Source organism: Azoarcus sp. KH32C (genome assembly GCF_000349945.1).
GTDB lineage: Bacteria > Pseudomonadota > Gammaproteobacteria > Burkholderiales > Rhodocyclaceae > Aromatoleum.
In genome coordinates, this window is sequence record NC_020516.1 from 3877557 (window position 1) to 4338929 (window position 461373).

Annotated in this window: 415 protein-coding genes, 4 tRNA genes, 2 other RNA genes, 1 pseudogene and 2 riboswitches (2 of these 424 running past the window's edge); of the genes and pseudogenes, 165 read left to right on the forward strand and 257 right to left on the reverse strand. The window is 65.6% G+C overall.

The genetic code is table 11. From position 1 onward, the window contains the following. The 3 genes from mutL to AZKH_RS17325 all read left to right on the forward strand — a co-directional run. A protein-coding gene (mutL, locus tag AZKH_RS17315) for a DNA mismatch repair endonuclease MutL (protein ID WP_015437087.1) crosses the window boundary here: on the forward strand, positions 1–1799 show its 3' portion. Its footprint begins 118 nt before the window's first position; only the last 1799 of its 1917 coding nucleotides appear in the window; the start codon falls outside the window, past its left edge; it ends in the stop codon at positions 1797–1799. A gap of 97 nt (positions 1800–1896) precedes the next feature. Beyond that, positions 1897–3870 (forward strand): DNA topoisomerase IV subunit B, encoded by a 1974-nt coding sequence (locus tag AZKH_RS17320; RefSeq protein ID WP_015437088.1) that lies wholly within the window; start codon positions 1897–1899, stop codon positions 3868–3870. A gap of 92 nt (positions 3871–3962) precedes the next feature. Next, entirely contained in the window at positions 3963–4754 is a 792-nt protein-coding gene (locus AZKH_RS17325) for a TIGR01458 family HAD-type hydrolase (protein ID WP_015437089.1), read from the forward strand. A gap of 6 nt (positions 4755–4760) precedes the next feature. Here the strand turns inward: AZKH_RS17325 and AZKH_RS17330 are convergent, their stop codons facing one another. The 6 genes from AZKH_RS17330 to AZKH_RS17355 all read right to left on the reverse strand — a co-directional run bounded on the left by AZKH_RS17330 (position 4761) and on the right by AZKH_RS17355 (position 10673). Continuing rightward, on the reverse strand, positions 4761–5531 hold the full coding sequence (locus AZKH_RS17330) for a LamB/YcsF family protein (protein ID WP_015437090.1): 771 nt from the start codon (positions 5529–5531) through the stop codon (positions 4761–4763). Continuing rightward, positions 5524–6609: a biotin-dependent carboxyltransferase family protein gene (locus tag AZKH_RS17335; protein WP_015437091.1), complete on the reverse strand. Its 1086-nt coding sequence runs from the start codon at positions 6607–6609 to the stop codon at positions 5524–5526. The genes AZKH_RS17330 and AZKH_RS17335 overlap by 8 nt, the downstream gene beginning before the upstream one ends. Then, positions 6606–7373 carry a 5-oxoprolinase subunit PxpB gene (gene pxpB / locus AZKH_RS17340; RefSeq protein ID WP_015437092.1) on the reverse strand — a complete coding sequence of 256 codons (768 nt, stop codon included), beginning with the start codon at positions 7371–7373 and terminating at the stop codon, positions 6606–6608. Before pxpB ends, AZKH_RS17335 begins: the two co-directional genes overlap by 4 nt. A gap of 116 nt (positions 7374–7489) precedes the next feature. Beyond that, positions 7490–8722: an MFS transporter gene (locus AZKH_RS17345; protein WP_015437093.1), complete on the reverse strand. Its 1233-nt coding sequence runs from the start codon at positions 8720–8722 to the stop codon at positions 7490–7492. A gap of 75 nt (positions 8723–8797) precedes the next feature. Beyond that, entirely contained in the window at positions 8798–9616 is an 819-nt protein-coding gene (locus AZKH_RS17350) for a putative hydro-lyase (RefSeq protein ID WP_015437094.1), read from the reverse strand. A gap of 100 nt (positions 9617–9716) precedes the next feature. Beyond that, positions 9717–10673 carry a LysR family transcriptional regulator gene (locus AZKH_RS17355; protein ID WP_015437095.1) on the reverse strand — a complete coding sequence of 319 codons (957 nt, stop codon included), beginning with the start codon at positions 10671–10673 and terminating at the stop codon, positions 9717–9719. A gap of 321 nt (positions 10674–10994) precedes the next feature. Between AZKH_RS17355 and parC the strand changes: the two genes are divergently transcribed. After that, positions 10995–13346, forward strand: a complete 2352-nt coding sequence (gene parC / locus AZKH_RS17360) for a DNA topoisomerase IV subunit A (protein WP_015437096.1) — start codon at positions 10995–10997, stop codon at positions 13344–13346. 6 nt (positions 13347–13352) lie between these two features. On the opposite strand, the gene motD is transcribed toward parC, so the two are convergent. The 11 genes from motD to rlmD all read right to left on the reverse strand — a co-directional run bounded on the left by motD (position 13353) and on the right by rlmD (position 24617). Then, positions 13353–14231 (reverse strand): flagellar motor protein MotD, encoded by an 879-nt coding sequence (motD, locus tag AZKH_RS17365; protein ID WP_015437097.1) that lies wholly within the window; start codon positions 14229–14231, stop codon positions 13353–13355. An 18-nt stretch (positions 14232–14249) separates the two neighbouring features. Continuing rightward, positions 14250–14990: a flagellar motor protein gene (locus tag AZKH_RS17370; protein ID WP_015437098.1), complete on the reverse strand. Its 741-nt coding sequence runs from the start codon at positions 14988–14990 to the stop codon at positions 14250–14252. A gap of 25 nt (positions 14991–15015) precedes the next feature. Continuing rightward, a complete protein-coding gene (locus tag AZKH_RS17375; protein WP_041656335.1) occupies positions 15016–15792 on the reverse strand; it encodes an RNA polymerase sigma factor FliA in 777 nt (258 codons plus the stop codon). Between the two features lie 128 nt (positions 15793–15920). After that, positions 15921–16730 (reverse strand): hypothetical protein, encoded by an 810-nt coding sequence (locus AZKH_RS17380; RefSeq protein WP_015437100.1) that lies wholly within the window; start codon positions 16728–16730, stop codon positions 15921–15923. A gap of 84 nt (positions 16731–16814) precedes the next feature. Next, positions 16815–18365, reverse strand: a complete 1551-nt coding sequence (gene flhF / locus AZKH_RS17385; protein ID WP_015437101.1) for a flagellar biosynthesis protein FlhF — start codon at positions 18363–18365, stop codon at positions 16815–16817. Between the two features lie 144 nt (positions 18366–18509). Continuing rightward, positions 18510–20618 carry a flagellar biosynthesis protein FlhA gene (flhA, locus tag AZKH_RS17390; protein WP_015437102.1) on the reverse strand — a complete coding sequence of 703 codons (2109 nt, stop codon included), beginning with the start codon at positions 20616–20618 and terminating at the stop codon, positions 18510–18512. A gap of 24 nt (positions 20619–20642) precedes the next feature. Then, positions 20643–21782, reverse strand: coding sequence for a flagellar biosynthesis protein FlhB (gene flhB / locus AZKH_RS17395; RefSeq protein ID WP_015437103.1), 1140 nt, complete (start codon positions 21780–21782; stop codon positions 20643–20645). Between the two features lie 144 nt (positions 21783–21926). Then, positions 21927–22385 (reverse strand): DUF192 domain-containing protein, encoded by a 459-nt coding sequence (locus tag AZKH_RS17400; RefSeq protein ID WP_015437104.1) that lies wholly within the window; start codon positions 22383–22385, stop codon positions 21927–21929. A gap of 58 nt (positions 22386–22443) precedes the next feature. Continuing rightward, positions 22444–23079 carry a pseudouridine synthase gene (locus AZKH_RS17405; protein ID WP_015437105.1) on the reverse strand — a complete coding sequence of 212 codons (636 nt, stop codon included), beginning with the start codon at positions 23077–23079 and terminating at the stop codon, positions 22444–22446. A 109-nt stretch (positions 23080–23188) separates the two neighbouring features. Continuing rightward, positions 23189–23278, reverse strand: a tRNA-Ser gene (locus AZKH_RS17410). 34 nt (positions 23279–23312) lie between these two features. Continuing rightward, positions 23313–24617: a 23S rRNA (uracil(1939)-C(5))-methyltransferase RlmD gene (gene rlmD / locus AZKH_RS17415; RefSeq protein ID WP_015437106.1), complete on the reverse strand. Its 1305-nt coding sequence runs from the start codon at positions 24615–24617 to the stop codon at positions 23313–23315. A 134-nt stretch (positions 24618–24751) separates the two neighbouring features. Here rlmD and AZKH_RS17420 point away from each other — a divergent pair, with 134 nt between their 5' ends. Together AZKH_RS17420 and AZKH_RS17425 are read left to right on the forward strand one after the other, a co-directional pair. Further along, positions 24752–25240, forward strand: a complete 489-nt coding sequence (locus tag AZKH_RS17420; protein WP_015437107.1) for a hypothetical protein — start codon at positions 24752–24754, stop codon at positions 25238–25240. Positions 25241–25404: 164 nt separating this feature from the next. Further along, positions 25405–25644 carry a hypothetical protein gene (locus AZKH_RS17425; RefSeq protein WP_041656337.1) on the forward strand — a complete coding sequence of 80 codons (240 nt, stop codon included), beginning with the start codon at positions 25405–25407 and terminating at the stop codon, positions 25642–25644. 118 nt (positions 25645–25762) lie between these two features. Here the strand turns inward: AZKH_RS17425 and bamC are convergent, their stop codons facing one another. From bamC to AZKH_RS17440, 3 genes are all read right to left on the reverse strand, one after another. Further along, positions 25763–26908 (reverse strand): outer membrane protein assembly factor BamC, encoded by a 1146-nt coding sequence (gene bamC / locus AZKH_RS17430; RefSeq protein WP_015437108.1) that lies wholly within the window; start codon positions 26906–26908, stop codon positions 25763–25765. Positions 26909–26931: 23 nt separating this feature from the next. Further along, positions 26932–27810: a 4-hydroxy-tetrahydrodipicolinate synthase gene (gene dapA, locus AZKH_RS17435; protein WP_015437109.1), complete on the reverse strand. Its 879-nt coding sequence runs from the start codon at positions 27808–27810 to the stop codon at positions 26932–26934. Positions 27811–27899: 89 nt separating this feature from the next. Continuing rightward, positions 27900–28826 (reverse strand): histone deacetylase family protein, encoded by a 927-nt coding sequence (locus AZKH_RS17440; RefSeq protein WP_015437110.1) that lies wholly within the window; start codon positions 28824–28826, stop codon positions 27900–27902. A 143-nt stretch (positions 28827–28969) separates the two neighbouring features. On the opposite strand from AZKH_RS17440, the gene AZKH_RS17445 reads away from it, so the two are divergent. Genes AZKH_RS17445 through mltB form a run of 4 tightly spaced genes read left to right on the forward strand, consistent with a single transcriptional unit; the run spans position 28970 to position 33813 of the window. Continuing rightward, on the forward strand, positions 28970–29887 hold the full coding sequence (locus AZKH_RS17445; protein WP_015437111.1) for a MoxR family ATPase: 918 nt from the start codon (positions 28970–28972) through the stop codon (positions 29885–29887). Then, complete coding sequence (locus AZKH_RS17450) at positions 29887–30864, forward strand: DUF58 domain-containing protein (RefSeq protein WP_015437112.1); 978 nt, start codon at positions 29887–29889, stop codon at positions 30862–30864. Before AZKH_RS17445 ends, AZKH_RS17450 begins: the two co-directional genes overlap by 1 nt. Further along, a complete protein-coding gene (locus AZKH_RS17455) occupies positions 30857–32803 on the forward strand; it encodes a DUF3488 and transglutaminase-like domain-containing protein (RefSeq protein WP_015437113.1) in 1947 nt (648 codons plus the stop codon). The genes AZKH_RS17450 and AZKH_RS17455 overlap by 8 nt, the downstream gene beginning before the upstream one ends. Further along, entirely contained in the window at positions 32800–33813 is a 1014-nt protein-coding gene (gene mltB, locus AZKH_RS17460; RefSeq protein WP_015437114.1) for a lytic murein transglycosylase B, read from the forward strand. The genes AZKH_RS17455 and mltB overlap by 4 nt, the downstream gene beginning before the upstream one ends. A gap of 7 nt (positions 33814–33820) precedes the next feature. On the opposite strand, the gene rpoS is transcribed toward mltB, so the two are convergent. The 21 genes from rpoS to AZKH_RS17565 all read right to left on the reverse strand — a co-directional run bounded on the left by rpoS (position 33821) and on the right by AZKH_RS17565 (position 51594). Further along, positions 33821–34756, reverse strand: coding sequence for an RNA polymerase sigma factor RpoS (rpoS, locus tag AZKH_RS17465; RefSeq protein WP_015437115.1), 936 nt, complete (start codon positions 34754–34756; stop codon positions 33821–33823). 9 nt (positions 34757–34765) lie between these two features. Next, on the reverse strand, positions 34766–35668 hold the full coding sequence (locus AZKH_RS17470; RefSeq protein WP_041657485.1) for a peptidoglycan DD-metalloendopeptidase family protein: 903 nt from the start codon (positions 35666–35668) through the stop codon (positions 34766–34768). Between the two features lie 47 nt (positions 35669–35715). Then, positions 35716–36372: a protein-L-isoaspartate(D-aspartate) O-methyltransferase gene (locus AZKH_RS17475; RefSeq protein ID WP_015437117.1), complete on the reverse strand. Its 657-nt coding sequence runs from the start codon at positions 36370–36372 to the stop codon at positions 35716–35718. Continuing rightward, positions 36369–37112, reverse strand: coding sequence for a 5'/3'-nucleotidase SurE (gene surE / locus AZKH_RS17480; RefSeq protein ID WP_015437118.1), 744 nt, complete (start codon positions 37110–37112; stop codon positions 36369–36371). Before surE ends, AZKH_RS17475 begins: the two co-directional genes overlap by 4 nt. A 159-nt stretch (positions 37113–37271) precedes the next feature. After that, positions 37272–37348: transfer RNA gene (locus AZKH_RS17485), tRNA-Pro, on the reverse strand. A gap of 48 nt (positions 37349–37396) precedes the next feature. Further along, on the reverse strand, positions 37397–37780 hold the full coding sequence (locus AZKH_RS17490) for a MerR family transcriptional regulator (protein ID WP_015437119.1): 384 nt from the start codon (positions 37778–37780) through the stop codon (positions 37397–37399). Next, positions 37761–38072 (reverse strand): integration host factor subunit alpha, encoded by a 312-nt coding sequence (locus AZKH_RS17495; RefSeq protein WP_041657488.1) that lies wholly within the window; start codon positions 38070–38072, stop codon positions 37761–37763. Before AZKH_RS17495 ends, AZKH_RS17490 begins: the two co-directional genes overlap by 20 nt. A gap of 10 nt (positions 38073–38082) precedes the next feature. Continuing rightward, positions 38083–40461, reverse strand: a complete 2379-nt coding sequence (gene pheT / locus AZKH_RS17500; protein ID WP_015437121.1) for a phenylalanine--tRNA ligase subunit beta — start codon at positions 40459–40461, stop codon at positions 38083–38085. 7 nt (positions 40462–40468) lie between these two features. Continuing rightward, positions 40469–41500 carry a phenylalanine--tRNA ligase subunit alpha gene (gene pheS / locus AZKH_RS17505; protein WP_015437122.1) on the reverse strand — a complete coding sequence of 344 codons (1032 nt, stop codon included), beginning with the start codon at positions 41498–41500 and terminating at the stop codon, positions 40469–40471. 67 nt (positions 41501–41567) lie between these two features. Beyond that, positions 41568–41927, reverse strand: a complete 360-nt coding sequence (gene rplT, locus AZKH_RS17510) for a 50S ribosomal protein L20 (protein WP_015437123.1) — start codon at positions 41925–41927, stop codon at positions 41568–41570. A 12-nt stretch (positions 41928–41939) separates the two neighbouring features. After that, complete coding sequence (gene rpmI / locus AZKH_RS17515; protein WP_015437124.1) at positions 41940–42137, reverse strand: 50S ribosomal protein L35; 198 nt, start codon at positions 42135–42137, stop codon at positions 41940–41942. A 143-nt stretch (positions 42138–42280) separates the two neighbouring features. Beyond that, the gene (gene infC / locus AZKH_RS17520) at positions 42281–42805 is read right to left on the reverse strand and encodes a translation initiation factor IF-3 (protein ID WP_172642501.1); all 525 of its coding nucleotides are present in this window, start codon (positions 42803–42805) and stop codon (positions 42281–42283) included. 28 nt (positions 42806–42833) lie between these two features. Next, the gene (gene thrS, locus AZKH_RS17525; protein ID WP_015437126.1) at positions 42834–44750 is read right to left on the reverse strand and encodes a threonine--tRNA ligase; all 1917 of its coding nucleotides are present in this window, start codon (positions 44748–44750) and stop codon (positions 42834–42836) included. Between the two features lie 154 nt (positions 44751–44904). Beyond that, positions 44905–44981, reverse strand: a tRNA-Val gene (locus AZKH_RS17530). Between the two features lie 68 nt (positions 44982–45049). Then, positions 45050–46615: a nitrite reductase gene (locus AZKH_RS17535; RefSeq protein WP_015437127.1), complete on the reverse strand. Its 1566-nt coding sequence runs from the start codon at positions 46613–46615 to the stop codon at positions 45050–45052. A gap of 20 nt (positions 46616–46635) precedes the next feature. Then, complete coding sequence (nirJ, locus tag AZKH_RS17540) at positions 46636–47829, reverse strand: heme d1 biosynthesis radical SAM protein NirJ (RefSeq protein ID WP_015437128.1); 1194 nt, start codon at positions 47827–47829, stop codon at positions 46636–46638. Positions 47830–47999: 170 nt separating this feature from the next. Next, on the reverse strand, positions 48000–48506 hold the full coding sequence (locus tag AZKH_RS17545) for an Lrp/AsnC family transcriptional regulator (protein ID WP_015437129.1): 507 nt from the start codon (positions 48504–48506) through the stop codon (positions 48000–48002). Next, positions 48503–48979, reverse strand: coding sequence for an Lrp/AsnC family transcriptional regulator (locus tag AZKH_RS17550; protein ID WP_015437130.1), 477 nt, complete (start codon positions 48977–48979; stop codon positions 48503–48505). The genes AZKH_RS17545 and AZKH_RS17550 overlap by 4 nt, the downstream gene beginning before the upstream one ends. Further along, positions 48976–50031: an Lrp/AsnC family transcriptional regulator gene (locus tag AZKH_RS17555; RefSeq protein WP_015437131.1), complete on the reverse strand. Its 1056-nt coding sequence runs from the start codon at positions 50029–50031 to the stop codon at positions 48976–48978. Before AZKH_RS17555 ends, AZKH_RS17550 begins: the two co-directional genes overlap by 4 nt. Position 50032: 1 nt before the next feature. Further along, a complete protein-coding gene (locus AZKH_RS17560; RefSeq protein ID WP_041656341.1) occupies positions 50033–51223 on the reverse strand; it encodes a cytochrome D1 domain-containing protein in 1191 nt (396 codons plus the stop codon). A 17-nt stretch (positions 51224–51240) separates the two neighbouring features. Next, positions 51241–51594 (reverse strand): cytochrome c, encoded by a 354-nt coding sequence (locus AZKH_RS17565; protein ID WP_015437133.1) that lies wholly within the window; start codon positions 51592–51594, stop codon positions 51241–51243. A 222-nt stretch (positions 51595–51816) separates the two neighbouring features. On the opposite strand from AZKH_RS17565, the gene cobA reads away from it, so the two are divergent. After that, positions 51817–52602, forward strand: a complete 786-nt coding sequence (cobA, locus tag AZKH_RS17570) for a uroporphyrinogen-III C-methyltransferase (RefSeq protein ID WP_015437134.1) — start codon at positions 51817–51819, stop codon at positions 52600–52602. Between the two features lie 137 nt (positions 52603–52739). Then, positions 52740–54470, forward strand: coding sequence for a nitrite reductase (locus tag AZKH_RS17575; protein ID WP_015437135.1), 1731 nt, complete (start codon positions 52740–52742; stop codon positions 54468–54470). A gap of 87 nt (positions 54471–54557) precedes the next feature. Here AZKH_RS17575 and AZKH_RS17580 read toward each other — a convergent pair whose 3' ends face one another. From AZKH_RS17580 to gyrA, 12 genes are all read right to left on the reverse strand, one after another. Next, entirely contained in the window at positions 54558–55346 is a 789-nt protein-coding gene (locus tag AZKH_RS17580; protein WP_015437136.1) for a 3'-5' exonuclease, read from the reverse strand. Positions 55347–55368: 22 nt separating this feature from the next. Beyond that, positions 55369–56259 (reverse strand): cysteine synthase CysM, encoded by an 891-nt coding sequence (gene cysM, locus AZKH_RS17585; RefSeq protein WP_015437137.1) that lies wholly within the window; start codon positions 56257–56259, stop codon positions 55369–55371. Between the two features lie 94 nt (positions 56260–56353). Next, the gene (locus tag AZKH_RS17590) at positions 56354–57676 is read right to left on the reverse strand and encodes a UDP-glucose/GDP-mannose dehydrogenase family protein (protein ID WP_015437138.1); all 1323 of its coding nucleotides are present in this window, start codon (positions 57674–57676) and stop codon (positions 56354–56356) included. Between the two features lie 76 nt (positions 57677–57752). Beyond that, complete coding sequence (lapB, locus tag AZKH_RS17595; protein WP_015437139.1) at positions 57753–58928, reverse strand: lipopolysaccharide assembly protein LapB; 1176 nt, start codon at positions 58926–58928, stop codon at positions 57753–57755. Between the two features lie 5 nt (positions 58929–58933). Continuing rightward, positions 58934–59245, reverse strand: a complete 312-nt coding sequence (locus AZKH_RS17600) for a lipopolysaccharide assembly LapA domain-containing protein (RefSeq protein WP_015437140.1) — start codon at positions 59243–59245, stop codon at positions 58934–58936. A 92-nt stretch (positions 59246–59337) separates the two neighbouring features. Next, the gene (locus AZKH_RS17605) at positions 59338–59622 is read right to left on the reverse strand and encodes an integration host factor subunit beta (protein WP_015437141.1); all 285 of its coding nucleotides are present in this window, start codon (positions 59620–59622) and stop codon (positions 59338–59340) included. Between the two features lie 15 nt (positions 59623–59637). Next, complete coding sequence (rpsA, locus tag AZKH_RS17610; RefSeq protein ID WP_156822124.1) at positions 59638–61314, reverse strand: 30S ribosomal protein S1; 1677 nt, start codon at positions 61312–61314, stop codon at positions 59638–59640. 141 nt (positions 61315–61455) lie between these two features. Further along, entirely contained in the window at positions 61456–63390 is a 1935-nt protein-coding gene (locus AZKH_RS17615) for a bifunctional 3-phosphoshikimate 1-carboxyvinyltransferase/cytidylate kinase (protein WP_015437143.1), read from the reverse strand. A 2-nt stretch (positions 63391–63392) separates the two neighbouring features. Further along, positions 63393–64295: a prephenate dehydrogenase/arogenate dehydrogenase family protein gene (locus tag AZKH_RS17620; protein ID WP_041656344.1), complete on the reverse strand. Its 903-nt coding sequence runs from the start codon at positions 64293–64295 to the stop codon at positions 63393–63395. Positions 64296–64404: 109 nt separating this feature from the next. Continuing rightward, the gene (gene pheA, locus AZKH_RS17625; RefSeq protein ID WP_015437145.1) at positions 64405–65469 is read right to left on the reverse strand and encodes a prephenate dehydratase; all 1065 of its coding nucleotides are present in this window, start codon (positions 65467–65469) and stop codon (positions 64405–64407) included. Between the two features lie 26 nt (positions 65470–65495). Then, entirely contained in the window at positions 65496–66599 is a 1104-nt protein-coding gene (gene serC / locus AZKH_RS17630; protein WP_015437146.1) for a 3-phosphoserine/phosphohydroxythreonine transaminase, read from the reverse strand. 27 nt (positions 66600–66626) lie between these two features. Beyond that, the gene (gene gyrA, locus AZKH_RS17635; RefSeq protein ID WP_015437147.1) at positions 66627–69239 is read right to left on the reverse strand and encodes a DNA gyrase subunit A; all 2613 of its coding nucleotides are present in this window, start codon (positions 69237–69239) and stop codon (positions 66627–66629) included. A gap of 219 nt (positions 69240–69458) precedes the next feature. On the opposite strand from gyrA, the gene AZKH_RS17640 reads away from it, so the two are divergent. The 5 genes from AZKH_RS17640 (at position 69459) to ssrA (ending at position 73673) form a co-directional block, all read left to right on the forward strand. Continuing rightward, positions 69459–70199 (forward strand): OmpA family protein, encoded by a 741-nt coding sequence (locus tag AZKH_RS17640; RefSeq protein WP_015437148.1) that lies wholly within the window; start codon positions 69459–69461, stop codon positions 70197–70199. A 63-nt stretch (positions 70200–70262) separates the two neighbouring features. After that, a complete protein-coding gene (locus AZKH_RS17645) occupies positions 70263–71582 on the forward strand; it encodes a TRZ/ATZ family hydrolase (protein ID WP_015437149.1) in 1320 nt (439 codons plus the stop codon). Between the two features lie 99 nt (positions 71583–71681). Next, positions 71682–72422 carry an OmpA family protein gene (locus AZKH_RS17650; protein WP_015437150.1) on the forward strand — a complete coding sequence of 247 codons (741 nt, stop codon included), beginning with the start codon at positions 71682–71684 and terminating at the stop codon, positions 72420–72422. 113 nt (positions 72423–72535) lie between these two features. Continuing rightward, positions 72536–73237, forward strand: a complete 702-nt coding sequence (gene ubiG / locus AZKH_RS17655) for a bifunctional 2-polyprenyl-6-hydroxyphenol methylase/3-demethylubiquinol 3-O-methyltransferase UbiG (protein WP_015437151.1) — start codon at positions 72536–72538, stop codon at positions 73235–73237. Positions 73238–73296: 59 nt separating this feature from the next. Then, positions 73297–73673: a transfer-messenger RNA gene (gene ssrA / locus AZKH_RS26595) on the forward strand. Between the two features lie 52 nt (positions 73674–73725). On the opposite strand, the gene gloA is transcribed toward ssrA, so the two are convergent. From gloA to ffh, 5 genes are read right to left on the reverse strand one after another with little or no spacing between them, the layout of a single operon-like run. Then, positions 73726–74109, reverse strand: a complete 384-nt coding sequence (gene gloA / locus AZKH_RS17660) for a lactoylglutathione lyase (RefSeq protein ID WP_041656345.1) — start codon at positions 74107–74109, stop codon at positions 73726–73728. Between the two features lie 12 nt (positions 74110–74121). Beyond that, positions 74122–74913 (reverse strand): M48 family metallopeptidase, encoded by a 792-nt coding sequence (locus AZKH_RS17665; RefSeq protein ID WP_015437153.1) that lies wholly within the window; start codon positions 74911–74913, stop codon positions 74122–74124. Next, positions 74895–75647, reverse strand: a complete 753-nt coding sequence (locus AZKH_RS17670) for a molybdopterin-binding protein (protein WP_015437154.1) — start codon at positions 75645–75647, stop codon at positions 74895–74897. The genes AZKH_RS17665 and AZKH_RS17670 overlap by 19 nt, the downstream gene beginning before the upstream one ends. A 9-nt stretch (positions 75648–75656) precedes the next feature. Continuing rightward, a complete protein-coding gene (locus AZKH_RS17675; RefSeq protein WP_015437155.1) occupies positions 75657–76418 on the reverse strand; it encodes an EI24 domain-containing protein in 762 nt (253 codons plus the stop codon). Between the two features lie 15 nt (positions 76419–76433). Then, on the reverse strand, positions 76434–77792 hold the full coding sequence (gene ffh / locus AZKH_RS17680; protein ID WP_015437156.1) for a signal recognition particle protein: 1359 nt from the start codon (positions 77790–77792) through the stop codon (positions 76434–76436). Positions 77793–77834: 42 nt separating this feature from the next. Here ffh and AZKH_RS17685 point away from each other — a divergent pair, with 42 nt between their 5' ends. The 13 genes from AZKH_RS17685 (at position 77835) to argB (ending at position 90192) form a co-directional block, all read left to right on the forward strand. Further along, positions 77835–78662: an inner membrane protein YpjD gene (locus AZKH_RS17685; RefSeq protein ID WP_015437157.1), complete on the forward strand. Its 828-nt coding sequence runs from the start codon at positions 77835–77837 to the stop codon at positions 78660–78662. A 122-nt stretch (positions 78663–78784) separates the two neighbouring features. Next, positions 78785–80503 carry a type IV-A pilus assembly ATPase PilB gene (gene pilB, locus AZKH_RS17690; protein ID WP_015437158.1) on the forward strand — a complete coding sequence of 573 codons (1719 nt, stop codon included), beginning with the start codon at positions 78785–78787 and terminating at the stop codon, positions 80501–80503. A gap of 17 nt (positions 80504–80520) precedes the next feature. Beyond that, positions 80521–81756: a type II secretion system F family protein gene (locus AZKH_RS17695; RefSeq protein ID WP_015437159.1), complete on the forward strand. Its 1236-nt coding sequence runs from the start codon at positions 80521–80523 to the stop codon at positions 81754–81756. A gap of 54 nt (positions 81757–81810) precedes the next feature. Continuing rightward, positions 81811–82662 (forward strand): A24 family peptidase, encoded by an 852-nt coding sequence (locus AZKH_RS17700; protein ID WP_015437161.1) that lies wholly within the window; start codon positions 81811–81813, stop codon positions 82660–82662. Positions 82663–82790: 128 nt separating this feature from the next. Next, positions 82791–83054: an FmdB family zinc ribbon protein gene (locus AZKH_RS17705; RefSeq protein WP_015437162.1), complete on the forward strand. Its 264-nt coding sequence runs from the start codon at positions 82791–82793 to the stop codon at positions 83052–83054. Positions 83055–83069: 15 nt separating this feature from the next. Further along, complete coding sequence (locus AZKH_RS17710) at positions 83070–83693, forward strand: DUF502 domain-containing protein (protein WP_041656347.1); 624 nt, start codon at positions 83070–83072, stop codon at positions 83691–83693. 44 nt (positions 83694–83737) lie between these two features. Continuing rightward, positions 83738–85537 carry an aspartate--tRNA ligase gene (gene aspS / locus AZKH_RS17715; protein WP_015437164.1) on the forward strand — a complete coding sequence of 600 codons (1800 nt, stop codon included), beginning with the start codon at positions 83738–83740 and terminating at the stop codon, positions 85535–85537. Between the two features lie 169 nt (positions 85538–85706). Further along, complete coding sequence (locus AZKH_RS17720; RefSeq protein WP_015437165.1) at positions 85707–87326, forward strand: response regulator; 1620 nt, start codon at positions 85707–85709, stop codon at positions 87324–87326. A 50-nt stretch (positions 87327–87376) separates the two neighbouring features. After that, entirely contained in the window at positions 87377–87757 is a 381-nt protein-coding gene (locus tag AZKH_RS17725) for a ribonuclease domain-containing protein (protein ID WP_015437166.1), read from the forward strand. Further along, on the forward strand, positions 87754–88197 hold the full coding sequence (locus tag AZKH_RS17730) for a barstar family protein (RefSeq protein WP_015437167.1): 444 nt from the start codon (positions 87754–87756) through the stop codon (positions 88195–88197). The genes AZKH_RS17725 and AZKH_RS17730 overlap by 4 nt, the downstream gene beginning before the upstream one ends. After that, entirely contained in the window at positions 88197–88652 is a 456-nt protein-coding gene (gene nudB, locus AZKH_RS17735) for a dihydroneopterin triphosphate diphosphatase (RefSeq protein WP_015437168.1), read from the forward strand. Before AZKH_RS17730 ends, nudB begins: the two co-directional genes overlap by 1 nt. Positions 88653–88757: 105 nt before the next feature. Then, on the forward strand, positions 88758–89177 hold the full coding sequence (locus tag AZKH_RS17740; RefSeq protein ID WP_041656350.1) for an Hsp20/alpha crystallin family protein: 420 nt from the start codon (positions 88758–88760) through the stop codon (positions 89175–89177). 112 nt (positions 89178–89289) lie between these two features. Next, positions 89290–90192, forward strand: coding sequence for an acetylglutamate kinase (argB, locus tag AZKH_RS17745; RefSeq protein ID WP_041657496.1), 903 nt, complete (start codon positions 89290–89292; stop codon positions 90190–90192). An 84-nt stretch (positions 90193–90276) separates the two neighbouring features. Here argB and cysN read toward each other — a convergent pair whose 3' ends face one another. Together cysN and cysD are read right to left on the reverse strand one after the other, a co-directional pair. Further along, positions 90277–92184, reverse strand: a complete 1908-nt coding sequence (gene cysN, locus AZKH_RS17750; RefSeq protein ID WP_015437171.1) for a sulfate adenylyltransferase subunit CysN — start codon at positions 92182–92184, stop codon at positions 90277–90279. Then, complete coding sequence (cysD, locus tag AZKH_RS17755; RefSeq protein WP_015437172.1) at positions 92184–93131, reverse strand: sulfate adenylyltransferase subunit CysD; 948 nt, start codon at positions 93129–93131, stop codon at positions 92184–92186. The genes cysN and cysD overlap by 1 nt, the downstream gene beginning before the upstream one ends. A 69-nt stretch (positions 93132–93200) precedes the next feature. On the opposite strand from cysD, the gene cysQ reads away from it, so the two are divergent. Both cysQ and AZKH_RS17765 read left to right on the forward strand, forming a co-directional pair. Next, the gene (gene cysQ, locus AZKH_RS17760; RefSeq protein WP_015437173.1) at positions 93201–93971 is read left to right on the forward strand and encodes a 3'(2'),5'-bisphosphate nucleotidase CysQ; all 771 of its coding nucleotides are present in this window, start codon (positions 93201–93203) and stop codon (positions 93969–93971) included. Positions 93972–93998: 27 nt separating this feature from the next. Next, positions 93999–95726 (forward strand): SLC13 family permease, encoded by a 1728-nt coding sequence (locus AZKH_RS17765; protein WP_015437174.1) that lies wholly within the window; start codon positions 93999–94001, stop codon positions 95724–95726. 6 nt (positions 95727–95732) lie between these two features. Here the strand turns inward: AZKH_RS17765 and AZKH_RS17770 are convergent, their stop codons facing one another. Then, entirely contained in the window at positions 95733–95984 is a 252-nt protein-coding gene (locus AZKH_RS17770; protein ID WP_015437175.1) for an acyl carrier protein, read from the reverse strand. Positions 95985–96106: 122 nt separating this feature from the next. Here AZKH_RS17770 and AZKH_RS17775 point away from each other — a divergent pair, with 122 nt between their 5' ends. The 11 genes from AZKH_RS17775 to AZKH_RS17825 all read left to right on the forward strand — a co-directional run bounded on the left by AZKH_RS17775 (position 96107) and on the right by AZKH_RS17825 (position 110302). Continuing rightward, complete coding sequence (locus AZKH_RS17775) at positions 96107–97708, forward strand: acyl-CoA ligase (AMP-forming), exosortase A system-associated (RefSeq protein ID WP_041657500.1); 1602 nt, start codon at positions 96107–96109, stop codon at positions 97706–97708. 35 nt (positions 97709–97743) lie between these two features. Beyond that, positions 97744–98949, forward strand: coding sequence for a pyridoxal-dependent decarboxylase, exosortase A system-associated (locus tag AZKH_RS17780; RefSeq protein WP_172642502.1), 1206 nt, complete (start codon positions 97744–97746; stop codon positions 98947–98949). Positions 98950–99045: 96 nt separating this feature from the next. Continuing rightward, positions 99046–100221, forward strand: a complete 1176-nt coding sequence (locus tag AZKH_RS17785; RefSeq protein ID WP_015437178.1) for a hypothetical protein — start codon at positions 99046–99048, stop codon at positions 100219–100221. A 25-nt stretch (positions 100222–100246) separates the two neighbouring features. Continuing rightward, entirely contained in the window at positions 100247–101719 is a 1473-nt protein-coding gene (locus AZKH_RS17790) for a lipopolysaccharide biosynthesis protein (RefSeq protein WP_015437179.1), read from the forward strand. A gap of 24 nt (positions 101720–101743) precedes the next feature. Continuing rightward, a complete protein-coding gene (locus tag AZKH_RS17795) occupies positions 101744–102550 on the forward strand; it encodes a sulfotransferase (protein ID WP_015437180.1) in 807 nt (268 codons plus the stop codon). Between the two features lies 1 nt (position 102551). Further along, entirely contained in the window at positions 102552–103340 is a 789-nt protein-coding gene (locus AZKH_RS17800) for a polysaccharide deacetylase family protein (protein WP_015437181.1), read from the forward strand. A 15-nt stretch (positions 103341–103355) separates the two neighbouring features. Continuing rightward, positions 103356–104312, forward strand: coding sequence for a glycosyltransferase family 2 protein (locus AZKH_RS17805; protein ID WP_015437182.1), 957 nt, complete (start codon positions 103356–103358; stop codon positions 104310–104312). After that, positions 104309–105232 (forward strand): glycosyltransferase, encoded by a 924-nt coding sequence (locus AZKH_RS17810; RefSeq protein WP_015437183.1) that lies wholly within the window; start codon positions 104309–104311, stop codon positions 105230–105232. The genes AZKH_RS17805 and AZKH_RS17810 overlap by 4 nt, the downstream gene beginning before the upstream one ends. A gap of 4 nt (positions 105233–105236) precedes the next feature. After that, positions 105237–106247, forward strand: a complete 1011-nt coding sequence (locus AZKH_RS17815; protein WP_015437184.1) for a sulfotransferase — start codon at positions 105237–105239, stop codon at positions 106245–106247. Next, positions 106231–107136 carry a glycosyltransferase gene (locus tag AZKH_RS17820; RefSeq protein WP_015437185.1) on the forward strand — a complete coding sequence of 302 codons (906 nt, stop codon included), beginning with the start codon at positions 106231–106233 and terminating at the stop codon, positions 107134–107136. Before AZKH_RS17815 ends, AZKH_RS17820 begins: the two co-directional genes overlap by 17 nt. A 31-nt stretch (positions 107137–107167) precedes the next feature. Beyond that, positions 107168–110302: a sulfatase-like hydrolase/transferase gene (locus AZKH_RS17825; protein WP_051071695.1), complete on the forward strand. Its 3135-nt coding sequence runs from the start codon at positions 107168–107170 to the stop codon at positions 110300–110302. Positions 110303–110306: 4 nt separating this feature from the next. Here AZKH_RS17825 and AZKH_RS17830 read toward each other — a convergent pair whose 3' ends face one another. The 10 genes from AZKH_RS17830 to AZKH_RS17875 all read right to left on the reverse strand — a co-directional run bounded on the left by AZKH_RS17830 (position 110307) and on the right by AZKH_RS17875 (position 124705). Next, positions 110307–111521: a hypothetical protein gene (locus AZKH_RS17830; RefSeq protein WP_015437187.1), complete on the reverse strand. Its 1215-nt coding sequence runs from the start codon at positions 111519–111521 to the stop codon at positions 110307–110309. After that, positions 111521–113056 carry an MBOAT family protein gene (locus AZKH_RS17835; RefSeq protein ID WP_015437188.1) on the reverse strand — a complete coding sequence of 512 codons (1536 nt, stop codon included), beginning with the start codon at positions 113054–113056 and terminating at the stop codon, positions 111521–111523. Before AZKH_RS17835 ends, AZKH_RS17830 begins: the two co-directional genes overlap by 1 nt. A 12-nt stretch (positions 113057–113068) precedes the next feature. Then, a complete protein-coding gene (locus AZKH_RS17840) occupies positions 113069–116362 on the reverse strand; it encodes a hypothetical protein (protein ID WP_015437189.1) in 3294 nt (1097 codons plus the stop codon). Beyond that, the gene (locus tag AZKH_RS17845; protein ID WP_015437190.1) at positions 116359–117639 is read right to left on the reverse strand and encodes a hypothetical protein; all 1281 of its coding nucleotides are present in this window, start codon (positions 117637–117639) and stop codon (positions 116359–116361) included. Before AZKH_RS17845 ends, AZKH_RS17840 begins: the two co-directional genes overlap by 4 nt. Then, positions 117636–118844 (reverse strand): hypothetical protein, encoded by a 1209-nt coding sequence (locus AZKH_RS17850; RefSeq protein ID WP_041656356.1) that lies wholly within the window; start codon positions 118842–118844, stop codon positions 117636–117638. The genes AZKH_RS17845 and AZKH_RS17850 overlap by 4 nt, the downstream gene beginning before the upstream one ends. Positions 118845–118929: 85 nt before the next feature. Then, positions 118930–119754 (reverse strand): hypothetical protein, encoded by an 825-nt coding sequence (locus AZKH_RS26385; RefSeq protein ID WP_015437192.1) that lies wholly within the window; start codon positions 119752–119754, stop codon positions 118930–118932. Positions 119755–119764: 10 nt separating this feature from the next. Continuing rightward, positions 119765–120949, reverse strand: coding sequence for a glycosyltransferase family 4 protein (locus tag AZKH_RS17860; RefSeq protein WP_015437193.1), 1185 nt, complete (start codon positions 120947–120949; stop codon positions 119765–119767). A 33-nt stretch (positions 120950–120982) separates the two neighbouring features. Beyond that, on the reverse strand, positions 120983–122245 hold the full coding sequence (locus tag AZKH_RS17865; RefSeq protein WP_015437194.1) for a hypothetical protein: 1263 nt from the start codon (positions 122243–122245) through the stop codon (positions 120983–120985). 7 nt (positions 122246–122252) lie between these two features. Beyond that, on the reverse strand, positions 122253–123689 hold the full coding sequence (locus AZKH_RS17870) for an MBOAT family protein (RefSeq protein ID WP_015437195.1): 1437 nt from the start codon (positions 123687–123689) through the stop codon (positions 122253–122255). After that, on the reverse strand, positions 123686–124705 hold the full coding sequence (locus AZKH_RS17875; RefSeq protein ID WP_015437196.1) for a hypothetical protein: 1020 nt from the start codon (positions 124703–124705) through the stop codon (positions 123686–123688). The genes AZKH_RS17870 and AZKH_RS17875 overlap by 4 nt, the downstream gene beginning before the upstream one ends. A 109-nt stretch (positions 124706–124814) precedes the next feature. Between AZKH_RS17875 and AZKH_RS17880 the strand changes: the two genes are divergently transcribed. Continuing rightward, the gene (locus AZKH_RS17880) at positions 124815–126674 is read left to right on the forward strand and encodes an asparagine synthetase B (protein WP_015437197.1); all 1860 of its coding nucleotides are present in this window, start codon (positions 124815–124817) and stop codon (positions 126672–126674) included. Here AZKH_RS17880 and AZKH_RS17885 read toward each other — a convergent pair. The 16 genes from AZKH_RS17885 to AZKH_RS17965 all read right to left on the reverse strand — a co-directional run bounded on the left by AZKH_RS17885 (position 126607) and on the right by AZKH_RS17965 (position 147593). Continuing rightward, positions 126607–127989 (reverse strand): putative O-glycosylation ligase, exosortase A system-associated, encoded by a 1383-nt coding sequence (locus tag AZKH_RS17885; RefSeq protein ID WP_015437198.1) that lies wholly within the window; start codon positions 127987–127989, stop codon positions 126607–126609. The genes AZKH_RS17880 and AZKH_RS17885 overlap by 68 nt on opposite strands. Then, positions 127977–129353, reverse strand: a complete 1377-nt coding sequence (locus AZKH_RS17890; RefSeq protein ID WP_015437199.1) for a phenylacetate--CoA ligase family protein — start codon at positions 129351–129353, stop codon at positions 127977–127979. Before AZKH_RS17890 ends, AZKH_RS17885 begins: the two co-directional genes overlap by 13 nt. Beyond that, a complete protein-coding gene (locus AZKH_RS17895) occupies positions 129350–130183 on the reverse strand; it encodes a sulfotransferase (protein ID WP_015437200.1) in 834 nt (277 codons plus the stop codon). The genes AZKH_RS17890 and AZKH_RS17895 overlap by 4 nt, the downstream gene beginning before the upstream one ends. Beyond that, positions 130176–131429 (reverse strand): glycosyltransferase, encoded by a 1254-nt coding sequence (locus tag AZKH_RS17900; protein ID WP_015437201.1) that lies wholly within the window; start codon positions 131427–131429, stop codon positions 130176–130178. Before AZKH_RS17900 ends, AZKH_RS17895 begins: the two co-directional genes overlap by 8 nt. A gap of 1 nt (position 131430) precedes the next feature. Further along, entirely contained in the window at positions 131431–133017 is a 1587-nt protein-coding gene (gene xrtA / locus AZKH_RS17905; RefSeq protein ID WP_015437202.1) for an exosortase A, read from the reverse strand. Further along, positions 133014–134213, reverse strand: coding sequence for a TIGR04063 family PEP-CTERM/XrtA system glycosyltransferase (locus tag AZKH_RS17910; RefSeq protein WP_015437203.1), 1200 nt, complete (start codon positions 134211–134213; stop codon positions 133014–133016). Before AZKH_RS17910 ends, xrtA begins: the two co-directional genes overlap by 4 nt. A 3-nt stretch (positions 134214–134216) precedes the next feature. Beyond that, positions 134217–136145, reverse strand: coding sequence for an XrtA/PEP-CTERM system amidotransferase (locus tag AZKH_RS17915; protein WP_015437204.1), 1929 nt, complete (start codon positions 136143–136145; stop codon positions 134217–134219). Positions 136146–136189: 44 nt separating this feature from the next. Beyond that, positions 136190–138613, reverse strand: coding sequence for a TIGR03087 family PEP-CTERM/XrtA system glycosyltransferase (locus AZKH_RS28035; protein ID WP_369795069.1), 2424 nt, complete (start codon positions 138611–138613; stop codon positions 136190–136192). Further along, entirely contained in the window at positions 138610–139647 is a 1038-nt protein-coding gene (locus AZKH_RS17930; protein ID WP_015437206.1) for a FemAB family XrtA/PEP-CTERM system-associated protein, read from the reverse strand. Before AZKH_RS17930 ends, AZKH_RS28035 begins: the two co-directional genes overlap by 4 nt. A 32-nt stretch (positions 139648–139679) precedes the next feature. After that, positions 139680–140522, reverse strand: coding sequence for an XrtA system polysaccharide deacetylase (locus AZKH_RS17935; RefSeq protein WP_015437207.1), 843 nt, complete (start codon positions 140520–140522; stop codon positions 139680–139682). Between the two features lie 2 nt (positions 140523–140524). Further along, positions 140525–141679, reverse strand: a complete 1155-nt coding sequence (gene wecB / locus AZKH_RS17940) for a non-hydrolyzing UDP-N-acetylglucosamine 2-epimerase (protein ID WP_015437208.1) — start codon at positions 141677–141679, stop codon at positions 140525–140527. After that, the gene (locus AZKH_RS17945; protein WP_015437209.1) at positions 141669–142754 is read right to left on the reverse strand and encodes an XrtA/PEP-CTERM system-associated ATPase; all 1086 of its coding nucleotides are present in this window, start codon (positions 142752–142754) and stop codon (positions 141669–141671) included. Before AZKH_RS17945 ends, wecB begins: the two co-directional genes overlap by 11 nt. 10 nt (positions 142755–142764) lie before the next feature. Then, positions 142765–144423, reverse strand: coding sequence for a TIGR03016 family PEP-CTERM system-associated outer membrane protein (locus AZKH_RS17950; RefSeq protein ID WP_083903100.1), 1659 nt, complete (start codon positions 144421–144423; stop codon positions 142765–142767). After that, positions 144320–145318 carry an XrtA-associated tyrosine autokinase gene (locus tag AZKH_RS17955; RefSeq protein ID WP_015437211.1) on the reverse strand — a complete coding sequence of 333 codons (999 nt, stop codon included), beginning with the start codon at positions 145316–145318 and terminating at the stop codon, positions 144320–144322. The genes AZKH_RS17950 and AZKH_RS17955 overlap by 104 nt, the downstream gene beginning before the upstream one ends. A gap of 22 nt (positions 145319–145340) precedes the next feature. Beyond that, entirely contained in the window at positions 145341–146885 is a 1545-nt protein-coding gene (locus tag AZKH_RS17960) for an XrtA system polysaccharide chain length determinant (protein ID WP_015437212.1), read from the reverse strand. Positions 146886–146960: 75 nt separating this feature from the next. Then, positions 146961–147593, reverse strand: a complete 633-nt coding sequence (locus AZKH_RS17965; RefSeq protein ID WP_015437213.1) for an XrtA/PEP-CTERM system exopolysaccharide export protein — start codon at positions 147591–147593, stop codon at positions 146961–146963. A gap of 288 nt (positions 147594–147881) precedes the next feature. On the opposite strand from AZKH_RS17965, the gene AZKH_RS26390 reads away from it, so the two are divergent. Continuing rightward, a complete protein-coding gene (locus AZKH_RS26390; protein ID WP_015437214.1) occupies positions 147882–148676 on the forward strand; it encodes a hypothetical protein in 795 nt (264 codons plus the stop codon). Positions 148677–148806: 130 nt separating this feature from the next. Here the strand turns inward: AZKH_RS26390 and AZKH_RS17975 are convergent, their stop codons facing one another. After that, entirely contained in the window at positions 148807–149955 is a 1149-nt protein-coding gene (locus AZKH_RS17975) for a porin (protein ID WP_015437215.1), read from the reverse strand. Between the two features lie 429 nt (positions 149956–150384). Here AZKH_RS17975 and rpoH point away from each other — a divergent pair, with 429 nt between their 5' ends. Next, positions 150385–151230, forward strand: a complete 846-nt coding sequence (gene rpoH, locus AZKH_RS17980; protein ID WP_015437216.1) for an RNA polymerase sigma factor RpoH — start codon at positions 150385–150387, stop codon at positions 151228–151230. A 49-nt stretch (positions 151231–151279) separates the two neighbouring features. Here rpoH and AZKH_RS17985 read toward each other — a convergent pair whose 3' ends face one another. The 11 genes from AZKH_RS17985 to coxB form a co-directional block, all read right to left on the reverse strand. After that, positions 151280–151873, reverse strand: coding sequence for an SCO family protein (locus AZKH_RS17985; RefSeq protein WP_015437217.1), 594 nt, complete (start codon positions 151871–151873; stop codon positions 151280–151282). Between the two features lie 14 nt (positions 151874–151887). Next, on the reverse strand, positions 151888–152796 hold the full coding sequence (gene cyoE, locus AZKH_RS17990) for a heme o synthase (protein ID WP_015437218.1): 909 nt from the start codon (positions 152794–152796) through the stop codon (positions 151888–151890). Beyond that, complete coding sequence (locus AZKH_RS17995; protein WP_015437219.1) at positions 152768–153805, reverse strand: heme A synthase; 1038 nt, start codon at positions 153803–153805, stop codon at positions 152768–152770. The genes cyoE and AZKH_RS17995 overlap by 29 nt, the downstream gene beginning before the upstream one ends. 22 nt (positions 153806–153827) lie before the next feature. Continuing rightward, positions 153828–154466 carry a hypothetical protein gene (locus tag AZKH_RS18000; protein WP_015437220.1) on the reverse strand — a complete coding sequence of 213 codons (639 nt, stop codon included), beginning with the start codon at positions 154464–154466 and terminating at the stop codon, positions 153828–153830. Beyond that, on the reverse strand, positions 154444–155175 hold the full coding sequence (locus tag AZKH_RS18005; RefSeq protein WP_015437221.1) for an SURF1 family protein: 732 nt from the start codon (positions 155173–155175) through the stop codon (positions 154444–154446). The genes AZKH_RS18000 and AZKH_RS18005 overlap by 23 nt, the downstream gene beginning before the upstream one ends. A gap of 13 nt (positions 155176–155188) precedes the next feature. Beyond that, on the reverse strand, positions 155189–156040 hold the full coding sequence (locus AZKH_RS18010; RefSeq protein WP_015437222.1) for a cytochrome c oxidase subunit 3: 852 nt from the start codon (positions 156038–156040) through the stop codon (positions 155189–155191). 24 nt (positions 156041–156064) lie between these two features. Then, positions 156065–156292, reverse strand: coding sequence for a DUF2970 domain-containing protein (locus AZKH_RS18015; RefSeq protein WP_015437223.1), 228 nt, complete (start codon positions 156290–156292; stop codon positions 156065–156067). Next, positions 156289–156858 carry a cytochrome c oxidase assembly protein gene (locus AZKH_RS18020; protein ID WP_015437224.1) on the reverse strand — a complete coding sequence of 190 codons (570 nt, stop codon included), beginning with the start codon at positions 156856–156858 and terminating at the stop codon, positions 156289–156291. Before AZKH_RS18020 ends, AZKH_RS18015 begins: the two co-directional genes overlap by 4 nt. Then, a complete protein-coding gene (locus AZKH_RS27875) occupies positions 156855–156977 on the reverse strand; it encodes a hypothetical protein (protein ID WP_255345553.1) in 123 nt (40 codons plus the stop codon). The genes AZKH_RS18020 and AZKH_RS27875 overlap by 4 nt, the downstream gene beginning before the upstream one ends. Positions 156978–157020: 43 nt before the next feature. Continuing rightward, on the reverse strand, positions 157021–158598 hold the full coding sequence (gene ctaD / locus AZKH_RS18025) for a cytochrome c oxidase subunit I (RefSeq protein WP_015437225.1): 1578 nt from the start codon (positions 158596–158598) through the stop codon (positions 157021–157023). 68 nt (positions 158599–158666) lie between these two features. After that, complete coding sequence (gene coxB, locus AZKH_RS18030) at positions 158667–159794, reverse strand: cytochrome c oxidase subunit II (RefSeq protein WP_015437226.1); 1128 nt, start codon at positions 159792–159794, stop codon at positions 158667–158669. Between the two features lie 294 nt (positions 159795–160088). Here coxB and rfaE2 point away from each other — a divergent pair, with 294 nt between their 5' ends. Beyond that, positions 160089–160577: a D-glycero-beta-D-manno-heptose 1-phosphate adenylyltransferase gene (gene rfaE2 / locus AZKH_RS18035; RefSeq protein WP_015437227.1), complete on the forward strand. Its 489-nt coding sequence runs from the start codon at positions 160089–160091 to the stop codon at positions 160575–160577. Positions 160578–160599: 22 nt separating this feature from the next. Here the strand turns inward: rfaE2 and AZKH_RS18040 are convergent, their stop codons facing one another. From AZKH_RS18040 to AZKH_RS18055, 4 genes are read right to left on the reverse strand one after another with little or no spacing between them, the layout of a single operon-like run. Beyond that, positions 160600–162588 (reverse strand): sensor histidine kinase, encoded by a 1989-nt coding sequence (locus tag AZKH_RS18040; protein WP_015437228.1) that lies wholly within the window; start codon positions 162586–162588, stop codon positions 160600–160602. Continuing rightward, on the reverse strand, positions 162585–163724 hold the full coding sequence (locus AZKH_RS18045) for an ABC transporter substrate-binding protein (protein WP_015437229.1): 1140 nt from the start codon (positions 163722–163724) through the stop codon (positions 162585–162587). The genes AZKH_RS18040 and AZKH_RS18045 overlap by 4 nt, the downstream gene beginning before the upstream one ends. Next, positions 163717–165945, reverse strand: a complete 2229-nt coding sequence (locus AZKH_RS18050) for a bifunctional diguanylate cyclase/phosphodiesterase (protein WP_015437230.1) — start codon at positions 165943–165945, stop codon at positions 163717–163719. The genes AZKH_RS18045 and AZKH_RS18050 overlap by 8 nt, the downstream gene beginning before the upstream one ends. Next, positions 165942–166220 carry a hypothetical protein gene (locus AZKH_RS18055; protein WP_015437231.1) on the reverse strand — a complete coding sequence of 93 codons (279 nt, stop codon included), beginning with the start codon at positions 166218–166220 and terminating at the stop codon, positions 165942–165944. Before AZKH_RS18055 ends, AZKH_RS18050 begins: the two co-directional genes overlap by 4 nt. A 147-nt stretch (positions 166221–166367) precedes the next feature. Here AZKH_RS18055 and recQ point away from each other — a divergent pair, with 147 nt between their 5' ends. Both recQ and AZKH_RS18065 read left to right on the forward strand, forming a co-directional pair. Next, complete coding sequence (gene recQ, locus AZKH_RS18060) at positions 166368–168197, forward strand: DNA helicase RecQ (RefSeq protein WP_015437232.1); 1830 nt, start codon at positions 166368–166370, stop codon at positions 168195–168197. 117 nt (positions 168198–168314) lie between these two features. Continuing rightward, the gene (locus AZKH_RS18065; protein WP_015437233.1) at positions 168315–169073 is read left to right on the forward strand and encodes a cytochrome b/b6 domain-containing protein; all 759 of its coding nucleotides are present in this window, start codon (positions 168315–168317) and stop codon (positions 169071–169073) included. A gap of 10 nt (positions 169074–169083) precedes the next feature. Here AZKH_RS18065 and AZKH_RS18070 read toward each other — a convergent pair whose 3' ends face one another. From AZKH_RS18070 to AZKH_RS18085, 4 genes are all read right to left on the reverse strand, one after another. Beyond that, positions 169084–169947: a cation diffusion facilitator family transporter gene (locus AZKH_RS18070; protein ID WP_041656360.1), complete on the reverse strand. Its 864-nt coding sequence runs from the start codon at positions 169945–169947 to the stop codon at positions 169084–169086. 87 nt (positions 169948–170034) lie between these two features. Next, positions 170035–171087 (reverse strand): Glu/Leu/Phe/Val dehydrogenase dimerization domain-containing protein, encoded by a 1053-nt coding sequence (locus tag AZKH_RS18075; RefSeq protein WP_015437235.1) that lies wholly within the window; start codon positions 171085–171087, stop codon positions 170035–170037. Positions 171088–171248: 161 nt separating this feature from the next. Further along, complete coding sequence (locus AZKH_RS18080) at positions 171249–174848, reverse strand: indolepyruvate ferredoxin oxidoreductase family protein (RefSeq protein ID WP_015437236.1); 3600 nt, start codon at positions 174846–174848, stop codon at positions 171249–171251. Between the two features lie 315 nt (positions 174849–175163). Beyond that, complete coding sequence (locus tag AZKH_RS18085) at positions 175164–175802, reverse strand: HugZ family protein (RefSeq protein ID WP_015437237.1); 639 nt, start codon at positions 175800–175802, stop codon at positions 175164–175166. Between the two features lie 149 nt (positions 175803–175951). On the opposite strand from AZKH_RS18085, the gene AZKH_RS18090 reads away from it, so the two are divergent. Further along, positions 175952–176503 carry a DUF3617 domain-containing protein gene (locus AZKH_RS18090; protein ID WP_015437238.1) on the forward strand — a complete coding sequence of 184 codons (552 nt, stop codon included), beginning with the start codon at positions 175952–175954 and terminating at the stop codon, positions 176501–176503. 60 nt (positions 176504–176563) lie between these two features. Continuing rightward, on the forward strand, positions 176564–177457 hold the full coding sequence (gene bla, locus AZKH_RS18095) for a class A beta-lactamase (RefSeq protein WP_015437239.1): 894 nt from the start codon (positions 176564–176566) through the stop codon (positions 177455–177457). An 11-nt stretch (positions 177458–177468) separates the two neighbouring features. Here the strand turns inward: bla and AZKH_RS18100 are convergent, their stop codons facing one another. The 5 genes from AZKH_RS18100 to AZKH_RS18120 form a co-directional block, all read right to left on the reverse strand. Next, entirely contained in the window at positions 177469–179274 is a 1806-nt protein-coding gene (locus AZKH_RS18100; protein WP_015437240.1) for an ABC transporter transmembrane domain-containing protein, read from the reverse strand. A gap of 21 nt (positions 179275–179295) precedes the next feature. Continuing rightward, positions 179296–180657, reverse strand: coding sequence for a chromate efflux transporter (gene chrA / locus AZKH_RS18105; RefSeq protein ID WP_015437241.1), 1362 nt, complete (start codon positions 180655–180657; stop codon positions 179296–179298). Positions 180658–180757: 100 nt separating this feature from the next. Further along, on the reverse strand, positions 180758–182383 hold the full coding sequence (locus AZKH_RS18110; protein ID WP_015437242.1) for a methyl-accepting chemotaxis protein: 1626 nt from the start codon (positions 182381–182383) through the stop codon (positions 180758–180760). 264 nt (positions 182384–182647) lie between these two features. Further along, entirely contained in the window at positions 182648–183034 is a 387-nt protein-coding gene (locus AZKH_RS18115; protein WP_015437243.1) for a cytochrome c family protein, read from the reverse strand. Positions 183035–183043: 9 nt separating this feature from the next. Next, complete coding sequence (locus AZKH_RS18120; RefSeq protein WP_015437244.1) at positions 183044–184387, reverse strand: hypothetical protein; 1344 nt, start codon at positions 184385–184387, stop codon at positions 183044–183046. Positions 184388–184531: 144 nt separating this feature from the next. On the opposite strand from AZKH_RS18120, the gene AZKH_RS18125 reads away from it, so the two are divergent. From AZKH_RS18125 to AZKH_RS18160, 8 genes are all read left to right on the forward strand, one after another. After that, positions 184532–185107 carry a NapC/NirT family cytochrome c gene (locus AZKH_RS18125; RefSeq protein WP_015437245.1) on the forward strand — a complete coding sequence of 192 codons (576 nt, stop codon included), beginning with the start codon at positions 184532–184534 and terminating at the stop codon, positions 185105–185107. Between the two features lie 27 nt (positions 185108–185134). Further along, positions 185135–185806: a response regulator transcription factor gene (locus AZKH_RS18130; RefSeq protein ID WP_015437246.1), complete on the forward strand. Its 672-nt coding sequence runs from the start codon at positions 185135–185137 to the stop codon at positions 185804–185806. Further along, positions 185790–187187, forward strand: coding sequence for a sensor histidine kinase (locus AZKH_RS18135; protein WP_015437247.1), 1398 nt, complete (start codon positions 185790–185792; stop codon positions 187185–187187). Before AZKH_RS18130 ends, AZKH_RS18135 begins: the two co-directional genes overlap by 17 nt. A gap of 314 nt (positions 187188–187501) precedes the next feature. After that, positions 187502–188635 carry a branched-chain amino acid ABC transporter substrate-binding protein gene (locus tag AZKH_RS18140; RefSeq protein WP_015437248.1) on the forward strand — a complete coding sequence of 378 codons (1134 nt, stop codon included), beginning with the start codon at positions 187502–187504 and terminating at the stop codon, positions 188633–188635. A gap of 159 nt (positions 188636–188794) precedes the next feature. Then, positions 188795–189727, forward strand: a complete 933-nt coding sequence (locus AZKH_RS18145; protein WP_015437249.1) for a branched-chain amino acid ABC transporter permease — start codon at positions 188795–188797, stop codon at positions 189725–189727. 20 nt (positions 189728–189747) lie between these two features. After that, the gene (locus tag AZKH_RS18150) at positions 189748–190836 is read left to right on the forward strand and encodes a branched-chain amino acid ABC transporter system, permease (protein ID WP_015437250.1); all 1089 of its coding nucleotides are present in this window, start codon (positions 189748–189750) and stop codon (positions 190834–190836) included. Continuing rightward, entirely contained in the window at positions 190833–191603 is a 771-nt protein-coding gene (locus AZKH_RS18155; protein WP_015437251.1) for an ABC transporter ATP-binding protein, read from the forward strand. The genes AZKH_RS18150 and AZKH_RS18155 overlap by 4 nt, the downstream gene beginning before the upstream one ends. Continuing rightward, positions 191593–192357 carry an ABC transporter ATP-binding protein gene (locus AZKH_RS18160; RefSeq protein ID WP_015437252.1) on the forward strand — a complete coding sequence of 255 codons (765 nt, stop codon included), beginning with the start codon at positions 191593–191595 and terminating at the stop codon, positions 192355–192357. Before AZKH_RS18155 ends, AZKH_RS18160 begins: the two co-directional genes overlap by 11 nt. Positions 192358–192385: 28 nt before the next feature. Here AZKH_RS18160 and AZKH_RS18165 read toward each other — a convergent pair whose 3' ends face one another. The 18 genes from AZKH_RS18165 to AZKH_RS18250 form a co-directional block, all read right to left on the reverse strand. Next, positions 192386–192844 (reverse strand): Lrp/AsnC family transcriptional regulator, encoded by a 459-nt coding sequence (locus AZKH_RS18165; protein WP_015437253.1) that lies wholly within the window; start codon positions 192842–192844, stop codon positions 192386–192388. A gap of 88 nt (positions 192845–192932) precedes the next feature. Then, positions 192933–193277: an FKBP-type peptidyl-prolyl cis-trans isomerase gene (locus AZKH_RS18170; protein WP_015437254.1), complete on the reverse strand. Its 345-nt coding sequence runs from the start codon at positions 193275–193277 to the stop codon at positions 192933–192935. A 33-nt stretch (positions 193278–193310) separates the two neighbouring features. Next, positions 193311–193874, reverse strand: a complete 564-nt coding sequence (gene msrA, locus AZKH_RS18175) for a peptide-methionine (S)-S-oxide reductase MsrA (RefSeq protein ID WP_015437255.1) — start codon at positions 193872–193874, stop codon at positions 193311–193313. Between the two features lie 59 nt (positions 193875–193933). After that, complete coding sequence (locus tag AZKH_RS18180; RefSeq protein WP_015437256.1) at positions 193934–197602, reverse strand: translocation/assembly module TamB domain-containing protein; 3669 nt, start codon at positions 197600–197602, stop codon at positions 193934–193936. 12 nt (positions 197603–197614) lie between these two features. Next, the gene (trpC, locus tag AZKH_RS18185; RefSeq protein WP_015437257.1) at positions 197615–198403 is read right to left on the reverse strand and encodes an indole-3-glycerol phosphate synthase TrpC; all 789 of its coding nucleotides are present in this window, start codon (positions 198401–198403) and stop codon (positions 197615–197617) included. A 13-nt stretch (positions 198404–198416) separates the two neighbouring features. Further along, positions 198417–199448, reverse strand: a complete 1032-nt coding sequence (gene trpD, locus AZKH_RS18190; RefSeq protein WP_015437258.1) for an anthranilate phosphoribosyltransferase — start codon at positions 199446–199448, stop codon at positions 198417–198419. A gap of 9 nt (positions 199449–199457) precedes the next feature. After that, complete coding sequence (locus tag AZKH_RS18195; RefSeq protein ID WP_015437259.1) at positions 199458–200033, reverse strand: aminodeoxychorismate/anthranilate synthase component II; 576 nt, start codon at positions 200031–200033, stop codon at positions 199458–199460. Positions 200034–200060: 27 nt separating this feature from the next. Then, on the reverse strand, positions 200061–201548 hold the full coding sequence (gene trpE / locus AZKH_RS18200; protein ID WP_015437260.1) for an anthranilate synthase component I: 1488 nt from the start codon (positions 201546–201548) through the stop codon (positions 200061–200063). Between the two features lie 228 nt (positions 201549–201776). Then, a complete protein-coding gene (locus AZKH_RS18205) occupies positions 201777–202454 on the reverse strand; it encodes a phosphoglycolate phosphatase (protein ID WP_015437261.1) in 678 nt (225 codons plus the stop codon). Continuing rightward, the gene (gene rpe / locus AZKH_RS18210; RefSeq protein ID WP_015437262.1) at positions 202451–203146 is read right to left on the reverse strand and encodes a ribulose-phosphate 3-epimerase; all 696 of its coding nucleotides are present in this window, start codon (positions 203144–203146) and stop codon (positions 202451–202453) included. The genes AZKH_RS18205 and rpe overlap by 4 nt, the downstream gene beginning before the upstream one ends. A gap of 51 nt (positions 203147–203197) precedes the next feature. Further along, a complete protein-coding gene (locus tag AZKH_RS18215; RefSeq protein ID WP_015437263.1) occupies positions 203198–205561 on the reverse strand; it encodes a GspE/PulE family protein in 2364 nt (787 codons plus the stop codon). Between the two features lie 82 nt (positions 205562–205643). Further along, positions 205644–206411 (reverse strand): 3',5'-cyclic-nucleotide phosphodiesterase, encoded by a 768-nt coding sequence (locus tag AZKH_RS18220; protein WP_041657543.1) that lies wholly within the window; start codon positions 206409–206411, stop codon positions 205644–205646. A 99-nt stretch (positions 206412–206510) separates the two neighbouring features. Beyond that, the gene (locus tag AZKH_RS18225) at positions 206511–207221 is read right to left on the reverse strand and encodes an FHA domain-containing protein (RefSeq protein ID WP_015437265.1); all 711 of its coding nucleotides are present in this window, start codon (positions 207219–207221) and stop codon (positions 206511–206513) included. 40 nt (positions 207222–207261) lie between these two features. Beyond that, positions 207262–208047 (reverse strand): PP2C family serine/threonine-protein phosphatase, encoded by a 786-nt coding sequence (locus AZKH_RS18230; RefSeq protein WP_015437266.1) that lies wholly within the window; start codon positions 208045–208047, stop codon positions 207262–207264. Positions 208048–208050: 3 nt separating this feature from the next. After that, entirely contained in the window at positions 208051–209004 is a 954-nt protein-coding gene (locus tag AZKH_RS18235) for an ornithine cyclodeaminase family protein (protein ID WP_015437267.1), read from the reverse strand. Between the two features lie 136 nt (positions 209005–209140). After that, entirely contained in the window at positions 209141–210424 is a 1284-nt protein-coding gene (locus AZKH_RS18240) for a TRAP transporter large permease (RefSeq protein ID WP_015437268.1), read from the reverse strand. After that, on the reverse strand, positions 210421–211134 hold the full coding sequence (locus AZKH_RS18245) for a TRAP transporter small permease (protein ID WP_015437269.1): 714 nt from the start codon (positions 211132–211134) through the stop codon (positions 210421–210423). Before AZKH_RS18245 ends, AZKH_RS18240 begins: the two co-directional genes overlap by 4 nt. Positions 211135–211225: 91 nt before the next feature. Further along, entirely contained in the window at positions 211226–212230 is a 1005-nt protein-coding gene (locus tag AZKH_RS18250) for a TRAP transporter substrate-binding protein (RefSeq protein ID WP_015437270.1), read from the reverse strand. A gap of 164 nt (positions 212231–212394) precedes the next feature. Here AZKH_RS18250 and AZKH_RS18255 point away from each other — a divergent pair, with 164 nt between their 5' ends. From AZKH_RS18255 to AZKH_RS18265, 3 genes are read left to right on the forward strand one after another with little or no spacing between them, the layout of a single operon-like run. Then, positions 212395–214365 (forward strand): sensor histidine kinase, encoded by a 1971-nt coding sequence (locus tag AZKH_RS18255; protein ID WP_051071696.1) that lies wholly within the window; start codon positions 212395–212397, stop codon positions 214363–214365. Further along, positions 214362–214976 (forward strand): response regulator transcription factor, encoded by a 615-nt coding sequence (locus AZKH_RS18260; RefSeq protein WP_015437272.1) that lies wholly within the window; start codon positions 214362–214364, stop codon positions 214974–214976. The genes AZKH_RS18255 and AZKH_RS18260 overlap by 4 nt, the downstream gene beginning before the upstream one ends. Before the next feature lie 15 nt (positions 214977–214991). Then, positions 214992–215396 carry an RNA-binding S4 domain-containing protein gene (locus AZKH_RS18265; RefSeq protein ID WP_015437273.1) on the forward strand — a complete coding sequence of 135 codons (405 nt, stop codon included), beginning with the start codon at positions 214992–214994 and terminating at the stop codon, positions 215394–215396. A gap of 12 nt (positions 215397–215408) precedes the next feature. Here the strand turns inward: AZKH_RS18265 and tilS are convergent, their stop codons facing one another. Together tilS and AZKH_RS18275 are read right to left on the reverse strand one after the other, a co-directional pair. Continuing rightward, positions 215409–216746, reverse strand: a complete 1338-nt coding sequence (gene tilS / locus AZKH_RS18270; RefSeq protein ID WP_051071697.1) for a tRNA lysidine(34) synthetase TilS — start codon at positions 216744–216746, stop codon at positions 215409–215411. Next, positions 216715–217683 carry an acetyl-CoA carboxylase carboxyltransferase subunit alpha gene (locus AZKH_RS18275; RefSeq protein WP_015437275.1) on the reverse strand — a complete coding sequence of 323 codons (969 nt, stop codon included), beginning with the start codon at positions 217681–217683 and terminating at the stop codon, positions 216715–216717. Before AZKH_RS18275 ends, tilS begins: the two co-directional genes overlap by 32 nt. 437 nt (positions 217684–218120) lie before the next feature. Here AZKH_RS18275 and AZKH_RS18280 point away from each other — a divergent pair, with 437 nt between their 5' ends. Next, positions 218121–219452 (forward strand): hemolysin family protein, encoded by a 1332-nt coding sequence (locus AZKH_RS18280; RefSeq protein ID WP_015437276.1) that lies wholly within the window; start codon positions 218121–218123, stop codon positions 219450–219452. Positions 219453–219495: 43 nt separating this feature from the next. Then, positions 219496–222153 carry an HAD-IC family P-type ATPase gene (locus AZKH_RS18285; RefSeq protein WP_015437277.1) on the forward strand — a complete coding sequence of 886 codons (2658 nt, stop codon included), beginning with the start codon at positions 219496–219498 and terminating at the stop codon, positions 222151–222153. Between the two features lie 80 nt (positions 222154–222233). Here AZKH_RS18285 and AZKH_RS18290 read toward each other — a convergent pair whose 3' ends face one another. The 3 genes from AZKH_RS18290 to AZKH_RS18300 form a co-directional block, all read right to left on the reverse strand. Then, entirely contained in the window at positions 222234–222899 is a 666-nt protein-coding gene (locus AZKH_RS18290) for a Bax inhibitor-1/YccA family protein (RefSeq protein WP_015437278.1), read from the reverse strand. Positions 222900–222933: 34 nt separating this feature from the next. Continuing rightward, positions 222934–223284 (reverse strand): HPF/RaiA family ribosome-associated protein, encoded by a 351-nt coding sequence (locus AZKH_RS18295; protein WP_015437279.1) that lies wholly within the window; start codon positions 223282–223284, stop codon positions 222934–222936. Between the two features lie 297 nt (positions 223285–223581). Next, positions 223582–223666, reverse strand: a tRNA-Leu gene (locus tag AZKH_RS18300). 47 nt (positions 223667–223713) lie between these two features. On the opposite strand from AZKH_RS18300, the gene queA reads away from it, so the two are divergent. From queA to AZKH_RS18330, 6 genes are all read left to right on the forward strand, one after another. Further along, the gene (queA, locus tag AZKH_RS18305) at positions 223714–224751 is read left to right on the forward strand and encodes a tRNA preQ1(34) S-adenosylmethionine ribosyltransferase-isomerase QueA (protein ID WP_041656362.1); all 1038 of its coding nucleotides are present in this window, start codon (positions 223714–223716) and stop codon (positions 224749–224751) included. Then, positions 224741–225853: a tRNA guanosine(34) transglycosylase Tgt gene (gene tgt, locus AZKH_RS18310; RefSeq protein WP_015437281.1), complete on the forward strand. Its 1113-nt coding sequence runs from the start codon at positions 224741–224743 to the stop codon at positions 225851–225853. Before queA ends, tgt begins: the two co-directional genes overlap by 11 nt. A gap of 70 nt (positions 225854–225923) precedes the next feature. Beyond that, positions 225924–226256, forward strand: coding sequence for a preprotein translocase subunit YajC (gene yajC, locus AZKH_RS18315; RefSeq protein WP_369795117.1), 333 nt, complete (start codon positions 225924–225926; stop codon positions 226254–226256). An 81-nt stretch (positions 226257–226337) separates the two neighbouring features. Further along, positions 226338–228200 carry a protein translocase subunit SecD gene (gene secD, locus AZKH_RS18320; RefSeq protein ID WP_015437283.1) on the forward strand — a complete coding sequence of 621 codons (1863 nt, stop codon included), beginning with the start codon at positions 226338–226340 and terminating at the stop codon, positions 228198–228200. Between the two features lie 30 nt (positions 228201–228230). Next, positions 228231–229163, forward strand: coding sequence for a protein translocase subunit SecF (secF, locus tag AZKH_RS18325; RefSeq protein WP_015437284.1), 933 nt, complete (start codon positions 228231–228233; stop codon positions 229161–229163). Positions 229164–229194: 31 nt separating this feature from the next. Continuing rightward, positions 229195–229815, forward strand: a complete 621-nt coding sequence (locus AZKH_RS18330) for a MarC family protein (protein WP_015437285.1) — start codon at positions 229195–229197, stop codon at positions 229813–229815. Positions 229816–229834: 19 nt separating this feature from the next. Here the strand turns inward: AZKH_RS18330 and AZKH_RS18335 are convergent, their stop codons facing one another. Together AZKH_RS18335 and purB are read right to left on the reverse strand one after the other, a co-directional pair. Next, positions 229835–230152 carry a DUF2322 family protein gene (locus AZKH_RS18335; protein ID WP_015437286.1) on the reverse strand — a complete coding sequence of 106 codons (318 nt, stop codon included), beginning with the start codon at positions 230150–230152 and terminating at the stop codon, positions 229835–229837. Between the two features lie 70 nt (positions 230153–230222). Continuing rightward, complete coding sequence (purB, locus tag AZKH_RS18340; RefSeq protein WP_015437287.1) at positions 230223–231590, reverse strand: adenylosuccinate lyase; 1368 nt, start codon at positions 231588–231590, stop codon at positions 230223–230225. A gap of 140 nt (positions 231591–231730) precedes the next feature. Between purB and apaG the strand changes: the two genes are divergently transcribed. Further along, positions 231731–232114 (forward strand): Co2+/Mg2+ efflux protein ApaG, encoded by a 384-nt coding sequence (gene apaG, locus AZKH_RS18345; RefSeq protein WP_015437288.1) that lies wholly within the window; start codon positions 231731–231733, stop codon positions 232112–232114. A gap of 25 nt (positions 232115–232139) precedes the next feature. On the opposite strand, the gene AZKH_RS18350 is transcribed toward apaG, so the two are convergent. Further along, entirely contained in the window at positions 232140–233705 is a 1566-nt protein-coding gene (locus AZKH_RS18350; RefSeq protein WP_015437289.1) for a PAS domain-containing sensor histidine kinase, read from the reverse strand. A 169-nt stretch (positions 233706–233874) separates the two neighbouring features. Here AZKH_RS18350 and AZKH_RS18355 point away from each other — a divergent pair, with 169 nt between their 5' ends. The 11 genes and pseudogenes from AZKH_RS18355 (at position 233875) to AZKH_RS18405 (ending at position 245345) form a co-directional block, all read left to right on the forward strand. Then, positions 233875–234492, forward strand: a complete 618-nt coding sequence (locus tag AZKH_RS18355) for a response regulator transcription factor (protein ID WP_015437290.1) — start codon at positions 233875–233877, stop codon at positions 234490–234492. Between the two features lie 149 nt (positions 234493–234641). Further along, positions 234642–235010, forward strand: coding sequence for a response regulator (locus AZKH_RS18360; protein WP_015437291.1), 369 nt, complete (start codon positions 234642–234644; stop codon positions 235008–235010). Between the two features lie 648 nt (positions 235011–235658). After that, positions 235659–236330 (forward strand): annotated as a pseudogene (locus tag AZKH_RS28040) (methyl-accepting chemotaxis protein); the annotation flags it as partial. 11 nt (positions 236331–236341) lie between these two features. Then, positions 236342–236662, forward strand: a complete 321-nt coding sequence (locus AZKH_RS18370) for a lipid asymmetry maintenance protein MlaB (protein ID WP_015437293.1) — start codon at positions 236342–236344, stop codon at positions 236660–236662. A gap of 21 nt (positions 236663–236683) precedes the next feature. Beyond that, positions 236684–238891 (forward strand): chemotaxis protein CheA, encoded by a 2208-nt coding sequence (locus tag AZKH_RS18375; RefSeq protein WP_015437294.1) that lies wholly within the window; start codon positions 236684–236686, stop codon positions 238889–238891. 50 nt (positions 238892–238941) lie between these two features. Continuing rightward, entirely contained in the window at positions 238942–240564 is a 1623-nt protein-coding gene (locus AZKH_RS18380; protein ID WP_015437295.1) for a methyl-accepting chemotaxis protein, read from the forward strand. Positions 240565–240576: 12 nt separating this feature from the next. Continuing rightward, on the forward strand, positions 240577–241143 hold the full coding sequence (locus AZKH_RS18385) for a chemotaxis protein CheW (RefSeq protein WP_015437296.1): 567 nt from the start codon (positions 240577–240579) through the stop codon (positions 241141–241143). Between the two features lie 43 nt (positions 241144–241186). Continuing rightward, a complete protein-coding gene (locus AZKH_RS18390) occupies positions 241187–241750 on the forward strand; it encodes a chemotaxis protein CheD (protein WP_231874426.1) in 564 nt (187 codons plus the stop codon). 9 nt (positions 241751–241759) lie between these two features. After that, positions 241760–242566, forward strand: coding sequence for a protein-glutamate O-methyltransferase CheR (locus tag AZKH_RS18395; RefSeq protein WP_015437298.1), 807 nt, complete (start codon positions 241760–241762; stop codon positions 242564–242566). A 10-nt stretch (positions 242567–242576) separates the two neighbouring features. After that, entirely contained in the window at positions 242577–243674 is a 1098-nt protein-coding gene (locus AZKH_RS18400; RefSeq protein WP_015437299.1) for a chemotaxis response regulator protein-glutamate methylesterase, read from the forward strand. Positions 243675–243848: 174 nt separating this feature from the next. Further along, positions 243849–245345: a sensor domain-containing diguanylate cyclase gene (locus tag AZKH_RS18405; RefSeq protein WP_015437300.1), complete on the forward strand. Its 1497-nt coding sequence runs from the start codon at positions 243849–243851 to the stop codon at positions 245343–245345. 45 nt (positions 245346–245390) lie between these two features. Here the strand turns inward: AZKH_RS18405 and argJ are convergent, their stop codons facing one another. The 3 genes from argJ to secA all read right to left on the reverse strand — a co-directional run bounded on the left by argJ (position 245391) and on the right by secA (position 251084). Continuing rightward, positions 245391–246629 (reverse strand): bifunctional glutamate N-acetyltransferase/amino-acid acetyltransferase ArgJ, encoded by a 1239-nt coding sequence (argJ, locus tag AZKH_RS18410; RefSeq protein WP_015437301.1) that lies wholly within the window; start codon positions 246627–246629, stop codon positions 245391–245393. A gap of 99 nt (positions 246630–246728) precedes the next feature. Then, on the reverse strand, positions 246729–248273 hold the full coding sequence (locus AZKH_RS18415) for an HDOD domain-containing protein (protein ID WP_015437302.1): 1545 nt from the start codon (positions 248271–248273) through the stop codon (positions 246729–246731). Positions 248274–248360: 87 nt separating this feature from the next. Next, positions 248361–251084 (reverse strand): preprotein translocase subunit SecA, encoded by a 2724-nt coding sequence (gene secA, locus AZKH_RS18420; protein WP_015437303.1) that lies wholly within the window; start codon positions 251082–251084, stop codon positions 248361–248363. Between the two features lie 174 nt (positions 251085–251258). Here secA and AZKH_RS18425 point away from each other — a divergent pair, with 174 nt between their 5' ends. Next, the gene (locus AZKH_RS18425) at positions 251259–251702 is read left to right on the forward strand and encodes a DUF721 domain-containing protein (RefSeq protein ID WP_015437304.1); all 444 of its coding nucleotides are present in this window, start codon (positions 251259–251261) and stop codon (positions 251700–251702) included. On the opposite strand, the gene AZKH_RS18430 is transcribed toward AZKH_RS18425, so the two are convergent. From AZKH_RS18430 to rsmI, 21 genes are all read right to left on the reverse strand, one after another. Further along, positions 251699–251887 carry a hypothetical protein gene (locus tag AZKH_RS18430; RefSeq protein WP_015437305.1) on the reverse strand — a complete coding sequence of 63 codons (189 nt, stop codon included), beginning with the start codon at positions 251885–251887 and terminating at the stop codon, positions 251699–251701. The genes AZKH_RS18425 and AZKH_RS18430 overlap by 4 nt on opposite strands. An 8-nt stretch (positions 251888–251895) precedes the next feature. Then, positions 251896–252816, reverse strand: coding sequence for a UDP-3-O-acyl-N-acetylglucosamine deacetylase (gene lpxC / locus AZKH_RS18435; protein ID WP_015437306.1), 921 nt, complete (start codon positions 252814–252816; stop codon positions 251896–251898). Between the two features lie 190 nt (positions 252817–253006). Further along, complete coding sequence (gene ftsZ, locus AZKH_RS18440; protein ID WP_015437307.1) at positions 253007–254146, reverse strand: cell division protein FtsZ; 1140 nt, start codon at positions 254144–254146, stop codon at positions 253007–253009. 147 nt (positions 254147–254293) lie between these two features. Then, positions 254294–255523: a cell division protein FtsA gene (ftsA, locus tag AZKH_RS18445; RefSeq protein ID WP_015437308.1), complete on the reverse strand. Its 1230-nt coding sequence runs from the start codon at positions 255521–255523 to the stop codon at positions 254294–254296. Then, the gene (locus AZKH_RS18450) at positions 255520–256368 is read right to left on the reverse strand and encodes a cell division protein FtsQ/DivIB (protein ID WP_015437309.1); all 849 of its coding nucleotides are present in this window, start codon (positions 256366–256368) and stop codon (positions 255520–255522) included. The genes ftsA and AZKH_RS18450 overlap by 4 nt, the downstream gene beginning before the upstream one ends. Then, positions 256352–257266, reverse strand: coding sequence for a D-alanine--D-alanine ligase (locus tag AZKH_RS18455; protein ID WP_041657552.1), 915 nt, complete (start codon positions 257264–257266; stop codon positions 256352–256354). The genes AZKH_RS18450 and AZKH_RS18455 overlap by 17 nt, the downstream gene beginning before the upstream one ends. Before the next feature lie 11 nt (positions 257267–257277). Further along, complete coding sequence (gene murC / locus AZKH_RS18460; RefSeq protein ID WP_015437311.1) at positions 257278–258693, reverse strand: UDP-N-acetylmuramate--L-alanine ligase; 1416 nt, start codon at positions 258691–258693, stop codon at positions 257278–257280. Then, entirely contained in the window at positions 258693–259760 is a 1068-nt protein-coding gene (gene murG / locus AZKH_RS18465; protein WP_015437312.1) for an undecaprenyldiphospho-muramoylpentapeptide beta-N-acetylglucosaminyltransferase, read from the reverse strand. Before murG ends, murC begins: the two co-directional genes overlap by 1 nt. Next, complete coding sequence (ftsW, locus tag AZKH_RS18470) at positions 259757–260989, reverse strand: putative lipid II flippase FtsW (protein WP_015437313.1); 1233 nt, start codon at positions 260987–260989, stop codon at positions 259757–259759. The genes murG and ftsW overlap by 4 nt, the downstream gene beginning before the upstream one ends. Next, positions 260986–262386 carry a UDP-N-acetylmuramoyl-L-alanine--D-glutamate ligase gene (murD, locus tag AZKH_RS18475; RefSeq protein ID WP_015437314.1) on the reverse strand — a complete coding sequence of 467 codons (1401 nt, stop codon included), beginning with the start codon at positions 262384–262386 and terminating at the stop codon, positions 260986–260988. The genes ftsW and murD overlap by 4 nt, the downstream gene beginning before the upstream one ends. Then, positions 262383–263471: a phospho-N-acetylmuramoyl-pentapeptide-transferase gene (gene mraY / locus AZKH_RS18480; protein WP_015437315.1), complete on the reverse strand. Its 1089-nt coding sequence runs from the start codon at positions 263469–263471 to the stop codon at positions 262383–262385. Before mraY ends, murD begins: the two co-directional genes overlap by 4 nt. Before the next feature lie 3 nt (positions 263472–263474). Then, complete coding sequence (gene murF / locus AZKH_RS18485; protein ID WP_015437316.1) at positions 263475–264875, reverse strand: UDP-N-acetylmuramoyl-tripeptide--D-alanyl-D-alanine ligase; 1401 nt, start codon at positions 264873–264875, stop codon at positions 263475–263477. Then, a complete protein-coding gene (locus AZKH_RS18490) occupies positions 264869–266380 on the reverse strand; it encodes a UDP-N-acetylmuramoyl-L-alanyl-D-glutamate--2,6-diaminopimelate ligase (protein WP_015437317.1) in 1512 nt (503 codons plus the stop codon). The genes murF and AZKH_RS18490 overlap by 7 nt, the downstream gene beginning before the upstream one ends. After that, positions 266377–268131: a penicillin-binding protein 2 gene (locus AZKH_RS18495; RefSeq protein WP_015437318.1), complete on the reverse strand. Its 1755-nt coding sequence runs from the start codon at positions 268129–268131 to the stop codon at positions 266377–266379. The genes AZKH_RS18490 and AZKH_RS18495 overlap by 4 nt, the downstream gene beginning before the upstream one ends. Further along, positions 268128–268394, reverse strand: coding sequence for a cell division protein FtsL (gene ftsL / locus AZKH_RS18500; protein WP_015437319.1), 267 nt, complete (start codon positions 268392–268394; stop codon positions 268128–268130). Before ftsL ends, AZKH_RS18495 begins: the two co-directional genes overlap by 4 nt. Beyond that, positions 268391–269329, reverse strand: coding sequence for a 16S rRNA (cytosine(1402)-N(4))-methyltransferase RsmH (rsmH, locus tag AZKH_RS18505; protein WP_015437320.1), 939 nt, complete (start codon positions 269327–269329; stop codon positions 268391–268393). The genes ftsL and rsmH overlap by 4 nt, the downstream gene beginning before the upstream one ends. After that, positions 269326–269769: a division/cell wall cluster transcriptional repressor MraZ gene (gene mraZ, locus AZKH_RS18510; protein ID WP_015437321.1), complete on the reverse strand. Its 444-nt coding sequence runs from the start codon at positions 269767–269769 to the stop codon at positions 269326–269328. Before mraZ ends, rsmH begins: the two co-directional genes overlap by 4 nt. Positions 269770–270068: 299 nt before the next feature. Continuing rightward, an RNA gene (rnpB, locus tag AZKH_RS26465) (RNase P RNA component class A) lies at positions 270069–270450 on the reverse strand. Between the two features lie 23 nt (positions 270451–270473). Then, entirely contained in the window at positions 270474–270896 is a 423-nt protein-coding gene (locus tag AZKH_RS18515; RefSeq protein ID WP_015437322.1) for a hypothetical protein, read from the reverse strand. A gap of 14 nt (positions 270897–270910) precedes the next feature. Next, on the reverse strand, positions 270911–271945 hold the full coding sequence (pyrC, locus tag AZKH_RS18520) for a dihydroorotase (protein WP_015437323.1): 1035 nt from the start codon (positions 271943–271945) through the stop codon (positions 270911–270913). Between the two features lie 41 nt (positions 271946–271986). Continuing rightward, positions 271987–272847, reverse strand: a complete 861-nt coding sequence (gene rsmI, locus AZKH_RS18525; RefSeq protein WP_083903102.1) for a 16S rRNA (cytidine(1402)-2'-O)-methyltransferase — start codon at positions 272845–272847, stop codon at positions 271987–271989. On the opposite strand from rsmI, the gene AZKH_RS18530 reads away from it, so the two are divergent. The 3 genes from AZKH_RS18530 (at position 272846) to AZKH_RS18540 (ending at position 274652) form a co-directional block, all read left to right on the forward strand. Beyond that, positions 272846–273265, forward strand: coding sequence for a YraN family protein (locus tag AZKH_RS18530; protein ID WP_015437325.1), 420 nt, complete (start codon positions 272846–272848; stop codon positions 273263–273265). The two genes, rsmI and AZKH_RS18530, sit on opposite strands and share 2 nt — an antisense overlap. A gap of 152 nt (positions 273266–273417) precedes the next feature. Beyond that, complete coding sequence (locus AZKH_RS18535) at positions 273418–274014, forward strand: phosphoheptose isomerase (protein ID WP_015437326.1); 597 nt, start codon at positions 273418–273420, stop codon at positions 274012–274014. Next, positions 274011–274652, forward strand: a complete 642-nt coding sequence (locus AZKH_RS18540; RefSeq protein WP_015437327.1) for a BON domain-containing protein — start codon at positions 274011–274013, stop codon at positions 274650–274652. The genes AZKH_RS18535 and AZKH_RS18540 overlap by 4 nt, the downstream gene beginning before the upstream one ends. Before the next feature lie 45 nt (positions 274653–274697). On the opposite strand, the gene mpl is transcribed toward AZKH_RS18540, so the two are convergent. Then, positions 274698–276050 carry a UDP-N-acetylmuramate:L-alanyl-gamma-D-glutamyl-meso-diaminopimelate ligase gene (gene mpl / locus AZKH_RS18545; protein ID WP_015437328.1) on the reverse strand — a complete coding sequence of 451 codons (1353 nt, stop codon included), beginning with the start codon at positions 276048–276050 and terminating at the stop codon, positions 274698–274700. Positions 276051–276215: 165 nt separating this feature from the next. On the opposite strand from mpl, the gene AZKH_RS18550 reads away from it, so the two are divergent. The 8 genes from AZKH_RS18550 to AZKH_RS18585 are packed head-to-tail and all read left to right on the forward strand — an operon-like array spanning position 276216 to position 282412. Continuing rightward, positions 276216–276773: a hypothetical protein gene (locus AZKH_RS18550; RefSeq protein WP_015437329.1), complete on the forward strand. Its 558-nt coding sequence runs from the start codon at positions 276216–276218 to the stop codon at positions 276771–276773. Beyond that, positions 276770–277315, forward strand: coding sequence for a TlpA disulfide reductase family protein (locus AZKH_RS18555; RefSeq protein ID WP_015437330.1), 546 nt, complete (start codon positions 276770–276772; stop codon positions 277313–277315). Before AZKH_RS18550 ends, AZKH_RS18555 begins: the two co-directional genes overlap by 4 nt. 57 nt (positions 277316–277372) lie before the next feature. Continuing rightward, entirely contained in the window at positions 277373–277864 is a 492-nt protein-coding gene (aroQ, locus tag AZKH_RS18560) for a type II 3-dehydroquinate dehydratase (protein ID WP_015437331.1), read from the forward strand. Positions 277865–277917: 53 nt separating this feature from the next. After that, entirely contained in the window at positions 277918–278367 is a 450-nt protein-coding gene (gene accB, locus AZKH_RS18565) for an acetyl-CoA carboxylase biotin carboxyl carrier protein (RefSeq protein WP_015437332.1), read from the forward strand. Between the two features lie 7 nt (positions 278368–278374). Further along, positions 278375–279736: an acetyl-CoA carboxylase biotin carboxylase subunit gene (gene accC / locus AZKH_RS18570; RefSeq protein WP_015437333.1), complete on the forward strand. Its 1362-nt coding sequence runs from the start codon at positions 278375–278377 to the stop codon at positions 279734–279736. A 15-nt stretch (positions 279737–279751) separates the two neighbouring features. Then, positions 279752–280660, forward strand: coding sequence for a 50S ribosomal protein L11 methyltransferase (prmA, locus tag AZKH_RS18575; protein WP_015437334.1), 909 nt, complete (start codon positions 279752–279754; stop codon positions 280658–280660). After that, a complete protein-coding gene (locus tag AZKH_RS18580) occupies positions 280660–281994 on the forward strand; it encodes a zinc-ribbon and DUF3426 domain-containing protein (protein WP_015437335.1) in 1335 nt (444 codons plus the stop codon). Before prmA ends, AZKH_RS18580 begins: the two co-directional genes overlap by 1 nt. A gap of 22 nt (positions 281995–282016) precedes the next feature. Beyond that, positions 282017–282412: a diacylglycerol kinase gene (locus AZKH_RS18585; protein WP_015437336.1), complete on the forward strand. Its 396-nt coding sequence runs from the start codon at positions 282017–282019 to the stop codon at positions 282410–282412. 51 nt (positions 282413–282463) lie between these two features. Here the strand turns inward: AZKH_RS18585 and AZKH_RS18590 are convergent, their stop codons facing one another. Beyond that, positions 282464–282940 carry a glycine zipper 2TM domain-containing protein gene (locus AZKH_RS18590; protein WP_015437337.1) on the reverse strand — a complete coding sequence of 159 codons (477 nt, stop codon included), beginning with the start codon at positions 282938–282940 and terminating at the stop codon, positions 282464–282466. Beyond that, on the reverse strand, positions 282934–283869 hold the full coding sequence (locus AZKH_RS18595) for a carbohydrate kinase family protein (protein ID WP_041657556.1): 936 nt from the start codon (positions 283867–283869) through the stop codon (positions 282934–282936). The genes AZKH_RS18590 and AZKH_RS18595 overlap by 7 nt, the downstream gene beginning before the upstream one ends. A 139-nt stretch (positions 283870–284008) precedes the next feature. Between AZKH_RS18595 and AZKH_RS18600 the strand changes: the two genes are divergently transcribed. Both AZKH_RS18600 and AZKH_RS18605 read left to right on the forward strand, forming a co-directional pair. Continuing rightward, the gene (locus tag AZKH_RS18600) at positions 284009–284767 is read left to right on the forward strand and encodes a GNAT family N-acetyltransferase (RefSeq protein ID WP_015437339.1); all 759 of its coding nucleotides are present in this window, start codon (positions 284009–284011) and stop codon (positions 284765–284767) included. Between the two features lie 86 nt (positions 284768–284853). Continuing rightward, entirely contained in the window at positions 284854–285561 is a 708-nt protein-coding gene (locus tag AZKH_RS18605) for a 1-acyl-sn-glycerol-3-phosphate acyltransferase (RefSeq protein ID WP_015437340.1), read from the forward strand. Between the two features lie 13 nt (positions 285562–285574). Here the strand turns inward: AZKH_RS18605 and AZKH_RS18610 are convergent, their stop codons facing one another. From AZKH_RS18610 to AZKH_RS18710, 21 genes are all read right to left on the reverse strand, one after another. After that, positions 285575–286381, reverse strand: a complete 807-nt coding sequence (locus AZKH_RS18610; RefSeq protein ID WP_015437341.1) for a symmetrical bis(5'-nucleosyl)-tetraphosphatase — start codon at positions 286379–286381, stop codon at positions 285575–285577. Positions 286382–286454: 73 nt separating this feature from the next. Then, positions 286455–288344 carry a nucleoside-diphosphate sugar epimerase/dehydratase gene (locus AZKH_RS18615; protein WP_015437342.1) on the reverse strand — a complete coding sequence of 630 codons (1890 nt, stop codon included), beginning with the start codon at positions 288342–288344 and terminating at the stop codon, positions 286455–286457. Between the two features lie 142 nt (positions 288345–288486). Beyond that, the gene (locus tag AZKH_RS18620) at positions 288487–289512 is read right to left on the reverse strand and encodes a glycosyltransferase family 4 protein (protein ID WP_015437343.1); all 1026 of its coding nucleotides are present in this window, start codon (positions 289510–289512) and stop codon (positions 288487–288489) included. Beyond that, a complete protein-coding gene (locus AZKH_RS18625; protein WP_015437344.1) occupies positions 289509–290474 on the reverse strand; it encodes an SDR family oxidoreductase in 966 nt (321 codons plus the stop codon). The genes AZKH_RS18620 and AZKH_RS18625 overlap by 4 nt, the downstream gene beginning before the upstream one ends. Next, positions 290471–291220: a glycosyltransferase gene (locus AZKH_RS18630; protein ID WP_041656371.1), complete on the reverse strand. Its 750-nt coding sequence runs from the start codon at positions 291218–291220 to the stop codon at positions 290471–290473. Before AZKH_RS18630 ends, AZKH_RS18625 begins: the two co-directional genes overlap by 4 nt. A gap of 47 nt (positions 291221–291267) precedes the next feature. Then, the gene (locus AZKH_RS18635) at positions 291268–293232 is read right to left on the reverse strand and encodes a hydrolase (RefSeq protein ID WP_197538735.1); all 1965 of its coding nucleotides are present in this window, start codon (positions 293230–293232) and stop codon (positions 291268–291270) included. 83 nt (positions 293233–293315) lie between these two features. Then, positions 293316–294545, reverse strand: coding sequence for a glycosyltransferase (locus tag AZKH_RS18640; RefSeq protein ID WP_015437347.1), 1230 nt, complete (start codon positions 294543–294545; stop codon positions 293316–293318). Positions 294546–294566: 21 nt separating this feature from the next. Further along, complete coding sequence (locus AZKH_RS18645; RefSeq protein WP_015437348.1) at positions 294567–295829, reverse strand: hypothetical protein; 1263 nt, start codon at positions 295827–295829, stop codon at positions 294567–294569. Then, positions 295826–296200 carry a GtrA family protein gene (locus AZKH_RS18650; protein ID WP_015437349.1) on the reverse strand — a complete coding sequence of 125 codons (375 nt, stop codon included), beginning with the start codon at positions 296198–296200 and terminating at the stop codon, positions 295826–295828. The genes AZKH_RS18645 and AZKH_RS18650 overlap by 4 nt, the downstream gene beginning before the upstream one ends. After that, positions 296197–299100, reverse strand: coding sequence for a hypothetical protein (locus AZKH_RS18655; protein WP_015437350.1), 2904 nt, complete (start codon positions 299098–299100; stop codon positions 296197–296199). Before AZKH_RS18655 ends, AZKH_RS18650 begins: the two co-directional genes overlap by 4 nt. 24 nt (positions 299101–299124) lie before the next feature. Next, on the reverse strand, positions 299125–299883 hold the full coding sequence (locus AZKH_RS18660) for a glycosyltransferase family 2 protein (protein ID WP_041656373.1): 759 nt from the start codon (positions 299881–299883) through the stop codon (positions 299125–299127). Beyond that, positions 299864–300262, reverse strand: coding sequence for a capsule biosynthesis phosphatase (locus AZKH_RS18665; protein ID WP_015437352.1), 399 nt, complete (start codon positions 300260–300262; stop codon positions 299864–299866). The genes AZKH_RS18660 and AZKH_RS18665 overlap by 20 nt, the downstream gene beginning before the upstream one ends. A 10-nt stretch (positions 300263–300272) precedes the next feature. Next, complete coding sequence (locus AZKH_RS18670; RefSeq protein ID WP_015437353.1) at positions 300273–301751, reverse strand: hypothetical protein; 1479 nt, start codon at positions 301749–301751, stop codon at positions 300273–300275. After that, on the reverse strand, positions 301748–302635 hold the full coding sequence (locus AZKH_RS18675) for a hypothetical protein (RefSeq protein ID WP_015437354.1): 888 nt from the start codon (positions 302633–302635) through the stop codon (positions 301748–301750). Before AZKH_RS18675 ends, AZKH_RS18670 begins: the two co-directional genes overlap by 4 nt. Then, positions 302635–303480 (reverse strand): glycosyltransferase family 2 protein, encoded by an 846-nt coding sequence (locus tag AZKH_RS18680; RefSeq protein ID WP_015437355.1) that lies wholly within the window; start codon positions 303478–303480, stop codon positions 302635–302637. The genes AZKH_RS18675 and AZKH_RS18680 overlap by 1 nt, the downstream gene beginning before the upstream one ends. Positions 303481–303523: 43 nt before the next feature. After that, positions 303524–305428, reverse strand: coding sequence for a glycosyltransferase (locus AZKH_RS27730; protein ID WP_015437356.1), 1905 nt, complete (start codon positions 305426–305428; stop codon positions 303524–303526). A gap of 4 nt (positions 305429–305432) precedes the next feature. Then, complete coding sequence (locus AZKH_RS26400) at positions 305433–306674, reverse strand: bifunctional 2-polyprenyl-6-hydroxyphenol methylase/3-demethylubiquinol 3-O-methyltransferase UbiG (protein WP_156822127.1); 1242 nt, start codon at positions 306672–306674, stop codon at positions 305433–305435. Positions 306675–306704: 30 nt separating this feature from the next. Beyond that, a complete protein-coding gene (locus AZKH_RS18695) occupies positions 306705–307994 on the reverse strand; it encodes an ABC transporter ATP-binding protein (RefSeq protein ID WP_015437358.1) in 1290 nt (429 codons plus the stop codon). Further along, positions 307984–308757 carry an ABC transporter permease gene (locus tag AZKH_RS18700; protein ID WP_231874428.1) on the reverse strand — a complete coding sequence of 258 codons (774 nt, stop codon included), beginning with the start codon at positions 308755–308757 and terminating at the stop codon, positions 307984–307986. Before AZKH_RS18700 ends, AZKH_RS18695 begins: the two co-directional genes overlap by 11 nt. Positions 308758–308807: 50 nt before the next feature. After that, positions 308808–309815 (reverse strand): UDP-glucose 4-epimerase GalE, encoded by a 1008-nt coding sequence (gene galE, locus AZKH_RS18705; RefSeq protein WP_015437360.1) that lies wholly within the window; start codon positions 309813–309815, stop codon positions 308808–308810. A gap of 664 nt (positions 309816–310479) precedes the next feature. Further along, positions 310480–311487, reverse strand: a complete 1008-nt coding sequence (locus AZKH_RS18710) for an NAD-dependent epimerase (protein WP_015437361.1) — start codon at positions 311485–311487, stop codon at positions 310480–310482. A 164-nt stretch (positions 311488–311651) separates the two neighbouring features. On the opposite strand from AZKH_RS18710, the gene waaA reads away from it, so the two are divergent. Beyond that, positions 311652–312929: a lipid IV(A) 3-deoxy-D-manno-octulosonic acid transferase gene (gene waaA, locus AZKH_RS18715; protein ID WP_015437362.1), complete on the forward strand. Its 1278-nt coding sequence runs from the start codon at positions 311652–311654 to the stop codon at positions 312927–312929. A gap of 9 nt (positions 312930–312938) precedes the next feature. Here waaA and AZKH_RS18720 read toward each other — a convergent pair whose 3' ends face one another. From AZKH_RS18720 to AZKH_RS18745, 6 genes are all read right to left on the reverse strand, one after another. Next, the gene (locus AZKH_RS18720; protein ID WP_015437363.1) at positions 312939–314249 is read right to left on the reverse strand and encodes a TolC family outer membrane protein; all 1311 of its coding nucleotides are present in this window, start codon (positions 314247–314249) and stop codon (positions 312939–312941) included. A gap of 31 nt (positions 314250–314280) precedes the next feature. Then, a complete protein-coding gene (locus tag AZKH_RS18725; protein ID WP_015437364.1) occupies positions 314281–314604 on the reverse strand; it encodes a rhodanese-like domain-containing protein in 324 nt (107 codons plus the stop codon). A 10-nt stretch (positions 314605–314614) separates the two neighbouring features. Further along, positions 314615–315268 carry a protein-L-isoaspartate O-methyltransferase gene (locus tag AZKH_RS18730; RefSeq protein ID WP_015437365.1) on the reverse strand — a complete coding sequence of 218 codons (654 nt, stop codon included), beginning with the start codon at positions 315266–315268 and terminating at the stop codon, positions 314615–314617. 67 nt (positions 315269–315335) lie between these two features. After that, entirely contained in the window at positions 315336–318557 is a 3222-nt protein-coding gene (locus AZKH_RS18735) for an efflux RND transporter permease subunit (RefSeq protein WP_015437366.1), read from the reverse strand. Further along, a complete protein-coding gene (locus tag AZKH_RS18740) occupies positions 318554–319645 on the reverse strand; it encodes an efflux RND transporter periplasmic adaptor subunit (protein WP_015437367.1) in 1092 nt (363 codons plus the stop codon). Before AZKH_RS18740 ends, AZKH_RS18735 begins: the two co-directional genes overlap by 4 nt. Further along, positions 319642–320298, reverse strand: coding sequence for a TetR/AcrR family transcriptional regulator (locus AZKH_RS18745; protein ID WP_015437368.1), 657 nt, complete (start codon positions 320296–320298; stop codon positions 319642–319644). Before AZKH_RS18745 ends, AZKH_RS18740 begins: the two co-directional genes overlap by 4 nt. Before the next feature lie 274 nt (positions 320299–320572). On the opposite strand from AZKH_RS18745, the gene AZKH_RS26405 reads away from it, so the two are divergent. Beyond that, complete coding sequence (locus tag AZKH_RS26405) at positions 320573–322207, forward strand: methyl-accepting chemotaxis protein (protein ID WP_015437369.1); 1635 nt, start codon at positions 320573–320575, stop codon at positions 322205–322207. Positions 322208–322233: 26 nt separating this feature from the next. Here AZKH_RS26405 and AZKH_RS18755 read toward each other — a convergent pair whose 3' ends face one another. The 21 genes from AZKH_RS18755 to AZKH_RS18855 form a co-directional block, all read right to left on the reverse strand. Next, a complete protein-coding gene (locus AZKH_RS18755; RefSeq protein WP_015437370.1) occupies positions 322234–323598 on the reverse strand; it encodes a sensor histidine kinase in 1365 nt (454 codons plus the stop codon). 17 nt (positions 323599–323615) lie between these two features. After that, positions 323616–325070 carry a nickel-dependent hydrogenase large subunit gene (locus AZKH_RS18760; RefSeq protein WP_015437371.1) on the reverse strand — a complete coding sequence of 485 codons (1455 nt, stop codon included), beginning with the start codon at positions 325068–325070 and terminating at the stop codon, positions 323616–323618. Between the two features lie 10 nt (positions 325071–325080). Further along, positions 325081–326076, reverse strand: coding sequence for a ferredoxin hydrogenase small subunit (locus tag AZKH_RS18765; RefSeq protein WP_015437372.1), 996 nt, complete (start codon positions 326074–326076; stop codon positions 325081–325083). A 164-nt stretch (positions 326077–326240) separates the two neighbouring features. Beyond that, the gene (locus tag AZKH_RS18770; protein ID WP_015437373.1) at positions 326241–327686 is read right to left on the reverse strand and encodes a sigma-54 dependent transcriptional regulator; all 1446 of its coding nucleotides are present in this window, start codon (positions 327684–327686) and stop codon (positions 326241–326243) included. Then, positions 327683–329599 (reverse strand): hydrogenase maturation protein, encoded by a 1917-nt coding sequence (locus AZKH_RS18775; protein ID WP_015437374.1) that lies wholly within the window; start codon positions 329597–329599, stop codon positions 327683–327685. Before AZKH_RS18775 ends, AZKH_RS18770 begins: the two co-directional genes overlap by 4 nt. Positions 329600–329607: 8 nt before the next feature. Continuing rightward, positions 329608–330663 (reverse strand): hydrogenase expression/formation protein HypE, encoded by a 1056-nt coding sequence (gene hypE / locus AZKH_RS18780; RefSeq protein WP_041656375.1) that lies wholly within the window; start codon positions 330661–330663, stop codon positions 329608–329610. A gap of 88 nt (positions 330664–330751) precedes the next feature. After that, positions 330752–332779 (reverse strand): FIST N-terminal domain-containing protein, encoded by a 2028-nt coding sequence (locus AZKH_RS18785; protein ID WP_015437376.1) that lies wholly within the window; start codon positions 332777–332779, stop codon positions 330752–330754. A gap of 157 nt (positions 332780–332936) precedes the next feature. Beyond that, entirely contained in the window at positions 332937–334073 is a 1137-nt protein-coding gene (gene hypD / locus AZKH_RS18790; RefSeq protein ID WP_015437377.1) for a hydrogenase formation protein HypD, read from the reverse strand. Beyond that, positions 334070–334327, reverse strand: a complete 258-nt coding sequence (locus tag AZKH_RS18795; RefSeq protein ID WP_015437378.1) for a HypC/HybG/HupF family hydrogenase formation chaperone — start codon at positions 334325–334327, stop codon at positions 334070–334072. Before AZKH_RS18795 ends, hypD begins: the two co-directional genes overlap by 4 nt. A gap of 3 nt (positions 334328–334330) precedes the next feature. Continuing rightward, complete coding sequence (locus AZKH_RS18800) at positions 334331–335479, reverse strand: hypothetical protein (protein ID WP_015437379.1); 1149 nt, start codon at positions 335477–335479, stop codon at positions 334331–334333. A gap of 8 nt (positions 335480–335487) precedes the next feature. Continuing rightward, entirely contained in the window at positions 335488–336411 is a 924-nt protein-coding gene (gene hypB / locus AZKH_RS18805; RefSeq protein WP_015437380.1) for a hydrogenase nickel incorporation protein HypB, read from the reverse strand. A gap of 47 nt (positions 336412–336458) precedes the next feature. After that, complete coding sequence (hypA, locus tag AZKH_RS18810) at positions 336459–336800, reverse strand: hydrogenase maturation nickel metallochaperone HypA (RefSeq protein WP_015437381.1); 342 nt, start codon at positions 336798–336800, stop codon at positions 336459–336461. Further along, positions 336793–337956, reverse strand: a complete 1164-nt coding sequence (locus AZKH_RS18815; RefSeq protein ID WP_070099073.1) for a nickel-dependent hydrogenase large subunit — start codon at positions 337954–337956, stop codon at positions 336793–336795. The genes hypA and AZKH_RS18815 overlap by 8 nt, the downstream gene beginning before the upstream one ends. Before the next feature lie 169 nt (positions 337957–338125). Beyond that, the gene (gene hybE / locus AZKH_RS26410; RefSeq protein WP_015437383.1) at positions 338126–338710 is read right to left on the reverse strand and encodes a [NiFe]-hydrogenase assembly chaperone HybE; all 585 of its coding nucleotides are present in this window, start codon (positions 338708–338710) and stop codon (positions 338126–338128) included. Then, the gene (locus tag AZKH_RS18825) at positions 338707–338988 is read right to left on the reverse strand and encodes a HypC/HybG/HupF family hydrogenase formation chaperone (protein WP_015437384.1); all 282 of its coding nucleotides are present in this window, start codon (positions 338986–338988) and stop codon (positions 338707–338709) included. Before AZKH_RS18825 ends, hybE begins: the two co-directional genes overlap by 4 nt. 1 nt (position 338989) lies before the next feature. Next, positions 338990–339508, reverse strand: a complete 519-nt coding sequence (locus AZKH_RS18830) for a HyaD/HybD family hydrogenase maturation endopeptidase (protein ID WP_015437385.1) — start codon at positions 339506–339508, stop codon at positions 338990–338992. Next, positions 339508–341220 (reverse strand): nickel-dependent hydrogenase large subunit, encoded by a 1713-nt coding sequence (locus AZKH_RS18835; protein ID WP_015437386.1) that lies wholly within the window; start codon positions 341218–341220, stop codon positions 339508–339510. Before AZKH_RS18835 ends, AZKH_RS18830 begins: the two co-directional genes overlap by 1 nt. A 25-nt stretch (positions 341221–341245) precedes the next feature. After that, the gene (hybB, locus tag AZKH_RS18840) at positions 341246–342415 is read right to left on the reverse strand and encodes a Ni/Fe-hydrogenase cytochrome b subunit (RefSeq protein ID WP_015437387.1); all 1170 of its coding nucleotides are present in this window, start codon (positions 342413–342415) and stop codon (positions 341246–341248) included. Further along, on the reverse strand, positions 342412–343428 hold the full coding sequence (hybA, locus tag AZKH_RS18845; RefSeq protein ID WP_041656381.1) for a hydrogenase 2 operon protein HybA: 1017 nt from the start codon (positions 343426–343428) through the stop codon (positions 342412–342414). The genes hybB and hybA overlap by 4 nt, the downstream gene beginning before the upstream one ends. A gap of 2 nt (positions 343429–343430) precedes the next feature. Continuing rightward, on the reverse strand, positions 343431–344609 hold the full coding sequence (locus AZKH_RS18850) for a hydrogenase small subunit (RefSeq protein ID WP_015437389.1): 1179 nt from the start codon (positions 344607–344609) through the stop codon (positions 343431–343433). A 314-nt stretch (positions 344610–344923) separates the two neighbouring features. After that, the gene (locus AZKH_RS18855; protein WP_015437390.1) at positions 344924–346378 is read right to left on the reverse strand and encodes a carbonic anhydrase; all 1455 of its coding nucleotides are present in this window, start codon (positions 346376–346378) and stop codon (positions 344924–344926) included. Between the two features lie 87 nt (positions 346379–346465). Next, positions 346466–346658: riboswitch (yybP-ykoY riboswitch) on the forward strand. A 6-nt stretch (positions 346659–346664) separates the two neighbouring features. On the opposite strand from AZKH_RS18855, the gene AZKH_RS18860 reads away from it, so the two are divergent. The 3 genes from AZKH_RS18860 to thiC all read left to right on the forward strand — a co-directional run bounded on the left by AZKH_RS18860 (position 346665) and on the right by thiC (position 350318). Then, positions 346665–347243, forward strand: coding sequence for a TMEM165/GDT1 family protein (locus AZKH_RS18860; RefSeq protein ID WP_041656383.1), 579 nt, complete (start codon positions 346665–346667; stop codon positions 347241–347243). 60 nt (positions 347244–347303) lie between these two features. After that, positions 347304–347407: riboswitch (TPP riboswitch) on the forward strand. A 54-nt stretch (positions 347408–347461) separates the two neighbouring features. Beyond that, positions 347462–348298: a bifunctional hydroxymethylpyrimidine kinase/phosphomethylpyrimidine kinase gene (gene thiD / locus AZKH_RS18865; RefSeq protein ID WP_015437392.1), complete on the forward strand. Its 837-nt coding sequence runs from the start codon at positions 347462–347464 to the stop codon at positions 348296–348298. A gap of 223 nt (positions 348299–348521) precedes the next feature. Then, positions 348522–350318 carry a phosphomethylpyrimidine synthase ThiC gene (gene thiC, locus AZKH_RS18870; RefSeq protein WP_369795118.1) on the forward strand — a complete coding sequence of 599 codons (1797 nt, stop codon included), beginning with the start codon at positions 348522–348524 and terminating at the stop codon, positions 350316–350318. 66 nt (positions 350319–350384) lie between these two features. Here the strand turns inward: thiC and AZKH_RS18875 are convergent, their stop codons facing one another. Continuing rightward, positions 350385–350858: a metallophosphoesterase family protein gene (locus AZKH_RS18875; protein ID WP_015437394.1), complete on the reverse strand. Its 474-nt coding sequence runs from the start codon at positions 350856–350858 to the stop codon at positions 350385–350387. 138 nt (positions 350859–350996) lie between these two features. On the opposite strand from AZKH_RS18875, the gene AZKH_RS18880 reads away from it, so the two are divergent. Beyond that, positions 350997–352007, forward strand: coding sequence for a c-type cytochrome (locus AZKH_RS18880; protein WP_015437395.1), 1011 nt, complete (start codon positions 350997–350999; stop codon positions 352005–352007). Positions 352008–352539: 532 nt separating this feature from the next. Here AZKH_RS18880 and AZKH_RS18885 read toward each other — a convergent pair. Genes AZKH_RS18885 through AZKH_RS18910 form a run of 6 tightly spaced genes read right to left on the reverse strand, consistent with a single transcriptional unit; the run spans position 352540 to position 357724 of the window. Then, positions 352540–353343: a thiazole synthase gene (locus AZKH_RS18885; protein WP_041656388.1), complete on the reverse strand. Its 804-nt coding sequence runs from the start codon at positions 353341–353343 to the stop codon at positions 352540–352542. A 30-nt stretch (positions 353344–353373) separates the two neighbouring features. Continuing rightward, positions 353374–353577, reverse strand: a complete 204-nt coding sequence (gene thiS / locus AZKH_RS18890; protein ID WP_015437397.1) for a sulfur carrier protein ThiS — start codon at positions 353575–353577, stop codon at positions 353374–353376. Beyond that, positions 353574–354539: a lipoyl synthase gene (gene lipA / locus AZKH_RS18895; RefSeq protein ID WP_015437398.1), complete on the reverse strand. Its 966-nt coding sequence runs from the start codon at positions 354537–354539 to the stop codon at positions 353574–353576. The genes thiS and lipA overlap by 4 nt, the downstream gene beginning before the upstream one ends. 56 nt (positions 354540–354595) lie before the next feature. Then, positions 354596–355708: an acetoin dehydrogenase dihydrolipoyllysine-residue acetyltransferase subunit gene (locus tag AZKH_RS18900; protein WP_015437399.1), complete on the reverse strand. Its 1113-nt coding sequence runs from the start codon at positions 355706–355708 to the stop codon at positions 354596–354598. Further along, positions 355708–356718 carry an alpha-ketoacid dehydrogenase subunit beta gene (locus tag AZKH_RS18905; RefSeq protein ID WP_015437400.1) on the reverse strand — a complete coding sequence of 337 codons (1011 nt, stop codon included), beginning with the start codon at positions 356716–356718 and terminating at the stop codon, positions 355708–355710. Before AZKH_RS18905 ends, AZKH_RS18900 begins: the two co-directional genes overlap by 1 nt. A 31-nt stretch (positions 356719–356749) precedes the next feature. Beyond that, complete coding sequence (locus tag AZKH_RS18910; RefSeq protein WP_041656392.1) at positions 356750–357724, reverse strand: thiamine pyrophosphate-dependent dehydrogenase E1 component subunit alpha; 975 nt, start codon at positions 357722–357724, stop codon at positions 356750–356752. A 415-nt stretch (positions 357725–358139) separates the two neighbouring features. Between AZKH_RS18910 and AZKH_RS18915 the strand changes: the two genes are divergently transcribed. Further along, on the forward strand, positions 358140–360179 hold the full coding sequence (locus AZKH_RS18915) for a sigma-54-dependent Fis family transcriptional regulator (RefSeq protein ID WP_015437402.1): 2040 nt from the start codon (positions 358140–358142) through the stop codon (positions 360177–360179). A 90-nt stretch (positions 360180–360269) separates the two neighbouring features. Here the strand turns inward: AZKH_RS18915 and AZKH_RS18920 are convergent, their stop codons facing one another. The 3 genes from AZKH_RS18920 to AZKH_RS18930 form a co-directional block, all read right to left on the reverse strand. Beyond that, positions 360270–360659 (reverse strand): cytochrome c, encoded by a 390-nt coding sequence (locus tag AZKH_RS18920; protein ID WP_015437403.1) that lies wholly within the window; start codon positions 360657–360659, stop codon positions 360270–360272. A 126-nt stretch (positions 360660–360785) separates the two neighbouring features. After that, complete coding sequence (locus tag AZKH_RS18925) at positions 360786–362447, reverse strand: PQQ-binding-like beta-propeller repeat protein (RefSeq protein ID WP_015437404.1); 1662 nt, start codon at positions 362445–362447, stop codon at positions 360786–360788. A gap of 30 nt (positions 362448–362477) precedes the next feature. Then, a complete protein-coding gene (locus AZKH_RS18930) occupies positions 362478–363353 on the reverse strand; it encodes a transporter (RefSeq protein WP_015437405.1) in 876 nt (291 codons plus the stop codon). Positions 363354–363651: 298 nt separating this feature from the next. On the opposite strand from AZKH_RS18930, the gene AZKH_RS18935 reads away from it, so the two are divergent. The 11 genes from AZKH_RS18935 to mgtE all read left to right on the forward strand — a co-directional run bounded on the left by AZKH_RS18935 (position 363652) and on the right by mgtE (position 373798). Continuing rightward, complete coding sequence (locus tag AZKH_RS18935) at positions 363652–364179, forward strand: DUF2478 domain-containing protein (protein WP_015437406.1); 528 nt, start codon at positions 363652–363654, stop codon at positions 364177–364179. A 2-nt stretch (positions 364180–364181) separates the two neighbouring features. After that, positions 364182–364463, forward strand: coding sequence for a YkgJ family cysteine cluster protein (locus tag AZKH_RS18940; RefSeq protein ID WP_015437407.1), 282 nt, complete (start codon positions 364182–364184; stop codon positions 364461–364463). Positions 364464–364537: 74 nt separating this feature from the next. Beyond that, positions 364538–365362, forward strand: a complete 825-nt coding sequence (locus tag AZKH_RS18945; protein WP_015437408.1) for an undecaprenyl-diphosphate phosphatase — start codon at positions 364538–364540, stop codon at positions 365360–365362. Between the two features lie 60 nt (positions 365363–365422). After that, positions 365423–366010 carry a YqiA/YcfP family alpha/beta fold hydrolase gene (locus AZKH_RS18950; protein ID WP_015437409.1) on the forward strand — a complete coding sequence of 196 codons (588 nt, stop codon included), beginning with the start codon at positions 365423–365425 and terminating at the stop codon, positions 366008–366010. After that, on the forward strand, positions 366007–366855 hold the full coding sequence (locus AZKH_RS18955; RefSeq protein WP_015437410.1) for a class I SAM-dependent methyltransferase: 849 nt from the start codon (positions 366007–366009) through the stop codon (positions 366853–366855). Before AZKH_RS18950 ends, AZKH_RS18955 begins: the two co-directional genes overlap by 4 nt. Beyond that, positions 366852–367751 carry an EamA family transporter RarD gene (rarD, locus tag AZKH_RS18960; RefSeq protein WP_015437411.1) on the forward strand — a complete coding sequence of 300 codons (900 nt, stop codon included), beginning with the start codon at positions 366852–366854 and terminating at the stop codon, positions 367749–367751. Before AZKH_RS18955 ends, rarD begins: the two co-directional genes overlap by 4 nt. A 72-nt stretch (positions 367752–367823) precedes the next feature. After that, positions 367824–369740, forward strand: coding sequence for a ribonuclease catalytic domain-containing protein (locus AZKH_RS18965; RefSeq protein WP_015437412.1), 1917 nt, complete (start codon positions 367824–367826; stop codon positions 369738–369740). A gap of 13 nt (positions 369741–369753) precedes the next feature. Further along, positions 369754–370692 (forward strand): energy transducer TonB, encoded by a 939-nt coding sequence (locus tag AZKH_RS18970; protein WP_015437413.1) that lies wholly within the window; start codon positions 369754–369756, stop codon positions 370690–370692. A gap of 2 nt (positions 370693–370694) precedes the next feature. Continuing rightward, positions 370695–371522 (forward strand): shikimate dehydrogenase, encoded by an 828-nt coding sequence (gene aroE / locus AZKH_RS18975; RefSeq protein ID WP_015437414.1) that lies wholly within the window; start codon positions 370695–370697, stop codon positions 371520–371522. A gap of 2 nt (positions 371523–371524) precedes the next feature. Continuing rightward, complete coding sequence (gene mtgA / locus AZKH_RS18980) at positions 371525–372217, forward strand: monofunctional biosynthetic peptidoglycan transglycosylase (RefSeq protein ID WP_015437415.1); 693 nt, start codon at positions 371525–371527, stop codon at positions 372215–372217. Positions 372218–372355: 138 nt separating this feature from the next. Then, a complete protein-coding gene (mgtE, locus tag AZKH_RS18985) occupies positions 372356–373798 on the forward strand; it encodes a magnesium transporter (RefSeq protein WP_015437416.1) in 1443 nt (480 codons plus the stop codon). 62 nt (positions 373799–373860) lie between these two features. Here the strand turns inward: mgtE and hemL are convergent, their stop codons facing one another. The 3 genes from hemL to AZKH_RS19000 form a co-directional block, all read right to left on the reverse strand. Then, positions 373861–375141 carry a glutamate-1-semialdehyde 2,1-aminomutase gene (gene hemL / locus AZKH_RS18990; RefSeq protein ID WP_015437417.1) on the reverse strand — a complete coding sequence of 427 codons (1281 nt, stop codon included), beginning with the start codon at positions 375139–375141 and terminating at the stop codon, positions 373861–373863. 69 nt (positions 375142–375210) lie between these two features. Then, complete coding sequence (thiE, locus tag AZKH_RS18995; RefSeq protein ID WP_041656396.1) at positions 375211–375840, reverse strand: thiamine phosphate synthase; 630 nt, start codon at positions 375838–375840, stop codon at positions 375211–375213. Further along, positions 375833–376780 carry a bifunctional hydroxymethylpyrimidine kinase/phosphomethylpyrimidine kinase gene (locus AZKH_RS19000; protein WP_041656397.1) on the reverse strand — a complete coding sequence of 316 codons (948 nt, stop codon included), beginning with the start codon at positions 376778–376780 and terminating at the stop codon, positions 375833–375835. The genes thiE and AZKH_RS19000 overlap by 8 nt, the downstream gene beginning before the upstream one ends. 360 nt (positions 376781–377140) lie before the next feature. Between AZKH_RS19000 and AZKH_RS19005 the strand changes: the two genes are divergently transcribed. From AZKH_RS19005 to AZKH_RS19025, 5 genes are all read left to right on the forward strand, one after another. Continuing rightward, positions 377141–377536 (forward strand): PleD family two-component system response regulator, encoded by a 396-nt coding sequence (locus AZKH_RS19005; RefSeq protein ID WP_015437420.1) that lies wholly within the window; start codon positions 377141–377143, stop codon positions 377534–377536. 17 nt (positions 377537–377553) lie between these two features. Then, positions 377554–377919, forward strand: coding sequence for a PleD family two-component system response regulator (locus tag AZKH_RS19010; RefSeq protein ID WP_015437421.1), 366 nt, complete (start codon positions 377554–377556; stop codon positions 377917–377919). 6 nt (positions 377920–377925) lie between these two features. Continuing rightward, positions 377926–378441, forward strand: coding sequence for a chemotaxis protein CheW (locus AZKH_RS19015; protein ID WP_015437422.1), 516 nt, complete (start codon positions 377926–377928; stop codon positions 378439–378441). A gap of 63 nt (positions 378442–378504) precedes the next feature. Then, positions 378505–380640, forward strand: coding sequence for a methyl-accepting chemotaxis protein (locus AZKH_RS19020; protein WP_015437423.1), 2136 nt, complete (start codon positions 378505–378507; stop codon positions 380638–380640). A gap of 29 nt (positions 380641–380669) precedes the next feature. Continuing rightward, the gene (locus AZKH_RS19025) at positions 380670–386903 is read left to right on the forward strand and encodes an Hpt domain-containing protein (RefSeq protein WP_015437424.1); all 6234 of its coding nucleotides are present in this window, start codon (positions 380670–380672) and stop codon (positions 386901–386903) included. A 23-nt stretch (positions 386904–386926) separates the two neighbouring features. Here AZKH_RS19025 and AZKH_RS19030 read toward each other — a convergent pair whose 3' ends face one another. Continuing rightward, positions 386927–388369 (reverse strand): deoxyribodipyrimidine photo-lyase, encoded by a 1443-nt coding sequence (locus AZKH_RS19030; protein ID WP_015437425.1) that lies wholly within the window; start codon positions 388367–388369, stop codon positions 386927–386929. Between the two features lie 99 nt (positions 388370–388468). Here AZKH_RS19030 and AZKH_RS19035 point away from each other — a divergent pair, with 99 nt between their 5' ends. Genes AZKH_RS19035 through AZKH_RS19055 form a run of 5 tightly spaced genes read left to right on the forward strand, consistent with a single transcriptional unit; the run spans position 388469 to position 392235 of the window. After that, positions 388469–389035, forward strand: a complete 567-nt coding sequence (locus AZKH_RS19035; protein WP_015437426.1) for a YqgE/AlgH family protein — start codon at positions 388469–388471, stop codon at positions 389033–389035. Beyond that, complete coding sequence (gene ruvX, locus AZKH_RS19040) at positions 389028–389501, forward strand: Holliday junction resolvase RuvX (RefSeq protein ID WP_015437427.1); 474 nt, start codon at positions 389028–389030, stop codon at positions 389499–389501. The genes AZKH_RS19035 and ruvX overlap by 8 nt, the downstream gene beginning before the upstream one ends. Next, on the forward strand, positions 389488–389988 hold the full coding sequence (gene pyrR / locus AZKH_RS19045; RefSeq protein ID WP_041657586.1) for a bifunctional pyr operon transcriptional regulator/uracil phosphoribosyltransferase PyrR: 501 nt from the start codon (positions 389488–389490) through the stop codon (positions 389986–389988). Before ruvX ends, pyrR begins: the two co-directional genes overlap by 14 nt. Then, a complete protein-coding gene (locus AZKH_RS19050) occupies positions 389981–390955 on the forward strand; it encodes an aspartate carbamoyltransferase catalytic subunit (protein WP_015437429.1) in 975 nt (324 codons plus the stop codon). Before pyrR ends, AZKH_RS19050 begins: the two co-directional genes overlap by 8 nt. After that, positions 390955–392235, forward strand: coding sequence for a dihydroorotase (locus AZKH_RS19055; protein ID WP_015437430.1), 1281 nt, complete (start codon positions 390955–390957; stop codon positions 392233–392235). Before AZKH_RS19050 ends, AZKH_RS19055 begins: the two co-directional genes overlap by 1 nt. Before the next feature lie 36 nt (positions 392236–392271). Here AZKH_RS19055 and AZKH_RS19060 read toward each other — a convergent pair whose 3' ends face one another. The 4 genes from AZKH_RS19060 to AZKH_RS19075 are packed head-to-tail and all read right to left on the reverse strand — an operon-like array spanning position 392272 to position 394681. Next, the gene (locus AZKH_RS19060; RefSeq protein ID WP_015437431.1) at positions 392272–392571 is read right to left on the reverse strand and encodes a DUF167 family protein; all 300 of its coding nucleotides are present in this window, start codon (positions 392569–392571) and stop codon (positions 392272–392274) included. Further along, positions 392568–393152 (reverse strand): YggT family protein, encoded by a 585-nt coding sequence (locus AZKH_RS19065; RefSeq protein ID WP_015437432.1) that lies wholly within the window; start codon positions 393150–393152, stop codon positions 392568–392570. Before AZKH_RS19065 ends, AZKH_RS19060 begins: the two co-directional genes overlap by 4 nt. A gap of 6 nt (positions 393153–393158) precedes the next feature. Continuing rightward, positions 393159–393971, reverse strand: coding sequence for a pyrroline-5-carboxylate reductase (gene proC / locus AZKH_RS19070; RefSeq protein ID WP_041657589.1), 813 nt, complete (start codon positions 393969–393971; stop codon positions 393159–393161). 8 nt (positions 393972–393979) lie between these two features. Then, positions 393980–394681, reverse strand: coding sequence for a YggS family pyridoxal phosphate-dependent enzyme (locus AZKH_RS19075; RefSeq protein ID WP_041656400.1), 702 nt, complete (start codon positions 394679–394681; stop codon positions 393980–393982). Positions 394682–394785: 104 nt separating this feature from the next. Between AZKH_RS19075 and AZKH_RS19080 the strand changes: the two genes are divergently transcribed. Both AZKH_RS19080 and AZKH_RS19085 read left to right on the forward strand, forming a co-directional pair. Then, the gene (locus tag AZKH_RS19080; protein WP_015437435.1) at positions 394786–395826 is read left to right on the forward strand and encodes a type IV pilus twitching motility protein PilT; all 1041 of its coding nucleotides are present in this window, start codon (positions 394786–394788) and stop codon (positions 395824–395826) included. Positions 395827–395948: 122 nt separating this feature from the next. Further along, positions 395949–397082, forward strand: coding sequence for a PilT/PilU family type 4a pilus ATPase (locus AZKH_RS19085; protein ID WP_015437436.1), 1134 nt, complete (start codon positions 395949–395951; stop codon positions 397080–397082). Positions 397083–397188: 106 nt separating this feature from the next. On the opposite strand, the gene AZKH_RS19090 is transcribed toward AZKH_RS19085, so the two are convergent. The 3 genes from AZKH_RS19090 to AZKH_RS19100 form a co-directional block, all read right to left on the reverse strand. Then, on the reverse strand, positions 397189–398349 hold the full coding sequence (locus AZKH_RS19090) for a class I SAM-dependent RNA methyltransferase (protein WP_015437437.1): 1161 nt from the start codon (positions 398347–398349) through the stop codon (positions 397189–397191). Between the two features lie 26 nt (positions 398350–398375). After that, positions 398376–398786 carry a CopD family protein gene (locus tag AZKH_RS19095; protein WP_015437438.1) on the reverse strand — a complete coding sequence of 137 codons (411 nt, stop codon included), beginning with the start codon at positions 398784–398786 and terminating at the stop codon, positions 398376–398378. An 87-nt stretch (positions 398787–398873) separates the two neighbouring features. Continuing rightward, positions 398874–399764, reverse strand: a complete 891-nt coding sequence (locus tag AZKH_RS19100; protein ID WP_041656401.1) for an SDR family oxidoreductase — start codon at positions 399762–399764, stop codon at positions 398874–398876. A 21-nt stretch (positions 399765–399785) separates the two neighbouring features. Between AZKH_RS19100 and AZKH_RS19105 the strand changes: the two genes are divergently transcribed. Together AZKH_RS19105 and AZKH_RS19110 are read left to right on the forward strand one after the other, a co-directional pair. Next, entirely contained in the window at positions 399786–400811 is a 1026-nt protein-coding gene (locus AZKH_RS19105; protein WP_041656403.1) for a CDP-6-deoxy-delta-3,4-glucoseen reductase, read from the forward strand. Positions 400812–400815: 4 nt separating this feature from the next. Then, positions 400816–401952 (forward strand): EAL and HDOD domain-containing protein, encoded by a 1137-nt coding sequence (locus AZKH_RS19110; protein ID WP_015437441.1) that lies wholly within the window; start codon positions 400816–400818, stop codon positions 401950–401952. A gap of 64 nt (positions 401953–402016) precedes the next feature. On the opposite strand, the gene AZKH_RS19115 is transcribed toward AZKH_RS19110, so the two are convergent. From AZKH_RS19115 to AZKH_RS19125, 3 genes are all read right to left on the reverse strand, one after another. After that, positions 402017–402322 (reverse strand): c-type cytochrome, encoded by a 306-nt coding sequence (locus AZKH_RS19115; RefSeq protein ID WP_015437442.1) that lies wholly within the window; start codon positions 402320–402322, stop codon positions 402017–402019. A 215-nt stretch (positions 402323–402537) separates the two neighbouring features. Continuing rightward, complete coding sequence (gene queF / locus AZKH_RS19120; protein ID WP_015437443.1) at positions 402538–403386, reverse strand: NADPH-dependent 7-cyano-7-deazaguanine reductase QueF; 849 nt, start codon at positions 403384–403386, stop codon at positions 402538–402540. A gap of 89 nt (positions 403387–403475) precedes the next feature. Beyond that, complete coding sequence (locus AZKH_RS19125) at positions 403476–404930, reverse strand: TolC family outer membrane protein (protein ID WP_015437444.1); 1455 nt, start codon at positions 404928–404930, stop codon at positions 403476–403478. Between the two features lie 210 nt (positions 404931–405140). Between AZKH_RS19125 and AZKH_RS19130 the strand changes: the two genes are divergently transcribed. Together AZKH_RS19130 and AZKH_RS19135 are read left to right on the forward strand one after the other, a co-directional pair. Further along, positions 405141–405857 carry a transglutaminase-like cysteine peptidase gene (locus AZKH_RS19130; RefSeq protein WP_015437445.1) on the forward strand — a complete coding sequence of 239 codons (717 nt, stop codon included), beginning with the start codon at positions 405141–405143 and terminating at the stop codon, positions 405855–405857. A 43-nt stretch (positions 405858–405900) separates the two neighbouring features. Next, on the forward strand, positions 405901–407808 hold the full coding sequence (locus AZKH_RS19135) for a LapD/MoxY N-terminal periplasmic domain-containing protein (protein WP_015437446.1): 1908 nt from the start codon (positions 405901–405903) through the stop codon (positions 407806–407808). Positions 407809–407872: 64 nt separating this feature from the next. Here the strand turns inward: AZKH_RS19135 and AZKH_RS19140 are convergent, their stop codons facing one another. From AZKH_RS19140 to AZKH_RS19165, 6 genes are all read right to left on the reverse strand, one after another. After that, entirely contained in the window at positions 407873–409096 is a 1224-nt protein-coding gene (locus tag AZKH_RS19140) for a glycosyltransferase (RefSeq protein ID WP_015437447.1), read from the reverse strand. A gap of 69 nt (positions 409097–409165) precedes the next feature. Next, a complete protein-coding gene (locus AZKH_RS19145) occupies positions 409166–413155 on the reverse strand; it encodes a hypothetical protein (protein WP_015437448.1) in 3990 nt (1329 codons plus the stop codon). Between the two features lie 166 nt (positions 413156–413321). Further along, entirely contained in the window at positions 413322–413669 is a 348-nt protein-coding gene (locus AZKH_RS19150; protein WP_015437449.1) for a hypothetical protein, read from the reverse strand. Positions 413670–413672: 3 nt separating this feature from the next. Next, complete coding sequence (locus tag AZKH_RS19155) at positions 413673–414296, reverse strand: LuxR C-terminal-related transcriptional regulator (protein ID WP_015437450.1); 624 nt, start codon at positions 414294–414296, stop codon at positions 413673–413675. Beyond that, positions 414293–415708 carry an HlyD family type I secretion periplasmic adaptor subunit gene (locus AZKH_RS19160; RefSeq protein ID WP_015437451.1) on the reverse strand — a complete coding sequence of 472 codons (1416 nt, stop codon included), beginning with the start codon at positions 415706–415708 and terminating at the stop codon, positions 414293–414295. The genes AZKH_RS19155 and AZKH_RS19160 overlap by 4 nt, the downstream gene beginning before the upstream one ends. Beyond that, positions 415708–417771 carry a type I secretion system permease/ATPase gene (locus AZKH_RS19165; protein WP_231874559.1) on the reverse strand — a complete coding sequence of 688 codons (2064 nt, stop codon included), beginning with the start codon at positions 417769–417771 and terminating at the stop codon, positions 415708–415710. The genes AZKH_RS19160 and AZKH_RS19165 overlap by 1 nt, the downstream gene beginning before the upstream one ends. Between AZKH_RS19165 and AZKH_RS27735 the strand changes: the two genes are divergently transcribed. From AZKH_RS27735 to AZKH_RS19195, 7 genes are all read left to right on the forward strand, one after another. After that, complete coding sequence (locus tag AZKH_RS27735; protein ID WP_231874577.1) at positions 417727–417867, forward strand: hypothetical protein; 141 nt, start codon at positions 417727–417729, stop codon at positions 417865–417867. The genes AZKH_RS19165 and AZKH_RS27735 overlap by 45 nt on opposite strands. A 237-nt stretch (positions 417868–418104) precedes the next feature. Further along, a complete protein-coding gene (locus AZKH_RS19170; protein ID WP_041657595.1) occupies positions 418105–418470 on the forward strand; it encodes a PilZ domain-containing protein in 366 nt (121 codons plus the stop codon). A 72-nt stretch (positions 418471–418542) separates the two neighbouring features. Further along, positions 418543–418989, forward strand: coding sequence for a Fur family transcriptional regulator (locus tag AZKH_RS19175; protein ID WP_015437455.1), 447 nt, complete (start codon positions 418543–418545; stop codon positions 418987–418989). A gap of 54 nt (positions 418990–419043) precedes the next feature. After that, on the forward strand, positions 419044–419286 hold the full coding sequence (locus tag AZKH_RS19180; RefSeq protein WP_156822129.1) for a hypothetical protein: 243 nt from the start codon (positions 419044–419046) through the stop codon (positions 419284–419286). Further along, positions 419283–420041 carry a zinc ABC transporter ATP-binding protein AztA gene (gene aztA, locus AZKH_RS19185; RefSeq protein ID WP_041656406.1) on the forward strand — a complete coding sequence of 253 codons (759 nt, stop codon included), beginning with the start codon at positions 419283–419285 and terminating at the stop codon, positions 420039–420041. Before AZKH_RS19180 ends, aztA begins: the two co-directional genes overlap by 4 nt. Continuing rightward, positions 420038–420907, forward strand: coding sequence for a metal ABC transporter permease (locus AZKH_RS19190; protein ID WP_015437457.1), 870 nt, complete (start codon positions 420038–420040; stop codon positions 420905–420907). The genes aztA and AZKH_RS19190 overlap by 4 nt, the downstream gene beginning before the upstream one ends. 13 nt (positions 420908–420920) lie before the next feature. Next, complete coding sequence (locus AZKH_RS19195; protein ID WP_015437458.1) at positions 420921–421838, forward strand: metal ABC transporter substrate-binding protein; 918 nt, start codon at positions 420921–420923, stop codon at positions 421836–421838. A 22-nt stretch (positions 421839–421860) separates the two neighbouring features. Here AZKH_RS19195 and rhtB read toward each other — a convergent pair whose 3' ends face one another. The 6 genes from rhtB to ilvD all read right to left on the reverse strand — a co-directional run bounded on the left by rhtB (position 421861) and on the right by ilvD (position 427525). Continuing rightward, a complete protein-coding gene (gene rhtB, locus AZKH_RS19200) occupies positions 421861–422484 on the reverse strand; it encodes a homoserine/homoserine lactone efflux protein (RefSeq protein ID WP_015437459.1) in 624 nt (207 codons plus the stop codon). Positions 422485–422502: 18 nt separating this feature from the next. Then, a complete protein-coding gene (locus AZKH_RS19205; RefSeq protein ID WP_015437460.1) occupies positions 422503–423309 on the reverse strand; it encodes a sulfite exporter TauE/SafE family protein in 807 nt (268 codons plus the stop codon). A 307-nt stretch (positions 423310–423616) separates the two neighbouring features. Next, positions 423617–423919, reverse strand: coding sequence for a cell division protein ZapA (locus AZKH_RS19210; protein ID WP_015437461.1), 303 nt, complete (start codon positions 423917–423919; stop codon positions 423617–423619). A gap of 1 nt (position 423920) precedes the next feature. Next, positions 423921–424115, reverse strand: coding sequence for a hypothetical protein (locus tag AZKH_RS19215; RefSeq protein WP_015437462.1), 195 nt, complete (start codon positions 424113–424115; stop codon positions 423921–423923). Between the two features lie 63 nt (positions 424116–424178). Beyond that, the gene (locus tag AZKH_RS19220) at positions 424179–425618 is read right to left on the reverse strand and encodes an EAL and HDOD domain-containing protein (RefSeq protein ID WP_015437463.1); all 1440 of its coding nucleotides are present in this window, start codon (positions 425616–425618) and stop codon (positions 424179–424181) included. 56 nt (positions 425619–425674) lie between these two features. Then, positions 425675–427525 carry a dihydroxy-acid dehydratase gene (gene ilvD / locus AZKH_RS19225; RefSeq protein WP_015437464.1) on the reverse strand — a complete coding sequence of 617 codons (1851 nt, stop codon included), beginning with the start codon at positions 427523–427525 and terminating at the stop codon, positions 425675–425677. A gap of 142 nt (positions 427526–427667) precedes the next feature. Here ilvD and AZKH_RS19230 point away from each other — a divergent pair, with 142 nt between their 5' ends. The 6 genes from AZKH_RS19230 to AZKH_RS19255 all read left to right on the forward strand — a co-directional run bounded on the left by AZKH_RS19230 (position 427668) and on the right by AZKH_RS19255 (position 434809). Further along, entirely contained in the window at positions 427668–428348 is a 681-nt protein-coding gene (locus AZKH_RS19230; RefSeq protein ID WP_015437465.1) for a YceH family protein, read from the forward strand. A gap of 21 nt (positions 428349–428369) precedes the next feature. Continuing rightward, a complete protein-coding gene (lgt, locus tag AZKH_RS19235) occupies positions 428370–429170 on the forward strand; it encodes a prolipoprotein diacylglyceryl transferase (RefSeq protein WP_015437466.1) in 801 nt (266 codons plus the stop codon). A gap of 111 nt (positions 429171–429281) precedes the next feature. Next, positions 429282–430661: a malonyl-CoA decarboxylase gene (locus AZKH_RS19240; RefSeq protein WP_015437467.1), complete on the forward strand. Its 1380-nt coding sequence runs from the start codon at positions 429282–429284 to the stop codon at positions 430659–430661. A 25-nt stretch (positions 430662–430686) separates the two neighbouring features. Continuing rightward, positions 430687–433134 carry an EAL domain-containing protein gene (locus AZKH_RS19245; RefSeq protein ID WP_015437468.1) on the forward strand — a complete coding sequence of 816 codons (2448 nt, stop codon included), beginning with the start codon at positions 430687–430689 and terminating at the stop codon, positions 433132–433134. Further along, positions 433076–434365 carry a hypothetical protein gene (locus tag AZKH_RS19250; protein WP_231874429.1) on the forward strand — a complete coding sequence of 430 codons (1290 nt, stop codon included), beginning with the start codon at positions 433076–433078 and terminating at the stop codon, positions 434363–434365. The genes AZKH_RS19245 and AZKH_RS19250 overlap by 59 nt, the downstream gene beginning before the upstream one ends. Before the next feature lie 9 nt (positions 434366–434374). Then, a complete protein-coding gene (locus AZKH_RS19255) occupies positions 434375–434809 on the forward strand; it encodes a hypothetical protein (RefSeq protein ID WP_015437470.1) in 435 nt (144 codons plus the stop codon). A gap of 19 nt (positions 434810–434828) precedes the next feature. Here AZKH_RS19255 and AZKH_RS19260 read toward each other — a convergent pair whose 3' ends face one another. Continuing rightward, on the reverse strand, positions 434829–435545 hold the full coding sequence (locus AZKH_RS19260) for a fumarylacetoacetate hydrolase family protein (protein WP_015437471.1): 717 nt from the start codon (positions 435543–435545) through the stop codon (positions 434829–434831). Positions 435546–435707: 162 nt separating this feature from the next. Here AZKH_RS19260 and hemP point away from each other — a divergent pair, with 162 nt between their 5' ends. The 14 genes from hemP (at position 435708) to AZKH_RS19325 (ending at position 448776) form a co-directional block, all read left to right on the forward strand. Then, entirely contained in the window at positions 435708–435911 is a 204-nt protein-coding gene (hemP, locus tag AZKH_RS19265; protein WP_015437472.1) for a hemin uptake protein HemP, read from the forward strand. A gap of 57 nt (positions 435912–435968) precedes the next feature. Then, positions 435969–436205 (forward strand): (2Fe-2S)-binding protein, encoded by a 237-nt coding sequence (locus tag AZKH_RS27000; RefSeq protein ID WP_015437473.1) that lies wholly within the window; start codon positions 435969–435971, stop codon positions 436203–436205. Continuing rightward, positions 436202–436678 carry a bacterioferritin gene (gene bfr, locus AZKH_RS19270; RefSeq protein ID WP_041656408.1) on the forward strand — a complete coding sequence of 159 codons (477 nt, stop codon included), beginning with the start codon at positions 436202–436204 and terminating at the stop codon, positions 436676–436678. The genes AZKH_RS27000 and bfr overlap by 4 nt, the downstream gene beginning before the upstream one ends. Before the next feature lie 749 nt (positions 436679–437427). Next, the gene (locus AZKH_RS27740; protein WP_231874430.1) at positions 437428–437754 is read left to right on the forward strand and encodes an energy transducer TonB; all 327 of its coding nucleotides are present in this window, start codon (positions 437428–437430) and stop codon (positions 437752–437754) included. 3 nt (positions 437755–437757) lie between these two features. Beyond that, positions 437758–438519 carry a MotA/TolQ/ExbB proton channel family protein gene (locus AZKH_RS19280; RefSeq protein WP_015437476.1) on the forward strand — a complete coding sequence of 254 codons (762 nt, stop codon included), beginning with the start codon at positions 437758–437760 and terminating at the stop codon, positions 438517–438519. Further along, entirely contained in the window at positions 438519–438935 is a 417-nt protein-coding gene (locus tag AZKH_RS19285) for a biopolymer transporter ExbD (protein WP_015437477.1), read from the forward strand. The genes AZKH_RS19280 and AZKH_RS19285 overlap by 1 nt, the downstream gene beginning before the upstream one ends. Positions 438936–439160: 225 nt before the next feature. Next, a complete protein-coding gene (locus AZKH_RS19290) occupies positions 439161–440441 on the forward strand; it encodes an efflux RND transporter periplasmic adaptor subunit (protein ID WP_015437478.1) in 1281 nt (426 codons plus the stop codon). Continuing rightward, on the forward strand, positions 440438–442426 hold the full coding sequence (locus AZKH_RS19295) for a MacB family efflux pump subunit (RefSeq protein ID WP_015437479.1): 1989 nt from the start codon (positions 440438–440440) through the stop codon (positions 442424–442426). Before AZKH_RS19290 ends, AZKH_RS19295 begins: the two co-directional genes overlap by 4 nt. A 5-nt stretch (positions 442427–442431) precedes the next feature. Further along, positions 442432–443853 carry an efflux transporter outer membrane subunit gene (locus tag AZKH_RS19300; RefSeq protein ID WP_015437480.1) on the forward strand — a complete coding sequence of 474 codons (1422 nt, stop codon included), beginning with the start codon at positions 442432–442434 and terminating at the stop codon, positions 443851–443853. A 209-nt stretch (positions 443854–444062) separates the two neighbouring features. Continuing rightward, the gene (locus tag AZKH_RS19305) at positions 444063–444608 is read left to right on the forward strand and encodes an iron transporter (RefSeq protein WP_015437481.1); all 546 of its coding nucleotides are present in this window, start codon (positions 444063–444065) and stop codon (positions 444606–444608) included. Between the two features lies 1 nt (position 444609). Next, a complete protein-coding gene (locus AZKH_RS19310; RefSeq protein WP_015437482.1) occupies positions 444610–446106 on the forward strand; it encodes a carbohydrate porin in 1497 nt (498 codons plus the stop codon). A 79-nt stretch (positions 446107–446185) separates the two neighbouring features. After that, on the forward strand, positions 446186–446533 hold the full coding sequence (locus AZKH_RS19315) for a cupredoxin domain-containing protein (RefSeq protein WP_015437483.1): 348 nt from the start codon (positions 446186–446188) through the stop codon (positions 446531–446533). 21 nt (positions 446534–446554) lie between these two features. After that, positions 446555–447364 carry an FTR1 family protein gene (locus tag AZKH_RS19320; protein ID WP_015437484.1) on the forward strand — a complete coding sequence of 270 codons (810 nt, stop codon included), beginning with the start codon at positions 446555–446557 and terminating at the stop codon, positions 447362–447364. Next, the gene (locus tag AZKH_RS19325) at positions 447361–448776 is read left to right on the forward strand and encodes a 4Fe-4S binding protein (protein ID WP_015437485.1); all 1416 of its coding nucleotides are present in this window, start codon (positions 447361–447363) and stop codon (positions 448774–448776) included. Before AZKH_RS19320 ends, AZKH_RS19325 begins: the two co-directional genes overlap by 4 nt. Here the strand turns inward: AZKH_RS19325 and AZKH_RS19330 are convergent. Then, entirely contained in the window at positions 448764–449687 is a 924-nt protein-coding gene (locus tag AZKH_RS19330) for a LysR family transcriptional regulator (RefSeq protein WP_015437486.1), read from the reverse strand. The genes AZKH_RS19325 and AZKH_RS19330 overlap by 13 nt on opposite strands. Before the next feature lie 131 nt (positions 449688–449818). On the opposite strand from AZKH_RS19330, the gene AZKH_RS19335 reads away from it, so the two are divergent. The 8 genes from AZKH_RS19335 (at position 449819) to AZKH_RS19370 (ending at position 458643) form a co-directional block, all read left to right on the forward strand. Next, entirely contained in the window at positions 449819–450292 is a 474-nt protein-coding gene (locus AZKH_RS19335) for a (2Fe-2S)-binding protein (protein ID WP_015437487.1), read from the forward strand. Further along, positions 450289–452502: a xanthine dehydrogenase family protein molybdopterin-binding subunit gene (locus AZKH_RS19340; RefSeq protein WP_015437488.1), complete on the forward strand. Its 2214-nt coding sequence runs from the start codon at positions 450289–450291 to the stop codon at positions 452500–452502. The genes AZKH_RS19335 and AZKH_RS19340 overlap by 4 nt, the downstream gene beginning before the upstream one ends. An 11-nt stretch (positions 452503–452513) precedes the next feature. Continuing rightward, positions 452514–453536, forward strand: coding sequence for an XdhC family protein (locus AZKH_RS19345; protein ID WP_015437489.1), 1023 nt, complete (start codon positions 452514–452516; stop codon positions 453534–453536). After that, positions 453533–454102, forward strand: a complete 570-nt coding sequence (locus AZKH_RS19350) for an NTP transferase domain-containing protein (protein WP_051071792.1) — start codon at positions 453533–453535, stop codon at positions 454100–454102. The genes AZKH_RS19345 and AZKH_RS19350 overlap by 4 nt, the downstream gene beginning before the upstream one ends. Before the next feature lie 154 nt (positions 454103–454256). Further along, positions 454257–456383 carry a TonB-dependent siderophore receptor gene (locus tag AZKH_RS19355; RefSeq protein WP_015437491.1) on the forward strand — a complete coding sequence of 709 codons (2127 nt, stop codon included), beginning with the start codon at positions 454257–454259 and terminating at the stop codon, positions 456381–456383. 7 nt (positions 456384–456390) lie between these two features. After that, entirely contained in the window at positions 456391–457038 is a 648-nt protein-coding gene (locus AZKH_RS19360) for a PepSY-associated TM helix domain-containing protein (RefSeq protein WP_015437492.1), read from the forward strand. Positions 457039–457145: 107 nt separating this feature from the next. Continuing rightward, on the forward strand, positions 457146–457607 hold the full coding sequence (locus tag AZKH_RS19365; protein ID WP_015437493.1) for a rhodanese-like domain-containing protein: 462 nt from the start codon (positions 457146–457148) through the stop codon (positions 457605–457607). 124 nt (positions 457608–457731) lie between these two features. After that, entirely contained in the window at positions 457732–458643 is a 912-nt protein-coding gene (locus tag AZKH_RS19370) for a bestrophin family ion channel (protein ID WP_041657601.1), read from the forward strand. 9 nt (positions 458644–458652) lie between these two features. Here the strand turns inward: AZKH_RS19370 and AZKH_RS19375 are convergent, their stop codons facing one another. The 6 genes from AZKH_RS19375 to AZKH_RS19400 all read right to left on the reverse strand — a co-directional run. Continuing rightward, positions 458653–458979 carry an AzlD domain-containing protein gene (locus AZKH_RS19375; RefSeq protein WP_015437495.1) on the reverse strand — a complete coding sequence of 109 codons (327 nt, stop codon included), beginning with the start codon at positions 458977–458979 and terminating at the stop codon, positions 458653–458655. Then, positions 458976–459680 carry an AzlC family ABC transporter permease gene (locus AZKH_RS19380; protein WP_015437496.1) on the reverse strand — a complete coding sequence of 235 codons (705 nt, stop codon included), beginning with the start codon at positions 459678–459680 and terminating at the stop codon, positions 458976–458978. Before AZKH_RS19380 ends, AZKH_RS19375 begins: the two co-directional genes overlap by 4 nt. Positions 459681–459795: 115 nt before the next feature. Beyond that, entirely contained in the window at positions 459796–460230 is a 435-nt protein-coding gene (locus AZKH_RS19385; protein ID WP_231874432.1) for a cytochrome c, read from the reverse strand. Positions 460231–460237: 7 nt separating this feature from the next. Then, positions 460238–460570 (reverse strand): hypothetical protein, encoded by a 333-nt coding sequence (locus tag AZKH_RS19390; RefSeq protein WP_015437498.1) that lies wholly within the window; start codon positions 460568–460570, stop codon positions 460238–460240. A gap of 34 nt (positions 460571–460604) precedes the next feature. Continuing rightward, positions 460605–461066 (reverse strand): DUF411 domain-containing protein, encoded by a 462-nt coding sequence (locus AZKH_RS19395; protein ID WP_015437499.1) that lies wholly within the window; start codon positions 461064–461066, stop codon positions 460605–460607. After that, a protein-coding gene (locus tag AZKH_RS19400; protein WP_015437500.1) for a heavy metal sensor histidine kinase crosses the window boundary here: on the reverse strand, positions 461063–461373 show its end. The gene runs 1177 nt beyond the window's last position; only the last 311 of its 1488 coding nucleotides appear in the window; its start codon lies beyond the right edge, outside the window; the stop codon is at positions 461063–461065. Before AZKH_RS19400 ends, AZKH_RS19395 begins: the two co-directional genes overlap by 4 nt.

The following is a 461373-nucleotide window of genomic DNA, read 5'->3' on the forward strand; positions in this document are numbered from 1 at the left end:
CGCGCGCGATCGACGTGCAGCTCGAACAGGGCGGCGTGCGGCGCATCCGCGTGGCCGATGACGGCTGCGGCATCGCGAAGGACGAGCTCGCGCTCGCGCTCGAACGTCACGCGACGAGCAAGATCGCGAACCTCGACGACCTGGAGCGCGTCGGGACGATGGGTTTCCGGGGCGAGGCCTTGGCGGCGATCGCGGCCGTGGCGCGCACGACGCTCACTAGCCGCGCCGATGGCAGCACGCATGCGTGGCGCATCGACGGGACGGAGCGCAGCGTGGCACCCGCGGCGCTGAACGCGGGCACCGTCGTCGACGTCGCGGATCTCTATTACAACACCCCGGCGCGGCGGAAATTCCTGAAGTCCGAAGCGACCGAGTACGCGCACTGCGACGAGATGTTCCGCCGCGTTGCGCTCGCCCGCCCTGACATCGGCCTGCAGCTCGCGCACAACGGCCGCGTCGTGCATCGGCTGCCGCCGGGCGACCACGGCCGCCGCGTGGCGGCGCTGATGGGCGATGACTTCCTGACGCAGGCGCGCGCGATCGACGCCGATGCGGGGCAGTTGCGCCTTTCCGGTTTCGCGTCGCTGCCGGCGTATTCGCGCGCGAGCCGCGACGCGCAGTATTTCTTCGTGAACGGTCGCTTCGTGCGCGACAAGCTGCTGACGCACGCGGTGCGCCAAGCCTACGCCGACATCCTGCACGGCGCGCGGCACCCGGCCTACGTGCTCTTCCTCGAGCTCGATCCGGCAGGGGTCGATGTCAACGTCCATCCGGCGAAAATCGAGGTGCGCTTCCGCGAGGCGCGGGCGATCCACCAGTTCGTGTTCCACGCGCTGTCGCGGACCCTGGCCGAATCGGGGGCGGCTCTCGCGGGCCGTGCCGCGGCGACGATGGATCCGCAGACGGCAGCGCCGGTCGTGGCGGAGGCATCGGGCGGCGATGCCGTACGCGAACAGGCGGTGACCGGCACGGCGCCACGTCCGCAGAGCTTCGGCGGCTATCGCGACGCACCGCCGGTGCAGGGCCGGCTCGCGATGGAGTCCGCGAGCCGCAGCTACTTCGACTTCGTCGGCGGCGCGCGCGAATCCGCGGGCAGCGCCGCCGCTCCCGTCGCCGACGCCGGCTTCCGGCCGACGGCCTTCGCCCCCACCGCCAGCCGCCCGCCAAGCACGGCGGTCGCAGCGGTCGCGAACCCGCTGCCCCAGCCCGACGACGACTCCGCACCGCTCGGCTACGCGCTCGGACAGCTCCACGGCATCTACATCCTCGCGCAGAACGCGAAGGGCCTCGTGCTCGTCGATATGCACGCGGCGCACGAGCGCATCCTCTACGAGAAGTTGAAGACGGTGCTCGACGGCCGGCCGTCGGTGCAGCGCCTGCTGATCCCGGCGCTCTTCTCGGTCAGCGCGAAAGACATGGCGGCCGCCGAGGAATGCAGCGAGGTGCTCGCCGGCATGGGCTTCGAGGTCGCGCCGGCCGGACCGCAGGAACTCGCCGTGCGCAGCGTGCCGGCACTGCTTGCGAACGCGCCGGTCGGCGAGCTGATGCGCAAGCTCCTCGAGGAACTGCGCGAATTTCCCGCGTCGGAAGTCGTCACGGCGCGGCGCAACGAGCTGCTGGCGACGATGGCCTGCCACGGCGCGGTGCGCGCGCATCGCAGCCTGACGATTCCGGAGATGAACGCGCTCTTGCGCGACATGGAAGCGACCGAGCGCGCCGACCAGTGCAACCATGGCCGGCCGACCTGGACCCAGCTCACGCTGGCCGAGCTCGACCGGTTCTTCATGCGCGGGCAGTAACGCCCTTACTTACTATCCCGGAGTGCCAGTTTCGCCCCCAGCGGGTATCCTTGCACGCCTCCCGGCCTCCGCCGGACCGCAACACAGCGCAGATACCATGACAGGCAAGCAATACGACGAATCGTCCTTCCGCGTCCTCAAGGGACTCGAACCGGTCCGCGAACGGCCCGGGATGTACACCCGCACCGACTCGCCGGCGCACATCATCCAGGAAGTCATCGACAACTCGGCTGACGAGGCCTTGGGCGGCTTCGCGAAGAAGATCCACGTGACGCTGCACCTCGACGGCTCGGTGAGCGTCGCCGACGACGGGCGCGGCATTCCGGTCGGCCTGCATCCCGAGGAAGGCGTGCCGGTGGTCGTGCTGGCCTACACGCGGCTTCACGCCGGCGGCAAGTTCGACAAGCGCGAGGGCAATGGCGCCTACGCCTTCTCGGGCGGCCTGCATGGCGTCGGCGTGGCGGTGACGAACGCGCTGTCGACGCGCGTCGAAGTCGAAGTGAAGCGCGAGGGCAAGATCCATCGCATCGACTTCAGTGATGGCGGGGAGAGCATCGGCGCGATTTCGGTCGTCGGCGACTGCGGCCGTCAGACCGGCACGCGCGTGCGCGTGTGGCCGGACGGCAAGTACTTCGAGAACCCGCGCGTGCCGCAGAACGAGGTCGAGCGCCTGTTGCGTTCGAAGGCGGTGTTGTTGTCGGGCGTGTCGGTGCGGCTCGACATCGAGCAGGCGAACGGGCCGGCGCTGACGAAGAGCTGGTCCTACCCGGACGGCCTGGCCGGGTATCTCCGCGAACAGGCGGGCGACGTCGAGGCGGTTGCGCCGCTCTATACGTCGGAGAAATACGCCGACAAGGACGACTCGACTTTTGCGCCGGGCGAAGGCGCGGCCTGGGTGATCGGCTGGTTCGAGCATTCGGTGCCGTCCGAGTCCTTCGTGAACCTGATCCCGACGGTCGCCGGGGGCACGCATGAAAGCGGGCTGCGCGCGGGCGTGTTCGATGCGGTGAAGAGCTTCATCGAGCATCATGCGCTGTTGCCGCGCGGCGTGAAGCTGCAGCAGGAGGACGTCGCGGGACGCATGAGCTTCGTGCTGTCGGCGCGCCTGCTGGACCCGCAGTTCCAGGGCCAGGTGAAGGAGAAGCTCAACTCGCGCGAGGCGGTGAAGCTCGTCTCGTCGATGATGCGCGACCCCTTCGAGATCTGGCTCAACAACCACGTCGAGGCCGGCAAGGCGATCGCGGAGCTGTCGATCAAGCAGGCGCTCGCGCGCCAGAAGAGCGCGCAGAAGGTCGAGAAGAAGAAGACCTCGGGCGTGGCGGTGCTGCCGGGCAAGCTTTCCGATTGTGAATCGGAGGACATCTCCGAGAACGAACTCTTCCTCGTCGAGGGCGATTCTGCGGGCGGCTCGGCGAAGATGGCGCGCAACAAGGAAACGCAGGCAATCCTGCCGCTACGCGGCAAGGTGCAGAACGCGTGGGAGATCGACCCCGACCGCCTGCTCGCGAACGCCGAAATCCACGACATCGCGGTCGCGCTGGGCGTCGATGCGCACGCCGCAGGCAGTACGCCCGACCTTTCGGGCCTGCGCTACGGCAAGATCATCATCATGTCCGACGCGGATGTCGATGGTTCGCACATCCAGACACTGCTGCTGACCCTCTTCTTCCGCCACTTCCCGGAACTCATCACGCGCGGCCATATCTACGTCGCTCAGCCGCCGCTGTATCGTGTGGACGTCCCGGCGCAGGGCAAGAAACGCCCCGCGCGACGCCTCTACGCGCTCGACGACGGCGAACTCGCGGCGATCCGCGACCGCGTCGAGAAGGAAGGCTTCAAGCCGGAGTCGATCGAGGTCGGCCGCTTCAAGGGCCTCGGCGAGATGAACCCCGACCAGCTGCGCGAGACGACGATGGACCCGGCGACGCGGCGCGTGCTGCCGGTGAAGGTGCGCGCCGAGGCCCTCGATGACACGCTGCGCATGTTCACGCTGCTGATGGGCAAGGGTGAAGCATCGGGCCGGCGCGCGTGGATGGAGGAAAAGGGCGACACGGTCGAGGCGGACGTCTGATCGCGACGGCGCGCCGCTCTCGGTTTTGCTGCTTTGCACCAATCTTGCTGCTATAACGGAAGCGATTCGCCACTCACGCCCAGGAGCCGGCCATGCCCGCCCCTTCCGGACCACCGCTCACCCGACGCCCCAAGGCCTTGCTGATCGATCTGGCCGGGGTGTTGCACATCGGCGATCACCCCGTCGTCGGCGCGGTGGCGGCCCTCGCCCGGGTGCGCGACGCCGGGCTGCCGCTGCGCTTTCTGACCAACACGACGCGGACGCCGCGTCGCACGCTGGTCGCGCGCCTGCGCGAGATGGGTTTCACGATCGAGGCGGACGAGCTCCAGACCGCGCCGCATGCCGCGCAGCAGCTCGTCGCGCAGCGCGGGCTGCGTCCGATGTATCTGATCCATCCGGACCTCGCGGACGAGTTCGGACCGAGCGCGGAAAATCCGGACTCGGTTGTGATGGGCGACATGGGCCCTTTCCTCGATTACGCCAGTCTCAACGCTGCATTTCGCCTGTTGATGGACGGGAAACCCTTCATCGCGATGGCGAAGAATCGCTACTTTATGGAGCGGGACGGCCTGTCGCTCGACATGGGCGCTTTCGTGGTCGGGCTCGAGTTCAGCAGCGGCAAGCAGGCCGAGATCGTCGGCAAGCCGGCATCGGCCTTCTTCCATATGGCGCTTGCGGAAATTGGCGTCGTCCCGGCTGATGCCGCCGTGATCGGCGACGACCTTCATGACGATGTCGGCGCAGCCCAGAATGCCGGCATCCCGGGGGTGCTTGTACGCACCGGCAAGTTCCGCGAGGGCGACGACCACCATCCGGACATACGGCCCAGCCTCACAGCCGACGACTTCGCCGACGCCGTCGAGCGCGTGCTTGCGCTGCCCTGAGCGCGATCAGCCGAGTTCGGGAATCGCGACGAGCTCGTAACCGGCCCGCATCAGCCCTTCGCGCAAGGCCCGCGCGGTTGCGACCGCCTCGGCGTCGTCGCCATGCACGCAGACGCTCTGCGCGCTCACCGGCAGGCGCTTGCCGTTGATCGAGATCAGCGCGCCCGCTTCGAGCATGTCGAGCACGTGACGGAGACAGGCCTCGGCACCGTGGATCATCGCGCCGGGCTGCGAGCGCGGCACGAGATTGCCGTCGTCCAGATAGGCGCGGTCGGCGAAGATCTCCTCGACCACCGTCAGGCCGGCTTCGCGCCCGGCGATGACAAGTTGCGATAGCGCCGGTGCGAGCAGGATCAGGTCGGGGTCGAGGCGATGAATCGCGCGGGCGACGGTTGCCGCGAGCTTCGCATCCGCGCAGGCCATGTTGTTCAATGCGCCGTGCGGCTTGACGTGCGTCACCGCCATCCCTTTGGCGCGGGCGATGCCGGCGAGCGCGCCGATCTGATAGATCAGCATCGCTTCGAGCTCCGTGGCCGGCACGTCCATGCAGCGGCGACCGAAGCCCTGCAGGTCCGGGAAGGCTGGATGTGCGCCGATGCTCACGCCGCAGCGCTTCGCGGTCGCGACGGTCTGCTGCATCACCAGCGGGTCGCCGGCGTGAAAGCCGCAGGCGACGTTAGCCGAATTGACGACCTCCAGCATCGCCGCGTCGTCGCCCATGCGCCAGGCGCCGAAACTTTCACCGAGATCGGCGTTGAGATTGATGCGCTTACCCATGCTGTGCTCCGAAGGGATGGGAAAGGTCGACGCCGTGCAGGCTCCACTCATCGCCGCGCACGACGCCGCAGATCAGGTTGGCCCCGTACAACGCCGCCTCGTCGATGACGCCGGGCGGACGGAAGGTCTGGATCGCGCCGGCCCAGTCGGCCAGACGCTGCACCTGTTCGCGCAGGGCCTTCGCCGCATCGGCGTGGCTGACGGCGACAAAACGCAGCTCGTCGCCCGGCCGCAGGTGCGCGAGGCGCGGCAGGTCGGCACGGATCACGGTCGCGATCTTGGGATACCCGCCCGAGGTCTGACAATCGGCCATCAGCACGATCGGCTGACCGTTCGCCGGGACCTGGATCGTGCCTGGCGCGACGCCGTCCGAGACGATCTCGGCGCCCTTTTCATTGTGCGCGAGTTTTTCGCCGTCGAGACGCAGCCCCATGCGGTCCATGTCGCGCGTGACGCTGTAAGGCCGGGTCAGGAAGCTCGCCACCGCCTGCGGCGTGAAGTGATCCTCCTGCGGGCCGAGGATCACGCGGATCGGCCCGGTCTCGTGGTGCCAGGGCGCGCGGCCGCGGGATTCGAGCCAGGGATCGCCGCGCACCGCTTCGCACTGCAGGCGGTCGCCGACCTTCGGTGCCCTGCCCTGCACCCCACCGATCGCCGCGCGCAGATAGGTCGACCGGCTGCCGAGCTGCGCGGGCACCTGCACGCCGCCGGTGAGCGCGACATAGCCGACGCCGTGCGACACGCCGCCGATGCGCAGGATGTCGCCGGGGAACAGCGTCGCCGTCTGCCACGGCGCGACCTTCAGCACCTGGCCACGCGTATTCACAAGCTGCGCCCCCATCTCGCCAGCGAGCCCGACGCGCACCGTGCCGGACAACGCCTTCAGCGACGGTCCGCTCAAGCCGACTTCGAGCACCGCCGCCTCCGCCGGATTGCCGACCAGCGCATTGGCTGCCGCCATCAGCACCGGATCGAGCGCGCCCGACACCGGCACACCGATGTTGCGATAGCCCGTGCGGCCGCGGTCCTGGATGCTAACGGCGAGACCGCTATCGACCACTTCGACGACGCCGCTCATGCCGCCTCTCCTTCCTTCAGCAGCGAGGACAGATCGAAGCGGCCCGCCGCACATTCCTTGTCGAGCACATCGTAGGTCGCCGCGTCGATCGCCTCCCACACCACCTCGTCGCCGGGGGCGAGCAAGGCCGGACGGCGCGCATTCGCGGGATCGAAAAGCCGCACCGGGGTGCGCCCCAGCAAGCGCCATCCGCCCGGGCTTTCCCACGGGTAGGCGGCGCACATGCGGCCGGCGATCGCGATCGAGCGCGACGGCACGACCTTGCGCGGCGTCGCGAGCCGCGGCATGTCGAGCGCCGCCGGCAGACCGCCGAGGTAGGGGAAGCCGGGCAGGAAACCGAGCATGTAGACCGTGAAGACCGTCTCGGTCATCAGTCGGACGACCTCGTCGCGCGGCATGCCTTTCGCCGCGGCGACCTCGTCGAGGTCCGGCGCGCAGGCAGCCTCGAAGCACACCGGGATGTGCCAGCGGCAACCGGCCGCCGACAGGCTGCCGCTCTTGCCGGCGAGTTCGGCGAGGAGATCGTGCAGCGCCATCGCGTCGGTGCGCAGCGGGTCGAAATGGACGGTCACCGAACGGAAGGTCGGCACCCATTCGACGACGCCTTCGAGGCGGCCGTCGCTCGACAGCGTATCGAGGAGGCTCGAGAAGCCGAGCACACGGCCGTGGATCGCCGGATCGATGCTGTCGCCGAACTCGACGGTCCAGGCGGCGTCGCCGACGCTCAGGAGGCGCGGCGGCGGAAATGAAATGTCAGTGCTCATGGCCGGATTATTCCGCTCGGAGGGGGCTGATGCCCAGAGGCTGGCTTTCGGATGGGCTCCCGCACGCGCCGCCAGCGGCGGCGCGAGAGCCCATTACGACCGAAGGGACGGTCTCGTCAGTTCTGCAGCGCGAGGTCGCGGCCCTGCGTCTCGGGCAGCGGCAGGCAGGCGACGATCACGAGCAGGTAGCCACCCGCCGCGAGCATGCCGATCACTTCGCCGAGCGGCATGCTGGTGCTCAGATAACCGACCAGCGCCGGGAAGGTCGCCCCCACCGCACGGCCGAAGTTGTAGCAGAAGCCCTGCCCCGAGCCGCGCAACTCGTTCGGGAACAGTTCGGCGAGGAAAGCCCCCATCCCCGAGAAGATGCCGGACAGGAAGAAGCCGAGCGGAAAACCGAGGAAGAGCATCATCTGGTCGGTGATCGGGATGTGCGTGTAGGCGTAGACCAATGTGCCGGCGCAGGTCGCGAACAGCATGAAGCAGCGGCGGCGACCGAGCTGGTCCGACAGCCAGGCGCTCGTCAGGTAGCCGATGAAGGAACCGAGGATCAGCACCAGGAGGTAGCCGCTCGTGCCCAGCACCGAAAGCTTGCGCTCGACTTTCAGGAAGGTCGGCAGCCAGGTCGTGACCGCGTAGTAGGCACCCATCATGCCGGTCGACAGCAGGCTCGCGAAGATCGTCGTCGGCAGCAGGCGCGGCGAGAAGATCTCGAGGAAGTTGCCGCCGCCTTCGGCCTTCACCTTCGCGCGGGCAACGTGGAAGACTTCCGGGTCATGAATGTTGCGGCGGATGTAGAAGATCAGGATCGCCGGCAGGATGCCCAGCCAGAACAGCACGCGCCACGCCTGCTCGGCCGGCAACATCGCATAGACCGCCCAGAACGCGATCGCGGCAACGCCCCAGCCGACCGCCCAGCTGCTCTGCACGAGACCGACCGCCTTGCCACGGTTCTTCGCCTCGATCATTTCGGCGATCAGCACCGCGCCAACCGACCATTCGCCACCGAAGCCGAAACCCTGCATCGCCCGCGTGAAGAAGAGCTGCCCGAAGGAATCCGTGAAACCGGAGAGGAAGGTGAAAGCGGTGAACCACATCACCGTCCATTGCAGCACGCGCACGCGGCCGTACTTGTCGGCGAGGATGCCGGCCGCCCAGCCGCCGATCGCCGAGGTGATCAGCGCGCCGGTCGCGATGTAGCCGGCCTCGACCTTGCTCATCGACCACGCCGCCATCAGCGTCGGGATCAAGAAGGTGTAAATCATGTAATCGAAGGCATCGACGCCGTAGCCGGCGAAAGCGGCGATCAGGGTCTTGCGTTCGTTCTTGCTCGTCTCACTAATCCACACGGTGGATCTCCTTTGCGGTGGTTCGACACACGCCGCCCCCGGTCTGTGCCGGGGTGCGACGAAAACAGGCTCTGTTCAGGAAAAAGCGAGTTGGTGATTCAAGAGATCGGTGATCAACATCGCGCCCGGGGCGTGCGTGATGCACAGCTCGGGCTTCGCTTCCATCACCGCGGCTTGCGGCGTCACGCCACAGGCCCAATAGACGGGGACTTCGCCCGGCAGGATCTCCACCGGATCGCCGAAGTCGGGCTTCGCGAGGTCCGCGATGCCGATCTCGGCCGGATCGCCGAAATGCACCGGCGCGCCATGCACGTTCGGCAGGCGCGACGTGACCTGGATCGCGCGGATCGCGTTCGCCGCCGTCATCGGCCGCATCGACACGACCAGCGGACCGTGGAACTTGCCGGCCGGGTTCGTCGGGATGTTCGTGCGGTACATCGCCACGTTGCGCCCCTGCGCGACGTGGCGCAGCGGGATGCCGGCATCAAGCAGCGCCTGCTCGAACGAGAACGAGCAGCCGATGACGAAAGTCACGAAGTCCGGCTGCCACAATTCGTCGATCGCGGTCGGCTCGGCAACCAGTTCGCCCTTGCGCCAGACGCGGTAACGCGGCACGTCGAAGCGGATGTCGACATCGGCGCCGAGTGTCGGCAGCAGCGGCGCGCCGGGCTCGGACACCGCCAGCAGCGGACAGGGTTTGGGATTGCGCTGGCAGAAGCGCAGGAAGTCGTCGGCATCCTGCGCCTGCAGGATCACGACATTGCCTTGTACATGGCCCGGCGCGAGCCCGCTGGTATGGGAGGACCACTGCCCGGCCCGGATCGCTTGGCGCGCTAGAACGCCACTCGTCAGTTGCTCAGCCGACGCAAGCGCGCCGTCTCGATTCCTTTCCACCGAATCCCCTCCTTATCCTTTGCCCGACGCTGTCATCGCGTCGTAACAAAAGTATCGGCGGCGCCCGGAAGCTAGACAAACGCAAAATTTCGTTGTGACATCATCGATTTTTTCGATGGGATGCGCGCTTTTTCGCGGGCTCGGCAGCGGCTTCCGACGCGACGACGCCGTCGACGGGGAAGCGCCGTACGAAGGCGATCGCCTCCTGCACCGCGGCTTCCAGTTGCGGCGCGCCGGGATAGGCCCAATAGGATGCGTGGATCGGCAGAGACGCCAGCCGCGCCTCCGTGTCGAGCACCGCGAGATCGGCGCCCCGCGCGAGACTCGGCACAGTTGCTCTTGGCAGCGTCGCGAAACCGAAGCCGCCTTCGACCATCCGCACGAGCGCCGAGATCGACGAGATCGTGTGGATGCGCCCGCTTTCGAGTCCGGCTCGACGGATCAACTCGACCAGTGCGACATGCGGCTGCGAGCCGCGCTGGAAGGTCAGCACGTCGCGGTCGAGGATTTCAGTCAGCGTCCAGCGCTCCGCACGCTCCGCGTCGGCACGACGGCCGACGAACACCATCTCCAGCGACGGCATCTCCTCGACGCGGATGCCCTCGCCCGCCGCGGGCATCGCCGCGAACGCCAGATCGAGGCTGCCACGGCGCAGATGCTCGACGATCACCGGGCTCATTTCGACGGTCAGCTCGAACTCGATATGCGGCTGAGTGCGACGCAGGTGCTCGACGAGCGGGATCAGCCAAGTATGCAGCACGGACTCGATGCCACCGATGCGCAGCGTCATCGCCTGCGGCTCGGGCGCGCCGAGTTCGTCCTTCATCTCGCGCTGGATGTCGAGCAGGCGCTCGGCGAAGACGAGGAAGCGGTTACCCGAATTCGTCAGCCGGAAGTGGCGCTCGCGGCGGTCGATCAGCGGCACGCCGAGCTCCTCCTCGAGGCTCGCGATGCGGCTCGACACCGCGGATTGCGTGAGGCACAGCTTGTCCGCGGCGCGGGTCACGCTCTTCAGGCGAGCGACCCACAGGAAGGCTTCGACGAAACGCAGGTTCATTGCAAGGGTCGGTGAGGTTGCGGAAAAGGCTGCCTGCGGAATGGATCAATACCAGGCCGATCGAATGCAACGCTCGGGTGCATCCCTCGACATTCTTGAACTTCCGGCCGAAACGCTGCCAGAATGCGCGCTTCCGTCGGCGGGCAGTTACAAAAACTGTAAGCCGATCAGGGCGCCGGCGCAATTCGCTGCGGATAAACTATCGCGGCCCGGGCAATGACGCCTGCGGGCCGAACCAGTCCGCCAACCGGTCGCCGATCCGGCGCGGACGCTCCCGGCGCGCACCATGCCACCCATCCAAGCTTTTCGATGCACCGCTCCATGACCACAGACACGCTGGACCTCTTCAACTCTGCGCCGCCGGCGCCTCCCGCCCCGCCCGCTGCGGGCGATGGCCACGACGCGCCTCCGCCCGACGACGGCACCCTCGCGCTCGACCGCTATGCCGAGCGCGCCTACCTCGCGTACGCGATGAGCGTCGTGAAGTCGCGCGCGCTGCCGCAGGTCGAGGACGGCATGAAGCCGGTGCAGCGGCGCATCCTCTTCGCGATGAACGAGATGCGCCTGTCGTCGACGTCGAAGCACGTGAAATCCGCGCGCGTCGTCGGCGACGTCATCGGCAAGTACCACCCGCACGGCGACTCCAGCGTCTATGACGCGATGGTCCGCGTCGCGCAGGACTTCTCGCTGCGCTACCCGCTCGTCGATGGCCAGGGCAACTTCGGCTCGCGCGACGGCGACTCCGCGGCGGCGATGCGTTACACCGAATGCCGCCTGACCCCGATCGCGGAACTGCTGCTCGCCGAGATCGACCGCGGCACCGTCGACTTCGTGCCGAACTACGACGGCGCCTTCGAAGAGCCGCAGCTGCTGCCCGCGCGCCTGCCGTTCGTGCTTCTCAACGGCGCATCGGGCATCGCGGTCGGCATGGCGACCGAAATCCCGCCGCACAACCTGCGCGAAGTGGCCGATGCCGCCTGCCACCTGATCCGCAACCCGGACGCCGGCCTCGACGACATCCTGCCGCTCCTGCCGGGCCCCGATTTCCCCGGCGGCGGCCAGCTGATCTCCTCGCCCGAAGCAATCCGCGACGCCTACACGGGCGGTCGTGGCAGCCTCAGGATGCGCGCGCGCTGGCACGTCGAGGAACTCGCCCGCGGCCAATGGCGCGTGATCGTCGATGAGCTGCCGCATGGCGTGTCCGCCGCGGGCGTGCTTGCCGAGATCGAAACCCTGACCAACCCGCAGCCGCGCGCCGGCAAGAAGGAAGTCAGCCAGGAACAGAAGAACCTCAAGCAGCTCGTACTGGGCGTCGTCGAGACCGTGCGCGACGAATCGAGCGACAAGGCGCCGGTGCGTATCGTGCTGGAGCCGCGCTCCTCGCGCCAGAGCCGCGACGAATTCATGGCGGTGCTGCTCGCGCATACCAGCCTCGAAACCTCGGTCTCGCTCAACATGACGATGATCGGCCGCGACGGCCGTCCGCAGCAGAAGAACCTCGTGCAGATCCTGCGCGAGTGGATCGACTTCCGCTACGTCACCGTCGACCGCCGCACGCGCCACCGCCTCGACGAAGTCGATCGCCGCCTCCACATCCTCGAAGGCCGCATGATCGCCTTCCTGCACATCGAGGAAGTGATCCGCGTGATCCGCGAGTCCGACGAACCGAAGCCCGCGCTGATCGCCGCCTTCGGCCTCACCGACATCCAGGCCGAGGACATCCTCGAGATCCGCCTGCGCCAGCTCGCACGCCTCGAAGGTTTCAAGATCGAGAAGGAACTCAACGAGCTCAAGGAAGAGCGCGACGGCCTGCAGCACATCCTCGACAGCCGCGCCGCGATGACGCGCCTGATCCTGAAGGAAATCACCGACGACGCGAAGAAGTACGGCGACGACCGCCGCACCGTGATCGAGACGGTCGCCGCCGCGGCGCCCGCCGAACTCGCTGTCGCCGACGAACCGGTCACCGTGATCGTGTCGAAGAACGGCTGGGTGCGTTCGCGCCAGGGCCACGGCATCGACGCCGCCGCAATCAGCTACAAGGCGGGCGACTTCGCCTTCGTCGTGATCGAGACGCGCACGACCTGGCCGCTCGTCGTCATCGACACCAACGGCCGCGCCTACACCGTGCGCGTGTCGGACCTGCCCGGCGGCCGCGGCGACGGCGCGCCGATCGCGACGCTGGTCGACTTCCAGGACGGCGGCAAGCTCGCGCAGGTGCTTACCGCCGAGCCCGAATCGACCTGGATGTTCGCGAACTCGGGCGGCTACGGTTTCATTTGCACGCTCGGCGACGCGACGAGCCGCCAGCGTGCGGGCAAGGCCTTCATGACGCTCGAAAAGGGCGAAAAGGTGCTCGTGCCAGCGCGGGTGATCGGCGACAAGATCGCCGCCGTGTCCGAGAACGGCCGCATCCTCGTCTTCATGCGCAGCGAGATGAAGGTTCAGGCGGGCGGGCGCGGCGTCATCGTAATGACGCTCGACGACGATGAGGCGCTCGTCGCGGTCGCCGTGCCGGCGGACGACGCGGTGCTGAAGGTCGAAGGCATCGGCCGCGGCAGCAAGCCCGCTACCGTCGAACTGAAGCCGGCGCAGCTTGCCGGCCTCGTCCACCGCCGCGCCCGCAAAGGCATGGCGCTGGCGATCAAGCTCAAGCCCTCGTCGCTGTCCTGAACGGCGCTATCTGGGGGCCTCGTTACCGCCGGCTGAAGACGCCGGCGGCGGCGCCTCTCCGGGCAGGATCGAGCGGATCGGATCGCCCTCCCGGATCTGACCGGGCGCCCGCGGCGGACGCTCGCCCGTCATCGATTCGATCAGGATGCCGACGCGCCGGTTGCGCGCCCGCCCCTCCTCGTTGGTGTTGTCAGTCACCGGGCGTTGATCGGCATAGCCCGCGGCCGTGAGCCGCGTGCCAATCACGCCGGACTCGATGAAAAGCCGCACCACCGACGACGCCCGCACGGCCGACAGCTCCCAGTTCGACGCAAAGCGCGTGTTGCTGATCGGGATATTGTCGGTGTGCCCCTCGACGGTGATCGGAAACTCCGCCCGCGCGAGTACCTGCGCCACCGCACGCAGCACCGTCACCGCTGACGGCGCGAGGGTTGCATCGCCCGGCTGGAAGAGGACGCTGGCGTTGATCTCGACCGTGATTCCGCGCGCCCCCTCGGTCACGTGGACCTGCCCGCCACGCGTGAGCGGCTCGAGCACCTTGCGGATATCCTCGGCCATCGTCGTCATGCGCTTCACCTCGGTCTGGCGGCGCACCTCGATCTCTTCGTTGCTGGGCTTGGCCGGCGTTATCGGACGGGTCGGCGTGACGTTCGGCGGCGTCGCGATCACCGGATCGCCCGGTTCGTTGACGGTCACATTACGGAACGCGCTGATCAACGAATCCGACAACACCCGATACTTGCCCTCGTTCACCGAGGACAGAGCATACATCACGACGAAAAACGCGAACAGCAGCGTGATGAAGTCCGCATAGGACACGAGCCAGCGGTCGTGGTTTTCGTGGTTGATTTCGTCGCTCTGGCGGTGCCGGCGATTGCGTCGCATGGCGAGCCTCCTGCCCGATCAGGCCACGTAGCCCTGCATCCGGCTTTCGATGATGCGCGGATTATCGCCGTTGGCGATGCCGACGAGACCGTCGACGAGCATCTCGCGCTGCGACACGGCAGTGGCGATGTGGGCCATGAGCTTCTTCGACATCGGCAGGAAGATGAGGTTGGCCGATCCCACACCGTAGATCGTCGCGACAAAGGCGACCGCGATCCCGGCGCCGAGCTTCGAGGGATCGGAGAGGTTCTCCATCACGTGGATCAGTCCCATCACGGCGCCGAGGATGCCGATCGTCGGCGCATAGCCTCCCGCGGCCTCCCAGATCCGTGCCGCCTGCCGCATCTGCGCGGCCCAGGCGTCGATCTCGACTTCCAGCACCTCACGCAAGCGCTGCGGCTCGACGCCGTCGATCAGCAACTGCAGGCCCTTGCGCACGAAGGGATCGGCAATGCGCGGCAACTGCGCCTCGAGCGAGAGCAGCCCTTCCTTGCGCGCGGTCATGCTCCAGCTCGCCGTCTGGCGGATCAGCTCGACATGCGTCGAGGTCGGCGGCACGAACACCCATTTCGTCATGCGGATGCCTTGGCGGAACACCGGTAGCGGGCTCTGCAGCATCACCGCGCCGAGCGTGCCTCCGATGACGATCAGAAATGCGGTCGGCTGAACGAGCGAGGCGATGTGCCCGCCCTCGATCACCTGTCCGACGAGGATCGCCGCGACCCCGAGGGTGATGCCGATGAGGCTGATCCTGTCCATGGTCCCGATCCCCGGACGGCCCCGTTCAGGCGCCCGCTGCCGGCGTCTTCGGCGGACGTCCGCGACGCGCCCCCGTACCCGAGCCCGGCGCCGGCGTGCCCATCACGCGCGAACGCAGCCGCGCCACGGCCTGGCTATGCAATTGGCACACACGCGACTCCGACACCCCGAGCACCTCTCCGATCTCGCGCAGGTTCAGCTCCTCGTCGTAATACAGCGCCATCATCAGCTTTTCGCGCTCGGGCAGATCGTCGATCGCCTTCACGAGCGCGCTGCGCATGTTGGCCTGTTCGAAGAGGTCGGCCGGATTCGACTCATGTTCGCCGAGATGGCGCTCGAAGTAGTCCTCGCCTTCCTCGTCGGTGAAATCCTCGAAATACACGAGCTGGTGGCCGCGCGCGTCCTGCAGCATGCGTTGGTAATCGGCCAGCGGCATGCCCATGCTTTCGGCGAGCTCGATCTCGGTCGGCGGGCGGCCATTCTGCTGTTCGAGGCTGTGGATGGCGCTTTCGATGCGCCGCATGTCGCGCCGCATGCTGCGCGGCAGCCAGTCATTCTCGCGCAGGCCGTCGAGCATCGCGCCGCGGATGCGCTGCACGGCATAGGTCTCGAACTGCGCACCGAGACCGTCCTCGTAACGGCCGATCGCGTCGAGCAGACCGACCATGCCGTTCTGGATCACGTCGTCGATGTGCACGCTCGCCGGCAGCTTCGCCATCAAGTGGTAAGCGATGCGCTTGACCAACGGAGCGTAGGCCTCCACGAGATGATTCTTGTCGAGATTTCCGTCAGCGTCGTACATCCACTTCGCCTGTATCTTCTTGCGGCCAGAGTTGTGGTTCGGACGATCGGAGAGACCGCCGGACTGCCATTGTCCCGCAGCGGCGATCCCATTGCCAGAAGCTTTGCCAGAAGAATAGGTGAAGGGAATCATGTCCGCGACCCGAGCGCAGCGGCCGCCCGCGGATGGCGCAGCCCGCAGCTCATCAGCCGACGCAGGAAGGCCGCCTCGGCGTCGCGCGGCGAAGCTTCGGTGAACTCGGCATTGAGCCCGCCACCCACATCGTCGCGCTCCACTTCGCCGAGCCACGCGAGCGGCACGCCGACATGGTGCGCAACCAGCCCGTCGAGGCTCGTGAAGAAGGCCTTCGCGTCGGCACGACCGCGCGCACCGGTGACCGCGACGTGGATAGAACCGGCGCCTGCAGCCGCAAGACGCTTGATGACCTGGTAGGCCTCCGTCGCCCCCCGGTGGCTCGCCTCCGCGACGACCAGGCGGCGGGGCGCGGCGAAGATGAAGGGCGAAGGATCGCCCGCCGCTTCGTAATCGGAATGCACGAGGATGAAGCTCGCCGGCCGCATCAGCGCACGCAGCGCCTGCAGCAGCGTTTCGCGCCGCTCGCCGTCGAGGAGCGGCAACGCGAGCGCAGCCGCCGCCACCGGCACGCGGCCGAGCAACCCGGGCAGGGCCTGGACGAGATCGCGCGGCTGCACGCCCGCGCCGAGCACGCCCAGCAGATCGCTGCCCGGCTGCTCACCCACGAGATGCGCAAGCGAGCGCTCGCCGCGCACCTCATCGAGCATCAGCACGCGCTCGCGATGACCGGCGATGCGATGCGCCGCACGCAGCGCGATCTGGGCTGGATTGCGCCCGGCCGCATACAGCGCCACCACCACCGGCGGCGCCCGCCGGAAAAGCCGACGCAGGCCGGCTGCCTGGTCTTCGTGCGGGTCGATCATGTCAGGTCTCCCGCCGGGCAGCCCCAAGGGAGTCCTGCGCCCCCTCGGGGGGCAGCGAAAGAAGTGAGCGTGGGGGCAGTCATCTCAGGCTCCGCCGGCCGCGAGCATCAACGCCGCCTCGTCCCCGCGCAGCTTCCACGGCGAATCGGCCGCCTGCACGCGCAGCGCGCGGTGCAGCAGATACGCCCGATTCGGAAGATGCAGATCCTCCGGCACCCGCTGGCCGTTCGCGACATAGAACACGTCGAGCTGGCTGCTCACGGCCACGTCGAGCGCCGGCGCGAGGGACGCGGCTTCGTCGACCTTGGTCAGGATGCAGCCGGCGAGATCCGGTCCGCGGTAGGCACGCACGACGTCGGCCAGCGTGTCGCCGCGGCAGGTGGAATTGAGCAGCAGCAGGCGACGCACGTTACCCGCGCCGGACAGCAGGGCCGCCTGCTCGGCGACCATGCGGTCGCGCTGGCTCATGCCCATCGTATCGATCAGCACGATGTGGCGATTGCGCAGCTCGGCGAGCGTCTGGCGCAGATCGGACGCGTCGCGCACCGAGAACACCGGCACGCCGAGGATCCGGCCGTAGATGCGGAGCTGTTCCTGGGCGCCGATCCGGTAGCCGTCGGTCGTGATCAGCGCGACCTTCTCGGCACCATGGCGCACGACGCAGCGTGCGGCAAGCTTGGCCGTGGTCGTCGTCTTGCCGACTCCGGTCGGGCCCACGAGCGCGTAGACGCCGCCGCGGTCGATGATGTCGGCGTCGGAAGCGATCGCGCCCAGACCGCGGGCGAGCGCATTCTTGACCGCGGCACGCGCCTCTTCGGGCGTCGCGTCTTCGGCGACGGATTCGGCCAGGCGGCGCGCGAGCACGCCGGAGAAACCGGCTTCAAGGAGCTCGCCGACGATCTCGGCACGGGCCGGGGCCTTGCGCCGCGTCTCGCCCCACGCAAAACCCGCGAGCTGACGTTCGATCATCGCGCGGATGCCGGCGAGTTCGCCCATCAGCTGGGCGTTCGCTTCCTGCAATGCGCGCACGCGCTCGTCTTCAGCCGCAGGGGCAGAAGCCCGCGCAGCGGCTTCGGCAACCGGCTGCGGCGCCACGGGCTGAACCTTGCGGGCCGCGGGTGCCGGCGCGAACTCGCGCTGCGATGCGGGCATTTCGGGCATCGGGGCTTCCGGCATCGCCCAGTCGTCCGCAGCGTATTCCGCCGCGTAGCGGTCTTCGATCTCGGCCTCGCGCCGACGCATCACGTAGTCGGCGGTCTCGACGCGCGGCGGGTTGAACGGGCGGATCACCGGCGCCTTGCGCGGCGGCGGCGAGGGGGGCGAGAGCGGCTGCGCGGGCGCGGAGCGGCCCGACAGGCTCACCTGGAAGTCGTCATCGTCGAAGTCGAGCATCGCCGGCCGGCTGGACGCGGGCGGCGGCGCCGGACGGCGCTCCATCGCGGGCTGCGGCGCAACCGGCGCGGCTGGCCTCGCAGCGCCCGGCAGCGAACCGACCTCGTCGGCGGGCAGCGCAAGGATCTCGACTCCCCCTTCGACCGCGCGGTTCGACAACACGATCGCATCGGCACCGAGTTCGGCCTTCAGGGCACGCAGAGCCTCACGGGCGGTTTGGGCGAAATAGCGCTTGACGTTCATTTTGACTCTCCCGACTGCTACGCATCTCGCGCAGCATGGAGCCGATTATGGACGGCGAGGCTCGACTCGATAGCGTGGAATAAACCGGGTTTCCCCCCGCTAATCCGCCGCCGGCGAGATCTGGCGTTCAGGCCGGAACGAGGCTCAGCGCCCTGCTCCGCCGACCATCGCGCTCACGCGGATCGTGCGGGTTTCCGGCACTTCGGAGTTCGCGATCACCTTCAGCGAGGGTACGGCACGGCGCAGGAAGCGCGACAGCAGCCAGCGCAGTTGCGGCGGCACGAGCAGCACCGGCGGCAGGCCGATGTCCTCCTGGCGCTGCGAGGTTTCCGCGACGTGGCGCAGCAGTCCGTCGGCGAGACTCGGCTCGATCACCGCGCCCTCGCCGCCGCCGGAGGTCATCGCCTGCATCAGGATGCGTTCGAGCGTCGGATCCAGTGCCATCACCTGAACGTCGGAATTGCCCGGGAACAGGCTCTGCACGATCGCGCGACCGAGCGCCTGGCGCACGCGCGTCGTGAGCTCGATCGGGTCCTGCACGCGCGGCGCGTTTTCCGCCAGCACCTCGATGATCGTGCGCATGTCGCGGATATTGACGCCTTCGTCGAGCAAGTTCTGCAGCACGCGCTGCACCGCGGACACCGACAGCAACGCGGGCACGAGGTCCTCGACGAGCTTCGGCGTGGTCTTGCTGATGTGGTCGAGCAGCGCCTGCGTCTCCTGGCGGCCCAGCAACTCGGAGGCGTGCGTCAGGATCAGGTTGTTGAGATGCGTCGCGACGACCGTGCTCGCATCGACGACCGTGTAGCCGAGCGCATGCGCCTGCTCCCGCTGCGAGGCGTCGATCCAGAAGGCCGGCAGATTGAAGGCAGGATCGCGCGTCTCGCGCCCGGCGAGCGGCCCGCTGACCCGCCCCGGGTTGATCGCGAGATACTGCCCGGGATAGGCCTCACCGCTGCCGATTTCGACCCCCTTCAATGCGATGCGGTAGGCGTTCGGCTTCAGTTCGAGGTTGTCGCGGATATGCACCGGCGCCGACAGGAAGCCGACCTCCTGCGCGAACTTCTTGCGCAGACCGCGGATGCGCTTCAAGAGCTCCCCGTCCTGCCCCTTGTCGACCATGGGGATCAGCCGGTAGCCGACTTCGAGCCCCAGCACGTCGACCGGCGCGACATCGTTCCAGCTCGCCTCCAACGACTCCGCTGCCGGCTGTGCGGCTGCGGCGGCGGGCTTCGCGCGCGCGGCTGCCTCGGCCTCCTGCCGCTCGATCCCGATCCGCCGCCACGCGAGCCAGCCCAGCGCACTCGCGATCAGGATGAACACCAGGTTCGGCATCCCCGGGATCAGGCCCAGCACGCCGATGATCGCCGCAGTGAGCATCAGGACGCGCGGATTCGAGAACACCTGCGTGATGACCAGGCCGCCGACATCGGCCTCGTCGCCGACACGCGACACGACGAGGCCCGCCGCCACCGAGATGATCAGCGCCGGAATCTGCGCGACGAGACCGTCGCCGATTGTCAGCAGCGTATAAGTATTGACCGCGACGCCAGCCTCCATGTCGTGCTGCACGATGCCGACCAGCAGCCCGCCGACGATGTTGATCAGCAGGATCAGGATGCCCGCGACCGCGTCGCCGCGGACGAACTTCGACGCACCGTCCATTGCGCCGTAGAACTCGGATTCCTGCGCGACCTCTTTGCGTCGCTGCTTCGCCGCCGCCTCATCGATCAGCCCGGCGTTCAGGTCGGCGTCGATCGCCATCTGCTTGCCCGGCATCGCATCCAAAGTGAAACGCGCGGCCACTTCCGCGATCCGCCCGGCGCCCTTCGTCACGACGACGAAGTTGATCACGACGAGGATCACGAAAACCACGATACCGATCGCCGTGTTGCCGCCGACGAGGAAGTGCCCGAAGGCCTCGATCACCTTGCCGGCCGCGTCGGGCCCGGTGTGGCCTTCGAGCAGCACGATCCGCGTCGAGGCGACGTTCAGCGCAAGCCGCAGCAGCGTCGTCACCAGCAGGACAGTCGGAAACACCGAGAACTCGAGCGGGCGACGCGTGTACATCGACACCAGCATCACCATCACCGCGATCGCGATGTTGAACGTGAAGAACACGTCCAGCACGAAGGCCGGCAAGGGCAGCACCATCATGGACAGCACCATGATGATGAAGATCGGCGCACCGAGCATCCGCACGTTCGTCGGCGTCAGCAGCATCCGCAGGTTCAGGGTCTCGTTCGTCGCCATCTGTTACGTCCTTTCCGCGCCCGCTCAGTCGGGCGAGCCCGGATCCATGTCCTCAGGCACCGGCAGTGTCGCCGGCGCCACGGGCGGCAAGCCCCCCTTCGCCAACCAGTGGTTCAACTGGTAGACGTAGGCCATCACTTCGGCCACCGCCGTGTACAGCGCCCCCGGCACCGCGTGCTCCAGCTCGCAGTGCTTGTACAGCGCACGCGCCAGCGGCGGCGCCTCCAGCAACGGTACCTTGTGTTCCTTCGCGAGCTCGCGGATCTTCAGCGCCAACTCGCCGCGCCCCTTCGCGACCACGATCGGCGCCCGCATCTTCTGCGCGTCGTACTTCAGCGCCACCGAGAAGTGGGTCGGGTTGGTCACGACCACGTCCGCCTTCGGCACCTGCGCCATCATCCGGCGCCGCGCCATCTCGCGCTGCATGCCGCGGATACGCGCCTTGACATGCGGATCGCCTTCCTGTTCCTTGCTCTCGCGCTTGACCTCTTCCTTCGTCATGCGCAGGCGCTTGTTGTACTGCCAGAGCTGGAAGGGCACGTCGACCAGCGCGAGGATCGCCAGCCCCATGATGATCAGCAGCGCCGACATCAGCACCGTGTGGAGGAAGTCCGGTACCGCGCTCTCGATGGCCTCCCCCATCAGCGTGAAGATGTGCTCGCGCTCGCGCCAGACGGCATATGCACCGACGACCCCGACGATGCCCGTCTTCATCAGCGACTTCACCAGCTCGGCGACGCCGTGCATCGAAAACATCCGCGCGAAGCCCTGCACCGGATCCATGCGCTCGAACTTGAAGCTCAGCACGTTGGGCGAGAACACGAAGCCGCCCATCAGGATCGGTGCTGCGATCGCCGACACCATCAGGATGGCGAAGAGCGGCGTCATCGTCATGAGCGTATCCATGAACAACCCGAGCACGCCTTCGAGCATCTTGTTCTGATCGACGAGCTTGACGCGCTCGATGTGGAAACCCTCGCGCAACATCCCGAGCATGCGGCCCGACATCCACCCGCCCATGACCCACAGGCCGGCGACACCCGCCAGCAGCACGAGGAAGGTCGACAGCTCGCGCGACTGCGGAACCTGCCCTTCCTCGCGGGCCTGCTCCAGCCGTCGTGCAGATGGCTGTTCTGTCTTCTCTAGATCGCTGTCGTCGGCCATTGCCGCGCCCCTGCCTGCCTCGTGCCGACCGCCCGCTCAATGCGGACGAACCCCGACACAGGGCAATTATCGCCGGCAGGCGGCAAGCACTGCCGGTCGATAAGCGACCGGAAAAGCCCTCAATTCAGGAAATGGAAACGGCGCTCAGCGCCCGGCGGGAAGCTTGTCGATGCCGCGGATCTTGTCGCCGGCGCGCACGCCGCGCCCCGCGAACCAACCCTCGTTCATTTCGAGCGCGAAGCGCGCGGGGCCGGCCGCGCAGTGACTGTCCAGGGTCTGCGGCTTCATGTCCTCGATGTTGAGGATGCGCCCCTCGCGATCAAGGAAAGCAACCGACAGCGGAAGCAGCGTGTTCTTCATCCACATGCAGTGCCGCGCGTCTTCGGTGAAGACGAAGACCATGCCGTGCTGCGCCGGCATCATCGGGCGATTCATCAGCCCGATCTGGCGGGTCATGTCCGTGTGCGCCAGTTCCGCCTCGATGCGGTACATCCCCGCCCCAAGTTCGACCACCGGCAAATCCGCCCGCGCCGCCGGCACGACGCACATCGACCCGATGGCCAGGACTGCTGCGGCGCAAGCGCCCACTGCGCGGAACTTCATGGATGCATCACCCGGAATGGCTGGAGCGCGCAATTCTACTCCCGCCGCACGGGCCGTGCTAAGGGCGACGACCACGCGGCCCGGCAGGCCGCGGCCTGCGTCCCACACCTGTCGGCGGTCCCGGACGCTGCCCCGCCGCCACTGCCGGCATCGCAATCTCTTCGCTGCGCCACTGCCCCGGGAGCAGACCGCCCAGCGACCAGTCGCCGATGCGCACCCGGATCAGGCGCAAGGTCGGGAACCCCGCCTTCGCCGTCATCCGCCGCACCTGGCGATTCTTCCCTTCGCGCAGCACGATCTCGACCCAGCTCGTCGGCACGCTCTTGCGAAAGCGCACCGGCGGATCGCGCGGCCACAACCAGTCCGGCTCCGAAATACACCGCGCCTCGCACGGGCGCGTGACGAAATCCCCCAAGTCCAGCCCGCCACGCAGCCGCGCCAGCGCCGCCTCGTCCGGCTCTCCCTCGACCTGCACGACATAGGTCTTCGGCAACTTGTGCCGCGGATCGGTGATCCGATGCTGCAACCCGCCGTCGTCGGTGAGCAGCAGCAAGCCCTCGCTGTCCGTGTCCAGCCGGCCGGCGGCATACACGCCCGGCACCGCGACGAAATCCTTCAGCGTCGGCCGCCCCGGCTCCCCGGAAAACTGGCAGATCACCCCGTAAGGCTTGTTCAGAAGAATCAGGCGGGACATTTTTGGTAGGGGAGCCTCGCGAGCGACAACAGTCCGCCGTTATGCGCCCTTGACGGCCCCGTGTAGCCATGAAAAACGCGCCTTGCGGCGCGTCTCTGTCTTGACGTCTTGGCGGAGGCGGTGAGATTCGAACTCACGGATGGCTTTCACCATCGCCGGTTTTCAAGACCGGTGCATTCAACCGCTCTGCCACACCTCCGGGAGCGCGGAGTATACCACCAGCACGCCGCGCGTCAGCCCCGTTCGAACAGCGCTATCGACTCGACATGCGAAGTCTGCGGGAACATGTTCGCGATGCCCGCGCCCTTCAGCACGTAGCCCTTCTCGCGCACCAGCACAGCGGCATCGCGCGCAAGCGTCGCCGGGTTGCATGACACATACACGATGCGCGGTGGCATCTGCGCCTCGCTCAATGCCTTGACGACCGCGATCGCCCCCTCGCGCGGCGGATCGATCAGCAGCTTGTCGAGCCGGCCCAGCGCCGCGAGGCTGTCCTCGGTCGCCTCGAAGAGATTCGCGGCGTGGAATTCGCAGCGCTCCGCGAGGCCGTTTCGCCGCGCATTCTCCCGCGCGCGCGCGACCAGCGCTTCGCTCCCCTCGACCCCGACCATCGTCGCCCCCCGGCTCGCGATCGGCAGGCTGAAATTGCCCAGTCCGCAGAACAGATCGGCGATCCGCTCGCCCGGCTGCGGGTCGAGCAGTTGCATCGACCGCCGGATCAGCAGTCGGTTGATATCCACGTTGACCTGGGTGAAGTCCGTCGGCAGGAAATCCATCGTCACGCCGAATTCCGGCAGCGTGTACGCCAGCCCCGGCCCCTTCTTCGGATGCAGCGGACGGGCACTCGCCGGATTGGTCCCGGGCTGCTGCCAGACCTGGACGCCCCACTGGTCGGCGAATGCCGCGAGGCGCCGCTCATCGTCCGGTTTAAAGGGCAGCAAATTGCGGAAGACCAGCACCGTCGCAGTGTCGGCCACGGCGATTTCGATCTGAGGCAAACGGTCGGAAATCGACAGTCCGGCGATCAGTTCATGCAAGGCCGGCAGCATCGCCGAAATGCCCGGCGGAAGGACCGGACAGGTCCGCATGTCCGCAATGTAGCTGCTGCGCCGTTCGTGAAAGCCGACCAGCACACCGCCCTTCGACGGCACCAGCCGCACGCCGATCCGTGCCCGGTAGCGATAGCCCCAGGCCGGCCCGTGGATCGCCGGATAGATGATGTCGGCCTTGACCTTGCCGACGTGCCACAGAGCGTTCTCCAGCACCCGCTGCTTCGTCGCCACCTGCGCCACGGAGTCCAGATGCTGCATGGAACAGCCGCCGCAGACGCCATAGTGAGGACACTTGGGCGCGACCCGCTGTGCGCTCGCCTTGAGGATGCGGGTCACGTCCGCAAGCTCGTAGGACGGACGCTGCCGGTGGACGACATACTCCACCCGTTCGCCCAGCAAGGCACCGTCGACGAAGACGACCTTCCCCTCGACGTGTGTGACGCCGCGACCCTCGTGGTCCAGCGATTCAATGACTGCGACAGGCATGAAACTCGCGCCCAAAAGAGCGCGATTTTACCGCTCGCCACGGCACTTTACATGGTGGCGCCTATAATTTGCTGGGGCTCCGAGTCAGCCTTCGAGACCCAAAGTTTGCCCGGATATGCAAAGCGACCACCATCATGGACCATCCTTCGGAATCGACTTTTGACACCCATGCGGCATACCGCCAGGCAGTAACAGAGGCGCTCACTCTGGCCGGCCAGACGATCATCATCTTCGACCCCGACCTCGGGGAATGCGGATTCGAAGCCCCGGGCACGCTCGCGCTCCTCGAAGCCGCCTGCCAGAAATCCCCGCGCAGCGATGCCTTGCGCATCGTGGTGCACGACCCTGGCTTCATCGAGCGGGATTGCCCACGGCTGCAGCGCTTTCTTTCGAACTACGCCCACCGTGCGAGCCTGCGCATCAGCGATCCGGGATCGCGCAACTGGACGCAGCCCTTCATCGTCGTCGACAGCGAGCACCTCGTCACACGCTTTCATCCGGCATTGCCTCGCGGAAAGGCCTGCTTCGCGATGCCAAGGTCCACCGCCAGCCTCTGCATACAATTTGAAACAATGTGGTTGCGCGCCGAAAATCATGCAACGGGCGCCCCGCTTGGACTCTAGGCCCGACCGACCTCAAAGGCTGCACATATTGCATTGCACCAAAAATTTGTCGGAACATGGGATAGACTGCTAAACTTTCTTCCGAGATCTGCCGGCGCCCCAGAAAGGCCTTGCTGGCCGGTTGCGTTCCACTGCTCTGCATTCAACAAAAAAGGATTCCCACGATGAAACAGTCGCTCCTCGTTGCCTCCCTGATCGCTCTCGCCGTCGCCGCTTGCGGCAAGAAGGAAGAAGCTGCTGCTCCGGCGCCCGCTCCGGCCGCCACCGCTCCGGCTGCTCCCGCCGCCGCTCCTGAAGCTGCCAAGGAAGCTGCTGCCGCTCCGGCCGAAGCTGCCAAGGAAGCCGCTCCCGCCGCTGCCCCGGCTGCTGCTGCCGAGCCCGCCAAGGAAGGCGCCGCGAAGTAATTCGCGATCAGCGCAACAAAAAAAGCCGGCATATGCCGGCTTTTTTTTGTCCCTGCTGCGCGCGATGCGGCAGGAATCCTGATCGCGGACCGCGCGGTGACGCGGCCCGCTATAACGATCAGCGCAACTGCTGCTGCAACAGTCCGAGGATCTTGCGCGCGGTATCCGAGCTGTCTTCCCCACCCTCGCGGGTCAACACGCTGACAACCGAGTTGTTGCCATCGCCCTTAACGCTCAGGCGATACTCGCTGCCGGTACCGAGCTTCTTCTCGTCGCTGCGCCAGAACGCCAGCTTCGACAGGATGCTTTCCGACTTCTTCGACAGCACATCGGCCTCCGGATCGACATAACGCACGAAGTACAGGCCCTTCGAGCGATCCCGGTCCTCGACCGTGAACCCGACGCGGTCGAGCGCGAGGCCGACGCGCCGCCAAGCGCGGTCGAAAGTCTCGTCGATCGTCAGCGACACCTTGCCACCCTGCGTCGTCAGCGCCGCCCGCTCGGCCGCCGGCGCGGCCGCGACGATCGCCGCAGCACGCTCTTCGGTTGCGCCCAGCCGCACCATCAGGCGACGGAGCATCTCGGCTTCGAGTTCGGGATCGGCAGGGCGCGGCTGCCACACGGTCGAATCCTTCGCCTCGTTCGGGTAGATCTCCATCATGCCACGGTGGCTGATGTAGATCTCGACCGTGTTCGCATCCTTGCCCTGCTCGAGACGGGTCCGGAACTTGTCGCGCTCGGGCGTCGAGAACAGGCCGTCGAGCACCTTGCCGATCGTCGAACGGACAAAGTCCTGCGGAATCTTGGCGCGATCTTCGGCCCAGTCCGTCTCCATCACGCCGATTTCCGGGCGCTCGACATTCAGGACGAAGCCCAGCTCGAGCCAGAAATCCTTGACCTGCGGCCACAACGCGTCGGCCGAGCCCGGCACGACCAACCAACGCTGCGAGCCGGCACGCTCGATGCGCATGCGCTCGACTGCCGGCAACACCTGGGCGGACGTCGATGTCGTCGTCTGCGGCTTGCCTGCACGGTCGTTCATGTAGGCCGAATAGGTGGCGGTGCCTTGCGGCGACACGTCCGGCACAGCATACCGGTCATCGCGCGTCGGCGCGGTCAGATCGGGCGGGATCTCGAGTTGCGGCACCTGACGAGCGCCGCTCTTGTAATCGATCTTCTTCGACTCCAGCAGGGAACCGGAACATCCGGTCAACGCAACGGCCAATGCAAGCAAAGAAGCAGAAGTACGCACGCTACGATTCATGAGATTCAGAAAATCCTTGGTAATCAGAAATTCACGCCTGCCTGACGCATCGCATTGCGCACGCGTTCACGCATGCCGTCGGACAGAGGCGTGAGCGGCAGACGAATACCGCCCTTGATCTTGCCCATCTGCTGCACGGCCCACTTGACGGGAATCGGGTTGGCTTCGCAGAACAGCTCGCGATGCAGGCCGACCAGGCGTGCATTGATCTCGCGCGCCTTGATCGCATCGCCGGCCAGTGCGGCAGCGCACATTTCGTGCATCGCCCGCGGGGCGACGTTCGCGGTGACCGAGATCGTACCGTGTCCGCCCAACAGGATGAACGCGGCGGCGGTCATGTCGTCGCCGGTGTAGAGCGCGAAGTCCTTCGGTGCGCGCGCGAACAGGTCGCAGGCGCGGTCGATGCTGCCGGTCGCGTCCTTGATGCCGATGATGTTGGGCACCTGCGCGAGGCGCAGCGCCGTGTCGTTCGACATGTCTGCGACGGTGCGGCCGGGCACGTTGTAGAGGATCACCGGAAGTTCGACCGCTTCCGCAATCGTGCGAAAATGGCGATACAGCCCTTCCTGCGTCGGCTTGTTGTAGTACGGGACCACCGACAATTGCGCCACCGCGCCCGCTTCCTGCGCGAATTTTGCGAGTTCGATCGCCTCGTTGGTCGAATTCGCACCCGCACCCGCGATCACCGGGATGCGCCCGGCCGCGTGCTCGACCGAGACGCGGATCAGCTCGCAATGCTCTTCGACGTTGACCGTGGGCGACTCACCGGTGGTGCCGACGATGACGATAGCGTCGGTGCCCTCGGCCACGTGGAAGTCGATCAGTGAACGAAGGCTTTGAAAATCCAGGCTGCCATCCTCGTTCATCGGGGTGACGATGGCGACAATCGAACCGGTAATCATGGGAGGGGGCCGAAAGATAAAAGATTCATTCTACCTGATCGCCGCCGTACGACCAGTGGAGTACGTTACTCCGCCCCCGCATCCCCCGGTCAAAGATCGGCAAGGGCCTTGATATGGGCCACGACCGAACGCGCCAGCGACGACAGCGCGTAGCCGCCTTCGAGGATCGACACGATATTGCGATGCCCGCATTCCTCGGCGAGCGCCTTGATCTGCTGCGTGACCCACACGTAGTCCGACTCGACGAGACCGACGGAACCCATGTCGTCCTCGTAGTGCGCATCGAAGCCCGCCGAAATGAAGATCATCTGCGGCTTATGCTCGCGCAAGGCCGGCAGCCAGCGGTCACTGACGATCTGGCGGAAGGCGTCGCCGCGCGTACCCGCCGGCACAGGCACGTTAACCATGTTGGGCGCCGTGCAATCGGCACCGCTATACGGGTAGAAGGGATGCTGGAAGATGCTCGCCATCATCACGCGCGGATCGTCGCGGAACACATCCTCGGTCCCGTTGCCGTGATGCACGTCGAAATCGACGATCGCGACCCGTTCGAGCCCGTGCGCTTCCAGCGCATGCCGCGCCGCAATCGCAACGTTGTTGAGAAAGCAAAAGCCCATCGCCTTGGCGCGTTCGGCATGATGGCCGGGCGGGCGGACGGCACAGAACGCATTCTCGATCTCGCGCTTGAGCACGAGATCGGTCGCCAGCACGCCCGCACCCGCCGAGCGCAGCGCCGCCTTCATCGTCCCGGGGCACATTGCCGTGTCCGGGTCGAGGTGGCGGATGCCATGCTCCGGCACGCTGGCATGGAGTTCGTCGACGTAGCTCGCCGGATGAACGCGCTGGATCTGCTCGGCGGTCGCGAGCGGCGCGTCGTAGAACGATAGGTAAAGGTCCAGCCCGGCCGCAATCAGCCGGTCGTTGATCGCAGCCAGCCGATCGGCACATTCCGGGTGGAACGAGCCCATGTCGTGCAACCAGCAATCGCGATGCGTAATGAACGCCGTCGTCGTCATATCCCCTCACACTCCCCCGCGGCCGAACTTCTTCGCGCCACTGACATTCGAAGCGGCTTGCCGTCGGCATTCCGGGCATAGCCTGTTGATCTTTGTCGACTATTATCACCGCTTCCCGGCCAATTTCACAGTACGCCTCCGCCATGCCCCACCGCCCCGCCCTGCGAGTCCTCGAAGCCGCCAACCGCATCATTCTCGGCAAGGACCAGGAGCTGCGCCTCGCGCTCGCCTGCCTGATCGCGCGCGGCCACCTGCTGATCGAAGATGTACCCGGCGTGGGCAAGACGACTCTTGCGCACGTCATCGCTCGCCTGATCGGGCTGCAGTTCCAGCGCATACAATTCACGAGCGACCTGCTGCCCGCGGACATCATCGGCGTCTCGGTCTTCGATCGCGAAACGGGCAGCTTCCGCTTCCACCAGGGCCCGATCTTCGCGCAGCTGATCCTCGCCGACGAGATCAACCGCGCCACGCCCAAGACCCAGAGCGCGCTCCTCGAGGCGATGGAGGAACGCCAGGTGACGGCCGACAACACGACCTTCCCGCTGCCCTCTCCGTTTTTCGTCATCGCGACGCAGAACCCCTCGCACCAGGTGGGCACCTTCCCGCTGCCCGAGAGCCAGCTCGACCGCTTCCTGATGCGCATCCGCCTCGGCTTCCCGGACCGGGCAGCCGAACGCGCCTTGCTGATGGGCGAAGACCGGCGCGAGCTGCTCGAGCGCCAAGATCCGGCGATCCAACCCGACGACCTCCTCGCCCTGCAGCGCGCATCCGCCCAGGTCCTCGTCGCCGAACGGCTGATCGACTACGTGCAGGCCCTGCTGGCAGGTACCCGCCAAAGCAGCGAGCTTGCCGCCGGGCTGAGCCCGCGCGCCGGCCTCGGCCTGCTCGCCGCCGCACGTGCCTGGGCGCTCCTCGACGGACGCGACCACGTGCTGCCCGAAGACGTCCAGACCGTCTTCCCGCACATCGCCGGACATCGCCTGCACCACGCGGGTGACGGGCGGCCGGTGAATGCCGAGAGCCTCACCCGCATCCTGCACGGCGTCGCCCTGCCCTGATGCGCGCATTGCGCAATCGACTACGCCCCCTCATCGATCGCTGGCTCTTTCGCATCGGCCCGCCCGAGCACGCGCCGATCGTGCTGCGCCAACGGCGGATCTTCGTCCTGCCGACGCGGAGCGGGATCGTGTTCGCCCTCGCGCTCGCCGTCATGCTGCTCGCGTCGATCAACTACAACCTCAGCCTCGGATTCGGCCTCGTCTTCCTCATTGCCGGCGTCGCGGTGGCGAGCATCGTGCATGCCTTTCGCAACCTCTTGCACCTGTCGCTGAGCCCGGGCCGCGCCGACCCCGTCTTCGCGGGCGACACGGCACACTTTACGCTGCTCCTCGCGAACACGCGTGCGGCCACCCGCCCGGGCCTGCGATGCAGCACCCGAACGGGCGCAACCGCGCTCGATCTCGGCCCCTCGCAAACCGCGGAAGTCACGCTCGCGCTGGCAGTGCCGACCCGTGGCTGGCACCGTCCCGGCCGCGTGGTCATCGAAACGACCTACCCCTTGGGCCTGATCCGCGCATGGAGCATCGTCACGCCGGAGATCCGCTGCCTCGCCTATCCGGCGCCGGAAGCGGATCCTCCTGCCCTTCCTCAAGGCGCGGCCGACAAATCGGGCGGACGGCGCAGCGGCCTCGGCGACGACGACTTCGCCGGGCTGCGCCCGCATCGCGTATCGGACTCACCGCGCCATGTCGCCTGGAAGAACGTCGCGCGCGGCGGGCCGATGCTCACCAAGGAATTCGCAGGGGCCGAAGGCGGGAGCGTCGATCTCGACTGGCACGACCTCCCCACAGGCCTGGACGTCGAGCACCGGCTCTCACGCCTCACCGCCTGGGTACTCGCGGCCAGCGTCGCCGGCCGTCCCTTCGCGCTGAGCCTTCCGCACTGGAGGGCCCCCGCGTCGAGCGACGCCCGTCACGTTTCAAACTGCCTGCGCCAGCTTGCCCTTTACGGTCTGCCGGAGCGCGACGATGAATAGGGCGCCCGACCTGCCGCACACGTGCCGCTATTGGCTAGTCGGCAGCATCGCGGTCACGATCGCCCCCCATGCCGAGCATTTCCCGATCTGGCTGCTCGGTCTGTGCGCGAGCCTTCTTCTGGCGCAGGCCATGATCGTCCGCCGCGGCAATCCGCCGCCCCACCGACTTCTACTGGCGCTCGTCGCCCTCGTCGCGAGCATCGGGGTCAAGCTGCAGTTCGATCACTTCTTCGGAAAGGATCCCGGCGTCGCCCTGCTCGCCGTATTGCTGAGCCTCAAGCAACTGGAGAGCCGCACAGGCCGCGACCTGCATGCGGCCGTGCTGCTGAGCTACTTCCTGCAGGTGTCGCTCTTCCTGTACGACCAGACCCCGCTCGTCGGACTGCTGGCCGTCGTCGGTACGCTGCTGTCGACGGTGACCTTGCTCAGCCTCCAGGCGCCGCGCGAGCCGGTCGTGGCGCAACTGCGCACCGGGGCCGTGTTGCTCGCCCAGGGCCTGCCATTCATGCTCGTCCTGTTCCTCCTGTTTCCCCGCATCCAGGGCCCTTTATGGGGACTGCCGAACGACGCCTACAGCGGCACCACAGGCCTATCAGACACGATGGCCCCCGGCTCCATCGCCGAACTGAGCCAGTCCGACGCAATCGCCTTCCGGGCCGCCTTCCGGGAGCGGCCGCCCCCGCCCGCGCAGCGATACTGGCGCGGCCCCGTCCTGACACTGTTCGACGGGCGCACTTGGCGTCAAGCGAGTAGCCCGGTCCTGCCAGCGCCCGCCTACCAGCCCAGCGGCCCGACCTACGACTATCGCCTGACGCTGGAACCGCACAACCAGAACTGGTTGCTCGCGCTCGAATATCCGGGCCCCGGGATCGATCGGGCACGCTACACGGCCGACCTGCGCCTCCTCACGACCGAAGCGGTGCGCCAGCGCGCCGGCTTCGACCTCCGCGCGTATCCGGAAACCCGCCCTGGCCTCATAGAGGACGCCCGCGTACTGGCATTCGCGCGGCAACTGCCCGACGGTTTCAATCCCCGCAGCCGCGCCCTCGCACAGGAACTGGCGCGCCGCGCCGCAAGCGATCAGGCAATCGTCGACGCCGCAGTCACCTATCTGCGGCGTGCCTCGCTCGCCTACACGCTGACGCCCCCGGTCCTCGGCACCCACACGGTCGACGAATTCCTCTTCGACACGCGGCGCGGCTTCTGCGAGCACTTCGCCTCGGCCTTCGTCTTCCTGATGCGGGCCGCTGGCGTCCCGGCGCGTGTCGTCACGGGCTACCAGGGCGGCGAAATCAATCCTGTCGACGGCACGCTCGTCGTCCGTCAATCCGACGCCCACGCGTGGGCCGAAGTCTGGCTGCGCGGGCGGGGCTGGGTGCGCGTCGATCCGACGGCACTGGCCGCCCCGCGGCGACTGGACAGCGGGCTCGCCGACGCCCTGTCGGACCTCGACGGCCTGCCGTTGCTGATGCGCCCGGAGCTCTCCTGGCTGCGGAGCATCCGCCATCGCTGGGACGCACTGTCCAATACCTGGAACCAGTGGGTGCTCGGCTACAACCCTGACCGACAACGCGAATTTCTCGCCGGCATCGGCGTTCGGCAACCCGACTGGAAGGCATTCGGCGGCCTGCTGGGAGCCAGCGCCGGCACGCTGATGCTTCTTCTGTTCGCCTGGGCCTATCTGCAGCGCCCCAACCGCGACGCACTCGATCGTGCATGGATGGACTTCAGCCGCAAACTCGCGAAACGGGGGATTTCGCGGCATCCGTGGGAAGGACCGAGAGACTACGGCCTGCGCGCCGCACGCGCCCTGCCGGCAAACGCGGCGGAGTTGCAGGAAATAGCTGACGTCTACGCGCGGCTGCGCTATGGTGCGCGCCACGACGCAAACGCCACCCGCAAGCTCGCCAAACGCATCCGGAGACTGAAGTTCAAATGAAGTCCGCCATCACCGCCGCCCTCCTGGTGCTCGCATTACTCGCCCAACCGAGCCAGGCCGGCGCATCCTATGCGCAGCGGGATGAAGGCATGGCGTTTGCGAAGGAAATGCAGGAGAAGCACGGCTTCGACCAGGCACAGATCCTCGCCGCGCTCGATCGCGCCCATTTCGACGCACGCGTGATCCGCCTCATCAAGCCGCCCGCAACGCCCACAGCGCGCTCCTGGCAGCGCTACCGTGCGCGCTTCCTTGAGTCCGCGCGCATCAACAGCGGGATCGCCTTCTGGCACGAAAACGAGGCGACGCTGCAGGCGGCGAGCGACCGCTACGGCGTCCCGCCGGAAATCGTCGCCGCGATCATCGGCGTCGAAACCTACTACGGGCGCAACGCCGGCAATTTCGAACTCGTTTCGGCGCTGGCCACACTGGCCTTCGACTATCCTCCGCGCGCGTCCCTTTTCCAGCGCGAACTCGAAAACCTCTTCCTTCTCGCACGCGAGCAGGGCCGCGACCCCTTCAGCTACTACGGCTCCTACGCAGGCGCGCTCGGCTATCCCCAGTTCCTGCCGAGCAGTATCCGCAATTTCGCCGTCGACTTCGATGGCGACGGCCATATCGACATCGACCAGAACCCGACCGACGCGATCGGCAGCGTCGCGAACTACCTGTCGAGCCACGGCTGGGTGCGAGGCGAACCGGTCGCGAGCCCGGCGCTGGTGGCTCCGACAACCGACACGCAGCCCTTGATCAATGCCGGCATCGAACCGACGATCACGCCCGAACAGCTTGCCGCCGCCGGTATCACCCCCGTCAGGGACCAGACGGGCGCCCCCGCGACGCTCGTCGACCTGGCGACCCCGGGAGAAGGCATCGAATACTGGCTCGGTTACCGGAATTTCTACGTCATCACGCGCTACAACAAGAGCAGCTTCTATGCGATGGCCGTGTTCCAGCTCGCGCAGGCGCTCCGTGACAACTTCGTCCCGGGCAGCCAGCCGGCCGGCAACTGAGGACCTCTCAGAGCAGTTCGTCGCGTGAAATGCCGCGACGCTTGACGGTGCGGCGCAACTGGCCCAGCGCCTCGAGCTGGATCTGCCGCACCCGCTCGCGCGTCAGCGACAATTGTGAGGCAAGCTCTTCCAGCGTCATGACCTCGCACTCGTCGAGGCCGTAGCGGTGACGGATCACGAGACGCTGTTTTTCATTCAGCGTCCCGATCCATTCCTGGATCAGCTCCTCGACCTCGCTATCCTGAATGCGTACATCGGGCGCTGTCGCCTGCTCGTCGGCCAAGGATTCGCCGATCGAAAGCGTTGGATCGATCTCCAGCGGCGCGTCGAGCGAGGCCGTATGCTCGCTCAAGGCTAGGATCGCCCTGACATCTTCGACCGGCTTGTCCAGCTTCTGGGCAACCTGTTCGAGCGTGAATTCCCCGTTGCCCGAAGCTTCCAGGCTCCGCTGCGCCCGCAACACCTGGTTGAGTTCCTTCACCACGTGGACTGGCAAGCGAATCGTGCGCGACTGATTCATGATCGCGCGCTCGATGTTCTGGCGGATCCACCAGGTGGCATAGGTCGAGAATCGGAAACCGCGCGCCGGGTCGAATTTCTCCAGCGCGTGCATCAGGCCAAGATTGCCTTCCTCGACCAGATCCAGCAGCGGAATGCCGCGATTGAGGTAGTGTTTGGCGATATTGACGACGAGGCGCAGGTTGCGCTCGATCATCGTCTGACGGGCGGCAAAATCGCCCTCGCGCACGCGGCGCGCCAACAGCCCTTCCTCTTCTGCCGTCAGCAGCGGATTGGCGCCGATCTCGTTAAGGTAAATCTGGGTGACGTCGCTGAGAAACTCGTTCTCGAATACCGGAACGACCCGCTCGACGAACGCCTCCACTTCAGGCGGCAGATCCGGCTCCTGACTGTCGAGGTCGTCATGATTGGCCGGATCGTACATAGCCTCCTCTCAGCGTGGGGGAAGATACTTCAGAGGATCAACCGGCCGTCCCTGCTTGCGAATCTCGAAGTGCACCTTTGGCCGATCCGCATCGGTACTGCCGAGTTCTGCGATCTTCTGACCCTTCGTGACCGAATCACCTTCCTTGACCAACAACTGCTGGTTATGCGCATATGCAGTCAGGTAATTCGCGTCATGTTTGATGATGACCAGTTTTCCATAGCCACGCAAGCCAGCCCCCGAATACACCACCTTGCCGCCCGCCGAGGCCAGAACGGGATCGCCCGGCTTGCCGGCAATGTCGACACCCTTGTTGGTCGCCTCGTCGAAGGTTCCGACCAACTGACCGTTCGCCGGCCACATCCAGGACGTCTCGCCCGCCGCCTTGTCCGGTTCCGGCACGGCGGGAGTCACCGGGGGCGGCGTCGGAACGACGTTCGCCTTCGGCCGCAACGACGCCCACACCTCGTCCGAATAGGGCTGCTTGCCGCCTCTCGGATCCTGCTTCAACCCGCCCGGCATCTCCCCACCGTTACGTCCGGGAACAACTTCGACGGGCTGGGTCACTGCAGGCACCGGCTGGGTCACCGCAGGCACCGGTTGCGTCGCCGCACCGGTGGCTGCATTGCCGTTCGCCCCCGGCGGCACCACTCTCAGCACCTGACCGACCTGGATCTGATTTCGATCCGTAATCGAGTTCCACGCTGTGAGATCCTTCACAGTCACGCCATATTGACGTGCAATCCCCAACAGCGTGTCGCCGGGACGGACCACGTGCGTCCCTTCCTGCCGGATGGCCGGACCTGCCGCGCCTCCGGAGGATGGCAAGGCTTCCGTCGCCGGGGGCGTCGTGCTCTCGCGCACCGGAGCAGGCCGCGGGGCGGCGCAGCCCGTGAGGATGGCAGCGGTCACTGCAAAAGCGAGTCCAGCGCGCGAGGCGCGATTCTTCAATGAATCAATCATTCCGTACCAGCCAACAAGGGAACGAATCGCACGGCATCGAGACGAGTTTCCCTGAATACATTTCCTTGCCGTTCAATCAGCACAAGACGCTGCTCCCCTGCCCCTAACGGGATGATCAGGCGCCCGCCAGGCGCCAGTTGCTCCTTCAGCGACCCGGGGATGCTCGCAGCAGCAGCCGCGACAATAATGGTGTCATAAGGCGCAGCTTCCGGCAAACCCAGACTACCGTCCACACATTTCAATCTCACATTAGGCAGGCGCAAGGGACGGAGGTTCTCACGCGCTATGTCCAGTAACGGCCGAATGCGCTCGACGGAATACACCTCGGTCGCCACAAACGACAGCACGGCCGCCTGATAACCACAACCCGCCCCAACCTCGAGCGTCTTACCGAGCTCACGTCCCGCCCGCAGTAATTCGATCATCCGGGCGACGACGAGCGGCTGCGAAATGGTCTGCTGGTAACCGATCGGCAGCGCCGTGTCGTCGTAGGCGCTGTACGCCAAGCCCTCCTCGACGAAGGCATGCCGCGGCACCTGCATCATCGCGGCCAGGACCTTTTCATCACGGACCCCCTGCGCCCGCAGCCGTTCGACCATGCGAGCCCTCGCGCGGACCGCGGCCTGAGCCGGATCGGCGCGCCGCACCATCATCGGGTCAGCCACTCTGAAACACCCGGAATAAGACTGTTGTGTGTGAGGTCGATCTGCAGCGGCGTGATCGACACGAAGCCTTCGGCGACCGCGTGAAAGTCGGTGCCCTCGCCCGCGTCGGCCGCCTGGCCTGCCGCCCCGACCCAGTACACGGTCTCGTTGCGCGGCGTCACGCTGCGAATCACCGGTTCAGCCTTGTGGCGCTTGCCGAGCCTCGTGACACGCTGCCCGCGCAGTTCCTCGTAGGGCCGATCGGGGACATTCACGTTGAGCAGAACAGGCTGGCGAAACGGTTGGCGCGTGAAGCGTGTCGCCAGATCCCGCGCGACGCGTGCCGCGGCGGAGAAATCGCTGGCGTTCTTGCTGACAAGCGAAATCGCGATCGAGGGCACGCCGAGCAGAAAGCCTTCCGTCGCCGCCGCCACCGTTCCGGAATAGATCGTGTCGTCGCCCATGTTGGCGCCGTGATTGATACCCGACACCACCATGTCCGGCAGATAGTCGAGCATTCCGGTCACCGCCAGATGCACGCAGTCGGTCGGCGTACCGTTCACGAAGTGAAAGCCGTTTGCAGCCCGGCGCAAGGACAGCGGCCGATCGAGGGTCAGGGAATTGCTCGCGCCGCTCCGGTCGCGTTCGGGCGCGACCACGGTCACATCGCCGACCTCGGCCAGGGCCTCCGCGAGTGCGGCGATGCCCGGAGCGAAATAACCATCGTCGTTGCTGACCAGAATGCGCATTGATTCTTCCGTTCAGAGTGATACAAACCGCACCGCCACCCCGACGATGTGGGGAAGCGGGTCATCTTAGCATACTGAGCCGCCACACCTTGCGCCTCAGAGGACGAGACGCAAGGCGGAAAAAACAAAACCGGCCAGCGGCCGGTTTCATTGTTTTTTTGGTCGGGGCGGCGGGATTCGAACTCGCGACCCCTTGCACCCCATGCAAGTGCGCTACCAGGCTGCGCTACGCCCCGACACAAGCGCACATTATAGCACCGATTCTTTTTTTTACCAGCCGTTCATCACATCTTCAGTTGTTCGAGGGTCGCGACGATTTCCGCGCGCACCGATGCGAGCAAACTCCGCAATTGCTCCGCCTCGTTCGCCTGCTCCTGCTCCTGGATCGCCGTTTCGCCAAGCTTGTTGCGCGCGCCCGAGATGGTGAAGCCTTCGTCATACAGCAGCTCGCGAATCCGACGCACGAGCAGCACCTCATGGTGCTGGTAATAGCGCCGGTTACCCCGGCGCTTCACCGGCTTGAGCTGGGTGAATTCCTGCTCCCAGTAGCGCAGCACATGCGGCTTCACCGCGCACAGCTCGCTGACCTCGCCAATCGTGAAATAGCGCTTCGCCGGAATCGGCGGCAGCGGACCGGAAACGGCCTCGTTATGGCTGCTTGCTTGCATCGCTCAACTGCTCCACTGCCGCCTTCAGCTTCTGGCTGGCGTGAAAGGTTACGACTCGCCTGGCAGTGATCGGAATCTCTTCGCCGGTCTTCGGATTGCGTCCCGGCCGCTGCGGCTTGTCCCGCAGCTGAAAATTGCCGAAGCCCGACAACTTGACGGACTCGCCCTGCTCGAGAGCGAGCCGGATCTCCTCGAAGAAGCCCTCCACCATATCCTTGGCTTCACGCTTGTTCAGGCCGACCCGCTCGAAGAGCAGATCGGCCAGTTCGGCCTTGGTCAACGTAGCACTTATATTCATTCCCTTATCCACGCAATCGAGCGCCGAGGGTAGTGTCGGCGTGGCTGACGATGGCTGCCACGGCTGCATCCACTTCCGCATCCTCGAGCGTGCGTTGAGTATCTTGCATCAACACACTGAAGGCAAGGCTCTTTTTCCCATCTTCGATGCCTTTGCCATGATAAACGTCGAAGAGCTCGATCGCCTTGACGATGGCCGGAGCGGCCTCGCGCAAGACCTCGACCACGCGTGCAACCGGGCAAACCTGATCGACGACGAGCGCCAGATCACGCGTGACCGCCGGCTGGCGCGAAATCTCCTGGTAGGACGGCAGGCGCGCCGCCAGAGCTGCATCGAGCTCGAGTTCGAACGCCACGGGCGCCGAGCCGAGTTCGTAGCGCTGCACCCACACCGGATGCAGTTCACCGATCACTCCGATCTTGCGTCCATCGAGCATCACGCTCGCAGCGCGCCCCGGATGCAGGGCCGGATGGACGACCGGTTCGAACGACAACACCTGCGGCACGAACAAAGCCTCGAGGTCGCCCTTCACATCGAAGAAGTCGACCGGCCGCGTCTTCGCCCCCCACTGTCCGGGCAGCGCCGCACCGGCAGCCAGCGCGGCGACGCGAAGCGGCTGATGGAAACCACCGATCGGGGCGCCCTCAGCCTTGCGCTCAAAGCAGCGCCCAACCTCGAAGACGCGCACGCGCTCCACCTGCCGCTTGCGGTTGGATACGACGTTGGCGGCGAGGCCGGGAATCAGGCTCGAGCGCATCACGCTCATCTGGCTGGCGATCGGATTGGCAAGCCGGATCGGTTCGGCGTTGGCACAGAAATCGCGCTCCCACGCCTCCTCGACGAAAGCGTAATTGACCACCTCCTGGTAGTCGCGAGCAGCGATCAGACGACGCACATCCCACGCCGTGCGGGCGGACTCCGTGCGATCGAGCATCGCCAGAGAGCCCTTCGGCGGGAGCGCCGGAATCGCGTCATAGCCATGCAGACGGGCGATTTCCTCGATCAGATCTTCCTCGATCTCGATGTCGAACCGGAAGGACGGCGGCACAACCTGAAGTTCATTGCCTGCGCGCTGCACATCGAGATGCACGCCCTCGAGCAGCTCGACGATGGCGTCGTCGTCGAGATCGATACCCAGCAGGCGGCGCGCGCGCGCGGGCCGCAGGCGAACCGCCTTGCGGGCAGGCAGGTGACCGGGTGCCACGGCCTCGACGACGGGTCCGGCCTCTCCGCCACAGATGTCAAGGATCAACCGGGTGGCACGCTCGATCGCGACACCGGCGAGATCGAAATCGACACCGCGTTCGAAACGGTGCGAGGCGTCGGACACGAAGCCGTAGCTTCGTGCGCGGCCGGCGATCGCGACCGGCGCGAAGAAGGCGCTCTCGAGGAACACGTCGGTCGTCTCCAACGTGACGCCGCTTTCCTCGCCGCCCATGATGCCGGCAAGCGCGAGCGCACGCGCCTCGTCGGCGATCAGCAGCGTATCGGCATCCGGCGTGACGATCTGCTCGTTGAGCAGCAACACCTGCTCGCCAGCCCGCGGGAAGCGCACGTGAATCGACCCGGAAAGGCGCGCGTTGTCGAATACATGCAGCGGCTGGCCGAGTTCGAGCATGACATAGTTGGTCACATCGACGAGCGCACTGATCGAGCGCACGCCGCTGCGCACCAAGCGCTGCTTCATCCAGTCCGGAGTCGCCGCCTTGGCGTCGACACCCCGCAGCACGCGGCCGCAATAGCGCGGGCACGCGTCGGGGGCGTCGAGAATGATGTCGCGGCGCTCGTCAAGCGAGGGGGCAATGGGCTCGATCTGCGGCATGACGAGCGGCTGTCCGGTCAAGGCCGCCACTTCGCGGGCGACACCGGCGAGGCTCAGGCAGTCGGAGCGATTCGGCGTGAGCTTGATCGTGAACAGTGTGTCGTCGAGCGCGAGGTAGTCGCGCACGTCGCAGCCGACCGGCGCATCCGCCGGCAGTTCCAGCAGGCCGCCGTGATCCTCGGACAGCCCGAGCTCGCGAGCCGAGCAGAGCATGCCGAAGGATTCGACGCCGCGCAGCTTGGCCGCCTTGATCTCGAAGCCGGGAAGTTTCGCGCCGACGACGGCGCACGGAATCTTCATGCCGACCGCGGCGTTGGGCGCACCGCAGACGATCTGCAGCAAATCGCCCTGGCCTGCGTCGACCTTGCACAGCTTGAGCTTGTCGGCGTTCGGGTGCTTCTCGGCCTCGACGATTTGCGCGACGACGACGCCCGAGAACGCCGGGGCCACGGAGGCAGACTCTTCCACTTCGAGGCCGGACATCGTCAGCAGATGACCCAGCGCGTCGCTGTCGAGCGGAGGATTGACGAAGCTCCGCAACCAGTGTTCCGAAAATTGCATGATTCGATTACCTGAATTGGCTCAAGAAGCGCAGATCGCCTTCGAAGAACAGGCGCAGATCGTTGACGCCGTAGCGCAGCATGGTCAGCCGGTCCGGCCCCATGCCGAAGGCAAAGCCGGTATAGCGCTCGGGGTCGATCCCGCCGAAACGCAGCACGTTCGGATGAACCATCCCGCAGCCGGCGATCTCCAGCCAGCGCCCCTTCAGCGCGCCACTCATGAAAGCGACGTCGATCTCGGCGCTCGGCTCGGTAAACGGGAAGAAGGAGGGGCGGAAACGCACCTGCAGGTCTTCGGTCTCGAAGAATTTGCGCAGGAAGTCCGCGATCACCCCTTTGAGGTCGGCGAAGCTGACCGACTCGCCGACCCACAGCCCTTCGACCTGGTGGAACATCGGCGAATGCGTCGCATCCGAGTCGACGCGATAGACACGACCGGGTGCAATGATCCGGATCTCGGGCATGCAGCCCTGATCGGCATAGCGCGCCGCATGCTCGATCATGGTCCGGATCTGCACGGGGCTGGTGTGCGTGCGCAGCAGGACTTCGCTGTGACCTTCGAGATAGAAGGTATCGTGCATCGAACGCGCCGGATGATTCTCCGGGGTGTTGAGCGCCGTGAAGTTGTGCCAGTCGGTCTCGATCTCGGGTCCGTCGGCGACGACGAAGCCGATCGAACGGAACAGGTTCTCAATGCGCTCCAGCGTGCGGCTGACCGGATGCAGGCCGCCGAGCGACGCGCCCCGCCCGGGCAGCGTCACATCAAGCGCCTCGGCGGCGAGCTGGGCCTGCAGGGCCGCATCACGCAAGGCCTGACGACGGGCTTCGAGCGCCGCCTCGATCCCATCCTTCGCGCGGTTGATATCGGCGCCTGCCGTACGACGTTCTTCCGGCGCCAGCTTGCCCAAGCCTTTCAGGAGTTCGGTGAGCGCACCGGTTTTGCCGAGGTAACGTGCCTTGGTCTGTTCCAGCAAGACAGCGTCTGCCGCCGCCGCGAACTCGTCTTTGGCCTGTTGAACGAGTTGATCGAGCTTGTCCATTTGCCTGCCGTGGAAAATTCAGGAAAAAAAAAGGAGGCCAGGCCTCCTTTTTTCGTGCTGCGTTCGATTACGCAGCGAGTTTGGCCCGGGCCTGGTCCGCAAGTGCCGCGAACGCGGGCTTGTCGAACACGGCCAGATCGGCCAGCACCTTGCGGTCCACTTCGATCGCGGACTTCTTCAGACCGTTCATGAACGTGCTGTAGGTCAGACCGACTTCACGCGCAGCGGCGTTGATACGGGCGATCCACAGCGAACGGAACTGGCGCTTGCGCTGACGGCGGTCACGGTAGGCATATTGACCAGCCTTCATCACCGCCTGTTTGGCGATGCGGTATACGTTCTTGCGGCGGCCACGGTAACCCTTGGCCTGATCAAGAACCTTCTTGTGACGTGCGCGGGCGGTTACACCACGTTTAACTCGGGGCATGGCGGTCTCCTATCAAGCGTAAGGCAGCATGGCGCGGATCAGCTTCTCGTCGGCGGCGTGGACTTCCGTCATGCCGCGCAGCTGGCGCTTGCTCTTGGTGGTTTTCTTGGTAAGGATGTGGCGCTTGAACGCCTGGGACCGCTTGATCCCACCACTAGCGCGGACCTTGAACCGCTTGGCGGCTCCGCTCTTGGTTTTCATCTTGGGCATTGCTGACTCCAGATTTTTGGATGCCGTCAGGTAGCGTCGCCATGCGGCGCGTTTTCAACCTGACACCACTTGTTTTCCGACAGGCGAACCCACCGGGGCTTTTGCCTTCCGCCCCGAGGGGCGAAAAGCGAATTCTTTGGCGCTTAGCGGGCCTTCTTGGCCGGCGCAATCACCATAACCATCTGACGCCCTTCCATCTTGGGCATCTGCTCGACCTGACCGAGCTCGGCCAGATCGGCCTTGACCCGCTCAAGCTGGCGCAGGCCGAACTCCTGGTGAGCCATCTCGCGACCACGGAAGCGCAAGGTCACCTTGCACTTGTCGCCCTCTTCCAGGAAGCGCTTCAGGTTGCGCAGCTTGATCTGGTAATCGTTCTCGTCAGTCGCGGGCCGGAGTTTGACCTCCTTGACCTGCACCTGCTTCTGCTTGAGCCTGGCTTCGTGGGCCTTCTTCTGCTCCTGATACTTGAACTTGCCGAAATCCATCACCCGACAAACGGGCGGCTGCGCCATGGGCGCGATCTCGACCAGATCCAGCCCCGCCTCTTCGGCGGCTTCCAGAGCGGCTCTCAGGGAAACAATACCGATCGGTTCACCTTCTTCACCGATCAGACGGACTTCGGGCGCGGTGATCTCGTCGTTGATCCGCTGCTTCTTTTCTTGAGCGATGGCCAGTTCTCCACGAATGCCAAAAAAATCAGATCGAGCTCGACCGCGCCGAAATTTCGCGCTGCCAACGCTCGATCAGTGTATCCAGGGTCATCTGACCAAGATCTTGGCCGCCCCGGGCGCGCACGGCCACCAGGCCTGCCGCCTTTTCCTTTTCGCCGACGACGATCTGGTAGGGCAGCTTTTGCACGCTATGCTCGCGGATTTTATAGGTAATCTTCTCGTTACGCAAATCCGCCTCAACGCGGAACCCCGCCTGCTTCAAGCGCTTGGCGACATCCGCGGCATATTCCGACTGCCCTTCCGAGATATTCAGCACGACCGCATGCACGGGGGCGAGCCACAGGGGCAAGGCGCCGGCGAAGTGCTCGATCAGGATGCCAATGAAGCGCTCGAGCGAACCGAGGATCGCGCGATGGAGCATCACCGGGAATTTCTTGGCGTTGTCTTCGGCGACGTATTCGGCGCCGAGGCGCACCGGCAGGTTGAAGTCGAGCTGCAGCGTGCCGCACTGCCACACGCGATTCAGGCAATCCTTCAACGAGAACTCGATCTTCGGGCCATAGAACGCCCCCTCACCCGGCTGCAACTCATAGGCGAGCCCCTGGGCGTCGAGCGCGGAAGCCAGCGCCGCCTCGGCGGCATCCCACTGCTCGTCGGTACCGACGCGCTTGTCGGGACGAGTTGACAGCTTGATCAGGATTTCCGTGAAGCCGAAGTCTGCATAAACCTTTTGCAAGAGTTCGATGAAGGCCGCCGACTCGGCTTGCACCTGATCTTCGGCGCAGAAAATGTGGGCGTCGTCCTGCACGAAGTTGCGGACGCGCATGATGCCGTGCAGCGAGCCAGAGGGCTCGTTGCGGTGACAGGAGCCGAACTCGGCCATGCGCAGCGGCAGATCGCGGTAGCTCTTGAGGCCTTGGTTGAAGATCTGGATGTGACACGGGCAGTTCATCGGCTTGACGGCGTAGTCGTGCTTTTCCGACTGGGTCGTGAACATCAGGTCCGAGTACATGCCCCAGTGCCCGGAACGCTCCCACAGCGAGCGATCGACAATCTGCGGGGTCTTCACTTCCTGATAGCCGTTTTCGAGGATCGTGCGGCGCATGTACTGCTCGACCTGCTGCCACAGCGTCCACCCCTTGGCATGCCAGAACACCATGCCGGGCGCCTCCTCCTGCAGATGGAAGAGGTCAAGCAAGCGGCCAAGCTTGCGGTGATCGCGCTTCTCGGCCTCTTCGAGCATGTGCAGATAGCCGTCGAGGTCTTCCTTCTTCGCCCAGGCGGTGCCATAGACGCGCTGCAGCATCTCGTTCTTGGAGTCGCCGCGCCAGTAGGCGCCAGCGAGCTTGGTCAGCTTGAAGACCTTGAGCTTGCCGGTCGACGGGACGTGCGGACCGCGGCACAGGTCGATGAAGTCGCCCTGACGGTACAAGGACACGTCCTCGGCCTGCGGGATCGACGCAATGATCTCGGCCTTGTAGTTCTCGCCCTGCGACTTGAAGAACTCGACCGCCTTGTCGCGCGGCCAGACTTCACGCGCGACAGGGATCTCACGCTTGGCGAGCTCCGCCATGCGCTTTTCGATCTTCTCGAGATCTTCCGGCGTGAAGGGGCGCTTGTAGGAGAAGTCGTAGTAAAAGCCGTTCTCGATCACCGGACCGATCGTAACCTGCGCATCCGGAAAGAGCTCCTTGACGGCATGTGCGAGCAGGTGGGCGGTCGAATGCCGAATGATATCGACGCCTTCCTCGCTCTTGTCGGTGATGATCGCGAGCGAGGCATCGCCCTCGATCGAGTGGGAGGCATCGACGAGCCGGCCATCGACCTTGCCGGCCAGTGCGGCCTTGGCGAGACCGGCACCGATCGACGCAGCAACTTCGAGCACGGTCACCGGATGATCGAAGCTGCGTACGGAACCGTCAGGAAGCGTGATGTTCGGCATGATCTCGAAGCCTCTGGCAAGTTTTCTGGAAAACGTGGACGAAAAAAAAGTGCGGACGGGCCGCACTTTCTTCCTGGAGCACTACAGCGGAGCCCGATTTTTTAGTTTCCGGCTTCAGTAGTAGTTCGGAACATCATCGTCCTGCTCCATACGTTGGTAGGCGCGATTGGACTCGAACCAACGACCCCCACCATGTCAAGGTGGTGCTCTAACCAGCTGAGCTACGCGCCTGCTAAGAGCTGCGCATTATAGACATGCGATTTCGGCAGCGCAACAACTTTTGGAAAATTTGTCCCGGATCAGTGGCTGGTGCCCTCCGATCGCGTGGTCTTGTTCCAGACGTTGTATTTGCCGACCGGCTTGTTCATCGGCAGGCGCTTCACTTCCTCAAGGGAGCGGGCGTCATAGACAACGATCGCGCCTTCCGTTTCGGAGAGGCTCGCGAGCGCGTAACGGCCGTCGCGCGTGAACTCGACGTGCGCGAGCGTCTGCCCAGGCGGGGCCTTGAGTTCCTTGACGATTTCGAGCGTCTGCTTGTCGATGACCTGCAGGATGTTTTTCGCTTCGCGGCTCATCATCGAGTCGACAAAGGCGTAGCGGCTGTTCTCGTGGCTGCGCAGGAAGAAGCCGGGGCCGCGCGTCGGGATGCGCTTGATGACGCTGAAGTCCTTGAGATCGATGACGGTGACTTCGGCGGCCTTGAGGTTGGTGCTTGCCATGACGCGCCGCCCCTGCCAGTCCCACGAGATGCCTGAACCAAGATGGGGCATGCCATCGAGCGCGAGGTCGCCAATCTTGCGCCGGACATCGAGATTGACGACCTGGCCGACGCCTTCGCGGGATGCGCCCAGAACCGTCGAGTAGTCCTGCGTAAAGAAGAAATCGTCGAGCGGATCGGCGAGCTCGGTGCGGCGCGGGTTGAGATAGCCGGCGACGAACGCGCCTTCGCGATACTTGTAGTCGTGGATGAAACCGGCAGGGATTTCTGGCGCGGCGGGGTCGAAGCTGATCTCCCAGACTTCGGGCACGTCCTTCAGGGCGGCGACGAAGGACTTGCGCGGGGTGGCTTCGTAGACGGCGGATACCCGTGAACTGGTCTTGCCCTCGCGGTCGGTGACGGCGATCGACTTCTGCAGCTTGAGATCGCCGTCGAGCAGCACGAGCGTGTTCGGCAGGTAGTTGGCGACGGCGACGTGCTTGCCGTCGGGCGACACGGCGACGTTGCGGGTGTTGATGCCTGCGCGAATCTCGGTGATGACTTTGAGGTTCCACAGATCGTACTTGGTGATCCAGCCGTCACGCGAAGCGAAGAAGACGTAGCGGCCGTCGGCGGTGAATTTCGGCCCGCCATGCAGCGCATGGCGACTCTGGAAGCGATGGATGGGCTCGAGCTTGTCGCCGTCGAGTACCGAGACGTGGTGATCACCCGTCTCGACGACGAGGAAGAGGTTCATCGGATCGGCGTCGAAGACGGGCTTCGGGGGGAGGCTCGCGGGATCGATGTGCTCGATGCGGGACGCGCGGATGTCCGCTTCGGCCCAGCTCGGTGCGGGGACGACGGGAGTGTAGATCCAGGAGACGAGGGAGGCGATCTGGTCCGCCGGGATCGTCGCGCCGAACGCAGGCATCTGGGTCGCGGGCCGGCCCTCGCGGACGACCGCGAGGGCTTCGTCCTTGCGCAGGCGCGCGAGATTTTCGGGCAACAGGGCCGGGCCTGTGGCGCCGAGGCGGTCCGGGGCGTGACAGGCCGCGCAGTGTTGCTGGTAGAGGGCGGGGATGTCGACGGGGGCGTCTGCGGCGAGCGCCGGCATTGCAGAGGCAACGAGCAGGACGGCGACGGTCGCGCGGGGAAGCGGGATGCGCATGGCGGGCCTCGCTGGAGCGGTCATGCGTGACGGCGCAGTGGAACGAAGGGGGTGGTGACGACGCGTTCGGCCGTCTGGACGCCGATCTCGTCGTCGCTGAGATAGCAGCCGGGGTCTTCGGCCCAGGGATCGCCGGTGATCTGCTGCGCGCGTACCCGCGAGCTGCCGTTGCAGATGTCGAGATGGCGGCAGGCGCCGCAGCGGCCGGTGAGCACACGAGGATGGCGCTTGAGGCCAGCCATCAATGGATTCGAGACGTCGCTCCAGATCGCGGAGAACGGCCGTTCGCGGACATTGCCGAGCGGCACATGCCACCACATCGTGTCGGGATGGACGACACCGAGATTGTCGATGTTGGCGACGTTCACACCGCTGGCGTTGCCGCCCCACTGGACGAGTTTGGCGCGGATGTGCTCGGCGCGTTCGGGGAAGTGCCGCTGGACCCACTGCAGCAGGTAGATGCCGTCGGCGTCGTTGTTGCCGGTGACGAAGTCCTTCTCGACGCCGCGGTGGTGGAGATCGAGACAGGTGGCGAAGAGCAGATCCATCGCATCGCGTGTCGTCTGGTGGCGGGCGTCGTCGGCACGATGCTTGTTGCCGCGGCCGGCGTAGTTCAGGTGCGAGAAGTAGAACTTGTCGATGCCCTCGTCTTCGACCAGGCGCAGCAGCGCGGGGAGATCGTGAGCGTTGTCCTCGGTCATCGTGTAGCGCACGCCGACCTTGAGGCCGCGATCGAGGCATAGGCGGATGCCGGCGAGGGAGGCATCGTAGGCGCCTTCGCGGCGGCGGAATTTGTCGTGCGTGGCGCCGATTCCGTCGAGGCTGACGCCGACGTAGTCGAAGCCGGCGTCGGCGATCGCATCGATGTTGCTGGCGTCGATGAGCGTGCCGTTGCTGGAAAGGCCGACGTAGAAGCCCATGTCCTTGGCGCGTCGGCCGATGTCGAAGATGTCCGGGCGCAGCAGCGGTTCGCCGCCGGAGAGGATCAGCACCGGCACACGGAAGGCCTTGAGGTCGTCCATGACGCGGAAGACTTCGGCGGTCGACAGCTCGCCGGCGAAATCGGTGTCCGCGGAGATCGAGTAGCAGTGTTTGCAGGTGAGGTTGCAGCGGCGGATCAGGTTCCAGATGACGACCGGCCCCGGGGGATTGCGGCGCGGAGCGACGGGGGTCGGCTGGTCGAGTTCGCGGATGAAGCTGGAGATGCGGAACATGGTTTGCCTCCGTGATGGTGGCGATTACAGCGGGATGCTTGGGAAGAAGAAATGACGAGGGTCAAACTGCCCGCTCCCGCTCCGGGGTGTTCCACGCCTCGTTGGCGCGAGCGGACGCCTCGGCATGAAACACCCCGGAGCGGGAGCTGCGTCGTGCGGGTTTGCTCCCTTCATGCTGTGGGTCCGATTCTCAGACCGGTCTTTTTGAGGATGGAGGACGAGAACAGCACGTCGCGGGCGCGGCAGGCATCGGGGAAGCGAGTTTCGAGTTGGGCGGCGATATGGTCGAGTTGTTCTCTGACGGCGTCGCGACTATGTCCGTGCAGCATCGCGAAGAGGTTGTAGGACCATTCGGGGAGGCGGCGCGGGCGGCGGTAGCAGTGCGTGACTGCGTCGAGCGAGCCGAGCCACTCGCCGACCTCGTCGACGGCCTCGTCCGTGACGTCCCAGACCGTCATGCCGTTGGCCGTGTAGCCGATGGCGTAGTGATTGGGTACCGCGCCGATACGGCGGATGAGTCCGCGGTCCAGCATTCCTTGCACTCTCGCGAACAGTTCGTCGGCGGGGATGCCGACCTGTTCGGCGACGGCGCCCCAGGGATCGACGACGAGCGGCAAGCCCGCTTGCGTCGCGACAATGATGCGGCGGTCGAGGTCGTCGGCAGGTAGGTCGTTCATGCTTTCAGCTTCATCTCGACGAAGTATTCGCGTTCCTTCGGGAACAAAAAGACCGGAAGGCCGGTTGCAGTCTCGATGCATGCGGCGCAGTCGGCGATGGCTTCGCGCCGCTCGGTGGCGAGCACGAACCACATGTTGAGCGCGTGTTCGCGGCGGTAGTTGTGCGCGACTTCGGGGAAATCGTTGACCTTCGCCGCGACGCGTTCGAAGTCCGCCTCCGGCACGCGCATCGCAGCGAGACAAAAGGCGCCGCCGAGGCGTTCGATCTGGAACATCGGGCCAAAGCGAGTGAGCACCCGCTCGTCGAGCATGCGTTGCAGCCGCGCGAGCACCTCACCCTCGTCCAGGCCGAGACGCGCACCGACTTCGGCGAAGGGGCGGCGGGCCAGCGGGAAATCGCCCTGTAGCGCGTTGATCAGGGCACGGTCGATATCGTCGAGGCTGTGCGAGCCGCGTGAAGTCATTTCGCTCATGTATCGCCCTCCCTGAGATAGCACGCGCCCTGCTGCTTGAAGCGGCGGGTGCTGAAGAGCACGTCATGCGGCCAATGGTCGAGGTCCAGGCTCTTCGCGAGCTCGTCGCGCGTTGCCCGAACCGCCTCGCGGGTACGGCCGTGGATCATGCAAAAGAGGTTGTAGCGCCAGTCCGGGAGCGCGCGCCGACGGCGATAACAGAGCGTCACTGCGGGCTCAGCGGCGAGGAGACGGCCGATGCGACCGACCTCCTCGTCCGGCACATCCCACACGCACATCGCGTTCGCGCGAAAGCCTAATTCGTGGTGGCGGACGATGACACCGAAACGCTTGACGATGCCGTCGGAGAGCCAGCGTTCGATCAGTTCGATCGTCATACTTTCGCCGAGCTCGACGGTGCGCCCCAGCGCCTCGAAGGGTCGAGCGACGAGCGGCAGGCCGCCCTGCAGCGCGTGCATCAACCGGCGTTCAAGGCCGGGAAGTGCGCAGCCAGCCTCCTCGTTCGGCACCGGCACCACGGGTACCGCGCTAGACGCCACTCGCGGCGTACCGGCGAGATCGAAGCCCAGGTCGATATGGAACTCTTCCTCAAGCGGCAACACGACGACCTGACAGCCGGTGTCGCATTCGATTGCCGCGACGACTTCCTGCAGTCGTTGGGCGGACGCAGCCGTAACGACGAACCACAAGTCGAAGGCGTGCTCGCGTTGGTAGTTGTGATTGACCTCGGCGAATTCGCTGACACGCTCGGCGATGACGTGCAGCCAACCCTTCGGCGCGGACAATGCGGCGAGCGCACTCGCGCCGACACGGCGTGGCGCGAAGACCGGCCCCACCCGGCTGATGACGCCCGATGCGCACCATGCCTGCAACGCTCCCAGTACCTCGCCTTCACCGAGACCGCATTCTTCGCCGATCGCCGCGAAGGGTTCGGGGACGAGCGGAAAGCCGCGCTGGTAATCGTTCAGCAGGCGAAACGTACCGCTGTCCGCCGCATCATCGGCAACCTGCAGATCTGCCAGATCGATCACCCGCGTGCTATGGCACGGCATCCTAGAACCCGGTGCGGAAGGCGCGGCTCGTGAAGAAGATGCCGCTGGGGCTCGCCGCGGGCAACTCGGCGAGTTTCTGGTGTGTACGAGTGTCGTAGATCAGCACCTTGTCGTCGTCGCGCGCCGACACCCATACGGCCTCGCCGCGCGGCGTGAATTCGAGATGCAGAATCGCGCGGCCGGGCTGGAAGGTGTCGACCGGACGGTTCGTCAGCGTGTCGATGACTTGCATCCAGCCATTGTCGGGGAACGCGAAGTTCACCCACACCTCGCGCCCGTCGGGACGCGCCATCACGAACACGGGCTGACTCTTGACCGGGATGCGGGCGACTTCCTGCCAGGTCGCGAGATCGACGACCAGCACTTCGTGGCGGCCGATCGCCGGCAGGTAGGCACGGCCGCCCGCAACCGCCCAGCCGCGCAGGTGCGGCATCTTGTAGACGGGCAACGCCTGCTCGCCTCGGCCGTAGCCCGGCAGGATCGTGCGGACGCCCTGCTCCGGCCGCCACAGGTCGAGCATCGACAGCCCGTCCTCGCCGAAGAGGCCGGCGATGTAATAGCGCCCATCCGGCGTCACGAGCGCGTCGTACGGCTGCTTGCCCGCCGGGTAGCGCTCGGTTTTCGGATGCGCGGGATCGGACAGATCGGTGACGCGGATCTCGTTGGCGTCGAAGAGCGCATAGGCAAAACGGTTGCCCGGCAAGTCGACGAGGCCGACGACCTTCGACGCCTTGCCATCCGCGCCGTAGCTTGCCGGCACGTCGGCGACGAGCTCCAGCGTCTTCGCATCGAAAGCCTTGATGCCTCCGGGTTCGTAGTTCTGCGCAACGACGAGGCGGCCGTCCTGCGAGATCGCGCCGCCGATCGAATTGCCCGCCTGCAGCACGCGGCGCGCGATCGTCGCGGTCAGCAGATCGACCTTCGTCAGTCCGCCATCGCGGCCGAACACATAGGCGTAGCGCCCATCGCGCGAGAAGACCACGGATGCGTGCGACAAGTCGCCCAGACCCGACACCTGCGCCAAGCGGCTGCGCCCCGAGGTTTCGACGACCTGAATCTGACCGCTCGCACGCTCGATGACGACGCCAAGATCGCCGGTGCCGCGAACGGAGGGCGCAGGCGCGGTCGAGCATGCCGCCACCAGCAAGGCCGGCAAGGCGATCTGCACGGCCGTCTTTAGCTTGCGGAACATTGCTTCCCTCACCCTGTTCATTGTCCGACCGAACCCGAGTCGGGCGGAAAACCTTCGATCAGTCGCTCGACGATCCACACGGCCTCGCCCTCGCTGACGATGCCGCGAAACGGCGGCATCGGCGTTCCGGGACGGCCGCCGACGATCGTCGCAGCGAGCCCTTCGCGGGGCCGCTCGCGCAGCGCCGCCGGAGTCAGCGCTGGGCCGAGTCCTCCCTGCAATGTCAGCCCGTGGCAGGACCCGCAGTCCTGGCGCACCAGATGCACGAGCTCGCGCTGACGGTGTCCATCGGGAGCATTCGACTGCGCGCCCGCCTGCAAGGCCGTCAGTGCCAGACAGGCCGCTGTCGCGCGTAATCCCCAATCCGACACGTTCTCTCCCTCGCCGAACGAACCCTCGGCCCATATTCCCTGTCATGCCGTCAGCAAGCCGTCGGCGCACCGTGCAGTATCCGCCGGCATACGTCCGCGCTCCTTGATATCGGTTAATTTCCCACACTGCAGGAAGGGATAAAGTAGCGATGGAAAACTTCATCCCTGCCGACGAACCTTGCCGTGCGGAGCAATGCCTGCGGCATCACCGGAGATCCAGCCATGAGCACTCGAACGACCGCCCGCCCTCCTGCGGGGAAGGTTTACCTCGTCGGCGCGGGCCCGGGCGATGTGGAATTGCTGACGATGAAAGCGGCGCGCCTGATTGCGACGGCGCGTGTGGTCGTCTATGACCACCTGGTCGGCGCCGACGTCGTCGCGCTCGTGAATCCGGCCGCCCGGATGATCTACGCCGGCAAGGAGGCCGGCAACCATGCCTTGCCGCAGGACCAGATCAACGACCTGTTGGTCGAACTGGCGAGCGGCGGCCACGATGTCGTGCGCCTTAAGGGCGGCGACCCCTTCATGTTCGGCCGCGGCGGAGAGGAGATGGAGGCGCTTGTCGCCCACGGTATCGCCTGCGAGGTCGTTCCCGGCATTACCGCCGCCTGCGGCATTGCCGCCTGTACCGGGATCCCTCTCACCCACCGCGAGCATGCACGCTCGGTCGTCTTCGCGACCGGCCACCTGAAGGATGGCACCGTCGACCTCGACTGGCCCGCCCTCGCCCGCGCCAAGCAGACCGTCGTGATCTACATGGGACTCGGTGCACTGGACATCATCTGCCGCGAACTCGTGGCTCACGGCCTGCCCGGCGACACCCCGGCGGCAGTGATCCACGCCGGCACGACACCAGAACAAATCGTCCTCGCCGAACGCCTCGACCAGCTGGCCGACGCCGTCCGGCGCGATCGCATCCGGTCGCCGGCGCTCATCATGATCGGCTCCGTCGTATCTCTCTACCGTCCCCAGCCCGCCGCCGCGCCGGAAGCGACATGCGTTTGCTGATGCCGTCTGTGTATGCATCAATGGTGCGAGGAAAACCATGAATTGATCAAGGTTAAGGATTCCGACCCTCATCAGGATCACGCTTGGCATTCAGCGGAATGCGTCCGCGGCACACTTTTCATGAAAGGAGTTCAACCATGAGTAAGCACGGGAAATGGCTGTCCGGGGCGATGCTGCTTGCCAGCCTGCCGTTGGCGATTTCGCAGGCCTTCGCCGACGACGCAAAAAAACACGTGGACGAAGCCGAAGCGAAATATCAGGCCGGCGGTTCGCCCCTCGCGGATGTCGATCTGTATAAGGACAGCAACCCCGACGCACCCAAGATGAGCAAGGCCGAGTTCGACAAGGCGCGGAACATCTACTTCCAGCGCTGCGCCGGCTGCCACGGCGTGCTGCGCAAGGGCGCGACCGGCAAGCCGCTGACGCCGGACATCACCCTGTCCCGTGGCTCGGAATACCTGAAGGTGTTCATCAAGTACGGCTCGCCCGCCGGCATGCCGAACTGGGGCACCTCCGGCGAATTGAGCGACGACGAAGTCGACCTGATGGCCCGCTACGTCCAGCAGACGCCTCCGCAACCGCCCGAGTTCAACATGGCGGACATGAAGTCGACGTGGAAGGTCATCATTCCGCCGGAGCAGCGCCCGACGAAGAAGATGAACAACTACAACATCGCGAACATCTTCTCGACCACGCTGCGCGACAGCGGCGAGATCGCGCTGATCGACGGCGACACCAAGAAGATCATCAACATCATCAAGACCGGCTATGCGGTGCATATCTCCCGCATTTCCGCCTCCGGCCGCTACCTGTTCGTGATCGGGCGTGACGCGCGCGTCAATATGGTCGACCTGTGGATGGAGAAGCCGGACAACGTCGCCGAGATCCGCATCGGCCTCGAAGCGCGCTCGGTCGACACGTCGAAGTTCAAGGGTTTCGAGGACAAGCTCGCGATCGCTGGCGCCTACTGGCCGCCGCAGTTCGTGCTCATGAACGGCGATACGCTCGAGCCGCTGAAGATTGTCTCGACCCGCGGCATGACCGTCGACACGCAGGAATACCACCCCGAACCGCGCGTCGCCTCCATCGTCGCTTCCCACTTCAGGCCCGAGTTCCTCGTCAACGTCAAGGAAACCGGCAAGACGCTGATGGTCGATTACTCCGACATCAAGAACCTGAAGATGACCGAGATCGGCTCCGCGCGCTTCCTGCATGACGGCGGCTGGGACCTCTCGAAACGCTACTTCTTGGTCGCGGCGAACCAGTCGAACAAGGTCGCCGCGATCGACGCCAAGGAAGGCAAGCTCGCCGGCCTCATCGACGTCGGCAAGATCCCGCACCCAGGCCGCGGCGCGAACTTCGTCCATCCGAAGTACGGTCCGGTCTGGGCAACCGGCCACCTCGGCGACGACTCGATCGCGCTGGTCGGCACCGACCCGGAAAAGCACAAGCAGTACGCCTGGAAGATGGTCGACACCCTGAAGAGCCAGGGCGGCGGGTCGCTGTTCATCAAGACCCATCCGAAGTCGAACCACCTCTACGTCGACAACCCGCTGCACCCGGAGTCGAAGGTCAGCCAGTCGGTCGCCGTGTATGACCTCAAGAACCTGCAAGCCGGGTTCAAGGTCCTGCCGATCGGCGACTGGGCCGGCCTCAAGGACGACGGCGCGAAGCGGGTCGTTCAGCCGGAATACAACAAGAACGGCGACGAAGTGTGGTTCTCGGTGTGGTCCGCGAAGAACAAGGAGTCCGCGATCGTCGTCGTCGACGACAAGACGCTGCAACTGAAGACCGTGATCAAGGATCCGAAACTGATCACTCCGACCGGCCACTTCAACGTGTACAACACCCAGCACGACGTGTATTGATCGACAGGGGGCGGCCTGCCCCCCACCGGTCAACGCAAACGGCCAGCTCGCGCTGGCCGTTTTCACGTCTAACGAAGTCGCGACGAATCAGGCCGCAGGCCACGCTGCGAGGAATTCCTCCCAGTGCTTCGCGCCGATGCGCGTCAAGGCATCGCGCACCACCGCGACTTCCGCCGCGTAGCCCACCGCATCGAGCTGACCGCGCATGCGCTGGAACCCGAGATACACGAGATAGGTGTTCACGACATCGGTCTCGCAGTAGTCGCGGATTTCAGCAATCCGCCCCTCCTGAAACGCCGGCCACACCACGGAGCCATCCATGCCGAGCTTGCCCGGAAAGCCCATCAGTTTCGCGAGTTCGTCGAGCGGCGCGTTCGCGCGCGGCTGATACATCGCCAGCAGGTCCATCAGGTCCAGGTGGCGGCTGTGGTAGCGGCCAATGTAGCTGTTCCACTTGAAATCGCGCGAGTCGTTGTAGTCGCCCTCGCCCTGATCCCAATAACGCGGCGCCGAAACGCCGTGCTTCAGCCCGCGGTAATGCAGCACCGGCAAATCGAAGCCGCCGCCGTTCCACGATACGATCTGGGGCGTATAGCGCTCGATACCGTCGAAGAAACGCTGGATGATGTCCCGCTCCCCACAATCGGGCTCGGACAGCGAGAACACGCGAAACTGGTTCGCATCGCGCAGCACGCACGAAATCGTCACCACCCGCTGCAGATGCAGTGGCAGAAAGTCCGTGCCGTTCGCCGCGCGGCGCTGCTGAAACGCGAACTCCGCGACTTCGTAGTCGCTGAGCTCGTCCGGCAGGTCGTTCAGCACGCGGATGCCGGCCACGTCCGGAACGGTTTCGATATCGAAGACGAGAACGGGCATCGGCAACTCCGTGAAACACCCGTCAGCCGGGGAATACGCCGGTGGAAAGATAACGGTCGCCACGATCGCAGACGACCGACACGATCACCGCGTTCTCCAGCTGCGCCGCCAGCCGCAGCGCGACGTGCATTGCACCGCCCGACGAGATTCCGGCGAAGATGCCCTCCTCGCGCGCGAGGCGCCGCGTCATCTCCTCGGCGTCGGCTTGGCTCACGTATTCGAGTGCGTCCACACGCGCCTTGTCGTAGATGCGTGGCAGATACTCCTCCGGCCACTTGCGGATGCCCGGAATCTGCGAACCTTCCTCGGGCTGGCAACCGACGATGCGGACCGCCGGATTCTTTTCCTTCAGGAAGCGCGAGCAGCCCATGATCGTTCCGGTCGTGCCCATGCTGCTGACGAAATGCGTGATCAGTCCGCCGGTCTGTTCCCAGATCTCGGGACCTGTGCCTTCATAGTGCGCGAGCGGGTTGTCCGGGTTCGCGAACTGGTCGAGGATGATTCCCTTCCCTTCGTCCCGCATGCGCTCCGCAACATCGCGCGCCATCTCCATGCCGCCTTCGCGCGGGGTGAGCACCAGTTCGGCGCCGAAGGCACGCATCGTCTGGCGCCGTTCGACGCTCTGGTTCTCCGGCATCACGAGGATCATCCGGTAGCCGCGCATGGCAGCAGCCATCGCCAGCGCAATGCCGGTATTGCCGCTCGTCGCCTCGATCAGCGTATCGCCCGGCTTGATGTCGCCGCGCGCTTCGGCACGCAGGATCATCGAAAGGGCGGGCCGATCCTTCACGGACCCCGCAGGGTTGTTGCCTTCGAGCTTCGCCAGGATCACGTTGTTGCGGCCGGCATTGATGCGCTTGAGGCGCACCAGCGGCGTGTGACCCACATAATCGTCGAGCGTCTTGAATTCCATCAGCCTGTCGTCTGCAAGGGTTGAACCCCCGGATGTTAAGCCGCCGCCACCCGGCCGGAGAATCCGATCGGGGGCATAAGCTTATGACCGGAGCTCAACGACGGCCGATGCCGTGATACTCGATCCCCGCGCGCTTCATCGCGGCCGGGTCATACATATTGCGCCCGTCGAAGATCACCGGATGGCGCAGCGTCTCGCGGATGCGCGCGAAGTCGGGGCTGCGGAACTCCTTCCACTCGGTCACGATCACGAGCGCGTCGGCCTTGTCGAGCACCTCCATCGGCCGCTCGACATAATGCAGCCGCGGCTCGTCGCCGAAGATGCGGCGCGCTTCCGCCATCGCCACCGGATCGTAGGCCGACACCGTCGCACCGCGGCGGAAGAGCTCCGCCAGGATCACGCGGCTCGGCGCCTCGCGCATGTCGTCGGTATTGGGCTTGAAAGCCAGCCCCCACAGGCCGAACTGCATGCCGCTCAGATCCTCCCCGAAACGCGCGACGATCTTGTCGACCAGACGCAGCTTCTGCGCCTCGTTGGCCTCTTCGACCGCATTCAGGATCAGCAGGTCATGCTTGTTCTCACGGCCGCTGCGCACCAGCGCCTTCACGTCCTTGGGGAAGCACGAGCCGCCATAGCCGCAGCCGGCATAGAGGAAGTGCCAGCCGATACGCGGATCGGAGCCCATGCCCTGCCGCACCAGCTCGATGTCCGCACCGAGGGTCTCCGCCAGGTTCGCCAACTCGTTCATGAAGCTGATGCGGGTGGCGAGCATCGCGTTGGCGGCGTACTTCGTCAGCTCGGCGCTGCGCACGTCCATCGCAAGCAGCTTCTCGTGATTGCGCTGGAAAGGCGAATACAATTCGCGCATCAGGCCGATTGCGCGTTCGTCATCGGCACCGACGACGATCCGATCGGGACGCATGAAATCGTCGAGGGCCGCGCCTTCCTTCAGGAACTCCGGATTCGAGACGACGCTGAAGGGCAGGTCCGCGCCGCGTGCCTTCAACTCGGCCGCCACGGCCTCGCGCACGCGATCGCCCGTGCCCACCGGAACCGTCGACTTGTCGACGATGACACGGTAGTCGTCCATGTAGCGGCCGATGTTGCGCGCCGCAGCGAGCACGTACTGCAGGTCAGCCGAGCCATCCTCGTCCGGCGGCGTACCGACGGCAATGAACTGGATGGTGCCGAAACGCGCCGCGTACTCAATGTCGGTTGTGAACTTCAGGCGCCCGGCCGCCACATTGCGCCGCACGACTTCGAGCAGACCCGGCTCGTGGATCGGGATCCCGCCTTCTTCGAGCGTGCGAATCTTGGCCGGATCCACATCCAGGCACAACACGTCGTTGCCGACATCCGCGAGGCAGGCACCGCTGACCAGTCCGACGTATCCCGTACCGACGACAGTGATTTTCATGGTTTAGACCTCAATCTCAATGAAAAACGGCCCGCTTGCGCGAACCGTCGAAAACTTGGACACGATCAGCCCACGCTCATGGCGCGAGATCGTACTCCTCGGTACGGCGTGGCGGGTAGGTCTCCCACCCCCCGCAGGCGGGGCAGCGCCACTGGAACTGGCGTGCCTTGAAGCCGCACTCCGCGCAGCGGTAGCGTGCCACGCGGCGCGTGTGACCGTGGATCAGCTGTTTCACCAGCTCGATGTCACTCCGCTGCTCGGCGGGCGCATTCAACAGCGCCGCCTCGAGCAGCTTGTCGAGCCCCAGCAGCGTCGGGTTGCGCCGCAACTCCTCCCGCACGAGTTCGTAGGCTGCCCGCGAACCTTCCTTTTCGAGCTCCCAGTGGAAGACTTCGTCGAGCAGATCCAGGGACGGGTGCCGCTCCAACCAAGAGCGCAGCAGAGTCTGCCCCTGCTCGATGCGGCCCAACCGCGCATGGGCGTCCATCACCCGTTCTGCGACGAGCGCAAGATAAACCGGATCTTGGCTCTCGACCCGCTTCCACACTTCGATCGCTTCCGCGTACTGCCCCTCCGCCATCAACAAGTCGCCAAGCACCAAGCTCGCGCGGATACAACGCCGGTTGATTGCAAAGGCCTCGTCCAGGTGACGGCGGGCTTCATCATGCCGGGAACTGCCGAGCGCGGAAACTGCCAATTCGCAATAAAAGTTTGCGACCTCCTTGCGCCACATCACGCTCTCGTGATCCGGCAGGGCCTTCGCCGCCTCGACGGCCTTCTCCCAATCCTTCTCCTGCTGGTAGATCTCCAACAGATAGCGCATCGCCATGTCGTTCAGACGCGACGAGCGCAGGCGGTCGAAAACCGCTTCGGCACGGTCCAGCAAACCGGCCTTCAGGTAATCCTGCCCGAGTTCGGCAAGCGCCTGCAGGCGCTGCTCCTCGGAAAGATCCTCGCGATCGACAAGATTCTGGTGCATGCGGATCGCACGGTCCGTCTCGCCGCGTCGACGGAACAGGCTTCCGAGCGCGAAATGCAGCTCGATCGTCTGCGGATCGATCTTCACCGCTTCGATGAAGGCGTCGATCGCCTTGTCTTGCTGTTCGTTGAGCAGAAAATTCAGGCCGGACAGGTAGGAGCGCGGCAAAGCCCGCGATTCATGGACCACCTGCCGGATATCGATACGCGCCGCGAGCCAGCCGAGGGCGAAAAACAGCGGCAGCGCAAGAAACCACCAGAGCTCGATTTCCATCGTATTCAGAAAGTCTCGGGGGCCTGCACTTCGGTGGTCGTCGGCACGCCGGCCTCGGCCGGCCGCTTGCGTTCGGCGCGCTGCAGTTGCTTGCGCAGCTTGCCGATCTCGCGCCGCTGGCGCAGCAGCGACGCGAAGGTCGCAGTGACGCCCAATAGTGCGCCGGCGGTAAATGCGGCCAGTATCACGAATACCAGCGGCAACTGCCACGAACTACCGAAGAAGAACTGCAAGACGACGAGGTGGTCGTTCTTCACGGCGAAGCCGAAGAGCATGAAGAACAACAGCAGCCGGAATATCCACATTACGAAGCGCATGGGACGGCATTATCCCCGAGGGAATGACAAAAAAGAAGGCGGCTCGCGCCGCCTTCCCACTCGATTACGGTGCAGACCCGATTGTCGCGCAATCAACCGGCGATATCGACGCGCTCGCGCAACTCCTTGCCTGCCTTGAAATGGGGCACGTACTTTTCGGGCACATGCACCTTGTCGCCGGACTTCGGATTACGTCCGACACGAGGCGGACGATAGTTCAGCGCGAAACTGCCAAAACCGCGGATCTCGATGCGATCCCCGCGCGCGAGCGCGTCGGACATCGCATCGATCACCATCTTGACCGCGTAATCGGCATCTTTTGCGACCAGCTGCGGAAACCGCGCCGCCAGCCTCGCAATCAGCTCCGATTTGGTCATGACCAGCCTACTGAATTAGTGCTTCTGCTCGTTCAGCTTGGCCTTGAGCAGCGCACCAAGGTTGGTGGTGCCGCTGGCGGCGGTCTCGGAGGCGAGCTTCTGCATCGCGTCGCTCTGCTCGGCCTGATCCTTGGCGCGGATCGAGAGGTTGATCGAACGGGTCTTGCGATCCACGTTGATGATCATCAGCTCGACTTCATCACCTTCCTTCAGGACGGTCGTCAGGTCGTCGACACGGTGTGCAGCCGCTTCGGAAGCACGCAGGTAGCCTTCAACTTCTTCGTTCAGCGCGATCACGGCGCCACGGGCATCCACCGACTTCACGGTGCCGCGGACGAGGCTATTCTTCTCGTGCGTGGCGATGAAGTTGGTGAAGGGGTCGCCTTCGAGCTGCTTGACGCCCAGCGAGATGCGCTCGCGCTCGACATCGATCGCCAGCACGACGGCCTCGACTTCGTCGCCCTTCTTGAAGCGGCGCACAGCCTCTTCGCCCGAGTCGCTCCACGACAGGTCGGACAGGTGCACCAGACCGTCGATACCGCCGTCCAGGCCGATGAACACGCCAAAGTCGGTGATCGACTTGATCTGACCGCGGACCTTGTCACCCTTCTTGTGGTTGATCGCGAAATCGTCCCACGGGTTGGACATGCACTGCTTCATCCCCAGCGAGATACGACGACGGTCTTCGTCGATTTCGAGGATCATGACTTCGACTTCGTCGCCCAGTTGGACAACCTTGGTCGGGTGAATGTTCTTGTTGGTCCAGTCCATTTCGGACACGTGCACCAGACCTTCGATGCCCTGCTCGACTTCGACAAATGCGCCGTAGTCGGTGATGTTCGTGACCTTGCCGAACAGGCGGGTGCCCTGCGGGTAGCGGCGAGCGATGCCGACCCACGGATCTTCGCCCAGCTGCTTGAGGCCCAGCGAGACGCGGTTCTTTTCCTGGTCGAACTTGAGAACCTTGGCTTCGATTTCGTCGCCGACCGACAGCACTTCCGACGGGTGACGCACGCGACGCCAGGCCAGGTCGGTGATGTGCAGCAGGCCGTCGATGCCGCCGAGGTCGACGAACGCACCGTAGTCGGTGATGTTCTTGACGACGCCCTTGACGACGGTGCCTTCCTTCAGGTTGGCAAGCAGCTTTTCGCGCTCTTCACCCATGGTCTCTTCGAGCACGGCGCGACGCGAAACGACGACGTTGTTGCGCTTGCGGTCGAGCTTGATGACCTTGAATTCGAATTCCTTGCCTTCGTACGGCGTGGTGTCCTTGACCGGACGCATGTCGACCAGCGAACCCGGCAAGAAGGCGCGGATGCTGTTGGTCATGACGGTCAGGCCGCCCTTCACGCGACCCGAGATCAGGCCCTTGACCAGCGTGCCTTCGTTGAGCGCCTTCTCGAGGTCGTTCCAAGCGGCAATGCGCTTGGCCTTCTCACGCGACAGGCGGGTCTCGCCGTAGCCGTCTTCCAGGGCGTCGATAGCGACGTGAACGAAATCGCCGACCTTGACTTCGAGTTCGCCGCGATCATCGCGGAACTCTTCGATGGCGACATAGCTCTCGGACTTGAGTCCGGCATTAACGACCACGAAGTTGTGATCGATGCTGACCACCTCGGCGGTGATCACTTCGCCGGAACGCATTTCCTGACGAGCAAGGCTCTCTTCGAACAGCGCGGCGAAACTTTCCATGGAATCGGAAACGGGGTTGGCAGTGGTCATAAAAAGTGGAAATCCCAAAACCGCCCGAAAGCGGCGAACAGCGGTTGATTGAACAAACAGACTACCTACCGCAAGCGGCCGGCAGCCAACCGATACTACGGAAATGCCCGCTCAGGAACGAACCCGACCGAGCACGAAGCCGACTGCCTGCTCGAGGTCCATTTCGGTGGTATCGAGGAGTTCGGCGTCGGGCAACTTCTGCAGGGGAGCCACGGGCCGGGCGGCATCGCGCGCGTCCCGCTCATGGAGATCCTTCAGGAGGTTTTCCATGTTAGCAGCCATTCCCTTTTCCATCAACTGCTTATAGCGACGTTCCGCGCGCGCCTCGGCAGTCGCCGTCAGGAAGATCTTCGTGGCCGCATCGGGGAAGACCACCGAGCCCATGTCGCGCCCCTCCGCAACAAGGCCGGGCGCGATGCGGTAGTCGCGCTGACGGTCCAGCAGCGCCGCCCTCACGGCAGGCAAGGCGGCCACGCGCGAAGCGCCGGACGAGCATGCCTCGGTCCGGATCTCGTCGCTGACATCGTCGCCGGAGAGCAGAACGCGCCCGCCCTCGAACGACGCCGGCAGCGACGCGGCGATCTCGGCAACCGCCTGATCGTCCTCAAGCGACACCCCGGCACGCATCGCGGCAAGTGCGACGATGCGATACAGCGAGCCGCTGTCGAGGCATTGGTAGCCGAGCGCCTCGGCAACACGCGCGGCCACCGAGCCCTTACCCGACGCCGACGGCCCGTCGATCGCGATGACCGGCACGGGCCGCGCGATCTCGGCGAAGCGCTCAAAATAGGTCGGGAAGGTCTTGTTCACGCACTTCGGATCGTTGATGCGCACGCGGCAACCGCCGAGCGCGACGAGCGAGAAACACATCGCCATGCGATGATCGTCGTAGGTGTCGATCGCGGCCGCCCTGAGCACCGCGGGCGGCGTGACGACGAGATAATCGGCGCCCTCCTCGACCACGGCACCCACTTTGCGCAGTTCGGTCGCCATCGCGGCGATGCGGTCGGTCTCCTTGACGCGCCAGCTCGCGATGTTGCGCAGACGGCAAGGCCCATCCGCGAAAAGGGCTGCGACCGCGAGCGTCATCGCCGCATCGGGAATGTGGTTCAGATCGAGATCGAAAGCCTTCAGCCGCCCGCTCTCGGGCGCGCGCGCCTCAATCCAGTTGTCACCCATTTCGATGCGCGCACCGAGCGTCGCCAGGGCTTCGGCGAAGCGCACGTCGCCTTGAATACTCGTACTGCCGACCCCTTCGACGCGCACCGGCCCGCCGCCGATGGCTCCGGCCGCAAGGAAATACGATGCCGACGAGGCATCGCCTTCCACAAAGATCACGCCGGGACTGCGATAACGTACGCCGCCGGGAACCACGAAACGCTCCCAGCCTTCGCGCCGAACCTCGACGCCGAAGCGCGCCATCAGGTCGAGCGTGATCGCGATGTAGGGCTTCGAAATCAGTTCCCCGACCACTTCGACGGTCGACTCCACGCCCGTCAGCGGCAGCGCCATCAGCAAGGCCGTCAGGAACTGGCTCGATACGTCGCCTCGTACGCGCACGACGCCGCCCGAGCGGATCGTCGCCGGGCGGATATGCAGCGGCGGGAAGCCTTCGTTCGCCAGGTAATCGACGCCCGCACCGAGTTGGCGCAACCCATCGACGAGATCGCCGATCGGCCGCTCGTGCATGCGCGGTACGCCCGACAGACGGTATTCGCCACCCGAGAGCGCGAGCGCGGCGGTCAGGGGACGGAACGCCGTCCCTGCATTGCCGAGGAAGAGGTCGGCCGACTTGACCGGAAACGGACCGCCCACGCCGGTGACGCGGTAATTGTCGGTGTCGCCATCGCGCGACCACGCAACCCCGAGCGCGCGCAAGGCGTCAAGCATCCGCTCGACGTCGTCGGACGCGAGGAGGTCGCGAATGTCGGTTTCGCCTTCGGCGAGCGCAGCCAGCAGAAGGGTGCGATTGGAGATGCTCTTCGAACCCGGCAGGCGCACCTGCCCGCTCGCCCCGAGCATCGGCGGGAGATCGAGAAATTCCATGTTTACTCCGACCTGGAAACTGAATTGGCGGAATTGGCGAACTGTTCGGCCCAAGCGTTGCGCGCGGCGCGCGCCTCGGCAAAAAGTTGCTCGAGGCGGCTAGCGTCGCCAGCAAGCAGCAGCGCGCGCAGGTATGCAAGTTCCGCGAGGTACTGGTCGAGTTCGGCCAGCAGCGCCTGGCGGTTTGCAATGCAGATGTCGCGCCACATTTCCGGGTGGCTGCCGGCAATACGCGTGAAGTCGCGGAATCCGCTGGCTGCGAAACCGAAGAGCTGCTCGGCATTGGCCCGTCCGGCCAGGTCGTGGACCAGTCCGAACGCCAGCAAATGCGGCAGATGGCTGACCGCGGCGAACACGCGGTCGTGATCCTGCGGCGGCATCTCGCTGATCATCGCACCGCAGGCCGCCCAGGCTTCACGCACTCGCAGGATGGCCTCGGGCTCGTTCTCGGGCAACGGGGTGATCACGACCTTGCGGTTTTCGTACAAGGACGCGAACGCAGCATCGACGCCGCTCTTCTCCGCACCGGCGATCGGATGGGCAGGAACCGTATGGGTCAGATGATTGGGAAGATGACGATAGATCGCCTCGATCACGTCGCGCTTGGTGCTGCCGGCGTCGGTGACGACAGTGCCCGGCGCAAGATGAGGCGCCATTGCCGCCATCACCGATTCCATCTGGCCGACAGGCGGAGCCAGCAGAACGAAATCTGCGCCATCGGCGGCACTCGCCCAATCGGAGCAGTATTCGTCGATGACGCCCAGTTCGACGGCACGGGCGAGCGAGGTTCCGCTACGGCCGATTCCGACAATGCGTTCGACCAAGCCCGCACGCCGCAGCGCCAACGCGAACGAGCCGCCGATCAGCCCCACGCCGCACACTACCAGTCTCTTGATTACAGCCATTCAGAGCATCATCCATTCAGGCGAGCAGCTGTCGCGGCGCAGCGTCGCCGCGCGCCCTGTGCCGATTCCACAATCCCGCAACCCTTCCGGCACCCGGGCCGGCATCGACTCAGATGACGGCGACGGGATAAGACCCGAGGATCTTCACAAAGGCTGCCCGGTCGTTGAGTTCCTTGAGCGCAGCGGCGACCTCTGGATCTTCGCGGTGGCCCTCGATGTCGACATAGAACACGTATTCCCACAACCCGCCGCGCGCCGGACGCGACTGCAGCTTGGTCATATCGACTCCATGCCGCGCCAACGGTTCGAGCAGCATGTGCATCGCCCCCGGCCGGTTGGGTGCCGAACACACCAACGAAGTCTTGTCGCGGCCGGACGGCCCCGCATCATGACGGGCGATCACCAGGAAGCGCGTCGTATTGTTCGGATCGTCCTCGATGTTCTTGGCCAGCACGTTCAGGCCGTAAAGTTCGCCGGCCGCTTCGCCCGCAATCGCGCACGATTCCGCATCCTCGGAGGCCAGGCGCGCCGCTTCGGCATTGCTCGCGACCGGTACGCGCGACAGATGAGCGAGATTGCGGTTGAGCCACTCGTGGCACTGCGCGAGCGACTGGGCATGCGAGTACAGGCGTTTTGCCGCCCCGATGCCTTCGGACTTCGACAGCAGGTGCTGATGGATGCGCAGCTTGACCTCGCCGCAGATCATCAGCGGGTTTGCGAGCAAGAGATCCAGCGTGCCGCCGACGGCCCCCTCGGTGGAATTCTCCACCGGCACGACGCCATAGTCGGCATTGCCCGCCTCGACCTCGCGGAATACATCGTCGATCGCGGCGGTCGGCACCAGCGTCGGCGCCGAGCCGAAATGCTTGCGTGACGCGCTCTCGGAGAAGGTCCCGGCCGGCCCTAGATACGCGACCTTGAGCGGGTGTTCAAGCGCCAGACACGCCGACATGATCTCGCGGAAGATGCGCTGCACGGCCACATCCGGCAACGGACCGGGGTTCGCTTCACCCAGACGGCGCAACACCTGCGCCTCGCGCTCCGGGCGGTACAGGTTCCCGCGCTTGACCTCGCCGATACGCTTGGCGCACTGCGCCCGTTCGGCGAGACGAGCGAGGATCTCCTCGTCCAGATGATCGATCTTCTTTCTCAGGTTCAGCAGTTCGTCGCTCATGCTCGCCCCATTTCCCGTAACCAGATTCAGCCGTGCCGCCTGGCGAAGTCCTGCATGAACTCGACCAGAGCGCGCACGCCGGCAATCGGCATCGCATTGTAGATGGACGCACGCATGCCGCCGACCGACTTGTGTCCCTTGAGTTGCGTCAGACCTGCCGCCTTCGCCTCGGCCAGGAAGGCATCGTTCAGCGCCTCGCTGCGCAACAGGAAGGGAATATTCATGCGCGAACGGCTCGCCACCGCCACGCGATTCTCGTAAAAGTCGCTGTCGTCGAGGAAGCGATAGAGCAGATCGGCCTTTTCGATGTTCTGCGCCTCGATCCCCGCGAGCCCGCCCTGCGCCTTCAGCCACTGGAAGACCAAGCCCGCAATATAGATCGCGTAGGTCGGCGGCGTGTTCAGCATCGAACCGTTGTCGGCCATCACCTTGTAGTCCATGACCGCCGGCGTCATGGGATGAGCGTGACCGATGAGATCCTCCCGCACGATGACGATCACCAGTCCCGACGGCCCCACGTTCTTCTGCGCGCCCGCGTAGATCAGGCCGTAGCGGCTAACATCGATCGAGCGCGACAGGATGTGCGAGGACATATCCGCCACCAGGGGCGCACGCGTCGCGGGCAGAGCGGCCTCGTCGCCCAGTTCAACGCCATGGATCGTCTCGTTCGTGCACAGATGCACATACGCCGCATTGTCGTCGAGCGACAGTTCATCCTGACGCAGCAGGCGTGTAAAGCCTTCCGCCTCGACACTGCCCGCGAGCCGGATGCTTCCACCCAGACCGGACGCCGCCAGATGCTGAGCTTCCTTGTAGGCCTTCTTGGACCAGCTTCCGGTCACCAGGTAGTCGGCAACACCGCCGCCCAGCAGGTTCATCGGAATCTGCGCAAACTGCTGCGTCGCCCCGCCCTGAAGAAAGAGCACCCGATAGTTCGACGGGATCCCAAGGAGTTCGCGCAAATCGGCTTCGGCCCGGCCGATGATTTCGCCGAACTCCTTGCCGCGATGGCTCATTTCCATGACGCCGCAGCCGGCACCGTGCCAATCGAGCATCTCCTCGGCAGCCTGGCGCAACACCGCCTCGGGCAGAGCAGCCGGACCGGCACTGAAATTGAACACGCGCGTCATGTGCGAAAGCCCTCCATCAAATCCAAATCATTCCGCTGCGGACGTATCCGCTTCGCCCGTCACATCGGCGTCGATCGCCTCATCCGCCGCGCCGACGGACTCCTCGGGCTCGGACTCGGCCACCTTCTCGATGCTCGCAAGCGAATCGGTTTCGTCGAGGTTGATCAGCGTGACGCCCTGCGTCGCCCGGCCCAGCTCGCGGATGTCCTGCACCTTCGTGCGGATCAGCACACCGCCGGTCGAGATCAGCATCACTTCGTCGCTCTCCTCGACGAGGCATGCGCCGACGAGCTTGCCGTTACGCTCGGAAGTCTGAATGGCGATCATCCCCTTCGTGCCGCGACCATGTCGAGTGTACTCCGCGACCGGCGTGCGCTTGCCATAGCCGTTCTCGGTCGCAGTCAGCACGCTCAGATCCTCGCTCTTCGAGACCAGCATCGCGATCACGCGTTGGCCATCCTCGAGCGTCATGCCGCGCACGCCACGCGCCTCACGCCCCATCGGACGCACGTCGCCCTCATGGAAGCGCACCGCCTTGCCGGCATCGGAGAACAGCATGACGTCGCTGTCGCCGTTGGTGATCGCGACGCCAATCAGGCGATCGCCGTCATCGAGGCTCGCAGCGATGATGCCGGCCTTGCGTGGATTGGCGAACGCCGTCAGCGAGGTCTTCTTGACCGTCCCCTCGGCAGTGGCCATGAAGACGAAATGATCGTCGTCGAAGGCCTGCACCGGTAGCACGGCGTTGATCTTCTCGCCCTCGACGAGCGGGAAGAGATTGACGATCGGACGGCCGCGCGAGTTGCGCGTCCCTTCCGGCACTTCATACACTTTCAGCCAATAGACGCGTCCACGACTCGAGAAGCACAGGATGTAGTCGTGGGTGTTCGCGACGAAGAGGCGGTCGATGAAGTCGTCGTCCTTCATGCCCGTCGCCTGCTTGCCGCGGCCGCCGCGGCGCTGGGCGCGGTAATCGGCCAGCGGCTGGCGCTTGAAGTAGCCGCCGTGAGACAGCGTGACGACCATGTCTTCCGGCGCGATCAGATCCTCGATGTTGATCTCGCCGGTATTCAGCACGATCTCCGAACGACGCGGATCGCCGAACTGCATGCGGATCGCGCCGAGCTCCTCGACGATGATCGCGGTGATTCGCTCGGGCCGTGCGAGGATGTCCAGCAGGTCGGTGATGACATCCATCACCTCGCGGTACTCGGCGACGATCTTGTCCTGTTCGAGACCAGTCAGGCGCTGCAGGCGCAGCTCCAGGATCGCTTGTGCCTGAACGTCGGACAGCCGGTAGCCGTTCGCCGACAGGCCGAACTCCTCGGCCAGCCCTTCCGGACGGTAGCTGCCCGCCATCGCCCGGGCGAGCATCTCCTCGACCAGCGTCGAGCGCCAGACGCGCGCCATCAGCTCGCGCTTCGCGTCCGACGGCGTCGGAGCCGCCTTGATCAGCGCGATGATCTCGTCGACGTTCGACAGCGCCACCGCCAGACCTTCGAGGATGTGCCCACGCTCGCGCGCCTTGCGCAGTTCGAAGATGGTGCGCCGCGTGATGACTTCGCGCCGGTGCGACAGGAAGCACTCGAGCATCTGCTTGAGGTTCAGCGTGCGCGGCTTGCCGTCGACCAGCGCCACCATGTTCATGCCGAACGTGTCCTGCAGCTGCGTCTGCTTGAACAAGTTGTTCAGCACCACCTCGGGCACTTCATTGCGCTTCAGCTCGATCACGACGCGCATGCCGGACTTGTCCGACTCGTCGCGGATCTCGCTGATGCCTTCGATCTTCTTCTCATTGACGAGCTCGGCGATGCGTTCGAGCAGCGTCCGCTTGTTCACCTGGTAGGGCAGCTCATCGACGATGATCGCCTGGCGGTTGCCCTTTTCGAGATCCTCGAAATGGGTCCGCGCGCGCATCACGACCCGCCCGCGACCGGTGCGATAGCCGTCATGCACACCCGACAGCCCGTAGATCAGGCCGGCGGTCGGGAAGTCCGGCGCCTGCACGATACGGATCAGCTCTTCGATGCTGACTTCCGGATCCTCAAGCACCTTCAGGCAGGCATCAAGCACCTCGCCGAGATTGTGCGGCGGAATGTTCGTCGCCATGCCAACGGCGATGCCGGACGAACCGTTGATCAGCAGGTTCGGGATGCGTGCCGGCAGGACCAGCGGCTCTTTTTCCGAACCGTCATAGTTCGGCCCGAAGTCGACCGTTTCCTTCTCGATGTCGGCAAGCAGTTCATGGCCGATGCGGGCCATGCGGATTTCGGTGTATCGCATCGCCGCGGCGTTGTCGCCGTCGACCGAGCCGAAGTTCCCCTGCCCGTCGACCAGCATGTAGCGCAGCGAAAAATCCTGCGCCATGCGGACGATGGTGTCGTATACAGCGGAATCGCCGTGCGGGTGATACTTACCGATGACGTCGCCGACAATACGCGCCGACTTCTTGTACGCCTTGTTCCAGTCGTTCGACAGTTCGTGCATCGCGTATAACACGCGGCGATGCACCGGCTTCAGACCATCTCGAGCGTCGGGCAGCGCACGCCCGACGATCACGCTCATCGCGTAGTCCAGATAGGAGTGCCGCATCTCGTCTTCGAGACTGATGGGCAGTGTTTCCTTGGCAAACGGAGTCATTTCGCGGCGGCGGCAATGGCCGCATGGTCAAAAGCTTGGAATCTTACCATGCGCCGACGTCCGACCGCCCCTGATACAGCCCCCACGACCCGACGCCTGGAGCCGCGCACCCGCTGCGCATCGTTGGCGGGTTGCGCCCCTTATGCTTAAATTGCGCCGCCAACAAACGCCCGAGCCATCGGGCAATACAAATCGAATCGCAATTTCAGTGGAGGACTCATGAACCTTACGACGCTCCTGCGCCCGGCCGCCCTCGGCGCAGCGCTGTTCGCGGCCAGCTTCGCTGCCCAAGCCCAGATCAAGGACGTTATCGTCGACGGCAAGGGTGAAATCCCCTACGCCGTCGATGGCCGCAACGTCGTTGCGCGCAGCGGCGCCGGCCTGTGCTGGCGTACCGGCTATTGGACCCCGGCCGCTGCCGGCACGGCCATGGCCGGCAAGCTCCCGGTGGGCTGCGAGTGCGACAGCGACATCGTCGCAAAGGACAAGTGCGCACCGGCCGCTGCCGCTCCGACCGCAGCCCCCGCGCCGGCCCCGGCAGCCCCTGCCGCCGCCGCGCCGGCCGCTCCCGCTCCGACCGCGAAGAAGATCACCCTGTCGTCGAAGGCTCTGTTCGGATTCAATAAGGCCGTCCTGACGCCGCAGGGCAAGGCCGCGATCGACCGTGAAGTCCTCGCGCGTCTGCGCGAAGTCGGTCCGCTGCAATTGGTCACCGTCTCCGGCCATACCGACCGTCTCGGCTCCCAGCAATACAACCAGGCTCTCTCCGAGCGCCGTGCCAAAGCCGTCAAGGACTACCTCGTGACCAAGGGCGTGCCTGCGGACAAGATCGACGTCATCGGATACGGCAAGACCCAGCCGGTGCCCGGCGTCAAGTGCGACGACAAACTCGGCCGCAAGAAACTGATCGAATGCCTCGAACCGCATCGTCGCGTCGAGGTGGAAATCAAGGCCAGCTGAACGGCACGATAGTTTCACCGGACCCCGCGGAAGCGGGGTTTTTGCTTTCAGGAGCAAGCCACCGTGACTCAACCCGTCGACCTACTGATCAACGCGCGCTGGATCATCCCGATCGAACCGGCAAACATCGTTCTCGAACACCATTCGGTCGCCGTCCGCCAAGGACGGATCCTGGCGGTAATGCCCCAACACGAGGCCAACGGACAATTCGCCGCCGCACGGACCGTCGACCTGCCCGACCATGTCCTGATCCCGGGGCTGGTGAACCTGCATGGACACAGCGCAATGAGCCTCATGCGCGGCATTGCAGACGATCTGCCGCTGATGCGTTGGCTGCAGGAAGCCATCTGGCCGACCGAAGCGCGCCACGTGACAAGGCACTTCGTCCACGACGGCACCTTGCTTGCCGCGGCCGAAATGCTCCGCGGCGGCATCACAACCTGCAATGAAATGTATTTCTACCCGGATGCGGCTGCCGAAGCTTTCGAACGCGCCGGCATGCGCGCAGTGGTCGGCATCACGGTGCTCGACTTCCCGACCCCCTTCGCCTCCGACGCCGACGACTACCTGAGAAAGGGACTCGCTGCACGCGATCAATGGCGCCGCCATCCGCGCATCAGTTTCTCGCTCGCCCCTCATGCCCCCTATACAGTCGCGGACGCCAATCTGCAACGGGTAGCGAGCCTCGCTGCCGAGCTCGATACAATTATTCACATCCACGTCCATGAGACCGCTGGCGAGGTGCACGACTCGCTCGCGCAATATGGCGTGCGTCCGATCGCACGACTCGCTGCCCTCGGATTGCTCGGACACAACGTGGTCGCCGTCCACGCGGTTCATCTCGACGACTCGGACATCGAACTGCTGCGAAAACACGGCTGCAGCATCGCCCACTGCCCCAGCTCGAACATGAAGCTCGCCAGCGGCGCAGCGCCCGTCATGCGCGCCCTGGAAGCGGGCATCCCCGTCGGACTCGGAACCGACGGCGCCGCCAGCAATAACCGCCTGGACCTGTTCCAGGAAATGCGCCACGCCAGCCTGCTTGCCAAGGTCATTTCCGGCGACGCCACGGCGATTCCTGCACACACCGCATTGCACATGGCCACGCTCGCCGGCGCCCAGGCACTCGGACTTTCGGATCGCATCGGATCGATCGAGGTCGGCAAGGAAGCGGACCTGTGCGCCGTCGCACTCGACGCACTGGAGACCCGCCCATGCTTCGACCCGGCATCGCATTTGGTATATGTCGCAGGCCGGGAGCATGTTTCCCATGTCTGGGTCGGGGGCGAAATCCGCATGAACAAAGGCGCTCTGATGTTGCAATTTAACGACACTGATTTGCTTGGGCTTGCCGCGATGTGGCAGACTAAACTGAGTAACTGAACTGGATAAGCCGGATCGGCATTGGACCGGCAGCCCCCAGTCATGGAACACCATAGCTGACCGTTACCCATCATCGTCCAGCCAATTGACGAGGAAAATATGATCAAACAGAGCAAGAAGCAGATGTTCGCACTGGTGGCCGCTATCGCGTCGATCGGCCTGTCTGCCCCCAGCGTGTTCGCACAAGCCAAGGACGTCACGGTTGATGGCAAGGGCGAAGTCCCGTACGTCGTCGATGGCCGCAATGTCGTCGCCCGTAGCGGCGCCGGCCTGTGCTGGCGTACCGGTTACTGGAGCCCCGCGGCTGCCGGCACCACCATGGCTGGCAAGCTGCCGGTCGGTTGCGAATGCGACAGCGACATCATCCCGAAGGACAAGTGCCAGGTCGCCGCCGCTCCGGCCGCCGCGCCTGCTCCCGCCCCCGCTCCTGCTCCCGCTCCCGCCGCTGGACCGAAGCCCACCGCGGACAAGATCAAGCTGTCGGCCGACACGCTGTTCGACTTCGACAAGGCGATCCTGAAGCCCGAAGGCAAGAGCAAGCTCGACGACCTCGCCGCTCAGGCCAAGGGCATCAAGCTCGAAGTGATCCTGGCCGTCGGCCACACCGACCGCCTCGGCTCCGACTCCTACAACCAGAAGCTGTCCGAGCGTCGTGCCAACGCCGTCAAGACCTATCTGGTCAGCAAGGGCATCGAGCCGAACCGCATCTACACCGAAGGCAAGGGCGAGCGCCAGCCGGTTACCGGCAAGACCTGCTCCGACAAGCTGGCGCGCAAGAAGCTGATCGAATGCCTGCAGCCGGATCGTCGCGTTGAAATCGAGCTGGTCGGCACCAAGTAATTCCGCCTGACCGCACTCAGGGCCCTGCTTCGGCAGGGCTTTTTCATTTGTGGCGCCCTTTTCGTTTATGGCGTCTAATCCTGCGCTAATTCCGCCCTCCCGGAGACCGCACTATGAACACCAATGCCGATCCCGCCGAATTGCAGAAATTCAGCGACCTGGCACATCGCTGGTGGGACCCGACGTCCGAATTCAAGCCGCTGCACGAAATCAATCCGCTGCGTTTGCGCTGGATCGACCAGAAGGCATCATTGGCCGGCAAGCGTGTACTCGACATCGGCTGCGGCGGAGGGATCCTATCGGAAAGCATGGCTGCGCTCGGGGCAACGGTAACGGGCATCGACCTGTCCGAAAAGGCCCTCGGCGTCGCGCGACTGCATTTGTTCGAGTCCGGCCTGAAGGTCGATTACCAGCACACCAGCGCCGAAGCATTCGCCGCCCAGAACGCCGGCAGCTTTGACGTCGTCACCTGCATGGAAATGCTCGAACACGTCCCCGACCCCGCGAGCACAATCGCCGCTTGCGCGAAACTGGTCCGTCCGGGCGGTCATGTCTTCTTCTCGACCATCAACCGCAACTTCAAGGCCTATCTGTTTGCGGTGGTCGGCGCCGAATACATCCTCAAGCTCCTGCCTCGCGGCACGCACGAGTACGGCAAATTCATCAAACCGTCGGAGCTTGCGCGCTACGCTCGCGACGCGGGTCTCGAGACCACGGAACTGCTGGGAATGAGCTACAACCCCATCGCCAAGACCTACTCGCTGGGGCAGGACACCGACGTCAATTACCTCATGCACACCGTGGCGCCGATCTGATGTGCTAGACTGACACTTGAAATCTACCGATGGGTCTCCATATTGGTAGCAGTCTCACAGGGGCCGACCTGGCTTCGACGTGGGTCGCGAAGCAGTGCAGTGCATACCGAGGACCAGTCACCTCGTAAATCCATCTGGAAGTCAACAAACGCCAACGACGAACGTTTCGTTCTAGCCGCTTAATCCCGGTTAGCGCTGCACCGGCAGGTCTCTGGGCCGGGTGGTCTTAGCGCAAGCTAAGCCGCTGCAGTGTCATCTACAGAGACTCGCGAGTTGCGCCGGGTCACTTGGCGCGACAGCTAAAGGTAAGGTGACTCGCTCCTGTCCGGCCTGCCAACCGGCTAAGGCAGGGGTTAAATCAAATAGGTCGGCTAAGTATGTAGATCTGTCTGTAGAGGGCTTGCGGACGGGGGTTCGATTCCCCCCGGCTCCACCAACACATGAAGGCTCGACCACGGTCGAGCCTTTTTTCATTGCCCCGCCCCGGATCAGTTGCGCTGGATCAGCTCGATCTTGTATCCGTCGGGGTCCTCGGCGAACGCGATGACGGTATTTCCGTGCTTCATCGGCCCTGCCTCACGCACGATCTTTCCGCTCCGCGCCCGGATATCATCGCAGGCACGGTAGGCATCCGGAACAGCCAGCGCGATGTGGCCGAACGCATTTCCCATCTCGTAGGCCGTGACGCCCCAATTGTGCGTAAGCTCGATGACCGCCCCCTCGGACTCGTCCTGGTAGCCGATGAAGGCGAGCGTAAACTTCCCCTCCGGATAATCCTGGCGCCGCAGCAGGCGCATCCCCAGGACTTCGGTATAGAACGCGATCGAGCGATCCAGATCGCCAACTCGCAGCATTGTGTGAAGCAATCTCATCAGTCTCTCCTTTCAGTCCCCATCCACACTCCCCTCTCCGGCGACCCCGAATACCGGAAGCAGGGCCCCTGACGCCTTCAACTGGCTACGCGCGTCCCGCCATTGCGGATAGAGCCTTTCCACAACCGACCAGAAGCGCGGGGAGTGGTTCATCTCAAGAAGGTGCGCCACCTCATGGGCGACCACATAGTCGATCAGCAATGGCGGAAGATGGATCAGGCGCCAGTGCAGACGGATACCGCTGCGCGAACTGCAACTCCCCCAGCGCGTCCGCGCCGAAGACAAGCGCACCGCAGGAACCGGAAGCCCGAGACGAAAACAGTACTCGACCACCCGCTCGCCGAACCAGGGCAGCGCCCGCCGGCGCAAAGCCCGTGTGACATGCGCTGCAGCATCGCCGGCACGCGGAAGGTGCAATTCCTCGACGCCATCGACACCGAGCTTCCAACTGACCGACCTTCCCCCCGCACCGGTTCGTATCCGGCAATGCTCCCCGAAAACAGGAAGCATGGCTCCGTCCGCAATCGCGAATTCCCGGGGATCTCTGCGAGCCTCGTGCCGCACGAGCTTATCCAGCAACCAATCCTGATGCGAACGGATGAAAGCTTCGACATCCAGGTCCGCTGTCGGCCAGGGCACCCCGACTTTCACTCCGCGATGACTGACCTGCAGCCCGAGCGTACGGCGGTCGGAGCGGCGCAGCACGTACGCAACCTGCCGCCCGGCTAGGCAAATTTCCCGCCTCTCCTCGGACGCCAGTCCGGCGGCGGTGCGACGCCGCCGGGTCAGACCTTGTCCTGCCATTCGTAACCGCGCGCGTGCATCTCGTTCCGCACGAGTTCCATGGCCGCCGCGACGCGCGACGCCGGCCCTTTCACCCCCAGCTCGACCGAACGCCGCTCGCCCGGATGTTCGGCAACGGACGGCAGACTGAAGACGGCCAGCCCGGGATAGGCGACCTCAAGGGACTCCATCAGCTCGATCAACTTCCCCTCGTAGGCGTCCCACACCGTGACTGCCGCCTCGACATAGTCCTCGACATGATGGAGGTGCCGAAACCGCGTATCGAGCACTGCCTCCACCATCGGCCAAGCCATCACCGGGAATCCGGGCACGAAGAAATGATCACGGATGGCAAACCCGGGGATCTGATTGTAGGGGTTGGAAATGATTTCGCTGCCGGCCGGGAATGTGCCGAGCTGCAAACGATGCTCGGTGATCTCCGCGCCGAACTTCGCCCGTATGATCGCCTCGGCTTGCGGATGCAACACGACTTCTACCCCGAGCGCCAGGGCAGCCGATTGCCGCGTCCGGTCGTCGGGCGTGGCACCGATGCCGCCGAAGCAAAACACGACGTCGCCTGACCCGAAACTGTCCTTCAGGACTTCGATCAGACGCGCCTGATCGTCGCCGACATAGCGCGCCCACGCGAGCCGAAGCCCCCGCGCGCCCAGCATCTCGATCAGCTTCGCGAGATGTTTGTCCGAACGGCGCCCGGACAGAATTTCGTCGCCGACGATGACGGTGCCGAATGCCACCCGCCCCTCCTAGCGCGCTACGGGAACCGAATCGAGAATCGAGACGCCTCGCTCCGTCCGCTCCCGTCTCAGGGCTTCCAGCATGAAATGAACGAAGGCCAATCCGCAGAACGCCGGCGCCACCAGATTGATCACCGGGACGTAGGCAAGCAGCGCACAGCCCCCGCCAAGCAAGAGCATTGGCGACCGCAACGCGCGGGGCAACTTCGCGAGTTCCGCCTTGTCCGCATGGAGCATCAGTGCGTCATAACCGAAAGCGCGCTGATTGAGCCAGGCGGTGAGCACGACCGAGGCAACCAGACCGCCTCCGGGAATCAGCCACAAAGGCAGTGAAACCACCATCCCGACGAGAAAAATCACCCCGGCAAGGACTGCATTCCAGGCACTACCGAAATTCGAGCCACCTCGCCGCAACTCGAGATCCGCGTAATCGCGTCGCGAGACCTCCTCGAGCATCATCGGCAACGCGAACACGGCGACGATCAATGCCGCCGTGACATAGATCAGCGGGAACAAGGCCAGCGCCAGCGCCAACTTGATCAGGACCAGTACAACGCCGGCCCCCACCTCCGACGAGCTCAGCCACTCGCCCGCAAACGACCATCCCTGGATCCACCCCATGATGCCGTCGACCAAGGGCGACCAGGAGAACAACGCAATCACGGTCCACAATGCCATCGCGGCAAGGCTCGGCCATAGCAGGTGAACGAAGACGCCCTTACGACCAAGGCTTCGCAACGCTCGAGCGGAGGCAACCAGGATATCTCGCATGCTCGAATCCGACGACTAGCGCGTCATCCCGGGCAACATGCCCTTCATGCCGCGCATCATCTTCTGCAGCCCGCCTTTCGAGAACTGCTTCATGACCTTCTGAGTCTGCTCGAACTGGTTGAGCAGCCGGTTGACCTCTTGCACGGTGACCCCCGACCCCGCCGCGATACGACGCTTGCGGCTCGCCTTGATGAGCTCCGGCTTGGCACGCTCGAGCGGAGTCATCGAATTGATGATGCCCTCGATCCGCCCGATCGTCTTCTCCTCGACGCCGCCCTGCAGCTTGCCCGCCATCTGCGAGAACTGCGCCGGGAGCTTGTCCATCATCGAGGCGAGGCCACCCATCTTTCGCATCTGGGCGATCTGCTCCTTGAAATCGTTGAGGTCGAAGCCCTTGCCGGTCTTGAGCTTTTGCGCAAACTCCCGCGCTTTATCCTCATCGACGCCCCGGCGCGCCTCCTCCACCAGACCGAGGATGTCGCCCATGCCCAGGATACGGCTTGCCATCCGTTCGGGATGGAATTCCTCCAGCCCGGAGAGCTTCTCGCCGACCCCGGCGAACTTGAGCGGCTTGCCGGTCACGTGACGCACGGACAACGCCGCACCGCCGCGCGCATCACCGTCGAGCTTGGTCAGCACGATGCCGGTCAGCGGCAACGCTTCGTTGAAGGCGCGCGCCGTATTGACGGCATCCTGGCCGAGCATCGCATCGACGACGAACAGGGTCTCGACCGGATTGACGGCGGCATGGAGTAGCTTGATCTCCTCCATCATCGCCGCATCGATCGCCAGACGGCCGGCGGTATCGAGCAACACCACGTCGTAGTAGTGGCGACGGGCGTGATCCAGCGCCGCCAAGGCGATATCGACGGGCTTCTGGGTCGCCGCCGACGGGAAGAAGTCGATGCCTGCCTGGGCGGCAACGGTCTTCAACTGCTCGATTGCCGCAGGACGATAGACGTCGGCCGACACGGCCAACACCTTCTTCTTCATGCGTTCGTGCAGCAGCTTGCCCAGCTTGCCCGTGGTCGTGGTCTTGCCGGCGCCCTGCAGACCCGCCATCAGAATGACGGCCGGCGGCTGCGCGGCGAGGTTGAGGCCGGCATGCGAACCGCCCATCAGCGCCTTCAATTCGTCATACACTACGCCCACGAGCGCCTGGCCCGGCGTCAGCGATCCGACAACCTCCTGCCCGACCGCCTTTTCCTTGACGCGCGCAACGAAGTCCTTGACCACCGGCAAAGCCACGTCGGCTTCGAGCAGTGCAAGGCGCACCTCGCGCATCGCGTCCTGGATGTTGTCTTCGGTCAGCCGAGCCTGCCCACGCAGGGTCTTGACGACCTTGGACAGACGTTGTGTGAGATTGTCGAGCATATTGTCTGGGCCCCTCGCCCTTGGAGTAAACTGCAGGTAACTATGCAAACCATTCTACTTCATCTCCTAGCCGCCTCGCTCTACGCGGGGCTGGGTATCCATTTTTGGCGCAACATCGTCGCAGGTCGCAAGGGCAATCCACGGCAATCCATGTCGGTCGGCGAACGCATCACGATGCTGGGCGCGATCCTTGCGCACGGCTGGGCACTCCAAGAGGCACTCTTCCCGGGGGATGGCATGCGATTCGGCTTCGGTTTCGCCGTCTCCCTCGTAATCTGGCTTGCAGTCTGTTTCTACTGGATTGAAACCTTCTATGCGCGGCTCGAGGGGCTTCACGGGTTCGTCGTCACGGCGGGTGCCGGGGGCAGCCTCCTGCCGCTCATCTTCCCGGGCCAGCACGCACTCGCGAACGCGGGTTCCCCGGCCTTCCGCGCGCACTTCATCATTGCCATGCTGGCCTATAGCCTCTTCACCCTGGCCGCGCTCCACGCCATGCTGATGGCCATCGCAGAACGACAGTTGCACAGCGGAAGGCTGACGCGGACCTTCGCCAACCTGCCGCCCTTGCTAACAATGGAAACGCTGCTGTTCCGCCTGATCGGCATCGCATTCCTCCTGCTGACGCTCACGCTGAGTTCAGGCATCGTCTTTTCCGAATCGCTTTTCGGGCAGGCGTTCCGTCTCGATCACAAGACCGTCTTCGCGATCATCTCGTGGCTCCTGTTCGGCGCGCTTCTCGTTGGCCGCACAATATGGGGATGGCGCGGCCGCGTCGCCCTTCGGTGGACGCTGGCAGGGTTCACGACGCTCGTGCTCGCCTACGTGGGAAGCCGCTTTGTCATCGAAATCGTGCTCGGCCGGGCAACCTGAATGCCGGACGGGAAAAGCGGCGGCCTTCAGGGAACGATACTCCTCACAGTGAAGAGCCTCTACCCTTTACAAAGCATGGGCTTCATGTGCAAGATCGAATGTGAGTTAGTTAAGAGCGGGACATGGCAGCAAACCCTCAGACCGCACTGAGCGGCCTTGCACGAGCATTGGTTCAACACGGCCGCCTGTCGGAGGCGGATGCGGCGACGTGCACGACCAGCGCACCGGCGGTCCCCAACGGGTTCATTCTGGAGCTCGCGCAGCGCAAACTGATCACCACCAAGGAAGTCGCCTGGTTCGCCGCCGAAACCTTCGGCTACCCGCTACTTGATATCGCGGCTGTCGACCGCTCTTTCTTCCCGAAGGATGCCATCGATCGCAAGCTGATCAGCAAACATCAGATCATTGCGCTCGGCAAGCGTCAGAACCGCCTCACCGTTGCCGCCGCCGATCCGTCGAACATGCGGGCTCTCGACGAGATCCGGTTCCAAACGGGCATGCAAGTGGATCTGGTCATCGTCGAGGCCGACCGGCTCGCCCGCCTCGCCGAAGCGTTGTCCGAATCTGCCGCCGACACGCTGAAAGAGCTGACCGGCGAAGATTTCGACATGGACCTCCTGCAGGGGCAGGAGCCTGCGGCCGAAACGGCATCTGACGAAGGCTCGGCGGAAGTTGACGATGCGCCGGTCGTCAAATTCATTCAGAAAGTCCTGATCGATGCGATTAACGAAGGCGCATCCGACATCCACTTCGAGCCGTACGAGAAGTACTACCGCATCCGGGTTCGGACCGACGGCATCCTGCGCGAGATCGCGCAACCGCCGCTGGTGCTCAAGGAAAAGATTGCCGCGCGGATCAAGGTGATATCGCGGCTCGATATTTCGGAAAAGCGCGTCCCGCAAGACGGCCGGATGAAGCTGGTGCTGTCCAAGAGCAAGTCGATCGACTTTCGCGTTTCCACCTTGCCGACACTTCACGGCGAAAAGATCGTGATGCGTATTCTGGACGCCAACTCCGCGATGCTCGGCATCGATGCGCTGGGTTACGAGCCCGACCAGAAAAAGGTGCTCATGGATGCGATCGAACGCCCATACGGGATGGTTCTTGTCACCGGACCGACCGGTTCTGGCAAGACCGTTTCGCTCTACACCTGTCTCAATATCCTGAACAAGCCCGGGGTCAACATCTCGACGGCCGAGGATCCCGCAGAAATCAACCTGCCCGGCATCAACCAGGTCAACGTCAACGAAAAAGCCGGCCTCACGTTCGCGGCGTCTCTTCGTTCGTTTCTGCGCCAGGATCCGGACGTCATCATGGTGGGCGAAATCCGAGACCTGGAAACCGCCGAGATTTCCGTCAAGGCCGCGCAGACCGGCCACCTCGTCCTCTCGACGCTGCATACCAACGATGCGCCCACGACGCTGGAACGCCTCAAAAACATGGGCGTCGCGCCTTTCAACATTGCATCGTCCGTGATCATGATCACCGCGCAGCGACTTGCGCGCCGCCTGTGCACCTGCAAGCAACCGGTGGACATTCCCATCGAGGCCTTGCTGCAAGCCGGTTTCAGCGGCGACGAACTCGACGGCAGCTGGCGCCCCTATGGCCCGGTCGGCTGCGAACGATGCAAGGGGAGCGGCTACAAGGGCCGGCTCGGCATCTACCAGGTCATGCCGATCAGCGACGAGATCGCACATATCATCATGACGAACGGCAATTCGATCGACATTGCCGCACAAGCACAACGGGAAGGCGTCCGCGACCTGCGACAGTCCGGACTCCTGAAGGTCAAGCAGGGGGCCACTTCGCTTGAAGAAGTGCTCGCCACTACAAACGAATAAGGGAACAGCATCGACTCATGGCGACCACGACCCGAGGCAAGGTAGCCGCCGCCAGCGGCCCCAAGGAAGTCCTGTACGCATGGGAAGGACGGGACAAGACCGGCAAGCAGGTGCGCGGGGAAATGCGCGCGAGCGGGGAGTCCGTGGTTCAGGCCACGCTGCGACGCCAGGGCGTCCAGGTGTCCAAGGTCAAGAAGCAAAGCATGGCCCGCGGTCACAAGATCACCGACAAGGACATTGCGCTCTTTACCCGCCAGCTGGCGACCATGATGAAATCGGGCGTCCCGCTGCTGCAGGCCTTCGATATCGGCATCAAGGGTTCGAGCAATCCCAGTCTCGCGCGACTGCTGAATGACGTACGGACCGACGTGGAAACGGGCTCGAGCCTCTCGCAGGCCTTCAGCAAACACCCGCTCTATTTCGACAAGCTCTTCTGCAACCTCGTCGCGGCCGGCGAACAGGCCGGTATTCTGGATGGCCTGCTTGACCGCATCGCCACCTACAAGGAAAAGATCCTTGCGATCAAGAGCAAGATCAAGTCGGCGATGTTTTACCCGATCGCCGTCATCGTCGTTGCGGCGATTGTCGTGACGGTGATCATGTTGTTCGTGGTGCCTGAATTCAAGAAGGTTTTCCATAGCTTCGGCGCAGACCTTCCCGCTCCGACTCTGGTGGTCATTGCGATCTCGGACGCCTTCGTGTCGAACTGGTACATCGTATTCGGCGCACTCGTCGGCATCTTCATGGGGATCAGTGCAAGCTACAAACGCTCGAGTGCGATGCAGATTGCAGTTGACCGTATCGTGCTGCAGGCCCCGGTCGTCGGCGATATCATTCGCAAAGCAACGGTTGCGCGCTGGACGCGAACGCTGTCGACGATGTTCGCGGCAGGCGTCCCGCTGGTGGAAGCCCTCGAGTCCGTGGGCGGCGCCTCGGGCAACTACGTTTACCTGACTGCGACACGCCAGATTCAGACCGAGGTCAGCACCGGCACCAGTCTGACGGTCGCCATGCAGAACGCCGATGTGTTTCCGGGCATGGTGGTTCAGATGGTCTCGATCGGCGAAGAGTCTGGTCAGCTCGATTCGATGCTCGGAAAAGTCTCCGACTTCTATGAGCAGGAAGTCGACGACGCGGTCGCGGGGCTTTCGACGCTACTCGAACCCCTCATCATGGTGTTCCTCGGCGTCGTGATCGGCGGCCTGGTCGTCGCGATGTATCTGCCCATCTTCAAACTTGGCGAAGTGGTCTGAGCCTCCTTCAGCAGTTGCCCGGCAGACACCGGGCAGCGAACTCACGTACTCCTCATGTCCGAATTTCTGCGCGACCCCGTAGTATTCACCACGCTTGCCACCCTGCTCGGCCTGTTCGTCGGGAGTTTTCTCAATGTCGTGATTCACCGCCTTCCGAAAATGATGGAACGGGAGTGGCATGCCCAAGCGGCCGAATTGCGTGACGAGCCGATTCCCGAGCGCGAACCGTTCAACCTCGCCACCCCGCGCTCGCGCTGCCCACACTGCGGTCATCAGATCACCGCGCTGGAAAACATCCCCGTCGTGAGCTACCTGATCCTGCGCGGGCGCTGCAGTCACTGTGCCGCGTCCATCAGCCGGCGTTATCCGATCGTGGAAGTGCTGACGGCAGGCCTTACGGGCTATGCGGCCTGGCACTTCGGCTATGGAGCGGCGGCTCTTGGTGCCTTCTGTTTCGTCTGGGCCATGGTCGCAATGACCTTCATCGATCTGGACACCCAACTGCTCCCCGACTCGCTGACCCTGCCCTTGCTATGGCTGGGCCTCGCCCTCAATCTCGGCAGCACCTACGTGGAGCTGTCGAACGCGGTAATCGGCGCCATGGCAGGTTATCTCTCGCTGTGGTCGGTCTTCTGGCTCTTCAAGCTCACCACCGGCAAGGAAGGCATGGGCTATGGGGACTTCAAGCTGCTCGCGGCCGTCGGCGCGTGGCTGGGCTGGCAGATGCTGCCGCTGACCATCCTGTTTTCGTCCCTCGTGGGGGCCCTTGCCGGCATCGGACTGATCGCGTTCGCGCGTCACGGGCGGAATGTACCGATTCCATTCGGCCCCTACCTTGCCGCTGCGGGCGTGCTTGCGCTCTTCTGGGGCAAGCGGATCACGGACTTGTACCTGGCGACATTCTGACGCTCACGGCTTCTTGAAGCGGCGCATCAGCATCCCCATTTAAAGCACGGCGCCCGCGTCGGGCGCCCCAGACTTCTCCCTGATGCTGCATTGCGTTAGACTCGCAAGCTTGGTTTCCGGAGGTTGCCATGCCCATTTACGAATATCGTTGCAATAGCTGCGGGTTCCAGAAGGAACACATCCAGAAGATGAGCGATGATCCGCTCAAGACCTGTCCGTCGTGCAACGCAGACACTTATCAGAAACAGCTGTCGGCTGCCGGTTTCCAATTGAAGGGCACCGGCTGGTATGCCACCGACTTCAAGGGTGGCAGCTCATCGGCCCCCAAACCGTCCGAGGCGGCGGCAGCTCCCGCCGGATGCGGCGGCGCTTGCGCCTGTCATCCGAGCTAAGGGCAACAGCCTCACGTGCGAAGATATTTCATCACCGGGCTCCTGATCTGGATTCCATTGTCCATCACGTTCATGGTGCTGGCGTGGATCGTCGGCACCCTGGACCAGATCATCGACTGGCTGCCGAACGGCCTGCAGCCACGCCATCTGCTGGGATTCAACATTCCTGGCGCCGGTGTCGTGGTTGCACTGTTGCTCGTATTGAGCACAGGCCTCATCGCGGCCAACGTGATCGGGCAGAAGCTGGTCAGGTTCTGGGAAGGGCTGCTTTCCCGTATCCCAGTGGTGAAATCGCTCTATAACGGCGTCAAGCAGGTCTCCGACACCCTTTTTTCGAGCTCGGGCCAGGCTTTCCGCAAGGCGCTGCTTGTGCGTTATCCCCACCAGGACTCCTGGACGATTGCCTTCCTGACCGGAAAGCCCGGTGGTGACGCCGCAAACCACCTCGAAGGTGAATACGTCAGCGTCTATGTGCCGACGACGCCGAACCCCACATCCGGCTTCTTCCTGATGATGGCCAAGGCGGATGTGATCGAACTCGACATGAGTGTCGACGAGGCGCTCAAGTACATCATCTCGATGGGCGTGGTTGCGCCGCCCGCGCGCAACGGCACCTCCCCAATTCTGCTGAACCAGTAACCATACGGCCCCGATGGCCGTGTCTTCGTTTCGGACATTTGCTCATGCGAACCAAATACTGCGGTCAAGTCACCGCTGCCGACCTTGACCAGACCGTGACCCTGTGCGGCTGGGTGCACCGTCGCCGCGACCACGGCGGTGTGATCTTCATCGACCTGCGCGACCGCGAGGGCCTGGTTCAGGTGGTGTGCGACCCTGACCGCGCCGAGACCTTCCGCATCGCGGAATCGATTCGCAACGAATACGTCGTGAAGCTGACGGGCAAGGTTCGCCGTCGCCCCGCCGGCACCGAGAACGCAAACCTCGTCTCGGGCGAGATCGAAGTGCTTTGCCACACGCTCGAAGTGCTCAACGCATCGGCGACGCCGCCGTTCCAGCTTGATGACGACAACCTGTCGGAGAATGTCCGCCTGGTGAACCGCGTCATCGACCTGCGTCGCCCGCAGATGCAGAAGAACATGATGCTGCGCTACAAGGTGGCGATGGCTTTCCGCCGCTTCCTCGATGGCCAGGGCTTCATCGACATCGAGACGCCGATGCTGACGAAGAGCACGCCGGAAGGCGCACGCGACTACCTCGTTCCCTCGCGCGTGCATCCGGGACAGTTCTTCGCGCTTCCGCAGTCGCCGCAGCTCTTCAAGCAGCTGCTGATGGTCGCGGGCTTCGATCGCTACTATCAGCTCACGAAGTGCTTCCGGGACGAGGATCTGCGCGCCGACCGCCAGCCGGAATTCACCCAGGTCGATATCGAGACCTCGTTCCTGAACGAGACCGAGATCACCGCGATCATGGAAGACATGATCCGCTTCGTGTTCCGCGAAGCGCTTGCCGTCGAACTCCCGGCGCCCTTCCCGCGCATGACTTATGCGGAAGCGATGCGCCGTTACGGCTCGGACAAGCCGGACCTGCGAGTGACGCTTGAGCTGACCGAAGTGACCGACGCGGTCCGCGACGTCGCGTTCAAGGTGTTCAGCGGCCCGGCGACCAGCGGCGGCCGCGTTGCCGCGCTGCGCGTTCCGGGCGGTGCGGGCCTCACGCGCGGCGAGATTGACGAGTACACGAAGTTCGTCGGCATCTACGGCGCGAAGGGCCTCGCCTACATCAAGGTCAACGACGTCACCAAGCCGAACGAGGAAGGCCTGCAGTCTCCGATCGTGAAGAACCTGAACGAGACCGCGCTGCGCACGATCCTCGAACGGACCGGCGCGCAGTCGGGTGACCTGATCTTCTTCGGTGCGGACAAGACGAAGGTCGTCAACGACGCGCTCGGTGCGCTGCGCATCAAGCTCGGTCACGAGAAGGGCTACGTGACCGGCGACGCCTGGTGCCCGCTGTGGGTTGTCGACTTCCCGATGTTCGAATACGACGAGGACGACAAGCGCTGGGTCGCCTGCCACCATCCGTTCACGAGCCCGAAGGACGACCACGTCGAGTTGCTCGACTCGAACCCGGGCGAGTGCCTGGCGAAGGCGTATGACCTGGCGCTGAACGGCTGGGAGATCGGCGGCGGCTCGGTTCGTATCCATCGTGCCGACGTCCAGGCGCGTGTGTTCGACGCGCTGAACATCGGCCCCGAAGAGCAGCAGATCAAGTTCGGCTTCCTGCTCGACGCACTCAAGTACGGCGCGCCCCCGCACGGCGGCCTCGCCTTCGGTCTCGACCGGATCGTCACGCTGATGACCGGCGCAGAATCGATCCGCGACGTGATCGCCTTCCCGAAGACGCAGCGCGCCCAGTGTCTGCTGACCGACGCACCGGGCGAGGTCGACGAGAAACAGTTGCGCGAGCTCCACATCCGTCTGCGCCAGAAGGTCGACACCCAGGTCGAAGTCGGCAAGTCCTGAGTCCTGCGCCTCGCGCCTAACGAAAGGGCAGATGGCTGACCATCTGCCCTTTTTCATGCAGACTGTCACCTGCACGGCATCAATAATTACTGCAGAAAGCATCGGCGGATGCCGTAAGCTCCGATAGACTGCCTGAGTCCGGGCCCCAATATCCGCTCACCGTAACATCATGGCCGATATCGAACGTCTCAACGTCCTGATCGTCGAAGCGAATCAGAGCATGCGCGGCCAATTGAGATCGATGCTCAATGGCTTCGGCATTGCCGACGTCAATTTCGCACCTACCGCCGGAATGGCGGTCAGTCGGTTGCGCGAGCGCAAATACGACATCATCCTGTGCGAGTACAACCTCGGGGAGGGCCAGGACGGGCAGCATCTGCTGGAAGATCTCCGCAGCAAGGAGATCATCCCCCTCGATACGCTGTTCATCATGATCACCGGGGAGCGCAATTACGAACGCGTCGTCAGCGCGGCCGAGCTGGCCCCGAACGACTACATCCTGAAGCCGCTGACCCCCGACAGCTTGCACATCCGCCTGTTGCGGGCGCTTGAAAAACGGGAGGCCTTCCGTTCCGTGTATCGGGCGATCGATGCGGGCGAGACGCAGCAGGCGATCGAAGGCTGCGCGGCGGGACGTCGGGAGCATCCGCGCTACCGGATCGATTTCATGCGCCTCGAGGCGGAGCTCCACGCGGTGCTCGGCCATACTGAACACGCCGAAGACATCTATCGCGAAGTACTGGCTGCCAAGGCTGTGCCTTGGGCACGCCTCGGTCTCGCCAAGGTACTGTTCGCGAAGAAGGAGTATGGCGCGGCGGAAGACCTCCTGAGTTCGCTCGTTGCCGAGAACAGCCGCTACATCGACGCCTATGACTGGCTCGCGAAGGCGCGCGAGGCAAGCGGCCGGATCGACGAGGCGCGGGACGTGCTCGCGAGCGCCGTGGCGCTGTCGCCCCACCGCCTGAGCCGTCTGCGCCACCTTGGCAGCGTCCAATTGGCCTCGGGCGATCTGGAGTCCGCGGAACGCACCCTCGCGGAAGTGGTGCGAAAGGGAAAGTATTCGGATTTTCGCGATCCTGAAGACCATGTGCACCTCGTCCAAGCGCAACTCGGGCAGGGACGAACGAACGAAGCCCAGACGACGATTCGCGACCTGGAGCGGAGCATGGAAGGATTGGCGGCGACGCCGATCTGCAGTTCGCTGTCGAAAGCGCTCTATTTCAGCGAAACCGGCGCGGCCGATCAGGCTCAGGCCGCACTTCAGGCGGCACTCAGGGCAGGCTCCGACCTGACCACCGTGTCGATCGGGCTTAAGCAGGAGCTGATCAAGGCCTGCCTCGACAATGACCTGGAAAGCGAAGGCAGTACGCTCGTAATGGACATTCTGCGGAACGCGTCCGACGAGCAGACGATCGAGAAGACGCGGGCAATTCTGCAATCGCGCGGCTGCGGCGAACTATCGGACGAACTCGAGCAACGCGTCCACGTCGAAGTGAAGAACCTGATTGCAACCGGCGCAGATATGGTGAAGTCCGGCGACTACGACGGTGCCGTGCGCGAAATGATGAGCGCGGTACAGAAGATGCCGGGGAATCCGCACGTGCTGTTCAACGCGGCCCTGGCGCTGCTGCGCCATATCGAGAACCGGGGCTGGAACGATCGCTTTGCGGCGCAGGCCCGGACGCTGATCGCGCGCACGCGGCGTCTCGACCCGGCCAATCCGCGCCTGGAGGCGATCAACGGCTTCATGCAGCAACTGTCGAAGAAGCTCAACACGCGGCAAGCCTAGCAAGCAACCGCGCCGGCGCGGTCTTCGTCCGCCCTTCACGGAGTTCCCTGATGCACGCTGCGTTTGCGCGGATTGCGCTTTTCCTGCTCATCGCCGTATGCGCCCTGACGGGCTACGGTCGGGAACCGTGGCGCCCGGACGGCGAGGGGTTGCCGGGGGAGGCCATCGAGACGCTGCAGCGCATCCAGCGCGGCGGCCCCTTTCCCTACCGCAAGGACGGTGTCGTCTTTCAGAATCGTGAACGGCGGCTGCCCCAACGACCGTATGGCTACTATCGTGAATATACGGTGCCGACGCCGGGCTCGGACGATCGCGGGGCAAGGCGCATCATCAGCGGCGGGACGCCGCCCGAGGTCTTCTACTACACGGGCGACCATTACCGCAGCTTCCGGCAATTGACGTCGGAATTGGTCCGGGAGAATGCACGATGACCGAATCCAGCCGCTTGTCGAATCTGCTGTCGGAGCACGGCCGTGCCGGCGTCTATCTGCTGCCTGATGAAGGCAGCGGCGCGCTATCGGAGCTTGCCACCGGACTCGATTTCGCGTTCGCGCACGCCGATCTCGACGGCTGTGCCGACAAGGCGGAGTTCCTGCGCCGGGTCGCCGCCGCCCTGCACTTCCCGACATGGTTCGGACACAACTGGGACGCCCTGTCCGATTGCCTCACGGACCTGAGCTGGCTGAAAGCGGACGGTTACGTCGTGGTCCTCGATCACATGGATCGCTTCCGCCTCGCCGCAGAAGACGAGTTCGTCACGGCACTGGACATTTTCGAAGAGGCTGCACGCTCGTGGGCGGACGCAGGCGTCCCAATGTGGATCTTCGTCGGCCTCAGCCGGGACGGCATCACGCATCTGCGCAGCCTGTAATGACCTCGACGGTGTTCAAGCGACCGGTTTCGGTGCTGGTCGTGATCCATACGCCGTCGCTGCAGGTGCTGCTGCTCAGGCGCGTGCGGCCGCCCGACTTCTGGCAATCGGTCACCGGCAGCCTGGAACCGGGTGAAGCGCCGCAGCAGGCGGCATTGCGGGAAATCGGCGAGGAAACGGGGATCGCCGCAGGGCCCGAACAACTCGTCGACTGGCACCGCAGCTACGAATTCGTGATCCGCGACGAGTGGCGCGCGCGGTATGCGCCGGATGTCACGCACAACACGGAACATGTGTTCAGCTTGTGCGTACAGGGGGGGCAAGCGATCCGGCTCGCCCCGGACGAACACGATGCGCTCGTCTGGCTGCCCTTTGAAGTGGCCGCAACGCGCGTCTTTTCGTGGACCAACCGCGAGGCGATTCTCGAACTCCCCAGGCGTGAGCGCCGAAGCTGAGCGCCTCTGCTGCCTGCCTCTCCGGGCCATCTCGGCGGTCTTGAAATATGACGGCAACGATCTATGCTGAAACTCAAAACCCCTTGTCTCAGCGAGGAGATCGCCATGAGCAACCTGATCCGTCGTGATCCATTCAATGAGCTGCTGCGCGGTTTTTTCATCCGTCCGGTCGACTTCGCGACCAGCGACGACCTCGAAGGACCGAAGATGCGCGTGGATATCGAGGAAGATGCCGCGGCCTATCGCGTCCATGCGGAATTGCCGGGCATGAAGAAGGAAGACATCCACGTCCATATCGATGGGCCCGTCGTGTCGATCAATGCCGAACGGAAGCAGGAAAAGGAGGTCAAGGAAGGCGAACGTGTATTGCGTACCGAACGCTATTTCGGCACCGTGTCCCGCAGCTTCCAGTTGGGACAGGATATCGATGAGGGAGGCGCAAGCGCGAAATTCAACGACGGCGTGCTGGAATTGACGCTGCCGAAGAAGGCACCTGTGCAGACGAGGAAACTGAGCATCGACTGACTGCCGATTTCTGCTCCGCTCGACGGCCGCACCCTGCAAGGATTGGGGGTGCGGCTTCTGCTTTCTGGAGCGAGACTTTAAAATGGCGCCGCACATTAATCAGGAATTCGCCATGTCCGTTTCGCAGCGCACCGACCAGGTTTCCCCGGCACTGAAAGCCGAAGTCCTCGCCGAGGCCCTTCCCTATATCAAGCGCTTCTTCGACAAGACGATCGTCATCAAGTACGGCGGCAACGCGATGACCGACCCGAAGCTGAAGGACTGCTTCGCGCGCGACGTCGTGCTGCTGAAGCTCGTGGGCCTGAATCCGGTGGTCGTGCACGGTGGCGGCCCGCAGATCGAGAACCTGCTGGCCCGGGTCGGCAAGAAGGGTGAATTCGTCCAGGGGATGCGCGTGACCGACGCGGAAACCATGGAAGTGGTCGAGATGGTGCTGGGCGGCCAGGTCAACAAGGAAATCGTCAACCTGATCAACCAGGCGGGCGGCAAGGCCGTGGGCCTGACCGGCAAGGACGCGAGCTTCATCCGTGCGAAGAAGCTGATGATGCAGAAGAAGGACGCGCCCCCGGGAGATCTGGTCGATATCGGCCAGGTCGGCGAGGTCACGCAGATCGACCCGAGCCTGATCGCCTTCCTCGACCAGGGAGACTTCATCCCGGTGATCGCGCCGATCGGTGTCGGCGAGAACGGCGAGACCTACAACATCAACGCCGACGTGGTCGCGGGCAAGCTCGCCGAGATCCTGAAGGCCGAGAAGTTGGTGCTGCTGACGAACACCCCCGGCGTACTCGACAAGGACGGCAATCTGCTGACGGGGCTGACGCCGCGCCAGATCGACGGGCTCGTCGAAGACGGGACGCTGTCCGGCGGCATGCTGCCGAAGATCGGTTCGGCGCTCGATGCGGCGCGCAACGGCGTGAAGTCGGTGCACATCATCGACGGCCGCGTCGAACACTGCCTGCTGCTGGAAATCCTGACCGACCATGGCGTCGGCACGATGATCAAGAGCAAGTAAGCGGCGTCCCCGACCAGAACAAGAGGCCCCGGCTGGCCACCCCGCAAGGGGGCCAACCGGGGCCTTCTTCTTGCTCGCGGCGCCTCAGTCGGTCAGGCCGCCGCGCCGCTGCAGTTCCAGCACGAGATACTCGGCCGCCTCTTCCGGGCTCATCGTCAGGGTGTTGATGTGCACGTCGGGGGTTTCCGGCGCCTGATACGGCGAATCAATGCCGGTGAAGTTCTTCAACTCACCGCGGCGGGCCTTCTTGTACAGCCCCTTGACGTCGCGCTGCTCGGCCACGTCGAGCGGCGTGTCGATGAAGATTTCGAGGAACTCCCCTTCGGCGACTAGGCTCCGGGCCATCTGGCGTTCGGAGCGGAACGGCGAGATGAAGGCCGTGATGACGATCAGGCCGGCATCGGCCATCAGCTTGGCGACCTCGGCGACGCGGCGGATGTTCTCGACGCGGTCGGCCTCGGTAAAGCCGAGGTCCTTGTTGAGGCCGTGGCGCACGTTATCGCCGTCGAGCAGGTAGGTGTGATACCCAAGCGCATGGAGCCTCTTCTCGGTGAGGTTCGCGATCGTCGACTTGCCGGCGCCCGACAGGCCCGTGAGCCACAGCACGCAGGGCTTCTGGTGCTTCAGGCGGGCACGCGCGGCCTTGTCGACGTCCACGTGCTGCATGTGGATGTTCTGGCTGCGGCGCAGCGCGAAGTGCACCAGGCCTGCACCGACCGTGTTGTTGCTCAGGCGATCGATCAGGATGAAGCCGCCGGTGTCCTTGTTCTCGTCGTAGGGATCGTAGGCGATCGCGCGGTCGAGGCCGATGTTGCATACGCCGATCGCGTTGAGCTCGAGCGTCTTGGCCGCGATGTGCTCGAGCGTGTTCACGTTCACCTGGTACTTGATGTGCGTAATCGTCGCCGTCACGGTCTTGGCGCCCATCTTGAGCAGGTAGGGACGGCCCGGCAGCAAGGGCTCGTCGTGCATCCAGACGAGCGTGACTTCGAACTGGTCGGCGGAGCTCGCCGGCGAGGCAGCGGTCGAGATGACGTCGCCACGCGAGATGTCGATTTCGTCGGCCAATGTCAGCGTGATCGACTGCCCGGCCACGGCCTGCTCCAGGTCGCCGTCGCGGGTGACGATGCGCGCGATTGTGCTTTCGCGGCCAGAGGGCTGCACGCGGATGCGGTCGCCCGGCTTGACGACGCCACCCGCGATGGTGCCTGCAAAGCCGCGGAAGTCCAGGTCGGGTCGATTGACCCACTGCACCGGCATGCGGAAGGGTTGCTTCTGCATGCGCTCTTCGTCGATCTCGACGGTCTCGAGATAGCCCATCAACGTCGTGCCGTGATACCAGGGCATGGCGTCGCTGGGGGCGATGATGTTGTCGCCCTTGTAGGCCGACATCGGAATGAAGGTGATGTCTTCGAGGCCGATGCGCGCGGCGAATTCGCGGTAGTCGTCGACGATGCGCTGGTACACGGACTGTGAGTAATCGACGAGGTCCATCTTGTTGATCGCCACGATGATGTGGCGGATACCGAGCAGCGACACGAGGTAACTGTGGCGCCGCGTCTGGGTGAGGATGCCCTTGCGGGCGTCGACCATCAGGATGGCGGCATCCGCGGTGGAGGCGCCGGTCACCATGTTGCGGGTGTATTGCTCGTGGCCCGGCGTGTCGGCGACGATGAACTTGCGCTTCTCGGTCGAGAAGAAGCGGTAGGCGACGTCGATGGTGATGCCTTGCTCGCGCTCGGCGGCAAGGCCATCGACGAGCAGCGCGAAGTCGATGTTCTCGCCCTGGGTGCCGTACTTCTTGGAGTCGGCTTCGACCGCGGCGAGTTGGTCTTCGAAGAGCATCTTCGATTCGTACAGCAGGCGGCCAATCAGCGTGCTCTTGCCGTCGTCGACGCTGCCGCAGGTGATGAAGCGCAGCAGGCTCTTGTGTTCGTGGGTCTTGAGGTACTGCTCGATGTCGGTGGCGATCAGATCGGAAATGTGGGCCATCAGAAATACCCTTCCTGCTTTTTCTTTTCCATGGATGCGGCGGAGTCGTGGTCGATGACGCGGCCCTGGCGCTCGGAGGTCTTCGTGAGAAGCATCTCCTGGATGATCGCCGGCAGCGTATCGGCTTCGGATTCGACGGCACCGGTGAGCGGATAACAGCCGAGGGTGCGGAAGCGCACCTTCTTCATCATCGGCACTTCACCCGGCTTGAGCGGCATGCGTTCGTCGTCGACCATGATCAGCGCGCCGTCGCGCTCGACGACCGGGCGCTCGGCCGAGTAATACAGCGGCACGATCGGGATGTTTTCGAGGTAGATGTATTGCCAGATGTCGAGCTCGGTCCAGTTGGAGAGCGGGAACACGCGCATCGACTCGCCCTTGTGCTTGCGGGCGTTGTAGAGCTTCCACAGCTCGGGGCGCTGGCTCTTCGGGTCCCAGCGATGTTGCTCGGTACGGAAGGAGAAGATGCGTTCCTTGGCACGCGACTTCTCCTCGTCGCGGCGCGCGCCACCGAAGGCGGCGTCGAAACCATACTTGTCGAGCGCCTGCTTGAGGCCCTCGGTCTTCATGATGTCGGTGTGGATCGCCGAGCCGTGGGTGAAGGGGTTGATGTCCTTGGCGACGCCTTCCGGGTTGATGTGCACGATCAGGTCGAGGCCGAGCTTCGACACCATCTCGTCGCGGAAACGGTACATGTCGCGGAATTTCCAGCGGGTGTCGACGTGCAGCAGCGGAAACGGCGGACGCGCCGGATAGAAGGCCTTCATCGCCAGATGCAGCATGACGGCGCTATCCTTGCCGATCGAATAGAGCATCACCGGGTTTTCGGCCTCGGCGACGACCTCCCGCATGATGTGAATGCTCTCGGCTTCTAGCCGTTGCAGGTGGGTGAGTGACATCTGCGTCCTCTTGATGACGGTGTTTTTCCCTCGACCGGCGACCGTCATCACGTCGGCGTCGGTGTTCGGGCATAAAATGGCAGGCCGCAAGTATATCAATCGAGAGGAATCCCGACCGTGACGGACAAGCTATTGAGGACCGAATTGCTGGAGGCCGTGATCCGGATCGTGCGCGAGGCCGGCGATGTGGTGATGGACGTCTATGAAACGGACTTCGCGGTGCGCGGCAAGGATGACGCCTCTCCCGTCACCGAGGCGGACGAGCGCGCCGAGGCGGTGATCCTCGCGGGATTGGCGCGGCTGACGCCCGAAATCCCGGTGGTTGCGGAAGAAGCGGTCGCCGCGGGACGCATCCCGCAGGTCTTCGAACGCTTCTGGCTCGTCGATCCGCTCGACGGAACGAAGGAGTTCATCAAGCGCAACGGGGAATTCACGGTCAATGTCGCGCTGGTCGAGCACGGCGAACCGGTGCTGGGCGTCGTTCTCGCGCCGGCGCTGGGGCTGCTGTACGGCGGGGCGAATGGGGCCGGCGCCTTTGTCGAAGGCGGCCAGGAGCGCCGCACGATCACGTGCCGCCATCCGCCCGCGGAAGGGCTCACGGTGGTGGCCAGCCGTTCGCACGGCGATGCGGAGGCGCTCGATGCCTTCCTCGCGGGACGCAAGGTCGCGAACCTCGTCAGCGCGGGGTCTTCGCTGAAGCTGTGTCGGGTCGCCGCGGGCGAAGCCGACCTCTACCCCCGCCTCGGGCGCACGATGGAATGGGATATCGCGGCAGGACACGCGGTCCTGTCGGCCGCAGGCGGCACCGTGAAAACGCTCGATGGCACGCCGCTGCGCTACGGAAAGCCGGGGTTCGACAATCCGCATTTCGTCGCGAGCGGCGCCTGACGCCAGCCGCTGCCTGCCGAACACCCGATGACAGCGTACATCGTCCTGGCGGCGGTCGCCCTGCTGCTCGCGCTGCTGGTGGGCGGGCGCTCGCCCACGGCGCTGCTGTTCACGGTCTGGGCGGCGGGCTTTCATCTCGCGGGACTGGTCAGCGAGCGCGACTGGCTGTTGAGCTACTCGAATCCCGCGTTGGTCACGCTGATCGTACTCCTGCAGGTATCGCTCGCGCTGGAGCGTTCGCCGCTGCTGGACCGGCTCACGGAACTGATCCTGAAGGGGCGGCCGTCGATGGCCGTGCTGCGCTTCTCGACGATGACGTGCATGATCTCGGCCTTCATCAACAACACGGCCGTCGTCGGAACCCTCCTCGGCGTGATTTCACGGCAGCGACATCAGCCGCCTTCCAAGCTGCTGATCCCCTTGTCGTATGGTGCGATCGTCGGGGGCATCGTCACGCTGGTCGGCACATCGACGAACCTCGTCGTCAATTCCTTCGTCGTCGATGCGAAGCTGCCGCCGCTGGAGATGTTCCAGTTCAGCATGGTCGGCGTGCCCGTTGCACTGGCCTGCATCGCGGTGATGACGCTTTGCACCGGCCTGCTGCCGGCAAACAAACCCGAATCGAAGAAGAGCCGACAGGCGTATTTTCTCGAGGCCAAGGTGTCGCCGGGTTCGCAGCTGGCGGGGAAGAGTATCGAGGACAACCTGCTGCGCAACCTCGACGGCCTCTTCCTGCTCGAGATCGAACGTGAGGAGCGGCTGATTTCGCCGGTCGGTCCGGACGAGATCTTGTGCGAAGGGGACATCCTGGTCTTCACCGGGGACATGACAAAGGTCCAGGCGCTGCACGCCTTCCCCGGCCTGCATGTATTTGGCACGCGCGCCGACACGCTGCTGGGGTCGAACCTGGTCGAGGTCGTGATTTCGAACGAATCGATCCTCGCCAACCGCACGCTGCGCGAAGTGGATTTCCGCTCGCATTTCGACGCCGGGGTCGTAGGCATCCGGCGCGGCGACAAACGCCTGAGCGGACAGCTGGGGCGGATTCCCTTGCGCGTCGGAGACAGCCTGCTGCTCGCGGTGGGGGGCGACTTCGCGCAGCATCGCAATATCGAGCGCAACTTCCACGTGCTCGACGGGGAGATGCTGCGGCCGCGCCTGACTCCGCGTCAAAGCGTCTTCACGTTGGCCGGCTTTGCGCTCGCCATCGGCCTGTCGGCAGCCGAAATCTGGCCGCTGCTGAACAGCCTGCTGGTGCTGCTGGCCGTCCTGCTCGTCTCGCGCATCCTGACGCTGGCGGAGTTGCGGCGCCGCTTTCCCTTCGACCTGCTGCTGATCATCGGATCGGCGCTGACGATTTCGCGGGCGCTGGAGTCGTCCGGCGCGGCGCAGCTGATCGCCGACACCATGCGCAGCATCTTCGACGGGTATGGCGTCTACGGCGCCTTCGTGGGGGTCTACCTGATCACGCTGGCCGTCACCGAGGTCATTCCGAACAACGCGGCGGCGGCGCTCGCGTTTCCGATCGGACTGTCGACCGCGCGCGCATTCAACGCCGACCCGACGCCTTTCGTGATGGCCGTCGCGTATGGAGCCAGCGCCTGCTTCATGGTCCCTTTCGGCTACCAGACGCACCTGATGGTGATGTCGCCAGGGCGTTATCGCGCGACGGACTACTTCAAGGCCGGCTTGCCGGTGAGCCTGACCTACTCCGCAGGGGTGCTAGGCCTGGTGCCGGTGTTCTTTCCGTTCTGACGCGGATCAGGCGTGCGAAAGGCGCGTGACGAAGTCGACCACGGTGCCGACGGTCGCGAAGGAGCTGCCGTCGATTTCGTCGTCCGGAATGGAGATGCCGAAACGTTCTTCGATCGCGTGAATCACCGCCAGCACCGCCATCGAATCGAGTTCGGGGACGCTGCCGAGCAGCGGGGAATCCGCATCGAATTGCAGGCCGCGCCCGTTGAGGCTCAGGACTTCATCGAGCAGGACCAAAACCTGTTGCTGAATGTTCAAAGCAATAAACCTCGTTTCACCGATAATCGCAGTCTATCCCGCCGGTCCGGACAGGGGGCGAGGGCATTATACTTGCCCATCGAGCGTTCCTGACCTGCATCAATGCATTCCCCCGAGACATGATGACCAGCGCCGTCCTGCTCCACCAACTCGTTGAGACCGCCGCCGCCCGTGACGGCGCGCGGACCGCGCTGACGCGCGGCAAGGAAGCCTTGAGCTATGCGGAGCTGTCCGCGCAATGCGCGGCATGGTCCTCCGGACTGCTCGAACTGGGTATCGCGCGCGGCGAGCGCGTCGCGATCTACCTCGAGAAACGCATGGAATTCGTGGCCGCGGCCTTCGGCGCGACAGCCGCCGGCGGCGTTTTCGTGCCGCTGAATCCGCTACTGAAGGGCGAACAGGTGGCGCATATCCTGCGCGACTGCAACGTGCGCGTACTGGTCACCAGCGTCGAACGCCTTGCGGCTCTGCAAGCCGTGATCCCGCACTGCCACGATCTGCGGCAGGTCGTGCTCGTCGGGTCGCCGGAAGCGCTCCCCGCGGTGCAGGGGGCGAGTGTGCACCGCTGGAGCGAGTTGAGCACGGCAGCCGCACGCGAGGGACACCGGGTCATCGACACCGACATGGCGGCGATTCTCTACACTTCGGGCAGCACCGGTCGCCCGAAAGGGGTCGTGCTGTCACACCGAAACATGGTCACCGGCGCACGCAGCGTCGCGCAATACCTCGAGAACAATGCCGAAGACAGCTTGCTGGCGGCGCTGCCGCTGTCCTTCGATGCCGGGTTCTCCCAGCTGACGACGGCCTTCCACGCCGGCGCGCGCGTCGTGTTGATCGATTACCTGCTGCCGCGCGACGTAGTGAACGCAGTCGTGCGCGAACGGGTGACGGGGCTGACGGCGGTGCCGCCGCTGTGGATCCAGCTCGCCGGCCTGCAGTGGCCGGAAGGCGTCACCGACCACCTGCGCTACATCGCCAATACCGGCGGGCGCATGCCCGGTGAGACGCTGAAGGCCTTGCGGGCCAAGCTGCCGCGCACCCGCCCCTTCCTGATGTATGGCCTCACCGAGGCCTTCCGGGCGACCTATCTGCCGCCTGAGCAGGCGGATGTCCGTCCGGATTCGATCGGCAAGGCGATTCCGAATAGTGAAGTACTGGTGCTGCGTGAGGACGGCACCGAGTGCGCACCGAACGAGCCGGGCGAACTGGTGCAGCGCGGGGCGCTGGTCGCAATGGGCTACTGGAACGATCCGGAGAAGACGGCCGAGCGCTTCAAGCCCCTGCCGGCGGGCATCGGTGGCCGCGAGCCGGGTCTGACGATCGCCGAGATCGCGGTCTTTTCGGGCGACACCGTGCGGCGCGATGAGGAGGGCTTCCTCTACTTCGTCGGGCGGCGCGACGAGATGATCAAGACCTCGGGCTATCGGGTGAGCCCGACGGAAGTCGAGGAAATTCTCTACGGCACCGGCAAGGTCGGCGAATGCGTCGCCTTCGGCCTGCCGCACCCGACCCTCGGTCAATCGATCTGCATCGTCGCGACGGCGCCCGCGGGAGCCGAACTCGACACCGCCGGCCTGCTCGCCGATTGCCGCGCGCGCATGCCCGCGTACATGGTGCCAGCGCGCATCGAGGTCCGCGTGGGCGCCCTGCCGCGCAACCCGAACGGCAAGATCGACCGCAAGCAGCTCGCCGCCGAGTATCTGGAAAAGGAAGCCACGCAGTGAGTACGCCCGCCAAGCCCGCCCCCGTCCATGCGCCGATGACGCAATTCCCGATCGCGAACGGCGAACTGCTCGTCAGCGGCCTGCCGCTTTCGCGGCTTGCGGCGCGGGTCGGACAGACGCCGTTCTACGCTTACGACCGGCAGCTGCTGAACGCGCGCGTCGCGGAGTTGCGCCGGGCGCTGCCGGACGCGGTCGAGCTGCACTACGCGGTGAAGGCAAATCCGATGCCGGCGCTGGTCGCGCATATGGCGGGGCTCGTCGACGGGCTCGACGTGGCGTCTGCGGGCGAACTGAAAGTGGCGCTCGACGCGGGCTGCGATCCCATCGACATCAGCTTCGCGGGTCCCGGCAAGCGCGATACCGAACTCGAACAGGCCGTCGCGGCGGGCGTGCTGCTCAACGTCGAATCGGAAACCGAAGCGCGGCGGCTCGCGGAGATTTCGGCGCGCCTCGGCTGGCCGGCGCGGGTTGCAGTGCGCGTGAATCCGGATTTCGAGCTGAAGAGCTCGGGCATGAAGATGGGTGGAGGACCGAAGCCCTTCGGCATCGATGCGGAGGCCGTGCCGGCGCTGCTCGCCGAAATCGGCCGCCTCGGCCTCGCCTTCGAGGGCTTCCATCTCTTTGCGGGTTCACAGAATCTGCGGGCCGAGGCGATCGTCGAGGCGCAGCAGAAGAGCTTCGAACTGGCCTTGCGCCTGAGCGAAGCGGCACCGGCTGCAGTGCGCGTCGTGAATCTCGGCGGCGGCTTCGGGATCCCCTACTTTCCGGGCGAAACCCGGCTCGACCTGGAGCCGATCGCCGACAACCTCGCGCGGATCGCCGACGACGCGGCCCGCCGCCTGCCGGATGCGAAGCTCGTGATCGAACTCGGGCGTTATCTCGTCGGCGAAGCGGGGATCTACGTCACCCGCGTCGTGGACCGCAAGGTGTCGCGCGGACAGGTCTTTCTCGTGTGCGACGGGGGACTTCATCACCACCTGTCGGCGTCGGGCAATTTCGGGCAGGTGATCCGCAAGAACTATCCGGCGGCGATCGGCAATCGCGCCGACGCGGCGGCGGACACCGTCGCGACGGTCGTCGGCCCGCTGTGCACGCCGCTCGACCTGCTCGCCGATCGCATGGCGCTGCCGGACGCGCAGCCGGGCGACCTGGTCGCGATCTTCCAGTCCGGCGCCTATGGCGCGAGCGCAAGTCCGCAGGCCTTCCTCGGCCATCCGCCGGCGATCGAAGTGCTCGTGTAAACATCGCGCCGAAGGCCAGGCAACGAAATATTGCCGGAGCCAAGCTTTGTTATGCTTGGGGCACCGGTTCGTCCCGAACGGCTTGCGGAGTGGTCGATGCTTGGAGTTGTCGACGATGCGTTCCGAAATCGTCTTGTCATCGGTTTGGTGACGGCGACGCTGACAGTGTCCGTCGGCTGCTCCCCGGCCAGCGAAGCCAATCCGGATCTACTGAAGCTCACGCCGAATCGCTGGGTCAAGCTCGATACGGCGCCGGTCTCCGGCTGGACCCGCCAGGGCCACGCGGGCCTTGCTTATGACAGCAAGCGCGGCACGCTGCTGATCTTCGGATCGAACACTCACGGCCTCGACTGGGACGACAGCGTGCATGAATTCGATCCAGCCACCTTGCGCTGGACGACGCACACACCGCCCGCACCGCAGACGAGCTATCGCGCGGACGACAAGGGGCGTGCGGTTGCGGGCGGGCCCGATCTCCAGCCTTGGGCGATGCACACCTACGGCGGCTTAGCCTACGATCCGCAACGCGACGGCCTGATCGTGGCCGCGCGGCCCGAGCACAATCCGATCGGCAAGAAGATCCCGGAGGCGAGGATCCATCCGACCTGGTTCTACAGCCAGGCCGAACGGCAGTGGCATATGCTCCCCGACAGCGGCGAAGCCCCGCCGAAATTCTTCGGTGCCGCGGCGGCCTACGACGAGCGCCGCGGCGTCCCAGTCGCCTATCGTTGGGGAATCTGGGAGCTGGTTCCGCGTGACGGAGGCCACACCTGGGTCCAGGCGACGAAGGAAAGCCATCATCAGATGCATTACAGTCTGGTGTATGACAGCCGACGCGGGAATTTCGCCGTATTCGGCGACTACCGCAATATCAATGAGGTGTGGATCTACACGCCGGGGCCGCAGCCGGGCACGCCGGGCCGCTGGGAAGAGAGAAAGCCAGGGGGTGATGCCGCGCCGCGCAGCCAGTACTTTCCCGTCGCCTTCGACCGCGATCAGGGCGTTTTCCTGCTCGTACCGGGCAACACCGAGTTCGACCAACAGCCGAACGGTCAGGAGCGGGCGCACGGGGCGAAATCGAGCAGCAGCTTGGTCTACGATCCCGATGCCAACCGCTACATTCGCCTGCCGGAGGGGGACATGCCCGCACTCGGGATGAACTTCATGATGGCCTACGACACCCGCCACAAGGTGTTCCTGCTCGTCGCAGGGGCCTCGGGCACGGCGCCCACGGTGTGGGCCTTGAAGCTCGATCTGGCCGGACTCCGGTGATGAGGCGCTTGATGGGAGCTTGTCGGTGACGCTCGGGGATTCGATCCGGCGCGGTGCGCTGTGGCTTTTCGTCGGCAACACCGGCAGCCAGGTCCTGACCTTCGCCTTCGGCATCGTCCTCGCGCGACTGCTGGCGCCCGAGGATTTCGGCATGCTGGTGACGATCCAGGTGTTCACGGGGCTGGCCGGCTTCGTTGCGGGCGGCGGGATGGGCCAGGGCCTGGTACGGGCACCCGAGGTGACGCAAGGCCATATCGACGTGGTGTTCACGCTTCAGCTCGCGATCGGATGCGCGATCTACGCATTGTTCTACGCCGCCGCCCCGTGGTTCGCGCAGTGGTACGACATGCCGCTCTATGCCTCGCTGCTGCGCGTGTCGGCGCTGACCTTCGTCATCCGGCCTTTCGTGAACCTGCCCGGCAGCATCCTGCATCGCGACATGCGCTTCAAGGCGCAGACGGTCGTGCGCATTGCAACCCTGCTGGTGTCGAGTGCGGTCAGCATCGGGATGGCCTGGCATGGTTACGGCGTGTGGAGCCTGATCCTCGGCGGACTGACCGGCTCGCTGTGCAGCATGGCGCTGCTCATGCATTTCACGCGCTGGCGCCCGGCGCTGTCGCTGGACGTCGCACGGGCGCGAGGTGTCGCGCGCTATGGGATGCTCGTCTCTCTCAACGACATCGTGGCGTATTTGCGCAACCAGGGGACGAACTTCGTCCTCGGCAAGACGCTCGGACCGGCGGCGGTCGGCCTGTTCAACAAGGGCGACAGTCTCGCACGGATGCCGCAGGCGCTGGTGACGGCCTCCGTGTATCAGGTGCTGTTCCGCGCGCTGGCGCAGGAGCAGGACAATCTCGACAAGTCGCGCTACCTGTTCTTTCGCAGCCTGAGCCTCGTCGCAGTTTATGTAACGCCTTTCTACGTCGGCGCTTTCTGGCTCGCCGATTCGCTGGTGACGGTGCTGTATGGAGTGAAATGGGCGGAGGCGGCCGCGCCGCTCGCGATGATCGCCATCGCCGGTCCTTTCCTGACGGTCGCGAATCTCTCGGGGGCCGTGCTCGCGGCGCGCAACTGGCTGGAACGCGAGCTCGTCGTCCAGGCCGTCCTGCTAGTCATGATTCTCCTCGCGACCCTCACCGCCCTGCCCTACGGCCTGCCCGGTGTCTCGATCGCCGTCCTGCTGGTCTCCATTTACAACGCGTTGCATATGTACGTGCTCGCTTCGCGCTGCCTGAAAGCTAGCTGGGGCGCCCTTTTCGCGGCATTGCAGCCGGCTGTCGTACTCAATGCGATTCTCATCGGCATGCTGACGGCTGTGCAGCATTTCACGGGCGAAATCGCGCAAAAGAGCCAAGTTATCTACTTGATGCTGACGGCAACTGTCGGAGGACTCGTGTACGGGCTGTGCTTTCTTTACCTGCCGATCGATGCGCTGCGCACCGAGCAGCTTCGCTGGAAGGCCAGACTGCGCCTCGCGCGCAAACCCAGCACCACCTGAGCAAATCCCGATGGGCATGAGCGCATGAGCAACTTCGACAAACCGGTGTTCGTGCTGTCGTCGTCCTGGCGCTCGGGCAGCACGCTCGTGCAGCGCTACGTCACGGCGTCCGGGGAAGTCCTGGTGTGGGGCGAGACGGGCGGTGCGCTCGATGCGTTGCGCGATGCGCTGGGCGGGTGGGATCAGATCACTGCGCCGAGCGCGCGGCGCTTTCCAGGGGGAACGGGCGGAGGCAAAGGCGAGGAAGCTTTCCGTGCCTTCGTCGCGGCCCCGAAATCCGAGCATGCCGGGCAGTGGATCGCCAACCTGAGCCCGCCCTACATGGACATCGCAGGCGAGCTGCGCGCGATGCTGCTCAGGGTGTATGGCGCGCGAGCGGGGGAGCTCGGCTACCCGCGCTTTGGGATCAAGGAAACACGCTGCGATCTGGCAACGGCGCGCTGTCTGCGCACGCTGTTTCCGGACGCGAAGTTCGTCTTCCTGGTCCGGGACCCGTTCGCGGTGATGCTCTCGATCAAGCGCCGCAACTGGATGGGCCACCCGCCGGGACACGCGACGCTGCGTTACTACGCGGAACACTGGCGGCTGCGTTCCGCACAGTTCCGCGACGCGGATTTCGGCCTCACCTTGCGCTACGAAGATTTTGTTGCCGAGCCGGCGCTGCGCGACAAATTGATGGACTACCTTGAGATCGAGACCCGGCCACCTGCGGACTTTGCCGAAACCAGCAAGGTCGACTGGGTCAGCCGGGACACGTCCGATCTCAGCCGCTGGGAGCGGGGCCTGCTGCGGTACTGGCTCGGCGGGGAAATGCGGCAGTGGGGGTACTGACATGGTCGACCCGATCTCGCGCCTGATACATCGCCGATCGCGCCACGACTATGCCGTGATCCTGATGTATCACTCGGTCGCCGCGAGTCCCGGCAAACCGGCCTGGCCTTGGGCGGCGTCGCTGCAGCAGTTTTGCAGCCAGCTCGATTTCCTGGCGGCCGAAGGCTGGACGACGCTGACGATGGGCGAACTGGTCGCGATGGGGAACGGCTATCCGGAGCGGACCGTGGTGATCACTTTCGACGACGGCTACAGCGACAACGTCGCCGCCTGGGAAGCGCTGACGCGGCGCGGGATGCGCGCGTCCTGGTTCATCGTGACGGGCAGCATCGGGCAGGCCCCGCAGTGGTCCGACGAGGGCCAACCGTCGGGCCGGATGCTGTCGGCGAACGTCTTGCGCGAGATGGCGGCGTCGGGCATGGAGATCGCCTCGCACACTGTCACTCACGCACGCCTGCCGCAACTCGACGATGGCCGACTGGGCGACGAGCTGTCCGGTTCGAAGGCCGCCCTGGAGGATGTGCTGGGCAGTGAGGTCGAGAGCTTCGCCTATCCGTATGGCCTCTTCGACGAACGTTGCGAGGAAGCCGTCCGCCGCGCGGGCTATCGCGCCGCCTGCACGACGCGCACGGGCTGGGCTTTGCGCGACGGCAATCCGTTGCAGTTGCGGCGTCTGTCGATCTTTAATAGCGACACGCCGAGCAGCCTCGCGCGCAAGCTGAGCTTCGGCAGCAACGACGCGTCGTGGCGCATCGTCGCGCAATACGCGATGCGACGGGCGATGGCCTAGACGGAGGCAGACGACGTGGCGCCGAGCGTGTCGATCATCATGCCGTGCTACAACGCCGTCGCGCACCTGCCCGGCAGCGTCAGGAGCGTGCTCGCGCAGACGTTCGCGGACTGGGAGCTGATCGCGGTCGACGACGGATCGAGCGATGCGACGCTGGCGTGGCTTCAGGCGCAGACCGACCCGCGGATCCGCGTCGTCCACCAGCATAACCAGGGCGTCAGCGCGGCCCGGAATGCGGGTCTCGCCCAGGCGACCGGCACCTGCGTCGCCTTCCTTGATGCGGACGACACCTGGCATCCGGATTTCCTGAGCCGGATGCATGCGGCACTCGACGCGCGGCCGGACGCGCGGCCGGACGCGGTGCTGGCGTATTGCGGGTGGCAGAACCTCGGGCAGACGGGCGGACGCGGCGAGCCCTTCGTTCCACCGGACTACGAGACGCCCGAGAAGACTGAAGCATTGTTTGCCCGCTGCCGCTGGCCCATCCATGCGGTGCTTGCGCGCCTCGACGCCGTGCAGGCTGCGCGCGGATTCGAGCCGGGGCTGAAGAATGCCGAGGACTTCGCGCTGTGGCTCGAAGTGGCAATCCCCTCGCCGATCGTTCGCGTGCCGGCGGTGCTCGCCTATTACCACTTCCATAACGGAGTGCAGGCATCGAACGATAGGGCGCGCGCGGCGATCACGCACTGGCGGGTGCAGCGTCGCTACCTGCAGCGTCACCCCGAGCGCTTCGCGCACTTGGGCGCCGAGCGCATCCGGCGGCTCACCGACGGCGAGCTGCTGCTGCGCGGTTACGAGAGCTACTGGAAGCGCGACATCGGCGCGGCGCGCCAGATCTTCCGTGTCGTCATGAAGGAACACTACGGCTCGATGGCGGACTGGAAATACATGCTGCCCGCCCTGCTCCCCGAATCCTTGCACCGATGGCTGATCCGCGCGCTCGCGGGCGATGTGGCGGGGGTCGAGAAATGATCCTGACCTACGCCTTCTGCACCTACAACCGTGCCGACCGCCTCGAAGCGCTGGTGGCGGCGATGCGCGCGCAGACCTGTCCGATTCCTTTCGAGATCCTCGCGGTGAACAACAACAGCCGCGATGCGACGACAGACGTGCTCGCTCGGCTCGCCGCGATGCCGGGCGCGCCCTTGCGCTGGGTCACGGAAACCACGCAGGGCATCGTCGCGGCCCGCAACCGGGCGATCGAGGAATCGCTCGATAGCGACATCATGGTCTTCATCGACGACGACGAGACGCCCTTGCCCGGCCTGCTCGAAGCGGCGACGCATGCGATCCTCGACGAAGGCGCCGACTGCGCCGGAGGACGCGTCGCGATGGACTTTTCGCAGCACGCACGGCCGGCCTGGCTCGGCGACGAGTTGCTGGGCTTTCTCGCGGCGGTCGATCACGGTCCGGATGCTTTCTGGATCACCGACGACTCGACGCCGATCTGGACCGCGAACATCGCCTACGCGATGAGACTCTTCCGCGACGCGACTGAGCTGCGCTTCGACAAGCGCTACGACCGCAAGGGCAGCGCGATCGGCGGAGGCGAGGACGGGATCATGCTGCGCGCGCTGCTCGAACGCGGCGCACGGATCCGTTACTGCCCGGGGATGGCCGTGCTCCACGCAGTCGAGCCGTGGCGTCTGCAGCGCGCCTATTTCCTCAAGCTGCATTACCACGCCGGCCTGCGCCGCGGACGCTACCAGTTGCCACCCTACTCGCGCACGGTGCTCGGGATGCCGCCCTTCCTCGTCTCCCAGTTCCTCCGCCAGAGCCTTACCGCGCTGCGCATGCAGCTCGCCGGGCGGCCCGGTGCCTTGCGGCAGGCGATGAACGCGACGAACGCCCTCGGCTGCCTCGTGGGCTACGGGCAGCGGGGGAAGGAATAGGCTCATGACCGAACCGCAGCCCAAGCCCATGCAGGCGCAGAACCCGATCTTGCGCGGTTTGCCGAAACTCGCGAGCTTGCCGAAGCTGCTCGATCCCGAGATTCGGCAAAAGAACCTGCGCCTGCTCCGGTGGCGGGCCAGGGAATTCGCGTGGTCCGTGATGCGGCCTGCAATGCCCGATCCGGTCTTCGTGATCGGCTGCTCGCGCTCGGGTACGACGGTCACCTTCGAGACCATCGCCGCGTCCGGCCACTTCCTGCACTTCGATTACGAGCTGCCGCAATTCTGGGACGGCCTGTACGGCCCGCTGACGAACGGCTGGGAGTCGGAAGCCGCCGACGCGACGAACGCGCGCACCGAGCATCGCGACCGGGCCATGGCCTATTTCTACGCGCGCCTCGGCGCCGGGCCGGTGCTCGACAAGACCTGCATCAACACGCTGCGCGTGCCCTACCTGCACGCGCTCTTCCCGCAGGCCAAGTTCGTCTTCATCCAGCGCGACGGTCGCGACAATATCAGCTCGATGATCGATGGCTGGCGACTGGGTCGCCGCGACGGCGGCTTCGGCCTGCAGAAGCAGTTCGGCCCCTCCCCCGAGCCGGTGGAGATCAACGGCGGGGAGTTCCGCGAATGGCATTTCTTCCTCCCGCCCGGCTGGCGCGACTACAACCGGGCGAGCCTCGAGGAAGTGTGTGCGTACCAGTGGCTCATGGCGAACCGCCTTGCGCTCGATGCGGCACGGGACATTCCACCGCAGCAGTGGATCGCACTGCGCTACGAGGACATCTTCGAGCGGCCGGTCGCGATGTTCCGCGAGGCCTTCGAGCGTCTCGGGCTGCCCTTCGACAAGCGCATCGAAGAGCGCTGCGCGAGCCTCGCTTCGCGTCCGACGAGTGTCGTGAAAGGGGTCCCGCAGAAGCAGAAGTGGAAGGAGAACAACCCGGCGGCCATCGAGCGCATCCTGCCGATGATCGCACCGCTGATGCGCGAGATGGGCTATGACGCCGATGACTGAGCAGCCGTTGGTCAGCGTCGTGATCCCCGCGTGGAACGCCGCGTGGTGCGTCGGGCGAGCGATCGACAGCGTGCTGGCGCAGTCCCTCCGCGACTTCGAGCTGATCGTTGTGGACGACGGTAGCACCGACGACACGGCCACGGTGCTCGCGAAGTATGAAGACTCCATACGGGTCATCACACAAGCCAACGGCGGCATGAGCAGTGCGCGCAACGCCGGCATTCGCGCCGCACGGGGACGCTACCTGGCTTTCCTCGACGCAGACGACCGCTGGCTGCCGGACAAGCTCGCCCGGCAGGTCGCGGTGCTCGAGGCGCAGACCGAGCTCGCATTCTGCGCGGCCGTGGCGACACTGGAAGATCCCCAGGGCACGAAGATCGGCGAATGGCGGGGCCCCAGCGGAAGGACGGTCCGGATCGCCGACGTCTTCCGGAATCACTCGGCGGTCGCAGGCGGCGCCTCGGCGGTGCTCACGAGACGCGATCTCGTCGTCAGGCTCGGGGGCTTCGACGAGTCGCTGGCGGGCGCGGAGGATACCGACCTGTGGATGCGCCTTGCCGCGCACGGCGGGTTCACCTGCATCGACGAGCCGCTCGTCGTGGTGCTGCGGCGCCCCGACAGCGTGAGCCGCAACTTTGCGACGATGCGCCTCGGGGCTCTGGCGATGATCCGCAAGAACCGCGATTTGCTCCCCTCCGACCTGCGCAGCGGCTTCTGGCGTAGCGCCTACGCGGGAACGCTTTGCGACTATGCGAAGTGGGCCTATCGCGAGGGCAGGCGCGCGGACGCGCTGCGCGATGCCCTGACCGCGCTGTGCCTGGCACCGGCCGCGCGGGGAAGGTTGGCAATCGGGCTTGCACTGGCCATTCTGCGAGGGCAACGGGTATGACGAGGAACCGGATGAGGCGGGTGCCCGCGACATGACGAACAGCGACGAGACCACGCTGCCCAGGTTGTCCCTGACGGTCCTGATCTGTACGCACAACCGCGTCGACCTTCTCGAGCGCGTCATCGCCTCGTTGAATGCCACCCGTCGCCCGCCCGACACGGACGTGCGCATCCTGGTGGTCGCCAACGCCTGCACCGACGGTACGCCGGATTTTCTTCACGCTTACCAGAAGAAAGACGACGTGCTGCCGCTCGACTGGATCGCGGAGCCGACGCCTGGCAAGTCGCATGCGCTCAATCGCGCCCTGCCCCAGATCGCCGGCGATGTCGTCGCCTTCGTCGATGACGATCATCGCGTCGACGAAGCCTACCTCGTCGCAGTCGCGCGCGCGGTCCGTCAATGGCCCGGGGCGGGACTGATCTGCGGCCGCATTCTGCCCGACTGGGACGGCAGCGAGCCGGAGTGGGTTCATGACGACGGCCCGTACCGGATCTACCCGCTGCCCGTGCCGCGCTACGACCAGGGCGGCAAGCCGATGCAGGTCGACATCGACGGCGCGATCCCCGGCGGCGGAAACCTCGTCGCCCACACCCGGGTGATCCGCGCCACTGGCCCCTTCCTGACCGAACTGGGACCGACCGGGCACAATCTCGGCGGCGGCGAGGACCTCGAGTGGGTGCGGCGCGCGCTGCGCGGCGGCGCGATCCTGCGCTACGCGCCGGACATGGTCCAGTACCACTACGTCGACGGCGAGCGGCTGACCCTTTCGTACTTGTTGCGCAAAGGATTCCAGCGCTCCAAGTCGGTGATGCGTTTCCGCCGCACAGAAAGCGGAGTCCCGCTGTATATGTGGCGGAAAGTGGCGGGCTACGCGCGGGGCTGCGTGCTCTCGCTGCGCGCCCAGCCGCGGCGCTTCTACCTCGTCCGGCTCGCCTCCGCCTTCGGCGAGATGAGCGGCATGCGTGAAGCGGCCCGGCATCGACGCCGGCGCGCCCGCCTGCCGTGGCTGCCGATGCAGACCGGCCTGGTGCTGTCCGCGGTCATCGCCATCACCGGTTTCGCCCTTGCGGCGAGACTGGGCCAGTCCCGGCTCACGGACGCGTTGATCCCGGCCGTCGTCGTGGCGGCCCTGCTCGCCCTGTCATTGATCGTGAAGTCGGTGGTCGATTTTTCCCAGACCGGCCCGCAACTGCGCGCGGAGATCGTGGATCGCTATCGCGCCTACTTTCCATTCGCGATGGCACGCCTCGGCTTGTGGACCTTCGGCGTCGGATTGTTCTGCGCGCTGCCGGGGGCAGTCATCGCGACCGTTCTGGACGACGCGCCGAATATCACAAGCCCCTTTCTCGCAGGTATCGGCGGATTTCTGACGCTGGCCCTCGCGTCCGCGTACCTGACGTGCCGCACTCTCGTCGTGAATCCCGGCCTCATCGTCGCATCCTGGCAATACCGCACGGACCGGCTGCACCGGCTCTGGCGCCTGCTGTCGACCTACAAGCTTGCGCAAACGGACACGGTCGCCGTGGCCTGCGTTGCGGTGGTCGTCGGAGCGCTCATCGGCCTGCTTGCGACCCAGGGGCATCGGACGCTGGCGGCGGCGGTGGCGAGCCTTACCGCAGGCTATTGGGGCGCGTTCGTGTTCGCTCTATGGGAACCCGAAGGCACGGTATCGAGACATCGGAGTGGAGGTCGTCCAAACCTGTTGCTGATCGGCTCGGACACGCTGCGAGCCGACCGGGTCGGCGCAATGCGGAACGGACAGTCGCTGACGCCGAATATGGACGCACTGGCGAAGCGTGGCACGCGCTTCGACGCCTGCTACGTGCCCTGCGCGCGGACCGCGCCGAGCCTGATCTCGCTGTTTACCGGCACCTGGCCGCATACGCACGGGATCCGCGACAATTTCGTCCCGGATCACGACACGCAGCTTGAAATCCCAGCACTGCCGACAATCCTCCGTGCGCTGGGCTACCGGACGGCTGCCGTTTCCGACTGGTGCGGCTCCGATCTCGGCAAATTCTCCCTGGGTTTCGATGTCCTCGACCTCCCGGAAGACCAGTGGAATCTCAAGTACCTGATCCGCCAGGGGCCGAAGGACATCCGCCTGTTCCTGTCGGTCTTCCTGCACAACCGCGTGGGGCGCCTGCTGGTTCCGGAAGTCCATTTCCTGGGTGGCGCACCGCAGACGACGCAGCTCGGCCAACGGACCCGCCGCCTGATCTCCCGCCTCGGAAGCACCGGCGAGCCCTTCATGCTCAACACCTTCTACTCGACGACCCACCCGCCGTTCGCCTCCGAATATCCCTACTACCTGCGCCATTCGGATTCCAGCTACGAGGGCGCGTCCAAGTTCGCGATGGCACGGGTGACGGACCCGTTCGAAATCATCCGGCGGCAAGGCGAACCGCGCGAGGAATTCGACCTCGACCAGATCCTCGCACTCTACGACGGCTGCGTGTCGCAGTTCGACGACGAAGTCGGCCGGGTCATGCGGCACCTGGAGGATTGCGGTCTCGCCGAGAACACGATCGTCGTGCTCTACAGCGACCATGGCATGGAGTTCTTCGAGCACGGCACCTGGGGACAGGGGAACTCGGCGCTCGGCGACTTCAGCGCCCGCGTTCCGCTAATCATCTCCGACCCACGCAACGCACGCGCACGACAGGTCGATCAGGTGGTGCGCACCATCGACATCATGCCGACGCTGCTCGAACTCCTGGAGGCGCCGTCGGTGAAGTGCGACGGCCACTCGGTCCTGGCTGCCATGCAGGATCCCGCCGTCGACCTGAAGCTCAAGGCGTTCAACGAAACGGGAATCTGGATTGCCCCGATGCCCGGCCTGCCGAGCCGGCACCTCAGTTACCCGGATCTGCTGCAACTGCTCGACGTGCCGGACGACGCCAGCGGCGCGCTCGCGATCAAGGCCGAGTATCACGACATCGTGCTGCTCGCAAAGGACCGGATGGTGCGCGACGGGCGCTGGAAGCTCGTCTATCAGCCGCTGGAGTCGGGCGAACGGCTGGCGCTGTATGACGTGATCGCCGATCCCGGATGCACGCGAGATCTTGCCGAAGACCACCCGATCGAAGTGAGCCGCCTGTGGGCAGAGCTGCGCGAGTGGATGGAGCGCGATCCGGTACTGAGGCGGCGGCGCGTCGCCGCTTAAGCCGTCAGCGACTCGCGTAACGCTCCAGAACCGCATCGACCTCAGCAAGCAGCGGCGAGGGTTCGGCGAGCAGCGCCTGCACACGGGCGCGATCTTCCGCGATCCATCGGTCCGCATTCGAGCTGTCCAGGCGGACGCCGAAGCCGTTCTCGTCGCCGAGGAGGCGGGCGAGGACGCGATCGCCGAGCGCCTTCTTGAAGTGGCCGGCCTCCCAGTAATACTGCATCCGGGTGCGGCGGTCGCCGCGCGCCGGAATGGATTCGAGGGTCTCCGGCGCGATGCCGCTGAAATCCCACACCTCGACCCGCCCGCCTGCGGCCGCGTGCCGGGCGGCGATGGCCACGATGGACTTCTTCCACTCCGCAAAGAGCTCGCCCATGCCGAGCCGCTCGAGCATCATGCGAATCTCGGCGTGATAGGGATAGATCACGAGATAGGTCGTCGCGGCGGCCCGGGCGCTGCGGGCGAGAATCGCGTCCAGCACCTGCTCGTTTTCGGACGCTCCGCCTTCGACGGGCTGCAGCCTGCGGGGCTTGCGGAGCCAGCTGCGGACGTTCTCCTCCGCGCGCTGGCGGAACAGCACGTAATGCCCGTTTTGCGCCACTTCCGGGATGTAGTTGAGCAGCGGATTGAAGCCGCGCGGCGTCAGCGTGGCCGGGTAGCTCGCGTGCTGCAGCAGCATGGTATCCAGCGAATCGCGCAAGCCGCTGACCGAAAAGACGGACTCGGCGAGAAAGCGCAGATCGGGGCGCGGGGCCGGTTCGGTTGGACGCGCGGCGAGCGGGCGTGGCCGCGCCCCGCCGAGGAAGTCGAAGAACTCCACGCCAAGCACGACCGTCTTCGGCATGCAGCCGGCCGCATCGAGCCAGTTGATCTGGCGCAGGCTCAATTCGGCGCTCGTCCCCGGAACTGCATGATTGAACGCGGATAGGCCGCGCCTCGCGAAGCCTTCGTTTTCCGGATCGAAGCCGATTTCGGCGCGTGAGTTGCCGAAGATGCCGGCGGAAGCGCACACGCGGCGGGCGGCCTGCCAGCGGGCGAGTTCGCGGTGATGGTCCAGATAGGGTTTGACGGCGTTGAGGCCGGCGACGCGCGGGGAATCGAAGACGCCCTGCGGGTCGATGGCGACGTTGATCGCGCCTGCCGAGGCGACGACAAGGACGAGAGTCGCCAGCGTCCAGCGCAGGTAGCTTCCCCAGGAATGGATGGGCGCGCTCATCAGAACTGGAAGTACAGGAATTCGGTGGGACGGCTGAGGGCGAGCACGCCGAGGGCCAGCAGCAGGCCGACGGCGACCGCGTCACGCCGACGCGCCTGCCAGACGAAGGTCCGTGCCGGCCGCAGCGCCCCGCTGGACAATGCGGGCTCGAAGTGGCCCATGATCTCCTGCGTATTCGGAGCGAGGAAGGCAATCGACGCACCGGCAGCGACCCACAGCCACGTCTGGGCAAAGGCGGCCCCGCCGCCCAGATAGCCCGCGACACCGAGCCCTTCGAGCACGGACCTGAGCGGGCCGAGATGCGACAGGATCGACTCCGGCAGCGCGGCGCCCCACCCGCCGAGCATGCCGACGACGAAGCGGTTGGCGGTGCCGAGATCGGGTGCGCGGAAATACACCCATGCGAACACCACGCACAGGAAGGTCAGGAAGACGGCGAGGCCACGCGCGAGACGCGGCGGGAGACGGACGGGAATCCTTCCGGAAGCGTCCTGCCAGGCGTGATTCACCGCGAGAAAGAAGCCGTGGAGCGCGCCCCAGATCACGAAGTTCCACCCGGCGCCGTGCCATAGGCCGCCCAGCACCATCGTGATCATCAGGTTCACCTTGCGCCGTAGCGGGCCGTGACGATTTCCGCCGAGCGGGATGTACAGGTAGTCCTTCAGGAAGCGCGACAGCGTCATGTGCCAGCGGCGCCAGAACTCGGTGATGTTCGAGGCCTTGTAGGGCGAGTTGAAATTGAGCGGCAGGCGTACGCCGAAGAGGCGGGACAGGCCGATCGCCATGTCCGAATAACCGGAGAAGTCGAAGTAGAGCTGGAACGTGTAGGCCAGCGCACCGCCCCACGCGATGAACAGCGACGGAGCCTCCGCCTGCGCAGAAAAGACCGGCGTAGCGTAGTCGGCCAAGCTGTCCGCGATCAGCACCTTCTTCGCGAGGCCGATCGTGAAGATCGTCACGCCGATGGCGATGCTGGACGCATCGGGTCGGTAATTACGGTCCTCGTCGAACTGGGGCATCATCTCCTTGTGGTGCAGGACCGGCCCTGCGATGAGATGCGGAAAGTAGGTGACGAAGAGCAGGTAATAGACGAAGCGGTACTCGGTGACCTTGCCGGCATACGCGTCCGCGAGGAACGCGATCTGCGTGAAGGTGAAGAACGAGATTCCGATCGGCAGGATCACGCCGAGCAAGGGGATGCCGCCGCCGGTCACCGCGTTGAGGCTGGCGACGAAGAAATCGGCGTACTTGTAGTAGGCGAGCAGCAGCAGGTTGGCGGCCACCGCGAGCGTCAGCGCGCGCCGCCCTTTAAGCGCGCCCGCGTGCCGCGCGATGTATCCGCCGGCGAGGTAGTTGCCCATGATCGATCCGAGCAGCAGCGCCAGGTAGCGGTAGTCCCACCACGCGTAGAAGAAGAGCGAACAGGCGGCGAGCCAGCCCGCGCCGACGCCTTTTCCCAGGCGGCCAAGGACGAAGAAGCCGAGCAGCGTGATCGGCAGGAAGGCGAGCAGGAAAGGGTAGGAGTTAAATAGCATTGCCCCCTCCTTTCACTTCCACTCGAAGCGCACGACGTTCGACAGACGGCTCAGATTGCGGTCGGCGTCCCAGGAGCAGATCGCGACATAGTAGGTGCCGGGCTTCAGGTTTTCCACCGTCGGCTGGACCGGCGCTCCGAAGGCCTCGTGTGGCAGCAGCTCGTGCATCGTGAAGGTTTCGGTGGCGCCCGGCGCCCCGGGCGTCGGCTCGCCGGCGACGTGTTCGGCCATCCAGAAGGCGTTGACCTTGCCCCAGTCCGGACTGACCTGCGGCGGGCCGGAGCGCTCGTTGCTGAAGTCGCCCGGCATGATCCGCAGGTCGATCTTGCCGTTCTTCTGACGCGACAGGATGGCAGTTTCGACCTCGGTGACGACGCGCTGCTTCTCGGCAGCGCGCTGCGGGTTGTCGGTCGGCGCGAACTCGACGATGGGCTTGTCGCTGTACTTGACGAAGTAGCGCTCCGCACGCCCGGTCGGGCCGTCATCCTTCGGCGCAGTCCAGCTCAGTGTGACGCCGGTGCGCGCGACACGGACCACGCGCAGATCCGTGATCGCGTCCGGTGGCGTCGTCGAGCGCTTGGCGACGTTCTCGCGTTCCCACGCGATCACTTGCGTGAAGGGCGGAGCAACCCAGCTGTCGCGCGGCGAATTGACGAGCGACTCGTAGCGCTGGCGGATCTCGGGCCAGCCGGTGTAGTGGTACAGGTAGGGGAAGGCCTGCAACATGTGGTCATGACGCTGCGGCATCACCGATTTTTCCTCCTCGCCGATGTATTGCGAGGGCATCGTCGTCCAGTTGTTGAGCATCCCGAGCTTGGGATAGAACAGCACGTGGTGCGCGAAGTAGTCGGCCTGGCCCCACAGGCCGTCGAGGATGCGTTCGTCGCCATAGGTCTTGTAGGCCTCGTGCAGCGCCAGCACGCCCTGCGCTTCCATCCAGGTCTGCGTCTTCGAGACGGCGACCGGGCTCGCCTTGAAGAGCTCGAGCACCTTGCCGACCAGCTGCTCCTCGCGCGCGGGACTGGTCAGCTGCCCGTGCCGGTTGCGCAGCAGGGCGAGCAGGCGGCGCACCTGCCAGCGGGCGAACTCGTCGAACACGGGGCTGCCCGTGGCCTGGAAGCCCGCGAGATTCGTGTACAGCATCCACGTATAGACGCGGGAGTAATGTCCGCGCCAGAGGGCGTCCGGATCCTTCTCGAAGTAGTCGGTCCTTGTCAGCGGCTGCATCTTGCCGTTGAAGAGGTTGATGTGCTGGAAGTTGAGGTCCCAGTTCACGAAGCCGTAGATCGCGTCGAGCGCGCGCCGGTCGCCGAAGAGGTAGTAGTACTCGAACAGCCGAAACAGCGCGTAGTGCTCCATGTCCGGCAGGATCTTGTACCCGTTCAGATAGCTCCATCCCCCGACCGGCCTCTTCTCCGGCCCGCGCGGCGTCGGCACGTCCTTCATCCGCTCGCTTTGCCACGTGTAGAAGTCCTTCGGACCGAAGCCGGCCAACACGTTCCAGTCGTTGAGGGCCCGGTCGACGGCCGTCAGCCGCTGCGTCCCTTCGCCGAAGCGGATCCGGTTGTCGCGGTAAGCCCAGCCCGGGTTCTGGGAGATCGTCCAGCGGCTGAAGGCGAGGTTCTTCTCCAGATCGGACAGCTGGCCCGAGCTGAGGAAATCGAGCCAGCCCGAACTCAGGCTGTCGTGGTGGCCGCCCGAGTTGTAGCTGCTGTTTTCGCCGTGACGCTTGATGCCTGCGCCGTTGGGTATCCAGTGCCCGTCCCCGCCGCCTCCGCCTGCTCCCCTGTTGCGCCGCGCATCGGCCGGCGAACGGGCGATCTCGAAGTACCAGGCTTCGGAATCCGAATACCACGCGGGAGGCGCTAACGCGAAGAGCGGGTATTCGAAGGCCTCCGCGATGTCGGCGACCCGGGCGCTCCGGGCATCACCGCGATGGAAGTAATAGAGCGCGTCATGGACCTGCCGACGCCCGAAGTCGAGATCGTATTCCGGACGCGAGCCATCTTTCGGCTCCGCATGGCCCGGACTGTCGGCCTGCAGCACCACCTGCAGGCGGTCGGACGATGCGCCGATCGCGCGCGGCGCGTGCTCCCACAGGTAGCGCATCATCACCGCGACGCCCCCGCCGGCATCCGACACGTCGAGGAAGCGCCCGCGCTTGCCCGCGGCGACGGGCTTGTCGACCGCACCGTCGCGGCCCGCGCCCAGCTGGTAACCGCCCTCGCCGACCACCTGCCGACCGTACTTCATCTCGGACCGCGCTTCGCCCTGATAAAGCCAGGCCTGCAGGCCTCCGCCGACGCGCACGCTCCCGACGGCGGGGAGCCCCCCGTCAGCCTGAAAGCCGCCGCCGGTCACAACCGCGTCGTTTTCCAGGCGCAGCGAATGGGAAAGGCCCGCTTCGCGGAAAAGGTAGTTGTGGAGCGGCGGGGTCCGGTCGGAGTTTTCGACTGCATGCTCGACCTTGACGAAGCCCTGTCCGCGATAGAAGTGCAGCCGCGTCGTGTAGTTGTACATGCCCTCGCGCAGGACGCCGCGGCCGGACTTGCCGGGCATGTGACGTCCGCGGATCAACACGACGCTGCGCATCGGCCCTCGCGTCTCGACGCTGACCTCGACCGGCGCGCCCCGGTAGACGGACTCGGCAATATCGACCTTCTCGACATTCTGCGTCTTGTTCCAGCCATGCGTATTCCAGCCCGAGCCGGTGTCGTGCTCCATCCGGTCGACGGCCCCGGAGCGCAGCCACGGGCCGTCCTCCGCCTGGCCGCGAAGGATTTCGCGCGAGTCGATGCTCACCGACTTGAACAGCGAGCCGTCCTTCTTCGACACGCGCGCCGTCAGTTGCCCCGTCTTCACAACAATCGCGTCGCCTTCCTCGTCGACGCGTACCGGATCGACGATTGCCTGTGCCGGCTTCTTGTTCTGGAGGAAGACGACCGTCTTGCCACCGGGCGACACATTCACCTGAAAATCGAGCAGCACCCAGCGGATCGAGTTGTCGCGAGCCCAGTAGCGGGCGAGCACTTCGGTCTGCAAGGGGATTTCACGGCCGTTTTCATCGACGAGACGCAGTTCGCCCGGGTCCTGCAGCACGCCGTAGGGTAAGGGCACGCCGGTGGTGACCGGCCAGCTGCGCCGCTCGACGCCGGAATTGTCCTTGATCGTCAAGGGCACGGAGAACTGGCCATCGCGCCACTCGTAGGCGCTGCCCGCCGGCGCGTGCGGAACGTCGAGCGCAGCGGCGGGCAGCAGGAAGGACAGCAGCAGCATTCCGAACAAGGTTCGCAGCACGGCAATCATCGCAACCTCACGTTCTTCGCAAGCAGCCGCTGGCCTCCCGGTCCGTCGTCCTGCTGGAACACGAGCACGAAGCCGTCCGGTCCGGCGGCGAGCGCCGGGTTCGCGACGGCCTTGTCGGTATCGTGGAGGACCAGCAATTTCTCCGGCTCGTCGAGTCGCGCACCCGCGGGTGACAAGCGGGCACCGACGATGCGGCTCACATAGGGGGGTTTGATGCTGGGTGCCTCGCGCGCGGCGACCAGGAATAGGTTGTCGCCGTAGGCTCCCGCGACCGGCCCGTCGATCTGCCAGCGGGCAGAAAACAGCGCCAGCGCTTGCTTGGGGTCCCAGGCCGAAATCCGCTGGCCGGCTTCCGGATTGGGATTCGTCTCCGCGACGGCCGAGCGGGCGCTGAAGACGGCGCCCAGCGGGACCCGCCGTCCCCGGCCGATGTCGCCCCATGCGGCATAGAGCGCGGTGGCGGACGCGCCGCTCGCGAAACGGCCGTCGTAGCGCCCCAGCGCGGGCGTCGGCGAGCGCTCGAGGTCGAGCACCTCGAACTTGCCGCCGGTCACGCGGATGCGGGCGAAATAGCGCGTGATGATCCCTTCGACGCTACCGGCCGTCCACTTGCTTTCGTCCTTCCACGCCAGGAACACGGTCGTGCCGAGGCTCGCGACGGAAGGATCGCCGCCGACCAGCGTATCGCCGCCGAATGCCAGCGGACGCGGGCTCGACGGCTTTCCGGACGTGCCGAGGACCGCAGCCTGGATTTCGTAGCGGCGGTCGGCGTAATGCTGCCAGACCACCATCGCGCCGCCGGGCAAGGCAGCGGCGGCGGGACTCGCCTGGTTGCCCGCGCCGCCGGCGATCAGGACCCCGCCGGGATCGCGTACCGTGCCGTCGACATCGATACGCGCCGCATAAACATCCCAGTCACGCCCGTTCCGGAAGTCATGCCAAACGACGAAGAAGAGTCCGTCCGCAAACACGACTTTCGGCTTGTCCTGCCCGCCCTTTTCGACGCACACGGGGATCGGGCCGCCGACCGGATGGCCCGTCGCGTCGAGCCGCAGTGCGTAGACGTCCGATTCCTGCTGTTCGAAGTAATTGCGGCCCTGCTGCCATACCAGCAGGAAATGCCCCTGACCGTCGGATGCCAGCTCCGGATTCACGGCAGGGCGCGCATCCGGGGCGGGCAGGACCACGGCCTCGGACGGGGCGGCACGGCAGACCGGCGCGAGGCATAGGGTCGCCAGCAAGGCGCCCGCGGCCACCCCCATTACCGCGATCCTCATGACCGTCCCCCCGCCGCTTCGCGCCGCAGCCGGAAAAGCCGCGTGCCGAGCAGGCCCCGGCCTTCGACGTACTGCGTCATGCCGGTCCAGAAGTTGATCGCCCCGTAGAGGTTGCCTTGCGCGTCGCGTCCGACCAGATGACTCACCATCAGGTCGGTCAATTCGCCGTCGGGCCGCAGCCGCCCCGTCGCGTTCGGTTTCACAACGGCCGCCCCGCGACTGCGGTTCGGATGGATGGATGCGATTCCCCATCGCCCGTTGTTCATCAGCGTCGCCGTCGTCCCATTGCCATCCGTCGGCACACGGCGGATGTCGTACTCGTCGCCACCACACACATAGGCGGCCGAACCATCGGGCTGCACGGCGATGCTGGTCGGCGTGTCGAAGAAGGCTTCGCGTGGCGGTCCATCGCCGATCGAGAGCCGCGTCGCGACCTCGACGAAGCGGCCCGCCAGGTGCGTGGCGGTCCCGTCCGGGTCGATACGGATGACGAAATCCGGGGTCCGCGACACGAAATACACGACGCCGTGCGCATCGGCGTCGCCCATCATGATGTTGAGCTTCGGCGGGCGGTCCGGGTTGCGCGACGTGGATTGGGGCCAGGGCCCGAGATAGCGGATCGACTTGCCGTCCGCGCTGACGCGGTAATAGCCGCCGTCGTCCGCGACCGTCACTTCGCCGGACGGAGAGACGGCGAGCGATATCGTTCCGCTGAAACGCATGTCCTTCGCGCCAGCCGAATCGCCGGTTCCGGTCCTGCGCGCACCGCCTCCCGCCCAGGTCTCGACCTGCCACACGCCATCGCGCTTGTAGATTCGCCGCACTGCGCGGTTGCCCCCGTCGGGGACGAACACGCCGTTCGGGCCGCAGGCGATGTTGTGCGCGCCGTAATACGCATTGAATCCGAGGCGAAACTGCGCCTGATGCGCCGGGCCGTCGCGATAACCCGGCTCGCCGGTGCCGGCGAGATGGCTGCGCATGCCGTCGGGCGTGACGATATCGATGAACTGGCCGCTGGCGAGGAACAGGCGTCCTTCATGGTCGCCGCAGAGCGCGTACACCTCGCCGCCGGCCTGCGCCAGCGGACCGCCTTCCGGGCCGCCGCCGAGCACGTGCGTGAACTCCTCGACGACCCAGCGCTCCTCGCGCCAGTCCGGCCCGGCCGCGACGCAAAACCCGCATGCGAACGCCAGGGTAAGCGTCAAGCGACGGCCCGCCGCCGCCCCTGCCCGGAGCAGCCGGCCAGTCCTGTCGGCGAGAGACGCGCCGTGCGTCACGCCGATCCCCTACCTATTCCTTTCCACTCTTGAAACCGCCGCGCCAGCGCCGCTGGACATCTTCCGGCGGGCAGAAGCGACAGCCGGTTTCCGGAGGAGGAGGCGTGGTTGTGGGCGTGCGGTCGGCGGCGGTCGCAGTGCCATCCGATGGGGGAGCACTCCCTTCGGCCCCACCCTGCCCGACCTCCTGCGCCACCGCCCCTGATGCATCCGGAGCCGGCTTTTCAACAACCGGCTCAGGGAACGGCTTCTTTCCCCCCAGCGCGAGATACGCCTTTTGCAGGGACTCCGAGTTCGGCACATGCTTCAGTCCGTCCGTCGCGATCTTCAGCGCGTCGGAATTGCGTTTGAGTTCCTGGTACAGATCGATCAGGGCCTGGTAGGCGGGCTCGTAGGCGGGATTGAAGGCGAGCGCCTCGTTGAACCAACGCTCCCCCTCCACGACATCCTTGAGCTGAAGCTCGACCTTGCCGAGCTCGACGTAGATCTGCGGGCGCATCGCGAAGCGCGGCTGGGTCGCCTTGATGACATAGCCGTAGTTGCCCTTCGCCAAGTTAAGGTTATAGATGCGGTCCTTGGCATTGCGCGAACTCCTCGCACGATTGACGAAATTCACGGCAAAGCAGTAGTGGTGGATGTGCAGCCAGTTACCCCTACCCATCTGCTCCGCGGCCGGAACGCCGACGCCGCTCGAACTCCCGCCGATCTTCTGGGCGCAGAACGGCGGCAGCAGGCGCATTTCGGCTGCCGTCGGCGCGAAGGCATCCGCTGCCGTCGCTGCCGACGTCGCGGCCAGGAGCAGGCACGTCAACAGTCCCGCGATCGACAAGCGTCTCATGTTGCGCTCCTCAGTTCTCACTCAGTTTTCCCTCAGCCTGCGGCAGACTGCCGCCACCGGCCAGCGCCAGCGTCCGCGCCGCGACCGCGTCCCAGCTCAGCGTCTCGCGTGCGCGGGCGAGCCCCGCCGCGCCAAGCGCCGCACGGCGGACGTCGTCGCGCAGGATGTCCAGAATCGCCGCGCACAAGGCCGGCTGCGACTCGCCGTCGACGCGCAGCCCCGTGACGCCATCGAGGACCGCCGAGCCGGTTCCCCCGGCTCGCCCCGCAATCGCCGCCTTGCCGCACGCGGCCGCCTCGATGAAGACGATGCCGAAGCCTTCGGTATCGCCGCCGATCTCGCGATTGGCGAGTACGAACAGGTCGGAGGCGTTGTACCAGCGCGGCAAGTCGTCCATCGGGACGTGACCGAGGCGATGCACCCGCTGCGAAACGCCGAGTTCGCGAGCGAGATCGTCGAGATAGGCCTCGTCCTCGCCGATGCCCACGATCGCGTAATGCACGTCGAGTCCCGCTGCGACAAGTTCCGGCAGGCAACGGATCACGCTGTCGAAGCCCTTGCGACGCTGCAGGCGCCCGACCGACAGCAGGAGCCGCGCATCCGGGGCGAGGCCGAGGCCGGCGCGAAGATCGTCCGACGGCAGGCCGGGGCGGAATCGGCCGGTGTCGACACCGGGATGGACAATCGCGATGCGTTCCGGCCGCACGCCCATGTCGACGAGCGCCTGGCGCGTGAAATCGCTGTTCGCGATCACCTGGTCCGCATGGCGCAAGGCGAAGCACATCACCCGGTACTTGTTGCCGCGCCCCCAGCCCGTGAGCTCCTCGCCATGCGCGTAGATCGTCACCGGAAGCCAGGAAAGGCGCGCGACCAGCCAGGCGATCAAGCCTTCGGGCAGGGCCCGGCCGGCATGGACGGCATCGAAGCGGTGGCGCAGCGCAAGCGCCAGGGACCGGACGAAGAGCTTCCCGTACATCGCGAGCGACTCCGGCCGCAGCCACGGCACGCGCCGCAGGTCGAGCCGATGCACACTGTTCGGATGCATCGCATCGTGTTCGGCCGCCCCGGGTACGGCAGCGGTGACGATGTGGATGTCCTTGCCGCCGAGACGCCGGTAGACCTCGTCGAACCACACGGCGGTGCCGCCCTTCGTGGGCAGGAACAGTTCGGTGATCACGAGGTAGCGCCGGGTCATCGTCCAATACACTCGCTCAATGGTTGGGGCAGTCTAGCAATCGGCCTGATAGCGGGAGCGTCGGAAATTCACGCCGCCGAGGAAATTTCCGACCGTGCGTATGACGGATCCAAGTCCGGTGATTTTCAATATCCGGGCGGGGCCGGCCTCGGCGGCCACTCGCCGGAGCCAGGCCTCGACCCGCCGCCGCAAGTCCCGCTCGCGGAATGGCGACTCCGCGTCCCGCAAGATCTGCGCGAGCTCCGCGGTGCTCATGAAACGCAGATCATGGTGATCGGTCAGCGCCCCGCGCAGCGCACGCTCGAGTTCGCCGATCGCCGCATCCCGCATTTCGGACGGCCCGATGAAATTCGATCGATGCGTCTCGAGCAGCGTGGCCCGGCCTTGTGCGGTCTTCGCCTCCAGGGCCTGCCAGACGTGCTCGGCCCGATGACCGCGCAGGGGCTCGAAATAGACATCGCGCACGACGTAGCACACGTCCCCCCGCCCCCGATCGCCGTTACGGATGCGCCGCGTCGGCGATGCGAGGCCGCCGGTGGCGTCGCGCTCCTCATAGCGGCTGCCGGGCGTGACGACGCAGGAAACCCCGCACGCCGCCCACGCGCGCTCGATCGCGTCTCCCCAAACGAAAGTATTCGGCACCGCCACCTCGGGCACGGCACCGAACACGTATCGCAACACGGCGGCTTCCTCGCGCATTGCGAGGGCGACTGCGGATGGCGTGAGCGGAGTACTCGGCAAGCGGCCAGCATCCACCCAGCGGCTCTGCAGGGCTGAAGGCAGGTCTTCGCTTCGCGGGCAGTCCGCCTGCAGCCAGTCGCGCAGGGCCTGCCGCTGCGCCGGGTCCGCGCGTTCGCCGAGACAAGCCAGCAGCGAGTCCGGCCAGAAGTGCTCCAGACCGTGCCATTGCGGGGCGAAGACGCCGCGCGCGGCGCCCGCCTGCATCGCCTCCCGGATCGCCATGAAGGCGGAGTCCGCCAGCGTTCGCCTGAGGTAGGTCGAGCATCCGCCCGCGAGTATTGCCTGCCCGTCTGGAACGGACGAAACGACACCGAGCGTCATCACCGCACAACGCCCGCCCTCGTCGCGCAGGGATTCCAGCACACGGGCCAGTTCCTGCAGAGCCGCCGCATCCTCGCTCGGTCCCGGCCCCCAATCGTCGCTCTCGACGATCAGCACCGGGCAGGCGAGCACGGGCTCCCGCCAGCTCGCAAGCAGCGTCCGCCAATGCAGCACCGCCAACAGACCGGCCGAAGCGGCGAACCACGCGAGGATCAAGAGGAAAAGGGTATGCATCGGGGCGTCAGAAATCGAAATAGATGAACTTCTGCGTCGGTCCACCGAAGATCACGACCGCGACGACCAGCATCGCGTAGCTCGCCCCGCGCAGCGGGAAGGGCACGCGCCACCACCAATCAACGCCGTTGCGGCTGAAGAAGGCGACGATCCGCGGCTCGACCAGCGCCAGCGCGACGGTGACCAGCACACCGACCATCTCGTACGCGCGCATCGGCACCACTGAGACGGGATCGGCCAGCCCCAACATCGCGCCGCAGATCGCCCACGCATCGCCGAAATTCGGCGCGCGGAAGAACACCCAGGTGAAATGCACGGCAACGAAGGTCGCCGGCCAGCCCAGCCAGGACAGCGCACGATCCGCCCATGCTCCTTCCGCGACGCCCGCGACGCGGAGCCCCGAATTGAGCAGGCGATGCGCGATCAGCAGGCAGCCGTGGAGCAGCCCCCAGAACACGAAGGTCCAGTTCGCGCCGTGCCACAGGCCGCCCAGCAGCATCGTCACGAGGAGATTGCGATAGGCGTTGAAGCGCCCACCGCGGTTGCCGCCCATCGAGATGTAGAGATAGTCACGCAGCCAGCGCGACAGTGACATGTGCCAGCGATGCCAGAACTCGGTCGCGCTGCGCGCCAGGTAGGGGAAGCGGAAGTTGAGCGGCAGCGTGACGCCGAACATGCAGGCCAATCCGAGTGCCATCTCGCTGTAGCCGGAAAAATCGAAATAGATCTCCATCCCGAAGCCCAGCGTCGCAAGCCACGCATGCACGAAGTCGAGCTGTCCGGGGTGCGTATAGAGCGCGTCGACCAGGGGCGCCAGGTTGTCGGCGAGCAAGGCCTTCTTGATCAGCCCGCCGGCGAAGATGAAAGCGCCGAGCCGCAGGTTCTGCCACGTGATCGGCTGCAGCTCTTCGAGTTGCGCCACGAGCTCGTGGACCCGCACGATCGGGCCGGCGATCAGCTGCGGGAAGAAGCTGACGAACAGGCACCAGTGGCGGAAGCTGATGCGCCGCGTGCAGTCGCCGCGATAGACGTCGATCGTCGCGCTGAGCATGTGGAAGGTGTAGAAGCTGATGCCCAGCGGCAAGACCCAATCGACCCACGCGGGACGCTGCACCGCGACGTCGGCCCCGGCCGCGTGCGCGAGCCATAGCGCGGATTCGATCACCAGCGCCAGGTACTTGAAGCAGCCAAGCACGATCAGGTTCGCGGTGATGGCCGCGATCATCAGCGCCCGCGAGCGTGTCGCGAGCATGCCGCGGTACACGAACCAGTTCGCCGTCACCGACAGCCCGAGCAGGATCAGGTAGGCGGGCTTCCACGATGCGTAGAAGATGATGCTGGCGGCGAGCAGAACCGTTGCGCGCTGGGTCGGCGAACGGGCGAGCATGTACATCGCCATGACTGCGGCGAAGAACAACGCGAAAGTAGCGCTGCTGAAGATCATTCCGCCCTCACCCGGATCGTGCGGAGCCCGTCGTCGGCGAGGGCCCGCCCGAGTTCTGCGCTAAAGCGCTGTGCGCCGCGGTCGTTCAGGTGCCCGGCGTTGATGAACTCTTCCGGATTACGCTGCTCCCCCACCCCGAGCGCCACCGTCGGCACGCCGCGCGCAGCAAGCATGTCGCGGATCTTCAGGTAGGGTGCTGCCGCCGGATGGCGCTCGTCGAGATATAGCAACTGGCGCGTGAGCAGGGGCGGGAATACGACGCTGACCTTGACCTGCCTTTCGTGCAGCAGATCGAGCAAGGCGGCGAAATCGGCCGCAACGGCCGGGCTCGGCGGTTGGGTGGAACCGGCCTCCTGGCGCATCACCTGCCCGGCATCCTGGGTCGTCGCGCCGAAGCCCGGGCGGTAGCCGAGCCTCTGCGCGGCCCCGCCGCCGAGCGGCTCCACCGGCCCCAGCGCCGACTGGACGAACTGTCCCAGTTTCGCCGGCTCGCGCAGTTGCTTCAGGTTGGTCGCATAGCCCCAGCCACGCACCACGCTGCGCGCGAGATTGAGGTAGTCGCTCTGCTGCAGCATGCGTGACCGGTCTCCGAAGAACACCAGATAGCCCAGCGAATCGTCTCCCTGCATCAGCCCTTCGTCCAAGCCGATGACCACCTGCCGGATCGCTCCGGGGCCGAGCAGCTTGTCGGCGTCGAGGCGGCGGGCGATACCGTACAGAACGCTGGCATTGGCGCCGGGCAGGCCGAGATTGAATGCCGATTGCCCCGCCGACGGCCCGGCATTGGCAAGCACGGTCGCCGGATCGAAGCCGTTGTCCACGCGGCTGTTCCCCATGATCAGCAAGGACGGCCGCATCTCTTCCACATAGAGTAGCTTGTCCATCGCCCTGCCCGCGGCAAATACCGAGCGGAAGCGATGGAGAATTGCATCCGAATGCAACGCGAGTTCCGCAGCGAGAAGCAGGACAAGGCCAACGGCCATGCCGGCCCCCGGGCGGCGCCATGGCATCTTCATCGCCCGCCCCCCGCGCGTTTGCTGCGGCAAGTGTGATCTCTGCACCATCCCGCCGATTTCGCATCGGCTACCATGACCGTTGCCTCCTCCACTGGACGATGGGACGCTCATGAACACTCGACGAATCCTGTGCGGCTGGGTGAATTTGCAGGAAAGGGACGAAGCTCCCGCCGACATCCTGCAGGCGATGTTCTCCGCGGAAGGCGCCGATGCGCCGGCAAATCCGCTCAGGCTCGGGCAGGCCGGCTGGGGCGCCATCGGGCCGGAGTCCTCTACGATGGCCCACGATACGGAAACGGGCATCGTTGCGATGCTGCTCGGCCGGCCTATATGGACCAATCCGGCGAGTGCCGCGCAGGCTGCCGCTCAGGGACACGCGGCAGCCGCGGCGCGGCGCTACGCGGAGCTTGGCGAGCGTCTGTTCGACGAACTGCAGGGAAACTTCTCCCTCGCGATCTACGACCTGCGGCAAGGAAGGGCGCTTCTCGCCATCGACCGCTGCGGCGTCGAGCGCATGTGCTTCGCGCGGGTCGGTCCGCTGCTGGTCTTCTCCACGAGCGCACGCGCGGTCGCTGCCCATCCCGCCGTCAAAGCCTCGCTCGACCACCAGTCGCTCTACGAATACCTCTACTGCCACATGGTGCCGAGTCCCGGCACCGCATTCGGTGGCGTGGAGAAACTGCTGCCCGCCCAGCGCCTGCTCGCCACGGCACAGCGGACGACCCGTCATTTCTACTGGGCGATGCGATTCGCACCGGACAAGCAGACTCCGCCCGAGGCGCAACGCGAAACCTTCCGCCAGCTCCTGCGCCAGGCGGTCGAACGGCAGGTCGACGAACTGCCGGTCGGCGCCTTCCTGTCGGGCGGCACGGACAGCTCGACGGTCACCGGACTGCTGGGAGAGGTCAGCGGCGCGCCCGCCCGCACCTTCTCGATCGGATTCGACGCGGAAGGGTTCGACGAGCTCGACTATGCCCGCGTCACCGCGCGGCATTTCGGCGCCGACGCGGCCGAGTTCTACGTGACGCCGGAACACGTGGCCGAGGCGCTTCCCCTGATTGCGTCCGCCTACGACGAGCCCTTCGGCAATGCCTCTGCCGTACCCACCTACTTCTGCGCCCGGATTGCCCGCGAACGCGGCGTCCGTGCGATGCTGGCCGGCGACGGCGGCGATGAGTTCTTCGGCGGCAACGTCCGTTACGCCAAGCAGGGCGTGTTCGAGCGCTACCAGTCGCTCACGCCGGGGCTGCGCCAGATGCTGGAACCCCTGGTGATGAACTTTCCCTTCGGCTCCGCCATCATGCCGGTGCGCAAGGCCAGGAGCTACATCCGCCAGGCGAGCGTTCCGCTGCCCGACCGCCTCGAATCCTACAACTTCCTGCATCGCGACCCGCTCACCGACATCTTCGAGCCGGAATTCCTCGCCGCCGTCGACACCGAACGCCCGCTCGCGATGATGCGCGAAGCCTACTTCCGCACCGAGTCGGCCGAGCCGGTCGATCGCATGATGCACCTCGACCACAAGATCACGCTCGCCGACAACGACCTGCGCAAGGTCTCCCGCATGTGCGAGGCGGCAGGAGTCGAGGTCCGGTTTCCCTTCCTCGACACCGACCTCGTCAACTTTTCCGGCACCCTCTCGGTCGCCCAGAAGGTCAGCGGCAACCGCCTGCGCGTGTTCTTCAAGGAAGCTTTGAGCGACTTCCTGCCCGGAGAGACGATCACCAAGTCGAAACACGGCTTCGGCCTGCCTTTCGGCCTGTGGCTGGCCCAGGACGGCCCGCTCCGCTCGCCCGCCACCGCCGCACTGGACGGCCTCAGCAAGCGCGGCATCGTCCGGGCGGATTACTTGCGGAAGCTTTGGCAGGAACATTCGTCGGGTCATGCGAGCTATTTCGGCGTCATGATCTGGGTGCTGATCCAGCTCGAACTATGGCTGCAGCGGAATGATCGCCCGGGCGCGGCCTAGCAACTGACGGCTGGAGCGGCGCCGAAGGGGCGGTGGACGATGGCCGCAGCTCGCTGAGCTTCGTCACGCCTGCGTTCTCGAACACACCCTGCGCACGCAGCATCGCCTTCGCAGCCACCACGATCAGCACCAGGTTGTAGTAGTAATCGAAGTAGGCCATGCCGAGGAAAGCGCCCGCCGTCAGGTAGGCGACGATGCTGACCTGCACCATTTTCACCAAGTCGGCCATCCACGCATGTTCGGGCAGGTCGCGCACCGTGCGCGCGATCTTGCTCGCCGAGCGCCAGGTCAACGTCGCAAGCAGCAGGTACAGCCCGAGCCCGACGAAGCCCTGTTCGCCGAGCACTTCGAAATACACGCTATGCACGTCGCGCCAGTTGGTGGGGTCCGGCGCATAAATCGCGAACATCCCACGCTGGAAGGTTTCGAAACCACCGCCGAGGAAACGGTCCCGCGCGAGGTTGAACGCCATCCACCATGCATTGATGCGGCCCATCGCCGACTTGTCCTGATCGTAGGACTGGATGGTGTGCATGCGCTCGTACCAAGCCTCCGGCATCACTTGCAGGACCGCGAACACCGCGCCCACGGCAAGCAGGGCGACCAGGAACTTCTGCCGCGACTTGAACCAGAACATCACACCCATCGCGCCCATGCCGAGCATCGCCCCACGCGACTGCGTGCCGATCGCGGCGATCGCGGTCAGCACCATGACGGCATACACCGCGTTGCGCAACACCACGCGCTCGACACTGCGCGCGGTGAAGTAGAGCAGCGGGATAGTCATGGCCAACGCCAGCCCGATCTCGTTGTTGCCGCCGATGAAGGTGCCCGGCGGCCCCTGTACGCGATAGACGCCGCCATGCAGGATCGTGAAAAGCCCACCCTTGACCCCGTAGAAACCGATCGACAGGGCCATCACCGCGACCAGCCACTTCAGGCGCTCCGGCGTCGTGATCAGCATCATCGCGACGAAGATCATCAGCTGGATCTTGATCACCTTCTCGAATTGCGGCCAGGCCAGTTGCGGATAGACGGCGAAGGTCGTCGTGATCACCATCCAGCCGACGAAGATCATCAGCACGACGGTTTCGCGCTCCCAGGGAATTCGCTTTTCCTCCTTCGAGGCGAGCATCGCGATCAGCGTCGTGATCGCGACGATCATCGCGAACGGCATCGTCGTGCTGAACCCCCACGCCATGCGGTGCGGATTCATGAAGCCCAGCCAGGTCCAGACCAGGATGCCGATCCAGGGCCGCCTGAGGATGAACGGAAGCGTGCCGAAGACGACGAGAGTGACCGCTATGTCGCGCATTCCGGCTGCTCCCGGGCCCCGACGTGACTCATCACGTAGCGATACTTGCCCGATTTCTCGGGACGGATCTCCGCGGCGGTTTCGATCTCGATCCGCACGTCCTGCCCCAGGCGGTTCGCCATCCCCTGCCGGATCCGCGCCTCAATCTCCGGCCCATAGCCGTCGGCCGGGACGACGATGATGCGCGTGAGGTCGAGGCTCTCCTGCACGATGCGGAAAGCCGCGACCTGCGGCAGATCGCGCACGACGTAGATCAGCGCGAGGCCGTGCATCACCGTGCCATCGCGCGCAACGACGAAATCGGTCGTCCGCCCCTGGATGTCCTTCAGTAGCGGCAGGCCGCGTCCGCAGGCGCAGGGCGCCGGGTCGAGCGCGGCGACGTCGCCCGTGCGGTAGCGGATGAAGGGGAAATCGCGCGTCGCGAGATGCGTGACGACGATTTCTCCGCTCTCCCCAATCGGCACCGGCTTGCCCTGCGTATCGACGATTTCGACGACGATATCCTCGGCCGTCAGGTGCATCCCGCCGGAAGGGCACTGGTGGGCGATGAAACCCGCATCGCGCCCGCCGTAGCCGTTCGCGACGCGGCAGCCGAAGATCCGCTCGATCGTCGAGCGCTGGTCGTCGTACAGCCGCTCGGAGGTGCAGAACGCGACCTTGACGCCGAGGTCGTCCATCCGCTGCCCGCGCGCTTCCGCATGACGGCCGATCAGCGACAGCGCCGACGGGTAGCCGAAGAGCATCTTGGGGCGACGCTGGCGGATGCGCTCGACGAAGTTGTCGAGCCGGCTTTCCGACATCTCGAAAGCGGGCAGCAGCTCGGTGCGCATCAGGCCGTCGCGCCAGCGGCGAATGTGATCCTGCGCCCCCAGCTCGATCGGCGACCCCCAGACGACGATCTCCGGGTCGCCGATATCGACCTCCCACCAGCGCGTCGCCCGCCATTTCGCTGCCACGTCGTGGCTCACGCGCTCGGCGCCGATGAAGAAGATCAGCGGTTCGCCGCTCGATCCGCCGGTGTTGAAGCGCGCCAGGTCGCGCGCGTCCTCGGACTTGAGCGCATCGAGGTTGGCGCGGATCTCGGCCTTACCGAGAAAAGGCAGGCGCGCGAGGTCCGCGGCGGTTTGGATCTTGCCGGCATCGAAGCCGATGCGCCCGAAGAGCTCGCGATAATAAGGCACGTGCGCCTGCGCGTGCGCCAGCAAAGCCTGGAGCCGCTCGAACTGCAGGCGCTCGATGCGTCCGCGATCCCACCACTGGCTTTCCTCCAGCAGGCGACGCACCTTCACGGTGTCATGGCGCTTGAGCCGTTCCTGGGCGGGAAACATCAGCTTCGATACGAAGGCCGTGTAAAGATCGCTCATTGCCCACCTCCCTGCCGCGCAACCTGCTCGAACCGCCGCGCGAGCCCTTCGCACAGCTCCGCCACCGCCGGCTCGACGCCCGGCAGCGACTTGTGGCGGATCGAACTCGCAAAGACGCCGCGGGTGATGTCCGCCGAATATGGCACGCCGAGGAAGTCGAAGACCTCCCGGCACTCCCGCTCAGGCTCCTGCACGAGCTGCTCGTAGAACACCAGCCGCACGCGCGCATCGCAATCGAAGCCCTGCTCGAAATACAGCACGTTACGGAAGTACCAGATCAGCGCCGCCGCCGACGCCTCGCTCATCTCCGGATGCCACAGGCTGCGCACGATCGCGTGCGTCGCCTCGGACATGCCGCCGGCGCGCCAATCGTCGACGAGGCGATCGGCCGCAATGCGTGCGACCTGCTTCGTGAAGTTGCCGAAGGAGTTGAGCGCCGAGCGCACCGCATCGCGGTAGTCGCGTACGATCCACACCGTCTTTGCCGGCGCGAACTCCGTCATCAGTGCACTGAGGCGGTCGAGCTCGCACAACGCCTTGATGACGAAGGTCGGCGCACGGGACTCCGCGACGAGCCGGCGGATCACCGTACGTTCGCGCATGCGGTAATTGTCGAAAGCCCGCGGGTCCCGCTCGTGATACACGTCGGTCAGGTAGCTGCGCTCCAGCCTGTCCATCAGCATGTTCGTGCCCGAGCGCTGCATGCCGGCGACGAACACGACCTGCGTGGGCGAGCGCCGCCGCGCCCACTGGTAAGCGGACTTCGACGCGATCAGCATCCTGTGCCCGAGCCGCTCGCGAATCTGTGCGACGTCCAGCCCTTCAGCCATGCACCTGTCCCTCCGCTTGCACCTGCCGCCTGGCGACATCGCCCGCGGCACCGAATGCCCCGAACTCCTCGACGAGCTCCGCCACGCGGCGCGACCATTCGTTGTCGCGCGCGTACGCGACGAGCGCCTCGCGATCCCAGGAGCGCGCAAGCGCCTCCATCACGGCCTCGCGCAGCGCCTCCGGCTCGCCGAACGGCACGACCGCCCCCAGTTCAGGTCGGCACACGACCTCCCGATTGCCGCCGACGTCCGTCGTCACGACCGGCACGCCGCAGGCCATCGCCTCAAGGAAGACGTTCGCCCAGCCCTCGTTGCGCGTCGCGAGCACAAACACGTCGGCCGCCGACAGCGGCCCCTTCAGCTCGTCCGGCTCCACGACGCCCAGAAAGCGCACCGTGTCGGTCAGTCCCAGACTCCCCACCTGCCGCTCCAGCCTTGCACGCCAGTCGCCTTCGGCACTCGCGCCACCGGCGATCAGATACATGAGGCCAGGGAAACGCCGCCGCAAATCGGGCAACAGGTCGATCACCCGATGAAAGCCCTTGCGTTCGGCGAGTCCGCCCACGGAAATCAGTACCGGCGCATCGGCCGGCAAGCCCAGTGCCGCGCGCGCCTCGGCCTTCGGCACCGGAGCGAAACGGGCCGTATCGACGCCGTTGCCGATGACGCGCACCTTGTCGGGCGCAACGCCCAGCTTCAGCGCGAGCTCGCGCAGCGACGCCGACACCGTGAAGACGCGGTCGGCGCCTTCCAGCGCGCGGCGCAGGCGCGGGGCCAGCGCGGGATCCGCCGCGTGCCGCACCTCGGTGCCGCGCATGGTGATCGTGACCGGCACCCGCAACCAGCGCCCCAGGAGCGTCGCCGCGTAGCCGTCCGGGTAGCCGAAATGCGCGTCGAGCACGTCCAGCCGTCCGGCGCGCTTGAGCCGCCACAAGGTCGGCAGACTGCCCAGCGCCAGCAGGATGCCGTCGAGCGATTTGAACAATCCCGGGAAACTCGGGAAGCGACAATGGATGATCTGGATTCCCGCCTGCGTCTCGCGCCGCGGCACCGGCGGCCGGAAGCCCGGCCGCCACAGCCGGATCAGCGACTGCAGCGGAAACCATGGCATGGGTGCGACGACGCTCAGAGGCAGATGACGCGCGACGCGGAACATGCGTTCACGGATGAAGAGCCCGGCGTGCGGCTGAGCGCCGTTGGGAAACAGCGTCGAGAAGACGACGACATGCAGTGGGCTCGCTCCCATGCTAACGCCCCATCGTCGCCGCCAGCATGTCGCCCACCGCGGGCCCCATGTCGCGCATGAAGCTTTCCAGGGCCGCTTCGGCCTTGCCGTGCTCCTCCGCGGCATAGGGCGCATAGACCATCACCGCCGCCGAATCGTCTCCGGCACCGCTCAGGCGCGACGCGACGAGGTAGAGCTTGGCGACGTAGTCGTTGTTCGTCCACCGCCCCCCGATCCAGTACCCGTACCACACCATCAGCCGCCCACCGGCCCCCGCCATCTCGATGCTGCCGAAGGGCGCCCGCCGATCGCCGACCAGCGCGTCACGCTCGCCGTAGCTCGTCATCGACCACTGCGGATCCTTGCTCTTCAGCACCCGGTTCTCGGAATTGACCAACTCCTCGCCCGGCCCCTGATCGCGGTAGTAGGCAACGTACAGACCCACCGGCACCTCGCCCGCCTGCCAGGCCGCGCGCAGTTCGCCCCGCATGCCGGAATAGCGCGGCGACCACACCGGCAGTTGGGCGCCGGACACGGGCCGCCAGGCTCCGCTCGCCTGCAGGGCAGCGAACTCCACATCGCCGTGCCTCCCCTGCGCATCGAGAACGCCGAAAACCGGCTTCCAGGCAAGCACGGCCAACAGCGCGACAACCAGCAGCACAAACGACGAACGGCTCGTTCCGGACTGACTTTCGGCCAAGTCCCCGGCCTCGCGGGGCGCGATCATCGGCTGGTCGTCCTCGCGCCATCTCGCGCCGATCCAGAACAACGCGATCATCACCGCGGCAAAGAACACCCAGCCGTACACCACGTGATCGACCCCGGTCGCAATCCGGTTACCGCTGAAATGGCCCAGCATCACGATGCCCCAGGCACGGATCCAGTTCGCGAGGACGGGCAGGCCGACCGACAGAGCGACGAACACGAGGCGACGCCGCAAGGAACGGTAGGTCAGATACGCGTACAGGCTGCCGACCACGACCGACGCGATCAGGTAGCGCACGCCGCTGCATCCCTCGACGATGGACCAATGCCCTGAGGGGATCACCAGCATCCGCCCCTCCGCAAAGACGGGCACGCCGAAGAGCCGCAGTCCCGCGACGACGAAGTGCGCCGTCCAGTCCATCATCGACGGGAACAGGAATTCGCCGAAAGGCACGAGGAAAAAGAGGAAGCCGAGCGGAAAGGTGATCGCCCGCGCAAACCGGGTCCCCATCACCGCCCACACGAGCGAGATCACCATGCCCACCAGCGCGAACTGGGAAACGCTGTCCGCGCTCGCAAGTTCGCCGAGTAACCACGCGAAACCCGCCAGCAGCCCGGCGAACACGCCGAGCAGCGACGGCGCGACCGGCACGTCGCGCAGCTCGGCGCGCTCGCGCCAGATCAGCCAGCACGAGATCGGCGCAACAAGGAAGCCGTGGGCGAAGGTGTCCGAGCGGTTCCAGATCTTCACCAGCGAGATCACCGTCTCGTGGTGCACGCCCAGCAGCAGCGCGAGTCCGACTGCGAGCACGATCAGATGCATGCGCGCGCCGAGGAGCGACGGACCCGAAGCCACGCCGTCGCCGTCCGCCTGCAGCCGCAGTTGGTGATCCGGTGCGCTCATGCTGCCCCCGCCAGCCGCCCGTAGGGCGCGCGATACGCATCGACGCTGCGGCGCCAGTTGCGCTCGGCCTCGACGAATTGCCGCCCCGCGATGCGGTACTCGCCCCAGCGACCGCGCTGCGCGAGCATGCCGACCACCGCCTCGGTCAGCGCCTCGGCGTTGCCGGCGCGGAAGAGACGCCCGGTCTCGCCGTCGCGCACGAGCTCCTTGTGCCCGCCGACGTCGGACGCGACGAACACCCGCCCCTGCGCCATCGCCTCCAGCGGCTTGAGCGGCGTGACCAGCTCGGTGAGGCGCATCGAATGCCGCGGATAGGCGAGGAGATCGATCAGGTCGTAGTAGCGACTGACCTCCCCGTGCGGCACGCGCCCCGCGAAGATCACGCGGTCTGCGATGCCCAGCCGCTCCGCCTGCGCCTTCAGGTTCTCCTCCTGCGGACCGCCGCCCACCAGCAGCACGTGCAGCTCCGGATGCCGCGAGAGGATCGCCGGCACCGCCTCGAGCAGCAGGTCCAGCCCCTCGTAAGCATAGAAGGAGCCGACGAAGCCGATCACCGTCTTGCCGTCGAGTCCGAGCTTCGTCTTCAGCGCACGGTCGGGCTCGCCGGAAAGCTGGAAGGATTCGATATCCACCGCGTTCGGAATCACGGTCACGCGCCCCTTGGGAATGCCGCGCGCGACGATGTCCGCCCGCAGCCCCTCGCAGATCGTAAACACGTGGTCGACACGTTGCAGCGCCCAGGTTTCCAGCGTACGCGTGGCGCGATAACGCAGGCCATGCTCGCGCGCCGTGCCGTGATCGACCGCCGCATCCTCCCAGAAGGCGCGGATCTCATACACGACCGGAATGCGCAGTCTGCGCCCCGCGCGCAAGGCCGGCAGCGCATTGAGCACAGGAGAATGCGCATGGATCACGTCCGGCCTCACGGTCGCCGCGACCTCGCCGATACGCCGCTCGAGCGCCTGCATCAGCGCAACTTCGTGGACGACCGCCGTCCGGGCCTTCACCTCCGGCGTACGGAAGAAATGCAGCCCGTCGATGTCCTCTTCGGCGCCGGAAGCCTTGCCCTGCTTTGGCGACGTCAGGTGGAAAGTCTCCCAGCCCAGCGCGCGTTGCTCGCGCAGAATCGCCGCCGAGCGGAAGGTATAGCCGCTGTGCAGCGGAATCGAGTGATCGAAGACGTGCAGGATGCGCATCGCTTAGCCCGCCATCAGAACCGGTTCGGCTCTCGTGCCGAGCGCCCCGGAGTTGCGCACGAACGCATCGAACATCAGCAGGCTCCACAAGGGGGCGCTGTAATCCCGGATGCCCGACTGATGTGCGTCAACCAGGTGCCGCAAGGCATCGGGGTTGAAGAGCCCGGTGCCGGCGAGCACGTCGCCCAGCAAGGCCTCCCTGACGCGCGCCTTGAGCGGCCCGCGGAACCAGCGCGCTAGCGGGACAGAGAAACCCATCTTCGGCCGATACAGCACGTCGTTCGACAGCATCGGCTCCAGCGCCTTCTTGAACAGGTACTTGCCCTCCTGCCCCTTCACCTTCAGGCCCGAAGGCAGCGTCGCGAGCCATTCGACCAGCGGGTGGTCCATCAGCGGCTCGCGCACCTCGAGCGAATGCGCCATGCTCGCGCGATCGACCTTGGTGTTGATGTCGCCGACGAGATAGGTCTTGAGGTCGAGGTATTGCACGAGCGCCAGCGGATCGTCGGTCCGGGCGGTCGCTGCGTGACGGCGGAAGACATCGACCGCCGAATAGCCGCCGAGGGAAGCCTTGAAGGCGCTCGAATAAAGCTGCCGCCGCATGTCGTCGCGCACGATCGACACGGAATGGAAATAGGCCTGCACCGAATCCCGCGCCAGGGCCTGGAAGGTCGTCTTCGCGCGGAACACCCGCGGCGCCCAGTCCGCCTTCGGATACAGCCGCCCCAGCATGCCGAACATCGGCCGCCGCACGCCCAGCGGCAGGCTCGCGCGCAGCCGCTCCTCCATCATGTGCAGCCGGTAGCGCCGATAGCCGCCGAAGCTCTCGTCGCCGCCGTCGCCCGACAGCGCGACGGTCACCTTCTTGCGCGCGAGTTGGCACACGCGCCAAGTCGGGATCGCCGAGCTGTCCGCGTACGGTTCGTCGTAGAGCCCGGCGAGCGCGTCGATCAGGTCGAAGTCGTCCGCCTTCACGGTCTCGACGTAATGGTTCGTGCGATAACGCTCCGCGACCTGCTGCGCAAAGGCCGACTCGTTGAAGGCGGGGTCGTCGAATGCGATCGAGCAGGTATTCACCGGCTCGGCCGACAGCCCCGCCATCGTCGCGACCACCGCGCTCGAATCGACGCCGCCCGAGAGGAAGGCACCGAGCGGCACGTCGGAAATCATCCGCAGCCGCACCGATTCGCGCAGCCGCTCGCCCAGCTCGGCCGTCGCGTCTTCAAGACTCAAGGGGCTGTCGAGCGTGAAGTGCACGTCCCAGTAAGTCTTCGGCTCCGGCACCGGCTCGCCGCGGCGAACGACCAGCGTCTCCGCGGGCCCCAGCTTCTTCGCGCCGACAAAGATCGTGCGCGGCTCGGCGACGTAACCGAGCGCGAAGTACTCCTCGACGGCACACGGATCGATCGTCCGGTCGAGCCCGGGAAGCTGCATCAGCACCTTCAGCTCCGATCCGAACGCGAGCGTGCCGTCGGACAGTAGCGCGTAGTGCAGCGGCTTCACACCGAGCCGATCGCGCGCGAGGAAGAGCGTGTCGCGATTGCGGTCCCACAGCGCAAACGCGAACATGCCGCGGAAGCGCCGTACGCAGGCCTCGCCCCATTCCTCCCAAGCGTGGACGATGACCTCGGTGTCGCTACGCGTATGAAAGCGGTGGCCGCAGCGCTCCAGCTCGGGCACCAGCTCCTGGTAGTTGTAGATTTCCCCGTTGAACACGACGGCGACCGAGCCGTCCTCGTTGTAGAGCGGCTGCTGGCCCGTGGACAGGTCGATGATCGACAGTCGGCGATGCGCCAGCGCCACCCCCGGCTCGAGATGCACACCTCCGGCATCCGGTCCGCGGTGGAACTGGATGTCGTTCATGCGCTGCACGAGGTCACGCGGAAATTCGCGCTTGCCCCGGATATCGAAGAGTCCGGCAATCCCGCACATGACACCCCTCCAACCGACTCAGACCACTCAAACAGCCGCCACACTCAACCCACCGGCACCGCCCGTCCGGCGCCCGCCAGCAAGGACTCGTACAACCCAGCATAGCTCGCGACCATGCCGTCGATACTGAACTCCAGTTCCACACGCTGCCGCCCCGCCGCGCCGTGCCTCTTCGCGAGGACGGGATCGAGCGCATAAGGCTCCAGCGCCGCCGCCAGCATCACACTGTCGCCTGGGGGCACCAGCGCACCGGTCTCGCCCTCGACGACGAGTTCCGGATTCCCGCCGACCCGCGTCGCCACCACCGGCAAGCCGCTCGCCATCGCTTCGAGGACGGTGTTCGAGATCCCCTCGGCCCGCGACGGCAGCGCGAACACGTCCATCGCCCGCATCAGCTCCGGCACGTCGCCGCGCTCGCCCGTCACCCACACCCGATCGGTGATACCCGCGTCCCGAACAGCCGACTCCACCGCCCCCCGCAGGGCCCCGTCTCCGACGATCATCAGGCGCAGTCCCCGTGCGGCATTGCCGGCACGACGGAGGAGCAAGGCAAACGCACCGATCAGGTTCAGCGGATCCTTGATCGCCTCGAGCCGCCCGACCGTGCCGATCACCCGGACGTCCTCGTCGCCGAATGGCCAGTCCTTCAGCGCCGTCCGGAGCTCGCCACCGCCGCGAAAACGCGCGGTATCGACACCATTACAAATCCTTACGACATACCGATCCGGCACACCGACCGATGCCGTCAAATATGAGCGCAGATGATCCGACAAGGCTATGTAATGGGTCACGAATGGCCGATATAGCCGGCGCATGACGCGGAAACGGCGACGACTTCCAGCCGGATCCGAAACATCCCAGCCGTGTTCGCCATGCACCCGCACCGGCACACCGGCCAGGCAAGCCGGCACCACCGCTTCGAGCGCCGCGAGATTCCGCGTATGCACCACCGCCGGCCGCAGCTCGCGGAAGATCCGGTACAGCGCCGGATAGAGCTTCGCCCCATGTCCCGGGGGCTTGTGCAGCGAGAAGTAGCGCACATCGGGCTGCGTCACCCGCGCGCAGAAGGCCGGTACACACTCGGTCAGTGCGATCACCGCGTGGCGGAATCGCGTCGCGGGCAAGTGATTGATCAGATTGACGACGCCGTTCTCCAGCCCGCCGACGTCGAAGCGATAGACGACATGCACAATCAGGGCGCGCGGATCGTCATCGCGCCACGGCGAGACGCCGCCCTTCGCGGCAAACGCCTGTGCAGGTGGCCCCGTCAGCAGCGCATCGAGCCGTGTCAGATGCGCCTCCCAACTGTAGGCACGCTGCACGCACTGCCGCGCTGCGACGCCCATGGCCGCCCCTCTTCCGGGGTTGCCCAGCAACTCCAGCACCCGCTGCGCGAACTCTCCTTCCCCACCGGCTACGATGAATTCCCGCCCCGACTCGCCAGCAAGTCCCGTCGCGGAGGCCGCCGACACCACGACCGGCCGCGCCATCGCCATCGCCTCCAGCACCTTGTTCTGGATGCCCCGCGCTACGCGCAGCGGGGCGACCACGACGTCCGCTCCGGCGATCCAGGGACGCACGTCCGGCACGCTGCCCGTCACGACGACTCCCTCCCCGGCCAGCGCCTGTACCTCCGGCGCCGGGTTCATGCCGACGACGAAGAAACGTGCATCGGCCCGTGCCGCGCGAACGGCCGGTAGAATCTCGCGCGCGAACCAGCACACCGCGTCCACATTCGGCCAGTAGTCCATCGCCCCGGTGAATACGATCTTCGGCCCGCCCTGGGGATATGGATCCGGATAGCCCCGGTCGGGGGAGAAATACACGTCGTCCACCCCGTTCGGCATCGCCGAAACCTTCGCCGCCACTTCCGGCGCCCGGCTGCGAAAGAGATCCGCCTCCGCCTCGGTCACGAACAGGGCCGCATCCGCACACCCTGCCGCGTGCCGCTCGAATTCCAGCAGTCGCGTCCCCTCGCGCCGGTATAGCGCCGACATGGGCCACGCGTGGCGGTCCGCATACGCCGTCCACTTCGCCGAATCGACGTCGCAGAAGTCGACCACGCGACATTCCAGCCCGGGTACATCGAGGTACTGCGCCATCGGACCGGAAAACGCCAGCGCCCGACGAATGCCCTGCGAACGGATGATCTCGCCGACCCACCGGCGCAATCCCGTATCACGGTAGTACGGCAGGCTCAGCGCCTCGCCCGTCAGCAGCCCGCTCAGGCTCATCACGCGCGCCTGCCGCGGCGCGAGTGGCAGCGCGCAGATGTCCTCGCACCATTCACGCAGCGTCTGCACGTGCGGCCAGTCTTCCTGCTGATCCACGAAAGTGCCGAGGAACACCCGATGCGAGCGGGAAACCTGGCGCAGGATGTTGAACGACCGCACCTTGTCGCCCTTATTGGGCGGGTAAGGGATGCGATGCACCAGGTAAAGGAGCGGCGGCCGACTGTCCATCGTCATCCCAGATTGCGCACGATATGCGGCCCCAGCGCGTTCGCCACCGGCCGCGGCAGCCGCCGCCACAGCGCGATGAAGGCGCGGTACTTCGGATTCAGCGGATTGTTCTGCGGCACCTCGTCGCGCTTGTACAAGCGGTATTCGTAGGACAGCGGCTGCGGCACGAAACCCCAGTTCTTCTTGAAACTAAACGACCCGGTGCCGACCTTGCTGCGGCCAAAGTCGAACAGCCGATAGCCACGGGCCGCCGCGCGGCGCATCAGCTCCCAGTACTTGAAGTCGTTCGCCGCCAGCTCGCGCGCCGCCTCCGCATCGCCCGCGTAATACGGCAAGACCTCGTCGCGGAAGTAGAAGGACAACACGCTCGACAGTGGCCGGCCGGCGCTGTCCGTCACCGTCAGCACCTCGCAGTCGGGCCCGAACTCCTTCAGCAGGCGCGCGAAAAAGGCCTTGGGCAGCGCCGGCGTTCCGTGCCGATGCACATTGTCCGCATACAGCGCAAAGAAGCGCTCGACGTCGCCGTCGATTTCGCTCGCCAGCCCGTTGGCGATGCCCTTGCGCACCATCGCGCGCTGCTTGCGCGGAATCTCGCGCATGTTCGCGTCGTCGTCCGCGTGGATCGGCTTGCGGAAGGTGACGTACAGATCCTGCCGCGGCCAGTCCGCATGCCGCGCCATTACGTTGCGCAATTCCAGATGCTGCACCCCGAGGCGACGCGCGATCGCCTCCGCCTCGGCCTCCAGCGGTGCGACCGCTTCCGCGAAACCTGCGATCCCGCCATACACGCAAAACGGCAATGAAGTCAGCGCGTGGCCGAAGAGCCGACTGCGGACTTCCGCCAGCGGCAGGACGCCGATGATCTCCCCGGCTCGCTCCGCGAAGAGGAAGAAGGTGCGGTGCCGAAACACCTCGCGCACGATCCCTTCCCACGCCGAAAGATGGAAGAAAGTCGCCTCCGGGCAGGCGCGCACGAAAGCGTCCCAGCGCGCCCGGTCGCCTGCTGATAGCTGTTTCACGACGACGGACGGACGATCCATTGCCCTCTCCTGCACGCTACGAAATATCCGGGCTAATCGGCGGCCACATCGAAAACCTGGTCGGCCCGGCCCCACTCGAAGTCGTCGAGCAGACGACGCAGGCGCGGCTCGGTGCGCGTGAGGTTCACGTAATGCCTGAAACGCGCCTTTGCCGGCGCGTCCTGCACGCGGGGTTGTTCGGGATCGAGCTCCCAGGGGTGGAAATAGAAAATCGCCGCCCGACCGTCCGCCCGATTCACCCGGTCGATCTGCCAGCGCGACACGGCGTAGGGCAGCAGGCGGAAGAAGCCTCCGCCGCCCGCCGGCCAATTGCGGCCCATCCAATGCGTCGTGCTGACTGGAACCTCCAGCAAGCCGTTGTCGAGCCGGAACGGAAAGCGCGGCGCATCGGGAATCCCGTAGTGGTCGTGCTTCACGGGGTAGACGCTTGAACTGTAGACGTAGCCGGCCTCGGCGATGCAATCGTGCGCCCACAGATTGTCCGCCCCAATCGAGAAGCTCGGCGCCCGGTAGCCCACGACCGCCAGACCGACGACATCCTCCAGCACGGCCTTCGCCAGCGTGATGTCCGCGAGGAAGCACTCGCGCGACTGCCCCGTCGCCCGCTCGTGCGCGTAACCGTGGCTCGCAATCTCATGGCCCGCCTCCGCGATACGCCGAACGAGATGGGGATAGCGCTCCGCGATCCACCCGAGCGTGAAGAAGGTCGCCAAGGCCTCCCGCTCTTCGAGGATCTCGAGGATGCGCTCAACGTTGCCCTCGACCCGGCACGGCACCCGGTCCCACTCGCCGCGCGGGAAATGCTGCGCGAGCGCCGACACCTGGAAGTAGTCTTCCACGTCGATGGTCAGCGCATTGACGATCGACGCCTTCATGCCTACAGCTCCGTCGCTTCCCGTTCGGTAAGCCAGGCCGACAGATGCGCCGCGATGCGCTCCGCCGCGTGCCCGTCCCACAGCTCCGGCACCCGCCCGCGCTTGCCGCCGCCCGCCAGCACGTTTGCCGCCGCCGCGCGCAAGGCATCGGGCTCGACGCCGACCACCGTATTGGTCCCCTGCTCGACCGTGATCGGTCGCTCGGTGTTCTCGCGGATCGTCAGGCAGGGCACGCCCAGCGCCGTCGTCTCCTCCTGGATGCCGCCCGAATCGGTCAGCACCACCGTCGCCCCCGCCATCAGCCCCAGCATCTCCAGGTAACCCTGCGGCGGCAGCACGATGAAGCCCTCGGCAGCGAGACGATCGATCAGCCCGAAGCGCTCCAGGTTGTTGCGCGTACGCGGATGCAGCGCGAGCACCAGCGGCAGGCGCTCGCTCACGTCCCGCAGTGCGTCGATGATTCCCGCGAGCGTTGCCGGATGATCCACGTTCGACGGCCGGTGCAGCGTCACCACGCCATATCCCCGCGCGATCCGCCGCTCGTCCATCCCCGCGAAGGCCAGCAGCTCCGCCGGCCGCGGCGCCTTCTCGACGTTCGCGCGCAGGCTGTCGATCATCACATTGCCGACGAAGACCACGCGCTCCGGCGCGACGCCTTCGCGCTCCAGATTCACGTGCGCGCTGCGCTCGGTCGTGTAGAGGATGTCCGAGATCTGGTCGGTCAGTATCCGGTTAATCTCCTCCGGCATACGGCGATCGTTGCTGCGCAATCCCGACTCCACGTGCGCAACCGGGATATCGCGCTTGACCGCCACCAGCGCGCACGCGAGCGTCGAATTCACGTCACCGACCACCAGCACCGCACGCGCGCCATGCGCATCGATGACCGGCTCGAAACGCTTCATGACTTCAGCAGTCTGCACCGCATGGCTACCCGAGCCGACCTCGAGATTGACATCCGGGCGCGGCATGCCGAGATCGGCGAAGAGGCGGTCGTTCATCGCCACGTCGTAATGCTGCCCGGTGTGAACGAGCATGGTGCGCATCCCCGCATCCTGCTTTGCAAGCGCACGGATGATAGGCGCCATTTTCATGTAGTTGGGCCGGGCGCCCACGACGCAAATCACCGGCGCATCGGCCCTCGCGTCACCGCTCATCGGCCTTGCCTCCCGGCACATCGCTGCGGCGCACCGCCTGCAACAACTGATTCAGCACTTCCAGCGTCGCCGACATCGACTGCTCGAGACCAGCAATGCGAGCCTCGATGCGCTGCACATCGAAGGACGCCGCCATGCCCGCCGCCTGTTGCGCGAGCGCTGCCGACGCGTGCAGCTTGCGAGGATCGATCCCGTTGACGCGCGCAGTCCCGTCGGCAGGCACCGCGCCGGCCGGCCGCGGGATCACGCCGACCGAAGCCGTCGAGAACTCTTCGTTCAACTCCTCGATCACTTCCTGCGCATCCGCGTCGCTGATGCGGTGGCGTTCCGCAATGAAGGCCGCGAGCATCAGGCGATCGCACAGCGAATTGATGCGACGCGGCACGCCGCCCGAGTATCCGTAGACCGCGCGGAAGGTGCCCGCATCGAAAGCCGGATCGCCCTGCCAGCCCACGTGGCGCAGGCGGTGCTCGATGTAGGCCTGCGTCTCGACCGCATCCATCGGACCGAGGTGATAGGACGCGATCACGCGCTGACGCAATTGCTGCATCTGCGGCCGCTGCATCACGTCGCGGAACTCGGGCTGGCCGACGAGAAAACTCTGCAACAGCGCATGATCCTCGAGCTGAAAGTTCGACAACATCCGCAACTCTTCCAACGCCGACTCGCTCAGGTTCTGCGCCTCATCGACGATCAGCAGCGCCCGCTTGCCCGAGGCGGCCAACGACAGAAAGAAGGTTTCCAGCGCGAGCAACAGGCCCGCCTTGTCCAGCCCGCGACTCGGCACGCCAAAGGCCGCCGCGACGATCCGCAGCACGTCCCCGTCGTCCACGTGCGTGCTCACCAGGTTACCCGCGACCACCTTGCCCTGATCCAGGCGCTCCAGCAGACTTCGCACCAGCGTCGTCTTGCCGGCGCCGATCTCGCCGGTCACGACGATGAAACCCTCGTTCTGGTGCAATCCATATTCCAGATACGCCATTGCCCTGCGATGACCGCGACTCCCGAAAAAGAATGCGGGGTCCGGATTCAGCTGGAAAGGTTTGGCACGCAGCCGGAAGTAGGATTCGTACATGTAATGCCGCTCAGAAGCGCATGGAAAGCGTCGCCATGATCATGTTCTCGGTGAAGTCCGCCGCTCCCGTCGCACGCTGAAACCGATATGTGAAATCACCTGTCGTCTTGGGGCCCAGCTGCTTCGACAGGCCGACGTTGAACATCGTCCGCTCCGTCTGGACCGACGCCGTCCCTACCCCCTCCGATCGCATACGCGTAATGCTCGCGTTCAGCGACGACTCGGCCGACAGGCGATGGCTGAGAGCCACCGACGCCAGCCGCGATGTCAGCGTCGAGAAGCGCGAGAATTCGTCGCGCGTATCGAGGCCTGTCGCCGGCTCCAAGCGCGTCCGTTCATTCCGGCTCAAGGACACCGTCAGGATATTTCGCACGCCGATGAATGATGCGGTAGCGATGAGCTTACGCGTCAGATAATGCACATCGGTTACAAAAAAGTCGCGCGATCCGACGGGCGGGAAACCCAGCAAACTGCGGACGACCGCCTCGCGCTGGACCGGATCGGGAAAGAAGGGCGCCAGCGCGTCATACAGCGCCTTGAAGTCCGGATCGCTGAATACGCTCGCCCCCTGCGTCTCGAACGACGACGTTATGTCTCGCACATAAGACAGGTTCCAGGTCGAAAGCGCGCGCCGGTGACTGAAGCTCACGTCGTAGGAACGACCGAAGAAACGATTCTCGGTCGTCGCGGACAAGGTTGTCCGCTCCGTGGGATGCCAATCAAACCCGCCCCCGACGATCGAGTGATCTTCGGGCTTGCCGGGCGTGAATTCGGTCTTCTCATATCCGCCGATGGCCCGCATACGGAACTGCGGCGTCAGCGTCGCGAACAGCGTGGCCCGCCCGCTTTCCCGCGGCGCCGACCCCTGTCCCGCCTGGCTGTTCTCCGTTTCGGAACGGTCATACTGCAGGCCCCAGCCCAAGGCGCCGAACTGCCTCGGATTCGAAAGTGCCGCGTTCCACTTCGACTCGCGACGCGACCTGAATCCCCCTCCCCCGGACATCCAGTGGCTCGAATAAAGAACCTGGCCCCTCGTATCGGGACCGAAATTGAGCAACCAGCGCGGACTGATCCCGTAGACGCGCGTCTCGCTGGCGCTGCTTGTATTCAACTCGTCCCCGCCGCTGCGCCCCTGGAGCAGCGAGCGATTGTTGCGATTGATCGAAGCGTCGACATCGACGAAAAGCCGCTTTTCGATCGCCTCGGCCTCACCGAACCCCTGCAGTGCGAGAAAGCTGTCATCCGAGCCGGAACCATCCAGATGAACCACATTGCGCAGGCGCGCATTCAGATGCCCGCGCAATCCCCCGCTCTCGCGCACAACCGAGATCGCCGGCGCGACCTCGGCGATCCACGCTCCGTTCTTGTTCGATGCGACATTGCCGTTGTCCGTGTACTTAAGGCTGGTCTCCAATGAGGGCACGATGGTCAATGCCCGCGACATTGCCGGCGTCTCCGTCACCGAATCCGACTCCGTTTCCGTCTGCGCCTGTGCGGCAGCCGACGCAAACACGAGCGTCACCGCGAGCGCGATCGGGCTTGGCGCAATGCCTCGGCCAGCCTTCTCAGCCCGGCGCCGCCGAACCCGAATCCGAACGCGAGTCTGCCCCATAGCCATAGCCATAGCCATATCCGTAGCCATATCCATATAGTTTGCCGCGCCCTCCATCCTGTGCCTTGTTCAGCACGAGGGACTTGACCGGGCAGGACTCGATCGTCGACAAGGCCTGCCTGACGGCACCATGGCTCGTCCGGTCGGCCTCCACCACCATCACCACCTGCCCCATATGGTTCGCGAGCACTCTGGCCTCGGTCGTCGCGAGCAAGGGGGGCGAATCAAACACAATGATACGTTCGGCATATCTCGCCGCCATCTCCTCGAGCATCCGGTTCATCGCGTCCGACGCGATCAACTCTGTTGCATGAGGCTGTGTCATGCCGGCAGGAAGAATCGCCAGCTTCTCCACATTGGTGCGAAGGATCACCTTCGACAGATCGTGGACGTCGCCCACGAGCACATCCATCAAGCCCTTTTCAGGCGGAAGCCCGAGCGCCTTCAGCACCGAGGGGCGCGAGAAGTCCGCATCGACCAGCAACACCGTGTGATCGAGCTCCATCGCGATACTCATCGCAAGGTTGATCGCCGTAAACGATTTGCCCTCTCCCGGCAATGCGCTGGTGATCATGATCAGGTTGCCATTTTCGACCGCCGCCGCACCACGCCCCTCGGCGTTGCGGATCAGCGGCCGCTTGATGACCCGATACTCCTCGGCGATCATCGAACGCGGCAGCGTCGGCGTGACCATCCCCATGCGCTCCAGCCTCGCCAGATCGACGACCACCGATCGTGCGCTCAAGGGAACTCCCGCATGTGCGCCGGCATCTTCGATAGACCGCGACGGGGTGGAACGCTCCTCGTGCGCTGGTTCTCTCTCGACCGCGACTTCAAGCGCTTCGGCCGCCTGCGGAACGACATCGGGGCGAGCGCCTTCCTCCGGGCCGGGAACAGCACCGGCCCGCTTGATCATATCGAGCCGCTCGACCGCTTTTTCGATCAGACTCATACCCCAGCCCCCTCGTCCACACTCAGCCCTGCAGCAACTTCACGATCGCCGTTGCACCACCCACGGCGATGGCATATGACGCAACTCCGCCGCTGAATGCCAGCAGTCCCCTGCGCTCCGCGCGGCTCCGCGCCGGGTCGCTCAACATCGTCACCGTCCCCAGCACTGGCAGGCCGGTGATCTCGCGAAGGTTGCGCAGATCGGTGAAAGCCGGCCGAACTTGCGCCAGCGCGAATGAAACAGCCATACCTCCCAGCAGGGCCGCCAGTCCCGCAAGCGGAAGCAGGAGCATCCTATTCGGCGCCGCGGGCCGCAGCGGCAGGCTGGGGGGATCGATCACGCGAAACTCGGTTACGCCCCCTTTGGTATTCATCTCGACCGAAATGCTGGCGGACTCGCGCCGCTGCACGAGCGACTCATAGTTCCGCTTGTGCACGTCGTAATCCCGGTTCAACTGCGCCTGCTCGGCCTCGATCTTCGGAAGGAGTTCCGCCTGCGAACGCAACTGCGCGACACGGCCGGTCAGCTCGCCGACGCGCGCCCGCAAGGACGAAACCTTGGCATCGGCATCCGCAAGAGCAACTTTCAACTGTTGGTAGACGGGGTTGATCGCGCCGCCCCCGCCCGATTCGCCCCCTGTCTTGCTCACCGACTCGAGCTCGCGCCGCTTCTGCTCCTCGAGATCGGCGATGACACGACGCGTCCCGACGACGTCCGGATGCTCGTTCGTATAGCGCTGCAACAAGCCATCCAGGTTCTTCTTCATCGAGTCGATGCGGGCATCGTATTCCGACACGGCGCTATTCGTCGTCGCCGGTGCCCCCGCACCAAGAGTCGCCTTTTCACTCGCCAACTGCCGTTCGAGCGAGCTGCGCGAGTTTTCCGCCTCCTTCAGTTCGAGCTGCGCCTCCTGCACCCGCGCATTCAGTTGCGCTATCTGGGATACGTAATCGTGCTCGCTATCACCGAGCAAAGCCATGTTGCGCAGGCGAAAATCCTTCAGCCGATTCTCCGCCTCGCTGAGTTTTTGCTCGTAGCCGGTAATCTGCTCGTCGATGAAACGCCGGGCAGAACTTGCGTCCTGCTGCTTGCCGACCAGTCCGGATTCGACGAACAGCGACACCAGCGCCTGCACGACACGCTGCGCACGTTCGGCACGCTTGTCCTGATACGCCAACGTAAACAGGTTGTCGCGCCCCGTACTGCGAATCTGGAGATCACCGATCAAGTCGAGGATCATCGCCTCACGCTGCGCGGGGGTGCGCGCCTCATGATCGAGGTCGGCCATCGTAATGAGCTTCTCGACGTTCGGGCGCGTTATCAGCGTGCGACTCAGGATCGTGACCTGCTGCTCGATGTTCGGCTGGACCGCGAGGCCGGACATCAGCGGACGCAACACCGACTGGGTGTCGACAAACACCCGCGCGGACGACTCATAGCGGTCCGGCATCGTGTACACGACCGCAGCGCCGATGATGCCGAAAACCCAGGTCGCGGCGAGCCCCCACCAGCGGAAACGCCACATCCCTCGCAGGTAACCGAAAATCTGGGTAAGCAGTTCTTCCATGAGTCCGCCCCTACAGCCCAGTGCGTCGCACTGCAGACGGCCGACGACGAGCGCGTCGCGGCCGGAAGTCGGAAATCAGAACCAGCTCTGAGGAATGATCAGCACATCGCCGGGACGCATTTCCACGTTCGCGGAAACGTCACCCCGCTTCAACAAGTCCTTCAGGCGGACGCTGTATTGCTTGTTCCCTTCGGAGGTGCGGAGAATCGTCGCACTGTTGCCGTCGGCAAACTCGGTGATCCCCCCCACCTTCGTCATCACGTCGAGGAGAGTCATCTTTTGCACATAGGAGAGCGTCTGCGGCTTGGTCGCTTCACCCACCACACGGACCTGTTCGCTATAAGGCCCCACGAAAGTGGTGACCACAACCGTCACGATCGGATCGCGAATGAATTTGCCCAGCGCCTTCTCGATGTCGCGCGCCAGTGTCGAAGCGTCCTTGCCCTGGGCAGGAAGGTCCTCGACGAGCGGGGTCGTGATCTTGCCGTCGGGGCGAACCGGTACGGACTTAGACAGCTCCTGATTGCGCCAGACCACGATGTCGACCATGTCGCCCGGACCGATCACGTAGTTGTACTCGGCTTCCGCCGCTGTCGGCGGCGCCGGCGGGAAGGAAGTGCTCGCACACCCGGATAAGCCGGCGAGAACGGCCAGGATACCCAAGCACCTGCCGATACCCGCCCCTACCTTTGATGCAGAGTGAATCATGGCTGACTACCCCCTCTAACGGTCGTCCCGAATCGGTCCCACATCCGGAGAATCTCTGAAAAGTCCGACCCGCACAAGAACGCGAAAGTAACAAGGCGAAGCGGGCTTTACAGAGGCTCCCCGACCCATGCTATGGGAATTTCGTGTCCCCACAGTGTGAAAAATTACACAACCGCTTACAGCGAACCCTCGCCCCCGCCGCTAGAGTCTCACGCAACACGCGCCCGGCCCCCCTTGAATTAGCGGGGCCGGACATACATTCATGCGTCAGGGAGGGGAATCAACCCGATGGATATTGCTGCCCGTCTTAATTTGCCGCTCGCCGTGGAGACAGCCACGACGTCTCCTGACTTCCACCCCCGGCCCAACGTAAACGCCTCTCGTCTTGTTACAGATTTTTCCATCATCCGGAATGATTACCACCTCCGGATAGTCCCCAAGGAAGGTCCCCTCCGTCAGGATGTCAACCGCCTGGTCGAGCGCATGTACGAATGGCGCGGATTGAACACCGACCAGAGCATCGTTCCCGACCTCCATCGCGAACAAACCACGATCGCAGCCTGCAAGGGCGACCGCGTCTTCGGAACCCTGACCATCGCCGTCGACAGCGGCCATGGACTGCTCGCCGACACGCTGTACCGGCCGCAGATCGATGCCGCGCGCGAAGGGGGAGCGCGGGTCTGCGAGGTCACCCGTCTCGCAATGGACACCGAACTCGGAACCCCGCAGGCCCTCGCGGCCCTTTTTCATATCGGGGTCATCGTCGCGCGATCGGTTCACGGCATGAGCGACGTCTTCGTCGAGGTCAATCCACGGCATGCGCCGTATTACCGCAGGATGATGGGTTACAGCCTGGCCGGTCCGAACCTCATCTGCCCGCGCGTCGGCGCACCGGCAGTCCTGCTGCGACTATCGCTCGCCCACGCCGAACAGCAGGCACGGCAGTACGGCGGAACGAACAACATGAAACGCAATGGCCTGTATGGGCTATTTTTTTCGCCCGCCGAACAGACCGAGATCCTGCGCCACATGCTGACAGGCAGCGTCGAGCGCCGGGCAATGCCCCGACCGCCGGCCAACTGACGACCTGTCTCGCAGAAACCACAAGAGCCGGGACGCATGACGCGTTCCGGCTCTCTTTTTTTGCCCGGTGAGCGGGCAAAAAAAACGGGCGCCGAAGCGCCCGTTTTGATTTCCAATCGTCGGGGGACGATTAGAAGGTGTGACGCATACCGACCGTCAAGAGGCTGTTCTGTTCATCCGACACGCCCAGCTGCGAAACCTGGCCGGCGCCGAAGGCAGCGAACTTGTCGTTGTAGACGCGCTGGTAGGCGGCGTAGCCGGTGGTACGCTTCGACAGCGCGTGGGTGTAGGCCAGGGTCCAGCTGCGGGCGTCGGCGTCGTTGGAGTCCTTGTTGGTGAAGCGACCGTAGTCGACATGCACCTTGCCAGCGGCGCTGACCGGAACGATCACGCCAACGTTCCACAGACGGACGGACTGGTCGGCCCCGAACGCCACCGCATCGGGATCAGTGGAAGCGACTTTGGTGTTGACGACGCTGTAATCCACGCCCTTACCCGCCTGGAAGGACGCATCGACTTCGAGGAAACCGAAGTCGTAGCTACCACCAACGTACCATTCACGCTGGTTCTTGTCCTGCATCGTCACGAAACCAGCACCGGCGCGGGTGTCGATATCGGCGCGAGCCTGATGCAGGTACTGGAAGACCGCACCGACCTTCAGCGGGCCGTTCGCGTAATCCAGACCCAGGCCGAACTTGTCGTCGGCACCAGGAGCGTGAACAGCGACACCGGGAGTGTGAAGTTCAGCTTCGGTGTCGTTGGCCGAGTAGATCGCGCGGGCGGTAAAGCCGCTGAACGAGCCGGTGTAGGCAATCGCGTTGTTCCAGCGAGCCGGGCTGTTCGGGGTGATGGTCAGGCCACCGCCGGCCGAGAAGACCGACTGCGGCGAGACGTTGGACGACAGCGCAGCGTCGTAGCCGGCGAAGTAGCCCGGCGCGTACTGACGGCCGAGGCTGACGGTACCGAAAGCGCCTTGCAGACCGACATAGGCCTGGCGGCTGAACTGACGGTTGGCCTGGTGGAAGGTGCCGTCATCGATGTTGAAGCCTTGCTCGAGCTGGAACACAGCCTTCAGGCCGTTGCCCAGTTCTTCCGCGCCCTTGAAGCCGATACGGTTGCCCGACAGGACACCACCGACCACGCCACGGAAATCGACGTTGTCAGCATGACCAACGCCGAGGCCGGCATCGACCACACCGTAGATGGTGACGTTGGACTGAGCGAAAACCGGTGCTGCCGCGAGGCCGGCGACGGCCAGGGCGATCAGTTTCTTCTGCATATGTTTCTCCTCTAATTTGAAGCTGAAGCCGTGGCAAGGCCGCGGCCCGACTTACCTCTCTAGTGAGAAGTTGGAGCGATTGTGCAAATGGGCATGCAACCAACGCAAGGACGGATCGTCTAGAAGAGAAGAAACGGGTAAAAGATGTTGCACTGGCGCAACACGGGCTGCCGGAGCGGCATTGCGGTCGGTAGTGAAAAGGACGTCCGCATGGGCCGACAGCCGCTGCAACCCATTGGCGTAACGGACATTTCCTGAGCGGGCGCTCCTCCGATACAGACCGAATGGGGCCTCGACCCCGACGCCATCAGTGTCTTCTTCTCGGCATCCCCTGGGTGGGGTCTTGCCTCATGCGAGGGGAACTCTTTGCTCCACTTAGCACTCTCTTGGCGCGAGTGCTAATATTTGTCCCGAGGAGGACAGACGTAGATGAACCAGACCCTGTCATTGCCGGTCCCTTCTGCCCTTGGCAGCATCGACCAGTATATCCAGACGGTGAATCGCATCCCGCTGCTCAGCGAGCGCGAGGAGATGGAATTGGCCACGCGCCTGCGGGACGAGGACGACCTCGACGCAGCACGCAAGCTCGTGATGTCGCATCTGCGCTTGGTGGTCGCGATCGCTCGCGGCTACCTGGGCTACGGTTTGCCGCACGCCGACCTGATCCAAGAAGGCAACATCGGCCTGATGAAGGCCGTGAAGCGCTTCGACCCGTCGCGCGGCGTGCGCCTGGTGTCGTTCGCGATGCACTGGATCAAGGCCGAGATTCACGAGTACGTGCTGAAGAACTGGCGTCTCGTGAAGATCGCAACGACGAAGGCCCAACGCAAGCTGTTCTTCAACCTGCGCAGCCTCAAGCGGGACACCGGCTCGCTGCATGGCGACGAAATCCAGGCGGTGGCGACCCAGCTCGGCGTGAAAGCCGAGGAAGTCATCGAGATGGAAACGCGCCTGAGCGGTCGTGACGTGCCGCTGGAGGGCGATAGCGACGACGACGAACACTTCGCACCCATCGCCTACCTTCCGGACCCGCACGCGGAGCCGTCTGAGGTGCTGGAGCGCGCGCAGCTCGCGCACCTGCAGGACGTCGGCCTGCACAATGCCCTGGCGAGTCTCGACGAGCGCAGCCGCGAGATCGTGCGGCGCCGCTGGCTCACCGAAGGCGAGAGCGCAACGCTGCACGAACTGGCCGCCGAGTACGGCGTGTCCGCCGAACGGATTCGTCAGATCGAGGCGAAGGCGATGCAGAAGATGCGAGGACTGCTGGCCGCCTGAACGCGGTCCTTTCGATCAGCCAAAGACGGCAGCCCGAGGGCTGCCGTGTTTATTTTCCGGCGAGCAGGGTGCGCAGGTCGGCCGCGATGTTCTCGGCGGACTCCCCATGCTTGACGTACAAGCGCAGCCGGCCCGCCGGATCGAAGATGTAGGTGCCGGTGGAGTGATCGACGCTGTAGTTCGGGCCATCCGTGTCGCCCGACTTGCGATAGAACACGCGGAACTCCTTGGCGGTGTCGGCCGTCTGCGTCGCGTCGCCGCGCAGCGCAAGGAAGCGCGGATCGAAGGCCGGCAGGTACTGCGCAAGCAGCGCCTGGGTGTCACGTTCGGGGTCGACGGTGACGAAGAGCACCTGCACGCGGTCGGCATCCGGACCGAGAAGCCTCATCACCTCGGCCATCGTCGAGAGGTTGGTCGGGCAGACGTCCGGACATTGCGTGTAGCCGAAGAACAGCGTCACGGCCTTGCCGCGGAAATCGGCAAGGGAACGGGGCGTACCGTGCTGGTCGGTCAGCAAAAAATTCTTGCCGTAGTCGGCCCCCGTGATGTCGCTGTTGCGGAAAGTTGTGGCCGCCGGACCGTTGTGCTCGGAGCAGGCGGCAAGGGCGAAGGCGCAGACGACGGCAAGCAGGAAGCGAAACATGTTTCCATCTGGGATCAGAACCGGAGGTAATGATCCGCCAGGAGCGCCGCAAAGAGCAAGAAGAGGTAAAGGATGGAGTAGCGGAAAGTCTTCCGCGCGCGGCCGTCGCTGTAGCTCACATACAACCCCCACGCATGGCGCAGGAAGACGGCCCCGAGCCCCAGCGCAGCAAGGAGGTAAGGCAATCCGCTCATGCGGGTGGCGAAGGGCAGCAGCGTGACGCCCAGCAGGATGCATGTATACAGCAGCACCGACAGGCGGGTGAATTCCGACCCGTGCGTCACCGGCAACATCGGAAGACCCGCGCGCGCGTAGTCGGCGCTGCGATAGAGGGCCAGCGACCAGAAGTGCGGCGGCGTCCAGGCGAAGATGATGAGGAAGAGCAGCAGCGCGTCAGCGCTCACGTCGCCGGTGATGGCGGCCCAGCCGAGCACCGGCGGCATCGCGCCGGAAGCTCCGCCGATCACGATGTTCTGGGGCGTGCGCGGCTTGAGCAGCACCGTATAGACGACCGCGTAGCCGACGAAGGTCGCCAGCGTGAGCCACATCGTCAGCGGATTCACGAGCAGGTGGAGCAGCGCGAGCCCTGCCCCGCCGAGCCCCGCGGCAAAAGCGAGCGTTTCGCCCGGCGCGAGCTCGCCGCGCGGCAAGGGACGGCCGCGGGTGCGGGTCATGCGGGCATCGATGTGCGCCTCGATCAGGCAGTTGATCGCGGCGGCAGCGCCCGCGACGCAGGCGATGCCGACGGTCGCGGCGAGTACCGTGGCCGGCGGCGGCAAGCCATCGGGCACCGCGAGGAACATGCCGATGATCGCGCAAAAGACGATCAGCGTATTGACCCGCGGCTTCGTGAGCACATAGAAGGCGTGCAGGCGGCGGCCGACGGCGGCCGTTTCAGGCGAAAGCGTTTTCGCGACGGGCATAATCATCCCTCCTCCGTCCGGCTCCGGCGGGCGCCTGCATGGCCCGCAGCCGGTAGTTGATCCACACGAGCACCAGCAAGAGAACGACGGCACCCGCGTTGTGCGCGACGGCGAGCGCAAGGGGCAGGCCGATAGCGACGTTGGCGATGCCGAGTCCGATCTGCAAGGACAGCGCGCCGAGCAGCACGAACCCGGCCGCCTGGGTGCCTTGCCGGCGTGACAAGACCCACACCAGCGCCAGCAGGACCGTCCCGGCCAGCAGGGCGCCGAGCCGGTGTGCCCAATGGATCGCGGTCAGCGCCGCGAGCGACAGCGACTGACCGTCGGCCGTCATGCCGAGTTCGCGCACGACGTGGAAGGCGTTGAGGTAGTCGGCCGCCGGCCACAGGCTGCCCTGGCAGGTCGGGAAGTCGGCACAGGCGAGTGCCGCATAATTGGTGCTGGTCCAGCCGCCGAGCACGATCTGGCCCGCGAGAAGCACGAAGGCCACGCGCGCGAGTGCAACGGCGCCGCGCGGCAATTCAAGCCGCGCGACGCCATGCGCACGCAAGGCGAGCCATGCGAGCAGCCCGAGCGTCGTGAGCCCTCCGATCAGGTGCGCCGTGACGATCGCCGGCTTGAGCAGGAGCGTCACCGTCCACTTGCCGAGCAGCCCCTGCACGACGACGACAGCGATCAAGGCGGAGGCGATGCGCCATGCGACCGCCGGATGGCTGCGACAACGCCAAGCCTGCGCCGCGATGGCGAGAATCAGCAGGCCGAGCGTGCCGGCGAGGTAGCGGTGAATCATCTCCTTCCAGGCCTTCGGTGCGCTGACCGGTCCCTGCGGGTTGGCGGCGTGCGTCGCGCTAATGTCTTCCGCAGCGTGATGCGGGCTGATCTGGCCGTAGCACCCGGGCCAGTCCGGACAACCGAGTCCGGCGTCGGACAGCCGGACGTAGGCGCCGAAGACCACGACGACGGCGGTCAGCGCGAGGGCAACGAGGAGCAGGCGGCGATAGAGGGGCACGGGCGGTCTCCGGACCTCGCGCTCAACGGCGTCGTCCGAGCGACGAATATTTCAACAGCCGCTGAAGGTCTTTGACGACCTTGCGCGGGTCGGCCTTTTCCGGGAAGCGCATGATGGCGTTGCCGAGCGGATCGACGAGATAGACATGGACGCCGGAGGCCGCGCCGGGCAGTACGTCGAGCCACGCCGATTCGGCGGCCGCAATCCTGAGACCCTCTTGGGCGGCGAGGCGTTCGCGCGGCGGAGGGCCGCCATCGGTGACGATCCACAACCGCGCGACGCGGTTCATCTCCTGTCCTTGGGCGAGGCGCGATTGACGCATCAGGTACAACGCGTCGACGCAGCCAGCGGGGCACCCCGACGGGCCGGCGTAGACCAGTGTCCAGCGGCCCGTGAACTCGGAACGCACGAAATCGGCCTGTCCGTCGAGGCCGGCGAGGGAAGCGGTCGGCAGTTGCACAGGCGCGATCAACTCGCCGTAGTTCACGCGTCCGCGCGGCTGCCAGACGTAATAGGCGAAATAGGACGCCAGGACTGGCAGGATGCACACCACGGCCAGCAGCACGAGCGTTCGCCTGGCCGTCCGCTGCCTGGCGTTGAGCGCCGGCTGCTCGGGTTTGCGGGATTGCGAGTGTCGATCAGCGAGAATCGCGCCGAACATAATGCCTCCGCATACTGATGTCGCTCGATTGCCAGATGTAGCGCAGGGTCAGCGCCGCCGCGAGTGCCGCCATCGCATACCACTGCAAGGCGTAGCCGCGGTGCCGATCGATGCCGGCGTCCGGCGCCGGCCAGTCACGTACGAGGCCGTCCGGAGCGGGGTCGTTCTGCTGCAGGTAGAAATCCGCGACGGGAATCGACGACCAGGCCCGATAGCGCGCGAGATCCAGGGTCTGCCAGACGACACCGGCCTGCGTCGCACCGCCCCCCTCCAGGGTGAAGGGTTTGCTCTCGGGATGACGGACTCGTGCGGAGACCTCGACCTCGCCGCCGGGAGTCATCACCGCAGGAGGATGAGCGCGATCGGGCGGCGCGGCGACCCAGCCGCGATTGACGAGCACCCAGCCGCCCTGCCCCGCGAGCCGCAGCGGGGTGAATACGTGGAAGCCGGCGCGACCGGCGTGCACGCGATTGTCGATGAGGATCGTGCGATCCGCGAGCCATTGGCCGCGCAGATCGACGGTCTGCCATTCGGCCGGAGGCTGCGCGCCGAGCGGATGGGGCTCGCTCCGCTCCGGGGAGGCGTAATCCGCCTGCAGCACCGCCTTTTCGTCCGCCCGGCGGATCTGCCAGTTGCCCAGCTGCAGCGTCAGCACCGCGACGGCAATGCCGGCGAGCAGCGGAACGGGATGCAGACGTCGGGCCGCCATGCGCTTCCTTCCGTCACAGCCAATAGACGACGACGAAGAGCATGAGCCACACGACGTCGACGAAGTGCCAGTACCAGGTGGCGGCTTCGAAGCCGAAGTGGTCGTCCGGGCGGAAATGCCCCGCCATTGCGCGAAGCAGCATCACCGTGAGCATGATCGCGCCGACCGTGACGTGCAGGCCGTGGAAGCCCGTGAGGAAGTAGAAGGTCGAGCCGTAGACGCCGGTATCCAGCCGCAGGTTGAGTTCGGAGTAGGCGTGGCTGTACTCGTGGACCTGCAGGGTGAGGAAGGTCACGCCGAGGAGGATCGTGATCAGCAGTCCGAGCTTCAACTGGCCACGATTGCCGTGGCGCAGCCCATGGTGGGCCCAGGTCAGCGTGCCACCGGACGTCAGCAGGATGATGGTGTTGATCGCCGGAATGCCCCAGGCGTCCATCGGGGTGAAGGGCGCTGCCTTGCCCGGACCGGCGGTCGGCCAGTTGCCGACGAAGCCCTGCCACAGCAGTGCGAGGTTGTCGCCGCTGGAAAGCCAGGGCACGCTGAGGACGCGGACGTAGAACAAGGCGCCGAAGAAGGCGGCGAAGAACATCACCTCGGAGAAGATGAACCAGCCCATCGACCAGCGGAAGGAACGGTCGACGCGGTGGCCGTACTTGCCGCTTTCGGATTCGCGCACGACCTGTCCGAACCAGCCGATCATCATGAAGACGAGCACTGCGATGCCGAGAAAGAAGACCCAGCGCCCGGGCCCGACGTTGTTGAGCCACATCGCCGCGCCAGTGCCGAAGAGCAGCAGGGCCACCGAACCGAAGATCGGATACTTGGACGGTTCCGGCACGAAGTACTTTTCCAAGGTGTGAGCCATGAGCAGCCTCCCTTTCCGTTACCGTTACCTTGACCCGACGATCAGCCGAACCACGACGACCAACGTCAGCACGAAGAAGATCCCTGCGAGCAGGCCGGCGACCACGACGGCACGCGGATCGAGCGAACGCGCATCGCGCTGATAATCCTTGCGCCGACGCACTCCAATGAAAGACCACAGCACCGCGCGCAGCGTCGCGAGGAAACCGGCGCGTTCGGGTCTGTCGTCGTGCGGCGTCGGCGCTCCATTCACGTCGCCCCTCCGGCTCCGCCTTCCGGCCCCGCGATGCGCCGCGCGGCGATCTCGAAGAAGGTGTAGGACAGCGTGATCACCGTGACGTCCGCCGGTAGGCCGGGATCGACGACGAAGGCCACGGGCATCGTGCGCCTTTCGCCCGCGCCGAGCGTCTGCCGGGCGAAGCAGAAGCATTCCAGCTTGCGGAAGAACTGGCCGGCGACCACGGGTCCGTAGCTCGGGACCGCCTGACCGGTGACCGGCTCATTGCGCGTATTCGAGACTTCGTAGGCGATCGTCACGAGTTCCCCCGGATGCACGCGCACCTCGGTCTGCAAGGGGCGGAATTGCCAGGGCAGATCGTGCGTATTGGCATCGAACTGCACGAGGACCGTCCGCGACAGGTCGACCTGAGTATTGACGACGGTGTCGGCCTTAAGCAGGTTGTTGATGCCCGTGACTTCGCAGATCGTCTTGTAGAAGGGCACGAGCAGGAAGCCGAAGCCGAACATCACCACCGCCGCGACCGCGAGGCGGGTCAGCAGGCGACGGTTCTCCGCCGAGACCGCCGCGCCGTGCCTCATGGCGCGTACCCCCGGAATTTGAGGATCGCCGCGACGAAGAACACCAGCGCGACAGCGGCCAAGGCCAGCGCAACGCGCCGGTTGGCAATGCGGAGGCGGGATTCACGGCTGGTCGGCATGGCTCTCGGTCTCGGGGGACGTCGGCGGGATCTCGATCGATCCTCAGTGAACTATAGGTGCTTCATCGAAAGTGTGATGCGGCGCCGGCGACGGCACCGTCCATTCCAGGCCCTCTGCGCCCTCCCAGGAGCGCGCCGCAGCCGGCTCACCGCCGCGGATGCACTTGATCACCGCGAAGAGGAAGATCAGCTGCGACAGCCCGAAGCCGAATGCGCCGATCGACGCCATCATGTTGAAGTCCGCGAATTGCAGCGCGTAGTCCGGGATCCGGCGCGGCATGCCGGCGAGCCCCAGGAAGTGCATCGGGAAGAAGGTGACGTTGAAGAAGACGATCGAGCACCAGAAATGCAGCTTGCCGATCCGCTCGTCCGGCATGTGGCCCGTCCACTTCGGCAGCCAGTAGTAGGCGCCGGCGAACAGCGCGAACAGGCTGCCGGCGACCAGCACGTAGTGGAAGTGTGCGACGACGTAATAGGTATCCTGGACCTGGATGTCGATCGGCGCGATCGCGCAAATCAGGCCGGTGAAGCCGCCCATCGTGAAGACGAACAGGAAGCCCACCGCGAACAGCATCGGCGTCTCGAAGCTGAGAGAGCCGCGCCACATCGTCGCGATCCAGTTGAAGACCTTCACGCCGGTCGGCACCGCGATCAGCATCGTCGCGTACATGAAGAAGATCTGGCCGACCGCCGGCATGCCGGTCGTGAACATGTGGTGCGCCCAGACGGTGAAGGACAGGATCGCGATCGACGACGTCGCATAGACCATCGACGCGTAGCCGAAGAGCGGCTTGCGCGAGAAGGTCGGGATGATCTGGCTGACGATGCCGAAGGCCGGGAGAATCATGATGTAAACTTCCGGGTGGCCGAAGAACCAGAAGATGTGCTGGTACATCACCGGGTCGCCGCCGCCGGCGGCGCTGAAGAAGCTGGTGCCGAAGTGCCGGTCGGCGAGCACCATCGTCACGGCGCCCGCGAGCACCGGCATCACGGCGATCAGCAGGTAAGCCGTGATCAGCCAAGTCCAGCAGAAGAGCGGCATCTTCATCAGCGTCATGCCCGGTGCGCGCATGTTGAGGATCGTGACGACGATGTTGATCGCCCCCATGATCGAGCTGATGCCCATGATGTGGATCGCGAAGATCGCCATGTCCATGCCCATGCCCATTTGCACGGAGAGCGGCGCGTAGAGCGTCCACCCCGCGGCGGTTGCCCCTCCCGGCGCGAAGAAGGAGCCGAGCAGCAGGATCGCGGCCGGCGGCAGGAGCCAGAAGCTCCAGTTGTTCATCCGCGCGAAGGCCATGTCGGGAGCGCCGATCATCAGCGGAATCTGCCAGTTCGCGAAGCCGACGAAGGCCGGCATGATCGCGCCGAACACCATCACGAGGCCGTGCATGGTCGTGAGCTGGTTGAAGAACTCGGGCTGCACGATCTGCAGGCCGGGCTGGAAGAGCTCCGCCCGGATCGTCAGCGCCATCACGCCCCCGGAGAGGAACATGATGAAGCTGAAGACCAGGTACATCGTGCCGATGTCCTTGTGGTTGGTCGTCGTGATCCAGCGCATCAGGCCGGTCGGGCCATGATGGTCGCCGTGCAGGTGATCGGTCATTACTGCCGCCATGCTGCCTCCTTCACGAATCGGCCCCCGTTACCGGCGGGCCGTGATGGACCGTACCTCGTTCCGGACGCTCACTGCCCCCGGCCGGCTGCGACCTGCTTCGGCTGAATCGCCTCACCGGTCTTGTTGCTCCAGCTATTGCGCGTGTAGGTGATCACGGCGGCGATCTCGGTGTCGGAGAGCTGCTTGCCGAATGCCTGCATCGCCGTGCCGGGACGCCCGTTGAGGACGACGTGGATCTGCCCCGCGGCCTCGCCGAGCACCACCTTCGAGCCGTCGAGCGGCGGGAACATCCCCGGAATCCCCTTGCCGGTGGGCTGATGGCAGGGCGCGCAGTTGGCTGTGAACACCTTCTCGCCGCGCTCCATCAGTTCGTCCCGCGTCCATTCGCGCGCGGCCTCGCCCGCAGCCGCCGCCAGCGCCGCGGTCTGGCGCTGCACCCATTCGCTGTAGGCCTGCTGCGACACGACGTGCACCTCGATCGGCATGAAGCCGTGGTCGCGGCCGCAAAGTTCGGCGCAGTTGCCGCGGTAGACGCCTTCCTTGTCGGCGCGGAACCAGGTATCACGGATGAAGCCGGGAATCGCGTCCTGCTTCACGCCGAAGGCCGGCACCCACCACGCGTGGATGACGTCGTTGGCGGTCGTCAGGATGCGCACCTTCTTGCCGACCGGCACGACGACCGGGTTGTCGACCTCGACGAGGTAATGCTCGCCCTTGGCGGACTGCCCATTGACCTGTTCGCGCGGCGTCGCCAGATTGGACAGGAAGCGGATGCCCTGCCCTTCGCCCTGCAGGTAGTCGTAGCCCCACTTCCACTGGTAGCCGGTGGCCTTGATCGTGATGTCCGGGTCGCGCGTGTCCTTCATTTCCAGCACGGTCTTGGTCGCCGGCCAGGCCATGCCGAGCAGGATGACGACCGGGATCACCGTCCAGGCGATCTCGACCGAGGTGTTTTCGTGGAAATTGGCGGCGACCGCGCCGCGCGACTTGCGATGGTGGATCACCGCCCAGAACATGACGCCGAATACGACGATGAAGATCACCAGACAGATGATCAGCATCAGCGTATGCATGTTGTAGATCTGTGCCGCGACGCCGGTCACGGGGGGCTGCAGGTTGTAATTCCGCTCGGCGATGGCCGCCGAGGATGCGAGCAACAGTGAAGCGGACACTGCATGACGACCGGCAAGACTCATGTCCCTACCCCCATCGGATGCGGAATCTCGCGCAGGGCGCTTCCTGCGAGTTCCGGTCGATCATGCCATAGGGAATTCCGCGACTGCAATACGGAATTTTGAGCATCATCAAAATACCGCAACGCAATATGTGATATTTGCCCGCAAGCGCAGCTACCTGACCGTCTTGTAAGAAAATGTTCTCGGAATGCAAGGATCCGTCGCACCGAGGAAGCGTCGACGGCGAATGGCCGCAGAGCGGATAGAATCCGTCCCGCGCCAGCGGCGCAGCAACCCTGACCAGGAATTCCGGCCATGTCTTATTCCCGCCCCGCCTTCGAAGACAAGATCTGCCCCCCCGAACAGCTCTCGGCTCGCGCCGCCGCGCTGGCTCACCCGCTCGTCTTCACCAACGGCTGTTTCGACATCCTGCACCGCGGGCACGTCACCTATCTCGCCCAGGCGCGCGCACTCGGCGCGGCCATGGTGGTCGCGCTCAATACGGATGCATCGGTGCGGCGCCTCGGCAAGGGCGAGGACAGGCCGATCAACGTGCTGGAGGACCGTTTGGCGGTGATGGCGGCGCTCGAATGCGTCGATCTCGTCACGTGGTTCGACGAAGACACACCGCTCGCCCGCATCCTCGAAGCTCGCCCTGAAGTGCTGGTGAAGGGCGGCGACTGGCCGGTCGAGCGCATCGTCGGCGCGCAGGAAGTCGTCGGCTGGGGCGGGACGGTGCATTCCATCCCGTTCACGCACGAGCGCTCGACGACGGCACTGCTGGGCCGCATTCGCGGCGCGTAGGCGCTGCCCCTTATCCGCCGGGCTACGCGACCGGGGCTGCCGCGGGAGCAGTCACCGGCGCCACGCGTGGCATGCGGACGCGCATCGTCGTGCCGACGTCCGGCTGGCTGTCGACACTGACGGCGCCGCCAAGCACATTGACCACGAGGCTGTGCGCGATGTGCAGGCCCAGCCCGCTGCCGCCCTTGCCCAGTCGCGACGTGAAAAAGGGCTCGAAGATGCGGCGCTGCAGTTCGAGCGGAATGCCGCGGCCGTCGTCGACGACTTCCAACAGCACCCAGTCGGGATCCTCCAGCCGGCCGGCCACCCGGATCTCGCCGGCGTTTCGCCCTTCGAAGCCATGCAGCACGGCGTTATTGACCAGGTTGGTCAGGACCTGGCCGAGCGCACCGGGGTAGCTGTCTAGGCAGACGTTGCGATCGACGTCGATCACCAGCCGGTAGGGCAGCCGCTTCAGCGACGGCCGCAATGTCATCACGATTTCGTCGATGACTTCGCCGAAGTTGAATTCGCGCCGCTGCGAGCTCGACTGGTCCACCGCCACCTGCTTGAAGCTCGCCACCAGCGTCGCGGCGCGTTCGAGGTTGCGCTCGATGATCGCGTTGCCGGCCTCGGTGTCTTCGAGGTAGCGCTCCAGCGACGAGCGACGCAGGCCGGACTGCAGTTCCTCGCGCAGCGTACGCGTCTGGTCACGCACGGTATTCGCCGCGATCAGGCTGTTGCCGAGCGGCGTGCTGAGCTCGTGCGACACGCCCGCGACCAAGGCGCCGAGCGCGGCCATCTTTTCGGAATTGACGAGATCCTCCTGGGTGCGGCGCAGGTTCTCGAGCGCCGACGAGAGCTCCTCGTTGCTTCGGTGCAATTCTTCGGTACGCTCGATGACGCGCGCCTCGAGCGTCTGATTCAGCTCCTGCAGCGCCGCGCGGCTCGCCTCGACCGCTGCCTCGCGCTCGCGGATCGCCCGGCTCATGCGCTCGAAGGCCGCCGCAAGCCGGTTGAACTCCTTCACCTTCGACCTCCGCCACGACAACTCGTAACGGCCCTGCTCGACGCCGACCGCGAAGATCGACAATTCGCGGAACAGACGCGCAAAGTAACCGGCCTGCATCGCCGCACCGATCAGGCCGACAATGATCGATATCGCCAGGCCGACCAGCACGATCAGCTCGGCCGTGCGCGAGGGTCGGAAGGCCTGTGCCCGCGGCCGCACGACAAGCACGCGCCAGCCCAGTTGCGACACCGGCACCGCGCTACCAATCATGTCCACACCGTCGATGCGCAATCGCAGGAAGGTGCTGCCATCGTCGTCCTCGTGACCCGGCACCTCCATGTGCGATCCGCCATCCGAAAACGGCTGAAGGGCCGTCGAGGCCGTGTCGCCGATCACCGTCCCGCGGCGGTCGAAGAGGATAGTGCGCAGGCCGTCCTCTTCTTCGCTCCCGGGGAGCGCAGTCTGCAGCGCCAGCGGGATCAGCTCGCCGATCAGCGTCAGCGCCCCCTGGCGCACCGCGACGACGGCGGTAACGTCGGCACTGACTGGAGAGAGCCGCGCGTCGGACCAGTAGGTGCCGGTCTCATGCGACACGGAGGTGAACACCGGATGCGCCGAAAGGTCCATGCCGAGCAGGTCGTTGCGCAAGCCCCGCCGCGATGCCGGCAGACCGACCGCGATGACCGTGCCGTCATCGCCAATGGCATAGACCGAGGCGAAACTGTCGCCGTTTTCCTCGATCAGGCGGTCGAGCATCAGCGACATCCGGCCCGACGGACGCATGCCGCCCTCGACGAGCGTCCGGGCCATGCCCGCGAGCGCGATCCGGGGGCGGTCGAGCTGAGCCTCGATCTGATGGGCAATCGCGTGGGCAAGCTGATGCTGGCGCAGCTCGGTGTCGTGGTCGATCTGCGGCAGCAGCCACAACTTCATCAGCGCAAACACGAACGCGAATGTCACCGCCGCCACCACCACGGAGCGGAAGAAGAGCAGTCGGGCGAGGCGCAGAGGCTGCATCATTCGCGCTGTGGCTCGGACAGCTTCGCTTCAAGCGAAAAACGCCCGTTGCGGATGCGCGTCATGTACACATCGCGCCGCGTATCGCCCCAGGCGTCGATCCGCAGGGGCTGCTGCAGACCGGCAAAGGTGTGATCGATCAGATAGTTGCGGGCCCGGCGACCGCTGCCCGTCTGTTGCAAGGCCTCGAGCGCAACCCGGGCGGCATCGTAGGCGAGCACGGCGCCATAGCCGGGTTGTTCGCCGAAACGCTCCACATAGGCGGAGCGAAAGGACTGGTAGCGCGGCGACGAGTCCTCGCGATCGAACATCTGTGGCACCAACACCCCTTCGACTGCGCGACCGCCGATCGCGACCAGCTCCTCGGTCGCGGCCCAGGTACTACCCATGATGATGAGCGCGCGGTCGGAGCGCCGCACGAGTTGCGCAATACGCGCGAGATCGACCGCACCCGACACAACCACGAGCGCATCGGGCCGCAGCTCCAGGGCCCGGGCGACCGTGTCCTGCACGCTCATGTCGGCCGCCGACTCGAAGGTCTCGACGCGCACCACCTCGCCCCCGACGCTCGCGAAGGCGGCCGAGAAGTGTCGCACCCAGTCCGCCGAAAACGCATCGTTCGAGCGATCGTAGATGACGGATGCCTTATGTCGTCCAAGGGCCCCCGCGAGGTAGCGGGCCGAAGCGGAAGCGTACTCGCGCGTCGTCGCGGTGACACGGAAGAACTGGTCGTCCAGACCCGAAAACGCCGTGCTGGTCACCGAAGGGGAAATCACCGGAATGCCTGCCGACTTCGTCAGCGGCAGCACGACCTCGGTCATCGCACTCGTCATCGGTCCGATGATGACCTCGACGCCGGTCGCCAGCAGCTCGGCGACACCGCGTTGCGCGAGGCCGATCTTCTGCGCGTCGTCGCGGACGATCAGCTCCACGCGCCGTCCGGCGATACCGCCGGCGGCATTCGCCTGCTCGACGGCGAGCAGCGTGCCATTGCGCCCGCCGATGCCGAGGTCCGATGCGCGGCCGGACAGGCCGCCGAGGAATCCGATGCGGATCGGTTCGGGTTCGCCGCAGCCCGCGAGGCCCATGATCGCCAACGTCAGGATCCAGCCGGCGAAGTGACGCAGCGCGTCAGCCACCACCCTGTCCGTTGGCGGCGAGCCAGGTGTGCCAGTCGTCGACCGGCATCGGCCGCGCAAAGTGAAAGCCCTGCCCGAGCTGGCAGCCCATCGTCTGCAACCGCCCGGCCTGCTCGTCATGCTCGATGCCCTCGGCAATCAGCTCAATACCGAGCCGGTCGCCAAGCCCGCAGACGAGGCCGGCGATCTCACCGCCCTTGCCGGCACCGCCGATGTCGTTGATGAAGGCGCGGTCGATCTTGAGCCGATCGACGTTCATGCGCTGCAGATGGCTGAGCGACGAGAAACCGGTGCCGAAGTCGTCGATCGCGATGTCGAGCCCCATCGCCTTGATGCGGCCGAAGAGCTCGATCATGCGCGTGCCCTCGCCCATCGCGACGGACTCGGTGATCTCGAGCTCGATCTGCTGCGGCAGCGCTCCGCTGTCCTCCAGCGCCGCCCGCAGGCGGCCGAGGAAATGCGGATCGCGGAACTGGATGATCGACACGTTGATCGCCACCCGGATCGCGCCGTAGCCGTTGCGCGCCATCCACGCCGCCTCCTCGCAGGCGCGGCGCATCACCCATTCGCCCATCGGCACGATGAGCCCCGAGCGTTCGGCGAGCGGAATGAAGCGGTCGGGCGGCACCATCGTGCCGTCGGCCATGCGCCAGCGCAGCAGCGCCTCGGCACCCACGCAACGGCCGGTGTCGAGCGAGATCTGCGGCTGGTAGACGAGGAAGAGCTCGTTGGCGGAAAAGGCCCGCCGCAGGTTGTGCAGCATGTTCACGCGCCCGCGGATTTCCTCGCTCACGCCGCGGTTGTAGCGCGCCACCGAACCGCGCTCGGCCTGCTTCGCCCGCTTGAGCGCGAGGAAGGCATCCTCGAGCGCCTCGCTGCCGTCGCCGGATACGTCGTCGAGACGCACGACGCCGACCGTGACCGACACGATGATGCTCTCGCCCTCGACCTCCAGCGGATCGGCAAACAGGCCGTCGAGGAGCTCGGTGCGGGGATCGGGGTTGGCCCAGAAGACCGCAAAGCAATCGCTGCCGACACGCGCGACCTGTGCGCCCCGGTCGCAGCCTTCGACGATGCGCGCGGCGACGCTCTTCAACATCGCATCGCCGTACTGGTAGCCGAAGGCGCCGTTGATCTCGCCGAAATGATCGACGTCGACCACCGCCAGCACCCCGCGCAGCTCCTCGCGCTCGCGCAGGTGCGTCTCCAGCATGTTCACGAGGTGGCGGCGGTTCGGCAGGTTCACCAGCGGATCGAAATACGAATACTGGTTGAGCCGCTGCACGAGATCGACGTTGTCGAGGCACACCGACACATTCGTGCAGAAGACTTCGAGCAGGTTCGGATCCAGATCCTCGACGACGAAACCGGCTTCGACGTAGGCCGCGAGATCGCGTCCGGGACGCGCGCCGAAGTACAAGGCGATGCCGCCGCCGGACGCGAGGATGTTTTCGCGGCGCGTCAGCGCCTGTTCGAGCAGCACCCGCACCTCGGCGCTTTCGAGCGCGTCGAGCGACTGGCGCACGGTGTGTTCGAAACGCCCCGCCGCGGCGATAACCTCGCAGCTGCCACCGTCGTCGCGCCGCGCGCACACCAGGCCTTCCGGCGGCAAGTTCAGCAGGCCGGAAATCTGCGTGATGACGCCGGCGGCGAATTCCGCCAGCCCTTCGCTGCGCATCAGCTCGGCGCAGCCCCGCACGATGCGCGCGAGCCCCTCGCGGCTGGAGTTGACGATGCGGATCTGCTGATAGGCGCGGATCGCCGACGTGAGCGCCGCGTAGAGGCGCGTGCGCGACAGCTCGGACTTGTTCTTGTAGTCGTTGATGTCGTAGTCGCGGATCGCATCGAGTTCGGGGGCATACCCGGGCTGCCCCGTGCGCAGGATGATACGAACGTCACGCATGCCAAGCTCGTTGCGGATCTCGTCGACGAGCTTCAGCCCCGCGTCCTGCGTCTCCATGACGACATCGAGCAGGATCACTGCGATGTCGCGTTCGTCGGCAAACAAGCTGCGTGCCTGTTCCGCCGAATAGGCGTGCAGGAATACGAGGGGACGGCCGAGGATCTCGACGTTGGCGAGGCTCAGTTCCGTGCTGCGGTGTACGTCCTCGTCGTCATCGACGATCGCGACCTTCCAGCTCGCCGCCGCCCTGCCCGGCGTCGAGACCGTCTCCGCTGCGAACTCGATGAGCTCCTCGGTGGGCAAATCTCCCGGAATCACTTGGTCGCCTGGCTCTCTTTGAGCGCACCCGCTTCCGCTTCGTGCCAGACCATCGTGATGTTTTCCTCGAACTGCGGGAACACGCGATCGTGTTCGATCAGCAGGCGCAGGATCGTTCGGGCATGATCGCCGGGAAAGCCGCGGCGGGTCCCGTCACGCGTGTCGTTCATCAGACGGACGATGAATTGCCTGCAATCGCGCGTACCCCACAGCTCGTCGATTTTCTTGAGGTGCGGGTATGCATCATAGAGAGCCGTAACGTCTGTCTTGCGCATGGTGGGCGCTCGCTCGATTCGTGACTTTAGTAATAGATAAAGATAACACCCGCATCGGTTGGCGTCGAACTCCATGAAGCATGAAGGGGTAATTTTGCACGGTCCCGGCCGAACGGGCGCGAACGCAAGGTGCCGCACATCGGTAAAATGCAGGCGATGAGCAATTCCATCCGCCCTTTCCCCCTGCACGTCCTGGAACACGTTTTCGGCTACACGGCCTTCCGTGGCGAGCAGGAGGCCATCGTGACGCATGTCGGGGCAGGCGGCGATGCGCTCGTACTGATGCCCACGGGCGGCGGGAAATCGCTGTGCTACCAAGTGCCGGCGCTGCTGCGCTCGGGCACCGCAGTCGTCGTGTCGCCGCTGATCGCACTGATGCAGGATCAGGTGAGCGCCTTGCAGGAAGCAGGCGTCGCCGCAGCCTATCTCAACTCCAGCCAGGCGCAGGACGAATCCGCCGCCGTCGAGCGCGACCTCATCGAAGGCCGGCTCGACCTGCTGTACGTCGCGCCCGAGCGGCTGCTGACAGCACGCCTGCTGGGAACGCTCGACCGCTTGCACCGCGACCGGCGCATCGCGCTCTTCGCGATCGACGAGGCACACTGCGTCTCGCAGTGGGGGCACGACTTCCGACCGGAATACCTCCAGCTCTCGGTGCTGCCCGAGCGCTATCCGGGCGTGCCGCGCATTGCGCTGACCGCGACCGCCGATCCGGAGACGCGCGAGGAGATCGCCGCACGCCTCGGACTCGCCGAAGCGCGCCGCTTCGTGTCGAGCTTCGACCGGCCCAACATCCGCTACCGGATGGTCGACAAGGACAACCCGCGCAACCAGCTCCTCGCCTTCATCCGCGAGGACCACGAGGGCGACGCCGGCATCGTCTATTGCCTGTCGCGGCGCAAGGTCGAGGAGACCGCCGCGTGGCTGGAGGAACAGGGCATCCGTTCCCTGCCCTACCACGCCGGCATGCCGCAGGACGTGCGCGCAGCGAACCAGAACCGCTTCCTGCGCGAAGACGGCATCGTGATGGTCGCGACGATCGCTTTCGGCATGGGCATCGACAAGCCGGATGTGCGCTTCGTCGCCCACCTCGACCTACCACGTTCGATCGAAGGCTACTATCAGGAGACGGGCCGCGCCGGTCGTGACGGATTGCCATCGCAGGCGTGGATGGCCTGGGGCGCACAGGACATCGTGCAGCAGCGGCGCATGATCGACGAATCGGAAGGCAACGAGGACTTCAAGCGCCGCGCCCGCGCACGGCTCGATGCGCTGGTCGGCCTCGTCGAAACCACCGCCTGCCGCCGCCAGCACCTGCTCGCGCATTTCGGCGAGGAAGGCCAGGCCTGCGGCAACTGCGACAACTGCCTGGAACCGCCGCGCACCTGGGACGCCACGGACGCCGCGCGCAAGGCGCTCTCCGGCGTGTTCCGCACCGGCCAGCGCTTCGGCGCCGGCCACGTGATCGACGTGCTGCGCGGCGAACTCACGGACAAGGTGCGCGACTGGGAACACGACAAGGTCAGCACCTTCGGCATCGGCGCCGAGATGGACGAAAAGACCTGGCGCACGCTGTTCCGCCAGCTCGTCGCGCGCGGCATGCTCGCCGTCGACCACGACCGCCACAATGCGCTGACGCTGACCGACCTCGCGCGCCCGGTGCTGCGCGGGGAGGCCGGATTCGCGCTGCGGATTGTGCCGGAAAAGAAGCGCAGCCGCCGTACCCGCAGCAATCGCCTGGAAATCCTCGACGGCGTGCCGCAGACGCTGTTCGACCGCCTGCGCGCGTGGCGCGCCGCGACCGCCCGCGAACGCAACGTGCCAGCCTACGTGATCCTGCACGACGCCACGCTGCGCGAGATCGCCCTCGCACGGCCGACCTCGCGCACGGAGCTCTCGCACATCTCGGGTATCGGCGACCGCAAGCTGGATGCCTACTGCGAAGCGATCCTCGACGAAGTCCGTCGGGTGGAGTGACTGCGCGGCGAGAAATGGACGCCTGAAGCAATTCAGAATTTGACAATCCGCAACAATAAGACCCTACCGCAGACGTTACAATTCGTAATTGAATCTCACCCCAATAGTCGTCTTGTCATGAAGAAGTCGTCTCAGCGGAATTTCGGCCAGCGGTTCAACCCGAACAACAACCCGGCAAAGGCGATTCCGGCGGACGAGGAAAGCCCGCTGAAGGGCACCGAACGCCTCCATAGTCCTCGGCGCGCCCTCAAGACCAAGGCGCAGATCAAGGTCTGGGACGTCCTGGTGCGCACTTTCCACTGGACGCTCGTGACCTCCTTCTTCACGGGCTTCTTCATCACCGACAAGTTTCCGCTGCACGCCTACGCGGGCTACCTGATCTTCACGCTGGTGCTTTTGCGCATCCTGTGGGGCTTCGTCGGCTCGCCCTACGCGCGCTTCTCGGCCTTCATCTACACCGTGCGGGAAACGATCCAGTACACGCTGTCGGCCTTCCGCATGGGTCCGGCGCGGGAATACTTGAGCCACAACCCGATGGGCGCGCTGATGGTGTTCGCCTTCCTCTTCCTGCTCCTCGGCAACACGATTGTCGGCACGATGCTGTACGCCGCGCAGCAGCTCGAAGGCCCGCTCGTCGATATCGTCCCCGTGCATTGGGACGAAACCCTGGAAGAGATCCACAAGTTCATCGCGAAGATGCTGATCTCGCTCGCCGGCTTCCATATCACAGGCGTAGTGTGGGCCTCGTGGTGGCATCGCCAGAACTACGTGCTGGCGATGTTCACGGGCTACAAGTCGGTGTTCACGCGCCGCACGCACCGCGAAGAGGGCAGCAAGGTATGGACCGCGGAAGAGCGGGCCGCACACCACCACTGAGACGGCAACGTCACTGACCGGCGGGCTCGATGTGTGTCGTCAAGCGCACGCCGGTCTCCTTCTCGACCGCCAATTCGACCGCATCGGCCAACGCATGGGCGCGGGCAACACTCCAGTCGCCCGGCAGGCGCAGGTCGACATGAGCGAAATGCATCGCACCCGCGACGCGGGTCTTGAGATTCGCGAAACGACAGCCCTGCCCGGCGAATGAGGCGAGTACAGCCTCGATGCGGGCGATCTCGTCGGCACCGAGCGCTCGATCCATCAACCCATCCACGGAACGCTGCATCAAACCCCAGCCGTCACGCAGGATGTTAAGGGCCACGGCCCCGGCGATCAGCGGATCCAGCCACACCCAGCCACTTACGCTTGCGAGTGCCACCCCCGCGACAACGCCGGCGGTCGTCCACACGTCGGTCATCAAGTGGCGCGCGTCGGCTTCGAGCGCCAGTGAGCGGTTGGCGCGCCCCACCTCGAACAGGATGCGGGCGACAACGAAATTGACGAGACTCGCGCCGATCGACAGTCCGGTGCCGACACCGAGCTTCCCCAGCGGCTGGGGATGGAGCAGGCGTTCGCCGGCCGCGACGAGTATCGCCAGCGCGGCGACAAAAATCATCACGCCTTCGAAAGCAGCGGAGAAATACTCGGCCTTGCCGTGCCCGTAGGGATGTTCGGGGTCGGCAGGCGCCCGGGCAAAGGACACCATCAGCAGCGCGAAGGACGCACCGGCGAGGTTCACAAGCGATTCGAGCGCGTCGGAAAGGTAGCCGACCGAGCCGGTCAGCCACCATGCCCCAGTCTTCATGCCGATGGTGGTGAAGGCAGCGGCCAGCGAGAGCAGCAGGGCCTGTTGCGGAGTGAGGGTGCCCATGATGTCGGATAAAACGTGGTACCCCGCATGGTAAACCACGTTAAAACCGCCGCGCCCGCCAATGCTTGGCGGGCAGCGGGCGGAGGCTCAGCGCTTGAAGCGTTCCTCGGCGATCGCGTCGGCGACTTCCCCGGTCGGGCGCTCTTCCTTGCGGGCGCGCGCGAAGATTTCCATCAGATTGTCGTAGATGCTTTCGATGTGCTTCGTGAGCGCGGCACGGTCGAAGTTGGCGGTGCGCTCGTAATAAACGTCGATGATGCCGCCGGCGTTGATGACGTAGTCCGGCGCGTACAGGATGCCCTTGTTCATCAACGCGAGGCCGTGGCGCGGCTCGGCGAGCTGGTTGTTGGCGGCGCCGGCAATGACCTTGGCCTTCAGCATCGGGATCGTCTGGTCGTTGATGATCGCGCCCATTGCGCAGGGGGCGAAGACGTCGACGTCGAGGCCGAAGATCTCGTCCGGCGCGACGATGGTCGCTTCGAGTTCCTTGCCGGCACGAGTCAGCGGCTCACGGTGGATGTCGGTGACCCACAGCTGGGCGCCGGCTTCCTTCAGCTGGCGGGCGAGGTCGAAGCCGACGTTGCCGAGGCCCTGCACGGCGACCTTCAGGCCTTCGAGCGAGTCACGACCGAGGCGTTCCTTCACGGCAGCCTTGATGCCGACGAAGGTGCCGTAGGCGGTTGCGGGCGACGGATCGCCGCTGCGGGTGCCGTTCTCGGCGGGCTTGTCGATGATGCCGGCGACGTGCTGGGTGAATTGCGACATGAACTTCATGTCGTCGACGCCGGTACCGGAGTCCTCGGCGGCGATGTAGCGGCCATTGACGCGCTCGACGGCTTGGGCGAAGGCCTTCAGCAGCTCGGGCGTCTTGTCGGTGCGCGGGTTGCCGATGATCACCGATTTGCCGCCGCCGAGCTTGAGGTTCGCCATCGCCGACTTGTAGGTCATGCCGCGCGACAGGCGCAGCACGTCGCGGATCGCTTCCTCCTCGGAGGCGTAGGGCCACATGCGGCAACCGCCGAGGGCCGGGCCGAGGTTGGAGTTATGCACCGCGATGATGGCCTTCAGGCCGCTCTTCTCGTCGCTGCAGAAAACGACCTGCTCGTGATCAGCGAAATCGCTCAGGGAAAAAACGCTCATGATGTCTCCTTCATTGGTCTGGAAAGGGTGCAACGCCCCCTCCACTACGGCTCGTGGCCGTGGCGGAAGGGTTGCTGCGGGAGGTGAAGCAGGGGTTTCGCGGAGCATCGCTCTGCGCCTACGGAGCGGCGGAGCGAAGCGAAGACTCCTTGGGAACCTGTTTAGCCGGGGATGACGGCGATGGTTTTGCGGACCTTGGTGCCGTTGCCGTCAGCGGGACGCTCCTTGCGGCGGAAGGCCGCGAGGAGTTGGCCTTCGCGCATTCGGGCGTGGCCCAGGTAGCGTTCGCGGATGTGGCCGAAGCCGCGGATCTGCTCGGGCAGGCCCGCAAGTTCGATGGCGGTCTCGTAGTTCGCCTTCTCGACGCCGATGACGATCTCCTCGACGATGCGCTCGTAGTCGGCGATCAGCTGACGGTCGAGCTTGCGGTCGTGCGTGCGGGCGAAGGGGTCGAGCGCCGTGCCGCGCAGGCCCTTCATCTTCGCGAGCATGCGCATCGCCTTGAGCATCCACGGGCCGTACTTCTTCTTCTGAAGATGACCAGTCTGCGGATCCTTGTCGGCGAAAGCCGGCGGCGCCATGTGGAAGACGAGCTTGTAGTCGCCTTCGAACTGCTCCTCGACGCGCTTGAGGAAGTCGCTATCGGTGTAGAGACGCGCCACTTCGTACTCATCCTTGTAGGCGAGCAGCTTGTAGTAGCCACGGGCGACGGCTTCCGTCAGCAGCGTCATGCCGGGCTCGACCTTCTTTTCGGCGGCGCGCACGCGCTCGACGAGGTTCGCGTAGCGCTCGGCATAGGCGGCGTCCTGGTAGTCGGTCAGGAAGGCCTTGCGGCGGGCGATGACTTCATCGACGCTCTTCGACAGCTTGTGATGCTCCGGCGTGCCGTGCTGCGGCTTCGCGGCCTTGGCGACGGCTTCCGGGTCGACCGCGGCGCGGCGGCCCCACTGGAAGGCCGACTTGTTGGCCTCGACGGCGGCACCGTTGAGCTCGATCGCCCGCATGATCGCGTCGCGGGTCAGCGGCACGAGGCCGCGCTGCCAGGCGAAGCCGAGCATGAAGAGGTTGGTCGCGATCGAGTCGCCGAGGATCGCGGTCGCGAGGCGCGAGGCTTCGAGGAACTCGACGTTCTGGTTGCCGACCGCGTCGACGATCTGGTTCTCCATCGAACCGGCCGGGAACTGCGGGTCCGGGTGCTTCGTGACGTTGCCGGTGCGCGCCTGGGCGGCGAAGCCGCGGACGAATTCGCTGGTGTTGGTCTGGTCGCGGTTGATCACGACGCGGGTGTGGCCGGTACGCATCTTCGCGAGCGATTCGTCACTCGCGGACACGACGAGGTCGCAGCCGATGACGACGTTGGCTTCACCGGCGGCAACGCGCGCAGCGAAGATGTCTTCGGGCCGGTTCGCGATCTTCACGTGCGACCACACCGCCCCACCCTTCTGCGCCAGGCCGGCCATGTCGAGGATCGACACGCCCTTGCCTTCGAGGTGCGCGGCCATGCCGAGCAGCGCGCCGATCGTCACGACACCGGTGCCGCCGACGCCGGTGACGAGGATGCCCCAGGGCGCGTTGGTCGCCGGCAGCGTCGGTTCGGGCAGCGAAGCGAAGACGTCCGCCGCAGCGGTCGCGGCCTTGCCCTTGCGCAGCTTGCCGCCTTCGATCGTCACAAAGCTCGGGCAGAAGCCTTTTACGCACGAAAAATCCTTGTTGCACGAGGACTGGTCGATCGTGCGCTTGCGGCCGAATTCGGTCTCCACCGCCGTTACGGACATGCAGTTCGACTTCTCGCTGCAGTCGCCGCAGCCTTCGCAGACGAGGTCGTTGATCACGACACGCATCGCGGGATCCGGGAACTTGCCGCGCTTCCTGCGGCGGCGCTTCTCGGCGGCGCAGGTCTGGTCGTAGATGATCGCGGTGACGCCCGGCACTTCGCGCAGCTCGCGCTGCACGGCGTCGAGCTCGTCGCGGTGGCGGATCGGCACGCCGTGCGGCAGGTCGGCCGGGCCATACGCGCGCGGTCCGTCATTGACGACGATGATGTTGCCGATGCCCTCGGCGGCAAGCTGACGGGCGATGATCGGCACCGACAGCGTGCCGTCATGCGGCTGGCCGCCGGTCATTGCGACGGCGTCGTTGTAGAGGATCTTGTAGGTGATGTTGACCTTCGCCGCGACCGCCGCGCGAATCGCGAGGATGCCGGAATGCATGTAGGTGCCGTCGCCGAGGTTCGCGAAAACGTGCGGCGTCTTCGTGAAGGGCGCCTGGCCGACCCAGGGCACGCCCTCGCCGCCCATCTGGCAGAAGGTCTGCGTCGTCTCGGGAGACAGCCAGGTCGCCATGTAGTGGCAGCCGATGCCGGCGATTGCGCGCGAGCCTTCCGGGACCTTGGTCGAGGTGTTGTGCGGGCAGCCCGAGCAGTAGTGCGGCACGCGCTGGATCGACAGGCGCGGCTTGGCGAGCGCGGCTTCCTTGGCGTCGAAGAAGGCGAGGCGCGCCTTGATCTTGTCCGAGGTGTAGAAGCGGGCGATGCGGGCGGCGATCACGCGGGCGATCATCGCGGGGGTCAGGTCGCCCGCGGCGGGCAGCATCCAGTCGCTGTGCGGCAGCGCCCACTCGCCCTTTTCGTCGAACTTGCCGATGACGCGCGGACGCACGTTCTCGTTCCAGTTGTAGAGCTCTTCCTTCAGCTGGTATTCGAGGAACTGGCGCTTTTCCTCGATCACGAGGATCTCGTCGAGGCCGTCGGCGAACTCGCGCACGCCTTCGGCTTCGAGCGGCCACACCATGCCGACCTTGTAGAGGCGGATGCCGATCTCGGCGGCGACCTTGTCGTCGATGCCGAGGTCCTCCAACGCCTGGCGCACGTCGAGGTAGCTCTTGCCGGCGGTGATGATGCCGAGCTTGGCGTTCGGGCTGTCGATGACGGTCTGGTTGAGCTTGTTCGCGCGGCAGTAGGCGAGCGCGGCATACAGCTTGTGATGCACGAGGCGCTTTTCCTGCACCAGCGGGGGATCGGGCCAGCGCAGGTTGAGGCCGTCGGCGGGAATCGGGAAGTCCGCCGGGATGATGGTCTGGACCTTGAACGGGTCGATGTCGACCGAGGCCGAGGTCTCGACGGTATCGGTCAGCGCCTTGAACGCGACCCAGCAGCCCGAGTAACGCGACAGCGCGAAGCCGTGCAGGCCGTATTCGAGGTAGTCCTGGATGCCCGCCGGGGCGAGCACCGGCATCATCATCGACTTGAAGACGTGCTCGGTCTGGTGCGGCAGCGTCGAGGACTTGGCGCCGTGGTCGTCGCCGGCGATCACGAGCACGCCGCCGTGCTTCGAGGTGCCCGCGGCGTTGGCGTGGCGGAACACGTCGCCGGTGCGGTCGACGCCCGGGCCCTTGCCGTACCAGATCGAAAACACGCCGTCGTACATCGCGTTCGGGTCGAGGTTCACCTGCTGCGTGCCCCACACGGCGGTCGCCGCGAGGTCTTCGTTGAGGCCGGGCTGGAAGCGGACGTGATGCGGTTCGAGGTATTTCTTCGCCTTCCAGAATTCCTGGTCGACGTTACCCAGCGGCGAGCCACGGTAGCCGGTGACGAAGCCGGCGGTGTTGAGCCCCGCGGCCTGGTCGCGCAGGCGTTGCATGATCGGCAGGCGAACGAGCGCCTGGATGCCGGTCATGTAGGCGCGACCGGAAGTCAGCGTGTACTTGTCGTCGAGCGCGACGGGAGCAAGGGGGGCGAGAGCCGGGGATTGGATATTCGACATGGCGCGTGGTCCGTCGCAGCCCCTGGACGCGCGGCGCTCGTGACGCCCCGATCCGGCCTGCCGACGTTGTCTCCTGTGTGGTTGCTGTTATGGTCGTTCGCGGCATCGAACGACGAGTCAGCATCGTAAGGAGAACTCGCGGCGGAGAATTTTCTCGTTGTCGGGCGATTTGCCCCGTCGAAGGAAAAATTTTTCGCGAAACGGCGATTTCGGAAAATTTCTGCAGCAAGACGAAGAATGCACCGCAACATCGGGCTGCCGGGGCGAGAGCGCCCTCCCCCTCCGGATCGCCCGGCGGCCCTGGGGTTGGAGCGGCTAAACGGTATCCAGCGCGGCGACGACTGCCGCGGCAAGATTTTCCCGGTCCGGGATGTCGGCGAACACCTTCCGCGCACGCATGCCCTCGATAACATAATCGACGCCGAAGAAATCGACGCCGAGCACCCGGACACCTGCGGGCGAGGACAGCTGCCGCAGCAAGTCGCCCTCGTCGCCTGCGGAAAGGGTGGGCAGCGCGGCCCACGCCTCTGCCTCGAGCCATCCCATCCGCCCGAGCCCACCGATGTAGCGCACGCGGCGGGGCGCGAAGCGGAAGAACATGAAGTCGAGCTGCAGGTATTGCTCGGCCTCCGGCTGGTAGCGGAGGTAGCGCGCGACCAACTCGGGGGCCGGATCGAAGCGCTCGGCCTCGCCCAACAGCGTCATCCGCTCGGCGGCCTGCACGTTACTACTCTCACGCCCGACGACCGACAGGCTCGCCCGCCCGTCGGCGAGCAGGTTCTTGGTGTGCTCGGCGAGTGCGCTGATGCAGAACAGCGGGCAATGCGCGTCGTCTACGACACAGGGGAGCGCCGTGGCGTAGGGGTAGCCGGGGAACTGCGTCGAATGCGTCGCGACGGTGACGAAGGCGGCTTCGTGCAGGAGACGGATGGCGGCGGCGGTAGCGATCTTCATGGTCGACAATTTCCGCTTCCGGCAGTCCGCCGTCAATCTTGTAGGAAATTTTGACAGCTTCGCCCCACGCAATCGGCCAACATAACGAATGGCGGCAATCCGGACGGCAGCTGAGGCCCTCCCCCGCCCAAGCAGCATGAGGAGTTGTGATGATGAATCGAATGCGCCCCGCAGTCCTTGGCATCGCGCTGCTGTGCCTCGTCGGCACCGCAAACGCGGCCGACGTCCGGCCCGGACAATGGGAATTCCGCACGACGCGCATGAATCTCGGCGGCCTGCCGGATATGTCGTCTCAAATGTCGCAAGCACAGGAGTACCTGCAGAACCTGCCTCCCGACATGCGGCGGATGGCCGAGCAGCAGATGGCGGCGCGCGGTGTGCGCCTGAACAACGACGGGACGGTGCGAAGCTGCATCACCCCCGAGCAGGCCAAGCAGGACAACATCTATTCCGGCCGTACCGAAGGCAACTGCACATTGTCGAACGTCGTGAAAAGCGAATCGACGGTGACGGGCCATGTCAGCTGCGCGCAGCCGCAGGCGAACGGCAACTTCGAGGCGAAGCTCGATGGGCCGGAGCACTTCACGACGCGCGTCAACATGAAGACGCAACAGGGCGACATGCACGTCGAGACCGACGCGCGCTGGGTCGGCGAGCAGTGCAGCGCACCGGTACGGCCCCGCCGGTCTCCAGGCTCGTGACCGCCTAGCCCGGGATACCCGGAGGCGGATTCCCGAACAAGCACAACAAGGGAGGGAGAATTGGACAGGAGACATTTTCTTTCGTCGCTTGCGTCGGCGGCCGCGCTCGGCTGCGTATCCGCCCGCGCCCTGGCGGCGGCTCCAAGCGAAGCGGACCAAGGGACCGAGGCGATCCAGGCACGGCTGCGCGAGCTCGAGACCGCAGCCCAGGGGCGGCTCGGGATCCACATCTTCGACTCGGCGACGGGCCAGGAATACGGCTATCGCTCGGACGAGCGCTTCATGATGCTGAGCTCGTTCAAGCTGCTCGCGAGCGCGCTGGTGCTGCACCGGGTCGACGTGGGCCAGGAGTCGCTCGACCGTCGCATCGCCTACACGAAGGACGATCTCGTCCCCTGGTCGCCGATCACCGAAAAGCACGCCGACGGACGCGGAATGACGCTCGGGGAGCTGTGCGAAGCGACGATCACGACCAGCGACAATACGGCCGCGAACCTGATCCTCGCGAGCTACGGCGGACCGCCCGCGCTGACCGCTTACGCGCGGCTGCTCGGCGACGGCATCACCCGCCTCGACCGCTTCGAACCGCAGCTGAACGAAGGGCATGCGGATAAGCTCCTCGACACGACGACGCCGCGGGCGATGCTTTCGACGATGCAAATGCTGGTGCTCGGCGACTCGCTTTCCGCGGCCTCGCGCCTGCGCATGCAGCAGTGGCTGCTGGCAAACACGACCGGCGGGAAGCGGCTCAAGGCGGGCCTGCCGGGAGACTGGCGGATCGGCGACAAGACGGGCACGAACGGCACGGCCGCGAATGACATCGGCGTGATCTGGCCTGCCAATCGCGCGCCGATCCTCGTTGCCGCCTACCTTGCCGAAAGCGAGGCCGCGAGCCACGAACGCGACGCCGCGCTCGCCGCGGTGGGAACCCTCATCCAGGACATCGTCGCGTAAGTCAGCTCAGTTCAGATGTCGAGCTGCAGGGCCGCCAGCCGCGCGTACAGGCCGCCCTGCTGGCGCAGGTCCTCCGGCGTGCCGATCTCGACGATACGGCCGTGCTCCATCACGACGATGCGGTCGGCCTTCTGCACGGTCGCGAGCCGGTGGGCGATCATCAGCGTCGTGCGCCCCTGCATCGCGGCGTTGAGGCCTTGCTGGACGAGGATCTCGGCCTCGGCGTCGAGGGCGCTCGTGGCCTCGTCGAGGAGCAGGAGCGGCGCGCCCTTGAGGATCGCGCGGGCGATCGCGATGCGCTGGCGCTGGCCGCCCGACAGCCGCGTGCCGCGCTCGCCGAGGAAGGTCCGGTAGCCCTCGGGCAGGCGGACGACGAACTCGTCGACGAGCGCCGCCTTCGCCGCTTCGACGACTTCCGCATCGCTCGCGCTATTGCGGCCGTAGCGGATGTTCTCCATCACGTCGGCGGAAAAGATCACCGGATCCTGCGGCACGATCGCAATCCCCTGGCGCAGCTCATGCAGACGCAGTTCGCGGATGTCCTGGCCGTTGAGGCGGATGCTGCCGCCCGAGACCTCGTAGTAGCGCAGCAGCAGCTGGAACATGCTGGTCTTGCCGGCACCGGACGGCCCGACCAGCGCGACACTTTCGCCGGGCGCGACCTCAAGGCAGATATCGTCGAGCGCCCGCGTCTGCGGGCGGGCCGGATAGCAGAAGCGCACGTGCTCGAAGCGGATCGCGGCCTGGCGTGGGTTGGCGGGCTTCTGCGGCTCCGCAAGGTCGCGGATCGCCGGATCGGCGTGCAGCAGTTCCAACAGCCGCTCCGCGGCACCGCCCGCGCGCATCACATCGCCCCACACTTCCGCCATCGTGCCGACGCCGCCGGCGACGAGGGCGGCGTAGAGGACGAAGGACGCGAGCTGGCCCTGCGTCATCGCGCCGGTGCGCACCTGCTGCACGCCGACCCACAGCACGAAGATGATCGTGCCCATCACGGCGGTGATGATCAGGGCCGTGAGCGCGGCACGCACGCGAGTGCGGCGCACGGCCGTCACGAAGCTCGCATCCGTCGCGGACGCAAAACGGCCCGCCTCGTAGCGCTCCTGTGTGTAGGCCTGCACCGTCGGCATCGCATTGAGGATTTCACCGGCGAGGGCCGAGGCGTCGGCGATGCGGTCCTGCGATTCGCGCGACAGGCGCCGGACGCGCCGACCGATCAGCATGATGGGCAGGGTCAGTATCGCCATCAGCCCGAGGTTGAGCGAGAAGAGGTGGATGCTCGTGACGGCGAGCATCACCATGCCACCGACGAACTGGAAGAAGCTCCGCAGCCCCATCGATACGGAGCTGCCGACCACGGTCTGGATCAGCGTCGTGTCGCCGGTCAGCCGCGACAGCACTTCGCCGGTCTGCAGCGTCTCGAAGAACTGAGGCGACTGCGAGAGCACGCGCGCATAGACGGCGCTGCGCAGGTCCGCGGTCGCCCGCTCGCCGATCCACGACACCGTGTAATAGCGCGACGCAACCGCCACGGCCCAGGCACTCGCGAGGCCGAACAGCGCGAGAAACTGCTCGTCGACGCTCAGACCGCCGAGCAGCCTTCCGCCAACTTCGGGATGGTCGGTGAAGCCGAAGTCGACGAGGTCGCGAAACGCCAGCGGCATCACCAGGATGGTCGAGGACGCGAGGCACAAGAGTACGAAGGCGAACAGCATCCGCGCGCGATAGGGCCGCAGGAAAGGCCACAGGCCTTTCAGCGCGGACAGGCGGCGGGGATTTGCTGCCGGGGCCGGGGCATGATCGGACATTTGCCCCATTATGAGTCCTTTCCCGAGTGCTTATTGAAACAGGATCTTCGCCGCCAACCCCACCAGCCCGCAAACCGCGATCACCTCGATGACGTTGCGGCGGAAGCGGAACAGCGCGACCGCGGCGGCCAGCGCGATCAGCGCCGAGGGGACGTCGAAGGGACCGGCGAAGCCCTTGGGCCACAGCACGTGGTAACCGAAGAAGACTGCGAGGTTGAGGATCACGCCGACCACTGCGGCGGTGATCGCGGTGAGCGGCGCCGTGAACTTGAGGTCGTTGTGCGTCGTCTCGACCAGGGGCCCCCCGGCGAGGATGAACAGGAAGGACGGCAGGAAGGTGAACCAGGTGACCAGCGTCGCCGCGAGCGCACCGGCGAGGAAGACGGCGTCCGGCCCGAACAAGGCCTTCACATAGCCGCCGACGAAGCCGACGAAGGCGACGACCATGATCAGCGGCCCCGGCGTGGTCTCGCCGAGCGCGAGGCCATCGATCATCTGTACCGGCGTCAGCCAGCCGTAGTGGTCGACCGCGCCTTGGTAGACGTAGGGCAACACCGCGTAGGCCCCGCCGAAGGTCAGCAGCGCGGCCTTCGTGAAGAACCAGCCCATCTGCGTCAGCGTGTGACCCCAGCCCCAGGTCGCCATCAGCAGCGCCATCGGCACCACCCACAGCAGCGCGCCGACCACGATCACGCGCGCAAGCCGGCTCCAGCGGAAGCGGGCGTGCTCGGGCGTCGGCGTGTCGTCGTCGATCAGCGCCGGACCGAAGGACTTGTCCGCCTTGCCGTGCCCGCCTCCAGTCTTGAAGCGCTCGGGCGCGACCCGACCGCCGACGTAACCGATGAGCGCCGCGGCGCCGACGATCACCGGGAACGGCAGGTTCAGCGCGAAGATCGCGACGAAGGACGCCGCGGCGATGGCCCACAGCAGGTTGTTCTTCAGCGCCCGCGAGCCGATGCGGTGCGCCGCCTGCACGACGATCGCGGTGACCGCCGGCTTGATGCCGTAGAAGAGCCCCGCAACGACCGGCACGTCGCCGAAGGCGATATAGATCCACGACAGCGCAATCAGGATCAGCAGCGACGGCAGCACGAACAGCCCGCCCGCGACGATGCCTCCCCGGGTTCGGTGCATCAGCCAGCCGATGTAGGTCGCGAGCTGCTGCGCCTCCGGCCCCGGCAGCACCATGCAGTAGTTGAGCGCGTGCAGGAAGCGGCGCTCCGAGATCCAGCGCCGGTTCTCGACGAGCTCCTGGTGCATGATCGCGATCTGCCCGGCGGGCCCGCCGAAGCTGATGAAGCCGAGCTTGAGCCAGAACGCGAAGGCCTGCCAGAAGCCGACCGGCTCGGGAGCGGTCGCCGTGTCGACAACGAGGGCCTCGGATGGGGTCATGGCACGCGATCTCCTTGCCTCAGTCGGCCCCTCATACTACAGGCCGCGACGATTCCGCGGTGCACCACGAGGCACCGCGGGCGTCGAGCTCCGCCTCCCCTTATGCGACGCGGAAGCGCCGTGCCGTATCCTGCAGCACCGTCGCCACCGACTCCAGCTGCTGTGCGGCCGAAGCCGTCTGGCGCACGGCCGCGCTGTTTTCCTCGGTCATCTGCGCGATCTGCTCGACGCGGCGCGCGATGTCGTTGCTCGTCGAGGACTGCTCATTCAGCGCGTTCGTGATCTCGCCGACGACCACGAGGACGTTCTGGGACTGTGCGTCGATCAGCTGGATCGACTGCCCCGCTTCGTCCGACAGGCGCGCGACGCCGTCCATCTCGGCAACGACCCTTTCCATGCTACCGACGGTATCCGCCGTCACGGACTGCACCAGCCCGATCGTCTCGGCGATCTCCTTCGTCGAATTGGCGGTGCGCTCCGCGAGCTTGCGCACTTCGTCCGCAACGACGGCAAAGCCGCGGCCATGCTCGCCGGCGCGCGCCGCCTCGATCGCGGCGTTCAGCGCCAGCAGATTCGTCTGCTCCGCCACCTCGCGGATCACGGCGACGATCGACGAAATGCGTTCGGTCAGCTCGCCGAGTTCGCGGATCTTCTCGGCGGTCGCCTGGACGGACCGGGATGTGTCGGTGTCGGCAGACACCAGCGCACCGATGATGTTGCGACCTGCGACGGAGGCCTCGCCCGAGCGGGTTGCCGAATCGCACACCTCGCGGGCGCTGTCGGACACCTGCGAGATCGACACCGACATTTCCTCGACCGACGCTGCCATCGACACGGCGGCCTGAGCGTGGTCCTCCGTCGAATGGGAGAGCTGGGTCGTCGCCGCCGCAAGCTGGCTGCTCATCGCGGCAATGTCTTGCGAATTGTGTTGCAGCGAGCCGACGATCTCGCGCAGCGCGGCCTGCATGCGACTGCAGGACTGCAGCACCGACGCGAGTTCGTCGCGCCCGCGCGCCTCGATGTTCTGCGACAAGTCGCCGTCGGCAATGCGTTGGGCGATGTGCTGCACCTTCGTGAGCGGACGGACGATCGACACGACGATGCGCCACGCGAGCGCCAGCAGGAAGCCCGCCGCGACGACGAAGATCAGCCCGGCGCGGACCAGAGCGCCGCGGAATTCGGTGGCAACGTCATCGACGTAGATGCCCGTCGTCACCACCCAGCCCCAGGGCTCATACAGCGCGCTGGTCGACACCTTGGGCACCGGCGCGCTACCGGCGCCGCGCGGCCAGATGTAATCGACGAAATCGCCCTTGCCGCGCTTGGCCGCCGCGACCGCTTCGACGACGATCAACACGCCGTTGGCGTCCTTGAGACCGGACAGATCCTTGCCTTCGAGCTCGGGCTTCATCGGATGGCGGATCATGTGGTGGGCGGTGTCGACGATGAAGAAATAGTTGTCGCCGTCGTAGCGCAGCGCGCCGACCGCAGCCTTCGCCTGCTCGCGCGCGGCATCGGCCTCCATCTTTCCGCCCGCCGCGAGATCGCCGTAGTGGCGGATCAGCGTCATCGCGTTCTCCACCAGCGCCTGGGTCTTCTGTCGTCGTTCCTTGATCGTTTCGTTGCGCTGGTTCCACGCGGAAGCCAGCGATACGACCGCAATCAGGAGCATCGCGGTACCGACGAGCAACCACAGGCGGTTGCGGATTTTCAGACTCGACAACATGAGGACCTTCTGGAGAAGTGGGGAGAACGCCGCTCCAGACAGGGAACCCAGAGACGACCGAACGGAGGATCGACGTCGGCACAGGGAAACCGACGACACGAGCCATCATACGATAGTCATATGCCGACATGGAAGCACCGGCCCCCGAAACGGGTACCGGCAACGGGGGGTGGCGCCGCGACGCCGTCGGTTTTCGACATGGCCAGCAATCCATTCGACGTAGCGAATGCCATCGAATCGATCAAGAACGCCGCCCCGCGCACCCTATTTCAGCGAGATGAGATAGGCGATCACGTCGGCCCGCGCGGCCGCGTTCGGCAGGCCGTCGTACTTCATCTTGCCGCCGACGACGGTCTTCCGCGGAAGCTGGAGATAGGCATCGAGCCGGTCAGGCGTCCATTCGATACCCGACTGCCTCATCGCCTCCGAATAGCCGGAAAAATCCGCCACCGACCCGGCCTTGCGTCCGATGACGCCATGCAGGCTCGGCCCTTTCTTGTTCGTCCCGACAACCGGACTGTGGCAGTCGCCGCATTCCTCGGCGAACACGTTCCGGCCCTTGCCGGCGTCACCGATGGCCCAGGCCTGCGGCGCCGCAAATACCGCCCCCATGCAGAGGGCGGCGGCGATGATGTGCGTTCTCGACGTCATGATTCCACCTCAGATCGACATCCACATGAACAGCATCGTGGTGTTGTTGTCACGGGCGCGTCGCTCGTTGCCGTCCGCATCCAGGAAGGTCGAGCCGCCCATGAAGCGCTCGTACCCGGTGTATTGCAGGCCCAGGCGCACGTTCGCCCACGGCGCGCCCCAGGAGCCTTCCTTGCCCCACGGCGTCCAGTCCGCCTGCAGGATGTAGCCCGAGGTGTTCGGCTTGCCGTTCAGCGAGCTCGAGTTGAGGGTCGCGTCGCGGTTGCCGCGGCTGTCGAAATAGCCCGCCGTCAGGCCCCAGGTCTGCGCGTAGTGGTACGAGGCCGCAAGGCGGACCTGGTCGAGGCTGCCGCCGCGCTTGTCGGCTTCGCCCAGCTTGCCGGCGGTGTAGTCGAGCGTCTGCCATTCCTTCATGTAGCTCGCGTTGACGGTGAAGATGTGCTCGCGATTGCCGAGGAACTGGTAGGCCGCGTCGATTCCCATGTCGCGGTACTTGTCGCCGGTGCCGAGGTCCGTGCGGTCGGGCTGCAGGTTGGCGTCGAACCCCGACAAGCCGACCGAGAAGTTGTCGCGCTTGCGGTCCATGAGATACGCGAGCCGCCAGTACTTGCCGACACCCTTGAACTTGCCGGGGTCATCGGCGTTGATGCGGTCGAGCGTGGTCTTCGACAGCGTGTTGTAGAGGCCCGCTTCGGCATACAGGTGGTTGTCGAAGAACATGTAGGCATTGGCGCCGATCACGCCGCTCGCGAGGCTCTCGACGAGCGGCGACGGGCCGAAGCCGGCATTGAAGTCCGACGCGGTGTAGGGGAATCGCCACTGGCCGAGCGTATTGAGGGGATCGGTGAGCGTCGGGTTCGAATTGAGCGACAGGCCGAACATCGTCTCCTTGCCGCCGAGCTCCACCGCGCGCGCATAGCGCAGGTCGGCCTGGTCGAGCGCGCTCTTGCGATCGACGCCGGACCAGGTCGCCTGCACGAAGGTGCCGAGGTTGTCGGCGAGACGGCCCGCGAGGAACAGCGAAGCTTCCTGCATCGCGGCATTGTCGTTGCTACCGAAGTGCTTGATCTTGTCGCCGTCGGCGGCATCCTTTTCGGTGCGCGTCCAGTTCGCGACCATCATCGCCGACAGCGGCACCTTGCCGCCCTTGCCGTCGGTGTCGGCGTAGCCGCCGATCTTGAACATCCTGCCGTAAGGCGTGAGCTGCGGGCCGAAGGCGCCGACGTGGCAGGCCGCGCACTCCGAACCGGTCTGACGCGCGTAGCTCGGCAGCGCATGCGCCGCCGACGCCGCGAGTCCGAGCAGCATTCCCGCCGCCAGCGCACGCACGCTCCGCATCGATGATACTTCCATATCCATTCCTCTTTCGCAGGTGAGAATGGGCGGATTCTCGGACTATGAAGCTTGCGAATGCCTGACGAATGTCCATGCCCGCTCGTCAGGCATTCGCAAGCTTCAGCCGTGGATCATTCGCCGACTTCTGAACGGAGACGGGGCATGGACAAGGGAAGCGACAAGATCAGGAAGGCAAGCGTCTTCGGTCTGGGATCGGCAGGCCTGATACTGGTCGGGGCATTGCTCGCGGGCGCCGGCAAGGTCGCGCTCGATCACACCAATACCGTAGAGTTCTGCACGTCCTGTCACGAAATGAAGGACAACAACTACAGCGAGTACAAGGACACGATCCACGCGCACAACCGCAGCGGCGTGAAAGCCACCTGCGCCGACTGCCACGTGCCCCACGAGTTCGTCGACACCATGGTGCGCAAGCTCAAGGCGTCGAATGACGTGTTCCAGCATCTCGCGGGCACGATCGACACGCGCGAGAAATTCGAAGCCCGTCGCCTCGAGCTCGCGAAGCGCGTGTGGCAGCGGATGAAGGACTCGGATTCGCGCGAATGCCGAAACTGCCACGACGTCGAGGCGATGGCCGCCGACAAGCAGGGCACGACTGCGCGCAAGCAGCACCAGAAACTCGCGTCCGGCGAGCGGACCTGCATCGACTGCCACTTCGGCATCGCACACAAGGAGCCCGACGGAGGCGTCGAGCCGCTCGATCTCGTGAAACAATAGCCGTCACGGCGCTCTCCATCAAAGTACATGCGGATACTGATTGTCGAAGACGACGCGCTCGTCGCGGACGGCCTCAAGCAGGGCCTGCAGCAGCTCGGCTATACCGTGGACGTCGCGACGAGCGCGGAGGAAGCCGACGCCTTCGTCGCCGGCGAGAGCTTCGACCTTGCGCTGGTCGACATCGGTCTGCCCGGCGTCGACGGGCTCGAATTCATCCGTCGCTTGCGAGAGCGCGGCAACCGACTGCCGGCGCTCGTGCTGACGGCACGCGAAAGCATGGAAGACACGGTCCGCGGGCTCGACGCCGGCGCCGACGACTACATCACAAAACCCTATCGCCTGCCCGAAGTCGCCGCCCGGATGCGCGCCCTGCTGCGCCGCGCCCATGCCGTCAGCGACGCCTGCCTGCGCCACAACGGGCTCGCGCTCGACACGCGGACGCGCGCCGCAACGCTCGACGGCGAGCCGATCGAGCTGACGAACCGCGAATGGGCGATCCTCGAGATGCTGCTGATGGCTTCCCCGGCCGTCGTCAGCAAGGACAAGCTGGTGCAGAGCCTCGCCGGCTGGGACAAGGACATCACGCCGAACGCGATCGAGGTGCACGTCTCGCGCCTGCGCGGCAAGCTCGCGCCCGGCGCGATCGTGATCCGCACGGTCCGCGGCATCGGATATCGCGTCGATGCGCCGGCTGACTGACCGCATGCCGCGCGTGCGGTCGCCGCTCGGCCTGCGCCGACGCCTGATCCTCGCGCTCGCGATCCCGCTGCTGCTGATCGTCGTCACGAGTTCGGCGCTCGATTACCGCGTCGCCCGTCAGACCGCCGACACGGCCCACGACGAAGCCCTCGCCGACACCGTGTTCGACCTGAAATCCTATGTCACCAAACAGCAGGGCGCCGGCCGGATCGACCTGACGCAGGAGGCGGAGGCGATCCTGCGCAGCAATGCGCCGGACCTGCTTTACTTTTCCGTGCGCAACGCGGCCGGCGAACTCCTCGCGGGCGACGCCGGCCTGCCGGCCTTCGATGCGCCGTCCGACGCCAACCGGGTGCAGTTCCGCGACGGCGCGTATCGGGAGCGGCCGGTGCGGATCGCGCTCCTGCGCATGGACGGCGCCTCCGGCCCGCTGATCACGGTGATGGAGACCACCGGCAAACGCCAGCAGTCGCGGCAGCGCATCCTTGCAGCGATGGTGTTGCCCAACCTCGCGGTGGTTGCGGCGACCCTGATCGCCGTGCTGTTCGGCGTGCGCCACGGCCTGCTGCCCTTGCAGGCGGTCGAGCGCGAGATCGCCGCGCGCTCCGTGACCGACCTGCACGCGTTCGACCTCGCGGCATCGCCGATCGAAATCCGCCCGATGCTCAGTCGCCTGAACGAGCTTTTCGTCCTGCTGCGGCAAGCGTCGGAAGTGCAACAGCGCTTCATCGCCGATGCTGCCCACCAATTGCGCACGCCGCTTGCCGGCCTGCAGAACCAACTCGATCTCGCCGTCGGCGAAGGCGCATTCGGACAGAATCCCCAACGCCTCGACCATATCGAGGAGGCCACCAGCCGCATCGGTCACCTGCTGAGCCAGCTCCTCGCATATGCCCGCACCGAAGCCTCGACCCCGGCACCGCGCGTCTTCGAGGCTGTCCGGCTCGAACAGCTCGTTGAGAACTCCGCGTCGCTGTTCCTCGACGCCGCCTTGGCAAGGGACATCGACCTCGGCTTCGAAATATCCGCCGCGGCAACGGTCGGCCTGTCATGGATGCTGCAGGAGGCCCTGTCGAACCTGATCGACAATGCGATCCGTTACACGCCGCGCGGGGGCGTCGTCACCGTCCGCTGCGGCAGCGATGGCGCCCAGCCCTTCCTGGAGGTCGAGGACAGCGGACCGGGGATCGCGCCGGAACATGCGACGCACGTCTTCGAACGCTTCTACCGGATCCCGGGCTCCAGCGGGACTGGTTGCGGCCTGGGGCTCGCCATCGTCAGCGAAATCGCCCAGGTGCATCGTGCAGAAGTCTTGCTCGCGGCCGCCGCTCCGCACGGACTTCGCGTCCGTATCCGCTTCCCAGCAGCCTTGCCCGTATAAGCCGCAAAACGGGGGGCGCCAGGCAGTTTGTTGCAGCGCGCCAGACGAGACCGGAAGAAATGCCGCGCCTGCGCGCCGGATCAGGAAAAATTTTCCCCCGCCATGCGTGAAACCCGCAAAAGCCGAAAAACATTTCCCCAGTCCCCTCCGTAACATTCTCCTCCACGCAACCGCCCCCACGAGCGGCTGCAACAAAAACAAGCAGGAGACAGACCATCGTGGATTCACCGGTTGCCGCGCGAGCGGCCGGTATCCCTTCGTCTCCGCCGTGCTTGTGCAGTACCCCGCGCACCGCCCACAAGGAGGAGACATACATGAAGCTGAACAAACTGATTCTCGCCCTCGCCGCTGCGAGCCTCGCCGCCGGCGCCGTCCACGCCAAGGAAGTCGTCGTACGCATCGGCCATGCCGGCCCGCTGACCGGCCCGGCCGCCGCCTTCGGCAAGGACGGCGAAAACGGCGCCCGCCTCGCGATCGAGGATGCCAACGCCAAGGGCATCAAGATCGGCGGCGACACCGTCAAGTTCGAGCTGGTCGGCGAAGACGACCAGGCCGACCCGCGTACCGCGACCACCGTCGCGCAGCGTCTCGCCGATTCGGGCGTCAAGGGCGTCGTCGGCCACGTGACCTCGGGCGCGTCGATTCCCGCCTCGCGCATTTACGAAAACGCCGGCATCCCGGTGATCACCCCGTCCGCCACCAGCCCCAAGCTCACGCAGCAGGGTTACAAGATGACCTTCCGCGTCATCGCCAACGACCTGCAGCAGGGCAACGCGCTCGGCAAGTACGCGGTGGGTGAGCTCAAGGCGAAGAAGATCGCCGTCATCGACGATCGCACCGCCTACGGCCAGGGTCTCGCCGACGCTTTCGCCAATGCGGTGAAGGCCGCCGGCGGCGAAGTGGTCGGACGCGAATTCACCAACGACAAGGCGACCGACTTCATGGCGATCCTCACCAAGGTGAAGGCCATGAACGCGGATGCCGTGTTCTTCGGCGGCATGGACGCCCAGGCCGGCCCGCTGACCCGCCAGATGAAGCAGCTCGGCATGAACTCGAAATTTCTGACCGGCGACGGCGGCTGCACCGGCGAGATGCTGAAGATGGCGGGCGACGCGCTCTCCAACACCACCTACTGCACCCAGGCCGGCATCCCGCTCGACAAGATGCCCGGCGGCGCCGCCTTCCGCGCGCAGTACAAGAAGCGCTTCGGCAACGACATCCACGTCTATGCCCCCTACGCCTACGACGCCACGATGGCGATGATCGAGGCGATGAAGACCGCCAACTCGTTCGAGCCGGCGAAGTACCAGCCGAACTTGCGTACCGTCTCCTACCAGGGCGTCACCGGCCCGGTCTCCTTCGACGACAAGGGCGACATCAAGGGCGGTTCGATCACCGTCTATAACTTCAACGGCGGCCAGTGGGCGCCGATCCAGACCATCCAGTAACTCTCCTCCCCTCGCGCCGGCCGGCAGTTCCGCGGTCGGCGCACCTTTTCCCCAAAACGACGCTCGCCCTGCGTCCGCACGACAGCGGAAGCGGTGGCGGCACTCGTCCGGACATCCCGCCCCTTCCCCCGGGATGTGCAAAACGACAAGGGTGAAACGATGGAAACCTTCCTGCAACAAACACTCAACGGCCTGGTGTCGGGCAGCATCTACGCGCTCGTCGCCCTCGGCTACACGATGGTCTATGGCATCCTGGGCCTGATCAACTTCGCCCACGGCGACCTCTTGATGGTCGGCGCGCTGGTCGCGCTGCAGACCATTTCGCTGCTCAACTCCGCCGTTCCCGGCCTGCATCCGGCCCTGTTGCTGATTGCCGGCGTCGTCACCGCCGTTCCGGTATGCATGGCGGTCGGCTACCTGATCGAACGGATCGGCTACCGGCGTCTGCGCAACGCACCCAAGCTCGCGCCGCTGATCACCGCGATCGGCGTGTCCTTCCTGCTGCAGACCCTGGCGATGATCCTGTGGGGCCGCGAGTTCCACGTCTTCCCGCAACTCGTCTCGACGACCCCGATGCAGCCTATCGACGGCGTCGTGGTGTCGCCGCTGCAGATCTTCACGATCGTCGTCGCCTTCGCGCTGATGGCCGGACTGATGCTGCTGGTGAACAAGAGCCGGCTGGGCCGCGCGATGCGCGCGACCGCCGAGAACCACCGCGTCGCGGGCCTGATGGGCATCAACGCCAACGGCGTGATCGCCGCGACCTTCATCATCGGCTCGGGCCTAGCCGCGCTCGCCGGCGTGCTCTTCGCGTCGAACTACGCGATCGCGCACTACGCGATGGGCTTCACGCCGGGACTGAAGGCCTTCACCGCCGCGGTGCTGGGCGGCATCGGCAACCTGCCGGGCGCGATGGTCGGCGGTCTGGTGCTGGGCCTCGTCGAATCCTTCGGCGCGGGCTACATCGAACACCTCACCTTCGGCTTCCTCAACTCGAGCTACCAGGACATCTTCGCCTTCATCATGCTCGGCGCCGTCCTGATCTTCCGCCCGTCCGGCCTGCTCGGCGAACGCGTCGCCGACCGCGCCTGACCCGCACAGGAAAGACAGACATGACCACGACTTCCTCGACCCTGACGCTGCCGGCGGGCTTCGCGCTCGACCAGCGCGTGCAACGCCCGCTCGTCATCCTGCTCGCGCTCGTCGCCCCCATCGTTGCCCTGTCCTTCGGCAAGAGCTGGGTGCGCGTGCTCGACTTCGCGATGCTCTACGTGATGCTCGCGATCGGCCTCAACCTGGTGGTCGGCTTCGCCGGCCTGCTGGACCTTGGCTACATCGCCTTCTATGCGGTCGGCGCCTACACCTGGGCCTTCCTCGCCTCACCGCACTTCGGCATCCACCTGCCGTTCTGGATCGTGCTGCCGTTGGGCGCGACCTTCGCGGCAGTCGCCGGCATTGCGCTGGGTTTCCCGACGCTGAGGCTACGAGGCGACTACCTCGCGATCGTGACGCTGGGTTTCGGCGAGATCATCCGCATCTTCATGAACAACCTGAACCAGCCGATCAACATCACCAACGGCCCGCAGGGCATCGACTCGATCGACCCGCTGGTCGTCGGCGGCGTCGATCTGTCGATGGACCTGAGCCTCTTCGGCATCCAGACGCCCTCGGTCGTCCTCTATTACTACGCCTTCCTCGTCTGCGTCGTGATCGCGCTGATCCTCGTGCGCCGCTGCCAGATCTCGCGCATCGGCCGGGCGTGGGCCGCGATCCGCGACGACGAACTCGCCGCCAAGGCGATCGGCATCGACACCCGTGCGATGAAGCTCCTGGCCTTTGCAATGGGCGCGACCTTCGGCGGTGTGGCCGGCGGCCTCTTCTCGGCCTTCCAGGGCTTCGTCAGCCCCGAGAGCTTCAGCCTCACCGAATCGATCGTCGTGCTGACGATGATCGTGCTCGGCGGCATGGGCAACCTCGCCGGCGTCGTCGTCGGCGCAGTGATGCTGACCGCGCTGCCCGAACTGCTGCGCCACTTCGCAGTGCCGATGCAGATGGCGCTCTTCGGCAAGACGCTGCTCGACCCCGAAGTGCTGCGCATGCTGCTGCTGTCGCTGGCGATGATCGTGATGATGCTCGTCCGCCCCGCCGGCCTCCTGCCCGCCCGTACCCGCTATGCCCACCGTGACCGGAGAAACGCATGATCACGCTGCTCGAATCCCGCACCGTCAATAAGCGCTTCGGCGGCCTGCAGGCGCTCACCGACGTGTCGCTGAAGATCCACCGCGGCGAGGTGTACGGCCTGATCGGCCCGAACGGCGCCGGCAAGACGACCTTCTTCAACGTGCTGACCGGCGCCTACGCGATCGACGGCGGCGAGTTCGTCATGAACGGGTCCGAACTGCCGGGCGGCAAGCCCCACCTCATCGTGCAGCACGGCATCGCACGCACCTTCCAGAACATCCGCCTCTTCCGCGAACTGACCGCGCTGGAGAACGTGATGGCCGGCCACCACATCCGCTCGTCGGCCGGCATCTTCGGCGTGCTCGCCCAGACCCGCGCGACGCGCGAGGAAGAGCGCCTGATGCAGGAACGCGCGCTCGAGATCCTCGACTACGTCGGCATCGGCCGCCACGCCGACACCGTCGCGAAGAACCTCTCCTACGGCGACCAGCGCCGCCTGGAGATCGCTCGGGCGCTCGCGACCGAGCCGCAACTGCTCGCGCTCGACGAACCGGCCGCCGGCATGAACGCGACCGAAACGGTGGGGCTGCGTGCGCTGATCGAGACGATCCGCGCCGACGGCGTCACCGTGCTGCTGATCGAGCACGACGTGAAACTGATCATGGGGCTCTGCGACCGCGTCGCCGTCCTCGACTTCGGCAAGAAGATCGCCGAAGGCACCCCGGCCGAGGTCCAGCGCGACCCCGACGTCATCCGCGCCTACCTGGGAGGCCACCGTGCGCACTGATACCTCATCCGCCAAGCAATCCCCCATCCTGCAGGTCCGCAACCTGAAGGTCGCCTACGGCGGCATCCAGGCCGTCAAGGGCATCAGCCTGCAGTTGAACAAGGGCGAACTGGTGTCGCTGATCGGTGCGAACGGCGCCGGCAAGACGACGACGCTGAACACGCTCGCGGGCATCGTCCCGGTCGCGAGCGGCGAGATCCTCTACGCCGGCCAGGAGATCGGCAAGCTGCCGTCGCACATGCGCCTGCGCCAGGGCCTCGCGCTCGTACCCGAAGGCCGCGGCATCTTCACGCGCCTCACCGTCGAGGAAAACCTGCAGACCGGCGCCTACACGCGCCGTGACCTGGATGGCGTCGCCGCCGACATGGAGAAGGTCTTCACGATGCTGCCCCGCGTGAAGGAACGCCTGCACCAGACCGCCGGCACGCTCTCCGGCGGCGAGCAGCAGATGGTCGCGATCGGCCGTGCGCTGTTGTCGCGCCCGCAGGTGCTGCTGCTGGACGAACCCTCGATGGGCCTCGCCCCGCTCGTCGTTGAGAAGATCTTCGAGGTGATCCACACGATCACGCGCGAAGGCATGGCCGTGCTGCTCGTCGAGCAGAACGCCAACCTCGCGCTGGAAGTCTCGGAGCGCGCCTATGTGATGGAAGGCGGCCACATCACGCTGGAAGGCAGCGGCAAGGATCTGCTGAACGACCCGAAGGTGCGCAGCGCCTACCTCGGCGAAGAGCTCGGCGAGGAAGTCGCGGCCTGAGGAAGCAATGACAACGGCGCTGCCCGCCTTACAGCGGCAGCGCCGTCTCGTTCTTGATCTCGCGCAGCGCGACGCTCGAATGCGTGACGTCGACTTCCGGGATCTTGAGCAGGAAGTTGTGCATGAACTGCGAAAAGGCTTCGAGGTTCGGCAGGTAGAGCTTCAACAGGCAATCCGTCTCGCCGAGCAGCTCATAGCACTCGACGACTTCTTCGCAGCCCTTCACGACCTGCTCGAAGCGCTCCAGCACGTCCGCGCTGTGCTTCTTCAGCCGCACCCGCACCCACACGCAGGTGCTGAGGCCGACCTTGTTGCGGTCGACCAGCGCGACGTAACCGCGGATCAGGCCGGCCTCCTCCAGTTCCCGCACCCGCCGCCAGCACGGCGACGGCGACAGCCCGACCTTTTCGGCCAGGTGTTGGGTACTGACGGACGAATCCTTCTGCAGCAGCGTGAGGATCCGTCGCTGCGCCTGGTCGAGCTTCATGTCTCCCCCTTTTCGTTGTTATGGGGACGCATCGAGCGCCCGCGCCGCCATCCGGAGACGGCAGCGCCCTCCGTTGTCTCGCCGGTTCTTAGAGAACCTTCAGCAGTTCGACTTCGAACACCAGGGTCGCATTGGGGGGGATCACGCCGCCGGCGCCGCGCGAGCCGTAGCCGAGCTGCGGCGGAATCGTCAGCTTGCGCTTGCCGCCTTCCAGCATCCCTTGCACCCCCTCGTCCCAGCCGCGGATGACGTGGCCGGCCCCGAGCGGGAAGTCGAACGGGTCGTTGCGATCCTTGCTCGAATCGAACTTGCGGCCGTCGGTCAGCCAGCCCGTGTAATGCACGGACACGCGCTTGCCCTTGACGGCGGTGGCGCCGGTGCCGACTTCCAGATCTTCGATGATGAGGCCGCTGTCGGTGGTGGTCTGAGACATCGGAATTCTCCTGCGGGGGTTAAAGCAGCAATTTTAACCAGGCCGCCGCCTCCGGCTGGCAAACTTTTCGCGGAATTTGGAGATCTTCGGCGCAACAACGTATTGGCAGTATGGTTGGTCGGCATTGCGTGCGTAATAGTTGTGGTGGTACGCCTCGGCCGGCCAGAACCGCCCGGCCCGCTCGACCTTGGTCACGATGGCGCCCGGATAGGCGCGCGTTTCGCCCAGGTATTCGATCAGGTCCAGTGCGGTATGCAGTTGTTCGTCGCTCGTCGCAAAAATTGCCGACCGGTATTGCGTGCCGATGTCGTTGCCTTGTCGGTTGACGCTGGTCGGGTCGTGAATCGCGAAAAAAATTTCCAGCAGGTCCTTGTAGCTGATCTCTGCCGGGTCGAACGCAATCTGCACCGCTTCTGCATGGCCGGTGCCGCCTTCACATACCTGCTGGTAGGTGGGCGAATCGGTCCGCCCGCCGGTATAACCGGAAGTCACGGACGCCACGCCTTCGACGTCCTTGAAAACCGCTTCCAGACACCAGAAGCATCCACCTGCCAAAATCGCTATTTCGCGTGATACAGGCATGTCGTTATCAGTCATCGGTTTCTCCCCATGATGTCCCGCGATTGAGACAACGACCGTGGCTGGCGATTCCCCAATTATTCGAATGAGATTGTGAAATAAATATCGGCCGAATTATCGGTGCCGGAGCGCGCCACGAGCGATAATTGACGAGTAAGCTGGTAGGTCAGGCGGACGAGGCTCTCGGCCCCGCCGAGGCTTTGTTCAAAGGATAGCATCAGGTCGGACGACAGCCGCTTGCCGAGCGTGAGCACCTGCGTGCCGACGTTCTCGCCGCCGCTCACGATCGTGCCCTCGCCGACGACGCGGCTCGTCGCGGTGCGCGTGACGCCCCCCAACTCCCCTTGCCCGATCGACAGCTCGTCGAAACCCAGGCTGCGCTGCAACTGTTCGGTCATGCCGCCGCCCGGCCCGCCGAGCAGTGCCTGCGCGGCCGGAACCAGCATCCCGAGGTCGGCGCCGCGCCCGGCGTTCGGCGCACGTCCGAGCACGATCCACGACAGCTTTTCCGGGTCAGGCACGTTCGGCTCGGACACGAGATGCACGCGCGGCCGGCGCACCGTGCCGTTGATCTCGATCCCCGCTTCGACCGCCAGCCCCTTGCGCAGCGCCCGCACGTTCAGGCCGGGATTGTCGAGCGGCCCCTGGAAATTGATCAGGCCGCGTTCGATGCTCATCGCCTGCCCATACCCGCGGTAGGTGCCGCCGGCGGCATTGATCGAACCGACCGCGCTCAGGCCGCGGCCCGGGCGCTGACGAAGATGGAGTTCGCCGGCAAGGCGCGTGTCGAGCCCCAGCGCCGTGAGCTGGAAGTGATCGCCGAGCGACACGGTCACGTCGGCGCCGACGCCGAAGGCGGTGCCGGTCGGCTTCGGCGTCCGCCCGAGGATCACGACGTCGTCCGACAAGACAGGCGGCGGCGATTCCGCGAGCCCGACGAAGCCGGCATCGGCGCGCAGCTTCGCGACGACCTCGACGCTCGTCCACGTGCTCTTCGCTGTGCCGGAACCGGAAAGGATCAGCCAGCGGTCCGCGCGCTGCAGGATGGGCAGCCGTGTCGCCTCGTAACGAAAATCGCCGGCCCCGCTATCGAGCGCAACCTGGCCGACGACCGAAAGACGCCCCGGCTCGCGCGTCAGACGCTCGACCGGCAGGCGCGAGTCGTTCGGCCGCACACGGTTCGGCGACACGAACTCGAGCTTGCGCAGATAGAGATGGTCGTGGTCGAACTCCGCATGCAGGTCGCCGCCTGAAAGCATCATGCCCTGGTCGACGAGCGCCAGCGCGAGCGCACTGCCGTCGATGCGCCCGGCCGCCCGCGGGTTCGCCGGCGTCCCCGAGAGCGCGAGACTCGCGTCGACGCTGCCGCCCGTGACGATATGCTCCTGCATCAACCGACCGATCCACGTCAAGGACGGCATCTTCAGGCTCGCCGAGCCGAGGAGCGGCGCATCAGGCGCAAGCCGCCAGCCGCCGTCCGGGCCGCGCTCGGCAAGCGCCGTGGCCGAACCGGAGAGCTGGCCGAATTCCGTGCCGCGCGCCTCCCAGCCGAGCGCGATGTGGTTCTCGCGCGCCGACAGACGGACTTCGGCCTGCTGCAGGCCCAGGCGCACCGGCACTTCATCGGCGAGCTCAAGGTCGCCCGACTCGCGGAAGATCCGCGCCGAACCTTCCGCCGTCTGTTCGAGGCGCAGATTCCACTCGGCGCCGAGGATCAGCGAACCCTGCGCCCGCTTCGGCAAGCCGTCCGCGCCCGGTACGAGACCGAAGCCGAGCCCGCTGAGCGAACCGCGCAGCACCGTGCGCGCCGGCGTCCATTCCGTTTCGGCCAGCCGAATACGCCCGCGCTCGCCCGCATCGACCACCGCCGGGGAGAGCGTCATGCGGCTGCGACCGAAGTCCAGCGCAGCCGCGTCCTCCAGCCGCACAGGGAAGCGCCCCGCGGTCTCCAGCGCCATCAGCCGCCCTTGCCATCCGCTCACGGCGGCCCAGTTCGCGCCGGGCAGGCCGCCCTGCAGACGCAGATGCACGCTGTCCTTGGCGAGCCCGCTGGCGGTCAGTTCGGCCACATGCTCGCTGCGCCTGCCGCTGACGACGAAGCTCGCCCGGTCCACCCACTGCGTCACCGTTTCGGGCGTCGTGCGTTCGGGGCCGGCTTGCGCAAGGCCGTTGAGTTCCGCCTTCACGTCGATCATGCCGTCCGCTCCGGCACCGACTTTGGCATCGGCGACGAGCGACGCGAGGCGATAGCCGTCCGGAGCACCCAGCTTGCGCGCCTCGAGTTTCAGGCTACCCTCGGGCTCGTCGAGCGTGCCCGCCACGACGGCATCCAGCTTCGCGCTTCCCGCATAGCCTTTTTGAAGATCCGCGAGTGACGGAATATCAACGGCAAGCTGAGCCGCCACCTTGCGCGTCTTGCCGCCAGCCACGGTGGTCAGCGTTCCCGTTCCGCCGACACGCGCCCCGCCTGCCTTCACGTCGAGCTCCACGTGCTGCTGCGCCGCGTCGCCTTTCGCCTGCAGCCGCCCTGCCACTGCGGTCGCCGGCAAACGGCCGTCGAGTTGCGCCAGTTCGACTGCAGCCAGTTGCAGCGCCGCCGTCAGACTGCCGAACCCGGAAGCCCCCGCCGCCGGCATCCGCCACTCCACGTCGCCGCTCATCCGCCCCTTGCCGGGCAAAGTCAGGGACAGGTCGGAGGCGTTCAGGCGGCCCGGCACCCAGCGCAGCCGCGCACTCATCTGCGTGAACGGCAGGCCTTGGCGATCGATCTTCGCCGGGCGCTTGTTGTCGATCCGTACCGGCCCGGTCACGCCCCAGCCCATGCCGTCCGGCGCCGGCTCGGGCTGCAGATCGGCCAAGAGATTGAGCGCGGCATGCGGTGCTTGGGGATTGAAGGCCGCGGGATCGACCTCGCCGAGCGCAACGCGCGCCCGCCGTAGCGGCACGGGCGCGAAGGGCGCGGCCAGCACCTCGGCATCGCCATGCAGTCCCGCGCCCTCGGCCTTCAGCTGCAGGCGCGGCGCGACGAGGTCGCCGTCGGCCTGGACCTCGATCCGGTAGTCGCGTCCCTCGTAGGCGCCCTGCAAAGATCCTGAAATCGCCAGCGCGTAGGGCGCCGCCGTGCCATCAATTTCGCCGGAGACCGTCGCGTGACCGAAGGGCAGTTGCACCTCGGCTTCATGGATACGATGGTGCCGGCCGTCGCTTTCCGCGCTCGCCATGAATCCGGAAGCGCTGAACCGCACGGCCCCCTCGCCTTGCGCAGCGGACTCCGCCTGGCCGTCCGGAATCCATTCGCGCAGCAGCAACTCGCCGACAGTCAGCCGCTGGATCGAGACCGGCAGCGGCAGGGATAGGAGCTGGGGAACCGTCGGTGGCTTGGGCGCCTCATCGGGAGGGGTGGAGAATTCGACGCGCTCGGCGGTGAGCGCGTTGATGACGAGATGGCGCTCCCCGATGAGGTCCGGGCGCCAATAGAGGGTGATGCCCTGCACATCGAGGTGGAGATCGGGCCGCCGGATATGCAGCGCGCCGATCTGCAACGGCCCGACGAGACGTCCGGTCGGCGACTCGATCCGCACTTCGCCGCCCGTCAGCACTGCGGCAAGACCGGCCGCAGCGCCCAACCCCGACTCGGTCGCCACCAGCCACCACAGCGCGAGCACGACGAACCCGGCCGCCGTCGCAACGCCCGTCAGCGTCCGGACGACGAGCCAGAGGAGGCGGACAGCGCGCGGCGACGTCATGCGCCGCTCCGCTCAGCCGAACAGCGCGCGCAGCTCCTCGCCGGGGTTCGGCGCACGCATGAAGGCTTCGCCGACGAGGAAGGCGTGGACCGCGTTCGAACGCATCAGCGCCACGTCCTCGGGCTTAAGGATCCCGGACTCCGTGACGACGATGCGTCCGGCGGGAATTCGCGCCAGGAGGTCCAGCGTCGTCTGCAGGCTGACCTCGAAAGTGCGCAGGTTGCGGTTATTGACGCCGACGAGCGGCGTCGAAAGCTTCAACGCGACGTCGAGCTCGTCGGCGTTATGCACCTCGACCAGCACCGCCATGCCCAGGCTCGTCGCGATCGCTTCCATCTCCTGCATCTGCGCGAGATCGAGCGCCGCGGCGATCAGCAGGATCGCGTCCGCGCCCATCGCGCGCGCCTCGAAGACCTGCCAGGGATCGACGAGGAAATCCTTGCGCAGCACCGGCAGCGCGCAGGCCGCGCGTGCCGCCTGCAGGTATTCCGGCGCACCCTGGAAGAACTGGCGGTCGGTCAGCACCGACAGGCAGGCCGCGCCGGCGCGCTCGTACTGCACGGCGATTTCGGCGGGCACGAAATCCGGCCGGATCACACCCTTCGACGGGCTCGCCTTCTTGATCTCGGCGATCACGGCGGCGTCGCCCGCGGCAATCTTCGCGCGGATCGCGCCGACGAAATCGCGCGCGGCATGCGCCGCCTCGGCCTCGGCGCGCACGCGCTCGAGTGAACGCAGCGCTTTGCCGGCGGCCACTTCCTCCGCCTTCACGGCGAGGATCTTGTTCAGGATGTCGCTCATGCTGGTGTTAGCCTCACGCGAATTGCCGGTTGAAGGCGAGGAATTCCTCGAGCTTCGCACGCGCCGCACCGCTCGCAACGATCTCGCGCGCCTTCACGATGCCATCGGCGATCGAGTCGACGAGGTTGGCCGTGTACAGCGCGACACCCGCGTTCAGGATCACGATTTCGCGCGCCGGGCCCGGCTTGTTGTCGAGCACGCCGAGCAGCGTCGCCTTCGACTCCTCGGGCGACGCGACCGCCAGATTGCGCGTGCCCGCCATCGTCAGACCGAAGTCCTCGGGATGGATCTGGTATTCGCGGATCTCGCCGTCCTTCAACTCGCCGACCATCGTCGCCGCGCCGAGGCTCACTTCGTCCATGCCGTCCAGGCCATAGACGACGAGCACGTGCTTCGCGCCGAGACGCTGCATTACGCGTGCCTGGATGCCGACGAGGTCCGGGTGGAACACGCCCATCAGCGTATTCGGCGCGCCGGCCGGATTGGTCAGCGGTCCGAGGATGTTGAAGATCGTGCGTACGCCCATCTCGCGGCGCACCGGCGCGACGTTCTTCATCGCGCTGTGGTGGGCCGGTGCGAACATGAAGCCGATCCCGGTCGCTTCGATGCACTCCGCGACCTGCTCCGGCGCGATCCCGAGCTTCACGCCGAGCGACTCCAGCACGTCGGCTGCGCCGCTCTTCGACGACACGCTGCGCCCACCGTGCTTCGCGACGCGTGCGCCGGCGGCAGCGGCGACGAAGATCGTCGTCGTCGAGATGTTGAAGGTGTTCGCGCCGTCGCCGCCGGTGCCCACGATGTCGAGGAAGTTCTGGTCCGGGCCCGCGACCTGCACCTTCGTCGACAACTCGCGCATCACGGTCGCCGCGGCGGTGATCTCGCCGATGGTTTCCTTCTTTACACGCAGGCCGGTCAGGATTGCCGCGGTCATCACCGGCGACACTTCGCCGGCCATGATCTGGCGCATCAGCGAGAGCATCTCGTCGTAGAAGATCTCGCGATGGTCGATCGTGCGCTGCAAGGCTTCCTGGGCAGTGATGGTCATGGCGGTCTCTTACTTCAACGAATTCTGTTCGAGGAAATTACGCAGCATCGCATGCCCGTGCTCGGTCAGGATCGACTCGGGGTGAAATTGCACCCCTTCGACCGCGAGCGTCTTGTGGCGCACGCCCATGATCTCGCCGTCGTCGGTCCAGGCCGTCACTTCGAGACAATCCGGCATCGTCTCGCGCTCGATCGCGAGCGAATGGTAGCGGGTGCAGGTCACGGGGTTCGGCAGGCCGCGGAACACGCCGACGTTGTTGTGATGCACGGGCGAAGTCTTGCCATGCATCAGTTTCTTCGCGTGCACGATCTTGCCGCCGAACGCGGCGCCGATGCTCTGGTGCCCGAGGCAGACGCCGAGGATGGGAATCTTGCCGGCGAACTCACGGATCGCCGGCACCGACACGCCCGCTTCGGCCGGCGTGCAGGGTCCGGGCGAGATCACGAGGTGTTCGGGCTTCATCAGCGCGATCTGTTCGAGGGTGATTTCGTCATTGCGATACACCTTCACCTGGGCACCGAGCTCGCCGAAGTACTGCACGAGGTTGTAGGTGAAGCTGTCGTAGTTATCGATCATCAGCAACATGGACTGGTTCCTTCTGGCACCGGTTGTTCAGTCGACCCGCGTATCGAGGCCGGATTCCGCCATCTCGGCCGCCCGCAGCATCGCGCGCGCCTTGTTCTGCGTTTCCGTCCATTCGGCGTCCGGGTTCGAGTCGGCGACGATGCCGGCGCCGGCCTGCACGTGGATCTGGCCGTCCTTGATGACCGCGGTGCGGATCGCGATCGCGAGGTCCATGTCGCCATGGAAGCCGATGTAGCCCGCCGCGCCCGCGTAGATGCCGCGCTTGACGGGTTCCAGCTCGTCGATGATCTCCATCGCGCGCAGCTTGGGCGCGCCCGAGACGGTCCCCGCCGGGAAGGTCGCGCGCAGCACCGCGAGGGCGTTGAGTCCGTCCTTCAGCCGCGCCTCGACGTTCGACACGATGTGCATCACGTGCGAATAGCGCTCGATCGTGAATTGCTCGTTGACCTTGACGCTGCCGACCTCCGCGACGCGGCCCGCGTCGTTGCGGCCGAGGTCGAGGAGCTGCAGGTGTTCGGCGCGCTCCTTCTCGTCGGCGAGGAGATCCGCTTCGAGTGCCTGGTCTTCGGCGACGGTCGCCCCACGCGGCCGCGTGCCGGCGATCGGGCGCACGGTGACGCGCTTGCCCTCGCCGTCCTCGTCGAGGCGCACGAGGATCTCGGGCGAGGCGCCGACGACGTGGAAGTCCTCGAAGTTGAAGTAGAACATGTAGGGCGACGGGTTCAGCGAGCGGATCGCGCGGTACAGCGCCATCGGGCTCGCCGCGTAGGGCTTGCTCATGCGCTGCGACAGCACGACCTGCATGATGTCGCCGTCGACGATGTATTGCTTGGCGCGGTTCACCGCTGCCTTGAACGCTTCCTCGCCAAAGCTCGACACCGCCGGCTGCGGCTCGGCGCGCACATCCTCCGGAATCTGCGCCGGCGCCCGTAGCCGCGCGAGCAGTTCGCGCAGGCGCTTCTTCGCGCGCTTGTAGGCGCCCGGCACCTCGGGCTCGGCATAGACGATCAGCGTCAGCTTGCCGGAGAGGTTGTCGACGATCGCGATCTCTTCGGAGAGCAGCAGCAGTACGTCGGGCGTGCCGAGCGTGTCCTCCTTTTCGTTCTTCGCGAGGCGCGGCTCGATGTAGCGTACCGTGTCGTAGCCGAAGCAGCCGACCAGTCCGCCCGCGAAACGCGGCAACCCGTCGCGCGGCGGCACCTTGATGCGCCCCATGAACTCGGCGACGAAGTTCAGCGGATCGCCATAGTCGCGACGCTCGACGAGGCGGTTGCCGGTCAAGAGCAGCGCGGAGCGGCCATAGACTTCGATGCGGGTCGATGCGGCGAGCCCGATCATCGAGTAGCGGCCGAAACGCTCGCCGCCCTGCACGGATTCGAGCAGGTAGGTGTAGGGCTCGTTGGCGAGCTTCAGGTAGATCGACAGCGGCGTGTCGAGGTCGGCGAAGGTTTCGAGCGTAACCGGGATACGGTTGTAGCCCTGCGCGGCCAGCGCGTTGAATTCGTGCTCAAGCATGGAGACTCCACGACAAACGGTTCGATTCGGGCAAGGGGTGCGGGCGCATCATCGGCGCCCGCGAAAGCGGAGGCGTTTTATCGGCCCGCAGGCCACCACACGCGCCAGCTGCGCCAACGCGACGGCGTGGCGGCAAACTGGATGCTTTCCTTGTCCGAAGCCCGGCTCTTGTGGATCACGATGTCTCGATCGGCTGGCGATGTCTGGATGATGGGTACCGGAATCGCGTCACACCGCCTGGATGCGGGCGAGCGCGCCGGTTGCGTCCGATAGTAGCCCATCGCATTCGATGGTGTCCACCGGCATGCCTTCGCTATATCCATAGGTCACGAGCAACACCGGCATTCCCGCAGCCCGCGCGGCGAGTGCGTCGTTGGCCGAGTCGCCGATCATCAACGCCTGCCCCGCCTCGACCCCCAGGAGCTCGCAGGTGTGGTGCATCACGGCCGGGTCGGGCTTCTTGACTGCCAGCGTGTCGCCGCTGACCACGGCGCCGAAATACGGCATCAGGCCCATGCGTTCCAGCAGCGGCAGCGTGAAGGCTGCGGCCTTGTTCGTGACGCAGGCGAGCTGCAGCGACATCTCGCGCATCGCCTCCAGCGTCTCGATGATGCCCGGATAGATCCGCGTGCTGCGGCCGTTGACGAGGGCGTAGTGGCGACGGAAGACGGTCACCGCGTGCGCGATCTCGTCCTCGCTCGCCTCGGCATCCTCGGTCATGCAGCGGCGCACGAGGTTCGGGATGCCCTTGCCGACGAAGGAATGGATCTCGGCGAGCGGCCGCGCGGGACGGCCGAGTTCCTCGAGCATCAGGTTCGCGCCGTCGGCAAGATCCTCGATGGTGTCGAGCAGCGTGCCGTCGAGATCGAACAACACGGCCCGGACCGGAAAGCGCGGGCCGCTCACTTCGCCACCTTCGCGAGCTCGGCGCGCAGCGCGGCGATCACGCTGTCGTAACGGTTCGGGTCGCTGTCTCGCCCGGCGCCGAACACGGCCGAACCGGCGACGAAGGTGTCGGCGCCCGCGGCCGCGATCTCGGCGATGTTGTCGACCTTAACCCCGCCGTCGACCTGCAGCAGGATGCGGCGGCCGGTCTCGGCCTCGTAGGCGTCTAGGCGCTTGCGCGCGGCGCGCAGCTTGCCCAGCGTGCCGGGGATGAATTTCTGGCCGCCGAAACCCGGATTGACGCTCATCAGCAGCACCATGTCGACGCGGTCGAGCGCATGGTCGAGGTAATGCAGCGGCGTGGCGGGGTTGAACACCAGGCCCGCCTGGCAGCCCGAGTCGCGGATCAGCGAGAGCGTGCGATCGATGTGCTCGGAGGCTTCCGGGTGGAAGGTGATCATGTTCGCGCCGGCCTGTGCGAAGTCCGGAATGATGCGATCGACGGGTTTGATCATCAGGTGCACGTCGATCGTCGCCTTGGTGTGCGGACGGATCGCCTCGCAGACCAGCGGCCCGATCGTCAGGTTCGGCACGTAGTGATTGTCCATCACGTCGAAGTGGATCCAGTCCGCGCCGGAGGCGATGACATTGCGGACTTCCTCGCCGAGACGGGCGAAATCGGCGGACAACAGGCTGGGGGCGATACGGTACATGGGGGACACTCCTCTTTTCTTGTGCGGGGACTCCAAGGCCCCCCGGATATCCTAACGCACGCAGACGCGACGGATCTGATCGATGTCGGTGATGCCGGCGAGAACCTTCTCGATGCCGTCCTGGCGCAGGGTGCGCAGCCCTTCGGCAAGCGCGAGGCTCAGGAGCTGAGACACGCGCGCGCGCTCCTGGATCAGTCGCTTGACCTCGGCCGAGGCGATCATCAGCTCGTGCAGGCCGACCCGCCCACGATAACCGCCGTTGCACTCATGGCACCCGACCGGCCGATAGAGCGTGAAGTGCCCGTCGCGGTCGGCGTGCGTCTCGCGCATGCGGGCGAGGATCGCGGCACGCGCGGCCGGTGCGTCGGCACGGAAATCGGGCGTGCCCGACATGTCTTCGCAGTATTCGTCGAGCAATTGCAGGATCTCCGCCTCGTCCGGGCGGTAGGCCTCCTTGCAGTGGCTGCACAACCGTTTGGCGAGCCGCTGCGCGAGCACGCCGAGCAGCGCGTCGCCGAAGTTGAACGGGTCCATGCCCATGTCGAGCAGGCGCACGATCGACTCGGGGGCGCTGTTGGTGTGCAGCGTCGAGAACACGAGATGGCCGGTGAGCGAGGCTTCGATTCCGACCGTCACCGTCTCCTTGTCGCGCATTTCGCCGACCATGATCACGTCCGGATCGGCGCGCAGGAAGGAACGCATCATCGTCGCGAAGTCGAGGCCCGCCTTGCGGTTGACCTGCACCTGGCGCAGGCCCTTCTGCGTGATTTCGACCGGGTCCTCCGCCGTCCAGATCTTGGTCTCGGGCGTGTTGATGTGGCCGAGGATGGAGTGCAGCGTCGTCGTCTTGCCCGAGCCGGTCGGCCCGCAGACGAAGAAGAGGCCGTAGGGCTTGACGATGGCCCGCTTCAGGCGTTCGAGGTTGTGCGGCGTCAGGCCGAGCGCATCGAGCTTGATCGGTTCGCTGTTGGCAAGCAGACGCATCACGACGTCTTCCATCCCCCCCGCGGTCGGGACGGTCGCGACCCGCAGCTCGATGTCGAGCGGCGCGAACTTGCGGAACTTGATCTTGCCGTCCTGCGGTTTGCGGCGCTCCGAGATGTCGAGGTCGCACATGATCTTGATGCGCGTGACGAGCGGATTCCGGTAGCTCGCGGGCACCTGGATGTAGGGGGTCAGCGTGCCGTCCTTGCGGAAGCGGATCAGCGTCTTTTCCTTGCCTGGACGCGGCTCGATGTGGATGTCGGACGCGCCCTGACGATGGGCGTCGATGATGATCTTGTTCACGAGCTTTACGAGCTCGTTGTCGGCCGCGGCGTTGACGTCGTCGGCGACCGACATTTCCTGCTCCTCCTCGAGCAGGTCGTGCAGCAGATCGTTGACCGAGCCCATCTCCATTGTCGGCTCGAAATACTGGTCGACCGTCTGCGCAAACTCGGCGCGCGTCGTGACACGATAGGACAGCTTGGCCTTCGGGAACACCGTCTCGGCCATGTGCGAAGAGCGCACCTGCTCCGGGTCGGTGGTCAGGACGACGATCCCCTCGTGCGTCTCTTCCAGCGGAATCCAGTGGTTCTGCAGCACGTAATCGCGCTTGATGTGCTTGAGCAGATCCATCTGGCGGATCCGTTCGGTGCGGTAGGGCTCGTAGGGCACGTTGAAGAAGCGTCCCGCCGCCTCGCCGATCTGCGCGAGGGTCACATCGAATTTCTCGACCAATGCATCCTCGACCGACGCGCCCGTCTCGCGCGCGATCCGCATCGCCTCGTGGAGATCGCCGTCCGAGATGCGCCCGTCGGCGATCAGGCCGTGGAAGCGCGACCGCAGCTTGCCAGGCACCTGGCTGCGCTCGGAGAACGCGACCCCCAGGGTCTGGCTGAGCCCGAGCAAGCCCTCCAGAGCGAGGGTCGAAAAACCCTCGCCGTTGAGCGTGTTGGTGATCTGGATGACCCCATGCAGGCTGCCGGACTTCGGATCGATGATCGGGGCGGCCAGCATCTGGCGCGTCACGTAGCCGGTCAGCGTGTCGCTGACCGTACGGAAACGCAGGTTGGGCGAGATCGCCGCGAGTTCCTTCGAGTCGTAGACGTCGTGCAGCTTCAGCGGGGCACGCGTCATCGCGACGTAGCCGGCAATGCTGCTCTCGTCGATCGGCAGCCGCGCGCCGGCGATTGCGCCAAGGCCGGTCTTCACGCGCGCAACGAGACCGGTGCCGCTTTCGTCGATCACGTAAAAGGACAGCCGGTCGGCCCCGAACAGCGTGCAGAGGTCGGTCGACAGATCGACGACGATCTCGTCGACGTCCTTGCTCGCATGGATGCGCGTGGTCAGTGCCTGCAGACCCTTGAAGAATGCGAGACGCGAAGATACTTCGCCGCTGGCGGCCGGTTTGGCTGGCGTGGTGCTTTGGGTCATGTCGCTACCTGCTCGCTGAAAACTCGGAATGGCGGAACATTTGAGATCGGCCATTCTAGCCGCGAGCGGGCGCGGGGAAAAATCAGAACTCGATGATCTGCCCCTGCCGCAGCGCCGTCGGCTCGAAACGGCCGCCCGCCGCCGCGATCTGGCGGAGGATCGTTTCGCCGTGGCCGGGCTTCAGATGGCTGATATGCACCCGCGGCGAGACAGTCACCTCATCGAGCATGGCCGCTACTATCGACGGGCACAGGTGGCGCGACGCTAGCGCCAGCCCGTGCTGTTCGTCCGGGAAGGCCGTCTCGATGATCAAGTGGCTCAGGCGCTCGCAACGATTGATCGCCGCGATGAGGTCCGGCGAATAGGCGGTGTCGCCGGTGTAAACAAGCTGTCGGTCGCCGCTGTCGAGACAGTAGGCGACGGCCGGCACGCTATGCAGCGCGGGAAGTGCCGTGATCGAGCGTCCGTCGAGCCGCACCGACTCGCCGACCTTCAGCGGCTGAAGGCGCAGGAAGGGACGGCGTCGATCGGGAATCGCGGTGAAGTCCGGCCACACGAGCCAGTTGAAAATGTGCGCCCGCAGGATGCGCAGCACCTCGGGCGGCGCGTAGACCGTCACCGGCACGCCGCGCCTCTCGCCGACGGCATCGACGAGCAGCGGAATCGCCGCGATGTGGTCGAGATGGGAGTGCGTGATGAAGATGTGATCGACAGCCGTCAGCGCATCGAGCTCCAGGTCGCCGACCCCGGTGCCGCAATCGATCAGGATGTCCGTATCGGCGAGAAAAGCGGTGGTACGGGCACTCGGCCCGCCGATTCCACCACTGCAGCCGAGCACCTTTAGCTTCATCGTTCCCCGTCGTCTCGCGCGCTGCGTCGCCACGTCGGCGCACAGCATTCTTCGTGGCCTAAAACTACCACCACGGTGTCGAAAGCGACGTGTACTACCTCACGACGCACGGCGCAGCGCGAATGCCATGCGAACACCGGCAATTTCGATCACGTCCCCGTGATCGAGAAGATGGCCTGCCGGTTCGATGGCCCGGCCGTTGACCTGCGGACGCTCGGCGCCTTCGCCATGGGCGATGACGTAGCCGTGCTGGCGCCGCGTGATCACGGCCACCTGCTTGCCGGGCTTGCCGAGCGTCGTCAGCGCCTTGTTCAGGACGAGCTCGCGGCCCGCGTTCGGGCCGTTGAGCACATTGACGACGCCAACCTGGGTTTCGTCGAAGCTGCATTCAGGGGCTTCGCCGGTCAGGACTTCGGGCGGCAGCTGCTGCGTCTCGTGTGCCGACGACGGAACGTCCTGCGGCGCGGGGGCGCGCTTGGCGGCCGGCGACGGCGCGTAATCCGACGCGGGAAGTGCCCGCGCCCGCTCGGCGAGGTACTTCAGGCGGTACTTGCCGAGCTCGATCACGTCGTTGTTGTGCAGCACGCACTTCTTGACCGGCTGGCCATTCACGTAAGTGCCGTTGGTGCTGTTCTGGTCCTCGAGGAAGGCGTCGTCGAGGATCGTCGTGATGACGGCGTGCTGGCCGCTGATCGCCAGATTGTCGATCTGGATGTCGTTGCTCGCCTTGCGGCCAATCGAAATCCGCTCCCTGTCGAGCGGGATCTCCTTGAGCACCAGCCCGTCCATGCTGAGGATCAACTTCGGCATCGTTTCTCGCGTTCCGTTCAAACAGGACACCGCACCATCGTCATCCGACGACGTGTGCCAGTATCAACGATATATTGTCCCGCCCACCCCTGGCATTGGCCTGTTCGACGAACCGGTCGGCAGTAATAGTGAGCGCGTCGCCGGAGCCCGTCGCAGCGACCAGACCGGCCTGGATCGTCGCGTCATCGAGCATGTCGGTGAGCCCGTCCGAGCATAGCAGGAAGAGGTCGCCGATCTGCATTGCATGCACGGAAACATCCGGCACGACCGCGGCCGCAACGCCGAGCCCGCGTGTCAGCAGGCCGCGGAAATGCGAGTCCGCGGCTTCTTCCGCACTCATGATGCCGCCATCGACCAGGTCCTGCAACATCGTGTGGTCGCGGGTGAGCTGCTGCAGGGCGCCGCTGCGCAGCCGGTACAGGCGCGAATCGCCGACATGCACCGACACGACATGGCCGGGCAGGAAGACCGTCGCCACGACCGTCGATCCCATGCCGGCAAGTTCGCGCACCCGCTGCGATTCGCGGCGGATTTCGTCGTTCGCATCGCGCACCGCGGCATGCAGCACCTGGCCGACGAGCTCCGTTCCGGCGAGCGGGCGGCCTGCGGCTTCCTGTTCGAGGCGCCGCATCACGGCCTCGACGGCGATCCGCGATGCGACGTCGCCGCCCCGGTAACCGCCCATGCCGTCGGCAAGCACCGCCCAGCCGGACGCTTCACGCACTTGGAGGGAATCCTCGTTGCGCGCACGCACCCGCCCCACATCGCTACGCGCACGGAATTCGATGCGTGGTGCGGCAGGCTGGCGGGATCGCTGCGCGTCCATGACTCAATATGGCAGGGCCTGGCCCAGCCCCCCTTCGCGTGCCCGCTCGAGTACGCGCGCGGCCAGGGCGATATCCTGGATCGCCATGCCCTGCGACTCGAAGAGCGTGATCTGTTGTGCAGAAGTGCGCCCGGGACGGATTCCGGCGATAACCTCGCCGAGTTCGACCCAGCGCCCGGGTTGGGTGCGCCCCTTCTCCAGCAGGGGCATCAGATCGCCCGACTCGCGCACCGCCACCTCGCGCGAATCGACGCAGATCACTGCCGCCCGCCGAACCACGGCCTCCGACAGCTCCTGCCTCGCAAGGCTGTTCGAGCCCGCGGCGGTGATGTGCGTGCCTTCGCCAAGCCACTCGGCATCGAAAAGGGGTTTCGGCGAAGTCGTGATCGTCACGACGACATCCGATCCTCGCACCGTCTCTTCGGCGCTCGCCGCCGGGACAATCTCCCGCCCGGTTTCCCGGCTCATCTGCGCGCAGAACGTTACCAACCGGTCCGGATTGCGCCCGAAGACCTTGACCCGCTCAATGGGCCGCGCCGCACAGAGTGCGAGCACCTGCCCCTGCGCCTGCCAACCGGAGCCGAACACGCCGGCAACGCGGGCGTCGGGCCGCGCGAGCCACTTCGCCGCGACGCCGCCCGCCGCGCCGGTCCGCATCATGCCCAGACGATCGGCCTCGAGCACTGCGACCGGGTCGCCGGTCGTCGCGTCGAAGAGATGCACCCAGAAGCGCACTTTCGGCCCCGCCGACGTGTACACCTTCAGCCCGGTGAGATTGAGTCCCGGAACCCCACCCTGCAGCAGGTGGGTCATCGTCGAAGGCAGCCGCACGCGCTGGCGCGGATAGTCAACGGTCTCGCCGCGCCCGTGCGCGGCCATCACCTGCTCGACCGCGTCCAGTGCCAGCGGCATGTCGAGCACGCTCGCGACCTCGTCTTCCTTCAGGTAAATCGCCATTTTCGTCCAGTCTCGGTTTAAGCGGGCGGCCAAGCAATACACCGCGGATCTCAGGCTATTCTAGTCCTGCACGAGGCGAAAAAAAGGCCCGCTCCCAAGAGCGGGCCTTGCTAGCAAGTGGAAACGGCGACCCGTGCTACATCATCCCGAGCGCCTTCGGCAGCACCAGCGAGATCGACGGCACGTAGGTGACGAGGATCAGGAACACCAGCATCGACACGAGCCATGGCCACACCGCCACCGTCAGCTCCGTGATCCCCATCTTCGTGATGCCGGAGGCGACATAGAGGTTCAGGCCCACCGGAGGATGGCACATGCCGACTTCCATGTTCACAACCATGATGATGCCGAAGTGCACCGGATCGATGCCGAGCTTGATCGCGATCGGGAACAGGATCGGTGCCAGGATCAGCACGATCGACGAGGGCTCCATGAAGTTGCCCGCGACCAGCATCAGGATGTTGGCCATGATCAGGAAGCCCACCATACCGACGCCGGTGCCGATCATGAAATCCGCCATCGCCTGCGGGATGTTCTCGTGCGTCAGCAGGAAGGAGAACAGCACCGCGTTGGTGATGATGTAGAGCAACATCGCGCTCATGTTGGCGGAGTTCAGCAGCACCTTCGGCACGTCGCTCATGCGCAGGTCCTTGTACACGAACACTGCGACGAAGAAGGCGTACACCGCGCTCATCGCGGCGGCTTCGGTCGGCGTGAAGATGCCGGTGTAGATGCCTCCCATCACGACCACGATCAGGAAGAGCCCCCACGCCGACTCGCGGAAGGCCCTGGCGCGCTGGGCCCAGGTGGCCTTGGGCTGGCGCGGGTAGCCGAACTTGTGCGCGCGGTACCAGGTCGTGGCGCCGAGGAAGACCGCGAGCAACAGCCCGGGCACGACACCCGCCATGAACAGCGCCCCGACCGAGGTGTTGGTCGACACCGAATACATCACCATCACGATCGACGGCGGGATCAGGATGCCGAGCGCGCCCGAGGTCGTGATCACGCCTGCGCCGAACTTGGCCGGGAAGCCCTGCCGCGTCATCGCCGGCATCAGGATCGCGCCGATCGCGACCACCGTCGCGGGGCTCGAACCGGACACCGCGGCGAAGAGCGCGCAGGCCATCACGCCGGCGAGGCCCAGCCCGCCGTACCAGTGCCCGACCATCGAGGAGGCGAAGTTGATCATCCGCCGCGCGACGCCTCCGTGGGTGAGGAAGTTGCCCGCGAGGATGAAGAACGGGATCGCCATGATCTCGAACTTCTCGATGCCGGTGAAGAGCTTCAGCGCGACCGACTCGATCGGCACCTGCGTCATCGTGAAGAGGAAGGTCAGGACCGTCAGGCCCAGCGAAATGGAGATCGGCATGCCGGTGAGCATCAGCACCAGCAGGATCACGAAAATGATGGCGGCGCTCATTGCTGGCCTCCCTTGGGGTCACGGCCCTTGTTGCCGTTCTCGCCCATCTGCTTGTGCTTGAGGTCGTGCGGGTGCAGGTTGTCGCCCATGTCGTAGGGGTTGGCGTCGACCGGCACCATCTCTTCCTCGATGCCATCGACGTGGCCGTGGTCGTGGTGCGGCAGCTCGCCGGTGCGAATGAAGGCCACCAGCACCTGCAGGAAGCGGAAGCACATCAGGTAGGAACCGAGTGGAATCGCCGAGTAGACGATCCACGTCGGCCACTCCAGGTCGGGCGTAGTCGGGCCTTCGTACAGGTCACCGGTGTCCATCCCCAGCCAGACAAGGAACTGGTAATGCGCACCGTTTTCGAGCACGAAGCGCAGACCGAGCGTGCCGACGATGCCGGTGAAGAGCGCGCCGGCGGCAAGGCCGATGACGATGAACTTGGCACGGTTACTGTCGGAGAGGCGGTTGATCAGCACATCGACGCCCACGTGGATGCCGGTGCGTACGCCGTAGGCCGCGCCGAACTTCGCCATCCACACGAACATGATGATCGTCAACTCCTGGGCCCAGCCGAAGTTGATCGACAGCAGCCAGTCCTGCAGTCCCGGAATGGACAGACCGGAGCCGTAGCGGTGGAGGACCGACACGAAAATGATCAGTGTCGCCGCTCCCATGAGGAAGGTGATCAGCCATTCCTCGAGGTGGTCGAGTATCTTGAGCATGGAATTCTCCCGTCGCACGACAAGCCTCCGACCGCGAACGCTCGCAGCCGGAAGATGTCGCTTTGGTTATTGGCGTGTTCTGGACGGTGAATTACAGCTTCGACGGATCGAAGTTCGTTTCCTTGTAGATCTCCTGGAGGGTCTCCGCGCCGATGCGCGACTCCATCTTCTTGTGCACCGGCACGAGCGCCTTCTTGAACGCCAGCTTCTCGGCGTCGGTCGGCTTGTAGATCTGCGTCTTGCCGGACGCGCGGACCGCTTCGAGCGCCTTGTCGTTCTCGTCGCGGGCGATCTTGTTGGCGTACTCGGTGGACTCCTTCATCGCCTGCTCAAGCTGGCCGCGGACATCGGCCGGCAGGCCATCCCAGAACTTCTTGTTGGTGATGACCGCATAACCCAGATAACCGTGGTCGGTCAGGATCATGTGCTTCTGCACCTCGTGCATCTTCTGGGTGTACAGGTTCGAGTGGGGGTTCTCGGTACCATCGACGACGCCCGTCTGCAGCGCCTGATACACCTCCGAGAACGCCATCACCTGCGGGATCGCGCCCAACGCGCGCATCTGCTCCTCGAGCACCTTGGACGACTGGATGCGCATCTTCTTGCCCTTCAGGTCCTCGGGCGTCTTGATCGGCGTATTGGCCGAGAAGGACTTGAAGCCGTTGTCCCAGAACGCCAGACCCTTGATGCCGCGCCCTTCGAGCTTGCCGAGCAGTTTCTGGCCGACCGGACCGGTCGTGACCTTATGCAGATCGCCATAATTGTCGAAGATGTAGGGCAGGTCGAAGAGTTCGAACTCCTTCACCCCCAGCGGACCGAACTTCGCGAGCGAGGGCGCGAGCATCTGGACGGCGCCGAGCTGGAGCGCCTCCATTTCTTCCTTGTCCTTGTACAGCGTGCTGTTCGGGTAGACTTCGACCTTGACCGCCCCCTTGGTGTATTTCTCGGCGAGTTCCTTGAACTTGTCCGCCGCCTTGCCCTTGGGTGTGTCGTGCGCCACGACGTGGCTGAACTTGATCAGGATCGGATCGGCCGCCACGGCGGCCGCGGACAGACCGACCGCTACAAGACCTACAAGAAGTGCGCGAAATTTCATTCCTATCTCCTCCGGATGGCTCATTTGTTTGAATTTCCTCGATACCCGGGACGATGCCATCGTTCGACCGCGGCCTTCGCAGCCGGGTACGACTTTCAGTGTAAGTGGGCGATTTGGCCCGCAGTATTGTGGTCATCCGCAATCGCCCGCATGATTTCGCCACCATGATTTCTCAACAAAGCGCGGCGACAGTTCCGGGGCGCTGGACCACCGCCCTGCCCTACCTGACCCTGCCGCTGTTCCTCGCGATCATCGCCGCCCTAGTCTGGCTCACGCGCGCCCACGACGACGAAGAGCAGCGCGCGACGCTGATCAACGACGTGCTGTGGATGGAGCAGAACATGCAGTTCAAGCTCGACCGCAATGCGGCGCAGCTTGCGCAGGTCGGCAACGAACTGCTGGCGGCCGACCGCCACCAGCCCCAGTCGATCGCGGCGCTGCGCCAGCTGACCCGCCCGGAGAACGGGCTCGTCCGCGTGATGTGGCTCGACGGGCGCGGCAAGGTCCGCGGCGCGGTCCCACCCGTCACCGACGGCGAACTGATCGGCGAGACGACCGGCGCCGTCCCGGCGGAATCCACCTTGCGGCTCGCGGCCGCGCTAGGCCATCACGTCTACGGGCCGGTCTATGAAGTCGCCGGGGGCGGACACCACTTCGAAGTCCACGTCCCGATCTATTCCGACAACGCCTTCATCGGCGCGCTCGTCGGCATCTACTCGCTGCAGGATCTCGTTATCAGCGAACTGCCGTGGTGGTTCGCCGAGCGCTACCGCGTCAGCGTGCGCGACAGCGACGGGCGCGAAATCGTCTCGAAGTCGAAGGTCGCCCCGCTGTCGGACAAGCTCAACTACTCCATGGCGTTCGACCCGCCGGGCAGCGGACTGACACTGAACATCACCGCCTATCGCGGCGAAACACGCTGGATCCCGATCCTCTTGATCGGCTCCATCGTCCTGCTGAGCGGCGTGCTGATCTGGACCATTTGGCAGCTGCGCCGACAGCTCGGGCGCCGGCTCAGCGCGGAGCAGGCGCTGCGCAGCGAGTCCCTGTTCCGCCGCGCGATGGAGGATTCGCTGCTCACCGGCTTGCGCGCACGCGACCTGGAAGGCCGCATCACCTACGTCAATCCTGCCTTCTGCCGGATGGTCGGCTACAGCGCCGACGAACTCGTCGGCTGCACGCCGCCGATGCCTTACTGGGACCCCGAATTCCACGACCAGACACGCGAGGTCCACGACCGCATCCTGCGTAGCGGCTCGCCCACCGATGGCCTGGAGGTGCGCCTGCGGCGCAAGAACGGCGAGCGTCTCGACGCGCTGATCTTCGAAGCGCCGCTGATCGACGCCGCGGGCAAGCATACCGGCTGGATGGGCTCGATGCTCGACATCACCGAGCAAAAGCGCGTCCAGGAACTCGCGCGCCAACAGGACGAGCGCCTGCAGGCCACATCGCGCCTGATCACGATGGGCGAGATGGCCTCGACTCTCGCCCATGAGCTCAACCAGCCGCTGGCCGCGATCGCAAGCTACAACTCGGGCTGCCTCAACCGCCTGGAACAACCGGCCGTCGACCCCGCCGAGCTGCGTGAGATCCACGACAAGATCGGCCGCCAGGCGCGCCGCGCGGGCGACATCATCCGCCGTGTGCACGCCTTTGTGCGCCGCTCCGAACCCAAGTGCGAGAGCCTCGACCTCAACGCCGTGATCACGGAGGCGGTCGGCCTGATCGAGGCGGACACTCGCAAGCACGGCATGCGCATCACGACCGATCTCGCCGCGCAGCTGCCGACGGTCGCGGCCGACCCGGTCATGATCGAGCAGGTCGTCGTCAATCTCGTCCGCAACGGCATGGACGCGATGCGGGACAATCCACCGACGCGACGCACCGTGCATATCGGCACGCACATGGATGGCGGCATGATCGAAGTCCGCATCGCCGACCACGGCAAGGGCATCGACCCGGAAACCGCGCGACGCCTGTTCGAACCCTTCTTCACGACCAAGGCCGAGGGCATGGGCATGGGCCTCAACATCTGCCGCTCGATCGCCGAACTCCATCACGGCCGCCTGAGTTTCGAACCGAACCCCGGCGGCGGTACCATCTTCATCCTGTCGCTCCCCGTGGAACCTTCATGACTACGCCCTGTGCTCACATCATCGACGACGACGAAGCCATCCGCGACGCCCTGCAATGGCTGTTCAAGACGCGCAACGTCGCCTGTGCGACCTGGCCCAGCGCCGAGAGATTCCTCGCCGAGGTGCAGCCGGACTGGCGCGGTTGCGCGGTGCTCGACATCCGCATGGAAGGCATGAGCGGCCTCGAATGCTTCGACGCGCTGCGGGCGCGCGGCAACCTGCTGCCGGTCGTCTTCATCACCGGCCACGGCGACGTGCCGATGGCCGTGTCGGCATTGAAGAAGGGCGCTTTCGACTTCATCGAGAAACCGTTCAACGACAGCGATCTCGTCGACGTGGTGATGCGCGCGCTCGAAACCGATGCCGCGCGTCAACAGGCCGCCGCCACGCGCGACCAGGTCGAGGCGCGTCTCGCGCTGCTGACCGCGCGCGAGCAGGAAGTCATGGAACTGATCCTCGCCGGCAAGTTCAATAAGGTCATCGCCGACGACCTGAGCATCTCGATGCGCACCGTCGAAGCGCATCGCTCGAAGGTCTTCGAAAAGATGGAAGTCCGCTCCGCCGTCGAACTGGCGCAGCTCGTCAACCTGGTACGCAACCGCGCGGGCTGACCGCGCCAGCCTCCAATGAACACGACCGTCCCCGCCTCCGCCCAGCGCATGCGCATCGACAAATGGCTGTGGGCCGCGCGCTTCTACAAGACGCGCTCGGTCGCGAGCGAAGCCATCGACGGCGGACATGTCCGCTTGAACGGCACGGCCCCGAAGCCCTCGCGCGACGTCCGCCCCGGGGACATGCTCGACATTACCGTCGGCAACCAGACCTGGACCGTGCGCGTGCTCGGCCTCAACGAACAACGCCGCCCGGCACCGGAAGCCCGCCTGCTCTATGAGGAAACGCCGGAAAGTACCGCGCGGCGCGAAACCGAACGGGAAGCCCGCGCGCTCGCGCCGACGCCGGGCAGCGATCTGCGCGGGCGGCCCACCAAGAAGGCGCGCCGCCAGCTGCGCGGCTTCAACGAAGGGTTCTGAACCGGTCCGGTTTCAACGGCGCCAAACCGGCAGCACCCCCTCCTCGCCCGACCCGCAGAGCAGCTCCGCCGCGACCCCGATCTCCGCGATCCAGGCCGCGCGGCCATCGACGCGCAACACCGGCAGGCGCGGACGCAACCACGTCGGAATACCCGCCTCCTGGCACAGATTCTTGAAGGTGCGCGGCGGACGCCCCGGTCCGGGGCGCAAGGAAAGTCCCGCCCAGCGCGCGCACAAGGCAAGCTCGCCCGCCGCCGTCAACGCCGCCCGGCTGAGACCCGCGCCCCTCACCGGCTCGAAGCGCACGACGCCGCCGTTCCAGGCGAGTTCCGCCTCACCCTGCCACGGCTGCACCGTGTCCGGCGCGTCATCCCCCATCTCCGGCTCGAGCCAGACCCGACCGCGGTAGGCGCAGCAGGCCACGCCGCCCAGCTTCAGGTACAGAGGCCGGCCAGCCGCCTCGCGCAACTGTCGTACCGCCTCGACGAGACGCACGCGAGCCGGCGCCTCCAGCCCCATCTCGCGGACCTGCCAACGCAGGAGATTGCGCAGCCGCTCGTCGGAGAGCGCGAGCAAGGGCGCGAGACCCATCGGATGACCGCCGCAGCCCGCCCGATCGATCGCCGCGAGCTCCCCCAGCAGCCCATCCGCCTCGCGAAAATTCTCGCTCGCCCGCGCAAGCGCCGGCACGGCACCCGGAAATGCGCGGGTGATCGAAGGCATGACCTGATGGCGGATCAGATTGCGGCTGAAGCGCGGATCCTCGTTGCTCTCGTCCTCGACCCAGGCCAGTCCGAATGCTTCGGCGTACGCGACGATGTCGGAGCGCCACAGCCCGAGCAACGGCCGCAGGCGTCCCGGCCACCCGCGCTCGACGGGCGCCATCGCGCCCGCGCCGCGCACGCCGGTGCCGCGCAGCAGCCGGAAGAGCAGCGTCTCGGCCTGATCATCGAGCTGATGCCCCAGCGCGAGCCAGTCGCAACGCAGCTGCGCAAGCGCGGCATGGCGCGCCTCGCGCGCGGCAGCTTCGAGACCGCCCGGATGATCGCGCGCGACTTCGACATGAAAGACATGGAGGGGAATGTCGAGCAGCGCGCATTGCTGCCGGCAGAATTCGAGCCACGCGTCCGCATTCGGACTCAGCCCGTGATGCACGTGCGCCGCCGAGAGCTCGAAGCGCAACGCCCCGCGCAAACAGGCCAGCGCGTGCAGCAGCACCGTCGAATCGACGCCGCCGCTGAGCGCGACGCACAGCGACTGCGCGGGGCTCACCTCCGCCGTCGCCAGCACCACGGCGACGGCTTCGGGGATCCGCAACTCAGGCGGCTTGCTGTTCCTTGAAGCGACCATAGCTCATCAGTCGCTCGAACCGCTTCTCGACGAGCTCGGCGGGCGAGAGGTCGGCCACCAGCCGCAGCGAATCCTGCAGTGCCCGCTTGAGGTTCTGCGACATCGCGCGGTAGTCGCGATGGGCGCCGCCCACCGGCTCGTTGACGACCTTGTCGATGAGCCCCAGCGACTTCAGGCGTGCTGCCGTGATACCCATCGTTTCGGCTGCCTCGGGCGCCTTCTCGGCGCTCTTCCAGAGGATCGACGCGCAGCCTTCCGGCGAGATCACCGAGTAGGTCGAATACTGCAGCATCATCACCTGGTCGCCGACGGCGATCGCCAGCGCGCCGCCCGACCCGCCTTCGCCGATGATCGTCGAGATGATCGGCACCTTCAGTTCGGCCATCACGTAGAGATTGCGGCCGATCGCCTCGGACTGGCCGCGCTCCTCCGCGCCGATTCCGGGGTAGGCACCCGGCGTGTCGACGAAGGTGAAGACGGGGATGCCGAACTTCTCCGCCAGCCGCATCAGGCGCAGCGCCTTGCGATAGCCTTCCGGACGCGGCATGCCGAAGTTGCGCAGGATCTTTTCCTTCGTGTCGCGCCCCTTCTGGTGCCCGATCACGACGCAGCTCTGCCCATTGAAGCGGGCGAGCCCCCCGACGATCGCCTTGTCGTCGGCGAAGGCGCGGTCGCCGGCCAGCTCCTCGAAATCGGTAAAGATATGGCGCGCATAGTCCAGCGTGTAAGGCCGCTGCGGGTGGCGCGCCACCTGGGCGATCTGCCATGGCGTCAACTTGGCGTAGAGATCCCGCGTCAGCGTGGCGCTCTTGCCTTCGAGGCGGGCGATCTCCTCCGAGATATCCACCGCCGAGTCGTCTTGCACGAACCGCAACTTCTCGATCTTCGCTTCGAGATCGGCAACCGGCTGTTCGAAATCCAGAAAGGTGGTCTTCATCCGACCGTACTCAGTGAAAAAAACGCGACATTGTAACGCCTGATGAAGGTTTCCCGAGATCCCGTGCAGCAGGTACCGGTATCCGATAGGTGACAGGCCACGCCGCAGTAAGGCATGATGCAACGATCAGTCATCACCGGAAGGAGCTGCGGGGGCCATCATGTCTCCGCGCTATGAGTCGCCGACACACCCAGTTTCACCTTTCCGCCCCTCGTTTCGAGGGCATCCCGGAAGCGCAGACGCGCCACGGCCATCCCCGCTCCGCGGCTCCCGCCCGGCATCAGCGGCGCATTCCCGCCGCCTCGCGCCACGCCCTTCCCGCTGCGCACCATCCTTCCCGGTCGCTCAGCAATCGTCTTCGGCGGCCTCTTGCCGCCCGCTCCGCCATGCGCCGTGCAGCCCGCCTGCCCGCGCCCGGCGCCGCCCGCTAAGCAAACATGGAAATCATCCTCCTGGTCGCCCTGATCCTGGTCAACGGGGTCTTCGCCATGTCCGAGATCGCCCTCGTCACGGCCAAACGCGCCCGCCTCGCACGCCTCGCCGAAGACGGCGATCCTGCGGCGGCCGTCGCGATGAAGCTGGGCGAGGAACCGACGCGCTTCCTCTCCACCATCCAGATCGGCATCACCTCGATCGGCATCCTCAACGGGATCGTCGGCGAGGCCGCACTCGCCGACCCGCTCTCCGGCTGGCTGCAGCAGCTCGGCCTCGCCCAACGGCCGAGCGAGATCACCTCGACCGTGCTCGCCGTGGTCGCCATCACCTACATCTCGATCGTCGTCGGCGAACTGGTGCCCAAGCGCATCGGGCAGATCAACCCGGAAGGCATCGCCCGCCTCGTCGCGCGCCCGATGAACGCGCTCGCGATCGGCTCGCGGCCTTTCGTGCGCCTGCTCATGTGGTCGACGTCGATGCTGCTCACGCTGCTCGGCAAGCGTGACGAAGCGGCGCCGGGCGTCACCGAGGAAGAAATTCACGCATTGCTCGAGGAAGGCTCGGAAGCGGGCGTCATCGAGAAGAGCGAACACGAGATGGTGCGCAACGTGTTCCGCCTCGACGAACGCCAGATCGCCTCACTGATGGTGCCGCGCGCGGACGTCGTGTGGCTCGACATCCACCGCCCGCTCGACGAAAACCTTGCGCGCATGGCCGAATCGCAGCATTCGCGCTTTCCGGTATGCCGTGGCGGGCTCGACGACATCCTCGGCATCATCTCGTCGAAGCAGCTCTTCAACCAGACGCTCAAGGGCGGCAAGCCGGATCTCACGCAGCAGCTCGAACCGGCGATCTACGTCCCCGAATCGCTCACCGGCATGGAGCTGCTCGAACAGTTCCGCGCCTCGAGCACGCACATGGTGTTCGTGATCGACGAATACGGCGAGATCCAGGGCGTCGTCACGCTGCAGGACGTGCTCGAAGCGGTCACCGGCGAGTTCCAGCCCCACAGCCTCGAAGAAGCCTGGGCGGTGCAGCGCGAGGACGGCTCGTGGCTGCTCGACGGCATGATTCCGGTGCCCGAGCTGAAGGACCGCCTCGAGCTGAAGACCGTCCCGGAAGAGGAGAAGGGCCGTTACCACACGCTCAGCGGCCTCGTGATGTGGCTGCTGGGCCGGCTCCCGCATACCGGCGACATCGCGACCTGGGAGGACTGGCGTCTCGAAGTCGTCGACCTCGACGGCAAGCGCATCGACAAGGTGCTCGCGAGCCGGATGCCCGAATCGGTGCAGACCGAATCGGACAATCCGCCCGCGCCGGAGGCCGAGGCGTGACGGCGCCCGGCTGTCGCAACGACGAGCGCTCGCCGGGCGGGAGATGAGTGCCCGGCACGACTGGCACACCCTGAGCGCCGCCGAAGCGGCCTCGACCCTCGACGTCACCCCTGAATTCGGACTCGCCGCCGAAGACGCCGATGCCCGGCTCGCGCGCTTCGGCCCGAACCGCCTTGCCGAGGCGCCGCCCCGCCCCGCGTGGCGCAAGTTCCTCGACCAGTTCCGCAACCTGCTGATCGTCGTCCTGCTTTTCGCCGCGGCGCTCGCCTGGGCCGTCGGCGACCTCAAGGACACGATCGTCATCGTCGTCGTCGTGCTCCTCAACGCAACCCTGGGCTTTCACCAGGAGCACCGGGCCGAACGCACGATCGCCGCCCTGAAGGGCATGCTCGCCGCGCAAGCGCGCGTTCGCCGCGGCGGACAGCCCGTCGATGTCGACGCCACAACCCTCGTGCCGGGCGACATCGTGCTCCTCGAAGCCGGCGACCGCGTGCCCGCCGACGGCCGCATCCTCGTCGCCCACGCGCTCGAAATCGACGAAGCGACGCTGACCGGCGAATCCCACCCCGTCGCGAAGATCGCCGCCCCGCTCGACGCCCCGGAGCTGCCACTCGGCGACCGCGTGAACATGCTCTACATGAACACCGTCGTGACGCGCGGCCGCGCCGAAATGCTCGTCAGCGCCACCGGCATGAGCACCGAAACCGGCCAGCTTGCCGGCATGATCGCGACCGCCCCCCAAAGCCCCACGCCGCTGCAGCGCCAGCTCGACGTCCTCGGCAAGAAGCTCGCGACGATCGCAGGCGCCGTCGTGCTGCTGATCCTCGTTCTCGATACCGCGCGCGGCCTGCCCTGGACGCAGGCGGCGTTGACAGGGGTCGCGCTCGCGGTCGCGGCGATCCCCGAAGGATTGCCGGCGGTCGTCACAGTCACGCTCGCGATCGGCATGTGGCGGATGGCGCAGAACCGCGCGATCCTGCGCAAGCTCTCCGCGGTCGAAGCCCTCGGCTCGACCACCGTGATCTGCTCGGACAAGACCGGCACGCTGACGCTGAACCAGATGACCGCCCGCGCGGGCTGGTTCGCCGGCCGGCGCTTCGAAGCCAGCGGGGAAGGCTATACGCTCGCGGGCGACATCACCGGACACGAGCGTGAGGCGTTGCGCCCGCTGCTGCTGCCGATGGCCTTGTGCACCGATTCACGCGTCCATGAAGGCCGACTCGTCGGCGATCCGACCGAAGGCGCCTTGTGGGTGCTTGCCTGCAAGGGCGGACTGGACTGCACCGGCGAGCAGGCGCACGCCCCGCGAATCGCCGAAATCCCGTTCGACTCCGCCCACAAGTTCATGGCGACCTTCCATCACGCGGGCGACAGCGTCGTGATGCTGATCAAGGGCGCACCCGATGTATTGCTGGCGCGCTCGTCCTGCTGGCTCGGCGAGGACGGCGACCGCCCGCTCGACGATGTCGCGCGGGGACGGATCCGCGATGAAAACGAAGGACTTGCCGGCGCGGCGCTCCGCGTCCTGGCGGTCGCACAACGCGCGATCCCGGCGACGGACTTCGACCCGGCCGGCGACCTCTGGCAGTGGGCCGAGAACTGGACCTTCCTCGGCCTCGCGGGCCTGATGGACCCGCCCCGCCCCGAGGCCGCCGACGCGATCCGCCGCTGCCACGAGGCCGGCATCCGCGTGAAGATGATCACCGGCGACCACCGCATCACCGCCGCGGCGATCGGACGCGAACTGGGCCTCGACGGCGAAGTGACCGACGGCGCGGCGCTCGACGCCCTGGACGACGCGGCGCTCGTGCAGCGTATCGAGGCTATCGACATCTTCGCCCGCGTCTCGCCCGCCCACAAAGTACGCATCGTCGCGGCGCTCAAGGCCCGCGGCCATGTCGTCGCGATGACCGGCGATGGCGTCAACGACGCCCCCGCCTTGAAGGCCGCCGACATCGGCATCGCGATGGGCCGCACCGGCACCGCCGTCACTCGCGAAGCGGCGACGATGGTGCTGACCGACGACAATTTCGCGACGATCGAGCGCGCCGTCGAGGAAGGCCGCGTCATCTACGACAACATCGTCAAGTTCGTGCGCTTCCAGCTATCGACCAACATCGGCGCGATCCTGACCGTGCTCGCCGCGACGCTGGCCGGCCTGCCGACACCGTTCTCCGCGATCCAGCTGCTGTGGATCAACATCATCATGGACGGCCCGCCGGCGATGACGCTCGGCCTCGAACCCGCGCGCTCCGGCATCATGCGCGTGCCGCCCCGCCCGCCGGGCGCGGCCATCCTCAGCCTGCCCCGCCTGTTCCGGCTCGCGCTCTACGGCGCGACGATGATGGCCGGTACTTTGTGGCTCTTCCACGAGGGACTCGCCTCGCACGACCACCGCTACGCGCTGACGCTCGCCTTCACGACCTTCGTGCTGTTCCAGTTCTTCAACGTCTTCAACGCTCGCAGCGAATTCGGCACGGCCTTCAACCGCCAGTTTCTCGCCAACGGACAACTGTGGCTCGTCCTCGCCGGAGTCCTCGCACTACAGGTGCTCGTCGTCAACTGGCCGCCCGCACAGCGCATCTTCGGCACGACCGCCCTGCACTGGCAGGACTGGCTCCGCGCGGCCCTCATCGCCTCGTCGGTCCTCTTCCTTGATGAGGCTCGAAAGCTCGCGCTGCGCCTCGTTTGGCGCGGCTGATTTCCGCACAAAAAAAAGGGGCGACCGCCTGCGCGAATCGCCCCGCCTTGTACTTCAGACGCCCTCGCGGGCGCCGCCGATCAGTCGTCGTTCAACACGCCCAGCAATTGCAGCAGGCTGGTGAAGAGGTTGTAGATCGACACGTACAGCGACACCGTCGCCATCACGTAATTGGTTTCGCCGCCATGGATGATGTTGCTGGTCTCGAACAGGATCATCCCGGACATCAGCAGCACGAACATCGCCGACACCGCGAGCGACAGGCCCGGCATCTGGAAGAAGATCGCGCCGAGCCCCGCGAGGAACGCGACGAGCACACCGACGAACAGGAAGCCGCCCATGAAGGAGAAGTCCTTGCGCGTCGTCAGCGCGTACGCGGACAGGCCGAGGAAGATCGCTGCCGTACCGCCCATCGCCTGCATCACGATCTGATCGCCGTGCGGCATCGACAGATACTTCGATACGATCGGCCCCAGCGTCAGACCCATGAAGCCGGTCAGCGCGAACACGAACGCCACGCCGAGCCCGCTGTTGCGGAACTTCGTCGTCAGGAACAACAGGCCGAAGTAACCGACCATCGTGATGATCAGGCCCGGATGCGGCAGCCCGAAAGCAATCGACAATCCGGCGGTCAGCGCCGAAAACGCCAGCGTCGCCGCCAGCAGCATGTAGGTGTTACGGATGACCCGGTTCGTCGCCAGGACCGAAGTCTCGACGCGGGGCATTGTTGCGATACGGTTTTCCATCGATTCAATCCCTCCTCAATTCAGAAAGCTGTGATCAGGTCGCGGGCACCACTTCGGCCAGCACGGCCGTGTCCCGCATGGGCCTGCGGCCCCGCCCCAGACGGCGCACCAGCACGTGGGCAACCCGCTCCGCGGCCCGGTCGATCGCCGAACGCAGCTCCATCTCGGTAATCGCGAAAATCACGTCCGGCCGATTGCGAAGGCGCAGTTGTACCACACAACGCTTATCGACACCGCCGCGCGGACCATTCACATCTGCGAGTTTGACCCTGGCCCACTGGATGTGATCCCGGAACCGCCCGATTGCGAATCCCATCCGCCGCACGACGTAGTCACGCAGCGTGGCCGGAGCCTCGACACCATTGCATTGCAGATCGATACGCATGAGCACCTCCCGAACATTGGAATATGCCGGCCAACCGGCATCACCACCATAGTAGGGAAGCGCTGACTCCTAAAAAACACACATCGCGCTGAGTTTTACTCAGTTTTATCCGAACTTGAAATCGAATCGGTCCGGCGGATGATGAGAAGGAACGAAGGGACGACACGCCACGCAGCACGAAGCGACAGCGCAGAGCTAGACGAGAAAGCGGAAACGGGAGGCGACAGGCGGCAGGAGGGGAGGCAACTCTGCTAGAATCCGCGGCTTTATCGCGGCGCTCCGCCTGTTGTGGAGCCCTGGTGCCGGGAGAGGGACTCGAACCCTCACACCTTGCGGCGGCGGATTTTGAATCCGCTGCGTCTACCGATTTCGCCATCCCGGCCGGGAAGCGCCGCATTATCCACGAAACCGCCCACGAGCGGCAAGCACATGCCTCTTACATTAGACGATTTCGATTATTTGCTGCCTCCCGAGCAGATCGCACAAGCGCCGCTGGCCGATCGCAGCGCGAGCCGCCTGCTGGTGCTCGACGACGGCGAACTGCTCGATCGCCACTTCTCAGACCTCCCCCAATACGTCCGCCCGGGCGACCTGCTCGTCTTCAATGACACGCGCGTGATCCACGCCCGCCTGTATGGCGTCAAGGAAACCGGGGGCCAGGTCGAGGTCCTGATCGAACGGGCCGTCGGGTCGAACGAAGCGCTCGCCCAGGTGCGCGCCAGCAAGTCCCCGCGTGCGGGCAGTCGCCTGCGCCTCGCGGACGCCTTCGACGTGACCGTACTCGGGCGCGTCGGCGAATTCTTCCACCTGCGCTTTCCGGCGGGGGAAGATCTGTACGCGCTGCTGGAGCGCCACGGCAAGCTCCCGCTCCCGCCCTACATTGAACGCAGCGCCGACGACCAAGACGAAACCCGCTACCAAACCGTCTATGCGCGCGAACCGGGCTCGGTCGCAGCCCCGACCGCCGGCCTGCATTTCGACCAGAAGATGCTCGTCGAACTGCAGAAGATGGGCGTGCAAGGCGCCTGGCTCACGCTGCACGTCGGCGCCGGCACCTTCCAGCCGGTGCGCGTCAACGATCTCGGCGAACACCGCATGCACCGCGAACGCTACGTGATCCCGCAGGAGACGGTCGACGCGATCGCCGCGACCCGTGCCGCCGGCGGCCGCGTGATCGCCGTCGGCACGACCAGCCTGCGCGCGCTCGAAGGCGCGGCCCAGGACGGCACGCTCGATGCCGGCAGCGGCGAGACCGAGATCTTCATCCTGCCCGGCTACCGCTTCCAGGTCGCCGACGCGCTGATCACCAACTTCCATCTGCCGAAATCGACCCTGCTGATGCTCGTGTCGGCCTTCGCCGGAATGGAGCCCATTCGTCGCGCCTATGCCCACGCAGTGCGCGAGGACTACCGATTCTTCAGCTATGGTGATGCGATGTTCATCACCCGCCGCCACGATGCAATTTGACCTGATCACCCAGGACGGCGCCGCCCGCCGCGGCCGTCTCACCCTCGCCCACGGCGTCGTCGAAACCCCCGTCTTCATGCCGGTCGGCACCTACGGCACCGTCAAGGCGATGACGCCGACCGCGCTCGAGGACATCGGCGCGCAGATCTGCCTCGGCAACACCTTCCACCTGTGGCTGCGCCCGGGCCTGGAAGTCGTCGCCGCGCACGGCGGACTGCATGGCTTCATGGGCTGGGACAAGCCCATCCTCACCGACTCCGGCGGCTTCCAGGTGTTCAGCCTCGGCGCGCTCCGGAAGATCAGCGAGGAAGGGGTCAAGTTCGCCTCACCGATCGACGGCGCGAAGCTCTTCCTGACGCCCGAGATCTCGATGCAGATCCAGCACACGCTGAACTCCGACGTCGTGATGATCTTCGACGAATGTACGCCCTACCCCGCCACGCGCGACGAGGCGGCGAAGTCGATGCGCCTGTCGCAGCGCTGGGCGAAGCGCTCGCGCGACGAGTTCGACCGCCTCGGGAACGCCAACGCGCTTTTCGGCATCGTGCAGGGCGGCATGTACGAGGACCTGCGCGACGAATCGCTCGCCGCGCTCGAAGACATCGGCTTCCACGGCTACGCGATCGGAGGGCTCTCGGTCGGCGAGCCGAAGGAAGACATGGAACGCATCCTCGCCCACACCGCGCCGCGCCTGCCCGTAAACAAGCCGCGCTACCTGATGGGCGTCGGCACCCCGGAGGACATCGTCGCGGGCGTCGCCGCGGGCATCGACATGTTCGACTGCGTGATGCCGACGCGCAACGCGAGGAACGGCTGGCTCTTCACGCGTTTCGGTGACATCAAGATCAAGAACGCCACCCACAAGCAGGACACGCGTCCGCTCGACCCTTCGTGCGACTGCTACACCTGCACGAACTTCAGCCGCGCCTACCTGCATCACCTGCACCGCGCGGGCGAGATCCTCGGCAGCATGCTTAACACGATCCACAACCTGCGCTATTACCAGACGCTCACCGCTGAACTGCGCGGGGCGATCGCGGACGGCAGCTTCACCGACTACCTCACCCGCTTCCGCAGCGAACGCGCCACCGGCACCGCATGACATCGGCGCCGCACGGAAAGCTGCAACGGCGCTGCTGCTATAATCATCCGTTTATCGAAATCACCCGGAGATCTCTGTGTTCATTTCCAATGCATATGCCCAGGCTGCTGCCGGCGGCGACCCGACCGGCGGCCTGATGGGCTTGGCACCGCTGGTGCTGATGTTCATCGTACTGTGGTTCCTGATGATCCGCCCGCAGATGAAGCGCGCCAAGGAGCACAAGACCATGGTCTCGGCGCTCGCCAAGGGCGACGAAGTCGTCACCCAGGGCGGCATTGCCGGCCGCGTCACCAAGGTCGGCGACGCCTACCTGAACCTCGAGATCGCCGACAACGTCACGATCGTCGTCCAGAATCAGGCCGTCGTCACGGTGCTGCCGAAGGGCACGCTGAAGACCCTTTGAGGCCCCCTGCGCGGTGCCGGCCCCGCCGGCGCTGCGCGGCCCCGCCGCCACACCGCCTCCCTTTCCGGTTCCAGTCACGTCATGAATCGCTATCCGCTCTGGAAGAACATCCTCATTGGTCTGGTCCTGTTCTTCGGCCTGATCTACACCCTTCCCAACTTCTTCGGCGAAGTGCCCGCAGTTCAGGTCTCCAGCGGCAAAGCGACGCTCAAGCTCGACGCCGCCTCGCTCAGCGGCAGCATCGAACAGGCCCTGCGTGACGCACAGATCCCGTCGACCGGCCTCTTCGTCGACGCCAACAGCATCCGCGTGCGCGTCGCCGACACCGACACTCAGCTGCGCGCCAAAGACGCCATCGAAAAGCGACTGAACCCCGATCCGCGCGATCCGACCTACGTCGTCGCGCTGAACCTGCTCTCCGCGTCGCCCAACTGGCTGACCGCGATCCACGCGCTGCCGATGTACCTCGGCCTCGACCTGCGCGGCGGCGTGCACTTCCTGCTCGAAGTCGACATGCCGGGCGCGGTCACCAAGCGTCTGGACGCGACCGCCGGCGACCTGCGCACCCTACTGCGCGACAAGAACGTGCGCCACGCCGGCATCACACGCGAAGGCAACAGCGTTCAACTGCGCTTCCGGGATGCCGGCCAGCGCGACGCCGCCCGCAGCGCCATCCAGGGCAGCACCGCCGACCTGCAGCTCGCCGACCGCGACGACGCCGCCGACGATCTCAAGCTCGTCGCGACGCTCTCGCAGGCCGCGCAGAAGAACATCCGCGACTTCGCGATCAAGCAGAACATCTCGACGCTGCACAACCGGATCAACGAACTCGGCGTCGCCGAGCCGGTGATCCAGCAGCAAGGCCTCGACCGCATCGTCGTGCAATTGCCGGGCGTGCAGGACGTCGCCAAGGCCAAGGACATCCTCGGCCGCACCGCCACCCTCGAAGTGCGCCTCGTCGACGAGACCCCGGGCGCGCTCGACGCCGCGCTCGCCGGCAACGTGCCCTTCGGCACGGAGCTCTACAAGGAACGCGGTGGCGCCCCAGTGCTCGTCAAGAACCAGGTCGTGCTCACCGGCGACCGCCTGACCGACGCACAGCCCGGCTTCGATGGCCAGTCGCACGAAGCGGCCGTCCACCTGACGCTCGACGCCGCCGGCAGCCGCATCTTCCGCGATGTCACGCGCGAGAATATCGGCAAGCGCATGGCGATCCTGCTGATCGAGAAGGGCAAGGGCGAAGTCGTCACGGCCCCCGTGATCCGCAGCGAAATCGGCGGCGGCCGCGTGCAGATCTCCGGCCGCATGACCACCACCGAAGCCACCGACGTCGCGCTGCTGCTGCGTGCCGGCAGCCTGGCTGCGCCAATGGAGATCATCGAGGAACGCACGGTTGGCCCGAGCCTCGGCGCGGACAACATCGCGAAAGGCTTCCACTCCACGCTGTGGGGCTTCGTCGCGATCGCGACCTTCATGTGCATCTACTACGCGCTGTTCGGCTTCATCTCGGTGATCGCGCTCGCGGCGAACCTGCTGCTGCTCGTCGCGCTGCTGTCGCTGCTGCAGGCGACGCTGACGCTGCCCGGCATCGCGGCGATGGCGCTGACGCTCGGCATGGCGATCGACGCCAACGTGCTCATCAACGAGCGCATCCGCGAAGAGCTGCGCAACGGCGTCTCGCCGCAGGCCGCGATCCACGCCGGCTACGAGCGCGCCTTCGACACGATTCTCGACTCGAACATCACGACGCTGATCGCCGGCATCGCCCTGCTGGTCTTCGGTTCCGGTCCGGTGCGCGGCTTTGCCGTCGTGCACTGCCTGGGCATCCTGACCTCGATGTTCAGCGCGATTCTCGTGTCGCGGATGCTGGTGAACCTGATCTACGGACGCCGCCGCAAGCTCGACTCCCTGGCCATCGGTCAGGTGTGGAAGCCGGGCAACTGATCGCGACGCATGCAAGGACAAGGCTGAAAAATGGAATTTTTCCGCATCAAGAAAGACATCCCGTTCATGCGCCATGCGCTGACGTTCAACATCATTTCGTTGATCACGTTCGTGCTGGCGGTGTTCTTCCTGACAACCCGCGGCCTGCACCTGTCGGTCGAATTCACCGGCGGCACGCTGATCGAAGTCACCTACACCGAGGCGCCTCAGCTGGAGCCGATCCGCAACGCGCTCGCGACCGCCGGCTACCCGGACGCCCAGGTGCAGAACTTCGGCAGCGCGCGTGACGTGCTGATCCGCCTGCCCAACCGCGACGATCTCGACACGAACGGCATTTCGGGCCGCACGATGGCGACGCTGCAATCGGTCGGCGGCCCCGCACCGGAGCTGCGCCGCGTCGAATTCGTCGGCCCGCAGGTCGGCAAGGAGCTCGCCTCCGACGGCGCGATGGCATTGCTGCTCGTGATCTTCGGCATCGTCGTGTATCTCGCGCTACGCTTCGAATGGCGCTTCGCGGTATCGGCGATCATCGCCAACCTGCACGACGTCGTGATCATCCTGGGCTTCTTCGCCTTCTTCCAGTGGGAATTCTCGCTGCCGGTGCTCGCCGCGGTGCTCGCCGTGCTGGGCTACTCGGTGAACGAATCGGTCGTCGTCTTCGACCGCGTGCGCGAGACCTTCAAGAAGAAGCGCAATCTGACGACGCCGCACATCCTCGACCACGCGATCACCTCGACGATCTCGCGCACGATCATCACGCACGGCTGCACGCAGATGATGGTGCTGGCGATGCTGCTCTTCGGCGGCGAGACCCTGCACTACTTCGCGATGGCGCTGACGATCGGCATCTGCTTCGGCATCTACTCCTCGGTGCTCGTCGCAAGCCCGCTCGTGATGTGGCTCGGCGTGTCGCGCGAGCAGTTCATGAAGCCCAAGAAGGAAAAGGAAGAGGCGGTCGTCTGACGGCCTTCTTTCCTAGCCTGCCTCGCGCGCGATGAACGAGTTCCTGCAAGCCTTCGTCAGTCTGCTGGCGATCACGAACCCGATCATCGCCGCGCCGCTCTTCCTCGGCATCGTCGCCGGCATGCCGGTCGCGGTCAAGCGCCGCGCGGCTGGCCAGGCGGCGATGGCCGTCCTGGCGATCCTTGCCGGCGCCGCGATCGGCGGACGCTACATCCTCGAACTTTTCGGCATCTCGCTCGATGCCTTCCGCACCGCGGGCGGCCTCGTCATCATCCTCGTCGGCCTCGAGATGCTGCGCGGCAGCCCGAGCGAGATGCAGCGCGACGAAGCCTCGCCGGAGGACGCCCGCGACCGCATCGTCGTCCCCTTCGCGATGCCGCTGGTGGCCGGCCCCGGCGCCATCACCACGGCGATCACGCTGTCGGTCGCCTACCCGTCGCGCCTCTACCTCCCGGTGATCGCGCTCTTCGCCTCGGTCGCCACCGCCGTCGTGCTATGGCTCGTCCTGCGCCTCGCACTCGTCCGCCAGCGCCTCGCGACGCCGCGCGTCGAGCGCATCTTCACGCGCTTCATGGGCCTGATCCTGGTCGCGATCGGCTTCCAGATCGGCATGCTGGGCATCCGCGACTTCTTCGGCCTCGGCGGCGCCTGACCGCCGCCCCTACCGCAGCTTAGACCGCGAACACCTGCTTCACACGCAACACCTCGCCGCGCTCGATCAAGCCGATCAGGCGATCGATATTCGGATGCTTGCCCGGATTCGCTCGCGCATCCTCGGTGTGCTCGGCATACAGCTCCAGGCCCTTCTTCGCAGCTTCGGCGTTGATCGCGCCGTAGAGCTGCGCGAGATGGTTATAGACCGCGAGCGACCCGGCCTGGCCGGCCTTGTTCTCGATCGTCGCGACCACGCCCCCTTCCTCGTCCAGCAGATTCAGGGAAGCCAGGTGCGAGATTTTCGGCAACTGCTTCAGATTGTCGGCAAACGCCATTTCGATTCCTCCACTTCAATGAAAACGCCACCCGCAGGTGGCGTCGCGATTCGGACCCCAAGCGCCGTGATCAGATGCGCTTCGCAAGCTCCACGGCCTTGCCGACGTAGCTCGCCGGCGTCATGTCCAACAGGCGCTGACGGTCCGCTTCGGGGATCGCCAGCGTGCGGATGAAGTCCTGCAGCGCCTCGCGCGTGATGCCCTTGCCGCGCGTCATCGCCTTCAGCTGCTCGTATGGGTTCTCGATGCCGAAGCGGCGCATCACAGTCTGCACCGGCTCGGCCAGTACTTCCCAGGCGTTATCGAGATCCGCTGCGAGGCGAGCCGGGTCGGCTTCGAGCTTGTTGAGGCCGCGCAGGCAGGATTCGAGACCCAGCACGGCATGCCCAAAGCCGACGCCCATGTTCCGCAGCACCGTCGAGTCGGTGAGGTCGCGCTGCATGCGCGACACCGGCAGCTTGTCGGAGAAATGGCGCAGCACGCCGTTGGCGATGCCGAAGTTGCCTTCGGCGTTCTCGAAGTCGATCGGATTGACCTTGTGCGGCATCGTCGACGAGCCGACTTCGCCTTCCTTCAGCTTCTGCTTGAAGTAGCCGAAGGAGATGTACATCCAGATGTCGCGGCAGGCGTCGATCAGGATGGTGTTGGCGCGGGCAACGGCGTCGAAGAGTTCGGCCATCGCGTCGTGCGGCTCGATCTGGATCGTGTAGGGGTTGAATTCCAGCCCCAGCGACTCGATGAAGCGGCGGTTGAAGCCTTCCCAGTCGAACTCGGGCCAGGCCGACAGGTGGGCGTTGTAGTTGCCGACCGCGCCGTTGAACTTCGCCGTCAGCGACACGCCGGCGATCACGGCGCGCACGCGCAGCAGGCGGGCGGCGATGTTCGCCATTTCCTTGCCCAGCGTCGTCGGGCTCGCCGGCTGGCCGTGGGTACGCGACAGCATCGGCAGCTCGGCGTGCTGATGCGCGAGCTCGCGGAAGCGCGCGATCACCTTGTCGAGCGCGGGCAACAGCACTGCGTCGCGGCCTTCGCGCAGCATCAGCGCGTGCGAAGTGTTGTTGATGTCTTCCGAGGTGCAGGCGAAGTGGATGAACTCCGACACCTTGGTGACTTCGGCGTTGTGGCCGAGGCGCTTCTTCAGCCAGTACTCCATCGCCTTGACGTCGTGGTTCGTCGTGGCTTCGATGGCCTTCACGGCAGCGCTGTCCTCGGGCGCGAAGCCCGCGACGACGGCGTCGAGCTCGGCCACGGTGGCCGGCGAGAACGGGGCGATTTCAGCGAGACCGGCATCCGCGGCGAGCGCCTTGAGCCATTCCACCTCGACCTTGACGCGGTTGCGGATCAGGCCGTGCTCGGAAAAATGATCGCGCAGACCGGCAACCTTTTCGTGGTAACGGCCGTCGAGCGGAGAAAGGGCGGTCAGAGGTGAAACGGACATAGCGGAATTTCCGGGCAAAAGTGTTATTTTACCCTCGCAGCGACCCATCGAGCGAACGCATGCTCCGACACCCCTGCACTACCCGCCCGAGCGCGCGACGAATCTGCATGCCGGCGCCGAACGCAAAAAGAGACGAGGCAATGACCAACGCCGAAAAATACCGTATCCAGGTCGAAGCCAACGCCGAATTCGTCCCCGCCCAATCGGCACCGGACGACGGACGCTATGTCTTCGCTTATCACATCAAGATCACCAACACCGGCACCGCGACCGCCCAACTGCTGACGCGTCACTGGGTCATCACGGACAGCAACGGCAAGGTGCAGGAAGTCCGCGGCCAGGGCGTCATCGGCGAACAGCCGGTGCTCGCGCCCGGCGAGAACTTCTCCTACTCCAGCGGTTCGGTACTCGAAACCCCGGTCGGCACGATGCGGGGTAGCTACCAGATGGTCGGCGAGGACGGCCACCGCTTCGACGCCGACATTCCGACCTTCGTGCTCGCGATGCCGCGCGTGCTGCACTGACGCGCCATCACCATTCCGCAAGCGCTCAGTCCTGGTGCCGCACGACGGGCATCAGGACGGTGATCGCACAGCCTTGCCCGGGGGTGGAAACGACCTTGACGTGGCCATCATAGAGGTGCGCCATGCTATGGACGACCGCGAGGCCCATACCCGTCCCACGGCCGATCTCCTTGGTCGTAAAGAAGGGCTCGAACAGATGCAGTCGGTGTTCGGCCGAAATTCCGACGCCGTCGTCGGCCACCGTGATCGCGACGTAATCGCCGGAGAACTCGCGCCGGCACGAATCGCAGCATTCGGCGCCCCCCACTGACACGCGCCGCGCAGACAGGCGGATGGTTCCCTTGCCGTTGACGGCATCCCGCGCGTTCATCAGCAGGTTCATGACGATCTGGTGCAGATGCGCCGGATCGAAGGACATGTCCGGCAGCGCGGGGTCGATGTCGGGAATCAGCGCGACGGTGTCGGGCAAGGTCGCGCGCAGCAATCCGACGGCCTCGCGCCCGATATCCTCCAGCCGGGTCAGCCTGGGCTGGACGACGCCGCTGCGGCTGAAGTTCAGCAACTGCTGGATCAGGTCGCGCGCACGTGCGCCGGCGATGCGGATCTCGTCGATGTAGCCCGCCACCCGGGGCAGTCTCCCGTCCGCTTTCAACATGCGGTCGGCCAGCTCCGAATAGCCGAGGATCGCGACGAGTACATTATTGAAGTCGTGCGCGATCCCGCCGGCGAGGGTCGCGACGAGTTCCATCCGTTCGAGGCGCGCGACGCGCTCGAAGAGCTCGTGACGCCGCCGCTCCTCCTCGCGCAGGGGCGTGATGTCCTCCTTGAGCGCGACGAAGTGCCGGATTTCGCCGAGTTCGTCTCGCACCGGCGACACCGAAACGGCCTCGCGGATCAGGCGGCCGTCTCGCGCACGGTTCGACAGTTCGCCACGCCACACGTCTCCGGCCAGGATGGTCCGCCACAATGCCTCATACACCTCCCGCGGCGTCTCGCCCGACTTGAAGATGCTGGGACTGGCCCCGAGCAGCTCTTCCTGGCTATAGCCGTAGGCTTTGCAGCAGGCCGAGTTGACGAATTCGATGCGTCCCGACGGATCGGTCACGATCACTGCACATCCCGACTGCGCAATGGCCTCGGCAAGCGTGCGGTTGCGCCCTTCGCTCAGCCTCAGGGCTTCCTCGGCGAGCTTCATGGGCGTGATGTCGGAAAACGTGGTCAGCACTCCGGCAATACCGCCTCCGGCACCGAAGATCGGCTGGGCGTTCGCCTGAATCCACACCCGCCCGGCCGCACCGCACAGCTCGAGCAAGACCGCCCGTTGTGGCTCTCCGCCATGGAGGGTCGCCATGGCGAGCTGCTCTTCGGTCCGCGACGCCGCTTCATTCGCATCGGCAGCGCCTGTCCGATGGGCGAACGAGCCCTGCCCCGCCAACATTCCGGGACCGAGGATCCGTCGCGCGGCTGCGTTGGCGACAATCACCCGTCCGCGCACGTCGCGCACGACCATGCCCTCGACCATCGCCTCGAATATCGGCTCCAGGCAACGGAGATCCGCTGATTCGTCGAGGAAACGCAGCTGTTCACTCATAATCCAGTCCGCTTACTCAGTTCTCGATCTACGCGATCTTCATGCATCGATCACGGACGCGAATCTATCCCAATCGAGGGAAAACTCCATACCGGAAATCCGCTGCTTCTGCGCACTTCTACGGATACCGGCTACAATTCGGTTCTCGCTTCGAACCATCAATCAGTACATGCCCACCTGCCAAATCGCGACCGGATCGGTATGTGTTGTCGACGACGACGAGCAGGTTCGGCGCTTTCTGGTTGAAGTGTTCACGAGTGTCGGCCTGCAGGTGCAAGCCATCGCCTCAGGCGAGGAATTCATCCGCACCTGGCATCCGGACGGCCCCTCCTGCGTGCTGCTCGACCTCCGCATGCCGCGCATGACGGGGCCGGAGATCCACGAGTGGCTGCGCGCGCACCATCCCGAAGTACCGGTGATCTTCCTGACCGGCTATGCCGACGTACCGACGGCCGTCGCCGCGATGCGCCTCGGGGCCTTCGATTTCCTCGAAAAGCCCTTCAATATCCAGCATCTCATCGAGCGCACCCAGGACGCCTTGCGCAAGGCTGGGCAGAGCCGGGCCGACAGATCCGCCGGCATCGCCTGGCTCGCAACGCTGACGCCGCGCGAACGCGAGGTGCTCGACGGCATCGTCGCCGGACAGCGCAACAAGACGATCGCCGCGGCGCTGGGCATCAGCGAGCGCACCGTCGAGACGCATCGTGCAAACATCATGCACAAATCCCGCACCCACTCGGTCGCTGAACTGGTCGCGCTCGTTCTCGCCAATAGCGGCGGACGCTGAATGGCATATGCCTTCAGTCTTACGTAGATATACCGACTCTCCTTAGAACTCCCGATAGTCATACTCAATCGATGCACATAGGCTAGCGCCATGAGGATGCCAAACTCGCGGCATCTGCATGAAGGCCTTGCAGCGTAAGGATTGCGACCATGACAAAGACCGTTTTTCTCGTCGACGACTCGGCGACCATCCTCCTGAGTATTTCGGGCATCCTCAGCAAGGCGGGTTATGCGGTCGAGAAGGCTAGCAGCGGCGAAGAGGCGCTTAGGAGATTCGGCTCCGGCGCGAAGGCCGACCTGCTGCTCACCGATCTGAACATGCCCGGCATGAACGGGATCGAGCTGATCCGCGAAGTCAGGAAGCTGCCGGCACACAAGTTCATGCCCATCCTGTTCCTGACGACCGAATCGCAGCAGAGCCGGAAGATGGAGGCGAAGGCCGCGGGGGCATCGGGCTGGATCGTCAAGCCCGCGACGGCGGACGAGTTGCTGAACACGATCAAGCTCGTCGTCAAGTGAGGTGCCGCGATGACCTCCGCCTTCAGCAGGCAGTACCGCCTGTACCAGCGACGCTCGCTCATCACCGGGATGAGCGCCGCGCTTGCCTTGGCGACGGTGTTGTACGCATTCCATGACTGGTACCACGAACTGACCGGCCTGCCGGACCGGGTGCTGGACACCATGGGCGTCTTCGCCAACGTGCTCGCTTTCATCGTGCTGCAACGCCTGATTTCGACCCGTTTCTACAACGACATCCGCTACGGCATGGAACCGCTGCTGAACGATGAACAGCGCAAGTGCCCTTCCGTACAGGCATGCACACGGGTCGCAATCCCGGAATTGCGTGACATGCCGCGCTATACGCGGGTTCTCTCTGCGCATCTGCAAAGCATCACCGAGCAGACCGAGCAGGCTGCGAGCGACGTGGTCACGCGCCTGCAGACGATCGACGAGGTCGTTTCCGAACTCAACGGCTTCGTCGCCCGCGCGGCAAACGAATCCGAGACGATGTCGGAGGAATCGGCGCGCAAGATCGCGGAGAACCGCGACCTGATCGAACGGCTCGAGGCATTCATCCAGCATCGCATCGACGAATCGGCACGCGACCAGGAGTTGGGCACTGCCGCGGTGCGGCAGACGAAGTCGCTGCAGGCGCTGGTCGATCTCATCAAGCATATCGCCGGCCAGACCAACCTGCTCGCGCTCAACGCGGCGATCGAAGCCGCCCGCGCGGGCGAGTCGGGACGCGGCTTTGCCGTCGTCGCCGACGAGGTGCGCAAGCTGTCGCAGGAAACGGAAGCTGCCGTGAAGAAGATCAACGACGGCATCGCGTCCGTCGCCGCAACGATCGAGAGCCAGTTCAGGGACAAGGTCGCGAACAGCCACATCGGCGAGGAGCGCGACAGCCTCAAGCGCTTCGCCGAGCAGCTCGCGGCGCTGGGCACATCCTACGAACGGCTGACCGAACGGGAGCGGATGATCCTCTCGAACGTCACCGACAGCAGCGTCCGGCTCTCGGAGATGTTCATGAACGCGATGGCAAGCGTCCAGTTCCAGGACGTGACCCGACAGCAGATCGAGCATGTGATCCAGGCTCTCAGACGGCTGGATAGCCATACCGCCGATCTTGCGACCGTAATCGAACGCGGGGATGACACGGCAGCGAATGGGGCGTTGACACCCCTCGCGACCCAGCTCGAAGAGATCTTCGACGGCTATGTGATGGAACATCAGCGCGACACCCACCAGGCGTCGATGAAGGCTTCCGCCGACTGCCCGGCCGCGCCGCGTGCCGCGGCTCCTGCCGCAAAGCCGTCGAGCAACGTCGAACTGTTCTAAAGGACCGATCCATGTCACACAAGGACACCGCGCCGGACGCGGGTGCCAACGTGCGCCTCGCACTCGACGCCGACCTGACCATCTACCACACCGTACCGCAAAAGCAGGCGCTCATCGAGGCGCTCGCCGGGAGCAACCGGCTTGAGCTCGACCTCTCGGCGGTCGGCGACATCGACACCGCCGGACTGCAGTTGCTGATCCTCGTCAAGCGCGAAGCGCGGGTACAGGGAAAAGAGGTCGTCATCACCGGCCACAGCACGGCAGTGCGCCAAGTCATTGATTTCTGCAATCTCGCGGCCGCCTTCGGCGACCCGATGATACTTCCCGCCTGAGCCGCCGAAGGATCCCTACCCATGGACGAACTGACCAATACCTTCGTCGCCGAAAGCCGCGACATGCTTGCAGAAATGGAGGCCGGACTGCTGCGCCTCGAGCAATCGCCGGACGACCGCGACAACCTGAACGCGATCTTTCGTGCAGCCCACACGATCAAGGGCGGCTCCGGCGTCGTCGAGTGCCATTTCATCGAATCCTTTATGCATCAGGTCGAAAACATCCTCGATCTGCTGCGAAACGACGCGATCCCCGTCACCGGGGAACTGGCCACGCTGCTGCTCTCGTGTTGCGACCATCTGGGCGTACTGCTCGACACCCTCGCTGCCGGCAACCCCGAGCTCGAGGAATCGGTGAGCGCCCGCGGAGCGGCGCTGACCCATGCGCTGACTGCCCACCTCGCCCCGGATACCGCGTCGTCCGGAGGCGGTGTCCCGGTGGAACAACAACCGGAAGTGCTGACGAGCGGCGGCGGCGTGGTCACCACCGACGGTTGGCACCTCTCGGTACGATTCGCCCCGTACGTGCTGAAGAACGGCATGGATCCGCTGTCATATCTGCGTTACCTGGCGACACTCGGCGAGATCCTGTCGATCGAGACGATCAGCGACGCGATACCGGCCGCGGCGGCGATGGATCCAGAAAGCTGCTACCTGGGCTTCGAAATCCGCCTGCAGACACGCGCTTCGAAGGCAGAGATCGAGCGCGTCTTCGAATTCGTCCGCGACGATTGCCAACTGCGCATCCTGCCGCCGCAGTCCAAGATTCAGGACTACATCGCCCTCATCAACGAGCTGCCCGAGGACTCGATGCGCCTCGGCGAAATGCTGGTGCGCTGCGGGGCACTGACCCAGGCCGAACTTGACGCGGGCCTGGATCTCCAGAAGACGCAACCCGAGGGCGTCGAGGCCGACGAGCCCGAGGCCCACCAGCTACTACCGATCGGTGAAGTTCTCGTGGAACAGCACGTTGTGCACCGCGAGGTTGTCGAAGCTGCTGCCTCGAAACAGGCAACCGTCAGCGAAAAGAAGGCGATGGAGGCGCGCATGGTGCGCGTCCAGGCCGACAAGCTCGACCAGTTGATCGACCTCGTCGGCGAACTGGTGATCGCCGGGGCCAGCGCCAACCTGCTCGCCCAGAAGAGCGCAAGGGCCGACCTGATGGAAAGCACATCGGTGCTGTCCCGACTCGTCGAGAACATTCGCGACGCGGCATTGCAGCTGCGCATGGTGCAGATCGGGGAGACCTTCAACCGTTTCAACCGTGTGGTGCGCGACGCATCGCGCGAGATGGACAAGGACATCGAGCTCGTCATCACCGGCGCCGAAACCGAGCTCGACAAGTCCGTGGTCGAGAAGCTCGGCGATCCGCTGATGCATCTCGTCCGCAATGCGCTCGACCACGGCATCGAACCGGCTGCGGTTCGTCGCGCGCAAGGAAAGCCGGAGAAGGGCCGCGTCGGCCTCAACGCATATCACGACTCCGGCTCAGTCGTCATCGAAGTCACGGATGACGGCGGCGGACTGCCGCGCGAGAAGATCCGGTGCAAGGCAATCGAGAAAGGGTTGATCGACGAGGCCGCGGCCCTGAGCGACGACGAGATCATGAACCTGATCTTCGAGGCCGGCTTCTCGACCGCCGACAAGATCACCAATATTTCCGGCCGCGGAGTTGGCATGGACGTCGTACGCCGCAACATCCAGGCCCTGCGCGGAACGGTCGAGGTACACACCGTCGAAGGCCAGGGCTCGACCTTCGTCATCCGCCTGCCGCTGACGCTGGCCATCATCGACGGCTTCCTCACCGCCGTCGGCAAGGCCGCGTACGTCGTGCCGCTCGACTCCGTCGTCGAATGCATCGAGCTCACCGATCCGCCGCCGCAGCGCGATTACCTGTATTTGCGTGGCGAGGTCCTGCCCTTCGTACGCCTGCGCGAAATGTTCGACGTCCCCGGACCACCGCCGCTCCGACAGAACGTCGTCATCGTCCAGTACGCCGGCCACAAGGCAGGGCTCGTCGTCGACATGCTGCTCGGCGAGTTCCAGACCGTGATCAAGCCGCTGGGGGTGTTGTTCCAGCATCTGCGCGGCATCGGCGGCACGACGATCCTGGGCTCGGGCGATGTCGCGCTGATCCTCGATGTGCCCGCACTGGTCGGCCTCGTTACCGGTCAGGAAGAAAGACTCCTTGCAAGCTCACAACGTCGCGAGCTCGCAACCGCTCACTAATTCGAATAACACAAAGACAACTTTCGCTCAGTCATCAGGAGTCACCCAAAATGTTCAAGAACCTGCGTATCGGCGCACGCCTCGGCATCGGCTTCGGCTTCGTCATCACCTTGCTGGTGATCATTTCGGCGCTCGCCTACCTACGGGTCGGCCAGATCAACAGCGAAATCGAAAACATGGTCAACGACAAGTTTCCGAAAACCGTCTGGGCCAACAACATCGTCGAGCAAGTAAACCTTACCGCCCGCAGCACGCGAAACATGTTGCTGCTTAACAAGGCCGAAGAGATCCAGAAGGAGCAGGAGCGCCTCGCCGAAGCCAGCAAAGTTATCAGCGAGAACATCGACAAACTCGAAAAGAAGATCACGTCCGAGGCCGGCAAGAAGCTGCTGGCGGCGATGACCGAAGCCCGCAAACCGTATCGTGCAGATCTCGCGAAGCTGCAGGAACTGATCGCCGGCGGCAAGCGCCAGGACGCAATCGACCTGCTGATGGGCAGCATGCGCAAGAACCAACTCGAGTACCTTGCCTCGATCTCCAAGCTGACCGACTTCCAGGAAGATCTGATGACCGAAGCCGGCAAGGACGCCGACCACGTTGCCAACCAGACGCAGACGCTGGTGCTGATACTGGCGCTGGCCGCCATCGTGCTCGCCGCCGGTTTCGCCTGGTGGGTCACAGTAAGCATCACGGCCCCGGTCAACCAAGCCGTGGCCGCCGCCAATGCACTGGCCAACGGCGACCTGACGGTGAAGATCGACGTCCAGTCGTCCGACGAAGTCGGCAAGCTGATGGGCGCGATGCGGGCGATGGTGACGAAGCTCGCGCAGATCATCGGCGAAGTGCGCAACGCAGCCGACAACCTGTCGAACGCGTCGGCTCAGGTTTCGGCGACCGCACAATCGCTGTCGCAATCCTCGTCCGAGCAGGCCGCCTCGGTCGAGGAAACCACGTCAAGCATGGAGCAGATGACGGCCTCGATCGCACAGAACACCGAGAACGCCAAGGTCACCGACGGAATCGCGTCGAAGGCGTCCACGGAAGCCGACGAGGGTGGCCAGGCAGTAGGCCAGACGGTCGAGGCGATGAAGTCCATCGCGGAAAAGATCGGCATCATCGACGACATCGCCTATCAGACCAATCTGCTCGCGCTCAATGCCGCCATCGAAGCAGCCCGCGCGGGCGAGCACGGCAAGGGCTTTGCCGTCGTCGCCGCCGAAGTGCGCAAGCTTGCCGAACGCAGTCAGGTTGCCGCACAGGAAATCGGCGACGTGGCGAAGAACTCCGTCAAACTCGCGGAACGCGCCGGGTCCCTGCTCACCGAAATGGTGCCGTCGATCCAGAAGACTTCCGACCTCGTGCAAGAAATCGCTGCCGCAAGCCGCGAACAATCGTCCGGCGTCAGCCAGATCAACGGGGCGATGGGACAACTGAACCAGACCACGCAGCAAAATGCCTCCGCGTCCGAAGAACTTGCCGCGACCGCCGAGGAAATGGGCGGTCAGGCCGAGCAGTTGCAGCAGCTGATGCGCTTCTTCCATCTCGAGGGACCGGCACAACCTGGCACCCAACGGCCGGTGGTCAGTGTGCCGGTTCGCCGTCCGGCCGGAGTGGCGCCCGTGCGGCCCGCGTTCGCCGCCGCCGCGGCCGACAGCGATTTCGAACGTTTCTAAGGGAGACGGACGGTGAACACGATCGTTCAAGCGAGTACCGTCACCGACAAGTCGCGCCAGCTCGTCACCGCCGCGACACCGGAGAACGCGCAATACCTGACCTTCCTGCTTGGCGGCGAGATGTTCGCGGTCGGCATCCTGCACGTGAAGGAGATCATCGAGTTCGGGAACCTCACCGAAATCCCGATGATGCCGACCTTCATCCGAGGCGTGATCAATCTGCGCGGGGCGGTGGTACCGGTCATCGACCTTACGGCACGCTTTGCGGGCCAGCCCAGCCAGCCGGGCAAACGCACCTGCATCGTCATTGTCGAGGTGCAGGACGGCGACCTGAGCCACGACGTCGGCATCATGGTCGACGCCGTGTCGGAGGTCCTGGAAATCCCGGCCGACGAGATCGAACCGCCCCCATCCTTCGGCGCGCGGATCCGGGCCGATTTCATTCAGGGCATGGGCAAGGTTGCCGGCCGGTTCGTCATCCTGCTCAACATCGACCGGGTGCTGTCGGTCGATGAAATTGCCACGCTGGCAACTGTTGCGAGTACCGGCGACGGACTCGCGCACCGCCCGGGAAGTTGAGATTTCGGCTCCTATATGCACTCGTTCGCCACGGAGCATGATCATGCATGATCCACGCGAACTCGAGCGCATTGCGCACACGATCGGTCCTGGCGCCTGGGCTGTCGAGTCGGGCTGCCCGATTGCAACGCTGCTGGGCTCTTGCGTAGCCGTATGCCTTTGGGACCCAGCGCTTCACCTCGGCGGCATGAATCATTTCATGCTGCCATATCGTGGACGACAGCATACCCGGCCAGACATCGACACCCTGCTTTGCGGCGACTTCGCAATGGAGGCACTCCTCAATGGCATGATCGCATGTGGAGCACGGCGCACCCGCCTGCAGGCCAAGGCCTTCGGCGGCGGCGCCGTCGTTCCCGGCCTAACACATTCACGTATCGGCCAGCAAAACGTCGAATTCGCGTGCCAGTGGCTGGGACGTGAACATATTCCGCTTGTGGCATCAGATTTTCTTGGACACTGGTCCCGCAAAGTTATTCTTGATCCCAGCACCGGCGATGCCTACTGCAAGCGCGGTGAGGAAATCTCAAGCAGACTGATCAGCGCCGAAGAACGCTACGAAAAGGCACTGGCAAAGCCGCGCAAGACCGACATCGAACTTTTCTGAACGGCCCCAATGGACGCCAAGATCACAGACCAGGAGTTTGCACTCTTCCAGCGACTCATCTACAGGCTCGCCGGCATCAATCTCACGGACGCGAAGAAGGTGCTCCTCGTCGGCCGCCTGAGCAAACGCCTCAACCATTACGGATTCTCCACCTTCTCCGAGTACTACCGCCTGCTGTCGTCGCGGCAGCCCCCCGAGGAGGTCCAGACCTTTGTCGACCTGCTGACGACGAACGAAACCTACTTCTTCCGCGAACCGCAGCATTTCGACTACCTGCGCAGCCAGATCATCCCGGCGCGGCGCACCGCGAATACATTCCGCATCTGGAGTGGTGCCTGCTCGAGCGGCGAAGAACCCTACTCGATGGCGATGGTGCTTGCAGATGCCATGCCGGACGGCAATTGGGAAGTCTTTGCGTCCGACATCTCCCAGACCGTCCTTGCCCGCGCGCAGGCGGGGCTCTACCCGCTGGAACGTACCAACGGTATTCCCAAGGAATTCTTGCAGAAGTATTGTCTCAAGGGTGTACGATCCCAGAACGGGAAGCTGCTCGTTGCCCCCGACCTGAGAAAACGCGTACGCTTTGCGCAGGTGAATCTGACAATGCCAATCGAGGGGATTGGCGACTTCGATGTCATCTTCCTGCGCAACGTAATGATCTATTTCGACACCGAAACCAAGCGCAAGGTCGTCAACAACATGATTCCGAACCTGAAGAACGGAGGCTATTTCATCGTCGGGCATTCGGAATCGCTCAATGGCGTGACCGACCGGCTCAGGGCCGTCCGCCCGACGGTCTATCAGAATCCCGTCTGATTCACGCAACATGAGCCCGTCCGCCCGCCCGCCTGCTGCGATTCAGGTCATGGTCATTGACCAGTCCGCCGTCGTGCGTCAGGGACTTGCCGAAATGATCGCGCGCGCGGGCGATGTGGAGTTGATCGCCACCGCATCGTCGCCCCAGTTCGCGATGGACAAACTACGACGGCGCTGGCCCGACGTCATCATCCTCGACATCGATACGCCACGCGCCGACGGCCTGGGTTTCCTGCGCAGGCTCATGTCGGAGCGTCCAACGCCAATCATCGTTTATTCGTCCCTGGTCGAACATGACCATCCGGCCGCCATGCAAGCGCTGGACGCAGGCGCGCTTTCCATCATGGCCAAACCGCGATCCGGTCTGAAGGATTTCATCATCAAGGCGGCCGATGACATCATTGCCGAAATTCGTGCTGCTGCCCGCGCCAATCCGCGCCTGTTGAAGCCCGCCCTTGCATCCCTCGAGCCGAAGTTCAGCGCTGACGCCGTCATCCCCGCGCAGACGGCTGCCGTGCCATCACGAACCACCGACAAGATCATTGCGCTCGGCACTTCGACCGGCGGCACGCAAGCACTGGAAGCGGTGCTGACACGCTTACCTGCCAACATCGCCGGCATCGTCATCGTCCAACACATGCCGGAGCGATTCACCGCGATGTTTGCTGAACGCCTGGACGAGCTTTGCATGGTCAGCGTCCGTGAAGCGCGCCACAACGACCGCGTCGTGCCTGGACAGGCCCTGATCGCACCCGGCGGGCGTCACATGATGCTCAAGCGCTGCGGAACCCAATACCATGTGGACATCCTCGACGGCCCGCCCGTGAATCGCCACAAACCGTCGGTCGATGTGTTGTTCCGGTCGGTCGCCCAGTCTGCCGGCCCCAATGCGCTCGGAGTCATCATGACGGGCATGGGCGACGACGGCGCCCGGGGTCTGTCGGAGATGCGACGCGCCGGCGCTGCAACCATCGCGCAGGACGAAGCCTCGTCGGTGGTATTCGGCATGCCGAAGGAGGCGATTCGTCTCGGGGCCGCCGAATCCGTGCTGCCCCTTGACTGCATTCCCTCCGCCTTGGTCGGTTTCAGTAGCGACGGCACGCACTGAAGACGCAACATGGATATCAACGACGACCACCTTCCGCTCACCGCCGGGCAACAGTCCAGGGCGGATGGCGATGACCGCTCCGCATTGTGCCCATCGGACGCAATGCCCCCGACAGGCACGAACGAGGCATACGAGGCCGGGCAAGCGAATTTTCTGGTAAGCCGGATGAGGAGAATGCCGACACGCATCCGAAGCTTTCGTCAAGCCAGGCAATCCGCACGCTCATCATGGCTGCTTACCGGCATCATCCTCATCGAGCTGATCATCGCCATCGTCGTCGGAGGGATACTGATCGACGAATGCGCCCAGGTCGAAGAGCGCGCGGTGCAGGCGACCCGTAACGATGCCCTGGCTCTCGAAAGAGAGCTTGCTGCGATCGTTCGCTCCTGCGACATTATGCTGGGCACCGTGATCGACGAATATCACCGCCAACTCGCGAGCGGCGGGGTCGACGCGGTGCGCCTCAACCAGTTCATCGCCGTACAGGCGGCCCGTCTTCCCGAAGCCGAAGGCGTGAGAGTGACCGACTCTGCGGGTACGATCCGATACGGCAGCGACGTTCCGGCTGGCGCACGCATCAATCTCTCGGACCGTACGCAGTTCCGCAGCCTGGCGGCGCAGGAGCAGGACGGCCTCGTCATTTCGCGTCCCCAGCGTACGCGCATCGACCAGCGATGGCAGGTGATGCTGGCGCGCGGGGCGAAGAATCCCGATGGAAGCTTCGCCGGCATGGCCTTCGTTTCGGTCCCCGTCGAGAATCTGACCCAGACCCTCGCGCAGATCGCCGTCCCGGAGGGCGGAGCTATCACATTGCGCGGCGCGGACCTCGGCATCATCGCCCGCTACCCCGATCCGGACAACGGAGACGACGTCGTTGGCCAATCGATGGTGGCGAAACCCTTCACCAACCTGCTCAAGACCGGCGCCGATGCCGGAACCTTCCGCGCGTCCACACCGCTCGATCGTATCGAAAGGCTGACCTCGTTCAGGAAAGTCGCCGGCTATCCCCTCTACCTGACGGTCGGCCGGGCGGAAGAGGAGTATCTGCGGAGTTGGAGGACGTGGGCCACCGTCACCGCGGGGGCGATTGCGCTGTTCGCCGCGATGACGACGGGTCTTGCCCTCGTCGCACATCGCACCCGCCGACGCCTCGCGCACGCCAGTCAAGAAATCCGGCGCCTGGCCCACACCGATTTCGTCAGCGAATTGATGAACCGGCGTGCGCTCCTGGAAACCGCCGAACTCGAACTGGCGCGCGCGCGGCGATACGGAAAGCCACTGTCGCTGCTCGTCTTGGACATCGACCACTTCAAGTCCATCAACGACACGCTTGGGCACTATGCAGGGGACAAGGCGCTGCACCAGTTCGCCGCCCGGGTCCGCCACGCCCTGCGGGAAGTCGACCTGCTCGGCCGCTGGAGCGGGGGCGAATTCGTCGCTGTACTGCCTGAAACCGACGTGACCCACGCTCGCGAGGTGGCCGAACGTGTCCGGCACACGGTGGCCGCCACCGAACTCGCACTCGATGGCACGCCACCGCTGAAGCTGACCGTCTCGATCGGGATCGCGACCCTCGCAGCCCCCGACGAGGCCTTCGAGACGATCATCGCGCGCGCCGACACAGCATTGCGGGAAGCCAAGAACGCTGGCCGCAACCGCGTCTGCGGCTGACCGCGCCAAGCAAAGGCGAGCTTGCCCGGCGCTGCCAGTGAAGCATCAACTCCGGTAGTCGGCGTTGATCTTCACGTAGTCGTACGAGAAATCGCAGGTCCAGATCGTCGCGCGCTCCTGCCCGCGGCCCAGATCGACGCGAACGGTGATTTCTGCGGCCTTCATGACCCGCGCGCCGGCTTCCTCGCGATAACTCGCGGCGCGCCCGCCGTTTTCGGCCACGAGCACCTCCTCGTCGGCAGTTCCCAGCCACACACGCAAGCGGCCCACGTCGAGGTCGTCGATGCCTGCATAGCCGATCGCGGCCAGGATGCGTCCGAGGTTCGGATCCGACGCGAAGAAGGCGGTCTTGACCAGCGGCGAATGCCCAATCGCGTACCCGACCTTGCGGCACTCCTCCCGCGACGCGCCCCCTTCGATCGCGATGGTCATGAATTTGGTCGCGCCTTCGCCATCCCGCACGATCGCCTGCGCAAGCCGGATCGACACGTCGACGACGGCCTCGCGCAAGGCGCGATACTCGGCACTGATCGGATCCACGATCTCGGCATTGCCGGCCCGGCCCGTGGCGATCACGATGAAAGAATCGTTGGTCGACGTGTCGCCGTCCACGGTGATGCTGTTGAACGAAAGATCGGCCGCTTCGCGTGTCACGGCATCCAGCAGGACTTGCGAGACCGCGGCGTCGCAGGCCACGAAGCCGAGCATCGTCGCCATGTTCGGCTTGATCATGCCCGCGCCCTTGCTGATTCCGGTCAGCGTGACGGTCTTGCCGCCGATCTCGACGGTGCGCGACACGGCCTTCGCAACCGTATCGGTCGTCATGATGCCGTGCGCCGCCTCGAACCAACCGTCCTCGCGGAGATTCGCCTTCGCACCGGGCAGACCCGCAATGATGCGTTCCACAGGCAGCGGCTCGAGAATGACCCCGGTCGAGAATGGCAGGACCTGGTTCGAGCGAATGCCCATCGCGCCGGCAACCGCTTCGCAGGTCGCATTGGCTTTCGCGAGCCCCTCTTCCCCGGTGCCGGCATTCGCGACGCCGGTGTTGATCACCAGCGCGCGGATGTCGCCGGCCGGCAGATGCTTCTTGCACACCTGCACCGGCGCGGCGCAAAAACGGTTCTGAGTGAACACGCCCGACACGCGGCTCCCCTCCGCCACTTCGATCAGCGTCAGGTCGCGCCGATTGAGTTTTCGGATAGCCGCTTCGGTGACACCGAGACGCACGCCGGGAACGGCCTTGAGCTCGGAGGGCTGCGGCGTGGAGAGGTTAACGGGCATGGCATTTCTCCATCAGGGGTTAAAGGGCGACATTCGCCGCTCAGTGTGAGGTGATTGTTCCAGAACGCAAATCGGGGCTGGGTGGTCCGAAGCGCGCGCCTACTGCCCCGGACGCTTCGTGGCGACTGCGGCGACCGCCAGCGACACCTGCTGGACGAAGAGCTGCATCGCCTCGAAGGCTTCGTCGTCGATCGCAGACGCGGGATTCAGCCGATCGGCGTAGAACAGGCCGATCGCGCGCCCCTGCACCACGATCGGAGCAACGCACGCGAGCGTGGTGTTCGTGACGAGCTGCAACCGATCCAGTTTCATCCCGGGCGGATTATTGCCGGGAGCGAAGCGCATCGGGCGCGGACTGCGAAAGAACTCGTTCACCAGGTCGCCCGGAGTTGCGTCGAGGGAAAAGATGAAACGCTGCTTCAGGCCCTCCGCCCCCTTGCCCAATGCCACCTTCCCGATCAGCTGCTGGCGATTCTGCGACAGCAGCGCGAACAGGACCCGGTCGAAGCCGACGCCGCGGTAGATCCCTTCGAGGACGAGTTGCAGGATTTCGTTGAGGCCAGCCCGCGCCGCGATACGCCCGGAAATTTCGCGCAGAATCTTGAGCTGGAGCTGCGGGTCGGGTTCAAGCAGGCTCTGCGCCGGGTCTTCCGCTTCCTCCTCCTCGAGCGGAATGCCTTCGGGGGATGCCTGCGGAATCTGTCGGCCAGCCTCAGGAGCGCCGAAATAAGCGGCAATGCGCTTGGCCTCGGCGCTGTTGGCTGCGAGTTCCTCGCGCATCGTTTCCGGCGTGGTCCCGACGAAGGTTGCGAGCTCGCCGATCAGGCGCCGCGTGCCGGGCGAATCCCAGCCGCCTTCCGCCTCGGTCGCCAGGCGCTCGCCATACAAGATGGCCTGCTCTGTCGGCCCGATCCGACTCTTCCCTTCGAGGACCGACTGGAGCAAAGGCCCGAGCTTCCACTCCTTCACGAGGCTTTGCGACAACTGGCGCAAACGAAAGCCCAGCACATTCAGCTGCGCCTCTTCCGCCGTATGGGCGCCTGCCCGCATCGCCGCATCGAGACGCTGCGCCGCCTTGCCGCCGAAGCACCAGAAGGCCATCTCGCCGACACGCGACAACAGCGCCGCAATGAACACTTCCTCGCTGCGTGGGTCGCGCCGCATCGCAGCCAGCGAGCGCGCCTGAACTGCCGAGTGAAAGCCGCGCGCCATCTCGTTCAGCAGCCGATCGCGCATGCCGCCGGCGAGCAGCGCGTCGATGACCCGGATCGCAACCGCGATCTCGGCTACGGCGTTGAACCCGAGCACTACGATTGCGCGGCTGATCGTGCTGACCGGTTGGTGGGTCGGGTTGTACAGCGGGCTGTTCGCAAGCTTCAGGACGCGCGCGGTCATTGCGACGTCCTGCAGGATCGCCTGTGCGAGGCGGCCGGTGGTCGATTTTTCGTCGTCAGTGACCGAATGGATGAGTTCGATGGTCACCCCGAGAGCAGGCATCTCCTGGTCCCGGATATGAGCCACCCACTCGCCCAGCGCGCGCGGCTCGCGTGCCGGGCCCGGGGTCTCCGGGACCCCGAGCTCGAGTTCGGGAAAGAGGGCGGGCGACGCCGGGCGACGCCCCTGCGGCTCAGACGGACCAGCCATGATGCGGACGTACCCGTCCCGGCTCGCCCGCGACTGGCTGCCGCAGGCTCACCCATTCATTGCCGATACCTGCCCGTCCCATCCCCATCAATTCAGTTTACCGTGGCAATGCTTGTACTTCTTCCCCGACCCGCAGGGGCAGGGATCGTTGCGGCCCACCTTCGGCCCGGCCTGTACGCTCACGCCGACATCGGCAGCCACCGCCGCGGCAGCTCCCAGCGCTTCGTCGTAGTCAGCGTGGTGGTACTGCACGTTGTCCAGCGCCGGCTCTTCCATCGTATCGAGCTGGGACTCGGCGCGCACCTGGACCGTCATCAGGAGCTTGGAAACGTCGCCCCTCACGGTATCGAGCAGGCCCTCGAACAGTTCGAACGATTCGCGCTTGTATTCCTGCTTGGGGTTTTTCTGCGCATAACCGCGCAGGTGAATGCCCTGGCGCAGGTGGTCGAGCGCAGCCAGATGCTCCCGCCAATGCGTATCCAGGCTCTGCAGCATCACGTCGCGCTCGAACTTGTGCCAGGCATCCAGATCGACCTGAGCCACCTTCGCCGCGTACATCTCGTCGGCGGTCGCGACGATGCGCTGCAGGATACTTTCGTCGTCGAGACTCGGTTCGGCCTTCAGCCACTCGCCGACCGGCACGCGCAGCTGGTATTCCGACGCCAGCGCGAGCTCCAGGCCCGGGATGTCCCACTGGTCCTCGACGCTGTCGGCCGGCACGTAGATGCGGAACGCGTCCTGCAGCACGCCGTGGCGCATGGCCTGGATCGTTTCGGAGATGTCCTCGCTCTCCAGCAGCTCGTTGCGTTGCTGGTAGATCACCTTGCGCTGGTCGTTGGCGACGTCGTCGTATTCGAGCAGCTGCTTGCGGATGTCGAAGTTGCGCTGCTCGACCTTGCGCTGCGCGGACTCGAGCGACCGCGTGACCATGCCGTGCTCGATCGCCTCGCCTTCCGGCATCTTCAGCCGCACCATGATGGCGTTCAGGCGCTCGCCGGCGAAGATCTTCATGAGCGGATCTTCCAGCGACAGGTAGAAGCGCGAGCTCCCGGGGTCGCCCTGGCGGCCGGCGCGGCCGCGCAGCTGGTTGTCGATACGCCGCGACTCGTGGCGCTCGGTGCCGACGATATGCAGGCCGCCTGCCGCGAGCACCTTCTCGTGCAACCCTTTCCATTCCGTGCGCATCGCGGAGATGCGAGCCTCCTTCGTCGCCCCGTCGAGCTCGGCGTTGTCGCGGATCGCTGCGATCTGCTTCTCGATGCTGCCGCCGAGCACGATGTCGGTACCGCGACCGGCCATGTTGGTCGCGATCGTGATCACGCCCGGGCGTCCTGCCTGCGCGACGACTTCAGCTTCACGATCGTGCTGCTTGGCGTTGAGCAGCTGGTGCGGCAGCTTCGCCTGCTGAAGCATTGCCGACAGGAACTCGTTGATCTCGATCGAGGTGGTGCCGACCAGCACCGGCTGGCCGCGCTCGACGCAAGCGCGGATGTCGGCGATCACGGCATCCCACTTTTCCTTCGCCGTGCGATAGACCTTGTCGTTCTCGTCCCTGCGCTGCATCGGACGGTTGGTCGGGATGACGACGGTTTCCAGACCGTAGATCTGGTGGAACTCGTAGGCTTCGGTATCGGCGGTACCCGTCATGCCGGAGAGCTTGCCGTACATGCGGAAGTAATTCTGGAAGGTGATCGAGGCGAGCGTCTGGTTCTCGGCCTGGATGCGCACGCCTTCCTTCGCTTCGACCGCCTGGTGCAGACCGTCGGACCAGCGGCGGCCGGCCATCAGACGGCCGGTGAATTCGTCGACGATGACGACTTCGTTATCCTGCACGACGTAGTGCTGATCCTTGAAGAACAGCGCATGCGCGCGCAGCGCCGCGTAGAGGTGATGGACCAGCAGGATGTTGCCCGGATCGTACAGGCTCGTTCCTTCGGCGAGCAGGCCCATGCGGGTCAGGATCTGCTCGGAGTTCTCATGCCCCTGCTCGGTCAGCAACACCTGACGCGCCTTGAGATCGACCGTGTAGTCGCCGGGCTTGGTGACGTTGTCGCCCTCGCCTTCCTGCAGCGTCAGCATCGGCGCAACCTGGTTCAGCTTCAGGTAGAGCTCGGTGTGATCTTCAGCCTGGCCGGAGATGATCAGCGGGGTACGCGCCTCGTCGATGAGGATCGAGTCCACTTCGTCGACGATGGCGTAGTTGAGCGCGCGCTGAACCCGTTCGCTGGTCGAATAGACCATGTTGTCGCGCAGGTAGTCGAAACCGAACTCGTTGTTCGTACCGTAGGTGATGTCGGCAGCGTAAGCAGCCTGCTTCTCGTCATGCTGCATGCGCGAGAGGTTGCAGCCGGTGGTCAGGCCCAGGAAGCCGTAGATGCGCCCCATCCATTCCGCGTCGCGGCTGGCCAGGTAGTCGTTGACCGTCACGACGTGGACGCCCTTGCCGGCGAGCGCGTTCAGGTAGGCCGGCAGGGTGGCGACCAGGGTCTTGCCCTCGCCGGTCCGCATTTCCGCGATCTTGCCGTTGTGCAGGACCATGCCGCCGATGAGCTGGACGTCGAAATGGCGCATGCCATGCACGCGCTTTCCGGCCTCCCGCACGACCGCGAAGGCCTCCGGCAGAAGGCTGTCGAGGGACTCGCCGTTCGCGACGCGCTGCTTGAACTCGGCGGTCTTGCCCCGCAGGGCCTCGTCCGACAGGGCTGAAATTTCCGGCTCGAGCGCGTTGATCGCCCGGACGGTCTGGGAATACTGACGGACAAGGCGGTCGTTGCGACTACCGAAGATTTTCTTGAGCAGGCCGGAAATCATGAGAAATTTTTGGGTTCGATTCGGCAAAGCGGGAAGTTTAGCATGCCGAGGGCAAGCCCCTGAGTGCCGTGCAGGCAAGGGAGAATTGCAGGCTCACCGTAACTGCGGAGATGGCGCGCTTGCTCTGCCTGCCGCCACCCCCTACCATCGCTTACCGACCCCCGATTTGTCCCCATGACCCAGCTCATCAACCGCTACCTCGGCAGTGGCGACTCACTCGCGCGATTGCAGGACCACGCCGCACGCCTGATGCGCCTTCAGAACGTGCTCGCACAGCACCTGCCGCCGGCGCTCGCGGCGGCTTGCTCGGTCGCGAACCTCAAGAGTGGCACGCTGGTGCTGCTCGCCGACGGAGGGGCCGTGGCGGCCCGCCTCAAGCAGATGGCCCCGACGCTGACCGCGCAATTCGCCGCCACCGGCGTACCCGTAACGGCCATCCAGGTGAAAGTGAAGGTCAATGAGGCGCCCGAGCCCGCACGGCGGGTCACCTCCCGCAGCTTGTCGGAGAGCGGAGCGCGCAGCCTGACGGATTTTTCGGCATCCTTGCCCGCCGATTCGCCGCTACGCGAGGCGCTGGAACGGCTCGTGTCACGCAGCCGCCGCGACGAAAAGGCCTAGACGAAGGGCACGAAGACCCGTTCGAGTGCGAACAGCGCGAGGTAGACGAAGATCACCACGACCGCCGCGCGAAAGAATTTCCACGCCCACGCCCGGTAGCGGACATTGCCCGTAAACATCCAGGCAATGACTGATCCGCCGATGCCGATCGCCGCCAGCACCATGAAAATGCGGATGACCAGCATCTGGCGCGTCAGGAAACGGTTGCGAGGGCGAACTGGTGGGTCACGGCCGCAGGCGTCGCAGCATCCTGTTCGAAGGTGACGATTTCCCAGGCGGACTGGTCTTCGAGCAGCACGCGCAGAATCTGGTTGTTGAGCGCGTGACCGGACTTGTGCGCGTTGTAGCTCGCGAGCAAGGGGTGACCGCACAGATAAAGATCGCCGATCGCGTCGAGCACCTTGTGTTTGACGAACTCGTCCGCGTAACGCAAGCCGTCGGCATTGAGCACGCGGTATTCGTCCATCACGATCGCATTGTCCAAGCTGCCGCCGAGCGCGAGGCCGTTGGCGCGCATGAACTCGACATCCTGCATGAAACCGAAGGTGCGGGCGCGTGCAATGTCGCGCACGTACGACTGTTCGGCGAAGTCCACCGTGACGCTGGTCGAGGTCTTGTCGATTGCCGGATGGTTGAAGACGATCGAGAAGGTCAGGCGGAAACCGTCATACGGATCGAGCCGCACCCACTTGTCGCCTTCTTCGTAGACGACGGGCTTTTTGACGCGCAGGAAACGCTTTGGCGCCTTCTGCTCCTCGATTCCGGCAGACTGCAGCAGGAACACGAAGGGTCCGGAGCTACCGTCGAGGATCGGGATTTCGGGCGCATCGACGTCAACATGCAGGTTGTCGATCCCGAGGCCGGCGAGCGCCGACATCAGGTGCTCGACGGTGCCGACCTTCGCGCCGTTCCGCTCGAGCCCCGAGCACATCCGCGTGTCGCAGACGGAATACGGATCGGCAGGAAAATCGATTACCGGATCCAGATCGACACGATGGAACACGATTCCGGTATCGGGAGCAGCCGGCCGCAGCACGAGCTGGACCTTGCGTCCGCCGTGCAGGCCGACGCCGGTGGCTTTGACGAGGGATTTAAGGGTGCGCTGCCGGATCATGTTCGTTTCCTCTTTTCGCCCAACATTTTAGCACGCACGTCAAGCCGGCCGCGGCGAATATTGCGGCGCAGCAACACTTCCTGACGCCCCCGTCAGGACCACCGTTTGGCCGGCACGTAAACGACGACGGGCGTCCGATACAGACCGGAGGCGGCGGTCTGCATCGGACGCCCGCACGGGGCAATGCCGGTCAGTCTGCCTGCTTGCGCAGGAAGGCGGGAATGTCGTAGGTGCCCATGCCGTTGGCGCTCATCGCCTCGACGGTCGTGCGGCGGCCGTGGCGGATCACCGCCGGAACGTCCAGGTTCGTCATGTCGATGGCGCCCATCGAGGGGCCGTACGTACCGGTACCGGCCACAACCTGCATCACGGGCTGGCGAGCGGCACGCGGCACGCCCAGACCGGTTGCGACAACGGTGACGCGGATGCGGTCTTCCATCGACTCGTCGAACACGGTGCCGTACTTCACGAAGGCTTCCGGCGCAGCGAAGGCCTGAACGGTCTTCACGGCATCGCGGACTTCGGACATCTTCAGCGAGCGGCTCGCGGTGATGTTGATCAGCACGCAACGCGCACCCGACAGCTCCGTGCCTTCCAGCAGGGGGCTGACGGCAGCCTGTTCGGCGGCGAGGCGGGCGCGATCCATGCCGGCGGCTTCGGCCGAACCCATCATCGCGCGGCCCATTTCACCCATGGCGGTGCGAACGTCCTGGAAGTCGACGTTCACCAGACCGGGAACGTTGATGATTTCCGCAATGCCGCCCACGGCACTGCTCAGCACGTTGTCGGCAGAACGGAAGCAGTCCTCGAAGCCGGCGTCGTCGCCGTACACTTCGAGCAGCTTGTCGTTGAGGACGACGATCAGCGAGTCGACATGGCGGGTCAGCTCTTCAACGCCACTCTCGGCCACGCGCAGGCGATTCTCGAAGTCGAAGGGCTTGGTCACGACCGCGACGGTCAGGATGCCCATTTCCTTCGCAATTTCGGCCACCACGGGAGCTGCACCGGTACCCGTGCCGCCACCCATGCCGCCGGTGATGAAACACATGTGAGCGCCGTCGAGCGCCTCAGCGATCGCGTCGCGCGACTCCTGCGCGGCGGTGCGGCCGGCTTCCGGCTTGGAGCCCGCGCCAAGACCGGAAGTGCCAAGCTGGATCTTGTTCGGTGCAAGACAGCGGCTCAGCGCCTGCGCGTCGGTGTTGGCGGACACGAAGTCCACGCCCTGGACGTTCTGCCGGATCATGTGATCGACGGCATTCCCACCGGCTCCGCCGACACCGACCACCTTGATGATCGTACCGGTCTGCACCTTTTCAACGATTTCGAACATTTCTTGCCTCGCCTCCTAGGGAACTACCCTAACCGTATGCTGCGTTGCGTGAACGCCTATATCTAGTAATGGGTAGCAAGTCTACTACTAAATAGGGTTTTGCACGCAACCCTTAATTCAATTTGACTGTCAAATTCTGCCAGCCGCTCAGAAATTCTTTTCGAACCACGCCTTCATGCGCCCGAACACTTGGCGCACGCTGCGTGTCTCGCGCGCCATGATCCCGCGACGGCGCTGCGCGTGGCCCTCCATCACGAGGCCCATCGCGGCGGCATAGCGCGGATGGCACACGACATCGGCGAGGCCGCCTGCGTACTGCGGCGCTCCGACCCGGACTGGCATATGAAACACCTCCTCGCCCAATTCCTCCATGCCGGGCATGACAGATGAACCGCCCGTCAGCACGATACCCGACGACAGCAGTTCCTCGTACCCGCTGCGGCGTAGCTCGGCCTGCACCAACTCGAACAGTTCGGACACACGCGGCTCGATGACGTCCGCAAGGCGCTGGCGCGACAGCGGGCGCGGCGGACGGTCGCCGACGCCGGGGACCTCGATCATTTCTTCGGGATCGGCCAGCGTATGCATCGCGATGCCCTGGCTAATCTTGATTTCCTCGGCTTCCGCGGTCGGCGTACGCAAGGCCATCGCGATATCGTTGGTGATCTGGTCGCCCGCGACCGGCAACACGGCCGTGTGACGGATTGCCCCCTGAGTGAAGACTGCAATGTCGGTCGTGCCGCCGCCGATATCGACGAGGCACACGCCCAGTTCTTTCTCGTCCTCGGTCAGCACCGAGTAGCTCGACGCGAGCGGCTGCAGGATCAGGTCCATCACCTCGAGACCGCAGCGGCGCACGCACTTGATGACGTTTTGCGCGGCCGAGACGGCCCCGGTGACGATGTGCACCTTGACCTCGAGCTTCACGCCGCTCATCCCGATCGGCTCGCGCACGCCGCCCTGGCCGTCGATGATGAATTCCTGCGTCAGGATGTGCAGGATCTGCTGTTCGGCCGGGATCGGCATCGCGCGGGCGACTTCGATCACGCGCTCGACGTCCATCGGCGTGACTTCCTTGTCCTTGATCGCGACCATGCCGTTGGAGTTGAAGCTCTTGATGTGACTGCCCGCGATGCCGGTATAGACATCGCGGATCTTGCAGTCGGCCATCAGCTCGACTTCCTGGATCACGCGCGAGATGGCGTCGACGGTCGCCTCGATATTGACGACGACGCCGCGCTTGAGGCCGTTGGTCGGCTGCGAGCCGACGCCCACGACGTTCAGCTGTCCGTCCGGTCGCGCCTCGGCCACCATGCAGGTGACCTTCGAGGTGCCGATGTCGAGTCCGACGATCAGGTCCTTGTATTCCTTGCTCATTGCTTGCCTTTAGTAGCTGCTTTGACGTCCCCCACCGGCGTGAGGGCGAATCCGCTCGGGTAGCGGAGGTCCGCTACCGCCACCTTTACTCCAAGTTTGTCCCGCGTCTGCGGCCATGCGCGGACGAAGCGCGTCAGCCGTTCGGCGACGGGCACTTTTTCCTGATCGCGGCCGAGGATGATCACCATCCCGTCGTCGAGCTTCAGTTGCCACGCTTCGCGCGCCGACAAGGACAAGGCGACGAGCTTCTTGCCGAGCGGGGAGATCATTTCCGAAAACTCGCGGTATTTCGCCTGGACGTAGCCTGACGAGCCTTGCGGACCCGAAAACGCCGGCATGTCGGCGTTGCTGGAGGCCGCGAAGACCTCGCCCTGGCGATTGACGAGCTGGGTTTCGCCGCTGTCGGAGATCGTCCAGTAGGCGACCGCCTGATGCTCTTCGAGGCGCAGTTCGAGCACGTCCGGCCAGCGTCGGCGGACTTCGGCGTGACGCACCCAGGGGAGCTTCTCGAAGGCCGCCCGCACCGTTTCAAGATTGACGGAGAAGAAGTTCCCGCGGATCGCGGTGCGGGCGACATATTCGAGCTGTGCCGTCGTCACCTGCGCGGGCGGGGTCAACACGACCACCTCGTGCAGCGGAAACAGCGGCCGCGACAGGAACCAGACGACGGCTGCGTAGCCGAGCGCCACCGCCGCAAACAGCATCAGGACGTCGGAAATCAGGTTCAGCAGCGCCGGGCGCTGCCACAGGCCTTCGCGCGTACGACCGCGCCCGGAGGCGCCGACAGTGCCGGCGACCTGCTGGGTGAGCGGAGTACGGGGGCGAAAATCAGCCAAGGCGGGCATCCTCGAGGATCGAGAGACACAGCTCAGTGAAATTCATGCCCGCAACGCGCGCGGACATCGGCACGAGGGAGTGCCCGGTCATGCCCGGCGAGGTGTTCATTTCAAGCAGATAGGGACGGCCGTCGTCAGTCAGGATGAGGTCGGCACGGCCCCAGCCGCGGCAGCCCAGCACCTGGGCGCACTTCATCACGAGCGCCTGCAACTCGGCTTCCTTCGCCTCGGGCAGCCCGCAGGGGCAGAGGTAGCGGGTGTCGTCGGTGAAGTATTTGTGCTGGTAATCGTAGTTGCCGCCCGGCGCCTCGATGCGGATCAGGGGCAAGGCCCGATCATGCAGGAAAGGCGCGGTGAGCTCGGCACCGGTGATGAATTCCTCGGCAATCACGAGGTCGTCGAAGCGCGCGGCGAGTTCCCACGCGGCTTTCAACTGCCCGGCTTCGGTGACCTTGGTCGCGCCCATGCTCGAGCCTTCGTGCACCGGCTTGACGAAGATCGGCAGGCCGAGCTCGGCGACGATCGCGTCCCAGTCCGAATCCGCATGCAGGATGGCATAACGAGGCGTCGGCAGGCCACACGCGGCCCACACCATCTTGGTACGCCACTTGTCCATCGACAACGCCGATGCCATCACGCCACTGCCCGTATACGGGATCTTCAGCAGCTCGAGCATGCCCTGCACCGTGCCGTCTTCGCCGCCACGGCCATGCAGCGCGATGAAGGCGCGGTCGAAGCCCTGCTCCTTGAGGACATGCAGGTCGCGCTCGACGGGATCGAAGCCATGTGCATCGACGCCCGCATCGCGCAGCGCCGACAGCACGGCATTGCCCGACATCAGCGAGACTTCACGTTCCGCGGAGGTACCGCCAAGCAGTACCGCCACCTTTCCGAATCTTTCCTTCATGTTCATTTCGCTCATGCCTGTTCCTCGCCGCTCGCCAACTTGCCGGGCACGGCGCCGATCGAGCCTGCGCCCATCGTGATCACCACGTCACCATCGCGCGCGGCGGAGAGAATGCTCGCGGGCATGTCCTCGATGCCCTCGACAAATATCGGTTCAACCTTGCCCGAGACGCGCAAGGCGCGTGCGAGCGAACGTCCGTCCGCCGCGACGATCGGCGGCTCGCCGGCCGCGTAGACTTCCGCCAGGAGCAGTGCGTCGACCGTCGACAACACCCGCACGAAGTCCTCGAAGCAATCCCGCGTACGGGTATAGCGGTGCGGCTGGAAGGCGAGCACGAGACGACGGCCCGGGAAAGCGCCTCGCGCCGCGGCCAACGTCGCCGCCATTTCAACCGGGTGGTGGCCATAGTCGTCAATCAGCGTGAAGCTGCCGCGCTCGCTGCCGTCTTCGCCACGCAGCAGCACTTCGCCGTAACGCTGGAAACGGCGGCCGACCCCCTTGAATTCGGCCAGCGCCTTGATGATCGCGGCGTCCGGCACCTGCACCTCGGTCGCCACCGCGATCGCCGCGAGCGCGTTGAGCACGTTGTGCAGGCCCGGCAGGTTCAGTTCGATCGGCAGACGCGAGATCGAGCCGTTGACGCGCACCGCGTCGAACAGCATGCGACCGCCCTCGGCACGGATGTTCTCGGCGCGGATGTTGGCACCTTCCGACAGGCCGTAACGCACGATCTGCTTCGACACGAGAGGCATGATCGAGCGCACGTGCGGATCGTCCTCGCACAGTACGGCCACGCCATAGAACGGCAGGTGCTGCAGGAAATCGACGAAGGCCTGCTTGAGGCGGGCAAAATCGTGCCCGTAGGTGTCCATGTGGTCGGCGTCGATGTTCGTCACCACCGAGATCACCGGCGTCAACAGCAGGAAGGAGGCATCCGACTCATCGGCTTCTGCAACGAGGAAATCGCCCTTGCCGAGGTGGGCATTGGCGCCGGCCGCGTTCAGCTTGCCGCCGATGACGAAGGTCGGGTCCATTGCGCCTTCGGCAAGGATGCTGGCGACGAGCGAAGTCGTGGTGGTCTTGCCGTGGGTACCGGCGATTGCGATACCCTGCTTCAAGCGCATGAGTTCGGCGAGCATCTGCGCACGGGGCACGACAGGAATGTGACGCGAACGCGCCGCGACCACTTCGGGGTTGTCGTTGCGCACCGCCGTCGAGATGACCACGGCGTCCACGTCCGCGACGTTTTCGGCCGCATGCCCGGAGACGACCCGCGCGCCCAGTGCACGCAGGCGTCGGGTCGCGGCGTTCTCGCCCAGATCGGACCCGCTGACGGCATAGCCGAGGTTGACCAGCACTTCGGCGATGCCGCTCATGCCTGCGCCGCCGATACCAACGAAATGAATGCGTTTGACTTTATGTTTCATCACTTTCTCCCGGCGGCGAGGGCTTCGCACACGTCGGCGACGGCGTCGGCGGCAGCCGGCTTCGCCAGCGCGCGCGCCTTGTCGGCCATTTCCAGCAGCCGCGGGCGGTCGAGGCTCGCGAGGATGCCGGCCAGTCGCTCGGCGTCGAGTTCGTTCTGGGGCAGCAGATAGGCGGCACCCTGGTCGGCCAGGAAGCGCGCATTCGAAGTCTGGTGATCGTCCACGGCGTGCGGGAAAGGCACCAGCAGGCTGGCGACGCCAACGGCAGCGAGTTCTGCAACGGTCAGCGCGCCGGCACGGCAGATGACGAGGTCCGCTTCGGCGTACTTGCCCGCCATGTCCTCGATAAAAGGCACCAGCTCGCCGTCGACGTCGGCCTTGGCATACAGGGCCCGCAACGCCTCAATCTGCCTTGCGCCGGCCTGATGCGTGACCTGCGGACGCTGGGCCGGCTTCATCAACGACAGCGCTTCCGGGACGACCTGATTGAGCGCCGCTGCGCCAAGGCTGCCGCCCACAACAAGCACCTTCAACGGCCCGGTCCGGCCCGCGAAACGCTGGACCGGCGGCGCCACGGCAGTGATCTCGGCACGCACGGGATTGCCCACCCAGACGGCCTTCTTCAGTGCGGCAGGGAAGCCCGCCAGGACGCGGTCTGCGACGCCGGCGAGGACGCGGTTTGCGAGTCCCGCAACGGAATTCTGTTCATGCAGCACGAGCGGACGGCCGATCAGCGCGGCCATCATCCCGCCCGGAAAGGTCACGTAGCCGCCCATGCCGAGGACGACGTCAGGCCGGATCCGCCGCAACGCGCCAAGGGCCTGCCAGAACCCGCGCAGCAGGTTGAGCGGCAGCAGCAGCTTGCGCAGCAAGCCCTTGCCACGCAGCGCCGAGAAACGAATCCACGCGACTTCATAGCCGCGCTCCGGGACGAGCCGTGCCTCCATCCCGTCGGGATTGCCCATCCACACGATGCGCCAGCCCTGGCTGCGCAGCCGCTCGGCGACTGCAATGCCCGGGAAGATATGTCCACCGGTGCCGCCGGCCATCACGAGGAGAGTCTTCATGACCGCCCCCTCATGACTTGCCGATTTTCCCAGTCAATGCGGAGCAGGATCGCCAGGGCGACACAGTTCGCGACGATCCCCGATCCGCCGAAACTCATCAGCGGCAGCGTCAGACCCTTGGTGGGCAACAGGCCCATGTTGACGCCCATGTTGATGAAGGACTGGACGCCGAACCACAGGGCGATGCCCATCGCGACGAGCCCGGGGAAATAGCGTTCGAGCTTGATCGCCTCGCGGCCGATCACCATGATCCGGTGCACGAGCAGCGCAAACAGCAGGACGATGGTCATCACGCCCGCGAAGCCGAGTTCCTCGGCGATCACCGCGAGGAGGAAGTCCGTATGCGCTTCGGGGAGGTAGAACAGCTTCTCGACGCTCGCTCCGAGCCCGACTCCGAACCATTCGCCACGGCCGAATGCGATCAGCGCGTGCGAGAGTTGGTAGCCCTTGCCGAAGGCGTCCTGCCAGGGATCCATGAAGCCGAACAGGCGGTCGCGGCGATACGGCGAGAGCCACACGAGCAGGCCCAGGCCGACGATCGCCACCAGCGCGAGGAGTACGAAGACGCGCACGTTGATGCCGCCGAGGAAGAGCACGCCGAATGCGATCGACGTGATCACGACGAAGGCGCCGAAGTCCGGCTCGCGCAGCAGCAGGAAGCCGACGACGATGATCGTCACCGCCATCGGCAGGAAGGCGCGGCGGAAGCTGCCCATGTCGGAGAGCTTGCGTACCGTGTAGTCGGCCGCGTACAGCGCGACGAAGAGCTTCATCAGCTCCGACGGCTGCAGGTTGATCGGCCCGAGCGGCAACCAGCGCTGCGCGCCGTTGACCTCGCGTCCGAGGCCGGGAACGAGCACGACCAGCAGCAAGACCATGCCAGCGACGAACAACCAGGGCGCGAATTGTTGCCATTGGCGCATCGAAACCTGGAACGCCGTCAGCCCGGCAATCACGCCGACGACCAGAAAGATCGCGTGGCGAATCAGGAAGTAGAACTGCTGGTAGCCCGTGAACCGGCTACCCTCGGCCGTCGCGATCGAAGCCGAATACACCATCACCATGCCGATCAGCAAGAGGGCGCAGGAGGACCAGATCAGGAGCGGATCGAGGTCGCGTGCCGATTCCTGCGGACGCATCAGGCGGTTGACGGCGCGGCTCGCGTCCGACGCGCCGCCGCGCGCCGCGCGGGAATGGAAGAAGCCGGCGAGTGCGCTGACGATCTTCATGCGGCACTCACTCCCGGAAGGCGTCGCGCGGCCGCGACGAACACTTCGGCGCGATGTGCGTAGTTGCGGAACATGTCGAGGCTGGCGCAGGCCGGCGAGAGCAGGATCGCGTCGCCTTGCTGGGCCACGGCGTTTGCGCGCTCCACGGCGGCATCCATGTCCGCTGCACGCTCGACGACTGCTCCGGCGCCGGCGATGGCGGCTTCGATCAACGGGGCGTCGCGGCCGATCAGCAACACCGCGCGGGCGTGACGGGCGACGGCGTCGCGCAGAGGCGAGAAATCCTGCCCCTTGCCGTCGCCTCCGGCGATCAGGACGACCCGCCGGCCCAGTCCTTCGAGCGCAGCCAGCGTCGCACCGACGTTGGTCCCCTTCGAGTCGTCGTAGAAGACGACGCCATCAGCGCGTCTTGCAACGGGCTCAACACGGTGCGGAAGACCGCGGAAGCCCTTCAGCGCTTGTAGCATCGGCGCGAATTCGAGTCCAATCCCATGGCACAGCGCGAGGGCGGCGAGTGCGTTGGCCGCGTTGTGCGCACCGGCGAGCGGCAGTTCGTCCTGGCGCAGCAATTTGTCCTTGCCACGAACGAGCCAAGCGTCGCCGGCGGCGTCGCTGAGGATGCCGTAATCACGGTCCGTCGGCGGAGCGTCGGTCCCGAAGGTGACGGCCATCCGGGCGGGCAAGCGCATGGCCGCAACCAGCGCATCCTGGCGGTTGAGGACCTGCACGCCCTTGCCGGCGAAGATCCGCGACTTCACCGCCGCGTAGGTCGCCAGATCGCCGTGGCGGTCGAGATGGTCGTCGGTGACGTTGAGCACGGTCGCCGCGTCGGTGTCGAGACCGGCTGCGCCTTCGAGCTGGAAACTGGAAAGCTCGAGTACCCAGCACTCGGGCAACGGCTCGCTACGGTCGAGGCGATCCATCAGCACGTCGAGTGCCGCGGGGCTGATGTTGCCTGCCGCGACCGCATCCAGCCCTGCCGCCTGGCACAGCGCGGCGGTCAGTGCCGTCGTCGTGGTCTTGCCATTGGTCCCGGTGACCGCAACGATCCGCGAACGCTCGCGCATACCGAGGTCCTCGAGCGCACGAGCGAACAAGGCCATTTCGCCGACGACCGGGATGCCGCTTCGACGCGCGGCTTCGAGCAGCGCGATGCGGCCGTCGATGCCGGGACTGAGCGCAACGAGATCCACCCCGTCGAGCAGCCCGTCGGAGAACTCGCCAAGGACAATCTGCGCATCAGGCAGCGCCGACTGGAGTGTGGCCAGACCGGGGGGTTGGGTGCGGCTGTCCGCAACACGCAGGCGGGCGCCCTGGCCGGCACACCAGCGTGCCATCGCAAGGCCCGATTCACCGAGGCCGAGCACCAGAACGAAACGGTCGGTCAGGGCGTTCATCGCAGTTTCAGCGAGGACAGGCCGAACAGCACCAGCATCAGGGTGATGATCCAGAACCGGACAACGACCTGGGTTTCCTTCCAGCCACCCAGTTCGTAATGGTGATGCAGCGGCGCCATGCGGAAAATGCGCTTGCCGCCGCTGTATTTGAAGTAGAGCACCTGCACCATGACCGACATCGTCTCGGCGACGAACAGGCCGCCCATGATGAAGAGGACGATTTCCTGGCGTACGACCACGGCGACGGTGCCGAGCGCCGCCCCGAGGGCGAGCGCGCCGACATCACCCATGAAGACCTCGGCCGGATACGCGTTGAACCACAGGAATCCGAGGCCGGCGCCGCACAGCGCGCCGCAGAAGACCGCAAGTTCGCCTGCGCCGGCGATGTAGGGAACGCCGAGATACTTGGCGAAGCCGGCGTGCCCCGCGACGTAGGCGAAGATCGCCAGCGCCCCGGCGACCATCACCGTCGGCATGATCGCCAGACCGTCCAGGCCGTCGGTGAGGTTCACCGCATGGCTGGTGCCGTTGATGACGAAGTACGAGAGGGCGACGAAGCCCCAGACGCCGAGGGGATAGGAGACGGCCTTGAAGAAGGGCACGATCAGGTCGGTCTGCGCGGGTTCGGTTGCCGTCAGACCGAGAACCATCGCGGCCGCCAACGCAATCAGCGAGGTCCACAAATATTTCCAGCGGCTCGCGAGCCCCTTCGGGTCGCGGTGCACGACCTTGCGCCAGTCATCGACCCAGCCGACGGCGCCGAAGCCGAGGCTCACCAACAGGGTCACCCACACGTAGTGATTGTGCAGGTCGCCCCAGAGCAGGGTCGTCACGGCAATCGCGATCAGGATGAGCGCGCCGCCCATGGTGGGCGTTCCGGCCTTGGTCAGGTGCGACTTCGGGCCGTCGTCGCGCACGGCCTGGCCGATCTTCTTTTCCGTCAGCCAGCGGATCAGCGTCGGCCCGAACACGAAGGAAATCACCAGCGCAGTCAGGGCCGCCAGAACGGTGCGCAGCGTGATGTAGCCGAATACGTTGAAAGTACGGATGTCCTGGCCCAACCAGAGGGCAAGTTCGAGCAGCATGACTTAATGAGACTCCTGTGACGGGGCGCCATTGTGCACCGCCGCAAGCGCGTTCGCCACCCGTTCCATCCGCATGAAGCGAGATCCTTTGACCAGCACCACCGTATGGGGGTCGAGTTGTCCTTCGAGAGCCGCCACCAGTGCCTCCGGAGAGTCGAAATGATGCGCGCCCTCGCCGAAGTTGTGGGCCGCGACAGCGCTCATCTCGCCGAGCGCGTACAAGGTGTCGATCCCCTTGCTCTTCGCGTAGCCGCCGATTTCGTCGTGCAGTTGCGCGCTGGTCTGGCCGATCTCGCCCATGTCCCCGAGCACGAGCACCGTGTGGCCCGCCGTCGAGGCCAGGACGTCGATCGCGGCACGCATCGAATCCGGGTTGGCGTTGTAGGTGTCGTCGAGAATCACCGCACCGCCGAGTCCGGGGCGACGTTGAAGCCGTCCCGGTGCGCCGCTGAAACCCGCGAGCCCCTCGACGACGGCCTCGAGCGTCGCGCCGGCAGCCAGACACGCGGCCGCGGCACCGGCGGCATTGCGCACGTTATGGACGCCCGGGACCTGAAGCTCGATCTTGACCGTATTGCGCGGGGTGACCAGCTCCAACGAGGAGCCGAAGCCATGCTGCGTGCAACGCACCGTCACGTCGGCCGGATGCTCCATGCCAAAGCTCATCACGCGGCGGCCGGCGTTGAGATCGCTCCAGTAGGCCGCGTGCGGATCGTCGGCATTGACGATGGCGACGCCGTCCTCGGCCAGCCCGGCGTAGATCGCCCCCTTTTCGTGGGCAATTTCGACGAGCGAACCCATTCCCATCAGATGCGCGCGCTGCGCGTTGGTGACGATGGCAACGGTCGGTCGGGCGATATCGGTCAGATAGGCAATCTCGCCGGGATGGTTCATGCCCATCTCGATGATCGCCGCGCAATGCCCGTCGCGGAGTTCGAGCAGCGTCAGGGGGAGTCCGATGTCGTTGTTCAAATTGCCCGAGGTCGCGAGGACGGCGCCGGGCCCGCGTCCATCGAGACGCGCCTGCGCACGCATGATCGCGGCGCACATTTCCTTCACGGTCGTCTTGCCGTTGCTCCCCGTGACGCCGATCAGCGGGATCTCGAAACGACGGCGCCAGAACGCGGCCAGCGCCCCGAGCGCAAGCCGGGTATCGTCGGCGATCAGGAGCGGCAGTTCGACATCGCCGTGCTCCGCGGCCCATGCGGCATCGACGAGTGCCGCGACCGCGCCTTGCTCGCCCGCCAGGGCGACGAAATCGTGGCCGTCGAAGCGTTCGCCGCGCAACGCGACAAAAAGCTGTCCTGCGCGGATGCGGCGGCTATCGGTTCCGACGCAGTCGAAGCGCGCCTCGGCCGTCGCACGCAGGTCGAGGCCCTGAGCAACTTCCTGCAGGGTCAGCATGCACCCCGCCCCATCTTCCGGTTCCACTCCATCAGCGCGGCGCGCGCCTGTTCGACATCCGAGAATGGCATGCGTACCCCGAGGATCTCCTGATAGGGTTCATGGCCCTTGCCCGCGAGCACGATCACGTCGTCCGCAGCAGCCTCATCGACAGCGAGCCGGATCGCCTGCGCGCGATCTACGATACGTTCGGCGTTCGCACCGGCCCCGTTGACGATCGCGTCGATGATCTTCTCGGGGTCTTCGCTACGAGGATTGTCGCTCGTGATGATCACGCGATCGGCAAGCTGACCTGCGACTTCGCCCATGATCGGACGCTTGCCGGCATCGCGATCGCCGCCACAGCCGAACACGCAGACCAGGCGCCCGCCACGGGCGCGCGCCGTACCGCTGACGGACTCCAGCACCTTCGCCAGTGCATCGGGCGAATGCGCATAGTCGACCACCACCAGCGGCTCCGCGACGCCGCCGACGAGTTGCATGCGGCCTTCCGGCGGAGTCAGCCGCGAAATCACCCGCAGCACGTCTTCGAGCGCATGTCCGCGCGCCAGCAAGGCCCCCGACACGGCCATCAGGTTCGAAACATTAAAGGGCGCGACCAAGCGAACCTGCACGTCGGAACGCGTGCCATCCCACTCCAGCGTGAAGCGCAGCCCGGCCGGCGAACTCTGCACGTTCTCAGCAAGCAGTACGCGCGCACCGGGCACGGCCGCGGCGTTGATCGCGACGCGCGTGTAACCGATGACGGGCATGCCTTGCGCAACGAGACGACGGGCCTGTCCCAGGCCGAAACTGTCGTCGAGGTTGATCACGGCCGTGGAAACGCCGGGAAGGTCGAACAACTTCGCCTTCGCGGCAGCATAGCTATCCATGCTGCCGTGGTAATCGAGATGGTCGCGCGTCAGGTTGGTGAAGACCGCCACGTCGAAAGCGACGCCGTTCAGGCGCTCCTGATCGAGGCCGATCGACGAGACCTCCATCACCGCGGCTCGGGCGTCGGTCGCGACGAATTCCGCGAGAAGGCGATGCAATTCGAGCGCGTCGGGGGTTGTATTGATCGTGTTGGCGAGTTGCCCCGGGAAGCCGTTGCCGAGCGTACCGATGACGCCGCAACGTTCGTCGAAATGCCCGATCGCGCGCGCCAGCCACTGAGTAACGGTCGTCTTTCCGTTCGTGCCGGTGACGCCAGCCACCCAAAGCTTCTGCGACGGATGCCGGTAGATGGCGTCGGCAAGGTAGCCGCCGAGCTGCCGCAGCCCTGCGACGGCCATTGCCGGCACGGCGACCGCATCCGGGCGATAGCCATCGACGTCATCCCACAACACAGCGGAAGCCCCCTGGCCGACGGCAGCGTCGATGTACTTGCGACCATCGGTCTTGAACCCCGGCCACGCAGCAAAGACGTGGCCCGGTTCGATGCGACGGGAATCGGCGGTGATGCCGTCGGGGGTGACGCCTGCTTCGCGCAGGCGCTCCAGGATATTCAGGGCCTGGGCAGCGCTCACATGCTCTCCTTCACTGCGGGGGGCTCGCCGGCCTTCTGGGCGAGTTGCAGCGGCACCAGCGGCGCGTCAGGCGGCACGCCGAGCGTGCGCAATGCGCCTTCAGCGATCTGGGCAAAGACGGGAGCGGCAACGGTACCGCCGTAATACTGGCCGGCGGAGGGTTCATCAATCATCACGGCCACAATTATCCGCGGATCCGACGCCGGCACCATGCCGACAAACGATGAAACATATTTGTTCGCATAATGACCACCCTCGAGTTTGTGGGCAGTCCCGGTCTTGCCGGCGACGCGGTAACCCGAAATCTGCGCGCGGGGCGCTGTCCCGCCGGGACTGACGACCATCTCGAGCATGGCGCGCATCTCGCGGACGGTCTCGGACGAGAAGATCCGCTTGCCGCCGGTCGGGGGGCCATCGAGCTTGCGCAACGACAGCGGCACCATTTCGCCATCGCGGGCGAAAACCAGGTACGCGTGGGCGAGCTGGATGAGACTCACGGAGATACCGTGACCGAAAGACATCGTCGCCTGCTCGACCGGCTTCCATGTATGTGCCGGACGCAGCCGACCGCCGGCCTCCCCGGGGAAGCCGAGACTCAGCGGCTTGCCGAAACCGAGCGCGTCAAAGTTCCGCCACATTTCCTCGGGCTGGAAGTTCATCGCGATCTTGACGGTGCCGACGTTCGACGACTTCTGGATGACCTGCGCCACGGACAGCATGCCGTTATGGTGCGAGTCAGAAATCGTCGCCTTGCCGATCGTGATCCGCCCCGCACCGGTGTCGACCATGCTACTGGGTCGCACTTTTCCACGCTCGAGTGCGAGCGCAACCGTGAAGGGCTTCATCGTCGAGCCGGGCTCGAAGGTATCGGTGAAGACGCGGTTGCGCAGCTGCGCGCCGGTCAGATCGGTACGGTTGTTCGGGTTGTAGGTCGGGGCGTTAACCAGCGCCAGAATTTCGCCGGTGCGGGCGTCGAGCACAACCGACGCACCGGCCTTCGCCTTGTGCGTGGTCATTGCCTGACGCAGGGCGGAGTAGGCGATGTACTGGATTTTCGAATCGACCGACAGCGCGAGATCCTCGCCGTCACGCGGCGAGCGCACCCATTCGACGTCATCGACCACTTGACCGCGGCGATCGCGGATCACGCGGCGCACACCGGGCTTGCCGGCCAGCGAGTTCTCGAAGGCGAGTTCGACCCCCTCCTGCCCCTTGTCATCGACGCCGGTAAAGCCCAACACGTGGGCCATTACCTCGCCGCCGGGGTAATAGCGGCGGAATTCCTGCTGCTGGTGGATTCCGGGCAGCTTGAGGTCGGCGATCTGCTGGGCGAGTTCGGGCGACAGCTGGCGCTTGAGATAGACGAATTCGCGGCCCGCGCCCAGGCGGCGATCGAGCTCCTGCACGTCCATTTCGAGCAGGCCGGCGAGCCTGCGCATGTCGGCCGGCGAAAGCTGCGCGTCGGACGGGATCGCCCAGATCGAGCGCACCGGCGTACTGACCGCCAACATGTCGCCGTTGCGGTCGGTGACGCGTCCGCGCGTGGCGGGGGCCTCGATCACGCGCGCGTAGCGCGACTCGCCCTTGGCCTGCAAAAAGTCGTTGTTCACGCCTTGCAGATAGACCGCGCGCCCGGTCAGTGCGAGCGAACCGCACATCAGGCCGAGCATCACGACGCGGACCCGCCATCCGGGCAGGCCGTTCTTCAGCAAGGGGTTATGGTTGAATGTTACCGGGCGCCGCTTGGTCATTGCGCCACCTCCACCGAGAAAAGCTGTCCGGACGGCGGCACGCGCATGCCCAGACGCTCGCGGGCGATCTTTTCGACGCGCGCATGGGCCGCCCAAGTGCTCTGTTCGAGCTGCAACTGATCCCACTCCACTTCAAGACCGTGCATCCGCGTCTGTTCGCGCTCCAACTCTGTGTACAGCTTGCGGGCCTGGTGCTGCGACCCCACCACGCCGAGGGCGCTGGCGACGGCGATCGCCACGAGAAAGGCATCCACGCGGATCATGCTGCCGCCTCCGTACGTTCGGCGACGCGCATCACGGCACTGCGCGCACGAGGATTGGCCGCGACTTCGGCGCTGCCAGGACGCTGCGACTTGCCCACGAGTACGAGCCGCGGCTTCGGCAGATCGGCGGCACGCACCGGCAGACGGGCCGGCAATTGGGGTGGACGCGATTCGTCGCGCATGAAGCGCTTGACGATGCGGTCTTCGAGGGAATGGAAGCTGATCACTGCGAGCCGCCCGTGCGGCTTCAGGCGACGTACGGCTTCAGGCAGGATCAGCGACAGCTCTTCGAGTTCCCGATTGATGAAAATCCGTAGAGCCTGGAAGCTACGCGTCGCCGGGTGCTGCCCCGGCTCGCGTGTACGGACCGTTTTTTCCACGATCGCGGCAAGCTGTCCAGTGGTTGCAATAGCCCCCCCTGTCCGAGCAGCTGCAATCGCCTTTGCAATCGCATAAGCAAACCGTTCTTCCCCATAATCCCTGAGTACCTCCGTGATTTCCGCGACAGACGCCTCGGCCAGCCATTCGGCTACCGTCTGTCCGCGGGTCGTATCCATTCGCATGTCGAGGGGTGCATCGAAGCGGAAGCTCATGCCCCGCGCCGGCTCGTCGAATTGCGGCGAAGAGACGCCGAGATCGAGCAGCACGCCATCGACGTGCGCAATGCCCAAGCGGTCGAGTTCCTCGCCGAGTGCGCTGAAAGGGGCATGCACGAGCACGAATCGCGGATCCGTGAGCGCCTGCCCTGCTTGGATGGCCATCGGGTCGCGGTCGAATGCGATCAGGCGCCCGTGACTACCCAGCCTGGAAAGAATTGCGCGGCTGTGACCGCCGCGTCCGAAGGTGCCGTCCACATAGATGCCATCGGCGCGCACATCCAGCGCGTCGACCGCTTCGGAGAGGAGCACCGTGACGTGCCCGTTCGCGTCGCTCACAGCGCGAGGCTCTCGAATCCGGCCGGCAGCGGGCCGCTCGCTAGCGCCAGCATGGCTTCCTGCTGCTTCTGCCAGCCCGCATCGGACCACAGCTCGAAGTGAGTGCCCTGCCCGACCAGCCACACCTGCTTCTCGAGCCCGGCCCACTGGCGCGAAGTCGGGGCGATCAGCACGCGCCCGGCCGAATCCAGCTCTTCCTCCTGCGCATAGCCGATCAGCAGCCGCTTGAGGCCGGCCGTCTGCATGTCGAGCCCCGGCATCGCCGAAACCTTGTCTCGAATGGGATCCCATGCCGTCTTCGGGTAGACGAGCAGGCACTTGTGCGGATGGGCGGTAATCACGAGGGGAGCCCCATCGGGAACGAGGGCGTCACGATGCCGCGCCGGGACCGCTAGGCGTCCTTTCGCATCGAGACTGAGCGCAGAGGCACCCTGGAACATCACCCCCCCTGATTTTTCTTCGCCGAAGTGTATCGGAATAACACTTTGACCCACTTTTCACCACCGGACCCCACTTTAGAGCAAAGGTAAAACCGGGTCAAGCTGACGAAACGGATTTTTCCGTTGCGGCACAATGACTTATGGCTTCGGCGGGAAAGACGAGAAAGCCTGAAAAATCAAGGCAGATAGCGCAACTTCATGAGTCTTTTTGGGAAAAAATGCCCGGCGCCGCGCCCCAGGGTGGGGAGCGGTGGGAAAACCGGTCAAAAAGAACGATGGAATTGGTTTCGGCGGGGAAAGAGGGAAGTTCGCCGATAAGCCGGGTTCTGTCGAACGGCCGCGGAGCGAACCGCGACCGCCGGGCAGTCATTCCTCTGGGGGCCGTGTTGCCACGGCGCTCTAGCAGCCTACCCGGGAGCAGCGCGAGCCACGCCATTGCTCCCCTATTTGGCCTTGCCCCGGATGGGGTTTGCCGTGCCAGTCCTGTTACCAGTCCTGCGGTGGGCTCTTACCCCACCGTTTCACCCTTACCTGTGCCTGCGAAACAGGCCATCGGCGGTTTGCTCTCTGTTGCACTTTCCGTCGCCTTGCGGCGCCCGGCCGTTAGCCGGCATCCTGCTCTGCGGGGCCCGGACTTTCCTCCACGTACACGAGGTACGCAGCGACTGCCTGGCGAACTTCCCGCGGCGATTATACGCGAGCGCTCACTGTCCCGCTGGAACAAAAGCGATCGCGCCCTCCTTCAGGCGGAAGGTGCCTACCAAGGGGCCGGGTGCTGTGCCCTGGGCATTGTCCCAGTCCTGGACGGCGCACTTTTCGGTGCTCACGAGGTACCAGCGGTTCCCCTGATGCACGCCCCACAGGCGATCCCCCGCCTCGAACACTTCTATCGGCGTGAGTTCGGTCCGGTCGGGGTGAATCGCGACGCGGCGCTGGCAGCTCGGCAGGCGCGATGGAATCAGCGCCTGGTTCACCGTCTTGTCCCAGAAATAAGGCTGCTCGCGCACGAGGATCAAGGCGTGCTGACTCCCCTCGATCATGTAGGCGGTCGCACCGTTCTCGCACGCCATCAGTATCGGCGTCAGCGCGAGCACCGCACACAGATTTCTAAGGGAAGTCGGCAGCATATCTTGCAGTCCTGTCAGAGCAGGCGCCAGGCAACCGATTCGCCGGCGCGCAAGGGCACGAGGGGATCGTCGCCAAGATACCCGTATGCGGATGGCACCGTCCACTCGTCCTTCACGAGCGCGATGCGGTCCTCGTTCGCGGGCAGGCCATAGAATGCGGGGCCGTTCAGGCTCGCGAACGCCTCGAGGCGATCGAGGGCGCCTGCCTGTTCGAAGGCCTCGGCGTAGAGTTCGATCCCGGCGTGAGCCGTATAGCACCCGGCACACCCGCAGGCCGCCTCTTTCGTCGACTTGGCATGCGGCGCCGAGTCCGTACCGAGGAAGTACTTTGCACTGCCGCTCGTCACCGCTTCGACGAGCGCTCGGCGATGGGTTTCGCGCTTGAGCACCGGCAGGCAATAGTGATGCGGCCGGATGCCGCCGGCGAAGATCGCATTGCGGTTGAGCAGCAGGTGGTGCGCGGTCACGGTCGCGCCCACGTTGGCGCCGACGCTCGCGACGAACTGGACGGCGTCGGATGTCGTGATGTGCTCGAAGACCACGCGCAGCCCCGGGAAACGGGCGACCATCGGCGCGAGCACGCGATCAATGAAGACCTGTTCGCGATCGAAGACATCGACGTCGCCGTGCGTCACTTCGCCGTGGACGCATAGCACCATTCCGAGCTGCTCCATGCGCTCGAGGACGGGATAGACCTTGTCGATGGCCGTCACGCCGGCATCCGAATTAGTCGTCGCGCCGGCCGGATAGAGCTTCACCGCAACGACCGCGCCGCTCGCCTTGGCGCGATCGATTTCGTCCGGCGCTGTGTTGTCGGTGAGATAGAGGCTCATCAGCGGCTCGAACTTCAAGCCCGCGGGAACGGCGGCATTGATCCGCGCGCGGTATTCGATGGCTTGCGCGGTGGTCGTCACCGGCGGCCGCAGATTGGGCATGATCAGCGCACGAGCGAAGCGTTGTGCAGTATGCGGAACCACGGTGGCGAGGGCGTCGCCGTCGCGCACGTGCAGATGCCAGTCGTCGGGGCGAATCAGGGAGAGCGTTTGCATGACCAGTCCGTTTCTTGGGGGTGCACAATTATAGGCGCGCTTCAGCCGCCCTTGAGTTCGAGGGCGCGCGCGTAGAGGGCGTTGCGCGAGGCGCCGGTGATTTCGGCCGTCAGCCGCGCCGCGCTTTTGACGGGCAACTCGGCGAGCAGCAGTCCGAGCACGCGCTCGGCCTCCGCGCCGATCCCCTCGACCGCCGGCGCAGCGGACACGATCAGGACGAACTCCCCGCGCGTATGGTTCGCATCCTCCGCAAGCCATGCAGCCGCGTCGGCGAGCGGCATGCGCACGATCTGCTCGTAGATCTTGGTGAGTTCGCGCGCGATGACAATCTCGCGCTGCGGTTCGAGCACGTCCGCCAGGTCCGCCACGCATTCGGCGATACGGTGCGGCGATTCGTAGAACACGAGCGGCACCGCCTGCGCCCGCAAGGACTCGATCGCCGCCTTGCGCGCAGCCTGCCGAGCAGGGAGGAAGCCGACGAAGTGGAATCCGTTGTCGACGAAACCGGCCGCCGACAAGGCCGCGATGGCCGCGCACGCGCCCGGCACCGGCACCACCGGGAAGCCCGCCTCCCGCACACGCGCCACCGCTCGCGCACCCGGATCGGACACTGCCGGGGTACCGGCGTCGCTGATCAGCGCAACGTGCTGACCGGCTTCCAGCATCCGGATCACCTGGCCGACGGCCGCCTGTTCGTTGTGCTCATGCAGCGCGAGCAGCCGCGAGCGAATGCCGAGCGCATCAAGCAGCCGCTGGCTATGGCGCGTGTCCTCGGCGGCAATCGCCTCGACCGAAGCAAGCACGGCCTGGGCGCGCAGCGTGATGTCCTGCAGGTTTCCCAGCGGGGTGGCCACCACATACAATGACGGCGTACTTGAAAGAGGCGAAGGACTGGCGGCCATGAGAGAAGAGAAAGGCAATACGGGGGCAGGCATTGTCGACCCCGCGCGGGGCGCGAAGCAAGCACGCGGCAAGGCGGCCGAGATGCTGGCCGAACGTTTCTTGTCCTCGCGCGGCGTCACGACCATCGCCCGCAATGTGCGCTGTCGCGGCGGCGAAGTGGATCTGATCTGCTTCGACCGCGGGGCGGTCGTCTTCGTCGAGGTGCGCCTGCGCACGAACCCGCGCTTCGGCGGTGCCGCCGCGAGCATCACGGCAACCAAGCGCCGGCGGATCGAACTGGCGGCACGCTGGTGGCTGTATGGCGCCGGCCGGCGGCATGCCGAACGCCCCTGCCGCTTCGATGCCATCCTGCTGAGCAGCCTCGACGAGGATGGCATCGACTGGATACGCGGCGCATTCGATGCCTGCTTCGCGTAACCGACTGTAATCGAGCGTGACCGGCACACGCGGCCGATGCACACTCCCGGACACTGTCGCAGTCCCCGGCGCCACAAGCTTGGTGGCAAACTTCGAGTCCTGGCACGCATGCTAGACTCTTGCCCCCGAACGAAGTGCCCCGAGGGCCCATCATGGACCTGATTCACCGCATCTCCCGACAATTCGAAGACAGCGCGCGAACCAAGCTCGACGCTCTGGAAGCGCTCGCTGCGCCGATCGCTGGTGCCGTCGAGATCATGACCGGCAGCCTGCTCAACAACGGCAAGATCCTCTCCTGCGGCAATGGCGGCTCGGCGGCCGATGCGCAACATTTCGCGGCCGAGCTGGTCAATCGCTTCGAGATGGAACGCCCGCCGCTCGCAGCCATTGCCTTGACGACGGATACTTCGACGCTGACGTCGATCGCGAACGACTACGACTACACCCTGGTCTTTTCGAAGCAGGTTCGCGCACTGGGCCAGCCGGGGGACGTCTTGCTCGCGATCTCGACGAGCGGCAATTCACCCAACGTGATTAGCGCTATCGAAGCCGCCCACGAACGCGAAATGCGCGTCATTGCGCTGACCGGCAAGGGCGGGGGCCAGATCGGCGAAATGCTCACGGACAACGATATCCACTTGTGCGTGCCGTCGGACCGCACCGCCCGCATCCAGGAGGTCCATCTGCTGGTGCTGCATTGCCTGTGCGACGGCATCGATTGCCTGCTACTCGGAGTTGAAGACGAATGAATCAAAAACAAGCCCTGATCCGCAACCGCGCACTCATCCTGGCCCTCGCGGCGGCAACCACGCTACCGCTGTTGCAGGGCTGCATACCGCTCGTCGCCGGCGGGGTGGGGGCCGGCGCCGTGATCGCCTCCGACCGGCGCACCTCAGGCACCTACATCGAGGACGAAGGGATCGAGTGGCGCGCCAACAGCGCCCTCAAGGACCGCTTGGGCGATGCGGTGCATATCAACGTCACGTCCTACAACCGCAACGTCCTGCTGACGGGCGAAGCGCCGACCGAAGCGCACCGCGCGGAGGCCGAGCGCGTTGCAGGCGGCATCAACAACGTCAAGGGCGTGATCAACGAGATCCAGGTCGCAGGCATCTCTTCGCTGACTTCGCGCGGCAATGATTCGCTCCTCACTTCCAAGGTGAAAGCGCGCTTCGTCGATGCGGCGCAATTCAGCGCCCACCGCGTGAAGGTCGTGACCGAGGCGAGCACGGTCTACCTGCTGGGCCTCGTGACGCGCCGCGAAGCGGACGCTGCAAGCGAACTCGCGCGCCGCACCGACGGCGTGCGCAAGGTCGTGCGAGCGTTCGAATACATCACTGACCAGCAGGCCCGTCAGCTGGACGGCGTGTCAGACAAGCAGCAGTAAACGCTGGCGCGGTTCGCGGCAGGTCGCGAACCGCGCCGATTGTCGTCAGCTGCGCTGACGCAAGGCAGTGAGCAGCTTCTCGTGCACGCCGCCAAAGCCGCCGTTGCTCATCACGAGCACGTGGTCACCGGGGCGTGCGTCCGCTGCCACATCGGCGACGAGCGCGTCGAGCGCTTCATAAGTAGCCGCCCGCTCGCCGAGCGGCGCCAGAGCGGATGCGGCATCCCAACCCAGCCCGTTCGCGTAGCAGAACACCCGATCCGCCAGCGCCAGGCTCCCCGGCAGGCGATCCTTCATGACGCCGAGCCTCATCGTGTTCGACCGCGGCTCGAGCACCGCGAGAATCCGCCCCCCCGGTTCGCGCCGGCGAAGACCTTCGATGGTCAACGCAATCGCGGTCGGGTGATGGGCGAAATCGTCGTAAACGGATACGCCGCCGACCTCGCCGCGCAACTCCATCCGCCGCTTGATACCCTCGAATCGGGCGAGGCTCGCGATCGATTGCGCCGGCGTGATACCGACGTGGCGGGCCGCGGCGATCGCGGCCAGCGCGTTGCTGCGGTTGTGGCGGCCGGCCATCGGCATCCATCCGCGCCCCAACTCCTCGCCGCGCAGCCGGAAGATCGCCTCCCCCTCCTCCGCGCCGACCTCGACCGACCACTGGGCGGCATCGTCGAACCACTCCACCTCGGACCAGCATCCGCGCCCGAGGACGCGCTTGAGGCTTTCCTCGCCAGCGTTGACGATGATGCGCCCCGACGCCGGAATCGTCCGCACGAGGTGATGGAACTGGGTTTCGATCGCCGCCAGGTCCGCAAAGATGTCGGCGTGGTCGAATTCGAGGTTGTTCAGGATCGCCGTCCGCGGGCGGTAATGCACGAACTTCGACCGCTTGTCGCAGAACGCAGTGTCGTATTCGTCCGCTTCGATCACGAAGAACGATGAATCAGTCAGCCGGGCCGACACGCCGAAATTGCCGGGCACCCCGCCGACGAGGAATCCCGGGTTGAGGCCCGCGTCCTCGAGCAGCCACGCCAGCATCGACGTGGTCGTCGTCTTGCCATGGGTGCCGGCGACGGCGAGCACCCAGCGCCCCTGCAGCACGTGCTCGGCCAGCCATTGGGGTCCCGAGACGTAGGGCAGGCCACGATCGAGAATGGCTTCCAGGAGCGGGTTGCCGCGTGAAATCGCGTTGCCGACCACGAACATGTCGGGAGCGAGGTCGATCTGCGCCGCGTCGTAGCCTTCGGTCAGGGCGATGCCGCACTGTTCGAGCTGCGTGCTCATCGGCGGATAGACGTTCGCATCGCAGCCGGTAACCGTGTGCCCCGCGGCACGCGCGATCTGGGCGATGCCTCCCATGAAGGTGCCGCAGATGCCGAGAATATGGATATGCATGAAAACTCCAGGACGTCGGTGCGCTGCAATGCGCTTGAAACCGGCCCGTGTAGAATGGGCGGCATTCTACATCGACCGTCCGCAGCACTCGCGACCATGACCTTCCGAGCGCCTCCTTCCCGATCAGGAACCCTGCGACGCGAGATCGCCGCCGCCGCCGCCCGCATGATGGCCGAAGACGGCATCAGCGACTTCGGCTTTGCGAAACGCAAGGCCGCACGCCAGCTCGGCGCGACCGACGCCGATGCACTGCCCAACAACGCCGAGATCGAAGCCGAACTGAGGGCCTGGCAGGCGCTATACCAGGACGAGGAGCAGGCCGAGCGCCTGCTCGAAATGCGCAGGGCGGCGGTGGACGTCATGCGTCTGCTCGGGGAATTCCGCCCCTACCTGACTGGCGGCGCACTGGACGGCACCGCCGGCCGCTATACCGAAGTCGATGTCGAGCTCTATCCGGAAAGCGCGAAAGAAGTCGAGATCTTCTTCCTCAATCAGAACATCCGCTACGAACATCGCGAACCGCGCCGGCCGGCACCCAATACGCCGGAAGCCATTCTGAGCTTTGACTGGGACCAGGTGCCGATCCGGCTGTCCATCTATGAAGGGCAAGGCGAGCGCACGTCACGCCGCCATGGCGAACGGGCCCGCCTACCGGCCGTTGAAGCCCTGCTTGCCGCCGACGAGCGCGCAGCCGCCGAAGCAGCGAACCTCGCGCAAGAATGAAGCGCCCGGGCACCGCGCTCCTTGTCGTCGCCGTCGCGGCACTCTCGGCGCTCGCCGGGTATTGGATGCAACACCGCCTGCGATCCGACGACGTGCCTGCGGTGACGGCCGAGCAAGGGGCGCCCATCCTGGCCCTGACCCTGCCGGACACGGACAATCGCCCGCAAGCGCTTGGGCAATGGCGCGGCAAGGTGCTTGTCGTGAATTTCTGGGCGACCTGGTGCCCACCTTGCCTGCGCGAACTGCCCGAATTCTCCGAGGTCGCCCGCCGCCATGCCGACCAGCCGGTGCAGTTCGTCGGCATCAGTATCGACCGCATCGAAAATGTGCGGCATTTTGTAAGCAACACCCAAATTCCATATCCGTTGCTGATAGGCTCGCCGGAAATCGTGAACCTCACCGTTCCGCTCGGCAACACAGCTCGCGCACTGCCATTCACAGCAATCTTGGACCAAGGCGGGGCGCTGCGATTTGTGAAGCTGGGTACCTTGAACGCCGACGAACTAGCAGGCAAAATCCGCGCACTGCTCGACAGACCCTGAGCGCTGCAGTGCCTTTTTTCTGGACAAATTGCAGCCAATTGCGGCAAACTTGCCGACATGACGCGCTCAAAACGCAGCAAATCTTCAGAATCGGCACCCCCGCCGCAGACCCGTATCCTGGTCCTGCACGGCCCCAATCTGAACCTTCTAGGCACCCGAGAACCCGAGGTTTACGGGCGCACTACGCTCGCCGACATCCATTCCGCAATGGATGCGCGCGGCCGCGCCGACGGCGTGGTGGTGGAAAGCTTCCAAAGCAACCACGAAGGGCAGCTGATCGATCGCGTCCAGGCTGCCGCCGTCGAAGGCGTCAGCTACATCATCATCAACCCGGCTGGCTATACGCACACCAGCGTCGCGCTGCGTGACGCGCTTGCCGCCGTGGCGATTCCCTACGTGGAAGTGCATCTGTCGAACATCCACGCGCGGGAAGCCTTCCGGCATCACTCCTATTTTTCCGATCGCGCCAGCGGCGTGATCTGCGGGCTGGGCGCATACGGCTACATGGCCGCTCTCGAATTCGCCCTGACCCAGCTGCGGAAAACCTGAAAAAACAACCCTCTGGCAGCGCCCTCGCGGCGCCGGCCGTCTGGAGAACCACAATGGATCTGCGCAAGCTGAAGAAACTCATCGACCTCGTCCAGGAATCGGGCATCTCCGAACTCGAAGTGACCGAAGGCGAAGAGAAGGTTCGCATTGCCAAGCACATCGCGGCCCCCACCGCCGCAGCCTATCTGGCGCCGGCCCCCGCCGCCGTCGCTGCTGCCCCGGCCGCCGCACCTGCCGCCACGGCCCCTGCGGCCGACGCCCTGCCCGAGGGACATGTCGTCAAGTCGCCGATGGTCGGCACCTTCTATCGCGCAACCGCTCCCGGCGCAGCCCCGCTCGTCGATGTCGGCCAGAGCGTGGCCATCGGTGACCGTCTGTGCATCATCGAAGCGATGAAGCTGATGAACGAGATCGAGTCCGAATTCGCCGGCACCGTAAAGGCGATCCTGGTCGAGAACGGCCAGCCGGTCGAATACGGCCAGCCGCTGTTCGTAATCGGCTGATCCGCCCATGTTTGAAAAAATCCTGATCGCGAACCGCGGCGAAATCGCCCTGCGCGTACTGCGCGCATGCCGCGAGCTCGGCATCCGCACGGTCGCAGTCCATTCGGAAGCCGACACCGAGGCGAAATACGTCAAGCTCGCCGACGAGTCGGTCTGTATCGGCCCGGCGGCGTCCGGCCTGAGCTACCTCAACGTGCCCGCCATCATTTCGGCCGCCGAAGTCACCGACGCCGAAGCGATTCACCCCGGCTACGGCTTCCTCTCTGAAAACGCCGATTTCGCCGAGCGCGTCGAACAATCCGGATTCGTCTTCATCGGCCCGCGTCCCGACACCATCCGCCTGATGGGCGACAAGGTCAGCGCCAAGGACGCGATGAAGGCGACCGGCGTTCCCTGCGTGCCCGGTTCCGACGGCGCACTGCCGGACGACCCGAAGGCGATCATCAAGATCGCACGCGGCATCGGCTACCCGGTGATCATCAAGGCGGCGGGCGGCGGCGGCGGGCGCGGCATGCGCGTCGTGCACACCGAGGCGGCGCTGCTCAATGCCGTTGCGACGACGCGCGCGGAAGCGCAGGCGGCGTTCGGCAACCCCGTCGTGTACATGGAGAAGTTCCTCGAGAACCCTCGCCACGTAGAAATCCAGGTGCTCGCCGACGAGCACGGCAACGCGGTTTACCTCGGCGAGCGCGACTGCTCGATGCAGCGCCGCCACCAGAAGGTGATCGAGGAAGCCCCTGCGCCCGGCATCGACCGCAAGACGATCGCCAAGGTCGGCGAACGCTGCGCCGAAGCCTGCCGCAAGATCGGCTACCGCGGCGCGGGCACCTTCGAGTTCCTGTTCGAGAACGGCGAGTTCTACTTCATCGAGATGAACACGCGCGTGCAGGTCGAGCACCCGGTCACCGAACTGATTACCGGCATCGACATCGTGCAGGCCCAAATCCGCATCGCGGCCAACGAGAAGCTGTGGTTCGGCCAGAAGGATATCGCCTTCCGCGGCCACGCGATCGAATGCCGCATCAACGCCGAAGACCCGTTCAAGTTCACGCCCTGCCCGGGCCGCATCACGAATTGGCACGTGCCCGGCGGCCCCGGCATCCGCGTCGATTCGCACGTGTACAACGGCTACATGATCCCGCCGCATTACGACTCGATGATCGGCAAGCTGATCGCCTACGGCGACACGCGCGAGCAGGCGCTGCGGCGCATGCGGATCGCACTGTCCGAAATGGCGGTCGAAGGCATCAAGACCAACATCGCGCTGCATCAGGAACTGATGCTCGACGCGCGCTTCATCGAAGGCGGCACCAGCATCCATTACCTGGAACACAAGCTGGCCGACCGCAACGAAGTGAAAAAGACCTGATCGAACGGAACGGACATGTGGATATCGGTCACGCTGCAGGCTGACGCCCGAAAGGCCGAGGCGCTCTCCGACGCCCTGATGGAGGCGGGGGCGCTGTCGGTCAGCATCGAGGACGCCGACGCCGGCACCGAGGCCGAAAAGCCGCAGTTCGGCGAACCCGGCCACCTCCCCGTGGGGCTGTGGGATCACAGCCGGGTGCTGGCGCTGTTCGATGCCGGTAGCGACATCGCGGTCGCGCTGGCCCGCGCGGCGGCGGAGGCCGGCTTCGATGTCGTTCCGCCGTTCACGCTGGAAGAAGTCGCCGAACAGAACTGGGTCCAGCTCACGCAAAGCCAGTTCGACCCGATCCAGATCAACGAGCGCATGTGGATCGTGCCCTCGTGGCACGACGCGCCGAACCCGGACGCGATCAATATCGAGCTCGATCCCGGCATGGCTTTCGGCACCGGATCGCACCCGACGACGCGGCTGTGCCTTGAGTGGCTATGCGATGCCGTGCAGCCCGGCGCGAATGTGCTCGACTACGGCTGCGGCTCGGGGATTCTCGGGATTGCGGCAGCACGTCTGGGTGCAGGCGACGTGCTCGGTATCGACATCGACGACAAGGCACTCGAAGCCGCGCAGGACAACGCGCAACGCAACAACGTATCGATCCGCTTGCAGCATTCGCGCGAGCCGCTCGACACCACCTTCAACGTCGTCGTCGCCAACATCCTGACCAATCCGCTGTGCGTGCTTGCGCCCGCGCTCGCCGCACGTGTCGCGCCCGGGGGCCGGATCGCGTTGTCGGGCGTGCTGGATACCCAGACCGATCAGGTCATCGCGGCTTACGCTCCCTTCCTCGAACTCCGCGTCGGAGCGACGCGCGAAGGCTGGGCGCGACTCGAAGGCTTCCGCCCGGCTGAAACGGGCGGCGTCCGCTGATGTTTGCGCGCTGCCCGGCCTGCCAGACAGTATTCCGGGTCCGGCCCGAGCAGCTGCGCACCCATGCGGGGCAGGTCCGCTGCGGACACTGCCTGAACGCGTTCGACGCACTCGACAACCTGTTGGAGGACGGCGCTTCGATGCCCGCGCCTGCAACGCCGTCGCCCGCCCCCCCGGTCGAACCGGCGCCGTCCGCACCGGAACATCCCGCGCCCGAGCTCTCCGCACCTGCGGCAGTGGAACCGCGGCGGGTGGATATGGACCTGACGGACCTGGATCTGACCGCGCCGAGTCCACCCGTGACGAAAGACGCGAGCGAACACTTCTTCGTACTGGAAGAGCGCGTCGCCGAGCCCAAGCCGGCGGAGCCGGCCTCGCCGCCCGATCTGGATTTCGATATCCCGGAAACGCTGGTTCCGTTCCGCCGCCGCGGCGCGCCCCCGCCCCCTCCCCGCCAAGTCCAAACAACACCTTCGCCTGGGGGCCACGACTTCGTCTTCGAGCCGATCGAGTTCATTGAGCCGCCACCGCCCGGCCCGGCATCGCCCGTCGCAAGGTCGGCGCAGAACGACGCGGAACCGAAATCATCCGTCTCGGACAGCGAAGCCCCCCTGATGGACTCCGACACGGTGCAGGAGACGTCTTCAGCCGCGCTCCATCCCTGGGAGCACGAGCCCGCCGACAGGATCGAGCCTCGGCTGACAACGCCCGCCGAGCAGCAACCTGTTTCCCCGGCAGCGGAACCACCCCCGCTGATCGGCGGAATCGCGGCTCGGGCCGACGAGGAACGCGCGGACGAGCCCCCTGAGTCCGAAGCCGAGGGGACGGTCAATGACTACGCTCCGCCCACTCAATCAGCGATGAAGCGTTGGCTGCTCGGACTGGGGATGGGGGTACTGGCGGGAACACTGGCGGCGCAAGCGGCCTACATCTTCCGCGACGACATCGCGCGCGACTGGCCGGCGCTCCGGCCCGCGCTGCAGGCTGCCTGCACGCGCTTGAACTGCACAATCACGCTTCCCCGGGTTGCAGCCCAGATCAGCGTAGACGCCTCCGACCTGCAGTCGGAACCCGGCCGGCCCGGACGCTACACGCTGAGCGCCACGATCCGCAACCGGGCCGAGTACGCGCAGGCCTATCCGCACCTCGAACTGACGCTGACCGACGCTCGGGACCGCGCACTCGCCCGACGCGTGCTGGCGCCAGCGGATTGGGCGCCCGGTGCCGACCTCGAGCGCGGCCTCGCGGCGGGACGCGAAATCACGATCAACCTCCCCTTCGAGGCCACCGGCTTGAGCGCAGCCGGTTATCGCATCTATGTCTTCTATCCCTGACCCGATACGCGGCACCACTGCCATGGAACCTTCGCCCCACAAGGCCGGCACCGAAAGCCCCTTCAAGGGCAAGCGCGGCCTCATGCGCGTATTCAACGCCCTTCGCTATTCCATGGACGGACTGAGTGCGGCATTCCTCCATGAAGACGCCTTCCGCCAGGAATGCATCCTCGCCGCAATCCTGATTCCGGTCGCCTTTTTCGTCCCCACGAGCGGGGCGGGAAAGGCGCTGCTAGTCGGCAGCGTGCTGCTGGTGATGGTCGTCGAGCTGATCAACTCGGCCATCGAGGCGACGGTCGACCGCGTGTCGCTCGAGCGTCACCAACTCGCGAAGCGGGCCAAGGATATTGGCAGCGCTGCAGTCCTGATCGCACTGATCAACCTGGCAGCGACCTGGGGCCTGGTGATCCTCGGCTGAGGAGGACCGCAGAGGCGGCCACTGTCCGGCGGCCGCCCCAACGCAAGAACCTTAACGGCTCACGCGGGTCGTACCGCCGTCACGCACCACGCGCACCGATTCACCCGGGCGGAAGCCTTCGCCGTGGTCGTCCTGCACCACGGCAAGGATCTGGCCGTTGTCGAGGCGTACCGTCACTTCGACGCCGTCGGAGCGCGTCACGCCCTCTTCAATCGCCGAGCCGGCGAGGCCGCCGGCCACGGCGCCGACCACGGCACCGATCGCCGATCCGCGCTTGCCGCCGACACCGCTGCCTGCGATGCCACCCACTGCGGCCCCCGCCAGCGTGCCCACCGGAGTCTTCGTCCCCTCGAGCTTCACCGGCCGCACCGACTCAACCACCGCATACTGAACCGACATCGCGCGGCGCGCTTCGCCGCGCGAATAGGTGTCGCCTCCCAGCCCGCTGGCGCAGCCGCCGATCCCCGACATTGCGAATACGAGCGCGAGACTCCCCGCGATACGCCGCATACCGATACCCATCACCATAGCGTTTCCCCGAATGCTGCCCGGAAGCGGGCGGAAATTTCGTCGCGGCTGGGGGCGTGATTCTGCCCCCCGCGGCTCGCAATCTTGATCGACCCCATCAGCGACGCCAGGCGTCCCGTGCGAGTCCAGTCGAACCCGTTGGCGATGCCATAGAGCAAGCCTGCACGATGGGCGTCGCCACAGCCGGTCGGGTCGACGACCTCGTCGGGCTGTACCGCGGGGATGTCGATGCAGCGGCCCTCCGCGTAGATGCGGGAGCCTTCCGGCCCGAGCGTGACGATCAAGGCATCGACCATCGCGGCCAGTTGCTCCTGCGAACACCCCGTCCGCTCGCACAACAACCGGACTTCGTAATCGTTGACCGTGCAGTAATTGGCCAGTTTCAGGCAGTGCAGCAACTCTTCGCCGGAGAAGAGCGGCATCCCCTGCCCCGGATCGAAGATGAACGGAATCCCCGCTTCGGCGAACTGGGCGGCATGGTTCAGCATGCCGTCGCGGCCGTCGGGCGAAACGATTCCCAGCGTCGCGCCGGCCGCATCCTGCACCCGATTGAGGTGCGACTGACTCATCGCACCGGGGTGGAAGGCAGTGATCTGGTTGTCGTCCAGGTCGGTGGTGATGAAGGCCTGCGCCGTGAAACTGCCGGGCACGAGGCGAACGTGATCCTGACGCAGGCCAAGCCGCTCGAGGTGCTGTCGGTACGGCCCAGCATCCTCGCCAACAGTCGCCATGATCAGTGGGGCGGCGCCGAGCAGGCCGAGGTTGTAGGCGATGTTGCCCGCACACCCGCCGAATTCCCGCCGCATGTCCGGCACGAGAAACGAGACATTCAGGATGTGAATCTGCTCCGGCAGGATGTGCCGCTTGAACTGGTCATGGAAAACCATGATCGTGTCGTAGGCGATGGAGCCGCAGACGAGGATGGACATGTGAAATCCCGGGGTGGCAAAGCCGGCATTATAGGACTCCTGCAGGCGTCCCGCCGTCACCATCCCGTAACTCTTCAGTCATGGGGCTGCAACGCAGCCCATTGAAAATGCGCCAACATCATGACTCGAGGAGTCGCGCATGCTGCAACAAGCCCTGCATTCCGACAATCGGACAAGCCCGAGCCTGCATGTGGGCCTGGCACGCTGTGAAACGGAGATTCTCGACGCGCAGCGCCTGCGCTACCGCGTATTCGCGGAAGAAATGGGCGCCCGCCTGAACAGCCGCACGCCGGGCGTCGATCGGGACATCTTCGACCCGTATTGCGACCATCTGGTGGTGCGCGACGAAGCGCAAGGCCGCATCGTCGGCACCTACCGCATCCTGTCGCCCTCGGCAGCGCGCAAGGTCGGCGGCTACTATTCAGAAAGCGAATTCGACCTCACCCGCCTGCAGCACCTGCGCAGCCGTCTGGTCGAGATCGGGCGTTCATGCATCGACCCCGACTATCGCAGCGGCGCCGTGATTGCCCTGCTGTGGTCCGGTCTCGCCCGCTACATGCAGGAAAACGGCTACGATTACCTGATCGGCTGCGCCTCGGTCAGCATGGCCGACGGCGGACATCAGGCCGCGAGCCTGTACAATCGCCTCAAGGAAACCCATTCGGCTCCGCCCGAGTACCACGTTTTCGCCCGCTGCCCCTTGCCGCTCGACCGCCTGCGCACCGACGTCGCCGGCTCGACGCCGCCGCTGATCAAGGGCTATCTGCGCGCTGGAGCGTGGATCTGCGGGGCGCCGGCCTGGGATCCCGACTTCAACACCGCCGACCTCCCGATCATGCTGCCGATGCGCCAGGTCGAAGGCCGCTACGCTAAACATTTCCTGGGACGCGCAGACTGAACACTCAAACCGCAAGCATCGCACCGTCGGCGCCGGCCCTTGGCGCATCGGCGCCGGTCCGCGCCTGGCGTTATCTCCGGCTCGCGTTGCATCTGGCCGCGGGCGTCGTGACGGCGCTGACCGTCTTTCCTGCCGTCCCGGACGCGGCCCGCAGGCATCTGCGGCAACGCTGGTCACGGCGCCTGCTGGCCGTTCTCGGCGTCGATCTGAAGCGGCACGGGGTCGCGATCGCGCCGGGCAGCCTGCTCGTCGCCAACCATATTTCCTGGCTGGACGTCTTTGTCATCAACGCCCTCGCACCGTCCGCGTTCGTCTCAAAAGCGGAGGTCAGAGCGTGGCCCGTGATCGGCTGGCTCGCGGCACACAACGAGACCGTCTTCCTGCGCCGCGGCAGCCGTGGTCACGCGAAGATCATCAATGCGGAGATCGGTACGCTGCTTGACGCCGGAAGGAACGTCACCATCTTTCCCGAAGGAACGACGACCGACGGCAGCCACGTGCTGCATTTCCACGCAGCCTTGCTGCAACCGGCGATCGAGGCCGGACATGCGATCCAGCCGCTGGCCATCTCGTATCACCTGGTGGACGGCAGCCGCACCCGGGCCGCGGCCTACGACGGCGACCTCAGCCTGGGCGATTGCATCGCGAACATCGTCGCCACTCCGCGCATCGTCGTGCGCGTCTCGGCAATGCTAGCGATCGAAAGCACCTTCGGTTCTCGCCGGGAAATCGCGCACGAGGCTCACCGCCGGATCACCGCGGCGGTCCAACGTGCGGAGAACGTCGCCGGCTAGAGGATCGGGGCGCTCACTGTGGCTTCGCCGATACCTGGAACACTGCTCCATCGTCGAGGCGCACCGCGGTCAGCGCGTTGCCCCACACGCAACCGGAGTCGAGGGCAATCAGTCCCGGTTCGCGGTAAAAACCCAGCGCAGACCAGTGGCCGCAGACAATCGTATGCGAGCGACTCAAGCGCCCCGGGACTTTGAACCAGGGCACCGTCCCCGCAGGCCCCTGTCCCGGCGGGCCCTTCGCCCGCAGCGCCATGCGGCCGTCTGCAGAGCAGAATCGGAGCCGCGTCATCGCATTGACGATGACGCGCAGCCTGTCCCATCCCTCGAGATCGTCCGACCATTCCTCAGGGCGGTTTCCGGCCAGGTGCAGCAGTAGCTTCTTCCGATCCGGCCCTCGCAGCACATCAGAAACCTCCCGGGACAGCGCAAGAGCCTCCGCGATCGTCCAACCGGGAAGCAGGCCAGCATGCAACATCGCGTGCGAGCCTTCGACATGCATCAGCGGCAAACTGGCCAGCCACGCCAGAAGCTCCTCGCGGTCCGGAGCGTTGAGGACGTCGAACAAGGTATCGTCGTCATCCAGACGCTTATGGCCGGCCGCGACCATCAGCAAGTAGAGATCGTGATTGCCGAGCACTATTGTCGCGGCGCTTCCCAGTCCCTTGAGACCGCGCAGGGTCTGCAGGGACTCGGGGCCCCGGTTCACGAGGTCACCCACGACCCATAAGCGATCGGCCACGGGGTCGAAATGAATGTGATGCAGCAGCCGCTGCAACACCGAAAAACAGCCTTGAATATCGCCAATTGCGTAGATTGCCATGCTGCCTGCGGCCGCCGTATAGCGGTCCGTATTCCGAAAGCCTGAATTTTAAACTCAGTCTTCCCACGGCGAACTACGGCAGTGCGCGCCGCTCATCCTGAACGTCGCCGTGACGCACGACGCGCAAAGTCGGGCGTCCGCGTGGAGGCTGGTACTCCGGCACCCAGCGCTGCAGTATTCTACGCACCTCCTCATCCCCGACAACGCCGGGCTGTACAAGCCAGGACTTCAAATCTGCGAAAAAAGCAGGCGCGACCGACCGGGATCTGGCAATACGCAGTTTCGCGTGGGGGGTCTCCCGAGTCTTCTCAGCGTCGGCGAGCAGTTCCTCATAGAGTTTTTCACCGGGACGCAAACCCGTGAATTCGATGCGAATCTCCCCCTCCGTATAACCGGACAGGCGAATCATGTTGCGAGCGAGATCGACGATCTTCACTGGATCACCCATGTCGAGCACGAAAATCTCCCCGCCCTGCCCCATGGCCGCAGCCTGCAGGACGAGTTGCGCGGCCTCCGGAATGGACATGAAGTAGCGCGTGATTTCCGGATGGGTCACCGTGACCGGACCGCCTCGGGCAATCTGTTCCTGGAACTTTGGAATCACGCTGCCGGTACTGCCGAGCACATTGCCGAAGCGCACTATCTCGAATTGCGTGCCCTGACCACGCTGCTGCAAAGCGTGGCAGACAAGTTCAGCCAAGCGCTTGCTTGCACCCATGACGTTGGTCGGATTCACCGCCTTGTCTGTGGAGACCAGGATGAAACGCCCAGCCCCATGATGTTGCGCAGCCTCACCGACACGCAATGTGCCGAGCACATTATTCCGGACCGCCTGCCAAGCGTTAGCCGATTCCATTAGGGGTACGTGCTTGTAGGCAGCAGCATGGAACACGACTTCAGGACGCCAAGCGGCAAACACCTCATCGAGGCGAGCAGCATCCTTGACGTCTCCCGCGAGGGACACAATTTCGAGTCCCTGTGCGTGATTCGCGAACCACTGCTCCATCGTGTACAGCGCGAATTCATTCTGCTCATACAGAACCACACGACGTGGTGCAAAGCGCGCTAGTTGCCGACACAATTCACTGCCGATAGACCCGCCAGCCCCGGTGACCAGCACGACCTTACCCTTAAACATCGCCTCGATATGCGGAGTGTCGATCCACACAGGCTCGCGCCCCAAGAGATCCTCGATCTCGACCCGACGAAGAGAGGACACCGCAACCCGCCCGGCCATCACGTCTTCGAGCCCAGGCACCATAAAGACCTTCGCTCCGGCATGCACGGCAAGATCAGTCGCCGCACGCCTAACCTTCGTCGCTGCCGACGGCATGGCCAAGATCACATGTTCGACGCGTTCATTCACCAGAATTTGCGGTAACGCCTTTACCGGTCCGAGCACCGGCAGTCCAAGAAGCTCACGCCCCCACTTGTCCGAGTCGTCATCAACCAGCCCAACCACCCGCCAATCCGGGCTGCGCTGGAGCTCGCGCAGCAGCATCGCCCCACCGCGCCCGGCCCCCACCACAACCACCGGTTTGCCCTTTGCTATCAACCCACCGTAGAGCCGGTGCTCCTTCCACATACGGTAGGCTGCACGCCCTCCCGCCATGATCAGGACGAGCAACATCGGATAGAGAATGAGTGTCGAACGAGGCACCCCAGGCGAGGCCCGGTAAACCGCCACAAACGCCCACACAGCGAGCGATGAAATCGCTACGGCACGAAGTACACGAGCCAAATCGGGCAGACTTGCAAACACCCATATGCCGCGATACAGACCAGCCCGCTTACAGACAACCGCATGCGTCGGAAGAAGCACGAGCAGGCCCCATGCAATCTGCACTCCATACTCAGCAGGCCACTCAAAATTGAAACGCAAGACGTATGTCGTCACCCAAGCTGTACACGCAGCGGCCAAGTCAAACAGGAGGACGAAAGCGGAACGGCTCAAGCGCTTCATTCTGAACGGTTCCTTCTGACGGGGTTGGGGATGCGCAACGATGCCGTCTGGATTGTAGCGGATATTGGCCCCAGCCTACTGCAGCGCAACATTTAGGCACAAGATGAATGCCCAAAAGGAGCAACAACAGCAAAGCTAAATGTCAACGTATCGAATCCGCCGCTTCTCCGGCACGTAGAGCGATCGCGATCGCAAGCAAAGGTGCATATGCTATTGCAATCGCAACAACTCCATCAAGCAGCCCTGCGCCGACGCACAACGAAATCGGCAGAAGCCAGAACATATTGATTGCGGCAACAGCCAAGGTCACGGGTAGATGACGCCCCCAACGTTGCGCCGCATGCTGGTAGGCGTGGCTGCGATGAGCCTCATACACGCGCTCACCACGACACAGGCGCCGCAGGAGTGTCCACGTCGCATCGACGATGAATACGCCGAGCAGGATCAGCCAACTCCAGAGCCAAGCCGGCGACACCCAAGCCGCCTGTATGGACAGAGTCCCTAGCACGATACCAAGGAAGCCGCTGCCCGCATCACCCATGAATATCTTCGCAGGCGGAAAGTTCCAGTAGAGGAATCCCCCCACCGCCGCGGCGAGCACCAAGGGCAAAAACATCAGGTCCGGCCGCCCGCCGAGGAAGTAGAGCAGCGCTCCTCCCACGCAAACGCATATAGCCTCGACACTGGCGATGCCATCAATGCCGTCCATGAAATTGTACAAATTCAACAGCCACACAAGATAGACCGCCGCAAATGTCGCGCCGACCCATCCAAAGTCCATCGGCGTGCCAAACCAGTCCAATCGCGGAGCTCCGTCGAGCAACACAAGTGCCCATGCAGCCGCGACAAAATGCGCGAGGAGACGCCAGCGCGCCGCAAGGTGACGATGGTCGTCGATAAAGCCAACCACGGCGACCAAAACGCCGGCCCCAAGGATCGCCCACGAGCCGCTCGGCTCTGCGCGCCCCAGGAACGTCAAAATCGAAACCGCACACAGAAACGTCAATACGATCGCGACGCCCCCTCCGCGGGGAGTGGGAACCGAATGGGAACTGCGGGCATTCGGAATATCCATAAGGCTCCGCGCAAGCGCATAGCGCCGCAGCCCCCACGTCATCCCCCCCGCGAATATCGCCGCGAGCGTGAGCAGCCATACAAAGTCGGTCACTCCAGAACCCCCTCTGCCGCTCGGCGCAACCCCTCATCGACGCTAATCGAAGGGCTCCAGCCGAGCAGCACACACGCTTTTGAAATATCGACTTCAAGATTTCCGCATAACCGCCGAAGCAGCGCCTCCCGGCCAGTCAACTTCGCCCCCGCGCGCAACGCCCACACGGGCACGGGCAGCAGTCGCGCCGATACGCCCATGGCTGCGGCCAACCTGCGCAGGAGATCCGCTGTCGACAGGTCCTCGCCGTCGCCCGCGAGAAAGACCTGATTCGCCGCCCCCGGATGATTCAGACACGTCACGATCAAATCAACCAAGTTGTCCAAGCCGACCATGGAACGGCGATTTTGCTCGACGGCCCCGAACGGCAAGGGTATGCCGCGCTTCAGCCATTGCATCATCGTCAGAAAGTTCGCCTTAACGCCCGGTCCATACACAAGCGGCGGACGAATGACGACCACCTCCATCCCGCTCTCCGCTGCCAAGGCCTCCAAGCCGGCCTCCGCTTCCGCCTTGGAAATTGCGTAGGCGTCCTGCGGCGCGCGACGGTCCGAAGCCCTGAACCGTTGGCCCGGCGAACTCTCTTCCCCATTCACTTTGATCGAGCTGATGAAGATAAAGCGACGGACACCCTGCGCGGCCGCCTGGCGGGCGAGGTTTAAAGTACCTTCCACGTTCACGGCCCGAAATGCGCCGATCGAATCCGTCGCGGACTCGCGCATCACATGAACACGCGCAGCCGTGTGAATTACCGCACGACACCCTGCCAGCACGGGCGACCAATCACCGCCCGCCTCCAGCGGCGGCCCCACCACGCAGCCCGCAGCCGCAGCAGCGTTGCGGATCACGCCCACGACCGGCATGGATTCATGCCGCAACCGCGCAACCACGGCCGAACCGACTAGACCGTTCGCGCCGGTTACCACGACGCCGCCCGCGTCGCATCTATCTGAAGCGGTCACACGTGATCTCGAACACAATCAGTTATGTTTGGAAGCCGCCCGCGATGCTTCAGAAAATAACGCGCCATGCTCGCCAAATGCCATCCCAGGTGCCGCAAGCTCCTCCGACTGTCACGACGGGCGTCATGGATGACGCTTACGCTCGGACACGCCAACACCTTCAGCCCGCTCTGCCATGCGCGCACGCAGATATCGACATCCTCGTAATATAGAAAAAATCCCTCATCGAACCCCTTGAGGTGCGCGTAATCCGCACTGCGAAAGAGCATGAACATCCCGGCCACCCACTCCGGGAAAAAAGCGCCCTGCCCTTTCTGCACGAGATACCGCCCGTCCGCACCGCCCAAAGCCTTTAAAGCAAGCGAGCGTAGCGTCGGAAAAAAACGGATGCTGTCCTCCTCGTCGCCATCGGGCGACTTTACCGCCGGTGCCGCCACAGCCGCCGAGGCCTCCTCGATTGCCGCGATCAGCGAAGGAAATGGATCGTCCTCAAGTTCGATATCAGGGTTCAGCGGACAGAAATATGGCTGGCTGCACCGGGCAAATGCAGCATTGTGATTGGCCCCAAAGCCTTCAGGCCGCGCGTTTTCGATCATCGATACCCGCTCATCCTCGGGCAGTCTCAATGACTCCGGCACATTCAGAGTTACGAGCACCTGTGAGACCGCCGGACAGGTCAGAACCTGCGTCAGAAGCCGCGCAACCATCGGACCATGACGATGACTAACGATCGAAACACAAATCATGACGTCCAGCCAATTAACCTCTGCGAGTCCCCGACAAAGTCCGGGTCTTACTTCTTTGCCGAGTTATCACTTGCTCGCATCCTTCCCCGATAGCGCTTGATGCGGTTGGCTACTCGAAAGACCTGAACTAGCGACCATCGATGGAAAGGGCCGATGCCCTGCATGTGCTCGATAGCCGCGGACCATTGCACACGTCGGACAAAATCGATCACCTCGCGCCGGCGTGACTTCACAAAAGGCGCTGCATATATGGCCCCCAAAGCTGGAACCTGGTTTCGGCTGAAAATCTGCCCGAATCCAAAAATATCGTGCTGTGGTGTATTCAAGAATGTTTCGGCCAGAGTGCTTCCCGGACCGCTGCGGAGCCCCGCCCACACCCGAAGCGCGCAGCTTCGCAACTCGACGGAACTCACGACGTAGCGCTCCAGAAACGGCTGCCACTGCCGGACGGCCAAGAGCACTCCCTGTTGAAAGTGCAGGCTGAAATCGTCGTAGGCCGCATTCTCTTCAAGGGAAACCTGCCTGCGCGGCGTGACGTACTGATCCTCACGACCGTAACCAACTACGCTACCGCGAGAGGATGTACATAACATCTCCAGCGCTGCGAAAATTTCGAACAGTTCAATCGATTCGTCGCAGAGATTCTCATTTGGTCCGTAGGAGGACTTGCTGGCGTTGCCGGGTTGGCGATTCATGAACCGACGTAAGCCCAGATACATCCCATGCCAATGCGTACTTGGCGAAATCAAAGCCAAATTATCCTGTATTGTTCCTCGCCATCCTATGTCGACAACACCAATCCTCGCCGCGTCCTTCACTCCACACTGGGCGAGATAATCAAGGACCAGCGCACGTTGGGTCGCGATTGAACGCCTGGTCGCAGCAAGGAATGCCGGATCTTTGAATAGCCGCTCGAGTTCCGGACTCCTGGATGGATCCTCGATGACATCATTCGCCTCTAGGCCGAGCTCCGTCAGGGCACGGCGAAAATCGTCAATCTCGACTCCGAGCGTGGCAAACAATCCGCCGATGCTCTGAGACTTGAAGAGATTCCAGATGCGCGACATTTCAACTATCGACAAGTCCCGCATGGATGCGGGAAATGTAGAAAGGCGACTGACGGCAAGAGTCTCCGAGGCCGGCAATTTATGCCCGTAGAAGTCCGTTCCACTGAAAAGGGCGTCGAAGACCTCGTAAAAAAATTCACCTTCTCGGGTCAGGAAGAAAATCCGGTCGAGTTTCTCGACCACTGCCTGTTCCGCGATCCACAGGGCGAATCCGATGAAGAGCGGCGCAGCATCGGCTCCTAGCCTGAATGCCGCGGCGTGGCCGACCTCCTTGCCCCGCGCCTCGCGCGCCGCCTCGGCAGTACACAGGGCCCTCACGTGTTCGAACAGCGCTTCACGGGACGAAAACAGGCGCTCGCGCTTCAGCCTGTCGGCGTGCTCCGCGGTGGGCAGATAATGAAGCGCAGTCACCCCGAACTGCCGGGCCGCATCAACGTCCGACCACTCGTTGTCTCCGATGTGGACGTGCTCCTCCGGAGAGATTCCGTACGTCGCGTGGACGTGCTGAAAGAGGCGACCGGAACGCTTGTTCAGCCCGGCATCGCAGGACACAATGCCGTCACGAACCAACGAACCCCAACCTTTGGCGTCGAGAAGCCGTCCCAGCATCTGCGCATTCATGTAAAAGTCGGACAAAAACAAGGTGCGTTCAGCCTCGTGCCCCTTCATAAAAGCGTCGATTCCCACATCGGGAAACGACCTTTTCACTTCCATCTGCAGTTCGAACTCTGCCAGGGTCGCCGGCAATGTGGTCTCAGCAGGCTGAGTGCAGACTGTTGCCAGCCAGTGCCGGAGGACCTCCTCGATCTCGTATTCGTCGTCGCGCCCGTCACGCCGAGCCGCCTGCCCCAGGCGGCGCTCGACCTCGAGGCGAGCACGGTAAATATCCCAGTGATCCCGAAACTCTGGCCTTAGCCGACCGGTCCAGCCAAGAATGAGGTGCATGGCCGTGGCGAGCTTGACGCATTCCGGGTGGCAGTCGCGACGCAGGAGAGTGTCCCAAACGTCTACGGTCCTAAGCCTGTACATCAGAATGCCCTTCGCGCGCCAAACATCACTTCTTTTGCCGCCTCGAGCTGCTTAACACGGCGAACAAGCGATTGCGGGAAACGGGAAGCCAAGGCGCTCAATTTATGCCTTCGCACTATCCCCGCACTGCTTGCCAACCGGGACCGCTCGTCGCGACCATAGTCGTCGTGTGCACGATCAGTCAATTCGAAAAGACTTTCGCGATCGTTCTCCGGCCCCCTAAGCGTCACCTCTATCCAGCGACAGAATTCAGCAGATGACTGATCCCAATTCGGCCAAGCAGTCGCCGTTTGTAGCGCTCCGTCCTTCAATCGGGCCAAGTCCTCCCTGCCTCTAATTAAGCGCCGGAGCGTTCGTACGACGCCATCCGCATCGCCTTGACGCACAACAAAGGCATTGATGTCGTCGACAATATATTCATCATGACCTGAAACATCAAAAACAACTGCGGTGCCGCCACAATGAAACATTTCCAGCGGAGGGCCAAACATTCCCTCCACTGTGCTCAATTTCACCAGGATATCGCACGACCGGTAGATCTCCGCTGTCTTAACCATGGGCACACGAGAAAACACACGATTGACACCGGGCACCCAGGTGATCGGCGAACCGGTAAGAACCCAGATATCTCTACACCCTGCCTCCTTTGCCAAGCGAACGGCAAGGGCGGTGTTTTTAAACGGAACGCCGAAATGCCCTTCCACCAGTATGCGCGGAGAGGCGGAATCGCGGGCAGCAACAGCCGGACCGTTCTCGGAATAAACGTCCTTTCGGATGCCATTGCGAACCAACGTTGCAGATTGGCCAAAATGGTCGGCCAGATACTGCTGAATCCACCTGGCTTCAGTTACGCAGGCTAGCGGAAAGCGATAAGTTGCATCCACCAGTGCTCGCAATGGCGTTTCGGCCTCGGGGTAGAAACGCGATTCGATGGACTGGATGAAATAAGCGTAGCGAGGAGAGTCGAAGTCCTTCAGTTCAAATACCGTCTTCCACCAGGTTGCCACCACCAAGTCATACGACTCCTGCTTCGCCACGGCAATTGGCACGCAGCGCAGTGTAGAAGCGCGATCGTGCCACACTAGAGTTCCTTCAGTGAAAGGCTCTTGTACGCCAAGCGTTACGTCATACCCCTGATCCTGAAGGTGGCTGGCATGCTGAATGATGACGTAGGTCCCCCCACTGATGGCCATGGAGCCTACGAGAAAACAAATCTTCTTTTCGATCACTGATGGGCTTCCTCTAGCCTATTATTGGGCCTGCCGTATCATTGCGTAGGCTGCTGCCGTTAGCGCGCCGCCACGCTCATGCAGCGTGCGCCAGGGCCAGAAACCGAGTGCCCCGAGGCCGCGACGGCGCAATCCGATCAAGAATTTCAGGCGATCAATCGGTCCCGGGGGTTGTCCGTCGCAGCCAAAATGGGATCGCTCGAAGACGCCATAGTTTTCCACATGGAATACCGACGAAAACCATGCCATCTCGCGCCGAGTGGGATTAAAAACCATGCGCGCATGCGCTTTCACAACATCCCTGAACTGCAGGCTATTGGCACCTTCAACCCTCAACAGTAGCTCGTTGAAGCGAGCAAACAGAAGGCGCAGGACAGGAAACACCTCACGCACGAGCATGGCCTCCTCTTCGAACGGACCACGTACCGGACAAGCCCGCCCCGGCATGTCGAATTCGTACGACACGACCGAACCGTGATCTGCCGCGAGAATCACCTCAAACAACGCGCGGTTCTCGTTGAATACGTGAAAATGCGGGGAGCGCTCACCCACACATGAAAAAAGCAGTCCCTGCTTGATGTTGTTGGGCCGCGTCGCCCCGGACGCGACGAGCCCAACGTAATAGCCTTCCACAGACTTCACCGGCAGATCTCCCGCCTTGCACAGCAGCGCGAACAAGTTGTCCTGGATCGTGCCCTTCCAGCCTACATCGACGATCACCAGACGCTCAGGCAACGCACCACCCGCCAAGTCGGTCAAGTAGCGGATGAACACGTCCCGGCGCCCCAGACGTTCGGTCTCGAAGATGTCGACAAACAAAGGAAGCGTCTTCAACCGTTGAAACAGCGCGCTGGTCGGAAAGTCGTCCTCGCGACGTTCCTCGGCACCGGCCGGAAGCCCCAGTGCTTCGACAAACGCGCCGCAGTGGCCCTCGAGCCCGAGGCTCGACAAGAATTCAAGCAACGACATCCGCCGATATTGACGGAACAGCGTCTCGAACTGTTCGGACCCTAACGCGGACAATGACGGCAGCAAGGTCGAGCGGCGCGACACCTCGAGGTAGAGTGACTCGACGCTCACCCCCATGCGAGCGCAATACGCGTCGAACATTCGCTTCAGCGGCTGCCCCTCGCGGGATAGGAAGAATACCTGCTCGATCCGCTTCGCCACGACAGTCTGATACAGGCGCTCGACCCAGCAATAAAGCGTTGTCGCCAACTCGGGAAAGAGATCGTAGTCGTCATTGGCTAGGGAGCCCAGAGCGGAAGGTGACTGATGACTCATGACAATCTGAACTTGCCGGTGGTGATTAGCGACATGAACTGGAAATTCGCGTAAAAGGTCAGCGGCGTTACGAATATCTTCGACAAGACCGGAGCCAATCCGAACCATTTTGTGAGGGCATCGATCAACAGCGAGGCCGCAAGAATCGCGATCACCTGATATGCGATGTAGGCAGCTAGCTTGCCGAGAATGTAATGCCCCTCGTACTCAAACACGCGACGAACCGACACAAAGAACACGAACAACACGGCCGTCGACGCGCCGACGAAGTTCGCGCCCCACACCGGAGCGCCGAACCAAACCAGGAATGAAAACAAGCAGAAGTCGATAAGCCAGCCGATGCCGGACACGGCTCCGAAACGGACAATCAATGCGAGCCCTCCAGGGAGTTACGACGACGGCGCGCCGCCACCTCAGTACCCGCCAAGAGCGGAAGCAGAAAACCGAGGATATGCAGGTCAAATAGATATAGGAACACCGACGCAGGAGCCAGCAGGAAGAACACTGCGGCCCGCATGAGTTCGCCTATGGCGATGATCGAGGCGCAAGGGTGACGGCGAATGCGCAGAGCGATCGCAAGGCAAAGCAGTAGTGGCAGAACCGTGCTCGCCGTCGAACTAGACCATTCCTGCAGCATCTTTGCGGCGTGTGAGCTCAGATGGGCATCCGGTGCGAATCCGTATATTTCAGCGGTTCGCTTCCATTGAGGGCTGTCGGTCTGCAGATGATCATGAAAACCACCCAATCCGTGATTAAGCGCGGATTTTGCTCCCCCTTCGGGGGTCTCCCACGTATGCCCCAAGGTCCCCACGAAGGTGGCTAGACGCATTTCAAAGAAGAGGACCGGATGCGTCACGGCCGTTTTGACGAAAATTGCGCGCAGCGCGCGAATCACGTCGCGGTCCGGCACCGGGCGTAGGCTCGCCGTCTCGTGCCAGTAGATGATGTTATAAGGTGTCCATTGCTTTTCCGCGACCGAGATGTCCATCACCTTGTCGAGGATGGCGCGCAGTTCCGCTCGTTCGGCATCATCCATCTGCCCGCGCCCGCGCACCAAGACGCCAACCAGCGGGTTGATCAGGGCAGTCGCCTCGTACGAGCGCTTTTCAGTCTCGGCGGCGATGCGGTCGGGAATTACCAGCCGTTCCACTACTGGCCCCACACCCAGCAAGGCGACCCATACCAATAGCATCAATCCAACCCTCTGACGGCGGTTGGCGACAACGACCCAAATCAACGCTGACGCTATGAACAGGGCGGTGGGCAGGTTATCGATCCGTAATAGAGCGAGCATCAAACCGAGTGCCAAAAGACCTGCGGCGCTGAGCCGGCGCCGCTCCTGCGACAAGGCCGGCCAATCGAGGGCTGTTGCAAAGCAGCCAATAGCAAACACCGCCAAGAGCAGGCCATTCATCGCATCCCGGAGATGGGTCAACATCCCGATGCCCATCGCCGTGAGGGGCGGAACAACGACGAACAGTGCGGCGACGACTAGACGTGTCGTCCTTTCGCAGTAACGCATCACGCCAGCCGCCGCGCCCAGTAGTACGACGAGAGTGAGGCCCGCCGACCAGGCCGTGATTACCGCCCCGGAACCCAGCAGCAGGAAGCCTCCGACGATCAAGGGGTAACCAATGCCGTACCACAGGGTGACGCTGCCCGTCTCGACCTGGATGTAGGGTGAAAAACCGTCCCAACCGACTACTGCAGGCCAGCCGGCGGCGAGCGCGGCGCCAACCCAGAACAGGCTGGCAGCGAGAACCGCTGCCACTTCGACGCGCCGCCCGGCCCGATAACTCTTCAACAAATCAGCGACGACCCGCCAGGCGACCCCGATCAGCACAACGAAGCTCAAGGCCATTAAGACCGCCATGACCTTCACGCCGGCGTAGCTAGCCGTGTCCGGGCGATCAAGATGCGGCACGCTGAATGCACCGTCGGCGCGGCGCGGGGTCATGCGATAACCGCCAACGCCATCTGACATCAGCCGGACCAGTTTGGCTGCCGGCGCGTCATCCGCATCGATAATCCGGACAGCCTGAATCCGGCGAGAAAACTGGTCCCATGGCGTCAGCAAAACGAACGCCCGGCTCGTGGACACCGTCATGCGTCCCGACTCACGCTCCACGAGCAAGAAGAGGCGAGTACCGCCCTCCACGGTGGCGGGCAAGGCAACTGAACGCTGCTCGCCACCGTGCTGCAACCAAATTTTCGCATCCGTGCCCAGAACCTCATAGACGCACCGTCCGGGAGACCGGATCGCGCATCCATTGTCGCTGCCGCTGACGGGCGCGTCGGAGGAGCCATCGAGATCACGAAACGCTCGCAGGCTGCCACCGTCGATCCCAATCTTCCACTCAAGCGGATTCGCGAACTCGAACGAACTGATCTTGCTCGCGCCGCTCTTGACCGGCAGCACCAAGGCCGGCGTAAAGCCATATCCAGCATCCATCTCGACGCGCCCCGGCGCCTCCTCGGCCATGAATGCGACGAATTCGGCGGAGCCTGAGTACGAATCGTTCCTGACCGCCCCCAACACAAGGCAGCTGGTCAGCACCGCCGCAAAATAGACAACACCGGCGAATAGGCCCGCTGACGTGAAACTTAGACCGACCCCGGCAAACAACACTGTAAGTCCCGCTATGACCGATCCGCGCTGCAAATATCCTTTCCACGAGATCGTGGCCTCGGGAAGCGGAACATCGACGTACGCCTCCCTCTCTGCGAACAGGTCGATGCGATGGGTCTCTCCACCGATATTTGCCTCCACGATGCCGGAATATGGGTGACGGACGAAACGCAGCGCCGCCGGCGAACCCCAGGCGCCACGGTACAGCAACACATTCGGCTGATTCTGATAAGAGACGAACACGTCGCCGCGCTTTTCCCAACCATCGCCTTCGAAATCCCGGAGACCGAGGACCGACCCCGAGATCAGACGCACGAATACCTCGGACGACTTAGAGGCGGGATTTCTCTGACCGGTGGCGGTGATTCGAACGTCCGCATAGCCGTCCTTAACCAACGGAATGGATACCGCGACAATCACTGCGGCCATCAGGGAAAACGGCAGCGTGAGCAGCAGATGACGCGGACCGTTGGCGCGCATAAGGGCAGCGCCCACTGCAACAGACAGCCCCAATAACAATGCAATGACGACCGCCGTCGGCGTCAAGACACCCATCAAAGGAGCAAGATAGCCCACCCCTGCAAGAATCCCCGCCACGCCACCAAACACCCAACGGCGGTCCTTAGCAATCGATCGAATCATTTAATTGTATCCGCTCGGCATCGATCAAAGCGACGGTGGCTCCCGCAATAGAAAGGCATTCACTTCCGCCGGCGTGCCCAGCGGAATCACCGCCTCGTAATCGACATCGTGAAGATAGACGGGCAATCCCTCTTCGATCATCTGCCGATACATTGGGGCGATGTATTTCTCCCCCTTCTCCATGCGCGACGCGTCCCGATAGAAGTCCCCGTAGACCCGACGATAGAGATTGAAGGACGAGAACCAGTAAAGGCCGATGGTCGCGTGCGACGAAATGCGAACCTTCTCACGCATGTCGAAAATCCGACCGTCGTCGTCGGCCGCTGCAAAACTCCAGCCATCGCCCTTTCCGGGAAAGCACGGAATCCAGCCGTCGCCCCGCACGGCCTCGGCCGGCAAAGCATCCGGATGCACAAAGGTGTCGATGTTATAGACGAGGAAGGGCGCGGACGGATCATCCAGGACTTCGCCGCCAAGGATCGCCGACGTCGCCTGCCCGTCGGTAATCGCGTCAAGTTCGACAATGCGGACATTGCGGATGCCGACGTTCGCACATTCCTGATGGATGAAGTCCACCGCCTCATCCTCTCGACGCACGACAAAATTGAATCTGGCACCGCTCTGGATGAAGCTGCGCAGGCTGAGCATCGACCATGCAAACAAGGTGCGACCGTGCGCCTCGATGCGATACTTAGGGCAATCGTACCCCGCGTCGCGGAAACGCTTGCCCAAACCCGCCATCGTGATCACTACGTTAGTCAATTCACTGCCCTCCCGGCTCATCACCAACCAACCGAAGAATTTCCTCGTAACTCAGCGTCAGGAACTCGTCGGGGCGGATGGCCTTGTCGTCCACATAAAATCCGCCGCGCCCCGGCCAAGGCTTGCCCAGATGCAGCTCGTCGTACGGAATGCCATGCCGATCGAGCCATTCCATCATCTCCTTGCCGGTCACCGCAGCAATGCGCCCGACATTGCCGTCGAACGAATTCATGTTGCGGGAGGAAAAAAGAATGATGTAGAAGCCCTTCCGCCGGTACTCATGCAACTGCGCGAGCATCTCCGGGTAAGGCTGCAGGTGCGCGTAACTCTCGCCCGACTTCCGGATCGGACACAAGGAGCCGTCTACGTCCATCACAATGCTGCGTTCCCGATTGATCACGACCAACTCCTTACAAAAGCGGCTCAAGTTCGGACAGAATTCCATCCGCATTGACGAGAAACGCAAGAACCTTCTTCGGCGCATCGATGTGCAAAGGCGCCATGCTGAGGAAGAGGGAAGCCTCGAACAGACGAATCAGCGCCGGATCGAAACCATGCAGACGCAGGCGCGACTCGAACAATTCCCTGGCCCACGGCGGAGAACCGGGATCGACCGACAGGCGAACCCGCAGATCGGTGTCGATCCCCAGCTCACACAGCCCATAGTTGATGAAGTCGTAGTTGCCGACGATCGAATGCGAGAGCTTCGCCAGATCGTAATACGGGCTGACGTAGAGGTCGTCCTCACCGTCCGCGCCACGAGGATCGATGAATCGCATCATCCCGGTGATCTTGCTGTACAGGATGTTGGAGAAGCACAGGTCGCCATGCCCAATCCGCAACTCGCGGCTCACGCCGCGTGATCCGACGCGCTCGAGAAGCCGGAAATAGCGTTCGAACAAGGCATCCACGCCGCCAAAGTTGGCATCGATATACGGCTTGATTCGTACGTATTCCTGCTGCCCCTCGAACTGCGCGCAACGCGCGCGGACCTTGTCCCGGTAGGCATCCAGATAGACGGACTTGGCCACGTCATCGGTCACCCGCCTGACCGGGCGCGCCATGACGTAATAGAACACTTTGTCGAGGAAGCGCTCGAAACTCAGCCGGTCGAGTGAGCCGTGAATCCACTGCAGCGCAGTGTCCGGAACGAAGAGCCGTTCCATCTTGTAACTCGCACCACGCCCGTCGACCTGAAAGTCGTAGGGCTGGATGAAGAACATCTGCAATTCGGGCGGCAGTAGGCTGTAGTAACGATGCTCCCTACGCAGCTTGTCAACCTCGGACGAACGCTTGATCAGGACGAAATCGTTGATGGTCTGAACCGAATTGAAGAAGCGAACGTCGAAGTTGCTCGTAAGGTAGTCGGTAAAGTGCAGCGGGTCCCGCATATCGATCATGCTCACGTCCCCCTTCAGGGCGTGCATCTGATCGAAGGACCCCGCGAGCAATTCCGCAACCGGTTCGCCCACGGCGGCGGCGCGCAGGAGCGACTGTGCGAGCCCGCCAACCGTGACAGCCACCTGCAGGCGATCGACGGACGGCATGGCGTCATCCTGCATGACGTACAGCGACGAACGCGTGAAACTCAACTTGCGCAGGAAAAGTGCCGCCGTCTCCTCCGGGCAGCCGAAGGCAATGAAAGCCGGCAAGTACATCACTACCAGCTCACCGGCACTGTAGTTAGCCAATTCCCCGACAGCATCGCGGGAGCCCCTGTTGGCATTGAGTTCGACGAACTGGATGCCCGCCTCGGCGCAGATATCCGATATCCACCGGTCGAGCGAACGCTTGCGGTAGTAAATATCCGAATAACGGCTCACGCCCAGCAGGTTAGCGATGTCCTGGGGCACAGAGGACACGTTGTCGTAAAGCAGCACTTTAGTCATGAATCAGCCATTCCCTTGAAGCTGCGCACACGGAGCCTTCCGTAGAACAGCAGCGCAATCACGCCGAAGCCCAGCAGGACAACGATCTTGATCGTTTCAAACTGCACAGCGAGGCTCGTCGTCCGGCTGACGTCACTCAGCACCGCGACGAACTGCTGGACGAGTCCGGTCAGCGCCCCCAGCCACGGGTTGGACTCGAACAGGAGCGCCATTGCCAGCAGCTCCAGGCTCCAAATAAAGAACGTCAGCAGGGCCAGCGTCACGACCTTGCCCTTCAGCAGCGGCCGGACCTGGTCGAACAACTGATGCAGCGAATCGAGTATGTGCAGAATCCGGATTGCCTTGCGCCCGCTGTAATTGCGGATCACATGGAGATTGAGGCTGCTGAGCTGCTCGGGCACGACAAAAAATACCAGCATCGTCATGAAAACGAATCCGGCTATAACCCACAGCAGCAAGCCGATGTCCTTAGGCTCCTGCGCCCCGGAAGCGAGAATGAAATACGCCATCGCGCCAAGCGCCACAACGTCGAACACACGCTCGATCCAGACGATCAACAGCCCCCGCCAGTAACCGCCGACCCACCAAGCGATTTCATTGATGCGCACCAGCTCGCCGAGTTTGAACGGGATGATCGCCGAACACCCGGCGGTATAAAAATAAAGCCCGAGAAGATTGCGCGCCCGATCGGCCCCGAGCAACACGCCCAGCCTGATCGCCCGAAGGGCGTGCGCCACCACATACACCGTGACCGGAAAGGCAAGCGCGCCCAGTTGGGCCGGCCAAGCGGCGTGCGCAATGTGCAAGCCGGCGTACGCCAGCAGTGCCGCCACCGACAGCACGAACAAGGCGACCGACATCATCGGACCGCGGGGTGCCATCATTAGGCCCCTCCTCCAGCACCCGTCCGCTTGATCACCGTGTAACCGTAATCGTCAAGTGGCCGTCCCGAGTAATTGAGGTCGAGAAACGCCTGGCGCTTGAACGCGAAGCGCGCCAGGATGCCCAGCACCTGCATAGACTGGCGGGCCAGCCTCACGTTGGAAATCTGGTCGTCTTCGCGCCACGTGATCGGGAAGAAACGGATGTTCCACCCCCAATGGACTGTCGCCAGGATCATGAAATAGTTGAACGTCAGGTTGTTGGCAAAACTGCGCCATTGCGACGACGCCAGCTTGCTCACGCGGTAGAGGTTCAGGCCCGACCCCAGATCGTAGAGACGCTTGCCGGCAGCGCCCGAGAAGAGAAGGTTGAAGACCTCGTTACCGAACGTCCGGAATGCCGAATAGCCCTCCAGGCTGGAGCCTTTCATGAAACGGGCGCCCAACAGACAGTCGACATCGCGATGAGCGCCCGCCTCCAAGTGCGGAACGAGATCCTTGATGCTGCCCTGATCGTCACCATGCAGCACCACGCAATAATCGAAACCGTGCTCGATGGCGTAGCCGAAGGCCACCTTGTGAGATCCGCCGAGGCCATAGTTGTCGTTGTTCTTGACCACGGTGACCGGCAGCTTGACCTTCTCGGCCGCCGCGCTGGCAGCGTCGAGCGTGTTGTCCGGGCTGCGATTGTCCACGACCAGGACTTCCGCGAAATGACGCTCGACACCTTCGAATTGGGCCAGCACGCGGACGATCTGCTTGGCGCAATTGTAGGCGGGAATAAAAACCAGAATGCGCTCGTTGGCGTTCGATTTATCAGAACGCGAGGAGGAGGCGTCGACCTTCATAAGCTGTACTCAATAAAATGCTTTGACAAAAACGGCACACGAATCAGTTCGGCCGTGCGAGGACGGTCAAGAAGAAACGATGGAAATTCTCGGCCTTGATCGACCAGTCCCATCCGCGTATGGATTCAATGTTCTCCGCCGACAGAGCCTGCAGCAATTCCGCCTGGCCGATCAGCGATTTCAGCTTTTCCTTCATGCAGGCCGCCGAACGGGTCTCGAGGATGAACTGCCGCTGCAGCACACCAAACACCTCCGGCACGATACCGACGTCGGTCGATACGACCGGCACCCCACAGGCCATGGCCTCCAGAACAGGATTCGGCGTGCCCTCGATCTTCGATGCGCATACCAGCACGTCGATTTTCGCGTAGTAATGCGGCATTTCCTCATGGGGGGTAAATCCCTGCTGCCGGTCTGCCAACTCGAGACGAATCCGGTAGCCTTCGGCGCGCAACTCCTCGACAGCCGGCCGCAGGATCGAGTGCAAGCCCTTGAAGTCTTCCTGCCGGGCCTCCCAGGCGCTGTTTCCGACCCAGCCGACGATAAGGTCCCGGCTGTTCGCACTGGCCAGCCGCTGGAGATTGGTCGGTTTGAACAGGCCCAAATCGACCCCGTCCTCCGTCGTGCAGGCGGGCGCCGGGAACGGCGCCGGCGGGTGACCGTAGAACTGCAGCAGCTTCTGGTTTGCCACCGTATAGCCCGCCAGCCCCGCGTAGGCCTCAGCGCGCGCTACGACGCTTTCCCGATCCTGCATCAGATGATCGTAGATGGACGTAGTAATGTATTTGCCATTCAGGAAGCGCTCAGCAAATGCCTCCCACGACATGCCCAGAGACTCGGCCGCCTGCCGATAATGCGTAGCACCGATCTGCAGGATCTCCTCGCGCCAGAAGAAGTGGATCAGCTGGCAGTCCTCTGCCAGCATCAGGACCCGGAGCAGGCAGCCCACATCTCCGATCGGGATGATCCTGATGTCGTAGCGATCGGACAGGTGGCGCTTCAACTGTCGTGAAATGTTGCCAAACGCCCAGTGATATACGTCGATGACCAAGGCAACTTTGGGACGAACCGCATCGTCGGGAATCGGCCGCAGGGATTCGGCGACCACGGGGAGGCCCGCTGGAGCAGACGTCTCGCTCAATAGAAGAATGCGCTCGCCGGGGCTCTGTAGTTCGTCGTCGTAAATGGCAACCGCTTCTGATACGGCAACTTTCAAGCCCATGCGAAACAGGCGCATCGCCAATGCCACGTCCGCCAGTTCCGGATCGGCCTTTTCGTCGAATCCACCGGCGCTGCGCAGCACATCGGTCCGGATCAGCAGGCTTGCGCTGTCGATCCCGGAGCACAGCGCGCCCCCTTGCTGCGCGCCCAGAGCGCTGCGAACGGCGGGCCGCGCCACGATCCGACACTGGGAGCCGTCGCGCTCGAACCCGATATGGTCGATGGACACATAGCTCCCGCTGCGTGACACCCGCGGCAGATTGATCACCGGGACGCCGAGCCTAGCGATCTCCTTCTCCGTTATCTGGAGAGGATTCCAGACCAGGGACACCCGCGGGTCGATGAAGCAAATCCAGTCACGGCTCGCCTCCCGGACCACAGCATTGCGATAAGCAATGGCACCGGTCTCGTCCAGAACCCGCCAAGCCTTGACACCCCACTGTTTGAGCTCCTCTACAGCCCCAGCGCTTGCAAGCGGGAGCGCGGCATCGCCGGCGAACAACAACTCCCCGGCAAACGCGGGCAGGGCCATCCGCAATGAACGGACCATCCGCTCGATCTGCGAGGCGGATCCGGCCGGAAGGATTGCCAAGGTTAGATTGACGCACGGCCGATCGTGCCGCCCCGCCTCGGGGAGCGGCACGACGTCGAAACCAAGCAAAGGATGCCCCGAATCCGAGAAATAGGGCACCTCGATGGCGTTAGTCCGAAATTCAGCATCCGCCATCGCCTTACTCCGGATTGCGCCGCAGGTTACGCAGCTTTCGCCCAAGGCCCAGAACCGACGCGGGGATTAGCCCCCTCAGACGGAAATAGCGGTGTGCGGCGATCGCATAGATGGCAAGTTCTCGCTGCAAGCGCCCGTTATCCTTGCGCAGAGCCACGACGTTACCTGCAATGACCTGATTCTCGGTCTGGATCGCAAGCTCGCGAATCCGCGCGGACTGCAGTTTAAGCTTCAGATCTGCAGCCTCAGCGGACAGTTGTGCAATCAAAGCCCTTGCCTCGGCGACCTTGGCCTCACCGGCCTGAATTACCTCGTCGAGCCGCTGCTCCCACCCTTTGTCGATAGCCCGCTCCCTGTCCGCCTGTTCAGCCTCTAGGCGTTCGAGACGGGACTGCATCTGCCGCACCGTTTCAAAATCGTCGCCGAGGATCCGTCTGTTTCGCGCGTCGCGATCGGGCTCGCCGGAATAGAGCCCATTCCGGAACACGTCCATGGGAACGGGCAGAAGGCCAGCGCCGTTGATGTAATCACGTCGCCCGCCCCAGCGGGCGATGAAGTAACTCGCATTGAGGTGCGAGACAGAACCGGACTCCGCCGGCACCACCATTGCGTTTTCGAACTCGCACGAGTCCATCATGGCGATCTGGGAGCGGGCATGGCCAGACGACGTCAATTCGCCCATCGAAAGATTGATGAACCCCGCCACCGGAACACCCAATCCCGTCGCGTCGGGTTCGCCGAGAACCGAGGTGACAAGGGCCATGAACTCATCGAAAGCATACTTGCGGACGTGATAGGGGTTGCGCTCCCCGTCCGTTGGGTAATACCACCAGTCATTGGGGCAGGAGATGAGGATCACGCCGCCCGGCGCGCGCAGCCGCGTCAATGCATGTAGGTAGGCGACCGGGTCTTTCAGGTGCTCGATCGTCTCAAGGGAAATGATCAGGTCGAACTGCTCCCCTCCGAGCAGCGCATCCACGGATTCGGCCTCACCGCAGAGATAGCGGATGCCCTCGCGCCCAAAGCGGTGCTGCGCGGCCTCGATCGACTCCTGCGAGACATCTACACCGACAACCTCGACTGCCCCCCAGTCGCGCATCAGGCGCGAGCCGTAGCCCTCGCCGCAAGCCAGATCCAGAACACGCCGCCCCCGACACCACTCCCGCGCCATCGCGTAGCGAGCCATGTGAATCGAGGCTTCCAGCCCGCTATATGCACCTTTTTCAGAAAACGATAGTCTTTCCAAGACTCAAGCACTCCAGAAAATCACCCACTATCAGCCGATGCTGAACTGCCATTCCCGCGCCAGATTGACGATACCGACTGCATCGAAATTATCGACCACTGAGAATGGGCACACTTCCTTCGCCTCCGCGAGCACCGAGAAGCCCCCGTGGTCATTGATCGCCACGCGCCACTTGTAGCGCCCGGACAGCAGCGGGAACGACGGGAAGCGCACGCTGACCTCCCCATTGCGGGTCCCGGGATGCGGTGCCATCCCGTCCATCAGGGTGGTCGTTCCGCAGACATAGAAACCGTCGTGGCGGTACAGATTGAATACAAAACTGATCCGGTCGGGCGGCGTGGGCGTGATCGCCCGGTAACGCATCGTCAGGATCAATTCGTCGCCGGTCGCAACTTCGTCCACGTCGCGACCATCCGCAGCGCTCATGCGCACGGACTCGATCAGGTATGGGAACAGAATCTGGCTCGGCGGTGCCAAAGCAGGCTCGACGGCGGGTTCCTCCAACGGCACGTCGCCCGTCGCTACAGGTTCAGCCACCAGCGCTTCGACCGGCTTGGTCACCGGCGGGAGGCGCGCAGCCTCCACGGCCTCCATGTCCACCATGTAGGCATCGATCACCCGACCGGCAGGCCCGAACATCTTCTGCATTCCGCGCTCAAGATAGACGGCACGTTGACAGACCGATTTCACCTGGTACTGGTCGTGGGATACGAACAGGATCGTGCAGCCGCTTTCGCGTATCTCGTAAAACTTAGACATGCACCGCCGCTGAAAGGCGGCATCGCCGACCGCGAGAATCTCGTCGACGATCAAAATCTCCGGATCCACGTGGACGGCGACCGAAAAGGCTAGCCGGGCAAACATTCCGCTGGAGTAATGCTTGACAGGGCTGTCGATAAACTGACCGATATCGGCAAACGCAGCTATGCGATCGAAACGTTCATCCACCTCTGCCCGGCTCAGCCCGAGAATTGAACCATTCAGATAAACGTTTTCGCGCCCGGAAAATTCCGGGTTGAACCCCGACCCCAATTCAAGCAGTGCTGATATCCGTCCCTTCCGCTCTACTGTGCCGGTGGTGGGCGTCAATGTTCCGCAAATAATTTGCAGCAAGGTCGACTTACCTGAGCCATTTCGCCCGACAATACCGACCGTTTCGCCCTTCTCAACCTCGAAATCAATGCCTTGGAGGGCCCAGAAATCATCGTGAAACTTCCGTCGGCCTCGCCAAAGCATCTGCTTGAGCCGGTCTTGGGGCCGTTCGTAGATATGGTAGACCTTGGACACATCCCGCACAGCAATCGCGATTTCAGAGGACATCGGCAAATCCCTTTCTTGTCTTCTGAAACCATGCGAACCCTAGCCATGCGACCAGCGCGGACAATAACAATTGGGTGAGCCACGAGAAGCCATTCAGCGGACGGCCAAAGATCATGACATCGCGCACCTGTTCCACCACAAATGTCAGGGGATTGAGATTCATAAACAGGCGATATTGATCAGGCAGGGCCTCGACAGGATAGAAAATTGGCGAAACAAACATCAAGACTGAGGTAATTACGCCTATTATCTGCGTGATATCGCGAATGAACACCCCAAGCGAAGCCAACAACCAGGAAAAACCCAGGGTCGTCAGCACCAAAGGAATCAGCACAAGGGGTAGCCAAAGAATCGTTGGCGACGGGACGCCAAAGAACACGCAGAAGAAAAGTATCCAGACCAGCAGGTTGATCAGAAAGTGAAAGGCAGCAGCCCCAAACCCAACGACGGGCAGCAATTCTAGCGGGAAGATTACTTTTTTAACGTAATTCACATTCCCGACTACGAGGTCAGGTGCCCTGTTAATACATTCCGCGAACAGATTAAAGACCATGAGCCCCGCAAAAAGCACCAACGCAAACTCCGTCTTCGAGCCCGAGCCACCCACCCAGCGTGCCCTGAACACCACGCTGAACACAAACGTGTATACAGTGAGCATGAGCACCGGATTGAAGAAAGACCAAAGCAGCCCCATTACAGAGCCACGATAACGACCGATGATTTCGCGTTTGATCAAGTTAAAGACCAAACCGCGATTGCTCACGATGGAACGCCAAAGCGCCAATGGCGATATTGATCGAGCAGCGTGAGGGTTCATGCATATCCCTTTGGATTGTTCTCTTGCCAACGCCAGTGATCCCTGCACATTGCCGCGAGGTCACGCTGCGCTTTCCACCCCAGAAGACTCTCCGCCAAAGATGGATCCGCATAGCAGGCCGCTGCGTCACCGTTTCGCCTGGGTGATAGTTGATACGGCACCCGTTGGCCGCTCGCGCTTTCGAACGCTTTGACGACATCCAAAACGCTGTAGCCGACGCCCGTACCGAGGTTCACCGCAACACATTGCGGCATATCAAACCGCTCCAGCGCTCTGAGGTGTCCTGCTGCCAGGTCCACCACATGGATATAGTCGCGCACGCCAGTACCGTCGGGGGTCGGGTAATCGCTCCCCCAAACATTCAAGAACTCGCGCCGGCCCACCGCGACTTGAGCGACGAAAGGCATTAGGTTGTTGGGAGTGCCCTGAGGGTCTTCGCCAATCAATCCACTTTCGTGGGCTCCAACCGGGTTGAAATATCGCAGGATCGCGATGCTCCAATGGGGATTCGCCCGAAAAACATCGCGCAGCATATCTTCGATGATGAGCTTGCTGCGGCCATAGGGATTGGTCGCGGAGAGCGGATGATCTTCGGTCAGGGGCAGTCGCTGCGGCTCTCCATATACGGTCGCGGAGGAGCTGAATACAAGCGTGTGGACACCGCAGTTTTGCATGGCCGAGACGAGGCGATGCGTACCAATGACATTGTTGTCATAGTAAGTGAGCGGTTTTTCGACCGATTCTCCGACCGCCTTGAGTCCGGCAAAGTGGATGACCGCCTTGCAACCGTAGCGTCTAAAGACAGCCTCGATGGCGCCCTGATCGCGAATGTCGCCTTGAACCACCGCAAGTTTTCGCCCGGTGATCTGCTCAACTCGGCGCAAAGCTTCGGGATGGCTGTTGCTAAAGTTGTCGAACACCACGACCGTATGGCCGGCGGCGAGCAGATCGACGCATGTGTGCGAACCGATGTAACCAGCACCGCCCGTGACGAGAATACTCATCCAAGCACCTGGCCGCAGAAAGACAATGTCAAGGCCACCGAACTCAAATGCCTTTCATCACCATCCGAGAAATTTGCCGTCGAATGTTCAATTTGTGCAGCTACGCCCTTCTTAGGTTGATTCATCAACCCGCCTCCACCTGTAAGCCCCCCGCTCGCAACGCTCAGGTCACCTTCTGAGACGCCGAAATTCGGGGATACGTGGCAGCCTCCCTGAAGGCTGCAAACATCCTGTCGTTGCTTGATATGTTAGAAAGTACGTTGATTGCCAGTCATCTGGAATCGGGCTCAGGGTTGAGAAAGCTCGAACCGATTCGGATATGACGAAGACACCGCCCTCCGTGCGCAAGTCGTAGCCGTGCGCACGTTATGCATGGAGATTCCACGGACCGGGCTCTGAAAGCCCTTTGCACTGAGCCAAGCCCCACCCTGGATAGCCGCAATCGACATCAACGAACACATCGAAATGCACGCGTTCATGCATGCTGGCGCCGATCTCGATGCTTGTGCTCCTCTAGTGCCGACATCCGCGACTCAAACGATACTCGCTCACCTCTGCCTCTAGATTGATGCAACACAAAGGATGAAGCCCTATAAAAACATAGAATTATCGCACTGCAGCAAGTTCTGCGATATTGAGCTAAGGTAATAGAATGCTGCGGGTGTTACACCCCGAAATAGCCCCGATACCACGCCACGAATCGCCCCACCCCATCCCGCACGCTCGTCGCCGGCGCAAAGCCGGTCCACGCATTGAGCTCGTCGGTGTCGGCATAGGTCGCCGGCACATCGCCGTCCTGCAACGGCAGGAAATTCTTCTCCGCCTTCTGTCCCACAGCATCCTCAATCGCCTCGATGAAGGCCATCAGCTCGACTGGGTTGTTGTTGCCGATGTTGAAGACACGATAAGGTGCGGCGCCGCGGCCCGGATCGGGATTCAGCGGATCGAAGGCCGGATCGGCTTCGGCGACACGGTCGAGGGTACGGATGACGCCTTCGACGATGTCGTCGATGTAGGTGAAGTCGCGCTTCATCTTGCCGTGGTTGAAAACGTCGATCGGACGGCCTTCGAGGATCGCCTTGGTGAACAGGAAGAGCGCCATGTCGGGGCGCCCCCAGGGGCCATACACGGTGAAGAAGCGCAGGCCGGTCGTCGGCAGGCCATAAAGGTGGCTGTAGGTGTGGGCCATCAGCTCGTTGGCCTTCTTCGTCGCGGCGTAGAGGCTCACTGGATGGTCGACGCTGTCGTGCTCGGAGAACGGCATTTTGGTGTTGCCGCCGTAGACGCTGGAGCTGCTCGCATAGACGAGGTGCTGGACCTTGTTGTGGCGGCAGCCTTCGAGGATGTTCGTGAAGCCGACGAGATTGCTCTCGATGTAGGCATGAGGGTTCTGCAGTGAGTAGCGCACCCCTGCCTGGGCAGCGAGGTGGATCACGCGGTCGAACTTCTCTTCGGCGAAAAGCCGTTCCATGCCCGCGCGGTCGGCGACGTCGAGCTTCACGAAGCGGAAGCCGGGATTGGGCGTCAGGCGCGCGAGGCGGTCGAGCTTGAGTTGCGGGTCGTAGTAGTCGTTGAGGTTGTCGATACCGACGACCTCGTCGCCGCGAGCCAGCAGTACCTGGGAGGCATGCATGCCGATAAAGCCGGCTGCGCCGGTAACGAGAATTTTCATGGCGGGGATGGTGTTCTTGCAGTGAAAGGGATAAGGGCGGATTATCGCATAGGCGCCCGACCCCCCTCATAGGCTCACTTGAATCACGGCATCAAGCCACTGCGGCAGCCATGCGCGCCAGCACGGAGGGATATACTTGGCTGCTTTGCTTGCTGCCCCTTCCGATGCCCGCCCGCCTTGCCTATTCCCTGCTGTGGCTGATCGCCCTGCCCTTCGTCGCAGCGCGGCTGCTGTGGCGCGCGCGCCGTCAGCCCGAGTATCTGCAGAACCTCGGCGAGCGCTTCGGGCGGTATCCGGTCGCGGCTCCGGCGCAACTGATCTGGGTGCACGCTGTGTCGGTCGGCGAGACGCGGGCGGCCGAGCCCTTGGTGCGCGCGATGCTCGATCGCTGGCCGGAGTGTTCGGTCTTGCTGACCCACATGACGCCGACCGGGCGGGAGACGTCGGCATCGCTGTTCGGCAACGAGCGGCGCGTGCTGCGCGCCTACCTGCCCTACGATCTGAAGCCGTGCGTGACGTCTTTCCTGCGCCATTTCCGCCCGCAGGCAGGCATCGTGATGGAAACGGAGTTGTGGCCGACGCTGCTCGGCGCATGCCGCGACCGCGGCGTGCCGGTGCTGCTCGCGAATGCGCGGCTGTCGGAGCGGTCCGCCCGCCGTTACGCGCAATGGCCGTCGCTGAGCCGGCTGACGCTGGGCGCGCTGACTGCGATCGGGGCGCAGACCGAGGCCGATGCCGCGCGCCTGCTTGATCTCGGCGCCCATGGCGTCGAAATCACGGGCAACATCAAGTTCGACATGGCGCCACCGGCGACGCTGATCGAATTGGGCAGCCGCTTCCGCACACGGACGGCCAATCGCCCCGTGATCCTCGCCGCAAGCACCCGCGACGGCGAAGAAGCGTTGATCCTCGACGCGTTCGTCGCCGCGACACCGCCGGAAGCGCTGCTGGTCATCGTGCCGCGGCATCCCCAGCGCTTTGGCGAGGTCGCGACACTCGTCGCGAACCGTGGACTGGCGTTGCAGCGCCGCTCGGACGAGGCGCCTGTATCGCCGGCGACGCGCGTATGGCTCGGAGACTCGATGGGCGAAATGTTCGCCTATTACGCGGCGGCGGACGTGGTGTTGATGGGGGGCAGCTGGCTGCCCTTCGGTGGGCAGAACCTGATCGAGGCTTGCGCGGTCGGCACGCCGGTGATTCTCGGCCCCCATACCTACAATTTTTCCCTCGTCGCCGAGCAGGCGGTCGCGGCAGGAACTGCGTTGCGCGAAGACGATGTCGAAAGCGGCATGCGGGCGGCGCTGGCGCTGCTCCGCGAACCGGCGCGACGTGCAGCGATGGGCCGTGCGGGCCTGGCGTTTTCGGCAAGCCACCGGGGCGCCACGGCGCGGACACTGACGCTCGTGGCGGCCCTGCTGGAGTGCCGCGAGGCTGACGCCTGACGGCGTCGCTTATTCGCTCAGCAGGGCGTTGACGACCTGGATGTCCTCTTCGCCGAGGGTGCCGGCTGCCGCCTTCAGACGCAGTTGGGCAAGCATCGTGTCGTAGCGGGCCCGAGCAAGCTGGCGCAGGGTGTCGGCGAGCTGGCTCTGGGCGTTCAGGACGTCGATGTTGATGCGCACCCCGACCTCGTAACCGAGACGGTTCGCGTCGAGCGCCGAGGTCGAGGAGACCTTCGCGGCCTCCAGCGCCTTGATCTGCGCGAGACCGCTGGTCACACCCAGGTAGGCTTGGCGGGCAGCGAGCGCGGCCGTGCGCCGGGCGTCCTCGAGGTCGGCGTCGGCCTTCACCTTCAGAGCCGCTGCCTCGCGTTCGCGCGAGGAAACGGCACCGCCTGCGAAGAGCGGCACGTTGAGTTGCAGACCAACCGTCGTCGCCTCGGTGACCTGCGAGCGGCCGGTGCTGGTGCTGAAGCCGACGCTGTTGCGGCCTTGGGTCGCGACCAGATCGACCGTCGGGTAATGGCCGGCGCGCGAACGTTCGACCTCGCGATCGGCGATCTGTAACGCCAGTTGCTGGGCCTGCACGGTATAACTGCCCTGCTCCGCAGCCGAGGCCCAGTCCACGATGTTGTCGGGCTGGGGCCGGGACAATGTCAGGCCGGGGCGCAGGCCGGCGAGAGGCGAGGTTTCCTTGCCGACGATCTGGGCGAGGGCCTGACGGCGCACGTCGAGGTCGTTCTGCGCGGCGATTTCCTGCGCCGACGCGAGGTCGAAGCGCGACTGGGCTTCATGCACGTCGGTGATCGTGACCGTGCCGACCTCGAAGCTCGCCTTCGCGAGCTGCCGTTGTTCGGAGGCAGCCTTGCGCAGTTCCGAGACCGCGCTCAGGGAATCCTGGGCGTTGAGGACATCGAAATAGGCCTGCGAGACGCGTAGGATGAGGTCCTGGCGCGCGAGCCCGAGCTGGGCTTCGGCCAGCGCAGTCTGCAGTTCGCCCTGCTTGTATTGGACCCAGTTCTGCCAGCGGAAGAGCGGCTGCGTGAGCTGGACGCCGTAGCTATTGCTGTTGTACTGATGGGAACCCAAGTCCGGGCGACGGATGTCCAGGTCGTTCCATGTCGTCCCGGCGCTGGCACCGACCGCCGGCAGAAGCCCCGCCCGCCCCTGGACGACCTTTTCCTGCCCGGCGTCGTATTGCGCGCGCGCCGAGGCATAACGAGCATCGTTGGCAAGCGCCTCGCGATACACCTGCATCAGGTCCGCCGACCACGCCGCGCTCGACAAGAGGCTCGCCAGACAGACTACTGCCGCACGTTTCATCTACTTCTCCGGAGGAATACGCAGCGATCGGTCAGTAACGAGGCATGGCCGGATCAACCAGCTCGGCCCACGCATGGACGCCGCCGGCAAGATTGACCACACGCGAGAAGCCCTGCCTCTCGAGGAACATGCAGACCTGTGCGCTGCGGCCGCCATGATGGCAGATTACTACGATGTCGGCATCGGGATCGAGCTCCTGCTGACGGGCGGGCACGGTGCCCATCGGCATCAGCTCAGCGCCGGGGATGCGGCAGATGTCGAACTCTGCCGGCTCGCGCACGTCGAGCAGCATGGGTTTCGCGCGTTCGGGGTCAGCCAGCCAGTCGGCCAGCTCGGTGACGCTCATCTGTCGCATCCTGAACTCCTTAGAAGCGGAATTCGTCCTTGCGCTGCGCGTTCTTCAGCATCGGGACGATGGTTTCAAAAACGTCTTCGGTCTTGAACTGGCCTTCGCCGGTACAGGTCACGAGACGACCTTCCATGACGGGGGCGTCGCCGACGAAGGCGAACAGGCGGCCGCCGACCTTCAGTTGCTGGAGCAGGCTTTGCGGAAGCATCGGCAGTCCGCCCGAGACGACGATCACGTCGTAGGGCGCGCGGGCCGACCAGCCCCCGGCGGCGTCACCCTCTTCCACGATGACGTTCTCGACGCCGTAGCGGTTGAGGTTTTCGCTCGCGAACTTGGCGAGTTCGGGTTCGATTTCGATCGTCCGCACCCAGTCGGTACGAGCCGCGAGCAGCGCCGCGAAGTAGCCCGAACCGGCACCGATCTCGAGCACGGAGTCCGAACGCTTGAGCTGCAGCGCCTGCAGGATCTTGCCTTCGATCACCGGCTTGAGCATCACCTGGCCGCAGCCGATCGGGATCTCGCCGTCAGCGAAGGCGAGCGTCTTGTAGGCGGAGGGAACGAATTCCTCGCGCTTGACCGTCATCAGTAGGTCGAGGACGTCCATATCCAGCACATCCCAAGGGCGGATCTGCTGCTCGACCATGTTGAAGCGGGCACGTTCGAAGTTCATGGCTTTGGCTTCCTGTCCAAATATTAGCACACGCTAATAGAGCGCGCGGTGAGTAAACTTTCACATTCTAACTCACTTGTTGCGTCGCAAGAGGCCGCGATGATCCGGACGCTTCAGTGGTTTCGCGCGCCACCCGATACCAGGCCGCATACAACGCAGGTAGAAAGATCAGCGTCAGCAGCGTCGCGACGGTCAGCCCACCCATGATCGCCACCGCCATCGGACCGAAGAAGGCACTGCGTGTGAGCGGAATCATCGCAAGGATCGCCGCGGCGGCGGTCAGCATGATCGGACGGAAGCGACGCACGGTCGATTCGACGACGGCCTCCCAGGCGCTGCGCCCGGCCTCGCGGTCCTGGCGGATCTGGTCGACCAGGATCACCGCGTTGCGCATGATCATCCCCGACAGCGCGATGGTGCCGAGCATCGCAACGAAACCGAAGGGCTTGTGGAACGCAAGCAGGAAGGTCGTCACGCCGACGAGCCCGAGCGGCGCGGTCAGCACGACCATCGCGACGCGGGAGAAGCTCTGCAGCTGGAGCATCAGCACCGTCAGCACGGCAATGATGAAAAGCGGCATCCCGGCCGCGACCGAGCCGCCGCCTTTGGCGCTCTCCTCGACCGACCCGCCGACTTCGATGTGGGCGCCGAGCGGCAGCTTGGCCTGCAGCGCGTCGATCTGCGGCGCGAGCTGGGCGACGATGGCGGCGGGCTGGACGTTGCCGTACAGGGTTGCGCGCACGGTGACGGTGGGCACGCGGTTGCGGCGCCAGATCACGCCTTGCTCGAAGCCGTATTCCGGGGTCGCGATCTGCGACAGCGAGACGCTGTGGCCGTTGCCGGTCGGGATCGCGAGGTCCGGCAGCAGGCCGAGATGGACACGTTCGGACTCGGCGCCGCGCAGCAGCACATCGATGGTCTCGGTGCCTTCGCGGAACTGCGTGACGGCGAGCCCCTGCAGCGAGGTGTTCAAAAGCGTCGCAACATCCTGGCTGGAGAGCCCCAGCAGGCGTGCCTTGTCCTGGTCGATGCGCAAGCCGACACGTTTCGAGGGCTCTTCCCAGTCGAGATGCACGTTCGAGAGCTCGGCGTTGCCGCGCATGACTTCGGCGACCTGATGCGCGACGCGACGCGCCTCATCGATGTTCTGGCCGCTGACGCGGTACTGGACCGGGAAGCCGACCGGCGGACCGTTTTCGAGGCGATTGACGACGCCGAGCACGTCGGGCGGCCCCTGCTCGAACAGCGCGATCAGCTTCGCGCGCAGGGCCTCGCGGGAGGCGGGGCCGTCGGTCAGGACGACGAACTGGGCGAAGCTGGTCTGTTCGAGCTGCTGATCGAGCGGCAGGTAGAAGCGCGGACTGCCGCCGCCGAGCCAAGCGACGTAGTTGTCGATGCCGGATTCGCCGTCGAGAAAGGCTTCGATGCGCTTGACCGCGCGCTCGGTCGCGTCGTGCGACGCGCCTTCGGCGAGACGCAGGTCGATCAGCAACTCGGGGCGGGTCGAGTCGGGGAAGAACTGCTGCGGCACGAAGCGCACGAAGACGACGAGGGAAGCGATGAAGATCGCGACGGTCAGCGCGATCACGCGCCAGCGGTGGGCGACGCAGGCTTCGACGAGGGCGCGGAAGCGGCTGTAGAAGGGGGTGTGGTAGATCGCGTGCTCGTCGTGCTGCGCGTGGGCGTGCGCCGCACGACGCGCGGCCATTCGCTCGGCGAAGCGTGGCGAGACCCGTGCGAGGAGGCGCGCGAGCGGCGAAGGCTTGCCGTTGTTGGCGCGAAAGTCCGGCAGCAGGTGCAGGCCGAGCCAGGGCACGAAGAGCACGGCAGCGACCCAGGACACGAGCAGCGCGATCACGGTGACCTGGAAGATCGAGCGCGTGTATTCGCCGGTCGAGGATGCGGCGGTCGCGATCGGCAGGAAGCCGGCGGCGGTGACGAGCGTGCCGGAGAGCATCGGCATCGCGGTCGAGGTGTAGGCGAAGCTCGCCGCGCGGACGCGGTCCCAGCCCTGCTCCATCTTCGTCGCCATCATCTCGACGGCGATGATGGCGTCGTCGACCAGCAGGCCCAGCGCAATGATCAGCGCGCCGAGCGAGATCTTGTGCAGGCCGATGTCGAAGAGGTTCATGAAGAGGAAGGTGATCGCGAGCACGACCGGGATGATCACGAGCACGACGACGCCGGTGCGCAGGCCGAGCGACATCAGGCTCACGGCCATCACGATCACGACGGCCTCGGTGAGCACATGCACGAACTCGCCGACCGAGCGGGACACGGCGCGCGGCTGGTCGGCGACGCGCTCCAGGCGCAGACCGACCGGCAGTTGCGCTTCGATGCGCGCGACGGCCTCGTCGAGGTGCTTGCCGAGCGCGATGATGTCGCCGCCCGCGCGCATCGAGACGCCGATGCCGAGCGCGTCCTCGCCCTTGAAGCGCATGCGTTCGCGTGGCGGATCGGCATAGCCGCGGCGGACCTCGGTGACGTCGCCGAGGCGGAAGCTGCGGCCTTGCGCGCGGATCACGGTCGCGCGGATCGCATCGAGGTCGTCGAAGGCGCCGGTCGGGCGCAGCCAGATCCGTTCGTCGCCGGTCTCGAAGAAGCCGGCGCCGGCCGTGGCGTTTTGGCCGGCGAGCGACGAGACGATGTCGCGCGCGGAAAGGCCGAAGGTCGCGAGCTTGGTGTTCGACAGTTCGATGAAGACGCGTTGCGGCTGCTCGCCAAAGAAGCTGACCTTCGCGACGTCGTGCACGCGCAGCAGTTCGCTGCGGATCGCCTCCGCGTAGCGCTTGAGCTCCGCTTGGTCGAGCCCTTCGCCGACCAGCGCGAAGATGTTGCCGTAGGTGTCGCCGAACTCGTCGTTGAAACTGGGGCCGACAATGCCTTGCGGCAGCGTGTAGCGGATGTCGCCGATCTTCTTGCGCACCTGGTACCAGACCTCGGGGATCTCGCGCGCCGGCGTCGAGTCGCGGGCGACGAAGAAGACCATCGATTCGCCGGGCCGCGAGAAGCTGCGGACGACGTCGACCTGCGCGACCTCCTGCAGCTTCTTCTCGATCTTGTCGGTGACCTGGCGCGCGACCTCCTCTGCGGCGGCGCCCGGCCACTCGGTGCGGATCACCATCACCTTGAACGTGAAGGGCGGATCCTCGGACTGGCCGAGCCGTCCGAAGGAGTACGCGCCGATCACGGTCAGCACGATCATGAAGTAGAGGACGAGCGACCGGTGACGCAGGCCCCAGGCCGAGATGTTGAAGCGTCCGTCGCGATGTTCGGAGCCGGTGTTCATTTGCGCATATCCAGCGCGACGGGCGCGTTCTCGTCGACGGGGCGAACAGTCTCGCCGGCGACCAGTCGATGCACGCCGGTCAGCACGACACGTGCGCCCGACGGCAGACCGCCGCGGATCGCGACACCGTCCTCGCGGAATTCGCCGACATCGACCTCGACCGGCCGGACTTGCGATGCGTCGTCGACGATCCAGACGCTTGTGCGCCCGTCGGCGCGCGTCACCGCAGTGAGCGGCAGCAGGGTCTGCGCCGTACCGGCCGTCGCAAACGCGACGCTCGCGGTGGCGCCGAGCGGCAAGCCGACGTCCGCTCCGGGGATGCTCACGCGCACGGCGTAGCTGCGGGTCGCGGTGTCGGCCGCCGGGGCGATCTCGCGCACTATTGCCGGGTAGTCTTTCTGCGGGCTCGCCCAGGCGCGGATCACGGCCGGCATGCCGGGCACGAGCGTCGCGATGCGGCTTTCCGGGACGGCGATCAGCACTTCACGCTCCTCGGGCCGCGCGATGCGCACGACGGCCTGACCGGCGGAGACCACTTGGCCGGCTTCGCCCATCGCCGCGGTAACGACGCCGTCGTGGTCGGCGACAAGCGTCGCGTACGCGGTCTGGTTGCCGGCTGTCGAGGCCTGGGCACGGGCCTGGCGCAGCCGCGCTTCGGCGGCCTGTAAGGTAGTCCTGCGCGTATCGAGGGCCGACGCGCTGACGAAGTTCTTCGCATGCAATCCCTCGACGCGCGACAGCTCGGCGCGCGCGAGCGCGGCGTCGGCCTCGGCCGCAGCGACGGCTGCGCCGGCGGCCTGTTCGGCGAGCCGGGTATCCTGCGGGTCGAGCCGCGCGAGGACCTGGCCGGCCCGCACCTGGGCGCCGACATCGACGCGACGCTCAATGAGCTTGCCGCCGATGCGGAAACCGAGGTCGGCTTCGTGGCGGGCCTTCACTTCGCCCGTGTAGACGTTGAGGCTCGGTGCGCTGCCGGATGCCGAAAGGGTTCGCACGATCACTGCGCGGGGAGCCTTCTCCGGCACGGTCGGGCCGGAACAGGCCGCCAGCACGACGGCAGCCACCAATGCGTTTGCCAGGACTTTCATCGACCCTCTCCAGAACGAAGCGGCTGTGCGCGCAGACCGTCGAGGATCACGTCGAAATAGGTCTGCAGATAGTGCTCGATGTTGGTGTCGGGTCCGCAACAGGATGCGAACGAGTGTCGCCACACGGCAAGGTGCAGCAGGGGTGCGATCAGGACACTGCCGACGGTCTCGAGGTCCACTTGGCGGAATATGCCGCGCTCGATGCCGCGCGAGATGGCGGCGCGAATCAGGTTCAGCCCGCGTTGGATCACGACCTCGTGGTAATAGACGGCGACGTCGGGGAAATTGCGCGCCTCGGACATCATCAGTTTCGGTATCCCGCCGAGCTCGGTGCTGCCGATGCGTTCCCACCAGCCGTAGAGGATCGCGCGGAGCAGCGCGACCGGGTCGTTGTATTCGTCCAGCAGCGCTTCGCCCGCCGCGATCGCCGGCACGACGCCTTCCTGGATGACCGCCTTGAAGAGCGCTTCCTTGCTGTCGAAGTACAGGTACAGCGTGCCCTTGGAGACACCGGCGCGGGCGGCGACGTCGTCGAGCTTGGTCGCGGCGAAGCCCTTCTCCACGAACAACGCTAAGGCGGCCGAGGTCAGCTCCTGCGGCCGCGCTTCCTTGCGTCGCCGACGTCGGGGTTCGGCGTTCGCCGTTTCACTCATTACCTGTCTCCGGAACGTTACTGACTGACTAGTCAGTACTATAGACAGCTGTTTCCGGTGCGACAAATTCTTTCTTTGATCGGCGGGCAGCCGCGGACCCGCGCGAATTCACATCACCCTTGTTTACATCAAGGGTAAAGATGCGCCAATTCATTAAACTCCGTTTCAAATTTGCCGTTGTCTTGTGGACCAGCACGCCCGCTCGGATGGAATGCGCCCGACGCAGCGGGGACCCGCAAGGCGTCAGTTGACTGGAATGCAAAGGGATTCGCCCATGGCTTTCACATTGACCATCAAACAGAAGCTGCTCGGCTCGGCGGGGCTGTCGCTCGCTCTAACGCTCGGCGTGGGCCTGATCGGCTATTCCTCGACGGTTCGTCTCTCGGAAGCCAGCGCGGTATCGACGACCTACGCGGAAGCGATCCGCTTCCACGTCGAAACCGACATGTTCCACGACGCGCTGAACAGCGACGTCCAGGCGGCTCTGCTCGCCGGCATGCGCAACGACGCCGAGGCGCACAAGGCGGCGATGGAAGACGTCGCCGAGCATTCGAAGGCGATCAAGTCGAACGTCACCGAACTGCTCAAGCTCCCGATATCGGCCGATCTGCGCCGCGCGATCGAACAGGCCGACACGCCGCTCGATGCGTACACGAAGGGCGCACAGGAAATGGTGCGCATCTCGCTCGAACAAAACGAGGCAGCGTTCGCGAAGAAACCTCATTTCGAAGAGCTGTTCGGCGAACTCGAAAAGACGCTGGACGGGATCAGCGACCGGCTCGTCGAAGAGACCAAGCGGACGCGCGACGATGCCGCCGCCGAGGCCCGCCTGCAGGAGCGCCTGACGCTGGGCGCTCTGGCGCTTGCGCTTCCCCTGCTGCTCGTCTTCAGCCTGGTTACGGTACGCGGCATTTCGCAGCGCTTGCAGAGCTTGGCGCGCTTCACCAACGAACTCGCGGCCGGCGACGCGGACCTCCGCAAGCGGCTGCCGACCGAAGGTGGGGACGAGATCGCGGGAAGCGCGACGTCCTTCAACGCCTTCATGAACACGCTGCAGAACATCATCGTCGATCTGAAGCGCGAGTCCGACGGTCTGCGCAGTGCGGCGTCGCAATTGGCAAGTTCGGCATCGCATGGCCAACAGCGCTCGCATGAGCAAAGCGAAGCGACGGAATCGGCAGCGGCGACGATCGAGGAATTGACCGTGAGCATCGCCGCCGTCGCGAATAGCGCCGAGGAAGTGCGGGGCATGTCGCTCGATGCGAAGTCGCGGACGAAGGAGAGCCACGACAACCTCGAGCAGCTGGTACGGGAGGTCGGTGCGATCGAAACGGCGGTGCGCGCGATGGCCGAATCGGCTGCGGCCTTCATCGACAGCACGACCACGATCACGTCGATGACGCGCCAGGTGCGGGAGATTGCCGACCAGACGAACCTGCTCGCGCTCAATGCGGCGATCGAGGCCGCGCGGGCCGGCGAACAGGGCCGCGGTTTCGCGGTCGTCGCCGACGAAGTGCGCAAGCTCGCCGAGCGCTCGTCGCATTCCGCGGGCCAGATCGACCAGGTGACGACGGGGCTCGGCGACCGGTCGTCGGAAGTCGAACGCGCGATCCAGGGCGGCCTGCAGGCACTGGAAAAGAGCCATGCGTGCGTGGAGCGCGTCGTCAGCAGCCTCGCGCAGGCCGACGACTCGGTTGCAAGGGCGAACAACGGCATCGACGACATCGCGCGAGCGGTGACGGAACAGCGCGCCGCGAGCCAGGGCATCGCGCAGAGCGTCGAACGGATCGCCCGCATGGCCGAGGAGAACCACGTCGCCGTGCGTCAATCGGCGGAAGTCGCGGGTTCGCTGGAAAGCGTCGCATCGCAGCTGCAGAGCCTGGTGCAGCGCTTCCGCGTCGCCGGCTGAGGCGCGTCGGGGAGCGGTGCGACCCGCTATGCGCCGCGGGTCGGTGCGAGCAGCGGCAGGTCGACCGTAAATAGCGCGCCGCCCTCGGGGGCGTTGGCCACCGACAGGCGCCCGCCGTGGCGCTCGACGATGCCGTAGCTGATCGCGAGCCCGAGGCCGGTGCCCATGCCGACTGGCTTGGTCGTGAAGAAGGGGTCGAAGATGCGGTCGAGGATCTCCGGCGCGAGGCCCGGTCCATTGTCGTGAAAGCGTAGCTGCACGCGTCCGTCGCCGATTTCGGCGGCGATGTCGAGGCGCGGTTCGGCCAGCTCGGCGGTGGCGTCCCAGGCGTTCTGCACGAGGTTCATCACAACCTGCTGCATCTGGCCGGCCGAGCCGGTGAGCGGCAATTCCGCGGGCAGGTCGATATTGACGCGGAAGTTCTCGCGCGCCGCCTTGCACACCCAGCGCACAGCGCGTTCAACGACTTCGGTGAGGTCAAACGGTCGGTTCTCGTCACGGTCGATCGCGGAAAAGCGCTTGAGGCCATCGACGATGTCGCGCGTGCGCTCGGCGCCTTCGATCGTGCCTTCGATCAGCGGCGGCAGGTCGGCGAGGATGCGGTCGATGCGTAGTTCGCCGCGCAGTTCCTCGAGCGCTTCGCGCGACTCTCCGCGGTGCACCGCGGCGAGGTAGCATTCGAGGCGCTCCGCATAGCGCCGGAGCGCGTGGACGTTGCCGAGGACGAAGCTGATCGGGTTGTTGAGCTCGTGCGCGACGCCGGCGACGAGCCGCCCGAGCGAGGCCATCTTTTCCGAATGCAGCAGTTGCTGCTGGGTCCGCTTGAGGTCCTCGTGGGCCTGACGCAGCGCGCGGTAGGCCTTGCGCAGTTCGCCGACGGGGCGGCCGGTGATGACCATGCCAAGCGATTTGCCGACGGAGCTGAAGCGGGGCGTGCAGTTGAGCGAGACCGGCACGGCGCTGCCGTCGCTCGATCGCAGCGGCAGTTCGCAATCGTGCACGGCCTGCTGGCCGAAGCTGCCGAGAAGCTCGCGCGCACGGTCGTGCGAGAGCTCGTCGGCGAAGAGGTCGTAGATCGGACGACCGCGCAGGTCGGCGGCTTCGCGGCCGCAGAAGTCGACGAGCGAACGATTGACGTCCTCGATCTGGCCGTTGCGGTCGCACACGACCATGATGTCGGACATCGAGGTCAGCACGGAGAGGATGAACTGCTGCGATTCCTCGAGCTTGGCGTTCTTCTCTTCGAGGGCGACTTCGTACTGCAGAAGGTCGGAGTAGACCTCGTCCATCTTGTGGATGACGTCCATCCACATGTCTTCATCGACGGCGATCAGTTCGCCGGGATGACCGGTGTGGCCGGGGGTCTTGCCGGAAGGATGATGCTCGCTCATCGCGTTTTGTCCGGGGGTCAATGGACCGTGCACACCATGCACGGATCGAAGGAGCGCACGACGTGCTGGACGGCGAGAGGCACCGCCTCGCCCTGCCCGACCGGTGTGCCGACGAGCGCCTGTTCGAGCGCGCCCGGGGTGCCGGCGGCGTCGCGCGGCGAAAAATTCCAGGTGGTGGGGGCGACAACCTGGTAGTTGGCGATACGCCCCTGCCGGACCACGAGCCAGTGGCCAAGCGCGCCGCGGGCGGCTTCGACCATGCCGAGCCCTTGCGCTTCATCGGGCATGGCCCCTTGCTGGCAGAAGAGTTCGCCCGGTTCGATGGCGCGTATCCAGCTTTCCATCGCCGGCACGACGCGGGCGAATTCGAGGAGCCGCGCGATGACGCGATTGGCGACATTGCCGCCGGACCGGGCGACGAGTTCGCGGATCAGCGGGTGGCCGTCGACGACCTGGCGTGCGAGCGCGCCGCATTCGACGACTTCGCCCTTGAGGCGTGGGGCCTTGCACCAGCTGTAGGCGCCGGGACGGTCGATGTCGACGCGGGTGTCGCCTTGCCAGGGATGTCGCGGATGCGCGTCGGCCATCCAGGCGTGGCTCGCGTCTTCGGCGATGTCGGTGTGGGCGACCGGCGCGAGCGTCGCCGTCGCGGCGTGCCAGACGCCGCGGGCGAAGAGCGGCGAGCCGGCGAGCGGGTAGTTGCCGTAGCTGAGGAAGCGGTCGGTCGCGCGGCCGAGGCGGTCGAGCGCGAGCGCGTCGGCGATTTCGAGGAAGAGGCGGAAGTCGCTCGATGCGGGCGCGCGGCTCGCCTTCCAGGCTTCCAGGGCGGCGATCGAGTCGAGCCCGGCGATCGCTTCGAGGCTGTCGCCGAAGAGCCGGCGTTCGAGCCAGCCGCGGAACTGGCGCAGCAGCGCGTGGACGCGGATCTTCTCGGACGGACCGATGCCGCGCGCCGACCCGCCAGGCTGAAGCGTGAGGCTGTGCGGCCATTTGCCGGCGAGGATGCCGAGGATCTGCAGGAAGCTCGCGCGGGCGGGCAAGGCGTCTGCGGTGGCCGCGCCTTCGACGGCCTTGAAGCGGGCGCGCGCGGCGTCGAACCAGGGTCGGCCGGCGTAGGCGTCGCGCGCGAAATCCGGCATGAAGAAGAGGTAGAAGTGGGTGAAGTGGTCGGCGAGATTTTCGTTCGCGAGGATCAGGTTCGCGGCGAGTTCGCCGTTCGGGGGCGGCGTGAGGCCCATCGCGTCGCCGAGCGCGCGGGCGGCGGCGGCCGATTGCGAGACGGAGCAGATGCCGCAGATGCGCGGGACGAAGACGAGCGCGTCGCGCGGGTCCTTGCCGAGCAGGATCTGTTCGAAGCCGCGGAAGAGCGGCGAGTTGACCTGCGCGGACGCGACGCGGCCGTCACTGATGTCGAGCGTGACTTCGAGGTCGCCTTCGACGCGGTTGAAGGGGCCGACGATGAGGCGGGTCATTCTTGGTGCCTCACTTTGCTCGTCTCCAGCGGATCGGCGGGGCGACGACGATGTGGTCGACGCGCGAGTTGTCGCGGACGCGCTTCGGAGTCGCGGACTTCGACAGCGCGGCGAGTGCGACGAACCAGGCTTTGGGCATGTCGGAGGGGAGAGCGATGGGGATGCCTGCGACCTTGGGCGTCATCGCGAAGGGGTGGCCGGGTTCTTCGAAGCCGGGTTCGGTGCAGGCGATGCAGGCATAGCCGCCGGTGATGCAGGATCCGCCGCCGTTCCAGGGGCGGACGTTGCAATCGGCGTGGGCCTGGGTGCCTTTGCAGCCGAGGTTTTCCATCAGGCAGCCGAGGTCTGAGGCTTTTTCGGCGCTGGCTTTGAATTCGTAGAATTCGTTGCGGCTGCAGCCGTGGTGGACGAGTTGGTCGGCGTAGAAGCGCGGGCGGCCGACGGGGTCGAGGTCGTCGGCGCCGAGTTCGCCCAGCGCCAGGCCGAGGAGCGTTTCGACGACCCACGCCGGGTGGGTGGGGCAGCCGGCGATGTTGATGACGGGGAGGCCCGCCGCGCCGGTGTAGTCGGCGCCGAGGAGGCCGCCGCGGGTTTCGCCGTCGTATTGCAGGCCACAGGCTTCGGCTGGATTCATGCCACCGGCAGTGACGCCGCCGTAGGCTGCACAGCTACCGATGGCGAGGGTGTGTTTGGCGCGGGCGGCGAGGTCTTTGACCCAGTCGATCATGGGGCGGCCGGTGCCGGCGAGCATGTGGAAGCGGCCGGTGCCTTGGGGGCCGCGCAGCATCGAGCCTTCGATGCAGAGGAGGTCCACTTGGGTGTCGCCGCGGACGCAGGATTCTAGGAGTGCGACGACTTCGGAGCCGGTTTGTTCGGAGAGTGCGGGGTGCCAGAGGATGTTGATGCCTGCGTCGCGGAGCATCGCGATGAGGTCGCGGGCGTCGTGGCACAGCAGCGACATGGTGCAGCCGCCGCAGCCGCCGGATTGGAGCCAGAGGAGGTTCATGGCTTGGCTCCGGTTTGCGTTTGGTCCGTCAAAACCGCCCCCGCCAGCGGGTGTTCCGCGCTTCGTTGGCGCGAGCGGACGCCTCAGCACGAAACACCCGCTGTCGGGGGCTGCGCCGTGCCATTTTCGACGTGAGGTGGGGTGCTCCGCCGTTCATATTGGAGTCAATTCGTTTCTAGACCGTATCTGGCGAGTTTGCTGCGCAGGCCCACACGGGAGAGCCCGAGTTCCGCGGCCGCGCGGGTCTTGTTCCAGCGGTGGCGGATCAGACTTTCCTTGACGATGCGAGCTTCGAGCGCTTCGAGGCGGGTCTTGAGGTCGCCGTCGAGACCGGCGAGGAGTTGGAGTTCCGGTTCCTGGTGGTCTTCAGCGGCGCGCAGGACGCGCGGCGAGAGGTGGCTCGCAGAGAGTCTGGGGCCGTCGGAGAGCGCGATCATGCGCAGGACTTCGTTGCGGAGTTCGCGGACGTTGCCGGGCCAACGGTAGGCTTGCAGGCAGGCGAGGACGTCGGCGCCGAGCGCTTCGAAGCGGCGGCCGAGGGATTGCTGGGCGCTGTCGACGTATTGCTGGGCAATCAGCGGGATGTCCATGCGCCGTTCGCGCAAGGGCGGGACGGTGATGGTGATCGCGGCGAGGCGGTAGTAGAGGTCTTCGCGGAAGCGGCCTTCGCGGACATCGGCTTCGAGGTCGCGGTTGGTCGCGGCGATGACGCGGACGTCGACGGGGATCGGGCGTGCGGCGCCGACCGGGCGGACTTCGCCTTCCTGCAGCACGCGCAGCAGCTTGACCTGGAAGGCGGCGGAGGTTTCGCCGATTTCGTCGAGCAGGATGGAGCCGTTGTCGGCCTGGCGGAAGAGGCCTTCGCGGTCTTCGTGGGCGCCAGTGAAGGCGCCGCGGCGGGCGCCGAAGAGTTCGGATTCGAGCAGCGTGTCGGGCACGGCGCCGCAGTTTTCGACGACGAAGGTCTGTTCGCTGCGGCTGCTGCCGTAGTGCAGCGCGCGGGCAAGGAGTTCCTTGCCGGTGCCCGATTCGCCGGTGAGCAGCACCGGGATGTCGAAGTCGGCGACCTTGGCGACGAGCGCGCAGAGCGCATTCATCGGCGAGTCGGGGGCACGCAGCAGGGCGTCGGCGCCGAAGCGGCGGCGGGAGGCTTCCTTCTTGCCGGCGACGCGCTGGCGCAGCACGGGGCTCGCGACCTTGAGGTCGAGCGACAGGCGCTGGTTTTCGCGCTGCAGGCGGTACATGTCGGCCGCGGCGCGCAGGGTCAGCAGGAGCTGCTCGGGCTGCCAGGGTTTGAGCAGGTACTGGTAGATGCCTCCGTCGTTGATGCCGGCGATGATGTCCTCCGAATCCGTGTACCCGGAGATGATGATGCGCACGGCGTCGGGCCAGCGTTCGCGCACTTCACGCAGGAGCTGCACGCCCGAGGTGCCGGGCATGCGCTGGTCGCACAGGACGATCTGGATCCATTCGCGTTCGAGGATCGCGAGGGCTTCTGCGGCGGAGGATGCGGTAAAGACGTCGAAGTCTTCGTCGAGCGTGCGGCGCAGGGATTCCTGCGAGCGGACTTCGTCGTCGACGACGAGCACAGTCGGTAGCGTGCGGCTCATGCAGCGGCCACCTCTCCGGGCACCTGCCAGCCGAGATCGCGGTGGCGGGCGAGGTGGCGCGGGGTCCAGGATTGCGGGCTCTTCATCATGAAATGGTAGCGCGCGACGTGGTAGCTGGGGTCGAAGCCGTAGAAGTTTCGGCGCATCGCGGCGAGTTCTTCTTCGCGGTAGGCGGCGAGCGGCTTTTGCGCTTCGTCGGCGGCACGGCGCGCAGCTTTCTTGGCGATGCGGGCCGGGAGTGCTGGGTCGGCGGCGAGCGTGGCGGCGCAGCGGGCGACTTCGGCTTCGAAGGCCGCGAGGTCGGCACCGAAGCAGTCGTCGATCAGGCCGCAGGCTTTGGCTTCGCGCGCGAGGAGCGGCAGGCGGTTGCCCATGATGCGGCGGCCGGCGTCGATGCCGACGCGCCGCGGCAGCAGGTAGCTCCAGTACTCGGAGCCGAACAGGTTGCCCATGTTCTTGTAGTGCGGGTTCATCACGATGCCGTCGCGGGCCCAAACGAGGTCGGCGGCAAGGGCGAGGAAGCAGCCCCCTGCGCCGGCGTTCCCGCGCAGCGTGGCGACGGTGAGGCGGTCGGTGAGCGTGAGCAGCGCGAGGCAGACGTCGTTCATCGCGTTGATGTTGGCCCAGGATTCGTCTGCCGGGGACGCTGCGGCCTCGATGCGGTTGAGGTGAATGCCGTTGGACCAGAAGTCGCGTCCGCCTTCGAGGACGAGGACGCGGGTCGGGCGCGTGCGGGCAAAATCGATCGCGGCGGCGAGGCGGCGGCATTGGTCGGTGGCCATCGCGCCGTTGTAGAAGTCGAAGGCGAGGAAGCCGATGGTGCCGTCGGGGCTTTCGCGGTAGCGGAGTTCGCTCCAGCGGGTGTCGGTGGCGTCGCGCATCAGGGGAATGGCGAGTTCGGGCAGCGCAGCGGATTCGGCGGCGAAGGCGACGGTCGCGGGGAGTTTGAAGGGGTGGTCGTGGTCGGCGCGTTTGACATGGCCGATCCAGACGGCGCCATCGATGGTGGCGCGGAGGATGGCGCCGTCGCGGCGGGCGATGGGTGCGCCGGGAGCGGCTTGGCAGAGCTCTTCGGGTGTCGCGGGATGGGCGTCGAAGAGGTGGCAAGGGGTGCCGAAGAGCGTGTCGGCGACGCCGGGGAAGCCGTCGGCGGCGCGGAGTTTTTGCAGGACGGTTCGGGTGTTGTCGGCGGTCCAGTCGATGGCTCGGTTGGACTGCTTCATCAGCGGGCGTTCGGTGCCGACTGTGGGTTGTTGCGCTGCTAAACCGCCCCCTCCGGGCGCTGTCTCGCGCTTCGTTGAACGCGTGGCGGACGCCTCAGCACGAGACAGCGCCCGGAGGGGGCTGGCGTGTGCGGGACTGGACGTTGTTTCGTTGTCTTGGGGGTTCTCGGTTGTGGTGCTTTCTGCGCGTTCGAGGATTTGCGCGAGCGCTGTCGGAGCCCATCGGCCCGCCCTCCAGTCGGGGACGTTTTCGATGGCGCCTCTGACGGCCTCCAGCGCCGCGGCGGTGACTTCGTTGCGGTACAGACTTGCCTTCGCGGCGTCACGCATCGGGAAGCGGACACATGCCCACACCGGGCCGGCGTCCATCTCGGCTTCCGCTTGCAGGACGGTGACGCCCCACTCGCCTTCTCCGTTCGTGATCGCCCAGTCGAGCGCGGAGGGGCCGCGGTCGCCGACGATGCCGGGGTGGACGATCAGCGTGAGATGGCGCGACCAGATGGATTCGGGCACGGCGCGCTTGAGGAAGGGGGCGAGGATCAGGTCCGGACGGAACAGATCGACGGCTTCTTCGGCGACGCGGTCGGCGATGTCGAACTCGACGGAGAGTTCGTGGCCGTCGGCCTTGAGTTCGGCGAAGAGGCGTTGCGTGAGGCTGTTGAAGCTGTGCGTAAGGAGCAGGATGCGCATCGTCGGTCTCAGCAGATGCGCGGCAGTTGTTCGCCCGACAGCCAGTCGACCATGCGGCGGCCGCCGAAGGCGGTGCGGATCTGGACGAAGGCGTTCGGGTCGGCGGTCACCGTACCGATGCGTGATGCACGTTCGCCGAGCGGGTGGGCGCGCATCGCGGCGAGGAGGCGCTCGGCGTCGTCCGCGGGGCAGATCGCGATCAGCTTGCCTTCGTTCGCGACGTAGAGCGGGTCGAGGCCGAGCAGTTCGCACGCAGCGGCGACCTGGGGCTGGACGGGGATCGCGGCTTCGTCGAGTTCCATGCCGACGCCGGATTGGGTCGCGATCTCGTTGAGGGTCGTCGCCAGCCCCCCGCGCGTCGGATCGCGCAGCACACGGATCGTCGGCACTTCGGCGAGCATCGCGTCGATCAAGCGATGCAGCGCGGCGGTGTCGGAGGCGATCTCGGAGTCGAAGGCGAGCGATTCGCGTTGCGCCATGATGGCCATACCGTGGTCGCCGAGGGTGCCGGAGACGAGGATCGCGTCGCCGGGCCGGGCGTTGGCACCGCCGATCTCGCGGCCGGCGGGCAATGCGCCGACGCCAGTGGTCGTGATGAAGACGCCGTCGCCCTTGCCCTGTTCGACGACCTTGGTGTCGCCGGTGACGACGGGCACGCCGGCTTCGCGCGACGCATGCGCCATCGACTGCACGATGCGCGCGAGGTCGGCGAGCGGGAAGCCTTCTTCGAGGATGAAGCTCGCGGCGAGATACAAGGGGCGCGCGCCCATCACGGCGAGGTCGTTCACGGTGCCATGCACCGACAGGCAGCCGATGTCGCCGCCGGGGAAGAACAGGGGGCTGACGACGTGGGCGTCGGTCGCGACGACGAGGCGTTCGCCCGCGGCGGGCCCAGGCAGCACGGCGGCGTCGTCACCACGTTCGAGATGCTCGTTCGCGAAGGCCGCGGCGAACAGTTCCTCGATCAGCTGCGCCATCGCGCGGCCGCCCGCGCCGTGGCCCATATCGACGCGTCCGCCCTTCATGTCGAGCGGGCGCACATAGCCCTTTTTCACAGTACCCATCGTCGCGCTGTCCTGCCGTGTCGCGGCCCTTGCGGGCCCTGGTTGATGATGTGCGCGACGCGGGACCTGACACGGGCCCCGTGCGCGCTCAGGCGAGGCTGCCGCCCGCCCGCGTGAGTTCTTTCAATGCATCCGCGACCTGTCGCGTCTGACCGGCCGCCGACGAGGTCTCGCCGGCGCTCGACTCGATCGTCGCGAGCAGCGCCGACAAGCCGTCGACGCCGTCCGAATGGGCCTCGATTTCGTCGGCGACGTGGCGCATGTCGGCGGTGAGCTGGACGACGTCCTTGCCGATCACTTCGGCGCTGGTGCGGCTCTTTTCGGCGAGCTTGCGCACTTCGTCGGCGACGACCGCGAAGCCACGCCCCGCCTCGCCCGCGCGCGCGGCTTCGATCGCGGCGTTGAGCGCGAGCAGATTGGTCTGGTCGGAGATCTGCTGGATCACTTCGACGACGCCCTGGATGCGCGAACCGGCACTCGCAAGCTGCGTCGCTTCGAGCGCGACATCGCGCGCGCCTTGTGACAGGCCGTGAACGCCCGCCGACGCCTCGGCAACTGCCGCGAGCTGGCGCTCGATGCCCGCCGCGAGCGAGTCCATCGATGCGTTCAGATCGCTCGCGCAGCCTTCAAGCTGGCCCGAGATCGTTTCGCGCTGCCGGTGCGCCGCCTCGAAGATCCGACCCATGTCGTTGAGCCCGGAGAACATCTGGCCGACACGCTCGTCGAGGCCGGCCGGGTCGAGCTTCATCTCGAAGCGCTGGTTCTCGAAGTCCTCGATCTGCTGCACGACGACGCGGTTCAGGCCCGACAGCTTCGCGATCTCGCGCCGCAGGAAGAAGGCCTTGAACTCGCCGTAGTGCGCGACGAAGTTATCGATGTAGTCGTCGCGGAAGGTCTCGCCCGGCTTCACGCGGAAGAAGAAGATCGCCGTCAGTGTCTGGTTCAGGTTCAGGCCGAGGATCTCGCCGAAGGTCGAGAAGCCCGCGACCGGAATGTCGCCGATCACGGCGCCCATGCCGGCAAGTTCGCGCTCGTTGTAGAGGCGGCGCAGGATGCAGTCGTTGAGGATGCCCGCGACCGGCTTGCCCGGCTTGCCTTGCATGAAGCGTTCGAAATCGCGCTTCGTGCCGTCGACGAAACCGGTGCGGCGCACGAGCAGCAGTTCCTCGCCCGGGCCGACGTCGCAGTAGAAGTGGATGCGTTCATTCGCGAGATCGATCGACGACACCGAGCGCACGAAGAGCTCCTTGCCGACACGGATCGCGAAGGAGTATTCACCGAGCTTCTTTTCGAGCTGATCGGGCGAGCATTGCAGCGCGCGGCACAGCGCGGCGACCGGCGAGCCGATCACGCCCTGGGCGTCCATCACCTGGCTGATGTAGCGCTTTTCCATCGACGCGGTGAGCGTATGGAAAGTGGTGCCGGTCGGCTCGAAGTTGTGGCTCTTGAAGACGCCGAAACGTACCTGCGGCGGCACCTTCAGGAAGGCGATCAGCGCGTGGTTTTCGAGGCGGCCGTTGCCGTCGTGCAGCCAGGTGTTGCGGAAGTCGAACTTGCCGCCGGCCGAGCCGCCGACGAAGAGACAGGGGAAACGTCCGCTGTCGTACAAGGCTTCCATCAGGAAGGATTCGGACGCCGACAGACCGTCGAAGAGCACATAGGCAAGGGTGTCGCGGTGGTCGATCTCGAAGCTGACGTCGACGCGCTCCAGCGTGCGGGCGAGGCTCGCGACGCGCTCCTTCAGCGACTTGTCGCAACGCCCCTGGCGCAGGTCCTCGCAGCCCAGCGGCACGCGCACGACCTGAGCGCGCGCGACGAGCGATGCGTCGAAGAACTGCAGCACGACGTTTTCCCAGCGTTCGCCGGTGCTGCAATACACGGAGCCGGCCTCGCCGCACAATTCGCCGGCGGTCGAGCACAAGGCCATCGGCACGTTCGGGAAGCGGGCGCGGACCGCGCGGGCCACGGCGTCGATGTCGACGTGCGGCGACACGTAGCCGGCAACGAAGGTCGGCGCGACACGCACGCCATCAAGCTTCTCTGCGAGCTCCGCGGGGCGACACCGAACGATGACGACGCCCTGGGCGCTTGTGGAACCGATTTTTCCGAAAAACATGACCGGGAACCTCGTGAGGGTATGCAATGCCTATGGCTTACATTCTCTTACGACAATGCAAACCCGGACTTGAGCCTCGTCAGAAGTCCCCTCGATGAATCCCCCTTGATTACATTTGTCATTTCGCGACTCGAAATGCATATCCACCATCCGGAATTCATACCCGCGAAACGTCGCGGAAGCGACCGTAATTGTAGTGCGCGGCGCAGGCACCCTCGGACGACACCATGCACGAGCCCATGGGGTTCTCGGGCGTGCACACGGTGCCGAAGAGCTTGCAGTCGGTCGGCGTCTTCACGCCGCGCAGGATCGCGCCGCATTCGCAGGCGCGGTTGTCCGGCACCGAGACGAATTCGAGGCCGAACTTCGCCTCGGCATCCCACTGGGCGAAGGGCGCACGGATGCGCAGCGCCGAGTACGGCACTTCGCGCAGCCCGCGCCATTCGAAGCTGCGGCGCAACTCGAAGACTTCCGACACCAGCCCTTGCGCCTTGAGATTGCCGTCCTCGGTGACGGCGCGGGTGAATTCGTTCTCGACCTCGGCGCGACCTTCATTGACCTGCCGAATCAGCATGCGGATCGCCTGCATCACGTCGAGCGGCTCGAAGCCGGCGATCACCACCGGCTTGCGGTATTCCTCGGCGAAGAAGGCGTAGGGGCGGCTGCCGATGATCGTCGACACGTGCGCCGGGCCAATGAAGCCGTCGAGCGGCACGGTGCCGAGCTCGCGCACTTCGGGCGATTCGAGGATCGTCAGGATCGCGGATGGCGTCAGCACGTGGTTGCACAGTACGCTGAAGTTCGCGAGGGAGAGCGCCTGCGCCTGGCGCAGCACGAGCGCGGTCGGCGGGGTCGTCGTCTCGAAGCCGATCGCGAAGAACACGACTTCGCGCTCGCGCATCTTCTGCGCCAGCGCCAGCGCGTCGGCCGCCGAATACACCATGCGGATGTCGGCACCGCGCGCCTTGGCCTTCAGCAGCGACAGGCCATTGGACGCCGGCACGCGCAGGCAGTCGCCGTAGGTGCAGATCGTGACCTCGGGGCGCGCGAGCGCGAGCCGGATCGCCATATCGATGCGGCCGATCGGCAGCACGCACACAGGGCAGCCCGGGCCGTGGATCATGCGCACGTTGGCGGGCAGCAGGTCGGTGACGCCGTAACGCGAGATCGCGTGCGTGTGACCGCCGCAGAATTCCATGAAGGCATAGTTGCGGCCGGTATCGGCCTCGCGCGCGATGGCTTCCGCGAGCTTCGCGGCGAGCGCGCCGTCGCGGAACTCGTCGACGTACTTCACGCGCCGCCCTCTTCGGCCGCGGCGGCGAGCGCGGCTCCGGCAAGACCGGCTTCGGCGAAGAGCGCGAGCGTCTTCTCGGCCTCGTCGGCGTCGAGCTTAGACAGTGCGTAGCCGACATGGACGATCACATAGTCACCGACCTCGGCGCCATCGACGAGCGCGAGCGAGATTTCCTTGCGCACGCCGCCGAGATCGACGCGGCAGGCGTCACCGGGCAAGAGCTCGACGATGCGGGCGGGAATCGCAAGGCACATGCTTCAGAATCCTTCGTTCAGATGGTGGATCGCAACCCAGGCCTGACCGAGCGCGAGACCGGCGTCGCCCGGTGACAGGCGCTGCGCTTCGAGGACGGTCAGGCCGTGTTCGCGCAACGCCGCGCCGAGGCGTTGCGACAGGATGCGGTTGTGCAGACAGCCGCCGGAGAGCGCGACGACCGTCAAGCCGGTGCGTTCGACGGCCTGCCCGACCCAGGCGACGAGTGCCGCGGTGAGCGTCACGTGGAAACGGGAAGCACCCTGCGCGGCATCGGTTTCGTCGGCAAGGGACGTGAGGATCGGCAGCAGGCTCAGGCGCCCTGCCCCGTCGATCGTCCAACCCTCGGGCTCGGGCGTCACGTCACCAACTCGTTCAAGGTAGTCGGTCGCGGCGCGCTCCAGCGCGATCGCCGCCTCGGCCTCGACACGCATCACAGGGCACAGTCCGAGCAGCCCCGCGGCAGCGTCGAAGGCGCGGCCGAGGCTGGAGGTCGGCGGGCACAAGGTGTCGCGCGTGAGCAGGTTCCCAAGCATGGCCGCCGCAGGCTGGGCCGCGAAGCGCGTCGCGATCTCGTCGGCGCGGCCGGCCAGATGGAGCACCGCCCCAGCCATCCGCCACGGCTCGCGCGCCGCGCGGTCACCGCCCGCCAGCGGCAGGGGCGCGAGATGACCGAGGCGCTCGAAGTGCGCGCCATCGACTTGCAGCAGTTCGCCGCCCCAGGCCGTGCCGTCGGTACCCAAGCCCACGCCATCGAGCGCGAGGCCCAGCGCCGGGCCGGGGTGTCCATTCTCCGCCAGCACCGCGGCAACATGCGCGTGGTGGTGCTGCACCGCGATCGCAGGCACGCCGAGGCGCGTCGCAAGGGCGCAGGCGCTGCGGCTCGAATGGAAGTCCGGATGCAGGTCGTGCGCGATCGCGGCGGGAGCGCCCTGCGACAGCAACACGTGGCTCCAGGCATCCATCTCGCGGCAGGCATCCGGCGTATCGAGATCGCCGACCGTGGCGCTCATTTGCGCTGCGCCGTCCTGCGCAAGGCACAACGCGTTCTTGAAATAGGCGCCGAAGGCCAGCACCGCGGGGCCGTGCAAGGTGAGCGGGATTGACGGCGGCGCGAGCGGAGCCGCGCCCGGCGAGGCGAGGTTCGAATTCATGTCCGGACTCAGGCCGGTTGCACGGTTGTGCTGCGCGCCGCGCGCGCCTTCGCCATGCCGCGCTCGAGCCAGGCGAGCCAGTCGGCGATGCCCTCGCCGCTCGTCGACGACGTACGAATCACCTCGATGGCCGGATTGACCCGCCGCGCGTAGCCGATCGCGCGTTCGACGTCGAAGGTGAGATGCGGCAGCAGGTCGACCTTGTTGAGCAGCATCAGGTCGGCCGCGGCGAACATGTCCGGGTATTTCAGCGGCTTGTCCTCGCCCTCGGTGACCGACAGGATCGCGACCTTGTGCGCCTCGCCGAGATCGAAGGCAGCCGGGCACACGAGGTTGCCGACGTTCTCGATCAAGAGCAGGCTGTCGTCGGCGAGCTGCATCTGCGCGAGTGCGCGCCCAACCATGTCCGCGTCGAGGTGGCAGCCCTTGCCGGTGTTGATCTGCAGCGCCGGCACGCCGGTCGCGCGGATGCGTTCCGCGTCGAACTCGGTCTGCTGGTCGCCCTCGACCACCGCCGCCGACACGCGTCCCGCAAGTTCCGTGAGCGTGCGCACGAGCAGCGTGGTCTTGCCCGAGCCGGGGCTGGAAACGAGGTTCAGCGCGAAGATGCCGCGCGCGGCGAGCTGGCGGCGGTTGGCGTCGGCACAGGCGTCGTTCTTGCCGAGGATGTCGCGCTCGATCTTCACCATCTGCGACTGCGACAGGCCAGGGGCGTGAGCGTGCGCGGGGCCGGCGCCGAAATGCAGGTGGTGCTGATCGGAATGGATGTGGCTCGCGTCCCGGGCGGACGGCTGCCCGTCGTGCGTGTGCTCATGCGCGGGAGCCGCGGGCTTCCACGCGCGCGTCGTGCCTTCCTTCGGGCGCGCGGGCTTCGAATGCCCTGCCCCGCCGATATTCACTTCACCCGCCCCGCAACCGCACACCGTACACATCACCCTGCTCCAATCCGACTGCGACCACCTGAAGCCGCATCATCCCTTCAATCGACTTCGATTTCCTTGACCCGCATCACGGTCCCGCCGGTGGGACGCACCTGGTAGCCGCCGCAGTGCGGACAGGGGTCGTAACGCTGCGCGAGCGGCACGCTGCGATCGCAGGCGAGGCACCAGCCGACGCCGGGCACGCTCTCGACCTCGACCGCCGCGCCCTCCGCCAGCGTGTCGCGCAACACCACGTCGAGACAGAAGCGCAGCGCCTCGACCTCGACCGACGACAGTTCGCCGATCTCCAGCACGACCGTCTTCACGCGCGTGCAGCCCTGCGCCCGCGCGGTCTCCTCGACGATGCCGCGGATGCTCTCCGCAAGCGACATCTCATGCATCCGATACGTCCTCGATCGCGATGTCGTACTCGATGCACGGATCGAGCGACAGCGCGAGCGCCTTCAGGCGCAGCATCGCGGCCTCGTCCGACGGCGCGTCCCAGCCCGTGGCTTCGCAGACGAATGCGCCCTGCGCATGGAAATTCCATTCGGTCGGCGCGACGATCGCGTATTCGGCAATGCGGTCGCCGTCGAGACGCACGGCGTGCATCAGCATCCCACGCGCGGTTTCGACGCATGCGAGGCCGGCGCCGTCGCCCATCGGCGCGGCATCGACGAGCTTGGGCATGTCGCTCGCGAGCGGATGGCGCAGGCGGCTGGCGCAGTCGGAGAGATCGACGACGCGCGCGAAGAGGCGCGCCGCGATGCGGTGGCGCTGAGTCAGAAGATTGCTCACCATCATCGAATCCGCGTGGCGCGCGAGCACGCCCGTCTCGTGGGCGCGGCCGAACAGCATCGGCGCCGCGCAGAAATCGGCGGACGGGATGCCGCCGAGTTCGGCCGCCCAGGCCCCGGCAGCGAGTGCCGGCAGCAGTGGCACCGCTTCGCCTTCCGGCGTCGAGGACCCCATCTCGATCAGGTCGGCGAGCGCAGCCCCGATCGTGCCGCAGCGGCGGGCGCGCTCGATGAATTCGCGCAGGCCGCTGGGCTCGCGCGTGGTGCGGAAGAAGCCGGCCAACAGTTCGACGGCGACGAGATCGAGCAGATCGCCTCCGAGCTCATACGCCGCCCGCCCTTCGCCGACGCGCGCGAGCCTGCGGTGCAGTTCGGCGAAGCGCTCGCGCCGCGGCTGATGGCCGAACAGTGCCGGCCAGTCGAGCATCAGCCGCCAGAGGTTTTCCTGTGCGGCCTCGGTCGCCAGCGCCCGTTCCTCGGCCCATGGCTCGGCACGCGCGACGCCGCTCGCACCCGCGGCAACGCAGGCCGCGGTCACGGCGACGGCTTGCGCGCGCGAGCACAGGCTGAAGAGCGCAGGAACGAGCTTCAGCGCCTCCTCGACAGTGCGTCCGACCAAGACCTGCGCCGCTTGCGGACGGGGATTGTCGATCGCGACACCCACCAGACGCCCGCCCTGACGCTGCACTGCAAGCCGCATCCTGCCGTCCGCGTTCATCGCCGCCCCCACTGCAAGCAGGGGATTTTGATCGTGACACATGCGGCGGCTGGCCGCCCGCTGCCCTGAATCATGCTTTCTCCTAGCGCATGCGCCCGCCCCTGGCCGATTGACGCGCTGCAGTCGGACCGGACGGCACGTACGCGGGGGCGGAGCGATGATATGCGCTGTCGCACGAGGGCGAAAGCGTGTCGAGACAAGGTTTTGCATCTCAAGTACGGCCGCGCAGGAAGGCGCGCCGGGACGTCGAACGGGGCGCATCGACAGGAGGCGTTGGTGCGTCAGCCACAGCGGCCGGAACCGATGGCGCCTGCGTATGCGGAGCGGGAGCGAGCACCGTCGCGAGCGCGTCGGTCGCAATCGCGCAGGCCACCTCCGTGCCGACGACATCGTCGATCGGGGACACCAGCGGGCAGTACAGGAAAGCCGGAAGCGCGGCGTCCGCGTCGTCGCTTTCCTCGCCGATGAAGACCAGTTCGCCGACCGGCAGACCCAACGTGCGGCGCACACCCGCCGCCGTGTCCCGCCACAGCGCGCCGCCGCCGGGCAACAGCACAAGCTGGATGCTCCACGAGGTGACGACCGCAGCGAGCCAGTCGCCTTGAAGGCGCTCGCAACCGGCGACACACACCTCCACGTTCGGATTCAGAAACGGCAGCCCTGCCATGCGCGTTTCGCTGACGTGCCGGAAGTGGCGCAGCAGCGCACCAGACGGGTCGTCGTGCCAAGGCGCGGCGACCTTCGCCTCAGCCGGCCGCAGCGCCGGCACGCGCACGACGGACAGGAGCTCGCTCATTGCGCCGTCCGCGGGGCGAGATCGCGGAACCACGCGTCGGGGTCGTAGTCGCCGTCCAGCGTCGCCGCGAGCGCCGCCAGCGCCTCCTCAGTCAGCGCGAGGCTTTCGGCGTCGAGCACTTCCTTCGCGAAGCCGAGCGCAACGAGCACCCAAGTGCCGACCGGCTGCGGGCCGACGAGCAGCATGTTGGCCTGCTCGCGGCGCTCACCGCGCACGAGCCACGCGATCTCGCCGTCACCGACCCACGACTCGACCTGCATCGGCACCGATAGGCACATGCTAGGCAGCCTCTGCCAGCGCCTTCGCCGGCGTCTGCAACCCGTACTCCGCCAGCGCATCACGGATCGCCTGCAGCGCGACCGGCATCGCCGCACGGACCGGCGCGGTCTGCTCCATCGAGGTCGAGATGTCGACCGGCTGCACGCCAACGACCACGACGTGGCGCGGCGCGCGCTCGGTGATCTCGAGCGTCGCCAGCACGTCCGACAGGCCGACCTGATGCGGCGAGATGCGCGCGCGGAAGAAGGCCGGCACCTCGTCGTCCTTCAGCACGACCACGCTCGCCGGCGGTTGGCCGACGCGCACGCAATCGGCGATCACCAGCAGATCGAGGTTCTCGAGGTCCTCGAGGAGCTCCATCGCGGCGGTGCCTCCATCGATGACCTCCAGCACCTCGGGGATCTCGTAGCCCGCCTGCAGCTCTTCGACGAGCCGCACCCCGACGCCCTCGTCGGTGAGCAGGATGTTGCCGACGCCCAGCAGCACGGCACGGCGGATCGGGGTGTCGATTTGGCTCATCAGGATGCCTTCACGCGCACGACTTCGGTGTTCTCGGTGTCGAGGATATGCACCGCGCACGCGAGGCAGGGGTCGAAGGAATGGACCGTGCGCAGCACTTCGAGCGGCTTCTCGGCGTCGACCACCGGGTTGCCGATCAGGCAGGCCTCGTAGGGCGCCATCTCACCCTTCTCGTTCTTCGGCGCGGCGTTCCACGTCGAAGGCACGACGCACTGGTAGTTCTTGATCTTCTGGTTCTCGATCACGACCCAGTGCGACAGGATGCCGCGCGGCGCCTCATGGAAGCCGACGCCGTGGATCTCGCCCTTCGGGAAGACCGGCGCGTTGAAGGTGTCGAGGTCGCCCTTCGCCATGTTGTCGACGAGCAGTTGCCACTGTCCCTTCAACGTGTCGAGCTCGACGCCACACATGATCGCGCGCGATGCGTGGCGGCCGATCGTCGAATGCATGGCGTCGAGTCCGACCTTGGTCTTCGCGAGCGAGGACACGGTGTCGAGCATCCCGGTGGCGTACTTGGTGATGCCGTCGTGCTTGGCCGCGAGGCCGCACAGCACGCGCGCGAGCGGGCCGACCTGCGCCGGCTTGCCGAGGAAGGTCGGCGACTTCAGCCACGAATACTTGCCGTCGTCCTGGAAGTCCGTGTAATGCGGCTTCGTCTCGCCCTGGTAGGGGTGCAGCGACTTGCCGTCGCCCGCGCCGTACTCGTACCACGAGTGCTTGATCGCTTCCGACACGCCGTCCTCGAAGAATTTGTCGCCGAAGGCGGTGATCGGCTTGAACTGCGACAGGTCGCCGTTCGGGATGTAGCCGCCGGGGATCGCGAACTTCGTGCCCGCGGAGTCGAGCGGGACGTCCGGCGCCGCGAGGTAATTGACGACGCCACGGCCGACTTGGGTCCATTCGGGGTAGAAGGCGCCGATTGCGGCGACATCGACCATGTAGACGTTCTTCACGAAGTCGTCGAGCTTGTTCATCCACTCCTGGATCGCCATCAGGCGCTCGATCGTCAGCACGGACTGGGAGTCGGTCGACAGCGGGTTCGCGACGCCGCCGACGGCGACGTTCTGGATGTGCGGCGTCTTCGAGCCGAGGATGGACACGATCTTGTTCGCGTAGCGCTGAATTTCCAGCGCCTGCAGGTAGTGCGCGACCGCCAGCAGGTTCACCTCCGGGGACAGCTTCATCGCCGGGTGGCCCCAGTAGCCGTTCGTGAAGATGCCGAGCTGGCCGCTCGCGACGTAACTCGCGAGCTTCTCCTTCACCTTGCGCATCTCGTGCTTGCTGTTGCCCGACCACGTGGAGAGGCTCTCGCCGAGCGCGGCGGCCTTGTCCGGATCGGCCTTCAGCGCCGAGACGACGTCCACCCAGTCGAGCGCCGACAGGTGGTAGAAATGCACGATCTGGTCATGCACCGCGTGCGCCAGCATGATCATGTTGCGGATCAGCTGGGCGTTCACCGGGATGTCCAGCTTCAGCGCGTTCTCGACCGCGCGCACCGAGCAGATCGCGTGCACGGTCGTGCACACGCCGCAGATGCGCTGCGTGATCGCCCACGCGTCGCGCGGGTCGCGGCCGATCAGGATGTTCTCGACGCCGCGCCACATGGTGCCCGAGGACCAGGCCTTGGTGACCTTGCCGCCGTCGACCTCGACGTCGATCCGGAGGTGGCCTTCAATCCGGGTGACCGGGTCGATGGTGATGCGTTGGCTCATGGGAAAAGTCTCCTCGGAACTGGATTCAGGCGACGCTCGCGGCGGCGGCGTGATCCTCACGCGGCAGCACCGGGAAGCGGCGGGTAATGACGATGTAGCCGAGCACCTCGATGGCAAACATGCCGAAGGTGACCAGCATTTCGGGGACGGACGGGAAGTAGGACCAGCCGTCGCCGGTCTGGTAGCCGACCAGATAGGAATTCACGCGCAGCAGGATGCCGGCGAGCATCAGCACCGCGCCGCCGACGAAGAGGTTCGCCGGGTTCGCGCGCTTGGCCGGGCTGCCGAGCAGCCAGAACGGCAACGCGAAGGCGATCGTCTCCAGCCAGAACATGAAGGCCTGGATCGTCGCTCCGAAGGCCGAGCCGAGCGCGCCGCGCAGGATCAGGTCGCCGAAACGCAGCGCCAGATACAGGCCCAGCATGCCCAGCATCACCCGCGCGAGCGGCGTCAGCAGATGCAGCTCGATCTCGCGGCGGTAGGCGGCGGAGGCGAGGCAGGATTCGAATAGCACCACCGCGTAGCCGATCGTGATCGCCGAGATCAGGTAGATCGCCGGCAACGCCATCGACTGCCACAGCGGATGCAGCTGCGTGCCGAACACGATCAGCATCGAGCCGAGCGAGCTCTGGTGCATCATCGGCAGCACGGTGCCGAGGCCGACGAGGAAGAACATCGCGCGACCGACCTTGCGCTGGGCGTTGGTCCAGCCGAACTTCTCGAAGAAGGTCGGCGAGAACTCGAGCCACATCACGAGGATGTACAGCGAGATGCACGCCGCGACCTCGAACATCACCGAGTTGGGCGACGCATAGCCCGGCCACAGGATGTGCCAGAAGTTCCAGTAGCGCCCGAGGTCGAAGATCACGCCCGCACCGGCCAGCGTATAGCCGAAGAGGCTCGCGAGCAGCGCCGGGCGCACCATCGGGTGGTACTCGCCGCGGTTGAAGATATAGACCAGCATCGCGACCGAGAAGCCGCCGCAGGCGAAGGCCGAACCGATCACCACGTCGGCGACGACCCAGATGCCCCAGGGATAGCCGTCATTGAGGTTCGTGACCGCCCCCAGACCGCCCCAGAAGCGCAGCGCGAGCACGGCGAACGCGGTCAGGATCAAGACGCCGCACGCGAAGGTCGCGGGATTCAGCAGACGGCCGCCGACGGGTGCCGGCGCGGCGTGAACATGGGAACTCATTTGCCGCCCTCCTGTTTGCCGTCATCGTGCGTTTGCTCGTGACCGGCCTCGCCGTCCTTCGGCATGTTGCGTTTGGCGAAGAAGGTCATCGCCCCCAGCGCCGCGATCGGCAGCGCGAACCCGCCGTAGAGCGTGTGTTGCAGCGTCTCGGACTTCGATGCGAAGGAGCGGTCCGGCAGCGGCTTGTGGCCGACCTTGTCGAAGGGCACCGCCGAGAGCTTCATCATCTGCGTGCCGCCGAGTTCCTTCTCGCCGAAGAGATGCGGCACATACTTCGCCGCCGCGCCTTCCCACGCGGGCTGGTCGCCGGTCGACAAGTTGCCGCGCGGAAATTGCGTCATCTCGCCGGGTTGCAGCGCGAGCCGGCGCTTCGCCTCGTCTTTCAGGTCAGAGACCTTGCCGAACAGCGTCGCCCCGGTCGGACACACTTCGGCACAGGCCGCATAGTGGCCGTCCTTCATGCGATGGCGGCACAGCTGGCACTTGCCGATCGCGCCGGTCGCCGACTGGTAGTCGAACTTCGGGATGCCGAAGGGGCAGGCCGCGACGCAGTAGCGGCAGCCGATGCAGGCATCCTTGTCGTAGCTCACGATGCCGGTCACCGGGTCCTTCGTCATCGCGGACACCGGACAGGCCGACACGCAGCTCGGATCGACGCAGTGCAGGCACGACGTCTTCATGAACGAATAGCCGTCCTGCTCGGCGTCCTTGATCGTCGCCGTACCGTTCTTGTAGACCTTGATGACGTTGTAGGTGCGCGCCGTCGTGTCGAGCGGCATGTCCCACACCGCGTCGGCGCTGGTGTTGTAGTCGATCGGCAGGTTGTTGGCCGTTTTGCACGCCGTGACGCAGGCCTTGCAGCCGATGCACAGCGTCGCGTCGTACAACAGGCCGACCGCGTCGGGCGAGATCTGCGCGTTGTCGCGCGCCTGCGCGCACGGGCTCGCGGCTGCACCGGCCGCTACCGCCCCACCCGCGAGCGCGCGCTTCAGAAAGTCGCGTCGGGTGCTCATGCTCATTCCCGCCCGGACTTCTGATCGTCGGCCTTGGCCTTGCCGGCCTCCTGCTGCTCTGCCGCGTGCGATTTGCCGAGATTCTGCGCGAGCTTCGCGCCGGCGCCGGCCGCAGCCCCTGCGACCGCCGCGAGCACTGCCGCGGAGCCCAGCGACATGCCCTGGCCCTGCGGCTCGGCGATCGACGGATAGGATGCCGGCGGCTCGACGTTCTTGACCTTCGCGAGCATATGGATCGGCTTCTGGAAGCCGACGCCCTTCTCGGTACAGCCGATGCACGGATGGCCGCAGCCCACCGGCCAGGTGCCGGCGCCCGCGTCACCGTACAGCACGGTCGGACAGTTCGCGTAGGTTTCCGGCCCCTTGCAGCCGAGCTTGTACAGGCAGTAGCCCTTGCGATGGCCTTCGTCGCCGAATTCCTGCGCGAAGCGACCGGCATCGAAGTGCGCGCGGCGCTCGCAGTTCTCATGCACGAGACGCGAGTAGGCGAACTTCGGACGGCCGAGTTGATCGACTTCCGGCAGCGAGCCGAAGGTCAGGAAATGCACGACCGTCGCGAGGAAGTTGTACGGATTGGGCGGACAGCCCGGGATCGTCACGACCGGCTTGCCGAGGACGTCCGCGACACCCGACGCGCCGGTCGGATTCGGCCCGGTCGAAGGCATGCCGCCCCAGCTCGCACAGGAGCCGATCGCGATCACGGCAGCGGCGTCGGCCGCGCATTCCTTCGTCAGCTCGATCGCAGTCTGGCCGCCGACCTTGCAGTAGATGCCGTCTTCCTTGGTCGGGATCGCGCCCTCGATCACGAGCAGGTACTTGCCCTTGTTGTCGGCCATCGCCTGCTTGCGCGCGGCTTCCACCTGGTGGCCGGCGGCGGCGAACAGCGTCTCATGGTAGTCGAGCGAGATGATGTCGAGGATCAGCTTCTCGATCGTCGGATGCTCCGCGCGGAGCATCGACTCCGTACAGCCCGTGCATTCCTGGAAGTGCAGCCAGATCACCGAGGGCCGGCGCTTCTGTTCCATCGCCTTCTGCACCGCGGCTTCGGCGCCGGTCGGCAGCCCCAAGGTCGCCGCGACCGTCGCGCAAAACTGCATGAATGCGCGCCGACTCATCCCCAGGCGCTCCTCGACCGGCCGCGCCTGCCAGGCTTCAGCCAGCTGTTTCAGTTCGTGGTGCATGCACTCCCCCTTTTCGATTCCTCATAACCCGTCGTCGGCACCTGACAGTGCTCATTCACGAGACGGGATTACAAGATCCGTGCCGGGTTCGAAAAGCGAGGCAGAACCTTTAATTTTCAGTTACTTATGGAAACAGACGAAGGCGCCGACGGCAAGCGCCGCGCCACGGGGGAACGCATAGCGGAAAGAAGCTTTCCACCTGCCGAATTGACCGAACGGGGAAAATCACCCAGAAAATCAGCCGTTTGCGATCGTCATGAAAGACGGGATCGCAAAACCGGCTCGATTAGCGGAAAGCCCGCGACCAGCGCCGCTCAACGCGATTCGAGCACCAGCCGCCCATTGGCGGGTTGGATGGGGCGGCCATTGCGCGGGTACAGGCGCATGAAGACCTGGAGCTGCTCGGCCGAAATGCGCTGCGGCTCCTTCATCACCGCCCACAGCACGCCTTCGGTGCAAGGCGGCGTCACGTCGGAGCCCATGAAGAGGTAATGCCCGCTGCTCGCCGGCAACAGACTTGCCACATCGATCGTTGCCCCCGGCGGCGCGTAGTCGCTGCGGCGTTCAAGCGGCATGTTGTTCCACAGCGTCTGGACCAGCGGATGCGCCGCGCCGCCCGCCTCCAGCAGCACGCCGACGATCGCCGTCTTGCCGTCGCTGGCGCGGTGATGCAGATGCACGACCATGTCGGAAGCCTGGCCGCCGACGCGCTCGGCCGACGGCCGGTAGAACTCGAAGAACTCCAGCTCGTAGCGTTCGCCACGCAGCTCGACGCTCATCCCCGGGCCGACATACACACGCAGCGTGCGGCCGGTGTCGGCGATGCGGAAACGCGTCTCGCGGTAGTCGAAGCGCGGCGGATCGAGATCGACCGCGACGCCGTTACGCAGGTCGATCGGCGACTGGCGCTTGCCTTCGGCGCACAACGCCCACTCCGGCCGCATGCGGCCCCAGCGGTCCGGGCCGGTTTCGCCTTCGTAACTCCAGTCCGGCCGCGAGAAATCCGCAAGGAGACGCGCCGCGAGCGCCGCGTCATGGGCGGAGATCGGCGACGGACGCGACGCCGTCGCGGGTGCGGCGGGTTTCTCGTGCTCGACCGGCATCTTCTCGCGTTCCACCGGCGCCTTCGCAAGGATCACAGGCTTTTCAACCGGTTTTTGCATGGGAGCCGGCGTCGCGACTGGAGCGGACGCCTTGCGCCCCTTGCCGTTCAGTTTGTGCGAGAGCCGGTCGCGCTCGCGATTGGGCGCATCGACCCCGGCCGCCGCCGAACGGGACAAGGGCACCATCGGAGTCGCCTTCGCATCCGCGTCCGCCGTCTTGGCGATCGCGGCGACTTCGGCTGCGACCTTCTTCAGTTCGCCGACCGACGGCGGCTTGCAGACTTCCTGCCACATGCGCTCGTCGACGCTATTGCGCGCCGCCAGCATTGGGGTCTCGTCGCCCCGCCCATCCTCGCGGATCACGACGTTGCGCTCGTCCATATAGACGCGCTTCACGGTGTAGAAGCTGCGGTTGTAACAGTCGTAGCGATTGAGCGCCTTGACCCAGGCATAACCTTCGACCGCCGCGCGCTCGGGCGTCAGTACGATGCGGCCCCACGCGACCTTGGTGCCCCCTTCGGACTGGATCACGCTCGAGCGGTCGATCTCGACCAGACGCTCGCGGTCGCGCACGACGGTCTCCCACGGCTGCTCGGCCCATCCGGCGACGGGCATCAGCAGGGCCAGCAGGAGCGCGCACGGGCGCAGGGTGAAGGACAGTTTCATGACGGGGAATCGGTCGGTTCGGGCGGAGCCCACAAGAGGGTCTTCGGCCGCGTTCGGCGAATCTTTAGGACTTTCCCGCAAGCATAGACAAACGGTACAATGCGCGCCGTCATCAGGGAGTAGCCGCCCCCGCGCAAGCCGGGGGGACCACGTCAACAGACTTGCCCGTCGCGGGCATGGCGTGTTCAGCCTTCGGGCCTGGCGAGACTTTTGGCTGCATGCCCTCCGATTGTTTCGGGCCGGGGAGGCGTGCGGTCATCTGTCGTCGACCGGCCCGGAGAACCCGATGAACTTCGCTTTCGAACCCCTCGCAGTCTCCACCGGCATCGTCGCGCTCGCCGAAATCGGCGACAAGACTCAGCTTCTCGCCTTCATGCTTGCGGCCCGCTTCCGCAAACCATGGCCTATCATCGCCGGCATTTTCATCGCCACCATTGCGAACCACGCCTGCGCGGGCGCCGTCGGCACCTGGATCACGACGCTGCTGGGTCCGGACGTCCTGCGCTGGGTACTCGGGCTGTCCTTCATCGCGATGGCGGTCTGGATGATGATCCCCGACAAACTCGACGAAGACGAGATCACGGCGCCCAAGCTCGGCGTGCTCGCGACGACGATCGTCGCCTTCTTCCTTGCCGAGATGGGCGACAAGACGCAGATTGCGACGGTCGCCCTGGCCGCGCAATACGACGCTTTCGTGTCGGTGGTCACTGGCACGACGCTGGGCATGATGATCGCGAACGTCCCGGCGGTCCTCGTCGGCGATCGCGTCGCGAACCGCATCCCGGTTCGCGTCGTGCATGGTGTGGCCGCGTCGATCTTCGCGCTGCTCGGCTCGGCCGCCCTCCTCGGCTTCGGCACGGCGTAACGAGGTGCAAAAATGGGCGGCAAATCACTTGCTTGCCCGCGCCTCGTCCGGTAAGGTTCATGAATTCGTTGGGGGTGCCCGCGGCAATGGTGCGCGCGGGCTGAGACAGTCCCTTTGAACCTGACCCGGGTCATGCCGGCGTAGGGAAACGCATTCATGAACATCCGTCCGTCCGTCTTTTCTTTCCCGTCTTCCCGCTGCAATCGCGTGGTGCCGCAATGAGCCGCGCGATTCCGAACGTCGTCTCCATCGCCGGCGTCGACCCCAGCGGTGGCGCGGGGCTGCTTGCCGACCTCAAGGCCTTCTCGGCACTGGGCGCCTACGGCTGCGGCGTCGTCGCGGCGCTGACCGCGCAAAACACCCAGGCCGTGACCGGCGTGCATGTGCCGCCGACCGACTTCCTGCGCCTGCAGATCGACACGCTGTTCGCCGACGTCAAGATCCATGCGGTGAAGCTCGGCATGCTCGGCAGCGCCGACATCGTCGCGACGGTCGCGGACCGCCTCGCACATTTCGATGCCCCGAATGTCGTGTGCGACCCGGTGATGGTCGCGAAGAGCGGCGATCACTTGCTCGCGCGCAACGCCGTCGCGATGCTGATCGAGGCGCTGCTGCCGCGCACCTTCCTGCTGACGCCGAACCTGCCCGAGGCCGGCGTGCTGCTCGAACAGCGCCCGCCCGAGACGGTGAAGGAGATGTACCGCGCCGCCGAGCGCCTGCGCGAGATGCTCCCGCTCTCGTCCGAACGCTGGGTGCTGCTGAAAGGCGGCCACCTGCCGGGCAGCGAAGTCGTCGATCTCCTCTTCGACGGCGACCGCATGATCGAACTACCCTCGCCGCGCATCGAAACGAAGAACACCCACGGCACAGGCTGCACGCTCGCCTCGGCGATCGCGGCGCTGCTGCCACAACGGGCCGGAGGCTTCCGTCCGGTCGAAGCCGCTGTGCGCGATGCGCGCGACTATCTGCTGCGTGCGATTGCAGCCTCGGGCGCACTATCCGTCGGCAGCGGCCACGGCCCCGTACATCACTTCCACGCGTTGTGGCGCGCCTGAAAGCAGCCCCGACGCAACCCTGAACCCGCCCCCCGCCGCCCCGTGCGGCCTCGTCATCCCCCGAACCCATAAGCCGTCAAGCGAATCCCCAGGAGACAGCACCATGAACGCCAACGAAAAATTCATCGCCGCGAAGGCGCACGTCGATGAAGCCGCCATCGCGCCGCTGCCGAACTCGCGCAAGATCTACGTCGAAGGCTCGCGCCCGGACGTCCGCGTGCCGATGCGCGAAATTTCGCAGGCCGATACCCCGACCGCCTTCGGCGGCGAGAAGAACCCGCCGATCTTCGTCTATGACACGTCCGGTCCCTACACCGACCCGACCGCGAAGATCGACATCCGCTCCGGCCTGCCCGCGCTGCGCCGGCGCTGGATCGAAGAGCGCGGCGACACCGAAGTCCTCGCCGACCTGTCGTCCGAATTCGGCCGCCAGCGCGCCGCCGACAAGTCGCTCGACGAACTGCGCTTCCCCGACCTGCACCGCCATCCGCGCCGCGCCAAGGCCGGCATGAATGTCAGCCAGATGCACTACGCGCGTCGCGGCATCATCACGCCCGAGATGGAATACGTCGCGATCCGCGAGAACATGAACCGCCGCGCCTACGTCGAGACGCTGCGCGGCACGGGCCCGACCGGCGAGAAGATGGCGAAGCTACTGACCCGCCAGCATCCGGGCCAGCACTTCGGCGCGTCGATCCCCGAGGAGATCACGCCGGAATTCGTGCGCAGCGAGGTCGCCCGCGGCCGCGCGATCATCCCGAACAACATCAACCACCCGGAAAGCGAGCCGATGATCATCGGCCGCAACTTCCTCGTGAAGATCAACGCCAACATCGGCAACTCGGCGCTCGGCTCGTCGATCTCCGAGGAAGTCGACAAGATGACCTGGTCGATCCGCTGGGGCGGCGACACGGTGATGGACCTCTCGACCGGCAAGAACATCCACGAGACGCGCGAGTGGATCATCCGCAACTCGCCGGTGCCGATCGGCACGGTGCCGATCTACCAGGCGCTCGAGAAGGTGAACGGCAAGGCCGAGGAGCTGACCTGGGAGATTTTCCGCGACACGCTGATCGAGCAGGCCGAACAAGGCGTCGACTACTTCACGATCCACGCGGGCGTGCTGCTGCGCTACGTGCCGATGACCGCGAACCGCATGACCGGCATCGTGTCGCGCGGCGGCTCGATCATGGCGAAGTGGTGTCTCGCGCATCACAAGGAAAGCTTCCTCTACACGCACTTCGAGGACATCTGCGAGATCATGAAGGCCTACGACGTGGCCTTCTCGCTCGGCGACGGCCTGCGTCCGGGCTCGATCTACGATGCCAACGACGACGCGCAGCTGGGTGAGCTGAAGACGCTCGGCGAACTCACCGACATCGCGTGGAAGCACGACGTCCAGACCATCATCGAAGGCCCGGGCCACGTGCCGATGCATCTCATCAAGGAGAACATGGATCTCCAGCTTGAGCACTGCAAGGAGGCGCCCTTCTACACGCTCGGACCGCTGACGACCGACATCGCCCCGGGCTACGACCACATCACCAGCGGTATCGGCGCGGCGCAGATCGGCTGGTACGGCACCGCGATGCTGTGCTACGTCACGCCGAAGGAGCACCTGGGCCTGCCGGACAAGAACGACGTCAAGGAAGGCATCATCACCTACAAACTCGCCGCGCACGCCGCCGACCTCGCGAAGGGCCACCCGGGCGCGCAGATCCGCGACAACGCACTGTCCAAGGCGCGCTTCGAGTTCCGCTGGGAAGACCAGTTCAACCTCGGCCTCGACCCGGACAAGGCGCGCGAATTCCACGACGAGACGCTGCCGAAGGAATCCGCCAAGGTCGCCCACTTCTGCTCGATGTGCGGCCCGCACTTCTGCTCGATGAAAATCACGCAGGACGTGCGCGACTACGCGGCGAAGGAAGGTCTGAAGGAAGAGGAAGCGCTCGCGAAGGGCATGGAAGTGAAGTCGGTCGAGTTCGTGAAGGCCGGCGCCGAGGTGTATAGCAAGATCTGACACGCTTCACTGGCGCTAAAGACGAGGACGGGCTGCCGAGACTGGCGGCCCGTTTTCTTTGGTGCGTCAGCGCGCCTTCGGAATGTCGAGTTCGACGAGGCGGGCCGACACTTCGCCGCCGGTGACGATCAGCTCGCCGATCGAAATCGGCAGCTTGAAGCGGCGCGGCCCTGCGCTGCCCGGATTCACGTAGAGCACGCCGTCGCGCTCCTGCACGAGCGGCTTGTGCGAGTGGCCGCAGACGACGATGCGGACGCCGGCCGCCGCGGGATAGATATCGAGTTCCGCGAGATCGTGAAGTACGTGAATCGCCACGTCCTCGACCCGCAGGGACGCGGACTCCGGCAGCACGTCGGCCCACGGGCCCTTGTCGTTGTTGCCGCGGACGACGGTGAGCAGCGCGAGCGGCCCGAGTTCGTCGAGGATGGCCTGGGTACCGATGTCGCCCGCGTGGACGATATGGTCGCAGCCCGCGAGGAAGGCGAGCGCTTCCGGCCGCAGCAGGCCGTGCGTATCGGAAATCAGGCCGATGCGGACCATATTCCGCTCCACGTCGCACCGCCGCGCACGCCGACCGCGCGCGAAAAGGGCTGGAAACAGGTATTGCAATCCACCGGACTTAATATTAGAGTTTTCTTAATCATAAAATTCTAATATTCACCCAGCGCGAGAGAGACCATGCAGTCTACCCCTTCCACCATCGGGCTGAGCCTGCTGCTCGCCACCTCACCCGTGCTCGCACAATCTGCGCCGCAGACCAGCCTGCTCGACCGTCCCGTTCCTTCGCTCGACGGGTTGCCGAACGACGCGTACGGCGAACTCGTCCGCTACGGACATGAGCTGACGACGCGCACCTTCGCCCACATCGGCCCCGAGGTGACGGACCGCAGGATGCGCTATGCGGGCAACAATCTGGCTTGCACGTCCTGCCACGAGAACGATGCGACGAAGCCGTACGCGATGCCCTGGGTCGGCGTCTCGGCGAGCTTCCCCCAATACCGCGCGCGCGAGGACGCGATCAGCTCGGTCGAGGAGCGCGTCAATGGCTGCATGGAACGGAGCATGAACGGGCGCCCGCTGCCGCTCGATTCGCGCGAAATGAAGGCCTTCGCCACCTATATCCACTACCTGTCACGCGGCATTCCGATCGGCGCCCAGCCCGAGGGCTCGGGCACGAAGGCGACCAAAGTACCGGACCGGCGCGCAGACCTCGCCGCGGGCGAGGCGGTCTACGCCAGGAACTGCGCCGCCTGCCACGGCGCGGACGGCCAGGGGCAGCGCCGTGGCAAGGGCGGCGACGCAGAGGGCTACACCTTCCCGCCCTTGTGGGGGAATGACAGCTTCAACAGCGGCGCCGGCATGAACCGCCTACTGACCGCGGCCCGCTTCATCAAGCACAACATGCCGCAGGGAACGACCTATCGCACGCCGACACTCAGCGACGATGAGTCGTACGACGTGGCCGCCTATGTTCTGTCCAAGCCGCGGCCCGTGAAGGCGGGGCTCGAAACCGACTTCCCCGCACGCTGGAACAAGCCCGTCGATGCGGCGTTTCCGCCATATATCGATGGCGCCCCCGCCGATCAGCATCGCTATGGGCCGTATCCCCCACTGATCGAGCAAGCCAGGCAGCGCGCCGAAGCCATGAAGGCGGCGCGCGAAGCGCGCCCTGTCTCACAAATCAAGTGAAGACTTCAGCGCGGCCAAGCAAGCCACGCCCACACCTCGAATCCCTCGATTCGGCGCACCTGCCGCCTGGAAGGGAAATCGGAAATGTAACGTTGATTCGGTCATCCCAAAACTTGTGAACTTCATCTCCGACGGGCAATCGAAGGGGCATGTCCAGCAGGCGCTACCCCAACAGTTCAAACGCCTAAAGGACACGGGAGCGTCCGTCCGGGAGAACTTCCCGACGCCGGACGCGCCCGCCGCCTGACGTGGCGAGCGGGCTGTGCAAGAACCTGCAAGAAGGAAAAAATCATGCGCAGACTAGTCGTCGTAGTTCTGTCCGCACTGATGGCCGTGATGGCCGGGTGTGCGAGTTCGGGCAAGATGGGAGCAGCTCAGCCCATGGGGCAGTCCATGGGACAAACCCCCGGACAGTATCCCAACAGTGGCGATTACGCACCCTGAGTAGCGTTGAACATCGCCATAATGACTCTCGGGCCGCGCAAGCGGCCCGTGTCGTTTCAGCGGCCATCGTCATCGGTCCTGCACGGCCTTATCCACTGATCAGCCCTGTCGTCGGCGAACTCGGCGACGCGCCGTAGAACTTGCGCGGCATGCGCCCGGCGAGGAAGGCCTCGCGTCCGGCGATGACCGCCCTGCCCATCGCGTCGGCCATCCTGACCGGATCGCCGGCGGCCGCGATCGCGGTGTTCATCAGTACGCCGTCGCAGCCCAGCTCCATCGCGATGGCCGCGTCCGAAGCAGTGCCGACCCCGGCATCGACGATCACCGGCACTTTCGCGCGGTCGATGATGAGGCCGAGGTTCCACGGATTGAGGATGCCCATGCCGGAGCCGATCAGCGAGGCGAGCGGCATGATCGCGACGCAGCCGAGGTCTTCGAGGATGCGCGCCTGCACCGGATCGTCGGCGCAATACACCATCACGCGGAAGCCGTCCTTCACGAGACGCTCGGCGGCGCGCAGCGTCTCGGGCATGTTCGGATAGAGCGTGTCGCGATCGCCAAGCACTTCGAGCTTCACGAGGTCGTGCCCGTCGAGGAGTTCGCGCGCGAGACGCAGCGTGCGGACGGCGTCCTCGGCGGTGTAGCAGCCGGCGGTGTTGGGCAGGATCGTGAAGCGCGTCGGCGGCAGCACGTCGAGCAGGTTGGGCTCGCCCGGACGCTGGCCGAGGTTGGTGCGGCGGATCGCGACGGTGACGATCTCGGCGCCGCTCGCGTCGAGCGCCGCCCGCGTGTGCGCGAAGTCGCGGTACTTGCCGGTGCCGACCAGCAGGCGCGAGCGGTAGCTTTGGCCTCCGATCACGAGCGGGTCGTCGCCCGCGGACTGCGAGTGCATTCCCCGTTTATCCATCCTGAGCTCCATGCTTCAGCCTCCCCCGACTGCGATGACGATTTCGATGTGGTCGCCGGCGTTCAGTGCGACGTCGCGGTAGCGCCCGCGCGGCACGATGTCGCCGTTGAGCTCGACGGCGATGCGCTTGCCCGTGTGGCCGAGTGCCTCGACGAGGTCGGCGACGCAGCCCCCGCCCGGGATCGGCATTGCGCGGCCATTGACGACGATGGCTCTCATGCCGCCGCTCCGATCGCACCACCGGTCGCAGTGCGTGCGACTTCGTCGGCGCGGTACGACGAACGCACCAGCGGCCCGGCCGCGACTTCGGCAAACCCCAGCGCAAGCGCCTCCTCGCGCAGCCATTCGAACTCCCCCGGCGAGACGTAGCGATCGACCGGCAGGTGCGCGTTCGACGGGCGCAGGTACTGACCCAGCGTGACGATGTCGCAACCATGCGCGCGCAGGTCGCGCAGCGTTGCGAGCACTTCGTCGTCGGTCTCGCCGAGGCCCAGCATCAGGCCGGACTTGGTCGGCACCTCTGGGAGGCAGCGCTTCACCGCTTCGATCAGCGCGAGCGAGCCGGCGTAGTCGCCGCCCGGGCGCGCAGCGCGGTAGAGGCGCGGCACGGTCTCGATGTTGTGGTTGAAGACGTCGGGCGGCGCGGCGGCGAGGAGATCGAGCGCCCTCGCCTCGCGCCCGCGGAAGTCCGGCGTCAGCACTTCGATGCGGATGCCGGGCACGACTTCGCGGGTCGCGCGGATGCAGTCGGCAAAATGGCCCGCGCCGCCGTCGCGGAGATCATCGCGGTCGACCGAGGTGATCACGACATAGCGCAGCCGCATCGCGGCGACCACCGCCGCGAGTTCGCGCGGCTCGTCCGGGTCGGGCGCGAGCGGGCGGCCGTGGGCGACGTCGCAATAGGGACAGCGGCGCGTGCAGATGCTGCCGAGGATCATGAAGGTGGCCGTGCCGTTGCCGAAGCATTCGCCGATGTTCGGGCAGGCCGCCTCTTCGCACACGGTGTGGAGTCTGTGCTCGCGCAGCACGGATTGGAGGCGCAGCACTTCGGGCGTGCCGGGGTCGCGCGCGCGCAGCCAGCCGGGGCGCGGCGCCGACGCGATCGTCGAATCGATCCGGACCGGGATGCGGGCGAGCTTGGCGGCGCCGCGCGCGCCCGCGCCGGGAAGCGTGGTTTGCATGAGGTTTTCCCCTGTGGAGGACCGGGCAGCGCGTTCCCCGCCCGGTCCGTGCGGGCTCAGCCCAGGAAGCGCGTGATGAGGCGATTGACCTCGTTCGCGGCTTCCATCTGGACCATGTGGCCCTGCCCTGCCAGCACTTCGACGAGCGCATCCTTGCCGGCGGCCTGTGCGTGACTCACCGGGATGATCTGGTCGGTCTCGCCCCAGATGACCAGCACCGGCTTGCCGAGCCCGGCCGCGACCGACGCGAGACGGGTCGCCTGGCGGCCGTGCTCGAAGAGCGTGCCGCTGATCGTGCGCAGCGCCGCATCGACGCCTTCGAGCCGCTTGTACTTCAGCATGTCGTCGATGAGCTGGCGCGTGACGAGACCGGCATCGGAGAAGAGCTGGCTCAGCACCGGTTTCAGGGCACGGCGATCGTTCGCGCCGACGAAGCCGTCGATGTAGGCGCCGTTGATCTCGTCGCCGAGCGCCGCGCTCGCGATCAGGGTCAGCGAGCGCACGCGCGCCGGGGCGGCCTGCGCGACCGCCATCGACACCGCGCCGCCCATCGAGTGGCCGACGAAATGCGCCGCCTCGAGACCGACCGCGTCCATGAAGCCGATCACCGCGCCGGCGAGCGTCGCGAGCGAGCCGTCGCCGACGTCCTTCGCCGATTCGCCGTGGCCCGGCAGGTCGAGCGCGTACACCGTGCGATCGGCCGCGAGCGCCTCGTGGTTGAAGAGCCAGTTGTTGAGGTCGCCGCCGAAGCCGTGGATCAGCACCATCGGCTCGCCGCCCTCCCCGCGCTCGAGGTAACGCAGCTTGCGGCCGCCGACCTCGATCTTCTCGGGCTTCGGTCCGGCGTCCTCGTCTTCACCCGTATCCGGCGTGAAGTTCGCAAGGAAGTCCGCGATTGCGGCGTCGATCTCCGCGTCCGGCACTTCGGCGTCGGCGACGATGCCCAAGAGCCCCCCGACCGGCAGCACATCCTCGGCAGACGCGAGCTGGCGACGCAGCACGCCGGCGACCGAGGCCTCGACCGCACCGGCGATCTTCTCGCTCTCGACCTCGACGATCTCGTCGCCGACCGCAATGGTGTCGCCCACCTCCTTCAACCAGCCATTCACCTTCCCCTCCTGCATCGAGAGGCCCCACTTGGGCATGGTGAGCTTATGAATCGCAGACATCAGCGGTACTCCTTGACTCGGGTAACGGCCGCTTCGATGCGGGCCGGACTCGGAACGTAAAGATCTTCCAGCGCATCGCTGAAGGGCACGGGCACGTGCGGCGCGGTGACCTGCTCGATCGGGGCCTTCAGTGCGCCGAAGGCCTTCTGCGCGACGATGCCGGCGATGTCGGAGGCCATGCTGCAGCGGGGCGTCGATTCGTCGACGATCACGAGCCGCCCGGTCTTTTCGACGCTCTCGAGGATCGTGTCCTCGTCGAGCGGCGAGGTCGTGCGCGGATCGATCACCTCGCAGTGGATGCCCTGCTTCTGCAGCGCCGCGGCGGCGGTCAGCGCCTGGTTCACCATGCGGCCGAAAGCGACGATCGTCACGTCGTCACCTTCGCGGGCGACGTTGGCCTCGCCGAAGGGGATCGCGTAGCTCTCCTCGGGCACCTCGCCTTCCATCGTGTACAGCACCTTGTGCTCGAGGAAGATCACCGGGTCGTTGTCGCGGATAGCCTGGATCAGCAGGCCCTTCGCGTCATACGGGTTCGACGGCACGACGACCTTGAGCCCCGGGATGTGCGTGAACATGTTGTACAGGCACTGCGAGTGCTGGGCCGCCGCGCGGAAGCCCGCGCCGTACATCGCGCGGATCACGACCGGCGTCTCGGCCTTGCCGCCGAACATGTAGCGGAATTTCGCCGCCTGGTTGTAGATCTGGTCGAAGCACACGCCGATGAAGTCGACGAACATCAGCTCCGCGACCGGGCGCAGGCCGTTGCAGGCCGCACCGACCGCCGCGCCGACATAGCCGGATTCCGAGATCGGCGTGTCGAGCACGCGCCCCGGGTACTTGTGGAAGAGGCCTTTGGTGACGCCGAGCACGCCGCCCCATGCGTCCTCCTCTCCGGGCGCCCCGGCACCACCGGCGTTGTCCTCGCCCATGATGATGACTCGCGGGTCGCGCCCCATTTCCTGGTCCAGCGCCTCGTTGATGGCCTGCTGGTAGGTGATCTTTCTTGCCATTTGATGTCTCCTTCGATTTCTTCGGACTGGCTCAGTAGGACACGTAGACGTCGGTCAGCAGCTCGGCCGCGGCGGGCTTTGGATCGGCCTTGGCGCGCACCACCGAGTCGTCGATCAGCGCCTTCACCTCGCGGTCGATCGCATCGAGCTGATCAGCGGTGATCTCGCCGTCGGCGGTCACGCGGCGGCGGAACTGCATCAGGCAGTCCTTGGTTTCGCGCAGCGTCTGCACTTCGCCGGGCGCGCGGTAGGTCTGCTGGTCGCCCTCGAAGTGGCCGTAGTAGCGCGACAGCTTCACCTCGATCAGCGTCGGCCCGCCGCCTTCACGGGCGCGCTTGATCGCTTCGCCCGCCGCCTGATGCACGGCGAAGAAGTCGAAGCCATCGACGATCACGCCGGGCATGCCGAAAGCCGGCGCGCGGTCGGCGATGTTTTCGCAGGCGACCGAGTACGACGAAGACGTCGCCTCGGCGTAGCCGTTGTTTTCGGCGACGAAGATCGCCGGCAGATTCCACACGGTGGCGAGGTTCATCGCCTCGAAGATCGTGCCCTGGTTCGACGCGCCGTCGCCGAAGAAGCACACGCCCACGTCCTTGGTGCCGCGGATCTTCGCGGCCAACGCCGTGCCGCAAATCAGCGGACCGCCGCCGCCGACGATGCCGTTCGCGCCGAGCATGCCGACCGACAGGTCGGCGATGTGCATCGAGCCGCCCTTGCCCTTGCAGGTGCCGGTCGCCTTGCCCCAGATCTCGGCCATCATCCCGACCGGATCCACGCCCTTCGCGATGCAGTGGCCGTGGCCGCGGTGGGTGCTGGCGATGTAGTCGGCGCCGGTCAGATGCATGCACACGCCGGTCGCGGAGGCTTCCTCGCCGGCGTACAGATGCACGAAGCCCGGAATCTCGCCGGTCGCAAAGTCGGTATGCACGCGCTCCTCGAACTCGCGGATCGTGCGCATGATCCGGTAAGCCTTGAGCAGGCTCTCGCGGTTCAGTGTCTCGCTCATCATTGCTCCTCACTATGGTTGAAAGGTTTCGAGTCCCGCGGCACCTGCGCCGCCCGCCGACCGCCCCCGGAGGCGGACGCCGCATGCCGCGGACCTGGGCTTCCTTCCGCACGGCGCGTGCCAGCGGCGAGCCGACACGCCTCGTCGCCCGCTCGACAACCTGCACAAGCAACTGAAAAGATTGAAAAAAAAATGACGCCAGACGGCGTCGATTCCGCGCAAATGCCCCCGAACTGGCCGATTTAGACGTGCCCGCTGAGACACCCGGCCCGCGAATCCCGCGACAGCCGTCTCAGCCGAGTGAGACACCTGTCCGCATTGATTTCCCCACTGGCCGGGAATACGCTGAAAGCACAGGAAAAAGCACTTCTATCCAATACATCCGGCGCGGGACGCCGGAGACGAGAGGAAGGCAATGAGGAGACCTCAGGAGATCGTCCAGCACGTCGGACGCGTGATCGACGTCGTCGAACGCGGCCTGCCGCTCGGACGCGACAGTACTTTCGAGCGCCTCGCGCGCTCATGGCGGCGATCGCTCAGCACCCATCAGATCGATCCGGCGCTTGCGACCACGCCGCGCGTCGTCACTGCGCAGGAGCTGCGCGAACACCGCGACCGCATCGACGCCTTCATGCGCATCGCCCGCGAGGGCATGGACCGCCTGCACGCGCAGCTGCGGCCCGTGAACTACTGCGTGCTGCTGACCGACGCCGATGGCGTGACGGTGGACTTCCGCACCGTCCCGGAACTCGACCGCGAGTTCAAGGCGGAAGGCTTTCGCGTCGGCACCTGCTGGTCCGAAGCGCTCGAAGGCACTTGCGGCGTCGGCACGGCGCTGATCGATGGCCAGCCGATGCTCGTCCATCGCGACGAGCATTTCCGCTCGCACAACATCGCCTTCAGCTGCAGCTCGGTACCGATCTTCGGCTCCGACGACCATCCGATCGCGGTACTCGACGCGACGGCACTCCATGCACCCGCGCAGCGCGAAAGCCAGCAACTCGTCTATCGCCTCGTGCTCGACCGCGCGCAGCAGATCGAGAACGCCTTCGCGTGGTACAACCTGCGCCCCTACTGGGTGCTGCAGCTCGGGCGGCTCGCGGAATACCTCAGCGTGCAGACCGACTACCTCGTCGCCTTCGACGACAGCGGCCGCATCGTCGGCGGCAACCGCCGCGCGCGGCTCGAACTGCTCGACGGCGACGGCGCCGCGCCGCCGGCCTTCATTCACGACCTCTTCGACTGCAGCACCAACGAGATCCTCGCCGCCGCGCACGCCCAGCCCGGCCAGGCCTTCCCGCTGCGCCTCACGGCAAACGGCGAACGCCTCTTCGCAATCCTGCGCGCTCCGGCGCCGCGCTCGCGCAGCGGGCTCGCGCTGCCGCAAGCCGCGTGTGAATCGGCCGAAGACAGCGCCTGCATCAACATCCCCGGCTTCTCGCACCTCGCCCTCGACGACGCGCGCCTGCGCGGCAACGTCGAACGCGCGCTGAAGGTCGCCAACCGCGACATCCCGGTGATGCTGCTCGGCGAGACCGGCACCGGCAAGGAAGCTTTTGCGCGCGCGATCCACGACTACAGCGAGCGCCGCAACAAGCCTTTCGTCGCGCTCAACTGCGCGGCGATCCCCGAGACGCTGATCGAGAGCGAGCTCTTTGGCTACCGCGACGGCGCCTTCACCGGCGCGCGCAGCAAGGGCGTGCGCGGCAAGATCCTCCAGTCGGACGGCGGCACGCTCTTCCTCGACGAGATCGGCGATATGCCGCTGCAACTGCAAAGTCGCCTTCTGCGTGTACTCGCCGAAGGCGAGGTTCTGCCGCTCGGCGCCGAGTCCCCGATCCCGGTGCGCCTGCACGTCGTCTGCGCGACCCACCAGGACCTGCCCGATCTCGTGCAGCAGGGCCGCTTCCGCGAAGACCTCTATTACCGTCTCAACGGCGCGGTCTTCCTGCTGCCGCCGCTGCGCGAACGCGAGGACATCCGCAGCGTGATCGACAAGGTGCTGCGCGAGGAAGCCGCCGCGATGGACCGGCCGACGCTACGCCTCGCCCCCGCGACGCTCGACGCGCTGGCCCGCCACGACTGGCCCGGCAACATCCGCCAGCTCCGCCACGCGATGCGTTACGCCTGCGCCATCGCCGACGGCGACGCGGTCGAACTCGAACACCTACCGCCCGACCTCTTCCGCGCACGGATCGCTCACGCAGCAGCACCGCGCAGCGATGCCTTCGACGACGCCCCGCCGCCGCGCCTTCCCTCGCCCGCCGACGCCCCCCGCCGCCCGCTATCGAACGCGGACGCCGAACTGCGCGCCCAGATGCTCGCCGCCCTGCGCCGGCACCACTGGCAGGTCACGGTCACCGCGCGCGAACTGGGCATGTCGCGCGCCACCTTCTATCGCAAGATGGCGCGGCTGCAGATCATCAGCCCGAACCGGAGGGAGTTCGATGCGTGAAGGCGCTTGCCGCTTTCCATAAGATCGCGGTCTGCGCCCTATTTGACGGCGGATGGCACGCCCCGTCCTTGATGGGCCTATATTCGGATGCTACTGCGTCCCCAGATACTGCAAGTACGCCACCAACTCCCAAATCTGCTCCGCACTGAACGCTGCCCCCCACGGCGGCATCACGTCCGCGCCTACGCGGCCCTTCGTGATCGTCTCGAACATCACCTGTATCGGCAGATCCTTGCGCCCCTTGAAGTCCGGCGCCCGTCCTCCGACCCCCTCGAAGCCATGGCAGTAGCCCGCGCAAGTCTTGTTGAAGCGCTTGCGCCCCGCCTCGATGCGCGCCGGATCGGCGAGATCGAAGGGCGCGGCAACCTGCCCACCCGGCGCCTCGACATCGCGCGCCGCATCGGGCGCCGGCGGTCCGACCGCGGCGCAGTTGAAGGACAGCCCTACGAGGAGGCTCAGTAAAAGGGAACGCGCAGACATGATCGATTCATCCATGGCAAAGCGAAGGCAGAAAAAACGGGGCGGCGATGCATTGCCGCCCCGCGAACGAGAGCGGGAGCCAAGACCCGCCCAAGGAGGAAGAAGGAAAGATGAAAGGGGACGCGCTCAATCCACCGTGAAGGCGATCAGCGCAGCGCCGCCCGGCAGATCCTTGATCCGCGGGTAGGCCCCGGCGAGGAAGCCCGGCGCGTGCGAACCGAGGCCCGTCGGCACGACGATGTACTGGCGCCCCCCCGCGGCGTAGCTCACCGGCCCGCCGCGCAGCCCGGAACCGGCGCTGAAGCGCCACAGCTCCTTGCCGTTGTCGGCGTCATAGGCGTAGATGCGGCCTTCCATGTCGCCGGTGAACACCAGCCCGCCGGCCGTCGTCAACACACTCGAGAGCGGCGGCATGTCGTAGCGGATGCTCCATTTGACCTTGCCGGTCAGCGGATCGCGCGCATCGAGCCGGCCATGCGGCTTGTCGGCGGGCGGCGGCACGAGCTTGATCTCGTCGATGCCGAGCGACAGCGACGAAATCGCCGTCAGGTTCGACGGGTCGTCCCGCCCCGCGACCACCTCGTTGCACACCTCCATCGCATGCGAGTACCACAGACCGGTCTGCGGGTTGTAGGCGCCGTGGTTCCAGCTGCGCGCGCCGAGAAGATTCGGACAGAAGAGCTTCTTCTTGCCTTCTTCCGGATACACCGGCTCGATCAGCCGCCCGGTCTTCGGATCGATGCCCTTCACCCAATTCACGTTCTGCGCGAACTGCCACACGTTCTCGAGCTTGCCGTCGTCCTTGTCCATCACGAACACGAAGCCGCTCTTGTTCAGATGCACGATCACGTCCTTGCCATCCGCGCCCTTCACCATCAGCGCCTCGTAGGCCGAGTCGAAGTCCCACGAGTCGTGTGGGATCTCCTGCCGCGCCCATTTCAGCTTGCCGGTCCTCGGGTCGAGCGCGAGCAGGCTCGCCGTGTACTTGTTGTCGCCCTTGCGGTCGGCGTTGAAGTAGTCGGGCGCCGCGTTCGAGGTGCCGATGTAGATCGTGTCGGTACGCGGGTCAAAGGTGCCCGGCATCCACGCGCTGCCGCCGCCGCGCTTGCGGCTGTCGCCCGGCCAGCTCTCGGGATCGTCGCGCAGGATGTCGAAGGTCCACGCCGGCTTGCCGGTGTCGGCATTGACCGCGTAGATCTTGCCGCTGATCGGCTGGTCGCCTCCCGTCGTGCCACCGAACAGCACATCGCCCGCGAGCTGCGGCGGGGCCGAGAAGAGCGCGCCGTACTGCGATTTCTGGTCCGTGAGCTGCGTCGCCCACAGCTCCTTGCCGGTCTTCTGGTCGAGCGCGACGAAGCGCCCGTCGAGCGTCCCGAGGAAGACCTTGCCGCGCCCGACCGTCACGCCGCGGCTCGCCGAGGCGTAGAAGGCCTGCTTCGAAAGCGGATCGAGCTTCGGCTCGTAGTGCCACAGCGTCCGCCCCGTCGCCGCATCGACCGCCCACACGTTGTTGTTCGCGGAGACGTAGTACAGGACGCCGTCAATCACGATCGGCGTCGCCTGGATGCCATGCGTGATGTTGCCAGGCTGGTGGATCCACGCGACCTTGAGCCGCCCGACGTTGTCGCGATTGATCGCAGTGAGCGGGCTGAAGCGCCACGCGTTGAAGCTGCGGTGGTACTGCGGCCAGTTGTCCGGATCGTCGAAACCGGGACCGCCCGCGCCCCATGCACTCCCCGACAGCGCCCCTGCACAGGCAAGCGCGACGATCATCTTCTTTGTGTTCATGCTGTTCTCCTCCGGAATCCGGATGCGCGCTTACCAGACGTAGGCGTATTTGAGGTTGAGGCTGTCGGTCGCACCATGGCTTTCGCCGTCGATGCCGCGCGAATAGCGCACGGTCAGCGACTGGTTGCCGTAGTACTTGAACATCACGCCGATACCGGCGGTCGTCTCGTGCCCCTCGGCTACCTTCGCGCCGGTCGCGCGGTTCTTCCAGCCCTCCTGCCGCTCGTAATCGAGCGCAATGAACGGCTCCACCACATCGTTCAACTGGTAGCCGACGCGGTGATTGGTGTGGAAGAGCGTCCCCGGCGTCGCGTCGGCCGCCGTCGATTCGCCGAAAAACACGAAGCCCGCGTCCGCCGTGTAGGTGAGCTTGCCGAGCTGCACGTCCCAGAACAGGCTCGACAGGTTCTTCCACACGTCGCCGCCGCCGATGTCCTTGTCGCCGACCGGCAGCTGCATGAAGGACTGGAAGCCCAAGGTCGAGTTGGGGGTCGGCTTGTACCACAGCGCGAGCCCCGTGATCGGATCGCCGATCCCGCTCGCCGAAGTCCGCGTATCCGAATTCCGCACGCCGACCTCGGGCACGATGACCTCGTAGGCGAGGCCCATCTTCGGGTTCGATTCCGGCGTCCAGAAATGCACGTACTTCGACAGGCCGACGATTGTGCGCGTCGCCGACGTGCGCCGCCGGTCGCCATCGGCGTCCCACAGGCGATTGCCGTCCTGGAAGGTCGCGTACTGCACGAACACGTTGAAGGGCTTGAAATCGACCGGCAGGTCGTACTCGTGCGGACCGATCACGTCCAGCGTGACCTGGGCCCGGGCCGATGTCGCGGCCCCAAGACCGCCGGCCAGTGCCGCAATCGCCAGCAAAGTGCCGACGCGGCAGGGCTTCTCCTCTTGCATGAATGTCTCCTTTGGTTTTTTGGCGTGGTATCGCGAGGCGGTCGGGCTATTCTCGCGAGCGCTCCGCCGCCTCATCCCCGGATTCGCGAAACCCGTGCCAGGAGACTGTTTTATTTCAAATCAACCACTTAAAGAATCGAGCAACCATGAGACGCGAGACAGGCGTCTCCCCCGCACTGAGACGGCCGCGACACCTGTCTCAGCAGCGCGCGGACAGTCGCGACAATTCGGCCCGCCCCGCTTCGCGCCGACGGCGCGCGGTGCGACAATCGCCGGATTGCCCGCAACCGCCACCGCCATGACTACCGAACCGCGCCTGCCGATCGCCGCCATCGTCTATCGCCCCACCGACCACATCGAACCGGTGCTGGAGCAAGCCGCGCAACGGCTCGCCGAACGGGGCGTGCGCCTCGGCGGCATCCTGCAGCACGACCTGCCGACCTGCATCGAGGATCCTTGCGGCATGGAACTCGAGGATCTCGCGAGCGGCGAGCGCTTCGCGCTGTCGCAGGAGCTCGGCAGCGGCTCCGAAGCCTGCCGGCTCGACCCCAATGCGCTCGCGCACGCGGCCGTCGCGATACGGCGCGCGCTGGAAAGCGGCGTCGAGCTCGTCTTCGTGAACAAGTTCGGCGCGCAGGAAGCATCCGGCTCGGGCCTGCGCAGCGAAATGGCGATGGCGGTCAGCTCCGGCACCCCCGTGATCACCGCCGTCGGCGAACGCTTCCTCGACGCCTGGCGGGACTTCACCGGCGACGCCGGCACCTTGCTCGAAGCGCGCGCCGAAGACATCGTCGCGTGGTGGGACGCGCTTTCGCGATCCGCCTGACGATGGAGTGTCGTCCCGCCTGCGCCGCGTGCTGCATCGCACCGTCGATCTCCAGCCCGATTCCCGGCATGGAAGCCGGCAAGCCTGCCGGCGTGCGCTGCGTGCAGCTCGACGACGCCGACCGCTGCCGTCTCTTCGGCGACCCGCGCCGGCCTGCCGTCTGCGGCAGTCTCAGCCCCAGCCCGCAGATGTGCGGCGCTCACCGCGAGGCGGCGATCCTCTGGCTTGCGGAACTCGAAGTGATGACCGCGCCCGCCCCCATGCAGGTTTCAAAGCGCAACTGAATGCAATTTAATTTTCGGGCGGTGGTGCGCGCGTATCATGCCGGGTTTCGCCCGACTACCCACACTCCCGATCCATGGACCTTCCCCAATACCTCGTCGCGCTGATCCTCGGCATCATCGAAGGCCTCACCGAGTTCCTGCCGGTCTCATCGACCGGCCACCTGATCATCTTCGGCGACCTGCTCAACTTCAACGACGAAGTCGGCAAGGTGTTCGAGATCGTCATCCAGTTCGGCGCAATCCTCGCCGTGTGCTGGGACTACCGCCAGCGCCTCACTGACGTCGCCCTCGGCATCACACGCTACGCCAGCGCCCGCCGCTTCGTCACGCTGCTCTTCGTCGGCTTCCTTCCCGCGGCGGTGCTCGGCCTGCTCTTCCATTCGAAGATCAAGGCCCTGCTCTTCAACCCGCTGACCGTCGCGACCGCCCTCATTGTCGGCGGCCTCGTGATCCTCTACCTCGAAAAGCGCAACCATCGTCCGCGCATCCACGCCATCGACGACATGCGCTGGACCGACGCCCTCAAAGTCGGCTTCGCCCAGGCGCTGGCGATGATCCCCGGCACCTCGCGCTCGGGCGCGACGATCATGGGCGGCCTGATCTTCGGCCTGTCGCGCAAGACCGCCGCCGAATTCTCGTTCTTCCTCGCGATCCCGACGATGTTCGCGGCGACGGTCCTCGACCTCTACAAGAACCGCGCGCTCCTTCACTTGCACGATTTCCCGATGTTCGCGATCGGCTTCGTCGCCGCCTTCCTCTCGGCGATGTGGGCGGTGCGCGGCTTCATCCGCTTCGTGTCGAACCACACCTTCATCGCCTTCGCGTGGTACCGCATCGCGTTCGGCCTCTTCGTGCTCGCGACCTGGTACTTCGGCTGGGTGCAGTGGACCGCAGCCTGATGATCGAGGACGAAGCCGCGGTTACACTCATGGCTTCGTCCCGACTTTCCGTTTGATGCGATGATCATCTATCTGCACGGATTCCGTTCTGCGCCGGCCTCGATCAAGGCGCAGGCGATGCTTCGCCACATGACCGAGCGCGGGCTCGCGCACGAATTCTGGTGCGAACAACTCCCGGTCGGCCCGAAAGACGCGATCGCGCTGATCGAAGCCCAGATCGCCCGCTGTCGCGCCACGCGTCCCGAACTGGCCCCGACCCTCGTCGGCAGCTCGCTCGGCGGCTACTACGCGACCCACCTCGCCGAAAAGCACGACCTCAAGGCCGTGCTCGTGAACCCCGCGGTCGTCGCCCCGCTGTCGCTCGAAGCCTACGTCGGCGAGCAGACCAACCTCTACACCGGCGAGACCTTCCAGTTCACGCACGACTACATCGTAGAGCTGCGCGCGATGGACGTCGCGACGATCACGCGCCCCGAAAAGTACTGGTTGCTCGTCGAGACCGGCGACGAAGTGCTCGACTACCGCGACGCGGTGACGAAGTACGCCGGCGCCCGCCAGACCGTCCTGGAAGGCGGCGACCACGGCTTCTCGCGCTGGACCGACTACCTCGACGAGATCCTCGCCTTCGCCGGGATCGCCGCCCGATGAGCGCCCCCGCCGGCTTCGACGCACAGCGCTTCAAGGCGCAGGAACGGGCAGGCTTCAACCGCATCGCCGCGCGCTACGCCGAAGGCGCCCACCTGCGCGCCGACCTCGCCGTCGCACTCATCGAAGCGGCCGAGCTCGCCCCCGGCCAGCACGTGCTGGACCTCGCGAGCGGCCCGGGCCTCCTCGCCCGCGAGGCCGCTGCACGCGTCGTCCCCAACGGCTGGGTGCTCGCGAGCGACATTGCCGAAGGCATGCTCGCCGAAGGCGCACGGCGTGCCGCAACCGAAGGCCGCACGTCGCTCACCTTCGCCGCCGCCGACGCCGAACACCTGTGCCTACCCGACGCCAGCATCGACCGCGTGCTCGCCGGGCTCGCGCTCTTCATGTTCCCGCAGCCCGAGCGGGCGCTCGCCGAGATGCACCGCGTGCTGCGCCCCGGCGGCCGCGTCGCGCTCTCCGTATGGGGCCCGCGCGAGGCGGTCCCGCTGATCTCGCGCGCCCAGGACTGCATCGCCCGCCTGCTTCCGCCGCCGAAAGTCGCGCGCCCGTCGGTATTCCGCTTCGGCGACGCCACGACGCTCACCGCGGCGCTGACCGCCGCCGGTTTCTCCGGCGTCCGCATCGCCCCCTGCTCCTTCGCCTGCCACTTCGCGACGGCCGACGCCTACTGGCAAGCCTTCCTCGACCTCGCCGGCGGCGCGGCCGAAGCACTCTCGCGTCTTCCCGAAGACACCCAGCGCACCCTGCGCGCAGCGGTCGCAGCCGATCTCGAAGCCCACCGCAGCCCCGACGGCAGCGGCTACACCGTCGACGCCCTCGCCCTGGTCGCCAGCGCCACCGCATGACTGCTGCTGCAATCGACGTGCACGCCCGCCGCCAGGGCGTCATCGCCACCCTCATCGCCTTCACCACCTGGGGCCTCGCGCCGATCTACTTCAAGGCCGTCGGCAGCGTGCCGCCGACCGAGATCGTCGCGCACCGCGTGCTGTGGTCGGTCGTCTTCCTGTTTGCGCTGCTCGCCTTCTGGCGTGGCTTCGACGGCCTGCGACGCCTCCTCGCGCAGCCGCGGCTCGTCGGCCTGCTCGCCGTCGCATCGACGCTCACCGGCAGCAACTGGCTCGTCTTCGTGTGGGCGATCTCGGCGAACCGCTTGGTCGAAGCGAGCCTCGGCTACTTCATCAACCCGCTCGTCAGCATCCTGCTCGGACGCTTCTTCCTCGGCGAACGCCTGCGCCCGTTGCAACGCGTCGCCGTCGCGATCGCATTTGCCGGCGTCGCCTGGCGCGTGTGGCAGGTCGGCACGCTGCCGTGGATCGCACTCTTCCTCGCGCTGACTTTCGGCTTCTACGGCCTGCTGCGCAAACGCGCGCCGATCGACGCGATCAATGGCCTCTTCGTCGAAACCCTCGTCACCGCGCCGATCGCGATCGGCTGGCTCGGATGGCTCGCAATGCAGGGCGATCTGCACTTCGGCCAAGGCACGCTCACCGACGCACTGCTCCCGCTCGCCGGCGTGCTGACCGCAGTGCCGCTGATGCTCTTCGCCGTCGGCGCCAAGCGCCTGCCGCTATCGACGGTCGGCTTCCTGCAATATCTCGCGCCCAGCCTCAATTTCCTGCTCGCGGTCTTCGTCTTCCGCGAACCCTTCGACGCCGGCCAACTCGTCGGCTTCGCATTGATCTGGACGGCCCTCGCGGTCTATTCGGTCGACATGTTGCGCACGACCCGCAGCACTGCCTAACTTGCGCCCCCCGCTCCGCCCGACAGCCGAATCCTTTAAACTGTCGGGCTTGCTCAAGTATGGCGGTTGCTGATGTTCGTGCTGTTCGAAGAGAGTGGGGCCTTCAAGGCCGGGACCATTCTCGCTGATAACGATTCCTCCCTGCAGGTCGAGACCTCTCACGGCAAGCGCGTGAAGCTCAAGTCGAGCCACGTGCTGATGCGTTTCCGCGAGCCCTCGCCCGCCGACCTGCTCTCGCGTGCCGAAGCGGATGCGGAGGAACTCGACACCGCCTTCCTGTGGGAAGTCTGCGGCGACGACGAATTCGCTTTCGACGACTTCGCCGCCGACTATCACGGCCACTCGCCGAACGCCGTCGAATCCGCCGCGATCCTGCTGCGCCTGCACTCGGCGCCGACCTACTTCCACCGCAAGGGCCGCGGCCGTTTCCGCAAGGCCCCCACCGAGATCCTGCAAGCCGCGCTCGCCGGCCTCGAGAAGAAGCGCCAGCAGACCGAAGCGATCGAGCGCCTGCGCGCCGAACTCGTCGAAGGGCGCCTGCCCGCCGAGATCGCCGGCATGCTGCCGCAACTGCTGTATCGCCCGGACCGCAACCGCATCGAAACGAAAGCCTTCGAAGCCGCCTGCGTCGACACCGGCCTCTCCGCGCCGCGGCTGCTGTTGAAATGCGGCGCGCTCGCGTCGAGCTACGACTTCCACTACAACCGCTTCCTCTTCGAATACTTCGAAGAAGGCACCGCCTTCCCGGCTTTCGCAGCCCCGGTCGATCCGGCCGATCTCCCGCGCGCCGACGTCGCCGCGTTCTCGATCGACGACGCCACCACCACCGAGATCGACGATGCCTTCTCCGTCACGCCGCGCGAAGGCGGCGGCTGGCGCATCGGCATCCACATCGCCGCGCCCGCGCTCGGCTTCGGCCGCGGCTCCGACCTCGACGCGATCGCGCGCCGCAGGCTCTCGACCGTCTACATGCCGGGCAACAAGATCACGATGATGCCCGACGCCGCGGTCGAGACCTTCACGCTCGCCGCCGGCCGCGAATGCCCCGCGCTGTCGCTCTACCTCGACGTCACGCCCGCGCTCGCGATCCAGCGCCACGAAACCCGCATCGACCGCGTGCCCATCGTCGCCAACCTGCGGCACCACGACCTCGAACCCGTCTTCAACGAGCAGACCCTGCACGACCACGGCGAGAGTCCCGACTTCCAATGGAAGCGCGAGCTCACGCTGCTATGGGATCTCGCCAGCATCCTCGAAGCCGGCCGCGGCAAAGCCGAGAACAGTCCCAACCAGGTCGACTACAGCTTCTACGTCGACTGGCAGAAGGACACCGCCGACGGCGCCGGCTATGTGACGATCAGCCAGCGCCGCCGCGGCTCGCCGCTCGACAAGCTGGTCGCCGAGATGATGATCCTGGCCAACTCGACCTGGGGCAAGCTCCTCGACGAGGCTGAGGTGCCCGGCCTGTACCGCGTGCAAAGCGGCGGCAAGGTGCGCATGTCGACCACTGCCGGCCCGCATGACGGCCTCGGCGTCGATTGCTACGCTTGGTCCAGCTCGCCGCTGCGCCGCTACGTCGACCTCGTCAACCAATGGCAGCTCATCTCGGTGCTGCGCGAGGAGGCGCCCGCCTTCGCACCGAAGTCCGCCGAACTGATGGCGGCGCTCCGCGACTTCGACGTCACTTACGCCGCCTACGCCGACTTCCAGCGCCAGATGGAACGCTACTGGTGCCTGCGCTGGCTGCGCCAGCACCCCGAGGGCACGACCTTCGACGGCAAGGTGCTGCGCGACAACCTCGTGCGGCTGGACTCCATTCCGCTGATGATCAAGGTCCCGTCGCTGCCGGTGCTGCTGCCCGCGACCCGCGTGCGCGTCAGCATCGAATCGAGCGACCTGCTCGACGTCGACATCCACGCCCGCTACGTCGCGACGCTGGCCGAACCCGATCCCGCCGAGGCGACGGATTCGATGTTCGAAGGCAACTGATCCTACGGCACGCATGACGGGCAAGCCTTCCCGCGCCTCGCATCAGTCTCGGCGCCCGCAGACGGCAGCGGCCGCGGGCCTGCGCCCGGTCGGGCTGAGGCTACACGACGACCGACGCCTCGCGATCGCCTTCGCGATCTCGCTGCTGGTGCACGGCCTGGCGATGACGATCGGCTTCGTCATGCCCGATCGCGAGAAGCCCCGCGAACGCGACCGCGGGCTCGAAGTCGTCCTGGTCAACGCCCGCCACACCCGCGCCCCGCAAAAGCCGGACGTGCTCGCGCAGACCCACCTCGACGGCGGCGGCAACAGCGAGCAGAACGCCCGTCCCAAGTCGCCGCTCCCGCCGCAGGATGCCCGCCGCGAAGGCGACGCGCTCATCGATGCCCGCAAGCGCACGACCGATGTCGAAGCGAGCCGCAGCCGCGTGCTCACCGCGGAGAAATCGACCGAGAAGACACCGCCCGCTCCCGTCCAGCAGAGCGACCAGTCCGCTCCTCAGGTCCAGCCCTCCGGCCTCGATCTCCTCAACAGCGTCTCGGCCGTCGCGCGCATGGAAGCCGAGATCGACCGCTCCCTCGACGAGCTCGCCAAGCGCCCGCGCAAGAAATTCATCGGCGCGCGTGCGCAGGAGTACCGCTTCGCGCAGTATCTCGAGGACTGGCGGCAGAAGATCGAACGCATCGGCACACTGAATTACCCGGACGCCGCACGCGGGCGCATCTACGGCAGCCTGCTGCTCTACGTCGCAATCCGCGCCGACGGCACGGTCGAGAAGGCCGAGATCCAGCGCTCGTCGGGCGAAAAAATCCTCGACGAGGCAGCGCTGCGCATCGTCCGTCTTGCCGGCACCTTCGCGCCGTTCCCCGAGGACATCCGGCGCGACTACGACGTAATCGAATTCGTCCGCACCTGGACCTTCACCAACGCCAACAGCCTCACCGCCAAGTGACCATGGACCGCTACGCCGTCATCGGAAACCCGATCTCCCACAGCAAATCCCCGGCGATCCATGCCCGCTTCGCGGCGCAGACCGGCCAAGAGCTCACGTACGAGGCGCTGCTCGGCCCACTCGACGGCTTCGCGGGCGCGGTGCGCGCCTTCCGCGACGCGGGCGGACGCGGCATGAACGTCACGGTCCCCTTCAAGCTCGAAGCCTTCGCGCTGGCCGAGCGCCACTCGGCCCGCGCACTCGCCGCCGGCGCCGTGAATACCCTCGCCTTCGACGCCGAGGGCATCTTCGGCGACAACACCGACGGCGCCGGACTCGTGCGCGACCTGACCCACAACCTCGGCTGCGCACTCGCCGGCCGCCGCATCCTGCTGCTCGGCGCGGGCGGCGCCGCCCGCGGCACGCTGCTGCCGCTCCTCGGCACCCAGCCCGCGTCGCTCACGCTCGCCAACCGCACCGTCGCGCGCGCCGAAGCCCTCGTCGCCGACTTCGCCGAACGCGACGCCTCCGTCCCGCTCGACGCCTGCGGCTTCGCCGACCTCGCCGGGCGCCAGTTCGACGTCGTGATCAACGCGACCGCCGCGAGCCTCGCCGACGAAGCCCCGCCGCTGCCCGCCGGCCTCTACGCCGCGGGCGCGCTCGCCTACGACATGATGTACGGCCGCGGCGACACGCCCTTCCTCGCCGCCGCCCGCCGCGACGGCGCCGCGCGTCTTGCCGACGGCCTTGGCATGCTCGTCGAACAGGCCGCCGAGAGCTTCCAGCTATGGCGCGGTGTACGCCCCGACACGGCGCCGGTGCTCGCCGCGCTGCGCGCCCAGATCGGCTGACGATGAAGACTGCGCTGCGAGGCCTCGGCTGGGCCCTCGCCGCGATCGCGGCGCTGGTCATCCTCTACGAGCTGTGGATCTTCCTGCTGGTGCTGTGGTGGAGCCACTTCAACCCCGCCAGCACCAGCTTCATGCGCATCCGCCTCGAAGAGCTGCAGGAAAAGCGCCCCAACGCCGAACTGCGCCACGAATGGGTACCCTACGAACGCATCTCGATCCAGCTCAAGCGCGCCGTCATCGCCGCCGAGGACGACCGCTTCATCGAGCACGAAGGCTTCGACTGGGAAGGCATCCAGCGCGCGATCGAAAAGAACCAGCGCAAGGGCCGGGCGGTCGCCGGCGGCTCGACGATCAGCCAGCAGCTCGCCAAGAACCTCTTCCTGTCGCCGTCGCGCAGCTACTTGCGCAAGGGCGAGGAGGCGCTGATCACCGTCATGATCGAAGCGGTCTGGAGCAAGCGGCGCATCCTCGAGGTCTATCTCAACGTCGTCGAATGGGGCACCGGCATCTTCGGCTGCGAAGCCGCCGCGCAACGCTACTACGGCGTATCGGCGAGCCGGCTCGGCGCGGAACAGGCTGCGCGCCTCGCGGTGATGCTGCCGAACCCCCGAAAATACGAGAAACAGTTCGGCTCCCGCCTCGCCGCCCATGCCGAACGCATCCGCGAACGGATGGTCTACTCGCAGGTCCCCTGACGCCTTTGCGGCGCACTGTTTAGCCGTCGCACCGCATTGCAACAAATTGGCGTTTCCAGGGGTCGCAAGCCGGCCGCGAAGCCCGTAGAATTCGCGCCTTACGCCAGTTTCCACCCCCAATAAAAACCGGAGGCGCCGATGAGCGAGCAAGACGAACGCCACCCGGACGATGTCCAGCAGCACCTGCGCGAAGTGCAGGAACTGCTGTCGCGCCACAGGGTGGTGGAAGACCTCGTTCATCGGCAGGAAATGCCCCACCACGAACTGGTGGAGGACCTCGTCCACAAGCAGCACGTCGCCGAACTGCAGGCCCGCCTCGACGCCCTGCACCCGGCCGACATCGCGTACATCCTCGAGGCGCTGCCGCTCGCCGACCGCCTCTTCGTCTGGGACCTCGTCAAGGCCGACCGCGACGGCGACATCCTGCTCGAAGTGTCCGACGCGGTGCGCGAGTCGCTCATCGAGACGATGCGGCCCGACGAGCTCAAGGCCGCCGCCGAGACCCTCGACACCGACGAACTCGCCGACCTCGCACCCGACCTGCCGCCCGAGGTCATGCAGGACGTGTTCCAGTCGCTCGACAGCGAGGAACGCGAACAGCTGCGCGCAGCGATGTCCTACCCCGAGGATTCGGTCGGCGCGCTGATGGACTTCGACATGGTCACCGTCCGCGAGGACGTGACGCTCGAAGTCGTGCTGCGCTACCTGCGCCGCTTCGACGAGTTGCCGGACCACACCGACAAGCTCTTCGTCGTCGACCGCGAAGACCACCTGAAGGGCATCCTGACCCTCGAATCGCTGCTGATCAACGATCCGGATGCCAACGTCGTCGACGTCATGCACAAGGAAAACGTCATCAGCTTCGAGCCCGAGGACGAAGCCGACGACGCAGCCCAGGCGTTCGAGCGCTACGATCTCGTCTCGGCGCCGGTGATCGATTCGGAAAGGCGCGTCATCGGGCGCCTCACGGTCGCCGACGCCGTCGACTACATCCGCGAGGAATCCGAACACGAGATCCTCAGCAACGCCGGTCTGCGCGAAGAGGAAGACATCTTCGCGTCGGTGATGGACTCCGTGAAGAACCGCTGGGCGTGGCTCGCGATCAACCTCGTCACCGCCTTCATCGCCTCGCGCGTCATCGGTCTCTTCGAAGGCTCGATCGAGAAGCTCGTCGCGCTCGCCGCGCTGATGCCGATCGTCGCCGGCATCGGCGGCAACTCGGGCAACCAGACCATCACGATGATCGTGCGCGCGATCGCGATGGGCCAGGTCGAGCCCGGCGCGATGCAGCGCCTGATGCGCAAGGAGCTCAAGGTCTCGCTGATCAACGGCCTGTTCTGGGGCGGCATCATCGGCGTGTTGTCGTGGTGGCTCTACCACAGCGTCTCGCTGGGCCTCGTGATGACCGCCGCGATGACGCTCAACCTGCTGCTCGCCGCCTCGGCCGGCGTGGTGATCCCAATGATGCGCTTCCGCCTCGGCAAGGACCCTGCGCTCGGCAGCTCGGTGATGATCACCGGCCTCACCGACTCGGGCGGTTTCTTCATCTTCCTCGGACTCGCGACGCTGTTCCTGCTCTGAGCGGATATACCGTCGAAAAAAAGGGGCGCCGCGGCGCCCCTTCTCGTTCGTACCAGTCCGAATCAGAGCCTTGCGAACACTCGGCGCGCCGCCTCGACGGTCGCCGCGACGTCCGCCTCGGTGTGCGCCACCGACAGGAAGCCCGCCTCGAAGGCCGACGGCGCGAAGAAGTGGCCTTCGTCCAGCATCGCGTGGAAGAAGCGGTTGAAGGTGTCGCGATCCGACGCCATCACTTCCGCGAACGAACGCGGCACGGCGGCGCTGAAATACAGGCCGAACATGCCGCCGATCGAATCCGCGCAGAAGGTCACGCCGGCTGCACGCGCAGCCTCGTTGAGCCCGTCCGCGAGCTGCTTCGTGCGCGCCGCGAGCGTGTCGTAGAAACCCGCCTCGCGGATCAGCTTCAGCGACGCAATCCCCGCCGCGACCGCGACCGGGCTGCCCGACAGCGTGCCCGCCTGGTACACCGGGCCGAGCGGCGCGATCTGCTGCATGATGTCGCGGCGGCCGCCGAAGGCGCCGACCGGCATGCCGCCACCGATCACCTTGCCGAGCGTCGTCAGGTCCGGCGTGATGTTGTAGAGGCCCTGCACCCCTTGCGGGCCGACGCGGAAGCCGGTCATCACCTCGTCGAAGATCAGCACGACGCCATACTGCGTGCACAGCGCGCGCAGCCCTTCGAGGAAGCCCGGCTGCGGCTTGATCAGGTTCATGTTCCCGGCGACCGCCTCGACGATCACCGCCGCGATCTCGTTGCCGCGCGCCTTGAAAGCCTCTTCGACCTGCTGCAGGTTGTTGTAGTCGAGCACGATCGTGTGCTTCGCGAAATCCGCCGGCACACCGCCTGACGACGGATTGCCGAAGGTCAGCAGGCCCGAGCCCGCCTTCACGAGCAGGCTGTCGGCATGGCCGTGGTAGCAGCCTTCGAACTTGACGATCGCATCACGACCGGTGAAGCCGCGCGCGAGACGGATCGCGCTCATCGTCGCCTCGGTGCCCGAGCTCACGAGGCGCACCATGTCCATCGACGGCATCAGCTCACAGATCAGCTCGGCCATGTCGACTTCGGCTTCCGTCGGCGCACCGAAGGACAGGCCGCGCAACGCCGCCTCGCGCACCGCCTCGACGATGGCCGGATGCGCGTGGCCGGCGATCGCCGGGCCCCAGGAGCCGACGTAGTCGATGTATTCCTTGCCGTCCGCATCCCACACACGCGCGCCCTCGGCGCGGGCGATGAAGCGCGGCGCCCCGCCCACCGAACGGAAGGCGCGCACCGGCGAATTCACGCCGCCGGGAATCGTGTTCTGGGCGCGCTGGAAGAGGGCTTCGTTCTTGCTGTTCATGTCGTCGAAACTCGTCGGTTGAGAATTGCAGTAAAAGGGACCCGAGGTCTGCGGCCGCCAGCCGAAACCTCAGACCGGTTCAAACAAGGCGGCATAGGCCGCCACGCGCGCCCCCGGATCGGGCGCGTCGAAGACATCGGAAATCACCGCGAGCAGATCCGCGCCGGCCGCAACAACGGCGGATGCGTTCTCCAGCGTGATCCCGCCGATCGCCGCGACCGGGCAGCGAAGTTCGAGGTGCGCACGGGTCAGCAACGCGAGCGGCGCATGCACCGCCGCAGGCTTGGTCGGCGACGAAAACACGGCACCGAACGCCACGTAGTCCGCACCGGCAACGAGGCCTGTCTCGGCCCGCGCCCATTCGTTGTAGCAGGTCACGCCGAGGATTCGCTTCGGCCCGAGCGCCGCACGCGCCGCCGCGATGTCGCCATCGTCGCGCCCGAGATGCGCGCCATCCGCGCCGATCGCCAAGGCGAGCTGCAGGTCATCGTTGACGATCAACGGCACGCCCGCGTCGCGGCATGGCTGCACGAGTGCTGCCGCCTGCTCGCGCCGCAGCGCCGCGTCGGGCTGCTTGCTGCGGTACTGCAGCAGCGCCGGCCGGCCTTCGAGCGCGCGCCGAGCCAATTCGACGAGCGTCGCCGTATCGGCGAGATCGGGCGTGACGAGGTAAAGCCCGCGCAGCTTGCGTTCAGTCATCGCCTTTCGCTTCCGCTGCCGCTTCATCTTCCGGCCGCGCCCAGAACAGGCGATCGGGCAGCGCGAGCCCCATTCCCGGCCGGTAGGCGGCCGACAAAGCCTGCCACGTGAATTCCTGCGCCTCGCGCGCCGCCTCGGGCACTTCCATGCCGTGCGCGAGCGCCGCCGCCAGCGCCGCCGCCAGCGTCGAACCCGCGCCGAGGAAACGCTCCGGCAGCCGGTCCCAGGCATCGGTGCGCACCGGCCCGTCACTATTGACGAGCACATTCACGACCTGCGGCCCCGGCTCGCTCGTGCCGGTGAGCAGGATGTAGCGCACGCCCAGCGCGAGCAGATGATTGATCGCGTCCTCGACCGACAGGTCGGCGTCGGCGAGCTCGCCCCCGCCCCCGCCCTCGTCCTCTTCGCCGAACAGCTCCGCGTCGTCCTCCTCGTCCTCGCCTTCGCTCGCGGCGAAGCGCTCCGGATCCGGCGCGACCGCCGCGAGCTGCAGCACTTCGTCGCGGCTCGCGACGAGCACCGTCGTCTGCGGCAGCACCAGTTCCGCGATCCCCGCAAGCAGATCCTCGCCGCTCGACTCGTCGCCATCGACGAAGCCCAGCGACGGCGCGACGACCAGCGGCAAGTCAGGGTAGTCGGACAGGATTTCGGCGATCGCCGCCACGTTCTCGACGCTTCCCACCATGCCCAGCTTGAACGCACGCACCGGGATGTCCTCGAGCAGCGCCCGCGCCTGCGCAGCCACTGCCTCGGAATCAAGGGCGAGCACTTCTTCGACGCCACGCGTGTCGCGCACGATCACCGCCGCGAGCACCGACAAGGGATGGCAACCCATGCTCGCCAGTGTCAGGACATCCGACTGAAGGCCGTCGCCGCCGGTGGCATCGCTGGCCGCGAAGGCCAGCACGGAAGGGGGAAGATCGTGTAAACCGATGGACATGATGGAGTCTGCCGAAAGCACAGCGCCGCCTGATCTGGCACGGCAGGAAAAATGCGGTAAGATGCGGCGGATTTTACAGCCAATTCGCCCAGAGCATGCTTACCGATGGCCAACTCGCCACTCCCGCGGCGTTTCTGCCGATGGCATGGCCTGGCGCGGTGAAGAAAGGGACCTTTCTCGGGCGAGCGCAGACTCGACCGCAGCACCGGCAGAAATGACGAGAAAAAGTCCGGAAAATGACATCCGAACATCCCGACCGGTTCCCTGAACGCGTTGGCGAAGTAACGGAAAGGGTACGAAAACCCGCCGGACAATGCAAACACCATATTCGGCACCGCCCCGACGCCGAGGATTGAAGACATGGATCTAACCGGACTCAAGGTGATGGTGATCGACGACAGCAACACGATTCGTCGCAGCGCCGAAATCTTTCTCACGCAGTCGGGCTGTCAGGTGCTGCTGGCCGAAGACGGCTTCGATGCGCTCGCCAAGATCGCCGACCATCACCCCGACGTGATCTTCGTCGACATCATGATGCCGCGGCTCGACGGCTATCAGACCTGCGCGCTGATCAAGAAGAACCCGCAGCTCGCCGCGACGCCGGTCATCATGCTGTCCTCGAAGGACGGGCTCTTCGACCGCGCCCGGGGCCGCATGGTGGGATCGGACGAATACCTCACCAAACCCTTCACCAAGGACAGCCTGCTCAAGGCGGTCGCCACCCACGCCGGACGCAGTTCCGGACAAGACCACTGACCGGAGCCGCACACGCCATGCCGATCAAGAAGATACTTGTCGTTGACGATTCGCCGACCGAACGCCTGGCGATGACCGAACTGCTCACCGCGAAGGGCTACCAGGTCGTCACCGCCGACAGCGGGGAAAACGCGATCACGCGCAGCAAGAGCGAGATGCCCGACCTGATCCTGATGGACGTCGTGATGCCGGGCATGAACGGCTACCAGGCCACCCGCACGATCTCGCGCGACGACGCGACGCGCAACATCCCGATCATCATGTGCACCAGCAAGGGACTGGAAACGGACCGCATCTGGGGCATGCGCCAGGGCGCGTACGACTATCTCGTCAAGCCCGTCGATCCGAACGAATTGCTGGCCCGCATCCAGGCCCTGGGCTGAGCACCGATGGCCAAGCGACTGAGCCTGCGCGAATTCCAGGAAGACCTGGTGCGTCGCTTCGCCGAAGCGCAAAGCGGCGACCGGCGCGCCCTGCTGGGCGTCCGCGCGGGGCGCGAGAACTGGCTCATCAACCTCACCGACAGCGGCGAAATCCTGCCGCCACCGCCGCTCGCCCCGGTGCCGCTGACCTACGACTGGTATCGCGGCCTCGCCAACGTGCGCGGCACGCTCTTCAGCGTCGTCGATTTCGCGGCCTTCCAGCACGGCCCTCTGACGCCGGCGACCGGCGGCGCGCGCCTACTCCTCGTCGGCGTGCGCCACGGGGTGAACTGCGCGCTGCTGATATCGAGTGCACTGGGGCTGCGCAGCCCCGACGACTTCCAGCCCGACACGGCCGGCGGCGCCGACGAACGTCCGTGGGTGCAGGCGCGCCTGCGCGACGCGCGCGACCATGTCTGGCTCAAACTCGACGTTCCGCGGCTGCTCTCGCACCGCGGCTTCCTGCAGGCGGGGCTCGAATAAGCCCGTGGCCCGGCCCAAGCATCCGAACAATAACCACCCATCCGATCTCGCGGAGCACACACCATGGCCCTCAAGCTTCCGACGCTGAACTTCAGCAAGAAGAAGGCTGACCCGGAAGACCCCCCGATCGCCACGACCATCATGGAAGACATGCCGGTGCGGCGTGTCGCCGATGCGCGGGCCGGCAAGGCGGAGGCGGGCAAACCGCGCACCGCGGCCGAAAAGCTCGGGGCGCTGGCCTTCGTCTTCGCGCTGATCACGATCGCGGGCCTGATCCTGCTCTTCTACCAGTTCCGCGAATCGACCAACGCCACCTCGGTCATTGCCGCCGCGGGAGAGATGGAAACCCTCACGCAGCGCATCGCCAAGGCGACGCAGCTGTCGCTGCAGGGCAACGCCGCAGCCTTTGCCGAATTGCGCAACGGCACGCGCCGCTTCAACGAACTGCTCGACGCGCTGACCAACGGCGGCACGATCGACGACAAGGACGTGCGGCCCGCCCCCCGCGCCGCGCAGGAACAGATCGAGGCGCTCGCGACGACCTGGCGCCCCACGGCCGAAAAGGCCAGCCAGCTGATCGCGCAGGAAAAGAACCTGCTCGCGCTGAACGAATCGGTCGCCGCGATCAACAAGCGCGACGAGGAACTCTTCGAGCAGGCCGAGCAGCTCGCCCAGCTCAAGCAGCAGTCGGGCAACGCGCGCGAGATCGCCGCCACCGGCAGCGCCGTGATGCTGACGCAGCGCATCGCCAAGAACGCCAACGCCCTGCTCGTCGCGAACACGATCGACCCGCAGATCGCCTTCGCGCTCGGCAAGGACGCCAAGGTCCTCGCCGCCCAGCTCGCGGATCTGCGCGCAGGAACCGCCGACCCGGAGGCGCGCCGCCGCCTGCAGGCCCTCGAAGCCGGCTCCGGCGAAACGCTCGATGCCGTCACCCGCATCCTCGACAACATCCAGGCGCTGGTCCAGGCGAAGACCGCCGGCCGCGACATCTTCAACGACTCCGAAAAGCTCACCGACAACGCGCGCAAACTTTCTGCCGCGCTCAACAACGCCTATAGCGGCCTCAGCGGCGCGACCATCGGCATCGCGATCGCCGCGGTGCTCGGCCTGATGGTGCTGTCCTCGATGGCGAAGCTCAACAACCGCGAACTCGCCTCCCGCCAGCAGGAAGCCGAACAGCAGCAGCGCAGCGCCGAAAGCGAACGCAACCAGGCCCAGCAGGCGATCCTTCGCCTGATGAACGAAATGGGCGATCTCGCCGACGGCGACTTGACGGTGCGCACCACGGTGTCGGAAGACATCACCGGCGCCATCGCGGACTCGGTGAACTACACCATCGAGGAACTCTCCGTGCTCGTGCGACGCATCAACGACGCGGCGACCCGCGTGACGCTCGCGACCGAGGCCGCGCAGAAGATCTCGACCGAACTCCTGAGCGCAACCGAACGCCAGTCGCACGCGATCGAGGACGCCGGAAACACCGTCGAACAGATGGCCCGCAGCATGACCGAGTCGTCCGAGCGCGCACTGCGTTCCGCACAGGTCGCACGCCGCTCTCTGGATTCGGCACGCAAGGGCGCGAGCGCGGTGGAGAACACGATCAAGGGCATGAACGGCATCCGCGAGCAGATCCAGGAAACTTCCAAGCGAATCAAGCGCCTCGGCGAATCCTCGCAGGAGATCGGTGAAATCGTCGAACTGATCTCGGACATTACCGAACAGACCAACGTGCTCGCGCTCAACGCGGCGATCCAGGCAGCCTCCGCCGGCGAAGCGGGACGCGGCTTCACCGTCGTTGCGGAAGAAGTGCAGCGCCTCGCGGAACGCTCCGCCGAAGCGACCAAGCAGATCGCGGCGATCGTGAAGACGATTCAGACCGACACCAAGGACGCCGTCGCGTCGATGGAAAACGCGACCCGCGACGTGGTCGAGGGCGCGCAGCTCTCCGACGCCGCCGGCCAGGCGCTGTCGGAGATCGGCGACGTCTCGACCGAAACCGCCCGCCTCATCGAACAGATCTCCAGCGACACCCAGCACCAGGCGGCCACCGCGACGCGCGTGGCCGAAGGCATGAAGGAAATCCTCGCGATTACCGAGCAGACCGCGAACGGCACGCGCCAGACCGCGGTGTCGGTCGGCCAGCTCGCCGACCTCGCGGTCGAGCTGAAAGGCTCGGTCTCGGGCTTCAAGGTCTGACGGCGCAGCAGCAGCTTCGGGAACCAGCCATGACGCACCCCAACGAACTGGATCTGGGCCCGCTCACGTGGGTCAAGAACGAAATCGACCTCGCGCTCGCGCGGGCCGACGAATCACTCGAACTCGCGTCCGGCGCGCCCGATGCGCCGGCCCGCATCCAGTTTGCGCAAACCCACCTGCACCAGGTGCGCGGCGCCATCTCGATCGTCGGGCTCGACGGACTCGCTCAGTTCGCGACCTCGCTCGATCTGTCGCTGGCGGCGGTCGCGCGCGGCGAACGCCCGGCCGACGAGGCGACGCTGAAGCTCGCCCGGCGGGCGCTGGCGACGATGGGGAACTACCTCGAAGAGCTCGTCCACGGCACCCCCGACCAGCCTCTGCGGCTGCTGCCGCTGTATCGCGAAATCCACGCGATCCGCAGCGCCGACCCGGTGTCGCCCGCCGAGCTCTTCTTCCCCGACCTGTCGCAGCGCCCCCCCAGGCGGGAGATCGCGAGCAGCGACCTGCCCGAGGAGGCGCGCCAGAACCAGTTGCGTACGCTCCGTGCCCAGTTCCAGCGTGGACTGCTGCAGTGGCTGCGCGCGGCCGGCGACGCCGCCGGCCCGACGGCGATGCTCAACGCCGTCCAGGGGATGGAAGCGCTGCACACCGGCACGCCGATCATCAACTTCTGGTATGCCGCCGAAGGCTTCCTCGAAGCCCTCGCGAACGGCGACCTCCCGGCCCAGCCGGAAATCAAGAAGCTCGGCTCCCAGCTCGACGCGCAACTGAAACGCCTCGCCGATACGCCGGGCGCCGTTCCCGAGCGGCTGATCCGCGAACTGCTGTACTGGACCGCGCAGGCACCTGCCCGGAGTGCCCAGCAAAAGGCGGCGCGCACCACCTGGCATCTTGACGCCCTGATTCCCGAGGCAGGCGCCTCCGTCAGCGCGACCCCGCTCGCGGCCCTGCTGAAGACCCTTCAGGGCGCGATGGTCGCAAGCAAGGAAGCCTGGGACGAGTTCTCCGAAGGCCATGCCGCAGCCCTGCCGCATTTCGAAACCCGCCTCGCCGACCTCATCGCCGAAGCCAGGCAACTCGGCCGCCCGGCCCTCGACCGCCTCCTTGCAGCCCTCGGCGACTTCGTCGGCTGGGTGCGCAAGGATCCGCTGCGTATCAACGACCAGATCGCGCTCGAAGTCGCCACGGCCCTGCTCCTGGCCGACAGCGCGCTGCAGCGCGGCGCCCCCGATGCGGGATTCTCGACCCAGGCCGCCGACACCGCGAACCGCCTCGACGCGCTGATGCGCGGCGAGCAGGTCGCCGCGGCCGAATACTCGGCCACGGTCGAGACCGCGCGCCGCCAGCAGGAACGCGAAGCCCTCGGCCAGGTCTCGCGCGAGATCCTGTCGAGCCTCGCGCAGGTCGAGCAGATCCTCGACGACTATTTCCGCAACCAGGCGAAGCGCGCCCCGCTCGCCGGCCTCGCCAAGCCGCTGAAGCAGATCGAAGGCGCCCTGACGCTCGTCGGCGACGCCGAAGCGATCGCCTTGGTCCATGACGCGGCCGCGACGATCGCCCGCTTCGCCGAAACCGACGCCGCACCGCAACCGGGGCAGTTCGAACGCCTCGCCCAGCGCCTGTCCGCACTCGGTTTCTACGTCGAAGCGCTGCAACGCGGCCCGGCGACCCTGCAACGCTTCCTCGCCCCGCTCGCGCCGCAACCGGCCGTCACCGCCGAAGAAGCCCCCCCAATCACGATCGAAACCGCCCGGCCGGCCACACCGAGCGCGCCGCCGGCGCCCGTCGCCCTCGAACCCGCCCCGGCACCGGAAGCGATCACCCCGATCCAGGTCACGCCCGAGCCTGAAGCCCCCGTCGTCGCGCCTCTCGCATCCGCAGTCCCGACGCTCGAAGCGGCGCAGGAAGAACCGCTCGAAGCGGTCCCGCTCCTGGAGCCCGTCCCCGCACCGGCTCCGACGCCCACCCCGCCTGAACCCGCAAAGGTGGCGGACACCGGCGCCGCGGACGTCGACGCCGAACTGCTGGCGATCTTCATCGAAGAAGCCCACGAGGTCCTCGCCACCGTCGGCGAAGAGCTCGCGCTGCTGCGTACCGCCCCCGACTCGATCGAACACCTGCGCTCCATCCGCCGCGGCTTCCACACGCTCAAGGGCAGCGGCCGCATGGTCGGCCTGCGTGATCTTGGCGAATCGGCCTGGGGCCTGGAGCAGACGCTCAACCGCTGGCTGCAGCTCGAGTGGCCACCGACCCCGGCCCTGCACCATCTCGTCGATGCCGCCCATCACGTCTTCGGCGACTGGGTGCACGCCCTCGAAGCCGGCGAACCTCACGCCCCCGACGTCTCGGCCCTGATGGCCGAAGCCGAACGGCTACGCAGCAGCGAAACAGCCGTCATTGAACCCGCAGCGATCACGATCGCTCCGGCCGCGGCTCCGGAGCCCGGCGAGGCAATTGCGGAAGCCGAAGCCCCTCTTGCGACCGAAGCCGAGCCGCTGGAATTCGCCGCGCTGGAACTCGGCGAAGGCGGCGAAATCCTCCCCTTCGCCGGCCCTGCCGTCGAAATCGTTCCGCCACTCGAAGAAGGCGCGGTCGAAGAGGTCCTTCCCGAAGCAGTTCCCGAGGAGATCGAGTTCGAAGCGGCCGCGCTCGACGAGTCGGTGCTCGAAGAACCCGCCTTCGAGGAAACCTCGCTCGACGACAACTGGCTGAACGAAACCTCGCTCGAAGAAATCGGCCTGGAGGAAGCCGCCTCCGAAGCCCCGGAAGAAATCGTTCTGGAGGAAGCGTTTTCCCTTGAGGATCTCGCACCGCTTGCGCCCGAGGCAACCGAACCCGCAGCCGAACCGCCCGCGGTCGCGACCGAAGCGGTGCAGGAGCCCCTCGGCGAGGCGCCCGAGTGGCTCGAAGATACCGATCTCAGCGGTCCGCCGCCGGCCGCATCGCTGTATGACGCGGCAACCATCGAAGCGCTGGACGAGCCGGAACTGGACCTCGAACCGGAGGAAATCTCGCTTGAGGCGCCCGTCTTCTCCGATTTGATCGAGACGCCCAGCGAGGAACCGCTGCTCGAGCCCGAAACCGGCGAACCGGTCATCGACCTCGCGTTCGAAGTGCCGGAAGAGGCACTCCTCGAAGAGCCGATGCCAGAAGAAGTCGCCGCGCCGGAAGTCCTGCCTGAGGAAGTCCTGCCTGAGGAAGTCCTGCCTGAGGAAGTCCTGCCGGAGGAAGCACTCGCCGAGGAGGCGCTGATCGAAGAAGCGCTGATCGAAGAACCTTTGGTGGAAGAGATCGCGGCAGCGGATTTCCTGCCGGAAGAGCTGGTGACGGAAGAGACCGCTCTCGAAGAAGCACAGCCCGAGGAGGAGTTGCTCGAAGAACCGCTCGTCGAAGAACTCGGCGAGACCGTGACGGCGCCGGAAGTCGAGGAAGCCGAAGCCGCACCGATCGAAGAAGCTGCACCCTTCCTCGTGGAACGCGATGTCGTCCGCGTCGGCGACAACGAAATCAGCCGCCCGCTGTTCGACCTCTATCTCGGTGAGGCCCGCCACCACCTGTCGGTCCTGCACAGCGAACTCGCGAGGATCGAGGCCAACCCGACCCTCGTACCGGGCGAGCCGCCGCTGCGTGCCGCGCACACGCTCGCCGGCATCTCCGGCACCACGCGCGTCATGAGCGTGCAGGTCCTCGCCCGTGCTCTCGAGCATGCGCTGGAACGCTTGCGCGACACTGCCCACGCACCGACGCCCGAGCAGGCCGCAGTCCTCAAGACCTCCAACGAGACGCTCGAGGCAATGCTCGCGCAGGTCGCCGCCCGCCTGATGCCGCTCGACATGCCCGAGCTGGTCGAACAGCTCGACGGTATCGGCCGTACCATTCCGCTCGAAGCCGAACCCGCGGTCATCCCGGCTGCAGCGCCGGCCACGGCACCAAGCGCCGCCGCGGCGGCAGAAGCGCCCGCCGAAGCCCCCGCCGCGAAACCCGCCGTACGCGACGACCTCGACGAACAGCTGCTGCCGATCTTCCTCGAAGAAGGCAACGAGCTCGTCGCCGAACTGCACGCCACGCTGCGCAACTGGAGCAGCGGCGCACCGGGCGACCATGCGAAGGCGAGCGCCCGCCTGCTGCATACGCTGAAGGGCAGCGCCCGCATGGCCGGCGCGATGACCCTGGGCGAACACGTCCACCAGCTCGAATCGCGTCTGGAGGCGGCACTCGCGGCCGGCCGCGAACCGGAAGCGCTGATCGACGAACTCGTCACCGGCCTCGACCAGGCCGAGCAGATGATCACGACGCTCGGCAGCGGCGGGGCAGCCCCGGCGGCCGAGGAGGCCGCTGCCGCGACGACGGCGACGGCGACCGCCGTCGAAGTGGAGCCCGCCGAAGCCGAAGCCGAAGCGAGCGGAGCGCTCGCAACGCTGCGCGTGCGTGCCGACACCGTCGACCGCTTCGTCAACGAGGCCGGCGAAATCGGCATCGCCCGGACCCGGATTGCCGGCGAACTGCGCACCCTGCGCCGCTCGCTGCTGGACCTCACCGAGAACGTCATCCGCCTGCGTAACCAGCTGCGGGAGGTCGAAATCCAGGCCGACATGCAGATGCAGTCCCGCATCGCGCACACCGGCTCGGCCGAGAGCGATTTCGACCCGCTCGAGATGGACCGCTACACGCGCCTGCAGGAACTGACGCGGATGATGGCCGAGAGCGTGGGCGACGTCACGACCGTTCAGCAGAGCCTCTTGCGCAACCTCGATGGGGCCGACATCGCGCTCAACAGCCAGGCCCGCCTGTCGCGCGACCTGCAGCAGGCGCTGATGCAGGTCCGCATGGTGCCCTTCGACAGCCTCGCGGACCGTCTCTACCGCGTCACCCGCCAGACCGCCAAGGACCTCGGCAAGCGCGCGAACCTCGACCTGCGCGGCGGCCGCATCGAAATCGACCGCAGCGTCCTGGAGCACATCACCGCCCCGCTCGAACACCTGCTGCGCAATGCCGTCGCGCACGGCATCGAGTCGCCCGAACAGCGCCAGGCCGCGGGCAAGCGCGACATCGGCCAGATCACGCTCGCCGTCAGCCAGGAAGGCAATGAAATCGCGATCAGCCTCTCCGACGACGGCAACGGCCTCGACTACGACAAGATCGCCGAACGCGCGCGCGCCAGCGGACTGCTCGCCCCGAACGAAGTCGCCGACGAACGCCGCCTGACGAATCTGATCTTCCTGCCCGGCTTCTCGACCGCCGGCAACGTCTCGACGGTGTCGGGCCGCGGCGTCGGCATGGACGTCGTGAAGTCCGAGACGGCCGCGGTCGGCGGCCGCATCGACATCCGGGCGGCGCGCGGCAAAGGCACCGAGTTCCGCATCTATCTGCCGCTCACGCTCGCCGTGACGCAGGCGCTGCTGGTCGTCGCGGGCGGGCGCACCTACGCGATCCCGTCGAGCATGATCGCGCAGGTCATGGAGCTGAAGGCCGATGCGCTGGAAAGCCTGCGCGCAGCAGGTGGCACGGAGTGGCAGGGCGAAGCCTTCAACTACCGCTACCTGCCGCGCCTGCTCGGCGACCACGCGAGCCAGCCCGTCGAACAGCGCTTCAACTGGGTGCTGCTGCTGCGCGCCGGCGCCCAGACGCTGGCGCTGCACGTCGATACGCTGCGCGGCAACCAGGAAATCGTCGTCAAGAACGCGGGGCCGCAACTCGCGCGCGTGGTCGGCATTTCGGGCGCCACGGTGCTCGGCGACGGCGAGATCGTGCTGATCCTCAACCCGGTGGCGCTCGCCAGCCGCGGGCTCGCCGAGCGCACTCCGACGCAAGAGGCCCCTGCCGGCGAACTCGAAGCGCTCGAACCGCTGGAACCCGTCGCGCCCGCACCGGTCCAGCACCAGCCGACGATCATGGTCGTCGACGACTCGCTGACGGTCCGCAAGATCACCGGCCGCCTGCTCGAACGCGAAGGCTATCGCGTCGTCACCGCGAAGGATGGCGTCGATGCGCTGGAGCACCTGCTCGAAACGGTGCCCGACGTGATCCTGTCGGACATCGAGATGCCGCGCATGGACGGCTTCGACCTGCTGCGCAACATCCGCGCCGACGACCGCCTGACCGCCGTGCCGGTGATCATGATCACCTCGCGACTCGCGGACAAGCACCGCCAGCTCGCGGAGAAGATCGGCGCGAACGAGTACCTCGGCAAGCCCTACGAGGAATCCGAACTCCTCGGCCTGCTACGCAGCTACACTGAACGGCGCGCCGCCCCGCGGGACTGACGCCGCGCTCGCCGTCGTAGGGCTCAGCCCCGTACGACGGCGAAGCGCTGCAGCGTGCGTTCGCGCGCCTGTGCGTGATCGACGACCGGAGCCGGGTAATCGCGACCGATGCGGACCCCGCACGCCGCCTGCTCAGCCTCCGGCATCTTCCAAGGCGCATGGATGTAGCGCGACGCCACCCGCGCCAGCTCGGGCACGTAGCGGCGGATGAAGGCGCCGTCCGGGTCAAAGCGCTCAGATTGCGTCACGGGGTTGAAGATGCGGAAATACGGCTGGGCATCGCAGCCCGTCGAGGCCGCCCACTGCCATCCGCCATTGTTCGCCGCCAGGTCGTAATCGTTCAGCTGCGCCGCGAAGTAACGCTCGCCGCGTCGCCAATCGATCCCGAGATCCTTGGTCAGGAAAGACGCAGCCACCATTCGCAAGCGGTTGTGCATGTAGCCCGTGCCATTGAGCTGCCGCATCGCCGCGTCGACCAAGGGATAGCCGGTGCGCCCCTCGCACCACGCCGCAAAGAGTTCGGGCGCATCGTCCCACACGATACGGTCGTACTCGGGGCGGAAACACGCGTCGACGACCCGCGGGTGGTGGTACAGGATCATCTGGTAGAACTCCCGCCAGATGAGTTCCGACAGCCAGGTTTGCGCCCCCGCCGATCCTTCCGTCCACGCAAGGCTCGCAAGCTCACGGATCGACAGCGTGCCGAAACGCAGATGAGTCGAGAGGTAGGACACGCCCTTGCGCGAAGGATAATCGCGCGCCTCGGCATAGTCCCCGATGCGGCGGACGAAATCCCCGAGCAAGGCCCGCCCGCCGGACATCCCCGCCGGGAGGCGCAATTGGCCCAGATTGGTCGGAAGGAAGCCAATCTCGGCCAATTCAGGAATGCGCTCCCCATCCGCCTTCGGCGCCAAGCCCGCTGCAGCCTCGGCGATCGGAAAAGCCTCCATCCGCGCGCTGTCGAATCGGGCGAGCCACGCATTCTTGTAGGGCGTGAAGACGCTGTACGGTGCTCCGGCCTGCGTCAGGAGCTCGTCGCGCTCGAAAATCACCTGATCACGAAAATCCTCGAACGCGATCCCGGCTTCGACGAGCCGCTGCGCCACACGACGATCACGCGCAATCGCCGCCGGCTCGTAGTCCCGGTTCGCGAACACGGCCGCCACACCCAATTCGCTCGCCAGCTGCGGCACCGCCTCGTCGGCCCGCGCGTGCCGCACGATCAGCCCAGCCCCCGCTCCGCCCGCCTGCCGCGACAGGCGGTCGAGCTCGGCGTCGAGCTCCCGAATGCTGCGCCAGATGAATTCGATGCGACGATCCTCGCGCCGGGGCAAGGCATCGAGGATCTCGCGGTCGAACACGAACACGCAATGCACCCGCGCAAAACGCCGCAGCGCGTGATGCAGTGCCGCGTGATCGAAACAGCGCAAATCTCTCCGGAACCAAACCAGCGCAGCGGCATCCATCGTCAAACTCGGACTCCAATCCAACACAAGACCAACCCGTCGCGGGCCGATCGCACACGTTACTGCTCATCGTGGCACGCGAGAGGCTAAAATGCAGCCATGAGCGCCATTACGTCGAACTTCACGCATCATTTCCTGATCGCCATGCCCAGCATGACCGATCCCAATTTCACGCGCACGCTCACCTACATCGCCGAGCACAACGACCAGGGCGCGTTGGGGATCATCGTCAACCGGCCGATCGACATGACGCTCGGAGCGCTGTTCGAGCGCGTCGATCTCACGATGGAAGTCGACGGCTTCTCCGAACAACCGGTGTATTTCGGCGGCCCGGTCCAGACCGACCGCGGCTTCGTGCTGCACCGCCCGGCCGGCGAATGGCACTCCACGCTCAACGTGATGGACGAAGCCGGCCTGACGAGTTCGCGCGACATCCTGCAGGCGATCGGCAGTCGCGGCGAACCGGCCGAAGTCCTCGTCAGCCTCGGATACTCCGGCTGGGCCGCCGGGCAGCTCGAACAGGAACTCGCCGAGAACGCCTGGCTCACAGTGCCGGCCGACCTCTCGATCGTATTCGGCCTGCCGCCCGAAGAACGGCTCGCCGCGGCCATGCAAAGACTCGGCATCGATTTCGCGAACCTCAGCGAGTCGGCGGGGCATGCCTGAGGCAGCCGCCGCCACATCCGCCGCCCTGCCCGCCCGCGGCACCCTGCTCGGCTTCGATTTCGGACTCGCCCGCGTCGGCGTGGCCGTCGGCGAACTCGAAACCGGCCAGGCCAGCGCGCTCGTCACGATCAGCGGCGAAGCCAACGCGCCGCGCTTCGCCGCCATCGAAAAGCTCCTCGCCGAATGGCACCCCGTCGCCCTGGTCGTCGGCATTCCCAGCCACCTCGACGGCACGCCGCACGAGATGACCGCCCGCTGCCGCCGCTTCGCCAACCAGCTGCACGGGCGCTACGGCCTGCCCGTCCTGGAATGCGACGAACGCCTGAGCTCCGCAGAGGCTGAACGCTCGCTGGCCGGCGCCGGGCGCAAGCGCTGGCAAGACCGCAAGCCCCTACTCGACGCCGTCGCGGCACAGATCATCCTGCAACACTTCCTGGACGCCACCCGAAATGATGCACAACCTTGACGCAGAAGCGCTCTGCCAGACGCTCATCGAGCAGATGCGGCCGCATGTCCGCCCCGACACCGCCCTCGTCGGCATTCATACCGGCGGCGTGTGGCTCGCGAAACGCCTCGCCGAGGCGCTAGGCGTGACGCAGCAGCCGGGCTCGATCGACGTCTCCTTCTACCGCGACGACTTCGGCTCGCGCGGCCTGCACCCGCAGCCCAAGCGCACCGAGATCCCCTTCGACGTCGAAGGCGCCCACGTCATCATCGTCGACGACGTCCTCTACACCGGCCGCACGACGCGCGCCGCCATCAACGAACTGTTCGACTTCGGCCGCCCGGGCCGCGTCGACCTCGCGGTGCTGATCGACCGCGGCGGCCGCGAGCTGCCGATCGCGCCGAAGTACTGCGCCCTCACCCTGCCCGCCCCCCTGCCGGCCAACCAGCGGCTCGAACTCGAAGCCGACGCCGCCGGCGCGCTCACCCTGAGGCTGATCGATGCATAACCCCCAACTCAACAAACACGGCGAACTGCAGCACCTGCTGACGATCGACGGCCTGCCGCGCGACGTCATCACCGCGATCCTCGACACTGCCGCGCCCTTCACCGAAGTCGCCGAACGCGAAGTGAAGAAGCTGCCGCTGCTGCGCGGCAAAAGCATCTTCAACCTGTTCTTCGAGAACTCGACGCGCACCCGCACGACCTTCGAGATCGCCGCCAAGCGCCTGTCGGCCGACGTCGTAAACCTCAACGTCTCGACCAGCTCGACCGCCAAGGGCGAGAGCCTGCTCGACACCGTCGACAACCTGTGCGCGATGCAGGCCGACATGTTCGTCGTGCGCCACGCCGCGAGCGGTGCGCCCTTCCTGATCGCGCAGCATCTGCTTGCCACCGGGCGCGACCACATCCACGTCGTCAACGCCGGTGACGGCCGCCATGCGCACCCGACGCAGGGCCTGCTGGACATGTATACGATCCGGCACTACAAGCGCGACTTCACGAACCTCACCGTCGCCATCGTCGGCGACGTGCTGCACTCGCGCGTCGCGCGTTCGCAGATCTCGGCCCTGACCACGCTCGGCGTGCCCGAAGTGCGCGTCATCGGCCCGAAGACCCTGCTGCCGACGGAGGTCGAACGCCTCGGCGTGCGCGTCTGCCACGACATGCGCGAAGGCCTCAAGGGCGTCGACGTCGTCATGATGCTGCGCCTGCAGAACGAGCGCATGAACGGCGCCCTGCTGCCGACGCCGCAGGAGTACTACAAGATCTGGGGCCTCACCGCAGAGAAGCTCGCGCTCGCGAAGCCCGACGCGATCGTCATGCACCCCGGCCCGATGAACCGCGGCGTCGAGATCGACTCGGCGGTGGCCGACGGCGCGCAGGCCGTGATCCTGCCGCAGGTCACCTTCGGGATCGCCGTGCGCATGGCGGTCATGAGCATGCTGGCCGGCCAGCAAGGGAGCAACAAGTAATGAAGATCCGCATCACCAACGGCCGTGTCGTCGACCCGGCCAACGGCATCGACGAAGTCCGCGACATGTATCTCGCGGACGGCAAGATCCTCGCCCTCGGCCAAGCCCCTGATGGCTTCACCGCCGAACGCACGATCGACGCGAGCAAACTGGTCGTCGCCCCCGGCCTGATCGACCTCGCCGCGCGCCTGCGCGAACCCGGCTTCGAATACCGCGCCACGCTCGAATCCGAAATGGACGCCGCAATGGCCGGCGGCGTCACGAGCCTCGCGATCCCGCCCGACACCGATCCCGTTCTCGACGAACCCGGTCTCGTCGAGATGCTGTGCTATCGCGCGAAGAAGCTCAACCGCGCCCACGTCTACCCGGTCGGCGCTCTGACGCTCGGCCTGAAGGGCCAGCGCCTGTCGGAGATGGCGGAACTCGTCGAAGCCGGCTGCGTCGCCTTCAGCCAGGCCAACGAACCGATCGTCGACAACGCGGTGCTGATGCGCGCGATGCAGTACGCAGCGACCTTCGGCTTCCGCGTCTGGCTGCAGCCGCTCACCCCCTTCCTGAGCTCGATCGGCGTCGCCCACGACGGCGAAGTGGCATCCCGCCTCGGTCTGCCTGGCGTACCGGCAGAGACCGAAACGATTGCGCTCTACACCTACATCCAGCTCGCCCGCAGGACGGGTGCGAACCTGCACATCACGCGCCTGTCGAGCGCGGCCGGCCTCGAACTGATCGAACAGGCCCGTGCGGGCGGCGTCGACATCACCTGCGACGTCTCGATCAACAACCTGCACCTGTCCGACATGGACATCGGCTACTTCAACAGCAACTGCCACCTCGTGCCGCCGCTGCGCAGCCTGCGCGACCGGGACGCATTGCGGCAGGGGCTCGCCGACGGCCGCATCAACGCGCTGTGCTCGGACCACACCCCGGTCGACGACGACGGCAAGCTGACCCCGTTCAGCGAATCCGAACCCGGCGCGACCGGCCTCGAACTGCTGCTGCCGCTGACGCTGAAATGGGCGCAGGAAAGCGGCCTGCCGCTGGTGAAGGCGCTCGCGCGCGTCACCACCGACGCCGCGCGCATCGTCGGCACCACCAAGGCCGGCCATCTGAGTCCGGGCGCGCGCGCCGACCTGTGCCTCTTCGACCCGGAGTCGCACACGACGATCAGCCGCGACCAGCTGCGCAGCCAGGGCAAGAACACGCCCTTCCTGGGGCTGGAGCTGCCCGGCCGCGTGCATTACACCCTGGTCGAGGGCCAGATCATGCACGAGCTCAACTGACGCAATCCGGCAGCCCGCGCTGCGGCTCGAGGATGCCTATCCGAGGGCACGCAGCCGGGCGACGGCCTCCGCTCCGGGGGCCTCGACCCGCACCCGTTTCGCCCGCGACGTCTCGCCGCTGACGAGCGTCACCATCGAGCGCGACACCCCGCAGAATTCCGCCAGGAACGCACATAGCGCCGCGTTCGCCTTCCCGTCGACCGGCGGCGCGGCGAGCCGCACTTTCAGCGCCTCGCCATGCAGGCCGACGATCTCGGTCCGCTTTGCGCCGGGCTGGATGTGCAGCGTCAGCACGACACTGCCGTCCGCCGCTTCGCGCAGCCACTCCACGCTCATGCGCCGATCAGCAGCGAAGCGAAATTCGCGCGCAGCCCGCCGAGCACCATCAGCACGATCTGCAGGATCAACAACAGCACCAGGGGCGACAGATCGACGTTCGCAATCGGCGGCAGGATGCGGCGGAAGGGCCGCAGGAAAGGTGCGGCTAGATTGTGGAACACCGACGCCGCAGGCGCATGCGGATTCACCCACGACAGGATCGCCGACATCATCACGACGCCGAAGATCAGGTACAGCGCCATCCGCAGCAGCTCCAGCAGGCCGAGCCCCCACAGGCCCACAATCAGGCCGCCAATGCCGGCGGACGAAAGAGGGACGCCGCGCAGCACCAACTCGATGAAGACGAACAGCGTCTGGAACAGCCAGGCTGGCAGCAGGCTCGCCATGTCCAGTCCCATCAGCCCGGGGATCACCCGCCGCAGCGGCCGCACGACCCAGTCGGTTGTCGCGACCACGAACTGGCCGATTTGGTTGCGGAAGGACACCCGCAGCCACTGCATGAAGAAGCGCGCCAACAGCATCATCGTGATGAAGCCGAACACGGCGTCGAGCACCACCAGCAGAATGTTGCCGAGCATCGTCGATCAGCCCTTGCCGAGTTGATCGCCGAGTTCGCGGCCACGCACTTCGGCAGCCGCGACCGCACGCACGATCGCGTCGAAGAAGCCCGACTCGGCCAGGCTCTTCAGCGCCGCCTCGGTCGTCCCGCCCTTCGACGTGACCCGCTCGCGCAGCACCGCCGGCGACTCTTCGGAATCGGCCGCAAGCTTCGCCGCGCCCAGTACCGTGTCGATCGCGAGCCGCCGCGCCGTCGCACCATCGAAGCCGAGCGAAGCGCCGGCTGCCTCCAGCGCCTCGATGAAATGGAAGACATAGGCCGGACCGCTGCCCGAGACCGCCGTCACCGCGTCCATCTGCGCCTCGTCGCCGATCCACGCGGTGGTGCCGACCGCCGCCAGCACACGCTCGGCCGCCTCGCGCCCAGCCGCCTCCACCGACGGATCGGCGTACAGGCCCGTGACTCCCGCGCCGATCAGCGCCGGCGTGTTCGGCATCGCCCGCACGATTCGCGAGTAGCCGCCCAGCCAGCGGCCCATGTCCGCGATACGCAGCCCGGCCGCGATGCTCACCACCACCTGCTGCGCGAGCCGGCCCGCGATCGGCGCCAGCGCCGCCTTCATCTGTTGCGGCTTCACCGCCAGCACGAGCACGTCGCATGCGAGCAGCGCATCGTCGACCTCGCCGACCGCCCGCACGCCGAAGCGGCTCGCCAGCCGCTCGCGGTTTTCCGCCTGCAGATCGACCACCTGGATGTCCGAGGCGGAAAAACCGCGCTCCAGCATCCCCCCGATCAGCGCGGTAGCCATGTTGCCGCCGCCCAGAAAACTGATCTTGATCCGATTCGTCATGTCTCTCCCTTGCGCACCTCGCGTGCGCCAAAAATCGCAGTCCCGACCCGCAGCATCGTCGCCCCCTCGGCAATCGCCGCCTCGAGGTCGTGCGACATGCCCATCGACAGGGTGTCGAGTGCGAGCCCTTCGGCATTCAACTCGTCGCGCAATCCGCGCAGCGTCGCGAAGCGCGAGCGCAGCAAGCGCTCGTCGTCCGTCGGCTCGGGAATGCACATCAATCCACGCAACCGGATCCGCGGCAGCGCTGCGACCTCCCGCGCCAGCACGCGCGCCTCGCCCGGCGCCACTCCGCTCTTGCTCGCCTCGCCGCTGACATTCACCTGGATGCAGACGTTGAGCGGCGGCAGAGACGCGTCGCGCTGCTCCGACAGGCGCTGCGCGAGCTTCAGCCGATCGATCGAATGCACCCAGTCGAAACTCTCCGCCACCGGCCGCGTCTTGTTGCTCTGGAGCGGGCCGATGAAATGCCATTCGAGTCCGAGCGAGCGCAGTTCCCCAATCTTGGCTACGCCTTCCTGCACGTAATTCTCGCCGAACAGGCGCTGTCCTGCGGCCGCCGCCTGCGCCACGCAACCCGCCGGCCACGTCTTGCTCACCGCCAGCAGCGCAATCTCCCCCGGCGACCGCCCGGCAGCCGCGGCAGCGTTAGCAATCCGCGTGCGCACGTCTTGCAAGTTAGCTGAGATTGATGTCATATAACGGCAGACCTTCACTCCAAAATCCGGCCCGGCGAGTATAGCATCGCCCATCAGCACGCCCTCCCGCTCGCCACCCAGCAAGAAATCCCTGCGACGATCCAATGGATATCACCGAACTGCTCGCCTTCGCGGTCAAGAACAAGGCCTCCGACCTGCACCTGTCCTCCGGCCTTCCGCCGATGATCCGCGTACATGGCGACGTGCGGCGCATCAACCTGCCTCCGATGGAACACAAGGACGTCCATTCCATGGTGTATGACATCATGAATGACGCCCAGCGCAAGCAATACGAAGAAGTGCTCGAATGCGACTTCTCGTTCGCGGTGCCCAACCTCGCCCGTTTCCGCGTCAACGCCTTCAACCAGAACCGCGGCGCCGCCGCGGTGTTCCGGACCATTCCGTCGAAGGTCCTGTCGCTCGAAGAACTCAACGCGCCGAAGATCTTCAAGGAAATCTCGAACCAGCCGCGCGGCATCGTGCTCGTGACCGGCCCGACCGGGTCGGGCAAGTCGACGACGCTCGCGGCGATGATCGACCATGTCAACGACAACGAATACGGCCACATCCTGACGATCGAGGACCCGATCGAATTCGTGCATGAATCCAAGCGCTGCCTGATCAACCAGCGCGAAGTCGCGCGCGACACGCTGTCGTTCAACAACGCGCTGCGCTCGGCACTGCGTGAAGACCCGGACGTGATCCTCGTCGGCGAATTGCGCGACCTCGAAACCATCCGCCTCGCGCTGACCGGCGCCGAAACCGGCCACTTGGTGTTCGGCACGCTGCACACCTCGTCGGCGGCCAAGACCATCGACCGTATCGTCGACGTCTTCCCCGCCGCCGAAAAGGAAATGGTCCGCTCGATGCTGTCCGAGTCGCTGCGTGCGGTCATCGCGCAGACGCTCTTGAAGACCAAGGACGGCCAGGGCCGCGTCGCCGCGCACGAGATCATGATCGGCACCCCCGCGATCCGCAACCTGATCCGCGAGAACAAGATCGCACAGATGTACTCCGCGATCCAGACCGGTCAGAACGTCGGCATGCAGACGCTGGACCAGAACCTCGCGGACCTCGTCCGGCGCAATATCGTCTCCGCCGGCGAAGCCAAGCAGAAGGCGCAGAACAAGGACAACTTCGCCTGAGCGCTGCCGCCGCCATCGAAAACTATCGCTTCGCCGATTCCGCGTGCTTTCCACGCAGCGTCGCGGCGACCGATAATCACGTGCTACACGCCACACGCACAAATCCCCGCTGGAGCCCATAAATGGAACGCGATCAGGCCCTCAAGTTCATGCACGATCTGCTCAAGCTGATGGTGCAGAAGAACGGCTCCGACCTTTTCATCACCGCCGGCTTCCCGCCGGCCATCAAGGTCGACGGCAAAGTCGTGCCGCAGTCGAACCAGACGCTGACCGGGCAACACACCGCGGAACTCGCTCGCGCCGTGATGAACGACCGCCAGGCGGCGGAGTTCGAATCGACCAAGGAATGCAATTTCGCCATCTCGCCGGCCGGCATCGGCCGCTTCCGTGCCAACGCCTTCATCCAGCAGGGCAAGGTCGGCCTCGTGCTGCGGACCATCGCGCAAAAGATCCCGACCTTCGACGAACTCGGCATGCCGACGGTGCTGCGCGACGTCGCGATGGCCAAGCGCGGACTCGTGATCTTCGTCGGCGGTACCGGCACCGGTAAGACAACCTCGCTCGCCGCGATGGTCGACTTCCGCAACGAACACTCCTACGGCCACATCATCACGGTCGAAGACCCGATCGAATACGTGCATCAGCACAAGAACTGCATCGTCACGCAGCGCGAGATCGGCATCGATACCGAGGACTGGGAGGCGGCGCTGAAGAACACGCTGCGCCAGGCGCCCGACGTGATCCTGATGGGTGAAATCCGCGACCGCGAGACGATGGACTACGCCATCGCCTTCGCCGAAACCGGCCACCTCTGCCTCGCGACGCTGCACGCCAACAGTGCCAACCAGGCGCTCGACCGGATCATCAACTTCTTCCCCGAAGACCGCCGCCAGCAGCTGCTGATGGACCTGTCGCTGAACCTGCGCGCGCTGATCTCGCAGCGCCTGCTGCCGCTCAAGGGCCGCAAGGGACGCGTGCCGGCAGTCGAAGTGCTGCTCAACTCGCCGCTGATCTCCGACCTGATCTTCAAGGGCGAAGTGCCAGGCATCAAGGAAGTGATGAAGCGCTCGCGCGAACTCGGCATGCAGACCTTCGACCAGAGCCTCTTCGACCTCTACGAGGAAGAACTGATCGCCTACGAGGACGCACTGCGCAACGCCGACTCCGTGAACGACCTGCGCCTGCAGATCAAGCTCAACAGCAAGCACGGCGACAAGGACCTGGTGTCCGGCATCCAGCACCTCGACATCGTCTGAGTTCGCGAATAGATCTACTGCGCGGCCCGATTCCGCTCCTGCCGACCCAGGCAGGAACGGACTCGGGCCGCTCGCTACGATTTCTTCACAAACTCCGCCCCCGTCGTCAGGCCTCTTCGACCGGCTTACGGCGGTTGCTGCCGGCGATCATCTTGTATTCGAACAGGCGGCATTCCAGCGCGCCATTGAAGAGCGGCGTGCGCTTGCTCGCCTTGAGGCCGATGAGCTTCGGCAGATTCGGGTCCGCACTCAGGAAATAGCAGCGCCAGCCGCTCCAGCGCTGCTTGAGCGCGTCGCCGAGCTGCGGATAGAGCTCCGCGAGCGCCTCGGCCTCGCCGATCCGCACGCCGTAAGGCGGATTCGTCACCAGCACGCCTTCCGCCGCCGGCGCCTCGCGCGTCAGGAAATCGGCCCGATCCAGCGTCACGCACGCCCCCAGGCCCGCGGCCTGCAGGTTCACGCGGGTACGTCGCACCTGATCGCCGACGAGATCCGAGCCGTAGATCGGCAACGGTCGCGGCGCCTTGCGGCGCTCTTCCGCGGCACGCTTCACGCCCGCCCATGCGGCGCGGTCGAGATGCTTGAATCGCTCGAACGCGAAGCTCCGTCCGAGGCCGGGCGCGATGTCCAGCGCCATCTGCGCGGCCTCGATCAGGAAAGTACCGCTGCCGCACATCGGGTCGATCAGCGCCTCGCCAGGCTGCCAACCGGTCAGCCGCAGGATGCCCGCGGCGAGGTTTTCCTTCAGCGGCGCTTCGACGGCGGCCTGCTTGAAGCCGCGCTTGTAGAGCGGCTCGCCCGAGGTGTCGAGATACAGCGTCACCGTGTCGCGCGTCAGGAACGCATGCAGACGGATGGCCGGATTCGCGGTATCGACGCTCGGCCGCTTCCCGGTGACGGTGCGGAAGTGATCGCACACCGCATCCTTGATGCGCAAGGTGACGAACTCGAGGCTGCGCAGCGGCGACTGCTTGGCCGTCACCTGGACGCGGATCGTGTCATCCGGGGTGAACCACTTGGCCCAGGTGGGGCCGTAGGCGAGACGATAGATGTCCTCCTCGCTGCGGTAGCGCCCCTGCGCAATGCGCCACATCACCCGCGTCGCCAGCCGGCTCTCGAGGTTCGCGCGGTAGCACACGCTCCAGTCGCCGGCAAAGGCGACGCCGCCGTGCGTCGGCTCGACGTATTGCGCACCGATGGCGGTCAGTTCGTCGGCAAGCAGGGGCTCGAGGCCCCGCGGACAGGGCGAGAAGAAGGATTCGGACATAAAGAAAGATCAGTGAAGATTGAAAATCAGAACGGCTTCAGCACCACCAGGAACACCACCACGAACAGCACCAGCACCGGCACCTCGTTGAACACGCGGTACCACTTGTGGCTGCGCTGGTTGCGTCCGGCCGCGAAGTCGCGCATCAGGCGGCCACAATACAGGTGATAGACGATGAGGAACATCACCAGCGTCGTCTTCGCATGCAGCCACCCGCCAGCAAAGCCGTAGCCGAACCACAGCCAGAAACCGAGCAGGACGGCAAGGATTCCCAGCGGCGTCATGAAGCGGTAGAGCTTGTACTCCATCAACGCGAGCCGCTCGCGCGTCGCCGCGTCGCCGACCATCGCGTGATTGACGAACAGGCGCGGCAGATAGAACAGACCGGCAAACCAGCTCACGACAAAAATGATGTGCAGCGCCTTCACCACCAGCATCGACAACTCCTTTGCAAGGATTTCAAATCGGAAAATGCCTGAACCCGCGCGCCGACTCGCCGCCATGACGGCAAGGGCGACACCGCGTCAGCCGCTGCAGGCAGCCCCGCCAGCGCGCGCCGCCTGCAAGCCCTCGCGCACGGTCGGAAACTTCAACGCGACCCGCAGCTCGCTCCGCAGCCGCGCATTGCCGAGCCTGCGGGACTCGGACATGAAAGTCAGCGCCATTGGCGAAATCCGCGCGGCCAGTTCGGCTCGCGTCACGCGCTCGGGGCGCGGCAAGCCGAACAGATCCGCGGCGAAATCGAAATAATCGCCCATCTTCATGCAGGTATCATCGACCGCATTGTAGACGCGCCCGCGCCTGCCGCGAAACAGCGCCAGCGAAGCCAGCCGCGCGAGGTCCTCGGCGTGGATGTGGTTGGTATGAACGTCCTCGTCCGCGACCAGCACGGGATCACCCCGCTGCAGGCGCGCCACGGGTAGGCGCTCGGCAGCATAGATGCCCGGCGCGCGCAGGATCGACACCTGGACGCCGGTCCGCGCGCCGAAGCGGCGCAGGCGCGTTTCCGCATCGACGCGCCGGCGTGCGCGATCCGTCTTCGGCCGGCACGGGCGGGTCTCATCGACCCATGCGCCGTCGCAGTCGCCATATACCCCGGTCGTACTAATGTAGATCAGTCGCTGTGGTAGACTCCCCCTGCACGCGAGGGCAGCCAGAAGCCTTGCTGTACGCATGTCCCGCGCTCCGCGCTCGGGCGGCGGGGCAAAATGCAGCACCGCATCGGCCACGCCGGCGAGACGCTGCAGACTGCGGCGATCATCGAGATCCGCGAGCAGAGGTGTCGCGCCGAGGCTCCGGAGTTCGGCGCAGGATTCAGCGCGTCGCGTGACGGCAAGGACACGAAAGCGCTTCGCGAGCCATGGAATTGCGCGCCGGGCCACATCACCGCTGCCGACGATCAATATATTTTTCATCAGCCAATTATCTCACGCCCGATGTCGTTCCAGATTTCCCTCACCCCCGGCGGACAACGCTTCGACGCCAACGAAGACCAGACGATCCTCGAAGCCGCGCTTGCGGCTGGCATCGTCATCCCTTACGGATGCCGCGACGGCGCCTGCGGCGCCTGCAAGGGCAAGGTCGTCAGCGGAGACGTGGCGCTCGGGGCGGTGTCGGGCAGCGCCCTGAGCGAAGCCGATCGCAGCGCCGGCATGACGCTCTTCTGCAAGGCCCACGCGCGCTCGGACCTCGTCATTGAGGCACGCAACGTGACCACGGCCGGCGACATTCCGGTCAAGAAGCTGCCCTGCCGCGTGCAACGCCTGACGCGTGCCGCCCCGGACGTGATGATCCTCGAAGCGAAGCTCCCCGCCAGCGAGACCTTCCGCTTCCGCGCCGGGCAGTACATCGACTTCCTGCTCGCCGACGGGCGGCGCCGCAGCTTTTCGATCGCGAATCCGCCGGAAGACGCCGAAACGATGGAGCTGCACATTCGGCTCGTGCCCGGCGGCGGCTTCACGGAGCAGGTCTTCACGACGATGAAGGAACGCGACATCCTGCGCTTCGAAGGCCCGATCGGCAGCTTCGGCCTGCGTGAAGACTCCACCCGGCCGATCGTGATGATCGCTGGCGGGACGGGCTTCGCCCCGATCAAGAGCATCGTCGAGCACGCGATCCACGCCCGCGTCACGCGTCCGATCACCCTCTACTGGGGCTCGCGCAACCGGGCCGGCCTGTACATGGACGAACTTGCCCGCTCCTGGGAAAGCGCCCTGCCCGGCTTCCGTTACGTGCCCGTGCTATCCGACGCCACCACAGAAGACGACTGGCGCGGACGCAGGGGTCTCGTGCATCATGCCGTGATGCAGGACTTCCCGGACCTGTCGTCACACGAGGTGTATGCGTGCGGCGCGCCGGCGATGATCGATGCTGCAAGGCAGGACCTGACCGCGAAATGCGCGCTTGCGGAAGACGCGTTCTTCGCAGACGCTTTCACCTTTGCCTCCGACACGGCTCGCTGAGACTATGCCCCAGACCACCATCCTCACCCGAGAACCCGTCGTCAACAAGAACCGTGCGATCACGGCGAATCGCCTGGTTGCGCACGGCCCCAACATGGGCTCGGTGGTCGAGACGCTCAACGAACTGGCCGAGGTCTGGCCGACCCAGCACACGGTGTTCGTGTGCCTCGGGCGACTGGTGCCGACCCCGGACCTGATGAAGTGGCAGGCGCCGCCGAATGCGATGGTCGAAATTCCGTCGCAGACGCTGGCGCATCCCCAGACACAGGCTTTGCTCCCCCAGCTGCGCGATGCAGGGATCAGCATGTGCCTGAGCTGGTTTGCGCCCGGCACGCCGCTGCCGGCCGACTGTGACTGGCGCTTCGTACTGATGGATCGCCGGCGCCATCAGACTCCCGCGGGTTCGCCCGGCATCACGCTTGCGTGGGGTCTGCCGAACGTGAGCGGATTCCAGGAGGCGGTTCAATCCGGCTACGACGGCGCCTCCGGCTGGTTCTTCCTGCACGGCAACCCGCCGCCCAAGGAACTCGCTCCTGGTCACGCACAGATCGTCCGGCTCCTGAACCTTGTCCGCAACAACGCAGACATCAAGGAGATCGAGGCTGCGTTGCGTCAGGACGTCGCGCTTTCGTACAAGTTGCTCCGCTACATCAACTCGGCCGGCTTCGGCCTGAGCTGCGAGATCCAGTCCTTCCGCCACGCCGTCAGCATTCTCGGCTACGCCAACCTGCACAAGTGGCTGTCGCTGCTGCTCGTCGGCGCGAGCCGCGACCCGAGCGCGCCGGCGATGATGCAGACTGCCATCGTGCGCGGCCGCTTCATGGAGCAGATCGGCGCAAGCTTCTTCGAGAAATCCGAACACGACAACCTGTTCATCACCGGCGCATTTTCGCTGCTGAACCTGCTGCTCGGCACCTCGATGCAACGCGTTCTCGACGAAATGCACCTGCCCGCGGCGGTGACCGACGCCCTGCTCTACGAACAGGGCGCCTACGCACCGTTCCTGAAACTGGCCCGCCTGTGCGAGAGCTTCGACAGCACGGAACTCGAGAAACAGGCCGCCGAGCTGCAACTCGAACCGGCGCAGATCAATCGTGCGCTCATCGGCGCGCTCGGTTTCGCAGACAGCCTGCAGGCTTGAGCGCGGGTCGGAAAGAATAAAAAAAGCCAGCCCAAGGCTGGCTTTTTTGCGACCGCAAGGTCGATTACTTGAGCGACAGAACCCAGGTTGCCAGGGTCTTGGCTTCTTCCGGGGTAACCGGGTTTGCCGGCATCGGCATCTGGCCCCAAACACCCGAACCACCCTTCTGGATCTTTTCGGCGAGCTTGGCAACGGCGGTCGAGTCGCCCGCGTACTTCTTCGCAACGTCCTTGTATGCCGGGCCGACCAGCTTCTGGTCAACAGAGTGACAGGTCAGGCAGTTCTTTGCCTTGGCCAGTTCCATGTTGGCGAAGGCCGGAGCAGCGGAGAGAAGGCCCGCGGCAACCGCGGCAGCAACGAAAACTTTCATGCTCATTTCCTTTTTGATGGTGGTGTTGAAACCGGCTGGATATTAAACCAAGCATCACCGCTTTGCTACCGAAAGACACCTGTCTTATAGGTGTGTGGCTGAGCCCCTTGAGCCGGCTTCATCGGGCTCAAGCAATCAACGCCCGGATGCTGATTGGCGTTGACATCGCTACTGTAACGGCCGCACCGACGCGCCGTGCGCCGTGCGCCGGCCCGTCACTGGCGGATTTCGGCGACATTCTCCGGCGCGGAAAACTCGCCGGTGGTACGGAAGGGATTGATGTCCAGCCCGCCGCGACGCGTGTAGCGCGCCCAGACTGCCAGCGATCGCGGCTCGCAGCAGCGCAGGATGTCGCAGAACACCCGCTCCACGCACTGTTCGTGGAATTCATTGTGCAGCCGGAACGAACAGATGTAGCGGAGCAATCCCGCCCGATCGATGGGTCGGCCGGTATAGCGGACGACTAGGCATCCCCAGTCGGGCTGACCGGTGACGAGGCAGTTGGATTTCAGCAGGTGCGAATGCAGCGTCTCGCTCACCTCACCCTCGCCGTTCGTGCCCAGAAAATCCGGCGACGGCGAATAGGTGTCGATGTCGATGTCGAGCTCGTCCAGGCTGTCGCCCGGCGGCCACTCGATCGTCCGCAGGGGGTGTGCCGCGAGAGGCTGCAGCTCGACCATGACCGGGGCGCCCGCGGCCTGCGAAAGGTCACTCGCGATAACGCCCTGCAGTGCCCTCACATCGGCGAAACGGCTCTGGTTCAGGGAGTTGAGATACAGCTTCAGCGACTTCGATTCGATCAGCCGCGGAGAATCCGCCGGCACGCGAAAGGTGCCGACGGCCACCACCGGCTTGCCGCGCGGATTGAGCCATGACAGCTCGTAGGCGTTCCACAGATCCTCTCCGACGAAGGGGAGCTGAGCTGCGGCGAGCCCGATCTCGCTGCGCTTGATCTGTCGCTCGATCGGAAACAGCAGTTCGGGGGCGTAGGTGTCGCGATAGGCCGAGCTCTTGCCGAGGGGCGAGAGTTCGGCGCCGTGAGGGGAATGCTTTGGTGCGCTCATTGCCGAATTCTAAAGCAATTGCGCAACCGGACCAGCACTCCCCCACGGGGCCCACGAGCTGCTCCCGGACGGGAGCGGCCGATCCGGGCTTACTTGCCCTTCGGCGGTACGCCGCCGGACGCCTTGAGCGCCTCGGACAGGATCGCAGCCTTGTCGATCTGCAGCGGACGCGGCGCGTCGGGCGGACACATCGTTTCCGGATCGATGCCGGCACGGTCCTGACCCAGTTCGGACGGCGACGGCAGATCTTCGCGTGCGACGCCGATCGCGCTCATCAGTTGGCCCATCCCGGCAAGGGTCCGGCCCTGGGCGATCACTTGATCGTAGATCGCATTGACGTAGGCGCGCCGCGACTCGAAGTACTCATTTTCGGTGTCGAGCAGGTCGAGCAGCGTACGTTGTCCGATATCGAACTGGCGCCGATAGGCTTCGCGGGCCTTCTCGATCGACAGCTGGTGCTGGTCGAGGTAGCGCAACTGCTCGGTCAGGCGATTGGTGTCGTTGAACGCGATCGCGACGTTCTGACGGACGTCGCGGCAAGCCTTTTCACGCAGATCCTTGGCTTGGTTGAGCGATTCGCCCGCCTGGCGCAGCCGGGCCTCGTCAGCGCCGCCGCGGAACAGGTTATAGGTCACGACCAATTGCACGACGCCGTCGCTCGAGCGCCCGTTGAAGCCGTCGAGGTTCTTGTCGAAGGCCTGCTGGGCGCGCAGGTCCACACGGGGCTGGAACGCCGCACGGCGGGAATCGATCAGCGACTGACTGGAGCGCACGTTCTCGACCGTGGCGTTGAGGACCGGGCTGGTATTGAAGGCGGTGCGCAACGCGTCGCCGGCCGACGGGGGAATCGTGCCGACCGTCACGCCGGGCGCGAACGGAGGCAGGCTCGTCGAGGGGACGTCGCCCACGATACGCTGGTAGCGCGCGCTGACGTCGTGCAGGTTCGACACTTCGGTCAGCAGGTTGGACTCGGCCAGCGCGAGGCGGCCGGTGGCCTGTTCGAGGTCGACGCGGCGACCGACGCCGGCATTGGCGCGTTCGCCGATCTGATCGCCGGTCTGCTTGTGCTGCACGTAGTTCTGCTGCGCGAGCGTCACGAGTTCGCGGTAGCGCAGGACGTCGGCGTAGGCGCGCAGCGCTTCGAGCGCGGCCGATTCCGACGCGCCCATGAATTCGTAGTAGCGGGCGAGCCTGGCATAGCCGAAGCGCGCGACTTCGCTGCGCGTGAAGAACCCGTCATAGACCATCTGGTTCAACACGAGCGTCGCGTTGCGATGGACGAAGGTATCGTTGCCCTGCCCCTGCAGCCACACGTGTTCGCTGCCGATGCTCGCGACGGCATCGACCTGCGGGAGATAGCCCGAACGGGCGACGGACTGGTCCTCGGTCGCCGCCCGGAAGACGTGCCAGCTTGCCTGAACTTCGGGGTTGGTGACGACGGCTTTTCGTGCTGCATCCCGAAGGGCATCGGGCACAGCGGACGCTGCCCCGAAGGGTGTCGCCGCGATCGCCGCGATCGCGGCCGCGAGAGCGAACTTTCTCATGTTTTCTCCTGTGCGCTGCACCAATACAAATAGCATAAACTTGGATGAACCTCCGATACGCGGTCAATTCGGAGGTGTCGCCCCGAATGCTATATGTTACGAGTCGTGACAGAACGCGAACTACGCAACACTTGTCGCGAGAAAGCGACGATTCCGGACACGGGTGACGGTGCTTGGCGGATAATCCGTCATCGACTTATGACTTCGTGCATGCGCTTGCCGCCTCGACCGCACCGATTCCGCATCCTGCTCGGCCGACTGGCGTCAATCGTCCGCTGGCGCACGGGATGGGCCATAGTCGGCGCAGCCGTGATCGGCTTGTCGGTGGCGACGCCTGACCTGGATCGCATGCAGCAGATCGCGCGGGAGCGGTACGGCGCGGCGGCCGCGGATTCGGTCGCGGCCTGGCGGCGCATGCTCGCGGACGCGAAGGCGGTCGACGAGCAGGATCGGCTCGGGCGGGTCAATACATTCATCAACCGCACGACGGCCTTCGAGGACGACTCGGTCGTCTGGAATCAGCCGGATTACTGGGCCACCCCGCTTGAAACGCTCGCGAAGAGGGCCGGCGACTGCGAGGACTTCGCGATCGCGAAATACGTCAGCCTGCGCCTGCTCGACGTCCCGGCCGAGAAACTGCGACTGATCTACGTGCGGGCGAGCATCGGGGCGCCGGGCAGCGGCGTATCCCAGGCGCACATGGTGCTGGGCTACTACCCGTCGCCCGACGCCGAACCACTGATTCTCGACAATCTCATCGGGGATATCCGCCCGGCCGCCCGACGGCCGGATCTCTTCCCGGTGTTCAGTTTCAACGACCAGGGGCTGTGGGTCGGCGGCTCGAGCAGTTCCAGCGCCGACCCGACGACACGCCTGTCACGCTGGCGCAGCGTGCTGGAGCGCATGCGACAGGAGGGGCTGCAATGAGCGCAGCAGGATCGCCGACGAGGATTTCCGGAGACTATTCGCAATGTCACTGATCAAGCAGCTATGGATCGCGATCGTGGTCGTGACCCTCCTCGCGCTGGGGGGCAACCTGATCGTCAGCACGCTGTCCGCGCGGCACTATCTCGAGCAGCAGCTTCGAGTGAAGAACCTCGACAACGCGACGTCGCTGGCATTGTCGCTGTCGCAACTCCCCAAGGATCCGGTGACCGTCGAGTTGCAGATCGCCGCCCAGTTCGATGCGGGGCACTATCGCCTGATCCGCCTCGTGAGCCCGAAGGGCGACGTGTTGGTCGAACGCGAATACGAGGGGGATCTCACCGGCGCACCGAACTGGTTCACCCGTCTCGTGCCGATCGCCGCACCGCCCGGAGTCGCACAGGTGCAGGATGGCTGGCACCAGTTCGGCACGCTGTCGCTCGAAAGCCACAGCCGCTATGCGTATGAAGCGCTGTGGACGGGCACGATCGAGCAACTCCTCTGGTTCCTGGTCGGAGGCATCCTGACAGGCATCACCGGCACCCTCATCATCCGCCACATCACCCGTCCGCTGCACGGAGTGGTCGAGCAGGCGGAGGCGATCGGGGGACGGCGCTTCGTCACCACGCCGGAACCCGGAACGACCGAATTCCGCAGCGTCGTGCGCGCGATGAACGCGTTGTCGGTGCGTGTCCGGACCATGCTTGCCGAGGAGTCGGGGCGTCTCGAGCAACTGCGCCGGCAGGTGCAACACGATGCCCTGACCGGCCTGTACAGTCGTGAACAGTTCATGAACCTGCTGCACGCAGCCGTATCGCGCGACGATGCGCAGGCGACCGGCAGCCTGCTGATCGTGCGCATCGGAGAACTGACCGCTCTCAACCAGCGGCTCGGGCGCGAAGGCGCGGACCGCGTGCTGAAGCGCACTGCGGAGTGCCTCGCGGCGGTCGCGACGCCGCATGCCGACTGGGAAACGGGCCGGATCAACGGTTCGGACCTCGCGCTCGTCGCACCCGGCGAGGACAATCCGGAGCGACTCGCCGCGGAGGTGGCGGACGCACTTCGGCGGACGATGGCGAAGGAAGGCGAAGACACGGCGCTTCCCATCGCCGCGAGCCGCTACGCGGCGGGCGAGACGCGGTCGGCCGTGCTGGCGCGCGTGGACGGCGCCCTGGCCACCGCCGAACAGGCTGGCGGCCGCGCGATCCGCATCGTCGAGAATCCCGAAGCACGCCCGCTGCACGCCGACCTGCAGAGCTGGCGCTCGGCCCTGATGCAGTCGCTGAACGCGGACGGCGTGCGGCTGGGCCGCTATCCTGTGGTGAGCCGCGACCGCAAGCTGATGCATTTCGAAGCGCCGATGCGCCTGCAACTCGCCGGGGAATGGCAGCCGGCGGGTGTCTTCATGCCCTGGGTGGCGCGCCTGGGGCTGTTGCCGCAGTTCGACATCGCGGTGGTGCGCGCCGCGCTGGACAAAATCGCGGCATCCGGCGATCCGCTCGGCATCAACCTGTCGTCGGCCTCGCTATGCGACGCGGCGTTCCGCAGCGAGCTGTTCCGGCTACTGCAAGACCGCCCGGCCGAGGCGGCGCAGCTGTGGCTGGATCTGCCCGAATACGGAGCGCTGCGGCACACCGAAGAGTTCCGCTCCTTCTGCATTGCGCTGAAACCGACCGGATGCAAGGTCGGCGTCGAGCATGTCGGGGCGCACTTCGGGCAGATGAGCGACCTGCACGAACTGGGGCTCGATTACCTCAAGATCGATGCGTCGATCGTTCGCGGGATCGACGCCGACAAGGGCAATCAGAGTTTCCTCCGCGGCCTGTGCGTAATCGCGCACTCGATCGGGCTGCTGACGATCGCCGAAGGCGTGAGACAGGACAATGAAATGGCGTCGCTGACCGACCTCGGCATCGACGGCATGACCGGCAGCGCGGTTAGGATGCCGACCTGAGGCCGGCGGTGGGCCGAACCGGCGAATCGGCCGGGTTCGGCTCCAGGATCGAGGATCGGTCGGATCAGGCGCCGAGACGACGGCGACGGATCGCCATTTCGAAAGCGCTGAGGTAGCGGCCGGCGACGCTGCTGATATGGAAGCGCTCATGCGCATCCTGCAGCGCGCGCTCGCCGAGGTGGCTGAATTTTGCCGGCGCGTCGATGATGTCCGTCGCGTAGCGCACCCAGTCCGCGATGTCCTCGTACTTGCACAACAGGCCGTTGTCCCGATGCCGGATGACTTCAGGCACGAAGCAGCGGTCGCTCGCGACGATCACCTTGCCGCGGAACAGCAGCTCGAACAGTCCCCAGTTGGCCGAGCCGTACTGCAGCGGGTAGAGGAACATGTCCATCGCTTCGACGTAGCTCGCGAAGTCGTCATAGGACGCGAAACTGACGTGCTGGAAGGCGGAATCGTCATCGAGCGTGATGCCTTCGCGCGCGAGCACGTACTTCATGAAGGACTCGGGCCGGCTGTCCTTGTCGAAGTTCGACTGCAGGAAGGCTTCCTCGTAGCTGTAGAGCACCTTCGGCGCGCCGCAGAAGACGAAACGGACGTTCTGCCGGACCTTGAGGATCTCCTTCGCGATCAGGATGAACTGCTCGAAGCCCTTCGCCGATGACAGGTCGCGGGCGGAGAAGCCGATGTGGAAGTAGCCGTCGCGCTTGACGAAGGTGCTCGGCTTGCGCCCGATCTCGAAGCCTTCCATCTGCGCAACGATCTTGTCGTGCAGGCAGCTCGGGAACATCTTCTTGGCGTATTCGCTGGGCGTGATGACGAGGTCGCTCTTGAGCGCCTGATGATAGCTCGTCATCTCGAACACCTTGTCGCGATAGGTCGCGTAATCCGGTTGCGGGTACTTCGGGTCGCAGCCGTGGTGCGTGAAGGACGGGAATTCGATGTAGGTGATGATCGGGATGTCGAACTCGCCGAAGAGCTGCAGCGGAAAGCCGCCCGAGCCATGCGCGACGATCAGATCCAGCCCCTGACGCTCGAGGAGCTCGGAAATGGCCTTCTTGATCAGGAAGGAGCGCTGGATGCGTGCTTCGAGGTTCTTGGTATAGAAGTAGGTGTTGGCGTTCTCGGAGGCGACCTGGAAGGGGACGAGATTCGGCACCTTGTCCTTGTTGGCCTGATACACGGAGGTGGAGCACAGGAACCACGACTGGGCGAGCCCTTGTGCGTTCAGGTACTCGTGCAACGTGTGGAATTGTCCCAAGCCTTCGTGAATGAACAGTACCCGCATCTGATTCCGTTTCTCCGAAAACAAAACAGGATGGCGGGACTTGCCCGCCATCCGTCGTCAAGCAAGCGATCAGTTATCCGTGTGCGGCGTATCGTTACGCAGGATCCGGTTGATCGCGTCCTGATCGAACCCGCTCAGCGAGCTCAGATCCGAACCGCTCGTGCCGCTGCCGGTCTGTCCGGCATTGGCGATCAGGTGCTGATCGTCGCTGATCACGTCGTGCGCCGCAAGCGGCTGGACCACCGTGGTGGCCTGGCCATCCTGCGCCGTCACCTCGACCGTACCGGTGACGGTATCCGTGAAGGCGCTGGTGACGGTTTGCGTGAACTCGGTGACCGTGACCGTGTCGGTGAAGTGGGTGACCGTGACGGTATCCGTGAACTCGGACACGGTGACCGTTTCGGTCGGCCCGCCGACCGTTTCGGTCGCCGACGTCACGGTTTCGGTCAGGTGCGTGACGGTTTCGGTGCCGGAGGTGACCGTGTCGGTCAGCGCCGTGCCGCTCACGGTGTGGGTATCCGAGGTCACCGTTTCGGTCAGCGCGGTGCCGGTCACGGTTTCTGTCGCCCAAGTCACGGTGTCGGTACCGTTCTCGGCGAGCGAGGTGCCCGTCACCGTCTCGGTCAGCGCGGTGCCGGTGACCGTTTCGGTTCCGGACGTGACGGTCTCTGTATGTGCCGTGCCGGTGACGGTCTCCGTCCAGGTCGAGACCGTTTCGGTGGCATGCGTGCCGGTCACGGTCTCGGTGCCGCTGGTGACGGTCTCGGTCATGACAGTGCCCGTGACGACCTCGGTACCGGAAGTGACGGTGTCGGTATGCGTCACGCCGGTGATCGTTTCGGTGCCCAAGGTCACCGTTTCGGTCGCTGCCGTTCCAGTCACGGTATGCGTATCGGTGGTCACGGTTTCGGTCAGCGTCGTACCAGTGACGGTCTCCGTCCATATCGACACGGTCGTGGTTTCCGCGGCCCCCACAACCGTCTGGGTGCCGGACGTGACGGTTTCGGTCAGTGCCGTGCCCGTGACGGTCTCGGTCCCGACGGTGACGGTCTCATTCAGCGCAGTACCGCTCACGGTCTCGGTTCCGGACGTGACCGTCTCGGTCAGCGTCGTACCCGTGATCGTTTCCGTACCGGTAGTGACCGTTTCGGTCAGCACGGTGCCGCTCACCGTTTCCGTGCCGGACGTCACCGTTTCGGTCATCGCGGTGCCGGTCACCGTCTGAGTACCCGTGGTCGAGGTTTCGGTCAGCGTCGTGCCGCTCACGGTTTGGGTGCCGAGCGTCACAGTTTCGGTCTCGGCGACACCGGTCACGGTGTGCGTCCCGGTGGTCACCGTCTCGGTCAGTGCAGTGCCGGTGACAGTCTGCGTGCCCGAGGTCACGGTCTCGGTTTCCGCGGTCCCGGTAACGGAATGCGTGCCCGAAGTCACTGTGTCCGTGAGCACGGTTCCGGTGACGGTCTGCGTGCCTGAGGTCACGGTCTCGGTCTCGGCCGTCCCCGTCACCGTCTGCGTGCCCGAGGTGACGGTCTCGGTCATCGCGGTGCCGGTCACGGTCTGCGTACCGGACGTCACGGTGTCGGTCATCGCAGTACCGGTCACAGTCTCGGTGCCGGTCGTCACCGTTTCGGTCATGGCCGTCCCGGTCGTTGTCGCGGTGTGAGACTCGGTCGCGGTGATGGTTTGAGTGACCAGAACGTCTGTCGCGATACCAACGACGGCGCTCAGCTTGTAGGAGCCTCCGGTCGTCGTAATCAGCAGGGCGTCGTAACCTCCGGTGACACTGATAGCCGGCAGCGTGTCGCTGGAGAAATCGGTGATGTCGCCGTGTGCAACTTCGACACCGGCACGATAGGCCTTCCAGTTCAGGGAGTCGCCGTTAGTCCCGCCGACCTGCTGGACCAGGAACTGGACATTGTTGGACAGTTCCCGTCCGCCGTTCTGGTTCAGGAAGTCGACCTTGAGCTGCTCCCCGGCATCCATGTTGTTGTTGCCGATGCCCAGGCTATTCGACGGGTTGACGCCGCCGGCGTAGTTCTTGTCGGTGCTCCAGTTGGGATCCGTGAAGCGCACGACCAGCGTGTCGTTGCCGATGATCAGGGCGTAGTTGTACGACTCGGCGGGGCCCGCGCCCTTGATCGAGAGGTCGGCGATGTTGAACGAGCTCGTGGTGGTGACCGTGTCGGTCACGTAGGAACTCGTGACCGTGGCTGTCGCGGTCGTGATGGTTTCGGTCAGGGTCGTACCGGTGACGGTCTCGGTGCCGGACGTCGCGGTCTGGGTCAGTGCCGTACCGGTGACGGTGTCGGTACCGGACGTTACGGTTTCGGTCAGCGTCGTGCCGGTGACCGTCTGGGTGTCGGTCGTCACGGTCTCGGTCAGCGCGGTGCCGGTGACAGTATCCGTCCAGGTCGAGACGGTCTCAGTGACGGCGGTTCCGCTGATCGTTTCGGTGCCCAAGGTCACCGTTTCGGTGAGGATCGTGCCGGTAACGGTGTCGGTGCCGAGGGTGACGGTTTCGGTGAACGTGGTTCCGGTGATCGTTTCGGTACCGGCGGTCACGGTCTCGGTGAGGGTCGTGCCGCTAACGGTCTCGGTGCCCGAGGTCACCGTTTCAGTCAGCGCTGTGCCGGTAATGGTTTCGGTTCCCGACGTGACCGTCTCGGTCGCAGCCGTGCCGGTAACCGTCTGTGTGCCCGAGGTGACAGTTTCCGTTTCCGTGATGCCCGTGACGGTGTGCGTGCCTGAAGTCACGGTTTCGGTGAGGGTCGTGCCGCTGACCGTTTCCGTTCCGGTCGTGACGGTTTCGGTCAGTGCGGTACCAGTGACGGTGTGCGTGCCGGACGTCACGGTGTCGGTCTCCGTTGTTCCGGTGACGGTCTGCGTGCCGGTCGTGACCGTTGCGGTCAGCACGGTTCCGGTTACCGTCTGGGTCCCAGAAGTCACGGTTTCGGTTTCCGTCACCCCCGTCACCGTCTCGGTGCCGGCCGTGACAGTCGTCGTCAACGCGGTGCCGGTCACAGTCTGCGTGTCGGACGTGACGGTCTCGGTCAGCGCCGTGCCCGTGACGGTCTGGGTGCCCGAAGTGACGGTCTGGGTTTCCGTGATGCCCGTGACGGTTTGCGTTCCGGAGGTCACGGTTTCGGTAAGTACCGTGCCCGTAACAGTCTGCGTACCCTCGGTGACCGTCTCGGTTTGTGCCGTTCCGGTCACGGTTTCGGTGCCGACGGTGACCGTCTCGGTCAGCGCGGTTCCGGTGACCGTCTGCGTACCGGACGTGACTGTTTCCGTTGCCACCGTGCCCGATACGGTCTCGGTGCCGGACGTGACCGTGTCGGTCAGCGCGGTACCGGTAACGGTCTGCGTTTCCGTCGCGACGCCTTGCTGGACGCCGGTGACCGTGACGGTCGCGGGGGCGCTGACGGTGTCGGTCACGACGCCCGAGACGGTTTCGGTGACCACGCCGCTCACGGTTTCAGTGACGATGCCTGTGACGGTATCGGTGATCACGCCGGTGACGGTCTCCGTGACCGTGACGGTGAGCGTTTCGACCGGAGTGGTCACGGTCGCGGTGGCAGTCGGAGTCGGCAGGACTGCGGCCGGGACCGGCAGGAGATCGTCCTGCGCGATAAGGCCGAAGTTGAGCTGGAAGGGATCGACGTTCTCGACGATGCGCAGGAGACGGACGAAGCTGTTGCCTTCGCCGCCGCTACCGCCAGCGAGACCGGCCGCAGGCGCTTCGAGGAGGTCATCGAGATTGCCGCCCTGATTGACCGCTTCGATCACCTGCGCGATCGTGCCGGACGCGATGTGGGCATCTCCGGCGTCGGGATGTCCGCCATGGGTCATGTCGGCGCTGAGCTTGACGGTCTGGTTCTGCGCGACGACGAAGGGGTCTCCTTCGAGCGTCACCAGTTCGACGCGGCCGTTACCCTCGGTGACGATCGACTCGCCGTCGTACAGCGCATCGCCGTCCTTGACGGGCCGGATCTTCCCTTCCGCATCGCGGACGAATGCGCGACCGCTTACCGCTACGACGATTGCAATCGGATCAGCCATGATTCTTGCTCCCTGAAGGTCGCCGCACGCCCTGTCGAACGTCACGGACTTGTTCCATTTGAGGCAAGCTTAATCAGGGCAACTTTGGCGGCCCATTGGCCCGGTGGACAGGTCGCGTGACAAAAGTCACGCAAGGAACGGGGGACGCGAATCCGCGCCGCAAGGGCTAAATCAGATCCCCGCCGTCCTCGTCGAGCAGCCGGAGTTCCTGCATGGCTACGCGGGTGCTTCGCCGTTCGTTGAGCTTGGCCTGCGCTGCAGCCGGCAGATCGGTGAAGCGGATCACGGATCGATCGACGAGTAGTTCGATGAGGTCCTCGAGGACGCGCACGAGGCCCAGGTCGGTGGTTCCCAGCGGGTTCGCCTCGGAGACGACGGCGTGGCTGAACGCCACGACCTCGGGCTCGTCGCCGCGCGCCGGCTGCCAGGGGTTCGCGCCGCTCGGCTCAGTCGGCAGGGGCTCCCGGCTGACCGCGAGAATCGCACCGGACGAATCGCGTTTCACGAAGATCATCGTTTATCGCGCCCCCACCGGCACACCCTGCTGCGACAACCGCAGGATCAGTTGCAGGCGGTCGCGCACGCCGAGCTTTTCGAAGACGGCGGCCAGATGCGCCTTGACGGTGCGTTCGGTCACGCCGAGGACCGCGGCGATCTCCTTGTTCGACTGCCCCGTTGCAGCCGCCCGCGCGACTTCGGCTTCGCGATCGGTCAGCAGCTGGAGCAGCGGCTCGTCGGCAACTGCCGGCAGCGCACGGCCGGCGGCTCCGAGGATACGGCTCATCAGCGCAGCCCCCACCCACAGTCCGCCATGTCGCACGACCTGGACGACTTCGCGGAGCAACTCGGGGACGGCCAGGGCGTGGCAGTAGGCCCGCGCTCCCGCGCCGAGGGCCTGGATGCCTTCGTCGTCACCCGGGGCGTACGAGAGCACGGCCACCGGGCAGGCCCGTTCCGACGTCGCCAGCAGGCGCACCAGCCGCTCCCAGCCCGGCAGGCTGGTGCTGACCCAGACGAGATCGCCGGAATTCGCGATCGGCCGGACTTCACCTTCGACCGCCGCGATTCCATCCGGGAAGGCCTGCTGCCAGCGCTGCGGAGCCCGCACCGAGGGGGAGGATACGAAAAATTGCCGGCTCATCGTTCGGTCAGTGCGTTGGCCTTCGCGCGAAGGACGGGTTTCAGGAGGTAGGACAGGACGGTCTTCTTGCCCGAGATGATATCCGCCTCGGCAACCATGCCGGGAATGATGGGTAGATTTTCGCCGAGGCTCGACTTGATTGTCCGCACACGGACGTTGTAGAAGGCTTCGCCCTTGTTGTCGGTCACGGTATCGGCGCCGATTTGCTCGACCACCGCTTCGAGGCCACCATAGATCGAGTAATCGTAAGCGGTGAACTTCACCAGCGCCCGCTGGTCGGGATGCAGGAAGGCGATGTCCTTCGGCTTGATCCGTACCTCCAGGATCAACGCATCGTCGAGCGGTACGATCTCGACGACTTCCTTGCCGGGCTGTACGACGCCGCCGACGGTATTGACCAGCAGACGCTTGACGGTGCCGCGGACCGGCGAGCGGACTTCGGCGTGCTTGACGCGGTCCGCCAGCGTACGGCTGCCTTCGGACAGGCTGGCGAGTTTCGCCATCGTGTCCGACAGTTCGTTGCGCATCTGATTGCGAACGGTCAGCTCGACCTCCTGGATCTTGCGCGACGCCTCGGAGATCGCCGATTGGATGCGCGAAATCTGCGCCGCCGACTGCTCCCGGTCGCCGCGCAGGCGCGCCACTTCGCGCTCCAGGCGCAGCACATCGACCTCCGACACCGCCCCCGACTTCATCAGCGGGCGGGTGACGGTCAGCTCCTGCATCGCCAGGTCGTAGCCGCGGGTCGCCTGCTCGTTGCGGGCGCGGATTTCATTGAGCTCCTGTTGCCGTTGCGCGAGCTGCTGGCGCGCGATCGAGAGCTGCGCGTCCATGCCGGCGACGCTCGAGTCGTAGAGGCGGCGCTCATGCTCGGCGATTTCAGGCGAATCGCGCAACACGTCCTTCGGCAGGTCGAGCCGCGTGCCATCGGTGAGCGCCTGCAGCCGCGCCCCCTTCGCTTGCAGCGCGAGATATTCCGCGCGATTCTCACGCAGAGAGGAGACGAAACGCGTCGGATCGATGCGCAGCAGGACGTCACCCGCATTGACCACCTGCCCTTCGCGCACCAGCATTTCCTCGACCACGCCGCCGTCGACGGTCTGCACGACCTGAAGCTGCGACGACGGAATCACTTTCGCCTCGCCGCGCGTCACTTCGTCCACATGGGCGAAGGCCGCCCACACGACGAGCAGCACGACCACCACCACCACATAGCGCAACAGGGCCCGGGCCCGCAGCGGCTCCTGTTCGAGACAGGCCCAATCCGCGTCCGAAGCCCAGTCCAGACTGCTATCCGGGCCGGGCGGAAGCAGCGTCGAGAAGATCTGATCCATGATCGGGCGCGCCGGCTTGGCCAGGGAACCGGAGACGTCGCCGATGCGCTCGAAGGCGCGCTGACCTGCTTCGCTCATCACAGCGCCCTCCCGATACGTCCCTGACGCAGTGCTTCGACCACCTGGGCTTTAGGTCCATCCGCCACAATGCGACCACCATCGACGACGATGATGCGATCGACCAGATCGAGCAGCGACGTGCGGTGCGTCACCAGGACCAGCGTCCGCCCCAGTGCGTATTCGCGCAGGCGGCGCTTCACTTCCTCTTCGCTCGACTGGTCCATCGACGCGGTCGGCTCGTCGAAGAGCAGGATCGACGGATCGCCGATCACCGCACGGGCGATCGCGACCCCCTGGCGCTGCCCGCCGGACAGTTGTCCGCCGCGCTCGCCGACCTGCATGTCGAAGCCTTGCGGATGCGCGTTGGCGAACTGCGAAATGCCGGCAATATCGGCCGCACGCAAGACCGCCGCGTCTTCGGCGAGCGGCACGGCCATCGTGATGTTTTCGCGCAGTGAGCCATAGAAGAGCGTCACATCTTGCGGCACGTAGCCGATGTGACGGCGCAACTCGGCCGGATCGAGCTGGCGCTGATCGACGCCATCCACCAGCACGGTGCCGGCCGTCGGACGATACAGTCCGAGGATCAGCTTTTCGAGCGTCGTCTTGCCGGAACCGACACGACCAAGGATCGCGACGTGCTCGCCGGGCCGGATGTGCAGCGAGACGTTGCGCAGCGCCGCGGTCTCCTGGTCCGGGTAGCTGAAGCCGACGTCGCGGAATTCGATCTCGCCCTGCAACGTCTGCCGGCTGATGAAATTGGCGCCTTCCGGCCGCTCCACGTCGCGCTTCATCAGCGCGTCGAGCGAACTCAGCGAGGTCGAGGCGACGTGATACTGCACCAGCAGCCCGGCGACCTGCCCAATCGGGGCCATCGCCCGCGATGACAGCATGTAGCAGGCCACCAGCCCGCCGACGCTGAGCACCCCTTCGCCGATCAGGTGCGCGCCGATGATGATGATCACGACGCTGACCATCTGCGAAATCCACGACGCCCCGTTGGACGCGCTCGCCGACAGCATCCGCAGCTGGGTGCTCACGCGCGCGAGTAAGGCGGCGCTCTTCTCCCAGCGGCGCTGCATCGGCCCCTCGGCGCCGAGCGCCTTGACCGTCTCCAGCCCCACCAGACCTTCGATCAGCGTCGCGTTGCGCTGGGCGCCGGCGCGGTAGGTCGTCTCCGCCAAGTCGTGCATCTTGCCCTGCACGGTCGTGGCGTAGACGAGCAGCACGACGACACCGACCAGGAAGGGGATCACCAGGGGCCATGCAATCCATAGCATCAATGCCAGGAAGATCAGCGCAAACGGCACGTCGATGAAGGCCACCGCCGTCGCCGAGCTGATGAAATCGCGCACGGATTCGAACGCGCGCAGATTCGCCGCGAAGGAGCCGGCCGACGCGGGTCGATCTTCCATGCGCATGCCCAGCACGCGCTCCATGATGTAGGCGGACAGTTTCACGTCGGCTCGACTGCCGGCGAGATCGACGAAATAGCCGCGCATCGTGCGCAGCGCGAAATCACCGATCAGCACGACGACGATGCCGATCGCGAGCACCCACAGCGTGTCGATCGCATTGTTCGGAACGACGCGGTCGTAGACGTTCATCACGAAGAGCGGCGTCGCGAGCGCGAACAGGTTGATCATGAGCGCCGCCATCAGCACGTCGCGATACAGCGCCGCGTTCTCGCCGATCACGCTCCAGAACCAATGCTTGCGGCGGACCTGCTTGACCTCGGGCGCACGCGCATCGAAACGCAGCATGGGGCGGACATACACCGCGAAGCCCGCGTAGCGCGCATCGAGCTCCTCGCGCGCGAGCTCGACGACCGACTCGCCGAGATCCGGGAACACCAGCCGGGCGCGCTTCCCATCCTCGCTCCAGCCGAGCAGAACGCAGGCTTCGTCGCCGCGAAGCAGGAGAATCGCCGGCAACAGCGCGGCATTGAGTCGCTCCACCGGTCGCTTGACGATGTTACTGCTCATGCCGACGCGACGGGCGGCGCGGGCGAACAGGGAGGGAACGAGGTGCCCGCCGTGCAGTGGCAGACCGGCGATCGCCGCATCGCGCGTGGTCGCAATGCCGTGCGCGCGGGCGACGAGCAGCAGACATTCGAGAAGGGCATCGCCGCCTTCCCTATCGTCTCCCGCAACTCCTTCGTCGACGCGCGTAATTGAATCTTTCAGTTCGTATGCTTCTGCCACAGCGTTCTCTTCTCTGACCGGACCGACACGAAAGGCCTCGCGCGTCGGCGGATTCTCCCATGGGCCACTGTAACAAAGCGTGACAGGTTGCTCACGCAACTTTGAAACGTGGCATCGGCTGCGCTTGCGGCAAAAATGACATCGTCCGACAATCGGCGGATGCAACAAACCTGCGGCCCGCGCAACGATGCCGCACGCAAGGACAAGACAATGAACGATCTCCAGCGCAGGAAATATTCACGGATCCAATTCCGCAGCGGCGCGACCCTTTCGATCGAGGATTCGGAAACGGCGTGCGAGGTGTGTGACCTGTCCCTCAAGGGCGCACTGCTGCGAATCGCTCCCACGACCCGCCTGACAATAGGCAAAAGGTGTTTGCTCGAAGTCGCACTCGACGATGCGGGCACATCGATCCGGATGGAGGGTGAAATCGTCCACATGGCAGCAGACCGTGTCGGCCTCCTGTGCCGCGAAATCGATCTCGACAGCATCACCCACCTGCGACGCCTGCTCGAACTCAATCTCGGCGATCCCGAACTGCTTCACCGCGAAATCAGCGCGCTGCTGAGCGACTAGGCGCCGACCGGCGCGGGCGAGGCCCTCGATGTTAATGCTACAATGTTGCATTAGCATCGAAGGCGCCGCACCATGCCCACTCCCCACACGCCCAATCCTGCCGCCGAGCTGATCGCCGCATGCGGCGGCCGCGTCACGCGCACGCGCGTTGCGGTGCTGGATGTGTTGCAATCGAGCGACCGGTCGCTCAATCACGACGAGATTGCCGCGGCGCTCGCCACCGGCGGCATGCCGTACGACCGCGTCACCGTGTACCGCATCCTCGACTGGTTGGTCGAACACGAACTCGCCCACCGCGTCATCGGGCCGGACCGGGCCCGTCGCTTCAAGGCAGGCCGGAATGCCGGCGGCGAGCATGCACATTTCCACTGTAACCGCTGCGGCCATGTCGTTTGCCTTGAATCGATCCAGCCCGACGAAGGCTTGCGGCTGCCTGAAGGCTTCCGCACCGAACGCGCCGAACTGGTCATCCACGGCACCTGCGCCGATTGCGGACGGACGCGTTCCAACCGGGCCTGAGCCCCACCCCACACAAACAACGAAATGATTGCCACCAGGCAACGGACCCCCGACATGCCCCCCATCAGCCACCGTTCTCCGACACCCATGCATCAGCACGATGCTCATGGAGGACATCTGCACGCCCATGCTCACCCGCATGCGCGCACCGCCCCCTCCGCCACCATCCGTCACGGAGCTGACGCCGCCCCCCCCTTCCCGGCGACGGCACTCGTCCTGGGCGCCGGCGCACGCATCGCCATCGCCGTCGCCGCCGCCGCGTTGCTGTGGGTCATCGTCGGATGGGCACTCGCATGAAGCCGCACAGCCCCGTCCTGCGTCTGGAAAACTTGACCATCGGCTACGACCGGCACCCGGCCGTGCACCACCTGAACTGCACCGTCGCACGCGGCTCACTGGTCGCGATCGTCGGTCCGAACGGAGCCGGCAAGTCGACCCTGTTCAAGGCCCTCACCGGCGAACTGCCGCCGCTGCAGGGCGGGTACCGCCTCGACACCGGCCCCGGCGGCATCGCCTATCTTCCGCAGCAGAGCGAACTCGACCGCAGCTTCCCGGTCTCCGTGTTCGACATGGTCTCGATGGGACTGTGGCGCGAAATCGGCTCCTTCCGCGGCCTGAGCCGTCAGCAGGCCGAGCGCGTCCGTGCGGCACTCTCGGCGGTCGGCCTGTCCGGCTTCGAAAGGCGCCAGATCGGCGCCTTGTCCGGCGGCCAACTGCAGCGCGCACGCTTCGCCCGCATGATGCTGCAGGACGCCGAACTGCTCCTGCTCGACGAACCCTTCAACGCGATTGACGCCCGTACGACCGAGGATCTGATCACGCTCGTGCTCGGTTGGCACGCCGAAGGTCGCACGATCCTCGCCGTGCTGCACGATCTCGAACTCGTGCGCCGCCACTTCCCCGAATGTCTGCTGCTCGCGCGCGAACCGCTCGGCTTCGGCCCCACCGCGGCCGTCCTGACGCCCGAGAATCTGGCCACCGCGCGGCGACTCGCCGGCGAGTTCGACGCCACCGCGCCGATCTGCCACCGACCGGAAGCGGAGGCGGCATGATCGAGAGCACCCTCATCACGCCATTCACCGAATTCGAGTTCATGCGCCGCGCACTCGCCGGCTGCCTTGCGCTCGCCTTCGGTGCCACCCCCGTCGGCGTCTTCCTGCTGCTGCGGCGCATGAGCCTGATGGGCGATGCGATGGCCCACGCGATCCTGCCGGGGGCGGCAATCGGCTACCTCGCATTCGGGCTGTCGCTCGGCGCGATGACCGTCGGCGGCATCGTCGCCGGACTGGTCGTCGCGCTCGCAGCCGGGCTCGTCGCACGCTCGTCGATCCTGAAGGAGGACACGAGCCTCGCGGCCTTCTACCTGCTCTCCATCGCCACCGGCGTCATGATCGTGTCGCTGCGGGGACGCAATCTCGACCTGCTGCACGTGCTGTTCGGCTCGGTGCTCGCGCTCGACGACAATTCCCTTGTCCTGATCAGCAGCATTTCGACGCTGACGCTCCTCGCGCTGGCGCTCCTCTACCGCCCGCTGGTGCTGGAATGCTTCGACTCCGCCTTCCTGCGCGGCGTGTCGACCGCCAGTCCGATCGCGCACTACGGCTTCCTGGTGCTGGTGGTCCTCAATCTCGTCAGCGGATTCCATGCGCTCGGCACGCTGATGGCCGTCGGCATCATGATCCTGCCGGCGGCGGCGGCCCGCCTATGGGTGCGCCACCTGCCAGCCATGATCGGTCTCGCTGTCGTCATCGCGCTCGGCAGCGGCGTCTGCGGCCTGCTGGTGTCCTTCCATCTCGACGTCCCGGCGGGCCCCTCGATCATCCTGGCGACCGGCCTCGTCTACATGGCGTCCCTCGCCCTCGCGCCGGGTGGAATGCTCGGCGCCAAGCTCGACCGCCGGCCCCATTTCGAATCCTGAGACAGTCCATCGCATGTCACTTCTCCGTCATATCCTCGGAGCGGCGCTCGCCCTCGCGCTGATTCCGTTCAACGCGGCTGCCGCACCGCTGGAGGTCGTCGCGAGCTTCAGCATCCTGGGAGACCTCGTGCGCCAGGTCGGCGGCGAACGCGTGCATGTCACCGCGCTCGTCGGTCCCGGCGAAGATGCGCACAATTTCGAGCCCCGCCCCTCGGACGCGCGCAAGCTGCGTTCGGCGCAGCTGGTCGTCGCCAGCGGACTGGGCTTCGACCCCTGGCTCGATCGCCTCGCGCAGACCGCGGGATACAAAGGGCGCGTGCTGGTCGCAAGCACCGGCATCGAGCCGATCGCAGCACCGGACGAGCACGAGGACGCCCCGGGGGGCGCAGGGCACCATGACACGATCGACCCCCACGCCTGGCAGGACGCCACCCGCGCCCAGCGCTATGTCTCCAACATCGTCGACGCACTCGCCCAGATCGATCCGGCTGGCGCGCCGAGCTACCGCGATAACGGCAAGCGCTACATTGCGGAACTGAAGACCCTGGATGGCGAGATCCGCACCGCGCTCGCGCGCATTCCGCCCGAGCGGCGCAAAGTCGTCAGCTCGCACGACGCCTTCGGCTACTTCGCCCACGCCTACGGCATCCGCTTTCTCGCGCCCGCAGGAATCAGCAACCAGTCCGAACCGTCCGCCTCGGGCGTCGCGAAGCTGATCCGCCAGTTGCGCCAGGAAAAGGTGCCTGCCGTGTTCGTCGAGAACATCAGCGATCCGCGGCTGCTCGCGCGGATCCAGAAGGAAAGCGGCGCGCGGATGGGCGGCACCCTGTATTCGGATGCGCTGTCCGGCCCGGACGGCCCGGCAAAGACCTACCTCGAGATGATGCGGCACAACCTCCGCACGCTCGCCGGCGCCCTCGCCGCCAACTGAGCTCGCCCCTTCGCGGCGGCGCTCAGCGCGACGACGCGGCGAGCAGGGAACCTGCGGCGACGAACATCCCGCCGAACATGCGGTGTTGCGCACGCAGCGCGCGTGGATTGTTCAGCCACCCGCGGCAACGCCCTGCGAGGAGCGCGTAGCCCGACATGACCATCGTATCCACGGTGGCCATCGTCAGTGCAATGATCGCGAACTGCGGCAACTGCGGCGCGGCGGGATCGATGAACTGGGGCACGAGGGCGACCATGAAGACGATCGCCTTCGGATTGCTCAGGTTCACGAGCAGGCCCTGCACGTAGTGGCCGCCCCTGGCATCGCCCGCGGCATCGGACCGTGCGTCCTCGCCGGCCACCACCGATGAGCGCCACTTCTTGACGCCAAGCCAGATCAGGTAGGCCGCGCCGGCGAGCTTGAGCGCCGTGAATGCCAGACTCGACGCTGCCAGCAGCGCTCCCAGCCCCAGGCCGACCACGGCAAGCTGGATCACCAACGCAGTCTGCAGGCCCGCGATCGCCCGCAAGGCGACCGGATAGCCGTGGCGCAAGCCCGTCGCCATGCTGAGGACCGCCCCCGGCCCGGGAGACACGGCGATCACGACAGAAGCCGCCAGAAACGCGAGCCACATGCTCCAGCTCATCGTCAAACCTCCGATCGATCAAAAGAAGATGGCATGCAGCATCTTCGCACAAAGCACCATTAGCACGCCGGCAAAGATCTTCTTAAGCGTCGCCACCGGCAGCCGATGTGCCAGCCGCGCGCCGAAGGGCGCGGTAAAGGTGCTGACCACGCTGACCAACACCAGCGCTGGCAGGTAGATATAACCGATGCTGTAGGGCGGCACGTCGGCATGACCGAAACCGTTGATCAAGTATCCGGCCGTCCCGGCAAGTGCGATCGGCAAACCGATCGCCGCGGAGGTCCCGATCGCGTGATGCACCTTGACGTTGCACCAGGTCATGAAAGGCACGGACAGCGAACCGCCGCCGATCGCGACCAGCGCGGAAACACCGCCGATGCCTGCGCCGACGGCACTCATGCCCAGCGGGCCGGGCAGCTCGCGCGAGGGCTTCGGCTTGATGTTCGCGAGCATCTGCACGGAAACGTACGCCATGAAGCATGCAAAGAAGACCGCGAGCGGCTTCGTCGGCAGGCGCGAAGCGATGAAGGTCGCGAGGAAGGTACCGACGACGACGCCCGGCGCAATGTACCGGACGACGTCCCAACGGACCGCGCCATGGCTGTGATGGGCGCGCAGACTGGACAGCGAAGTCAGTACGATGGCCGCCATCGAGGTACCGAGCGCGACATGCACGACGTTGTCCTTGGGCATCCCCTGGGCGACGAACAGCGAGGTCAGTACCGGGACCATCATGCCACCGCCACCCACCCCGAGAAGGCCCGCAAAGAACCCCACGAACCCGCCGAGCACGAGATAGCTCAGCCACCACACGTCGAACGTCATTCAGCAGCCACTCCGGTACTTCGCAGACCTGCTCCTGCCGCGGCAACAGCAAAAAAACAAAAAGGCGCGGACCGTGATCCGCGCCTCCTGTACTGGCCCCCGCTGTGTCGCCTCCGCCGGCATCCTGAACCTAGGGTTCAGGGAGGTCGCTTCCCTTCCGCATCAGGCTCACCCGGCGGGGGGCGTGCACACCTGCGGCATTCTGGTCCGCGACCAAGTCTTTCGACATTGGTCCAAGGAATCTACGACTTCGACGACACAGCGGGGATTGACCTTACCCGCACACCAACCCACGCACAAGTGCTTGTTAAAAAAGCTTTTCCTGCTGCGCGAGAACCCCGTCGAGGCGTGCGTTTACAAGCCCGATTCTACGCTTTGCGGCCTGCATGTCAAACCCGCCGGCACGCTGAAACTGCAAAAACTCGTGGGCAATATTCAAAGCGGTCATGACAGCCAATTTCTCTCCGGACGAACCCGTCCGGCTGGCAAGGCTGTTGAGTTTCTCGTCCAGAAATGCGACCGCGGCGAGCAGGCCGTCCTTGTCTTCCGGCCGACAGGCAACGGAATATGCCTTGCCCAAAAGGGTGATATCGAGGGTGTCGCTTGGCATTTCAGGATTCCGGCAATTGCTCGAGCACACTCTCGAGCCTGGATGTCGCCAGCCTGACCTTGTCAGCCAGCACGCGGTTCTCGGCCTCCAGGCGCGCAACGCGCGCGCGCAGCTCCCGGCCATCCGCCTTGCAGGTTTCGTAGAGACCGATCAACTGTTCGATCTGGTTCTCGAGCTTATAGAGTTCTGCGTCCATTCGGCGGATGGTAGAGGTCCCCCGCCAACGGGTCAAGGCGGGGACGCATATGCCGGAATGCAATCAGGATTCGGCGGCCTGAACCCAGTCGAGCGCCTCGAACTGCAGGCGGTTGAGCTCGCCCACATCGACGCCCAGCACCTGAGCGAAGGACTGGACGCGCTCGGAGTCGCCGCGCTCGAACGCAAGCACCAGTTCGAGATACGGCGCCATCGGGCCACGCTGGTGCAACAGGGCGTCCTGCATCGATTCGGATAGCTTCAATGGCTTGATCGCCTCCTCGAGCGGCATGTGCAGGGCCACGTCGAGCATCGAGAAGAGCCCCAGCACGAACAACTGCGCCGCCGGATCGCGTTCGCCGCGCAGCACACCGACCAGTTCGAGGAAGCGCGCACGCACCAGCGCCTCTTCCATCACCACGGCTTCGCCGGGAGCGTGATGACTGCCCATCAGCATCATCGATACCCAGCGCTCGAGCGGCTGCTGACCGAGCACGACGATCGCCTGCTCGACGGACGTGATGCGATGGTTGAGCCCCCACGCGGCGGCATTGACGTAGCGCAATAGCCGGTAGGCGAGTGCAAGGTCGTGCTTGAGGATTTCGGCAATCTCGCGGGTCTCGACGCCGCTGCGCAGGCGATTGAGCAGCGACGCGAGACGCATGCCGTGCGGCGACAGGCTGTTGCCCTTCCAGTCTTCGCGACGCGTCACGAAGCCGCCGGAAAACGTCTGGCAGCCGACGCTGCGGGCGAGTTCGAAATCATCCTGGGTGCCCACTTCCCAGGCCCACACATGTACGCCGGGTTTCAGGCGCTGCACGCTGCGGGTGAAGAGGGAGACTTCCTCGGGCGCACAGAAGCCCATACGGAACACGGCCGCATCCGCCACCGGCAGCATGCTCTCGAGCCACGCGCCGAGTTCGGCGTGGTCGAGCGCGATCCGCATCCCGGTTTCACGCAGACGACGGGCGTTCTCGACGGTCTCGGCAGACGCCGCGCGCATCGCGAATTCCGGCTGCACGAGCAGCGTCGCGTTCAGCCCTTTCAGCCGCCCCAACGCCGGATTGGCGAGAAAGCCATCCCACACCCGCAGGCAGACCTGCCGGCTGCGCAACGCAGCGCCACGGCCGTAGCGGTCGATCTGATCGACCAGCAACTCGTTCATGAAATCCCGCGCGCGTCGTCCGGAGGCGCGCACGCGGCCAGCCACGTCCTCACGCAATTCGAAGGCCTGGCCGACGGAGTTCTGGTCGCGGTCGAGGATTTCCTCGCGGCACAGCAGCGCCAGTGCCGGATCGGCGGGTGGAGTCCCGGACGCAGAAGCGGCCGCCGAGGCCGGTACGGCAACCTCGGGCGACGGAGCGGAAACCTCGGGGAGCGGCGAGGGAACCCGGGTCGGCACCTCGCGCTCGGGCGGCTCGGCGACCGCCGTGCCACCCGAGCCGGACGCCCCGGGTGAAGCCGGGGGGTCACCACCGATGAGACGCTTCAACCAGCCAAACATTTGACTCCCTATCCGCGTGCCAGCCCATTAGCACGTCATCATAACCCGAAGCGCGATCAGCGCTGCAACTGGGTGACGTCGCGGACCGCACCGGTGTCGGCGCTGGTGGTCAGCGCGGCGTAAGCCTGCAGCGCGGCCGAAACGACACGCTGGCGGTTCGCCGGCTTCCACGCCTTTTCGCCCTTGCCGTCCATGGCGGTGCGACGCTTCGCGAGCTCGGCATCGGACACGGCGAGATGGATGCGACGGTTCGGGATGTCGATCTCGATCGTGTCGCCCTCCTCCACCAGCGCGATCGCGCCGCCGCAAGCTGCTTCGGGCGATGCATGGCCGATCGACAGGCCGGAGGTGCCGCCGGAGAAGCGACCGTCGGTCAGCAGCGCGCACGACTTTCCGAGGCCTTTCGACTTCAGGTAGCTCGTCGGATAGAGCATTTCCTGCATGCCCGGACCGCCCTTCGGCCCTTCATAACGGATCACGACGACGTCGCCGGCGACGATCTTGTCGGCGAGGATGCCCTCGACGGCGTCTTCCTGGCTCTCGAACACGCGCGCGCGCCCGGAGAACTTCCAGATCGATTCGTCGACACCCGCGGTCTTCACGATGCAGCCCTTCTCGGCGATATTGCCGTACAGCACGGCGAGGCCGCCGTCCTGGCTGAAGGCATTTTCGCGGTCGCGGATGACGCCGTGCGAGCGGTCCATGTCGAGCTCGTTCCAGCGGCGGTTCTGCGAGAACGCGACCTGCGTCGGCACGCCGCCGGGCGCCGCCTTGTAGAACTCGAAGACGCTGGTTTCATGCGCCTGCATGACATCCCAGCGCGCGATCGCCTCGCCGAGGGTCTTGCTGTGCACGGTCGGCCCTTCGGTGTGCAGCAGGCCGGCACGGTTGAGTTCGCCGAGGATGCCCATGATGCCGCCGGCGCGGTGGACGTCCTCGATGTGCACGTCGGCAATAGCCGGGGCGACCTTGCACAGGCAGGGAACCTTGCGCGAGATGCGGTCAATGTCGGCCATCGTGAAGTCGACGCCGGCTTCGCGCGCCGCGGCCAAGAGGTGCAGGACGGTGTTGGTCGATCCACCCATCGCGACGTCGAGGCTGATCGCGTTCTCGAAGGAACGGAAACTCGCAATCGAGCGCGGCAGCACCGACGCGTCGTCCTTCTCGTAATAGCGGCGCGCCATGTCGACGATCGTGCGCCCGGCCTTGCGGAACAGGTGCTCGCGGTCCGCGTGGGTGGCGAGCACGGTGCCGTTGCCCGGCAGCGACAGGCCCAGCGCTTCGGTGAGGCAGTTCATCGAGTTCGCGGTGAACATGCCCGAGCAGGAACCGCAGGTCGGACAGGCCGAGCGTTCGACGGCATCGACTTCCTCGTCCGAGCAGCTGCTGTCGGCGGCCTTGACCATCGCATCGACGAGATCGAGCGAGATCACCTTGGCTTCCCACTTGACCTTGCCGGCCTCCATCGGGCCGCCCGAGACGAAGATCGCCGGGATGTTGAGGCGTAGCGCCGCCATCAGCATCCCCGGGGTGATCTTGTCGCAGTTCGAGATGCACACCATCGCATCGGCCGTGTGCGCATTGACCATGTACTCGACGCTGTCGGCGATCAGTTCGCGGGAAGGCAGCGAATACAGCATGCCGCCGTGGCCCATCGCGATGCCGTCGTCGACGGCGATCGTGTTGAATTCCTTCGCGACGCCGCCCGCGGCCTCGATCTCGCGGGCCACCAGTTGCCCGAGATCCTTGAGGTGGACGTGGCCAGGCACGAACTGCGTGAAGCTGTTGACGACGGCAATGATCGGCTTTTCGAAATCGCCGTCCTTCATGCCGGTGGCGCGCCACAGGGCGCGTGCGCCTGCCATGTTGCGACCGGCGGTGGAGGTACGGGAACGGTATTGGGGCATGGGATCCTCGACTCTGCAGGTGCGGCGCCGGCCAACGGGCGCGGTCGCCAGTTCGATCAAGTTTCTCGATTCTAACCGAAGGAACACGGGGGAGTCGGCTATCATTGCCCTCCTGCCCCATGCTTCCGATTCACGCAGACCGATGACCGAACCGACGTCCTCCGACTCCGCCAGCGATGGCTTCGACCTCAACCCGATCGAAATCCGGGTGCTCGGCGTATTGATCGAAAAAGCTTTCGTCACACCCGATACCTACCCGTTGTCGCTCAACGCGATCGTCACCGGCTGCAACCAGCTGACCGGCCGCGACCCGGTGATGAGTCTGAGCGACGACGAAGTGCAGACGGGGATCGACAGCCTGATGGCACGCAAGCTCGTGTCGCGGCGCGACACCGCCAGTGCCCGCGTGGCGAAGTACGAACATCTCGTGCGACTGCGCCATTCGCTGCCTCCCGCAGAACAGGCCGTGCTGGGCGTGCTGCTGCTGCGTGGAGCACAGACGGCAGGTGAGATCCGCCAGCGCGCCGAGCGTATGCATCGCTTCGACGACATCGCCACCGTGGAAAGCGTCCTCGAACATCTCGCCGAAAAATACCCGCCGATGGCGGCGGCGCTTCCGCGCGCGCCCGGCACGAAGGAGACCCGCTACGGGCATCTCCTGGGCGGTGCTGCGGCGTTTGCGGCCCTGGCCGACTCTGCGAGTCCGGGCGCGCCGGGGTCGCGCTCGCGCAATGCCGAACTCGAAGAGGAAGTGCGGCGCCTGCGCGACGAACTCGACACACTGCGCCGCGAGTTCGACGAGTTCCGCGCCCAGTTCAGCTAAGGGGCGGCAGCCGTAACCGCCATGCTGATCCATCCGCAATTCGATCCCGTCGCCCTGTCCATCGGACCGCTGTCGGTGCGCTGGTACGGGCTGATGTACCTCGTCGCGTTCGTGCTGTTCACCGTCCTCGGCCGCCTCCACGCAAAACGGCGGCCCGAGCTCGGATGGACGCCGCAGCAGATCGACGACCTGCTGCTCTATGGCATGATCGGCGTCGTCTTGGGCGGGCGGCTCGGCGAAGTGCTCTTTTTCCAGCCGGGCTACTACTTCACCCATCCAGCCGAAATCCTTGCGATCTGGAAGGGCGGGATGAGTTTCCACGGCGGCTTCCTCGGCGTCCTGGTCGGCATGTGGCTTTTCGGGCGCAAGTTCGGAAAGAGCTTCTGGGAAGTCACCGACTTCGTCGCACCGCTCGTGCCCACCGGCCTCGCCGCAGGCCGGATCGGCAACTTCATCAACGGAGAGCTGTGGGGACGGCCGGTCGAGTCCGATGTGCCATGGGCGATGATCTTCCCGTGGGTCGACAATCTCCCCCGCCACCCCTCGCAGCTATACCAAGCCGCGGGCGAAGGATTGCTGCTGTTCGTGCTGCTGTGGTTGTACGCGAGCCAACCCAGACCGACACGAGCGGTATCGGCAGCATTTTTGCTCGGCTACGGCGTGCTGCGTTTTGCCGCCGAATTCTTCCGCACGCCCGATCCGGGAATCTTCGGCACGCTGTCGCTTGGCCTGTCGACCGCCCAGTGGCTGTGCATACCCATGATTGCTGCGGGGATATGGCTGCTGACAACGGTGCGCCGCACGGAAGTATTTGCAAAATAAGGAAAAATATCGCGCGCGACGCACGGCGCTCCGAAGCGTCGTGCAATATTGCGCAACATGATGACTTCATTTCTGGCAGGATGCGGATGAGAAGATCGCAGGAGACAGCAGATGGCATCCGGACTGGTTTCGCGTAGCCTCTCCCGAGTTCGCGAGATTGTCGCCAATGCCACCGGGCGCCGCAGCGAACCGACCGAAAAACAACTCGAACGCGTCAGACGCCAGCTCCATGAATGCGCCGAGAACCGCGGAGGCGAGGTCTCGACACGCCTGCGCGCGGCACGCCTCGCAGACACTTACCTGAAGCTCGACGAAGCGGGACGCCTCGCCTTCCTGCGCATGATCGCGCTCGAATTCGGGCCGGACCCGAAGCGCGTGGCGAAGGCCCATGACGCCTATCAGACAGCGGTGGGAACCGAGCGGCAGTGGGATGCCGAAGCAAACCTGCGCGCGGCGATGCGTTCGTCGCGGATCCGCATCCTCACGCAGTTCAATGCGATCCCCCAGGGCGTGAAGTTTCTCGTCGACCTGCGCTCGGATCTGCTGCACTTCCTCGAACACAACAAGGAGTTGAAGGCGCTCGATCGCGAGCTCGAAGCGCGCCTGACGGCGTGGTTCGACGTCGGCTTCCTCGAACTGTCGCGCGTCACATGGAACTCGCCGGCGGCGCTGCTCGAGAAGATCGTCAAGTACGAGGCAGTGCACGAGATCCGATCCTGGCGCGACCTGAAGAACCGCCTGGGTTCCGATCGGCGCTGCTATGCGTTCTTCCATCCGCGCATGCCGCTCGAACCGCTGATCTTCGTCGAAGTCGCGCTGCTCGACGAGCTCGCCGACAACGTGCAGAAGCTGCTCGACGAAAACGCCCCAGCCCACGACGTCGCACGCGCAACGACGGCCATCTTCTACTCGATCAGCGCGACGCAGGCCGGCCTGCGCGGCGTCTCCTTCGGCAATTTCCTGCTGAAGCGGGTGGTCGACGATCTGCAGCGCGACTTCCCGCAGCTGACGACCTTCGCCACCTTGTCGCCGATCCCGGGCCTCGTGCGCTGGGCGACGAAGAATCCGAACGAGGTGCTGGCCGTCTTCGCGGAGGCGGACTGGGAACGCCTGGCGGCAGCCGGCATCGAGGGCCCGGAATCGGCGCGCCTGAAAGCCGTGCTCGCCGGGAGCACGGACTGGACGCAGGACGCGGCCCTCTCGGCAGCCCTCCGCAGCCCGCTGCTGAGAGCGACGGCAGCCTATCTGCTGCACGCCAAACGCGACATGCAGCCCCTCGATTCGGTCGCGCGCTTCCATCTCGGAAACGGCGCTCGTGTCGAACGTCTGAATTGGCTTGCCGACGCATCGGACAAGGGTTTGGCGCAGTCGTGGGGCGTGATGGTGAATTACCTCTACGACCCCGACCGTATCGTCGACAACGTCGAGGCATTTGCCGGCGAAGGCCGCATCGACGCGGCCACGGGCGTGAAGCGGCTCACGCGACGCTGAGAACGCAGCACGTCAAGAACGCAAAGTGAAACTGCCCTTACCTCGCGCCTCGATCCGCATCCGCTTGTTGCTCGCAAGCACCGTCGTGCAGGTGCTGCTGTTGACGCTGCTGCTCGCCAACAGCGTGCGCCTGATGAACGACGCGATCGGGGCCAGCATCGGGACGCTGACGAGCCAGAACGCGACGATGCTGCATGCGATGGCGGCGGCCTACGCCGACAACGGCGGCTTCGGCGCGCTGCAGGACGTCCTCGGCGAGCTGCTGTCAGAGGGCGACGAGGGCCTCGTCTACGTCAGGATCGCCTCGCCCGACGGCCGCACCCTGGTCAGTGCGGGCATGCCGGAGATGCAGCAGATCCCCGAGGTCGATAACGGGACCACCCGCAGCGCCACCGGCGACCTCTTCCATGTCCGGCGTCCGCTACTTCTGGACCGCAATACGGTCGGCTTCATGCAGTTCGGCATCTCGGTATCGGCCCTCTCCGGAGCACGCCGCGCGATCACCGAGCAAGGGGCGGCGATCGCGATCGCAGAAATCCTGCTGACCTTCGTTCTCCTGTCCGGCATCGGCTACCTGCTGACGCGCAACCTCACGCGCCTGCTCGCCGGCAGCGAGGCGATCGCCGCCGGACGCCTCGACCACCGCCTGCCCGAAGAAGGCGACGACGAACTCGCACGGCTGGCGCGCCGCTTCAACATGATGGCGGCAAATCTGCAGGACCGCGTCGGCGAACTGCAGCAGGCGGCGACACGGCTGCGCGAAAGCGAGCAGCGCTACGAACTGGCGATCCAGGGCGCCAACGACGGCCTGTGGGACTGGGACATCGTGGCCGATCAGGTTTATTGCTCGCCCCGCTGCGCCGAAATCGCGGGTCTGCCGAGCGAGCGCGAGTACCATGCGCCCAACGACGTCACCGCGAACATCCATCCCGACGACCTGCGCAATTACCGCAGCATCCTGATCGAGCATCTGAAAGGATACAGCGCTCAGTTCCGTTGCGAATATCGAGCCCGCCAACGCGACGGAAGCTTCCGCTGGGTGATGAAACGGGGTGTGGCGCTGCGCGGCGCCGACGGCCGGGCATTCCGTATGGCCGGCTCGATCACCGATGTCCACCTGCACAAGCTCGCCGAGATGCGCCTCCAGTATGACGCGCTGCACGACGGGCTGACCAGTCTGCCCAATCGTGCCCTGTTCCTCGAGCATGTCCGGAGCGCCCTCGCACAGCAACAGCACGCCGACTCGCAGAACTTCGCCGTGCTGGCGATCAACCTGCAGCGTTTCCGGCTCGTCAACGACAGCTTCGGGCATGCGGCCGGCGACGAACTTCTGCGCCACGTCGCGCAGACGATCAGCGAAACGCTGCGGCAGGGCGACATCGTGGCCCGCGTCGGCGGGGACCAGTTCGCATTGCTGCTCAACCGCATCGAGAACCCCGCGGAAGCGCTGCGCCTGGGCGAGGCGCTACGCGAAAAACTGGCGGAGCCGACCAGCGTCGCCGGCCAGGTCCTGTATCCCAAGTATCGCATCGGGGTGGCACTGAGCGCCGACTACACGGAAACCCGCTCGGCCGAGACGATGTTGCGCGATGCGGACAACGCCCTGCAGCGGACCCGCAAGCGCGGTGAAGACGCGGTCGCGATCTTCCACACGTCGATGCACGAGCAGGCCGTGCAGAGCCTGCGCCTCGAAGGCGACCTGCGCACCGCCTTGCGCGAGCAGGACCTGACGGTCCATTTCCAGCCCATCGTCTCGCTCGAGGATGGCAGCATCAGCAGCTTCGAAGCCCTCGTGAGATGGCGGCATCCGACGCAAGGCATGCTGCCTCCCAACATGTTCATCCCGCTGGCCGAGGCCATCGGCCTGATCCATGAGCTGGATATGCTGGTCCTCAAGCGCGCCTGTGAGCGCATCCTGCTCTGGCAGCGCCGCGCGGGCAACGCCGCGGTACCGCGCGTCAGCGTCAATCTCTCGGCGACCCAATTCGCGCGCCCCGACCTGGCGGGCGAAATCATCGCCGAGATCGCACAGCACGGGCTGCCTGCCGACATGTTGCGCTTCGAGGTCACCGAAAGCGTGCTCGCCCAGCCGGACGGCCCGGCTTCGCAGATCCTGGAGCGGCTGCGCAACGCCGGCATGTCGGTGCTGATCGACGATTTCGGCACCGGTTATTCGGCTCTCAGTTATCTGCACACGATCCCCTGCGACGTCGTCAAGCTCGATGGCTCCTTCGTGCGTTCGCTCGAGAACGACGAACGCCTGCGCACCATCGTTGCGCGGAGCATCGAGCTCGCCCACGATCTCGGCATGCTCGTCGTTGCCGAATGCATCGAAACGCGGACGCAGGCGAACCTGCTGCGCGAAATGGGCTGCGACTACGGGCAGGGTTACCTGTTTTCGAAGCCGCTCGACGATGCGGCAGTGGAAAACCTTCTGTTTGGAAAGCCGACCGGAGCGGAGGCGGCAGCATGACCCTGAGAGAGGGCCGATGAAGCGGATTTTGCAGATTGCAGTACTGATTGCGGCAACGAATCCCGGAGCGAGCACCGCATACGCGGAGGACTCCCCCACCCCGCCCCGGCTTGAGCTGTCGGGATTTGGCACGCTGGGTGCCGTGACGACAGACAACAAGGACGTCTGGTTCACGCGCAACGGCGTCAATTTCCCCGGCAACAAGGACCCCGATTTCAGCCCCGACACCCTGCTCGGACTTCAGGGGAGCTTGCGCCTGACGGAATACAACGACGTCACCGTGCAGGTCGTGGCGCGGGAGGATGGCGCCGAGAAGCAGGATCCGCGCATCACGTTGGCCTTCCTGCGCCAGACGCTGGCCCCCGGACTGTCGATGCGCATCGGGCGGCTGCGGGTGCCGTTCTTCATGCTGTCCGATTCGCTGTACGTCAATTACGCGAACATGTGGGTCCGACCACCGGTCGAGGTATACGGCCTCAATCCGTTCAACGATCTGGACGGCGTCGACCTGATTTATCACACCCGCATCGGCGAACTCGATGCCGAGATTCATCCCTACATCGGCGGCGGCGAGATCCGGTTCCCTCAGGGCAAAGCGCGCCTGAAGGAGACCGCGGGCGTCAACGTGGTGCTGACGCAGGGCGACTATTCGCTGCACCTCGGCCACGGCGATGCGCGCTTCACGCTGGAGCGAGGCGACACCAATTTCCACGCCATCTCCGCAGCCCTGCGAGCCATCGGCCAACAGGACGTGATCGACGACCTCGCCGGCACCGACGGTCGAACGAGTTTCAATTCGATCGGCGCGCAGTGGGACGACGGGACCTGGCAGTTCGTCGGTGAATATGCGCACCGCCACGCGGACCGTTACGTGGTCAGCGCTCACGGATGGTATCTCAGCCTCGGGCGACGCTTCGGCAACGTGATGCCCTACGTCACGTGGGCCCGGCAGTCGCTCGACCGTCAGTTTGCCGAGGCGAATATCCCGCCCGGCCGTTTCGCACGCGCGTGGGAGCGCTTCCTGACTTCCCGCAACAATGCCCAACACAGCCTGACGATCGGCACGCGCTGGGACCTCGCATCTCACGCGGCACTAAAAGCCGAGATATCGCATGTACGGCCCGATCGGGATTCGTGGGGATCCTATTTCCCCCGACCGGTCGACACGCCGCGTGTGATCGGCGGCGAATCGCTGACGACGTTCAGCCTGTCGCTGGACCTGAGTTTCTGAGGCCCGGCGATGCTGAGAAGATGCAACGCTCTCCTGGCGCTCGGATGCTTGTGCTACCTGCTCCTGTCAGCAGCGCCCGCGCTTGCGCAGGTCGTGGTCGTCGCCGGCGTGCAAAGCAATGTGCCTGAGCTCACGCGCGAACAGGTCGAACAGTTCTACCTGGGCCGCGCCCACAGCCTTCCGGACGGCCTCGCGCTGGCGATCGCGGACCTGCCGGCTGGCCCTGTTCGTGACGAGTTCTACCTGAAGCTCACCGGCAAGAACCCGATCCAGATCCGCGCCCACTGGTCACGGATGGTCTTCACCGGACGTGCGCTGCCGCCAGTAGAGGCCGCCGACGTGGCCCAACTGCGCCAGTGGCTGGCCGTACGGCCGAACCTGATCGGCTATCTGCCGGCCTCCGAGGCTGATTCGCGGGTCAGAGTCCTGTTGCGCTTACCCTGAAAGGCAGGTCGCTGAGCGATCAGCGCGACACAACGGTCAGGTCGAACGCTCCTACCCCGGCGACGGCGCCGTGCAGGCGGTCGCCGACCGCGACAGGGCCGACGCCTTCCGGCGTACCGGTGAAGATCAGGTCGCCCGCCTGCAGGCGGTAGTAGCGCGAGAAGAAGGCGATGATCTCGGGAATGGACCAGATCATGTCGGCCAGGTCTCCGCGCTGACGAAGCACGCCGTTCACGTCGAGCCGGATTTCGCCGGACCGCAGCACCTCCCCGGCGGCCGGCAGGATCGGGGAAATCGGCGCCGAGGCGTCGAAGGCCTTGGCGATGTCCCACGGCCGCCCCTTCGCCTTGGCTTCCGCCTGCAGGTCGCGACGCGTCATGTCGAGGCCCACGGCGTATCCCCAGATGCACTTGGCGGCCTCTTCGGCCGACAGGTCGACACCCCCCGAACCGAGCGCCACGACGAGTTCGAGTTCGTGATGCACGTCCTCGCTCGCTTGCGGGTAGGGAAACTCGCCGATCTGTCCCGTATTGATCGGCAGTACGGCGTCGGCCGGCTTGGTGAAGAAGAACGGCGCTTCGCGGCTCGGGTCGCTCCCCATTTCCCGTGCATGGGCGGCGTAATTGCGCGCGACGCAGAAGATGCGGCGCACGGGAAACAGCCCGCCGCCGACGACCGGCACGACTGCGCGCGGCGCCGGTTCGAATACGAAGGAATCCTTGGAATCGAGAGTCATCGATGAAGCTCCAGCCTGAGTTCGCAGGCTCACGTTTAAGGGGGACCGCCGGACGTGACGATCTTTGACCAATGCTGGCACGAGATCACATCACAGGAGGGTTGACCGTTCAAGCAGTCGATGTTGTAATGCGAATCATTCCTATTCGCTATGTCGACTGCAATGAAGCTCGCAACCTTTCAGCTGGGAGCCAAGCTCGACGAAAGCCGGGATTCGACCGAGGGAGCCTCGCGCTCCGGGACGGAAGAATCGGCGATCCCGAGCATGCGCCTGCTGCAGGGGCGCAGCAGCGTTGCGATCGAGCATCACGGTACGCAGTACTTCCTGCGCGCGACGCGAGCGGGAAAACTGATCCTGACGAAGTGAAGAAGCCCGAAGTAAGCAAGTCATTCCCACGGTAAATCGAGAGATCGAGGCTAGACTATGTATGTCTGCGTTTGTAACGCGGTAACCGAGCGCCATATTGGACAGGCTGTTCGCGAAGGGGCATCTACCCTGCGTCAGTTGCGCGAGCGCCTGGGCGTGGCCGGTGAATGCGGTCGGTGCGCAAGCTGCGCCCGCGACTGCATGCGCTCGGCTATCGAAGAGCAGACATCGAACGCGACGCCGGCAGTAGCCGCGTTCGCGCCCTCGTTCTCGTTTGCCGCGGAGGCCGTATGAAAGGCGATAAGAAAGTCCTTCAATACCTCAACAAGCAGCTCACCAACGAACTCACCGCGATCAACCAGTATTTCCTGCATGCCCGCATGTACAAGAATTGGGGGCTGGGTCGGCTCGGGCATCACGAATACGAGGAGTCGATCGAGGAAATGAAGCATGCCGACAAGCTGATCGAGCGCGTGCTGTTCCTCGAAGGACTCCCGAACCTCCAGAACCTGAACAAACTGCTGATCGGCGAAAACGTGCCGGAATGCCTGCAGGGAGACCTGAAGCTCGAGTTGGGCGCGCGAGCCGATCTGATCGAGGCGATCGCGTACTGCGAGTCCTGTAAGGACTATGTCTCGCGGGAGCTCTTCGAAGAACTGCTCGAGGATACCGAAGAGCATATCGATTACCTCGAAACCCAGCTCGAACTGGTCGACAAGGTCGGCCTGCAAAACTACCTGCAGTCGCAGATGGGCGAGTCGAGCTGACGCAACCGGAAGACGACGTCCGGTGCGAGCACCGGCCGTCCCCTATGACCACCCAGCCAGCCCGTTCTCCCGCAGAACCAGCCAGCCCATAGCCCGAGAGAACTGGCTAGAATGCAACTTTCCCCCTCACCCCGCCTCCATGACCGTACGCCGCCCCACGGTGTGGCTTTCGCAGTCGGTCGCGTAGCGACCTATCTGATGATTGCCGCACTCCTGCTCGACCAATTGCTGCGCTGAAACGCCAGATCGTGTCCATGGCATCGACGCCAGCCTTGGAGGCCCTTCCATCCGACGCTGTGGCCGTGACGCATATGGCACACTCCCCGCGCCTCAATGCGATGGTACCGGCCGCCCCCCTTGTACAGCCGCCACCGACACCGCGGCAGGTCGTGTCGCGGCGGGAACGAAGGCTCGTGTTGCTGGGGGTTGGTCTCGCTCACATTGCGGGACTTCTCCTCCTTTCGCAGGTCGTCACCACACCCCCGCCACCGCCACCGCCGACGATCATCGCGACGCTGATCGAACTGCCGAAACCGATGCCGGTCGAGGCGCCGCCTCCGACGCCCCATCGCGCACCTGAAAAGCCGGCGCCACGCGAAAAAGTTGCGCCGCCGCGCCCGACCGCTCCGCTCCCGACGCCGCGCGTTGAATCGCCGACCGCAGTCGCCGCACCGCCCCCCGTGCAAGCCCCCGCTCCGGCAGAAGTCCGGCCGGCACCGGCGCCCGTGGCAGCGGAACCGGCGCCACCGGTGAAACCCGCAGTTGCGGCGGCTTCTGCGCCCGCTCCGACGACGCCGGTACGCTTCGACGCGGCCTATCTGAACAACCCGGCCCCCGCGTACCCGCCCCTGTCACGGCGCATGCGCGAGGAAGGCAAGGTGATGCTTCGTGTGCAGGTCACGGCCGAGGGCTTGCCTGCCAGGGTCGAGGTGGCGGAAAGTTCAGGTTCCGGACGGCTCGATCAGGCGGCGCGCGAGGCGGTGCAGCGCTGGCGCTTCGTGCCCGCGAAACAGGACGGCCATGCTGTGGAGGCCGGGGTCATCGTACCGATCATCTTCAAACTCGAAGGAAACTGAACAATGCTCACCGACAACTTCGGCCTTTCCCATCTGTGGGGCCAGTCGGACCTGGTCATCAAACTCGTCGCGTTGCTGCTCGTGACCATGTCCGTGGCGAGCTGGTACCTGATCGCCATTCGGGCCGCGCGGCAGCTGCGCGCCCGCCGCTTCGACAATGCGGTCGAAGGGTTCTGGAATGCCGCAAACCTCGACGACGGGCTCTCGCAGCTGTCGCGCACGGCCGCCGGTTCGCCTTTCGAGGCCCTCGCCCGCCAGGGGGCCGCCGCGGCGGAACATCTGCGTCGCCACACGCACGTCGAAACCCTGGGCGGCAAGCTGGATGCGGACGAGTTCGTGACGCGCGCCTTGCGCAAGTCGATCGCGCTGTCGACCGCACAGCTCGAATCGGGCCTGACGGTGCTCGCGTCGATCGGCTCGACGGCGCCCTTCGTCGGCCTCTTCGGCACGGTGTGGGGCATTTACCACGCACTGATCGGGATCAGCACCTCCGGTGCCGCAACCCTCGACAAGGTCGCGGGCCCGGTGGGCGAAGCGCTGATCATGACCGCGTTCGGTCTCTTCGTGGCGATTCCGGCGGTGCTCGCCTACAACGCCTTCACGCGCGCCAACCGGCTGGAGTTGTCGGAACTCGACGCCTTCGCGCACGACCTGCACGCGTGGTTCACGACTGGCACCCGTCTCGCCAGCGCACCGGCCGGAGACGCGCCGCGCGGCACGACGGCTTCGGCGCCTCTGAATCTGCGCAGCGCGGGAGCGGCGTAATGGCCTTCGGCGGATTCAGTTCGGAGGGGCGCTCGGCGCCCATCGCCGAGATCAACATGGTCCCGCTGATCGACGTGATGTTGGTGCTGCTGATCGTGTTCATGATCACTGCCCCCTTGCTGACGCACTCGGTCAAGATCGACCTGCCGGCGGCGGCGAGCCAGGCCAGCAACGAGAAGCCGGAAACGGTCACGCTCGCGATCGACGGCGCGGGGAAGATGTTCTGGAACGACCAGCCGATCGCCGACGGTGAACTCGCCAACCGGCTGGCAACGGCGGCCGCCGCGACCGTGCAGCCGGAACTGCACCTGCGTGCGGACCGCGAAACGCGCTACCAGAAGCTCGCCGAGGTGATGTCGGCCGCGAAGACGGCCGGCATCCAGAAGATCGGCTTCGTCACCGTCCCCGAGCGCTGACGCCCACGGCCGGGCGCTGCGCCCGGCCGCCCCCTCCCGCCCGGGAACCCGCGGCTGCATTACGATACAAAGCAGCTGTGAGGCATCGCTTATTCTTCGCCCGGTAACAATCGGCCGAGCTTAGCCCTGCACACGTCGAGGCGGCCCCCGGAATACCCAATTGCCAAGTTCGGCGTCGCGGGCGACACTGCCGTTCAAGACCCTACTTTCATCCCGCTTTTTGACATGACCCGTCCCCTCGCGCCCCGACCGCGCCGCCGCTGGCGCGGCGCCCTGCTTGCCCTCACCACCGTCGCGGTGCTGGGCGGTGCCGGCTACTTCGTGTGGTCCAAGTACTTCGCGGCACCGGACGAGTCGACGCGCTACCAGTTCACGAACGTGACACGGGGCGACCTCGAGGATGTGGTCACCGCGACCGGCACGCTGCAGCCGCGCGATTACGTCGATGTGGGCGCGCAGGTGTCGGGGCAGCTCAAGAAGATCCACGTCGATGTCGGCTCCGAGGTGAAGTCCGGCGAGTTGTTGGCTGAGATCGATCCGATCGTGCTGCAGAGCAAGGTGGATGCGACGCACGCACAGTTGCGCAATCTCCGCGCACAGCTGCTCGACCGCGAGGCGAGCCGCACGCTGACGACGGCCCAGCTGACCCGCCAGCGCAACCTGATGGCCGAGGATGCGACCAGCACCGATGCCCTGCAAAACGCCGAAGCGGCGCTGCAGTCGGCCGAAGCACAGGTCGCGGCGCTGAAGGCGCAGATCGACCAGACTGAATCGAACCTGCGCGCCGACGAGGCGAACCTCAATTACGCGCGCATCTACGCGCCGATGGGCGGAACCGTGGTATCGGTGACCGCGCGCCAGGGCCAGACGCTGATCGCGAGCCAGCAGGCGCCGGTGATCCTGCGCGTCGCGGACCTTTCGACGATGACCGTGCAGACGCAGGTGTCGGAAGCGGATGTATCGCGGCTGCGCCTCGGGATGGAGGCCTACTTCACGACGCTCGGCAGCAACAACAAGCGCTGGTCGGGCAAGCTGCGCAAGATCGAACCCACGCCGGTCGTGCAGAACAACGTGGTGCTCTACAACGCGCTGTTCGATGTGGACAACCCGGACCATGCGCTGATGACGCAGATGACGGCTCAGGTCTTCTTCGTCGTCGCATCGGTCAAGGACACGCTGCAGATCCCGATGTCGGCGATCGCGACGGCGCGGGCCGAACGCACGAAGGCGCGCGCCGCCGGCGAAGGCGGCAGTGCAGGCGGCGCGCCTCCGCATCCGAAGAAACCCGCAGCGGACGGGGCGGCGGCCGGCGGCCCCCGCAAGGTGATGGTCAAGGTCGCACGCGAGGACGGCACCCTGGAAGAGCGCCAGATCGAAATCGGCGTAACCAGCCGCATCAGTGCGCAGGTCATGTCCGGCCTGGAAGAAGGCGAACGCGTGCTGTCGGGCATCGCCCTCCCTGACAAGGGGGCTCCCCAGGCGCCGCGGCGCCAGCCACGCATATGAAAGCCGAACCGCAAGTCGCGCAGGCGGCGGTCGCGCCGCTGCATGAACGCTCGGCTGACCTGCCGCTGATCGAATTGTCGGGGGTCACGAAGACCTTCTACAACGGCGAGATCGCCGTCGAAGTACTGCACGGCATCGACCTGAGAATCTACCCGGGCGAGTTCGTCGCGATCGTCGGCAGCTCGGGGTCGGGCAAATCGACGCTGATGAACGTGTTGGGCTGCCTCGACCGGCCGACGGAAGGCACCTACCGCTTCATGGGGCAGGACGTGTCGCGGCTGGACCGCGACGAACTCGCGCAGCTGCGGCGCGAGACCTTCGGTTTCGTCTTCCAGAGCTACAACCTGATCGCCGGCGCGAGCGCGCGCGAAAACGTCGAAGTGCCGGCCGTGTACTGCGGCATGCCGCCGGCCGAACGCCACGCCCGAGCGATCTCGCTACTGACCACGCTGGGCCTCGAATCGCGCTGCGAACATCGTCCGAACCAGCTCTCGGGCGGACAGCAGCAGCGCGTGTCGATCGCACGCGCGCTGATGAACGGTGGCCGTGTGATCCTCGCCGACGAGCCGACGGGCGCGCTCGACAGCCGCAGCGGCGCCGAGGTCATGCAGATGCTGCGCAAGCTCTCGGCCGACGGGCACACGATCATCCTGATCACGCACGAACGCGAGGTCGCCGAGCAGGCGCAGCGCATCATCGAAATCCGCGACGGCGGCATTATCGCCGACCCCGGCCCCCTTCCGCGCAGCGGCCCGGAGCCCGACTTCGCCCCGCACATCGACCGCACCTCGCCCTTGTCCGACGTCGTCGAAGCCACGCGAACCGCGTTGCGGGCGCTGCGCACCAACATCTTCCGTGCGGCACTGACCCTGCTCGGCATCGTGATCGGGGTCGCGGCGGTGATTGCGATGCTGGCGATCGGCGACGGCGCCAAACGGAACGTCGTCGACCGCATCAGCTCGATGGGCACGAACCTGCTGACGGTGCGTCCCGGCGCGCCGAACCAACGCGGGCGGGACACGCCGGCGACGCTCGTGCTCGATGACGTGCGCGCGCTGCGCGACTTGCCGAACGTGCTCACCGCGGTTCCTGATCAAAACACCGGCGTCACGGTCCGCTACGGGGGCGCCGACCAGCGTACCTCGGCGGAGGTGACGGGTGCCGACTACCCGCTGGCCCGCAACTGGCCGGTCGCGCGCGGGACCTTCTTCAGCGCGGAGGACGAGCGTCGTTATGCTGCAGTCGCGGTGCTGGGCGAAACCGTCGCCAAGGCGCTGTTCGGCGATGACGACCCGGTCGGCGCCTACATGATCGTCAATAACCTCGTTTTCCAGGTCATCGGCGTGATGGGTCCGATGGGCGCGACGCCTTGGGGCTCGGACCAGGATGACGTGATCTTCGTCCCCTTCACGACGGGCAGCCTGCGCCTGACGGGGCAACGCTTCCTGCGCAGCGCGATCGTCGCGGTCGAAGACGTCGCCCGCATCGACGAGACGCAGGAAGAAGTCCGCGCGCTGCTGCAGGCACGTCATAGCGGGGTCGAGGACTTCCAGATCCGCAACATGGCCTCGATCATCGCGAGCGCAACCGAAACCCAGAACACGCTGACGGTGCTGCTCGGCACGGTCGCCGCGATCTCGCTGCTGGTCGGCGGGATCGGCGTGATGAACATCATGCTGGTGTCGGTCACCGAGCGCACACGCGAGATCGGCATCCGCATGGCGACCGGCGCGCGCATGCGGAACATCCTGCAGCAATTCCTGATCGAGGCGCTGGTCGTCTCCGCGCTGGGCGGCCTGATCGGCGTCGGCGTCGGGCTCGGCGCCGCGGCGATCATCGCGGCCTTCGATACACCCGTCCAGTATTCACTGTCACCGGTGCTCCTTGCCTTCGGCTGCGCCTTCGCCACCGGCCTGATCTTCGGTTACCTGCCCGCACGCAAGGCTGCGCGCCTCGACCCGGTCGTCGCACTCGCGTCGGAATGAGTCCCATGACCTACCCCAGACTTTCCGCCTTGCCCCAGACCGTCCTCGCCCTCGCGCTCACGTTGATCCTCGGCGGCTGCGCCGTCACCGAACCCGCAACGCGCGCGGACGTGGCGATGCCTGCCGCGTGGGACGAGACCTTGTCCGAGTCAGCCACGCGCCCCGACGCGGGCTGGTGGCGCAGCTTCGCCTCGCGCGAGCTCGATGCGCTGATGGCCGAAGCGCTGTCCGCCAACCCCGACTTCCGCGTCGCTGTCGAGCGCGTGCGCCAGGCGGAACTCGCCCTCAAGGTGACCGGCGCCTCGCTGCTGCCGAGTGCAGCCCTCGGCGCCGACACCGCGTGGAGCCGGGTCGAGCCCGGTCGCAGCGGACCGGCGAGAGAATCCGAATCGACCGGCGTCTCACTCTCCGTCAGCTATGAGGTCGACCTGTGGGGCCGCATCGCGGCGGGCGTCCGTGGCGCTTCGGCCGAACTCGACGCGACGCGTGACGACCTCGCGACCGCCCGCCTGACGCTGCTCGCCGGCGTTGCGAACACCTACTTCCAGCTGTTGTCCGTACGCGAACGCATCGAGATCGCTCGCGAAAACCTCGCGACCGCCGAACGTGTGTTCTCGATCGCCGAATCCCGCTATCGCAACGGCGCGGCATCGGCGCTCGACGTCAGCCGTCAGCGGGGCACAGTGCTCGCGCAGCGCGCGGCCCTGCTGCCACTCGAAACCCAGGCCCGCCAGACCCAGGCGGCGCTCGCAGTGCTGCTCGGCCGCGTTCCGCAGGGCTTCGCGGTCGGCGGCGAGACGCTGTCGATGCTGCAGGTGCCGTCCGTCGCACCGGGGCTTCCATCCGAACTGTTGGCGCGCCGCCCCGATCTCGCCAGCGCTGAAGCCCGGCTCGCAGCCGCCGATGCGGACGTCGCCGCTGCCCGCGCGGCGCTGCTGCCGTCGATCGGATTGTCCGGTTCGGCCGGGCTCGCGAGCACGGCGCTGCTGGCACTGTCGAGCCCAGCGAACACCGTTGCCCTGACGGCATCGCTGAGCCACACGCTCTTCGACGGCGGACGGCTGGACGCCGAAGTCGGCAGCGCGCAATCGCGACGCCAGGCGCTCGTCGAAAGCTACCGCGGCGCGATCCACACCGCCTTGCGCGAGGTTGAGGAAGCGCTCGGCAACGTCGAGCGCAACCGCCGCCAGGAATCCGTGCAGTTGCAGATCCGCGACGAAGCCGCGCGAGGGCTGAGGCTCGCCGAATTGCGCTACCGGGAAGGGACCGACGACCTGCTCACCGTGCTCGACGCCCAGCGCACCTTGTTCCAGGCCCAGGACCAGCTCTCGCAGTTCCGCCTCGCCCGCCTGAGTGGCAGCGTGGACCTGATCAAGGTGCTCGGCGGCGGCTGGCAGGCGGCGGAGAGCACCGTGCGCACCGACTGAGCGCGCTTCCCACCCTTTTCCCTCGCACCTGAAGCCGCGACGACCCCGCGGCCCGGGCCCCTGCGTGTGTCTGCTGCCAAAACCGAGACGTGACGAAATCTGAGATTTCGTTCTTGCGAATACTTCTCATTCTGCTTATTATTCGCATCCATGCAATAACAATTCTGCACGCGACTTCAAACATCAACTCGTCATTCAAAGGGATTTTCATGCATCGCAACCTGCTCCGGCCCCTGGCCTTCGCCGCCCTGAGCGGCCTCGCATTTGCCGCCAACGCCCTCGAATATCCGATCGGGACCCCGCAGCAGCGCAACGGCATGGAAATCGCCGCGGTCTATCTGCAGCCGATCGAGATGGAGCCAGACGGCATGATGAAGAAGGCCTCGGAGTCGGATATCCACATCGAGGCCGACGTCCGGGCGCTCGCGAACAACCCGAATGGTTTCGAGGAAGGCAGCTGGATTCCCTACCTGACGGTGAAGTTCGAAATCAGCAAGGTCGGCAGCGACTGGAAGATCTCAGGCGACTTCATGCCGATGGTGGCGAACGACGGCCCGCACTATGGCGACAACGTCAAGCTCGCCGGCCCCGGCAAGTACAAGGTGAAGTACACGATCCTGGCGCCGGGCGCGACCCAGGGCACCCACTTCGGCCGCCACACCGACCGCGCGACCGGCGTGCGTCCGTGGTTCAAGGCCTTCGACGTCGAGAACGAATTCACCTACGCCGGCGTCGGCAAGAAGGGCGGCTATTAAGATGGCGGCCGTCCGATTTGCCCGCACCGCGCTAGCGGTCGCGGTGCTCGGCGCGACCACGGCGAGCCACGCCGCCCCCGCTGCGAGCATGCAGGAAAAGATGCTCGCCGAGATGAAGCGGCTCGCCGAGCGAGTCGAAAAGCTCGAACAGCGTAACGCCGAGCTCGAAAGCCGGCTCGCCGCCGCGACGGCCCCTTCGCCTGCGCTCACCAAGCGCGTCGAGGCGCTCGAACAGGCCAACCAGGAACTCACGGCTGGCCTTGAAAGCGACCGCATCACCGAGCGCGAGCCGGAACTGGTCACGCGCCTGAAGGCGGTCGAAGCGAAAACCGACGCCATCGCCTCGCCCTCCAAGCTCGCCGAGGCGCTCGACGGCATCACCGTCGAAGGCAGCGTCGCCGCGGTCGCGCAGCGCATCAACGGCGGCGCGCGCGCATCCGGCAAGCACGAGTCGGTGCTGACGTGGCGCGGCGACGTCGGCATCACGCTGCCCGCCGGCGACATCGGCGAGGGCAAGGGCGAGTTCTTCACCCACCTGCGCTTCGGCCAGGGCGACGGTTTCAGCGGCCTGAAGCCGACCTTCACCGGCGCCTTCAACAGCCTCGCCTTCCAGGCGGGCGGCGGCTCGCAGGAAACCTACGCGATCGTCGCGGAAGCCTACTACCAGCTCTCGACCCCGCTCGGCGAAGGCGGCGAAGAGTCGCCGCACAAGCTGCAGTTCAACGTCGGCAAGATGGACCCCTTCGTGTTCTTCGACCAGAACACGATCGCCGACAACGAGGCCGAGAAGTTCCTGAACAACGTCTTCGTGCACAACCCGCTGCTCGACTCGGGCGGGGCGGTCGGTGCCGACGACTACGGCTTCACGCCGGGCGTGCGCCTCGCCTATCGCAACGAGAGCGGCAAGCCCGACTGGTGGCAGGTGTCGCTGGCCGCGTTCGGCGCGGGCGAAGGCGCGCAGTTCGGCCGCAGCTTCAACAGGCCCTTCGTGATCGGCCAGCTCGAATACGGCCTGAAGGCCTACGGCCTCGACGGCAACTATCGCCTCTATGCGTGGCGCAACGGGCAGTACGACGGCTTCGACGGCTCGCGTGGCACGACGACCGGCTGGGGCGTGAGCGTCGACCAGCGCGTGGATGAGGACGTCACGCTGTTCGCCCGCTACGGCCAATCGACGAAGGGCAAGGCTGCCTTCGATCGCGCCGTGACCGTCGGCGCAGAAGTCACCGGCGACGCATGGGGCCGTGGTGCCGACACCGTCGGCCTCGCCTGGGCCTGGCTGCGCTCGAGCCGCGACTTCCGCGACGCCGCGCCGCTGCTGGATGGTTTCGGCTTCGACGCCCGCGGCGCCGAGCAGGTCGCCGAGCTCTACTACCGCTGGCACCTGAACAAGCAGCTCTCGCTGACGCCGGACCTGCAGTACGTTCGCCGCGCGGCGGCGAACCCGGATGCGGATTCGATCACGACGCTCGGAATCCGCGCGCTGTATGCGTTCTGAGCGCCAACGCTCCCCTCGCCCCGCCCGGACTTCGGCCCCGGCGGGGCTTTTACGTTTTCAAGGCGAGGAGTTCCTTCCCATGTCCTTCGCACGTCCGATCGGCATTGCGCTCATGCTGGCCGCTTTTGCGACTGTCGCGGCCCCGCTCACCGCGCGCGCCGAGATGCCGACCTTCCAGATCGTCGCCGAGAACGGCCGCTTCACGCCGGAGACGGTCACCGTCCCGGCCAACACGCGTTTTCGCGTCGAGCTGACCAACCGCAACGCGGGCCCCGAGGAGTTCGAGACCTCGAGCCCGCTCAAGGAACTGGTCGTGGCGCCGGGCTCGACGCGCAGCACGGTGTTCCCACCGCTGCAGCCAGGCACCTATCCGTTCTTCGGCGAGTTCCACCGCGAGACGGCAAAGGGCCAGATCGTCGCGAAATAACCGGACCTCCAGGGAGTCGTCATGGGCAACGCACTGTTCATCGTCTGGCGCGAGAGCGTCGAAGCCATCCTCGTCGTCAGCATCCTGTATGCGTGGATCCGCGCGCGCAGCGACGGCCGGATCGGCGTCGGTCACCTGTGGACCGGGGTCGGCGGCGGATTGTTGTTGGCCGGCGTGCTCGCAGCCGCGATGCTGGGTCTGCAGAGCCAGCTCGCGGGCGACGCACTGGAAGCCTTCCAGGCCGGAATCGTGTTCGTCGCGGCGGGGCTGATCACGCATATGGTGCTGTGGATGCGGCACCACGGGCGCCACATGAAACGCGAACTCGAAACCGGACTGGCGAATGCCGCGGGCGGCGCGTCGGCGGCATTGCTCGCCACGATCGCCGTCGGGCGGGAAGGCGCCGAGACGGTTCTCTTCCTGTACGGCCTGGGCGTCGAGCAATCGGGCGAGGCGCTGCACCGGATGCTCGCCGGAGCCGGCATCGGCTTCGTGCTCGCGCTCGCCACCGCATGGCTGATCCAGCGCGGCGCGCGCTGGCTGCCGAGCCGCGTGTTCTTCCGCGCGACCGAGATCGTCCTCTTCCTGCTCGCCGCGGCGCTGTTGGTGTCCGGCGTTGAACGGCTGATCAACATGGAATGGTTGCCGCCGCTCCTCGAGCCCGTGTGGGACAGCTCGCTGCTGCTCTCGGACGGCAGCACGGTGGGCGCCATCGCCGCGGCCTTCGCCGGCTACCGCGCGCAGCCGTCGTTGATGGTGCTGCTCGCGTGGGTCGGCTACTGGGCGCTGGTCGCGCTGCTCGGCCGCCTGCCGCGGAGGACTGCGGCATGAACACCTGCGCCCTCCCGACCTCGGCGACGACCGTGCCGCGGCTCGCCCGCCTCGGCGACCTGATGCGCCGTCACCGCGGCTGGATCCTCGGCATCCAGTGGACGGTGCTGGCCGTGTATCTCTTCCTCGTCGTCACGCCGGCTTTCCTGCCGCTACCGGAATCGGGCGCGCACCTGTGGGACAACCTGACGCTCTTCGCGCAACTCGCGTTCTGGGGCGTCTGGTGGCCCTTCGTGCTCGTGTCGATGATGCTGATGGGGCGCGTGTGGTGCGGCGTGCTGTGCCCCGAGGGCTTCATCTCGGAGCAGGTGTCACGCTTCGGGCTGGGCCGGCCGATCCCGCGCTGGATCAAGTGGGGCGGCTGGCCCTTCGTGGCCTTCCTCGGCACGACCGTCTACGGGCAGCTCGTCAGCGTCTACGAATATCCGAAAGCGGCGCTGCTGGTGCTTGGCGGCTCGACCGTCGCGGCAATCGCGGTGGGACTCGTCTACGGGCGCGGCAAGCGCGTGTGGTGCCGTCACTTGTGCCCCGTCAACGGCGTGTTCGGCCTGCTCTCGCGGCTCGCGCCGATGCATTTCCGCACCGATCGCGCGGCTTGGGAGTCGTTTGGCGGCGGGTTTGGCGATGCGCGGGGCACAAAGAAGGTGATCCCGATCAACTGCGCGCCATTGGTCGACATCCGTCGCATGGAAAGCGCGTCCGACTGCCACATGTGCGGCCGCTGCAGCGGGCACCGCGACGCCGTCGCGCTCAAGGCGCGGGTACTGGGCTCCGAAGTCGCGCAGCTTACCGTCGAGCAGACGGACCGCTGGGAAGTGCGGCTGCTCGTATTCGGCATCATCGGTACCGCGATCGGCGCCTTCCAGTGGTCGGCCTCGCCGTGGTTCGTGCAGGCGAAGCTCGCCGCCGCCGAGTGGCTGGTCGAGCACGATGCCTTCGCGCTGCTCGGCGACGACATCCCGTGGTGGGTGCTGACGCATTACCCCGAAGCGAACGACGTCTTCACCTGGCTCGACGGCCTGATGATCCTCGGCTACATCGGCCTGTCCGCGCTTCTCATCGGCGGCTGGATCAGCCTGTGGCTGCGCGCCGCGGGGCGCCTGCTCGGCGAGGCGGAAGGCCACCTGCGGCTCGCCTACGCGCTGATCCCACTGGGCGGAGTCGGCGTCTTCCTCGGGCTGTCCGGGCTGACGGTGACGCTGCTGTCGGCCGAGGGCGTGACCCTCACGAGCCTGCCCGCAGTCCGCGGGGCGCTGCTCGCCATCGCCTCGATCGCCAGCCTCGTGCTCGCGACGATCCACGTGCACCGCGGCTCGGTGTCCGGCCTGCGCAAGACCTCGGCGCTGCTCGCCTTTGCGACCGGGGCCGCGGGCGCGGTGCTGCCGTGGATCGTGATGTTCTACGTCTGGTGACCGGTCGCCGCACCGCTGTTGGCGGCGCGGAAGAAATCGATGAACACCCGTAAGCGGGCCGGCATCTGGGCCCGGCTCGCGAAATACAGGTGGGCGACCGGCATCGGCCAGGCGTAGTCGTCCAGCACCTCGCGCAATCGCCCCTCGCGCAGATCGTCGAGGACCATCGATTCGACCACTTGCGAGATGCCGAGCCCGCGCCGCAGCAGGTCGAGTTCGGCTTCGAGATCATTCACGATGAAGCGGCCACGGACCTCCATCTCCAGTTCCCGCCCCTCATGGCGGAAAGTCCAAGGCGCCGCGCGGCCGCTCGTCGGATAACGGAAGCGGTTGCAGTCGTGCGCCGCGAGGTCTTCGGGCCTTAGCGGCACGGGATGGCGTTCGAAGTAAGCCGGCGCCGCGGCGACGATCAGACGCTGCGGGCGGCCGAAGGGAACGGCCACCATGTCGCCGGCGATCTGCTCGCCGCGACGCAGGCCGACGTCGAAGCGTTCGGCAACGAGATCCACGAACTTGTCGTCGAGCGAGAACTCGATGCCGACCTCCGGATAGCGGGTGGCAAAGGCCGCGACGTGCGGTGCAAAATACTGCGGGTAGGCGATGCGCGGCATCGTGATGCGCACCGTGCCGGACGGCTGCTCGCGCGCGTGGTCGACGGTCGCGAGCGCCCCCTCTAGTTCGCCGAGGCCACGCCGCACGCCATCGAGCAACCGCGCGCCCTCCTCTGTCAGTCCCACGCGGCGCGTGGTGCGGGCCAGCAGCCGTACCCCGAGGCGGCTCTCGAGGCTCCGCACCGATTGCGACAGCGCCGATGCCGACAAGCCCATTTCCGCGGCGGCGCGGCTGAAGCTGGCGTGACGCGCGACGCATTCGAAGGCGGCCAGCGCGGGTAGCATGGCGGGCTCAATCATTAAGCTCTCCTTCAAAAAGCTTGTAGGATTTATACATCGATCTTAAAAGATTCAGCGTCTAAGCTGTGAAGATCCAACAGCCGGCCGCGCCCCCGCCGTCGGCCGTCCTCATTCTTTCGCGGAGACGACCGATGACCCGTTTCACCCTCAACGGCAAACCGGTAAGCACCGATATGCCCGACGACACCCCGCTGCTGTGGGTGCTGCGCGACGGCCTCGACATGACCGGCACGAAGTTCGGCTGCGGCATGGCGCAATGCGGCGCCTGTACCGTGCATCTCGACGGCCAGCCGATCCGTTCCTGCTCCACGCCCGTGTCCGCGGTCGCGGGCAAGCGCGTGACGACGATCGAAGGTGTCGGCAACGCCCGCATCGGCGCCGCGGTGCAGGCGGCGTGGCAGAAGCTCGACGTCGTGCAGTGCGGCTACTGCCAGTCGGGGCAGATCATGTCGGCAACGGCGCTCCTCGCGTCGAATCCGAAACCGACCGACGTCGACATCGACGCGGCGATGCGCGGCAACATCTGCCGCTGCGCCACCTACGTGCGCATCCGCGCCGCCATCCACGAAGCCGCGAAGACGCTCGCGACGAGGAGCGCAGCATGAGCACCCGGATCGAGAACACCTCCCGCCGCGACTTCCTGAAGGCGGGCGCCGGCCTGACGCTGGCTGTCGTCCTGCCGGGCGCCCGGGGGGCGGTCCTGCCGGGCGCGGACGGTCCGAGCGCCGTGGGCGGCGCCGCCGCGAGCGCAGCCGAATTCGCCCCGAACGCCTTCGTCCGCATCGCGCCGGACAACACCGTGACCGTCGTCGCCAAACACCTCGAGATGGGCCAGGGCACCTACACCGGGCTCGCGACGCTGGTCGCCGAGGAGCTCGACGCGGACTGGTCGCAGGTCGTCACAAAGGGATCGCCGGCCGATGCGGCGCGCTACAACAACCTCTTCTGGGGCAACGCGCAGGGCACGGGCGGCAGCACCGCGATCGCCAACTCCTTCGAGCAGTTGCGCCAGGCGGGAGCGACCGCCAGGGCGATGCTCGTGCAGGCCGCCGCCGAGCGCTGGCGGGTGCCGGCGGACGAAATCAGCGTCAAGGCGGGCGTCGTCAGTCACGCCAGGAGCGGCCGCAAGGCCCGCTTCGGCGAGCTGGCCGAAGCGGCCTCGCTGCTGCAGGTGCCGCAGCAGGTGAAGCTGAAGGATCCGAAGGATTTCACGCTGATCGGCCGCCACGTGCCGCGCAAGGACAGCGTCGCCAAGACGACCGGGCGGGCGCAATTCACGCAGGACGTGAAGCTGCCGGGCATGCTCGTCGCGGTCGTCGCCCATCCGCCGCGCTTCGGGGCGACCGTGAAGAGCGTGGATGACGGTGGCGCGCGCTCGGTTCCCGGCGTCGCGGACGTCGTGCGTATCCCGACCGGCGTCGCGGTGCTCGCACGCGACTACTGGACCGCGAAGAAAGGTCGCGACGCGCTGAAGGTCGAATGGGACGAATCCGCCGCCTACCGCGGCAGCTCGGACGCCATCCTCGCCGACTACCGCAAGCGCGCGGCAACACCCGGCGCCGTCGCGCGCAAGGACGGCGACGCCGCGGCCGCGCTGGGCAAGGCCGCGAAGGTGATCGACGCGGAATACGCCTTCCCCTATCTCGCGCACGCCGCGATGGAGCCGCTCAACTGCGTGATGCGCCTCGACGCGAACGGCTGCGAAGTGTGGAACGGCGAGCAGTTCCAGACCGTCGACCAGATGACCGTCGCAGGCATCCTCGGCCTCAAGCCCGAGCAGGTGAAGCTCAACATGCTCTTCGCCGGCGGCAGCTTCGGGCGGCGCGCGAACCCGCATTCGGACTATCTCGTCGAAACCGCGCACATCGTCAAGGCGATCGGCGGCCGCGCGCCCGTAAAACTCGTGTGGTCGCGCGAAGACGACATGCGCGCCGGCTACTACCGCCCCATCTACCTGCACCGCCTGCAGGCCGCGCTCGACGCCCAGGGCAAGCCGCTCGCGTGGTCGGAGCGCATCGTCGGCCAGTCCATCCTCGCCGGCACGGCTTTCGAGTCGATGATGGTCAAGGACGGCGTCGACGCGACCTCGGTCGAAGGGGCGGCAACCCTGCCCTATGCGATTCCGAACCTGCAGGTCGAACTGCACACGACGAACGGCGATGTGAAGGTGCCGGTCCAATGGTGGCGCTCGGTGGGTTCGACGCATACGGCCTACGCGACGGAAGTCTTCCTCGACGAACTCGCGACGGCGGCCGGCAAGGATCCCGTCGGCTACCGTCTCGGCCTCCTCGCCGGGCATCCGCGCCACGCCGGCGTGCTCAAACTTGCCGCGGACAAGGCAGACTGGGGCAAGCCGCTCGCCGCGGCGAAGACCGGCAAGCGCGGCCGGGGTGTGGCGGTGCATGAGTCCTTCCACACCTACGTCGCTCAGGTCGTCGACGTGACGGTGATGCCGGACGGCCAGTTCAAGGTCGATCGCGTCGTGTGCGCAGTCGATTGCGGCATCGCGGTCAATCCGGACGTGATCCGCGCGCAGATGGAAGGCGGCATCGGCTTCGGCCTCGCGGCGGCGCTCTCCGGCGCGATCACGCTGAAGGACGGCCAGGTGGAGCAGTCGAACTTCCACGACTACCAGGTGCTGCGCATCGACCAGATGCCGAGGATCGAAGTGCATATCGTGCCTTCGGCCGAGAAACCGACCGGCGTCGGCGAGCCCGGCGTGCCGCCACTCGCGCCGGCGCTCGCGAACGCGCTATTTGCTGCTACCGGCAAGCGCATCCGCACCTTGCCGATCGGCGATCAGCTCAAAGCCTGAAGGAGACGGCGATGGACAGCCTCGACCTCGAAGTCCTGACCCGGGCACGTGACTGGCTCGCCGCCGGCCGCGCGGTGATGCTCGCGACCGTCGTGCGGACCTGGGGTTCGTCCCCGCGCCCGCCGGGGGCGCTCCTCGCGCTGCGCGACGACGGGCGCGCGGTCGGGTCGGTCTCCGGCGGCTGCATCGAGGACGACCTGATCTGGCGGCTGCAGCGCGAGGGCATGCCGGCACGCCCGCAGCACGTCAGCTACGGCGTCGATGCCGAGGAGGCGCGCCGCTTTGGCCTGCCCTGCGGCGGCACGATGGAACTCGTGATCGAACCGTTGCATGACGCGGCACCGCTCGACGCCCTGCTCGGGCGCCTCGCGGCGGGCGAGTTGGTCGAGCGCCGTCTCGACCTCGCGAGCGGCCGAAGTACGCTCAGCGCAGCGCATCCCGAACAAGGCACGGCCTTCGACGGCGAGACGCTGACGAGCGTCTTCGGCCCGCGCTACCGCCTGCTGCTGATCGGCGCCGGCCAGCTCTCGGCGAGCCTTTCGCGCATCGCGCTGGGGCTGGATTTCGCGGTCACGGTTTGCGATCCGCGCGAGGAATGGAGCGAGGAGTGGAACGTCCCCGGCACGACGCTGACGCGTGAGATGCCGGACGACGTCGTCACTGCAATGCGGCCGGACGCGCGCACCGCAGTCGTCGCACTGACGCATGACCCGAAGCTCGACGACCTCGCGCTGATGGAGGCGCTGCGCTCGCCGGCCTTCTATGTCGCCGCGCTCGGTTCGCGGCGCAACAATGCGGCGCGGCGCGAACGGCTCCGGGAATTCGACCTCAGCGCCGAACAGCTCGCGGCGCTGCGCGGCCCCGCCGGCCTCTATATCGGCAGCCGCACGCCGGGCGAGATCGCGGTGTCGGTCGCGGCCGAACTCGTCGCGGTCAAGAACGGCGTCGCGCCCGAGCGGGTGCTGAACGTCGAAGCCGCGAAGGATGCGCTCGACATCGCCGCCAACACGCTATCGGCGTGCGCGACCCGATGATCCGCGGCATCCTGCTTGCCGCCGGCTACGGCCGGCGCTTCGACACCGCCGGGCAACGCGACAAGCTCCTCGAACCGCTGTCCGACGGCCGCCCCGTGTTGTGGCACAGCGCCACCGCCTTGTGCGCCGCACTGCCCGGAAGCCTCGCCGTCGTCCGCCCCGGCAGCCCGGAACGCGTACGCTGGCTCGTCGAAGCCGGCTGCGAAGTGCTCGAAAGCACCGAGGCCGAACAGGGGATGGGCAGCGCGCTCGCCCATGCGGTCGGGGCGAGCCCGTCGGCCTCCGGCTGGGTCGTCGCGCTCGCCGACATGCCATGGCTACCGCCGGCAATGATCCGCGCGGTCGCGGACGGCATCGATGCACCGGAACGCATCGTCGCGCCGGTCTGCGACGGACGGCGCGGTCACCCGGTCGGCTTCGGCAGCGCCTGGGGAACGCGCCTCGCGACGTTGACGGGGGACGCTGGCGCGCGGGAACTGCTCCGGGACTCTTCGATCCGCTTGATCGCGACCGAGGAGCGCGGCGTGCTGCGCGACGTCGACACACCGGCCGACCTCGCCCGCTGAGCGGGGGAACGCCCCTGTTGCGATTCCGCGACATCGATCACAATTGCGATTGATTCGTATTTACACAACACGATACAATCCTCTCATCCCTTAGCCAGCCACTCCGCCGCTCCGGCCGGATCGCCAGCCAGCAACGATTCCGACCGGAGTTCCAATGCGTCTTCGCACCCTCAGTGCGGCGATTGCGGCTGCGCTGCCTGCGCTCGCCTTCGCCCAAGCGACCCTGCCCCCCGTCACCGTCACGGCCGAAGAGGCCAATGCCACGCCGTCCTACAACCCGCTGGTGTCATCCACGGCGACCAAGGGCACCGCACCGCTGCGCGACATCCCGCAAACCGTCAACGTCGTCGGCCCCGAGCTGATCGCCGACCAAGGCGTGCGCTCGCTCGCCGAGGCGATGCAGAACGTGCCGGGCGTCACGCTGAACATGGGCGACGGCCAGCGCGACCAGTTCGCGATCCGCGGCTTCACCGCGATCGGCGACAACTTCCTCGACGGCGTACGCGACGACGCGCTGTATTTCCGCGACCTGTCGAACGTCGATCGCATCGAGGTCCTCAAGGGGCCTGCGGCAGTACTGTACGGGCGCGGCTCCTCGGGCGGCATCATCAACCGCGTGAGCAAGCTCCCCACGACGCAGGCGATCCGCGAAGTCACCGTGCAGCTCGACACCGAAGGCGAGAAGCGCATCAGCTTCGACGCTGCCGGCGCGCTCGGCACAGGCGGCCATAGCTTCCGCCTAACCGGCGCCTTCGAGGATTCGACGGGTTTCCGCGACGAATCCTTCCTCAAGCGCGAAGCCTTCGCCCCGTCGCTCGACCTCAAGCTCGGCGAGGACACGAGCCTGCTGCTGCAGCTCAGCCACAACCGCGACCGCCGCCCTACCGATTTCGGCATCCCGGACAACAACGGCCGTCCGCTCGACGTCGATCGCGAGACCTACTACGGCTCGGGCGACGCCGAACGCGACGACATGACGACCGCGACGATGAACACCGCGACCGCGACGCTCTCGCATCGCATCAACGCCGACTGGTCGCTGCGCAATGTGCTGCGCTACTACGACTTCAAGCTCGATCGCGAGAACACGCTCTACCGCACTGGCAGCGCCTACACGCTGCAGAACGGCCAGCTCATGATGCAGCGCACGCACGGCCACGTGATGCGCGACGAGCAGGGCTGGTTCGATCAACTCGAACTGACGCAGCAGGCAACGCTCGCCGGCATGAAGCACAGCCTGCTCTACGGCATCGAAGTCGGCAGCCAGGACAAGTCGCTCGACATCGACAACTGGGTCGGCATCGACCGCGTGCCGCTCTTCAACCCTGGCGGCGCAATCCCGCCCTACTCGACGGCGGCACCCAACTCGCGCACCATCGACAACGTCACGACGCTCGAAAACACGTCGCTTTACGTACAGGACCAGATCGCCCTCGGCGAACACTGGAAGGCGCTCGTCGGCATCCGCTACGACAACTACCGCCAGCAGACGACTGAACCCGGCAAGCCCGACTTCGAACGCACCGACCGCGAATGGAGCCCGCGCGCGGGCCTCGTGTGGCAGCCGGACGCGAACCAGTCCTACTACGCCTCGGTGTCGCGCTCCTTCCAGCCTTCGGGCGAGCAATTCCAGCTCTCCGCGAGCAACGTCCACGCCGACCCCGAGATCACGACCAACCACGAGATCGGCGCGAAGTGGGACTTCCTCGGCGGCGCGCTGTCGGCCGGCGCCTCGATCTTCCGCCTCGTGCGCACCGACATGAAGATCACCGACCCGGTGACGCGCCTCACCGTCAACGCCGGCGAACAGCGCACCGACGGCCTGGAACTGTCGCTCACCGGACGCCCCGCCGCGGGTTGGCAGATCTCCGCCGGCTACGCCTACCTCGACACCGAGATCGTCAAATCGACCGCCACCGGCGGCGCGAACTTCGGCACAACTCGCGTCACCGTGCCATTTGAAGGCAAGGAAGCGGCATTGACGCCGCGCCACAGCGGCTCGCTGTGGGTCACGCGCGAACTGGGCAGTGGCTGGAGCCTCGGCGGCGGTGTGCATGCGCAGGCCCATCAGTACGCCTCGCCCGACAACCTCGTACGCCTGCCCGGCTTCGCGGTGTTCGACGCGGCCCTGCTCTACCGCAGCAAGACCTACGACCTCGCGTTCAACCTGAAGAACGTCTTCGACCGCGAGTACTGGGCGAGCGCGCACGGCAGCGCCAACGGCCTGAACCAGCCGGGCGCGCCGCGCACGCTGCAGGCGACCGCCAGTTACCGTTTCTGAGCCCCCAATGCTCCATCCCCGCCTCCATCCCCGTCCCGCGAGCCCGCGCGGCAACTCGCAGAAATGGCTGCGCCGCATCCACGCCTGGTTCGGCCTGGCCGTCTCCGCGATGCTGCTGCTCTTCGCTATCACCGGCTTCCTGCTCAACCACCGGGCGGTCATGAAGATCGCGGCGCTCGACCGCAAGGAGGTGGTCCAGCTGCTGCCCGTCGAGGCAACGCCGGCCGACCCGAAGGCGCTTGCCGTCGCGCTCGCGCCTAGGCTTGGCCTCGATTCCGCTGCGTTCAAGCCGAAGGTCGATCCGGCCCGCGCGGTCGCCTGGAGCGAGGCCCGGATCGTCCAGCCCGAACGCTGGACGTTGCGCGCCGACATGCCGTCCGAATCGGTCCAGATCGAATACTGGAAAGGCAGCCGCCAGGTCGAAGTGAAGCGCACCCAGCCCAACCTGTGGCTCTATCTCGCGCGCCTGCACATGTCGACCGGTACCGGTCCGGCGTGGGTGCTGTTGGCGGATGCCGCGGCGCTGGGCCTCGCTTTGCTCGGACTGTCCGGCTTCTGGCTGTGGGGACGGCTGCATGGTTCGCGGCGCCAGCTCGCGATGATCGCCAGCGGCGGATTGATGCTCGCGGGCGGCTTGGCGTGGCTCGCTGGATGACCTTGTAATAATCCTTACGGAATGTAAGCACGTGCTAAAATAACGAACTCCCTGGCAGGCGAAGGGTCATTCGACCAGTCGCCGACCTCGTCCGACCGGAGTCCGTCATGTCGTCCGCCGTTCCCCTTCCGACCCGCCGCAGCTTCCTGTGTGCAGCCGCTGTGCTGCTGCTTCCGCTTCCCGCACTCGCACAGGAGGCCGTCTTGGAACTGACCCCGGCCGAGGCCGGCGCTCGCGCCAAGGCCGGCGAGGTCACGCTCATCGACGTGCGCACGCCTGAGGAATGGCGCGAGACCGGCGTCGCGCCCAACGCCACGCGCATCAACCTCTATCATCCCGAAGGCCCTGAGGGCTTTGCACGCGAGGTGCTCAAGCGCGTCGGCGGCAACCGCAATGCGCCGATCGCGCTCGTCTGCCGCACCGGCAACCGCAGCGGGCAAGCGCAGCGGATTCTCGGCGCCCTCGGTTTCAGTCGCGTCTACAACGTGCGCGAAGGTATGAGCGGCAGCACCAGCGGCCCGGGCTGGATCGCGCGCGGCCTGCCCGTGGAAGCCTGCAAGAGCTGCTGACGGCATGGCCGCCTTGGGCGGACTGTGGCATTTACGCTGCAATGCAGCAAAGAAGCTGCAACACGCGGGCGGGACCTGCGACAATGAAATTCCCCGCCGCACTGCGGCCAAACCCGTCTCCGCCGTGATCGTCCGCCCCCGCCCACACTGGATCCGCCTGCTTTTCGCCCGTCGCGGTTCGCTCCTCGTCCGCATCCTGCAACAACAGCTCTTCATCCTGCTGCTGTCCAGCGCCGTCGTCGCTTTCCACGGACAGCTCTTCCACTGGAAAGTCACGCTCACGTCCGCCCCGTTTTCGCTGATGGGCGTCGCGCTCGCGATCTTCCTCGGCTTTCGCATCAACGTCAGCTACGAGCGCTACTGGGAAGCGCGCCGGCTGTGGGGCACGGTTCTCGTCGAAGCACGCAACCTCGCCCGCCAGGTGCTGACCCTCCCCGACACCCGCGAGCAGGCACGGCCTTTCATCCTGGGCCTGACGGGCTTCGCGACGTCGATGCGCAACCAGCTACGCGGCCAGGCGCGCGACGATGGACTCGCCGGCTTGCTCCCCGACGCGCTGATCGAGCGCCTGCGCGACGCACGCTTCGCCCCCTCCCTGGTCCTGCTGTGGCTGGGCGAACAGGTGCACCGCTGGCGCCAGGCCGGCCGCATCGACGGCATGGCGGGGCAGCAGATCGAGGAATCGCTCAACGTGCTCTCCGGCGCGCTCGGCGGCTGTGAGCGCATCGCCGGCACGCCGATGCCCTTCACCTACTCGGTGATCCTGCATCGCAGCGCCTACCTCTACTGCATGCTGCTGCCTTTCGGGCTGATCGACACGATCGGCGTGATGACGCCGCTGATCGTCGCCTTCATCTCCTACACCTTCTTCGCGCTCGAAGCCCTGAGCGACGAGATCGAAGACCCCTTCGGCACGATGCCCAACGACCTCGCACTCGATGCGATGGTCGCGGGGATCGACGCGAGCCTGCGCGAAATGCTCGGCGAAACGCCGCCGCCCGCCCCGCAGCCTGACGAGAATTTCGTGCTGACCTGATCCGCGGAGCTACCAGCCCAGCCCCTTACGCATCAGCAGCAACAAGCCCATCCCGACAATGAAGGGCAGCCAGGGATTGCGCGAGCGCGTCGTCGCGACGAATGCGGCCACGCCGGCCGCGAGCTTGGGATTGATCGGGTCGAGCGCTCCGCCGGCGAGCAGCATGTCCGGCACGATCAGCGCGGAGAGCGCCGCCGCAGGCGCATAGCGGAGCGCACGCTGCAGGGCGGACGGCAGACGCGCGCCCTCGCCCAGCAGCAGGAAACTGCCGCGCGTGATGAGGGTGGTCGACGCAATCAAGGCCAGGGTGATCCACAGCCATACGCCTTCGATCATGACCGCCCCCGCTTGCCGCTCCAGTGCTCGGCGGCAAAGCCGGCCGCGATGCCGACCGCGATGCCCGCGATCACCCCAAGCTTGAGCGGCAGCCCGCGCAAGGCGACGGCCCCGAGCCCCCCGGCGGCGGCCGCGACCAGCATCGTGCGCTCCTTCGCCATCGGCGCGAGCATCACCATCAGCGCGATGGTCGTCATGAATTCGAGCGACCAGTCCTTCGGAATCGCCCCTGCTCCCAGTACGCCCACCAACGCGCCGGTCTGCCACACGAGCCAGCACCAAATCGCCGGCACGACGTAGAAACCCCAGCGCCAGTGCGGATCGTCGGAACGGAAGAGCCTTTCGGAGCAGAGGATGAAGATGCCGTCGACGAGCAGGTAGCTCGACGCGATGCGCCGCGCCCATCCCTGCCCGTGAAAAGCCGGCGCAATCGCCGCGCTGAAGATGATGAAACGCAGATTCAGCACCAGCGCCGTCACGAAGATCAGCCACAAGGGCGCGCCAGCGGCGATCAGCGGCAGCGTGCCGAGCTGGGCCGTACCGGCATAGACGATCAGGTTCATACCCATCGACTCGACGGCCGACAGGCCGATCGAGCGCATCGCCACGCCGGTGACGATCGCCCACGGCACGAGGCCGACCGACATCGGCAGCATCAGCTTGAAGCCCTCGCGGGCGCCCCGCTTGAAGGATTCGTTCATCGACCTCATTGGCCTCATTGACCCTTTCCGGCCGAAGCCGTAAAAGTGATCAAGCATACCAGCGGGGAGTGACCGATGCAGCGGGGGAAATTCCGCATATCCAGGCGGACGGTCTTCAGGGGCGCCCCTGCTGCAACATCCGCGCGCGCTGCTCGCGCACCTCGGGCGGCCAGGTGCTCTGGATGTAGGCCAGCACCGCCAGGATATCGGCGTCGGACAGGTGCCCGCCGAAGGCCGGCATGTCGCTGTCGTAGCCGGCCGGCGCCCACGGCGGGACCATGCCCTGGCGGACGATATTGATCAGCAGTTCATTGGGGTGATGCCAAGTGTGGCCGGAGGCGTCATGCGGAGGAGCCGGAAGACGTCCGTTGGGACGCCGCTGGCGCCAGTCCGGCTGTCCCTCGAGCCGCGCGCCATGACAGCTCGCGCAGTGCTCGCGGTAGACCGCTTCGCCGCGGGCGACCTGCTTCGCGTCCCCCGGATCGATGCTGCCACCGGGCGCGCAGCCCGCCAGCAGCAGCGCGCACGTGAGCGCGCGCTGCCATCGCACCAGAGCGTCAGTTGCCGCCGCCACCGCAGACGTGGCGATCGCGGCCGCAGTGATAGAAGTCGCCCAACGGTCGATAGAACGTGTATTCGAGCGGATTCACGACCATCGCGCGCCCTGCCTCGCCGACCGTACCGCTGGGAATCGTGAAGGGCAGCGAGATGATGAAGCCGGCCGCGCCGAAGACGCTACCGATGATGCCGATCGGACGCACGATCAGCAGATCGGCAGCCATGTCCGAGCCGCGTTCGCCCGTCACCGGTTCGGTCTGCTGGGCCGAGACGATGGTGCTCGACGACAGGAGGAACGCCGCCGTCATGGTGGCAATCAGCTTCTTGTTCATGATCTTCTCCCACGAGGGCCCGCGGCCCTTTCCGTCAGTGCTTTGCGAATATCTGGGTCTTTCCGTCAGCCCCGAAGCTTACAACATTGTAATGGTCCGCAGGGTAAGGGCCTTCCATTCCGGGCGACCCCATCGGCATGCCGGGCGCCGCGATGCCGGCGACCTTGGGCTTTTCCGCCAGCAGGCGTTTGACATCGGCAGCCGGCACATGACCTTCGACCACGTATCCGCCAACGTGCGCCGTATGGCAGGAGCCGAGCGTCCTCGGCACCCCCGCGGCACGCTTGACGACGGCCATCTCCTCGCTCGCAATCTCCTTCACGCGAAAACCCGCCGCCCGCATGTGCTCGGCCCAGGCGCCGCAGCAGCCGCAGTCCGGGTCCTTGTACACGACCACCTCTTCCCCGGCGGCGTACGCAGCGACAGCGATCAGCGCCGCCGCAGACGCCGCCAGGATCGCCGGCAAACGGCCGGCGCGTTTCTTCCGTGTATTCACGATTCCTCCGAATGATGCAGATCGATCACATGGGGCCGCGCCGCCGCGGAAGACTTCCCCGCTTCGGCACTCGTACGGCCCTCGCCAGCACCCGGGGCCGCAAGCGGCAGGTACAGGCTGAAAGTGGTGAGCCCTTGCATCGAGGCGACCACGACGCGACCGCCGTGGGCCTCGACGATCGAGCGCGTGATGGCGAGCCCGAGTCCGGCGCCGTCGCCCTGGCGTGTGCGCGACGGATCGACGCGGTGAAAGCGCTCGAAGAGCCGCGACAGATGCTCCGCCGGGATCGTGTCGCCGGGATTAGCGA

What these genes read in the sequence shown, in the direction of transcription:
- AZKH_RS18935 (WP_015437406.1), top strand. Translation starts at nt 363,652, where the DNA reads ATGACTACCGAACCGCGCCTGCCGATCGCCGCCATCGTCTATCGCCCC.
- rpoS (WP_015437115.1), bottom strand. Translation starts at nt 34,756, where the DNA reads ATGTACGATCCGGCCAATCATGACGACCTCGACAGTCAGGAGCCGGAT.
- AZKH_RS18225 (WP_015437265.1), bottom strand. Translation starts at nt 207,221, where the DNA reads ATGCCGAAGTTGATCCTCAGCATGGACGGGCTGGTGCTCAAGGAGATC.
- bfr (WP_041656408.1), top strand. Translation starts at nt 436,202, where the DNA reads ATGAAAGGCGATAAGAAAGTCCTTCAATACCTCAACAAGCAGCTCACC.
- AZKH_RS18770 (WP_015437373.1), bottom strand. Translation starts at nt 327,686, where the DNA reads ATGAGCCGCACGCTACCGACTGTGCTCGTCGTCGACGACGAAGTCCGC.
- AZKH_RS18290 (WP_015437278.1), bottom strand. Translation starts at nt 222,899, where the DNA reads ATGGAAAACCGTATCGCAACAATGCCCCGCGTCGAGACTTCGGTCCTG.
- AZKH_RS18765 (WP_015437372.1), bottom strand. Translation starts at nt 326,076, where the DNA reads ATGAACCTCCTCTGGCTCCAATCCGGCGGCTGCGGCGGCTGCACCATG.
- AZKH_RS17320 (WP_015437088.1), top strand. Translation starts at nt 1,897, where the DNA reads ATGACAGGCAAGCAATACGACGAATCGTCCTTCCGCGTCCTCAAGGGA.
- rarD (WP_015437411.1), top strand. Translation starts at nt 366,852, where the DNA reads ATGACTGCTGCTGCAATCGACGTGCACGCCCGCCGCCAGGGCGTCATC.
- AZKH_RS19085 (WP_015437436.1), top strand. Translation starts at nt 395,949, where the DNA reads ATGGAACGCGATCAGGCCCTCAAGTTCATGCACGATCTGCTCAAGCTG.
- AZKH_RS18585 (WP_015437336.1), top strand. Translation starts at nt 282,017, where the DNA reads ATGGAACCTTCGCCCCACAAGGCCGGCACCGAAAGCCCCTTCAAGGGC.
- coxB (WP_015437226.1), bottom strand. Translation starts at nt 159,794, where the DNA reads ATGAGTCTTGCCGGTCGTCATGCAGTGTCCGCTTCACTGTTGCTCGCA.
- AZKH_RS19020 (WP_015437423.1), top strand. Translation starts at nt 378,505, where the DNA reads ATGGCCCTCAAGCTTCCGACGCTGAACTTCAGCAAGAAGAAGGCTGAC.
- AZKH_RS19375 (WP_015437495.1), bottom strand. Translation starts at nt 458,979, where the DNA reads ATGATCGAAGGCGTATGGCTGTGGATCACCCTGGCCTTGATTGCGTCG.
- AZKH_RS17945 (WP_015437209.1), bottom strand. Translation starts at nt 142,754, where the DNA reads ATGTACGAATCCTACTTCCGGCTGCGTGCCAAACCTTTCCAGCTGAAT.
- AZKH_RS18295 (WP_015437279.1), bottom strand. Translation starts at nt 223,284, where the DNA reads ATGCGTATCGATCTGCAATGCAATGGTGTCGAGGCTCCGGCCACGCTG.
- AZKH_RS17600 (WP_015437140.1), bottom strand. Translation starts at nt 59,245, where the DNA reads ATGCGCTTCGTAATGTGGATATTCCGGCTGCTGTTGTTCTTCATGCTC.
- AZKH_RS18795 (WP_015437378.1), bottom strand. Translation starts at nt 334,327, where the DNA reads ATGTGCCTTGCGATTCCCGCCCGCATCGTCGAGCTCTTGCCCGGTGAC.
- trpD (WP_015437258.1), bottom strand. Translation starts at nt 199,448, where the DNA reads ATGACCATCACTGCCCAGGAAGCCTTGCAGCGCACGATCGACCATCGC.
- AZKH_RS17420 (WP_015437107.1), top strand. Translation starts at nt 24,752, where the DNA reads ATGGACCATCCTTCGGAATCGACTTTTGACACCCATGCGGCATACCGC.
- AZKH_RS18120 (WP_015437244.1), bottom strand. Translation starts at nt 184,387, where the DNA reads ATGGAAGTATCATCGATGCGGAGCGTGCGTGCGCTGGCGGCGGGAATG.
- ftsZ (WP_015437307.1), bottom strand. Translation starts at nt 254,146, where the DNA reads ATGTTCGAAATCGTTGAAAAGGTGCAGACCGGTACGATCATCAAGGTG.
- AZKH_RS18970 (WP_015437413.1), top strand. Translation starts at nt 369,754, where the DNA reads ATGACGGGCAAGCCTTCCCGCGCCTCGCATCAGTCTCGGCGCCCGCAG.
- lapB (WP_015437139.1), bottom strand. Translation starts at nt 58,928, where the DNA reads ATGGAAATCGAGCTCTGGTGGTTTCTTGCGCTGCCGCTGTTTTTCGCC.
- AZKH_RS18415 (WP_015437302.1), bottom strand. Translation starts at nt 248,273, where the DNA reads ATGGCTGGTCCGTCTGAGCCGCAGGGGCGTCGCCCGGCGTCGCCCGCC.
- AZKH_RS18040 (WP_015437228.1), bottom strand. Translation starts at nt 162,588, where the DNA reads ATGATGCAGCCTCTGCGCCTCGCCCGACTGCTCTTCTTCCGCTCCGTG.
- flhB (WP_015437103.1), bottom strand. Translation starts at nt 21,782, where the DNA reads ATGGCCGACGACAGCGATCTAGAGAAGACAGAACAGCCATCTGCACGA.
- pyrR (WP_041657586.1), top strand. Translation starts at nt 389,488, where the DNA reads ATGCACAACCTTGACGCAGAAGCGCTCTGCCAGACGCTCATCGAGCAG.
- AZKH_RS18080 (WP_015437236.1), bottom strand. Translation starts at nt 174,848, where the DNA reads ATGTCGAATATCCAATCCCCGGCTCTCGCCCCCCTTGCTCCCGTCGCG.
- AZKH_RS19015 (WP_015437422.1), top strand. Translation starts at nt 377,926, where the DNA reads ATGGCCAAGCGACTGAGCCTGCGCGAATTCCAGGAAGACCTGGTGCGT.
- ilvD (WP_015437464.1), bottom strand. Translation starts at nt 427,525, where the DNA reads ATGCCCCAATACCGTTCCCGTACCTCCACCGCCGGTCGCAACATGGCA.
- AZKH_RS19125 (WP_015437444.1), bottom strand. Translation starts at nt 404,930, where the DNA reads ATGAGAAAGTTCGCTCTCGCGGCCGCGATCGCGGCGATCGCGGCGACA.
- AZKH_RS26385 (WP_015437192.1), bottom strand. Translation starts at nt 119,754, where the DNA reads ATGAGACGCTTGTCGATCGCGGGACTGTTGACGTGCCTGCTCCTGGCC.
- AZKH_RS17890 (WP_015437199.1), bottom strand. Translation starts at nt 129,353, where the DNA reads ATGAGCGATCTTTACACGGCCTTCGTATCGAAGCTGATGTTTCCCGCC.
- lgt (WP_015437466.1), top strand. Translation starts at nt 428,370, where the DNA reads ATGCTGATCCATCCGCAATTCGATCCCGTCGCCCTGTCCATCGGACCG.
- ftsL (WP_015437319.1), bottom strand. Translation starts at nt 268,394, where the DNA reads ATGATCCGCGTGGATGCCTTTCTCGTGGCGATCGCCGTCGCCAGCGCC.
- cysN (WP_015437171.1), bottom strand. Translation starts at nt 92,184, where the DNA reads ATGGCCCACATTTCCGATCTGATCGCCACCGACATCGAGCAGTACCTC.
- AZKH_RS17550 (WP_015437130.1), bottom strand. Translation starts at nt 48,979, where the DNA reads ATGAGCGAAATGACTTCACGCGGCTCGCACAGCCTCGACGATATCGAC.
- AZKH_RS17730 (WP_015437167.1), top strand. Translation starts at nt 87,754, where the DNA reads ATGACCGAATCCAGCCGCTTGTCGAATCTGCTGTCGGAGCACGGCCGT.
- AZKH_RS18745 (WP_015437368.1), bottom strand. Translation starts at nt 320,298, where the DNA reads ATGAGTGAAACGGCGAACGCCGAACCCCGACGTCGGCGACGCAAGGAA.
- thiS (WP_015437397.1), bottom strand. Translation starts at nt 353,577, where the DNA reads ATGAGAGCCATCGTCGTCAATGGCCGCGCAATGCCGATCCCGGGCGGG.
- rhtB (WP_015437459.1), bottom strand. Translation starts at nt 422,484, where the DNA reads ATGAGCTGGAGCATGTGGCTCGCGTTTCTGGCGGCTTCTGTCGTGATC.
- ruvX (WP_015437427.1), top strand. Translation starts at nt 389,028, where the DNA reads ATGCCTGAGGCAGCCGCCGCCACATCCGCCGCCCTGCCCGCCCGCGGC.
- mraY (WP_015437315.1), bottom strand. Translation starts at nt 263,471, where the DNA reads ATGCTGCTCGAACTTGCCCTCTGGTTGGGCCAGGACATCCGTACTTTC.
- thiE (WP_041656396.1), bottom strand. Translation starts at nt 375,840, where the DNA reads ATGACTGAACGCAAGCTGCGCGGGCTTTACCTCGTCACGCCCGATCTC.
- rpe (WP_015437262.1), bottom strand. Translation starts at nt 203,146, where the DNA reads ATGTACCGTATCGCCCCCAGCCTGTTGTCCGCCGATTTCGCCCGTCTC.
- AZKH_RS18755 (WP_015437370.1), bottom strand. Translation starts at nt 323,598, where the DNA reads ATGAGCGAGCATCATCCTTCCGGCAAGACCCCCGGCCACACCGGTCAT.
- secF (WP_015437284.1), top strand. Translation starts at nt 228,231, where the DNA reads ATGGAATTTTTCCGCATCAAGAAAGACATCCCGTTCATGCGCCATGCG.
- AZKH_RS19060 (WP_015437431.1), bottom strand. Translation starts at nt 392,571, where the DNA reads ATGAGCGTGGAGTGGCTGCGCGAAGCGGCGGACGGCAGTGTCGTGCTG.
- AZKH_RS19365 (WP_015437493.1), top strand. Translation starts at nt 457,146, where the DNA reads ATGTCGTCCGCCGTTCCCCTTCCGACCCGCCGCAGCTTCCTGTGTGCA.
- AZKH_RS19390 (WP_015437498.1), bottom strand. Translation starts at nt 460,570, where the DNA reads ATGAACAAGAAGCTGATTGCCACCATGACGGCGGCGTTCCTCCTGTCG.
- AZKH_RS19155 (WP_015437450.1), bottom strand. Translation starts at nt 414,296, where the DNA reads ATGAGCCGGCAATTTTTCGTATCCTCCCCCTCGGTGCGGGCTCCGCAG.
- AZKH_RS18635 (WP_197538735.1), bottom strand. Translation starts at nt 293,232, where the DNA reads ATGCACCTCATTCTTGGCTGGACCGGTCGGCTAAGGCCAGAGTTTCGG.
- thrS (WP_015437126.1), bottom strand. Translation starts at nt 44,750, where the DNA reads ATGCCGAACATCACGCTTCCTGACGGTTCCGTACGCAGCTTCGATCAT.
- AZKH_RS18735 (WP_015437366.1), bottom strand. Translation starts at nt 318,557, where the DNA reads ATGAACACCGGCTCCGAACATCGCGACGGACGCTTCAACATCTCGGCC.
- AZKH_RS17560 (WP_041656341.1), bottom strand. Translation starts at nt 51,223, where the DNA reads ATGTTCCGCAAGCTAAAGACGGCCGTGCAGATCGCCTTGCCGGCCTTG.
- purB (WP_015437287.1), bottom strand. Translation starts at nt 231,590, where the DNA reads ATGTCCGTTTCACCTCTGACCGCCCTTTCTCCGCTCGACGGCCGTTAC.
- AZKH_RS18130 (WP_015437246.1), top strand. Translation starts at nt 185,135, where the DNA reads ATGCGGATACTGATTGTCGAAGACGACGCGCTCGTCGCGGACGGCCTC.
- AZKH_RS18395 (WP_015437298.1), top strand. Translation starts at nt 241,760, where the DNA reads ATGGACGCCAAGATCACAGACCAGGAGTTTGCACTCTTCCAGCGACTC.
- AZKH_RS17875 (WP_015437196.1), bottom strand. Translation starts at nt 124,705, where the DNA reads ATGAAGATGCCATGGCGCCGCCCGGGGGCCGGCATGGCCGTTGGCCTT.
- AZKH_RS17820 (WP_015437185.1), top strand. Translation starts at nt 106,231, where the DNA reads ATGACGCCGATGACTGAGCAGCCGTTGGTCAGCGTCGTGATCCCCGCG.
- AZKH_RS17930 (WP_015437206.1), bottom strand. Translation starts at nt 139,647, where the DNA reads ATGGATCGTCCGTCCGTCGTCGTGAAACAGCTATCAGCAGGCGACCGG.
- AZKH_RS26405 (WP_015437369.1), top strand. Translation starts at nt 320,573, where the DNA reads ATGGCTTTCACATTGACCATCAAACAGAAGCTGCTCGGCTCGGCGGGG.
- AZKH_RS17450 (WP_015437112.1), top strand. Translation starts at nt 29,887, where the DNA reads ATGCGCGCATTGCGCAATCGACTACGCCCCCTCATCGATCGCTGGCTC.
- AZKH_RS19075 (WP_041656400.1), bottom strand. Translation starts at nt 394,681, where the DNA reads ATGACATCAATCTCAGCTAACTTGCAAGACGTGCGCACGCGGATTGCT.
- AZKH_RS17725 (WP_015437166.1), top strand. Translation starts at nt 87,377, where the DNA reads ATGCACGCTGCGTTTGCGCGGATTGCGCTTTTCCTGCTCATCGCCGTA.
- AZKH_RS18215 (WP_015437263.1), bottom strand. Translation starts at nt 205,561, where the DNA reads ATGACCCAAAGCACCACGCCAGCCAAACCGGCCGCCAGCGGCGAAGTA.
- rlmD (WP_015437106.1), bottom strand. Translation starts at nt 24,617, where the DNA reads ATGCCTGTCGCAGTCATTGAATCGCTGGACCACGAGGGTCGCGGCGTC.
- pheT (WP_015437121.1), bottom strand. Translation starts at nt 40,461, where the DNA reads ATGCAATTTTCGGAACACTGGTTGCGGAGCTTCGTCAATCCTCCGCTC.
- AZKH_RS17380 (WP_015437100.1), bottom strand. Translation starts at nt 16,730, where the DNA reads ATGATCGACCCGCACGAAGACCAGGCAGCCGGCCTGCGTCGGCTTTTC.
- AZKH_RS18170 (WP_015437254.1), bottom strand. Translation starts at nt 193,277, where the DNA reads ATGTCTCAGACCACCACCGACAGCGGCCTCATCATCGAAGATCTGGAA.
- AZKH_RS19055 (WP_015437430.1), top strand. Translation starts at nt 390,955, where the DNA reads ATGAAGATCCGCATCACCAACGGCCGTGTCGTCGACCCGGCCAACGGC.
- AZKH_RS18285 (WP_015437277.1), top strand. Translation starts at nt 219,496, where the DNA reads ATGAGTGCCCGGCACGACTGGCACACCCTGAGCGCCGCCGAAGCGGCC.
- AZKH_RS18195 (WP_015437259.1), bottom strand. Translation starts at nt 200,033, where the DNA reads ATGTTGCTGATGATCGATAACTACGACAGCTTCACCTACAACCTCGTG.
- AZKH_RS18155 (WP_015437251.1), top strand. Translation starts at nt 190,833, where the DNA reads ATGATCACGCTGCTCGAATCCCGCACCGTCAATAAGCGCTTCGGCGGC.
- rplT (WP_015437123.1), bottom strand. Translation starts at nt 41,927, where the DNA reads ATGCCCCGAGTTAAACGTGGTGTAACCGCCCGCGCACGTCACAAGAAG.
- AZKH_RS17455 (WP_015437113.1), top strand. Translation starts at nt 30,857, where the DNA reads ATGAATAGGGCGCCCGACCTGCCGCACACGTGCCGCTATTGGCTAGTC.
- AZKH_RS18885 (WP_041656388.1), bottom strand. Translation starts at nt 353,343, where the DNA reads ATGCACTCGCAGTCCGCGGGCGACGACCCGCTCGTGATCGGAGGCCAA.
- AZKH_RS19250 (WP_231874429.1), top strand. Translation starts at nt 433,076, where the DNA reads ATGCGGCAGTGGAAAACCTTCTGTTTGGAAAGCCGACCGGAGCGGAGG.
- AZKH_RS18595 (WP_041657556.1), bottom strand. Translation starts at nt 283,869, where the DNA reads ATGTCCATCCTCGTCTGCGGCTCCATCGCCTACGACACGATCATGGTT.
- AZKH_RS18815 (WP_070099073.1), bottom strand. Translation starts at nt 337,956, where the DNA reads ATGTGTCACGATCAAAATCCCCTGCTTGCAGTGGGGGCGGCGATGAAC.
- AZKH_RS19130 (WP_015437445.1), top strand. Translation starts at nt 405,141, where the DNA reads ATGCGCTTGCCGCCTCGACCGCACCGATTCCGCATCCTGCTCGGCCGA.
- AZKH_RS19105 (WP_041656403.1), top strand. Translation starts at nt 399,786, where the DNA reads ATGTCGTTCCAGATTTCCCTCACCCCCGGCGGACAACGCTTCGACGCC.
- AZKH_RS18645 (WP_015437348.1), bottom strand. Translation starts at nt 295,829, where the DNA reads ATGAGTCATCAGTCACCTTCCGCTCTGGGCTCCCTAGCCAATGACGAC.
- AZKH_RS18740 (WP_015437367.1), bottom strand. Translation starts at nt 319,645, where the DNA reads ATGAAAGTCCTGGCAAACGCATTGGTGGCTGCCGTCGTGCTGGCGGCC.
- hybE (WP_015437383.1), bottom strand. Translation starts at nt 338,710, where the DNA reads ATGAGCGAGCTCCTGTCCGTCGTGCGCGTGCCGGCGCTGCGGCCGGCT.
- AZKH_RS19350 (WP_051071792.1), top strand. Translation starts at nt 453,533, where the DNA reads ATGATCCGCGGCATCCTGCTTGCCGCCGGCTACGGCCGGCGCTTCGAC.
- bamC (WP_015437108.1), bottom strand. Translation starts at nt 26,908, where the DNA reads ATGAATCGTAGCGTGCGTACTTCTGCTTCTTTGCTTGCATTGGCCGTT.
- AZKH_RS18165 (WP_015437253.1), bottom strand. Translation starts at nt 192,844, where the DNA reads ATGAAGCTCGACCAGGCGCAGCGACGGATCCTCACGCTGCTGCAGAAG.
- galE (WP_015437360.1), bottom strand. Translation starts at nt 309,815, where the DNA reads ATGAGTATTCTCGTCACGGGCGGTGCTGGTTACATCGGTTCGCACACA.
- AZKH_RS18930 (WP_015437405.1), bottom strand. Translation starts at nt 363,353, where the DNA reads ATGCAAGAGGAGAAGCCCTGCCGCGTCGGCACTTTGCTGGCGATTGCG.
- AZKH_RS18280 (WP_015437276.1), top strand. Translation starts at nt 218,121, where the DNA reads ATGGAAATCATCCTCCTGGTCGCCCTGATCCTGGTCAACGGGGTCTTC.
- AZKH_RS18250 (WP_015437270.1), bottom strand. Translation starts at nt 212,230, where the DNA reads ATGAAATTTCGCGCACTTCTTGTAGGTCTTGTAGCGGTCGGTCTGTCC.
- AZKH_RS18085 (WP_015437237.1), bottom strand. Translation starts at nt 175,802, where the DNA reads ATGAAGATCGCTACCGCCGCCGCCATCCGTCTCCTGCACGAAGCCGCC.
- argJ (WP_015437301.1), bottom strand. Translation starts at nt 246,629, where the DNA reads ATGCCCGTTAACCTCTCCACGCCGCAGCCCTCCGAGCTCAAGGCCGTT.
- AZKH_RS17810 (WP_015437183.1), top strand. Translation starts at nt 104,309, where the DNA reads ATGATCCTGACCTACGCCTTCTGCACCTACAACCGTGCCGACCGCCTC.
- AZKH_RS18835 (WP_015437386.1), bottom strand. Translation starts at nt 341,220, where the DNA reads ATGAGCCAACGCATCACCATCGACCCGGTCACCCGGATTGAAGGCCAC.
- AZKH_RS17960 (WP_015437212.1), bottom strand. Translation starts at nt 146,885, where the DNA reads ATGGAAGAACTGCTTACCCAGATTTTCGGTTACCTGCGAGGGATGTGG.
- AZKH_RS19280 (WP_015437476.1), top strand. Translation starts at nt 437,758, where the DNA reads ATGCTCACCGACAACTTCGGCCTTTCCCATCTGTGGGGCCAGTCGGAC.
- AZKH_RS17490 (WP_015437119.1), bottom strand. Translation starts at nt 37,780, where the DNA reads ATGCAAGCAAGCAGCCATAACGAGGCCGTTTCCGGTCCGCTGCCGCCG.
- AZKH_RS18760 (WP_015437371.1), bottom strand. Translation starts at nt 325,070, where the DNA reads ATGACCCGCCTCATCGTCGGCCCCTTCAACCGCGTCGAAGGCGACCTC.
- AZKH_RS18830 (WP_015437385.1), bottom strand. Translation starts at nt 339,508, where the DNA reads ATGAGCCAAATCGACACCCCGATCCGCCGTGCCGTGCTGCTGGGCGTC.
- AZKH_RS17665 (WP_015437153.1), bottom strand. Translation starts at nt 74,913, where the DNA reads ATGGCAGGACAAGGTCTGACCCGGCGGCGTCGCACCGCCGCCGGACTG.
- AZKH_RS19150 (WP_015437449.1), bottom strand. Translation starts at nt 413,669, where the DNA reads ATGATCTTCGTGAAACGCGATTCGTCCGGTGCGATTCTCGCGGTCAGC.
- AZKH_RS18055 (WP_015437231.1), bottom strand. Translation starts at nt 166,220, where the DNA reads ATGCGCAAGACAGACGTTACGGCTCTCTATGATGCATACCCGCACCTC.
- AZKH_RS18955 (WP_015437410.1), top strand. Translation starts at nt 366,007, where the DNA reads ATGAGCGCCCCCGCCGGCTTCGACGCACAGCGCTTCAAGGCGCAGGAA.
- AZKH_RS18110 (WP_015437242.1), bottom strand. Translation starts at nt 182,383, where the DNA reads ATGTTGTCGAGTCTGAAAATCCGCAACCGCCTGTGGTTGCTCGTCGGT.
- lpxC (WP_015437306.1), bottom strand. Translation starts at nt 252,816, where the DNA reads ATGATCCGGCAGCGCACCCTTAAATCCCTCGTCAAAGCCACCGGCGTC.
- AZKH_RS18150 (WP_015437250.1), top strand. Translation starts at nt 189,748, where the DNA reads ATGACCACGACTTCCTCGACCCTGACGCTGCCGGCGGGCTTCGCGCTC.
- AZKH_RS17440 (WP_015437110.1), bottom strand. Translation starts at nt 28,826, where the DNA reads ATGACGACGACGGCGTTCATTACGCATCGCGATTGCTGGTTGCACGAC.
- AZKH_RS17900 (WP_015437201.1), bottom strand. Translation starts at nt 131,429, where the DNA reads ATGGGAGCGAGCCCACTGCATGTCGTCGTCTTCTCGACGCTGTTTCCC.
- AZKH_RS18260 (WP_015437272.1), top strand. Translation starts at nt 214,362, where the DNA reads ATGACTACGCCCTGTGCTCACATCATCGACGACGACGAAGCCATCCGC.
- AZKH_RS19380 (WP_015437496.1), bottom strand. Translation starts at nt 459,680, where the DNA reads ATGAACGAATCCTTCAAGCGGGGCGCCCGCGAGGGCTTCAAGCTGATG.
- mraZ (WP_015437321.1), bottom strand. Translation starts at nt 269,769, where the DNA reads ATGTTCCAGGGTGCCTCTGCGCTCAGTCTCGATGCGAAAGGACGCCTA.
- AZKH_RS19080 (WP_015437435.1), top strand. Translation starts at nt 394,786, where the DNA reads ATGGATATCACCGAACTGCTCGCCTTCGCGGTCAAGAACAAGGCCTCC.
- flhF (WP_015437101.1), bottom strand. Translation starts at nt 18,365, where the DNA reads ATGAACGTCAAGCGCTATTTCGCCCAAACCGCCCGTGAGGCTCTGCGT.
- AZKH_RS18900 (WP_015437399.1), bottom strand. Translation starts at nt 355,708, where the DNA reads ATGTCTGCGATTCATAAGCTCACCATGCCCAAGTGGGGCCTCTCGATG.
- AZKH_RS18670 (WP_015437353.1), bottom strand. Translation starts at nt 301,751, where the DNA reads ATGACTAAAGTGCTGCTTTACGACAACGTGTCCTCTGTGCCCCAGGAC.
- parC (WP_015437096.1), top strand. Translation starts at nt 10,995, where the DNA reads ATGACCACAGACACGCTGGACCTCTTCAACTCTGCGCCGCCGGCGCCT.
- mgtE (WP_015437416.1), top strand. Translation starts at nt 372,356, where the DNA reads ATGAGCGAGCAAGACGAACGCCACCCGGACGATGTCCAGCAGCACCTG.
- pilB (WP_015437158.1), top strand. Translation starts at nt 78,785, where the DNA reads ATGGCAGCAAACCCTCAGACCGCACTGAGCGGCCTTGCACGAGCATTG.
- AZKH_RS17405 (WP_015437105.1), bottom strand. Translation starts at nt 23,079, where the DNA reads ATGTCCCGCCTGATTCTTCTGAACAAGCCTTACGGGGTGATCTGCCAG.
- AZKH_RS17590 (WP_015437138.1), bottom strand. Translation starts at nt 57,676, where the DNA reads ATGAAAATCACTGTCGTCGGTACGGGATACGTCGGACTGGTCAGCGGT.
- AZKH_RS19145 (WP_015437448.1), bottom strand. Translation starts at nt 413,155, where the DNA reads ATGGCTGATCCGATTGCAATCGTCGTAGCGGTAAGCGGTCGCGCATTC.
- AZKH_RS19005 (WP_015437420.1), top strand. Translation starts at nt 377,141, where the DNA reads ATGGATCTAACCGGACTCAAGGTGATGGTGATCGACGACAGCAACACG.
- AZKH_RS17880 (WP_015437197.1), top strand. Translation starts at nt 124,815, where the DNA reads ATGAACACTCGACGAATCCTGTGCGGCTGGGTGAATTTGCAGGAAAGG.
- AZKH_RS19210 (WP_015437461.1), bottom strand. Translation starts at nt 423,919, where the DNA reads ATGCCAAGCGACACCCTCGATATCACCCTTTTGGGCAAGGCATATTCC.
- AZKH_RS17825 (WP_051071695.1), top strand. Translation starts at nt 107,168, where the DNA reads ATGACGAACAGCGACGAGACCACGCTGCCCAGGTTGTCCCTGACGGTC.
- AZKH_RS19100 (WP_041656401.1), bottom strand. Translation starts at nt 399,764, where the DNA reads ATGAAAAATATATTGATCGTCGGCAGCGGTGATGTGGCCCGGCGCGCA.
- waaA (WP_015437362.1), top strand. Translation starts at nt 311,652, where the DNA reads ATGCCCGCCCGCCTTGCCTATTCCCTGCTGTGGCTGATCGCCCTGCCC.
- hemL (WP_015437417.1), bottom strand. Translation starts at nt 375,141, where the DNA reads ATGAACAGCAAGAACGAAGCCCTCTTCCAGCGCGCCCAGAACACGATT.
- motD (WP_015437097.1), bottom strand. Translation starts at nt 14,231, where the DNA reads ATGCGACGCAATCGCCGGCACCGCCAGAGCGACGAAATCAACCACGAA.
- cobA (WP_015437134.1), top strand. Translation starts at nt 51,817, where the DNA reads ATGAGCACTCGAACGACCGCCCGCCCTCCTGCGGGGAAGGTTTACCTC.
- AZKH_RS17955 (WP_015437211.1), bottom strand. Translation starts at nt 145,318, where the DNA reads ATGAGTCTGATCGAAAAAGCGGTCGAGCGGCTCGATATGATCAAGCGG.
- pheS (WP_015437122.1), bottom strand. Translation starts at nt 41,500, where the DNA reads ATGGACAAGCTCGATCAACTCGTTCAACAGGCCAAAGACGAGTTCGCG.
- mpl (WP_015437328.1), bottom strand. Translation starts at nt 276,050, where the DNA reads ATGCATATCCATATTCTCGGCATCTGCGGCACCTTCATGGGAGGCATC.
- AZKH_RS18725 (WP_015437364.1), bottom strand. Translation starts at nt 314,604, where the DNA reads ATGCGACAGATGAGCGTCACCGAGCTGGCCGACTGGCTGGCTGACCCC.
- AZKH_RS18275 (WP_015437275.1), bottom strand. Translation starts at nt 217,683, where the DNA reads ATGAAGACCACCTTTCTGGATTTCGAACAGCCGGTTGCCGATCTCGAA.
- AZKH_RS19180 (WP_156822129.1), top strand. Translation starts at nt 419,044, where the DNA reads ATGCCCCCCATCAGCCACCGTTCTCCGACACCCATGCATCAGCACGAT.
- AZKH_RS18090 (WP_015437238.1), top strand. Translation starts at nt 175,952, where the DNA reads ATGATGAATCGAATGCGCCCCGCAGTCCTTGGCATCGCGCTGCTGTGC.
- AZKH_RS17370 (WP_015437098.1), bottom strand. Translation starts at nt 14,990, where the DNA reads ATGGACAGGATCAGCCTCATCGGCATCACCCTCGGGGTCGCGGCGATC.
- prmA (WP_015437334.1), top strand. Translation starts at nt 279,752, where the DNA reads ATGTGGATATCGGTCACGCTGCAGGCTGACGCCCGAAAGGCCGAGGCG.
- AZKH_RS19065 (WP_015437432.1), bottom strand. Translation starts at nt 393,152, where the DNA reads ATGCTCGGCAACATTCTGCTGGTGGTGCTCGACGCCGTGTTCGGCTTC.
- AZKH_RS17780 (WP_172642502.1), top strand. Translation starts at nt 97,744, where the DNA reads ATGACGCAATTCCCGATCGCGAACGGCGAACTGCTCGTCAGCGGCCTG.
- cysD (WP_015437172.1), bottom strand. Translation starts at nt 93,131, where the DNA reads ATGACGGTCGCCGGTCGAGGGAAAAACACCGTCATCAAGAGGACGCAG.
- cysM (WP_015437137.1), bottom strand. Translation starts at nt 56,259, where the DNA reads ATGGAATTCAAGACGCTCGACGATTATGTGGGTCACACGCCGCTGGTG.
- queA (WP_041656362.1), top strand. Translation starts at nt 223,714, where the DNA reads ATGCCTCTTACATTAGACGATTTCGATTATTTGCTGCCTCCCGAGCAG.
- AZKH_RS18940 (WP_015437407.1), top strand. Translation starts at nt 364,182, where the DNA reads ATGGAGTGTCGTCCCGCCTGCGCCGCGTGCTGCATCGCACCGTCGATC.
- AZKH_RS17915 (WP_015437204.1), bottom strand. Translation starts at nt 136,145, where the DNA reads ATGTGCGGGATTGCCGGACTCTTCGATATCCGGGGCAAGCGCGAATTT.
- AZKH_RS18630 (WP_041656371.1), bottom strand. Translation starts at nt 291,220, where the DNA reads ATGATTTGTGTTTCGATCGTTAGTCATCGTCATGGTCCGATGGTTGCG.
- AZKH_RS18615 (WP_015437342.1), bottom strand. Translation starts at nt 288,344, where the DNA reads ATGAAGCGCTTGAGCCGTTCCGCTTTCGTCCTCCTGTTTGACTTGGCC.
- AZKH_RS17580 (WP_015437136.1), bottom strand. Translation starts at nt 55,346, where the DNA reads ATGCCCGTTCTCGTCTTCGATATCGAAACCGTTCCGGACGTGGCCGGC.
- AZKH_RS17720 (WP_015437165.1), top strand. Translation starts at nt 85,707, where the DNA reads ATGGCCGATATCGAACGTCTCAACGTCCTGATCGTCGAAGCGAATCAG.
- AZKH_RS18450 (WP_015437309.1), bottom strand. Translation starts at nt 256,368, where the DNA reads ATGCCCGCCTTGGCTGATTTTCGCCCCCGTACTCCGCTCACCCAGCAG.
- AZKH_RS27730 (WP_015437356.1), bottom strand. Translation starts at nt 305,428, where the DNA reads ATGGCGGATGCTGAATTTCGGACTAACGCCATCGAGGTGCCCTATTTC.
- AZKH_RS18360 (WP_015437291.1), top strand. Translation starts at nt 234,642, where the DNA reads ATGACAAAGACCGTTTTTCTCGTCGACGACTCGGCGACCATCCTCCTG.
- AZKH_RS18115 (WP_015437243.1), bottom strand. Translation starts at nt 183,034, where the DNA reads ATGACGTCGAGAACGCACATCATCGCCGCCGCCCTCTGCATGGGGGCG.
- AZKH_RS18265 (WP_015437273.1), top strand. Translation starts at nt 214,992, where the DNA reads ATGAACACGACCGTCCCCGCCTCCGCCCAGCGCATGCGCATCGACAAA.
- AZKH_RS19160 (WP_015437451.1), bottom strand. Translation starts at nt 415,708, where the DNA reads ATGAGCGAAGCAGGTCAGCGCGCCTTCGAGCGCATCGGCGACGTCTCC.
- AZKH_RS18730 (WP_015437365.1), bottom strand. Translation starts at nt 315,268, where the DNA reads ATGAACTTCGAACGTGCCCGCTTCAACATGGTCGAGCAGCAGATCCGC.
- secD (WP_015437283.1), top strand. Translation starts at nt 226,338, where the DNA reads ATGAATCGCTATCCGCTCTGGAAGAACATCCTCATTGGTCTGGTCCTG.
- AZKH_RS28035 (WP_369795069.1), bottom strand. Translation starts at nt 138,613, where the DNA reads ATGACGATGGACAGTCGGCCGCCGCTCCTTTACCTGGTGCATCGCATC.
- AZKH_RS18915 (WP_015437402.1), top strand. Translation starts at nt 358,140, where the DNA reads ATGAGGAGACCTCAGGAGATCGTCCAGCACGTCGGACGCGTGATCGAC.
- aspS (WP_015437164.1), top strand. Translation starts at nt 83,738, where the DNA reads ATGCGAACCAAATACTGCGGTCAAGTCACCGCTGCCGACCTTGACCAG.
- AZKH_RS17640 (WP_015437148.1), top strand. Translation starts at nt 69,459, where the DNA reads ATGAACCTTACGACGCTCCTGCGCCCGGCCGCCCTCGGCGCAGCGCTG.
- AZKH_RS18245 (WP_015437269.1), bottom strand. Translation starts at nt 211,134, where the DNA reads ATGCTCAAGATACTCGACCACCTCGAGGAATGGCTGATCACCTTCCTC.
- nudB (WP_015437168.1), top strand. Translation starts at nt 88,197, where the DNA reads ATGACCTCGACGGTGTTCAAGCGACCGGTTTCGGTGCTGGTCGTGATC.
- tilS (WP_051071697.1), bottom strand. Translation starts at nt 216,746, where the DNA reads ATGGTCGCTTCAAGGAACAGCAAGCCGCCTGAGTTGCGGATCCCCGAA.
- AZKH_RS17575 (WP_015437135.1), top strand. Translation starts at nt 52,740, where the DNA reads ATGAGTAAGCACGGGAAATGGCTGTCCGGGGCGATGCTGCTTGCCAGC.
- AZKH_RS18135 (WP_015437247.1), top strand. Translation starts at nt 185,790, where the DNA reads ATGCGCCGGCTGACTGACCGCATGCCGCGCGTGCGGTCGCCGCTCGGC.
- AZKH_RS17785 (WP_015437178.1), top strand. Translation starts at nt 99,046, where the DNA reads ATGCTTGGAGTTGTCGACGATGCGTTCCGAAATCGTCTTGTCATCGGT.
- AZKH_RS19345 (WP_015437489.1), top strand. Translation starts at nt 452,514, where the DNA reads ATGGACAGCCTCGACCTCGAAGTCCTGACCCGGGCACGTGACTGGCTC.
- AZKH_RS19295 (WP_015437479.1), top strand. Translation starts at nt 440,438, where the DNA reads ATGAAAGCCGAACCGCAAGTCGCGCAGGCGGCGGTCGCGCCGCTGCAT.
- nirJ (WP_015437128.1), bottom strand. Translation starts at nt 47,829, where the DNA reads ATGTTCCGCATCTCCAGCTTCATCCGCGAACTCGACCAGCCGACCCCC.
- AZKH_RS17870 (WP_015437195.1), bottom strand. Translation starts at nt 123,689, where the DNA reads ATGATCTTCAGCAGCGCTACTTTCGCGTTGTTCTTCGCCGCAGTCATG.
- AZKH_RS17965 (WP_015437213.1), bottom strand. Translation starts at nt 147,593, where the DNA reads ATGATTCACTCTGCATCAAAGGTAGGGGCGGGTATCGGCAGGTGCTTG.
- AZKH_RS17425 (WP_041656337.1), top strand. Translation starts at nt 25,405, where the DNA reads ATGAAACAGTCGCTCCTCGTTGCCTCCCTGATCGCTCTCGCCGTCGCC.
- AZKH_RS17910 (WP_015437203.1), bottom strand. Translation starts at nt 134,213, where the DNA reads ATGCGCATCCTGCACGTCTTCGATCACTCGATTCCGCTGCACAGCGGC.
- AZKH_RS18405 (WP_015437300.1), top strand. Translation starts at nt 243,849, where the DNA reads ATGCCGACACGCATCCGAAGCTTTCGTCAAGCCAGGCAATCCGCACGC.
- AZKH_RS17375 (WP_041656335.1), bottom strand. Translation starts at nt 15,792, where the DNA reads ATGTACGACGCTGACGGAAATCTCGACAAGAATCATCTCGTGGAGGCC.
- cyoE (WP_015437218.1), bottom strand. Translation starts at nt 152,796, where the DNA reads ATGCCCGTCGCGAAAACGCTTTCGCCTGAAACGGCCGCCGTCGGCCGC.
- AZKH_RS18965 (WP_015437412.1), top strand. Translation starts at nt 367,824, where the DNA reads ATGTTCGTGCTGTTCGAAGAGAGTGGGGCCTTCAAGGCCGGGACCATT.
- AZKH_RS18800 (WP_015437379.1), bottom strand. Translation starts at nt 335,479, where the DNA reads ATGAATTCGAACCTCGCCTCGCCGGGCGCGGCTCCGCTCGCGCCGCCG.
- AZKH_RS18720 (WP_015437363.1), bottom strand. Translation starts at nt 314,249, where the DNA reads ATGAAACGTGCGGCAGTAGTCTGTCTGGCGAGCCTCTTGTCGAGCGCG.
- AZKH_RS17685 (WP_015437157.1), top strand. Translation starts at nt 77,835, where the DNA reads ATGCAAACCATTCTACTTCATCTCCTAGCCGCCTCGCTCTACGCGGGG.
- AZKH_RS18880 (WP_015437395.1), top strand. Translation starts at nt 350,997, where the DNA reads ATGCAGTCTACCCCTTCCACCATCGGGCTGAGCCTGCTGCTCGCCACC.
- AZKH_RS19335 (WP_015437487.1), top strand. Translation starts at nt 449,819, where the DNA reads ATGACCCGTTTCACCCTCAACGGCAAACCGGTAAGCACCGATATGCCC.
- gyrA (WP_015437147.1), bottom strand. Translation starts at nt 69,239, where the DNA reads ATGACTCCGTTTGCCAAGGAAACACTGCCCATCAGTCTCGAAGACGAG.
- AZKH_RS18125 (WP_015437245.1), top strand. Translation starts at nt 184,532, where the DNA reads ATGGACAAGGGAAGCGACAAGATCAGGAAGGCAAGCGTCTTCGGTCTG.
- aroE (WP_015437414.1), top strand. Translation starts at nt 370,695, where the DNA reads ATGGACCGCTACGCCGTCATCGGAAACCCGATCTCCCACAGCAAATCC.
- murG (WP_015437312.1), bottom strand. Translation starts at nt 259,760, where the DNA reads ATGAAGACTCTCCTCGTGATGGCCGGCGGCACCGGTGGACATATCTTC.
- AZKH_RS18655 (WP_015437350.1), bottom strand. Translation starts at nt 299,100, where the DNA reads ATGATTCGATCGATTGCTAAGGACCGCCGTTGGGTGTTTGGTGGCGTG.
- AZKH_RS17845 (WP_015437190.1), bottom strand. Translation starts at nt 117,639, where the DNA reads ATGAGGATCGCGGTAATGGGGGTGGCCGCGGGCGCCTTGCTGGCGACC.
- AZKH_RS18355 (WP_015437290.1), top strand. Translation starts at nt 233,875, where the DNA reads ATGCCCACCTGCCAAATCGCGACCGGATCGGTATGTGTTGTCGACGAC.
- AZKH_RS17950 (WP_083903100.1), bottom strand. Translation starts at nt 144,423, where the DNA reads ATGGAGGGCGCGGCAAACTATATGGATATGGCTACGGATATGGCTATG.
- pyrC (WP_015437323.1), bottom strand. Translation starts at nt 271,945, where the DNA reads ATGCAAACGCTCTCCCTGATTCGCCCCGACGACTGGCATCTGCACGTG.
- AZKH_RS17545 (WP_015437129.1), bottom strand. Translation starts at nt 48,506, where the DNA reads ATGAACGACCTACCTGCCGACGACCTCGACCGCCGCATCATTGTCGCG.
- recQ (WP_015437232.1), top strand. Translation starts at nt 166,368, where the DNA reads ATGCAGGCGATGAGCAATTCCATCCGCCCTTTCCCCCTGCACGTCCTG.
- AZKH_RS18425 (WP_015437304.1), top strand. Translation starts at nt 251,259, where the DNA reads ATGACCCAGCTCATCAACCGCTACCTCGGCAGTGGCGACTCACTCGCG.
- AZKH_RS18100 (WP_015437240.1), bottom strand. Translation starts at nt 179,274, where the DNA reads ATGGGGCAAATGTCCGATCATGCCCCGGCCCCGGCAGCAAATCCCCGC.
- AZKH_RS17355 (WP_015437095.1), bottom strand. Translation starts at nt 10,673, where the DNA reads ATGAACCTGCGTTTCGTCGAAGCCTTCCTGTGGGTCGCTCGCCTGAAG.
- AZKH_RS19285 (WP_015437477.1), top strand. Translation starts at nt 438,519, where the DNA reads ATGGCCTTCGGCGGATTCAGTTCGGAGGGGCGCTCGGCGCCCATCGCC.
- AZKH_RS18330 (WP_015437285.1), top strand. Translation starts at nt 229,195, where the DNA reads ATGAACGAGTTCCTGCAAGCCTTCGTCAGTCTGCTGGCGATCACGAAC.
- apaG (WP_015437288.1), top strand. Translation starts at nt 231,731, where the DNA reads ATGACCAACGCCGAAAAATACCGTATCCAGGTCGAAGCCAACGCCGAA.
- AZKH_RS19010 (WP_015437421.1), top strand. Translation starts at nt 377,554, where the DNA reads ATGCCGATCAAGAAGATACTTGTCGTTGACGATTCGCCGACCGAACGC.
- surE (WP_015437118.1), bottom strand. Translation starts at nt 37,112, where the DNA reads ATGCGCATTCTGGTCAGCAACGACGATGGTTATTTCGCTCCGGGCATC.
- AZKH_RS19215 (WP_015437462.1), bottom strand. Translation starts at nt 424,115, where the DNA reads ATGGACGCAGAACTCTATAAGCTCGAGAACCAGATCGAACAGTTGATC.
- AZKH_RS18180 (WP_015437256.1), bottom strand. Translation starts at nt 197,602, where the DNA reads ATGACGTCGCCGCGCGCTGTCCGCCTCCTCTGGCTCGTCGTCCGGACG.
- AZKH_RS27875 (WP_255345553.1), bottom strand. Translation starts at nt 156,977, where the DNA reads ATGCCGACCAGCCGTGAATCCCGCCTCCGCATTGCCAACCGGCGCGTT.
- AZKH_RS18230 (WP_015437266.1), bottom strand. Translation starts at nt 208,047, where the DNA reads ATGGACGCGCAGCGATCCCGCCAGCCTGCCGCACCACGCATCGAATTC.
- AZKH_RS17815 (WP_015437184.1), top strand. Translation starts at nt 105,237, where the DNA reads ATGACCGAACCGCAGCCCAAGCCCATGCAGGCGCAGAACCCGATCTTG.
- gloA (WP_041656345.1), bottom strand. Translation starts at nt 74,109, where the DNA reads ATGAGATTGCTTCACACAATGCTGCGAGTTGGCGATCTGGATCGCTCG.
- hypA (WP_015437381.1), bottom strand. Translation starts at nt 336,800, where the DNA reads ATGCATGAGATGTCGCTTGCGGAGAGCATCCGCGGCATCGTCGAGGAG.
- xrtA (WP_015437202.1), bottom strand. Translation starts at nt 133,017, where the DNA reads ATGAGCGCACCGGATCACCAACTGCGGCTGCAGGCGGACGGCGACGGC.
- AZKH_RS18530 (WP_015437325.1), top strand. Translation starts at nt 272,846, where the DNA reads ATGAGAGAAGAGAAAGGCAATACGGGGGCAGGCATTGTCGACCCCGCG.
- AZKH_RS18540 (WP_015437327.1), top strand. Translation starts at nt 274,011, where the DNA reads ATGAATCAAAAACAAGCCCTGATCCGCAACCGCGCACTCATCCTGGCC.
- AZKH_RS17535 (WP_015437127.1), bottom strand. Translation starts at nt 46,615, where the DNA reads ATGCGCATCCCGCTTCCCCGCGCGACCGTCGCCGTCCTGCTCGTTGCC.
- AZKH_RS18710 (WP_015437361.1), bottom strand. Translation starts at nt 311,487, where the DNA reads ATGAAAATTCTCGTTACCGGCGCAGCCGGCTTTATCGGCATGCATGCC.
- dapA (WP_015437109.1), bottom strand. Translation starts at nt 27,810, where the DNA reads ATGATTACCGGTTCGATTGTCGCCATCGTCACCCCGATGAACGAGGAT.
- AZKH_RS17695 (WP_015437159.1), top strand. Translation starts at nt 80,521, where the DNA reads ATGGCGACCACGACCCGAGGCAAGGTAGCCGCCGCCAGCGGCCCCAAG.
- thiD (WP_015437392.1), top strand. Translation starts at nt 347,462, where the DNA reads ATGAGCCGCGCGATTCCGAACGTCGTCTCCATCGCCGGCGTCGACCCC.
- thiC (WP_369795118.1), top strand. Translation starts at nt 348,522, where the DNA reads ATGCGCGAAATTTCGCAGGCCGATACCCCGACCGCCTTCGGCGGCGAG.
- AZKH_RS17325 (WP_015437089.1), top strand. Translation starts at nt 3,963, where the DNA reads ATGCCCGCCCCTTCCGGACCACCGCTCACCCGACGCCCCAAGGCCTTG.
- AZKH_RS17860 (WP_015437193.1), bottom strand. Translation starts at nt 120,949, where the DNA reads ATGACCCGGCGCTACCTCGTGATCACCGAACTGTTCCTGCCCACGAAG.
- AZKH_RS19000 (WP_041656397.1), bottom strand. Translation starts at nt 376,780, where the DNA reads ATGTCCATCGGTTTACACGATCTTCCCCCTTCCGTGCTGGCCTTCGCG.
- AZKH_RS18855 (WP_015437390.1), bottom strand. Translation starts at nt 346,378, where the DNA reads ATGAAACTGTCCTTCACCCTGCGCCCGTGCGCGCTCCTGCTGGCCCTG.
- wecB (WP_015437208.1), bottom strand. Translation starts at nt 141,679, where the DNA reads ATGAGCGGTGACGCGAGGGCCGATGCGCCGGTGATTTGCGTCGTGGGC.
- secA (WP_015437303.1), bottom strand. Translation starts at nt 251,084, where the DNA reads ATGATTTCCGGCCTGCTCAAGAAAATCTTCGGTAGTCGCAACGACCGC.
- AZKH_RS18370 (WP_015437293.1), top strand. Translation starts at nt 236,342, where the DNA reads ATGTCACACAAGGACACCGCGCCGGACGCGGGTGCCAACGTGCGCCTC.
- AZKH_RS18905 (WP_015437400.1), bottom strand. Translation starts at nt 356,718, where the DNA reads ATGGCAAGAAAGATCACCTACCAGCAGGCCATCAACGAGGCGCTGGAC.
- AZKH_RS17830 (WP_015437187.1), bottom strand. Translation starts at nt 111,521, where the DNA reads ATGAGCGCGCCCATCCATTCCTGGGGAAGCTACCTGCGCTGGACGCTG.
- AZKH_RS19290 (WP_015437478.1), top strand. Translation starts at nt 439,161, where the DNA reads ATGACCCGTCCCCTCGCGCCCCGACCGCGCCGCCGCTGGCGCGGCGCC.
- AZKH_RS18600 (WP_015437339.1), top strand. Translation starts at nt 284,009, where the DNA reads ATGCTGCAACAAGCCCTGCATTCCGACAATCGGACAAGCCCGAGCCTG.
- AZKH_RS18375 (WP_015437294.1), top strand. Translation starts at nt 236,684, where the DNA reads ATGGACGAACTGACCAATACCTTCGTCGCCGAAAGCCGCGACATGCTT.
- AZKH_RS18335 (WP_015437286.1), bottom strand. Translation starts at nt 230,152, where the DNA reads ATGGCGTTTGCCGACAATCTGAAGCAGTTGCCGAAAATCTCGCACCTG.
- AZKH_RS19115 (WP_015437442.1), bottom strand. Translation starts at nt 402,322, where the DNA reads ATGAAAGTTTTCGTTGCTGCCGCGGTTGCCGCGGGCCTTCTCTCCGCT.
- AZKH_RS18010 (WP_015437222.1), bottom strand. Translation starts at nt 156,040, where the DNA reads ATGGCTCACACCTTGGAAAAGTACTTCGTGCCGGAACCGTCCAAGTAT.
- AZKH_RS17985 (WP_015437217.1), bottom strand. Translation starts at nt 151,873, where the DNA reads ATGTTTCGCTTCCTGCTTGCCGTCGTCTGCGCCTTCGCCCTTGCCGCC.
- AZKH_RS17885 (WP_015437198.1), bottom strand. Translation starts at nt 127,989, where the DNA reads ATGCGCGACATAGCGGTCACTCTCGTCGTCTTCGGCACGCTTCCGTTC.
- AZKH_RS18220 (WP_041657543.1), bottom strand. Translation starts at nt 206,411, where the DNA reads ATGAAGCTAAAGGTGCTCGGCTGCAGTGGTGGAATCGGCGGGCCGAGT.
- ftsW (WP_015437313.1), bottom strand. Translation starts at nt 260,989, where the DNA reads ATGAAGATCGTCAGCGCACTCGCCGGCTTCTTCCATTCCCGCGCGGCG.
- AZKH_RS17675 (WP_015437155.1), bottom strand. Translation starts at nt 76,418, where the DNA reads ATGCGAGATATCCTGGTTGCCTCCGCTCGAGCGTTGCGAAGCCTTGGT.
- AZKH_RS17555 (WP_015437131.1), bottom strand. Translation starts at nt 50,031, where the DNA reads ATGCCGTGCCATAGCACGCGGGTGATCGATCTGGCAGATCTGCAGGTT.
- trpE (WP_015437260.1), bottom strand. Translation starts at nt 201,548, where the DNA reads ATGCTTGAGCACGAATTCAACGCGCTGGCCGCGCAGGGCTACAACCGT.
- AZKH_RS18140 (WP_015437248.1), top strand. Translation starts at nt 187,502, where the DNA reads ATGAAGCTGAACAAACTGATTCTCGCCCTCGCCGCTGCGAGCCTCGCC.
- AZKH_RS19300 (WP_015437480.1), top strand. Translation starts at nt 442,432, where the DNA reads ATGACCTACCCCAGACTTTCCGCCTTGCCCCAGACCGTCCTCGCCCTC.
- AZKH_RS18065 (WP_015437233.1), top strand. Translation starts at nt 168,315, where the DNA reads ATGAAGAAGTCGTCTCAGCGGAATTTCGGCCAGCGGTTCAACCCGAAC.
- hybA (WP_041656381.1), bottom strand. Translation starts at nt 343,428, where the DNA reads ATGAGCACCCGACGCGACTTTCTGAAGCGCGCGCTCGCGGGTGGGGCG.
- queF (WP_015437443.1), bottom strand. Translation starts at nt 403,386, where the DNA reads ATGAGCGCACCAAAGCATTCCCCTCACGGCGCCGAACTCTCGCCCCTC.
- AZKH_RS18350 (WP_015437289.1), bottom strand. Translation starts at nt 233,705, where the DNA reads ATGAGTGAACAGCTGCGTTTCCTCGACGAATCAGCGGATCTCCGTTGC.
- AZKH_RS19170 (WP_041657595.1), top strand. Translation starts at nt 418,105, where the DNA reads ATGAACGATCTCCAGCGCAGGAAATATTCACGGATCCAATTCCGCAGC.
- AZKH_RS19315 (WP_015437483.1), top strand. Translation starts at nt 446,186, where the DNA reads ATGTCCTTCGCACGTCCGATCGGCATTGCGCTCATGCTGGCCGCTTTT.
- AZKH_RS19205 (WP_015437460.1), bottom strand. Translation starts at nt 423,309, where the DNA reads ATGACGTTCGACGTGTGGTGGCTGAGCTATCTCGTGCTCGGCGGGTTC.
- rpoH (WP_015437216.1), top strand. Translation starts at nt 150,385, where the DNA reads ATGAACCAGACCCTGTCATTGCCGGTCCCTTCTGCCCTTGGCAGCATC.
- AZKH_RS18860 (WP_041656383.1), top strand. Translation starts at nt 346,665, where the DNA reads ATGAACTTCGCTTTCGAACCCCTCGCAGTCTCCACCGGCATCGTCGCG.
- AZKH_RS19095 (WP_015437438.1), bottom strand. Translation starts at nt 398,786, where the DNA reads ATGCTGGTGGTGAAGGCGCTGCACATCATTTTTGTCGTGAGCTGGTTT.
- rpsA (WP_156822124.1), bottom strand. Translation starts at nt 61,314, where the DNA reads ATGGAAAGTTTCGCCGCGCTGTTCGAAGAGAGCCTTGCTCGTCAGGAA.
- AZKH_RS17650 (WP_015437150.1), top strand. Translation starts at nt 71,682, where the DNA reads ATGATCAAACAGAGCAAGAAGCAGATGTTCGCACTGGTGGCCGCTATC.
- AZKH_RS17705 (WP_015437162.1), top strand. Translation starts at nt 82,791, where the DNA reads ATGCCCATTTACGAATATCGTTGCAATAGCTGCGGGTTCCAGAAGGAA.
- AZKH_RS17795 (WP_015437180.1), top strand. Translation starts at nt 101,744, where the DNA reads ATGAGCAACTTCGACAAACCGGTGTTCGTGCTGTCGTCGTCCTGGCGC.
- AZKH_RS17775 (WP_041657500.1), top strand. Translation starts at nt 96,107, where the DNA reads ATGACCAGCGCCGTCCTGCTCCACCAACTCGTTGAGACCGCCGCCGCC.
- AZKH_RS17700 (WP_015437161.1), top strand. Translation starts at nt 81,811, where the DNA reads ATGTCCGAATTTCTGCGCGACCCCGTAGTATTCACCACGCTTGCCACC.
- AZKH_RS18610 (WP_015437341.1), bottom strand. Translation starts at nt 286,381, where the DNA reads ATGGCAATCTACGCAATTGGCGATATTCAAGGCTGTTTTTCGGTGTTG.
- hypE (WP_041656375.1), bottom strand. Translation starts at nt 330,663, where the DNA reads ATGGGTACTGTGAAAAAGGGCTATGTGCGCCCGCTCGACATGAAGGGC.
- AZKH_RS18850 (WP_015437389.1), bottom strand. Translation starts at nt 344,609, where the DNA reads ATGCACCACGAACTGAAACAGCTGGCTGAAGCCTGGCAGGCGCGGCCG.
- AZKH_RS18660 (WP_041656373.1), bottom strand. Translation starts at nt 299,883, where the DNA reads ATGAGCCGGGAGGGCAGTGAATTGACTAACGTAGTGATCACGATGGCG.
- tgt (WP_015437281.1), top strand. Translation starts at nt 224,741, where the DNA reads ATGCAATTTGACCTGATCACCCAGGACGGCGCCGCCCGCCGCGGCCGT.
- AZKH_RS19240 (WP_015437467.1), top strand. Translation starts at nt 429,282, where the DNA reads ATGGCATCCGGACTGGTTTCGCGTAGCCTCTCCCGAGTTCGCGAGATT.
- AZKH_RS17330 (WP_015437090.1), bottom strand. Translation starts at nt 5,531, where the DNA reads ATGGGTAAGCGCATCAATCTCAACGCCGATCTCGGTGAAAGTTTCGGC.
- aztA (WP_041656406.1), top strand. Translation starts at nt 419,283, where the DNA reads ATGAAGCCGCACAGCCCCGTCCTGCGTCTGGAAAACTTGACCATCGGC.
- AZKH_RS18785 (WP_015437376.1), bottom strand. Translation starts at nt 332,779, where the DNA reads ATGTTTTTCGGAAAAATCGGTTCCACAAGCGCCCAGGGCGTCGTCATC.
- AZKH_RS19340 (WP_015437488.1), top strand. Translation starts at nt 450,289, where the DNA reads ATGAGCACCCGGATCGAGAACACCTCCCGCCGCGACTTCCTGAAGGCG.
- AZKH_RS17335 (WP_015437091.1), bottom strand. Translation starts at nt 6,609, where the DNA reads ATGAGCGGCGTCGTCGAAGTGGTCGATAGCGGTCTCGCCGTTAGCATC.
- AZKH_RS18390 (WP_231874426.1), top strand. Translation starts at nt 241,187, where the DNA reads ATGCATGATCCACGCGAACTCGAGCGCATTGCGCACACGATCGGTCCT.
- AZKH_RS18920 (WP_015437403.1), bottom strand. Translation starts at nt 360,659, where the DNA reads ATGTCTGCGCGTTCCCTTTTACTGAGCCTCCTCGTAGGGCTGTCCTTC.
- AZKH_RS18555 (WP_015437330.1), top strand. Translation starts at nt 276,770, where the DNA reads ATGAAGCGCCCGGGCACCGCGCTCCTTGTCGTCGCCGTCGCGGCACTC.
- AZKH_RS19255 (WP_015437470.1), top strand. Translation starts at nt 434,375, where the DNA reads ATGCTGAGAAGATGCAACGCTCTCCTGGCGCTCGGATGCTTGTGCTAC.
- AZKH_RS18235 (WP_015437267.1), bottom strand. Translation starts at nt 209,004, where the DNA reads ATGGCGATTTACCTGAAGGAAGACGAGGTCGCGAGCGTGCTCGACATG.
- AZKH_RS19190 (WP_015437457.1), top strand. Translation starts at nt 420,038, where the DNA reads ATGATCGAGAGCACCCTCATCACGCCATTCACCGAATTCGAGTTCATG.
- rpmI (WP_015437124.1), bottom strand. Translation starts at nt 42,137, where the DNA reads ATGCCCAAGATGAAAACCAAGAGCGGAGCCGCCAAGCGGTTCAAGGTC.
- AZKH_RS18535 (WP_015437326.1), top strand. Translation starts at nt 273,418, where the DNA reads ATGGACCTGATTCACCGCATCTCCCGACAATTCGAAGACAGCGCGCGA.
- AZKH_RS17620 (WP_041656344.1), bottom strand. Translation starts at nt 64,295, where the DNA reads ATGGCTGTAATCAAGAGACTGGTAGTGTGCGGCGTGGGGCTGATCGGC.
- AZKH_RS17615 (WP_015437143.1), bottom strand. Translation starts at nt 63,390, where the DNA reads ATGGAATTTCTCGATCTCCCGCCGATGCTCGGGGCGAGCGGGCAGGTG.
- ftsA (WP_015437308.1), bottom strand. Translation starts at nt 255,523, where the DNA reads ATGAGCAAGGAATACAAGGACCTGATCGTCGGACTCGACATCGGCACC.
- AZKH_RS18925 (WP_015437404.1), bottom strand. Translation starts at nt 362,447, where the DNA reads ATGAACACAAAGAAGATGATCGTCGCGCTTGCCTGTGCAGGGGCGCTG.
- ctaD (WP_015437225.1), bottom strand. Translation starts at nt 158,598, where the DNA reads ATGGCGGCAGTAATGACCGATCACCTGCACGGCGACCATCATGGCCCG.
- AZKH_RS17475 (WP_015437117.1), bottom strand. Translation starts at nt 36,372, where the DNA reads ATGATGGTGCGGCGCGCCGATCCGGCTCAGGCCGCGGTCCGCGCGAGG.
- AZKH_RS19355 (WP_015437491.1), top strand. Translation starts at nt 454,257, where the DNA reads ATGCGTCTTCGCACCCTCAGTGCGGCGATTGCGGCTGCGCTGCCTGCG.
- AZKH_RS18240 (WP_015437268.1), bottom strand. Translation starts at nt 210,424, where the DNA reads ATGAGCGCCGCCATCATTTTCGTGATCCTGCTGGTGCTGATGCTCACC.
- AZKH_RS18455 (WP_041657552.1), bottom strand. Translation starts at nt 257,266, where the DNA reads ATGAAGGAAAGATTCGGAAAGGTGGCGGTACTGCTTGGCGGTACCTCC.
- AZKH_RS19175 (WP_015437455.1), top strand. Translation starts at nt 418,543, where the DNA reads ATGCCCACTCCCCACACGCCCAATCCTGCCGCCGAGCTGATCGCCGCA.
- hybB (WP_015437387.1), bottom strand. Translation starts at nt 342,415, where the DNA reads ATGAGTTCCCATGTTCACGCCGCGCCGGCACCCGTCGGCGGCCGTCTG.
- AZKH_RS17765 (WP_015437174.1), top strand. Translation starts at nt 93,999, where the DNA reads ATGACAGCGTACATCGTCCTGGCGGCGGTCGCCCTGCTGCTCGCGCTG.
- AZKH_RS18875 (WP_015437394.1), bottom strand. Translation starts at nt 350,858, where the DNA reads ATGGTCCGCATCGGCCTGATTTCCGATACGCACGGCCTGCTGCGGCCG.
- pxpB (WP_015437092.1), bottom strand. Translation starts at nt 7,373, where the DNA reads ATGAGCACTGACATTTCATTTCCGCCGCCGCGCCTCCTGAGCGTCGGC.
- AZKH_RS17895 (WP_015437200.1), bottom strand. Translation starts at nt 130,183, where the DNA reads ATGGCTGAAGGGCTGGACGTCGCACAGATTCGCGAGCGGCTCGGGCAC.
- AZKH_RS18075 (WP_015437235.1), bottom strand. Translation starts at nt 171,087, where the DNA reads ATGAGCGTTTTTTCCCTGAGCGATTTCGCTGATCACGAGCAGGTCGTT.
- msrA (WP_015437255.1), bottom strand. Translation starts at nt 193,874, where the DNA reads ATGACTGATAACGACATGCCTGTATCACGCGAAATAGCGATTTTGGCA.
- lipA (WP_015437398.1), bottom strand. Translation starts at nt 354,539, where the DNA reads ATGCAAACCACGCTTCCCGGCGCGGGCGCGCGCGGCGCCGCCAAGCTC.
- AZKH_RS18255 (WP_051071696.1), top strand. Translation starts at nt 212,395, where the DNA reads ATGATTTCTCAACAAAGCGCGGCGACAGTTCCGGGGCGCTGGACCACC.
- AZKH_RS18515 (WP_015437322.1), bottom strand. Translation starts at nt 270,896, where the DNA reads ATGCTGCCGACTTCCCTTAGAAATCTGTGTGCGGTGCTCGCGCTGACG.
- ffh (WP_015437156.1), bottom strand. Translation starts at nt 77,792, where the DNA reads ATGCTCGACAATCTCACACAACGTCTGTCCAAGGTCGTCAAGACCCTG.
- AZKH_RS17935 (WP_015437207.1), bottom strand. Translation starts at nt 140,522, where the DNA reads ATGAAGGCGTCGATCGTCAATGCGCTGACCATCGACGTGGAAGACTAC.
- AZKH_RS18590 (WP_015437337.1), bottom strand. Translation starts at nt 282,940, where the DNA reads ATGGTGATGGGTATCGGTATGCGGCGTATCGCGGGGAGTCTCGCGCTC.
- AZKH_RS17865 (WP_015437194.1), bottom strand. Translation starts at nt 122,245, where the DNA reads ATGCATACCCTTTTCCTCTTGATCCTCGCGTGGTTCGCCGCTTCGGCC.
- AZKH_RS26390 (WP_015437214.1), top strand. Translation starts at nt 147,882, where the DNA reads ATGGATATTGCTGCCCGTCTTAATTTGCCGCTCGCCGTGGAGACAGCC.
- AZKH_RS18000 (WP_015437220.1), bottom strand. Translation starts at nt 154,466, where the DNA reads ATGTTCGGCGCGATTCTCGCTGATCGACACTCGCAATCCCGCAAACCC.
- flhA (WP_015437102.1), bottom strand. Translation starts at nt 20,618, where the DNA reads ATGGCGACGAACGAGACCCTGAACCTGCGGATGCTGCTGACGCCGACG.
- AZKH_RS18825 (WP_015437384.1), bottom strand. Translation starts at nt 338,988, where the DNA reads ATGTGCCTATCGGTGCCGATGCAGGTCGAGTCGTGGGTCGGTGACGGC.
- AZKH_RS19230 (WP_015437465.1), top strand. Translation starts at nt 427,668, where the DNA reads ATGACCGAACCGACGTCCTCCGACTCCGCCAGCGATGGCTTCGACCTC.
- AZKH_RS18495 (WP_015437318.1), bottom strand. Translation starts at nt 268,131, where the DNA reads ATGACCAAGCGGCGCCCGGTAACATTCAACCATAACCCCTTGCTGAAG.
- AZKH_RS18775 (WP_015437374.1), bottom strand. Translation starts at nt 329,599, where the DNA reads ATGCGCATCCTGCTCCTTACGCACAGCTTCAACAGCCTCACGCAACGC.
- AZKH_RS18580 (WP_015437335.1), top strand. Translation starts at nt 280,660, where the DNA reads ATGTTTGCGCGCTGCCCGGCCTGCCAGACAGTATTCCGGGTCCGGCCC.
- AZKH_RS17835 (WP_015437188.1), bottom strand. Translation starts at nt 113,056, where the DNA reads ATGCTATTTAACTCCTACCCTTTCCTGCTCGCCTTCCTGCCGATCACG.
- AZKH_RS18430 (WP_015437305.1), bottom strand. Translation starts at nt 251,887, where the DNA reads ATGCTGGTCATCCGCATTTTCATGGTGCTGGCGGCGATCGGCATCGGC.
- murC (WP_015437311.1), bottom strand. Translation starts at nt 258,693, where the DNA reads ATGAAACATAAAGTCAAACGCATTCATTTCGTTGGTATCGGCGGCGCA.
- AZKH_RS19305 (WP_015437481.1), top strand. Translation starts at nt 444,063, where the DNA reads ATGCATCGCAACCTGCTCCGGCCCCTGGCCTTCGCCGCCCTGAGCGGC.
- AZKH_RS19140 (WP_015437447.1), bottom strand. Translation starts at nt 409,096, where the DNA reads ATGCGGGTACTGTTCATTCACGAAGGCTTGGGACAATTCCACACGTTG.
- trpC (WP_015437257.1), bottom strand. Translation starts at nt 198,403, where the DNA reads ATGAGCGACATCCTGAACAAGATCCTCGCCGTGAAGGCGGAGGAAGTG.
- AZKH_RS18380 (WP_015437295.1), top strand. Translation starts at nt 238,942, where the DNA reads ATGTTCAAGAACCTGCGTATCGGCGCACGCCTCGGCATCGGCTTCGGC.
- AZKH_RS17975 (WP_015437215.1), bottom strand. Translation starts at nt 149,955, where the DNA reads ATGCAGAAGAAACTGATCGCCCTGGCCGTCGCCGGCCTCGCGGCAGCA.
- chrA (WP_015437241.1), bottom strand. Translation starts at nt 180,657, where the DNA reads ATGACCCCATCCGAGGCCCTCGTTGTCGACACGGCGACCGCTCCCGAG.
- AZKH_RS18910 (WP_041656392.1), bottom strand. Translation starts at nt 357,724, where the DNA reads ATGAGCGAGACACTGAACCGCGAGAGCCTGCTCAAGGCTTACCGGATC.
- rsmI (WP_083903102.1), bottom strand. Translation starts at nt 272,847, where the DNA reads ATGGCCGCCAGTCCTTCGCCTCTTTCAAGTACGCCGTCATTGTATGTG.
- AZKH_RS19195 (WP_015437458.1), top strand. Translation starts at nt 420,921, where the DNA reads ATGTCACTTCTCCGTCATATCCTCGGAGCGGCGCTCGCCCTCGCGCTG.
- AZKH_RS18950 (WP_015437409.1), top strand. Translation starts at nt 365,423, where the DNA reads ATGATCATCTATCTGCACGGATTCCGTTCTGCGCCGGCCTCGATCAAG.
- AZKH_RS17605 (WP_015437141.1), bottom strand. Translation starts at nt 59,622, where the DNA reads ATGACCAAATCGGAGCTGATTGCGAGGCTGGCGGCGCGGTTTCCGCAG.
- AZKH_RS17840 (WP_015437189.1), bottom strand. Translation starts at nt 116,362, where the DNA reads ATGATTGCCGTGCTGCGAACCTTGTTCGGAATGCTGCTGCTGTCCTTC.
- hemP (WP_015437472.1), top strand. Translation starts at nt 435,708, where the DNA reads ATGAAGCTCGCAACCTTTCAGCTGGGAGCCAAGCTCGACGAAAGCCGG.
- argB (WP_041657496.1), top strand. Translation starts at nt 89,290, where the DNA reads ATGTCCGTTTCGCAGCGCACCGACCAGGTTTCCCCGGCACTGAAAGCC.
- AZKH_RS19090 (WP_015437437.1), bottom strand. Translation starts at nt 398,349, where the DNA reads ATGTCCGAATCCTTCTTCTCGCCCTGTCCGCGGGGCCTCGAGCCCCTG.
- AZKH_RS19035 (WP_015437426.1), top strand. Translation starts at nt 388,469, where the DNA reads ATGAGCGCCATTACGTCGAACTTCACGCATCATTTCCTGATCGCCATG.
- AZKH_RS17400 (WP_015437104.1), bottom strand. Translation starts at nt 22,385, where the DNA reads ATGAAGTTCCGCGCAGTGGGCGCTTGCGCCGCAGCAGTCCTGGCCATC.
- AZKH_RS19310 (WP_015437482.1), top strand. Translation starts at nt 444,610, where the DNA reads ATGGCGGCCGTCCGATTTGCCCGCACCGCGCTAGCGGTCGCGGTGCTC.
- aroQ (WP_015437331.1), top strand. Translation starts at nt 277,373, where the DNA reads ATGACGCGCTCAAAACGCAGCAAATCTTCAGAATCGGCACCCCCGCCG.
- pheA (WP_015437145.1), bottom strand. Translation starts at nt 65,469, where the DNA reads ATGAGCGACGAACTGCTGAACCTGAGAAAGAAGATCGATCATCTGGAC.
- AZKH_RS18550 (WP_015437329.1), top strand. Translation starts at nt 276,216, where the DNA reads ATGATGGCCGAAGACGGCATCAGCGACTTCGGCTTTGCGAAACGCAAG.
- AZKH_RS18005 (WP_015437221.1), bottom strand. Translation starts at nt 155,175, where the DNA reads ATGGCGGCCCGACGTCTGCATCCCGTTCCGCTGCTCGCCGGCATTGCC.
- serC (WP_015437146.1), bottom strand. Translation starts at nt 66,599, where the DNA reads ATGACGCGCGTGTTCAATTTCAGTGCCGGTCCGGCTGCTCTGCCCGAG.
- AZKH_RS17740 (WP_041656350.1), top strand. Translation starts at nt 88,758, where the DNA reads ATGAGCAACCTGATCCGTCGTGATCCATTCAATGAGCTGCTGCGCGGT.
- AZKH_RS19220 (WP_015437463.1), bottom strand. Translation starts at nt 425,618, where the DNA reads ATGTTTGGCTGGTTGAAGCGTCTCATCGGTGGTGACCCCCCGGCTTCA.
- accB (WP_015437332.1), top strand. Translation starts at nt 277,918, where the DNA reads ATGGATCTGCGCAAGCTGAAGAAACTCATCGACCTCGTCCAGGAATCG.
- accC (WP_015437333.1), top strand. Translation starts at nt 278,375, where the DNA reads ATGTTTGAAAAAATCCTGATCGCGAACCGCGGCGAAATCGCCCTGCGC.
- AZKH_RS18695 (WP_015437358.1), bottom strand. Translation starts at nt 307,994, where the DNA reads ATGTCCTCTGAAATCGCGATTGCTGTGCGGGATGTGTCCAAGGTCTAC.
- mtgA (WP_015437415.1), top strand. Translation starts at nt 371,525, where the DNA reads ATGAAGACTGCGCTGCGAGGCCTCGGCTGGGCCCTCGCCGCGATCGCG.
- AZKH_RS19110 (WP_015437441.1), top strand. Translation starts at nt 400,816, where the DNA reads ATGCCCCAGACCACCATCCTCACCCGAGAACCCGTCGTCAACAAGAAC.
- hypB (WP_015437380.1), bottom strand. Translation starts at nt 336,411, where the DNA reads ATGTGTACGGTGTGCGGTTGCGGGGCGGGTGAAGTGAATATCGGCGGG.
- AZKH_RS18680 (WP_015437355.1), bottom strand. Translation starts at nt 303,480, where the DNA reads ATGAAGGTCGACGCCTCCTCCTCGCGTTCTGATAAATCGAACGCCAAC.
- rfaE2 (WP_015437227.1), top strand. Translation starts at nt 160,089, where the DNA reads ATGTCTTATTCCCGCCCCGCCTTCGAAGACAAGATCTGCCCCCCCGAA.
- AZKH_RS18070 (WP_041656360.1), bottom strand. Translation starts at nt 169,947, where the DNA reads ATGGGCACCCTCACTCCGCAACAGGCCCTGCTGCTCTCGCTGGCCGCT.
- AZKH_RS19260 (WP_015437471.1), bottom strand. Translation starts at nt 435,545, where the DNA reads ATGACTCTCGATTCCAAGGATTCCTTCGTATTCGAACCGGCGCCGCGC.
- AZKH_RS19135 (WP_015437446.1), top strand. Translation starts at nt 405,901, where the DNA reads ATGTCACTGATCAAGCAGCTATGGATCGCGATCGTGGTCGTGACCCTC.
- ubiG (WP_015437151.1), top strand. Translation starts at nt 72,536, where the DNA reads ATGAACACCAATGCCGATCCCGCCGAATTGCAGAAATTCAGCGACCTG.
- AZKH_RS19325 (WP_015437485.1), top strand. Translation starts at nt 447,361, where the DNA reads ATGAACACCTGCGCCCTCCCGACCTCGGCGACGACCGTGCCGCGGCTC.
- AZKH_RS19330 (WP_015437486.1), bottom strand. Translation starts at nt 449,687, where the DNA reads ATGATTGAGCCCGCCATGCTACCCGCGCTGGCCGCCTTCGAATGCGTC.
- murD (WP_015437314.1), bottom strand. Translation starts at nt 262,386, where the DNA reads ATGAACGCCCTGACCGACCGTTTCGTTCTGGTGCTCGGCCTCGGTGAA.
- AZKH_RS18945 (WP_015437408.1), top strand. Translation starts at nt 364,538, where the DNA reads ATGGACCTTCCCCAATACCTCGTCGCGCTGATCCTCGGCATCATCGAA.
- AZKH_RS17800 (WP_015437181.1), top strand. Translation starts at nt 102,552, where the DNA reads ATGGTCGACCCGATCTCGCGCCTGATACATCGCCGATCGCGCCACGAC.
- AZKH_RS19030 (WP_015437425.1), bottom strand. Translation starts at nt 388,369, where the DNA reads ATGGATGCCGCTGCGCTGGTTTGGTTCCGGAGAGATTTGCGCTGTTTC.
- AZKH_RS19050 (WP_015437429.1), top strand. Translation starts at nt 389,981, where the DNA reads ATGCATAACCCCCAACTCAACAAACACGGCGAACTGCAGCACCTGCTG.
- AZKH_RS18400 (WP_015437299.1), top strand. Translation starts at nt 242,577, where the DNA reads ATGAGCCCGTCCGCCCGCCCGCCTGCTGCGATTCAGGTCATGGTCATT.
- AZKH_RS19360 (WP_015437492.1), top strand. Translation starts at nt 456,391, where the DNA reads ATGCTCCATCCCCGCCTCCATCCCCGTCCCGCGAGCCCGCGCGGCAAC.
- AZKH_RS27000 (WP_015437473.1), top strand. Translation starts at nt 435,969, where the DNA reads ATGTATGTCTGCGTTTGTAACGCGGTAACCGAGCGCCATATTGGACAG.
- AZKH_RS18145 (WP_015437249.1), top strand. Translation starts at nt 188,795, where the DNA reads ATGGAAACCTTCCTGCAACAAACACTCAACGGCCTGGTGTCGGGCAGC.
- mltB (WP_015437114.1), top strand. Translation starts at nt 32,800, where the DNA reads ATGAAGTCCGCCATCACCGCCGCCCTCCTGGTGCTCGCATTACTCGCC.
- AZKH_RS17445 (WP_015437111.1), top strand. Translation starts at nt 28,970, where the DNA reads ATGCCCCACCGCCCCGCCCTGCGAGTCCTCGAAGCCGCCAACCGCATC.
- AZKH_RS18675 (WP_015437354.1), bottom strand. Translation starts at nt 302,635, where the DNA reads ATGATGGCACCCCGCGGTCCGATGATGTCGGTCGCCTTGTTCGTGCTG.
- AZKH_RS19025 (WP_015437424.1), top strand. Translation starts at nt 380,670, where the DNA reads ATGACGCACCCCAACGAACTGGATCTGGGCCCGCTCACGTGGGTCAAG.
- AZKH_RS18020 (WP_015437224.1), bottom strand. Translation starts at nt 156,858, where the DNA reads ATGAGGCACGGCGCGGCGGTCTCGGCGGAGAACCGTCGCCTGCTGACC.
- murF (WP_015437316.1), bottom strand. Translation starts at nt 264,875, where the DNA reads ATGCTGACCCTGCAGGAAGTTGCTCAGGGCCTCGACCTGCGTGCGACG.
- AZKH_RS19320 (WP_015437484.1), top strand. Translation starts at nt 446,555, where the DNA reads ATGGGCAACGCACTGTTCATCGTCTGGCGCGAGAGCGTCGAAGCCATC.